442 protein-coding genes, 9 tRNA genes and 7 pseudogenes (2 of these 458 cut by a window edge) are annotated in these 461,373 nt (G+C 45.5%); 266 read left to right on the top strand and 192 right to left on the bottom strand.

Translation table 11 applies throughout. The annotated features are described in order from the left end of the window. The 8 genes from E4V70_RS05980 to E4V70_RS05945 form a co-directional block, all read left to right on the top strand. A protein-coding gene (locus tag E4V70_RS05980; protein ID WP_122862259.1) for a hypothetical protein crosses the window boundary here: on the top strand, positions 1 to 480 show its 3' portion. It extends 63 nt beyond the left edge of the window; 480 of the gene's 543 nt are visible here — the last part of the coding sequence; the start codon falls outside the window, past its left edge; its stop codon occupies positions 478 to 480. A gap of 351 nt (positions 481 to 831) precedes the next feature. Further along, on the top strand, positions 832 to 1,047 hold the full coding sequence (locus tag E4V70_RS05975; protein WP_197730463.1) for a hypothetical protein: 216 nt from the start codon (positions 832 to 834) through the stop codon (positions 1,045 to 1,047). A 1-nt stretch (position 1,048) separates the two neighbouring features. Then, positions 1,049 to 1,366 (top strand): Imm40 family immunity protein, encoded by a 318-nt coding sequence (gene imm40 / locus E4V70_RS05970; protein WP_122862258.1) that lies wholly within the window; start codon positions 1,049 to 1,051, stop codon positions 1,364 to 1,366. 53 nt (positions 1,367 to 1,419) lie between these two features. Next, positions 1,420 to 1,764, top strand: coding sequence for a hypothetical protein (locus E4V70_RS05965; RefSeq protein WP_122862257.1), 345 nt, complete (start codon positions 1,420 to 1,422; stop codon positions 1,762 to 1,764). A gap of 183 nt (positions 1,765 to 1,947) precedes the next feature. Further along, the gene (locus E4V70_RS05960) at positions 1,948 to 2,274 is read left to right on the top strand and encodes a hypothetical protein (protein ID WP_122862256.1); all 327 of its coding nucleotides are present in this window, start codon (positions 1,948 to 1,950) and stop codon (positions 2,272 to 2,274) included. A gap of 781 nt (positions 2,275 to 3,055) precedes the next feature. After that, entirely contained in the window at positions 3,056 to 3,268 is a 213-nt protein-coding gene (locus E4V70_RS05955; protein WP_134482485.1) for a hypothetical protein, read from the top strand. Next, positions 3,268 to 3,675: a type II toxin-antitoxin system VapC family toxin gene (locus E4V70_RS05950; protein ID WP_122862254.1), complete on the top strand. Its 408-nt coding sequence runs from the start codon at positions 3,268 to 3,270 to the stop codon at positions 3,673 to 3,675. The genes E4V70_RS05955 and E4V70_RS05950 overlap by 1 nt, the downstream gene beginning before the upstream one ends. A gap of 51 nt (positions 3,676 to 3,726) precedes the next feature. Next, complete coding sequence (locus E4V70_RS05945; RefSeq protein ID WP_197730462.1) at positions 3,727 to 3,888, top strand: hypothetical protein; 162 nt, start codon at positions 3,727 to 3,729, stop codon at positions 3,886 to 3,888. Positions 3,889 to 4,248: 360 nt separating this feature from the next. Here E4V70_RS05945 and E4V70_RS05940 read toward each other — a convergent pair whose 3' ends face one another. Together E4V70_RS05940 and E4V70_RS05935 are read right to left on the bottom strand one after the other, a co-directional pair. Beyond that, positions 4,249 to 6,021: a DUF4209 domain-containing protein gene (locus E4V70_RS05940; RefSeq protein WP_122862253.1), complete on the bottom strand. Its 1,773-nt coding sequence runs from the start codon at positions 6,019 to 6,021 to the stop codon at positions 4,249 to 4,251. A 26-nt stretch (positions 6,022 to 6,047) separates the two neighbouring features. Then, on the bottom strand, positions 6,048 to 6,536 hold the full coding sequence (locus tag E4V70_RS05935; RefSeq protein ID WP_122862252.1) for a YbaK/prolyl-tRNA synthetase associated domain-containing protein: 489 nt from the start codon (positions 6,534 to 6,536) through the stop codon (positions 6,048 to 6,050). 204 nt (positions 6,537 to 6,740) lie between these two features. On the opposite strand from E4V70_RS05935, the gene ung reads away from it, so the two are divergent. Beyond that, positions 6,741 to 7,427 (top strand): uracil-DNA glycosylase, encoded by a 687-nt coding sequence (gene ung / locus E4V70_RS05930; RefSeq protein ID WP_122862251.1) that lies wholly within the window; start codon positions 6,741 to 6,743, stop codon positions 7,425 to 7,427. Between the two features lie 172 nt (positions 7,428 to 7,599). Here ung and E4V70_RS05925 read toward each other — a convergent pair whose 3' ends face one another. Beyond that, a complete protein-coding gene (locus E4V70_RS05925) occupies positions 7,600 to 7,905 on the bottom strand; it encodes a hypothetical protein (RefSeq protein WP_122862250.1) in 306 nt (101 codons plus the stop codon). A gap of 79 nt (positions 7,906 to 7,984) precedes the next feature. Between E4V70_RS05925 and E4V70_RS05920 the strand changes: the two genes are divergently transcribed. Then, a complete protein-coding gene (locus E4V70_RS05920) occupies positions 7,985 to 8,503 on the top strand; it encodes a pyridoxamine 5'-phosphate oxidase family protein (protein ID WP_122862249.1) in 519 nt (172 codons plus the stop codon). Between the two features lie 124 nt (positions 8,504 to 8,627). On the opposite strand, the gene E4V70_RS05915 is transcribed toward E4V70_RS05920, so the two are convergent. Next, positions 8,628 to 8,897 carry a DUF5339 domain-containing protein gene (locus E4V70_RS05915; protein ID WP_002950381.1) on the bottom strand — a complete coding sequence of 90 codons (270 nt, stop codon included), beginning with the start codon at positions 8,895 to 8,897 and terminating at the stop codon, positions 8,628 to 8,630. Positions 8,898 to 9,042: 145 nt separating this feature from the next. On the opposite strand from E4V70_RS05915, the gene E4V70_RS05910 reads away from it, so the two are divergent. The 3 genes from E4V70_RS05910 to E4V70_RS05900 all read left to right on the top strand — a co-directional run bounded on the left by E4V70_RS05910 (position 9,043) and on the right by E4V70_RS05900 (position 14,356). Continuing rightward, a complete protein-coding gene (locus tag E4V70_RS05910) occupies positions 9,043 to 11,193 on the top strand; it encodes a TonB-dependent receptor domain-containing protein (protein ID WP_122862248.1) in 2,151 nt (716 codons plus the stop codon). A 214-nt stretch (positions 11,194 to 11,407) separates the two neighbouring features. Further along, a complete protein-coding gene (locus E4V70_RS05905) occupies positions 11,408 to 12,592 on the top strand; it encodes a replication-associated recombination protein A (protein ID WP_122862247.1) in 1,185 nt (394 codons plus the stop codon). Between the two features lie 360 nt (positions 12,593 to 12,952). Next, positions 12,953 to 14,356: an alanine/glycine:cation symporter family protein gene (locus E4V70_RS05900; protein WP_122862246.1), complete on the top strand. Its 1,404-nt coding sequence runs from the start codon at positions 12,953 to 12,955 to the stop codon at positions 14,354 to 14,356. Between the two features lie 132 nt (positions 14,357 to 14,488). On the opposite strand, the gene E4V70_RS05895 is transcribed toward E4V70_RS05900, so the two are convergent. Then, positions 14,489 to 15,733 (bottom strand): Zn-dependent hydrolase, encoded by a 1,245-nt coding sequence (locus tag E4V70_RS05895; RefSeq protein WP_122862245.1) that lies wholly within the window; start codon positions 15,731 to 15,733, stop codon positions 14,489 to 14,491. A gap of 403 nt (positions 15,734 to 16,136) precedes the next feature. Then, entirely contained in the window at positions 16,137 to 17,120 is a 984-nt protein-coding gene (purM, locus tag E4V70_RS05890) for a phosphoribosylformylglycinamidine cyclo-ligase (protein WP_122863122.1), read from the bottom strand. A gap of 73 nt (positions 17,121 to 17,193) precedes the next feature. On the opposite strand from purM, the gene coaE reads away from it, so the two are divergent. After that, positions 17,194 to 17,850 (top strand): dephospho-CoA kinase, encoded by a 657-nt coding sequence (gene coaE, locus E4V70_RS05885; RefSeq protein WP_122862244.1) that lies wholly within the window; start codon positions 17,194 to 17,196, stop codon positions 17,848 to 17,850. 125 nt (positions 17,851 to 17,975) lie between these two features. Here coaE and rplT read toward each other — a convergent pair whose 3' ends face one another. Together rplT and rpmI are read right to left on the bottom strand one after the other, a co-directional pair. Further along, complete coding sequence (gene rplT, locus E4V70_RS05880) at positions 17,976 to 18,329, bottom strand: 50S ribosomal protein L20 (RefSeq protein WP_002944116.1); 354 nt, start codon at positions 18,327 to 18,329, stop codon at positions 17,976 to 17,978. Between the two features lie 82 nt (positions 18,330 to 18,411). Beyond that, entirely contained in the window at positions 18,412 to 18,603 is a 192-nt protein-coding gene (gene rpmI, locus E4V70_RS05875; RefSeq protein ID WP_002944195.1) for a 50S ribosomal protein L35, read from the bottom strand. A 213-nt stretch (positions 18,604 to 18,816) separates the two neighbouring features. Here rpmI and E4V70_RS05870 point away from each other — a divergent pair, with 213 nt between their 5' ends. The 5 genes from E4V70_RS05870 (at position 18,817) to E4V70_RS05845 (ending at position 26,837) form a co-directional block, all read left to right on the top strand. Beyond that, positions 18,817 to 20,316 carry a C69 family dipeptidase gene (locus E4V70_RS05870; protein WP_122862243.1) on the top strand — a complete coding sequence of 500 codons (1,500 nt, stop codon included), beginning with the start codon at positions 18,817 to 18,819 and terminating at the stop codon, positions 20,314 to 20,316. Positions 20,317 to 20,870: 554 nt separating this feature from the next. Next, a complete protein-coding gene (gene metE / locus E4V70_RS05860) occupies positions 20,871 to 23,144 on the top strand; it encodes a 5-methyltetrahydropteroyltriglutamate--homocysteine S-methyltransferase (RefSeq protein WP_122862242.1) in 2,274 nt (757 codons plus the stop codon). Positions 23,145 to 23,371: 227 nt separating this feature from the next. Further along, a complete protein-coding gene (locus E4V70_RS05855) occupies positions 23,372 to 24,253 on the top strand; it encodes a methylenetetrahydrofolate reductase (protein WP_122862241.1) in 882 nt (293 codons plus the stop codon). A gap of 512 nt (positions 24,254 to 24,765) precedes the next feature. Continuing rightward, complete coding sequence (locus E4V70_RS05850; RefSeq protein WP_232037831.1) at positions 24,766 to 25,662, top strand: DUF3137 domain-containing protein; 897 nt, start codon at positions 24,766 to 24,768, stop codon at positions 25,660 to 25,662. A gap of 38 nt (positions 25,663 to 25,700) precedes the next feature. Further along, entirely contained in the window at positions 25,701 to 26,837 is a 1,137-nt protein-coding gene (locus tag E4V70_RS05845; RefSeq protein ID WP_134482484.1) for an immunity 26/phosphotriesterase HocA family protein, read from the top strand. Positions 26,838 to 26,950: 113 nt separating this feature from the next. On the opposite strand, the gene E4V70_RS05840 is transcribed toward E4V70_RS05845, so the two are convergent. The 5 genes from E4V70_RS05840 to E4V70_RS05820 form a co-directional block, all read right to left on the bottom strand. Then, complete coding sequence (locus tag E4V70_RS05840; RefSeq protein ID WP_122862238.1) at positions 26,951 to 27,655, bottom strand: metallophosphoesterase family protein; 705 nt, start codon at positions 27,653 to 27,655, stop codon at positions 26,951 to 26,953. A gap of 208 nt (positions 27,656 to 27,863) precedes the next feature. Beyond that, positions 27,864 to 28,253 (bottom strand): hypothetical protein, encoded by a 390-nt coding sequence (locus E4V70_RS05835; RefSeq protein WP_122862237.1) that lies wholly within the window; start codon positions 28,251 to 28,253, stop codon positions 27,864 to 27,866. Positions 28,254 to 28,370: 117 nt separating this feature from the next. Continuing rightward, positions 28,371 to 28,886, bottom strand: a complete 516-nt coding sequence (gene infC / locus E4V70_RS05830; RefSeq protein WP_122862236.1) for a translation initiation factor IF-3 — start codon at positions 28,884 to 28,886, stop codon at positions 28,371 to 28,373. Positions 28,887 to 29,058: 172 nt separating this feature from the next. After that, positions 29,059 to 30,879 carry a threonine--tRNA ligase gene (thrS, locus tag E4V70_RS05825; RefSeq protein ID WP_122862235.1) on the bottom strand — a complete coding sequence of 607 codons (1,821 nt, stop codon included), beginning with the start codon at positions 30,877 to 30,879 and terminating at the stop codon, positions 29,059 to 29,061. A gap of 457 nt (positions 30,880 to 31,336) precedes the next feature. Further along, positions 31,337 to 31,412: transfer RNA gene (locus tag E4V70_RS05820), tRNA-Val, on the bottom strand. Between the two features lie 334 nt (positions 31,413 to 31,746). On the opposite strand from E4V70_RS05820, the gene E4V70_RS05815 reads away from it, so the two are divergent. The 4 genes from E4V70_RS05815 to E4V70_RS05800 all read left to right on the top strand — a co-directional run bounded on the left by E4V70_RS05815 (position 31,747) and on the right by E4V70_RS05800 (position 35,511). Then, a complete protein-coding gene (locus E4V70_RS05815; protein WP_122862234.1) occupies positions 31,747 to 33,297 on the top strand; it encodes a flavocytochrome c in 1,551 nt (516 codons plus the stop codon). A gap of 454 nt (positions 33,298 to 33,751) precedes the next feature. After that, a complete protein-coding gene (locus tag E4V70_RS05810; protein WP_122863104.1) occupies positions 33,752 to 34,192 on the top strand; it encodes a cytochrome c3 family protein in 441 nt (146 codons plus the stop codon). Then, positions 34,189 to 34,851, top strand: a complete 663-nt coding sequence (locus E4V70_RS05805) for a cytochrome c3 family protein (RefSeq protein WP_122863663.1) — start codon at positions 34,189 to 34,191, stop codon at positions 34,849 to 34,851. The genes E4V70_RS05810 and E4V70_RS05805 overlap by 4 nt, the downstream gene beginning before the upstream one ends. A 6-nt stretch (positions 34,852 to 34,857) precedes the next feature. Beyond that, positions 34,858 to 35,511: a response regulator transcription factor gene (locus tag E4V70_RS05800; RefSeq protein ID WP_122861760.1), complete on the top strand. Its 654-nt coding sequence runs from the start codon at positions 34,858 to 34,860 to the stop codon at positions 35,509 to 35,511. Here E4V70_RS05800 and E4V70_RS05795 read toward each other — a convergent pair whose 3' ends face one another. The 3 genes from E4V70_RS05795 to E4V70_RS05785 are packed head-to-tail and all read right to left on the bottom strand — an operon-like array spanning position 35,512 to position 38,445. After that, positions 35,512 to 36,273: an ABC transporter ATP-binding protein gene (locus E4V70_RS05795; protein ID WP_122861761.1), complete on the bottom strand. Its 762-nt coding sequence runs from the start codon at positions 36,271 to 36,273 to the stop codon at positions 35,512 to 35,514. After that, a complete protein-coding gene (locus tag E4V70_RS05790) occupies positions 36,270 to 37,301 on the bottom strand; it encodes a FecCD family ABC transporter permease (RefSeq protein WP_122861762.1) in 1,032 nt (343 codons plus the stop codon). Before E4V70_RS05790 ends, E4V70_RS05795 begins: the two co-directional genes overlap by 4 nt. Next, the gene (locus E4V70_RS05785; RefSeq protein ID WP_232037830.1) at positions 37,291 to 38,445 is read right to left on the bottom strand and encodes an ABC transporter substrate-binding protein; all 1,155 of its coding nucleotides are present in this window, start codon (positions 38,443 to 38,445) and stop codon (positions 37,291 to 37,293) included. The genes E4V70_RS05790 and E4V70_RS05785 overlap by 11 nt, the downstream gene beginning before the upstream one ends. 149 nt (positions 38,446 to 38,594) lie before the next feature. Between E4V70_RS05785 and proB the strand changes: the two genes are divergently transcribed. Continuing rightward, the gene (proB, locus tag E4V70_RS05780) at positions 38,595 to 39,722 is read left to right on the top strand and encodes a glutamate 5-kinase (protein WP_122861763.1); all 1,128 of its coding nucleotides are present in this window, start codon (positions 38,595 to 38,597) and stop codon (positions 39,720 to 39,722) included. 220 nt (positions 39,723 to 39,942) lie between these two features. Beyond that, positions 39,943 to 40,551 (top strand): hypothetical protein, encoded by a 609-nt coding sequence (locus tag E4V70_RS05775; protein WP_122861764.1) that lies wholly within the window; start codon positions 39,943 to 39,945, stop codon positions 40,549 to 40,551. Between the two features lie 20 nt (positions 40,552 to 40,571). On the opposite strand, the gene nhaA is transcribed toward E4V70_RS05775, so the two are convergent. Further along, positions 40,572 to 41,750 carry a Na+/H+ antiporter NhaA gene (nhaA, locus tag E4V70_RS05770; RefSeq protein ID WP_122861765.1) on the bottom strand — a complete coding sequence of 393 codons (1,179 nt, stop codon included), beginning with the start codon at positions 41,748 to 41,750 and terminating at the stop codon, positions 40,572 to 40,574. A 187-nt stretch (positions 41,751 to 41,937) separates the two neighbouring features. On the opposite strand from nhaA, the gene E4V70_RS05765 reads away from it, so the two are divergent. From E4V70_RS05765 to E4V70_RS05730, 8 genes are all read left to right on the top strand, one after another. Further along, positions 41,938 to 43,197, top strand: coding sequence for a glutamate-5-semialdehyde dehydrogenase (locus E4V70_RS05765; RefSeq protein ID WP_122861766.1), 1,260 nt, complete (start codon positions 41,938 to 41,940; stop codon positions 43,195 to 43,197). A 236-nt stretch (positions 43,198 to 43,433) separates the two neighbouring features. Continuing rightward, complete coding sequence (locus E4V70_RS05760; RefSeq protein ID WP_122861767.1) at positions 43,434 to 44,063, top strand: hypothetical protein; 630 nt, start codon at positions 43,434 to 43,436, stop codon at positions 44,061 to 44,063. Next, entirely contained in the window at positions 44,060 to 44,848 is a 789-nt protein-coding gene (gene proC, locus E4V70_RS05755; RefSeq protein ID WP_122861768.1) for a pyrroline-5-carboxylate reductase, read from the top strand. Before E4V70_RS05760 ends, proC begins: the two co-directional genes overlap by 4 nt. 472 nt (positions 44,849 to 45,320) lie before the next feature. Further along, positions 45,321 to 46,079, top strand: a complete 759-nt coding sequence (locus E4V70_RS05750) for an amino acid ABC transporter substrate-binding protein (protein ID WP_122861769.1) — start codon at positions 45,321 to 45,323, stop codon at positions 46,077 to 46,079. A 38-nt stretch (positions 46,080 to 46,117) separates the two neighbouring features. Beyond that, positions 46,118 to 46,873: an amino acid ABC transporter substrate-binding protein gene (locus tag E4V70_RS05745; protein ID WP_172603250.1), complete on the top strand. Its 756-nt coding sequence runs from the start codon at positions 46,118 to 46,120 to the stop codon at positions 46,871 to 46,873. A 6-nt stretch (positions 46,874 to 46,879) separates the two neighbouring features. Next, positions 46,880 to 47,548, top strand: coding sequence for an amino acid ABC transporter permease (locus E4V70_RS05740; protein WP_172603249.1), 669 nt, complete (start codon positions 46,880 to 46,882; stop codon positions 47,546 to 47,548). Continuing rightward, positions 47,548 to 48,282: an amino acid ABC transporter ATP-binding protein gene (locus E4V70_RS05735; RefSeq protein WP_122861772.1), complete on the top strand. Its 735-nt coding sequence runs from the start codon at positions 47,548 to 47,550 to the stop codon at positions 48,280 to 48,282. Before E4V70_RS05740 ends, E4V70_RS05735 begins: the two co-directional genes overlap by 1 nt. Positions 48,283 to 48,297: 15 nt before the next feature. Continuing rightward, a complete protein-coding gene (locus tag E4V70_RS05730) occupies positions 48,298 to 49,434 on the top strand; it encodes a trans-sulfuration enzyme family protein (protein ID WP_122861773.1) in 1,137 nt (378 codons plus the stop codon). A gap of 154 nt (positions 49,435 to 49,588) precedes the next feature. On the opposite strand, the gene E4V70_RS05725 is transcribed toward E4V70_RS05730, so the two are convergent. The 4 genes and pseudogenes from E4V70_RS05725 to E4V70_RS05710 all read right to left on the bottom strand — a co-directional run bounded on the left by E4V70_RS05725 (position 49,589) and on the right by E4V70_RS05710 (position 52,167). Next, positions 49,589 to 50,587: a TerC/Alx family metal homeostasis membrane protein gene (locus E4V70_RS05725; protein WP_269472436.1), complete on the bottom strand. Its 999-nt coding sequence runs from the start codon at positions 50,585 to 50,587 to the stop codon at positions 49,589 to 49,591. 25 nt (positions 50,588 to 50,612) lie between these two features. Continuing rightward, complete coding sequence (locus E4V70_RS05720; protein ID WP_122861775.1) at positions 50,613 to 50,981, bottom strand: stress protein, tellurium resistance protein TerZ; 369 nt, start codon at positions 50,979 to 50,981, stop codon at positions 50,613 to 50,615. Further along, positions 50,978 to 51,580 carry a TerD family protein gene (locus E4V70_RS05715; protein WP_122861776.1) on the bottom strand — a complete coding sequence of 201 codons (603 nt, stop codon included), beginning with the start codon at positions 51,578 to 51,580 and terminating at the stop codon, positions 50,978 to 50,980. Before E4V70_RS05715 ends, E4V70_RS05720 begins: the two co-directional genes overlap by 4 nt. Before the next feature lie 9 nt (positions 51,581 to 51,589). After that, a pseudogene (locus E4V70_RS05710) lies at positions 51,590 to 52,167 on the bottom strand (TerD family protein). A 97-nt stretch (positions 52,168 to 52,264) separates the two neighbouring features. On the opposite strand from E4V70_RS05710, the gene E4V70_RS05705 reads away from it, so the two are divergent. Continuing rightward, positions 52,265 to 52,519 carry a helix-turn-helix domain-containing protein gene (locus tag E4V70_RS05705; RefSeq protein WP_122861777.1) on the top strand — a complete coding sequence of 85 codons (255 nt, stop codon included), beginning with the start codon at positions 52,265 to 52,267 and terminating at the stop codon, positions 52,517 to 52,519. 177 nt (positions 52,520 to 52,696) lie between these two features. Here E4V70_RS05705 and E4V70_RS05700 read toward each other — a convergent pair whose 3' ends face one another. The 4 genes from E4V70_RS05700 to glmM all read right to left on the bottom strand — a co-directional run bounded on the left by E4V70_RS05700 (position 52,697) and on the right by glmM (position 55,689). Further along, the gene (locus E4V70_RS05700) at positions 52,697 to 53,131 is read right to left on the bottom strand and encodes a CopD family protein (RefSeq protein WP_122861778.1); all 435 of its coding nucleotides are present in this window, start codon (positions 53,129 to 53,131) and stop codon (positions 52,697 to 52,699) included. Positions 53,132 to 53,470: 339 nt separating this feature from the next. Next, complete coding sequence (locus E4V70_RS05695) at positions 53,471 to 53,833, bottom strand: NINE protein (protein ID WP_122861779.1); 363 nt, start codon at positions 53,831 to 53,833, stop codon at positions 53,471 to 53,473. After that, positions 53,823 to 54,353, bottom strand: a complete 531-nt coding sequence (locus tag E4V70_RS05690; RefSeq protein WP_122861780.1) for a signal peptidase II — start codon at positions 54,351 to 54,353, stop codon at positions 53,823 to 53,825. Before E4V70_RS05690 ends, E4V70_RS05695 begins: the two co-directional genes overlap by 11 nt. After that, complete coding sequence (glmM, locus tag E4V70_RS05685) at positions 54,346 to 55,689, bottom strand: phosphoglucosamine mutase (RefSeq protein ID WP_122861781.1); 1,344 nt, start codon at positions 55,687 to 55,689, stop codon at positions 54,346 to 54,348. Before glmM ends, E4V70_RS05690 begins: the two co-directional genes overlap by 8 nt. Positions 55,690 to 56,006: 317 nt before the next feature. On the opposite strand from glmM, the gene rpsT reads away from it, so the two are divergent. Beyond that, positions 56,007 to 56,273: a 30S ribosomal protein S20 gene (gene rpsT, locus E4V70_RS05680; protein ID WP_002949506.1), complete on the top strand. Its 267-nt coding sequence runs from the start codon at positions 56,007 to 56,009 to the stop codon at positions 56,271 to 56,273. A gap of 12 nt (positions 56,274 to 56,285) precedes the next feature. Beyond that, positions 56,286 to 57,353, top strand: a complete 1,068-nt coding sequence (gene prfA, locus E4V70_RS05675; protein ID WP_122861782.1) for a peptide chain release factor 1 — start codon at positions 56,286 to 56,288, stop codon at positions 57,351 to 57,353. Positions 57,354 to 57,942: 589 nt separating this feature from the next. Here the strand turns inward: prfA and E4V70_RS05670 are convergent. From E4V70_RS05670 to E4V70_RS05660, 3 genes are read right to left on the bottom strand one after another with little or no spacing between them, the layout of a single operon-like run. Beyond that, positions 57,943 to 58,344 carry a tetratricopeptide repeat protein gene (locus E4V70_RS05670; protein WP_122861783.1) on the bottom strand — a complete coding sequence of 134 codons (402 nt, stop codon included), beginning with the start codon at positions 58,342 to 58,344 and terminating at the stop codon, positions 57,943 to 57,945. After that, on the bottom strand, positions 58,341 to 58,595 hold the full coding sequence (locus E4V70_RS05665; protein WP_122861784.1) for a MarR family transcriptional regulator: 255 nt from the start codon (positions 58,593 to 58,595) through the stop codon (positions 58,341 to 58,343). Before E4V70_RS05665 ends, E4V70_RS05670 begins: the two co-directional genes overlap by 4 nt. A 10-nt stretch (positions 58,596 to 58,605) precedes the next feature. Further along, entirely contained in the window at positions 58,606 to 59,223 is a 618-nt protein-coding gene (locus E4V70_RS05660) for a hypothetical protein (RefSeq protein ID WP_122861785.1), read from the bottom strand. A 94-nt stretch (positions 59,224 to 59,317) separates the two neighbouring features. On the opposite strand from E4V70_RS05660, the gene E4V70_RS05655 reads away from it, so the two are divergent. Next, entirely contained in the window at positions 59,318 to 60,088 is a 771-nt protein-coding gene (locus tag E4V70_RS05655; RefSeq protein ID WP_122861786.1) for an exodeoxyribonuclease III, read from the top strand. 163 nt (positions 60,089 to 60,251) lie between these two features. Here E4V70_RS05655 and E4V70_RS05650 read toward each other — a convergent pair whose 3' ends face one another. Next, the gene (locus E4V70_RS05650) at positions 60,252 to 60,818 is read right to left on the bottom strand and encodes a manganese efflux pump MntP (RefSeq protein WP_122861787.1); all 567 of its coding nucleotides are present in this window, start codon (positions 60,816 to 60,818) and stop codon (positions 60,252 to 60,254) included. A 206-nt stretch (positions 60,819 to 61,024) separates the two neighbouring features. On the opposite strand from E4V70_RS05650, the gene E4V70_RS05645 reads away from it, so the two are divergent. From E4V70_RS05645 to E4V70_RS05630, 4 genes are all read left to right on the top strand, one after another. After that, positions 61,025 to 61,786: a DUF4197 domain-containing protein gene (locus E4V70_RS05645; RefSeq protein ID WP_122861788.1), complete on the top strand. Its 762-nt coding sequence runs from the start codon at positions 61,025 to 61,027 to the stop codon at positions 61,784 to 61,786. A gap of 17 nt (positions 61,787 to 61,803) precedes the next feature. Beyond that, the gene (locus tag E4V70_RS05640) at positions 61,804 to 62,691 is read left to right on the top strand and encodes a DMT family transporter (protein WP_122861789.1); all 888 of its coding nucleotides are present in this window, start codon (positions 61,804 to 61,806) and stop codon (positions 62,689 to 62,691) included. Between the two features lie 256 nt (positions 62,692 to 62,947). After that, positions 62,948 to 63,841: a DMT family transporter gene (locus E4V70_RS05635; protein ID WP_122861790.1), complete on the top strand. Its 894-nt coding sequence runs from the start codon at positions 62,948 to 62,950 to the stop codon at positions 63,839 to 63,841. 39 nt (positions 63,842 to 63,880) lie between these two features. Continuing rightward, entirely contained in the window at positions 63,881 to 64,519 is a 639-nt protein-coding gene (locus E4V70_RS05630) for a DUF6630 family protein (RefSeq protein ID WP_122861791.1), read from the top strand. 95 nt (positions 64,520 to 64,614) lie between these two features. Here the strand turns inward: E4V70_RS05630 and E4V70_RS05625 are convergent, their stop codons facing one another. From E4V70_RS05625 to E4V70_RS05610, 4 genes are all read right to left on the bottom strand, one after another. Further along, positions 64,615 to 65,469 carry a metal ABC transporter permease gene (locus tag E4V70_RS05625; protein ID WP_331869370.1) on the bottom strand — a complete coding sequence of 285 codons (855 nt, stop codon included), beginning with the start codon at positions 65,467 to 65,469 and terminating at the stop codon, positions 64,615 to 64,617. Positions 65,470 to 65,944: 475 nt separating this feature from the next. Then, positions 65,945 to 66,700: a metal ABC transporter ATP-binding protein gene (locus E4V70_RS05620; protein ID WP_122861793.1), complete on the bottom strand. Its 756-nt coding sequence runs from the start codon at positions 66,698 to 66,700 to the stop codon at positions 65,945 to 65,947. Then, entirely contained in the window at positions 66,697 to 68,262 is a 1,566-nt protein-coding gene (locus E4V70_RS05615) for a HoxN/HupN/NixA family nickel/cobalt transporter (protein WP_122861794.1), read from the bottom strand. The genes E4V70_RS05620 and E4V70_RS05615 overlap by 4 nt, the downstream gene beginning before the upstream one ends. Next, a complete protein-coding gene (locus E4V70_RS05610; protein ID WP_122861795.1) occupies positions 68,263 to 69,201 on the bottom strand; it encodes a metal ABC transporter solute-binding protein, Zn/Mn family in 939 nt (312 codons plus the stop codon). A gap of 112 nt (positions 69,202 to 69,313) precedes the next feature. On the opposite strand from E4V70_RS05610, the gene E4V70_RS05605 reads away from it, so the two are divergent. Continuing rightward, a complete protein-coding gene (locus E4V70_RS05605; RefSeq protein ID WP_122861796.1) occupies positions 69,314 to 69,688 on the top strand; it encodes a Fur family transcriptional regulator in 375 nt (124 codons plus the stop codon). A 176-nt stretch (positions 69,689 to 69,864) separates the two neighbouring features. On the opposite strand, the gene E4V70_RS05600 is transcribed toward E4V70_RS05605, so the two are convergent. Further along, a complete protein-coding gene (locus tag E4V70_RS05600) occupies positions 69,865 to 70,260 on the bottom strand; it encodes an acyl-CoA thioesterase (RefSeq protein ID WP_122861797.1) in 396 nt (131 codons plus the stop codon). 51 nt (positions 70,261 to 70,311) lie between these two features. On the opposite strand from E4V70_RS05600, the gene E4V70_RS05595 reads away from it, so the two are divergent. Genes E4V70_RS05595 through E4V70_RS05585 form a run of 3 tightly spaced genes read left to right on the top strand, consistent with a single transcriptional unit; the run spans position 70,312 to position 74,391 of the window. Then, positions 70,312 to 71,031, top strand: a complete 720-nt coding sequence (locus E4V70_RS05595) for a class I SAM-dependent methyltransferase (RefSeq protein ID WP_122861798.1) — start codon at positions 70,312 to 70,314, stop codon at positions 71,029 to 71,031. A gap of 43 nt (positions 71,032 to 71,074) precedes the next feature. Continuing rightward, positions 71,075 to 71,959, top strand: coding sequence for a cytochrome-c peroxidase (locus E4V70_RS05590; RefSeq protein WP_122861799.1), 885 nt, complete (start codon positions 71,075 to 71,077; stop codon positions 71,957 to 71,959). Then, positions 71,956 to 74,391 carry an EAL domain-containing protein gene (locus tag E4V70_RS05585; protein ID WP_122861800.1) on the top strand — a complete coding sequence of 812 codons (2,436 nt, stop codon included), beginning with the start codon at positions 71,956 to 71,958 and terminating at the stop codon, positions 74,389 to 74,391. The genes E4V70_RS05590 and E4V70_RS05585 overlap by 4 nt, the downstream gene beginning before the upstream one ends. A 65-nt stretch (positions 74,392 to 74,456) precedes the next feature. Here the strand turns inward: E4V70_RS05585 and E4V70_RS10740 are convergent, their stop codons facing one another. The 3 genes from E4V70_RS10740 to E4V70_RS05575 form a co-directional block, all read right to left on the bottom strand. Then, on the bottom strand, positions 74,457 to 74,594 hold the full coding sequence (locus tag E4V70_RS10740) for a hypothetical protein (RefSeq protein WP_163026433.1): 138 nt from the start codon (positions 74,592 to 74,594) through the stop codon (positions 74,457 to 74,459). 96 nt (positions 74,595 to 74,690) lie between these two features. Continuing rightward, positions 74,691 to 75,236 carry a DUF1523 family protein gene (locus tag E4V70_RS05580; protein WP_122861801.1) on the bottom strand — a complete coding sequence of 182 codons (546 nt, stop codon included), beginning with the start codon at positions 75,234 to 75,236 and terminating at the stop codon, positions 74,691 to 74,693. A 77-nt stretch (positions 75,237 to 75,313) separates the two neighbouring features. Next, positions 75,314 to 77,560 (bottom strand): nitric-oxide reductase large subunit, encoded by a 2,247-nt coding sequence (locus tag E4V70_RS05575; protein ID WP_122861802.1) that lies wholly within the window; start codon positions 77,558 to 77,560, stop codon positions 75,314 to 75,316. Positions 77,561 to 77,711: 151 nt separating this feature from the next. On the opposite strand from E4V70_RS05575, the gene E4V70_RS05570 reads away from it, so the two are divergent. Both E4V70_RS05570 and E4V70_RS05565 read left to right on the top strand, forming a co-directional pair. After that, positions 77,712 to 78,242: a chemotaxis protein gene (locus E4V70_RS05570; protein ID WP_122861803.1), complete on the top strand. Its 531-nt coding sequence runs from the start codon at positions 77,712 to 77,714 to the stop codon at positions 78,240 to 78,242. Between the two features lie 210 nt (positions 78,243 to 78,452). Beyond that, complete coding sequence (locus tag E4V70_RS05565) at positions 78,453 to 78,791, top strand: hypothetical protein (RefSeq protein WP_122863107.1); 339 nt, start codon at positions 78,453 to 78,455, stop codon at positions 78,789 to 78,791. A gap of 146 nt (positions 78,792 to 78,937) precedes the next feature. On the opposite strand, the gene E4V70_RS05560 is transcribed toward E4V70_RS05565, so the two are convergent. From E4V70_RS05560 to folE, 5 genes are all read right to left on the bottom strand, one after another. Then, entirely contained in the window at positions 78,938 to 79,357 is a 420-nt protein-coding gene (locus E4V70_RS05560) for a TOBE domain-containing protein (protein WP_122861804.1), read from the bottom strand. Positions 79,358 to 79,673: 316 nt separating this feature from the next. Continuing rightward, complete coding sequence (locus E4V70_RS05555; RefSeq protein WP_122863342.1) at positions 79,674 to 80,666, bottom strand: iron-sulfur cluster assembly scaffold protein; 993 nt, start codon at positions 80,664 to 80,666, stop codon at positions 79,674 to 79,676. A 341-nt stretch (positions 80,667 to 81,007) separates the two neighbouring features. Continuing rightward, entirely contained in the window at positions 81,008 to 82,186 is a 1,179-nt protein-coding gene (locus tag E4V70_RS05550; protein WP_122863343.1) for a NifS family cysteine desulfurase, read from the bottom strand. Positions 82,187 to 82,508: 322 nt separating this feature from the next. Beyond that, positions 82,509 to 83,813 carry a flagellar protein export ATPase FliI gene (fliI, locus tag E4V70_RS05545; protein WP_122863344.1) on the bottom strand — a complete coding sequence of 435 codons (1,305 nt, stop codon included), beginning with the start codon at positions 83,811 to 83,813 and terminating at the stop codon, positions 82,509 to 82,511. Then, positions 83,813 to 84,415: a GTP cyclohydrolase I FolE gene (gene folE / locus E4V70_RS05540; RefSeq protein WP_122863345.1), complete on the bottom strand. Its 603-nt coding sequence runs from the start codon at positions 84,413 to 84,415 to the stop codon at positions 83,813 to 83,815. Before folE ends, fliI begins: the two co-directional genes overlap by 1 nt. Before the next feature lie 139 nt (positions 84,416 to 84,554). On the opposite strand from folE, the gene tig reads away from it, so the two are divergent. Genes tig through purN form a run of 8 tightly spaced genes read left to right on the top strand, consistent with a single transcriptional unit; the run spans position 84,555 to position 91,722 of the window. Then, complete coding sequence (gene tig, locus E4V70_RS05535) at positions 84,555 to 85,871, top strand: trigger factor (RefSeq protein ID WP_122863346.1); 1,317 nt, start codon at positions 84,555 to 84,557, stop codon at positions 85,869 to 85,871. Then, positions 85,871 to 86,461 (top strand): ATP-dependent Clp endopeptidase proteolytic subunit ClpP, encoded by a 591-nt coding sequence (clpP, locus tag E4V70_RS05530; RefSeq protein ID WP_002949394.1) that lies wholly within the window; start codon positions 85,871 to 85,873, stop codon positions 86,459 to 86,461. Before tig ends, clpP begins: the two co-directional genes overlap by 1 nt. A gap of 10 nt (positions 86,462 to 86,471) precedes the next feature. After that, positions 86,472 to 87,509, top strand: coding sequence for a GGDEF domain-containing protein (locus E4V70_RS05525; RefSeq protein WP_122863347.1), 1,038 nt, complete (start codon positions 86,472 to 86,474; stop codon positions 87,507 to 87,509). After that, entirely contained in the window at positions 87,506 to 87,715 is a 210-nt protein-coding gene (locus tag E4V70_RS10960; protein WP_122863348.1) for a hypothetical protein, read from the top strand. The genes E4V70_RS05525 and E4V70_RS10960 overlap by 4 nt, the downstream gene beginning before the upstream one ends. Continuing rightward, positions 87,712 to 88,224 (top strand): peptide deformylase, encoded by a 513-nt coding sequence (gene def / locus E4V70_RS05515; RefSeq protein WP_122863349.1) that lies wholly within the window; start codon positions 87,712 to 87,714, stop codon positions 88,222 to 88,224. The genes E4V70_RS10960 and def overlap by 4 nt, the downstream gene beginning before the upstream one ends. After that, complete coding sequence (locus E4V70_RS05510) at positions 88,221 to 89,741, top strand: YifB family Mg chelatase-like AAA ATPase (RefSeq protein WP_122863350.1); 1,521 nt, start codon at positions 88,221 to 88,223, stop codon at positions 89,739 to 89,741. The genes def and E4V70_RS05510 overlap by 4 nt, the downstream gene beginning before the upstream one ends. Further along, positions 89,738 to 91,159 carry an NAD(P)H-hydrate dehydratase gene (locus E4V70_RS05505; RefSeq protein ID WP_122863351.1) on the top strand — a complete coding sequence of 474 codons (1,422 nt, stop codon included), beginning with the start codon at positions 89,738 to 89,740 and terminating at the stop codon, positions 91,157 to 91,159. Before E4V70_RS05510 ends, E4V70_RS05505 begins: the two co-directional genes overlap by 4 nt. Further along, positions 91,141 to 91,722 (top strand): phosphoribosylglycinamide formyltransferase, encoded by a 582-nt coding sequence (gene purN / locus E4V70_RS05500; protein ID WP_122863352.1) that lies wholly within the window; start codon positions 91,141 to 91,143, stop codon positions 91,720 to 91,722. The genes E4V70_RS05505 and purN overlap by 19 nt, the downstream gene beginning before the upstream one ends. A gap of 706 nt (positions 91,723 to 92,428) precedes the next feature. Here purN and E4V70_RS05495 read toward each other — a convergent pair. The 5 genes from E4V70_RS05495 to ccoG all read right to left on the bottom strand — a co-directional run bounded on the left by E4V70_RS05495 (position 92,429) and on the right by ccoG (position 100,287). Beyond that, positions 92,429 to 93,805: an efflux transporter outer membrane subunit gene (locus E4V70_RS05495; RefSeq protein ID WP_122863353.1), complete on the bottom strand. Its 1,377-nt coding sequence runs from the start codon at positions 93,803 to 93,805 to the stop codon at positions 92,429 to 92,431. Then, positions 93,798 to 96,935 (bottom strand): efflux RND transporter permease subunit, encoded by a 3,138-nt coding sequence (locus tag E4V70_RS05490; RefSeq protein WP_122863354.1) that lies wholly within the window; start codon positions 96,933 to 96,935, stop codon positions 93,798 to 93,800. Before E4V70_RS05490 ends, E4V70_RS05495 begins: the two co-directional genes overlap by 8 nt. Then, positions 96,935 to 98,119, bottom strand: coding sequence for an efflux RND transporter periplasmic adaptor subunit (locus E4V70_RS05485; protein WP_122863355.1), 1,185 nt, complete (start codon positions 98,117 to 98,119; stop codon positions 96,935 to 96,937). Before E4V70_RS05485 ends, E4V70_RS05490 begins: the two co-directional genes overlap by 1 nt. Before the next feature lie 120 nt (positions 98,120 to 98,239). After that, on the bottom strand, positions 98,240 to 98,872 hold the full coding sequence (locus E4V70_RS05480) for a TetR/AcrR family transcriptional regulator (protein ID WP_122863356.1): 633 nt from the start codon (positions 98,870 to 98,872) through the stop codon (positions 98,240 to 98,242). A 62-nt stretch (positions 98,873 to 98,934) separates the two neighbouring features. Further along, positions 98,935 to 100,287, bottom strand: coding sequence for a cytochrome c oxidase accessory protein CcoG (ccoG, locus tag E4V70_RS05475; protein ID WP_122863357.1), 1,353 nt, complete (start codon positions 100,285 to 100,287; stop codon positions 98,935 to 98,937). Between the two features lie 133 nt (positions 100,288 to 100,420). Here ccoG and E4V70_RS05470 point away from each other — a divergent pair, with 133 nt between their 5' ends. The 11 genes from E4V70_RS05470 (at position 100,421) to E4V70_RS05420 (ending at position 113,176) form a co-directional block, all read left to right on the top strand. Further along, the gene (locus E4V70_RS05470; protein ID WP_122863358.1) at positions 100,421 to 101,905 is read left to right on the top strand and encodes a flavocytochrome c; all 1,485 of its coding nucleotides are present in this window, start codon (positions 100,421 to 100,423) and stop codon (positions 101,903 to 101,905) included. An 88-nt stretch (positions 101,906 to 101,993) separates the two neighbouring features. Beyond that, the gene (gene rpsU / locus E4V70_RS05465) at positions 101,994 to 102,206 is read left to right on the top strand and encodes a 30S ribosomal protein S21 (RefSeq protein WP_002951513.1); all 213 of its coding nucleotides are present in this window, start codon (positions 101,994 to 101,996) and stop codon (positions 102,204 to 102,206) included. Positions 102,207 to 102,314: 108 nt separating this feature from the next. Then, entirely contained in the window at positions 102,315 to 102,980 is a 666-nt protein-coding gene (locus E4V70_RS05460; protein WP_122863359.1) for a MerR family transcriptional regulator, read from the top strand. Further along, entirely contained in the window at positions 102,977 to 103,606 is a 630-nt protein-coding gene (locus E4V70_RS05455) for a UPF0323 family lipoprotein (protein ID WP_122863360.1), read from the top strand. Before E4V70_RS05460 ends, E4V70_RS05455 begins: the two co-directional genes overlap by 4 nt. Before the next feature lies 1 nt (position 103,607). Then, on the top strand, positions 103,608 to 104,786 hold the full coding sequence (locus E4V70_RS05450; protein WP_122863361.1) for a glutathionylspermidine synthase family protein: 1,179 nt from the start codon (positions 103,608 to 103,610) through the stop codon (positions 104,784 to 104,786). A 9-nt stretch (positions 104,787 to 104,795) separates the two neighbouring features. Continuing rightward, positions 104,796 to 105,725, top strand: a complete 930-nt coding sequence (locus E4V70_RS05445; protein WP_122863362.1) for a D-2-hydroxyacid dehydrogenase — start codon at positions 104,796 to 104,798, stop codon at positions 105,723 to 105,725. Positions 105,726 to 105,727: 2 nt separating this feature from the next. After that, positions 105,728 to 106,225 carry a YajQ family cyclic di-GMP-binding protein gene (locus E4V70_RS05440; protein WP_122863363.1) on the top strand — a complete coding sequence of 166 codons (498 nt, stop codon included), beginning with the start codon at positions 105,728 to 105,730 and terminating at the stop codon, positions 106,223 to 106,225. A gap of 145 nt (positions 106,226 to 106,370) precedes the next feature. After that, positions 106,371 to 107,162, top strand: a complete 792-nt coding sequence (locus E4V70_RS05435; RefSeq protein WP_122863364.1) for a DUF2314 domain-containing protein — start codon at positions 106,371 to 106,373, stop codon at positions 107,160 to 107,162. A gap of 377 nt (positions 107,163 to 107,539) precedes the next feature. Next, positions 107,540 to 108,904 (top strand): coproporphyrinogen III oxidase family protein, encoded by a 1,365-nt coding sequence (locus E4V70_RS05430; RefSeq protein ID WP_122863365.1) that lies wholly within the window; start codon positions 107,540 to 107,542, stop codon positions 108,902 to 108,904. Between the two features lie 167 nt (positions 108,905 to 109,071). Then, a complete protein-coding gene (locus E4V70_RS05425) occupies positions 109,072 to 111,336 on the top strand; it encodes a dynamin family protein (protein ID WP_122863366.1) in 2,265 nt (754 codons plus the stop codon). Continuing rightward, positions 111,329 to 113,176, top strand: coding sequence for a dynamin family protein (locus E4V70_RS05420; RefSeq protein WP_122863367.1), 1,848 nt, complete (start codon positions 111,329 to 111,331; stop codon positions 113,174 to 113,176). The genes E4V70_RS05425 and E4V70_RS05420 overlap by 8 nt, the downstream gene beginning before the upstream one ends. Before the next feature lie 10 nt (positions 113,177 to 113,186). Here the strand turns inward: E4V70_RS05420 and E4V70_RS05415 are convergent, their stop codons facing one another. The 6 genes from E4V70_RS05415 to E4V70_RS05390 form a co-directional block, all read right to left on the bottom strand. Next, positions 113,187 to 113,447, bottom strand: coding sequence for a hypothetical protein (locus tag E4V70_RS05415; RefSeq protein WP_232037829.1), 261 nt, complete (start codon positions 113,445 to 113,447; stop codon positions 113,187 to 113,189). Positions 113,448 to 113,559: 112 nt separating this feature from the next. Further along, a complete protein-coding gene (locus tag E4V70_RS05410; protein WP_122863368.1) occupies positions 113,560 to 115,287 on the bottom strand; it encodes an ATP-binding protein in 1,728 nt (575 codons plus the stop codon). After that, positions 115,287 to 116,831: a fatty acid--CoA ligase gene (locus tag E4V70_RS05405; protein ID WP_122863369.1), complete on the bottom strand. Its 1,545-nt coding sequence runs from the start codon at positions 116,829 to 116,831 to the stop codon at positions 115,287 to 115,289. Before E4V70_RS05405 ends, E4V70_RS05410 begins: the two co-directional genes overlap by 1 nt. Positions 116,832 to 116,840: 9 nt before the next feature. Next, positions 116,841 to 118,088, bottom strand: a complete 1,248-nt coding sequence (locus E4V70_RS05400) for an OmpP1/FadL family transporter (RefSeq protein ID WP_122863370.1) — start codon at positions 118,086 to 118,088, stop codon at positions 116,841 to 116,843. After that, positions 118,089 to 118,928: a deoxyribonuclease IV gene (gene nfo / locus E4V70_RS05395; RefSeq protein ID WP_122863371.1), complete on the bottom strand. Its 840-nt coding sequence runs from the start codon at positions 118,926 to 118,928 to the stop codon at positions 118,089 to 118,091. Continuing rightward, positions 118,925 to 119,404 (bottom strand): hypothetical protein, encoded by a 480-nt coding sequence (locus E4V70_RS05390; RefSeq protein ID WP_122863372.1) that lies wholly within the window; start codon positions 119,402 to 119,404, stop codon positions 118,925 to 118,927. Before E4V70_RS05390 ends, nfo begins: the two co-directional genes overlap by 4 nt. 69 nt (positions 119,405 to 119,473) lie before the next feature. On the opposite strand from E4V70_RS05390, the gene E4V70_RS05385 reads away from it, so the two are divergent. The 10 genes from E4V70_RS05385 to E4V70_RS05340 all read left to right on the top strand — a co-directional run bounded on the left by E4V70_RS05385 (position 119,474) and on the right by E4V70_RS05340 (position 124,880). Next, positions 119,474 to 119,548: transfer RNA gene (locus E4V70_RS05385), tRNA-Glu, on the top strand. Between the two features lie 329 nt (positions 119,549 to 119,877). Then, positions 119,878 to 120,615 (top strand): TerC family protein, encoded by a 738-nt coding sequence (locus E4V70_RS05380; RefSeq protein WP_009495442.1) that lies wholly within the window; start codon positions 119,878 to 119,880, stop codon positions 120,613 to 120,615. 124 nt (positions 120,616 to 120,739) lie between these two features. Next, the gene (locus E4V70_RS05375; RefSeq protein WP_122863374.1) at positions 120,740 to 121,408 is read left to right on the top strand and encodes a DNA alkylation repair protein; all 669 of its coding nucleotides are present in this window, start codon (positions 120,740 to 120,742) and stop codon (positions 121,406 to 121,408) included. After that, positions 121,405 to 122,730, top strand: coding sequence for an MATE family efflux transporter (locus E4V70_RS05370; RefSeq protein ID WP_122863375.1), 1,326 nt, complete (start codon positions 121,405 to 121,407; stop codon positions 122,728 to 122,730). The genes E4V70_RS05375 and E4V70_RS05370 overlap by 4 nt, the downstream gene beginning before the upstream one ends. Before the next feature lie 108 nt (positions 122,731 to 122,838). Next, positions 122,839 to 122,916, top strand: a tRNA-Pro gene (locus tag E4V70_RS05365). 11 nt (positions 122,917 to 122,927) lie between these two features. Continuing rightward, a tRNA-His gene (locus E4V70_RS05360) sits at positions 122,928 to 123,004 on the top strand. Positions 123,005 to 123,009: 5 nt separating this feature from the next. Then, positions 123,010 to 123,086, top strand: a tRNA-Arg gene (locus E4V70_RS05355). Positions 123,087 to 123,098: 12 nt separating this feature from the next. Further along, positions 123,099 to 123,175, top strand: a tRNA-Arg gene (locus E4V70_RS05350). A 15-nt stretch (positions 123,176 to 123,190) separates the two neighbouring features. Further along, positions 123,191 to 123,275, top strand: a tRNA-Leu gene (locus E4V70_RS05345). 1,011 nt (positions 123,276 to 124,286) lie between these two features. Next, the gene (locus E4V70_RS05340; protein WP_122863376.1) at positions 124,287 to 124,880 is read left to right on the top strand and encodes an effector protein; all 594 of its coding nucleotides are present in this window, start codon (positions 124,287 to 124,289) and stop codon (positions 124,878 to 124,880) included. A 75-nt stretch (positions 124,881 to 124,955) separates the two neighbouring features. On the opposite strand, the gene E4V70_RS05335 is transcribed toward E4V70_RS05340, so the two are convergent. Then, positions 124,956 to 126,107: a hypothetical protein gene (locus tag E4V70_RS05335; protein WP_122863377.1), complete on the bottom strand. Its 1,152-nt coding sequence runs from the start codon at positions 126,105 to 126,107 to the stop codon at positions 124,956 to 124,958. Positions 126,108 to 126,423: 316 nt separating this feature from the next. On the opposite strand from E4V70_RS05335, the gene E4V70_RS10730 reads away from it, so the two are divergent. From E4V70_RS10730 to nrfD, 7 genes are read left to right on the top strand one after another with little or no spacing between them, the layout of a single operon-like run. Further along, positions 126,424 to 126,591, top strand: a complete 168-nt coding sequence (locus tag E4V70_RS10730; RefSeq protein ID WP_163026477.1) for a hypothetical protein — start codon at positions 126,424 to 126,426, stop codon at positions 126,589 to 126,591. 9 nt (positions 126,592 to 126,600) lie between these two features. Beyond that, positions 126,601 to 127,323, top strand: coding sequence for a disulfide bond formation protein B (locus E4V70_RS05330; protein ID WP_122863378.1), 723 nt, complete (start codon positions 126,601 to 126,603; stop codon positions 127,321 to 127,323). A 12-nt stretch (positions 127,324 to 127,335) separates the two neighbouring features. Further along, positions 127,336 to 128,232 (top strand): hypothetical protein, encoded by an 897-nt coding sequence (locus E4V70_RS05325; RefSeq protein ID WP_122863379.1) that lies wholly within the window; start codon positions 127,336 to 127,338, stop codon positions 128,230 to 128,232. A gap of 22 nt (positions 128,233 to 128,254) precedes the next feature. Continuing rightward, entirely contained in the window at positions 128,255 to 130,546 is a 2,292-nt protein-coding gene (locus E4V70_RS05320; protein ID WP_122863380.1) for a molybdopterin-containing oxidoreductase family protein, read from the top strand. Position 130,547: 1 nt separating this feature from the next. Beyond that, positions 130,548 to 131,099 carry a 4Fe-4S dicluster domain-containing protein gene (locus E4V70_RS05315; protein ID WP_122863381.1) on the top strand — a complete coding sequence of 184 codons (552 nt, stop codon included), beginning with the start codon at positions 130,548 to 130,550 and terminating at the stop codon, positions 131,097 to 131,099. 10 nt (positions 131,100 to 131,109) lie between these two features. Continuing rightward, complete coding sequence (locus E4V70_RS05310) at positions 131,110 to 131,757, top strand: TorD/DmsD family molecular chaperone (protein WP_122863382.1); 648 nt, start codon at positions 131,110 to 131,112, stop codon at positions 131,755 to 131,757. 2 nt (positions 131,758 to 131,759) lie between these two features. Continuing rightward, positions 131,760 to 132,647 (top strand): NrfD/PsrC family molybdoenzyme membrane anchor subunit, encoded by an 888-nt coding sequence (gene nrfD, locus E4V70_RS05305; protein WP_122863383.1) that lies wholly within the window; start codon positions 131,760 to 131,762, stop codon positions 132,645 to 132,647. Between the two features lie 154 nt (positions 132,648 to 132,801). Here nrfD and E4V70_RS05300 read toward each other — a convergent pair whose 3' ends face one another. The 6 genes from E4V70_RS05300 to E4V70_RS05280 all read right to left on the bottom strand — a co-directional run bounded on the left by E4V70_RS05300 (position 132,802) and on the right by E4V70_RS05280 (position 139,052). Beyond that, positions 132,802 to 134,556: an ATP-dependent nuclease gene (locus E4V70_RS05300; protein WP_122863384.1), complete on the bottom strand. Its 1,755-nt coding sequence runs from the start codon at positions 134,554 to 134,556 to the stop codon at positions 132,802 to 132,804. Between the two features lie 472 nt (positions 134,557 to 135,028). Further along, positions 135,029 to 135,916 (bottom strand): hypothetical protein, encoded by an 888-nt coding sequence (locus tag E4V70_RS05295; RefSeq protein WP_122863385.1) that lies wholly within the window; start codon positions 135,914 to 135,916, stop codon positions 135,029 to 135,031. An 8-nt stretch (positions 135,917 to 135,924) separates the two neighbouring features. Then, a complete protein-coding gene (locus tag E4V70_RS05290) occupies positions 135,925 to 136,662 on the bottom strand; it encodes a disulfide bond formation protein B (protein WP_122863386.1) in 738 nt (245 codons plus the stop codon). A 9-nt stretch (positions 136,663 to 136,671) separates the two neighbouring features. Further along, on the bottom strand, positions 136,672 to 136,839 hold the full coding sequence (locus tag E4V70_RS10725; RefSeq protein WP_163026478.1) for a hypothetical protein: 168 nt from the start codon (positions 136,837 to 136,839) through the stop codon (positions 136,672 to 136,674). Positions 136,840 to 137,165: 326 nt separating this feature from the next. Next, a complete protein-coding gene (locus tag E4V70_RS05285) occupies positions 137,166 to 138,791 on the bottom strand; it encodes a hypothetical protein (RefSeq protein ID WP_134482483.1) in 1,626 nt (541 codons plus the stop codon). Between the two features lie 30 nt (positions 138,792 to 138,821). Next, positions 138,822 to 139,052, bottom strand: coding sequence for a helix-turn-helix transcriptional regulator (locus E4V70_RS05280; RefSeq protein ID WP_122863388.1), 231 nt, complete (start codon positions 139,050 to 139,052; stop codon positions 138,822 to 138,824). 420 nt (positions 139,053 to 139,472) lie between these two features. Here E4V70_RS05280 and E4V70_RS05275 point away from each other — a divergent pair, with 420 nt between their 5' ends. Then, a complete protein-coding gene (locus E4V70_RS05275) occupies positions 139,473 to 139,796 on the top strand; it encodes a type II toxin-antitoxin system RelE/ParE family toxin (protein WP_197730461.1) in 324 nt (107 codons plus the stop codon). Further along, entirely contained in the window at positions 139,789 to 140,070 is a 282-nt protein-coding gene (locus tag E4V70_RS05270) for a helix-turn-helix domain-containing protein (RefSeq protein WP_103641294.1), read from the top strand. The genes E4V70_RS05275 and E4V70_RS05270 overlap by 8 nt, the downstream gene beginning before the upstream one ends. Positions 140,071 to 140,153: 83 nt before the next feature. On the opposite strand, the gene E4V70_RS05265 is transcribed toward E4V70_RS05270, so the two are convergent. Next, positions 140,154 to 141,272 (bottom strand): tyrosine-type recombinase/integrase, encoded by a 1,119-nt coding sequence (locus E4V70_RS05265; RefSeq protein WP_122863389.1) that lies wholly within the window; start codon positions 141,270 to 141,272, stop codon positions 140,154 to 140,156. Between the two features lie 456 nt (positions 141,273 to 141,728). Between E4V70_RS05265 and E4V70_RS05260 the strand changes: the two genes are divergently transcribed. Both E4V70_RS05260 and E4V70_RS10720 read left to right on the top strand, forming a co-directional pair. Beyond that, positions 141,729 to 142,568, top strand: coding sequence for a DUF364 domain-containing protein (locus E4V70_RS05260; RefSeq protein WP_122863390.1), 840 nt, complete (start codon positions 141,729 to 141,731; stop codon positions 142,566 to 142,568). Positions 142,569 to 142,610: 42 nt separating this feature from the next. Then, positions 142,611 to 142,763: a hypothetical protein gene (locus E4V70_RS10720; RefSeq protein WP_163026479.1), complete on the top strand. Its 153-nt coding sequence runs from the start codon at positions 142,611 to 142,613 to the stop codon at positions 142,761 to 142,763. Between the two features lie 45 nt (positions 142,764 to 142,808). On the opposite strand, the gene E4V70_RS05255 is transcribed toward E4V70_RS10720, so the two are convergent. The 3 genes from E4V70_RS05255 to E4V70_RS05245 all read right to left on the bottom strand — a co-directional run bounded on the left by E4V70_RS05255 (position 142,809) and on the right by E4V70_RS05245 (position 145,649). Continuing rightward, positions 142,809 to 144,269, bottom strand: coding sequence for an aldehyde dehydrogenase family protein (locus E4V70_RS05255; protein ID WP_122863391.1), 1,461 nt, complete (start codon positions 144,267 to 144,269; stop codon positions 142,809 to 142,811). A 682-nt stretch (positions 144,270 to 144,951) separates the two neighbouring features. Continuing rightward, positions 144,952 to 145,449, bottom strand: coding sequence for a thioredoxin-dependent thiol peroxidase (gene bcp / locus E4V70_RS05250; RefSeq protein WP_122863392.1), 498 nt, complete (start codon positions 145,447 to 145,449; stop codon positions 144,952 to 144,954). Then, entirely contained in the window at positions 145,446 to 145,649 is a 204-nt protein-coding gene (locus tag E4V70_RS05245) for a tautomerase family protein (protein WP_002949321.1), read from the bottom strand. The genes bcp and E4V70_RS05245 overlap by 4 nt, the downstream gene beginning before the upstream one ends. Positions 145,650 to 145,850: 201 nt before the next feature. Between E4V70_RS05245 and E4V70_RS05240 the strand changes: the two genes are divergently transcribed. The 3 genes from E4V70_RS05240 to E4V70_RS05230 all read left to right on the top strand — a co-directional run bounded on the left by E4V70_RS05240 (position 145,851) and on the right by E4V70_RS05230 (position 149,051). Beyond that, positions 145,851 to 147,623 (top strand): aryl-sulfate sulfotransferase, encoded by a 1,773-nt coding sequence (locus E4V70_RS05240; RefSeq protein ID WP_122863394.1) that lies wholly within the window; start codon positions 145,851 to 145,853, stop codon positions 147,621 to 147,623. Between the two features lie 253 nt (positions 147,624 to 147,876). Continuing rightward, on the top strand, positions 147,877 to 148,530 hold the full coding sequence (locus E4V70_RS05235) for a thiol:disulfide interchange protein DsbA/DsbL (protein WP_122863395.1): 654 nt from the start codon (positions 147,877 to 147,879) through the stop codon (positions 148,528 to 148,530). Beyond that, the gene (locus E4V70_RS05230) at positions 148,530 to 149,051 is read left to right on the top strand and encodes a disulfide oxidoreductase (RefSeq protein WP_122863396.1); all 522 of its coding nucleotides are present in this window, start codon (positions 148,530 to 148,532) and stop codon (positions 149,049 to 149,051) included. The genes E4V70_RS05235 and E4V70_RS05230 overlap by 1 nt, the downstream gene beginning before the upstream one ends. Before the next feature lie 331 nt (positions 149,052 to 149,382). Here E4V70_RS05230 and E4V70_RS05225 read toward each other — a convergent pair whose 3' ends face one another. From E4V70_RS05225 to E4V70_RS05205, 5 genes are all read right to left on the bottom strand, one after another. Continuing rightward, on the bottom strand, positions 149,383 to 150,846 hold the full coding sequence (locus tag E4V70_RS05225; protein ID WP_122863398.1) for an ATP-binding protein: 1,464 nt from the start codon (positions 150,844 to 150,846) through the stop codon (positions 149,383 to 149,385). 70 nt (positions 150,847 to 150,916) lie between these two features. Further along, a complete protein-coding gene (locus tag E4V70_RS05220) occupies positions 150,917 to 151,594 on the bottom strand; it encodes a response regulator transcription factor (protein ID WP_122863400.1) in 678 nt (225 codons plus the stop codon). Between the two features lies 1 nt (position 151,595). Further along, positions 151,596 to 153,245 (bottom strand): sensor histidine kinase, encoded by a 1,650-nt coding sequence (locus E4V70_RS05215; protein WP_122863401.1) that lies wholly within the window; start codon positions 153,243 to 153,245, stop codon positions 151,596 to 151,598. 39 nt (positions 153,246 to 153,284) lie between these two features. Continuing rightward, on the bottom strand, positions 153,285 to 153,908 hold the full coding sequence (gene dsbI, locus E4V70_RS05210) for a protein-disulfide oxidoreductase DsbI (RefSeq protein ID WP_122863403.1): 624 nt from the start codon (positions 153,906 to 153,908) through the stop codon (positions 153,285 to 153,287). A gap of 9 nt (positions 153,909 to 153,917) precedes the next feature. Beyond that, positions 153,918 to 154,574: a thiol:disulfide interchange protein DsbA/DsbL gene (locus E4V70_RS05205; protein ID WP_122863404.1), complete on the bottom strand. Its 657-nt coding sequence runs from the start codon at positions 154,572 to 154,574 to the stop codon at positions 153,918 to 153,920. 242 nt (positions 154,575 to 154,816) lie between these two features. On the opposite strand from E4V70_RS05205, the gene E4V70_RS05200 reads away from it, so the two are divergent. The 7 genes from E4V70_RS05200 (at position 154,817) to E4V70_RS05170 (ending at position 162,831) form a co-directional block, all read left to right on the top strand. After that, positions 154,817 to 156,664, top strand: coding sequence for an aryl-sulfate sulfotransferase (locus E4V70_RS05200; RefSeq protein WP_122863405.1), 1,848 nt, complete (start codon positions 154,817 to 154,819; stop codon positions 156,662 to 156,664). A gap of 393 nt (positions 156,665 to 157,057) precedes the next feature. Next, positions 157,058 to 157,897, top strand: a complete 840-nt coding sequence (locus E4V70_RS05195) for a DUF3737 family protein (RefSeq protein WP_122863406.1) — start codon at positions 157,058 to 157,060, stop codon at positions 157,895 to 157,897. Between the two features lie 179 nt (positions 157,898 to 158,076). Continuing rightward, positions 158,077 to 158,991 (top strand): branched-chain-amino-acid transaminase, encoded by a 915-nt coding sequence (ilvE, locus tag E4V70_RS05190; protein ID WP_122863407.1) that lies wholly within the window; start codon positions 158,077 to 158,079, stop codon positions 158,989 to 158,991. Between the two features lie 8 nt (positions 158,992 to 158,999). Continuing rightward, positions 159,000 to 160,103, top strand: coding sequence for an SPFH domain-containing protein (locus E4V70_RS05185; protein ID WP_122863408.1), 1,104 nt, complete (start codon positions 159,000 to 159,002; stop codon positions 160,101 to 160,103). A 709-nt stretch (positions 160,104 to 160,812) separates the two neighbouring features. Next, positions 160,813 to 161,691, top strand: a complete 879-nt coding sequence (gene hisIE / locus E4V70_RS05180) for a bifunctional phosphoribosyl-AMP cyclohydrolase/phosphoribosyl-ATP diphosphatase HisIE (protein WP_122863409.1) — start codon at positions 160,813 to 160,815, stop codon at positions 161,689 to 161,691. Positions 161,692 to 161,770: 79 nt separating this feature from the next. Next, on the top strand, positions 161,771 to 162,298 hold the full coding sequence (locus tag E4V70_RS05175) for a DUF2393 family protein (RefSeq protein WP_122863410.1): 528 nt from the start codon (positions 161,771 to 161,773) through the stop codon (positions 162,296 to 162,298). Next, the gene (locus tag E4V70_RS05170) at positions 162,298 to 162,831 is read left to right on the top strand and encodes a DUF2393 family protein (RefSeq protein ID WP_122863411.1); all 534 of its coding nucleotides are present in this window, start codon (positions 162,298 to 162,300) and stop codon (positions 162,829 to 162,831) included. Before E4V70_RS05175 ends, E4V70_RS05170 begins: the two co-directional genes overlap by 1 nt. 818 nt (positions 162,832 to 163,649) lie before the next feature. Here E4V70_RS05170 and E4V70_RS05165 read toward each other — a convergent pair. Both E4V70_RS05165 and E4V70_RS05160 read right to left on the bottom strand, forming a co-directional pair. Then, positions 163,650 to 164,921, bottom strand: coding sequence for an ArsS family sensor histidine kinase (locus E4V70_RS05165; RefSeq protein ID WP_122863413.1), 1,272 nt, complete (start codon positions 164,919 to 164,921; stop codon positions 163,650 to 163,652). Further along, positions 164,914 to 165,648, bottom strand: a complete 735-nt coding sequence (locus tag E4V70_RS05160) for a response regulator transcription factor (RefSeq protein WP_122863414.1) — start codon at positions 165,646 to 165,648, stop codon at positions 164,914 to 164,916. Before E4V70_RS05160 ends, E4V70_RS05165 begins: the two co-directional genes overlap by 8 nt. Positions 165,649 to 165,870: 222 nt before the next feature. On the opposite strand from E4V70_RS05160, the gene E4V70_RS05155 reads away from it, so the two are divergent. Genes E4V70_RS05155 through E4V70_RS05145 form a run of 3 tightly spaced genes read left to right on the top strand, consistent with a single transcriptional unit; the run spans position 165,871 to position 169,608 of the window. Continuing rightward, positions 165,871 to 167,298, top strand: a complete 1,428-nt coding sequence (locus E4V70_RS05155; RefSeq protein WP_232037828.1) for a metalloid reductase RarA — start codon at positions 165,871 to 165,873, stop codon at positions 167,296 to 167,298. Between the two features lie 22 nt (positions 167,299 to 167,320). Further along, positions 167,321 to 169,084, top strand: coding sequence for an FAD-dependent oxidoreductase (locus E4V70_RS05150; protein ID WP_122863416.1), 1,764 nt, complete (start codon positions 167,321 to 167,323; stop codon positions 169,082 to 169,084). Continuing rightward, positions 169,081 to 169,608: a cytochrome c3 family protein gene (locus tag E4V70_RS05145; RefSeq protein ID WP_122863417.1), complete on the top strand. Its 528-nt coding sequence runs from the start codon at positions 169,081 to 169,083 to the stop codon at positions 169,606 to 169,608. The genes E4V70_RS05150 and E4V70_RS05145 overlap by 4 nt, the downstream gene beginning before the upstream one ends. Before the next feature lie 243 nt (positions 169,609 to 169,851). Here E4V70_RS05145 and E4V70_RS05140 read toward each other — a convergent pair whose 3' ends face one another. Continuing rightward, positions 169,852 to 170,658: an alpha/beta hydrolase gene (locus E4V70_RS05140; RefSeq protein ID WP_232037827.1), complete on the bottom strand. Its 807-nt coding sequence runs from the start codon at positions 170,656 to 170,658 to the stop codon at positions 169,852 to 169,854. A 32-nt stretch (positions 170,659 to 170,690) separates the two neighbouring features. Next, a complete protein-coding gene (locus tag E4V70_RS05135) occupies positions 170,691 to 172,781 on the bottom strand; it encodes a TonB-dependent receptor domain-containing protein (RefSeq protein WP_122863419.1) in 2,091 nt (696 codons plus the stop codon). Positions 172,782 to 173,133: 352 nt separating this feature from the next. Between E4V70_RS05135 and E4V70_RS10715 the strand changes: the two genes are divergently transcribed. Then, positions 173,134 to 173,295 (top strand): hypothetical protein, encoded by a 162-nt coding sequence (locus E4V70_RS10715; RefSeq protein WP_163026480.1) that lies wholly within the window; start codon positions 173,134 to 173,136, stop codon positions 173,293 to 173,295. A 44-nt stretch (positions 173,296 to 173,339) separates the two neighbouring features. Here E4V70_RS10715 and E4V70_RS05130 read toward each other — a convergent pair whose 3' ends face one another. Both E4V70_RS05130 and E4V70_RS05125 read right to left on the bottom strand, forming a co-directional pair. Continuing rightward, positions 173,340 to 173,696, bottom strand: coding sequence for a type II toxin-antitoxin system HicB family antitoxin (locus tag E4V70_RS05130; RefSeq protein ID WP_122863420.1), 357 nt, complete (start codon positions 173,694 to 173,696; stop codon positions 173,340 to 173,342). Then, positions 173,696 to 173,920, bottom strand: coding sequence for a type II toxin-antitoxin system HicA family toxin (locus E4V70_RS05125; protein WP_122863421.1), 225 nt, complete (start codon positions 173,918 to 173,920; stop codon positions 173,696 to 173,698). The genes E4V70_RS05130 and E4V70_RS05125 overlap by 1 nt, the downstream gene beginning before the upstream one ends. 144 nt (positions 173,921 to 174,064) lie before the next feature. Here E4V70_RS05125 and E4V70_RS05120 point away from each other — a divergent pair, with 144 nt between their 5' ends. The 4 genes from E4V70_RS05120 to E4V70_RS05105 all read left to right on the top strand — a co-directional run bounded on the left by E4V70_RS05120 (position 174,065) and on the right by E4V70_RS05105 (position 177,709). Further along, a complete protein-coding gene (locus E4V70_RS05120; RefSeq protein WP_197730460.1) occupies positions 174,065 to 176,029 on the top strand; it encodes a response regulator in 1,965 nt (654 codons plus the stop codon). 298 nt (positions 176,030 to 176,327) lie between these two features. Next, on the top strand, positions 176,328 to 176,567 hold the full coding sequence (locus tag E4V70_RS05115) for a hypothetical protein (RefSeq protein ID WP_122863422.1): 240 nt from the start codon (positions 176,328 to 176,330) through the stop codon (positions 176,565 to 176,567). 1 nt (position 176,568) lies between these two features. Beyond that, the gene (locus E4V70_RS05110) at positions 176,569 to 176,853 is read left to right on the top strand and encodes a type II toxin-antitoxin system RelE/ParE family toxin (RefSeq protein WP_122863423.1); all 285 of its coding nucleotides are present in this window, start codon (positions 176,569 to 176,571) and stop codon (positions 176,851 to 176,853) included. 154 nt (positions 176,854 to 177,007) lie between these two features. Next, a complete protein-coding gene (locus E4V70_RS05105) occupies positions 177,008 to 177,709 on the top strand; it encodes an IS1595 family transposase (RefSeq protein ID WP_122863664.1) in 702 nt (233 codons plus the stop codon). A 198-nt stretch (positions 177,710 to 177,907) separates the two neighbouring features. On the opposite strand, the gene E4V70_RS05100 is transcribed toward E4V70_RS05105, so the two are convergent. Beyond that, a complete protein-coding gene (locus tag E4V70_RS05100) occupies positions 177,908 to 179,227 on the bottom strand; it encodes an ankyrin repeat domain-containing protein (protein WP_122863424.1) in 1,320 nt (439 codons plus the stop codon). A gap of 189 nt (positions 179,228 to 179,416) precedes the next feature. Between E4V70_RS05100 and E4V70_RS05095 the strand changes: the two genes are divergently transcribed. The 9 genes from E4V70_RS05095 to E4V70_RS05060 all read left to right on the top strand — a co-directional run bounded on the left by E4V70_RS05095 (position 179,417) and on the right by E4V70_RS05060 (position 190,650). Beyond that, positions 179,417 to 180,847: a TolC family protein gene (locus E4V70_RS05095; RefSeq protein ID WP_122863425.1), complete on the top strand. Its 1,431-nt coding sequence runs from the start codon at positions 179,417 to 179,419 to the stop codon at positions 180,845 to 180,847. A gap of 39 nt (positions 180,848 to 180,886) precedes the next feature. Continuing rightward, positions 180,887 to 182,950: a peptidase domain-containing ABC transporter gene (locus E4V70_RS05090; protein ID WP_331869744.1), complete on the top strand. Its 2,064-nt coding sequence runs from the start codon at positions 180,887 to 180,889 to the stop codon at positions 182,948 to 182,950. 39 nt (positions 182,951 to 182,989) lie between these two features. After that, positions 182,990 to 183,259 carry an HlyD family secretion protein gene (locus E4V70_RS10955; RefSeq protein WP_232037826.1) on the top strand — a complete coding sequence of 90 codons (270 nt, stop codon included), beginning with the start codon at positions 182,990 to 182,992 and terminating at the stop codon, positions 183,257 to 183,259. Positions 183,260 to 183,318: 59 nt separating this feature from the next. Then, on the top strand, positions 183,319 to 184,278 hold the full coding sequence (locus E4V70_RS05085) for an HlyD family efflux transporter periplasmic adaptor subunit (protein WP_232037825.1): 960 nt from the start codon (positions 183,319 to 183,321) through the stop codon (positions 184,276 to 184,278). A gap of 719 nt (positions 184,279 to 184,997) precedes the next feature. Beyond that, complete coding sequence (locus tag E4V70_RS05080; protein ID WP_232037824.1) at positions 184,998 to 186,926, top strand: site-specific integrase; 1,929 nt, start codon at positions 184,998 to 185,000, stop codon at positions 186,924 to 186,926. Continuing rightward, positions 186,898 to 187,377 carry a hypothetical protein gene (locus E4V70_RS05075; RefSeq protein ID WP_134482482.1) on the top strand — a complete coding sequence of 160 codons (480 nt, stop codon included), beginning with the start codon at positions 186,898 to 186,900 and terminating at the stop codon, positions 187,375 to 187,377. Before E4V70_RS05080 ends, E4V70_RS05075 begins: the two co-directional genes overlap by 29 nt. Next, on the top strand, positions 187,374 to 188,456 hold the full coding sequence (locus E4V70_RS05070) for a nucleotidyl transferase AbiEii/AbiGii toxin family protein (RefSeq protein WP_122863426.1): 1,083 nt from the start codon (positions 187,374 to 187,376) through the stop codon (positions 188,454 to 188,456). The genes E4V70_RS05075 and E4V70_RS05070 overlap by 4 nt, the downstream gene beginning before the upstream one ends. Positions 188,457 to 188,628: 172 nt before the next feature. Then, positions 188,629 to 188,991, top strand: a complete 363-nt coding sequence (locus E4V70_RS05065) for a plasmid mobilization protein (protein ID WP_232037823.1) — start codon at positions 188,629 to 188,631, stop codon at positions 188,989 to 188,991. Positions 188,992 to 189,048: 57 nt separating this feature from the next. Beyond that, positions 189,049 to 190,650 (top strand): relaxase family protein, encoded by a 1,602-nt coding sequence (locus tag E4V70_RS05060; RefSeq protein ID WP_122863427.1) that lies wholly within the window; start codon positions 189,049 to 189,051, stop codon positions 190,648 to 190,650. A gap of 615 nt (positions 190,651 to 191,265) precedes the next feature. On the opposite strand, the pseudogene E4V70_RS05050 reads toward E4V70_RS05060, so the two are convergent. From E4V70_RS05050 to E4V70_RS10945, 3 genes and pseudogenes are all read right to left on the bottom strand, one after another. Then, positions 191,266 to 192,207, bottom strand: a pseudogene (locus E4V70_RS05050) (IS256 family transposase). A 97-nt stretch (positions 192,208 to 192,304) separates the two neighbouring features. Then, the gene (locus tag E4V70_RS10950; protein ID WP_232037822.1) at positions 192,305 to 192,565 is read right to left on the bottom strand and encodes a hypothetical protein; all 261 of its coding nucleotides are present in this window, start codon (positions 192,563 to 192,565) and stop codon (positions 192,305 to 192,307) included. Further along, on the bottom strand, positions 192,550 to 192,909 hold the full coding sequence (locus tag E4V70_RS10945; protein ID WP_232037821.1) for an AAA family ATPase: 360 nt from the start codon (positions 192,907 to 192,909) through the stop codon (positions 192,550 to 192,552). Before E4V70_RS10945 ends, E4V70_RS10950 begins: the two co-directional genes overlap by 16 nt. A 501-nt stretch (positions 192,910 to 193,410) precedes the next feature. Here E4V70_RS10945 and E4V70_RS05040 point away from each other — a divergent pair. The 6 genes from E4V70_RS05040 to E4V70_RS05015 all read left to right on the top strand — a co-directional run bounded on the left by E4V70_RS05040 (position 193,411) and on the right by E4V70_RS05015 (position 198,883). Then, on the top strand, positions 193,411 to 194,175 hold the full coding sequence (locus E4V70_RS05040) for a DUF1722 domain-containing protein (RefSeq protein WP_122863430.1): 765 nt from the start codon (positions 193,411 to 193,413) through the stop codon (positions 194,173 to 194,175). Between the two features lie 156 nt (positions 194,176 to 194,331). Next, positions 194,332 to 195,582, top strand: coding sequence for a lactate racemase domain-containing protein (locus E4V70_RS05035; RefSeq protein WP_122863431.1), 1,251 nt, complete (start codon positions 194,332 to 194,334; stop codon positions 195,580 to 195,582). Between the two features lie 2 nt (positions 195,583 to 195,584). Next, positions 195,585 to 196,988, top strand: a complete 1,404-nt coding sequence (gene larC, locus E4V70_RS05030; RefSeq protein ID WP_122863432.1) for a nickel pincer cofactor biosynthesis protein LarC — start codon at positions 195,585 to 195,587, stop codon at positions 196,986 to 196,988. Continuing rightward, positions 196,960 to 197,736, top strand: coding sequence for an ATP-dependent sacrificial sulfur transferase LarE (gene larE, locus E4V70_RS05025; protein WP_122863433.1), 777 nt, complete (start codon positions 196,960 to 196,962; stop codon positions 197,734 to 197,736). The genes larC (E4V70_RS05030) and larE (E4V70_RS05025) overlap by 29 nt, the downstream gene beginning before the upstream one ends. Next, complete coding sequence (larB, locus tag E4V70_RS05020; protein ID WP_122863434.1) at positions 197,726 to 198,472, top strand: nickel pincer cofactor biosynthesis protein LarB; 747 nt, start codon at positions 197,726 to 197,728, stop codon at positions 198,470 to 198,472. Before larE (E4V70_RS05025) ends, larB (E4V70_RS05020) begins: the two co-directional genes overlap by 11 nt. A gap of 96 nt (positions 198,473 to 198,568) precedes the next feature. After that, a complete protein-coding gene (locus E4V70_RS05015) occupies positions 198,569 to 198,883 on the top strand; it encodes a hypothetical protein (protein ID WP_122863435.1) in 315 nt (104 codons plus the stop codon). A gap of 2 nt (positions 198,884 to 198,885) precedes the next feature. Here the strand turns inward: E4V70_RS05015 and E4V70_RS05010 are convergent, their stop codons facing one another. From E4V70_RS05010 to E4V70_RS04995, 4 genes are read right to left on the bottom strand one after another with little or no spacing between them, the layout of a single operon-like run. Further along, the gene (locus tag E4V70_RS05010) at positions 198,886 to 199,359 is read right to left on the bottom strand and encodes a GNAT family N-acetyltransferase (protein ID WP_122863436.1); all 474 of its coding nucleotides are present in this window, start codon (positions 199,357 to 199,359) and stop codon (positions 198,886 to 198,888) included. Then, entirely contained in the window at positions 199,346 to 200,260 is a 915-nt protein-coding gene (locus tag E4V70_RS05005) for a hypothetical protein (protein WP_232037819.1), read from the bottom strand. Before E4V70_RS05005 ends, E4V70_RS05010 begins: the two co-directional genes overlap by 14 nt. A 10-nt stretch (positions 200,261 to 200,270) precedes the next feature. Continuing rightward, positions 200,271 to 200,639 (bottom strand): ASCH domain-containing protein, encoded by a 369-nt coding sequence (locus E4V70_RS05000; protein WP_103580452.1) that lies wholly within the window; start codon positions 200,637 to 200,639, stop codon positions 200,271 to 200,273. Then, entirely contained in the window at positions 200,617 to 201,675 is a 1,059-nt protein-coding gene (locus E4V70_RS04995) for a GNAT family N-acetyltransferase (RefSeq protein WP_122863437.1), read from the bottom strand. Before E4V70_RS04995 ends, E4V70_RS05000 begins: the two co-directional genes overlap by 23 nt. A 243-nt stretch (positions 201,676 to 201,918) precedes the next feature. On the opposite strand from E4V70_RS04995, the gene E4V70_RS04990 reads away from it, so the two are divergent. From E4V70_RS04990 to E4V70_RS04930, 12 genes are all read left to right on the top strand, one after another. Continuing rightward, on the top strand, positions 201,919 to 202,338 hold the full coding sequence (locus E4V70_RS04990) for a ribosomal maturation YjgA family protein (RefSeq protein ID WP_232037818.1): 420 nt from the start codon (positions 201,919 to 201,921) through the stop codon (positions 202,336 to 202,338). 13 nt (positions 202,339 to 202,351) lie between these two features. Continuing rightward, positions 202,352 to 203,251, top strand: coding sequence for a L(+)-tartrate dehydratase subunit alpha (gene ttdA / locus E4V70_RS04985; protein ID WP_122863438.1), 900 nt, complete (start codon positions 202,352 to 202,354; stop codon positions 203,249 to 203,251). A 97-nt stretch (positions 203,252 to 203,348) separates the two neighbouring features. Then, positions 203,349 to 203,651, top strand: a complete 303-nt coding sequence (locus tag E4V70_RS10710; protein ID WP_163026473.1) for a hypothetical protein — start codon at positions 203,349 to 203,351, stop codon at positions 203,649 to 203,651. A gap of 49 nt (positions 203,652 to 203,700) precedes the next feature. Next, positions 203,701 to 204,003 (top strand): transposase, encoded by a 303-nt coding sequence (locus E4V70_RS10835; protein WP_051282770.1) that lies wholly within the window; start codon positions 203,701 to 203,703, stop codon positions 204,001 to 204,003. 52 nt (positions 204,004 to 204,055) lie between these two features. After that, entirely contained in the window at positions 204,056 to 205,078 is a 1,023-nt protein-coding gene (locus E4V70_RS04970; RefSeq protein ID WP_122863257.1) for a FecCD family ABC transporter permease, read from the top strand. Continuing rightward, on the top strand, positions 205,075 to 205,860 hold the full coding sequence (locus tag E4V70_RS04965; protein ID WP_009295486.1) for an ABC transporter ATP-binding protein: 786 nt from the start codon (positions 205,075 to 205,077) through the stop codon (positions 205,858 to 205,860). Before E4V70_RS04970 ends, E4V70_RS04965 begins: the two co-directional genes overlap by 4 nt. Positions 205,861 to 205,883: 23 nt before the next feature. Next, on the top strand, positions 205,884 to 206,831 hold the full coding sequence (locus E4V70_RS04960; protein WP_021086681.1) for an aldo/keto reductase: 948 nt from the start codon (positions 205,884 to 205,886) through the stop codon (positions 206,829 to 206,831). A 17-nt stretch (positions 206,832 to 206,848) separates the two neighbouring features. Then, entirely contained in the window at positions 206,849 to 207,958 is a 1,110-nt protein-coding gene (locus E4V70_RS04955; protein WP_103578053.1) for an ABC transporter substrate-binding protein, read from the top strand. Positions 207,959 to 208,077: 119 nt separating this feature from the next. After that, complete coding sequence (locus E4V70_RS04950; protein WP_122863256.1) at positions 208,078 to 208,590, top strand: hypothetical protein; 513 nt, start codon at positions 208,078 to 208,080, stop codon at positions 208,588 to 208,590. Positions 208,591 to 209,084: 494 nt separating this feature from the next. After that, positions 209,085 to 209,561 carry a hypothetical protein gene (locus tag E4V70_RS04940; RefSeq protein WP_172603248.1) on the top strand — a complete coding sequence of 159 codons (477 nt, stop codon included), beginning with the start codon at positions 209,085 to 209,087 and terminating at the stop codon, positions 209,559 to 209,561. A 489-nt stretch (positions 209,562 to 210,050) separates the two neighbouring features. Beyond that, a complete protein-coding gene (locus E4V70_RS04935) occupies positions 210,051 to 210,878 on the top strand; it encodes a cell surface protein (protein ID WP_122863254.1) in 828 nt (275 codons plus the stop codon). A gap of 9 nt (positions 210,879 to 210,887) precedes the next feature. After that, positions 210,888 to 211,979 (top strand): hypothetical protein, encoded by a 1,092-nt coding sequence (locus E4V70_RS04930; RefSeq protein WP_122863667.1) that lies wholly within the window; start codon positions 210,888 to 210,890, stop codon positions 211,977 to 211,979. Positions 211,980 to 212,210: 231 nt separating this feature from the next. On the opposite strand, the gene E4V70_RS04925 is transcribed toward E4V70_RS04930, so the two are convergent. From E4V70_RS04925 to dapB, 4 genes are all read right to left on the bottom strand, one after another. Continuing rightward, a complete protein-coding gene (locus E4V70_RS04925; protein WP_122863252.1) occupies positions 212,211 to 212,957 on the bottom strand; it encodes a CAAX protease in 747 nt (248 codons plus the stop codon). A 422-nt stretch (positions 212,958 to 213,379) separates the two neighbouring features. Further along, positions 213,380 to 213,456 (bottom strand) — tRNA-Met (locus E4V70_RS04920). A 271-nt stretch (positions 213,457 to 213,727) separates the two neighbouring features. Then, positions 213,728 to 215,065 carry an amidophosphoribosyltransferase gene (purF, locus tag E4V70_RS04915; protein ID WP_122863251.1) on the bottom strand — a complete coding sequence of 446 codons (1,338 nt, stop codon included), beginning with the start codon at positions 215,063 to 215,065 and terminating at the stop codon, positions 213,728 to 213,730. A gap of 306 nt (positions 215,066 to 215,371) precedes the next feature. After that, a complete protein-coding gene (gene dapB, locus E4V70_RS04910) occupies positions 215,372 to 216,139 on the bottom strand; it encodes a 4-hydroxy-tetrahydrodipicolinate reductase (protein ID WP_122863250.1) in 768 nt (255 codons plus the stop codon). A gap of 142 nt (positions 216,140 to 216,281) precedes the next feature. Between dapB and E4V70_RS04905 the strand changes: the two genes are divergently transcribed. Beyond that, positions 216,282 to 219,125, top strand: coding sequence for a M16 family metallopeptidase (locus tag E4V70_RS04905; RefSeq protein WP_122863249.1), 2,844 nt, complete (start codon positions 216,282 to 216,284; stop codon positions 219,123 to 219,125). A 175-nt stretch (positions 219,126 to 219,300) separates the two neighbouring features. Here E4V70_RS04905 and E4V70_RS04900 read toward each other — a convergent pair whose 3' ends face one another. From E4V70_RS04900 to mqnP, 21 genes are all read right to left on the bottom strand, one after another. Next, positions 219,301 to 220,602 carry an ankyrin repeat domain-containing protein gene (locus E4V70_RS04900; RefSeq protein ID WP_122863248.1) on the bottom strand — a complete coding sequence of 434 codons (1,302 nt, stop codon included), beginning with the start codon at positions 220,600 to 220,602 and terminating at the stop codon, positions 219,301 to 219,303. Positions 220,603 to 220,812: 210 nt separating this feature from the next. Next, the gene (locus E4V70_RS04895) at positions 220,813 to 221,751 is read right to left on the bottom strand and encodes an NAD(P)/FAD-dependent oxidoreductase (protein ID WP_122863247.1); all 939 of its coding nucleotides are present in this window, start codon (positions 221,749 to 221,751) and stop codon (positions 220,813 to 220,815) included. 11 nt (positions 221,752 to 221,762) lie between these two features. Then, positions 221,763 to 222,212: a hypothetical protein gene (locus E4V70_RS04890; protein ID WP_122863246.1), complete on the bottom strand. Its 450-nt coding sequence runs from the start codon at positions 222,210 to 222,212 to the stop codon at positions 221,763 to 221,765. After that, positions 222,212 to 222,526 carry a thioredoxin gene (trxA, locus tag E4V70_RS04885; protein WP_009495082.1) on the bottom strand — a complete coding sequence of 105 codons (315 nt, stop codon included), beginning with the start codon at positions 222,524 to 222,526 and terminating at the stop codon, positions 222,212 to 222,214. The genes E4V70_RS04890 and trxA overlap by 1 nt, the downstream gene beginning before the upstream one ends. A 70-nt stretch (positions 222,527 to 222,596) precedes the next feature. Further along, entirely contained in the window at positions 222,597 to 222,935 is a 339-nt protein-coding gene (locus E4V70_RS04880) for a YraN family protein (protein WP_122863245.1), read from the bottom strand. Positions 222,936 to 222,938: 3 nt separating this feature from the next. Further along, the gene (locus tag E4V70_RS04875) at positions 222,939 to 224,201 is read right to left on the bottom strand and encodes a homoserine dehydrogenase (protein WP_122863244.1); all 1,263 of its coding nucleotides are present in this window, start codon (positions 224,199 to 224,201) and stop codon (positions 222,939 to 222,941) included. Continuing rightward, on the bottom strand, positions 224,198 to 225,406 hold the full coding sequence (locus E4V70_RS04870; protein ID WP_122863243.1) for an LL-diaminopimelate aminotransferase: 1,209 nt from the start codon (positions 225,404 to 225,406) through the stop codon (positions 224,198 to 224,200). Before E4V70_RS04870 ends, E4V70_RS04875 begins: the two co-directional genes overlap by 4 nt. 10 nt (positions 225,407 to 225,416) lie before the next feature. Then, positions 225,417 to 226,214: a hypothetical protein gene (locus E4V70_RS04865; protein ID WP_122863242.1), complete on the bottom strand. Its 798-nt coding sequence runs from the start codon at positions 226,212 to 226,214 to the stop codon at positions 225,417 to 225,419. Further along, on the bottom strand, positions 226,208 to 227,221 hold the full coding sequence (locus tag E4V70_RS04860; RefSeq protein WP_122863241.1) for a RodZ family helix-turn-helix domain-containing protein: 1,014 nt from the start codon (positions 227,219 to 227,221) through the stop codon (positions 226,208 to 226,210). Before E4V70_RS04860 ends, E4V70_RS04865 begins: the two co-directional genes overlap by 7 nt. Continuing rightward, positions 227,214 to 227,894, bottom strand: coding sequence for a 23S rRNA (guanosine(2251)-2'-O)-methyltransferase RlmB (rlmB, locus tag E4V70_RS04855; RefSeq protein ID WP_122863240.1), 681 nt, complete (start codon positions 227,892 to 227,894; stop codon positions 227,214 to 227,216). Before rlmB ends, E4V70_RS04860 begins: the two co-directional genes overlap by 8 nt. 81 nt (positions 227,895 to 227,975) lie before the next feature. Next, positions 227,976 to 228,788 carry a 16S rRNA (cytidine(1402)-2'-O)-methyltransferase gene (gene rsmI, locus E4V70_RS04850; protein WP_122863239.1) on the bottom strand — a complete coding sequence of 271 codons (813 nt, stop codon included), beginning with the start codon at positions 228,786 to 228,788 and terminating at the stop codon, positions 227,976 to 227,978. 4 nt (positions 228,789 to 228,792) lie between these two features. After that, entirely contained in the window at positions 228,793 to 228,993 is a 201-nt protein-coding gene (gene rpmE / locus E4V70_RS04845) for a 50S ribosomal protein L31 (protein ID WP_002947184.1), read from the bottom strand. Positions 228,994 to 229,076: 83 nt separating this feature from the next. Further along, complete coding sequence (locus tag E4V70_RS04840) at positions 229,077 to 229,733, bottom strand: 16S rRNA (uracil(1498)-N(3))-methyltransferase (RefSeq protein ID WP_122863238.1); 657 nt, start codon at positions 229,731 to 229,733, stop codon at positions 229,077 to 229,079. Further along, entirely contained in the window at positions 229,730 to 230,143 is a 414-nt protein-coding gene (locus tag E4V70_RS04835) for a hypothetical protein (RefSeq protein WP_122863237.1), read from the bottom strand. The genes E4V70_RS04840 and E4V70_RS04835 overlap by 4 nt, the downstream gene beginning before the upstream one ends. Further along, positions 230,140 to 230,322 carry a hypothetical protein gene (locus E4V70_RS04830; RefSeq protein ID WP_002947188.1) on the bottom strand — a complete coding sequence of 61 codons (183 nt, stop codon included), beginning with the start codon at positions 230,320 to 230,322 and terminating at the stop codon, positions 230,140 to 230,142. The genes E4V70_RS04835 and E4V70_RS04830 overlap by 4 nt, the downstream gene beginning before the upstream one ends. Positions 230,323 to 230,327: 5 nt before the next feature. Then, positions 230,328 to 230,909, bottom strand: coding sequence for a 6-pyruvoyl trahydropterin synthase family protein (locus tag E4V70_RS04825; RefSeq protein ID WP_122863236.1), 582 nt, complete (start codon positions 230,907 to 230,909; stop codon positions 230,328 to 230,330). A 71-nt stretch (positions 230,910 to 230,980) separates the two neighbouring features. Further along, complete coding sequence (locus E4V70_RS04820; protein WP_122863235.1) at positions 230,981 to 231,745, bottom strand: 7-carboxy-7-deazaguanine synthase QueE; 765 nt, start codon at positions 231,743 to 231,745, stop codon at positions 230,981 to 230,983. A 205-nt stretch (positions 231,746 to 231,950) separates the two neighbouring features. Then, entirely contained in the window at positions 231,951 to 232,919 is a 969-nt protein-coding gene (gene moaA / locus E4V70_RS04815; RefSeq protein WP_122863460.1) for a GTP 3',8-cyclase MoaA, read from the bottom strand. A gap of 141 nt (positions 232,920 to 233,060) precedes the next feature. Next, positions 233,061 to 233,573 carry a DUF6115 domain-containing protein gene (locus tag E4V70_RS04810; RefSeq protein WP_122863234.1) on the bottom strand — a complete coding sequence of 171 codons (513 nt, stop codon included), beginning with the start codon at positions 233,571 to 233,573 and terminating at the stop codon, positions 233,061 to 233,063. Continuing rightward, positions 233,566 to 234,084 carry a hypothetical protein gene (locus tag E4V70_RS04805; RefSeq protein WP_122863233.1) on the bottom strand — a complete coding sequence of 173 codons (519 nt, stop codon included), beginning with the start codon at positions 234,082 to 234,084 and terminating at the stop codon, positions 233,566 to 233,568. The genes E4V70_RS04810 and E4V70_RS04805 overlap by 8 nt, the downstream gene beginning before the upstream one ends. Next, positions 234,081 to 234,947: a menaquinone biosynthesis prenyltransferase MqnP gene (gene mqnP, locus E4V70_RS04800; RefSeq protein WP_122863232.1), complete on the bottom strand. Its 867-nt coding sequence runs from the start codon at positions 234,945 to 234,947 to the stop codon at positions 234,081 to 234,083. Before mqnP ends, E4V70_RS04805 begins: the two co-directional genes overlap by 4 nt. Positions 234,948 to 235,037: 90 nt before the next feature. Between mqnP and miaA the strand changes: the two genes are divergently transcribed. The 11 genes from miaA to E4V70_RS04740 all read left to right on the top strand — a co-directional run bounded on the left by miaA (position 235,038) and on the right by E4V70_RS04740 (position 246,785). Next, the gene (miaA, locus tag E4V70_RS04795; protein ID WP_122863231.1) at positions 235,038 to 235,928 is read left to right on the top strand and encodes a tRNA (adenosine(37)-N6)-dimethylallyltransferase MiaA; all 891 of its coding nucleotides are present in this window, start codon (positions 235,038 to 235,040) and stop codon (positions 235,926 to 235,928) included. A gap of 451 nt (positions 235,929 to 236,379) precedes the next feature. Further along, positions 236,380 to 237,477, top strand: coding sequence for an epoxyqueuosine reductase QueH (locus E4V70_RS04785; RefSeq protein ID WP_122863229.1), 1,098 nt, complete (start codon positions 236,380 to 236,382; stop codon positions 237,475 to 237,477). A gap of 488 nt (positions 237,478 to 237,965) precedes the next feature. Beyond that, positions 237,966 to 238,412 (top strand): 3-hydroxyacyl-ACP dehydratase FabZ, encoded by a 447-nt coding sequence (gene fabZ / locus E4V70_RS04780; protein ID WP_122863228.1) that lies wholly within the window; start codon positions 237,966 to 237,968, stop codon positions 238,410 to 238,412. 10 nt (positions 238,413 to 238,422) lie between these two features. Further along, positions 238,423 to 239,211, top strand: coding sequence for an acyl-ACP--UDP-N-acetylglucosamine O-acyltransferase (lpxA, locus tag E4V70_RS04775; protein WP_122863227.1), 789 nt, complete (start codon positions 238,423 to 238,425; stop codon positions 239,209 to 239,211). Next, on the top strand, positions 239,211 to 240,443 hold the full coding sequence (gene clpX, locus E4V70_RS04770) for an ATP-dependent Clp protease ATP-binding subunit ClpX (RefSeq protein ID WP_122863226.1): 1,233 nt from the start codon (positions 239,211 to 239,213) through the stop codon (positions 240,441 to 240,443). The genes lpxA and clpX overlap by 1 nt, the downstream gene beginning before the upstream one ends. Positions 240,444 to 240,451: 8 nt before the next feature. Continuing rightward, positions 240,452 to 241,489 carry a rod shape-determining protein gene (locus E4V70_RS04765; RefSeq protein WP_122863225.1) on the top strand — a complete coding sequence of 346 codons (1,038 nt, stop codon included), beginning with the start codon at positions 240,452 to 240,454 and terminating at the stop codon, positions 241,487 to 241,489. Continuing rightward, complete coding sequence (gene mreC, locus E4V70_RS04760; RefSeq protein ID WP_122863224.1) at positions 241,479 to 242,234, top strand: rod shape-determining protein MreC; 756 nt, start codon at positions 241,479 to 241,481, stop codon at positions 242,232 to 242,234. Before E4V70_RS04765 ends, mreC begins: the two co-directional genes overlap by 11 nt. Further along, the gene (gene carB / locus E4V70_RS04755; protein WP_122863223.1) at positions 242,234 to 245,527 is read left to right on the top strand and encodes a carbamoyl-phosphate synthase large subunit; all 3,294 of its coding nucleotides are present in this window, start codon (positions 242,234 to 242,236) and stop codon (positions 245,525 to 245,527) included. Before mreC ends, carB begins: the two co-directional genes overlap by 1 nt. A 154-nt stretch (positions 245,528 to 245,681) precedes the next feature. Then, positions 245,682 to 246,392: a hypothetical protein gene (locus E4V70_RS04750; RefSeq protein ID WP_122863222.1), complete on the top strand. Its 711-nt coding sequence runs from the start codon at positions 245,682 to 245,684 to the stop codon at positions 246,390 to 246,392. Then, positions 246,392 to 246,583 (top strand): DpnD/PcfM family protein, encoded by a 192-nt coding sequence (locus tag E4V70_RS04745; protein ID WP_163026471.1) that lies wholly within the window; start codon positions 246,392 to 246,394, stop codon positions 246,581 to 246,583. Before E4V70_RS04750 ends, E4V70_RS04745 begins: the two co-directional genes overlap by 1 nt. Continuing rightward, positions 246,561 to 246,785, top strand: coding sequence for a DpnII family type II restriction endonuclease (locus E4V70_RS04740; RefSeq protein WP_331869285.1), 225 nt, complete (start codon positions 246,561 to 246,563; stop codon positions 246,783 to 246,785). Before E4V70_RS04745 ends, E4V70_RS04740 begins: the two co-directional genes overlap by 23 nt. On the opposite strand, the gene E4V70_RS04735 is transcribed toward E4V70_RS04740, so the two are convergent. Further along, positions 246,741 to 247,037 carry a type II restriction endonuclease gene (locus E4V70_RS04735; protein WP_232037817.1) on the bottom strand — a complete coding sequence of 99 codons (297 nt, stop codon included), beginning with the start codon at positions 247,035 to 247,037 and terminating at the stop codon, positions 246,741 to 246,743. The two genes, E4V70_RS04740 and E4V70_RS04735, sit on opposite strands and share 45 nt — an antisense overlap. Positions 247,038 to 247,055: 18 nt before the next feature. Between E4V70_RS04735 and E4V70_RS04730 the strand changes: the two genes are divergently transcribed. Genes E4V70_RS04730 through E4V70_RS04715 form a run of 4 tightly spaced genes read left to right on the top strand, consistent with a single transcriptional unit; the run spans position 247,056 to position 249,575 of the window. After that, entirely contained in the window at positions 247,056 to 247,412 is a 357-nt protein-coding gene (locus E4V70_RS04730) for a DpnII family type II restriction endonuclease (protein WP_122863219.1), read from the top strand. After that, positions 247,405 to 248,202, top strand: a complete 798-nt coding sequence (locus E4V70_RS04725; protein WP_122863218.1) for a DNA-methyltransferase — start codon at positions 247,405 to 247,407, stop codon at positions 248,200 to 248,202. The genes E4V70_RS04730 and E4V70_RS04725 overlap by 8 nt, the downstream gene beginning before the upstream one ends. A 31-nt stretch (positions 248,203 to 248,233) precedes the next feature. Further along, positions 248,234 to 249,139 (top strand): DMT family transporter, encoded by a 906-nt coding sequence (locus E4V70_RS04720; protein ID WP_122863217.1) that lies wholly within the window; start codon positions 248,234 to 248,236, stop codon positions 249,137 to 249,139. 13 nt (positions 249,140 to 249,152) lie between these two features. Further along, complete coding sequence (locus E4V70_RS04715) at positions 249,153 to 249,575, top strand: Sua5/YciO/YrdC/YwlC family protein (protein ID WP_122863216.1); 423 nt, start codon at positions 249,153 to 249,155, stop codon at positions 249,573 to 249,575. Between the two features lie 16 nt (positions 249,576 to 249,591). Here the strand turns inward: E4V70_RS04715 and E4V70_RS04710 are convergent, their stop codons facing one another. Continuing rightward, the gene (locus E4V70_RS04710) at positions 249,592 to 250,254 is read right to left on the bottom strand and encodes a tRNA threonylcarbamoyladenosine dehydratase (RefSeq protein WP_172603247.1); all 663 of its coding nucleotides are present in this window, start codon (positions 250,252 to 250,254) and stop codon (positions 249,592 to 249,594) included. Then, on the bottom strand, positions 250,251 to 251,033 hold the full coding sequence (surE, locus tag E4V70_RS04705; protein WP_122863215.1) for a 5'/3'-nucleotidase SurE: 783 nt from the start codon (positions 251,031 to 251,033) through the stop codon (positions 250,251 to 250,253). The genes E4V70_RS04710 and surE overlap by 4 nt, the downstream gene beginning before the upstream one ends. Positions 251,034 to 251,425: 392 nt before the next feature. On the opposite strand from surE, the gene nrfH reads away from it, so the two are divergent. From nrfH to E4V70_RS04580, 24 genes are all read left to right on the top strand, one after another. After that, positions 251,426 to 251,938 (top strand): cytochrome c nitrite reductase small subunit, encoded by a 513-nt coding sequence (nrfH, locus tag E4V70_RS04700; RefSeq protein ID WP_002950715.1) that lies wholly within the window; start codon positions 251,426 to 251,428, stop codon positions 251,936 to 251,938. 22 nt (positions 251,939 to 251,960) lie between these two features. Then, positions 251,961 to 253,673, top strand: a complete 1,713-nt coding sequence (locus E4V70_RS04695) for an ammonia-forming cytochrome c nitrite reductase subunit c552 (protein WP_122863214.1) — start codon at positions 251,961 to 251,963, stop codon at positions 253,671 to 253,673. Positions 253,674 to 253,826: 153 nt separating this feature from the next. Then, positions 253,827 to 254,273 (top strand): lysozyme inhibitor LprI family protein, encoded by a 447-nt coding sequence (locus E4V70_RS04690; RefSeq protein WP_122863213.1) that lies wholly within the window; start codon positions 253,827 to 253,829, stop codon positions 254,271 to 254,273. Further along, the gene (lpxB, locus tag E4V70_RS04685) at positions 254,270 to 255,301 is read left to right on the top strand and encodes a lipid-A-disaccharide synthase (RefSeq protein WP_122863212.1); all 1,032 of its coding nucleotides are present in this window, start codon (positions 254,270 to 254,272) and stop codon (positions 255,299 to 255,301) included. The genes E4V70_RS04690 and lpxB overlap by 4 nt, the downstream gene beginning before the upstream one ends. Positions 255,302 to 255,304: 3 nt before the next feature. Further along, on the top strand, positions 255,305 to 255,787 hold the full coding sequence (gene greA / locus E4V70_RS04680; RefSeq protein WP_122863211.1) for a transcription elongation factor GreA: 483 nt from the start codon (positions 255,305 to 255,307) through the stop codon (positions 255,785 to 255,787). Positions 255,788 to 255,792: 5 nt separating this feature from the next. Further along, positions 255,793 to 255,951: a hypothetical protein gene (locus E4V70_RS10705; protein WP_163026470.1), complete on the top strand. Its 159-nt coding sequence runs from the start codon at positions 255,793 to 255,795 to the stop codon at positions 255,949 to 255,951. After that, entirely contained in the window at positions 255,944 to 256,684 is a 741-nt protein-coding gene (locus E4V70_RS04675; protein WP_122863210.1) for a UDP-2,3-diacylglucosamine diphosphatase, read from the top strand. Before E4V70_RS10705 ends, E4V70_RS04675 begins: the two co-directional genes overlap by 8 nt. A 1-nt stretch (position 256,685) precedes the next feature. Further along, positions 256,686 to 257,627, top strand: a complete 942-nt coding sequence (locus E4V70_RS04670) for a chemotaxis protein (RefSeq protein ID WP_122863209.1) — start codon at positions 256,686 to 256,688, stop codon at positions 257,625 to 257,627. Positions 257,628 to 257,638: 11 nt separating this feature from the next. Further along, positions 257,639 to 259,993 (top strand): hybrid sensor histidine kinase/response regulator, encoded by a 2,355-nt coding sequence (locus E4V70_RS04665; protein ID WP_122863208.1) that lies wholly within the window; start codon positions 257,639 to 257,641, stop codon positions 259,991 to 259,993. Positions 259,994 to 259,996: 3 nt separating this feature from the next. Then, positions 259,997 to 260,494 (top strand): chemotaxis protein CheW, encoded by a 498-nt coding sequence (locus E4V70_RS04660; protein ID WP_122863207.1) that lies wholly within the window; start codon positions 259,997 to 259,999, stop codon positions 260,492 to 260,494. 8 nt (positions 260,495 to 260,502) lie between these two features. Next, a complete protein-coding gene (serB, locus tag E4V70_RS04655; RefSeq protein WP_122863206.1) occupies positions 260,503 to 261,126 on the top strand; it encodes a phosphoserine phosphatase SerB in 624 nt (207 codons plus the stop codon). A 13-nt stretch (positions 261,127 to 261,139) separates the two neighbouring features. After that, positions 261,140 to 262,135: a transaldolase gene (locus E4V70_RS04650; protein ID WP_122863205.1), complete on the top strand. Its 996-nt coding sequence runs from the start codon at positions 261,140 to 261,142 to the stop codon at positions 262,133 to 262,135. Positions 262,136 to 262,148: 13 nt separating this feature from the next. After that, positions 262,149 to 264,512 carry a type IV pilus twitching motility protein PilT gene (locus E4V70_RS10700; RefSeq protein ID WP_172603246.1) on the top strand — a complete coding sequence of 788 codons (2,364 nt, stop codon included), beginning with the start codon at positions 262,149 to 262,151 and terminating at the stop codon, positions 264,510 to 264,512. Positions 264,513 to 264,570: 58 nt separating this feature from the next. After that, positions 264,571 to 265,107, top strand: coding sequence for a 50S ribosomal protein L25/general stress protein Ctc (locus E4V70_RS04640; protein WP_002950740.1), 537 nt, complete (start codon positions 264,571 to 264,573; stop codon positions 265,105 to 265,107). Positions 265,108 to 265,115: 8 nt separating this feature from the next. Further along, entirely contained in the window at positions 265,116 to 265,676 is a 561-nt protein-coding gene (gene pth, locus E4V70_RS04635; protein ID WP_122863204.1) for an aminoacyl-tRNA hydrolase, read from the top strand. A gap of 406 nt (positions 265,677 to 266,082) precedes the next feature. After that, a complete protein-coding gene (locus E4V70_RS04625) occupies positions 266,083 to 267,144 on the top strand; it encodes an LptF/LptG family permease (protein WP_122863203.1) in 1,062 nt (353 codons plus the stop codon). 55 nt (positions 267,145 to 267,199) lie between these two features. Beyond that, positions 267,200 to 268,441, top strand: coding sequence for a diaminopimelate decarboxylase (lysA, locus tag E4V70_RS04620; RefSeq protein ID WP_122863202.1), 1,242 nt, complete (start codon positions 267,200 to 267,202; stop codon positions 268,439 to 268,441). A gap of 9 nt (positions 268,442 to 268,450) precedes the next feature. After that, positions 268,451 to 269,527, top strand: a complete 1,077-nt coding sequence (gene pheA, locus E4V70_RS04615; RefSeq protein WP_122863201.1) for a prephenate dehydratase — start codon at positions 268,451 to 268,453, stop codon at positions 269,525 to 269,527. Position 269,528: 1 nt separating this feature from the next. Continuing rightward, the gene (hisC, locus tag E4V70_RS04610; protein ID WP_122863200.1) at positions 269,529 to 270,629 is read left to right on the top strand and encodes a histidinol-phosphate transaminase; all 1,101 of its coding nucleotides are present in this window, start codon (positions 269,529 to 269,531) and stop codon (positions 270,627 to 270,629) included. After that, on the top strand, positions 270,630 to 272,324 hold the full coding sequence (gene fliF / locus E4V70_RS04605) for a flagellar basal-body MS-ring/collar protein FliF (protein ID WP_122863199.1): 1,695 nt from the start codon (positions 270,630 to 270,632) through the stop codon (positions 272,322 to 272,324). Then, positions 272,324 to 273,355 carry a flagellar motor switch protein FliG gene (gene fliG, locus E4V70_RS04600; RefSeq protein WP_122863198.1) on the top strand — a complete coding sequence of 344 codons (1,032 nt, stop codon included), beginning with the start codon at positions 272,324 to 272,326 and terminating at the stop codon, positions 273,353 to 273,355. The genes fliF and fliG overlap by 1 nt, the downstream gene beginning before the upstream one ends. Next, complete coding sequence (gene fliH / locus E4V70_RS04595) at positions 273,352 to 274,167, top strand: flagellar assembly protein FliH (protein WP_122863197.1); 816 nt, start codon at positions 273,352 to 273,354, stop codon at positions 274,165 to 274,167. The genes fliG and fliH overlap by 4 nt, the downstream gene beginning before the upstream one ends. Further along, positions 274,167 to 276,014 (top strand): 1-deoxy-D-xylulose-5-phosphate synthase, encoded by a 1,848-nt coding sequence (gene dxs, locus E4V70_RS04590; RefSeq protein ID WP_172603263.1) that lies wholly within the window; start codon positions 274,167 to 274,169, stop codon positions 276,012 to 276,014. Before fliH ends, dxs begins: the two co-directional genes overlap by 1 nt. A gap of 862 nt (positions 276,015 to 276,876) precedes the next feature. Then, positions 276,877 to 277,287 carry a Fur family transcriptional regulator gene (locus E4V70_RS04580; protein WP_122863195.1) on the top strand — a complete coding sequence of 137 codons (411 nt, stop codon included), beginning with the start codon at positions 276,877 to 276,879 and terminating at the stop codon, positions 277,285 to 277,287. Between the two features lie 232 nt (positions 277,288 to 277,519). Here the strand turns inward: E4V70_RS04580 and E4V70_RS04575 are convergent, their stop codons facing one another. The 9 genes from E4V70_RS04575 to E4V70_RS04535 form a co-directional block, all read right to left on the bottom strand. After that, positions 277,520 to 278,203 carry an SMI1/KNR4 family protein gene (locus tag E4V70_RS04575; RefSeq protein ID WP_122863194.1) on the bottom strand — a complete coding sequence of 228 codons (684 nt, stop codon included), beginning with the start codon at positions 278,201 to 278,203 and terminating at the stop codon, positions 277,520 to 277,522. 212 nt (positions 278,204 to 278,415) lie between these two features. Next, the gene (locus tag E4V70_RS04570; protein WP_122863193.1) at positions 278,416 to 279,102 is read right to left on the bottom strand and encodes a tyrosine-protein phosphatase; all 687 of its coding nucleotides are present in this window, start codon (positions 279,100 to 279,102) and stop codon (positions 278,416 to 278,418) included. A 389-nt stretch (positions 279,103 to 279,491) separates the two neighbouring features. Continuing rightward, positions 279,492 to 279,950 carry a DIP1984 family protein gene (locus tag E4V70_RS04565; RefSeq protein ID WP_122863192.1) on the bottom strand — a complete coding sequence of 153 codons (459 nt, stop codon included), beginning with the start codon at positions 279,948 to 279,950 and terminating at the stop codon, positions 279,492 to 279,494. An 18-nt stretch (positions 279,951 to 279,968) separates the two neighbouring features. Further along, the gene (locus tag E4V70_RS04560) at positions 279,969 to 280,649 is read right to left on the bottom strand and encodes a DUF799 domain-containing protein (protein ID WP_122863191.1); all 681 of its coding nucleotides are present in this window, start codon (positions 280,647 to 280,649) and stop codon (positions 279,969 to 279,971) included. Beyond that, on the bottom strand, positions 280,639 to 281,193 hold the full coding sequence (locus E4V70_RS04555; protein WP_122863190.1) for a DUF4810 domain-containing protein: 555 nt from the start codon (positions 281,191 to 281,193) through the stop codon (positions 280,639 to 280,641). The genes E4V70_RS04560 and E4V70_RS04555 overlap by 11 nt, the downstream gene beginning before the upstream one ends. Positions 281,194 to 281,202: 9 nt before the next feature. Next, positions 281,203 to 281,871: a CsgG/HfaB family protein gene (locus tag E4V70_RS04550; protein ID WP_122863189.1), complete on the bottom strand. Its 669-nt coding sequence runs from the start codon at positions 281,869 to 281,871 to the stop codon at positions 281,203 to 281,205. A 106-nt stretch (positions 281,872 to 281,977) separates the two neighbouring features. Beyond that, on the bottom strand, positions 281,978 to 283,141 hold the full coding sequence (gene xseA, locus E4V70_RS04545; RefSeq protein WP_122863188.1) for an exodeoxyribonuclease VII large subunit: 1,164 nt from the start codon (positions 283,139 to 283,141) through the stop codon (positions 281,978 to 281,980). After that, positions 283,135 to 283,851 (bottom strand): bifunctional demethylmenaquinone methyltransferase/2-methoxy-6-polyprenyl-1,4-benzoquinol methylase UbiE, encoded by a 717-nt coding sequence (ubiE, locus tag E4V70_RS04540; protein ID WP_122863187.1) that lies wholly within the window; start codon positions 283,849 to 283,851, stop codon positions 283,135 to 283,137. The genes xseA and ubiE overlap by 7 nt, the downstream gene beginning before the upstream one ends. A gap of 9 nt (positions 283,852 to 283,860) precedes the next feature. Then, the gene (locus tag E4V70_RS04535; protein WP_122863186.1) at positions 283,861 to 285,279 is read right to left on the bottom strand and encodes a CYTH and CHAD domain-containing protein; all 1,419 of its coding nucleotides are present in this window, start codon (positions 285,277 to 285,279) and stop codon (positions 283,861 to 283,863) included. 143 nt (positions 285,280 to 285,422) lie between these two features. Here E4V70_RS04535 and serC point away from each other — a divergent pair, with 143 nt between their 5' ends. Next, the gene (serC, locus tag E4V70_RS04530) at positions 285,423 to 286,499 is read left to right on the top strand and encodes a 3-phosphoserine/phosphohydroxythreonine transaminase (protein ID WP_122863185.1); all 1,077 of its coding nucleotides are present in this window, start codon (positions 285,423 to 285,425) and stop codon (positions 286,497 to 286,499) included. Between the two features lie 265 nt (positions 286,500 to 286,764). Here the strand turns inward: serC and E4V70_RS04525 are convergent, their stop codons facing one another. From E4V70_RS04525 to E4V70_RS04495, 7 genes are all read right to left on the bottom strand, one after another. Further along, positions 286,765 to 287,928: a DUF2920 family protein gene (locus tag E4V70_RS04525; protein WP_232037816.1), complete on the bottom strand. Its 1,164-nt coding sequence runs from the start codon at positions 287,926 to 287,928 to the stop codon at positions 286,765 to 286,767. Between the two features lie 195 nt (positions 287,929 to 288,123). Then, a complete protein-coding gene (locus tag E4V70_RS04520; protein WP_122863183.1) occupies positions 288,124 to 289,083 on the bottom strand; it encodes a beta-ketoacyl-ACP synthase III in 960 nt (319 codons plus the stop codon). A gap of 19 nt (positions 289,084 to 289,102) precedes the next feature. Beyond that, complete coding sequence (gene plsX, locus E4V70_RS04515) at positions 289,103 to 290,092, bottom strand: phosphate acyltransferase PlsX (RefSeq protein ID WP_122863457.1); 990 nt, start codon at positions 290,090 to 290,092, stop codon at positions 289,103 to 289,105. A 5-nt stretch (positions 290,093 to 290,097) separates the two neighbouring features. Next, positions 290,098 to 290,244: a 50S ribosomal protein L32 gene (gene rpmF / locus E4V70_RS04510; RefSeq protein ID WP_122863182.1), complete on the bottom strand. Its 147-nt coding sequence runs from the start codon at positions 290,242 to 290,244 to the stop codon at positions 290,098 to 290,100. A gap of 11 nt (positions 290,245 to 290,255) precedes the next feature. Next, positions 290,256 to 290,612 carry a YceD family protein gene (locus tag E4V70_RS04505; RefSeq protein WP_122863181.1) on the bottom strand — a complete coding sequence of 119 codons (357 nt, stop codon included), beginning with the start codon at positions 290,610 to 290,612 and terminating at the stop codon, positions 290,256 to 290,258. Between the two features lie 14 nt (positions 290,613 to 290,626). After that, positions 290,627 to 291,040 carry a nucleoside-diphosphate kinase gene (gene ndk / locus E4V70_RS04500; RefSeq protein WP_122863180.1) on the bottom strand — a complete coding sequence of 138 codons (414 nt, stop codon included), beginning with the start codon at positions 291,038 to 291,040 and terminating at the stop codon, positions 290,627 to 290,629. Positions 291,041 to 291,135: 95 nt separating this feature from the next. Continuing rightward, positions 291,136 to 291,420: a 4Fe-4S binding protein gene (locus tag E4V70_RS04495; RefSeq protein WP_122863179.1), complete on the bottom strand. Its 285-nt coding sequence runs from the start codon at positions 291,418 to 291,420 to the stop codon at positions 291,136 to 291,138. 164 nt (positions 291,421 to 291,584) lie between these two features. Here E4V70_RS04495 and E4V70_RS04490 point away from each other — a divergent pair, with 164 nt between their 5' ends. The 9 genes from E4V70_RS04490 to E4V70_RS04450 all read left to right on the top strand — a co-directional run bounded on the left by E4V70_RS04490 (position 291,585) and on the right by E4V70_RS04450 (position 300,729). Continuing rightward, on the top strand, positions 291,585 to 292,184 hold the full coding sequence (locus E4V70_RS04490; protein ID WP_122863178.1) for a peroxiredoxin: 600 nt from the start codon (positions 291,585 to 291,587) through the stop codon (positions 292,182 to 292,184). Between the two features lie 157 nt (positions 292,185 to 292,341). Next, entirely contained in the window at positions 292,342 to 293,064 is a 723-nt protein-coding gene (locus tag E4V70_RS04485; protein ID WP_122863177.1) for a PilZ domain-containing protein, read from the top strand. 141 nt (positions 293,065 to 293,205) lie between these two features. Continuing rightward, on the top strand, positions 293,206 to 295,515 hold the full coding sequence (locus tag E4V70_RS04480) for an ATP-binding protein (RefSeq protein ID WP_122863176.1): 2,310 nt from the start codon (positions 293,206 to 293,208) through the stop codon (positions 295,513 to 295,515). Further along, complete coding sequence (locus E4V70_RS04475; RefSeq protein WP_134482480.1) at positions 295,506 to 295,712, top strand: hypothetical protein; 207 nt, start codon at positions 295,506 to 295,508, stop codon at positions 295,710 to 295,712. The genes E4V70_RS04480 and E4V70_RS04475 overlap by 10 nt, the downstream gene beginning before the upstream one ends. A gap of 629 nt (positions 295,713 to 296,341) precedes the next feature. After that, entirely contained in the window at positions 296,342 to 296,956 is a 615-nt protein-coding gene (gene plsY / locus E4V70_RS04470) for a glycerol-3-phosphate 1-O-acyltransferase PlsY (protein WP_122863175.1), read from the top strand. Continuing rightward, positions 296,953 to 297,267 carry a dihydroneopterin aldolase gene (locus tag E4V70_RS04465; protein WP_122863174.1) on the top strand — a complete coding sequence of 105 codons (315 nt, stop codon included), beginning with the start codon at positions 296,953 to 296,955 and terminating at the stop codon, positions 297,265 to 297,267. The genes plsY and E4V70_RS04465 overlap by 4 nt, the downstream gene beginning before the upstream one ends. A gap of 73 nt (positions 297,268 to 297,340) precedes the next feature. After that, entirely contained in the window at positions 297,341 to 298,012 is a 672-nt protein-coding gene (gene hsrA, locus E4V70_RS04460) for a homeostatic response regulator transcription factor HsrA (protein ID WP_002947350.1), read from the top strand. 38 nt (positions 298,013 to 298,050) lie between these two features. After that, positions 298,051 to 299,280: a sensor histidine kinase gene (locus tag E4V70_RS04455; protein ID WP_122863173.1), complete on the top strand. Its 1,230-nt coding sequence runs from the start codon at positions 298,051 to 298,053 to the stop codon at positions 299,278 to 299,280. Continuing rightward, a complete protein-coding gene (locus tag E4V70_RS04450) occupies positions 299,281 to 300,729 on the top strand; it encodes a Ppx/GppA phosphatase family protein (protein ID WP_122863172.1) in 1,449 nt (482 codons plus the stop codon). Positions 300,730 to 300,810: 81 nt separating this feature from the next. Here the strand turns inward: E4V70_RS04450 and E4V70_RS04445 are convergent, their stop codons facing one another. From E4V70_RS04445 to E4V70_RS04405, 9 genes are all read right to left on the bottom strand, one after another. Further along, positions 300,811 to 301,749: an excinuclease ABC subunit A gene (locus E4V70_RS04445; protein ID WP_122863171.1), complete on the bottom strand. Its 939-nt coding sequence runs from the start codon at positions 301,747 to 301,749 to the stop codon at positions 300,811 to 300,813. Beyond that, complete coding sequence (gene fliN, locus E4V70_RS04440) at positions 301,746 to 302,042, bottom strand: flagellar motor switch protein FliN (RefSeq protein ID WP_034957998.1); 297 nt, start codon at positions 302,040 to 302,042, stop codon at positions 301,746 to 301,748. The genes E4V70_RS04445 and fliN overlap by 4 nt, the downstream gene beginning before the upstream one ends. A 56-nt stretch (positions 302,043 to 302,098) precedes the next feature. Beyond that, positions 302,099 to 302,512 carry a chemotaxis protein CheX gene (locus E4V70_RS04435; protein WP_122863456.1) on the bottom strand — a complete coding sequence of 138 codons (414 nt, stop codon included), beginning with the start codon at positions 302,510 to 302,512 and terminating at the stop codon, positions 302,099 to 302,101. Between the two features lie 65 nt (positions 302,513 to 302,577). Further along, a complete protein-coding gene (trpA, locus tag E4V70_RS04430; protein WP_122863170.1) occupies positions 302,578 to 303,327 on the bottom strand; it encodes a tryptophan synthase subunit alpha in 750 nt (249 codons plus the stop codon). Then, positions 303,320 to 304,501 (bottom strand): tryptophan synthase subunit beta, encoded by a 1,182-nt coding sequence (trpB, locus tag E4V70_RS04425; protein WP_122863169.1) that lies wholly within the window; start codon positions 304,499 to 304,501, stop codon positions 303,320 to 303,322. Before trpB ends, trpA begins: the two co-directional genes overlap by 8 nt. 175 nt (positions 304,502 to 304,676) lie before the next feature. Next, on the bottom strand, positions 304,677 to 305,276 hold the full coding sequence (locus tag E4V70_RS04420) for a phosphoribosylanthranilate isomerase (RefSeq protein WP_122863168.1): 600 nt from the start codon (positions 305,274 to 305,276) through the stop codon (positions 304,677 to 304,679). Further along, positions 305,273 to 306,886, bottom strand: coding sequence for an anthranilate phosphoribosyltransferase (gene trpD, locus E4V70_RS04415; RefSeq protein WP_122863167.1), 1,614 nt, complete (start codon positions 306,884 to 306,886; stop codon positions 305,273 to 305,275). The genes E4V70_RS04420 and trpD overlap by 4 nt, the downstream gene beginning before the upstream one ends. Positions 306,887 to 307,273: 387 nt before the next feature. Then, positions 307,274 to 308,650: an anthranilate synthase component I family protein gene (locus E4V70_RS04410; RefSeq protein WP_122863455.1), complete on the bottom strand. Its 1,377-nt coding sequence runs from the start codon at positions 308,648 to 308,650 to the stop codon at positions 307,274 to 307,276. Positions 308,651 to 308,698: 48 nt separating this feature from the next. Next, entirely contained in the window at positions 308,699 to 309,127 is a 429-nt protein-coding gene (locus E4V70_RS04405; protein WP_122863454.1) for a DUF302 domain-containing protein, read from the bottom strand. A 77-nt stretch (positions 309,128 to 309,204) separates the two neighbouring features. Here E4V70_RS04405 and E4V70_RS04400 point away from each other — a divergent pair, with 77 nt between their 5' ends. Further along, positions 309,205 to 309,957 carry a sulfite exporter TauE/SafE family protein gene (locus tag E4V70_RS04400; RefSeq protein WP_122863453.1) on the top strand — a complete coding sequence of 251 codons (753 nt, stop codon included), beginning with the start codon at positions 309,205 to 309,207 and terminating at the stop codon, positions 309,955 to 309,957. Positions 309,958 to 310,082: 125 nt separating this feature from the next. Here E4V70_RS04400 and E4V70_RS04395 read toward each other — a convergent pair whose 3' ends face one another. Together E4V70_RS04395 and E4V70_RS04390 are read right to left on the bottom strand one after the other, a co-directional pair. Then, the gene (locus E4V70_RS04395; protein WP_122863452.1) at positions 310,083 to 311,663 is read right to left on the bottom strand and encodes a class I SAM-dependent methyltransferase; all 1,581 of its coding nucleotides are present in this window, start codon (positions 311,661 to 311,663) and stop codon (positions 310,083 to 310,085) included. Positions 311,664 to 311,755: 92 nt separating this feature from the next. Beyond that, the gene (locus tag E4V70_RS04390) at positions 311,756 to 313,414 is read right to left on the bottom strand and encodes an SLC13 family permease (RefSeq protein WP_122863451.1); all 1,659 of its coding nucleotides are present in this window, start codon (positions 313,412 to 313,414) and stop codon (positions 311,756 to 311,758) included. 175 nt (positions 313,415 to 313,589) lie between these two features. Here E4V70_RS04390 and uvrA point away from each other — a divergent pair, with 175 nt between their 5' ends. The 3 genes from uvrA (at position 313,590) to E4V70_RS04375 (ending at position 317,387) form a co-directional block, all read left to right on the top strand. Further along, the gene (uvrA, locus tag E4V70_RS04385) at positions 313,590 to 316,445 is read left to right on the top strand and encodes an excinuclease ABC subunit UvrA (RefSeq protein ID WP_122863450.1); all 2,856 of its coding nucleotides are present in this window, start codon (positions 313,590 to 313,592) and stop codon (positions 316,443 to 316,445) included. An 85-nt stretch (positions 316,446 to 316,530) separates the two neighbouring features. Then, entirely contained in the window at positions 316,531 to 316,872 is a 342-nt protein-coding gene (locus E4V70_RS04380) for a hypothetical protein (RefSeq protein WP_122863449.1), read from the top strand. A gap of 74 nt (positions 316,873 to 316,946) precedes the next feature. Beyond that, complete coding sequence (locus E4V70_RS04375; RefSeq protein ID WP_122863448.1) at positions 316,947 to 317,387, top strand: pyrimidine dimer DNA glycosylase/endonuclease V; 441 nt, start codon at positions 316,947 to 316,949, stop codon at positions 317,385 to 317,387. 249 nt (positions 317,388 to 317,636) lie between these two features. On the opposite strand, the gene E4V70_RS11100 is transcribed toward E4V70_RS04375, so the two are convergent. Both E4V70_RS11100 and E4V70_RS04370 read right to left on the bottom strand, forming a co-directional pair. Then, a complete protein-coding gene (locus E4V70_RS11100) occupies positions 317,637 to 317,765 on the bottom strand; it encodes a hypothetical protein (RefSeq protein WP_269472419.1) in 129 nt (42 codons plus the stop codon). A gap of 57 nt (positions 317,766 to 317,822) precedes the next feature. Then, the gene (locus E4V70_RS04370; protein WP_122863447.1) at positions 317,823 to 319,451 is read right to left on the bottom strand and encodes a formate--tetrahydrofolate ligase; all 1,629 of its coding nucleotides are present in this window, start codon (positions 319,449 to 319,451) and stop codon (positions 317,823 to 317,825) included. A 121-nt stretch (positions 319,452 to 319,572) separates the two neighbouring features. On the opposite strand from E4V70_RS04370, the gene E4V70_RS04365 reads away from it, so the two are divergent. Then, positions 319,573 to 320,031, top strand: a complete 459-nt coding sequence (locus E4V70_RS04365; RefSeq protein WP_232037815.1) for a DJ-1/PfpI family protein — start codon at positions 319,573 to 319,575, stop codon at positions 320,029 to 320,031. Positions 320,032 to 320,043: 12 nt separating this feature from the next. Continuing rightward, complete coding sequence (locus E4V70_RS11095; protein WP_269472418.1) at positions 320,044 to 320,169, top strand: hypothetical protein; 126 nt, start codon at positions 320,044 to 320,046, stop codon at positions 320,167 to 320,169. A gap of 272 nt (positions 320,170 to 320,441) precedes the next feature. Here E4V70_RS11095 and E4V70_RS04360 read toward each other — a convergent pair whose 3' ends face one another. The 4 genes from E4V70_RS04360 to E4V70_RS04345 form a co-directional block, all read right to left on the bottom strand. Then, positions 320,442 to 320,699: a hypothetical protein gene (locus tag E4V70_RS04360; RefSeq protein ID WP_122863446.1), complete on the bottom strand. Its 258-nt coding sequence runs from the start codon at positions 320,697 to 320,699 to the stop codon at positions 320,442 to 320,444. A gap of 374 nt (positions 320,700 to 321,073) precedes the next feature. Continuing rightward, positions 321,074 to 321,409, bottom strand: coding sequence for a hypothetical protein (locus E4V70_RS04355; RefSeq protein WP_122863445.1), 336 nt, complete (start codon positions 321,407 to 321,409; stop codon positions 321,074 to 321,076). Positions 321,410 to 321,438: 29 nt separating this feature from the next. Then, a complete protein-coding gene (locus E4V70_RS04350; RefSeq protein WP_122863444.1) occupies positions 321,439 to 323,355 on the bottom strand; it encodes a hypothetical protein in 1,917 nt (638 codons plus the stop codon). 20 nt (positions 323,356 to 323,375) lie between these two features. Further along, on the bottom strand, positions 323,376 to 323,945 hold the full coding sequence (locus E4V70_RS04345; protein ID WP_122863443.1) for a YcxB family protein: 570 nt from the start codon (positions 323,943 to 323,945) through the stop codon (positions 323,376 to 323,378). 231 nt (positions 323,946 to 324,176) lie between these two features. Between E4V70_RS04345 and E4V70_RS04340 the strand changes: the two genes are divergently transcribed. The 3 genes from E4V70_RS04340 (at position 324,177) to E4V70_RS04330 (ending at position 330,846) form a co-directional block, all read left to right on the top strand. Beyond that, positions 324,177 to 326,630 (top strand): molybdopterin-dependent oxidoreductase, encoded by a 2,454-nt coding sequence (locus tag E4V70_RS04340; protein ID WP_122863442.1) that lies wholly within the window; start codon positions 324,177 to 324,179, stop codon positions 326,628 to 326,630. A gap of 432 nt (positions 326,631 to 327,062) precedes the next feature. Continuing rightward, positions 327,063 to 329,717, top strand: a complete 2,655-nt coding sequence (gene polA, locus E4V70_RS04335; RefSeq protein ID WP_122863441.1) for a DNA polymerase I — start codon at positions 327,063 to 327,065, stop codon at positions 329,715 to 329,717. A gap of 100 nt (positions 329,718 to 329,817) precedes the next feature. Beyond that, a complete protein-coding gene (locus tag E4V70_RS04330; RefSeq protein WP_122863440.1) occupies positions 329,818 to 330,846 on the top strand; it encodes a TerB family tellurite resistance protein in 1,029 nt (342 codons plus the stop codon). Between the two features lie 56 nt (positions 330,847 to 330,902). On the opposite strand, the gene ttdB is transcribed toward E4V70_RS04330, so the two are convergent. The 7 genes from ttdB to E4V70_RS04295 are packed head-to-tail and all read right to left on the bottom strand — an operon-like array spanning position 330,903 to position 336,893. Further along, a complete protein-coding gene (ttdB, locus tag E4V70_RS04325; protein WP_122863439.1) occupies positions 330,903 to 331,523 on the bottom strand; it encodes a L(+)-tartrate dehydratase subunit beta in 621 nt (206 codons plus the stop codon). Then, the gene (gene ttdA / locus E4V70_RS04320) at positions 331,520 to 332,419 is read right to left on the bottom strand and encodes a L(+)-tartrate dehydratase subunit alpha (RefSeq protein ID WP_122863258.1); all 900 of its coding nucleotides are present in this window, start codon (positions 332,417 to 332,419) and stop codon (positions 331,520 to 331,522) included. The genes ttdB and ttdA (E4V70_RS04320) overlap by 4 nt, the downstream gene beginning before the upstream one ends. Further along, positions 332,398 to 332,859: a ribosomal maturation YjgA family protein gene (locus E4V70_RS04315; protein ID WP_122863259.1), complete on the bottom strand. Its 462-nt coding sequence runs from the start codon at positions 332,857 to 332,859 to the stop codon at positions 332,398 to 332,400. The genes ttdA (E4V70_RS04320) and E4V70_RS04315 overlap by 22 nt, the downstream gene beginning before the upstream one ends. Before the next feature lie 52 nt (positions 332,860 to 332,911). Continuing rightward, entirely contained in the window at positions 332,912 to 333,658 is a 747-nt protein-coding gene (larB, locus tag E4V70_RS04310; RefSeq protein ID WP_122863696.1) for a nickel pincer cofactor biosynthesis protein LarB, read from the bottom strand. After that, positions 333,645 to 334,427, bottom strand: coding sequence for an ATP-dependent sacrificial sulfur transferase LarE (gene larE, locus E4V70_RS04305; protein ID WP_122863260.1), 783 nt, complete (start codon positions 334,425 to 334,427; stop codon positions 333,645 to 333,647). The genes larB (E4V70_RS04310) and larE (E4V70_RS04305) overlap by 14 nt, the downstream gene beginning before the upstream one ends. Beyond that, complete coding sequence (gene larC / locus E4V70_RS04300) at positions 334,399 to 335,640, bottom strand: nickel pincer cofactor biosynthesis protein LarC (RefSeq protein ID WP_122863261.1); 1,242 nt, start codon at positions 335,638 to 335,640, stop codon at positions 334,399 to 334,401. Before larC (E4V70_RS04300) ends, larE (E4V70_RS04305) begins: the two co-directional genes overlap by 29 nt. Positions 335,641 to 335,642: 2 nt before the next feature. Continuing rightward, positions 335,643 to 336,893 (bottom strand): lactate racemase domain-containing protein, encoded by a 1,251-nt coding sequence (locus E4V70_RS04295; protein WP_122863262.1) that lies wholly within the window; start codon positions 336,891 to 336,893, stop codon positions 335,643 to 335,645. A gap of 213 nt (positions 336,894 to 337,106) precedes the next feature. Here E4V70_RS04295 and E4V70_RS04290 point away from each other — a divergent pair, with 213 nt between their 5' ends. Beyond that, positions 337,107 to 338,786: an anaerobic C4-dicarboxylate transporter gene (locus E4V70_RS04290; protein ID WP_122863263.1), complete on the top strand. Its 1,680-nt coding sequence runs from the start codon at positions 337,107 to 337,109 to the stop codon at positions 338,784 to 338,786. A 490-nt stretch (positions 338,787 to 339,276) separates the two neighbouring features. On the opposite strand, the gene flhB is transcribed toward E4V70_RS04290, so the two are convergent. After that, entirely contained in the window at positions 339,277 to 340,353 is a 1,077-nt protein-coding gene (gene flhB / locus E4V70_RS04280; protein ID WP_122863265.1) for a flagellar biosynthesis protein FlhB, read from the bottom strand. Between the two features lie 117 nt (positions 340,354 to 340,470). Here flhB and E4V70_RS04275 point away from each other — a divergent pair, with 117 nt between their 5' ends. The 27 genes from E4V70_RS04275 (at position 340,471) to E4V70_RS04145 (ending at position 361,448) form a co-directional block, all read left to right on the top strand. Continuing rightward, entirely contained in the window at positions 340,471 to 341,082 is a 612-nt protein-coding gene (locus tag E4V70_RS04275) for a HEAT repeat domain-containing protein (protein ID WP_122863266.1), read from the top strand. Further along, positions 341,027 to 342,025, top strand: coding sequence for a hypothetical protein (locus E4V70_RS04270; protein WP_122863267.1), 999 nt, complete (start codon positions 341,027 to 341,029; stop codon positions 342,023 to 342,025). The genes E4V70_RS04275 and E4V70_RS04270 overlap by 56 nt, the downstream gene beginning before the upstream one ends. A 100-nt stretch (positions 342,026 to 342,125) precedes the next feature. After that, positions 342,126 to 342,440, top strand: coding sequence for a 50S ribosomal protein L21 (gene rplU, locus E4V70_RS04265; protein ID WP_122863268.1), 315 nt, complete (start codon positions 342,126 to 342,128; stop codon positions 342,438 to 342,440). An 11-nt stretch (positions 342,441 to 342,451) separates the two neighbouring features. Beyond that, the gene (gene rpmA / locus E4V70_RS04260) at positions 342,452 to 342,709 is read left to right on the top strand and encodes a 50S ribosomal protein L27 (protein ID WP_002943616.1); all 258 of its coding nucleotides are present in this window, start codon (positions 342,452 to 342,454) and stop codon (positions 342,707 to 342,709) included. A gap of 263 nt (positions 342,710 to 342,972) precedes the next feature. After that, positions 342,973 to 344,028, top strand: coding sequence for a GTPase ObgE (obgE, locus tag E4V70_RS04255; protein ID WP_122863269.1), 1,056 nt, complete (start codon positions 342,973 to 342,975; stop codon positions 344,026 to 344,028). Positions 344,029 to 344,153: 125 nt separating this feature from the next. Next, positions 344,154 to 344,495 carry an EF-hand domain-containing protein gene (locus tag E4V70_RS04250; RefSeq protein WP_122863270.1) on the top strand — a complete coding sequence of 114 codons (342 nt, stop codon included), beginning with the start codon at positions 344,154 to 344,156 and terminating at the stop codon, positions 344,493 to 344,495. Positions 344,496 to 344,610: 115 nt separating this feature from the next. Continuing rightward, positions 344,611 to 345,531 (top strand): methionyl-tRNA formyltransferase, encoded by a 921-nt coding sequence (fmt, locus tag E4V70_RS04245; RefSeq protein ID WP_122863271.1) that lies wholly within the window; start codon positions 344,611 to 344,613, stop codon positions 345,529 to 345,531. A 91-nt stretch (positions 345,532 to 345,622) separates the two neighbouring features. Continuing rightward, positions 345,623 to 346,258: a biotin--[acetyl-CoA-carboxylase] ligase gene (locus tag E4V70_RS04240; RefSeq protein WP_122863272.1), complete on the top strand. Its 636-nt coding sequence runs from the start codon at positions 345,623 to 345,625 to the stop codon at positions 346,256 to 346,258. A gap of 159 nt (positions 346,259 to 346,417) precedes the next feature. Beyond that, a complete protein-coding gene (locus E4V70_RS04235; protein ID WP_122863273.1) occupies positions 346,418 to 347,200 on the top strand; it encodes a ParA family protein in 783 nt (260 codons plus the stop codon). A 3-nt stretch (positions 347,201 to 347,203) separates the two neighbouring features. Next, on the top strand, positions 347,204 to 348,055 hold the full coding sequence (locus tag E4V70_RS04230; protein ID WP_122863274.1) for a ParB/RepB/Spo0J family partition protein: 852 nt from the start codon (positions 347,204 to 347,206) through the stop codon (positions 348,053 to 348,055). A gap of 98 nt (positions 348,056 to 348,153) precedes the next feature. Further along, the gene (locus tag E4V70_RS04225; protein ID WP_122863275.1) at positions 348,154 to 348,576 is read left to right on the top strand and encodes a F0F1 ATP synthase subunit B family protein; all 423 of its coding nucleotides are present in this window, start codon (positions 348,154 to 348,156) and stop codon (positions 348,574 to 348,576) included. A gap of 1 nt (position 348,577) precedes the next feature. Beyond that, the gene (locus E4V70_RS04220) at positions 348,578 to 349,075 is read left to right on the top strand and encodes a F0F1 ATP synthase subunit B (RefSeq protein WP_122863276.1); all 498 of its coding nucleotides are present in this window, start codon (positions 348,578 to 348,580) and stop codon (positions 349,073 to 349,075) included. Further along, the gene (locus E4V70_RS04215) at positions 349,075 to 349,605 is read left to right on the top strand and encodes a F0F1 ATP synthase subunit delta (protein WP_122863277.1); all 531 of its coding nucleotides are present in this window, start codon (positions 349,075 to 349,077) and stop codon (positions 349,603 to 349,605) included. The genes E4V70_RS04220 and E4V70_RS04215 overlap by 1 nt, the downstream gene beginning before the upstream one ends. Positions 349,606 to 349,617: 12 nt before the next feature. Further along, entirely contained in the window at positions 349,618 to 351,135 is a 1,518-nt protein-coding gene (atpA, locus tag E4V70_RS04210; RefSeq protein ID WP_002952438.1) for a F0F1 ATP synthase subunit alpha, read from the top strand. Positions 351,136 to 351,144: 9 nt separating this feature from the next. Further along, the gene (atpG, locus tag E4V70_RS04205) at positions 351,145 to 352,029 is read left to right on the top strand and encodes an ATP synthase F1 subunit gamma (RefSeq protein ID WP_009494955.1); all 885 of its coding nucleotides are present in this window, start codon (positions 351,145 to 351,147) and stop codon (positions 352,027 to 352,029) included. 13 nt (positions 352,030 to 352,042) lie between these two features. Beyond that, the gene (gene atpD / locus E4V70_RS04200) at positions 352,043 to 353,440 is read left to right on the top strand and encodes a F0F1 ATP synthase subunit beta (protein WP_134482479.1); all 1,398 of its coding nucleotides are present in this window, start codon (positions 352,043 to 352,045) and stop codon (positions 353,438 to 353,440) included. A gap of 17 nt (positions 353,441 to 353,457) precedes the next feature. Further along, positions 353,458 to 353,847: an ATP synthase F1 subunit epsilon gene (gene atpC, locus E4V70_RS04195; RefSeq protein ID WP_002952434.1), complete on the top strand. Its 390-nt coding sequence runs from the start codon at positions 353,458 to 353,460 to the stop codon at positions 353,845 to 353,847. Positions 353,848 to 353,963: 116 nt separating this feature from the next. Further along, positions 353,964 to 354,428, top strand: coding sequence for a MotA/TolQ/ExbB proton channel family protein (locus tag E4V70_RS04190; RefSeq protein ID WP_338120590.1), 465 nt, complete (start codon positions 353,964 to 353,966; stop codon positions 354,426 to 354,428). Further along, on the top strand, positions 354,425 to 354,817 hold the full coding sequence (locus E4V70_RS04185) for a biopolymer transporter ExbD (protein WP_002952432.1): 393 nt from the start codon (positions 354,425 to 354,427) through the stop codon (positions 354,815 to 354,817). Before E4V70_RS04190 ends, E4V70_RS04185 begins: the two co-directional genes overlap by 4 nt. Continuing rightward, on the top strand, positions 354,810 to 355,640 hold the full coding sequence (locus tag E4V70_RS04180; protein ID WP_122863279.1) for a TonB C-terminal domain-containing protein: 831 nt from the start codon (positions 354,810 to 354,812) through the stop codon (positions 355,638 to 355,640). Before E4V70_RS04185 ends, E4V70_RS04180 begins: the two co-directional genes overlap by 8 nt. Positions 355,641 to 355,650: 10 nt before the next feature. Then, the gene (tolB, locus tag E4V70_RS04175; RefSeq protein WP_122863280.1) at positions 355,651 to 356,925 is read left to right on the top strand and encodes a Tol-Pal system protein TolB; all 1,275 of its coding nucleotides are present in this window, start codon (positions 355,651 to 355,653) and stop codon (positions 356,923 to 356,925) included. A 53-nt stretch (positions 356,926 to 356,978) separates the two neighbouring features. Continuing rightward, positions 356,979 to 357,497 carry an OmpA family protein gene (locus E4V70_RS04170; protein ID WP_039895131.1) on the top strand — a complete coding sequence of 173 codons (519 nt, stop codon included), beginning with the start codon at positions 356,979 to 356,981 and terminating at the stop codon, positions 357,495 to 357,497. Positions 357,498 to 357,505: 8 nt separating this feature from the next. Next, a complete protein-coding gene (locus E4V70_RS04165; protein ID WP_122863281.1) occupies positions 357,506 to 358,402 on the top strand; it encodes a tetratricopeptide repeat protein in 897 nt (298 codons plus the stop codon). A gap of 59 nt (positions 358,403 to 358,461) precedes the next feature. Continuing rightward, positions 358,462 to 359,073: an FKBP-type peptidyl-prolyl cis-trans isomerase gene (locus E4V70_RS04160; protein ID WP_122863282.1), complete on the top strand. Its 612-nt coding sequence runs from the start codon at positions 358,462 to 358,464 to the stop codon at positions 359,071 to 359,073. A gap of 10 nt (positions 359,074 to 359,083) precedes the next feature. Further along, positions 359,084 to 360,004: an ACP S-malonyltransferase gene (gene fabD, locus E4V70_RS04155; RefSeq protein WP_122863283.1), complete on the top strand. Its 921-nt coding sequence runs from the start codon at positions 359,084 to 359,086 to the stop codon at positions 360,002 to 360,004. Next, positions 360,001 to 360,684 carry a 5'-methylthioadenosine/adenosylhomocysteine nucleosidase gene (locus E4V70_RS04150; protein ID WP_122863284.1) on the top strand — a complete coding sequence of 228 codons (684 nt, stop codon included), beginning with the start codon at positions 360,001 to 360,003 and terminating at the stop codon, positions 360,682 to 360,684. Before fabD ends, E4V70_RS04150 begins: the two co-directional genes overlap by 4 nt. Beyond that, on the top strand, positions 360,681 to 361,448 hold the full coding sequence (locus E4V70_RS04145) for a tRNA 2-thiocytidine biosynthesis TtcA family protein (RefSeq protein ID WP_122863285.1): 768 nt from the start codon (positions 360,681 to 360,683) through the stop codon (positions 361,446 to 361,448). Before E4V70_RS04150 ends, E4V70_RS04145 begins: the two co-directional genes overlap by 4 nt. Positions 361,449 to 361,549: 101 nt before the next feature. Here the strand turns inward: E4V70_RS04145 and E4V70_RS04140 are convergent, their stop codons facing one another. From E4V70_RS04140 to E4V70_RS04065, 16 genes are all read right to left on the bottom strand, one after another. Beyond that, positions 361,550 to 362,734, bottom strand: coding sequence for an ankyrin repeat domain-containing protein (locus E4V70_RS04140; RefSeq protein WP_122863286.1), 1,185 nt, complete (start codon positions 362,732 to 362,734; stop codon positions 361,550 to 361,552). Positions 362,735 to 362,924: 190 nt separating this feature from the next. Continuing rightward, positions 362,925 to 363,539, bottom strand: coding sequence for a recombination protein RecO (recO, locus tag E4V70_RS04135; RefSeq protein WP_122863287.1), 615 nt, complete (start codon positions 363,537 to 363,539; stop codon positions 362,925 to 362,927). A 2-nt stretch (positions 363,540 to 363,541) separates the two neighbouring features. Further along, positions 363,542 to 364,459 carry a tRNA dihydrouridine synthase gene (locus tag E4V70_RS04130; protein WP_163026483.1) on the bottom strand — a complete coding sequence of 306 codons (918 nt, stop codon included), beginning with the start codon at positions 364,457 to 364,459 and terminating at the stop codon, positions 363,542 to 363,544. Then, positions 364,456 to 365,493, bottom strand: a complete 1,038-nt coding sequence (locus E4V70_RS04125) for a fatty-acid--CoA ligase (protein ID WP_122863289.1) — start codon at positions 365,491 to 365,493, stop codon at positions 364,456 to 364,458. Before E4V70_RS04125 ends, E4V70_RS04130 begins: the two co-directional genes overlap by 4 nt. Positions 365,494 to 365,502: 9 nt before the next feature. Next, positions 365,503 to 365,856: an RNA polymerase-binding protein DksA gene (gene dksA / locus E4V70_RS04120; protein WP_122863290.1), complete on the bottom strand. Its 354-nt coding sequence runs from the start codon at positions 365,854 to 365,856 to the stop codon at positions 365,503 to 365,505. 9 nt (positions 365,857 to 365,865) lie between these two features. Continuing rightward, a complete protein-coding gene (locus E4V70_RS04115; protein WP_002947511.1) occupies positions 365,866 to 366,321 on the bottom strand; it encodes a 23S rRNA (pseudouridine(1915)-N(3))-methyltransferase RlmH in 456 nt (151 codons plus the stop codon). Positions 366,322 to 366,323: 2 nt separating this feature from the next. Then, on the bottom strand, positions 366,324 to 367,217 hold the full coding sequence (accD, locus tag E4V70_RS04110; protein WP_122863291.1) for an acetyl-CoA carboxylase, carboxyltransferase subunit beta: 894 nt from the start codon (positions 367,215 to 367,217) through the stop codon (positions 366,324 to 366,326). Positions 367,218 to 367,515: 298 nt separating this feature from the next. Next, positions 367,516 to 367,944, bottom strand: coding sequence for a ribosome maturation factor RimP (gene rimP, locus E4V70_RS04105; protein ID WP_122863292.1), 429 nt, complete (start codon positions 367,942 to 367,944; stop codon positions 367,516 to 367,518). Continuing rightward, complete coding sequence (rbfA, locus tag E4V70_RS04100) at positions 367,931 to 368,302, bottom strand: 30S ribosome-binding factor RbfA (RefSeq protein WP_002943703.1); 372 nt, start codon at positions 368,300 to 368,302, stop codon at positions 367,931 to 367,933. Before rbfA ends, rimP begins: the two co-directional genes overlap by 14 nt. After that, positions 368,299 to 370,995 carry a translation initiation factor IF-2 gene (gene infB / locus E4V70_RS04095; RefSeq protein ID WP_122863293.1) on the bottom strand — a complete coding sequence of 899 codons (2,697 nt, stop codon included), beginning with the start codon at positions 370,993 to 370,995 and terminating at the stop codon, positions 368,299 to 368,301. The genes rbfA and infB overlap by 4 nt, the downstream gene beginning before the upstream one ends. Beyond that, complete coding sequence (locus E4V70_RS04090) at positions 370,961 to 371,245, bottom strand: YlxR family protein (RefSeq protein ID WP_002947517.1); 285 nt, start codon at positions 371,243 to 371,245, stop codon at positions 370,961 to 370,963. The genes infB and E4V70_RS04090 overlap by 35 nt, the downstream gene beginning before the upstream one ends. 25 nt (positions 371,246 to 371,270) lie before the next feature. Beyond that, positions 371,271 to 372,155, bottom strand: coding sequence for a homoserine kinase (gene thrB / locus E4V70_RS04085; RefSeq protein ID WP_122863294.1), 885 nt, complete (start codon positions 372,153 to 372,155; stop codon positions 371,271 to 371,273). Between the two features lie 9 nt (positions 372,156 to 372,164). Continuing rightward, positions 372,165 to 372,491, bottom strand: a complete 327-nt coding sequence (locus E4V70_RS04080; RefSeq protein ID WP_122863295.1) for a glycoprotease — start codon at positions 372,489 to 372,491, stop codon at positions 372,165 to 372,167. 125 nt (positions 372,492 to 372,616) lie between these two features. Continuing rightward, positions 372,617 to 373,501 (bottom strand): UDP-3-O-acyl-N-acetylglucosamine deacetylase, encoded by an 885-nt coding sequence (gene lpxC, locus E4V70_RS04075; protein ID WP_122863296.1) that lies wholly within the window; start codon positions 373,499 to 373,501, stop codon positions 372,617 to 372,619. Between the two features lie 63 nt (positions 373,502 to 373,564). Beyond that, positions 373,565 to 374,932 (bottom strand): peptidoglycan metallopeptidase Pgp6, encoded by a 1,368-nt coding sequence (gene pgp6, locus E4V70_RS04070; RefSeq protein WP_122863297.1) that lies wholly within the window; start codon positions 374,930 to 374,932, stop codon positions 373,565 to 373,567. A gap of 73 nt (positions 374,933 to 375,005) precedes the next feature. Next, complete coding sequence (locus E4V70_RS04065; RefSeq protein ID WP_122863298.1) at positions 375,006 to 375,836, bottom strand: prephenate dehydrogenase; 831 nt, start codon at positions 375,834 to 375,836, stop codon at positions 375,006 to 375,008. A gap of 80 nt (positions 375,837 to 375,916) precedes the next feature. On the opposite strand from E4V70_RS04065, the gene bamA reads away from it, so the two are divergent. Next, positions 375,917 to 378,181, top strand: coding sequence for an outer membrane protein assembly factor BamA (bamA, locus tag E4V70_RS04060; protein WP_122863299.1), 2,265 nt, complete (start codon positions 375,917 to 375,919; stop codon positions 378,179 to 378,181). A gap of 138 nt (positions 378,182 to 378,319) precedes the next feature. Here bamA and E4V70_RS04055 read toward each other — a convergent pair whose 3' ends face one another. Then, positions 378,320 to 378,688, bottom strand: a complete 369-nt coding sequence (locus E4V70_RS04055; RefSeq protein ID WP_122863300.1) for a DUF488 domain-containing protein — start codon at positions 378,686 to 378,688, stop codon at positions 378,320 to 378,322. Between the two features lie 153 nt (positions 378,689 to 378,841). Between E4V70_RS04055 and E4V70_RS11225 the strand changes: the two are divergent. From E4V70_RS11225 to E4V70_RS04040, 4 genes and pseudogenes are all read left to right on the top strand, one after another. Further along, a pseudogene (locus E4V70_RS11225) lies at positions 378,842 to 379,579 on the top strand (cache domain-containing protein); the annotation flags it as partial. A gap of 834 nt (positions 379,580 to 380,413) precedes the next feature. Beyond that, a pseudogene (locus tag E4V70_RS11220) lies at positions 380,414 to 380,815 on the top strand (methyl-accepting chemotaxis protein); the annotation flags it as partial. A 157-nt stretch (positions 380,816 to 380,972) separates the two neighbouring features. After that, positions 380,973 to 385,370 carry a retention module-containing protein gene (locus E4V70_RS04045; RefSeq protein WP_122863302.1) on the top strand — a complete coding sequence of 1,466 codons (4,398 nt, stop codon included), beginning with the start codon at positions 380,973 to 380,975 and terminating at the stop codon, positions 385,368 to 385,370. Positions 385,371 to 385,619: 249 nt separating this feature from the next. Next, positions 385,620 to 389,066: a DUF748 domain-containing protein gene (locus E4V70_RS04040; protein ID WP_122863303.1), complete on the top strand. Its 3,447-nt coding sequence runs from the start codon at positions 385,620 to 385,622 to the stop codon at positions 389,064 to 389,066. A gap of 107 nt (positions 389,067 to 389,173) precedes the next feature. Here the strand turns inward: E4V70_RS04040 and E4V70_RS11090 are convergent, their stop codons facing one another. Beyond that, positions 389,174 to 389,302, bottom strand: coding sequence for a hypothetical protein (locus E4V70_RS11090; protein ID WP_269472417.1), 129 nt, complete (start codon positions 389,300 to 389,302; stop codon positions 389,174 to 389,176). 465 nt (positions 389,303 to 389,767) lie between these two features. On the opposite strand from E4V70_RS11090, the gene E4V70_RS04035 reads away from it, so the two are divergent. After that, complete coding sequence (locus E4V70_RS04035) at positions 389,768 to 390,697, top strand: ribose-phosphate pyrophosphokinase (RefSeq protein ID WP_122863304.1); 930 nt, start codon at positions 389,768 to 389,770, stop codon at positions 390,695 to 390,697. 485 nt (positions 390,698 to 391,182) lie between these two features. Here E4V70_RS04035 and E4V70_RS04030 read toward each other — a convergent pair whose 3' ends face one another. The 13 genes from E4V70_RS04030 to E4V70_RS03970 all read right to left on the bottom strand — a co-directional run bounded on the left by E4V70_RS04030 (position 391,183) and on the right by E4V70_RS03970 (position 404,978). Then, positions 391,183 to 391,686, bottom strand: a complete 504-nt coding sequence (locus tag E4V70_RS04030; protein ID WP_122863305.1) for a YqhA family protein — start codon at positions 391,684 to 391,686, stop codon at positions 391,183 to 391,185. Between the two features lie 432 nt (positions 391,687 to 392,118). Then, positions 392,119 to 393,144 (bottom strand): aspartate-semialdehyde dehydrogenase, encoded by a 1,026-nt coding sequence (locus E4V70_RS04025; protein ID WP_122863306.1) that lies wholly within the window; start codon positions 393,142 to 393,144, stop codon positions 392,119 to 392,121. A gap of 502 nt (positions 393,145 to 393,646) precedes the next feature. Further along, a complete protein-coding gene (locus E4V70_RS04020) occupies positions 393,647 to 394,816 on the bottom strand; it encodes a sigma-54-dependent transcriptional regulator (protein WP_122863308.1) in 1,170 nt (389 codons plus the stop codon). A 3-nt stretch (positions 394,817 to 394,819) separates the two neighbouring features. After that, the gene (locus tag E4V70_RS04015; protein WP_122863309.1) at positions 394,820 to 395,218 is read right to left on the bottom strand and encodes a hypothetical protein; all 399 of its coding nucleotides are present in this window, start codon (positions 395,216 to 395,218) and stop codon (positions 394,820 to 394,822) included. Continuing rightward, positions 395,194 to 395,700, bottom strand: a complete 507-nt coding sequence (locus tag E4V70_RS04010; RefSeq protein WP_122863310.1) for an LPP20 family lipoprotein — start codon at positions 395,698 to 395,700, stop codon at positions 395,194 to 395,196. Before E4V70_RS04010 ends, E4V70_RS04015 begins: the two co-directional genes overlap by 25 nt. A gap of 73 nt (positions 395,701 to 395,773) precedes the next feature. Next, positions 395,774 to 398,392 carry a DNA gyrase subunit A gene (gene gyrA / locus E4V70_RS04005; protein ID WP_122863311.1) on the bottom strand — a complete coding sequence of 873 codons (2,619 nt, stop codon included), beginning with the start codon at positions 398,390 to 398,392 and terminating at the stop codon, positions 395,774 to 395,776. A gap of 164 nt (positions 398,393 to 398,556) precedes the next feature. Next, positions 398,557 to 399,129: a ComF family protein gene (locus E4V70_RS04000; RefSeq protein ID WP_122863312.1), complete on the bottom strand. Its 573-nt coding sequence runs from the start codon at positions 399,127 to 399,129 to the stop codon at positions 398,557 to 398,559. After that, complete coding sequence (locus E4V70_RS03995) at positions 399,129 to 399,689, bottom strand: YajG family lipoprotein (protein ID WP_122863313.1); 561 nt, start codon at positions 399,687 to 399,689, stop codon at positions 399,129 to 399,131. The genes E4V70_RS04000 and E4V70_RS03995 overlap by 1 nt, the downstream gene beginning before the upstream one ends. A 9-nt stretch (positions 399,690 to 399,698) precedes the next feature. Continuing rightward, entirely contained in the window at positions 399,699 to 400,388 is a 690-nt protein-coding gene (locus E4V70_RS03990) for a hypothetical protein (RefSeq protein WP_163026474.1), read from the bottom strand. A 284-nt stretch (positions 400,389 to 400,672) separates the two neighbouring features. Then, positions 400,673 to 402,463, bottom strand: coding sequence for a translation elongation factor 4 (gene lepA, locus E4V70_RS03985; RefSeq protein ID WP_122863315.1), 1,791 nt, complete (start codon positions 402,461 to 402,463; stop codon positions 400,673 to 400,675). Positions 402,464 to 402,622: 159 nt separating this feature from the next. Continuing rightward, the gene (locus E4V70_RS03980) at positions 402,623 to 403,006 is read right to left on the bottom strand and encodes a transporter (protein WP_122863316.1); all 384 of its coding nucleotides are present in this window, start codon (positions 403,004 to 403,006) and stop codon (positions 402,623 to 402,625) included. An 87-nt stretch (positions 403,007 to 403,093) separates the two neighbouring features. After that, positions 403,094 to 404,050: a cation diffusion facilitator family transporter gene (locus E4V70_RS03975; RefSeq protein WP_122863317.1), complete on the bottom strand. Its 957-nt coding sequence runs from the start codon at positions 404,048 to 404,050 to the stop codon at positions 403,094 to 403,096. Positions 404,051 to 404,102: 52 nt separating this feature from the next. Then, positions 404,103 to 404,978 (bottom strand): ABC transporter six-transmembrane domain-containing protein, encoded by an 876-nt coding sequence (locus E4V70_RS03970; RefSeq protein ID WP_122863318.1) that lies wholly within the window; start codon positions 404,976 to 404,978, stop codon positions 404,103 to 404,105. Positions 404,979 to 405,143: 165 nt separating this feature from the next. On the opposite strand from E4V70_RS03970, the gene E4V70_RS03965 reads away from it, so the two are divergent. From E4V70_RS03965 to E4V70_RS03915, 13 genes and pseudogenes are all read left to right on the top strand, one after another. Next, positions 405,144 to 405,518, top strand: coding sequence for a cupin domain-containing protein (locus E4V70_RS03965; RefSeq protein WP_122863319.1), 375 nt, complete (start codon positions 405,144 to 405,146; stop codon positions 405,516 to 405,518). 42 nt (positions 405,519 to 405,560) lie between these two features. Further along, the gene (locus E4V70_RS03960; RefSeq protein WP_122863320.1) at positions 405,561 to 406,196 is read left to right on the top strand and encodes an NAD(P)-dependent oxidoreductase; all 636 of its coding nucleotides are present in this window, start codon (positions 405,561 to 405,563) and stop codon (positions 406,194 to 406,196) included. An 81-nt stretch (positions 406,197 to 406,277) separates the two neighbouring features. Beyond that, complete coding sequence (locus tag E4V70_RS03955; RefSeq protein WP_039895152.1) at positions 406,278 to 406,700, top strand: Rrf2 family transcriptional regulator; 423 nt, start codon at positions 406,278 to 406,280, stop codon at positions 406,698 to 406,700. 119 nt (positions 406,701 to 406,819) lie between these two features. Continuing rightward, positions 406,820 to 408,118, top strand: coding sequence for a dicarboxylate/amino acid:cation symporter (locus tag E4V70_RS03950; protein ID WP_122863321.1), 1,299 nt, complete (start codon positions 406,820 to 406,822; stop codon positions 408,116 to 408,118). 48 nt (positions 408,119 to 408,166) lie between these two features. Beyond that, positions 408,167 to 409,189: a uroporphyrinogen decarboxylase gene (gene hemE, locus E4V70_RS03945; protein ID WP_122863322.1), complete on the top strand. Its 1,023-nt coding sequence runs from the start codon at positions 408,167 to 408,169 to the stop codon at positions 409,187 to 409,189. Positions 409,190 to 409,237: 48 nt separating this feature from the next. Continuing rightward, positions 409,238 to 409,990 (top strand): annotated as a pseudogene (locus E4V70_RS11215) (nitrate- and nitrite sensing domain-containing protein); the annotation flags it as partial. Beyond that, a complete protein-coding gene (locus E4V70_RS11210; RefSeq protein WP_414973867.1) occupies positions 409,967 to 411,160 on the top strand; it encodes a methyl-accepting chemotaxis protein in 1,194 nt (397 codons plus the stop codon). The pseudogene E4V70_RS11215 and the gene E4V70_RS11210, both read left to right, overlap by 24 nt. 32 nt (positions 411,161 to 411,192) lie before the next feature. Beyond that, positions 411,193 to 411,750 (top strand): annotated as a pseudogene (locus tag E4V70_RS11205) (cache domain-containing protein); the annotation flags it as partial. Positions 411,751 to 412,128: 378 nt separating this feature from the next. After that, entirely contained in the window at positions 412,129 to 413,181 is a 1,053-nt protein-coding gene (locus E4V70_RS11200) for a methyl-accepting chemotaxis protein (RefSeq protein ID WP_390887728.1), read from the top strand. 117 nt (positions 413,182 to 413,298) lie between these two features. Then, entirely contained in the window at positions 413,299 to 414,204 is a 906-nt protein-coding gene (locus E4V70_RS03930) for a radical SAM protein (RefSeq protein ID WP_122863325.1), read from the top strand. 117 nt (positions 414,205 to 414,321) lie between these two features. Continuing rightward, positions 414,322 to 414,396 (top strand) — tRNA-Asn (locus tag E4V70_RS03925). Between the two features lie 331 nt (positions 414,397 to 414,727). Further along, entirely contained in the window at positions 414,728 to 414,994 is a 267-nt protein-coding gene (locus E4V70_RS03920) for a helix-turn-helix transcriptional regulator (RefSeq protein ID WP_122863326.1), read from the top strand. A gap of 34 nt (positions 414,995 to 415,028) precedes the next feature. Beyond that, positions 415,029 to 415,853: a hypothetical protein gene (locus E4V70_RS03915; RefSeq protein ID WP_232037814.1), complete on the top strand. Its 825-nt coding sequence runs from the start codon at positions 415,029 to 415,031 to the stop codon at positions 415,851 to 415,853. A gap of 327 nt (positions 415,854 to 416,180) precedes the next feature. On the opposite strand, the gene E4V70_RS03910 is transcribed toward E4V70_RS03915, so the two are convergent. Continuing rightward, positions 416,181 to 416,672 carry a helix-turn-helix domain-containing protein gene (locus E4V70_RS03910; RefSeq protein WP_232037813.1) on the bottom strand — a complete coding sequence of 164 codons (492 nt, stop codon included), beginning with the start codon at positions 416,670 to 416,672 and terminating at the stop codon, positions 416,181 to 416,183. Between the two features lie 319 nt (positions 416,673 to 416,991). Between E4V70_RS03910 and E4V70_RS03905 the strand changes: the two are divergent. Beyond that, positions 416,992 to 419,375: pseudogene (locus E4V70_RS03905) on the top strand (molybdopterin-dependent oxidoreductase). Further along, positions 419,376 to 419,909 carry a hypothetical protein gene (locus tag E4V70_RS03900; protein ID WP_122863328.1) on the top strand — a complete coding sequence of 178 codons (534 nt, stop codon included), beginning with the start codon at positions 419,376 to 419,378 and terminating at the stop codon, positions 419,907 to 419,909. A 420-nt stretch (positions 419,910 to 420,329) separates the two neighbouring features. On the opposite strand, the gene E4V70_RS11160 is transcribed toward E4V70_RS03900, so the two are convergent. The 3 genes from E4V70_RS11160 to E4V70_RS10925 form a co-directional block, all read right to left on the bottom strand. Further along, positions 420,330 to 420,443: a helix-turn-helix domain-containing protein gene (locus tag E4V70_RS11160; RefSeq protein WP_331869202.1), complete on the bottom strand. Its 114-nt coding sequence runs from the start codon at positions 420,441 to 420,443 to the stop codon at positions 420,330 to 420,332. 161 nt (positions 420,444 to 420,604) lie between these two features. Next, positions 420,605 to 420,721 carry a hypothetical protein gene (locus E4V70_RS10930; RefSeq protein ID WP_232037880.1) on the bottom strand — a complete coding sequence of 39 codons (117 nt, stop codon included), beginning with the start codon at positions 420,719 to 420,721 and terminating at the stop codon, positions 420,605 to 420,607. A gap of 26 nt (positions 420,722 to 420,747) precedes the next feature. Further along, positions 420,748 to 420,918: a type II toxin-antitoxin system RelE/ParE family toxin gene (locus E4V70_RS10925; RefSeq protein WP_163026475.1), complete on the bottom strand. Its 171-nt coding sequence runs from the start codon at positions 420,916 to 420,918 to the stop codon at positions 420,748 to 420,750. Between the two features lie 723 nt (positions 420,919 to 421,641). Here E4V70_RS10925 and E4V70_RS03880 point away from each other — a divergent pair. The 6 genes from E4V70_RS03880 to E4V70_RS03855 are packed head-to-tail and all read left to right on the top strand — an operon-like array spanning position 421,642 to position 429,914. Continuing rightward, positions 421,642 to 422,226, top strand: a complete 585-nt coding sequence (locus E4V70_RS03880) for a restriction endonuclease subunit S (RefSeq protein WP_122863329.1) — start codon at positions 421,642 to 421,644, stop codon at positions 422,224 to 422,226. 1 nt (position 422,227) lies between these two features. Continuing rightward, positions 422,228 to 423,718 carry a type I restriction-modification system subunit M gene (locus E4V70_RS03875; RefSeq protein WP_122863330.1) on the top strand — a complete coding sequence of 497 codons (1,491 nt, stop codon included), beginning with the start codon at positions 422,228 to 422,230 and terminating at the stop codon, positions 423,716 to 423,718. Continuing rightward, a complete protein-coding gene (locus E4V70_RS03870; protein WP_107788217.1) occupies positions 423,715 to 424,902 on the top strand; it encodes a restriction endonuclease subunit S in 1,188 nt (395 codons plus the stop codon). The genes E4V70_RS03875 and E4V70_RS03870 overlap by 4 nt, the downstream gene beginning before the upstream one ends. Before the next feature lie 2 nt (positions 424,903 to 424,904). After that, entirely contained in the window at positions 424,905 to 426,146 is a 1,242-nt protein-coding gene (locus tag E4V70_RS03865; protein ID WP_197730459.1) for an HAD family hydrolase, read from the top strand. A gap of 17 nt (positions 426,147 to 426,163) precedes the next feature. Further along, positions 426,164 to 429,241 (top strand): type I restriction endonuclease subunit R, encoded by a 3,078-nt coding sequence (locus tag E4V70_RS03860; RefSeq protein WP_122863332.1) that lies wholly within the window; start codon positions 426,164 to 426,166, stop codon positions 429,239 to 429,241. Then, the gene (locus E4V70_RS03855) at positions 429,231 to 429,914 is read left to right on the top strand and encodes a M48 family metallopeptidase (protein WP_122863333.1); all 684 of its coding nucleotides are present in this window, start codon (positions 429,231 to 429,233) and stop codon (positions 429,912 to 429,914) included. The genes E4V70_RS03860 and E4V70_RS03855 overlap by 11 nt, the downstream gene beginning before the upstream one ends. A gap of 41 nt (positions 429,915 to 429,955) precedes the next feature. On the opposite strand, the gene E4V70_RS03850 is transcribed toward E4V70_RS03855, so the two are convergent. Next, entirely contained in the window at positions 429,956 to 430,165 is a 210-nt protein-coding gene (locus E4V70_RS03850; protein ID WP_122863334.1) for a molybdopterin biosynthesis protein MoeB, read from the bottom strand. Continuing rightward, positions 430,165 to 430,893 (bottom strand): thiamine biosynthesis protein ThiG, encoded by a 729-nt coding sequence (locus tag E4V70_RS03845; protein WP_122863335.1) that lies wholly within the window; start codon positions 430,891 to 430,893, stop codon positions 430,165 to 430,167. Before E4V70_RS03845 ends, E4V70_RS03850 begins: the two co-directional genes overlap by 1 nt. A gap of 138 nt (positions 430,894 to 431,031) precedes the next feature. Between E4V70_RS03845 and E4V70_RS03840 the strand changes: the two genes are divergently transcribed. From E4V70_RS03840 to E4V70_RS03820, 5 genes are all read left to right on the top strand, one after another. Continuing rightward, entirely contained in the window at positions 431,032 to 433,068 is a 2,037-nt protein-coding gene (locus E4V70_RS03840) for a TonB-dependent receptor plug domain-containing protein (RefSeq protein WP_122863336.1), read from the top strand. 136 nt (positions 433,069 to 433,204) lie between these two features. After that, positions 433,205 to 434,257 carry an ABC transporter substrate-binding protein gene (locus E4V70_RS03835; protein ID WP_122863337.1) on the top strand — a complete coding sequence of 351 codons (1,053 nt, stop codon included), beginning with the start codon at positions 433,205 to 433,207 and terminating at the stop codon, positions 434,255 to 434,257. A 10-nt stretch (positions 434,258 to 434,267) separates the two neighbouring features. After that, positions 434,268 to 435,269, top strand: coding sequence for a FecCD family ABC transporter permease (locus tag E4V70_RS03830; protein WP_122863338.1), 1,002 nt, complete (start codon positions 434,268 to 434,270; stop codon positions 435,267 to 435,269). Then, positions 435,269 to 436,015, top strand: coding sequence for an ABC transporter ATP-binding protein (locus E4V70_RS03825; protein ID WP_122863339.1), 747 nt, complete (start codon positions 435,269 to 435,271; stop codon positions 436,013 to 436,015). The genes E4V70_RS03830 and E4V70_RS03825 overlap by 1 nt, the downstream gene beginning before the upstream one ends. Next, positions 436,012 to 436,815 carry a class I SAM-dependent methyltransferase gene (locus E4V70_RS03820; protein WP_122863340.1) on the top strand — a complete coding sequence of 268 codons (804 nt, stop codon included), beginning with the start codon at positions 436,012 to 436,014 and terminating at the stop codon, positions 436,813 to 436,815. Before E4V70_RS03825 ends, E4V70_RS03820 begins: the two co-directional genes overlap by 4 nt. 148 nt (positions 436,816 to 436,963) lie before the next feature. Here the strand turns inward: E4V70_RS03820 and E4V70_RS03815 are convergent, their stop codons facing one another. Then, positions 436,964 to 437,383: a TOBE domain-containing protein gene (locus E4V70_RS03815; protein ID WP_122863341.1), complete on the bottom strand. Its 420-nt coding sequence runs from the start codon at positions 437,381 to 437,383 to the stop codon at positions 436,964 to 436,966. A 498-nt stretch (positions 437,384 to 437,881) separates the two neighbouring features. Between E4V70_RS03815 and fdhD the strand changes: the two genes are divergently transcribed. From fdhD to E4V70_RS03795, 4 genes are all read left to right on the top strand, one after another. Beyond that, on the top strand, positions 437,882 to 438,664 hold the full coding sequence (fdhD, locus tag E4V70_RS03810) for a formate dehydrogenase accessory sulfurtransferase FdhD (RefSeq protein WP_122861805.1): 783 nt from the start codon (positions 437,882 to 437,884) through the stop codon (positions 438,662 to 438,664). Continuing rightward, positions 438,657 to 439,397, top strand: a complete 741-nt coding sequence (locus tag E4V70_RS03805) for a winged helix-turn-helix domain-containing protein (RefSeq protein WP_122861806.1) — start codon at positions 438,657 to 438,659, stop codon at positions 439,395 to 439,397. The genes fdhD and E4V70_RS03805 overlap by 8 nt, the downstream gene beginning before the upstream one ends. Positions 439,398 to 439,424: 27 nt before the next feature. Then, the gene (locus E4V70_RS03800) at positions 439,425 to 439,613 is read left to right on the top strand and encodes a hypothetical protein (RefSeq protein WP_002951016.1); all 189 of its coding nucleotides are present in this window, start codon (positions 439,425 to 439,427) and stop codon (positions 439,611 to 439,613) included. 555 nt (positions 439,614 to 440,168) lie between these two features. After that, entirely contained in the window at positions 440,169 to 441,494 is a 1,326-nt protein-coding gene (locus E4V70_RS03795) for an aminotransferase class V-fold PLP-dependent enzyme (protein ID WP_122861807.1), read from the top strand. Between the two features lie 228 nt (positions 441,495 to 441,722). On the opposite strand, the gene tupA is transcribed toward E4V70_RS03795, so the two are convergent. Beyond that, on the bottom strand, positions 441,723 to 442,541 hold the full coding sequence (gene tupA / locus E4V70_RS03790; RefSeq protein WP_122861808.1) for a tungstate ABC transporter substrate-binding protein TupA: 819 nt from the start codon (positions 442,539 to 442,541) through the stop codon (positions 441,723 to 441,725). A 73-nt stretch (positions 442,542 to 442,614) separates the two neighbouring features. On the opposite strand from tupA, the gene tupB reads away from it, so the two are divergent. The 6 genes from tupB (at position 442,615) to fdh3B (ending at position 449,043) form a co-directional block, all read left to right on the top strand. Further along, entirely contained in the window at positions 442,615 to 443,307 is a 693-nt protein-coding gene (tupB, locus tag E4V70_RS03785; RefSeq protein WP_122861809.1) for a tungstate ABC transporter permease TupB, read from the top strand. 93 nt (positions 443,308 to 443,400) lie between these two features. Further along, positions 443,401 to 444,354: a tungstate ABC transporter ATP-binding protein TupC gene (tupC, locus tag E4V70_RS03780; protein WP_122861810.1), complete on the top strand. Its 954-nt coding sequence runs from the start codon at positions 443,401 to 443,403 to the stop codon at positions 444,352 to 444,354. 300 nt (positions 444,355 to 444,654) lie between these two features. Further along, positions 444,655 to 445,380, top strand: a complete 726-nt coding sequence (locus tag E4V70_RS03775; RefSeq protein ID WP_122861811.1) for a TorD/DmsD family molecular chaperone — start codon at positions 444,655 to 444,657, stop codon at positions 445,378 to 445,380. Further along, entirely contained in the window at positions 445,367 to 445,543 is a 177-nt protein-coding gene (locus E4V70_RS03770) for a twin-arginine translocation signal domain-containing protein (protein WP_122861812.1), read from the top strand. Before E4V70_RS03775 ends, E4V70_RS03770 begins: the two co-directional genes overlap by 14 nt. 46 nt (positions 445,544 to 445,589) lie before the next feature. Then, a complete protein-coding gene (locus E4V70_RS03765) occupies positions 445,590 to 448,400 on the top strand; it encodes a formate dehydrogenase subunit alpha (protein WP_134482494.1) in 2,811 nt (936 codons plus the stop codon). Between the two features lies 1 nt (position 448,401). After that, positions 448,402 to 449,043, top strand: coding sequence for a formate dehydrogenase FDH3 subunit beta (fdh3B, locus tag E4V70_RS03760; RefSeq protein WP_122861815.1), 642 nt, complete (start codon positions 448,402 to 448,404; stop codon positions 449,041 to 449,043). A 197-nt stretch (positions 449,044 to 449,240) separates the two neighbouring features. Here the strand turns inward: fdh3B and E4V70_RS11195 are convergent, their stop codons facing one another. Continuing rightward, positions 449,241 to 451,484 carry a molybdopterin oxidoreductase family protein gene (locus E4V70_RS11195; RefSeq protein WP_241091296.1) on the bottom strand — a complete coding sequence of 748 codons (2,244 nt, stop codon included), beginning with the start codon at positions 451,482 to 451,484 and terminating at the stop codon, positions 449,241 to 449,243. A gap of 241 nt (positions 451,485 to 451,725) precedes the next feature. Here E4V70_RS11195 and E4V70_RS03745 point away from each other — a divergent pair, with 241 nt between their 5' ends. From E4V70_RS03745 to E4V70_RS03725, 5 genes are all read left to right on the top strand, one after another. Then, positions 451,726 to 458,730 carry a hypothetical protein gene (locus E4V70_RS03745; protein WP_134482478.1) on the top strand — a complete coding sequence of 2,335 codons (7,005 nt, stop codon included), beginning with the start codon at positions 451,726 to 451,728 and terminating at the stop codon, positions 458,728 to 458,730. Between the two features lie 188 nt (positions 458,731 to 458,918). Next, positions 458,919 to 459,512, top strand: a complete 594-nt coding sequence (locus E4V70_RS03740; protein ID WP_122861819.1) for a LemA family protein — start codon at positions 458,919 to 458,921, stop codon at positions 459,510 to 459,512. 19 nt (positions 459,513 to 459,531) lie between these two features. Continuing rightward, on the top strand, positions 459,532 to 460,476 hold the full coding sequence (locus E4V70_RS03735; RefSeq protein WP_122861820.1) for a TPM domain-containing protein: 945 nt from the start codon (positions 459,532 to 459,534) through the stop codon (positions 460,474 to 460,476). 217 nt (positions 460,477 to 460,693) lie between these two features. Beyond that, on the top strand, positions 460,694 to 460,957 hold the full coding sequence (locus tag E4V70_RS03730; protein ID WP_122861821.1) for a hypothetical protein: 264 nt from the start codon (positions 460,694 to 460,696) through the stop codon (positions 460,955 to 460,957). A 30-nt stretch (positions 460,958 to 460,987) separates the two neighbouring features. Further along, a protein-coding gene (locus tag E4V70_RS03725; RefSeq protein ID WP_122861822.1) for a hypothetical protein crosses the window boundary here: on the top strand, positions 460,988 to 461,373 show its beginning. It continues 409 nt past the right edge of the window; 386 of the gene's 795 nt are visible here — the first part of the coding sequence; its start codon is at positions 460,988 to 460,990; its stop codon lies beyond the right edge, outside the window.

The following is a 461,373-nucleotide window of genomic DNA, read 5'->3' as shown; positions in this document are numbered from 1 at the left end:
ATAAACTCTAACTTATTATTTAAAGAATCAGGTCTAGGCAAGATAGCCTTACACTCGGCCGTAGGAGCTCTCTCGGCAAAACTATCTCATGAAAACGTTGCAGCTGGTGCATTAAGTGGAGCTGTAAATGAAGCACTATCTTCTATCTTATATAAAGATACATCAAATATGAGCACTAAAGAGATAGAAGCTTATAACAACAAACGCCTATTAGCATCCCAGCTAATAGGCATAATAGCTGGAGGTATAGCTAATGGAGATAAAGGAGCAAACGCAGGATATAAAATAACCACAAGTGCAGATACTTATAATAGGCAGCTTCATCAAAGAGGGATAGACTTTATATACTCTATGGCAGATGATTATGCTGCTAAAAACAATATCTCTAAAGAGCAGGCTGTTAAAATCTTATATGCCGCTGCTAGTGCGCTAGTAGATAAAGGTTCATATAATGATTTTGCTTCAAAAGAGAAATTTTGAAGTAAGAGATGAAAATGATGAAATAAGTATAATAAACTACAACGATAAATTTTATAAATTTAATCGAGGAGACATAAATAACGCCAAAGCATATCTGCTAGTAAATTCTAAATAAAAATCTTTTAGAGATATATATAAAGAGGAATTTACTAAGCAAGATTACTTTACTGCCACAAAAGAGCAGTATAATAACAGCGGTTATACGCCTGATAAGAGTGTGGGGCTAGAGGATGGAAGCTTATCATCCTTGCCAGCGCCTATTTTTTCAAAAAGCGCATTTGGCCTTTTTAAAAATACTGCGCTAAAAAACCCATTAGAAAATATAAGTTACACAAAAAAGTTTTGACCCAAATGTCAAACAAAAGTGATTACTTTCATTCGTTTCCAAATGCAGTAGATTCTTTTGCTAAATATGGCAAAAAAACGGAAATTATTGGTAAGGATGGGATTAAGAGAGTAAAGATTGAAATTCAAGGTGGCTACAAAAATCACGATGGAGTGTTTGAGTATATAATAGAGCCTGATAATACAGTTAATCATAGATTTTTTAAAATAAAGGAAAAATAGTATGAATTTAGTAAATGACGTAGTAAGAATAGAGGAATTCTTTTTTCGCAATATATGTGAAATTGCTTACGACTACGAAAATGCTATAAAGAAGATTGCGGTATTGAAAGCCAAGGGACAAGTTATCGTCGGTGGTGATGTTATAAAGTATGATGGGCAAGCAGCTGAATATACTTATGACAATTGGAGTTTTAATTCTCAGGAATATACATATGATCTACATGAGTATTCTGCTAAAAAGGCAATTGATTACATAGAAAAATATCATAATATAGATAAAGACTGCTTTTACACTATATATACATCTGGTATGTTGTAGGAAATAATATTGCTGAGTTTATAAATCATATACAGTCAAAACAAGATAAATAGATGTTTAATCGCATAGGTAGCTTTTTTATAGGGGTTATGTGCTTGCTTGATTGCATCTCTATGCTAATACATAAAAACGTGAAAGTTGGGGAGAAATTCTTTAAATTTGACGATGCTGGCAATTTGTATCTGTTTCCAGCACTTGGTTTTTTGTTGTTAGGTATTTATTGCTTTTGGATGGCATTTAGAAAAGAGCCAGAGGTAGTGCAAAGGCTAGAGGGCATGTGGTGCCCTGACTGCATGAAATTCTATCATATAGGTGAAACTACCTGCGAAGAGTGCAGACAAGAGCTACCAAAATGCTACAACACACACTTTGAAAACAAGACCAAAGCCAAAGAGTAAGCCGCTGTTTAGGTCAATCCTAGAAATAAAAAGCGAAAAACTAAAAGATAATTAGATGCGATAGGCGCATCGTAGTATTATATTGATATGGAGACATTTGTCGGATATGCAAATTTATAAAGATATTAGAAAAGTAAGCTAAGATGCTAGAAAAGAAGTTTTAAACAAAGCGAAAGAGAACAGATGAAATTTATAAAATTTATATTATTTGCAGTCACTATAATCGGATTTGGTGGCTGCTATATAGGCGAGCCAAGTTATGAAGTGTTTAAAAACAACAGAAATATTTTTCTAATCCCCACTAATCATATTATGGTATTGAATTTTCATGAACGTAGAGAAATATATGATGAAAACAGATACATCTATAAATTTAAGGGGGATGATCCAAGATGTATTTATGGCTATCTAACCAACAAAGACGACAAGCCAGAGAGAGTTTTAGACTGGGTTATATTGTCCGGTAAGGAATTTTGCAAAGAAAGACGAGCTTGGGCTTTGTCTTTTTAGGAAATCGAATGAAAAATGACTATCACGGTTAATAATCTTATAGCGGATGTTGTTGTATAGCCTTAACTCATAAACCGAAAAACATATAACTCTAGTAATTATTTAACAAATAGCAGAGATAGAAGCCTATAACAACAAACGCCTACTAGCATCTGGGCTAATAGGCATAATAGCTGGTATAGCTAATGGGGATAAAGGAGCAAACACAGGATATAAAATAACTACAAGTGCAGATACTTATAATAGACAGCTTCATCAACACTGCAAACGCCGGCGGCGCAATAAGTAACAACGTATAAGTTTAAACTGCGGGGGAGGATGACGTGAATCATAACACTATTTTTGGATAACAAAAAATACAAGCCTATCGTAATCGACGGCAAGAATTTAGAAAATTGTAGTATCATGGGGCACGTCGTAGTGCATATCATAAAAGGCGTGATTTAAAGGGGCTTTGAAGTTTTTGAAGCAAATTGAAGTTTGGATTTCAAAATGCTAAAAAATGCCTAAATTTTGCAAATTGTGCATTTTGGGTTCCCATTTTTTACCTTACGCCCATACCTATACAAAAAAGCTCTTAACGCTATTTGCTCCATATTTTTACCCATTCTCGCTTTTTTACCTTTTGCATAAGATTTATCAAAATGCATTGTAATGTCGACACTATAAACAAGTAAAATCTAAGAATATTTTTATCTTGTTCAGTATATACTTAGAAAAATATATACGAGAAGTTGTAATAATGCAGGCTAGATTAAAAGTATTCAAAAGTGGTAATTCTTTGGCACTAAGGCTTCCAAAAAGCCTAAATTTAGACAACGTCAAAGAGTTTATACTAAAGAGTTTTGATAATAACGAAGTGGTTTTAACCCCGGTTAAAGATGATGAATGGAGCGGACTGTTTAGGACTTTGAATGAGTTGAAAGATGCTGGGGTTAAATTTGAAAGAGCCGAGCAAAGCTTGCTGCAAGAGCGAAATTTCGGATTTAAATAATGTTTTTGCTTGATACTAATATTTGTAGTTACTTGATTTCTAGCACCGAGCCTTACAGTCAAAATATACTAAGCCATTTAACTAGATATGGCAAAAAGGATATTTTTATTTCCAGTATAGCGGTAGCCGAAATGTTTTGCGGTATAGAAAATTCCACTCAAAAAGAGCTAAATTTAAGACTCATGGGCGATTTTATCTCAAATTTCGGCGTTTTGGATTTTACGAGTAAATGCGTAGCAAGCTATGGTAAAATAAGGCTTGAGATGAAAAATAAAAACAGAAGAATAGGCGATATGGATATGCTGATTGTCGCCGTAGCGCTTAGTAATGATCTTGTTTTGGTTACGAATAACGAAAAAGATTTTAAAGATATAAGCGATCTTAGGATGGAAAATTGGACCGTTTGATATAATATACGGTAAATGTAAAGCCTTTTGTTGGTTATATCGGAGGTTAACTTGAAACCAGAATGTACAACCAAAACAAAGATGACTAAGCTCATGAAAACCAGTCGTGTCGCTCTTGATAGACTACTAAACCCGGACAACGACTCGCTAACGCTAAGCACGCTTGAAAGTACGGCAGCGTCAGGCAAAAGACTAAGTATCTCGATAGTCTGACGGTTGCCGATAAATATAAATGAAAAATCGTCTAAAATTTTAGACGAAATTTTAGATAAAATATCGCAGAGAGAAAGGAATTAATGGTGCTAGACTTGTTGCGTAGACGTGTTACATCTTTTTATCCGGAAAGAGTCAAAATTTATACTCTTAAAAATACTATAGAAATCCCATTTTTAGGTACTTGTAGTAATGAAAAATGTTTTTACACTCTAGGTGCCCCTATCTCCCGGCCACTATTTAATCACTGTATTTACTCCTAATATATTAGTATCCTCAACTTTTAGTTGTATTTTTGTAAATTTGAATATCTTTTTTTGATTTTATTGTGTGTATTATTTGCAGTTAAAGTAATAAATTCTAGTAAATATCCTTAAATAAAACACAATTATTAACCACTAGCTTAAGGCAAAGCCACCAAATATAAATATCGACACTGTTTGGGGATTCGCTGACCAGCCCGTGACATATTTTATTTCTGTAGTTTAGCCCCATCGGCTCCGTTAGTAGAAATTTTAGTTCTTCCGTCAAATCTCTCCCGAGCAATTCATATATTTTTGGTTCTTGTAAAAGCGAGTTTATGCTTTTTTCCGATTCTACGCCGTATTCATCGATAGTAGTCGTAGGGATTTTTTCTTTTTGTAGTAAAATTCTCGCCAAATGTTCTATCTGAGGTATCAACAAATGGCTTGAAATCAAAAAGTTTCTATCAAAGCCATAATATAAACCTTGCGCCCAGATATCTGTCCTGCTATCCGGAACCAGGCTAGAATTTCTGCAAATATCATATATTAAACGCATAGACACTCTATGTTCCTCTAAAATTTGCCAAAATGTGGGCAGTATTCTGCCGTCTACCGCCAATTCGATATGTATATGGTATTGCTGGTACATTTCATGTTTTAATCGGTCATCTTTTGTAGTTACTTGTTGTAGTTTTCTTCCGTCGGCATCTACGTAAATTTGAGTAATAAGATTTGAAAAAAGATACTTTTTTAAAAGCTTCTCGGATGACTTTTTGATATCTTCATATAGTGGATTTGCTGTGATATTAGCTAGGCATAATACCGCTTCAGATAGTTGCTTGCCTTTTACTGCTAGCTTTGCATTATTTTGATAATGCGAAATATCGATCTTATCGGTAGCAATCAAGCTCATTTCGCTTCCAATAACATGGTTATTTTGCCCCATTAACTTGCGTATTTCGTCTATTTTTTGATCAATTTCGAGCACATTTCTATCTTTTGCAGGAATGCTTCTGAGTTCTTTTAGTGCTTGCTCTAGGTCTATTTTTGACGATATAGAGTCGCTTACTTTTGCCTTTTTTATTAAGATATTGGCCATTTTAAGTGCAGTTTCGGCTATTTTACGGCTATTTTTGAGCTTCTTATACCATTTTTGCGACTCTTGACAATAGTCTATAGCCGCCATAAATTCTTCCTCTTTGGCAAAAGCATCGGCGAGTTTTTCTAATTTTTCAGCTATGCTTGGTTGCCGTTTTTTGTCCAACTTAGCAATATCCAATAAATACGACATCCTTAAGCAGTAGTATCGATCGGTCGACTCCGCCTTATTAAAACATTCTAAAATTTTATTTAGTATTTCGGCGTATTGATTTTTTGTGATTTCGGATAGTCGCGATAGCCTGATAGCCCTTTCAAATGCATCTATCTTAAATTGATTTAGCGACTTTGGCTCTAGAGATATTTTTGAGTATTCATTCACGGCGATCTCTAAAAATTTGATATTTTTAGGGCTTTTTAAAATCCATAAAATATCTGCTATCCTTGATTTTAGCCTGCAATCGGTTATTTCATCCAAAATACTCTCGAAAAATTCCAAATCTTGCTCGGTAAAATCCTCTAATATCGCCGATCTGCAATCGCCCGCGATGCACCCGGCTTCGTACGGCTCATTTGTGCTTTTAGGTTTTAAGGTCATAGAGCAAGCGTTCCTTAATAAATAAAATACCTTACTTACTTTTAAATCCCCGTTTGTAAAATTTTCCTCGCACAAGTCTGCGAATTTAAAACTGTAATCATGAAAATATTTTGTACCTTTTAATATTTCGTCCAAATTTATACCCAAAAAATCATCTTTGGTTATCGTTGTTTGCTGTATTTCTTTGATCAAATTTCATACTTTTTAGACTAAATTTCTCAATTCGTCGTTGCAAATTTGACCAATCTCGGCCGCGCGATACGCTCGTAGTCTTTCGTGTTTAAAATGATAGAGCGATCTAGCAAGCCTGCGTTAAAAGCAAGCTCAGCATAGCGCGCAAGCAAGCTCGGATCAGCGATCAGCTCTAGCTCCTCGTGAAAGCTAAACGCCGGAACGCTACCAAAGACGCAGTCGGTGAGTCGCATAGCCTCGTCAGGGCTTGCTAGGCTAGCTCTCGTGCCGCCAAGCTCCTGTGCGATGAGCTGCAAATCGGCCTTGTAATCCGCCGGCAGCACGGCCAAAACATATCGTTTGGCGCCGCCGCCTTTTACGACGCAAACGAGCGCCTTAGCCCCTTGCCCTAGCTCCGTTCCGCGCGCTACGGCGACCTCGGCCGAGGTTTTGGCGCTAGCGTGAGATACCGCGCGAAAGTCCGCATTTTGCGTGCTTAGCAGCTCTTTTAGTTTCTCGAAAATTTGCTCGGACATAGTTGTTCCTTTATTTAAAATTTAGTCTAAATTATACAGCAAATTTTAAAACCGCCCTGCTCTTTTTTGAAAATTTAACAAGATAAACGCGTCTAAATTTGAGCCCGTCTTAAACCGCCTAAATTTAAATATTTTTGGCTATTATTTTGCAAATTTGCCTTAAAATGAACGCAAAGAAAAATAGCAAATTTACAAAGGAAAATCATGCAAATCGATAAAATCCAAATCGAAGCAGGCTGGAAAGAGGCGCTAAAAGAGGAATTTTTGAGCGAAAATTTCGCCCGCGTGAAGGAAAATTTCCTGCGAGCAAAGGCTGCTGGCGAGGTCTATCCGCCAAATGCGCTGATATTTAACGCCTTTAATCTCACGCCGTTTAACGCCGTCAAAGTCGTGATCCTGGGCCAAGACCCATATCACGGCGCGGGGCAGGCGATGGGGCTAAGCTTCTCCGTACTGCGTGGCGTCAAAATCCCGCCGAGCCTCGCCAATATCTACAAAGAAATCCGCGACGATCTGGGCATCGCGGAGCCAAACTCGGGCGATCTGAGTTACTGGGCGAAGCAGGGCGTGTTACTGCTAAACGCGACGCTAAGCGTTAGCGCGGGGCAGGCTAACTCGCACTCGGGTTTTGGCTGGCAGGAGTTTACGGACGCTGCGATCAGAAAGCTTAGCGAACGCTCCCAGAACGTCGTTTTCATGCTCTGGGGCAATCCCGCTAAGGCCAAAATCCCTCTCATCGACGCTAACAAACACCTTATACTAACGGCGGCTCATCCAAGCCCGTTAGCGCGCGGCGCGTTTTTTGGTTGTAGGCACTTTTCAAAGGCGAATTTATATCTCGCCGAACACGGTAAAGCGCCGATAGATTGGGATTTAAATAACGCGGTTTAGGGTGGTTTGAATTTGGCTACGATAAAGCGCATTTTTGCGATTTGAGCTAAATAGGCCACGTCAAATTTGCAATAAAAAGCTCGTCAAACTAGCTCTGGCGTGTTTAAAATTTGTTTGTAGAGCCTTTTGGCTTTACTCGGTAAAATCGGCTCAAATTTTCTATAAAACAGGCCTACTTTTGCGCTTTCTCCGCCCTCATCTCGTCTAGCATAGATTTTATCTTGGCCGATTCTCGCTCGCAAAATTTCTCGTCGCCGCTTTGTATGATTAGCGCCGCTTGGCCATCCTGCGCTTTTTGTAGCTCGCTAAATTTAAGCTCAAAGAGCCTAAAGGCCTGCGGATCGTCTTTTAGCTGCTTGGATTTTATTTCGTAAAGCTCGTTTAGATAAATTTTGCTTTGCTTCACGTACTCCTCGCACGCGTTTTGAGCGCCTAAAGCCAGCGCGCTGAGTGCGTAAAATGTCAATATTTTTTTCATTGCCGTCCTTTAAATTTGCAAAATTATACACTTTTTTAGGGTTTAAATTTTATAATTTTCAAAAATTTAAAGGCGGAAAATGAGACGAAAAGATAGAGAACTAACCGTGCAAGAAGGGCTTGCGATCATCGATGCGTGCGAATACGGCACGGTCTCTTGCGTTGATGAGGCGGGCGAGATTTTTAGCGTGCCGATCTCGGTCGTGCGCGAGGGCGAGAGCGTATTTTTGCACGGCGCGCCCGCAGGCTCTAAGGCAAAGCTACTAAAAGACGGCAAAAACGTGACGCTGGTTTGCGTGAGCTACGCGCGGGTACCGGTTCTAACGGACGAGCAGCTAGATGCGATCAAGGACGACGGCAAGGCGCTTGGCGCAAAAGTCTTTACGACCGAATACAAATCCGCCGTCGCCGTAACTAAGGCCTGCGTCGTGACGGACGATGCGGCGAGGCTACATGCGTTACGGCTGCTTAGCGAAAAATACACGCCAAAGTATATGCGAACCTTTGACGTCGCGGCGGCTCACGGGCTAAAGGCGATGAATATCTACGAGCTAAAGATCGCGAGCATAACGGCAAAGGCGAAGATTATTCGGGATTAAATTTACGTTTTATACTTCCTTGCGGCAGTAAATTTGACGTTAAATTTTGATAAATCTACATAAAATTTGATAGTGATTAAGAATTAAAAAAGACGAAAAATCCCTCCAAGCGGAGGGATAAAAATTATTTAGGTAGCGTAGCTATAACTTGTTTCATTTGGTCAAGAGCAGGTTTGCAAGCGGCCTCTTGAGAGTCTTTTGGAAGTTGAGCAAACTGAGCTTTTTGGCTCTCGTAAGTAGATTTCATAGCTGCCATTTGCGGGTTGTCTTTTGTTTTTTCAACAAACTCGTCAACTAGCTTAAAGTACTCTTCGCAAGAAGGTGAAAGCTCTGCTGCTACGGCAGATACGCTCATAACGCCCAGTGCGGCAACTACTAACAATGACTTCTTCATGTGTTCTCCTTAAATGAAATAGAATTGAATTATATCACTTTTTTCGTAAGTTAAATTTAAAATTTTATAAAAAATGTAAGTTAATTTAAATAAAAAATAGGTAAAATTATACCCATTATCAATCTCTTAATATAAAGGATAAGCTATGGGTAAATTTAGCATCATTGCGGCTGCGGTTTTGTTAAGCGCAGCCTCGGCTCTCGCACATACGGGAGGAACGGACGGCAAATTTAAGCGCGCCGATAGCAATGCTACGGGATCGGTGAAGCTAGATATGGTATCCGTCACGGCAAACAGGAGCGAAACCGACGTCGCAAAATATACGGGTCAGGTCAGCATTCTGGGCCAAAACGAGCTAGTCAAATCGCCGTCCGTCATCGACGCTCTTGACTCGGTGCCCGGCGTCATGCTAGGAAACGACTACGGCAGGCAGGTCGGCCAGTACTATAATATCCGCGGATTCGGCTACCAAAGCGAAGCGCGCGTCATCATAGAACAAGACGGCATCAAGCGCTCGCCTTCGCTCTTTTCTAATCAAATTTCAACTTTCCGCGTGGATAACGACTTGCTAAAACGCGTCGAGGTCGTAAAGGGCGCTAGCTCCGTTCTGCACGGCAGCGGCGCGGTCGGCGGTATAGTTAGTATGAAAACTAAAGACGTGAGCGACTTTATAAACCCCGGCAGCGACTACGGCGTCACGATCGGCCACCGCCAGGAAAGCAATCATATGAACTCAAATCGAGCCGCCGTCGCAGCTAAGCCGACGGAAAATTTCGGCATTTTGCTATACGGCAAGCATGCGGATTTCGGCAAGATAAAGATGGCTAGAGACGGCAAGCGATCTGGCATAAAATACGCGGAAAACGACGAACGCGTAAATACCGTCTTTGCTAAAACAGAGTGGGCTATAACCGACGAGCATGCCTTGGAGGCTAGCGTATTTAACTATCACGAAAATTTTATTAGCGGTTGGCAGTCCCTTTACTGGAGCGAGGCGGGTGCCATACCCACTGTAGGACGACTAAAACAGCGAGACTATAGCGTGATATACAAGTATACTCCGCTTAATAATAGATGGATAAATTTCTCCGCTCAGTACTACAACGCCAAAGCTCTAAATCATAGGGTTAGAACGGGCTTTAGCAGGGGCAATCCCGTCAATGTCGACTACAAAAATAAAGACGACAGATGGGGCGTCAGGCTCAAAAACGAAAGCCTCTTTGACACCGGCGTGCTAGAGCACAGGCTAGTCACCGGTATCGACTACGAGCATAGAAAAGAGGACGCGATATTTTGGTACAACGGTGAGCTTAGCGACTTCGGTTCGTTTCCGAATTTTTATAAAGACCTCGGTATATACGCACAAGACGTATTTAGCGTAGGTAGATTCGAATTTACCCTGGGTGGTAGATTCGATAAATTTAAACGCGGAGTCAAAAACGGCGATCGCAACTCATACTCTGAGTCTAGATTTTCTCCAAAACTTGGCCTTGCATACGAGGTCTTTGATGGTGTAAATTTACTCGCAGGCTATGCAGAAACCTTTAGAGGACCTACTCCAAACGAGACGTCATCGGCCGGCCCGCTAAATCCGCACTACTGGTACATACCAAATCCCGACCTAAAACCTGAAATCGCAAAAGAGTACGAAGTAGGCTTTTCTATCGACAAGCAGGGGCTTTTAGGCGATGACGAGCTGTACTTTAAGGCTACTTACTACGACGGCAATATCAAAGATATGATAAATTTAAAAGCAAGACCGGATAAAGGCAATCCGCCGTTTGATGCCGAAGCGCCAGGTAGACGCTACGGTATGTACGAAAACGTCGATAACGCAAAACGCCGCGGTATCGAGATCGAGTCCAAATACGCGATAAACAACCTTACATTCTCGCTTGGATACGACCATACGAAAATCTACGACAAGGCGACCAAAAAGATACTCACTGTTTACGCCGACAAGCTAACTTTGGGCGCGATGTATAGATACGAGCCGTGGGGACTGAGCCTCGGCGGCGATATGACGCACTGGTTTAGGCCTAACAACGACGAGAAATACTACGTCGTGCGTGGCCAAAAATACGAAAACGTAGACGAAACCTTTACTATCGTAAATTTTAAAGGCCGATGGGAGCCGAAAAATTTCGACAGCTATCTGCTAAACAAAGGGCTAAAAATCAGCTTTGGCGTAAACAATATCTTTAACAAAGAGTACATTTTCGCTAACGGCTTAAAAGATACTTCAAGGGTGGGCAAAGGTAGAAACTTCTACGTAGATTTTGAAAAGACGTTTTAGCTTAACGCGGCGAGTGAGCCAAATTTGGCTTAAATTTGGTTCGCTTTTGCTGTTAAATTTACCGTTTTTTGACGGCTCGTTTTGGTTTAAATTTTGCATTTGCTGGGAGTAGGGCGCTAGCGTCAAATTTGCCTTTTATTACCCGCCCGCTCCCGCAAATCCGCTTCTTAATTTAAATTTGACTATAATGTCTTAAAATTTAAAAGGAGCAAATTTGCAAAATTTCGCCTTAAAATTTCGTCCGACGAGTTTGGACGAGATCTGCGGACAGTGCGAGCTGGTGGGCGTTTTTAAAAAATTTATCGAAAACAAAAAAATCCCGCACAGTATATTTTACGGACCCGCAGGCTGCGGCAAGACGAGCTTTGCTCGCGTCGTCGCGCGGTCGATGGAGTATGATTTTTACGAATTTGACGGCGGAAATCTCAAGATCGAGGAGTTTCGCAAAATCCTAAAAAACCACGAAAATGCGCTCTCTAAGCCGCTATTTTTCATCGACGAGATCCACCGCCTCAGCAAAACGCAGCAAGAAGCCCTGTTAATCCCAATGGAAAACTACCGCGCCGCCATCATCGGAGCCAGCACGGAAAATCCATATTTCACGCTAAGCTCGGGTATCCGTAGCCGCTCGATGCTCTTTGAGTTTAAACCGCTTGCGAGCGAGGATTTTGAAAAGCTGCTTGAGCGCGTGAGGGGCGAGGTTAAATTTGACATCTCAGACGATGCCAAGGCCTATCTCGTAAAAAGTAGCGGCGGAGACGCACGCGGGCTGCTAAATTTGCTAGAGTTTGCCGTGAGTCTGGATGAAAAAATAACGTTAGAAAATTTAAAAACGCTAAGAGCTAACGCGGTTAGCGAAGGCGTTAGCGAGGACGATGTACACTACGGACTGGCAAGTGCCTTTATAAAAAGCCTGCGCGGTAGCGACGAAAACGCCGTCATGTACTATCTGGCACGGCTTATAGACGCGGGCGAGAGCGCTGATTTTATCGCGCGCAGGATGGCGATATTTGCTAGCGAGGACATCGGTAACGCCAATCCTAACGCGCTAAATTTAGCCGCTAACGCGCTAGCTGCCGTTAGTAAGATCGGCTTTCCCGAAGCGCGGATAATCCTCGCTCAGTGCGCGATGTATCTGGCTCACTCGCCAAAGTCAAACTCCAGCTACAAGGCCATAAACGCCGCGCTGTCCTATGTTAAAAACGAGTCGCCGCTAGCTATCCCGCCATATCTCATCAACACCTCGCCCGAGGCCAAGGACTATCTGTATCCGCATAGTTTCGGCGGCTGGGTAGAGCAAAAGTATCTCGAAAAACCGCTTAAATTTTACGAGAGTAACGGTGTCGGCTTTGAAAAAACGCTGGACGAGTGGCTGGTTAAAATAAAATCTAAGGGTTAAATTTGGAAGGCTTACGTTAAATTTAAGCCGACTCAAATTTGTCCTACCGGCTTATCAAATTTTACAAGAAGCATTGCGGTCAAATTTACCGCATTTTTAACTTTTGGGTTTTACAGACTTGTTAAATTTCTCGGTAAAATCTCGTAAAATCGCCGTTAAATTTGCAAATCAGCGAGAAGGCCCAGCTAAAACAAAAACCTCCGCCCAAATCAAGAATATCCTTTAAAACCGCCCGCCTTATCAAATTTAACTCAAAATTTACCTATATTTTTAAAATAGGCTAAAAAATTTTTATTATTTATTTTAGTTTTATATTTTTTTAAATATACTTGAAAAATTTTAAAAAATAAAGGCAAATCCATGCTCACCGACCTCGTAAGCTCTATAAATTCATTCCTTTGGGGGCCGTATTTCCTTATCGCGCTACTTTGCGGTACGGGGCTTTACTTTACGATTAGGCTTCGTTTCGTGCAGATTTTTAAGTTTAAAATGGGGCTTAATAGGCTTTTCGGTAACTTCTCATTGCACGGCGAAGCGGCGGGAAAATCGGGTATGAGTTCGTTTCAGGCGGTCGCTACGGCCGTCGCCGCGCAGGTGGGCACGGGCAACCTCGTGGGTGCTACAACCGCGCTCATCATGGGCGGGCCGGGCGCGATATTTTGGATGTGGTGCGCGGCGTTTTTGGGCATGGCGACGAATTTTGCAGAGATCTGCCTCGCGCAAATTTACCGCACCAAAGACGACAGCGGCCATATGATCGGTGGGCCGGCGTTTTATATCAGTCGCGGGCTAAAGAGCCGCTATGCCAAGGTCTTGGCGGCGTTTTTTGCGCTGGCGATCATTTTGGCTCTCGGATTTATGGGAAACATGGTGCAGGCCAACTCGATCTCGGACGGCTTTAAGGGCGCGTTTGGCATACCGCAGTGGGCGAGCGGACTGTTTTTGGCGGCGATTTGCGCTATGATCTTTATCGGCGGCGTCAAAGCCATCGCCAGAGTCGCCGAAAAGATTGTACCTATCATGGCGATCCTCTACGTCGCGGTCGGACTTGTGATTATTTGCTTTAATCTTGATAAAATTTCCGGCGTCATAGCGCTTATATTCGAGGCCGCGTTTAATCCGTCCGCGGCTTGGGGTGGCGCGACCGGAGCCACGATCGCTACGGCGATGAGATACGGTATCGCGCGCGGTCTATTTTCAAACGAAGCGGGCATGGGTTCAACCCCTCACGCGCACGCCGCAGCTAACGTCAAACACCCGGTAGATCAGGCGGTGCTCGGTATCATGAGCGTGTTTGTCGATACATTTATCGTGCTAAATATCACCGTTTTCGTCGTGCTTAGCGCCGACGTGATACATTTTGAAAACGGCAAAGCCGTGCTAGCGGGCATCTCGCTCGTGCAAGAGGCCTTTTCGACGCATGTTTTGGGGCACGCTGGCGGCTACGGATTCGTGGCGATCTGCTTGTTTTTCTTTGCGTTTACGACGATTTTGGGTTGGTATTACTTCGCCGAGATCAACGTGCGTTACCTTTTTGGGGCCAAATTCGTGCGAATTTTGCAGATATTTGTCGTCGGATTCGTCTTTGCGGGTAGCTTACTTAAGATAAATTTCGTCTGGGAGCTGGCCGATATGTTTAACGGTCTCATGGTGCTTCCAAACCTGATCGCCATCATCGCGCTTAGTCCCGTCGTGGTTAAGCTCCTGAAGGATCACGACGAAGGCAAAGAATACGATCCAAACGAGTATATAAGGAAGGCTTGAGCGCCGTTTAAATTTTACGGCAACAGACGCGTGCCGTAAAATTCGTTTTTTATCGTCGTTTGATGCTACGTCAAATTTATGACTCAAATTTGCGCTACCGATAACTTTTGTAACGTCAAATTTGGGCTAAACTTAAACCCTTTCCGCCGCTTCTAAAACCACGCTTTTTAGTAAATTTACGCCGTTAGTGATATCGCTCCAGCTAGAAAATTCCGCTGGATTGTGGCTGATGCCGTCTTTAGACGGGATGAAGATCATCGCCGTCGGACAGAGCGCGCTCATATGCATAGCGTCGTGCCCCGCGCCGCTTGGCATGATTTCAAAGCTAAGCCCGAGCGCCGCGGCTTTTTGAGCTATGAGTTTGATTAGTCGGCCGTCTAGCGCGCACGGCTCGTCAAATGCTAGCTGCTTGATCTCGCATTTGACGCCGCGCTGGGTTTCGATACGCGAGATTTCGCTTAGGATCTGCTCGTAGGCCGCTTCACGCGTGCGCAGATCGATACCGCGCAGGTCGATTAGCAGCGTAGTTTCGCCCGGTACGACATTCATGACGCCCGGTTTTACCGTGCAGTTGCCCGCGGTCGCTACCACGCCGTTTGCCGCGTTTTCGCGCGCGACGTTCTCGACGGCTAACACTATCTGCGCCGCTGTGCAAAGCGCGTCGCGGCGATACTTCATCGCAGTCGTGCCGGAGTGCTGAGCCTGGCCCTGCACGCGTATGCTAAATCTGTGCGGCGCGGCGATGGCGCTCACGACGCCAATTTGGATATTTTCGTTATATAGTAGCGGCCCTTGCTCGATGTGTAACTCAAAAAAACTCTCGTAGCCCGGCGTTAAATTTTTAGCCTTTTCGATGCTTGCTAGATCGATGCCAAACTCCGCAAAGATCTCGCTGGTAGCGCGCCCCTGAAAGTCGCGCACGTCTTTTAGCTTTTCATAACCCAGCTTGCCGCACATGACCTTGCTGCCAAGCGTCGCGATGTTAAATCGGCTCGACTCCTCGCACTCAAAGACGACTAGTTCGAGCGGTCTGCGCGTCTGCACGCCCTCGTCATTTAGTGATCTAATCAGCTCCAGTCCGCCCAGGACGCCCAGAATCCCGTCAAATTCGCCGCCGTTTATCACGGTGTCCAGATGCGAACCAAACGCCACTGCCGGCAGTCGGGGCTCGGCGCCTTCGCGCCTGGCGAAGATATTTCCGATCGCGTCTATGTGTACTTTTAGGTCCGCTTCCTTACAGCGCGCGATAAATAGCTCTCTGGCGGCCTTATCCTCGCGCGTATAGGCTAGGCGGCTCATCCCGGTGCCAAAGCTCGCGTCGTTTATGGTGTTTATCTCGCTAAAAAGCGCCTTAAGTCTATCTAAATTTATACTCATCGCCCGTCCTTTGTATTTAAATTTGTCAAATTCTAGCCAAGAAGCATTAAATTTACACTTTAATATTTTTATTTAATATAATATTTAATTTTTAGGATTTAGGTTTTTGTTAAATTTGAATAACATAATTTCGCGCCTGTTTGCTTTGTGGTCTAACGTTTGGCTTGCGCATACTAACAAACGCTAACGTTATTTTTATCTAAATTTGGCTCTTTATTCAGGATTTAATAGATATTTTACAAACAAAAATTTGACTAACAAAATAGTCCAGTCGAATTTGATAGGTAGAGTAAGTAAATCTAACGATATTTTTTGTAGCCTGCACTGCAAATGGAGCAAATTTACAACATTAAAAAACTTTGGCTCGCAATGTATTTTACGAGCCAAAGTTAAATTTAACCGTTTAAACTAGCTGCGCGCCCCTGCCTTTTACGATCTCGCCGATAACGTAGCCGTCGGTGTTAGCGAGCACGAAGTCCGCATTTTCTTTCGGCGCTACGACAATCATACCAACGCCCATGTTAAACGTCCTCATCATCTCGGTCGGCTCCACTTTTTGCGCAATGATTTTAAAGATCTCAGGCGTGCTGATCGCGGCATGCTCGATCTTCGCACCTAGCCCCTCAGGGAATACGCGCGGCAAATTTTCCACGATGCCGCCGCCCGTGATGTGCGCGAGCGCGTGGATCTTGTCTTTTAAATTTAAAAAATCGGCTACGTAAATCCTGGTCGGCTCCAAAAGCACATCGATGAGCGCGCGACCGTCCACTTTATCGTCAAATTTTAGCCCCAGCTCGGCAACTACTTTGCGCGCGAGCGAGAAGCCGTTTGAGTGCAGGCCACTACTAGGAAGCGCGATGAGCAGGTCGCCCTCGCGGACGAATTTTGAGCGATCGATCTCATCCTCTTCGGCGATGCCCACGGCAAAGCCCGCAAGGTCGAAGTCGCCCTTTTCATACATGGAGGGCATCTCCGCCGTTTCGCCGCCGATCAGCGCGCAGCGGGCGAGTTTGCAGCCCTCGGCGATACTTTTTACTACCTCTTTGGCATCAGTGATCTCGAGCTTTGCCGTCGCGTAATAGTCGAGGAAAAATAGCGGCTCGGCGAAGTTGCAGATGAGGTCGTTCACGCACATCGCGACGAGATCCTGCCCTACGCCGTCAAATTTGCGCGCGTCGATCGCGAGTCGCAGCTTTGTGCCCACGCCGTCGGTGGCGCCTAGGATCGCAGGTTTTTTGTAGCCTGCGGGCAGCCTCACCGCGCCGCTAAACGAGCCGATACCGCCCAAAACGTGCGGAGTTTGCGTAGCTTTGACGAATGGTTTTATCGCGTTTACGAAGTCATTTCCCGCGTCTATATCGACGCCAGCGTCTTTGTAGCTTATCATTTTTTCCCTTTGTTGAAATTTGGTTAATTTTAGCCAAAAATTGCTAAAATCGGAGTAAAAAATCGGAGACAAAATGCCGCAATTTAAACACGCCGTCGTCATTACAGGCAGCATCGGTAGCGGCAAGAGTGCGGTTTGCGAGCTGCTTCGTGATCGCGGATTTGAGATCATTGATGCCGATAAGATTTCGCACTGCATCTTGGATCGCTGCGCCGTGCAGGTAGCTGAAATTTTCGGTGCGCAATACGTCGTGCAAAAGGACGCACAGGTCAAATTTGACGCCAGCAGAGATGAGGAAAATTTGGCCGACTTCCGCGCTTTTGTGGACCGCAAAAAACTAGGCGAGCTAGTGTTTAAAGACCCCGCGGAGCTTGCAAAGCTAGAAGCGCTACTGCATCCAAAGATAACGGCTGAAATTTTATCGCAGGTGCAGGCTTTGGAGGCGAAAGAAAAGCTTTTTTTCGTCGATATTCCGCTGTTTTTTGAGGGCAAGAGGTATGAGTTTTTTGATAAAGTAGCTGTCGTTTATGCGCCTAAAGATACGCTGATCGAGCGCGTAATGAAGCGAAACAGGCTGGATCGCGTCGCCGCAAAGCACCGCGTGGAGCTTCAAACGGATATCGAACAAAAGCGTGCCATGGCGGACTTTGTGATAGACAATAGCGGAGATTTGGAAAATTTAAAGCGCGAAACCCAAGCTTTTTTGGAAAAAATTTCAGCAGATAGCTGAGACAAATTTATACTATTTGATTAGATTATTTGAAAATTATCGACATTTGTTTATTGGTGTATTCGGGTTTAAATAATAGAAAGTGTATTTGGCGAGAAAAAGGAGCGGGAAACCGCCCCTGGGTATTATAAAGCAGCCTTTGCTTTTGAAGCTAGCTCGCTGAAAGCTTTTGCGTCATTCATAGCTAGATCGGCTAAGATTTTTCTATCAAGCTCGATATTTGCTTTTTTAAGTCCCGCGATAAAGCGCGAATAGCTAATGTCGTTTAGGCGGCACGCAGCGTTGATGCGCACTATCCACAAGCGGCGGAAGTCGCGTTTCTTGCGGCGTCTGTCGCGGTAAGCATAGACCAAACTTCTTTCTAATTGCTCTTTAGCTTTTCTAAAGTGTTTGTGTCTAGCACTGAAAAAACCTCTAGCTAGTTTTAAAACTTTTTTATGGCGTCTTCTTCTAACTACGCCTGTTTTTACTCTTGCCATATTTATCCTTTACAAATCGGCGCTCACTGAGTGAGTCTTGCCCCAAATTCGGGGGAGTTTGGAATGACTTTTCGTCAAAAACTTAAATTCCGAGCATCGCTTTGACGCTTGCGACGTTTGTGCTGTCTACGTATTGAGGCGAGCGTAAATCTCTCTTGCGGTTGCGAGATTTTTTAGTCAAAATGTGGCTTCTAAAAGCAGAGCCTCTTTTGATCTTGTTTTTGCCCACTTTAAAACGTTTAGCAGCACCGCGAACTGTCTTCATCTTAGGCATACTAATCCTTTTAAAATTTCTTTTACGCCTTACGCGTAAGAGTGGGATTATACCCAAAATTCCTTTAAGAAATTTAAATTTGATACGTCGCGCGACAAAAACACAAAACAAATTTACAATACAATCTTGAAAGTAACTTAAATTTTATATTTAATTAATATTTTTAGCCCTATAATTTCATTTAGATTTATTATCTCAAATCAAGGAGTAACGATGAAGATGAAGTTTCTCGCCTCTGCGGCGGTAATAAGCGCGATGTTTTGCGCAAACGCGCTAGCTTGCACGACTATTTTGGTTGGAGAGGGAGCCTCAGACGACGGCTCGATGTTGATAGCTAGGAGTGCCGATAGCAAGGCAATAAAGGCGCAGGTGTTTTTGATACATCCCAAAAAAACCAATCAAAAAGGCATCCACAGCTCAAAGGCGCATGACGGGGCAAATGATTTTACATATCCGCTACCAAAAGATGGCATGAGATACACGACGATAGCAAACTCTCACACTAAGCTTCACGGCGCGGTCGGCTACAATGACGCAGGCGTTGGTATCAGCGGCACCGAGACCATATACGCCAAAGACGAACTGCTAAAAATCGATCCGTATAACGAAGCTACCGGCATTACGGAGGACGATATACCGGACGTCTTGCTGCCTCGTATGAAAAGTGCGGCGCAGGGCGTGAAGCTGCTCGGCGAGATCGTAGAAACTACGGGTGCAGGAGAGGGTTTTGGCGTAGTGTTTGTGGATAAAAACGAGCTTTGGTACTTTGAAACGGGTACGGGTCATCACTGGATGGCGGTTAAACTACCAAAAGACGAGTATTTCGTCTCCGCAAATCAGGGCAGACTGCAAAATTACAAAGAAAACGACCCAAATTTCATGGGATCGAAAAATTTGATCAAATTTGCCCAAGATAACGGCGCCTACGATCCGGCAAAAGACGGCGAATTTCAGTTTACGAAAGCCTACACCAGAGACGACGAGAGAGACGTGACCTACAACTATCCGCGCGTTTGCTGGGTGCAGCAGATGTTTAATCCCGAGCTAAAAGACAAGCAGACCCTTGGCGGCGGCAACTATCCGGTATTTTTAAAACCGGCTAAAAAGCTAAGCGTGCAGGATCTAAAAACCGCGCTCAGATCCCACTACGACGGCACGCCGTACGATAACTACTCTAGCAAAGACGAAAATCAAAAAAACATCTACCGCGCCGTGAGCGTCTTTAGAACCTACGAGTCGCACGTGATGCAGGTGCGCCCGTGGCTACCGCAAGAGATCGGCAGGGTGACCTACGTGGCGCTTGGTATGTCTGATCTTAGCGTTTATTTGCCGTATTACTATGGCCTCGACAAATTTATCGACGGCTACGACAAAGGCTCGTATAAGGCCGACGACGAGTCGATTTATTGGACGTATAGAAAGCTGCAAACTCTCGTGATGATGGACTACGATAAGTATTCGCCGGTAGTAAAAAAGGCTTATAAGGAGTTTGAGGACGCGCTCGCGGTCAAACAGGCTAAATTTGAAGACGAATACGTCAAGCTCTATAAAAAAGACAAAGCCAAAGCAAACAAGCTGCTAAACGAATTTTCGATAAATATGATGAAAGAAGCCAAGGCTTTAACGCAAAATTTAACTAACGAAATCTTCACGATGCTAACCGACGACACCGACGCCAAGCTAAAATCGCTAAACAAAGGCAAAAAAGACTAGGCAAGTTAAGAGGCGGACTGCGGTCTGCCTCAAATTTAGCCCGAATTTGATAAAAACTTCTTGATTTATTTTTTAAAAATCTTTATAATACGGCTCAAATTTGACCCCAAAGGATGAGCGTAATGCCTTGCCCCATGCCTGAGACTCTTTAATCTTAGCAAAAAAACCACAGACGACTTTAAAAAAACAGCCAAATTTTTAAATAATTTCACGTTTTTAAACACTAATACAAATTTACTTCTATCGCCGCGAGGAGCGCATTGTAATTGCATTTTTAAAAACAAAACGAAGCAGCGTCTGAAATTTGGGCGAAATTTATTTAGTAGAGTTTTTTATAAATTTTATTTTAGTTTGAGAAAAAGCGGTTGCCACCCGCCGTTTCTAAGCCCGCTCTTTTGAGCGACTTTGAATGAGCTTAAATTTTCGCCCTGCGGCAGGCTGTATGCCTAGCCTTGGGACGAAAATTTTCGGCGCAACATTCAAATTCATCTCAAAATAGCAAGCTTATAGCACATAAAATTTAAAAATAAGAAATCAAATTTAAAGGAATCAAAATGATAAAAAGTTATGTTACAGGTTTCCCGCGAATCGGAGAAAAAAGAGAGCTAAAGCGCGCGCTTGAGGGCCTTTGGGCCGGCAAAGAGGGCTTTAGCGAGGAAAATTTACTAAGCGTCGCTAAAACGCTAAAAAACAGACACTGGCAGTATCAAAAAGACGCCGAAATTTCGGCCATCAGCGTAAATGATTTTTCATTTTACGATCTTATGCTTGATAGCATCATAACATTTGGCGCCGTACCGCCTAGATTTGCAAATTTGAGCGGACGAGAGCAATATTTTGCCTGCGCGCGCGGCAACAAAACCGGTGTAGCGATGGAGATGACGAAGTGGTTTAACACAAACTACCACTACATCGTGCCTGAGCTTAGCGCCGAGACGACCTTTAAGCTAGACGCGTCAAAAATCCTTGCAGAATACGAAGAAGCAAAGGCTGCGGGCGTAAAAGGCAAGGTAAATTTGATCGGCCCTATTACATTTTTGGCGCTTTCAAAGACCACCGACGGCAGCTGCCCGTTTAAAAACCTAAACGCTCTAGTCGCCGAGTACAAAAAGCTTCTTGAGCTACTTTCGACGCTTGACGATGAGATTTTGGTGCAGTTTGACGAGCCGATTTTCGCGACCGATAAAAACGAAGAAATCCTACTTAGCGTCATCGCCAAAGTATATAACGAGCTAGCCGCAGCCGCAAGCAACGTCAAAATCGTGTTTATGACCTATTTCGAGCACGCGCTAAAAGCGGTAGCCGAGGTGGCGAAAACTAAAATTTACGGCATCGGACTTGATTTCGTTCACGGAAAAAGAAATTTTGAAGCGCTTGAAGCCATAAAAAATAGCCACTTAACGCTATTTGCAGGCGTGATCGACGGACGAAATATCTGGAAAAGCAACATCGACGAAAAGGTAAATTTAGTCCGCGAGATCAGCGAAAAAATCTGCGGCAAAGAGTTCTACGTCGGACCTAGCTGCTCGCTACTTCACGTGCCTTATACCTTAAAATACGAAGAAAAACTAAACTCCGAGGTTAAAAGCTGGCTAAGCTTCGCCGTAGAAAAACTAGACGAGATCAAAATCATAACCAAACTAGCTAACGGCGTAGCGCTAAATGCGGCGGAGAGTAAAATTTACGAAGATAACAAAGCTGCGGTTAAAACGCGCGCGACGTCAAATTTGATCCACTCTTCAAGCGTGCAAAACCGCGTGAAAAATCTAGTCAAATTTGAGCGTGAAGATAATTTTGAAGATCGCATCAAAATCCAGCGCGAGAGCCTAAACTACGGCATTCTGCCGACTACGACGATAGGCAGCTTCCCTCAAACCGTCGAGCTAAGAGTACTTCGCCAAAACTTCAAAAAAGGCGAGATCGACGCGGCTGCATATGAAGCCGGCATCAAAAAATACATCGACGACTGCGTCAAATTTCAAGAAGATATCGGCCTAGACGTGCTAGTTCACGGCGAGCCTGAGCGCAACGACATGGTCGAGTATTTTGGCGAGCAGATCGAGGGCTACGCGTTTAGCGAGAACGGCTGGGTGCAAAGCTACGGTAGCCGCTGCGTGAAACCGCCTCTACTTTTCGGCGACGTGAGCCGCCCAAAAGCGATGACCGTCGAGTGGATGAAATACGCCCAAAGCCGCACTAGCCGCATAATGAAGGGCATGCTAACGGGTCCGGTGACTATGCTAAACTGGAGCTTCGTGCGCGACGACCTGCCTCGCAGCGAAGTGGCTAAGCAGCTTGCACTTTGCATATTTGACGAGATCGCAGACCTGCAAAATGCCGGCATCCGAATCATCCAAGTGGACGAAGCGGCGTTTAAAGAGGGCTATCCGCTACGCACCGAAAACATCCCTGCGTACGAGAAATTCGCGGTTGATTGCTTTAAGCTCTCGGTTAGTTCAGCCGAGCCAAAAACTCAGATCCACACGCATATGTGTTACTCCGAGTTTAACGACATCATTAAGACGATCGAGGCGATGGACGCCGATGTCATCAGTATCGAGACCGCTCGCAGCGGCAACGAACTGCTAAAGATCTTTAAATCCGTCGGCTACAAACAAGAGGTGGGCCCCGGCGTGTACGACATCCACAGCCCACGGGTTCCTAGCACCGACGAGATCGTGCGTCAGATCCGCGCGCTACTCGAGGTTCTGCCGAAAGAACAGCTCTGGATCAACCCGGACTGCGGCCTAAAAACGCGCAAATGGGAAGAGGTCGAGCCGAGCCTAAAAAATATGGTCGAAGCCGTCAAGATCGTAAGAAATTCATAAATTTAACCGCTTGCGACTCGGCTAAATTTGCCGCTTTTGCCGTTTAAATTTACGGCCTAAGCGGCTTTTGTCCGCTAAATTTTGGGCGATGATTTTTAAAACTCGCTCAAATTTGACGCGGAGTAAATGTCGGTCGCTGGAGAATAATTTATCCTGCGCACGCGCCGCCACGGCATAAATTTAACCGCAAACGGCGCGATTTTCTACATTTTAAATTTGGAAATTTCATGCTAAAAGAAAAAATTTTAAACAAAGAAAAGGGGCTCGTGCTCTACGGACTAACGCCGCCCAAGGCCGAATTTGAGGAGGCTAAACTGCGCGACATCTCGGATCGCTGGACGGGTAGGATAGAGAGCATAAACGCCGACGGACTCGTGCTTTACGAGGTGCAAGACGAGAGCGAGCGAAACGAAAGCGAACGGACTTTTGAGTTTAGCGGGACGTTAAGCCCCGAAATTTACTACCGAGACTACCTGGGCGTCGCGACTCCGAGCGTTTTTTACCGCGTGGCTAGCGGCTACGACGAGGACGGGTTTCGCGCGGCTCTATCCGAACAAAGCTCAAATTTAAACGTGCTCGTCGGAGCGACGTCTAGCTCGCAAAAAGTACGGTTAAATTTGGCTCGCGCGTACGAGATCGCGGGCGAATTTGAAAATTTGGCCGCGGGCGGCGTATGTATCGCCGAGCGCCACGCTAAAAAAGGCGATGAACCGCAAAGAATGCGCGAAAAGATCGCGGCGGGAGCGAAGTTTTTCATCTCGCAGGCGATTTTTGACGCGCAGATGACGCGTAAATTTTTAGAAGACTGCGCGGCCGCAAAGATAACCGAGCCGATATTTCTCACGTTTTCTACGGCCGGCAATCCAAAAACGCTAGAGTTTATCAAGTGGCTGGGCGTTAGCGTGCCTAGCTCGGTCGAAGAGCGGTTAAACGCAAGCGAGGACTATCTAGCGCAAAGTTGCGAGATCATCAAAGAAATTTGGCGCGAGCTAAAGAAATTCGGCGACAAAAACGGGCTAAATTTGAGCGCAAACATCGAAAGCGTGATGGCAAAGCGTGCCGAGATCGAGGCGAGCCTGGAGCTAGCTCGTGAGTTTAGGTCGCTTTAAGGCGAGTGCGGCGGTAAATTTGAGCGACAAGCATGCGGAATTTAGGCGTAAAGCTTGCGCCGCAAAGCAAATTTTGCCTTCGCACAGGTTTGTTTAAATTTAGATGTTTTTGCCAAATCTTAAATTTCCGTAAGGCGCTAAATTTAAAAGAGCGAAATTTAAACAAAAAGGCACGGCAATCGCGAGAAAAAGGAGTGCGGATCGTTTAAATTTGCGGACAAGCGGAACGAAACAAAGTAGCGGACGGCTTAAATTTAGGCAAAAGATGCGAGAAAAAGCGGCGTAAATTTAAGCGCAAGTGCGGAGTTGAAATTTAATCGCACGGTCTGGATTTAATTACCGCACCGGAATTTAACCGCACTTGATGGCTTTAGTTTGCGAGCCAATAAGCCGTAAAAATAAGCGGGCAAACGCGTAAAGGAGTTAAAACGGAGACTTTATTTACCTTTATTTTCGTCGGCGCATTTGTAGCGCTTTTTGCACTTCCGGCGGCTTCTAATCTTTTTGCGGCTTTGGGCGAAAAACCCGCTCCAAACTCGCCCGCGAGCGAGCTTTCGCCCGAGCTAAAAGAGCTAGAAAACGAGCGCGTAATTTTGGTCGCGGCTACCAAAAAAGCAAATTTGATCGGCCTTGGCGCGGGCATTTGCGCGGGCGCTGCGATAACGTATCTTTTAGACGCAATTTTCGGCGCTGCGATAGGCGCGCTCGTTTATACTTTTACGGCGATGCTTATCACTGCATCAAAAAGGCGCGAATTTAGGGCGAATTTTAAGCGCCAAATCATAGAAAAGATCGTAAAAAAACACGGATTAAACTACGATAAGGACCGCGGGTTGGGGCTTGACGAGTTTTTTACGATTTACGATTGTACGGTGCACCAGTGGCGCGCCGAGGATCTCATAAGCGGCGAGATAGAGGGCGTTCGCGTCAAATTTAGCGACTTTTACGCCGCCAAAATGGTAAAAAAGAAAAATAACACCGAGACGGTCGTGCTATTTCGGGGCGTGCTTTTTAAGGCGGATTTTAATAAAAAATCAAACTGCGTAACGCAAATCGCGCATGCAGCTTCGCGAAATTTAGCGATCTACGGGCAGCGGGCGAGTATGGACGATGCGAGGTTTGAAGAGATTTTTGACGTCTATACGACCGATCAGATCGGCGCTAGATACGTCCTTACGCCCGTGATTATGGAGAGATTTCGCGAGCTTTGCGAGAGATTTGGCTGCCCCGTAAACGCCGTTTTTAAGGACGGTCAAATCTTTATCGCCGTCGAGACTCGGCGCGACGACTTTGAGCCAAGGCTCGCTAAATCGCTAACGGACGAAGCGACGCTAACTGCCTATGAAAGCGAGATAGAGAGCTTTACGCAGATAGTAAAAGAGCTAAATTTAAACCGTAAAATTTGGTAGCGTGGCAAGCGGCGCGCAAACGAAAACGAAAGGGAAAAATGTTTGAACTAAATAACGAACAAAGGGCGTATTTCGGGCTTGACGCCGTGCAACAGAGCTGGGAGCGGGTAGAGTTTGCCGGGGATAGATTTAGACCCGCTAGCGTGCTGTATTTTGAGGGCGACGTCATCAAAAAGCACGTGGTTTCCACGGATGAGCGTTATGCGGAATGCAGCTACGACGAGGCGACTAAGGGGCGTGAGATACTGCTACCTAAAACCGCAAAAGGTAAGGAGACGAAACTAACGCCCGCAAATTTTGAAAAGCGCACGCCTCTTGGAGTCTATCTGTACGCTAATAAATACAGTCTGCGAATTGCTAGCTTTGCCTCGCAGACCACGTTTTACGACAGCGTGTGGGAGAGCGGACACGGACGCAAGATGGATTTTAGAAGCGAGATAGAGCGCTTTATCGCGCAGTCGGATTCGGATCACGCGCGCAAGATCGAGGAGTTTAAGAAAGCAGGCCGTAAAAATATCAAATTTAAAAGCGGGGATTTTTTCCGCTTTAAGCTTGACCGCAACCGCTACGGCTTTGGCAGGGTGATTTTAGACGGGCATAAACTGCGAAAAAGCGGCCTTTTGCCGGAAGGCCACGCGATGCTAGGCTTTATGGGAAAACCCGTTTTCGTCGAGCTTTTTGCGTATGCGTCGCAGGGCGAAGCAAGCGTGGGCGAGCTGATGTCGCGCCCTAGGCTGCCTATGGACGTGATGTTTGACAACGCGTTTTTTTACGGCGAATTTGAAATTTTCGCTCATGAAAAGGTCGATGCCTCGCAGCTTGATTTTCCGATGAGTTTTCACGTTAGCCCCGCGCGGACGTATTTGCAGTGGGGATTTATAGAGATCTGCTCAGACGAGCAAAGCGTGATGAAGGCCGCCTCGCGCGAGCTAAAAGAGCTGATAGAAGAAAATAATTTGAAATTTAACTGCATCGGTTTTAGCCCGCGATACGCGCAGTTTGAGATCGCCGAAATTTTACGCGGCGAGGAGCTTGGCTACCAAACAAACGACCTAAGAGACCCAGAAACCTGCTGGGCGAGGCAGGAGCTGATGCGCATTTTTGGACTCGATCCGGCCAAAAGCTACTTTGAGAATGCGCAAAGGCTAGGCGTTAAGACTGTTTTGGAGTTATAAAGCTTGTGCGGCGAAGCTAAATCGGACTAAATTTAGCCGCCGAATTTAGAAATTTTAGCGCTATACGAGCTAAAATCGCACTCGTTTACAAAGCCTCGGCGCGAGAATTTACGCTAAAATTTTAAAATTTCGTCGTAGCACAGATGAAATTCGCAGCCGCGAGCGGAGACTTTTCTATCTGTATGAAAGTGTCCGAAGTACCATTTCTCGGGCTTTGCAAGCTCAAAAATCCGCTCTAACATATCCGTAGTCGGATCGTAAATCGCTCCGCCGCCTAAAAACAGATCGCTAAGCGCGGACATCAAAAAAGTAGGCGCCGTGTGGCTTAGCACCGCGTCTATCTTGCCGCCCGCGCTCTTAAAGCGAGCTAGATTGCTAAGCGCGAAATTTAGCTCGCTCTGGCTTGGGATTTCGGCGTCCCAGTAGCTTACGTTTAGCTTGCGCCACGCCCTGTCGATACTAAACGCCCCGCCGAAAGCTAGAAAATTTCGCCCGTCTATCTCGTAAATTTCGCCGCGCCTAAGCCAAAATAAATTCTCCCCTCCGACGCCTACCTTGCCGCCGAATTTTTCCTCGGTCGGTAGGCCGTAGAGCAGGTCGAAATTTTCGTGGTTGCCGTCGATAAAAAGCAGCGTATACGGCAGTCTGCCCAGTCGCTCTCTAACGAGCCGCTCGTTTGGCGTATCGCTAAAAAATAGACCAAAATCTCCAAGCACGATCACGTAGTCCTCGCGCGTAAAATTTCGGCTCAAAAAGGCCTTGTTCGTGATTTTGTGAAGCTCAGCGCTCCCGTGAGTATCGCCGCAAAGGTATATCATTTTTTCTCTTTTTGATTTAAATTTTAGCGCGATTTTAGCTAAACTTGGACGAATTTTAGTTTTGCGGTAGATGAGGTTAAAAAAATCGCCGTCTTATTTGCCGCAAATACTGCGCAATCGTTTGCTTCTTCGGCGCTATTTTGTTTTTGTATGTCGACTTGCAAATTTTTATATTTGAGGGCTTTAAATTTACCGACCTTTTGGGCTTTTATTCGGTTAAATTTTGCTCGGCGGCTTGAAGGATTTTTTCTAGCTTTTTATTATTTTTGCCGTCTTTTTCGAGATATAGTCGCTGTTGCTCTTTGAGGGCTTGAAAAATTTGCGCTCGCTCTTCGCCGCTCGTTATTTCAAGTAGCGCTTGCGCCCAGTTAGCAGGGAAACCAAAGCCGTATTCGCCTATACCGGCAAGAGTTTTTCTCATTTGGTTGGTATAGATTTTGAGATTGTGGGCTGGATATGTCGGGACGATTTTTAGCGTTTCTCGCTCCGCTACTTCATAAGAAATAAACCCTTTTGATAGCTCTATTATTATTTTTAAAATTTCTTTGATCTGATCGTTTGTGTAGCGATTTGACTTGCTTGAATTTTCTTTTTGCATGATTATAAAATGCCTTAAAATTTAAAAACCAGGATCTAAAAGTAGATACTTATCGTCAAATTTTGCCGAATTTTAAGGTTAAAATTTGAGCGATTTCTCGCCCAAATTTATCAAATTTTACCTCTTCGGCGTTACCAACATATTGACGTATCGGCCTTCTAGCAGCGGCTCTTTATCGCGGTCGGAGACGTCTTTTACCATCTCCCAGACTTTTTGTAGCATCACGACGCCGGCTTCAGGATTGCTCATCTCGCGGCCTTTTAGAAATACGCGAAATTTGACGTGTTTGCCGTCTTCTAGAAACTCAAGAGCGTGCTTGACTTTATAGTTGATGTCGTTTTGAGCGATTTTGACGGAGAGCTTGATCTCTTTTACTTCGATCGTTTTTTGCTTTTTCTTGGCCTCTTTTTGCTTTTTTTCCTGCTGATAGCGGAATTTGCCGTAGTCCATTATCTTGCAAACGGGAGGTTTAGCATCAGGCGCGATTAGCACCAGATCAAGCCCCATTTTCTCGGCGATTTTCAAGGCCTCTACTCTTGGGATGACGCCGTATGCGGTGCCGTCGTCTCCCACGCATCTCACTTCGCTCGCTCTGATATCTTCGTTGAGCAACACTTCGTTTTCTTTAGCCAATTAGTTTTTTCCTTTAAGTTGAAATTTGTTGATTATATCCAAAAATATTGTGTTTTTATTGTATTTTTCGTAGAAATTTATTGCGCCGTGACAATTTTTGCGGATTTTGGTAAAAGCCAGGCTTAGCATAAAGCCGCGCCTAGCTCAAATTTAGCGGATTTTCGCTCCGGTCTCAAAAACTTACCTCGGCGAGTTTTGATTTTAGCAGCTCGATAAATTCATCCAGCTTCATATCTTTTTGCTCCCTAGTCGTACGGTCGCGCAGGGCGATGGCGCTATTTGCCACTTCGTTGTCGCCCAGTACCGCGATCATCGGTACACGCTGTTTTTCTGCGGTGCGGATGCGTTTGTTTAGACTCTCGTTTTTGCTCGCGATTTCGCTATCTACGCCGATTTTGCGAAGCTCTTTGGCGACGGTTTTAGCGTAGTCTAGGTGTGCGTCGCTGATCGGCACGATGACTACTTGCGTCGGAGCGACGAAAAACGGTAGCTCGCCGCCCGTGTGCTCGATCAAAATGCCGATAAATCGCTCGAAGCTTCCCAGTAGCGCGCGGTGTAGCATGACGGGTTGCTGGCGTTCGTTATTTGCGTCGATGTAGCCCAGATCAAAGCGCTCAGGTAGGTTAAAGTCGACCTGGATCGTGCCGCATTGCCACTTGCGTTTTAGCGCGTCAGTGATTTTTATGTCGATTTTTGGACCGTAGAATGCGCCGCCACCCTCGTCGATTCCGTATTTAAAGCCGTTTTCGTCAAGCGCTTCTTTTAGCGCTTTGGTCGCCGTTTCCCAAATTTCGTCCCCGCCGATCGCTTTTGCAGGCTTGGTCGAAATCTCCATCTCGTAGTGGAAGCCGAAATTTTCCATTATTTTGCCGGCAAATTTTAAAATTTCTAGGATATTTTCTTTTATCTGGCTCGGCATACAAAAGATGTGCGAGTCGTCCTGGGCAAATTCGCGCACCCTGAAAAGTCCGTGTAAAACGCCGCTTTTTTCGTGGCGATGCACGACGCCGTATTCGAAAAATTTAAGCGGCAAATCTCGGTACGAGCGGATGTCGCTTTGATATACCTTGATGTGGCCGACGCAGTTCATCGGCTTTATGCCGTATTCCGCCTCGTCGATCGTCGTAAAGTACATATTTTCTTTATAGTTTGCGTAGTGACCGCTCTTTTTCCACACGTCGGCTTTTAGCAGCTCAGGACCTCTAACCGGCTCGTAGCCGCGGTCGCGGTGGGCTTTGTATAAAATTTGCTCTAACTTCGAGCGCAAACGTCCGCCGTTTGGTAGCCAGATCGGTAGGCCGCCGCCGACCTCTTCGTCGAAGGTAAACAGCTTCATCTCGACGCCAAGCTTTCTGTGGTCGCGTTTTTTGGCCTCTTCGATGATGCGGATGTGCTCTTTTAGACTCTCTTTGTCGGCAAATGCCGTGCCGTAGATACGGTTTATCATCTCGCGCGTTTCGTCGCCGCCAAGATACGCTCCGGCTACGCGGGTTAGTTTAAAAAATCTTAAAAATTTGGTATTTGGCAAGTGCGGTCCGCGGCACAAATCCTCGAAATTTCCTTGCTTGTAGCTACTGACTTCGCCCTCGGTGATGCGTTTTAGTACCTCTTGTTTTAGCTCGTCGTCTTTAAATTTATCGCTCATAAAGGCTTTCGTGGAGCTTGCTTTGACGATATCAAGCTTCGCTTCGGCTAGCTCTTTCATCTTGGCTTCTATCGCCTCTAGATCCTCGTCGCTAAGCTTGCTGTTGGCATCATCAACCTTAAAATCATAATAAAATCCGTCCTCGACGTTTGGTCCGACAAAAAATTTAGCCTGCGGATAAAGCTCTTTGATTGCTTGCGCCATGAGGTGCGCACAGGAGTGCCTGATGACGTTTAGCGCGTCGGGGGAGTTGTCAAAATAAATCGGTTCTGCGGCGTTTTCTCGCCCGTTGATACTCTGAGTATCGACTATGTTTCCATCCAGTTTGTATGCGATGATATCGCTCATTTTGCGTCCTTTTTATCGAAACATCTTTCTTACGCTGAAAGAATTGGGTTTGATTTTAGCTAAAATGTTTTTAAGCTTTACTTAATGTTTTATTTGATTTGGGTTTAAACGGCGGTCAAATTTGAGTTTTGAATATAGTAGAATATATTGATTAAAATTTAAATATTGTTAAATCGGTAATATTCTCAATATACTTTATTATACTTTAAGAAAACTAACGCTAATATTTCATCGAATGAATCATGCATCTATCTCGTCTTTGCATTGTTTTGATTCATTTTTCTCCCAAATTGCGCAAAGGAGTGGTTGCCTTTGCGCTTTAATCATTAAATTTTACTTCAAAATAAAACATAATATACTTTTGCTTTAGTAGGCAAATTTGACGAAAATTTAGCGTTCGGGTTTACGGTACGAAAGATAAAGCAAATTTGAAAATTTGAATCAAAAAGAAGCGAAATGGTGGCCCCGAATGGACTCGAACCATCGACCACTACCATGTCAAGGTAGTGCTCTACCAACTGAGCTACGGGACCGAAAAATGGAAATTTACCCAAAATAATATTGAAATTAGCTTAAATTTTGCGATTTTTCGTAAAAAGCAAAATTTGAGCGCGATCGCATTTTTCAAATTTGATCACGCTCTGTAATCTGAAAATAAAATTACATAAAAGATTACACCTTAATAGAAAAATCTTGATAAATCTTAAAAATAAAATCTCATAAAACCGTCTATCCGCAGTCAAATTTACATCAAATCCCCTAAATTTAGGGATAACTTTGACAGAGTAAATTTTTAATAAAACTCACAGCAAACTCACGATAATATAATTATAATGCCATCATGATATTTCATCCAAAGGAGAATGTATGCAAGAGCAAATGTCAAGACGCGATTTGTTAAAGCTAGGTATGGCGGGTGCGGGCGCGCTCGCGCTGGGTGCGGTAAATGCGCAAGCAAGCGCGTTAAACGTAAAAGACGTCAAATTTGACGAAGAGTGGGACGTGATCATCATCGGCTCAGGCTTTGCGGGACTTGCGGCGGGCTTAAAAGCGGCGCAAAAAGGCAGCAAGGTACTAATCCTGGAAAAAATGGGTCGCATCGGCGGTAACTCCGTAATCAACGGCGGCGGCATGGCGGTCGCAAACAACCCGGTGCAAGCAAAAACTAACATCAAAGACAGCAAAGAGCTGTTTATCGCCGACTGTCTAAAAGCCGGTCTTGGTATCAATCACACCGAGCTTTTGGAGACATTAGTCGATCGCGGTATGGACGCGTATAACTTCCTTCTTGAAAACGGCGTTCAGTTTAAAGAGCACTGCGCGCACTTCGGCGGTCATACCGTAGCTCGCTCGCTGCTAACTACAAACGATAGCGGCTCAGGCTACATCCAGCCGATGCTTGAAAAATTTGAAGCGCTAAAAGACAAAGGCTGCGAGCTTCGCCGCCGCGCCAAATTTGACGACTTCGTGCTAGACGACGACGGCCGCGTCGTGGGCGTGACGATCAGAGAAGAGTATAGATTCGACGATAAGCTTTACAGCGACGACCTAGAAAATACGAGCGGCACGAAAAAAACGCTAAAGGCAAACAAGGGCGTAGTTTTGGCTGCGGGCGGATTTTGCCGCGATAAGGCGTTTAGAAAGCTTCAAGACCCGAGGATTCCGGATGACGTCGATAGCACGAACCACCCGGGAGCGACTGCTGGCGCGCTACTAAAAGCATTTGAGATCGGTGCGTATCCGGTGCAAGTAGACTGGATCCAGTTTGGTCCGTGGGCGAGCCCGGATGAAAAGGGCTTTGGCACCGCTCCGATTTTGACGCAGCAAGGCACGTTTAAATACGGCATCGCGGTCGATATACGCACCGGCAAGCGCTTTATGAACGAGCTAGCCGACCGCAAAACCCGCGCGGACGCCGAGTTTAAAATTTTACGCGAAAAACCGGGCGCATATCCGATAACCTTCGCCGACACCAAAATGGCGTTTAAAGACCTAAGCGAAGAGATCATCCAAAAAGGCATGGGTAGCGGCAAGCTAGTCGGCGAGTGCGCTACGCTAGACGATATCGCTAAAAAATACGGCGTGCCTGCGGACGCACTTAAAGAAAGCGTCAAAAAATACAACGAAGGCGTCAAGGCTAAAAAAGATGAATTCGGCAAACAAGAAAGCGCGCTAAGCGAGATCAACGAAGCTGGACCGTTCTACGTCATCCGCCTATCGCCGAAGCCTCACCACACCATGGGCGGACTAAAAATAAATACCAAAGCCGAGGTCATCTCAAGTAAGACGAATAAACCGATCCCGGGCCTCTACGCTGCAGGCGAGATCACAGGCGGTACGCACGGCGCGAGCAGGCTAGGCACGGTTGCGATAACCGATTGTATAGTTTTCGGAATGATAGCCGGAGAGAATATCTAAATTTGGTAAAACGAAGTTCTCGCGAGTTTATACTTCGTTGGTTCTAAATTTTATCGCTAGATGAACGAAATGTTCTATCTGCGCTCTAAAATTTAGATCCGCCTCGCCTAAAGCTCGCGATAATTCGTTTTAATTTCGTATCGCAGGTCAAATTTGGCTTGCGATATTTGATTAAATTTGACGGCAAATTTATAAAATTCACTTCCCAAACTGCGACGCTTTGCCTGCAAGGCAAAGCAGTGTCGCCACCTTAAAAGCGTCGTAGGGGGAGGGGGATTAAAGGGGGTGGGGAGCGACTTCGCAATTTAAGCCCCCACCCCCTTTACAACAAAGTAAAAAATAACCGTTTGAGGTTATTTTTTACTTAAAGAGTTAAATTTAAAAACCAAATTTGCCCCTCAAATTTAAAGGTAAAAGAGTATATCTCTTTAACTCCTCACAGAAAGGAATTCGCATGAAACATAAAGCGTTTCTCGCCTTGTGCGCATCTATGCTGCTATGCTCTTTTGCATTTAGCGCAGGAACCCCAAGCGCAAAGATAACGTCTTTAGTCGATCTTAACGTCACCGATGAACTGCGAGCCAAACACCCGCTAAAGCCTCATCACGAAAAGCTAAGCTTCACCTGTCTTGATTGTCACGAAGGACAAGGAAACGACGCTAGTAAATTTAAATCTATCGGCGATAAAGGCTGTTTATCCTGTCACGGCGACAAGAAAAAGATAGCTAAAAGACTAGAATACATGGATCTGCTAAAAGCAAATCCCCACAACTCGGTTCACGACGGCCCTACGCTATACTGCGACGAGTGCCACAACGAGCATAAAAAATCAACCAATATGTGCACGGAGTGCCACGAACACGAAGTTCCGCAATGGATGGGGGTAACGCCATGAAAATTTCAAAGAAAGTACTAGCGCTTATTATATTAGTAAGCGGCATTATAGGGTTTTTAGTCGTACTTCCCGTGCATTACGCCCTAGAAGAAACTAGCGGAGAGAAGTTTTGCGTAGTATGCCACGAGATGGATCCTATGGTTATAGCTTATAGTAGCGACGTACATAGCGGCAAAGGCAAAAGCGGAGTAAGGGCTAAATGCGTAGACTGCCACATACCTCACGACAACCTAGCCAAATACGTCCTAGTTAAAGCTAAAAACGGACTAATGGAGGGATATATTCATTTCTTTAAAGATCCGGAGGCTATAGACTGGCATAAAAACAGAGAGAAAAGAGAGCACTTCGTATTTGACAACGGTTGCGTTAGCTGCCATACGAATTTGGTAGACAATAAACTAACAAGCCCGCAAGCTCAAAAGATGCACGCTCACTATCAAAGCTTGCTAAATACGGATAAGCAACTAACCTGCGCTAGCTGTCACGCCGAGGTAGGCCACAGCGGGCTAAACAATATGCTAAACTACTGGAAGCCTGAATACAAAATCTACGAAAAGAAAGCCGCAATCAAAAAAGAAGAGATAAAGAAGGCTTATTTCGGGGAGGATTATGTGGGGCCTAAAGTGGAAAATAAAGAAGGCAATGCCACCAAAAAGTAGGCTAAAATGAAGAAAATTTTGCTCGTTAGCGACGACGTGGAGATGCAACTAAACCTCAACGCCGCGCTTTACCGCTTTAACATCCGCATAGTTCGTTTTGAAAATTTAAGCGAGCTAAAGGAGGATTATTACAACGGCAACCGCTACATCTTTTACGTCATCGACGTAAAGACGAAGGATCTAGCAAATTTTGAGTCGGTCAAATTTCTGCGAGATAACGGGAGTCTAACTCCCGTTATGATCCTCGTAGATAAGGCCATCCCCGCGCTTTATAAGAAAATTTACTACGCCAAATACGACGACTTTATGGTTAAGCCGTTTTTGCCGGAGGAGTTTTTGTTTCGCGTGTTTAGAAACTGCCGAATTTTGCTCGGAAGCAAATTTGAGCTAAAAAACGGCGCTATCTACGACAAAAACAGCCTCACGCTGCACATAAACGGCACGAACATAATGCTCGGCAAAAAAGAGGGATTGTTTTTAGAAATTTTGGCCAAAAACGCCCCGCACGTAGTAACGATCCAGGAGCTTGAGTGGAGTATCTATAAGGACGAAGAGGTCTCGTCCGATCGCCTGCGCTCGCTCGTGCGCCAACTACGCGCAAAGCTACCCTTTGAGCTAATCAAAACCGTGCGCAGTATCGGGTATAGTTTGGAGGAGTAGCTAAAGCTTAGGTAGGATCACCTCTTTTTGCGCGAGCCTTTCAAAGGTGCAGACGTCGCCGTAAATTTCAGTCAGCAGCTCGTCGTTTAAGACCTGTGCGACGCTGCCTTTTGAGACGATCCGCCCGCCATTAAATACTATCACTTCGTCGCAAAACCAAAGGATGTGGTTTGGCTCGTGCGTGCAGATGACGATCGTCTTGCCGCCCGCAGCGATCTTTTTTAAAATTTTCCAAAGCGTGATCTGGTTTTTAAAATCAAGCGCGGACGTGGGCTCGTCAAGCAGTATCAGCGGCGTATCCTGCGCGAGCGCCCTAGCGATAAAAACTAGCTGCCGCTGCCCGCCGCTAAGCTCGTTCATCTTTTTATCCGCTAGATGCGAGATGCCGATAAACTCCATCGCCTCGCTCACCGCCCTTTTGTCCTCTTTGCTAAAGCCAAACAGGCTCTTTACGTGCGTGGAGCGCCCCATTAGGACGATATCCCTTACGAAAAATGGAAAATGCAGCTCGGTATGCTGCGCGACGTAGGCGATGTTTTTAGCCATCCACGCGGGGCTTTTGTGCTTCGTGTTTTGCGAATCAACGTAAATTTCGCCGCCTTTGATACTTAGAAATTTCATACAGCAGTTAAAAAACGTGCTCTTGCCGCTGCCGTTAGTGCCCAAAAGCCCGCATATGCTGCCTCTTTTGATCTCAATGCTTACGTCTTCGAGGCCAAATCCGCCGTAGCTAAAGGATAAATTTTTCGTTTGCAGTATCATTTTAGCAGCTCCTTTGCCTTGCTTCTTAAAAGCGCGATGAGAAAGGGCGCGCCCACCAAAGAGGTTATGATGCCCACGGGAATCTCAGCCATCGCTACCGTGCGCGCGAGCGTATCGCATATGAGCAGATACAGCGCGCCTATGAGCCCCGATAGCGGCAGCACCCATCTGTTATCCGGGCCGCTAATTAGGCGCGCGACGTGAGGCATGATGAGTCCGATCCAGGCGATGATACCCACGTTTGCCACGCATACGGCGGTCATCAATGTAGCGATCGTTATAAATATAAGCTTGTATTTTTCGGGGTTTATGCCGAGGCTTCTTGCCTGATCGTCGCCCAGGCTTAGTAAATTTAACTTCCACGCAAGCGTGCAAAGCGCCAAAAAGCAAACTCCCGTGACCAAGGCGATCTCGCCTAGGCTTTGCCATTTGGAGTAGTACAGCCCGCCCATCATCCAAAATGTAATCTCTCTTAGCTGCGCGTCCTCGCTGACGTATTTTACGATCGATACGCACGCCGAAAATATCGAGCTTACGATGACGCCCGACAGGATAAGACCCACCACGGGCACTATGCCGCCGTTTTTTGCGAGCGTGTAGGACAAAAACACCGCAAAAAACGAAAAAGCAAACGCGCTTAAAGCGATATTAAAAAATATACCCGAAAATAGTATCGCTAGCGCCGCACCCAATGCCGCGCCCGAGCTAGCTCCCAGTATAAAGGGCTCCACGAGCGGGTTTTTAAAGCAGGCCTGATATATCGCGCCCGCGTTTGAAAGCGCGAAGCCCACTATCACGGCGGTTAAAATTCTAGGCATTCTGATTTCAAAGATGACGGTTTGATCCATCTTAGAGATGCCTGCGGCGGGGATGTCAAAAATTTTCAAATTTAAAACGTCTAAAATTTTAGCGATCGAAATTTTATAATCCCCGAGCATGAGCGCCGCGATCATACAGAGCAAAAGCGCGCCCAAAAGAACGAATAAAAATAGTAAATTTGACTTAAAAGCGCCGGGCTTAAAAGTCATACTCTACCGTCCAGTCTAAAATTTGCTCGCTTCTAAGAGCTTTTGCCTGCTCCTCGCTCACGCCGTAAACGTCTTTGTAAAAATCAAGGACGAATTTATGAACCTTGATGTCAGAAAAGAGCTGCGGATAGGCCGCTTTTGCGATTATGAGGATATCTATCGGATACTCCACGCGGCGCGCGCAGTTCATCGGCGACCACGGCATGGCGTAAACGCGCTTGTTTTTGATCGCTTTTAGCTCCTCTAGCTTTTCAAAATCTGCCGAGCTTAAAAGCTCGCTTGCCGGATGGTAGCCGTTTGAGGTCGGCAGCACGATGACGTCGGGATCTATCGCGTAAAGCTGCTCGGTGCTTAAAATCACGTTTGAGCCGTCGCCTCTAAAGGCGTTTTTAGCACCCGCGATATTTTCGATGATGAAGGATTCTGGGGTATTTACGCCGTAAGCGCTCGCTACGCCGCCGTTTTTGCGGATGTTTGGATTAAGCCCCATGTAGAGCATGCTGACCTTTTGATCCTCTTTTAAATTTGCCGTGCGCTCCTGCACGAGTTTTTGGGTTTTGTCGAGGTATTCAAAGAGCTTTAGGGCCTTGTCCTTTTGCCCAAATATCTCTCCGAGCACCCGCATCTCCTCTTGCATGGTTGCGATTTCGGCGCCTCTTGGAGCGTAGATCACGGCAAGCGGGATGCCCAGAGCCTCGATAGTCGCGATCGTTTTTTCCACGGCGTCTTTATTTGAGCCGCGCAGCGTGCAGTCTCCGATACGAAGGATCACTAGCTGCGGATTTTCGTTTGCTAAGGCCTCAAAATTTACGACGTTTCCTTGCGGAGAATTTACGCACGGTAGATCATTAAGCCACGGATGAAGGTATTTCATGACATTCCATCCGCGAAGCGTGTAAGCTTCGCCCGCCTTGGTGGTGAAGTCGTATTTGTAGTCTCGCTTCATGGACCATGAGCCGATTAGCTTTACCTTGTCGATCACGCCAAGATGCGTCATGACGCTCTCTACAAACCCGTCGTCGATCGTAGCGACCCTCTCAAGCGGAGAGGCGATTTTGACCTCCGCGCCGCGCATATCTTTGATACTAAACTCGCCGCCAAACGCTAGACCAAGTGTAAGCAAAAAGCCGAGTACAAATTTCATAAAAGCTCCTTTTTGCGAAGGTAAATTTAACTTCGTCATTATAGCCTAGTATGATGAAATTTAAATTAATATTACTGTAGGGCTACAAAAACATAAAATTTAAAATAAGCCGTTTTGGGTATAATTTTCAAAAATTTCGGAGCGGTAAAATGGACAGAAAAGAGCTTCTAGGCGGCATAAAACGCATCGTCGTAAAAATCGGCACCTCGACGCTGGCAAACGCGGACGGCTCGCTAAACGAGGATAAAATCAAACAAATCGTGGCAAATTTAAGCGAACTAAACGAAAATGCTGAAGTAGTCTTTGTTACCTCGGGCGCCGTGGGCGCTGGCATGGGGCAGATGAAGCTCGCGCACAAGCCAAAATCCATCGTCGAAAAGCAAGCTCTGGCCGCCATCGGGCAGGTTTCGCTCATCCATCTTTATCAAATTTTATTTTGGGCGCACGGCAAAACGATCGCGCAGCTACTGCTAACCAAGGACGACTTTAGCGACCGCCGCCGCTACCTAAATATGCGCAGCGTCCTGCGCTCCTTACTTGCTAAAAAAATCATACCCGTCATCAACGAAAACGACCCCGTCGTGGGCGAGGGCATAAGGGGCGTAAAAGTGGGCGACAACGACACGCTAAGCGCGCTCGTGGCGGGACTAATCGAGGCTGATTTGCTCATGATTTTGACCGATATCGACGGGCTATACGATAAAAATCCAAGCGTTTTTTCGGATGCTAAATTTATAAATTTAGTCGAAAATTTAGACGACGGCATCAGGGCGGCCGCCGGCGCGGAGGGCAGTAAATTTGGCACCGGCGGCATGCGCACCAAAATAACCGCAGCCGAGATGTCGACCAAAAACGGCACACACCTCATCATCGCAAACGGCGCGGATCCGCGAAATATCGTGCGAGCGGCGCAGGGCTGCGAGGTCGGGACGCTCTTTTTAGCGGGCAAAAATAGGATAAATTCGCGTAAATACTGGCTCGCCTACTCCGCCGCGGACAAAGGCTCGGTCGCTATCGACGAGGGAGCGGCAAAGGCGCTAAAAGAGGGCAAAAGCCTGCTAGCAGTCGGCATCCGCGAGGTCGTGGGCGAGTTTGAGCGCGGCGAAACGCTCGCTATCAAAGACGCAAGCGGCAGGGCGCTAGCCCGCGGTATCACGAACTACTCCTCGGCCGAGCTAGCCCTCATAAAAGGTCGCAAGAGCGAGGAGATCGAGGCAGCTCTTGGCTACAAATACGAGGACGAGGCGCTGCATATCGACAACATCGCGCTGATTTAGGTTAAATTTGACGGTTTGCCTGCGGCTAAATTTAGTCGTAGCCGCGTCAAATTTACGCTAAATTTAGAGCAAATTTTGCTGTATGGCGGGCGAAATTTAAGCGGACGCGGCGGCTAAATTTGATCAAATTTGACTGCCCGAACTAGCCGCGCGGTCGCCGTTAAATTTGACGGTTGATTTTTGAGCGCGCTTTAAAATACGGATAAATTTAAGGAAAACAATGAACGAAAAAGAAGCGTCGAAAGCAAAATTCGGGCGCGACTCTGCGGCGCGTAAAGGCTTGTTTGAGAGAGCGATTTTGGCAGGCTGGGCGCCGTTTTCGCTCGGGGTTTTGTTTTTTGCGGCGCTTGGGATCTGGGCGTTAAATTTGAGCACGGACGAGATTTTAGAGCTTAAATTTTGGCTGCCTTTTATCCGAGGCGTGCGGGTTTTTGCGCCGTTTTTAGATGATTTTGCAAACAACGGCGCGAGCCTAAATGTGCTTGCCTTTTACGCCTGCGCCGCGCCGTTTTGGATCTGCTTTTTCGCCGCCGTCTTTTGTCTAAACTACGGCCGCGCGGACGTCGGAGGGGCAAATTTGATCGTCGTGGCCGCAAAATTCGTCGTGCTAGGCGGTTTTTGCTTTCTCGCGCTTAGCGGGCTGCTCTTTGCGCCCGAGGGGATGGGCGGCAGATGGGGCGTTTACGTGCGATTTGACAACTACTCCCTCGCAAACGACAGCGCGCTTTACAACCTAGCCGCCGGGCTGGGTATCGGCTTCGTGTTTGCGAGCTTTGCGCACGTAGCGTGCGATTTGATTTATAGATTACGCAGCGGCCGGCCTGAATGATTTAGCCGGCTTACTCGTGATTATCTTTCTAGCGTGCTTTGGTTTTTGGCGCTAAATTTAAGCAATATAAACCCAGCGGCGCCCGAAACTACCGAACCTAGCAAGATAGCAAGCTTGTCGGTGTAGGCAAAGGCGTCCGTGTCGTTGTAGGCTAAGCCGTTAACGAAAAGGCTCATCGTAAATCCTACGCCGCAAAGTACCGCGATGCCGTAAAGCTGTATAAAATTTGAACCTTCCGGCAGCTTGGCTAGCTTAAATTTGATCGCTAAAAAGCTAAAAGAAAATACCCCGACTTGCTTGCCGACGAAAAGCCCCAGCGCCGTGCCTAGCGCGACCGGAGACAAAATCTCGTCCAGTCCGACGCCTCGCAACGAGATGCCTGCGTTTACGAAGGCAAATATCGGCAGCACGCCAAACGCCACCCAGCCGTATAGGTCGTGCTCGATGCTTTTTAGCATTGATTTGCCCGGTGCGTCTTTAAAGCTAAGCGGTATGAAAAAGGCCGCCACGACGCCCGCAAGCGTGGCGTGAACGCCTGATTTTAGCACTGCTACCCACATCACAGCGCCTACGATCAGATATGCCGCCTTGCTCTTTACGCCGAGTCTGTTTAGCGCAAAAAGCGCGGCTAGGCAAACGCTCGCGACCGCAAGCATTTGGACGCTAAGCTCGCTCGTGTAAAATAGCGCGATAATCACGATCGCGCAAAGGTCGTCGACGATCGCCAGCGTCATGAGGAAAATTTTTAAACTAGTCGGTACGCGAGGCCCGAGTAGGCTTAAAATCCCCAGAGCAAACGCGATATCCGTCGCCGTCGGTATCGCCCAGCCGCCAAGCGCGAAGGAGTCGTGTTTCGTAAAAAGATAAAAGATAACCGCGGGTACTATCAGGCCGCCCGCCGCGCCGATGGCAGGTAGCGCGATTTGCGACGGATTTTTTAGCTCGCCCTCCAAAACCTCGCGCTTTAGCTCGAGTCCGATGAGAAAGAAAAATACCGCCATCAACCCGTCGTTCACCCACAAAATCAGGGGCTTGCTTAGTCCGTACTCGCCGAAGCTCACGGTAAATTTGGTCTTTAAAAATTCGTTGTAAAAATCGCTCAAAAACGTGTTTTGACACAGCAGCGCCGCGATCGTAGCGATCATCAGCAAAATCCCGCCGCTAGCTTCGTGTTTTAAAAACTCTTTTATTCCGCCCATTTTGCTTCCTTTTTATAAATTTTGGCGATTATAGCGTATTTTTATGGTCGCATGAAATTCGGGCGAATTTGGCTATAATCAAGTCAAATTTAAAGGCGAATTTATTAGACGCGTCGCTAAAATTTGCCTTGCCGCACTTGCGGGAGCGGGACGCTTGCGCACGGTTTTTATAGATTAAGGAGCGAAAATGAATGAAATTTTAGATATATGTAAGCGTGCAAAGGCCGCTTGCGGCGAACTTTTGAGACTTGATAGCAGGGCTAAATTTGAAATTTTAAACGCCGTAGCGGACGAGCTGCTGGCGCAAAAAGAGGCTATAAAAGCGGCAAACGCCAAAGACCTTGTAAACGGCGAGAAATCGGGCCTTAGCTCGGCGCTGCTGGACCGCTTAAGACTAACCGACGCCCGCATCGAGGCTATGGCGCAGGGCGTGCGCGAGGTGGCGGGCTTTGCTGAGGTCGTAGGCGAAAATTTAGGCGGCTGGAGCCATCCAAACGGCATGCAAATCAGCCGCGTGCGCGTGCCGCTGGGGGTGCTCGGTATCATCTACGAGAGCCGCCCAAACGTCAGCATCGATGCGGCGGCTTTGGCGCTAAAGAGCGGCAATGCGGCGATCCTGCGAGGCAGCGCCAGCGCTCTAAATTCGAATATCTTTTTAGTAAATTTATTTAACGAAGCGGGAGCGAAATTTGGCTTACCGACGGGCGCGGTGCAGCTAGTAGAAAGCCCTGAGCGCGAAGTTGTGGCGCAAATGGCGAAAATGAGCGAATATATTGACGTTTTGATACCGCGCGGCGGCAAAAATTTAAAAGATTTTATCGCGCAAAACGCGACCGTGCCGATCATCATGACGGGCGCGGGAGTGTGCCACATCTTCGTCGACGAGAGCGCAAATTTAAAGCAGGCCGCGAAGATAATCAAAAACGCCAAAACCCAGCGCCCAAGCGTCTGTAATGCCGTAGAGTGCGTGCTTTTGCACGAGCGCATAGCGGGCAAAATTTTACCAGAGCTCGTGAAGCAACTACCCGAAGTCGAGTTTCGGGTGAGCGAGCAGCTGCTAGGCGCGTGCGAGTCGGAGTTGCGCGGTTCGGCAAACGTTAAGCTTGCAGGCGAGGGTGACTTTGGCGCCGAGTTTTTGGATCTCGTGCTAGCCGTGCGGGATGTGCGGGACGTAAGAGAGGCGATCAGCTTTATAAATGCGCATTCCAGCGGGCATTCGGACGCGATTTTAAGCGAAAACTACGCAAACGTCGAGCGGTTTTTAAACGAAGTCGGCAGCGCGGTCGTCTACGCCAACGCCTCGACGCGTTTTAGCGACGGTAGCGAGTTTGGATTCGGCGGCGAGATCGGCATCAGCACGCAAAAACTGCACGCCAGAGGGCCGATGGGAGTGAGGGAGCTTACGACCTATAAATACGTCGTCCGCGGAGATTATCAAACGCGTTAGCGGCTTGTCTCGCGAGTGCTTTATGCTCAAAGTTTGAGTCAAATTTAAAAACCAAAATTTGCATTTTTGCGGTGCGGGTCTCGGTCGTAAAATTTAAAAAACATTGCGGCAAAACATCGAGATTTGCGACGTGGGCGGCGATTTTTCGGTGATAAAATTTGACCCGTCGCAGGTCGCCGCTCGGGCGTAGAAAGACGAAATTTATGCTAAAATCGGCATAAATTTAAAGGAAACCGATGAAAAAACTAAAATTTATCTTTGCTTTTGCTGCGGCGTTTATTTTTAGCGGTTGTTACGAGACGACGCTGCTTGCACGCGTGCCGATCTCGGTGCTAGTTTCGGACAAAGGCGCGGACGTGAAATCCACTCTCGTGCTAACGGACGTAACACCGCAGACGCACGACGAAAAAGTAGTAACGGATACCGTGCGTGTTTTTGTTCCCGACGCAAAATTTAAGGATTTCCCGACCGGACAGAGCGCTTACGAGATGAGCGTGAGCGTTGGTAAGGACGAAAAAGGCGGCAAAAACTCGGGCAAGCGCGCCGTACGCATCTATCTGGACGAATTTGGCGGCGTTTACGGCAGGCTTAGCAAAAACGTACTCGAGCAGTACGCGGGCGCGGCGAAACAGGGTGAAGCGCCGACGCTAAAAGCAGCGATAAAATTTGAAAACGACACGAAGGATACGTACGAGATGATCTCGGGCAACGACTTTAAGACTAGCGATGAGGCCGAGACGGGCGGCGTTTATATCTTGACGCCGGGGCAGGTCACGGGTGCCATCTGGGCGGAAAATATCGCGATACGCGAGGCGCTTGCCGGCAAGGCGGTCAAAATCGGAGCTCTAAGAAAGGCGGCAAAATGAAAAATCCTAAAATCGGCTTTATCGGCGGCGGAAATATGGGCGGCGCGATGATCGAAAATTTGGCGCAAAGGCTGGGCGGCGAGCGGTTGTTCGTCTATGCGAGGAGCAAAACGGCGGCTCTGCGCGAAAAGTGCGGCGTAAACGTCTGCGAGAGCGAGGCTGCGGTCGCGTCGACGGCCGATATCACGGTGCTAGCAACCAAGCCCGCGTCGTATGAGGGTATATTAAATTTGATAAAAGACGCAGCGCGGGGCAAGGTTGTAGTCACGCTAGCGCCGAGCTTTAGCCTGGAGCAAAGCTCGCAAATTTTAGGCATGCAGGCTAAGGTTGCGCGCGCGATGCCAAACACTCCCGCGGCAATCGCAGAGGGCGTAAGCGCGCTGTGTTTTAACGAAAATTTAAGCGCGGACGAGCGGGCGGCGGTGCGAGAGATTTTTGAAAATTTCGGCGCCGTTTATGAGCTGGAGGAGGCTAAATTTCCTGCATTTACGGGCATAGCGAGTAGCCTGCCGGCCTATGTTTTTATGTTTATCGAGGCGGCTGCGGATGCGGGAGTACTCGAAGGGCTGCCTAGAGCGCTGGCGTACGAAGCCGTCGCGGCTAGTGTCGCAGGCTCGGCGCGACTCATGCTAAAAAGCGGCAAACATCCCGCAGTCCTAAAAGACGAAATCTGCTCGCCCGGCGGCACGACGATAGAAGCGGTCAAAGCGCTGGAAAACGGCGGATTTCGCGCGGCGGTGATAGATGCGGTGGGCGCGTGCGTCAAAAAGGCGCGCGCTAAGTAAATTTACCGCTTTAGCTGACGCTTAAAAACGATTTTTAGAGTTTAAAAGCGTGCGAATTTTGCTTATAGACGCAATCTGTTCTAGATTATGAGTTAAATTTAAAAATTCTAATCAAAATTTTAATTTCCGTAAAATTTAAGATTTAACTTATAGCTCGGTCTTGTCGATATTTGAGCCGATTTTGTATCCAAAATTTATATCATTTAAAAAATAAAATCCAAAATTTTGATATAAATTTATTTTATCTTAAACTTTTTTTGCATAAAATCACCGCCAAATTTTACTCGAAAGGTACGCTATGAAAAACGATATGTGCGACATGTGTTGCTGCGAAATGAAAAGCTAGGGTGCTAGGCACGAATATCTTTTTAAGTGCTTAGCAAGTCGCTAAACATTTAAAAAGATATTTCAACTCCGCACTCGCGGGCCTTTTTAGATGAATAGCCAACGATAAATTTAAAAAGGACAAAAAATGAAAAAACTACTAAAATCTTCTCTACTTACTTTGGCGAGCTTCACTCTTTTAACCGGTGCAAATGCAAAAACTCTCGAAAACGGCGTTTTGAAAATCGCGACAGAAGGCACGTATTCGCCCTACTCCTACCACGATAAAAACGACGCGCTAACCGGCTACGACGTAGAAGTGGCACGCGAAGTGGCAAAGAAGTTAAATTTAAAAGCGGAATTCGTCGAGGCTCCGTGGGATGCGATGCTTGCGGCATTTGATGCGGGCAAGGCCGATATCGTGTTCAATCAAGTAAGTATCACGGACGAGCGTAAGAAAAAATACGATTACACTGTTCCCTACACCGTCGCCTACGCCGCGCTAGTTACGTATAAAGACAATAACGAAATCAAAAGCTTCGAGGATCTAAAAGGCAAGAAAAGCGCGCATTCGGCAACTAGCAACTGGGCCGGTATCGCGCAAAAATACGGCGCGCAGATCGTCACCGTAGACGGCTTTAGCAAGGGCGTGGAGCTCATCATCAGCCGCCGTGCGGATGCTACGATAAACGACAGCGTGACATTCTATGACTACATAAACCAGCGTCCAAACGCCCCGTTAAAAATAGCCGCTAGCGGTAGCGAGCCGATCTACTCCGCAGCCATCGTGAAAAAGGGCAACGAAGAGCTCGTAAACGACGTAAACAAGGCTCTTAACGAGCTAAAAAGCGAAGGCAAGCTAAAAGAAATTTCGGTCAAATACTTCGGCAAAGATATCTCGGAGTAAATTTTACTCACATAAAAGCAGCTAAATTTAAAGGATAAATGATGGTTTCAAAACTACTAAAAATTTTGGCTCTGGGCGCGTTTTTGACGCTAAATTTAAACGCCAAAACCATAAAAGAGGGCGTTTTAACGATCGCTACGGAAGGTACTTATGCGCCGTTTTCATACTACGACGATAAAAACGAGCTAAAGGGCTACGACGTAGATATCGCCCGTGAAGTCGCTAAGAAGCTAAATTTAAAGATCGAGTTCTTAACCGCTCCTTGGGATGCGATGCTCGCGGCATTTGATGCAGGTAAGGCCGATGCGGTATTTAATCAAGTAAGCGTTACCGATGAGCGCAAGAAAAAATACGACTACGCACAGCCCTATACCGTCGTACACGGCGCTATCATCACGCATAAAGATAACGACGATATCAAAAGCTTTGATGATCTAAAAGGTAAGAAAAACGCGGACTCCGCTACCAGCAACTGGGCGAAGGTAGCCGCTAGCTACGGGGCGCAAAACGTCACGGTCGATAGCTTTAGCAAGAGCATGGAGCTTCTCGTTAGCAAGCGCGTAGATACCGTCGTGCGCGATAATATCGTATTTTATGACTTCATCAAGCAGCGCCCGGGTGCTCCGGTTAAGATAGCCGCCGAGGGAAGCGATACCGACTATACCGCACCTATCGTGCAAAAGGGCAATACTGAGCTTGCGGAGCAGATTAGCAAGGCGATAGAGGAGCTAAAAAACGAAGGCAAGCTGGCTGAAATTTCGATCAGGTATTTCGGCAAAGATGTCTCGCGGTAGATGGCGATGAGCGAATTTGACCGTATAAGCGAGCTTTTGTTAAGCTCGCTACAACCTATGGCGCTAGCGATGATAAAAGTGACGCTGCCTCTTACGGCGATCTCCTTTTCGCTAGGGCTTCTCATCGCGATACTAACGGCGATCGCGCGCATAGCAAATATCAAAATTTTAAAGCAACTTAGCGAGTTTTATATCTGGATATTTCGCGGCACGCCGCTTTTGGTGCAGCTTTTTATCATATATTTCGGTCTGCCGATCGTGGGCGTTACGCTCAATGTCTGGAGCGCTGCGATCATCACCTTTAGCCTAAATATCGGCGCCTACGCTTCCGAGGCCGTCAGAGCGGCCGTACTTTCGGTGCCTAAAGGCCAATGGGAAGCCGCCACGGCGCTTGGTATGAGCTATGCGCAAATTTTACGCCGTATCATCGCTCCGCAAGCCGCGCGCATCTCGCTACCCCCGCTTTCAAATATCTTTATCAGCACGCTAAAAGACACCTCGCTTGCGGCTTCTATTACGATGGTCGATATGTTTATGGTCGCTCAGCGCATCGCCGCTCGCACCTTCGATCCGCTCACGCTTTACGTGCTCGCCGCGCTTTTTTACTTGATAGTCTGCACGTTTTTGACGTTTTTGCAAGCTAGGCTCGAGAAAAGATTTTCAAGGTACGTGTGATGATAAAATTTAAAAATTTGACTAAGAAATTCGGCGATAATGTCGTTTTAAACGGCTTAAATTTAGAATTTAAAGACGGGCAGACTACGGTTATTTTAGGAAGCTCGGGCTCGGGCAAATCAACCCTGCTGCGTTGCATAAATTTACTCGAGATCCCGGACGGCGGCGAGCTTGAGCTTGGAAGCGATAAGATAAGCTTCGCCGGTAAAATTTCGCAAAAAGATATGCTGCCGTTTCGCGAGCACACGGGGATGGTCTTTCAGAGCTTTAATCTATTTCCGCATCTAACGGCTCTACAAAACGTAACGGAAGGCCCCGTGCAGGTGCTTAAAACCCCGAAAGAGCAGGCAGAAATTGAGGCCCTGGCTCTACTTGAAAAGGTCGGGCTAAAGGGCAAGGAGCACGAGTATCCAAGCAGGCTCTCGGGCGGCCAGTCGCAGCGAGTGGCGATAGCGCGGGCGCTTGCGATGAAGCCGTATTTTTTGCTTTTGGACGAGCCTACGAGCGCGCTTGATCCGGAGCTTGAGGCTGAGGTTTTAAAAGTCATCGGCAGCCTTAGCAAGGAGCGCGACTCGCTCATCATCGTCACGCACAATATGAACTTCGCCCGCAAAGTCGCGGATCGAATTTTATTTTTAGAGCGCGGCAATATCGAATTTGACGGTACGGCGGAGGAATTTTTCAGCAGCGATTCGCCGCGCATAGTCAAATTTATCTCGGCGATGGATTTTTAAATTTAAAGGAAAAAAATGAAAATAGATACGCTAATTGTAAAAGGCATCGAAGCCAAAAACAACCCTCACGGCGCGGTCGTTCCGCCTATCTATCTAGCCACGACGTTTGCGCAAGACGGCCTGGACGACTTTCAAAAGTATGCTTATTCTCGTAGCGCAAATCCGACGCGAAATGCATTTGAGGAGCTTTTCGCCAAATTTGAAGACAGCAAATACGCCTTTGCTTTGGCTTCGGGCATGGCGGCGACCTCGGCGGTTTTTAATCTGCTAAAAAGCGGCGACAAGGTGCTTTTAAATAGCAATGTTTACGGCGGCACTTACCGCTACGCAAACGGTATTTTTGCAAATTTCGGGATCAAATTCGAACTCGTCGACGATCTAAATAAAATCTCTCGTTTGGATGAGGACGTTAAGATGATATTTATCGAGACGCCGTCAAATCCGCTGCTGCGAGTAACGGATATCGCGCGACTAGCCGAGCTGGCTCGCAAAAACGGCGCGCTTGTCGTCGTCGATAATACTTTTTTGACGCCGTACTATCAAAAAGCGCTAAAATTCGGTGCCGATATCGTCGTTTATAGCGCGACGAAATACATCGGCGGGCATGCAGACGTAATCGCCGGAGTCGTAACGACCGATAACGATGCGCTAGCAGAGCGTATAGCTTTTATGAAAAATACTCTAGGTGCGACGCTAAGCCCTGCCGATGCGTATAATCTAATAAGGGGTCTTAAAACTCTTAGCGTGAGATTTGATAGGCAAAGCGAAAATACTCTAAAAATCATAGAATTTCTAGAAAATAACTCAGCCGTCAAAACCGTACACTATGCAGGCTCGTATTCGCCGGAGGAGAAAAGTATTCAAAACACCCAAGCTAGCGGTATCGGCGCACTCATATCCCTAGAGCTAAACGAAAAATACGACTATAAAGTTTTTGTCAAAAGCTTGGAGCTTTTCGATCTAGCCGTGAGCCTTGGCGGCGTTGAGAGCCTGATCTGCCACCCGGCCTCGATGACGCACGAGTCCTATTCGCCGCAATTGCAAGCCCAAATCGGCATTACGCAAGGCTTGCTACGCCTTGCCGTCGGCATCGAAAATTCGGATGATTTGATCGCGGATATAGCTCAGGCGATAAATAAGGCTAAAATTTAACTTTGCTTGCTATCTTGGCGCCTTTTATCGCTCGGGCTAAATTTATCAAATTTAGCCTTGGCTAGGCGGGCAAAATGGGCGCGCCTAGTTTGCTAAAGCGGCAGCTAGCGCCAAGGCGGGCAAATTTATAAATTGTCACCAAATCAGTCCGTAGCTATTTTGCTTTAAACAAACTAGCAAAAATCCCGACGCCTAAAACGCCCAAGGTAACCCACAAACTAGCCTGCGCCGAAATCTCGAATCCGTGATGAAAGATATGCGCGGAAGCGTTTAGGGCGAGCTTTGCCGCGATAAAAAACAAAAGCGCTATAACGGCTTTTTCTAAATACGCCAAGTAGTCTTTTAGCGCTTCTAGTACGAAGTAAAGCGTTCTAAGCCCCAAGATCGCAAAAATCATCGCCGAATAAACGATAAGTGGATCTTTACTAACGGCGATGACGGCCGGAACGCTATCAAAAGCAAACATAACACCGCTAAGCTCTATAACGCAAAGGCACAAAAATAGTGGCGTAGCTATCCATTTGGCGTTTAGTTTGGAAATTTGATTTTGTAGTTTTGCCTTTTCGTCTGCTGAAATTTGAGCCGAAATTTCTTGGTTTCTCACAAAAAAACTGTGTCCTAAAAGGCGCGGGAATACCGGAAAAAATCTATAAACCGCCCTGTAAGCTAGATGGTTTGAGTAATCCTCTATCTCTTCGCCATCATCGCCCTTTTTCATCATCATTACCGCGCTATAAGCTACCATGATAGCAAAAACAAACTCCATCCACGGAGAAATCCCAAGTAGACTCGTTCCGATGGCTACAAAGACTAGCCTAAATATAATCGCGCCTATAATGCCGAAATACAGCACTCTGTGACGATAAATTTCAGGAATTTTAAACCACGAAAAAATTGCCGCCATAACGAATAAATTATCGATTGAAAGCGACTTTTCTAAAATATAACCTGAAAAAAATAGGCTCGCCGCCTCGCTACTAACGGCAAGATACAGATATCCGCCAAATGCCGCAGCTACGATAATCCAAAATATAGACCAGAGCGCAGCTTGTTTTAACGATATCTTCTCGTCCTTCTTATGCGCAAAAAAATCTATCGCAAACGCCGCCGCAGCGAGCAAGACAAAAATGACCGCGGTTTTAAAATCTAAAATTTCTATTATTCCTCATTTGTTTTTGTTATTGGTTGCAGTTTTGTTCGGGAAGCCCTCTTTGGCGGTTTAGCTCTTGCGCCGCTTTGCACGCCGAGTATGATTGCTTGCCGGCGCAATTTGCGTTAAACCAGTCTATTAGCTGCGAATGCATACGGACGTTTTGATTGTATAAATTTACCTCTTCGCTTGAATACCGATTTACGAAAGTAGAATTTAACGCTCTTTCTATTGCAAGCGCTTTGTTGTAAATTTTAACGCACTCTTTCATTAGTTTATCGCTGATTACTGGCGCATTACCGTAAGTTTGCGCCGAGGGCGAGATCTCGTAACCGCCCTCTATCTCAAATGCGCCTAAAATCGCAATCGTAGCCGCTAAGAAAAATAAAATTTTCATAAGTACTTCACTACGGAATTTAATATCAGCTCATCAAGCTTTCTATCGCTCGTAGGTTCGCCGATAGCCGAAAATTTCCACTCGCCGTTTCGCTTATATAGCTTGCCTAAAATCATCGCAACCTTATATGCAAATGCGCTATCTCGTACGATATTATACGACGCAAAGACTTTATTTACGCGCGTGGGCGTACCTTCGTAAAGTCTAATGCTAGCAAATGGAATTTTATCAAAGTCGATTTGATTATAAGAATTTAGCACGAAAAATATTTGCTCTACGTTTGAGTTTAAACGGCTAAGATCGACGCTGATTATTTCGTTATCCAGTCCGTCGTCGCCCCCTACGTCTCCGACCAAGTCATCGCCGCTGTGAAATACGCCCGGGGCTGATTTTTTACCGAAATAGACCACATCGCAAAACTGTTTGTTTGAGTCAAACATCGCAGCGCTTAGATCCAAATCCACCGGCTTTATCTTATCTCTAAAAAAGCCTTTTTCGGTTATGGCGCCCAAGTTTGCTCCTACGCAAAAGCTGTGCAGATGTCCGCCGTCGTCTTTGGCGAGCGATATTTTTTGTCCTTTGATCAAATTTATCGCCATGGTTTGCCCCTATACGTCTAGTCCAAACTGCCTACAAAATCCAGCCAGTCCATCCTTAAAACCGCTTCCGTTAGCCGCGAAACGCCACTCGTTGTCTTTAAAGTAAATTTTACCGAAAGATACTGCGGTTTCGGTAGAAAAATCCTCCTCTAAATCGTATCTGGCTATCTCTTTGCCGCTTCTTTCATCGACGATTCGCATAAACGAATTTCTTACCATACCGAAATTTTGCCTTCTAGCGACTGCTTCATGGATCGTGACGACTATGTCGATCTCTTTGACGCTTGGCGAAATTTTAGCTAGGTTTATTTTTATGATTCATCGTCGCCTTCGCCTTCGCCTGTGTGGTTATCGCCCGTGTGGACTACCGAGCCGTCTGCGCTAATTAGATTGTTGTAAAAGACGAAATTCTTCTCGTTTTCTACTTTGCCTGAAGCTCCTACCAAAAACGCGCTTGCATCCAGGTCAAACTCCGCGCCGGTGTCGCTGGAGTTTGTATCCCATCCAAGACCTACTAAAATTTTAGTTAGCCCTGGAGCTTCTTTGCTTAAACTAACTCTACCGCCCTTTGATAAATTTACCGCCACTTTGGCCTCCTTTAAAATTATTTATCCTATAGGATATAGATTTGGAGATTTTATCTAAATAAAGTTTAAGTTTAACTTTTACCTATAGGATAAAATAATGGGCGAAAATTTAGCTTTTTTTAGTGCCGATGAGATACTAAATTTCTATCGGCAAATTTCTGCAAACGTCCGAAAGCTACGTGAAAATAAAGGCATTAGTCAGCTCGATATGGCTTTAAGCATGGATATAAAGTCGGTCGCATTTTACTCAAACTGCGAGAATTGCCGCTATGATAAGCATTTTAACCTTGAGCATATTTATAAAATTTCAAAAATTTTAGATGTAGAGGTTGGGGAGATTTTCAAATTTTAGCGATTTAATTTGAGTTAATGTCGCCTAGAGGTTTAATTGAGCCTAGTGATGAAAAATCGGTTTAACTTTGCACGCCGAATTCGTAAGATACGGATCAAAAACGCAAGGCTAAATTTAACTTCGCAACACCGAGGCAAAGTAGGTTCGCTCAGCCTCGGGGCGCGTATTTAGCGCGGTTTAAAACGGCTTATACACCATCATCCATATGATGATAACCATCGCGATGGTCGGCACTTCGTTGTAAGCGCGAAAGAACATACCGCTCTTGTTACAGCGTTTCTCGCGTAGCTGCACCATATAGCGGCCAAGATCTAGATGAAACGCCGCGAGGATGACGACGACGGTGAGCTTGACGTGCACGTAGCCGCTGTGCAAAAGCTCGGGCATCGCGACGATGATCAAAACGCCCGTCAAAAACGTGCCGATCAGCGCGACCCAGCCGATGTAGTGGTACATCTTGTATTCCTGCACCTCGACGACTCGTACGAAGTCTGGCTTGTCCATATTCTCCGCGTGATAGACGTAGAGGCGCGGCTGATAGAACAAAAACGCCATCCACGAGATGAAACACAAGTAGTGGAAATACTTGATGAGGTTGTAATACTCTGCCATTTTTTCTCCTTTTAGTTTTTATTTTAGCGGCTTGTCTCGCGAGCGCTTTTTGTGGATTTTGTTAAAATTTGACTTGATAGGCTACATGCCTTATCTTCGTCAAATTTTAACTTCTTCTGCTTGCGGCTGCGAGCTTACGAAGCAGAAAACCCCAAAAATCATCTCAAAACACTTCGCCTTATCGTTTTACGCTTAAATTTGAAGTCAAATTTACAAATTTTACTCGCCTAGACCCGCATCTTGAAAATCTAAATTCGGTCGGCAAATTTAAATTTTATCGCTCAAAAGGACGCTTTTGCGTAAAGAGTTAAATTTGACTGTATCAAATTTAACCGACCTTCACCCTAGCAAAATTTCCTTCCTCGCTTCAAATTCCTCTTTGCTTATCGCGCCGCTCTCGTACAGCTCGTAGAGGCGTCTAAGCCGCTCCTCGAGGTCTTGCGCGCGCAGTTTGTCTTTTAGCGCTTCTTTTTTCTGATTTTTCTCGACGGCCGCGCCGGTTAAGCGCAGATCAAATAGCCACCATGCGCCCCAAAGCGCCCAAAATACGTAACCCACGATCGCCCAAGCAAGGCCATATCCGATGAAAAACAGCGCCATCATCACAAAGCCGCTCACGAATTTGCCCAGATAAAATCTATGCCCGCCAAACCAGCCCGTAAGTAGCCAAAGCGCGTAGGCTATATAAACGTTATCGCCCATTTTTAGCCCCTTTTCGCCCAGTGGCGAAGCTCTGCCAGAGTATGAGTACGACTCCGACGTCGATCATAACGTCTGCGAGGTTAAAGATCGCAAACTCAAACCACTTGTGCCAGTAGACGTAGTCCACGACGCCGCCGTGAACGAAACGGTCGAGCAAATTTGAACTGCCAGCACCCAGAATTATACCAGCGCCTAGCGCGTGTTCCTCTAAAATTTCCTTTTTTTCGCTATCTTGAGTCAAATTTGGCTCCGCCTTCTCCGCGGCCCGCGCGTCAAATTTACGCTTAAGCCGCCAAAGCAGATAGCCGCAAACGCCCGCAATCAGCGCTAGCTGGATAAATTTGAGCCACTGCCCAAGAAACGCAAACATCGAAAACGCCACGCCGCGGTTATATGCAAGCACTAGCGAAAAGTACTCGCCCTGCCACGAAAAACCGCTCAAAAATATCTGCTTGACCGCCTGATCGAGCGCGAAAACGACGAAAAACGCCGCGAAAAAAACGCCTAAAATTTTAGCCATTTAGCGCTTTTACGAAAAATTTCTCGACCTCGTCCATTCGGGTTTTTAGCGCGTCGGCGCACTTGCCTTCAATCAAAAGCCTGATGAGGTTTTCGGTGCCCGAGTAGCGAAATAGCGAGCGGATGCCCTCCTTTGCGAGGCTTGCTTCAAGCTCTTTTAGTCCGGCGATGCTTTCAAGCGGCTTTTTCTCGGTTATCTTTAAATTTAGCAAAATTTGCGGATACGGTTTTATCTCGCTTAAAATTTCGCTCGCTTTTTTGCCTTTTTTTAGCACTAGCGCCGCAAACTGCAGCGCCGCCACGAGTCCGTCGCCCGTTTTTGCGTAGTCGCTAAAGATGATGTGACCGCTCTGCTCGCCGCCGAAATTCGTGCCGTTTTCTTTCATCTTTTCAAGCACGTATTTGTCGCCGACGTTCGCGCGTAGAAGCTTGATTTTGTGGGATTTTAGGTAGTCTTCGAGCGCCGAGTTGCTCATCACCGTAGCCACGACCGCGCCGCCTTTTAGGGCTTTGTTTTCTTGTAAAAATGCCGCCATGACGCCCAGCAAACTATCGCCGTTTGCCACCTCGCCGCACTCATCGACGACCACGAGTCTGTCGGCGTCGCCGTCAAGCGCAAAGCCTAAATCCGCCCGCAACCGCACAACTTCAGAGGCTAAATTTTGCGGATAGAGCGCGCCGCAGTTTAGGTTTATGTTGCTGCCGTTTGGCTCGTCGTTTATGACGATAGTTTCAGCTCCTAGCTCGCTAAAGATAGTCGGAGCGACCCTGTACGCAGCGCCGTTTGCGACGTCTAAAACCACGCGCAGCCCGTGCAGGCTTAGGTTTTTAGGAAATGAGTTTTTGATCTGCACGATATAGCGGCCGATGACGTCGTCGATGCGCTTTGCGGCGCCGATTTCTAGCATCTGCTTTTGCGATCTCTCTATGAGCGCGTCGTCAAAATAAATCTTTTCTATCTGCGCTTCGGCCTCTTCGCCCAGTTTATTGCCTTCGCTGTCGAAAAATTTAATGCCGTTATCGTAGTACGGGTTGTGCGACGCGCTGATCATGATGCCCGCGTCGCAGCGCATATCCTCGGTGAGAAACGCGATCGCGGGAGTTGGCATCGGGCCGATCTGACGGACGTTGTAGCCCACGGCCGTGAGCCCTGCGACGATGGCGGTCTCGATCATGTAGCCGCTTCTGCGCGTGTCTTTGCCTAGCAAAATGGTGTTCGTATGCGACGCAAACTGCCTAAAATATATCCCCGCGGCCATAGCAAGGCGCATGGACGTTGCGGCGGAGAGTTTTTCGCCCGCTTTGCCGCGGACGCCGTCGGTACCGAATAGCTTCATCATCTTTCCTTTTATTAGCGGTTTTGCGGCGTTGTCTCGCAAGCGCCTTTAAATGATTTTCGATTTTTCTCGCTACGGCGGACTACATGTCCGGCCTTGCTCAAAAAATTCTCAAAAACATTTAAATTCATCTCGCGATACTGCCGCCTTGTTTTAAGTATAAATTTTGCCGATTTATTAAATTTCCGACTTATTCTATCAAAAAATATTAAAATTTAAGCCGTAAATTTCCTCGCTTTAAATTTTACTTAAATTAAGCGGATTTTAAAACTGATTTTTATATAATCACGGACTAAAATTATGACAAAAGGGACATTATGGCAAACCATAAATCTTCTGAAAAAAGAGCCAGACAGACTATTAAAAGGACTGAAAGAAACAGATTTTACCGCACTAGGCTTAAAAATATCACTAAAGCCGTGCGCGTAGCCGTTGAGGCAGGCGATAAAGAAGCCGCGCTAAACGCGTTTAAAGTGGCAAACAAAGACTTTCACAGCTTCGTTAGCAAGGGCTTTTTGAAAAAACAAACAGCTTCTCGCCGCGTAGGACGCCTCGCAAAACTCGTAAACAAACTATCTGCTTAATCTAAATTTTTAATGTTAGCCGACAAACTGCAGCCTTTTTTGGATCGCTACGACGAGCTCTCTCGTCTGCTTAGCGATCCATCTATCACAAACGATATCGCAAATATGACCAAGCTCTCAAAAGAGCAATCAAATTTAGAAGATATCGCCTCGGCTGCAAAGTCGTATCTACAAACTCTCGCGGATATCGAGGAGAACAAGGCTCTGCTCGATGACGCCGAGCTTGGCGAGCTAGCCAAAGACGAACTCAAAAATCTCGAATCCCAAAAAGAAAATCTCGAAGAAGAGATTAAAATTTTACTCCTTCCAAAAGATCCGAATGACGATAAAAACGTATTTTTAGAGATCCGCGCGGGCACCGGCGGAGACGAAGCGGCGCTTTTTGCGGGCGATTTGTTTAACGCCTACGCCAGATATGCCGAGCTTCGAGGGTATAAATTCGAGATCGTGAGCCAAAGCGAGGGCAATACGGGCGGTTTTAAAGAGATTATTTTGCTGATAAAGGGCAAGGGGGCGTACTCGAGGCTCAAATTTGAGGGCGGCACCCACCGCGTCCAGCGCGTGCCCGAGACCGAAAGCCAAGGCCGCGTACACACCTCGGCAGTCACTGTCGCTATCATGCCCGAGGTCGAAGATAGCGAGATCGAGATAAATCCAAACGACCTTCGCATCGACGTTATGCGTAGCTCTGGCCACGGCGGACAGTCGGTAAATACGACCGACTCGGCGGTGCGAATCACTCATATCCCGACGGGCATCGTCGTCACGAACCAAGACGGCAAAAGCCAGCACAAAAACAAAGAAGCCGCGATGAAGGTGCTAAAAGCGCGCCTTTACGAGATACAAGAAGAAGAGCGCCTAGCCAAAGAAACTAGCGAGCGCAAAAGCCAAGTCGGCACCGGCGACCGCTCGGGACGTATCCGCACCTACAACTTCCCGCAAAACCGCATCAGCGACCACCGCATAAATTTGACGCTTTACCGCCTCGACGCGATAATGGCGGCAGGGCTTTTCGACGAGATCATCGAGCCGCTGATTGCACATTATCAAGCCGAAGCGATCTCAGACGCGGATCTATAAATTTTAAAATTCGCTCAAATTTCGGCATTTTTAACACGATATTTTCGATAAATTTGGATGTAAATTTTGCTGCATATGGGGTCGTCATGCGAGTTAAATTTGAGAACGACTTATCTTTGCGCTTTAGGTAAAATCTCTAAAAAATAGTTGCAAATTCGGATCTGCTTTTTAAAATTTAGCGTTAAAAATATCAAATAAAAACTAAGTTGAAGTATGTAAACCGATAAATTTTTAGTCACTGTTGATACGTAAATTTTTCAAATTTATCCGACTAAAATTTATTAAATTTCCAGTCCGTCACGCCGTCAATACGTAAAACAAAAACCATCCGTCAAAATAAATCCAAATTCGGCGCTCGAAATCGAGTTTTGTAAAAATAGCAAAACCCGTAAATTTCTCAAATTTATAACCAGAAACAAGGCGTCTAATTTATTGCAAGCAGCTTTGTAAAATTTGAGTGAAGTTTTGTAGCAAATTATTCAAATTCAGTGCCCAGAAATAATCTAAAATCCTGCGCGAATCTAAAATTAACATCGCGCCAGCGTATCCGTCATGCGCAAAATCCGTCTTTATACGACTAAAAACAGCCTCACTTCGCCAGTTCAAGTATGTTGCACGCGCGTTTGGAGCCAAGCTCGCAGGCCTTTTTGAGTCGCTCGCCCGATAGTTCGAAGCTCTGCTCTGCGACGTCGCCCCTTAGGTAAAACACCGACTCTTCGTAGCAGCTCTCCACGCTCCCTGCGGCGCAGGCGTCTTTGTAGATCGCAAAGGCTTTTGCGCCGTCCTTGTAGCCCGTTAGCCCTTTAGCGTAAAACTCTGCGGCAAAGTAACACGCCAGCGCGTCGCCGCCCGAGCAGCTTTTTTCTAGCGCGGCGAGCGTTTTTTCGCAGCTTGCGGCGTCGCCTTTGTTTATGCAGGCATTTAGCCCGACCTCGTCTATAGCGGCGTTTACGAGCACGACTGCGGCGATTAGTATCCAAATTTTCCTCATTTTTTCTCTAGTTCCTTTAAGTTTTTAAATCTATAAATCCCGTTTTTCACTCGTTCGAAAATTTTGCGATTTTCAAGCAGTTTTATTGTCTGCGTGACGGTGGGCTTGCTGGCGTCCGTCTGCTCGCAGATATCTGAAATTTTAACGGTTATGAAGCCGTTTTCGTCCGCATTTTGGGCTAAAAACAAGATGATCTCCATCTTTTTCTCGCCCAAAATTTGGCCGAAAATCTCCCTCTCTAGCTCCGTCATCGCGCTAAATTTACTTGTATTCTAGCAGTTTAAAGTATTTTTTCGCGACGGGATCGAGCGAGAAAATAGCGTAATCCCCATCGTCTCCAAGATCGGCGCCATTTGGATACTTGCCGTCCGCGACATAAAACGCCCCCTCCAGCCGCACTTCGCCGCCGGCGCATTTAGCCGTTTCGTCCCAGAGGTATTCCCATTTGTATTTTTCGCCCTCTTGCGAGCTAAGCGCTTGCAAAAGCAAAAACTTTTCGCGGCCGTCCTTTGCCTTGTAGACCATCGTTAGGTCGCCCGATTTTACGCCTGCGTTCGTACCGCCGTCAAAGTCGTTAGAGTCGTAGTTTTGGCCGCTGTATTCGATGCGGGCGCCGCCTGCTAGTTTATAGGTTTCCGATATATAGTTCCCGTATTGCCCGTCTTCGCGATTCGGCGCTTCTTTTGCGAGCGCTTCTAAACTGTTTTTATTGGCGCAGTAGCTCAAATTTAGCTTCACGATCTCGTCCTTGTTTGCCTTTAAAAACGCCCCCAGCTCCGTAATCGACTTTGCGTCCGAGAGAAAAATGTTTGCGCTTTTTATCTCTTTGGCGCCCAAAAACGCGGCAAGCGCAAGCGATAAAACGATGACTTTTTTCATTTTTTATTCCTTAAAATGATCCTAATTTTACTAAATTTTAGCTTATTTTACGGCTCTTGCGATACAATACGCCAAATTTAACAAAGGATAAAATTTGAAGTTAATCAGCTGGAACGTAAACGGGCTGCGCGCCGTCGCCGCTAAAGACGGCTTTGCTTGGCTAGAGCAGCATAGACCCGATTTTTTAGGCCTTCAGGAGATCAAGGTGCGCGAGAGCGACGTGCCCGCCGAGATTTACAAGCTCGGATTTAACGAAATTAGCGTAAATTCAGCAGCCAGAGCGGGGTATTCCGGCGTGATGAGTCTGGCTAAATTTAGCTGTGCTACGCAAAAAGCGGCGTTTTTTGACGACGACGAGGGGCGGGTTTTGGAGCATAGATTCGGCAACGTCGTACTTTTTAACATCTACTTTCCAAACGGCCAAAAAGACGACGCGCGCCTAGCCTACAAGATGGATTTTTACGCTAAATTTCTAGCTTACATCGAGGAGCTCGTAAAGCAGGGCAGAGACGTGATATTTTGCGGCGACGTAAACACCGCTCACCGCGAGATCGACCTAAAAAACCCAAAAGCAAACGCCAAAACCTCGGGCTTTTTGCCCATCGAGCGAGCGTGGCTGGACGAGGTCGTCTCGCGCGGTTTTATCGACACCTTTCGGCACGTTCGCGGCGACGAGGCGGACGCGTATTCGTGGTGGAGCTACCGCTTTAACGCCCGCGCCAAAAACGTCGGCTGGAGGATCGATTATTTTTTCATTTCATCAAGCCTCAAAGACCGCCTAAAAGACGCGTTTATCTTAAGCGATATCGCGGGCTCCGATCACTGCCCCGTTGGCATCGAGATCGATTTGGAGGGGCTTATTTAAATTTATTTTTTAGCGGCACAAGTCAAATTTGAGCTAAATTTACGCTTTTTACTGCGAGCAAAACTGGGGTTAAATTTGGCTTTGGTGCAAGGCTTGATTTATAAATTTGAGCGTAAGGCGTGCGTAACACGTAAAATTTAAGCCTCAAATTCTGCGCATTGCATTAAATTTGACTCAAAAACCCGTGATCAAAAAGGTGCGTGATTAGGATTTTAAAACCAAGCGCGATGAGGATCGCGCCGCCTAAGATTAACGCCTTTTGCTCCAAAAACTCTCCGGCAAATTTACCGACGTAAAACGCAGCGACGCTAAGCGCGAAGCAAACTATCCCGATCACGGCGGCGCTAAACCAGATATCAGTAGCCGTAAAGCTCAGCGTCACGCCGACGGCTAGCGCGTCGATACTGGTGGCAAATCCGCCCGAAAGTAGCATCTTCGTATCAAGGCTCACGGCCTGCGCGGGTTCGTTTCTACAGGCTTCGCGGATCATTTTTACGCCCAAAAAACCCAAAATCGCAAATGCGATGAAATGATCGATCTGCGCGATAAATCTCGCAAACGCCGCGCCCAAAAAGTAGCCCGCAAGAGGCATCGCAGCCTGAAAAAATCCAAAAACAAACGCGATAAATAAAATCTTTGATAGCGCGAGATTGCGGTATTTTGCGCCGTTTGCGATGCTAAGCGCCGCCGCGTCCATGGCAAGCGCGATAGAGAGAAGTAAAAGCTCCATTTTATCCTTTCAAAAAGGCTAATTTTAGCTTAAAATTTACTTCTTGCGGATAATCTTGCTCAAATTTACGGCTAAATTTGGCGCCCTAAATCGCCCTCCGCGCCGTAAAGATGCAGGTAAATTCGCCCTAAAAAGGACAAAATTTACCCGTTTAAAAGCCGAGTTTTAATATCATAACCGCCGAATTTTACTTTAAGGAAAAAACGATGAAAAAAAGTTTGATCTTATGCGCGGTTTTACTCGCCGCTTCGGCGCAAGCTGGCTGGCAGGATGCGCTAAATAAAGAAACGCTAAATCAAGGCGCGCAGATACTTGGCGCGGCAAACTCGGGCGACTACAAAAGCGCGGTTAGTGCAGCTCTAAACGCGGCCGTTAAGGAGCTATCAAACGGGGGATTTCTAAACAACGCCGCGGCTAAAATCCCGCTGCCAAAGAGCCTGGAAACGGCTGCAAATTTGGCTAAAAAAGTAGGCGGCGAAAAGTGGGCGAACGAGCTAGTAACCTCGATAAATAACGCCGCGAGTGCAGCCGTGCCGGGAGCTGCGGACGTATTTTCGGGCGTGATAAAAAACATGAGCGACGCGGACGTGAAAAAGGTGCTACAAGGCGGCAAGGATAGCTTTACGAAGTTTTTACAACAAAACTCGAGCCAGAAGCTGCAAGCCGTGTTTAAGCCGATCATTACCAAAATGATGAGCGATAATACCTTCGCAACCGCCTATAACGGGCTAAATTCGTTCGTCGCGGGTAGCGCGCTGGCAAAATCCGACACCGCAAAACAGCTAAAAGGCCTCGCTACTAGCATGGGTGCGGGCGAATATATCCCTCAAGAAAACGAGGATCTAAGCGACTACATCACGCGTAAGACGCTAGACGGGCTCTTTAACGTGATGAGTGAGAAAGAAAGCTCGCTACGAGGCGGTGCGGTCGAGCAGGGCACGAAGATCCTGCAGGGAATTTTTAAGTAAAATCGCAAGGGAAAACGGTGAAAAATAGTTTGGAATTTCGCGCCGACGTAGGCATGATATTTGTTGCGATAGTCTTTGGTCTAGGCTATCTGCCTACCTCGCTCGCGCTTGCGACTAACGGAGTTTTCGGCGTTTTGTTTTGGAGATTTTTGCTAGCGGCGATCATAGCCGGAGCGATATTTTATAAAAAGCTAAAATACATAAGCGCGTCCGATATAAAACCCGGCGTGATTTTGGGTCTGTTTTTGTTCGCGGGATTTGTTAGTCAGACTTTCGCGTTTAAGTACGCCGACACCTCGTCCGTAGCCTTTATCATCGGGCTAAACGTGGCTTTGGTGCCTTTTATCGCGGCGGGACTTTTTAGGCATAAAATTTACTCTTACGCCTACGTGGGCGTGGCGTTTGCGGTGGCGGGACTTTATATGATAGGCGATACGAAGGTGGGCTTTGGGCTGGGCGAAATTTTGGCTCTGGTTTGCGCCTGCGCTTATTCGTTTCATATCGTGCTAACGAACCGCCTAGTGCAAAAATGCGACCTCGTAAATATGGTCTATTTTGAAATTTTAACCCTGATCGCGCTTTGTTTTGTAGCTATTTTGGTTTTTGAGGACGCTAAAATCGCGCCCGTCGTGGACAAGGCGTTTATCATAGCGATGCTGGTCGTGGGCGTGCTGGGCACGGCGTTTGCGTTTTTCGCGCAGGCGCTTATGCAAAAATTTACCACGCCGGTTAAAACGGCGATATTTTTCACGCTAGAGCCAGTAACCGCAGGAGCGATGGGGTATTTCATCGGCGCCGAGGACATCAGCGCGTATAGGCTTTGCGGCGCGGCGCTTATCTTGGTCGGAGTTTTGATTAGCGAGATAGGCAGCTACTTGCGTGCTAAAAAGGAAAATTTGGCTTAAAATTTGGCGGGTTTTGCTTGCCGTTTCGCTCAAGGCAAAACCTCGCCGTAAAATCAAATTTATAAAACTGCCTCTAAATTTACTCTCGCGGCGATTTTGATGGAAATCTTTTAAAATCGCCTCTTAAATTTAGCTTTAAATTTATCGCCGTTTCGCTCGATAGCAAGGCGGCGGCGACTTTTAATTTGGCGCGATAAAGCCCGAATTTAGTCAAATTGCGTTAAATTTGCCCCTTAAATTTAGCTAAAGAAATCAGATGAGAAAATCAACCGAATTTAAGGCCGACTTCGCGCTGTTCGTGATCGCGGTGGTCTGGGGCGTGACGTTTTTGCCGATGGCGCAGACGCTAAAGACAAACGGCGTTTTTACGCTTTTGTTTTGGCGATTTTTGATCGCGGCTGCGTTGATGGCGCTCATAAGCCTCAAATTTACGCGTAAGATCGATCCAAATTCGCTAAGATTCGGCGCATTTTTAGGCGCGCTTTTGTTCGCGGCATTTACGCTTCAGACCTTTGCCCTAAAATACGCCCCAAGCTCTACCGTCGCCTTTATCACGGGACTAAACGCGGTTTTTACGCCCTTTATCGCGCTTGCGTTTTTCGGGCAAAAGGTCGTCGTTTACGCCTTTATCGGCGCGTTTTTGTCGGCGGCGGGGCTTTATTTGCTAACGGGCAGCGAGCTGGGTTTTGGCGTCGGCGAGGGGCTTAGCGTCGTTTGCGCGCTAGGCTTTGCGCTGCATATCATTTTCACGGGCGTTTTGGTGCGAAGGTGCGAGCTGTACTGGATGGTGAGCGCGCAGTTTGCGGCCGTCGCGGTGCTTTGTTTTGTTGCGGCCCAGATTTTTGAGCCTCGCGGCGTCGTGCCCGTTTTAGACGAGGCGTTTTTCGTCGCGGTCGCTGTGACGTCGGTGTTTGCGACGGTTTTGGCGTTTTTCGTACAAACCGCGGCGCAGCGCTACACGACGCCCGTTAAAACCTCGCTTATATTTACCTTTGAGCCCGTGAGCGCGGGGATAGTGGGGTATTTCGTCGGCGGCGAGATACTAAGCGGCGTGCAGATAGCAGGAGCCGGACTCATACTCTTTGGCATCGTCGTTAGCGAAGTCGGCAGCTACTATAAAAACAAAAGATCGCGGGAAGCCGGCTCGTAAGGGCGGCTAAATTTGACGAATCTAATCAAAGGAGCGAAAATGACGAAAGATCAGTGCTGCGTCCTAAAGCATTTGACGGCGGGCGAGACGGGCGGTTTTGACAAGACAGGCGATATGGACGATAACGAGTTCTTGAACGCGCTTATCGGAAAAGGGCTTATTTGGATACTTGACTGGGCCGGCGAGGACGAGACGGGCGATGTGGGCAAATTTATCAGCTCTAGGCTTGATGCGCTGCAAAGCGGCGTGTCACTAGAGTGCGATAAAATTTACGCAAGGCTCGAAAAAGAAGCGAAAAAAGAGGGTTTCGAGCGCGGCGATGCGAGCCTATTTTTGATGAACGAGCTTCAAAAGGCGCTGAAGAAGAGCGATTTTAGGCTCTTTACTTTGGATCTTCATAGCGACGCTTATTATCTGATCGTCGCGCATAAGGACGCCGAGAAAGATTTTAAAAAGCTAGGCAAGCGCGAGGAGCTATTTTGGGATATCGCGCCGTGGGGCAAGCGCCGCAAAAGGCAGATCCTTTACGTCATAAACTGCGAGTGCGGCGAGATGTCCGCGTGGCAGCTGGACGTGGACGAGCCCTCTCTTAGAGATGAGGTTTGCGAGGTGTGCGGGCGGGTGCTTTTTGACGCAGACGGCAACGCGATGCAGCCTTTGGAGAAGGAATTTATCTGATTCGGCTTTTCGGGGTCAATTTGCCTGTGTCATATGTCAACGACTATAAATTGTTCTCGCAAATTTGACCTAAAATTTAACCAAAAACGCCGAATTTACCGCATTTTTACTGCGGTAAATACAAAAAAACAAACCGAAGCGATGAGGATGATGCTCGCGCCGCTGGTTAAATTCGCCTCAAAGCTCAGCCACAGCCCGCTCACGCAAAACGCGGCCGAGATGAGCGCGGCGTTTAGCATCATCGTACCCAGGCGGCTTGATATCGCGCCCGCGATGTAGGGCGGGATCGTGAGTAGCGCGATAACCAGTATGAGCCCGACCGCGCGTATCGTCATCACGACGCTTAGCGCCATCATGCACGTTAGCGCGTAGTACAGCAGCGTCGTCTTCACCCCGCGCAGCCTCGCAAACTCCGCGTCAAAGCTAAGCGCCTCAAACTGCCGGTAAAATAGCGCGACGGACACGAGTATGACGCAGTTTGCGACTGCCATGAAAACAAGATCGCCCTGCGGCACGGCCAAAATCGAGCCGAAAAGATAGCTTATGAGATCGACGTTGTAGCCTGGCGCCAGGTCGGTGAGGATGATACCAAACGCCATGCCAAACGCCCACAGCGCGCCGATAACGGAGTCCATCTTGCTTTTGTCTTTGAGCGTGATCGTAGCGATGAGCAGCGCCAAAAACAGCGAAAACAGACTCGCGCCCAGCAGCGGTTCGAGCGAAAAATAAAACGCGATGCCAAGCCCTCCGTATGCGCCATGAGCGATGCCGCCCGCGATGAAAACCATACGGTTTATGACCGTGAGCGTGCCGATCACGCCGCAAGCGATGCTAACGAGGATGCCCGCTAGCAGGGCGTTTTGCATGAAATTTAAGCTAAGAGCTTCTAGCATTTGTTTCCTTTTTTTACTTTTTTCGGCGTTTTTGGCGTTGCTCGCCGAGACCCGCACCTTTAAGGTGCTAAATTTGGTTTGGTTAAATTAGCGTTGTGCACTAAATTTAATCTTTCTTGTTAAGGGGGGCTTGAATTACGCTCTGCTTTGTAGTTGCGAAGCGTAGCTGAAGCAAAAGAGCTCCCCTTTGTATCCGCCTTTCTCTTTTTCTTGGGTGGCGGAAGGGGTTTCTACTTACGAAGCGTCGCCCCTTCCGCCCCCAAACCCCCACCTACCCCACTGCACGTGAGAGGTTGCTGCGCTATGCGCAGTTTTATCTGGCGCTGTTGTGCCAAATGTTTTTTAGTTTAACATTTTTGAGGCGCGGGTTTTGGCGGCTCAAGTTTGAACGCAGAAAGTTAAGGCGCAGTATTTTGAGATGGATTTGAATGTTGTGAAGCAAAAAATGAGCAAGGCTAACCAAACAGGTTGCCGCAGCGATATTTTTGCAAACTCATTCAAAGACGCTCAAAAGACAAGCCGCCGTCCAAATTTAATGTTTTCCGCAGCCGCATTCTTTCAACGCCACCTCCACATCGCAAAAATGCCTATGATCTCTCGCCAAATGCTCGATAAAATCCTGCTTTGAGCCGTGCGAGATCTCGTGCATGAAAAGATCGTGATTGACGTAGGCGACCTTGGTGGCGAAATTTAGCGTCAAATTTACGTCGTGGCTGATGAGCACGACGCCCGTTCCTTCAGCGTTGATCTGTTTTAGCAGCTTATAAACGTCCGCTTGGCCTTTCGTATCGATACTGGCGGTGGGTTCGTCTAGCATCAAAATTTTAGCCTTCGCGCAAAGCGCGCGTGCGATATAGACGCGTTGGCGTTGTCCGCCGCTTAGCTCGCCGATCTTTCGCCTCGTAAATTCGCCCATCCCGACGCGCTCCAGCGCCGCCTCGGCCTCTATCTTGTCGTCCTTGCCGTAGAATCCAAACAGCTTTTTATCTATCCGCCCCATCAAAACGACCTCGAGCACGTGCATCGGGAAGCTTTGATTTATCGGGATGTTTTGCGGGACATAGCCCACGGCCTTGCTCACGCTAGCAGGCTCCTGACCGAACACCTCGATCGTCCCGCCGCTTGGCTTGTTTAGCCCTAACATCAGCTTTAAAAGCGTGCTTTTACCGCCGCCGTTTGGGCCTATGATGGCTAGAAAATCCTTGCAGTCGTATTCTAAATTTATGCCCTCAAACACGAGGTTTTCATCGTAACCGAAGCTCAAATTTCGCACCAAAATGTCGCTCATAAAACGCTCACCTTACCCGAAATATAAAACATAAAAACGCCAAGCCCGAGCATCACAAAAAGCGCGGCAAACTCGCAGCAAGTCCGCAGTGCGCGAAATCTCACCGCACCCTTTAGCTTAAAGCCGCAAACAGCCGCCAGAAATATCACCGCGCCCATGCCAAGCCCCATAAACAGGCCGCTAGCAAGCCCGGCCGCGTAGCTGTTTAGGCTAAATGCCAGCACGAAAACCAGCAGCGTACCAGGACACGGTACGAGCGATCCTGCTAGCACCACGAGCCACTCGCTAGCTGTTTTTGGCGCCTCGTTAGAGGCCCTACAGGCCGCGCAGCCGCACTCGCTCTCGTGAGCGGCGGAACTAAATTTAACGGAATTTGCGTTCAAATTTGAAGCAAAAGCTAAATTTGAGCCAAAAACTTTACTCGCCCGGTTTGCACCCTTTTCGCCCGAGACAGGCGCGGCGGCAAAGTTAAATTTTGTCTTTAGAGCCGTTTTTTTAATCTTAGCGTAGATCATATAAAGGCTCACGCAAACGATCGTTACAGCCGAGATTTTCGTCATCACGCCCGCCATGTCGCTAACCTTGTTCGTCAAAAACGCATTTAAAAAAACATAGCTAAAAAGCACGAGCAAAAACGCTCCCGCCACGTGCGCGAACCCGACCTTCATCGCAAAAACCAGCGCGCGCGAATAGCTGCCGCCGTTTGCGACGAAGTAGCTAGCCGTTAGCATCTTAGCATGCCCGGGACCTGCTGCGTGCAAAAAGCCGTAAAAGAAGCTAACAGCGGCCAGCAAGGCGAAATTTAGCGCGTTTAGTTCGGCGCTATTTATCTTGATGAGCTCTTTTAGGCGCTCCAAAAACTGTAGGCTCATGCTAGAAACCGAGTCAAATTTGGCTTTATCCTCAGCGTCGATTTGCTCTAAATTTTGCTTATTTTGCGACTTAACGAGCGAGCTTAGCTTGGGCTTTGCGGGTTCTATTTTAGGCGCTTTTGAGGTCATTTCAAAAAACGCCGCATGCAAATTTACGTTTGGCACGAGATAAATTTTATCGGTGAGAGTGTAGGGGTCTGGCGAGTTTATTTTAAAGTTAAAAAATCCCTCGTGGTCAAAAACCTCGACCGTGACGACGCGGCCGTCTTTGACCGCTAAATTTAGCTCTAAAATATACTCGAAATTTAGCCTGCCGCCCTCCAGATAGACCCGCTGCGAGAGCGTTTTGGTATGCAAATTTACGGTCTCGCCCGCGCCGTCGTAGTAGCCTACGCTAGTTAGATAGCCGCGCGGCACGATGTAGTCGAGTAGGGATTTTTGCACCTTCCACGCTTCGTTTTTGCTAAGTGCTTTGTCGGCGTTTTCGTCGTAGCTTTGTAGGGTGAGGGCGGTGAAATTTTCAGAAAACGTCCAGGTCACGGTGGCCGTTTTGATCGTTTCGCCTTGCAGGTTAAATTTAATGTCGGCATGCGCGGTCGGAGTGTAAAGCGCGCAGAGCGCACAGGCATGCGCAAAGCTAAAAAAGGACGCAAGAAGCGCTAAAACGGCGAGTATGCGTCCAAATTTCATTTATAGGCTCTTTGCGAAAATTTGCGCCGTTTTGCGTAGCTCGGCGTCCCAATCAAGCGGCAGTTGATCGATCTCTACGACGCTAGCGCCGCTTTCTTTGGCGACGGTTTGCGCGGCTTTTTTAGAAAACTGCGGAGCGACGAAAATGACCTTCACGCCGTGCTCTTTGGCTTCCTCGATGAGCTCTTTTAGTTGGGCGGGTTTTGGCTCCTTGCCCTCTACTTCGATCGCGATTTGCTCTAGATCGTAGCGCTTAGCAAAGTAGCCCCAAGATGGGTGATATACGATAAATTCGCGGTTTTTGACGTTTGCTAGAGTGCTTTTGATAAAGCCGTCAAGCTCGTCAAGCTTGGCTTCAAATTTGGCCAAATTCGCCTCAAAAAGCGCCTTGTTCTCGGGATATTCTTCGATTAGCGCGGCGGCGATATTTTTAGCTTGGATTTTTACCAAAACGGGATCTAGCCAGATATGCGGGTCAAATTCGCCGTGGTGATGCTCGTGATCGTGGTGATCGTGACCGGCGTGTTCGTGCTTATGCTCGTGGCTGGCATCGTGGTCTGCGTGCTCGTGTTTGGCGTCATGGTGATGATCGTGTTCGCCGTGTTCGTGATGGCCTTCAAATTTGATCTTTTCCACGCCCGCGTCGGTTTTTACGATTTTGAGATTTGGATATGATTTTTGAAATTTCGGTAGCCAAGCCTCCTCAAACTCTATCCCGATAGCAAAATAAAGATCGCTTTTTTCAAGCGCGGTCATTTGTTTTGGTTTTGGTTCGTACGTGTGCGGATCGGCTCCTTTGCCCGCCATCACGTTTACCTCGACCGCGTCGCCCGCGATTTGCTTGACGAAATACTGCTGCGGTAAAATACTGACGCTAACTTGCCCTTTGGCGTAGAGCGCGACTAAGCCCAAACATAAAAACGCGAAAATTTTTCTCATTTTTATCCTTTCCGTGTTAAAATTTGGGCGAAATTATATCAAAAGCAACTTAGTTGCAAATTAATTTTTCTCAAGGTATAATACCCTAAAATTCTTAACGCGGAGGAAAAATATGGGCGAAAATTTGGAAGAAAAAGCCGGTTTTGAGGAGCTTTTAACGAAAAATGATATCAAAATCACTCCGCTTAGACTGGAGATTTTACACATCTTACGCGCCGCCGCCGCACCGCTTAGCTATGATGAAATTTTAGCCCAAATAGAAGCAAACAAAACCACATTTTACCGCTGTATGGACCTTTTTGAGGCTAAGGGAATCGTGCTAAAAAGCGAAAATAACCGCAAAAATTTCTACGAACTTGAAAGCGGAGCAAAGGCGTATTTCGTCTGCGACGTCTGCCACAAGATGACTAATATTGACATGCCGCGCCTAAAACAAAATCATGTAAAAAGCGTCGTGGTTAAGGGCGTTTGCGACGACTGCTTTTAAAATTTGCGCTTAAATTTGACGATAAATTCCGAACCCAAATTTGCTTACCGACATTAAATTTAAAAAACGGCTTAGCGAACAAATTTCGTCGCAAATTTATAAAAACGCGGTCTGCTAAATTTAAAGCGGTTGCCGCGTCAAATTTAAAACTCAAATTTGGCGCGGGCGATTTACAATTAATCCTCGTAAAGCTTTGCGATCTCCGGCGGTATCGCGATCGGACGACCGCGCGCGAGGTCGAAAAACACATAAGTCGTCACCGCGCTAGCGACCGGTACGCCGTCTTTGCTAAACTCGTAAAAACGCTTTGAGCAGCTTCTTTTTTCGGGCTGCGTCCAGGTTTTCACGCGCACCTTATCGCCCAAAAATAGCTGCCCCAGATAGTCTATCTCGTGCCTGCGCACCATCCATGTGCGGTTTTGCGCGAGATTTGTCTCGATGAGGTCACCCACGGCGTTTGAGTGTGCATTGGCTGCTTCTTGCATCCAGATGACGTAGTGAGCGTTGTTTGCGTGATGATTCACGTCTATGGCGTCCTCGCCCACGGTAAATTCGTAGTAAAAAATTTTCATTTTCGCTCCTAAAAACGCTAAAATTGTAGCAAAAATTTAAAGGCAAACAAAATGAAAGAGATGTGGGACAAAAAGGCGGCGAGCTATACGAGATTTACGGGCGAGCCTAGCGTTTTTCAGAGAGGGCTTTACGCTAAGATCGCCGAGTTTGGCGTCAAATTTGACGGTAAAAGCGTCGTAGATATCGGCTGCGGCACGGGCGTGCATACGCTGCATTTAGCGCAAATTTGCCGCGAGATAACCGGCACGGATATCTCAGGCGAGATGCTAAAAGTTATGCTAGAAGACGCTGCGAAATTTAATATTTCAAATTTAACCGCCGTTCAAAGCGATTTTAAAAACTTTAATCCAAACCGCGTTTACGACGTGGCTTTTAGCACGATGAGTCCCGCGATCGCAGACGAGGAGGATTTTAGTAAATTTATAAATTTGGGCGAAAAAAGGGTCTATCTTTGGTGGAACAAACCGCGAAATTCAAGCGTTTTGGAGCTTTTTTACGAAGGATCCGAGAGGCGATGCTTTAAAGAAAAGGCAAATTTTTTCGAAGAGTACTTGCGCCGCGAAAATATCGCTTTTAACTCCTGCGTGCTCGAGGAGTCTCGCGAGCAAAAACGCACGCTTGAAGAGATGACGCAAAACGCGCTTTGGCATTTAGAGATAGCAAATTTCGCACACGAGGAAAACGCGGTCAAATCGCGGCTAGAAAGCATCGCGCAGAGCGGCTTCGTGACGGAAAAAATCGTCTCTTCAATGAAGCTTTTAGTTTTTTAAGATATAATCGCGATATTTATTTAAAATTTAAAAAGGATTTTAGTTGCCGCGAGCGTTTTTGCAGATATTTTCGTGCGTTTTATGCTTTTTTTGCGTTCAAGCTTTCGCCGCTTCGCACGTTTTATCTCCGGTCGTCCAGCCGAAATTTGACGAACAAAAAGCCAGACTAGGCAAGGAGCTGTTTTTCGACGCATCGATAAGTCCGAGCGGCACGCTATCTTGCGAGAGATGTCACAACCTTTACTGGGACTTAAGCGGTACAAGCAAAAAAAACGTAAAAATCTCCGCCGACGAGCAGATCAGCCCGCCTACCGCGCTAAATTCGGCGCTAAATTTTATATTTTTTAAAAACGGCGAGGTTAAGGATCTAGCGGGGCAGGTCAGACAGAGTCTAACGAGTAAAAATGAGCTTGCCAGCGAGCCGAAATTTTTAATCCAGAAGATAAATCAAAACTCCGTTTACAAGAAAAAATTTGAAGAGCTTTACAAAAACGGGGTGAGTTTTGACAACATCGTCGACACGCTGGTAAATTTTGAAAAAGCCCTCGTCACACCAAACGCCAAATTCGACAAATTTATCAGCGGCGACGAGAGCGTTTTTGACGATGAGGAGAAGCGTGGATTTGAGCTATTTAAAAAAATCGGTTGCATAAACTGTCATAGCGGCGCAAATATGGGCGCAAACCTCTACTACGAGCTAAGATTTCACGCAGACGGCAACAAAACCGGCCGCTACAAAGTGCCTAGCCTGCGCAACATCGAAAAAACAGCGCCGTACTTTTATAGCGGCGAGGTCATGGACCTAAAAGACACGATTAAAGCCGTCGGTAAAATGCTTTTAAACTACGATCTAAGCGACGAGCAGACGGATGCGCTTTATAAATTTTTGCTGACTTTAAGCGGCGAAAAACCGGAAATTTTAAAATGAGACACAAGATAATCTTTCATAAAATTTTATTTTTTACTATCGTTTGTATCGTATTTTTCGGTACCGTGATGACCTATAAGGCTACCAAAGACCTAGTAACCGCCTATGAGTGGAAAGGCACGATAGAAAGCGTAATGGATGCTAACGACGAGGCGAATTTCCTACTCGAAAAAAGTTTTTTGGAGGCCGACTACGACGCGATCATGCGCTATACGGCGGAGTTTAAAAAGGGTCTAAAAAAGCTTGATTCGAGCAATCTAATCTCCTTTGAAAAACTCGCGTTAAACAAAAAAATATTTACCGAGCTGGAAGAGGCGGTTGAAAAAAGAGTCGAGCTAACGGATAAATTTAACTCCGTAACCGCAATGGCAAAGCTCGTTTATAGCGAGATGATTTTAAAATTTGAGGCTTTGGACGGATTTTATTTTAAAGAGTTGATGCCGCAAATTTTGATATTTAGATACGACTTAGATGCCGATCTAAAAGCGCCTAGAAAGCTTTTAAACGAGTATTTAAAAGATTCAAAGTTAACTAAAAACGACGCCGGATTTTTAGCGGGTACGCAAAGGCTGCTTGGCTACTACGAGCAGGCGCAGGAGCTTTATCACGAGATAATGTCGCTCGGAATTTACAAAAAACTATCTGGTCTAAAAGAAAGCAACGAGCGCTATATACAAAAAGTCACGTCAAATTTGCGCGGTACGATGGTGCTGGTGTTCATACTATTTGCGCTTGCGTCGCTGTTCGTCTATATCTCTTACGTTAGGGCAAAGAAGCACATCAGGCTTCTAACTCGCTTCGAGCAAGCCGTCGATAATAGCTTTAACGCAATAACCTTTACCGACCTGGACAGAAAAGTAAAATACGTAAATAAGATTTTTGAGCGAAATTTCGGATACAAATTTGAAGAGCTCAAAGGCAAAAATATAAATATCATCAAATCCCACTATCATCCGCATGAATTCTATCAAGATATGCTAAAAACTATAGAATCCAATCAAATTTGGCGAGCCGATGAGCTAGTGAGCAAAACAAAAAGCGGCGCGCTCATCCATGAGCAGGTTATTTTCTCTCCGCTTTTTAACGAAAGCGGCGACAAAGACGGCTATATGTCGATCAAATACGACAAAACCAAAGAGCTCGCGATGACCAAAGAGCTCGAAAATAAAAACAAAGAGCTGCAAAACGAGGCGTTAAAAGACAAGCTAACGGGGATGGGTAGTTATTTCGCTCTAACGCAAAGAACGGAGCTGGGCGCCGGCGGTATGTTAATCTATATAAACATCAACAACTTCATGGATTTTCGGTTTTTTTACAAGACCAAGACCGTGGATGCCATCATCGCATCATTTGCCGAGACGCTTCAGCTTTGTATCGATACCTATAAGATGGACGCGGACATTTACAGAGTGCAGTTTGACGAGTTTTGCATATGGTACGGCGGCGACGATACAGAGTGGGCCGTGCGTAAATTTATGGATTATTTTAAGGCAAATAGCCTCTATATCACGGTCGAGGGCGCTAGAGAATTTATCCCGAATATCAAAATAACCATCGGCGTTAGCTTGCCTCAAGACACTCCGCAAACAAACCGTTTAACCCAAGCCATGCTAGCTCACCACGAAGCTAAGCAAAAAGGCGAAATAGTACAGTTTTACACCGAAAATAGCCACATAGAGCAGCAGTACTATCACAACCAAATCATGTCGCGCACCATCGAAAACGCCATATATAACGATACCGTGATCGTCGAGTGCCAGCCTATTTACGACGTATCGGGCGAAGAGGCCGGGGTCAAATACTACGAAGTCCTCGTGCGTATCATCGATGAAAGCGGCAAAATCCTATATCCGGGCGAGTTTTTGGATATAGCAAAGAAAATTTCGCTTTACAACGAGATAACTAAAAAAGTCGTCGAGCACGTATTTAGGCTCGTAGAGAAATTTACGAACACGAGCTTTTCGATGAATCTTTCCAGTAGCGACATCGCAAACGAGAGCATAAGAGAGCTCATCGAGAAAAAGCTACGCGTCTGCTCAAAGCCCGAGCACATGTATTTTGAGATACTAGAGAGCGAAGGCGTTGATGATTATAAGATCGTAAATGATTTTATCAACAGGATCCGCGCCTACGACTGCAAAATTTCGATCGATGATTTCGGTAGCGGCTATTCGAACTATTACCGTATCTTGGAGCTTGATATCGACACGATCAAGATCGACGGCTCGATCATCAAAAAGCTCCCGTACGACAAAAACGCTAGGTATCTACTGCAAACCATCATCGACTTTGCCGGAAGACAGGGCTACAACGTCGTGGCGGAGTTTGTGAGCTCAGAAGAAATTCTCGCAGAAATAAAAAAATTCGGCATAAAATACGCACAGGGATTTTTGCTAGGCAAGCCGACTTCGCCGAGCAATATTGAGGAGTAAAAACGCACGGGCTTTGCGCCGTTAAATTTAGCTCGTCCTAGTCAAATTTGTCCGTTCAAATTTGACTAATCCTGCATCCAGACCGCCAAAAATCCGAGCAAAACTATAGCCAAAAACAATCCCGCTTGAAAATAAAAATTCTTTTTCAAATTTTCGTTTATCAAAGCACAAAGCTCGGAGATAAAGATGTATAGCTCGCTCACGCATATCCTTTGGCTTCAAATTTTACGTCAAATTTGCCGCCCTCGCCGAGTCAAATTTGAGCGAGGCGACGAAAAGCCGCTCAAATTTAGCTTGGATTATAAATTTGAGCTTGGCTCGCCTTTAAATTTCCTTCTAACAAAAACGGCGCAAACCGCAAACGAAATCGCCGTCAAAGCGTAAAATATATAGCTAAAAATAGGATTTGCGCGCGTTTCGCCATCTTTTAGCTTTTTTACCGAAACAGCGTTTCTAAACATATCAAACATCGCGATGCGCCAGCCGTAGTATTTGATCTGCGCCCTGCCTTCGCCCACTAGACTCTGTGCGGCAGCTTGGACGTCGGCGGAGTTAAATTTAAAATAAAGCGGCAAGCCCCAGCCCGTATCCTCGTTGCGATACGGCATCACCTTCGTGCCGTTTAACTCCCGCGTGTAGATAAAATACACGTCGCGCGTCGGGCCGTCGGCGGGATTTTGCGCGTCGATAAAGCCGTCTTTGTCCATGCGCTTGACCTCGCCGCCCGTGATGATCACCTCGTCGTAGTGCGGAAAAGCGTAGTTTATCGCCGCAAACGCTAAGGCGTGCAGGGCAAACAGAAAGGTAATGATGGAAATTTGAAAGTATTTTTTGAATTTTTGCATTTTCGTCCTTTTGGGGCGAATTGTACAAGATAGAAGTTTAGAAGAAGCTAAGCCCCTAAAGCAGGGGCTTAGATGGGTTAGGCTTTAGCCTTGCAGCCGCAGCTTCCCGCGATAAATTTAAGAATCTGGATAAAGAAGCAAACGCCGCCGATGATGAAGATCGTATCGCCGATCATCCTTAGCCAGCGTAAATTTTGCAAGTGATCCATCTGTAAAAACTCCGCGCTTCTAGCGTACCACATGCCTACGTCTATCGCGGCGACGGCCTGATAAAGACCGATCGGAAGCAACGACGCTAAAATCATCAGCATTAGACCCGCATTTAGCGACCAAAAGCCTACTTTCATCAGCTTGTCGTTAAATTCTTGCCCTTTGAAAAGGTAAAGCGCCACGAGCCAAACAAAACCTAGCGCTAAAAATCCGTAAACGCCGAAAAGCGCCGCGTGTCCGTGCACCGAAGTAGTATTTAGACCCTGGATGTAGAACAAAAATAGCGGCGGGTTGATAAGGAAGCCAAACACGCCGGCTCCTAGCATATTCCAAAACGCCACCGCGATAAAGCAGTAAAGCGGCCATTTGAGATTTTTCGCCCAGCTTTGCGCGAACTGAAGCGAATACTGATGAAAGGCCTCCGCTCCAAGAAGCACCAAAGGCACGACCTCAAGCGCGGAAAAGCTAGCACCCACCGCCATGATCGGAGTGGTCGTTCCCGCAAAATAAAGGTGGTGGAAGGTGCCAGGGATGCCGCCGATCAAAAACAAGCTAGCGCTCGCTAGAGTCGAATAGGTCGCAAATTTTTTACCCACTAGACCCAAAGATGCAAACACGAACGCAAGCGAAGCGGTCGCAAATACCTCGAAAAAGCCCTCGACCCAAAGGTGAACGACCCACCAGCGCCAGTATTCCATCACCGGTAGCGGGCTTCTTTGTCCGTAAAATAGCCCAGCGCCGTAGAAAAGTCCCACCGCGATAGCAGAAGCCGTAAATATAGCTAGCAGGTTTTTATCGCCGTCAGCCTTAAATCCGCCGACAAATCCGCGAAGCACGAGCGCCATCCAGATAACAAGACCGACAAACAAAATAAGCTGCCAAACCCTGCCAAGCTCGATATACTCGTATCCTTGGTGTCCCAGCCAAAAGCTTAGGCTAGTATCCATCTTGCCCGCTATCGCCATGTATTCGCCCACAAAGCTACCCACGACTAGGAAAAGTAGCGCGTAAAATAGCAGATCCACGCCTAGTTTTTGAAATTTAGGATCCTTGCCGCCGTTGATGATAGGCGCTAGGAAAAGCCCCGCCGCCAAAAAGCCCGTCGCGATCCAAAAAATGCTCGCCTGTATGTGCCATGTGCGCGCCAAAGAGTAAGGGATGTGCTCGGATAAATTTATACCGTAAAACTCCTGCCCCTCGACCGTGTAGTGCGCCACAAAGCCGCCTATCATGATCTGGAAAACAAAAAGCGCGAGCGCTACGAAAAGGTATTTGCCAAGCGCCTTTTGAGACGGAGTCAAATTTAGCCTTGAGAGCGGATCGGCGTCGATAGGAGCGAGCCTTTCGTGATCTTTTTCTCCGTAGAAATTTGAAAACCAAACTAAAAGACCAACGCCCGCAACCAAAATCGTAACGCTAATAATCGTCCAAAATACGTTTTCTTGCGTCGGCACGTTGTCGATTAGCGGCTCGTGCGGCCAGTTGTTTGTGTATGTAGCCTCGCTATTTGGGCGATTTGTCGCCGTAGCCCAGGTCGCCCAGAAGAAGAAATCATTTAGCTGCTCGCGGTTTTCCTCTTTGGCTAACGTGTTGTTTTTCATCGCGTAGTTTTCGCGTAGCTTTTGGTATTTCGGATCGTTACCGAAAAGCCCGCTATACTCGTCACGCACTACCTTTGCCGCGGCGATCCTCTCGTCGCTGATCGTTATAACGCCATTTTTTAGCGTATTCGTGCGGTATTCGCTCTTTGTTAGGGCCTTGATGTTGGCTTGCTGTTCGGCGCTTAGAGCGTCAAATTTAGCTCCGTAAAGCTGAGCGGCCTTGATATCCATAAACGCGACCAGCTCTTTATGTAGCCAATCAGCCGTCCAGTCGGGCGCCTGATACGCTCCGTGTCCCCACACCGAGCCCACCTGCATACCGCCGATGCTTTGCCAGGCTTCCTGGCCTTTGTAAATTTGCTCTTGCTCGATTATGATTTTGCCGTTTTTATCGGCAAAACTCACCACGGGCGGCGCTTCGCGGTAAACCTCTACGCCGTAATAGCCCAGTATCCCGAAAGCGATGGTAACGACAGCCACCAGCGCCCACCAATACTTCTTGTATTCACGCATACTTTGTCTCCTTTTGAAAAATTCGGACAAAGTTTATCCAAAATAAATTTGCGCAAAAATGATGTATATCAATAAAAGGACTAAATTTGTCCTTAAAATATGCCTTATATTAAAAAATGTATAATTTCAAAAATATATTTTAGGAGATTTTATGCTCAAATTTGAGATCGTTTATAAATTTTGCCTGGTTTGCATGCTGATTTTAGGACTTTGTTTGCTCGCGTTTTCGGGGGCAAATTTCGCGCTCGGAGAGTACGGCGAATTTTGGATGAGCGCGCATAAATTTGCGGGCTTTTTGGTTGCGCTTGCAGCCGTTTTGCACGTGATAAATCGCAAGAAAAAGCTCATCAAGCTCGCAAACGAATTTATAGACGTCGTCACTCGCCGCAAAAACCCGAGCATGTGCAACATGGACCGCATCATCGCCTCGCTAGAGCCCTATACGATCGCTGAGATCTCGCAAAAACTAGGCTTTGACGAGACCGAGTTTTGCCGCACCTTGCGCGAAAACGGCGTCAAATTTAACGGTGCCGATCAAACTTTGCGCCAAATCGCTTTTTTAAACGACGAAAAGATATTTTTTGTCCTTGTTCTCATAGTTGAGACGAAATTCGGCAAGAGATTTTGCGGCGAACTCAAATTTAAAGGCGCTAAATTTAACGGTGTCAAAAATGCGGCTTAAGCTCGGCCGCAAGCGACGGGGGACTAAATTTGCATTTTTGAAAGGGCTCAAATTTTAAAAATAACTGAAATTTTAATCATAACTTTTAACGTTTTGCTTTTTGGCGGGATTGCTTGGACGATATTTTGGCGCAATCCTAGCAAACTTAGCCGACGCCAACTCGCCGCCGTAAACGAAATCGGCGAAGGGGGTGCGATAAAAAGGCTTTCCGTGCGGCCGTTTTTGCTTTGGTTGGAGAGGTTTTTCATCTCATACGAGAGCCTTTGGTTTGATCAAAACTACGTCTACGTTTTTAGAGGACAGGAGCTTGCGGCGAGGTATAAATTTGAGCAAATTTTAGCGCTTGAGGGCACGAAAACGCGGATCAATAGCACTAGAATTTGGCGGATTTGTTTTGCGGACGAGTTTGAGCAAGACGGCTCGACCGAATATAAATTCGCGCCCGCCGTTTCGATTTTTACGTCGAATTTTAAAGAGTTTTTGCAAATTTTACGAGAGAAAAATCAGGACGCGACCAAAACGAAACCGAGATTTTGGGAGACGGTTTAGTGCTAAATTTGTACACGATAAAACCACCTAAAATTGGCCTTTAAGATTTGGTTTTTTTAGTTAAGCGATATAAATTGCGGGATTAAATTTAAGTGAAGGCAAATTGCTTTAGCGAGCGGCCATAAACCGCTCGCTATTTAAAAGAATTAAGCACCTATAATAATATGGCTAGCTTTGATGATAGCAGTTACTTCATCGCCCGCTTTTAGAGCTAGGTTTTTAGCAGATTCGTTAGTGATGATAGCGCTTAGCTTATCGCCGCCTGCTATCTCGATATCTACTTCAGCGTTTACCGCACCCTCTACTACTTTTACTACTTTACCTTTTAGTTGGTTAGTAGCGCTTAGCTTTAGACCGTTCTCGCCTTTAGCTACTATGATAGAAGAAGCTTTAAATAGATAAACTACCTTTTTACCTGCTACTAGATCTAGAGCCTTTTGGCTATCTACTGTTACGGTTGCTTTTACGGTCTCTCCGCCTTGCAATTTTGCTACGATTAGAGAGTTTACCGCTCCCTCTCTTACCTCCGTGATTTGAGCTTGTAGTTGATTTCTTGCGCTAAACATTGCGTTTTCCTTTGTGATTAAATTTGATTTTGTATTAAAATCTGGACGAATATTAACAACTTAAACTTTTATAAAACTTAAAAAACAAATATGCAAAAATCTAACTTTATCACTAAAAACGCATACATTAACGATTATCGGAATTTTAGGTATTTTGATAAATGAAGTAGAAAAATTTAATTTCGCAATTTTGAATTTGGGGTAGGTGGATTTTGGGGTAAATTTGAGTGAAAATAGAGTAGGGCGGCTAAATTAACCGCCCTAATTTAATCAAATTTGAGCCCTAAGCCGCATCAAATTTGCCGTGTAAAGCAGATCAGATAGGTAGGACGCGGATATTTGGACTGAGGTTTTCTTGCAATACGTTTTCGATCGCGTATAGCGTGCCCGTCGCGCCGCTTGCGCAGCCGCTGCAAGCGCCAATATATCTGATATAGACGTCAAATTTACCCTCGGCGTCTTTTTGCAGATCGAGGATCTCCATGTTACCGCCGTCCATCATCAGCATCGGGCGGATATCTCTGTCGATGACGCTCTCGATGGCCTTTAGCTGGCCAACGACGGTCATGCTCTCAAAGCTCACGTTGTCAAATTTGCCAGAAACCTGCGCGTCGATAACGGCTTGCTTTTTCTCCTGCTCCATCTCGGCTCTGGTGTCTGCGAGGATATCCACGAGATAATACTCGCGCTTTTCGTGTCCGCCCGGGCGCACGCAGGATTTGCAAAAGGCGCCTGCTTTGGTGTATTGCGTGATCTCCTCGACCGTGTGTAGGTCGTTTAGGCGGATGACCTCCTTGATCGTGCCTAGGCTCACGCGCGCGCACTCGCACACGATGATCTCGTCCTCGAAATGCTCCGGATCCACGCCCTTGTACTGCGCTGCGGCGGCCTTGATGACGTCGTAGGCCATAACCGAGCAGTGCATCTTTTGCGGCGGAACGGCTGGGACGTCTGGCGTATCGCGCATGGCTTTTTCCACGTCGATGTTGGTGATTTTGACCGCTTCATCCACGGTCTTGCCGACGCAAAGCTCGGCCATTGTATCTGAGCTAGCCACCGCCGTGCCGCAGCCAAAGCTTTTAAATTTAGCATCCATAATGCGGTCGGTTTTCTCGTCCACGAGCCAATACAGCCTCACTGCGTCGCCGCAGCTCTCCGCGCCAAAGTCCGCCACGATGAGCTTACCGCCTCTTGCTTTAGCCTCGTCCTCGGTGATCTCGCCCATAAATTTGGGATTGTTCATGCGGTCTTGGACGTTTTGGGAGTATTCGTCCCAAATCGAACCGCCTATTAGATTATTTTTTGCCATTTTATTCCTTTTTTGCGCTTCGTCTTTTGAGCTCTTTTTGCGGAGCTTGCTAAAATTTAGCTCGGCGGACCATCTGTCCAGCCCACGCTAAATTTTACCTGCGCAACCCCAAAAATCATCTCAAAATACTTCAGCTTACACTTTTTATTTAACTCAAATTTGGGCTTTCAAAGCTCAAATTTCAATCAAATTTAATCTCAAATTTGGCCGCAGAGAGACAAGGCAAAGTATCGCGAGACGGATTTAAGGGTTGCGAAGAAATTTTCGACCGAAGATAGAACATATAGTTCATCGAGGGAGAAAATTTCTAGCTCCGTTAAAGACGCTTGCGAGAAGAGCCGTTACTTGCCGTTAGGGTTGTAGGCGTACGTGCTTGATATACTTCTCAGCCTCACCACCGCCTTTTTGATATGCTCTATCGCGTAGTCGATCTCTTCTTCGGTATTAAACCTCGACAGCGACAGCCTTAGCGCCGTATGCGCCAGATCGCTGCTAGCTCCGATGGCTTCCATTATCGGGTTGCTCTCTAGCGTCTCAGACGCGCACGCCGAACCCGTAGACGCCGCGATACCGGCCTGATTTAGATCCCACAGCATAGCCTCGCCCTCGACGCCTTTTATGGCGGCTAGGATGGTGTTTGGCAGCCTGTGGGCGCGCTCTCCCACGACCGAGACGTCGGGTAGCTCTAGCAGCGCGTCCTCGAGCTTGTCGCGCAGGCGTCTAACGTGCAGATTTTCAAACTCGATTAGCTTGTTGCTGTTTTCCAGCGCTTGCGCCATGCCGACGATGCCCGCGACATCGAGCGTCCCGCTGCGTCTGCCGCCCATATGTTCGCCGCCGTGAAGCAGGCTCGTTAGCTTTTGCGAGTCTTTGATATATAGGCCGCCCACGCCTTTTGGTCCATGAAATTTATGCGCCGAAAAGCTCATAAAATCCACGCCCATATCGCGCACGTTTATCTTGATCTTGCCGACGGTTTGCGTCGCGTCGGTGTGAAATAGCGCGCCGTGCTCGTGAGCGATCTCCGCGCACTCTTTGATCGGGAAAATGGTGCCCGTTTCGTTATTTGCCCACATGATGCTAACGAGCGCGGTCTTGTCGTCGATGAGCTTTCTTAGGTCGTTTGGATCGAGCAGGCCGTTTTCGTTTACGGGTACGTAGCTCACGCGTACGCCGTACTTTTTGAGAAACTCAAAAGTTGCCGAGATAGCCGGATGCTCGACTGCGCTAATGATGACGTGATCTTTCTCTTTATTTAATATATGATCGAAAAATACGCCCTTAGCCACCCAGTTGTTGCTCTCGGTGGCGCAGCCCGTGACCACGATGTCGTCGTTGTCGCTCGCGTTTATGCCGGCATAGAGCTGATCCATCGCGCGGCGAAGCGCAGGGTGTGTCTCTGAGCCGAATCTATGAAGCGAGTTTGGATTGCCGTATTTCTCGCAAAAAAACGGCTTCATAAGCTCGAAAGCTTCGGGATCGACCATCGTCGTGGCATTGTTGTCTAGATATACTCTCACGCTTGACCTTTATCAATTAGGATATATTTTATCCCTTTTATTTTCGCGACGATAATATAACAAATTTTATAAATTTTTGATTAAAATTTTAGCTTAGTTTTTTCAAATTTAACTGTTTTTTGATAGAGTTTATATATTGAAATTCCTTATCAAATAAGCAAAGTATCGCCGTTTCGGTCAAATTTGATATAAAAAGATAAAATATATCCTAAACTTAGTTTGATTTCTTAAGGTTTTAGAAAATTTAAAAATTAAAATTTTCGCATTTTGGATGAAATTAGGCGAAATAAATCCGAATTTGACGCGGCAAAAATAAATTCGACTAATTTATCCCGCCCAGCAGCTCTTGCGTCTGCTCGAAGCTAAAGCCCTCTTCGGCGTCTTGTTTTAGGAAGTTATCTATAAATTCTTTTTTCGAGATAGCAAGGTCTAGCTCTTTGTCGCTGCCTTTTTGATACGCGCCGATGCGTAGCAGGACCTCGTTTTCTTTTAGAAGCGAGTAGAGGCGCTTTAGCTTGGCGGCGTTTGCCCTGTGCTCTTTGGTCGCGATGTCGCTCATTACGCGCGAGGCGGAGTTTAGGATGTTTATAGGCGGGTAGATACCAAAGTCCGTCATCTCGCGGCTAAGCACGATGTGGCCGTCTAGGATCGAGCGGCTCTGGTCGGCTATCGGATCGCTCATATCGTCGCCGTCGACTAGCACCGTGAAAAAGGCCGTTATGCTGCCTTTGCCCTCTTCTTTGCCTGCGCGCTCCATCAGTTGAGGCAGTAGGGTAAGTACGGATGGCGGGTAGCCCTTGGACGTCGGCGGCTCGCCAAGAGCAAGACCTATCTCTCGCTGCGCCATTGCAAACCTTGTCACGCTATCCATAATGAAAAGCACGTCTTTACCTTGGTTTTTAAAGTATTCGGCCACGCTCATCGCGCAAAAGGCGCCGTATTTTCGCATCAACGGGCTATCGTCGCTGGTGGCTACGATGACGACGGTTCCGCTTAGATCGCCACGTAAATTTTTCTCTATAAACTCCGGCACTTCGCGGCCGCGCTCGCCGATAAGCGCGACAACCTTGATCGGAGCTTGCGAGTTTTTCACGATCATGCCCATGAGCGTACTTTTGCCCACGCCAGAACCCGCAAAAATGCCTAGTTTCTGGCCTTTGCCGCAGGTTAGCAGCCCGTCGATGCTTTTAACCCCGACGCTAAAAATTTCATCTATTAGTCCGCGCTTCATCGCATCGATCGGAGCTTGCATGATCGGAGCGTACTCGGTCGTAGCGATCGCGCCTTTGCCGTCTTTTGGATTCATAAAAGGATCCACTACGCGCCCCAAAAGGGCGTCGCCGACGGGGATTTTCATGCCCTGGTCGCTTTGATAGACGAAGTCGCCGATCTTGTAGCCTTCTACAAAGCCAAAGGGCGAGATGAGCGCGGTATTTTGCCGCACTTCAGTCACCATCGCCAGCCCGCTTTTGCTCTTGTCTTTAGCGCAAATTTGTACGATGTCGCCGATGCTAGGGCGAAGGCCCGAAATCTCTATCGTCGTAGCAGAAATTCGCTCGATCACGCCAAAGACGCTAGAGAGAGATAAATTTGCGCTCAGTTTTGATTTTAAGCTATCTAAGCTCACTAAAATCTCACTTCTTTGTGCGAATTTATAAGGGAGAAAAACTCGCGTCTAGTCTCGCTGCTATTTAAAAAACAGCCTCGTAGCGCCGATGTCGTCGTGGTCGAGTTGATCTTGCCCACGCCTCGCATCTCCACGCACATGTGGCGCGCCTCGATGACGACGCCCACGCCTTTTGGCTTGATGACCTCTTGTACGGCCTGCGCGATCTGCTCTGTAAGCTGCTCTTGGATCTGCAGGCGGCGGGCGAAGATATTTACCATACGCGGGATTTTGCTAAGGCCCACGACCTTGTGATTTGGGATGTAGGCCACGTGCACGCGCCCGAAAAACGGCAGCAAATGATGCTCGCAAAGGCTGTAAAATTCGATATCTCGCACGAGCACCATTTCGTTATTTGAGCTATCAAACAGCGCGTCGTTTAGCACGACTTTTGGGTCTTGCCAGTAGCCGCTCGTTAAAAACTCGTAAGCTTTAAAAACGCGCTCGGGAGTTTTAGCTAGCCCCTCTCTGCGCGGGTCTTCGCCGACTAGATTTAGCATCTGCTCGACGCAACTTTCAAACTTTTCTTTTTTTAAATTCTCATTTTTTAAATTTTCTTGCATTTGCGTTCCTGATTCATTTCACTATTTAAATTTGATAAATGATTTTACTTAAATTCGCCTTTTGCGCGCTTAAATTTATACTATGAATAAGGAAAATTTTGCTACACTCTAGGAAATTTTTATTTTTTAAAGGAATTTAATGCAAATCAAAACCAAGGCGATCGACGCCGTAAATGCTTCGCTAAGTGCGAAAATACCGAGCGCGGACGTAAAAGCCAAACTCGAAAACGCTGCGAAAAAAGCTGCGAAAAATATGAAAATAGACGGATTTAGAGCGGGCAAAGTGCCGGTAAACGTGGTGCTAAAACGCTACGAAAAAGAGCTAACCGCCGATGCCGAGCAAGACGCGCTAAAAGACGCGATAGACGCAGGTCTAAAAGAGCTAAATAGAAAATTTGAAGAGGTTATCGGCGAGCCGATCGTGACGAAATTTGACAGAGGCGAGAACGAGATCGACGCGGAGATCGAAATCTCGTTTAAACCCGTCATAAACATCGACGGCTACGAGGAACTAATAGAGAACGTCAGCGCGCCGCGCGTAACGAAAAAAGAGATCGACGAGAGAAAAAACGAAATTTTAAAAATGATGGCTCCGCTAGAAAAAGTGGAAAAAGCCGCGCTTGAAAAGGGCGATTTCGCTAAATTCGACTTCGAGGGCTTCGTAGACGGCGTTGCGTTTGAGGGCGGTAAAGCCGAAAACTACCTGCTAGAAATCGGCTCGGGTCAGTTTATACCTGGCTTTGAGGACGGTATGATCGGGCTAAAAGTCGGAGAGGAGCGCGACGTGAAGGTTAAATTTCCGGCCGAGTACGGCGCTGCTCACCTTGCGGGCAAAGACGCGACATTTAAAGTAAAGCTACACGAAATCCAAGGTAAAAAAGTGCCTGAAGAGATCGACGAAGAGACGCTAAAACGCATCATGCCGGGCGAGGAAAAGGTAAGCGTCGAGCTATTTGAAGAGAGACTAAAAGAACAGATCAAAGCCGAGAAGCACGCTAAAAACGTAAACGAGGAGCTAAAGCCTAAATTTGCCGACGCGATCGTGGCTAAATTTAACTTCGACGTGCCGAAAAATATCGTAGAACAAGAGATGGATATGCAGTTCCGCGGCGCTTGGAGCAGCTTTACGCCTGAGCAGATGGCTAAATTTAGAGAGGACAAAGACGCTCTAACCAAACAGCGCGAGACATACCGCGACGACGCGGTAAAAAGCGTGAAACTAACGTTTATAATAGACGAGCTAGCGCGCCGCAGAGATATCAAAGTAAGTGACCAAGAGCTGATCCAAGCGGTGTATTTTGAGGCGTATCGCTCGGGCGTAGATCCGAAACAGCACCTTGAAAACTATAAAAACCAAGGAATTTTGCCTGCGATCAAAATGTCGATGATCGAGGAGAAGCTATTTAACGAGATGTTTGCGCTAAAGAGCGATAAGAAAGAGAAAAAGGCGGAGTAATGAGCTACTACATCCCCTACGTCATCGAGCGCACGAGCAAGGGCGAGAGAAGCTACGACATCTACTCGCGCCTGCTAAAAGACCGCATAATAATGCTTAGCGGCGAGATCGAGGACGGCATGGCGTCTGCGATCGTGGCTCAGATGCTGTTTTTGGAGGCCGAAGACCCGGACAAAGACATATATCTATATATAAACAGTCCTGGCGGCGTGATAACGAGCGGATTTAGCATTTACGATACGATGAACTACATCAAGCCCGACGTCTGCACGATTTGTATAGGTCAGGCGGCGTCTATGGGCGCGTTTTTGCTTAGTTGCGGCGCGCAGGGCAAGCGTTATGCGTTGCCAAATTCGCGCATCATGATTCACCAGCCTTTAGGCGGTGCGCGCGGACAGGCGACAGATATAGAGATCCAGGCGAAGGAAATCTTGCGTATGAAAGAGATTTTAAACGCGATCCTAGCTAAAAATACGGGTCAAAAACTAGCTAAAATCCAAAAAGACACCGACAGAGACTTTTTCATGAGCTCTGCCGAAGCCAAAGAGTACGGGCTTATAGATAAAGTTTTGGAGAAAAGCTTTAAGTAAAGAGTAGAATTTGATAAAGTTAGACAACAAAAAAAGCGATACCGTAGTAGTAAAAAAAGAGGATGAAAAGGCCGTAGAGGGCGAATTAAACATCTACGGCTTTTCCGAGGCGATTATTAAAGAACTAAGCGAGGAACACATCCCCTCGATACCGAAAAACTACACCGTTTTTTTTGAAAAGATGCTCGAAAAGCAACCCGATGATTTTAAGAAAAAAGTCGGCGAGATCATAAAGATCGAAGAAGAGATCAGCAGACTCGAAGACGATAGAAAAATAAACATCGAGCGCGAAGTAAAAAACAGCTTCATGCAGATAAAAAGCATGTTGCAAGCCGTAGGACTCATTTATAAGAATTTGACTATCCTAAGAACCATAATAAAAAAACGCTCGAGCATCTTAGAGCCAAATATCAGCTTGCTAAGCTTGCAAAATATGTTTAACGAATTTAACGAAGACCTAAATAAGCTAAATTCGCTGATGGGTAAGCATATCGAAGTGATAAAAACTAGCTACGAAGAGGTCAGTAGAGTCTTTAAGGTCGTAGAGGAGCAGTCTATCTACGATCCTAAATTTGACATCTACAATAGGAAATTTTTCCTAAAAACGCTCGAAACCGAAGTCGGATATATCAAAAAATACGGCTACGAATCCTCTATCCTGCTCATAAAGACAAAAGATGAAAGTCTAAAAGATATCGGCTCAAAAAGTAGATTGGCGCTGCTAAAAAATATTTCTAGAATGCTGCTACGCACATCAAAACGAAGCGATATCTTGGCGCATTACGGCGACGGGTGCTTTGCTATGCTAATGCGGCACACCGATATGGTCGGCGCGCAAAAGGCCTGCGAGCGTATCACCGAGATGTTTTACGAGACCTCGTTTATACTAAAGGGCGAGAAATTCGAGTTTGATATGGAGGTTGTTGCCTGCAACCTAAGAACCGATAAAACGGTCGCCGAGCTACTATCTGCGGCGCTCGATACTCTCGTAAAAACGGGCAGAGACAGTAAGCGTTACGAGATTTTAGACGAGAAAGCAGCTAAATGATACTAGAAATTCTCACCTATCCGAACAAAAAACTCTTCGTCAAATCGCTTGAAGTTAAAGTTTTTGACGACGAGTTGCATAAATTTTTAGACGACAGAACCGATAAAACGGTCGCCGAGCTACTATCTGCGGCGCTCGATACTCTCGTAAAAACGGGCAGAGACAGTAAGCGTTACGAGATTTTAGACGAGAAAGCAGCTAAATGATACTAGAAATTCTCACCTATCCGAACAAAAAACTCTTCGTCAAATCGCTTGAAGTTAAAGTTTTTGACGACGAGTTGCATAAATTTTTAGACGACATGTATGAGACCATGATCGCTAAAAACGGTATCGGACTAGCCGCCATCCAGACGGGCGAGGCTAAGCGAATTTTGATCATAAATTTAGTTGACGAAGAGAGTAAAGAGCAGCGCAAAGAGGATCTGCTAGAAATCATAAATCCCAAAATTTTACGCAAAGAGGGCGAGATAATCTATCAAGAAGGCTGTCTTAGCGTGCCGGGATACTACGAGGACGTAAAAAGAGCCGAGTTTATAACGCTAGAGTACCAAGACCGCTTCGGACAGCGCCAAGAGCTCGAGGCAGATGGGCTTTTGTCAGTCGCCATCCAGCACGAGATGGATCATCTCGACGGGCACCTTTTTATCGAGCGTATCGGCTACAACAAACGCAAAAAATTCGACAAAGAGTATAAAAAGCAAAAAAACGCATGAAAGCCCTAAAATGCGCCACCTATAACGACGAATTGCGGCTTGTGGACGTCGAGTCCAGTTTTAACCGCGGTTTGCCCGCACTTAATATCGTAGGGCTTGCGGGAGCTTCGATCAAAGAGAGTGCCGAGCGCGTAAAATCAGCGCTTCTGTCGTTAAATTTTTCTTTTCCAGCGCAAAAAATCATCATAAATTTATCCCCGTCCGATATGCCAAAATCAGGCAGTCACTTCGACCTACCCATCGCGCTTTTAATCGCCTTGCAAAAAGAGCGCGACTTCGAGCCTATTTTCGTATTTGGCGAGCTGGGGCTTGACGGCGGCGTCAAAAGCACGGCGAGCCTTTTTTCTATCCTACTTTTTTTGAGCGCGAAAGCGCAGGGTTCTCGCGTACTGATTCCGCAAGAGATAGCGCAAAAAGCGGGCGCGATACCGAATTTAGAAATTTACGCCGTTTCAAATTTAGCCGAGGCGATCAAATTTTTCCTAGAGCCAGAGTTTGCCGCCTCGCGCAGAGTAGGCAGCGTTCATCCGCTTTTTTCGAATTTGATCAAAATCGACGAAAAAAGCTTCGTAAAAAATCAAAATTTCGAGCTAAATTTTAGCGACGTCAAAGGCCAAAGTAGGGCAAAAAGGGCCTGCTTGGTGGCTGCTTGCGGTATGCACAACGTTATCTTTGAGGGCAGCCCCGGATGCGGAAAGAGTATGAGCGCCAAGCGCCTGCGCTACATTTTGCCGCCGCAAAGCTTGGATGAGATTTTGCTTAGTTGCGCTTATAGCTCGCTAAATCAGCAGGAGAGTGAATTTTCCGCTCTTCGCGCCTTTCGTTCGCCTCACCACACGAGCACGCGTAGTTCGATTTTTGGCGGAGGATCGAGCTCGGCTAGGATCGGCGAGGTCGGGCTAGCTAACGGCGGGATTTTATTTTTCGACGAGCTTCCGCACTTTGCGCCCCAAATTTTAGAAAGCCTGCGCGAGCCGCTCGAGGACTACAAAATCAATATCTCGCGCGTAAATTCAAAAATCACGTATGAGACCAAATTTATGTTCGTAGCCGCGATGAACCCTTGCCCTTGCGGCAATTTACTTTCTAAAAATCTAGAGTGTAAATGCTCGGAGCTTGAGATCAAACGCTATAAATCGCGCATCTCCGCGCCCGTGCTAGACCGCATCGACCTTCACGTACAGATGGACGAGGTGAGCGCCGATGATAAAAGCGACGTCACGAGCGAATCGATGCAAGATACCGTGCTACGCGTGTTTGAGACGCAAATCGCGCGCGCGCAAAGCGAGCTAAACGGCAAGCTTAGCGATGAAGAGATCGCTAAATTTTGCGTTTGCGACGACGAGGCGAGTGGGGCGCTAGATCACGCGACGCAGAGGTTTTCGCTCAGTCGTCGCGCCATAAACAAAACCTTAAAAGTCGCCCGCACGGTCGCCGACATCGAAGGCTCGCGTATCATCAAAAAGCCGCACATTTTAGAGGCTTTGAGCTACCGAGTGAAGCAGGAGGGCGCATGAAAAAGCTATTTTGGGATACGGCGGAGCTTGACGCTAGGGCTGTGAGCAAGTTTGGGCTTAGCACCGAAGTGCTGATGCAAAATGCCGCTAACGCGTTAGCTAACGCCGTGCGAAGTAAGTTTAAAAAATCATCGACCAAACGCCGTAAAATTTTAGGCGTAGTCGGCAGCGGAAATAACGGCGCAGACGTGCTCGCCGCGCTTAGACTTTTGGGCGGCAAATTTGATTGTTTCGCGTTTTTAGCGAGCGACAAACAAAACGAAACCTCAAAAATCGAGCTAACCAGAGCGCTAAAATGCGGAGTAAATTTGATCCCAAATTTGACGCAAATCGGCGAATTTGATTGCATCATCGACGGGATTTTCGGAACCGGACTTAGCCGCGAGCTAGACGAACGGACGATAAATTTGCTAAATTTGCTAAACGAAAAACCCGCCTATAAGCTTGCCTGCGACATCCCGAGCGGTCTTGATAAAAACGGCGTACCGCAAGGCGCGGTCTTTAAGGCTGATACGACCGTGACGATGGGCGCGCTAAAGTCGGCGCTTTATAGCGACTTTGCAAAGGATTTCGTGGGGCGCGTAAAGGTCGCAAATTTGGGTCTTTCGCGCGAGCTTTACGAGAAGGGGACGAGCTTTTATAAACTCGGTAAGAGCGATTTAAATTTGCCCTTTCGCGCTAAGCAAAACGCTAATAAGGGCGACTTTGGGCACGTGTTTGTCGTTAGCGGCGAAAAGTGCGGAGCGGCGCGTATAGCGGGACTTGCCGCGCTAACTATCGGTGCCGGGCTCGTTAGCGTCGTGGGCAAAAATTTAAACATTGAGCCCGTTTTAATGCAAAGCGAGCGCATAACGCCCAAAATGCGAGTCGGAGCCGTCGGCATGGGGCTTGGCGAGCTTGATGAGGCGCAAAAAGATGAGCTTTTTAGCGAGCTAAAAACAAAAGATGCGCTCGTTATCGACGCCGATCTTTGCTACGAGCCGCGCACGCTTGAGCTTTTAAATAGCAAAAACGTAGTGGTAACGCCGCATCCAAAGGAGTTTGCGAGCCTGCTAGAGCTTGCGAATCTAGGTAAATTTGACGCTAGCGCAGTGCAAAGAAGTCGCTTCAAACTCGCTCAAGTTTTTAGCCGAAATTTTAAATGCGTGCTTGTGCTAAAGGGCGCAAATACGCTAATCGCGCAAGGCGGCGAGGTCTACGTCATGACGCACGGTAGCGCCGCGCTCGCAAAAGGCGGTAGCGGGGACGCGCTAAGCGGTATCGTCGCGGGACTACTCGCGCAGGGTTACGACCCGCTAAATGCCGCGGTCAGCGGGACGCTGGCTCACGCTCTAGCCGCTCGCCAAATCAAAATCAACGACTACGCGCTCACGGCCGCGGACGTCATCAAAGGACTCAAATGTTTACGAAAAAAATAGCGGTTTTATTTAGCGGCGGCGGCTCGAATTTGGAGGCGATTTTGCAGAGGCTGCACGGCAAAGTTTTTGACGAAACCAAGATCGAGGTCGCGCTAACGCTAACAAACAAAGCCGATGCAGGCGGCATAGTAAAGGCGGCAAAATACGGCCTGCAAAGCGTCGTTACCGAGCACGTTAATTTTGCCTCGCGTGAGGAATTCGACGCCGAAGTCGTAGCGCAGATAAAGCGCGCCAACGTCGATTTAACGGTTCTTGCGGGCTTTATGCGCATCCTTACGCCCGTTTTTACGAGGCAGATTCGCACGATAAATTTGCATCCGTCGCTGCTGCCGCTTTTTAAAGGCGCGCATGCCATAAAAGAGAGCTTTGATAGCGATATGAAGGTAGGCGGCGTGAGCGTGCACTGGGTCAGCGAGGAGCTAGACGGCGGTGCGATCATCGCTCAGCGCGCGTTTGAAAAGAGCGTGGGAATGAGCTTTGAGGATTTTGAAGCTAAAATCCACGAGATAGAGCATGAAATTTTGCCTGAAACTATCGTGCAAATTTTAACCGGCAAAGAGTAAAATTTCGCGTCTAAATTTGAGTTAAATTTATGATTTTTGCGAAGCAGAACATAAATTTAGCTAAATTTCGACTTGCAAATTTAAAATTTCGCACCCGTTTTTTACGCTACGTCAAATTTAAGGGCGTAAATTTACGAAATCGTCGCAAATCGCAAACTTCGATCGGCGGTTAAAATATCAAAAACGTTAAATTTGGCCTATTTTGCTTTAATACGGTGCTTTCGCGCCGCTCGCTAAAACTAAAATGAAATTTGGCGGAGGGTGTTTGTGCTAAATTTAAGCTCAAAATACGTCTGTAAATTTGATCGTAAATCACGTGTCTACTCGCAAATTTTGCTAAAAACCGTAAATTTGAAGCGGTAAATTCGCAAAAAGTGCACTCCGGATAGGACGATGTAAATTTGACCGACTTTGCGCATCGCTCAAAGCTAAAACAATTTTACGCCTTTGAATGCAAATTTATCTCAAAAGTCGCAACTAAAATTTACCCAAAGTATCAGGCGCCTAAAAATAGGTTTATGGGAGTCCGCGCGAACAGCAAAAGCAAGCGCTAAATTTTGAAATTTGAAGACATAAAGCAAGATAAATCGCGGTAATAAAACTAGTGAAATATTTAAAATCTACAGACGACGTCTCGTCAAATTTAAAGCCAAAAAGCAAAAGGAAATTTAAAAAAAGAGGCGGAAAACTCCGCCAAAAAGTAAAATTATTCGGCTTTAAATCCCCCGCCAAAAGCCTTATAGACATCCACGACCGAGTCGATGAGGCTCAAATTTGCCGCGATGTCCTGGAGTCTAACCGAGAGTAGGTTTCGCTGCGCATCGAGTAGCTCCAGATGCCCGGTGTAGCCCTCCTCGAACTGATCCTTGGCCAGCTTATAAATTTTTTCTTGCGAGAGCAGAAGTTCTTTGACTTGATTTAGCGTTAGTTTGGCGTTTTTGCGGTTGTTTAGCGCGTCTCTAACCTCGCCTAGAGCCTTTTTGATCGCAGCTTCATAGGCTACGGCCGCGATTTGCTCGTTGGTTTCGGCGATGCGGACGTTGTTTTTGGTTCTGCCATAGTCGAAAATTTTCTGCACCAAAGTGCCGCCTATGCTCCACGTGTTGGCGTTACTGATAAAGATATTTTCAAAATCCACGCTAGAAAATCCGAAAAGCCCCGTTAGCGAGATGGACGGTAGATAGTCGGCCTTTGCGACGCCGATTAGTGCGTTAGTCGCGTTTAGATCGGCGTAGGCTTTAGCTACGTCGCTCCTTCGCAGTAGTATGTCCGCGCTCACGCCCGCACTCACTTCGGGCTCTTTGGGTAGCATTTTAGCGCTCTGTACGGCTCCGTTTAGGATCTCGTCGTTTGATTTTCCCGTTAGCACCGCTACGGATGTTAGAGCCTGAGATAGCGAGGTTTGCACCTCTAGTAGGCTTACTTTTGCGCTCTGCACGGCGGCTTTGCTTTGTAGATAGGTCGTCTCGTTTATGCCGCCTAGATCAAGCTGCGTTTTGCGAAGCGCCAACGTCTCCTCGTAGGTTTTTAGCGTATCTTTTAACACGGCTTCGCGCATATTTAGAGCCACGAGCGCGAAGTAGCTTTTAGCCACGCTAGAGCTTATGCTAAGGCGCGCGGTGGCGTAGTCGAGCTTGGTCGCGTTTAGGCTAGCTTTAGCCGACTCGACGCTGTTTCTCACTCTGCCCCATAGGTCTATCTCGTAGCTTAGGCCTAAATTTACCTGCGATGTTCGGTAGCGCGTCTGAGGCTGCTTGGTGTAGGTTTCGCCGCTACTTTTTGCTTTTGTGTAGCCGACGTTTAAATTTACGCTAGGAAAAAGATCGGCTTCCGAGATGCCTAGGCTTGCGGCCGCTTTTTGTAAATTTAAATAAGCAGTGCGAAGGTCGGTGTTTTTCTCTAGCGCGCTAGCTACGAGGGAGTTTAGGTTTTCGTCGCCAAACTCCTTCCACCACTCGTCCCTGATGTCGCTAGTTTCAAATTTATACGTAGATTCAAATTTCGTATCAACCTCGGGGATATCGGGTCGAAACGAGCAGCCCGCTAAAAATAGCGCCGCGGCTAAAGTTAAAATTTTATACATTTTTGACCTCCTGTGCTCCGCTTGGTTTTTTGTCCCAGACTTTGTTGTTTAGCTTTTCTAGCAGATAGTAAAACATCGGTATGAAAAATATCGCTATCGTAGTGGCCGCTATCATACCGCCGATCACGCCGGTGCCCAGCGAGTGGCGAGACGCCGCGCCCGCGCCCGTGCTGATAACCATCGGGAAAACGCCCAAAGTAAATGCGAGCGAGGTCATGACGATCGGGCGGAAGCGAAGCCTTGCCGCATTAACGGCCGCGTCAAATACGCTCTTGCCGGCCAGTCTTTCTTGCATCGCAAATTCTACGATAAGGATCGCGTTTTTAGCCGATAGACCGATGAGAAGCAGTAGTCCGATCTGGAAATAAATGTCGTTTGTTAGCCCTCTAGCCCAAACGGTGACTAGCGAGCCGAAAACCGCGAACGGAACGGCCGTGATAACAGCTAGCGGGATGAGCCAGCGCTCATACTGCGCCGCTAGGATCAAAAATACGAAAATCATACCGAATATAAACGCCGTCGCGCCCGTGCCTTGCGAGCTAACCTCCTGATACGCCGTGCCCGCCCAGCTGATCGAGTACTCTTCCATATTTAGCGTCTGTTCGACCACTTCTTGTATCGCTTTTATCGCGTCTCCCGATGTGTAGCCCGGTTTTGGGTCGCCTTGGATCTTAGCCGCCGGGAAAAGGTTAAATCTATCTACGATATCGGGGCCTAAAATTCTAGTTAGAGTTGCGACCGAGTTTAGCGGTATCATCTCGCCGCCTTTTGAGCGGACGTAAATTTTACGCAAGTCTTCCGGGTTGTTTCTAAATCGGTCCTCGCCTCTAGCGTAGACGCGGTAGGATTTACCGAAAAGACTAAAATCGTTGATGTAGTAGGAGCCGAAAGTCGAGCCTATCGCGCTAAAAATTTCGCTCTCGCTCACGCCGAACATCTGGGCTTTTTGTCTATCGACGTCGATTTTAAACTGACGGTAATTAGTCTCTAGCGTCGAGCGCACGCTGGTTAGATCCGGGCGCGCGTTTGCCGCGGCGACTACTTTTTTCACGTCGGCTTCGATCTGGGCGTAGCTTTTGCCGCTTTTATTTTGTAGATACATCTCAAAGCCGCCCGTCATCGAAAGACCCATGATAGGCGGGACGTTTACGACAAAGCTCATCGACTCCTTTGAGCCCCAAAGCATGCCGTTAAAAGGCCCAGTTAGAGCGCCTGCTTGGCTACCCGGCGTTTTTCTCTCGCTCCAGTCTTTTAGCTTGATAAAGCTGATGGCCGAGTTTTCCCTAAGCGCGCCCGCCAGCATATCGTATCCCGCAAAACTCATCATAAACTCGACATTTGGGTTGCTAAGGATAGCTTGGTTGATATTTTGAACTTCTTCTTTGGTCTTTAGCATATTTGATGACGGCGGCAGCGAAGTGATAACCATCAGCGCGCCTTTATCCTCGGACGGTACGAGGCCGCTAGGGACTTTTTTAAACAGCTCGTAAGTCGCAAAACCCATAACGCCTATCAAAATAAGGCTAATGATAACGTGACGCAGCACTGTTGCCACGCCTGCGCTAAAAATTTTGGTACTCCAGTCGAAAAAGTCGTTAAATTTTTGTACAAACCAAAACGGCTTGCTCTCTTGTTTTTTTAGCATAACGCCGCAAAGCGCAGGAGTAAGCGTAAGCGCTACAAAGCCTGAGATACAAACCGAAGTAACTAGAGTAAGCGCGAACTGGCGCTGGATCACGCCGACAAAGCCCTCCATAAAAGAAACGGGGATAAAAACAGCCGAGAGAACGAGTACAATCGAGATGACGGGCGTTTGCACCTCCTCCATCGCTTTATATGTCGCTTCTTTGACGGTGATGTCCTTTTCCTCGTGTAAAATTCTCTCCACGTTTTCGATAACGATGATAGCGTCGTCCACGACGATACCGATAGCAAGGATGAGCGCGAAAAGCGTGATCAAATTTATACTAAATCCCATCGCGTATAGTCCGCCAAAGGTGCCGATGATGGACACGGGAACGGCAAGCATCGGGATGATAGTCGCGCGGAAGCTCTTTAAGAACATATACATAACGATGATAACTAGGACCATCGCCTCGATAAAGGTCTTGACGACTTCTTGGATAGAAACTTCGATAAATTCGGTCGGGTTATACGCGATCGTGTGTTTAAAGCCCGCCGGGAAATTTTTACTTAGCTCGTCAAGCTTTGCGTTTACCGCTTGCGCGGTGGCTAGGGCGTTAGCGTCGTTTTGCATAAAGATTAAAAGCGGGATGGCGTCTTGGCCGTTTAGCATCGAGTCTGATGCGTAGCTAGCCGCTCCTAGCTCCACGGTTGCTACGTCTTTTAGCTTTAGCACCGCTCCGTCCGCGCTTTTGATTACTATATCGCCAAACTGCGCGGCGTTTTTGAGACGGCCGTCCGAACGAACGGAATAGACATAAGGATTATCGCCGTCTGAGGGCTGCTCGCCTATTTTACCGGCGGCGTATTGGCTATTTTGGATTTTTATTTGAGATATTACGTCGCTAGGAGTTAGCTTGTAGTAGGCTAGTTTATCCGGTTTTAGCCAAATTCTCATCGAGTACTCTTTGCTACCGATTAGCGCCGTGTCGCCCACGCCGTTAACCCTTTTAACTTCGTCTGCTATGTTTAAATTTACGTAGTTATACAGCTCGACTAAGTCCATGTTTGAGCTCGTAAAGCCGACTACTTCTAGGATCGAGCCGCTGCGTTCGCGCACGGTCACGCCCATATTTTGCACCTCTTGAGGTAGCCTTGAGAGCGCGGCTTGGACGCGGTTATTTACGTCGATCGTGGCTTGCTTGGATGAGGTGCCGATTTTAAAATAAACGTTGATATTTAGCGAGCCGCTCGAGCTTGAGGTGCTTTGCATATAGAGCATGTTTTCTACGCCGTTTATCTGATCTTCGATCGCGCTGGCTACGGAGTCGGAGATGGTCTGAGCGTCGGCGCCGGTGTATGTGGCGCTAACGGAAATTTGAGGCGGGGTTAGCTTGGGATACTCCTCGATAGGAAGCCCCTTTATCGCCATTGCGCCCGCGATAACTATGATTATAGATACGACGGTGGCGAATATCGGGCGGTCAATGAAAAATTTAGAAAACATTATTTAGCCTTTTCTTGCTCGTTTTTAGGCTCTAAATTTGCGCCTTTACCAAAGCTTTCGGTTGGGTCCTTATCTATCTCTACGGGCGCACCCACGCCGATTTTTAGGAAGTTGTTTAAGATAATCTTATCGCCTTCGTTTAGTCCCTCGCTAACGACTGCGGCGTCTTTGGTTTGGTAGGTGATTTTTACGTCCTTGGAGGCTACTTTACCGTCCTCTACGACTAGCACGTAGGTCTTGACGTCGGTTTGTTGGAGCGCTACTTGAGGGATTTTAAAGCCGTCTTTTTGGTAAAATCCACCCATCGTCACGTGGCCGAACATGCCAGGTAGCAGCTTGCCCTCGTCGTTGTTAAATTCAGCCTTGGCTAAAACTGTGCCCATATTCGTATTTACGACGTTATCGATAAAATTTACTTTGCCGTTAAATTCTCCCGGACCTACTTTTAGTACGGCGTCCGAGTTTGCCTGTACCCAGAGGCTGCTTTCTTGCATTTTGACGCGGTTTAGATTATCTACGTCGGAGATGTGGAAGTGCGCCTCGATCGGATTGATTTTGGTTAGGCGTACCAGCTGGGTCGTGTTTGCTACGACTAGCGAGCCCACGTCTACTAGGTTATCGCCCAAAACGCCGTCAAAAGGCGCGGCGATACTCGTGTAGCCTAGGTCTATTTTGGCGTTTTTGGCGCTTGCTCGAGCGCTTAGTAAATTTGCGTTTGCGATTTCAAGCGCCGAAACGGCCGCATCGTACTCTTTTTGCGAAACGGCGTTTTTCTTATATAAATTTGAAATTCTGTTAAATTCGGTTTGAGCGTTTTTTAAATTTGCGTTTGCTACGCCGATAGCGGCTTCAAGCGCGTCGTAGCTGGCTTGGTATTTTTCCGGATCTATCAAAAACAGCTTGTCGCCGGCTTTTACGTTGTCGCCGGGTTTAAAAAACTGCTTGGTTATCGTGCCGCTTACTTTGGGATAGACGATGACGTCTTGTTGGCTCGTTAGGGTCGCGGTGTAGTCAAAGCTGATCGGCACGTCTGATTTTTTAGCTACGAATACATCGACCTTTGACGGCGGCATTTGTCGTTGTTGTCCGGCTGCAGCCGCACCTTTTTTGTCATTACCGTCAAAGCATGCCGTAAAAAACAGCGACGCTAATAATAAAACCGAGAGAGTTTTAAAATTTCTCATAAATTTGCCTTTAGTTTTTTGGGATATTATACACAAAATTTGGGATGTAATATTTGTTATAAATAAAGTCGGCTATTTTACTCTTATTTATACGAAAAGTCAAATTTTTGAGAGTCGAATTTAGCGTTTTTTTACGCCGTGCAAAAACATATCTATACGCGTTTTTACGTGCTCTTCGCGCTCTTCTACGCTTAGCGTTATGTCCTCGTTTAGCAAAATAGCATTATAATGATAAGGCTCTCTAACGACTGCGGCAAACGCCTTGGCTGCGACGTAAGGAGATATACATGGATTTAGCTGGACTCTTATGTCTTCGCGCTCGAAAAAATCGATTAAAATTTTATCGATTTTGCTTAAAATTTGATCCAAAAACTCTTTACCTAAAAGGCCATCGTTTTTCGCGCCTTCGCTCATCATTACTCTTGAGATTAGCGTGGTTTTCTTTTCACAGATGATGTCGAAAAATATCATCGCGAATTTGGTTAAAAAATCATCCAGCTTATGCGATAAATTTAGATCGATTTTTTCGTCTATCTGCGTTCTAAAGTCGTCAAATCCGCGCTCTACGATAGCGCGAAAGAGCCCTTCTTTGTTTTCAAAAAATTTGTAGATGCTCGCCAGCGACCCGCCGCTTTTTTTGATGATATCCGTTAAACTCGTGTTTTCATAGCCGTTTTCGAGGAAAATTTCAAGCCCGGCCTGAATGAATTTCTCTTTTCTCTCAGCGCTTCGTTTCGTCGGTTTCGTATCCATTTTTATAGCCCCCAAATTTTAAAAAATCTTAAAGTATGATTATACTATAAAAAAATAATTTTTTACTCACTTGGATGGGCAAAGATCGTCCGTCTCTTAACATTTATTTTTTCTTTGTTGTCCGCTGCGTAGGCGGAGATTTCTATCTTCGTCGTTTGCTCGCCAGTCTTAGCAAATGCCGATTTAGGCGCGCTTAGGACGACTACGACTCTCTTTTTTTCGCCTGCTTTTAACGAAATTTGCCCTCTTGGGCGCTCGATTTTTATCGGCGCTTTAGCTCCGTCCGCGCTAACGTCAAAATAAAACTCATGCGCCTGCGCCTCGGTGTTTTCAAACAAAAACACGTAAGCGTTTTCGATCTGGCCGCTTTTATTTATCTTATATAGCTCGCTTGTGCGGTTTATGTTTAGCAGCATGCTCTCTTTTTTGGCGCTCATTAGCGTTAGCGCGGTCGCAGCGATAGCGATGGCGGCGCAGTAGCCGACGGTTTTAAAGCGCAAATACCGCACTTTTTGCTTGGTTTTTAGGGAATTTGAGCTCGTCCAGTTAATTAGACTAGGCAAATTTAGCCCCGACATCGTTTTCGTGCACGCATCGACGCACTCTAGGCAGTTTATGCACTCTAGCTGCATGCCTTTTCTGATGTCGATGTGTGTCGGGCAAATTTTCACGCAGGCTTCGCAGCCGGTGCATTCGTTTTGTGGATCGGGCGGCTTTTTCCAGAGTTTGGTTTGGCCGTCATAAATTTTACCGCCGCGAGCCTCGTCGTAGATCACCTGCACGCTGTCAGAATCTATCATCACGGACTGCACTCTAGCGTATGGGCAGACGTAAACGCAAAAATTTTCGCCTAAAAACGCGACGTCAAATATCAAAAACGCCGCGATAACAAGCCAAGCTCCGAGTAAAATTTTATGCTCTGCGGGATCTGAAATTTGAGCGAAAAAGTCCTGCGGCGGGACGAAAAACCAGAGAAAATTTGCCGCCGCGACAAAGGCTAAAATGCTCCAGATCGCCACTGCGAGCGCATTTTTGATGCCGCCCTCGGCGATTGTTTGTTTATTTGAGACGCTTTTGCGAATTTTTAAAATTTTAGTTTGGATGAGGTCGCGGTAGATCGCGCGAAATATCGTCTGCGGGCAGCTCCAGCCGCACCAGACGCGGCCGCCCAAATTCGTCATAAAAAATATAAAAATAAAAAAAATGATGAGCACGAAAGGCATTAAAAATAGCTCTTGGACGTTAAATTTGGCAAAAAGCAGATGCAGCTCACTGCGCTCAAAGCTTAGCAGGAAAAACTGATTTCCGCCGATGGTTATAAAAGGCAAAATGAGCGCGGTACAGGTGATCAGGATGTAGGCTATATAGCGTTTGCTAGCAAATTTGAAATAATTTTTATACTCTTCTTTTGTCATAATTCGTCCTGATTACAAAGTAGTGATAATTTTGGATAAATTATAGAGTTAATGCTATTAAACGCGTATTAAAATTGCTATTACGCCAATTTTATGATGTATAATTTCATAAATTCTTTAAAAAGGAGATGTTATGCAAAAAATTTCTAGAAGAAATTTCATCAAAACCGGCTTCGCGGTAGCTGCGGTAGGCGCGTTAAATTTGCAGGCGGCACAGGAGGATGAGATAAAATGGGACGCGGAATACGACGTCTTGGTTGTAGGTAGCGGCCTTAGCGCAAACGTCGCGGGCATCGTAGCAGCCGAGGGTGGGCTTAGTGTAGCGCTACTAGAAAAGATGTCGCGAATGGGCGGCAACTCTGTAGTTTCTCAGCTTGATTTTGCCTGCGTGGGCACCGAGCAACAAGAAAAAGCCGGCATCAAAGACTCCATCGAGCTTTTCGTAAAAGATCTAAACAAAGCAGGCAAGGGCTTTAACTACATTGAGCAGTCGTACAGGATCGCTGAGAATTCAAAAAGAGCGTATGAATTCGTCAAAGCAAGAGGCGTGCAATACGCCGAAAAGCTAAAGCATCTGGGCGGACATAGCGTGGCAAGAAGTCTAGAGACCGTAGGCGGAGGCGGAGCGTGCGTGCAGGCGCTAAATTCTCACTTTGAAAGCAAGGGCGGCAAGACGCTAAAGCGCGTAAAAGTCGATGAAATCGTACTGGATAAAAACGGCGCGGCGATAGGGTTAAGAGTGAGAGAGGAATATAAATTTGATAAAAACCTAGCCGACGACGATGCGCAAAACGTTTCTGGGGACGTTAAATTTTATAAAGCTAAAAAGGCCGTAATTTTTGCAAGCGGCGGATTTTCGGCGGATAAAACCTTTAAAGCGGCGCAAAATCCAAGGCTCGCTCTAGCTTCCACTCCGTCAAATCCAGGTGCGACGGCAGGTGCGTTAAAAACCATGGTAAGGGCGGGCGCGATGCCTGTACAGCTTAGCCTGGGACGCTATTCGTTTGGTATTCCGACGGAGGATTTGATATTTGCTATTGCGGTCGACGGCAAAAACTCAAAGAGGTTTATGAACGAAGACGGCGATAGGCAGACTTTGTCCGATAATATTTTAGAAAATATGCAAAAAAATGAAAGTGATCTGTTCCCGACTATAATCTTTGACGAGACGGGATTTACCTCCAGTCACGACCCAAAAAGGCTGCAAAAGTTTATAGAAACCGGCAAGATGAAAAAATTTGAGAGCTTAGACGAGCTGGCGGCGGAATTTAAGCTAAATGCGCAAATTTTAAAAGAGGAAATAAAGCGGTATAACGAAAGCGTCGCTGCCAAAACCGATGCCGATTTTAAAAAAGATTTAACTAAAGTCGCTCCGATAGAAAAGGCTCCGTTTTACGCGATACTCGGGGCTCCTGGCATCAGCTATACTCCGGGCGGCGTGAGGGTAAATTTGAACTTTGAAGTTCTTAATATAAATGATAGCAAGCCTATTAAAAATTTATACGCTGTAGGCGAGGCGACGGGCGGCGTGCACGGATTTACGAGGCTTACAAGCTGCTCGACGCCCGATTGTATCAGCTCGGCGATGATAGCGGCGGAGCATATACTAAAAGGCTAAATTTAAAGCCTAGGCGTCGAGCAAAGCTTAAATTTATCAAATTTAAACTATAATCGCCGTCTATTTTAATTGAAAGGTGGTGAGGACGTTGCCTGGTATTAAGGTACATCCTAACGAGTCTTTTGACGAAGCTTACAGAAAGTTCAAAAAGCAAACCGACAGGAATCTTGTCGTGACTGAAGTTCGCGCAAGACGCTTTTTCGAGCCTATGACCGAGATCCGCAAAAAACAAAAAATCGCGGCTCGCAAGAAAATGCTTAAACGTCTATATATGCTTAGACGCTACGAGTCAAAGCTCTAACCAAAAGGGTCGCTTCGGCGACCTTTTCTTTTTTAAACTCCCGTTTAACTCGCATCAAAGCCAAAATTTGCCATAATCTACGCTAAATTTAACGATCAAAGGAAAAATATGTCCAAAGTGCCCGTGAGCGAGGCCGCGGAAATCTTAGGCGTAACCAAAGAAGCCGTTTACAACCGCATTCGTCGCGGCACGCTAAAAACCTTTGAAAAAGACGGCGTAAAATACGTGGTTTTGGACGGCTACGAGCCTCAAACCGCACCCAAATCGGCGCCCAAAACTTCAAAATCCGCCAAAAGCTCGGAGCCAAAAAAAGCCGCTAAAGCCGGCGAATTTGACGTGAACGAATTTCTACTCTCGCAAATTAGCGAACTAAAAGAACAAAATCAAAATTTGCAAGCCGATAAAGAGAGGCTTTTTCGCGAAAAAGAGCAAATTTTGCTAAATAATAAATCCGAAATCGCTCAAATTTACCGCGAAAGAGACGAGAAGCTAAGGGGATTTTTAAGCATGCTCGAGCGACCGCTGCTAGCGCGTCAAAACGGCGAATATGTAGCTCCTATCGACGTCGAATTCATCGAGAACGAGTCTAAAAACGAGGGTAAATGGACGAGCTTGGCCGAGTTTTTAAAATCGCAAAATTTAAGCGGCAAGAGCCTTAAGAAAACGCAAAATAAAATCATAAAAAACATCGGAAAATCAAAATTTATCAAATTTAAAAAGGGCGTGATAATGGTAAAAAGCAAGAAAATTTCAAAGGAGCTAGATAAAAAATGAGAGTTTTTAAAGGCATAAAAAAAGTAGCAAGCTACGCTGCTGTGGGCGGATTTGGCGCGGTCGTGATAGCAGGGCTGGCCGGCTGCGGTAGCAACGATAACGGCGGCGAAAGTAGCGCGCTAAACGAAGCGGCGCAAAAAACGGGAGCTTTCGTCATCATCGAAGAAACCGCGCCGGGCAAATATAAAGTCCTAGAGGAGTATCCAAGCAGCGAAACGCGCGTCGTGCTAAAGGATATCAACGGCACCGAGCGCGTTCTGAGCAAAGAGGAGATGGATAAACTAATCGCAGAGGAAAACGCCAAAATCGATGCCGGAACGTCAAATTTGACGAATCCGAACGCTCAAAACGCGCAACTTTCAAGCGGCGGCATGAGTATGGGCGAGGCGCTACTAGCCTCGGCCGCGGGCGCGATCATCGGCAGCTGGATCGGCAACAAACTCTTTAACAACCCGGGCTATCAGGCGCAGCGCCAAAGCGCGTATAAAAACCCGAGTGCGTATTCAAGGAGCGTAGATAGCTTTAACAAAGCCAAAGCCACGAGCTCGGCAAGTAAACCAAGCGGCGGAAAGAGCGGATTTTTCGGCGGATCAAGTTCAAGTTCAAGCTCAAGTTTCGGAGGATAAAATGATAAATTTAAAAAAAATCGAACCGCTAAATAGCGAATTTTTAGGCGAGATCGGCTTTACGTGGCACACCGATCCGGACGGTAGCGACTACGTAGCAGACGAGCTAGTCGAGGTTGGCGAGGCGCAGGCAGAGGCGTACTACAACGCCGCAAACGAGCTATACGATATGTTCGTCGCAGCCGCCCAGCACGTCATCGACAACAACCTCTACCACGAGGTCGGCATCCCGTTTAACCTCGTAGATCTCGTGCGCAAAAGCTGGGAAAACGACGTGCACTGGCACCTTTACGGTAGATTTGACCTTGCAGGCGGTCTAGACGGCAAGCCGATAAAACTCATCGAATTTAACGCCGACACACCGACGGCCGTGTTTGAGACGGCGATCATCCAGTGGGCGGCGCTTAAGTTTAACTGCATGGACGAGAGCGCGCAGTTTAACGACCTTTATGACGCCCTAAAGCAAAATTTTAGGCGCCTCGTGACGCTAGATGAGGAGACCGAGAGCTTTAACGAGCACTACGAGGGTTGGAAAATTTTATTTAGCTCGGTTGCGGGCAGTAGCGAGGACGAGCAGACCGTGAAGCTATTGCAATACATCGCCGAGGAGGCGGGCTTTCACACGGCGTTTGCTTACGTCGATGAGGTCGTATTTAACGACGAGGAGGGCGTGTTTTTCGACGGCGAAAACTACGAGTACTGGTTTAAGCTCGTGCCGTGGGAGGACATCGCCGTAGAGGAAGGCGAGCTAGCTATAATCCTAAAAAACATCGTCCAAAATCAAAAAGCCATCATCCTAAATCCCGCATACACGCTGCTTTTCCAAAGCAAAGGCATCTTAAAAATTCTATGGGATTTATACCCGAATCACCCGCTTTTACTGCAGGCTAGCGACAAGCCGATCGCGGGCAAAAAGTACGTGAAAAAGCCGGTTTTCGGACGAGAGGGCGCAAACGTGAGCGTGATCGAGGCTGACGGTAGCGTGAGCTTGCAAAACGGCGGCGACTACGGTCAAAACCGCGCGATCTATCAGGAATTTTACGAATTTAACAAAGACGCTGCCAACAACAGCTACCAAGCCGGCGTGTTTTTTGCCTACGAGGCGTGCGCGCTAGGATACCGCAGAGGCGGCGAAATTTTAGACAACTACTCCAAATTCGTGGGGCACTTTATCAAATAAGGACGCAAAATGAAAATAGTCTGCCTCGATGCCGCGACGCTTGGAAGCGATGTAAAATTGGACGTTTTTGGGCAGTTTGGCGAGTTTGTTAGCTTTGAGACGACCGCCGAGGCTGAGCGCATAGAGCGGCTAAATGGCGCGGACGTCGCCGTCACGAACAAAGTCGTGATCGACAAAGAGACGATGGACGCGTCAAATTTAAAGCTAATCTGCATTAGCGCGACGGGTATGAACAACGTAGATCTCGCCTACGCCGCAGCAAAAGGCATCGCGGTAAAAAACGTCGCTGGGTATTCCACCGCTAGCGTCGTGCAGCATACGTTTGCTTGTCTTTTCGCGCTAACCAATCGCATTAAATTTTACGATAATTACGCGCAAAGCGGCGAGTGGGCGAAGAGCGAAATTTTTACGAATCTAGACCGCAGTATCGGCGAGATAGCGGGCAAAAGCTTCGGCGTCATCGGGCTTGGCGATATCGGCAGGGGCGTGGCGCGCATAGCGGCGGCATTTGGCGCGAGAGTGAGCTACTACTCAACTAGCGGCGCAAACGCAAACGCCGAGTTTAAAAGGCAAAATTTGGGCGAGCTTTTAAGCGGCTGCGACATCGTGAGCATCCATGCTCCGCTAAATGAAAAAACGCGAAATTTGATCGGTGAGCGGGAGCTAAATTTGATGAAAGAGGGCGCCATACTGATGAACTTCGGACGCGGCGGTATCGTAGATGAGAGCGCCGTAGCCAGTGCGATAGATGGGCGAAACCTGCGCTTTGCCTCGGATGTGCTAGAGACCGAGCCTATGCGCGCGGATCATCCGTTGCTAAATATCAAAAACAAGGAAAATTTGATACTCACTCCGCACGTGGCGTGGGCGAGCTTTGAGGCTAGAGAGCGGCTCGTAGCGATGATCGCGGAAAATATAAAAGAATTTTTGAAAGGATAAAAATGGCAACTGAGCATAGTTTTGATATAAGCGCGGCGGTCGATATGATGGAGGTCAAAAACGCGCTAGAGACGGCAAAAAAGGAGATCGCAGCGAGATATGATTTTAAGGGGCTTGTGGCCGAGGTGGAGCTAAACGAAAAGGAAAAAATCATCACGCTTCTTAGCTCTAGCGACAACAAAATCGACGCGCTAAAAGACATCGTGATCTCAAAGCTCATCAAGCGAAACATCCCGCCCGTAGCCGTGACTGAAAGCAAACGCGAGAGTGCTAGCGGCGGAAATATCAAAGCGACGCTAAAGCTAAACGACACCCTAGACAGCGAAAACGCAAAAAAAATCACCAAAGCGATCAAGGACGCAAAGCTAAAAGTAACTGCGGCGATCCGCGGCGAAGAGGTACGAGTAAGCGGTAAAAGTATCGACGATCTGCAAGAGTGCATTAGACTCGTGAAGGGGTTAAATTTGGAGTTGCCGATTAGTTTTAAAAACTTAAAATAGCGGTCACTTTCGCGAGCGCCTTTAAATGAGCTAGAAAAATCGTTGCTTGACTTTTGTATTCAAAATTTGACGGTTCGTCAAATTTAACCGCAAATTTAACGTATCGAAATTTTAACTCTCAATCTAAAATAAATAAGGATAAAAAATGGGCTTTTTTAAGAAAATTTTCGGCAAACAAGTCGATCTGGGCGAGCAAATGCCGATTTATTTCGCAAGTAACGAAGAGGACTACATGCAGCGCGCATTCGAGCAGGCGCGCGAGAGCTTTAGGTATTTTTGGCGCGAGCTTTACTGGGAGCGCCACAGGGTCGTGCGAGGGCTTGATTTTGCGATGGTTAAAATTTGCTTTTTAGACATCGTGGACGGCGAAGAAGTCGGCGAGCATATGTGGATTAACGACGTGGATTTTGACGGCGAGACCATCTCGGGCACGCTCGTAAACGAGCCTGACGCCGTGCAAAACGTAAAAAACGGCGACCGCGTGAACGCAAAGATGGACGAGATGAGCGACTGGATGTTTGCAGTGGGCGGACGCGCGTACGGCGGCTTTAGCGTGCAGGCGATGCGCTCGCGCATGCAAAAGGGCGAGCTAAAAGAGCACGATAAAGCGTGGGGGCTTGATTTTGGCGATTTTAACGATATTTTGGTGGTTTACGAGCAAAAAGAGCACCCGGAAAATTTAGCCGAGCATCCGATGAGCGAAAATATGCGCGAGCGGTTTGAGCAATACGTAAAAGAGAACCAAAGTATCATCACGGATGCCGATGAGCTCGGATTTACGCAGCTACACCGCGAGGCGCTCGCGGGCAATCTAGCGCTTGTAAACGTACTGCTGGCAAACGGCGCGGACAAAAACTTACGCACGAAAAGCGGCAAAACCGCGGCTGATTTTGCCAAGCATTTGGGCTGGAAAGATATCGTTAAAGCTCTTGCTTAATCTACCTTTAGCCCAAATTTGATGCTTAGCTAGATTTAGTCTAAATTTAAGAATTCTTAAAAATTCATCTTTACGGCGTTATTTTGTGCGGTTGTTTTGGCTGCGCAGCGCCGAGAACTTTAGAGCGATAGCGACGTTTAAGGCCTTACTTCCGCCGCTAGGTCACTCAAGCTGCGTTGGATAAGTCGTATTTTTGTAGCGGCCTCGGGATAAAATTTAACGCAGCCTATATAAAAAGATATATAAGCTCAACCGTAAATTTCTCCGGTAAAATTTACGTAAAATTTATTTAAATAGGTTAGACTAGGGCCTTAAAATTTTATTTTAAGTAAAACCTAAGTAAAATACGCGATAAAAATTAAGAAAAGGAATTAATTGTGGGATTTAAGAATATTATAGAAAAATTTGCGGTAAATTACGCTCATAATTCTATTCAAAAATCACTATACAACGAATTTAACATAGATATTTTGACCACAACTTACACAAAAACTCCAAAAAAAGACAAAAAGTACATGCTCTACGCGCACGTGCCGTTTTGTCACACATTTTGCCCGTATTGCTCGTTTCACAAGTACCACTACGAGCAGGAGCTTGCGAAAATTTACTTTGAAAATTTACGTGAGGAGATGAGGCAGATAAAAGAGGCCGGCTTTGACTTTACATCGCTTTATGTGGGCGGCGGCACGACGCTTATAAACGAGCCAGAGCTTGAAAAAACGCTAAAACTCGCAAAAGAGCTCTTTAGTGTCGAAGATATCTCGGCCGAAAGCGATCCAAACCACATCTCGCCGGAGAGCCTAAGCCGTTTTGACGGGCTTATAGATCGCTTAAGCGTAGGCGTGCAAAGTTTTGATAATGAGACGCTAAAAAGAGTCGGCAGGTATGAGAAATTCGGCTCTGCAGAAGAGACGAAAAGAAAGCTCGAGAAGGCTCTGGGCAAAATCCCGGTCATAAGCCTTGATCTCATCTTTAACCTACCAAATCAAACAAAAGAGCAGCTCATAAACGACATAAACGTCGCAAAATCAATCTCTCCGCAGCAAATCACCTTCTATCCGCTCATGAAATCGGAGCTAACGAGAGAGAACATCGCTCGCTCGCTCGGCGTCTCAAACGTCGATAACGAGCGCGAATTTTACGAAATCATCGTGAGCGAATTTGCCAAAGGCGGATATAAGCAAAGTAACGCTTGGGCGTTTTCAAACGAAAAAAGCGCCGATCTTCGCGACGAATACGTGGGCTCAAATTTAGAGTACGTGGGTGTGGGCAGCGGTGCATTTAGCTTCCTTGACGGCGAGCTTGTGATAAACGCATTTAACCTACTTGATTACGGCAGAAAGATCAAGGGCAGGCAAAGCCCGGTCATCGCAAAATGCGCATTTAGCAAAAAAGAGAGACTGAAATACACGTTTTTAACAAGGCTTTTTGACGGCGCCGTGGATATCAAAGCCTACAACGAGCAAAACGACGCAAACATCAACAAAGACCTATTTGTCGAGCTTAGCTTGCTAAAGCTAGTGAACGCTATCTACGAAGAAAACGGCGTTATCAAGCCGACGTTTTTCGGCAAATACATCTGCGTCGTACTCATGCGCGACTTTTATGCCGGTATGGATAAGGTGCGTGCAATATTTAAAAACGACGCGAAGATCAAACGTAGCAAAGTGCTTCGCATCATGAGCGAAGACACCGAGCAGAAATTTGAACAAAACATCATTCAGCCTCGCGCCGCTATGTAAATTTAAATAAATTTGACGCGATTTTGCCGTCAAATTTATCTCTCCTGCGAACTGCTTTAAATTTATCGCGAAAATAACCCGCCGCCCAAGCTTGTTTAAATTTAATTTATGCTAAATTTCGCCCCGAAAGCGACCTTGCGGACGCAAATTTTATCAAAGGCGAAGCGGTGGATACGGATAAATTTTTAAGCGAAATTTGGGGCGCTCTTAAGCTATTTTTAGACCCTAAAACGCAAATTCTCGCAGACGAGCGAAGCCTCGCCGTTTTACTCGCGGCGGATGCGGAGAATTTCGATAGATTTATGGCGCTAAAGGAGTTTAGGGATATCCTTCACGCGCTTGGGCTAAAAGCCGACATATACAGCCTCCAGTGCGCTCAGCTAGGCACGATAAACGCTCTAAAATCCGCAAAAATCTCAAAATCAAAGCTTCTGGCCGCCCTAGAAATCCTGCAAACCGAAAACATAATCTCCGCTGAGCATTTTAAGAGGCTCTCGGATTTTTTACGCTCTCTTGGCGCGGATTTGCCGACACAAAACGAGCAAGAGGGTTCAAATTTTAAAAAATCGGACGTCTTTCACCAAAAAATAGACGCGCTAAACGATATCTGCGAGCGAATTTTGTCGCTAAACCCGGGCGAGAACGTCGCAAAAGCGGCGACAAAAGCGCGCCAAAAAGCGCGCGAGCTAGAGTTTAACGTCGCGGTTACGGGCGTCATAAACGCGGGCAAATCAACCCTGCTAAACGCGCTGCTGGGCAAAAAAATCCTAGGCGCTTCAAACGTGCCCGAGACTGTAAATTTGACCGTGCTAAAGTATGCGCCCGAGCCTTTTGCAAGGGTAAATTTTTGGAGCGAGGCTGAGCTAAAAGAGCTTGGAATAGCCCAAGATAAAGATGACGATATCGGCGAAATTTACGGCGGCGCGGGTGTCAAATTTGAGAGCGAAACGGCGCAAAATTTAAACGTCAAATTTGACGCGGACGGCGATACTTCGCAAGCTAAATTTGAGAGCCCTAACGCGAGCGAGATTTGCTCCGAACCGCCTGCTAGCAAGACCGTCAAAACGGACGAGATCAAGCGCTACACCTCGGCGGACTCCAAATACGCCAAATTCGTAAAAAGCGTCGAGCTTTACGAAAATTTGGAGCTTTTAAAGGATAACGTGCGCATCATCGACACGCCCGGCATCGACGACGCGGTGGCTGCGCGCGAGGAGCTGGTACGGCGATTTATGCGGGAGTGCGACCTGATGGTGCACCTGATGAACGTCTCGCAAAGCGCCACGCAAAAGGATCTGGACTTCATTGTTTCAAGCCTGCAAAACTCTCATGCCGTGAGGCTCGCCGTGCTGCTCACGCACGCGGACGTGCTAAAGCAGGGCGAGCTAAACGAAGTCGCCGCCTACGCCAAAAAGAGCGTCGAGGAGCGCACGCGCAGCCTTGGCGTCGGGGCTGAGTTTTTCGCCGTGAGCGCTAAAAGCTACTTTGAGGGCGGGCAAAACAGCGGCGTCGAGGAGTTTAAGGAGTATCTTTACGAGACGCTTTTTGGGCAAAATAGCCAAAAATCTCGCCTTGGCATCGAGGCATATAAAAAGGAGCTCGGCCACGTCTGCGCGCAGTTTGCGGCGGATACGCAAAGCGAGATTTTAAAACTAACGGGTTCAAATTTGAGCTTGTCGCAAAAGCTTTCTGAACTAAACGAGCAAAAAACCGCGCTGGCTAGCCGTCTAGAGGAAGTGAGGGTCGCGGTAAAAGAGGAGCTGGAGCGCCTAGATACGGCCAAAACCGCAGCTAGCTACGAGCTTGGGCTAAAATCCCTTGCGCAAACGCTAAAGCAGCGCGTCGCGGATGACGTAAACTACGCGGCCTCTAAAAAACAAAAGATCGATCCGCAGCGCCTCTCGCGCATCGCGCAAACTACGATCAAAGACGGCGTCATCGTCCTAATGCGTCAAAACCGCAACGAAATCGTACGGCAAATCGCCGCGTGCGCGCAAAATATCGCGCTAAAATTCGGCGAATTTGAGAGCAAAACGGCGGCCGCCGAGGTCTTTAGCATAAATGACTATCTAAACTCAAAAGGGATAAGCTTAGAGTGCGCCCAGGTCGCGGACGCTGTGGCTAGCGCGGCAAACTCGGGCGCGCAAGGCATACCCGAAGCCGCCAAAGTAGCCGCGGAGGAGTTTTTGGGTGCCCAGCGGATCAAAAATTTCGTTTTCGAGCTTAGCGAATTTGAAAAAAGCGAGTTTAAAAAGCGTATCGAAGCCGCGCTAAAAGAGCAAGAAAAGGCGCTCGCAATCAGCGAAGAGGCACTAAAAAACGAGCTTGCCCAGCTAGCGAAAACTAGCGGGCGGGACTCGCGCGAGCTAGAGCGACTAAACTCGCAAAGCGAGGCGATAAATGCTATAAATTTGGAGCTGCAAAGTGTTTGAGGAGTTTATAAACGCGTATAAAACGCGGTATTTTAAGATATTTTCGGACGATTTTCACGGGCGATTTAAGCGGCTGCAAAACGAGCTAACCGAGCCCAAATTTCACCCTAGCGCCGAACTAAAACAGGAGCTAAATAAACTCGATCTGTTTTTATCCAGCCCGCTTACGGTCGCTATAGTCGGGCAGTTTTCTAGCGGCAAATCGACGTTTTTAAACGCGCTTTTGGGTAGCGAGATTTTACCCGCGGGTCTAACTCCCGTGACCTCAAAGCCGACCTTTATCAGATACGGCGCCGCGCCCGGACTTAGCGTGCTTTACGAAAACGGCAGAGAACTGTATCTGGGCGTCGAGGAGATCGGTCGCTTCGTCGATCAGCGCGTGTTTGGCGATGAGGTGAGCAGACTTTGCGTTTATGCGCCCTCTGAAATTTTAAAGCTAGTAAATTTCGTCGATACGCCGGGGCTAAACTCGCTTTCAAAGGCCGATACCGCCGTCACGCACGAGGTGCTAAAAGACGTCGCGGGCGTCATCTGGCTAAGCCTCGCCGACAATGCCGCGCGCGCTAGCGAAGCCGCGCAGATCGAGGAGTTTTTGGCTGGCGGGGGCAAAACGGCGATCTGCTTGCTAAATCAAAAAGATAAGCTAAGCCAGGACGAGCTTGAGCGGCTCAAAACTCACGCGCAGGCCACATACGGGCGGTTTTTTGAGCGCATTATCGCAGTTTCTGCCAAGCAGGCCGTAAAAGCGCAAGCTGCGGGCGATGCGGCGCTTTTAGCAGAGTCGAATTTTGGCGCGGCGATAAGCGCTATCCGCGAGCTTTTTGGCGGCGAAGAGATAAAAGAAAAATTCGTGCGCGAAAAGTGCGCTAGGCTAGTTGCCGTAAACGCTGCTCAGCACGAGCGAATCGCTAAAATTTACGAAAAAGCGGGCGATATAATCTCCAAATTTGATGCCGAGCTAGAGTCAAATTTAAAAGCAGTGCAAGAAAATTTTAAACCGAAAATCGAGCTAGCCTTTAACGAGCTAAAGCACGTCGCAAAGCTCGTTGCAGACGAAATCCTAGCTAGCCTAAAAAGCGAGAAAAAGTATAAATACGCGCCGCGAAAAACGCTACTAAAGGGCGAGTATTTTGAAGCTAGCACGTATGAGGCGGTGGATTTTGACAGCGACGAGGCGTTTTCAAAACTCATCTACAACGACGTGAAATTCGCCAAATTTTTTAGAACGTACAAGCGGGGCTTAAGCGCGCTGCAAGAGGAGATCGGCACGGCGCTGGATGAAATTTACGCTCGGCTGGAGCGCGAATTTATGATTTATAAATCCGAATTTGAAAACGCGCAAAAAGAGGACGAAACGCACTCCGATATCCTGTTTGCCGACGTTAGGACGTATGCGGGGCAGGTGTATAGGACGTTTTTGCGAGACTATGAGACGGCGAAATTTAAAGGACTGCAAAAGACGGCGCTGTTTTTTGAAAAGCTAAACCTCAAAGTCGCCGCAAACTACGAAAATGCCGTCAAAATCGCCGTGTATTTTCTAAAAGAAAAGATCGCGGGCTCGATGCGTGCGCACGAGCAAAACGGCTTTGCGCTCTTTATCCCGAGCTTTGACGAGGTGCAAGACCGTGTTTTGCTGTCGCTAAATTTATACGAATTTGAAAATGAGATGCTGGGAAACGCGTCATTTTTAAATAAAATTTTATCGGCGTTAAAGAGCGAATTTGCGCAGATAAAGGATGAAAAACTAGCTAAGATCGCGGCCCTATCAGCAGGGCACGAGAGGCTAAGGGATGAAATTTTAAAAGCGGGCGAAGGGTTTGGCGGTAAAATCCTGCTTTGAGCGCGGCGATCTAGGCGATATTTGACAGCCAAGTTAAAATTTGCTCCCAAACGGGCTTTTTGTCCTCGTCCTTGAAGCCTAAAAGTAGCTTGATGAATTTAAAAACGAAAACAACGAGCAGGAAAATATACGTGACGAAAATGCCGACTAAAATTTCGTCGAAATACTCTTTTAATATAAAGTAGATGAGCGCGCATAGCGGAGCGCAAAGGGCTGCGATAAATTTAAATCGCTTGCCAAATTTGCGCCAATTTAACGCTTCAATTTGCAAGAGCGCGCGATAAAGCTTTGCAAGCGGCTTAAATGTGGTAAAAGCGTCTTAGCCAAACAGCGAGCTAAATTTAGCCGATTTAACCCCGCCGCACTCTCAAATTTAGCCGAATTTATCCGTCAAACCCGACTTTCTTATCCTCGCCGAAATTTGAGCTCATCTCGCGTTTGATCTCGCTTTCAAAGTCGCCCATCGTAAATATCCCGTCCTCGCGCACGGCGACTTTTAGAGCGGTGTTTTTGAGCGCGAGCATGATTTGCGCGCCGCTTAGCTCAAATTTAGCCAGCTCTTTGACGTCGAAATTTTCCTCAAAGCTCGCATTTTCCGGTAGCACTTTGCGCCAGATCGCAAGGCGAGCGGCGAGGTCGGGCTTTTTAAACTCGATCTTATAATCAAACCTGCGAGAAAACGCGATATCCAGGCTTTGCAAGAAGTTCGTCGTGGCGATGAGTACGCCCTCGAAGCGCTCGATTTGCTCCAAAAATATATTTTGCATTTGATTGTGCATCTTGTCCGCGCCGCTACCGCCCTCGACGCGCGTGCTTAGAAACTGATCGGCTTCGTTTAGCAGCAGCACGGGCTCGCTCTTGCTTTTGGCGCAGATTTCTTTGTACGTATCGAAAATTTTACGTACGTTTTGTTCGCTCTCGCCGACGTATTTGCTCAAAATTTTAGAGCAGTCAAAGCTAAGAACCTGCTTTTTTAGGCTCTTTGCGAGGCTTAGCGCGCTCATGGTTTTGCCCGTACCCGGCGGCCCGTAAAAGATGATTTTGGCGTCTACGTTCTTGCGCGACTTGATACCCCAGCTAGATAGGCGCGCCAGCACGCGGCGATCTACTTGTTTTAGGATCGCGTCCAGTAGCTCTTTTACCTTGACGTCCAGCACGACGTCGTTTATGTCGGTCGAGGGCTCAATGAGCTCAAAGATTTCCTGCTCTTTTACGAGAGTTTCTAGCGCTAGTTTTTTGCTTTTGCTCTCGGTTTTTGGGTGCATTACGCTTTGTAAAATTTCGTCGGTTATGTAAAACGTCCTGCTAAAGCCGCCGTAGGTATTTAGCGACTCGTCGTAGTCGATGAGGCCGTTTTCGATTAGTTTTGAGCCCTCATCCAGTAGGGCACGATTTTTTATGCGTTCGAATTCGTCCGCGCTTAAAATCCCCACAAGCGCGTTTAAATCGCGGTTTGCGTCCGTTTCGCCGACGTACTCTTCCTTTAAAAGCGCGAGGAAAATAAGCTGCTCTTTGTCGTTTAGCGCGTTATCTTTGAAAATTTGCTCGACGGAAATCGAAACTTTGCTTAAATTTAGCCGTTTTTCGATGATGGCTTCTAGCTCTTTTACGTCTTTTTCGAGGCGGCTTTTGGCGTCGCTTGATACGTTTTTGCTAAAAAACGAGAGCTTGCCGTAAAGCTCCACGCGCAAGAACTGATCTTTTAGGTAGTCGAGGTGATCGGCGTATGGCGCGACTGCGGGCAGCGTGAGCCCAAACTCGCCCTCTTCTAAAATTTTGAGAAAAAGCGGCGATAGCGAGATCTCGCTGTGAAGCAGCCCGAGCAAATTTGAGCCTGCGCTGTCTGCACTCTGGTTTTTAAAGATAGAAAAGCCCTGCACGATCCAGCCGCTTTCCAGTAGATTTTTTACATCCGCAAGTCCTGCTAGAAATTTATACTCTTCGCTGCCAAAAACAGCGCAAAGCACGTCGTAAACGCTACTTTGCGGAGTGCCTTCGACGTAGCCTTTGCTTAGATGGCGTAAAATTTTCGCCTCGTTTTCGCTGCATTTTATGAGCGAGGAAATTTTAGAATTTTGCTCTCCGCCGATAAACTCTATCAAAAACCGCACTAAATTTCACCCCTTATCTGATCTTTTAAAACGCGCTTTAGCACCTTGCCCGTCGCGTTTTTAGGCAGCTCATCTTTAAAATAAATCGTCTTTGGAATTTTAAAATTCGCCAAGTGTTTTTTGAGGTGCGCGCGGATATCTTTTTCGTCCAGACTCATGTTTTCTTTAAACTGGATAAACGCCGTGACCTCCTCGTCCGCATGCTCGTCTCTGACGCCGATAACCGCGGCTGCCTCGACCTCGGGCAGTTTAAACAGCACCTCCTCGATCTCGCGCGGGTAGATGTTGATGCCCTTTGAGATGATGAGGTCTTTTTTGCGGTCGACGATAAAGATATAGCCCTCTTCGTCGATCTTGACGAGGTCGCCCGTGCGTAGCCAGCCGTTTACGATCGTTTCGTCGGTGGCGTCGGGCATATTTAGGTAGCCTTGCATCACGCAGTCGCCTTTTACGATTAGCTCGCCCACCTCGCCTGCGGGTAGCTCCATCATCTCGTCGTTTATGCATTTTACTTCGTAGCCCGGTAGCGGCAAGCCGACGCTTGAGATTTTTTGTTTTTGCAGCGTGTTTGCCGAGACGATAGGCGAGCATTCGCTAAGGCCGTAGCCCTCTATCAGTACCGCGCGCGGAAATTTAACGCGAAAATCCGCGATAGTCTGCTCTGCCAAAGGCGCTCCGCCGCTGATGAAAATCCTAATGCAGTTAAACCAGCGAAAATACCACGGGATTTTGGCTTTGCCGATAGCCGTATAGATCGCGGGCACGCCTAAAAACACGGTCGCGCGCTTGAGTAGGACTTGTTTTAGGACGTTTGAAAACGGGAAAATGGACTTTACTAAAATAAGCGAACACGCCGAAAATATCGGCAGCAGCACCATCGCCGTGAGAGTAAAGCTGTGAAACATCGGCAAAAACACGGCAAATCTATCCTTCGTGCGTACGTGAAAGACCTCTTGCGCGCCCTGGACGTTTGAGATGAGGTTGCGGTAGCTGATCATCGCGCCCTTTGGCTTACCCGTGGTGCCTGAGGTGTAGATGATGTGGGCTAGATCGTCAAGCTTCGGTCGGTCGGTCAAATTTAGCTCTATACGGCAGTTTAGCGCGTGGGCGTAGGCAATATTGTTTCCGTCAAATTCGGCTCTATCGCCGATCCAGACGATCTTTTTGATCGCCGTTTTGCTCTCTAGTCCGCGTATCTCTTTGGCTAGCTCGGCCGAGGCAAAGAGAAATTTCGCCCCGCAGTCGTTTATGATGTATTCAAATTCTTCGTATTTTAAAAAGGTATTTATCGGCACGGCCACGGCGCCTAGCAGCGTGACGGCAAAGTAGCTAGCTATAAACTCCGGCGAGTTATTTACGATCATCGCGACGCGGTCGCCCTTTTTCACTCCCATGCCTTGTAAAAACGCGGCCAGCGTAAATGCGTCCGCGCGTAGCTGCTTGTAGCTCATCTTGCCCGTTTCGGTGTAGATCGCGATACCGCCGCCGTTTTTGTCTACCGCGGCGTTTAGCATATCCTCGAAATTTTCGTAAGGGTAGTTCATGGCCGCACCTTAAAATTTATATTTCACGTTCAAATTTATCGCCTGAGCGTTGCCGCGCTCAAATTTGCCGTTTGGATAAAGCCCCGACGCATTTGAGTAGTAGTTTACGTCGCGCGCCTTTCTGTCTTGGTAGAAGTAGCTAGCTCCCAGCTCCAAAGCGTCCGTAAATTTGTAGTTAAAGCCAGCTGCGTAGATGACGGCTTTGGTATCTGGCAGGTCAAAGCCCGTGGTATCGGCTCTAGAGGCGGCCTCGTCAAACGTAACCGCGCCCATCAGGCGGAGTTTATCCGTCGCGTCGTGCGCTACGCCGATGCGGTAGGCGCTGCTGTCCTTCCAGTCGCGCTTTTTAGACGCGTCAAATGCCGCAAAAAACGGGTTGCGGTAGTGAGCGGCCGAGGCGCCCGGGTAGTTGAAGTCAAGCTCTTTCCACGCCGACCAATAGGTTCTCTCAAAGTCAAATAGTAGCGTGGTATTTGCGATTTTGTACGATAGGGCTAAATTTAAGCTCGCAGGTAGCGGTACGGATAGCTTTGCGCTGCCGCTATACGAGCCGCTTGGAAATGCCCCCCTCGGGTGCGCCGGCGCGCTGATGTCGGTGTCGCCTTTTAGATTCATATTTACTTTCGAGCGGTAGGTGGCCGCTAGGCTCAAATTTGAAGTCGGTTTATAGGTGATCGCCGCGTTATAGCCGAAATTTACGCGGTCGCCTTTGATATCCTGCGAGGCGGGTAGGGCGCCTGAGACCTCCTGCACGGCCTCTCCTCTAGCGTAAACGGCGCGCAGGCCAAAGCCCAACGCGATGTTATCGGTTAGCGCGTAGGCGACGCTAGGATTTACCTCGATCACTTTTAGGTCGAATTTTTTAGAGGTGGCTTTAGGCAGACCTTCTTCCCATCTCATCGACATTCCCGCAGGCACGACGACTGATAGACCAAAGCGCCAGTCGTCAAACTGCGGCGTCACGAAGTGAAACGTAGGCACGAGCGCGTTTGCTCTTTTGGAGGTGAGTTTGTCGCCGTTATAGTGTCTATACTTCGTCTTTGACATACGCAGGTAGGTTAGCGAGCTCTCTAGGTAGTGTCCGCCGTCTAAAAATATCATATTTGCCGGGTTGTTATAGGCTGCGTCGGGTCCGAAGCTCGTCGCGACGTTTGAGTTTAAAAGCGCGATGCTGTCGCCGCTTTGCTCGGGGATTTTAAAGCCCGCCGCATTTAGACAGCAGCAAGCTGCTAGGCAAACGCCGATATATTTTCTCATTTATTCTCCTTTAAAGTTTCTTAAAATTTTTATCTCGTCCGCCCAGATACTCTCGTCGATCGTCTCTAAAACTAGCGGGATATCGTCCGTGCGGGGGTCGTTTATGATATTTTCAAACGTTTTTAAGCCCAAAAAGCCCTTGCCCAGGCTCTCGTGGCGGTCCTTTTTGCTGGCCAGGTCAAATTTCGTATCGTTTAGATGCATGCCGCACAGCATATCGCGTCCGACTATCTCGTCAAATTCGCTCATCACGCGCCCGTAGTCTTCTCTGATGTCGTATCCAGCGGCAAACGTATGGCAGGTGTCTAGGCAAACGCCGATCCTGCTTTTATCGATGCAGTTTTTGATGATAAAGGCAAGGTGTTCGAATTTAAAGCCCAAATTTGAGCCCTGACCCGCGGTGTTTTCGATGACTAGCTTTACGTTTTGGCTATTTTCGAGTAGGAAATTTACTGAATTTGCGATATTTTGGAGGCAAATTTCGGGCGAAATTTCGTTTAGATACGAGCCTGGATGAAAATTTATCATCACTAGGCCTAGCGCTTCTACGCGGTAAATTTCGTCCAAAAAGGCGTTAATGGACTTTTGACGCTGCTTGGCGCTCGGATGGCCTAAATTTATAAGGTAGCCGTTGTGCGGCAAAACGTGCCTGGGCTCGATGCCGGCGGCTTTTAAATTTTGTTTAAATTTGGAGATATTTTCTGGGGTTAGCGGCTTGGCTTCCCATTGACGCTGATTTTTGACGAACATCGCAAAGGCGTTCGCACCGATATTTGCCGCATTTAGCGGAGCGTTTTCTACGCCGCCCGCGATGCTGACGTGCGCGCCGATAAATTTCATTGAAGCTCTTTTATGATGATTTTTATGCGGTTTTTAGCGTCGAAAAAGCTGATATTTTTCCCGCAAACTTCGTATTTTATTGAATATTTACTTATATCTTGTATAAAACCGCACGAATTTGTCATTACATTTATGCCGTCATATAGCGGCTTGCGCTCCAAAATTTCCGCGAAAAAGTCGTCGTATCTCTCCTCTAAAAAGAACTTTTTGTTAAATTCTTTTTTCTCAAAACACGCGCCGTTCATACAAATTTTGTCGTTTATTTTGAGGTTTACCGTATTTACGCCGGAGCTGTAAATTTGCAAATTTAGCTGATTTGCGTTTTTATGCAGAAAGCCGACGTCGTTTATTTTTAGCGGCGGAGTGAGGATGGTGACGGTAAATTTGTCTGATGATTTTTGGCTTTGTAGAGCGGCGCAACCGCCAAGCGCGAGGCACGCAAGCGCACTCAAAGCAAATTCGGTAAATTTTTTCATAATTTTTTATCCTTGGTTTAAGCTATTTTTTATTATCTTTAATGTAAAATCCCATTTCCGCTAATTTGTGGCCCCTTCGTCTAGCGGTTAGGACATCGCCCTTTCACGGCGGTAACACGAGTTCGAGTCTCGTAGGGGTCACCACTTCATTTTAAATTTCACAAAAGATTTTAATTTTATCCGCTTATCGCTTAAACGCCCTTTATCTAAGATAATTTTTCTTAAATTTGCTTTTCCTAAAAATTTATCCGCAGAGCTGTTTGCGCCGTATCTTGCAAAGTCAAATTTCATTGCGTCAAATTTTAATCTCCGCCAAATAAACAAAAACCAGCCAAATTTAATCGCCTCAAAACGCAAATATTCGTGCGTTAAAATCGTCAAATTTGATCCTCAAATGCCCGCGCCCGCTCGCTCAATCAAATTTAAACCCGTTTTGGCTATAATCGCGCCCTAATTTATAAAAAAGGAAAAAAATGTTCGATTGGATTTTTTCGCCCGAGGCGTGGCTGTCGCTCGTGACGCTAACAGGGCTTGAGATCGTGCTCGGTATCGACAACATCATATTTATCGCGATCCTAGTCGGCAAGCTCCCGCCCGAGCAGCGCGACAAAGGCCGCATTTTGGGGCTTTCGCTTGCGATGCTAACGAGGATTGCGCTTTTGCTTTCGCTATTTTGGATTATGAAGCTTACCAAGCCGCTATTTAGCGTGTTTGATTTTACGATCACGGGCCGCGATTTGGTGCTGATTTTAGGCGGACTTTTCCTCATCGGTAAGTCCACGCTAGAGATCCACTCAAGCGTCAGCGGCGAGCACGAGGAGCACTCGGCGAGCAAGGGTCATGCGAGTTTTTGGGTCGTTATCGCCGAGATCGCCGTGCTTGACATCGTCTTTTCGCTCGATAGCGTCATCACCGCAGTGGGTATGGCAAATCACATCGAGATCATGATCCTAGCCGTGATGCTTGCGGTGGGCGTGATGATGTTCGCGTCTAAGAGTATCTCAAATTTTGTCGACAACAACCCGACGATCAAAATTCTCGCGCTTGCGTTCTTGATCCTGATCGGCTTTACGCTAGTTGGCGAGGGGCTTGGTATGCACGTGCCTAAAGGCTACGTTTACTTTGCGATGGCGTTTTCTCTAGGCGTGGAGCTCATCAACATCTACGCTCGCAAAAAGTCGGCAAAGCGCGCGCAAGAGGCTCAAAAGTAAAATTTGAGCTTTTAAATTTGCTTTTAGGCGCGCAGGGCGACAAATTTGACGCTTCGGCTTTTTGAGGCGTCAAATTTAAACGGGGCGAATTTGAGCGGTAAATTTAAAAAGCAAAGGAGCTAGCGTGGACGTAAAAGGCGAGTTTTTAGAGATTTTAGAGGGGCTTAGGAGCGAAAAGCTGGCGGCATTTTCGCAAAAGCTCATCAAAAGCCCCGAAATTTTAGGCGTAAAAACTCCCGAGCTAAGACGCCTAGCAAAGCGAAATTTCGCTCGGCTAAATTTAAAGCAGATCGCCGAATACGAGCCCTTTTTTCATGAGGAGTTTATGTTAAAGGGCTTTTTGATAATGCTCGTTAAAGATGACGAAGCTAAATTTAAGCTAGCTAGCGAGTTTATCAAAACGATGCCAAACTGGGCCGTGACGGACGGCTTTGAGCCTAAATTTACCGAGGCGCGCTACGTAGATGCGCTGCTAAAGCAGGCTCTAGGCTCAAATTTAGAATACGAAAAGCGCTTTTTCTACGTTTATTTTATGCGCAATTTTAACGCGCTTTCGCTCGAGCGGTTTTTTGAAATTTGCGCCGAGGAAAAGGACGAGCGATACTATGTGCAAATGGCGGCTGCTTGGTGTTTAGCCGAGGTTTTTATCAAATTTGACGGCGCGGGGCGAGAGCTACTGGAGAGCGGGCGACTGAGCAAATTTACGCACAATAAAACGATCTCAAAGATCCGCGACAGCTACCGCGTGCCAAAAGAGGTAAAAGACGCGCTTTTGGAGCTCAAAATCAAGTGAATCTCACAAAAGAGCCTATAAACAAGCTCGTGCTGCGCCTAGCCGCGCCCGCGGGCGTCGCGATGAGTTTTAACACGCTTTATAACGTGACGGGCGTGTTTTTTGCCGCGCGCATCTCGACGCAGGCGCTGGCGGGCTTTTCGATGAGTTTTTTGCTCTATATCAGCGTCGTGGGCGTGGGGCTTGGCTTTGGCTCGGCGCTAACTGCGCTTGTAGGCAACGCGCTTGGCGGGGGCAAGGACCGGCTAGCTAAAATTTACGCCGCAAAAGGCGTGTTTTTCGTCTTTCTTTGCGCGCTTTTTATGGGGCTTTCGGGCTTTATTTTTACTCCGCATCTGCTTAAAATTTTAGGCGCGAACGAGGAGTTTTTGCGCGAGGCCATGGCGTATAACCGCGTGATATTCCTTGCTTCGCCGTTTTTCTTGCTCATAAAATCGCTAAACGGCGTGCTGGTGGCCGCGGGTGACACGAAGAGCCTGCGAAACTGGCTTTTTGCGGGACTTTTTATAAATTTGGGCTTTTGCTTTTTTTATGTGGATTTTTGCGGGCTGGGTATCGGCGGCATAGCGCTGGCGACGGCTTCGGTGCAGCTTCTTGGTTCGCTATTTTTAGGCGTCAAGGTCGCAAAAACGGGTATGATAAATTTTTTAAATTTACGCTCATTTGCGCCAGAACTCGCCATCTACCGCAAAATTTTAGCCCAAGCCTTGCCTGCGTGTCTAAACTACCTCTCGATGTCGCTTGGCGGGCTCGTGCTTATGCATTTTATCAGCCGCTACGGCACGCACGCGGTCGCAGGCTATGGTCTCGCGCTACGTATCGAGCAGATCGTCATGCTGCCCACGACTGGCATCGCATCGGCGGTGCTTGGTATCGTGTCGCAAAACTTCGGCGCTCGCGAATACGCCAGAGTGCGCGGCTGCTACGCTTATTCGGTCAAATTTTTAGCGGTTTATTGTATTTTTGCAGCGGCTTTTTGTCTCGGGCTCGGCGGGATTTTGGTCGGTTTTTTTGACGAGACGCCCGAGGTCGTAAACGCGGCAAAAAGCTATTTTGCCGTAAATTCGCTAGCGTTTATAGGCTACGCGCTCATAAATCTCTCCGGCTCGACGCTTCAAGGCGTAAAAAGGCCCGCGGTGGTTTTTGTTTTAAATTTTACCCGTCAGATAGTTTTGCAAATCGCGCTTTACTCGATTGTTGCGGATATTTTTGGCGGCGAGTTGCAAGATATTTTTAAGGCGATGTTTTTTAACGTTTGGCTGATCGGGCTAACTTTTTTCTTTTATACAAAATTTGTTCTTGCCCGAGTTTGCGCGGCTTGAAGCAAAAATTTTCGCAAATTTTCAAATTTAAGCTTATTTTTCTTGACATAGCGTATTTTTTTGGCTACAATGCGCCTTTTCAATAAGTAGGCTAAACTCGCAATGCCTCGGGGTGTAGCGCAGGCTGGTTAGCGCATCTGGTTTGGGACCAGAGGGCCGAAGGTTCGAATCCTTTCACCCCGACCATTTGTTAGATGGTGAGTGTAGCTCAGTCGGTTAGAGCATCAGATTGTGGTCCTGAGGGTCGTGGGTTCGATTCCCATCACTCACCCCACTTGGGCGCTCGTAGCTCAATTGGATAGAGCGACAGACTTCGGATCTGTAGGTTATGGGTTCGACTCCTATCGGGCGCGCCACTTTGTTTTTATGCGCTCATAGCTCAGCTGGATAGAGCAACGGCCTTCTAAGCCGTAGGCCTCAGGTTCGAATCCTGATGGGCGTACCACTTTATTATTGTTGTGCGGATGTGGTGAAATTGGCAGACACGCCAGACTTAGGATCTGGTGCCCCACGGCGTGAAGGTTCAAGTCCTTTCATCCGCACCATCCAAAACCCCCTAAAATACGACATCTCAAGGCTTAAGATTTCAGAAGGTAACCCGACGGGTAGCCCAAACTTCTGTTTTTTGTTTTTTTCTACATTATTTTTTTAATTTTGCCTTTTAAAAAATCAATACATTGTCCTAGTTCTTAAAATATTTACTTTTTTTGCAAAAGTATAAAAAGACAAAATATGTTTTCTAAAAATAGAGTATGTATTCTGAAAAAATTATCCTGGTCTTTAAAATATTATTTTTGCATAAAATATTGTTTAATAAAGTAAGTTTTGGCACTAGCGGTGCCAAAACTTACTTAGCACCATCGCCAAACGATAGTGCAGTAAGGTCTTAGCCAGACGGGCAAATAGCCTAGCGGCTATTATAAAAATCAGCTTAATTTTGATAAAATTAAACGGCTGATTTTTATTTAATCGGTGCCTCGATATCCTAAAGCAAAAACCACTAATTAGCTTTTTGTTTAGGTTATCGGGCTAATCCGCAAATTTCATTTTCAGTGAATTGTTTATGTTATTTAAAACCTTTGAATTTCAATGTATCGACAACAAATTTTGTAAAAATAATAGTTTCAAGCATACAAAATTTTATAGATGAACAGTAAGTATAAATAAAAGAATCTGCTGTCGGTGTTTGGTGCCAGATAGCCAAACAAGAAGTTGCCTTGAAATTTTAGAATGGAGTTTGTCTGCTTGCGGTCTGTTTCGTGGAATATAGCGTTTTTAATTCCACATTGATAACAATAAATCTGTCAATCATATTTTAGGCCTCACATTATATTTGCTTTTAAACAAATCCAAGATACGGAGAGTCACCAAGGTTTTTATCCGTTTTTGGGATACTGGATTATTTTTATGCAAAGCAGATGCTATATTCTCAACTAAATAAATAGAAAGATATAAAATTCCCGATTAAATTATTTTAGATTAATAAGAATAAGCTCCGTAAGATGATACAATACCGTCTCAATAGAATTTGAAACGGTATTATACGGGAGAAAGATATGAAATTTAAAGATTTTAAAAATGCCAACTGCGCTAAATACGACTTTTTTACCGCCGAGGAGCTAAGTTATAAGGAATTTATTAGGCTTAGTTTTGACGAATTTATCCGAAAAAATCCAAACTCAAACTGGGCGCTTAGCATCGACGACAAGAGTTTTGATTCATTTCCAAATTTCACCCAAAAACATCAAATTTGCCTATCCGATTTGGATTTTAAAGATAACGTTTTTCAGTTTAGAATTTGCTCCGAAAACAGCGTCCAAGGCCTAGGGCATCGTATTTTCGTAAATTTGGACGGTATGCACAAAGACTTCGTCGCAAGCGAGATAAAACATACGGACGAAGTGATGATGGCTCTAAAAACGGGCGTTTTAAAGGACTTCGCCTGCGTCTCGAAATGCGGCTGGTGGATAACCGATATCTGGCGCGACATGTATAAAATTTGCGATGAAAGCGATAGCGAGAATTTTATCACGGATATGCTTGCGAGCGAGTTTAGCGCGCAGATGCGGCTCATAAACGAAAGACTGCTGCTTGCGCAAAAAAGCGGCGAGCTTGACGCGCTGATTGCCGAGCTTAGGACGCAGGAATAAGGTTGGTCAAATTTGCCTCGCCGTTCGCGCAAGCGACGCGGCTAAATTTGAGCTAAATTTACGCCTAGTTTAAATTTAGCCTAGATTGCCGTTCGTCGCGCACGAGCTTATCGGATACGGCGTGAGTCCATAGTCTGCGGATTCGACATTCCAAAAGTCCAAATTTGCGCTGCGCGAGACGATATACTCAAAGCCCTTTTGATTCAGCTCGATCAAAATTTCAAATTCATTGCCGTTTTTGCAGACGATACTTTCGAAAAAGTGCGAAAAGCAGGCGATTTTCGCGTTTTCTTTCTGCATCGATTGATTTAGCATGAGCTCCATATTGCTTAGAATTTTAAATACCGCCTGGCTCGTCTCAAACCTGCCGAAGCGCGCGTAATACTTCGCTAAATTTTGCTCATTTAGCGTAACGGCTTTGGTGCAGTTTTGCGTTATATGCTCGTATATCACGCCGAAAAGCTCAATCGACGCGTTTTGATTATCTATCGCCTTGTTTTCGTGGTTTTCGATGACGACAAAGCCGTCTTTTATGCAAAATTTCTCGTTTTTATAGTAAAAGCTTACTCTCGCGATCTCTTGTTCGAAGCGCTTTTTATAAGTAAAGGGCAGATACGTCGTAACGCCCATTTTATCGATGATTGCAGAGCTTTTTACGCCGCCGTCCAGCTCGTGCTGCATAAAGTAACGGATGAAGCTACCCTGCTCGATATCAAAGCTATTTAAATACTCGATCTTATCCAGATACGCGCAGCGGTAGAGCCGCACAAACTCGGAATTTAGTGAGATATTTATCTCATCGGGGATATCGCCGTATTTTTCACTTTGCGGTGCGTCGATATGTTCTATTATATTCATCTGTTTTTCGACTTTGTCTTTTACGAAAATAGTTATTTTTACTTGCTGCATCTCATAAAAGCGCTTTATAGTCTCGGTCGCGCTTTTGGTGATGTCAGTTTTAAATTTTTTCGCGAGCTCCGATTTTTTAAGTGTCAGCGAAAAATCGCCGTTTTTTAGCTTGTTCTGCGAATACAGAAGATAAAGCAGCTCCTCATAAATCATCAAATGCGAGTAGGTCAAAAATGTATTATCTACAACTATGACATAGTAACAGCGCGTTATGGAGTATCTTTTATTGCTTTCTAAAAATTCTTCATAAATTTTTTGCTTGACAGAGTTTTTGCATATTTTAAAGACGTCATAAGATTCTAGAAATATATTTTCCATCTTTACCCCTTTATTTTTTGCTTGTTTAAATTTTACCCTAACTTTGTTTAAGCTAATTTAAAATTTATATTTAAGAATTCAGAAGTATTAGGAATAAATCAAATAGGATAAATAATATCTAATTTCTTGTTAATAACTTATATAAAATAAAAAAACATCTAAATATATATTTTTATATGGATAATATAGAAAAAAAAATAAAAAAATGAGCAAAAAAATATATATTTTAATTTTGATTTAATAAATAAAATTATAGAATTTATTTCAGATATAGCATGCTTAATATATCAAATTTATTAAGAAAGGACGGTTTGAAATGGAATTTCTTATTTTGACGCTATTTTTGATCAGCGGACTTATACTATATTTTAAGCCGCAGAGGAAAAATTTAGCTACGGGCTGCGCCGCGGCAGGCTGTGCGATACTAGTCGCACTGGAGTTTTACGTAAATTTATGGGTCGTCGTGCCGATAGGTAACTTTTAGGAGCGCAAGATGAAAGATATGCAAAATTTGGCGCAAAACCAAATCCCCGCCGCCGAGCGAGGATTTTTCAACCTTATGTCGCTAGCCATCATCGCTCTTGTAGCGCTTCCGGTGGGTATAGCCTGCTTGGTGCTTGGCTTTGGCATGGGAGATAGCCCCTGCGTGATGTGCTGGGCCGAGAGGATCACGATGATAGCCATTAGCCTCATCGCGCTTTTTATCGTTAGATACGGCCTAAGGCCGGGCTACGTCGCGGCGCTTTTACTGATGGCTTGCTGGGGGATTTTCAACGGCTTTATCCATTATAGCCTCGACGGGACATTCGGCGGCTACCTCGACATAAAGCAGGGTTTCGGACTTGAAATTTTAGGCGCGCACACGCAGCTTTGGGTCGTCGTCGTGGATTTTTGCGTAATCGCGTTTTTGGCGGTTATATTTTTATGTAGCAAAAATTTGGGCGAGATAATGAAAAAGAGCACGAGCGGCGAATACGGCGAGTTTTTGCGCTACTTGCCTCTGGGCAAGATTGCAAATTTAATCTTCATCGTCATCATCGCCGCAAACTGCGCGCAGTCTTTCATCGTCTCAGGTCCACCGCCATATCTGGGCTCTAGCACGCCGGCCAGACTAAGTCTTGACCCCGCCAAATGGTTTTGGGAAAAAGATCACTGGCAAAGCGCGCTTGATTTTAGATTCGATTGGAATCCGGAGCTTCCGGATCTGCCAAATTAAAGGAGCAAAAAGATGAAAAAGCTGATGATTTTTACGGCGCTAGCGGCTCTGGCGTTTGGGTTTGAGTTTAATCTCGATAGCAAAGCGGGCGCGCTTCTTGGCGTGAAGGAGCTGGGCGCTCCGAGTGCGGCCGTGAGTTTAAATTTGCAAAACGACGCGCCGATTACGGGAGCGGACTACGACGCAGATAAAAAGCAGTTTGCGCTGGTTTCGAAAAATAACGAATTTTACGTCGCTGACGAAAATTTAAAGCCGCTTAGATACGGCAAGCACGATCGCCACTTTATAATGGAGATGGAAGCGACCGTGGGCGCGGCGTGGTACAAAAATGAGCTCGGCATGATAAGTTTTAATAAAACCTTCGTCTTTTATGAGCATGCGGACGGACTTAGTGCAGAGGAGCAAAACAGCCAGTGGAGGCACTTGACCGAGGGCTGGGATAAATGGAAGCTAAACGATCTCGGCAACAAAGGGCGCTTCTCCACGCTTAGAGCAAAGCAGCAGTATATCCTCGGCTGGGATTACGACGCGGCTGCGAATAAATTTATCGTTGCGTCCGTGCCTAACGACGTGAGGGATTATTGGAGCGTGGCGGTGTTTGACGGCGACGATAAGATGATTTTGGAGGAATTTATTCCGCAAATCGGCTCAAATTTAAAGCTAAAAGAGAGCAGGAGCCTTGGCGAATACTACGTCACGGGCATCGACGCTCAGCCTGACGCAGTTTATCTTTTGAGTAAAAATTTCTCGACCATTTTAAAGTTAAATTTACAAACGCATGCAATTGAGGATGCGTATAGTTTTAGCGGAGCAGCAAATGCGAGAGCGCTTGCGGTGAAGGACGGCAAATTTTATGTTTTTTCGCGCGAAGGCAAAGAAAATAAAGTTTTCATATACGATATGAAATAAAGCCCACATTTAAGGAGAAGAGATGCAAAGACGTTCTTTCTTAAAAGGCGCGGGAGCGACTCTGGCTACGGCGGGAGCCTCTCCAAGCCTATTTGGTATGGAGCAGTTTGAGGTGGATTTTAAACCGAAATCCTATAAAAACGAACAGGGCGTAGAGTATCACTACCTCACCTGTCCTAGAAACTGCCGCGACGCCTGTTCGATGATCGCAGAGATCAAAGACGGTAAGATGGTTAGCATCAAAGGCGATCCGAAGCACCCTCTAACGCAAGGCACGGTCTGCGTCAAAGGACATACCTACGCGATGCACCTATACAACGCCGATCGTATAATGTATCCGATGAAGCGCGTCGGTAAAAAGTGCGAGGGTAAATGGGAGCGCATCAGCTGGGATCAAGCGCTAAAAGAGATAGCCGCCAAGCTTACCGAGATCAAGGCAAAATACGGCGGCGAGGCACTGACGGAATTTGTCTATTCGGGCAACGAAGGGCATATCTCAAAGACTATTTCGTCTGGAAATTTCTTTGAAAAATACGGCGCTACGAGGCTTGTGCGCAATCCATGCGACTGGCCGCGCTATGCGGGCACGCCGAGCGTCATCGGCACGGACTTTTCAAAAGACGCGCTGGAAGTCGATGAGAGCGATATGTATATCAGCTGGGGCTCAAACGAAGCCTATACGGCGGTGCACTGGATCAGATTTGCCCACCGCGTCAAAAAACGAGGCGGCAAGATCATCGTCATAAATACGATCAGAATTCCGCTCGCAAACCAAGCCGATATGTTTATCCAACTAAAGCCTTCAAGCGATCCTGCGTTTTGTCTAGCGGTGTGTAAGGTGCTGATAGAGGAGGATCTCTACGATCACGAATTTGTAGAAAAATATACGATGGGCTTTGACGAGCTGGTTAAAGAGTGTAGCCTCTACACCTATGGCGAGCTAAGCGATATGTGCGGCGCAAGCGTCGATCAGATCAAGGTTTTTGCGCGAGAATACGCTCATGCTAAAGCGCCCGCCATTATGCACGGCGACGGCGGGCAAAGGCACTTTAACGGCGCAAGGCTCGTGCGAGCGGTTACTTTCTTGCCGGTACTTACGGGTTGCCTTACAAAACTTGGCGGCGGATTATTCTGGGCTTACGTGCACGTAAAGGGCTGCTTTAACTTCGATAACTGCATGCCAGATCTTTCGCCGAAAGACGCGGAAGGCAAAAAGATAGAGCGCCAGCAAATAAGCTATATAGAATTTGGCAAAGGCATTCAAAAGGAAAATCCGACCTATCTAGGTAAGCCGATAAATACGGTAATTCGAGCCTGTATCAACTATAACTCAAATTTGATGGTAACGGCGCCCAATACGAATTTAATCAAAAAACGCGTGATGGACGACGATTTTTTCTTGGTAGTCATCGATCCTTACGATACCGACACCTGCGATTACGCTGACTACGTATTGCCGGGCGTTACCTTTATGGAGAGCGAAGATATTCAAAACGATCAAATTTCGGGCTACGTCTGCTACAACGCCCAAAGCGTCAAGCCGCTGGGCGAAGCCAAGACGAATTTGGAATTTTTTAACGCTCTAGCCAAGGCGATGGGATATAAAGAGGAGTGCTTTGATTGGGATAGCGAGACGGTTTGCAGGAGGTTTTTGGATACGGAATTTGCCAAAAAGCAAAATATCACCTACGAAAAGCTAAAGAGCGTAGGCTGGATTAAGCCGTTTAGGACTCCTGAGACGATGAAAGATCAGTTTCCTTACTACCCTTATGCGCCGAAGGACAAGCTTGTATTCGGTACTAAAAGCGGCAAGTGCGAGCTCTACTCTGAGACATTCAAAGAGGCAGGTTATCATCCAGTGATCGATCTTGATGACGATTGGGATTATTACCGAGCACATAAGAGTTTCGGCGACGGTTATCTCAAAAAATATCCGCTTTATTTTATGACGCCTGGCACGCAGCTTCAGGATAACTCAAACTGGGGCAATATGCCTTACATCCTAAAACGCGTCATAGTAAAGGGCAACGCTGAGCTATTTATGACGCGCGAGGATATGCTGGCGCGCGGCATCAAAGAGGGCGATACGGTTGAAGCCACGAACGAAAAGGGCACGGCGATATTTACGGCGGTTGAAACCAATCAGATGCAGCCGGGCATCGTCTATGCATGGAACAATATCTGGGTTAAGGTTACCAAGTCTCGCACGGGAGCAAATATCCTTTGCTCGGACGGAGTGAGTGATTTAGGCAACGGATCGACCTATACTGCAAGCTTTTGTGAAGTAAAAAAAGCTGCAAAACAGGAGGCATAAAATGAAACGAAAACAAGGATTTTTATTTGATTATAACTTTTGTATAGGTTGTAAGGCGTGTGAAATTTCATGTCAGGTCTATCATAACCAAGACCCTGACATCAACTGGCGCCATGTTGATATGATGCTCATCCATGAAGATGAGATTGAAAAAGAAATTTTCATCTCGCATTCGTGCCACCATTGCGAAGAGCCTGCATGTATGGACGTTTGTCCCGTGGGAGCTTACATTAAGCTCGAAAATGGCGTAGTTCAGCCGCTACACGATAAATGCATCGGCTGCGGATATTGCCTAGTTGCCTGTCCTTATGGCTCTATAACTAAAGGTAAAGACGGCAAAGCGCAAAAGTGCAATCTCTGCGCCGAGAAGCTCGAGCGTGGCGAGGAGCCTGCGTGCGTGGCGGGCTGTCCTTGTGACGTGCTAAAGCTAGTTGATAGCGACGTGAGCGATAGCGCGGGGATGGAGAAGGAGATGCCGGGCTTTAAGCGATTTTTTACGAAGCCAAACATCCGCTTCTATCCTCGCATGAAGCGTAACGAGTTTATCCACTAAGGATAAAAAGATGCGTAATTTAAAGCAGAGCCTTTGCATTGAGGACTTTTTGAGGCAGGTATTTTTGGTGCCGCTTACCGGTGAAAATTTGAACGAGCTTTTAAATTTGACGCAGGATTTCGCGCCTAAGCTTAAAGAGCATAAATTTATCCTCGAATTTGCCAAATGCAAAAGCGAGCCAAGCTTAATCGATGAAATTCGCTACGAATTCAATAGGCTCTTCGTAGGTCCTAAGCGCCCCAAAGCCGAGCCTTACGAGTCGGTGTATTTCGACTATCAAACGATGTTTGGGGCAAAGACGATGCAGGTGCGAAGCTTTTATGAAGGCTCAGGGCTAAAACTCGAGGATGCGCAGCTTGATAAATTCCCCGACGATTTCATCGGGTACGAGCTGCAATATCTTTATTTTCTAAGTTTTAGCGCGTTAAAGGCGGAGGATGAGGCTAAATTTAACGAATTTTTTCGTAAAAAGGCGGAATTTATCGCCGCTCATCCGTCGCAGTGGTTTTGCAAATTTGCCGCTCGTTGCGATGAGCATGCAAATTTAGATGTTTGGAAGAGCTTCGGGGGCTTTTTAAATCTCTACTTAAATAGCGAGATGGACGCGCTTAAAAGCGCGCTGAAAGATCCCGAAATTTTTGAAAATTTAAAGGAATGACGATGGTACAGACGACTTGGGGATGGCTCATAGTCATCTATCTATTTTTGGGCGGTTTAGGCGCCGGGGCGTTTTTATGCTCGGCTTTGGCTTACAAGGGCTTTTTGGGTTCATTAAACGAGAGATTTTATAAATTCGGCTTTCTGCTAGCACCCGTAGCGGTGATAATAGGAACCGCGCTTTTGCTATTTGACTTGGCGCCGAGCGCTGCGATAAGTCCTCTTAAAATTTTGCAGCTCTATACGCGTCCGGTTTCGATGATGAGCATAGGTACGTATCTGCTTACGTTTTTCATCGTAGTCAGCGTTTTGGTGCTTTTGCAGATCAAAAAGAGCGGTAAAATTTGCGACATGATGCTCACGCTCGGAGCCATTCTGGCGCTTGGAGTGATGGGATATACGGGGCTACTGCTTTACGTCGTAAAGGCGATCCCGCTTTGGGCTAGCGTGTGGCTACCGATTTTATTTACGATCTCTGCGATTTCTACGGGGCTTAGCGCAAACGCCGCCGCGACGCTAAATGCGGGCTACGGTCTTAGCCACTGCGCGCATAAATTTCACGTTGCGCTCGTCGTGCTTGAGATCGTCGCCGTGCTGGCGCTGTTTGCGAGCGTGCGAGGCGAAGCTGCGGGCATGGCTAGCATAACCAAGATAGTCTCAGGCTCGCTAGCGCCGATGTTTTGGATAGGTTTTGTTATTTTGGGGCTTACTATGCCGCTGCTCGGCGGAAGCAAATTTATGCTTCGCGGCTGCTCTGTCGGCGCGGACGGCAGCGTCTGCGCTCGCGGCAATGAAGAGATAAAAAGCTGCGTCTATAACGAATACGGCGTACTCATAGGCGGCTTTTGCCTAAGAGCCTTTATCGTGCTTGGCGCGGTTTATATATTTTAGTTTCTCCCTTTTCCTAATACTTGGGTCGGATGAAAGTCCGACCTTTTTAAATTTAGCTTTAAAATGCAATTTTAGATGGATTGCTAAAAGCAACGTAGCATTAAGCGACTCTTGATTTTAAATAGGCCACCTGAAAATTATTGATAAGCTATTTTTATTTATAAATTACTCTAATTTTTTCAGCGAAACTTTCTGATATATGGAACTCACTAGATTTAATATGTTTTAACGCTTGAAATGGCTTACCTGATTTGCCGCAATTATATCCAAGCTCCTGCTCAATATCGTTTACAAGCTCTACAGATAAGCCTAGTTCATTATTTATTTCATCTAAAATTGCTTTGGTTGCAGAATCTGCCGCACCTATTGCTTGCTCTGATTTATTTTCTTGATGATCTTTGTCATATACCGAAACGTATGGAATCTTAAATTTGTTCATTAACTTAATGTATAAAGGAATATTTTGTTTTGAACCACAATCGATAACAGTATAACTATGCTTAAACACTCCCAACTTATCTGCCAATGCAGGAAGAATCACTTTATCAGTTTGTCCTTCAACTAAAATAACTTTTTCAGCAAAAAATAATTCACCTCTATCTGGATTAATCCAATAAGACAAATTCCATTCATTCTTTTGGTTTCCATCAAATAGATCCTCCTCGCATTGAGTTACTTTACTACCATATTGCTCATTTTCTTTCTTAATAATGTAAATAGATTTATATTTATCAATACTAATAAGATTACTCGAATGCGTACATAAGATGACTTGATTTCCACTAGTAGATAATTCAACAAAACTGTCAAATAAAGATCTTTGTGCTTGTGGATGTAGATATAATTCAGGCTCTTCAAAAATAAAATAGCGAGATTTTGAAACTTTTCGATTTGTTGTTTCAGAATCCTGATTAGATTGCAACTGGCGTTTTGCGATTAACTGAATTAACGCAATTGTTACTGCACGTTGTAAACCATGCCCTTTACGAGCAATATCCGTGCGTGTGCCATCATTAATCCATACTGAAGCATTCGATTTTAGAACAGAATCGATATCTGGAATATTCAATTCAATATCAAAATAAGCATTCCAAGATAATAATTCCTTTGATAATTCATTCTCTAAATCAGATAATTGCTTTGGTCTCTCTGTATTCTCAACTCCATTAATGTATTTACTGAATTTAGAGAATAAATTAGCTAATTGTTGTTTTGTTCCTTGCCAATCTTCATTATGCTGAGACATAGTTTCCACGACTTCTCCCAGTAATTTACCGAAAACGCTGGTATCTTTTGATGCGAAGTCATCCGCAGCATTTTTTATTGCAGGCAAGAAATAAACTTCCCCAAAAATCCCTTTTGCAACAGATTTAAGCCCCATAAAATTTGTTTTTTCCAGTTCGTAGCTAAAAGTTAGATTTTTAATATTTGATTGAATATACTTTTGTTGTGCTTCTATTATCTGTTGTTTACTTAATCTTCCAGCAGGTGGTAAATATTGGTAAAAGGGTAAGCTATTAGCAGTTTCACGACTCGTATAATTTCCTGCATTTTCTTCTTTTAAATAATCTTCCAAACAAGTTTGTATCCATCCTTTGTATTCAAAACTTCCTCCTAAATAAGCTACTTTTCTGACTTTAATTGTTTCTTGCTGGGTTACATATTTCTCAAAAGTTTTCTTGTCTTGATCATCAAGCTCAGAAAACTCAATATCCACAAAAAGATCTTCTGCTCCTTGGGAAAAATCTAAGTCTTGATGTTTAATTTCGCCAAAAAAGAATAGAATAGCTGATAATAAATTAGATTTACCATGATTATTTTGTCCAATAATAATCATCAAATCTTGTGCCGTAACTTTAAGCTCTTTAATAGAGCGCCAATTTTTTATTTCAAGTGTTTTAATTTTCATATTTACTCCTCAATTTCAAATTATACAAACACTATCTCCCTCATTATGTCCCACCAACATATCCTATTTTTCTGAATAACTGGAGGAATGGCAAATTTCCGTCAACTAGCAAACTTTGCTGCGCCCGCTAAATTTAGGCCCCAGAACAATAGCATCTCTTGGGAAAGTTTATTTTGACATCGTCTTTTGGGATTTTTATAGTCTTTTTAACACCTGCTTTTTTGTCCGCGTTTAGCGCTCGGGCAATCTCGCCTGTTTTCATCAGCTCCAAGTTTAGTGGCAGTTTTAGAATTTGTTCTTTCGTTTTGCCTCTTTTGGGTTAAATTTACTGTGACATTATAGCGAATGGGGTCTTAAGAGTTTAGTAAAAAGAAAAACATCAAAAATTGCTTTATAGTTTTTGGTGAGTATGTGAATATAAATTTGACAGAGAGTAAAAATAAGATTTAAGCCGCCAAAGACGGCTTAAATTTCACCTCTCAAAAACGAAAATTTTATTCACTCCGTTTTCTCTCGTCGCGACGTAAAATTTGCCGTCCTTGATAGCTAGCGCATGCGCGTCGTTTGCGCCTTCAAAGCTATAAACCTCTGCGATCTTTCTGCTGTGCGGATCTAGTTTTAGGATGCTTGAGTATTGCTTTGAAAGCAGATAAACAAACTCGCCCTGCGCGTCCATGCCCGTGACGTAGTAGTCGCTTACGTCTCTGCCTTCTTTTACGCCGAGGGTCTCGTCAAAGCTAGGCACGAACTCGCTCGAGAGCAGATTATCGGCGTCACTAAAGCTCGCCACGCTCCAGCTTTGCTTGATGTCATCGGGCACGCTCGCGATGAAAAACTCGCCGTAAAAGTCCGAGTGATCCCAGCTTAGGATATACTGCTGTTTGGCACGCACGGTGGAATAGCGGTCTTTGAAATCAAGCGTGAAATTTTGGTACCCATCGTGCAGATAGCGCCACGCTTTGTTCGCTTCCTCTTTGCTTTGATTGGGCGCCGGTTTAAAAAACTCGTAGGTTTTGTTGTAGCTCATCGCGCCGATCGAGTCTTTAAAAAAGCTCGCAGCGACGGTGTCTTCCATCTGGATGATCCAATCGGGCGTGCTTCGCAGATAGCTTTTTACGGTTTTTAGCTCGTCATCCATCTCGTAAAGCTCAAATTTGAGCGTACCGACCAAAAAGCTTTTGCTCGCTTCGTCGTAGTCAAGCCCGGCGACGGGATTATCGTTTTTCAAATTTAGCGTTATCTCGCCGCTTTTACGAAGCGGAGTCAAATTTGTCACGGCGCCGTCCGCGGGATTTAGATTAAATTCGCCGCCGAATGCCAGCGCGGCGCACAATAGGGTTAAATTTAGAAATTTTTTCATCTTCGGCCTCACTTCGGTAAATTCGGTAGTTTTGGATTCCAGCTTTCGCGGAAATCTATTTCGGTCTCCTCCCAGTGGTCAAGCTCCCAAAACCACTTGCTAGGATCGATGCTCATGCGAGAGGGCGTCGCAGAGGCCAGATACGGAGGCGGGCCTGCGGTGACGAAGGCTTGCACGCAGTTAAAAGCCATGATGATCGCAAAGGCCGCCACAGCGACTTTGCCTAGCGCAAATTTGGGCAAAACCGCGCCGTAAGCGCCATCTTCGCTTTTTTGCATTATTTTGCCTACGTTTTTGCCCAGTAGCAAAATCACGCCCAAAAATATAATGACGCAAAAATGTACTACCACGACCCAAAACTGCGTGTGTGCGCCTAAAATTTCAAGCCCGAAGCCCTGCTTTATGTCGAGGTAGCCGCCGCCCGTGCCGTCTAGACTGTAATGTAAAAAGCCGTCGTAAAGCCCGAGGCACGCTAGAAAGAGGATCGCGGCGAGGTATTTGACCTTAAAGCCGTATCTAACAATAACTAGCGCCATAAACGATATGGCGACCATGCAAAATCTCTCGTGCCAGCACATGATGCAGGGGCTGTCTCCCATACCAAAGCCCAAAATAAGGCACGCTATGCCTACGGGCAGGGCGATGAGGGCGAGTGCTGCGAAGGCGAAAAGATTAAAAAATAGCCTCTCGTCGTCGCCCCAGCTAGGCAAATTTTCGGAGCCGTTTGCGAAATTTTGATTTTCCATCGCTCGCTCCTAAAAATTTCCCATCGGCACGACGGCAAATTTATTCACCCATGCCATCATAATGACGAGTATCGCGATACCCGCAATACCAAAGCCCATAACCGCGCGCTTTTTCTCAGGCTTAAACCATAGAAAAAGGCTTGCGACGAAAAACATCGAAACCATAAGAAATTCCATGTTTTCTCCTTCGTTTTGAAATTTAATTATCATTAAGAAATATACTACTTTATTTATCAATATAATATTAAAATATACTTTTTTATAGCTATAAAAGTATTTTTTATTATATTAATATGCCAATAAAATAAATATTTTGTAATAAAATATTTATATTTAAGTTTATATTAAATATTTAATAATTTCTTGACGGGCTGTTTTTAAAGATATTTGCACACTGCACTGCATTATTTGATTTTTAAAAATTTGAATCCGATTACGCCCAACAATACCAGCATTTAGTAGCAATATTATTTGAGATATTTTTGCACAGACTTAGCGGTTTTTTACTCCATCCCAATCCCCATATCCCTTCTTTCAAAAACCTCTCCTTTTATCTCTGAAGCATTGTCGTCGATAAACTCCTTGATGACGGGAATTTTATTCACTACGCTCTTAAAGAAATTTATCACTTTTCTTTTAAATTCATTAAGAGCTGTATTTTCTTGCTTTAAAGTATCATTTTCTTTGGTTAAGCGCTCATTGTTTTCTTCTAATGTAGCTTTATCATGCCAGGCTTTGCTTAGCTCCATGGTTAGTTTATTTTTTTCTCCTTCAAGCTCATCTATTAGGATGTCTTGTTTTTCTTGCTCTTTAATTTGTTTTTGCAGCTCGGTTTTTTCTTGCTTCATCATCTCTATTTGGTCGTTTAAGTATAAATTTGTTCCCTTTACATCTTTTAGTTTTTCTAGATCCTCTTTATCTTTCTTGGCCTGAATTATAATTTCTTCATTATTTGATATCGTATTTTCAAGATCAACCATCAAAGCATCTTTTTGCTCCGACAATTGTTTTAATGCTTTAATTTCGTTTTGCTGAGATACGATAGCGTCTTTGTCGGCAAACATTGCATTTTGCTCTTTGAGTTCTAAATTTTCTTTAAGCAAGAACTCTTTACTAGTTTCTAGCTCTTTATTTTTGGATAGTATTTCGCCTTTATCCATTAAGTGCCTAGTTAATTCGTTGATTTGATCCAGCAAGAAAGATTCTTGAACAATTGTCGTATTTTCTTTGGTTTTTTCAAATACCATATCCGTTATCTTACTTATTAATTTAGCGGCATTTTCTGTTTCTAGCCTGTAATACTCAGAGCCGAACATAAAAGGTTTTTGTTTAGTGAAAAGTCCTTGTAGATTTTCTACTACGAGCTTTCTTATGGATCCTTTGAACTCTTGCAAGTCGTTAAATTCTTGCTCAATTTTGTGCATTAATTTTAATTTTCTATGGACTGCATTGCTACCCCTAAGGCCTCTGACGGCGATATGACTAAAGGTGTCAGCGCTCATATCTTGCAACTCTTTGCCGTATTCAGACATCTCTTTTTTCTTTCTCCTAATGCAAGCATGATTAATGCAGTCGTAATTTGTAAAAAAAATATGCCAATGTTTTGTTTTTTCATCGTTGTGCTCGGCGGCAGCGATACATTCCACGCCGTATTTTTTGCAATATTCATTAATAAAAGTCATAACGTTATGTGTAATTTCTAGACCGCTAATGAAGTCTGATTCCTCTTTATTTAGCCCTTCTTTTTTCTCTTTTGGTCTTTGTGTTCCAAAAACTATCAAAACTTCGGTAAATGGGGTCATTTTTTTCTGCCATGCGCGTTTTTTAGATTTTCCGTTCTTGTCGGTTATGTATTGATTTTCATAGTCTCCCTTGAATTTTAATAGTTGTTTATTTATCATTCCTTTTATTTCCTGATGTGTCAAATTTCCTGAATATGATAGCTCTTGAAGGACACCGAAATTATTTTGTATAAAATACTTATTGTCTTTTGCGCTACCTCTTAAGTATTTTAGTTTTTTGGTCTGCTTTGCTTCCCTTAAAATATGCGCCATCCTGCCGACGGCCTTTTGGGAATTTAAATTGTCAGATAAAGCACTAACGACTATTTCATAACCGTTTATTTTCATGCGAAAACCCTGCAAATTACATAAACGCGATTAAATGAGCTCGGTATCTAAAACGCATGAGCTTTGATCTGTGCCTACTTCGTGTTTTGCAATCCATTTTTCTATCTTTTCTCGATCATAAAGAACTTTTCTGCCGCCGAGCTTTATGTATGGCAATATGCCTTTTGATCTCCAAATGGATTGAGCGTCAATGCCAATGCTAAAAAGGGCTTCAAATTCTACTGGCGTTATAAACTTTTTTTCACAAGGATTTATTTGCATTTTTTACCTTTTTAATTTTTTATCCGATTTTAGCCGGCATTTCTGCCGGAGTCAATATAAAAACGTATTTAGAAAATGGTGCCCTATACATCGGTATTTGCTAGGCATTTTTGACAAAATATTTTATTTCTATTTTTTTGATTAAGCTGTTTTTAATTAAAATTACTATATGAAATAAATAAAGACGCGGCGTAGTATTGGTAGCGGAATAAAATTTTTTTTGAAATTTTGGAAAAATTTAATTTTCCTAAACAAAAAATAAACCAATTTGGTTTAAATAAGGCAGGTTAAAAAATAGTAAAGTTTTAGATTTTTAAAACTGATTGCAATACTGCAATATAACAACTTAAAAAAGCGCATAAAAACTTTTCCAAAGAAACTTAATATCTTTTATGATATAATCAGCCCAAAGGATAAAGTTTGTGGGAAATTACATTTTTAGATGACCGAGTAGCTGAAGAATTTAAAGCCCTACCTCCTAAAATTTCCGCTAACATGACCCATATATTTAAGCTCTTACGTCTTTACGGCAATCAAGTCGGTGAGCCGCAAACTAAAAGCCTAGGCGACGGGCTTTTTGAGATAAGGGCTAAGGGCGCGGAGGGTATAGGCAGAGGAATATTTTGCTATATGACCGGTAGGCGCATTTATATATTGCACGTGTTTGTAAAGAAAGGTGACAGGATACCTCAAAAAGAGCTAGATATCGCCAAAAATAGATTAAAGGAGTTAAAAAATGCCTGAAGTAAAATTTGACGACGTATTTAATGAGATGATGAAAAATGATGAATTTAGAGCTGAATACGAAGCCTTGATGCCTGAATACGAACTAAAAAGCGAGTTGATAAAAGCTAGAATAAAAAGCGGACTGACGCAGTCGCAGCTAGCGGAGAGGATGGGTATGAAACAGTCCAATCTAGCTAGACTAGAAAGCGCAAGCGGAGATTTTAAATTTCAGACAATAATCAAATACGCAAAAGCATTGGGACTAAAGCAGCTAAATATCGCACTGAACTAACAAAAAAGGCGAGGTCAAAATTTGCCTCGCGCAAACACAATTTATAAACTAAGAAGCGGGCGATACTGGCTTTAACTTGAAGGCTATTTCTGCCCTAATCTTTTAGTAGCTACTAAATTTTCTATCACTTGCGAACTTTTTTGAGTCGCCTTATAGGTATCGACGCCAAGATAGTGTTGCAGAGTTGCCAGTTCTTCGTGCAATAAGGTGCCCGACATCGTATGGATATCCGCGCTAGCTTCCGCAAGAGTACCGACCACTATATCTCTCGCCATATGCAGGTGAAAATTTTCAACACCCGAAAGTTCTCTGATTTTTTTAACTTGTCTGTCTAGATTAACTATCGTCTCGCCGCTTACGGGGCTGGCAAACACTAGCTCGGCTACCCTCGGTATCTCTTGTAGCTTGGATGCTATAAAATTTGGGATGGCTACGATATAGTCGTTAGAGTTTTTTGTCCTCTCTAAAAGCATAGTGTTGTTGCTGAAATTTATGTTTTTCCATTTTAGGTTTAAAATTTCGGACTTTCGCCTGCCCGTAAAAATCAGGGCAAAAAGCGTCCAATAAAAAACGTCGTCGGCGTAAAGTTCATCAATGGCTGAAAATAAATTTCTGAGCTTATTCGAGCAATTGATGACTTTTGATTTTTTCTCGATCTTGTCCAACTTTAAACCAAACGTTGGCTCGAAAGCTAGAGCCCTATGAATAAGCGCGTACTTAAACATAGGGCGTAAAATTTCTTTTATCGTTTTGTTGTATGTTTTTGGCGATAGTCCCTTGTTTCGCATGGAGTTGTAAAAAATTTGAATATGGTCAAGCGTTACCTTTTCTATTGCCAGCGAGCCTAGAGAGCTATTTTTGATGTGATTGTTAAACATCGCCGCTAGCCCGGTCGTAGCTTTGGTTTTTGCTCTGGTTTCCATATATAAATCCCAAAGCTGTTTAACTTTGATGTTTGGCTGGATTCTAGAAACATTAGATGCCGCCATATCTTTGCCTTTTGCCCACTCCGCAAAAACTGCCATAGCTTCTTGTAAATATTCCCGCCCGGTCCATTTTTCTCTTACGGCTATTTCTACTACCTTAGTGGCTCGCCTTCCGTCGCTACTTCTTTTTCTGAATAAAAACTTATTCGTATGATTTTTACTCACGTAGATATTTGGAACTTTCGTCTTTTTATATTCGCTTAGACTGATTGACATTTGAGTCCTTTTTAAAATCCTTTGCGCCGCTTTGGGTAACCCACTGGGTAACCCATTTGGCGATAGGATTATAATTCTAAAAAAGTTATAATCAGCTTAAAATATCGTATTTTAGGACTATATAAACTTATATAATCCTTAATAAATCTGCGGCGTATTTTTTCAAGTCCTTTCATCCGCACCATCCAAATACTATTTTTAAAATCCAAACTTCTTTCTAAAAAAAGACAATTATTTTTATAACCTCTTTATAGCTGTATATGGCAAGATATTTTTTAAACGTTCAAGGTTTTGCTCAGAGTTCAAATTGTATTTAGTTTTTTAGCATTAAAATTTGACTAAATTTACGCCGCAGCGTGCCGTATATTTCAGATATGATATGGATTAATAAAATTTCAAATAGTTTGCTGTAAAATTTCCGTAAATTTGCCACCTATATCAGCAAAGGAGCCTATCATGGGTCAAATTTTAAGCGATACCCTAAGTCAAATTTATGAAAATTTAGGCGACGAAATAGAAAACTTAAGCGTGCAGCGCGTAGTGGTCGGGCTATTTTTCACTGGCGTAAAGCTAAGTAACGGAGTTTGCGGCGTGAGCTACACTCCGTTAAAGTCCTTTCCGCAGGCCGTTTGTTGCCCGTCACAAGCTATGGTAATGCCAAATTCCGGCAATATTTGCGGCAAAAATGTAAAAACTCTTTTAAAAGATCTATCTAGCGAGAGTCCTATTAAAAAAACCATCGCCGTAGCCGCCCTAAACACACTTTCGCAGACGTGCTACGAACGCTCGGCTAGTCCGTATGCGACTAAATTTAGGGCCGATCCTTTTGAAGAGCTAGCTATCAAGCGCGGCTCGTTTAGCGTGATCGTGGGCGCGCTGGTGCCTTACATCAAATTTATGATGAAAAACGGCCTTGATTTTCGTATCTTGGAGCTTGATAAGAGCGCGCTAAAAGACGATGAGCTTAAGTATTTTATTCCGCAAGAAGAGGCTGCAGATGCGATCAGGGCGGCCGATAATCTCATCATAACCGGCGTCACGCTGCTAAACGACACACTGGAGGATATCCTGAGCCTAAAAAAGAGCGGTGCCGACGCCATCGTCGTCGGTCCGACCGTCTCGATGTCGCCCAAGGCGCTTTTTGATAGAGGCGTGAGCTGCGCTGGCGGTATTTATACTACGCGCGCGGATGAGCTTTTAGACGTGATCGCGCAGGCCGGCTCGGGGTATCATTTTTTCGGCAAATTTGCGGAGAAATTCGTGATGAAACGCGAGAGTCAGCACTCTAAAATTTAGAAATTTAGCGACACGAATACACAAGGCTAAATTTGGCCAAATTTGACGATTATTTTTGGCCTAGAGGGCGATTTTATTTCGGTGCAAAATAGGCGACTTGGCATTAAATTTGTGCTTTGCACGGATAAAATCGGTTCTAAATTTATGCAAATTTACGAGAGTTTCGTCAAATTCAAAAAGTCAAAAAATATGTAAAAGGCCGAGCAAAGCGCCCGACCTAAAGTTGCATTAAGCGAAATTCTAATAAAACGAACTAACCTTGCCCGTCAAATTTACCATGATATTTTTCATCTGAGTGTAGTGCTCAAGGATGATTTTGTGCGTTTCGCGGCCGATGCCCGAGCTCTTGTAGCCGCCGAACGGGCTGCCCGCCGGGATCTGGTTGTAGCAGTTTATCCACACTCGGCCCGTCTCCATCGCGCGAGCGGTGCGGATAGCGCGAGTGATGTCCTGCGTGAAGACGCCGCCGCCCAGGCCGTATTCGCTGTCGTTTACCATCTTGATGAGCTCGTCCTCGTTTTTAAATTTGATCACGACGCCTACCGGGCCGAAAATCTCCTCTCTGGCTACGCGCATATCGTTGCTCACGTCCACTAGCAGCGTCGGCTCGACGAAGCTATCGCCCGCAGCCGCGAGTTTGCCTCCGACGGCGATTTTAGCGCCTTCTTTGACGCCGATATTGATGTACTCGACGATTTTGGCGGCTTGTTTGGCGTTAATTTGAGAGCCCATTTGCGTCTTTGGATCGAGCGGATCGCCGACTTTTAGATTTTTAAATTTCTCCACAGCCGCGGCGATAAATTTGTCGTAAATTTTCTCCTCGACAAATATCCTACTGCCCGCGCAGCAAACTTGCCCTTGGTTAAACAAAATACCCATCTGAACGCCGTCTAGAGCCAGATCAAAGTCCGCGTCGGCGTAGATGATGTTGGCTGATTTGCCGCCTAGCTCGAGCGTTGCCGGGATGATTTTTTCGGCCGCCGAGATAGCGATCTCGCGTCCGATCTCGGTTGAGCCGGTAAATGCGATCTTGTCGATGCCGCTATGCTTTTGTAAAAACGCTCCGGCGCCGCTGCCTTTGCCCGTGATTACGTTTACGACGCCTTTTGGCAGCACGTCTTTGATGAGGCGCATTAGCTCGAGCACGCTCAGGCTCGTTTCAGACGACGGCTTTAGCACGCTCGTGTCGCCGGCTGCGATGACGGGAGCTAGCTTCCACGCCGCCATCAAAAACGGGAAATTCCACGGCACGATCTGCGCTACGACGCCGATAGGCTCGCGTAAGATTAGCGAGAGGTGCTTTTCTTCGAGCACGTTTGCGCTACCTTCTTCGCCCTGGATCACGCCGGCAAAGTACCTAAAATGCTCCGCCGCGTACGGCACGTCCACGTTTAGCGTCTCGCGGATAGGCTTGCCGTTGTCCATCGTCTCGACTGCGGCTAAAAAGTCTTTGTTTGCGTCGATTATATCGGCGATTTTGAGCAAAATTCTGCTTCGCTCGCTCACCGTGCTATGGCGAAACGTCTTAAACGCTTCGCGCGCGGCCTTGACCGCGGCGTCCACATCCTCTTTACTCGCGTCCGCGATCGCGGCTAGCTTTTTGCCGGTGGCGGGATCAAAGGTATCTAGCGTCTTGCCGCTGCTTGCGGGGACGAATTTTCCGTTTATAAAAAGGCCGTATTTTTCTTGTAACTTAACCATTTTTTCTCCTTGAAAGATTATTTAATAACTGAAATATTACTCCTCCATTATAAATATTTTGATAATTAGAAAATAATCGTTATCAAAAATTTGAGCGGAAATTTGACGGGATTTTAGGTTAAATTTGCGGGGAATATTTTAAATTTGACGCACCGAGACCCGCGCCTTTAAGGCGCTAAATTTGGTTTGATTAAATTTAGCGCTGTGCATTAAATTTAATCTTTCTTGTTAAAGGGGGTTGTGCTTAAATTACGCTTTGCTTTGCAGTTGTGAAGCGTAGCTGAAGCAAAAGAGCTCCCTTTTTCTTTTTTTGGGAGAGGAAGGGGGATTCTACTTACGAAGCGTCGCCCCTTCCTCTCCCAAGCCCTCTCTAACCCCACTGCACGTGAGAAGTTGCTGCACTACGTGCAGGTTTATATGGTGTTACTGCGCCACACATTTTAAATTTACGGCAGAGTTAAATTTAACGCCGTCAAGTTGCGGGTTTCGGCGACTCAAATTTGGACGTAAAAAAGCTAAGGCAAAGTATCGTGAGATGATTTTAAATGTTTTGAAGTAAATTTCGTCCCAAGACTAGACATGTAGTCTGTCGCAGGGCGAAATTTACGTTCTGCTTACAGTTGCGAGTGCAGCGAAGCAAAAATCATTTAAAAGCGCTCGCGAGACAAGCCGCCAAGCAAATTTATTTAACTAGATCGGCCAAAACCTTTGCCGCATGCTCCTTTGCCTTCACGCTCTTATACACCTTCGCGACTTTGCCGTCCTTGCCGATCACAAAGGTCGAGCGCGCGATACCCAGATACTCTTTGCCGTAGTTTTTTTTCACCTGCCAGACGCCGTAGAGTTTGGCGACTTCGTGCGCGGGGTCGCTTAGCAGGATGTGTTTTAGGCTCTGTTTTTGCGCAAAGCCCGCGTGTGACTTGACGCTATCGGGGCTTACTCCCACGATCACGGTGTCTTTAGCGATAAAATCGTCGTAAAGCGCGCTAAATTCGCATGCTTCGGTCGTGCAGCCCGGAGTGTTGTCCTTTGGGTAAAAATACAGCACGACGTTTTTACCGACGAAGTCTTTTAGGCTGACGCTTACGCCGTCGGCGTTTTCTAGGCTAAACTCGGGCGCCGTATCGCCCGCTACTAGCGTGATTTTTCGTTCCAAATCCTCTTTAGAAAATTCGCTCATTTTTGCTCCTTTCTAATCTCCTCAAGCGTCTTGCCGCCCGAGCCTATCGAGCTTGCGTCGTATGTCTCGATATAGATTTGCACTCGCTCGCGATTTTTGCCCAGCACGCGCACCATGGTGTCGGTCATCTCCTCGACCAGCTTTTGCTTTTGCTCTTTTGTCGGCTCCGGGCCTGCCATTTTTACGTTTATGAAAGGCATTTTTTCTCCTTAAATTTGATAAATTCGGGCTAATTATATCAAAATTTGACCCGTTATCCGGCTCGCTCTCGTTTTAAAATTTAAGCCTTTTTATTAAAATATAGCTTTAAATTTGATATTTAAGTAAAATTTAAAGCTAGTATGATTATTATGTGATTTGGTAGTAGTAAAATTAGCTAAATTTACCCAAAAGGAGCGAATATGCGTAAGAGTTTTTTCGGTTCTATCGTTTTGGCTGCGGCCTTAGCGGGCGGCGCGTTTATAGCGGTGCCGCAGACGGCGAGCGCTGCGGTGCTAGCGCATCAGGTGAAGGTGCAGGGCGAGCTTGGTTCGGTGTTTATTAACCCCTACGACGTGGCGCCTCTGACCGCTATCATCGATCGCGCCGGCAAGGATATCAAGGATATCCACGTGCGGGTTCTGGGCAAACCTGGCGGCGGTATCGACATCGCCTATAACGTCTCCGAGCATGCGCTGCTGACGCATGACGGCGTGCCGATCTGGGGACTTTATCCCGACTATCTAAACGAGGTCGAAGTAAGCTACGTTTTTAACGGCGAAAAGAAGGTCGAAAAGTATAAAATTTACGCCCAGCCGATCGTGACGTATAGCCGCGATTATAGATTTAGCCAAATGCAAAAGATGAAGGTCAAAAAGGTCGATCCTGCGTTTAAAAACAGGCTCTATCTCATCAACAACACGATCACGAGCGTTTATAAGCCGCTTGACTGGAAAAACGGCGGTGCCGCTAGCTGGAACGACTTCACCGAAAATTTCGTCGTCGATACGCAGGGCGAGGTCAGATGGTATCTGGACTATCAGAAATTTTACGACCGCAGCGAGCGCAGAGTGATGGACGGCGGCATGATGATGGGCTTTCATCAGCTGCCAAACGGCGATCTGAGCTGGGGTATGGCGCAGCGATATATGCGCTACGATATGATGGGCAAGGAGGTGTATAATCGCGAGCTGCCGCGCGGCTACATCGATCTTAGCCACGAAGTAATGCCGCTAAAAAATGATCACTTACTGCTTCGCGTCGGTAAGTACAACTACCACCACGCAGATGGCAGGCTCTCGCACACGATCAGAGATCATATCATCGAAGTGGACGGCAGCGGCAAGGTCGTGGACGAGTGGGATCTGAATGAAATTTTCGGCAAAAACGTCTACCGCAGCAACCTCATCAAGGCTCTTGACGCTCGCGCCGTGTGCCTAAATATCGACATGGACGCCAAAGAGATCAAAATCAGCGACGATCTGCCATTCGGCGACGTGACCTCGACCGGCACGGGACGCAACTGGGCGCACGTAAACTCGATCTCGCACGATCCTAGCGACGACGGCATCATCCTCTCGCTTCGCCACCAAGGCATCGTTAAGATCGGCCGCGACAAAAAGGTAAAATGGATCCTAGCAAGTCCTGAGGGCTGGAGTGCGGACTTTAAAGAAAAAGTGCTAGTGCCCGTGGATAAAAACGGCAACAAAATCAAATGCGAAAACTCAAAATGCGAGGGCGATTTCGACTGGTCGTGGACGCAGCACACCGCGTGGCTCACTCCGCGCTATGATAACAAGGGCTCTGTAAAGCACATCAGCGTATTTGACAACGGCGACGGCCGAGGCATGGAGCAGCCTGCGCTAAAAGAGGAAAAATACTCTCGCGCAGTCGAGTACAAGATCGACGAGAAAAAGGGCACCGTCGAGCAGACGTGGGAGTTTGGCAAGGAGCGCGGATTTGACTTCTATAGCGCGGTTACTAGCATCGTGGAGTGGCAAAAGGATAAAAGCACGTACTTCATCTCAAGCTCGAACGTCTATCTGTTAAAGCCCGATAAGACGATCAAAATGGTGCTCGTGGAGATCGATCCGAAGAGCAACGACGTCAAATTTGAGATGGACGTGGAGTCGGCGTCTAGAGACGACGTAGCCTACCGCGCGATGGTGATCGATCCGAATATCTTTAACTATTAAATTTAGCCTTTTCCGGTTTAGTTTTTCTAGCCGCCGTCAAAATCGGGCGCGCGGCTGGATTTGGGATTTTGCGGCGAGTAAAATTTGAGAGAAAATTCGGCTCGCCGCTTTGTTTAAATTTAATCCGCTTGCCGAAATCTTATCCGCAACGCCGTCAAATTTAACCCGTCAAATTTGCCGAGTTTAGCCTGCTTAATCTCAAATTTACCCTTTATTTTATACAATCTTTAAAAATTACCGTAAAGGAAACTCGATGAAAACGATCTCCAAGATTATACGAGCTCTAGCCGCCGTTTGCTTGCTGGGCATCGGTGCAAACGCGCTGGAGGAAGGCACGGACTATCAGACGCTAGAAAAGCCTCTAAGCGTGCCTAAAGATAGCGTAGTAAAGGTCTTTAGCTACGAGTGCGTCCACTGCTACAAATTTGACCGAACCGTCACGCCGAAGCTATTTAGCGAGCTAGACGGAGTCAAATTTATCCCGTACCACCTAAAAACAAAGGGCAAACTGGGCGAAACGGCGAGCAAAATTTTTGCCGCGATGATCGTTTTAGACGAGGCTAGCGATGTTAGTTTGCTTAGCGATAAGTCCAAATTTAAAAAGGCTAAATTTGCGATCTACAAGGCCACTCACGATAAGGATGACGATTTTAACGGCGGCAAAGATAAGGCTAGGTTTATCAAAGAGGCTCTTAGCGCGGCGGGCGTGAGCGACGCGGACTACGACAAGGCGCTAGCCAGCGAGCGCGCTCAAGAGATCCTAAAAACATGGGACGATAGCTACGACGTGGCTAAGATCCAGGGCGTGCCTGCATACGTGGTCGGCGGTAAGTACCTGATCAACGTGAAGGCGATCGGCTCGGTAGACGCGATGGCGGCGGCAGTCAAGGAGCTGCTAGCAAAATAATGGACTACAATATCGAAAACAAGGGCTTTGTCTGCTTTGTGTACAACTTGCAGCGAAGGCGGGCGTTTTGGGCGGCGTTGCTCGCGGTTTTGGCGGTCAAATTTATACTGTGCGAGCTGTTTTTAGGCGGCGCGGTAGCCGACGCGCTCGTAGTAAAGCTACGCTTTGCGACGCTGTTTGCGGCGTTTGGCGTGTGCGTGGCGATGTGCGCGCCTAAGGTATTTGGCGTCAAGCTCGCGGGATTTTTCTTGATTTTTTTGGGCGTGATATTCGGACTTGATTACTCTACGAGCGATTTTAGCGGCGTTAGCGAGATTAGTTTTCCTTTTGCGCTGCCGCTAAATGAAATTTACCCGAGCCTTTTTGCGCCTGATTTTAGCGCGGTGAACGAGGCGGGATTTATCAAAATTTACGCATGGGCGAATTTTGCGTTTTTTGCGGTGTTTGGGGCGTTTTGTTTGGTGATGATTTTGAGCTGGTTTGTGTACAACGCGCGTAGCAGCGAAATTAATAAAATTTAGGTTTTGGATTCCCCGGCTCGGCTGGATTTTAAAAGTAGTTTTCGGCTAGGATACTCGGGTCACGGACGACCAGTCCGCTCCCGTCGTATCCGCCAAAAACTATTTAAACTACACACAATCCGTCTGGAATATTTGTTTACGGATTTGATGAATTTAGAGCTATTTACATAATGATAACAAATAAAAGTGGCAGACTTAGCAAGTGATTAAAAGTAAATCTTGGCCAAAAAGTTCACGCAAAGTTTTTAGATGTTGTTGGACATAACGATAAATGGAAAATTAAGCGATTGTTGGAACAGTAAGCAATATTAGAGTAAAAGGCAATAGCTCTTTACTCATCCTTGTATTGGACTAAGGTGTCCATAATAGAAAGTATATTGTCTGGCTGTAGTGCCCACCTGTAGGCTGGATGTATTTCCCAGTCAAATCCAAAATCAGAAAAACTATTCGCTAAAAAATTATTTTCTTCAAAGTATTTTCGTTCTATTTTGCCGTCATCATTTCTTTTACGTGCAGTTAAGAAATTAATTTTATACATAAAGGCGCAAAGTTCTTTTGCCTCTGCTCTGTTACCGTTCGAAAAATGAAAATTATTCATACTCATTATGTTTCTAACTTTTGATAATAATTTATCTGTACAAAATTGATAAGCCTCCTTGGTAGTTTTTTCGTTTTTTGTGGGTTTCATATTGATTAGTAATTTATCTATATCTTTTAGTTCGGATTTAAATTCATTTATTGTATCCCTCAGTCTCCCTTGGGAATAAGTCTCAAATATTTTGTCAAATTCTTTTGTGCCTATTTTGTTGCTACTGTTTCTTCTGGCCTCCTTTGCCGCCAATGAACAAAGTTTAATTAAATCGCGTGGCCTTTTTCGTATTAATGACATAAGTAATCTGTAAGTAGGAATATCTTTCCATCCGCCGCGCCCACCAAAACGCTCCTCAAATACATATTTTAAAACAGTATTGGCAATTTCTTCTTGTTTGGCTTTTAATAATACTTGCTCTGAAACATTGCCTTCAAAATAAGTTACTATTCTTTTTGCTAGGAGTGCCAAAATTTCAAAGTTATTCCAAGTCATCCACACTACGCTTCCTTCAACTTTATCCGTGGACTCATCATTTGTTCTATATAAATAGTACGCATCTGTTCTAAGGCTAATTTTAAAATTTATCGTAGGATTATCTCTTGAAATATCCCTTATGGCATTTAGCATAGCAGATATTCTATTTATATCGCTTTTTTTGCCTTCCCAGCCACGATCCAAATCGTCAATAAATACCACTACTTTTTGCTTTTTAGTAAAGTATTCTAACGCCTTATTCATTCCATCTCTTATCTTAAATCCACTACTTTCAAGATGACTTATGATAGCATTTACTATGTTGCTGGTTAGATTTTTTATAGGATTTACATTGTCACCAAATTTATCTAAAACCTTATTTGCTATTATTGTCGCTAATTCCTTTTTCCATATTCTAATTAGCTTTAGCATATCTGTTTCTTGCTCGCCAAGCTCTAGTATGTCATCAGGTGTTAGCATTATTGTCAATACTCCAGCATCATCAAATTCTCTTTTCATCACCTGAAAAACAGCTGACTTGCCTATGCCTTTATGTCCAACAACTATGCGTAGTGGTAAATCGGCATATATTTGTTCATAAATAGTACCTTTAAAATAGTATTCCATTAGTCTATCTGGTTTCTCGTCTTCAGCAGCTTCGTGACCAAATAGCGCTGCTATTTCTTCGTCTGAAAAGGTTAATGCCTTATATTTCATCCCGTAGCTCATTATTAAACTCCTGCTTAAATAATTCTGAGATTATTTTAGTGCTGTGTGCCTTAAATATCTATTAATATATTTAGTCGCTTAGCAGTATATATCCACTTTCACTGATATTTTTAAATTTAACCCCCAGCTCCCGCTTTAGCCTCAGCACGACGTTTTGTATCGCGCCCTTACTCGTTTGCTCGCCCTCGTAGACGAACTCCTCGATCATCTCGTAGCTCACGAGCTTGTTTAGATTATACGCAAAGAGCCAAAAGAGCTTGTTTTGCAAAAATGATAGATAGATCTCCTTGCCGTTTTTGTAGATCTTTTCTTTGGCGAGATTTATGCTCGTTTGCGGGCCCAAGCGCACGAGCTTTTCGCCCTTTTCGTAGGTTAGAGCCACGAGCAGGCGGCAGAGCGCCGCGATATCGACCGGCTTTTTTAAAAAAGACGCCGCGCCGTGCTCGATGCTTTTGATGAGGTTGTCGTCGGTGTCGTAGGAGGTGAAGACGATAAATTTTTGCGCCGGTTTGATACGCAGTATCTCTTTTATCATCTCAAAGCCGTTCATCGCGGGCATGTGGATGTCGGTGATGACGACGGCGGGGGCTAGCTTTTTAAATCGCTCCAGCCCCTCCAGCCCGTCTGCCGCGCCCCAGACGCTTAGGCAGTAGGGTTTTAGCCCGCCTATTAGCAGCTCCCTTGCGATCTCGTCGTCTTCTACGATGAGGACGGTTAGGTCTTTAAGCAGCTTTAAGTGCTCTTGCATCTCACTCCTTTAAATTTATCTCAAAGCCGAGCTCAAACGTCGTCGGATCGCCCGCGCTTAGCAACTTGATGTCGCCTGCGAGCTTTTCGTTTGCCAGCTTTTTGCCAAAATACAGCCCGATGCCGCTTCCTTGCTTTTTGGTGGTTTTTGGCTGGGTTAAAATTTTATCCCGAGCCGCCTTGCTCACGCCGCTACCGTAGTCTGTGACGGCTATCTTGCACGTACCGTTTTCAAATTTGACGTCGATAAAAACTTGCCGCTTGGCGATCTGCTCTTTGTATCGCTCCACGACCGCGTCCTTGGCGTTGTGAATGAGGATGAGCAAAATTTGCTGCACGATGCCCATGCGCTGCGTGGCCTCTTCGTCTTTAAACTCGCGCAGGCTTACTGCGACGTTTGCTTTGCTAAGCTCGGTGTGCATGAGCTTTAGCAGGTCTTTTATGCAGCGCTGTACGCTAAATTTTTGCGGAGCGTCGCTACTTTTATAAAAATTTCTAAAAATTTCGATCGTATCGCTTAAAAGCACGGTCGCAGCCTGCCCTTTTTGCAGCATATGCTCTAGCGTCGCGGCGTCTAGTTTGCCGTCTTTTTGCAGCATAAGCAGGCTTGATATCATCAAATTTAGCGAATTTACGGGCTGTATAAACTGATGATTTATGCCGCTGATTAGCTCGCCCGCCTCGCTCATGCGCGCTTTGTGCTTGAGCAGGGCTTCGTAGTCGTCTTGCAGGTTTTTGATTTTTGAGTACATAAAGTTATGTAAGAAATTTGCCACGAGCGCCAGCGCCGCGAACGCAAAAAGCAGAATGAGGGCGTTTTTTAGCACGGAGTTAAGCAGCGCGGCGAGCTCTTTTTCGTTATCGGTGCCTGCACCGATGAACCAGTTTAGCGTCGGGATCTCGGCGACGGAGATGAAATTTGATCCGATATTTAGGCTCGTGATATCCTCGCCCCGCAGGAAAAGCTCTTTAAATTTATCCTCGATCTGCTTTTTTAGTGCCGCGTCCTTCATCGGCGTTAAAATTTCGCCGCCGTGCGTTACGATAAAGGCGTAGGAATCTGGCGCTAGCTTAAATTTTTCCATATTTTTTAGTATGTTTTGCAGCTTCACCACGCCGCAAAACACCCCCGCAAACGAGCCGCCGTCCATGACGGGTACGCATAAATTTAACGTCGGCTCGCCTAAAATTTTATGGCGCTGCATAAAATTTACCGTGGGCGCGAGCGTGCTTTTGGTCTCTTCAAACCAAACAAGCCCCGTACGCAGGCTCTTTGGCATAGCTTCGTCGTCGCCCAGCTCCTTGCCGTCTACGAAGATCTCCCCGTCCTCGCGTAAAAACTGCAAGGCGTCGAATTCCGCGGAGTTTTCTTTAAAAAGCCGTATGAAGCCGCCGAGTTTTTCGCTATCTTGTGAGATGCCCGCGTTTTCTATAAATTTAGCCGCACGCACCAGCGAGCGCAGCCGTTCATCCAGCCAAAACGAGAAATTCCCGACCATATTTTCGCTCGCGGCGATCTTGTTTTTATCCGCGAGCGTCGTGATCTGCGCCTTGGCGTCCTCGTAGTTTTTTACGCCCAAAAGCACCACGAAAAGGCTTGCGAAAATGATGATGAAGTAGATTTTAAAATTATGCTCGCGTAAGGCTTTCATGCGGCGAGTATAGCAAAATCGGTCTAAATTTAGACCGATTTAAGCTTTCTTGATAGTTAAAATTTTGCAAACGAACATCGCGGCAAGCACGACGAAGCAGACGCCAAAGCCGATGAGAGTGCAGTCGGCCATCGACATAAATTTGCTTGATGGGATCAGGTACCAGCCGTCCTCGTAAAGATCCACTAGATATTTTTGAAAGCCGTCTAGCGTGACGCCCTCGGGCACCAGCGGACTGTCGTAACCGCAGTCGCCCGTAGGCAAGAACCAATCGGGCGCCCACCGCTCAAGCGGCAAACCGAACGGATAGTGCGGCTCGGTCGAGCAGCCCTGCACGCCAAACGGATCGTCTCCATGCACGGCGTCGTGGATCCTAGCGAGCTTTACGCTATACATTATGCCCTGGATCGCGCCCCAAAAGGCTAGCAGATATCCGAGTGCGGCCAGGAGCAAATTTTTGGGATTTACGATCGCGACTAGCCCTCCTAGCGCCATGCACAAAAAGGCAAAGCGGATATAGACGCACTGCTCGCAAGGCGGCATATAGACGTAGTTTTGAAACAGCGAGTGCGCGAGGATCACGAGTCCCACGCTCACCGCTACAAGGATCGCCCACGGCAGACGGCTATCTGCGAATTTTGCTATTTTTTCCGCAAATTTCATGCCCGCGCCCTATTTTTTGAGCAGCTCTTCAATTAGCTGCGTCATACCGTCTAGGGAGGTGATGGACTTCGTCATGATGAGGTATTTGCCGTTTACGACGAACGCCGGCACGCCCTGGATCTTGGCTACGTCGTAGCTCTCGTCCCATTTTTTAAGTAGTTCGGCGACTTTTGGATCCTCCAGCTTTTTTTGATAGTCCGCTTCGCTGATACCGGCCGCATCAAGCCCCGTCTTTAAAAACGCAGCCCCGTCCTTGCCGTCGCTCCAGCGCTGTCTTTGATCGTGGTAGGCTTTGTAGTAGGCAAATTTCGCCTTTTTAAACAGCGAATTCTCATCCAGCAGGCTAACGCCCTTTTCCTCGTCCATCACGGCTAAAACGGCTAAAATTTTACTTCCGAGCTCGCCGTACTCGCCCTTGGTTTTTAGATGAAACGGTACGTATTTTAGCCCCGCGACCTTTTCTACGACCTTCGGCGTGACGGTTTTGTCGTATTTGTAGCAAAACGGGCATGCGTAGCTAAAGACCTTAACTAGCGTGTTTTGCTCCACTGATAGCGGTTTTTCGAGCTTTACGTAGTCCTCGCCCTCGGTAAACGCGGCCGCGCTAAGGGCGCCGAACATCGCTACGGCTAGAAAACCTTTTGTAAATTTAGAAAGTAGATTCATGGAGTGCTCCTTAAAATGATTTCGTTTGCGTTAATTGTATATTCCCTCGCCGCCGCAAAACTCACGCTAAGATAAATTTTAGATTAAATTCGTAAAATTTAGGCTAAATTTTAGTGGAAAATATAAAAATTTGAATTATTCTTTAGATTTAAGCTATTTATAATATTAGCGTGATTTTCACGTTAGAAAGATTCACTAAAATTACGGCAATGAAACGATTTATCATTATATAAGGAGAAAAGATGAAAAGAACTCTATCATCAGTCGCCCTAGCTGCGGCATTACTCGGCGGTCTAAGCACGGCGGCACTTGCCATCGGCGGACCGAGTGGCTCGCACATCGACTACGGTATCCCGGGCAAGATCGGCGAAGTGGTCGTAAACCCGTACGACACCGCGCCTCTAACGGCGGTCATCAAAAACGGTGGCTACACGCTAGCAAACGCGAAAGTCACTATCGTGCCAAAACCGGGCGGTCAGGTTATCAGCTATAAAGTCGCCGACAAACACCTTCGCACGCATGGCGGAATACCTGTGTTCGGACTATATCCTGACTATCAAAACGCCGTCGAGGTCGAGTACGATAAAATTTATAAAGGTCAAACCGAGCACATAAAAGAAACCTATAAAATTTACGCTCCCGCGATATATTTGGAGAGCTCTGGCATGCCGTCTCAAAAGGGCGCGCTGTTTGATAAAATCGAAGTAGTGAAGGCTCCGAGCGCGAAATTCGCTAATCGCCTCTACTATGTAAATAACTTCGTAAACAAAACCGGCAAAGGCACCAAAGTCGTGTGGAACAACCCCGCAGGTGGCGCGATCGAGTGGAACTATAGCCCGAACAACTTCATCCTAGACACCAAAGGCGAGGTGCGCTGGTATCTCGAGCCGAGTAAAATTTACGACCTCAAGCAGCCCTTTAGCGCGGGCGTCATGATGGGCTTTAAGCAAAACGACGACGGCGCGATGACGTGGGGCTACGGCCAGCGCTACGCTAAATATGACATAATGGGCCGCGAAATTTTTAACCGCGAGCTGCCTGCGGGATACAACGACTTCTCGCACTCTATGGACGTAGCGCAAAACGGGCATTATTTCCTCCGCGCGGCAAACGCCAACTATAAGCGCGCCGACGGCAAAAACGTCCGCACTGTGCGCGACGTCATTGTTGAGGTCGATCGCGACGGCAACGTGGTGGATGATTTTAGGCTGTATGAAATTTTAGATCCGTACCGCGACATCGTGCTAAAAACACTCGATCAGGGCGCTGTGTGCCTAAATATCGATGCTAGCAAAGCAGGCCACACCGCGAGCACTGACGAACTGGCTGCGATGGATACGAACGAAAAATGGGGCGACATCGTGGGTTCGGGTCCCGGACGCAACTGGGCGCACGTAAATAGCGTGGATTATGATCCAAGCGATGATAGTATCATCATCTCCAGCCGCCACCAAGACGCCGTCATCAAGATCGGCCGCGACAAAAAAGTCAAGTGGATAATGGGCGCGCATAAAGGATGGAAGGACGAATTTAAAGACTTTCTGCTTCAGCCGGTTGATAAAAACGGCAAAAAGATCGTCTGCGATGACGAATACTCAAAATGCCCAGGATATGAGAGCGAGACGGGCGGATTTGACTGGCAATGGACGCAGCACACGGCGTTTCGCATCGACAGCAAGTCCAAAAAGGGCGTAGTGTATCTAACCGTCTTTGACAACGGCGACACCCGCGGCATGGAGCAGCCTGCGATGGCTGGCATGAAATACTCCCGCGCGGTCGTCTACAAAATCGACGAAAAAGCTAAAACCGTCGAGCAAGTCTGGGAGTACGGCAAACAGCGCGGCAGCGAGTGGTACAGCTCGGTTACTTCGCTAGCACAGTATCAAGACGACCTAGATAGCGTGATGGTTTACTCCGCGGTCGCGGGTATGCAGTTTGACATCGCCAAGGGCCGTCCGGTCGGCGTGCCTAGCCCTCACATCAACGAGTTTGAATGGGGCGCAAAAGAGCCGTCAATCGAAATCAAAATGACCAACGCGATGGGCTATCAGGCGTTTCCGTTTAGCCTAGAAAAGGCGTTTGAGAAGTAAAATTTAGCGGCTCCCGGCCGATGTGCTTCGGGGCCGCTTTTTGGTAAGTTTGGATTTTGCGCTTGCGACCCGGTTAAATTTGCCCGCTCAAATTGATGGGTCGCAGGCTTTAAATTTAGATCGAATTTGATCTCGCAAAAGGTAAAATTTAGGCTCGCGTTTCCATCCTTTGCGCTAGTCTAAATCTTACCTTTCCCTGCCAAGCGTTTGGGAAAATAGGACTCCGAAAGACAATAGCAACGCCTGAACGCTTGGATTTTAGTAAAACGCCGCCTAGATTTTTCTACTGCTTAAATTTACCCGTTTGCTTCACAAATTTCGCTTTGAATTTTCAAATTTACATCCTTGTTGCCGTAAAATCGATATAATCAACAAAAACGACGGAGGCGAAAAATGCAAAAATTTGTCGAGCAAAAATTTATCGGCGAGCGTGCTATGTTTGGCGCAAATGACGCTGAGTTTGAGCGGTGCGGGTTTGCAGCGGGAGAGTCGCCGCTAAAGCACGGGCAAAATTTGCGCCTAAAAAACTGCACTTTCGAGTGGAAATATCCGCTGTGGTACACTAAAAACGTCGCCGTAGAGGACGGGTTTTTGATGCAGATGGCGCGCGCTGGCATCTGGTACGCGCAGGACGTTAGCTTTAAAGATACGCTAATCCAAGCGCCAAAATCCTTTCGAAGGTGCCAAAACATAAGGCTAGAAAACGTAAATTTGACCCAAGCCGAGGAGACGCTGTGGAGCTGCGAGGACGTGGAGATAAAAAACGTCTGCGCGCGTGGGGATTATTTTGCGATGAACTGCGAAAACGTGCGCGTTTACGGGCTAAATTTGGACGGAAACTACGGCTTTGACGGCTGCAAGAACCTGCTCGTCGAGGATAGCAAACTGCTTAGCAAAGACGCCTTTTGGAACTGCGAGAACGTGACCGTGCGAAATAGCTTCATCAGCGGCGAATACCTCGCATGGAACAGCAAAAACGTAACCTTTGAAAACTGCGTGATAGAGAGCTTGCAAGGGCTTTGCTACGTGCAAAATCTCGTGCTGCGCGGCTGCCAAACGCTAGATACCACGCTAGCCTTTGAGTATTCAAGCGTGGACGTAGAAATTTTAGGCGGCATAGCTAGCGTGAAAAATCCGCTCTCAGGCGTGATAAGAGCAAGGGAGATAGGCGAAATAATAATGGACGAGGAGTGCGTAGATCCTGCCGCGACTAGGATTATTTTAGAAAAATAGCAGTTTTTGCCATATGTTTCGCCCCGTCGTTTTATATTCAAATTTGACCCTAAACGACTCAAAAAGTCTCACAAAAAGTGCGTAAATTTGACCGCAAACAGAGCTAAATTTGGCGATGGGTATTAAATTTTAAAGATATTTTTGCTACACTCAGCAAATTTTATAAAAAAGGATGCCAAATGAACCCTTCCGAATTTATCTGGATGGATGGAAAATTAGTCAAATGGGAGGACGCTAAAGTCCACGTTTTAACTCACTCGCTTCACTATGCAAACGCCGTATTTGAGGGTACAAGAGCCTATATGACGGATAAGGGCTTAGCGGTATTTCGCCTTAGCGACCACACCGCGCGCCTGCTAAAATCAGCCAAAATGACGATCCTAAACGTCAAATACACGCAAAAAGAGCTTGAAGACGCGCAGGTCGAGCTACTTCGCGCAAATAATTTTAAATCAAACGTCTATCTACGCCCGATCGTTTACCTAGGCTACGGCGTGATGGGTCTAGCTCACACTAAAGCTCCCGTAAATACTGCAATCGCGGCATGGGAGTGGGGTGCATATCTAGGCGAAGAGGGGCTAAAAAAGGGCATCCGCGTGAAAATTTCAAGCTTTGCTAAACTAAACGTCGGCGGTCAAATGAGCCGCGCGAAATCAAGCTCGAACTACCTCTGCTCGCAAATGGCAAACTACGAGGCCAAAGAGGCGGGCTACGACGAGGCGTTGTTGCTTGATAGCGAGGGCTACATCTCAGAGGGGCCGGGCGAGTGCTTTTTCATCGTGGAAAACGGCGCGCTAATCACTCCTCCAAACGACAGCAGCCTAGTTAGCATCACGCAAGACACCGTTATCAAAATCGCTCGCGATCTATATATCGAAGTGCGCAGAGAGCGCATCACTCGCGACCGCGCTTACACTGCGGACGAGGCGTTTTTCACGGGTACGGCGGCAGAGGTCACTCCGATAAGCGATATCGACAACCGCGTTATCGGCGCGGGCGAGCGCGGAGCGGTAACTAAACGCCTACAAGACGCGTATTTTGACGTAGTTTACGGACGCAATCCAAAATACGCCTCGATGCTAACTTACATTTAAGGAACGAAATGCCAGCGGATTTAAATGATTATTTTAATAAAAAACGCGGCTCCGGCGGCGGAGACGATAACGGCGGCGAGAGCAAGGGGCCGAAAGTAAATTTTAAAACGCCTGATTTTAAGGGGTTTGGCAAAATTTCGGCCTTTGCCTACGTCATCATCGCGCTAGTGGCCGTGATCGCGCTCACGCAGCCTTTCGTCACGATAAACTCGGGCGAAGTGGGTATCAAGTCAAATTTGGGTAAATACGACCCGTCTCCGATGCAGCCGGGACTACACTTCTTTATCCCGTTTTTGCAAAAAGTCATCGTGGTCGATACGCGCGTACGCCTCATCAACTACACGTCGGGCGAAGATATGGGCGAAGCGGCGCAAAAGTACGGCGCGCAGGCTCAAGCCGGTATCATCCGCAAAAACTCGATCTCCGTTTTGGACGCGAGAAACTTGCCTGTTAGCATCGACATCACCGTGCAGTACCGCTTAAATCCAGAAAATGCGCCTCAAACGATCGCGTCTTGGGGTCTTAGCTGGGAGAACAAGATCGTTGATCCAGTCGTGCGCGACGTCGTGCGCAGTATCGCGGGTAAATACACCGCCGAGGAGCTTCCGACGAAGCGAAACGACCTAGCTACGGCTATCGACGAGGGTATCCGCAAGGATATCGACGCGCAGCCAAATAAACCCGTCGAGCTGCTAACTGTGCAACTTCGCGAGATCATCCTGCCTGAAAAGGTAAAAGAGCAGATCGAGCGCGTACAAATCGCTAAACAAGAGGCCGAGCGAACCAAATATGAAGTAGAGCGCGCAAATCAAGAGGCGCTCAAAAAAGCAGCCCTCGCTGAAGGTACGGCAAAGGCCGCCATCATCGAGGCTCAGGGTCGTGCGGACGCAGCTAAAATCGAAGCCGACGCACAGGCCTACGCAAACAAAGAGGTCGCAAAAAGCCTCGATCAAAATTTGCTAAATTTAAAACAGATCGAGACGCAGGGTAAATTTAACGAGGCGCTACGCGAAAACAACGACGCGAAGATATTTTTAACGCCTGGCGGAGCGGTGCCGAATATCTGGGTAGATACGAAGGATAAGGCGAAGCAAAGCGCGATAACGCAATAACTTTTGCTTGAAGGGGCTTGCCTCGCGAGCGTCTTTAACGGTGCTAGTAAAAATTTAGCTCGGCGGACTGTCTTGTCCAGCTACGCTAAATTTTTACGTCGCTTCTGCTTGCAGTTGCGACCGCAAGGGAAGCAAAGCCCTTTCTCGCTTTAGCGTTACGAGCATAGCGAAGTAAAAATCCATCTCGCGATACTTTGCCTTGACTCTTTACGCTCAAATTTGAAGTCAAATTTGTAAATTTCGGCTTCAAATTTTACCCACCGAGACCCGCATTTTGAAAACGCCAAATTTGCCCCTTGTAAAATTTAAAACCGTGCGGCGCATTAGCACCGGATAAACCTGCGCATAGCGCAGCAACATCTCACGTGCAGTGGGGTAGGTGGAGGTTTCTGCTTCGCAAGCTAGCAGCTGCAAGCAGACCGTAGGTAGACCCCCCCCCTTTTTTTTCTTTTCCTCTCCCAAAGGAAAGAAAAAGAAAACTGTAGAGTAAAATCGTAATACAATTTAAACCCTTCCACTTAACAAAGAAGTAAAATAGTTTTTAATGATGCGACAAATTTGAAAAACAAATTTAGCACCATAAAGTTGCGGGTCTCGGCGAGTAAAATTAAAAAATTCGCTAAATTTAAGACGATTGGCGGTAAAATCCCTCGTATAGCTAAAATTTGCCTGCGCGCCAAGCCAAATCCGCGGCCGAAAAGGAAATAAAATGAAAATAGATTGGGAAAAAGTGGGTGGCCTATTGCCCGCCGTCGTGCAAGAAAGCTCGAGCGGAGAGGTTTTGATGCTTGCTTATATGAACGAAGAGGCGCTAAATTTGAGCCTAAAAACGGGCTTTGCGCACTATTTTTCGCGCACGAAAAACCGTATCTGGAAAAAGGGCGAGGAGAGCGGAAATACGCAGGCCATAGACGAGATTTTCCTTGACTGCGACAACGACACGATCTTGCTCAAAGTCGTTCAAAACGGCGGCATAGCGTGCCACACCGGCGCAAAATCGTGCTTCTTTAGAAAGATTTCGGGGGACGGCGGCGAGTCAAATTTAACCGGTGCCGACGGGCAAAATTTGACGCAAGAGCAAAATCCAAACCAAGCCAAAAAGCCGATCTACGGCATAATCGACGAGGTTTATCACGCGATATTGGACCGCAAGCTAAACGCCGATCCGCAGACTTCATACGTTGCTAGCCTGTTTAAAAAGGGCGAAAACGCAATCCTAAAAAAGGTCGGTGAGGAGGCCACGGAGCTAGTGATGGCGTGCAAGGATGCCTCGGCGCGCAAAAACGAAACTGCACAGTTTAACTCTGCCGCAAACGGCGGTCAAATTTCGTCAAATTTAACCCAAAACGAAAATTTTGCTAAAATTTCAAACGAAAACGCCGCAAATCAAAACAGCCAAACCGAGACGTCTCAAAACCAAAAGCCAAAAACGCCGACCGAGGAGATCGTCTACGAGGCGGCGGATCTATGCTTTCACTCGCTAGTGGCGCTGGCGCTGCACGGCATTCACCCTGACCGCGTCAAAGCCGAGCTCGCGCGCCGTTTCGGACTAAGCGGTATCGAGGAAAAAAACTCGCGAAAAGGCTAGGGCGGTCAAATTTGGCACACTTTATGCAGGCGGACTACAAATTTGGCTCGCCGCAAGGCAAACGAAGCAAAGAGGCAAGATGATAAACGAACTAAAACAAGGCCTGAATTTCTATCTGACGCACCTTAGCTGGGTGGATTTTGCCGCCTATATCTGGATGTTTTTGACCTTTTTGGCGCTCGTTTCGCTTTGCGTTTACGTTGCGTCAAAGTCCTTTTTTGCGGGCTTTGCGCTGATGATCGTTACTATCGCGGGGCTTGGATGCGGGGCGTATTTTATGCCTAAGCTTTTAGACGAAAATCTGCGAACCCGCTCGCTCGAGCTAGTCTCAACCAAGCAACTTGAGTACTCAAACACGCTGCTTGTGGATCTGCGCCTAACAAATCTCTCGAAAAAGCCGTTTAACTACTGCAAAATCGGCCTTAGCTTTTATAAAAACTCGGGCAATACGCTGCGCCGATACGCAAACGAGCTAAAGCCGTTTTTGAGAGAAAATATCGTGCTAAAAGATATGCTGGACGTAAATGCGACGCGCGAGATCACGCATGCGGTAAATAACTTTCGCGCGCAGGACTACAACGTCACGACAAGCTCGGAGTGTTTTTGATGGAAGGGTATTTTAACGTATTTCACTTCATCGCGCTTGCGGTTTTGGCGCTACTATCAATGCTTTTTGCGCTGATATCGCGCGGCGAAAAAAATCCGAAATTTTTTAAAATTTACGTTGCGACAAATGTCGTAGCAACGCTGATGCTTGGATATTTTTTCATGACGATCGTGGATAAATACACCAAAAAGGCCGTGCTCATGGAGTTTTCCGGCCACCGCGTACTCAGAAACGAAACTATCGTGTTTAAGGGTTCGCTGCGAAATACGGGCGAGTTTAGCATCGCAAACTGCGATCTGACCGTGAAACTCATCAACAACCCCGTGAGCAAGGAGACGATCGCCGGCTCTATATTTAAGCCTAGCGGATTGTCGCTATTTTCGCGCGGCGACGAGCGCTCAAACGTCGCGGAGATCACCGCTAGCGTCGCTAAAAATATCGCGCCTAAACAGATACGAAATTTTAGCGTTTCGATGCCTTACCCGTCGTACTTCGCAAATACCCAAACGATAACGAAGCTGGAGTGCAGGTAGGCGCGGGTAAATTTGCCCGAATGCTCTATTTTTTATCAAAAAATATAAAATTTTTATGCCCGCCTTGTCGATATTTTTACCAAGTTTTCTAAGAAAATAAGCTTTTAGCTCACTCCTTTGCGAGTCGGTTTTTGGCAGTATATTTATGAAATTTTTAGCAGACTCGCCGTAAACTACGATATTTTCAAAATGCCTATACTTTCCTCTTTTACCGAGAATTTGAAATAAAATTATCGCCGCAAGAAATAAGAATGCATAAAAAGATAAACCCCAGTGCCAGAGCAAACCTCGCCGTCCCTTCCACCAAGCAGCCTAAAATCAAATAAACAAAGACCAGTGCCGCACAAATCAGCGGAGTGCGCTGGAAATACTCGTATCTGCTGTTGGCGGTTCGTTTTATGTCTGAGATTTTGCTGATTTTTTGCTGCATTTGAGTTTACGAGATACTCGATTTTGCCGTTCTTAAAGCAAACGAGCCTATAATACTCAAATACAATAGGCGAAATCAAAAGTGGGGTGCAAAAAAGAGCCTTTATGATTTTCTCTTCGCTAGTCGGGAAATAAATTAACATCAAAATTATCAACGGCACAGATACCATGGAAGCTATGAAAGCAAATTCGGAATTATGATCTTTTATGATTGTCTGCTCTTTGTTGTAATCTCTCGCAAATTTTGTATTAAAATTTGGATAGTTTGAACTATTGGTATTTTTTATTTGCCCCTTTGAAATTCTAATTTATCATTGTCTGTTTTTGGAATTTTACTATTTTTTGTTGATTATGCAAATTTACAAATACTTTCCTAATTTATTTAGGAGTTAGACGAAACATATCATAAAAATATTTTCACCGTCTTCGTGTTTGTATTTTAGGGTATGGCCGTGTTTTTTAAAAATTTGATTTGCTATATAAAGCCCGAGGCCAAGTCCTGAATTTGACGTCTCTACTTTTCTGTTAAAAGCTCTTTCAAAATTAAGTCTTTCCGGATCAAGCTCGTCTCCCATGCTGCTTATGCAGACGGCATTTTTATCTATATTTACAAGGACTTTGCCGCTAGAGTATTTTAACGCATTATCGATCAAATTTTTAACTCCGGTCGCATAAAGTTCAAAATCAACCTCAACCGCGCTTATTTCTCCATCTGCTCGCACTTCTATGCGGCTCGTGTCTTTTAGCAAAAGCATATCTACCGAGTGATCGACGATGTCTATGACTCGGTGTTTATTTTTCTTAAGCTCCCATTCATTGGATACGAGTTTTTCTACTTTGACGACTTCGCCCAGTATCATTTCTAGTCGTATAAAAATTTGTTTTAACCTACTTTTAAATTTATCGTCTTGTAAGATTTCGGCTATCATGTCCGCCATGATCCGCCCCCTCATTATCGGGTTGCGAAATTCGTGCAAGATGTTGCGTAAAAATAGCGCTCTAGCCTGCTTTATCGCATCTATTTTTTGCATCGTCGTGTTAAATTCGCCGGCGATTTGTCCTATTTCATCATTTGCTTCTACTTTTAGCAGTCTAAATTTATCTTCTTCTCCCGCTCTTCTTATCATATTTTTTAAATTTCTGAGTCTCAGCAATTTTTTTAAGACGACTATGAAAAATGCGGCCATTACGATATTTACTATAAGCCAAAGTATCCAAATGCTATGCGAATAAATTTCTTCTAAATTTTCTAAAGGCACATCGTTTTTCGCGATGTCATCTTCGTTTGATATATTAAGCCCTGCCGCATCCATAATGCGCGAAAACATTTTAGGATCTATAGAAGAAAATCTAGGCACAAAATAAAACTTTTTGTTATACCTTATCATATCGGTATACGAGTCGCTAAAAATTTTCTCGCCGCCTTGCCTGATCTTAATAGGATCAAGGTCGCTATTTTTAAGGCCGATTTGCGCTAGCTGCTTAGCTGCGTTGCCTTCTACTTGTCCTCGTATACGCATGCCTAGCATAAAGCGCTCATAAGTAAGGTATTCTGCGTCTCTTACCTGCCTTTTTGATTCGATGAAAAATGCTAAATTTACGACAACTAATGCGGCAAAAAAGAAAAAAGATATTAGCTTGATTATGGATATATTACGCATTGATAAATTTATACCCTATACCGCGCACAGGGTGAATGAATCGCGGATTTTTAGGATCGTCTCCTATTTTCTGGCGTAGGCGTCCTATGGCCACATCTATGCTTTTTAGTCCGCTTTGAAATTTCGCCTGACCCAAATTTATCAAAATATCCTCTCTTGGTATAACCATCCCCTCTTTTTCATAAAGGTAGATAAAGATGTCAAATTCCGCTTTCGTTAGCGCTATCTCCTCTTTGTTTTTTATGACGATACGCCTTTGTTTATCGACGCAAAAGGTTTTGGAGTCGTTGCTAGTTTGTATCCCTCGGCGAAGTATCGCTCTTAGCCTAAATGCAAGCTCTATAGGCTCGTACGGCTTTGCCATATAGTCATCCGCCCCAAGCTCAAATCCCTTTATCTTATCTAGCGTTTCGCTGCGAGCCGATGATATGATAATAGGTAACGATGGATAGCTGCGCCTTACGTGCTTGCACACTTCAAGGCCGTCCATATCCGGCAAGCCAAGATCAAGCACCAAAGCGTCGAAAGTATTTTTTGCGTCTAGAATTTTAAGTCCTTCAAGCGGATTTGTGACTATGGTTACGCCAATCTCGCTTTTTGCCAGTGCAAATTTTAAAAGCTCGGCCAGTTCAATATCGTCTTCTATAAGCAAAATTTCTATCATAGTAGCGATTATATCAAATTTAAAATTTAAAACTAAAAAATATTTTTTAGTTAATGTTACCAAAATCTTACCGTTTTTGATAGACCTACATGTTATGATTTCGCCAACAAGACCAAAAGAAGATGTCGCAAAAACGACAAAATATAAATTTACGTGGAGCGGCTTCGATCTTAGGCGGTAGTAACGATAATGCGACAAAGCAGATTCAAAAAGGCGGCATTATTAAACAAGACCGGCTTACGGTTTTCTTGTAAAAGGTGCTTAAAAAGAAAATTAAAGGAGGTTATGGTGAAAACATGTTTTTTGACGATAAATAAGAGTAAATTTGCTCTTAGCTTGGCTACGCTTATAGCTATTGCAACCTGTACAAGCGCAAGTGAAAGTTTGGCGGAGGCTTTGCAGGCAAGCACGATGGGCGCGACAGTATTTTCGTACTACGATATGGACTCGACCGAGTACTTCCCGCCGGCTAGCAGAACAAATAGAATTCGCGAGCATATCGGCGGCCTCGGCGCCGAGCTTAGATTTTTAACCGGCTCTTACTACGGCTTTAGGCTCGGTCTTACGGCTCAGGGTTTGGTAAATTTCGGTCCGTCAAAGGCCGCAAAAGATTATTTTGCATACGACTGGAATAGCGAAGGCATAGCTCTTTCAGAAGTCTATCTAGGATATGAGCATGACTACATCGACCTTAAAATCGGCCGTCAGTACTACAACTCAAAATACACAGGCCTCGTGCCGCCGCTTGTGGCTACAAACACGGACGTGGGCTACAAAGAGGCATTTGAGGGCGTGAGCGCTAGGATAAAGCTTGATAGCATAAATACCGTTATCGGCCTAGCCGACTTTTGGAAATTTGCCGGCAGATCAAGCGCCGTAACGGGCGGCGATCACGGCGCGCCGAAATTTAAAGATAGAGTTGTCATCGGCGGCTTTGGACCTTACGCTTATAAATTTGACAACATCTTTAACTCGTTTGTAACATATAGCGGCCTTCCCGGCGTCTCGCTCACGGCTGGTTACGCAAATGTATCTGGTCTTGAATACGACGATGCGACTAATTCAAAGGGCGATATAAATTTCTACTTTGCGGCTGCTGGCTACAAAACGCCTACGCTTTTTGAAAACGCGGTAGTCGGCATAGACTTTATGTATAAAGGCTCAAGAACAAACGGCAGTTTAAAAGAGAATTTCGACTTTAACGGCAACTACTACACAGGGATGATAGGACTTTATAACGCTTACGGCTTTGATCTTAGATACGCATACTCAACCGTTAGCAAAAATCAAATGGCGCTTCAAGGCATAGGCAACGACGTTGGGTCATTTACGGCTACTCCGATCTACGGTCCGTTTTTGTTTATGAATTTTGCAGGTATGAATTTACATAAATTTAGCGCAGGATACGACTTTAGCAACGTAGGCGTCGACGGTCTTAGAGTGGACGCTGACTACTGGTACGGCAAACAACGCAACGGCAGCAACGTCAGGTCAGGCGGCTTACACGGTCAAGCGCCGGGAACTAGGATAGACGTAGAGGGTTGGGACGCGCAAGTTTCTTACAAAGTCCCTGCGGTAAAAGGTCTAAAGCTATCGGCCATCTATGAAACTATGGATAGAAAGCTAAAGTATACTAACGGTAGCTCTGACGGCAAAACGACAGACGAAGAACTTTGGCTAAGAGCGTCTTATGATTTTGACATATTAAAATAAAATTTGAAGCAAGGAGTATAAAATGGCAGAAAACAATGAACTATCACGCCGCTCGTTTTTAAAACGTAGCGGAGCGCTCACGCTTGGCTCGGTTGCGGCTGGATCTGCGCTACTAACAGGCTGTGATAACCCGAACAATCACCTTATCCATCCAAAAAAGGAAGTCGCAAAAGCGCCTGAAGTGCCAAAATGGCTGGGCGTTGAGCCAGAAATTTCAGATAAAGATATAAAAGAGACGCTTGAAACCGATGTTCTTATCATCGGTGCTGGCGTTTCAGGACTTCACGCTGCACGCGCCGCTAGCGAAAAAGGCGCCAAAGTCATTGTCATAGAAAAAGCCGGTCGCTTTCAGGTTAGAAGCGGTCAGTACGGCACTTTAGGCAATAAATTTCAAAGAGAGCTTGGCATCAAGTATGATAAGCAAGCAGCCATAAATGAACACTTAAAGCAGATGGGATATCGCGCCGATCAGCGCGTATGGAACTACTGGGCGGATCACAGCGGCGAGGACTTTGACTGGATGCTAGAGCTTGCGCCTGCTGTGCATTTTATGAGAGAGACCGATACGCAGCTTGATAGAAGCAAGATAAATTTGATGCTTATGCACTATCCGCTCCCAGCTGGATACGACCCAAGCAAAGAAAACAGCCCAAGCTATCCAACCGTTATGACCTTTTTGCCTAGTCAAGAGCCGATGATGGAGCTAGTTTATGAAAAGTCTATAAAACAAGGCGCAAAGTATATCTTCAAAACTCGTGCGCAAAAGCTGCTTCGCGATAAAGCAACCGGCAAGATGCAAGGAGCGATCGCTCAAGATATGGCTGATGGCTCATACATCAAGATAAATGCGAAGTCGGTGATATTAGCCACTGGGGACTATATGAACGATCATGAAATGGTAAAGACATTTGTGCCATGGGTGGCAAATTTCTTCTGTCCATTTCCAAATAGGGACTATAAAAACCACCCTACAAATACCGGAGATGGCCATAAACTTGGCTCATGGATAGGCGCAAAGCTAGAAGATGGACCTCATGCACCAGTCGCTCACACCCTTGGCGGACCGCTTGGTGTTGATGCATTTTTACTAACAAATGCAAATGGAGAGCGCTTTACAAACGAAGATCTAAGTGGCCAGCAGGTCACCCAACCGCTCTCTCGCCAACCAGGAGGCTTTGGCTGGCAGGTATTTGACTCTAAATTTCCAGAGCAAGTAGGCCTAATGGGTGTATCACACGGCAGCGTCAATCACTGCGTAGCACCAGAAGACAATCCAAAGCTTCCACCTGACTGCCAGTGGGCGATAGGCAAAACATCATATATATCAGTAAAAGATCTTGAAGCAATGCCTGATGTCTTTAAAGCAAACAGCATAGAAGAGCTCGCTGGTATGCTATATCCTGATAACCAAAAGGCGCAAACGCAGTTTTTAGCGACTATAAAACGCTACAACGAGCTATGCGATAAAGGTTACGATGATGACTTTGGCAAGACTGCTAAAAGGATGTTTCCAGTCCGCCACGCACCGTTTTACGCTGGCAAGATGGGCGTAGGTGCTAGCCTAGTTGTTATGGGCGGCTTTACCGTTGAGCCAAGCACCGCAAACGTACTAGATACTGACTACAACAAAATTTCTGGACTTTATGCCTGCGGTAATGTTATGGGCGGACGCTTCTTGGGTGATTATCCAGTAGTTTTAGCTGGCACTAGCCACGGAACATGTCTATGCTACGGACGTTTAGCTGGTTATCAAGCTGCGGCAAACGCAAAAGGAGTACAAGCATGAGCAAGAGAAAAAAATATACGATAATAGGGCTAATAGTAGCTGCCATCGTTGGCTTTATAGCTTTTCATCAGATAGAAGCAGCTAGCCACAAGGCTGAATTTTGCATCATATGTCACAACATGCAACCAGAGTACGACTCTTATACAAAAGGAAATTTGCTAGCTAAAAAGCATAAAGATGCGAATGTAACATGTCACGACTGCCACACTCCAACTATAGGCGAGCAGCTAAACGAGGTCAGAATGTATGCAACTGGCGACTTTGAGACACCAACAAAACAAAGGGGCTTTACTAACGAGCAATGCACCAGCTGTCACAAGATAGCTGATATCAGGAAAAAGACCGCACACTACGGCCCATCTAACCCACATGAAGGCACTCACAATAAAGACAACGAAATGCTTCAGTGTCAGTCATGCCACGCCGTGCATCATCCACAGAAGCTAAATACTTGTATGTCTTGCCACCCGATAGACTGGAAGGTAGATAGTAGCTGGAAGATGTATCCGCCTAGCGAAAAATAATCTTTAATCCGCCTCGCTCGGGGCGGATTTATCTCCTCTGTAAATATAAATGGTTTAAGATAAGCTAAACTGTATAGATCTAAGCTACTATATAGCCAGGTTGTATGCTTTTGGTATTTTTATATTGTACCGTGATTTTAAGATTGTATATTAGGTTAAGGTAAATTTGGGTTTATGGGAAAATTTGCTTTTAGATATTAAAAAAAGAATAGCCTCTAAAATCTTTTAACCAATGTCTTTAAATTATTTGCTTACATGCTTTACGATATCTTTTAGTACTAGCGGTATTACGTCGCCGTGTCCTTGCCCTTCATAGATTTTAAATTCGTATTTGACGCCCGACTTTTTTAGAATTTCAGCTAAATCGGCCGCTTTTAGTATATTTTCTTTGTCCGTTTTGCCCGCTCTTTTTTCTAATTCTCCTACGCTAAGTCTTATAAAACTCGCCTTTAATCTAATTTTTAGCTTGCCGTCGTTATCTAAGGCGTCCTTTATAATTTTTGAATCTCCCCACCAAAGAGACGGAGAAGCTACAAAAAACTCGTCAAATATACCGTCGTTTTGTAAAAGCGAATAAACTAAAAATAGTCCGCCAAAAGAGTGGCCGTAAAATATTTTTTCGCTATTTTTTATATCGTATTCCTTATCTACAAACGGTATTAGTCTCTCTTTTATAAATTTATAAAATTTGTCCGCACTGCCGCCTTGCTCGTATTCGCCACCTTGGGCTAGCGGCGTTAAGTCCTTTGTTCGCCTTGCGGTATCGTAAGCTAGCGGGGTATCGTATCCGACGCCTATGATAAGCGGTACATTGTCGTTTGAAGTAAAATTTTTAAATAAATTAAGCAACACGGAAAATTGCGCATTCGCATCGAGCATAAAAATCGCTTTTGGATAAACATTGCGGTTTTTCGGGACGGCTTGAAAAATTTTATATATTTCTCCGCTCGCGCTTTCTACTATGGAGTATTTAACATCAAAAAGCCGATAAACGCTTTCATCTATCGGCTCTACGTACTGAGTAGGCTTTGCGCTGGCTACACCAATCATAATCAAAGCTCCCAAAAATAATTTAACAATCCTTACCACTTCGCGCTTACCTTAAACCAAAATCTCCTGCCCTCTTCAGGATACCAGTAGTAGTTGCCGTCATCGGCTATCCCCTCGTCGTAGCGGATATTATCAAAGATATTATAAGCGGTCAAATTTAAGCTTAAATTTTTATTTACTTCCCAGCTAGCACCCAAATCGACTGTAAAAAGCTTTTTGTCGTTTTCGCTTACTTTATTGCCGGGACCGAATTTGACGCTGGTTAGTTCGCTCTCGTAGTTTGCCCCGGCAAAGGTGCTCACGCTTGCGATAGGCTTATACGTAAGCGTCAAATTTGCCGCGTGCTCGGGCGTTGCAGTCAGAGATTTGCCGTCTAGTCGGCTAAGATTGGTCTGGCTAAATTTGACCGGACCGTTTGGGGTATTGATCGTCGGATCGCCGGTTTTGATTTTGGAGTTGTTGTATGTGTAGTTGCCGCGCAAATTTAGATTTTTTAGTATGTCGTAGTCTGCGCTAAGCTCGATACCCCAGACGTCGGCACCGTCGATGTTAAAGTAAGTTCCCCAGCCCGGGCAGTTTACGTGCGGAGCCGTAGCGCATGAGCCAAATGCCGGAATACGGTTTATGCTGCTGCCGTCGGTATCTAGGATTTTATCTTTAAACTCGTTTCTAAATAGAGTAACCGAACCTCTAAAATCGTCGCCGCTATCGTAGTAAGCACCGATTTCATAAGTTAGGCTCTTTTCGGGTTTTAGGTCTGCATTACCGAAGTCTACTATCCTCCAGCCGCCTTGTATGGTGCCGACTTCCGGCGAGATTTGATTGACGTCCGGCGTCTTGTATCCTGTCGCTACGCCGCCTTTTAGCGTCCAGTTGTCGCTTAGATTGTAAACTAGATACGCACGCGGCGAGAGATGATCGTCGAAAAATTCGTTATGAGTGAAGCGACCGCCCAGCGTCAAATAAAGCTTGTCGTCTAAAATCTCCCACTCGTCCTCTAAAAATGCCGCATGCTCTTTCATGGAGTAGGCTTTCGGATTTCGCAGCACGCTTCTGCTTGAATTTGATACGATAAATGTGGTTTTAACCGTCTGCTTGCTGAAATCATAGCCGAATGTTAGCGTATGCGAATCTAGGAAGGTGCTAAATTTGGAGTTAAAGTTGTGGTTTTTGACGTCAGCCGGCGTTAAGCTATCAAAGAGGCTCGTTCGCTTCGTCTGATCGTAAATGTAGCTCACGTCGGCATTTAAATTCTCAAAATTTCCTAGATATCCTACTCCGTAGCTATCTTTTTTGTAGTCGTAGCTATTTAGTAGCCTGTTTGTCCTTACGGTTGCCGTCTTGCCGACGGTCCTTGAGTATTCGTGGCGTTCTTGGGAGGCTAGGAGATAAAATTTATTGTATTCGTCGGGCGTGATCCATAGTTTGGCGCTAAAGTTTTTCTTGTCGCTTTCTTGATAGCCGCCCGGATAGCTATCCTCGTCGCGTAGCTTTTTGTAGCCCCAGAGCTGAAGACCGAGGTATTTGTTAAGAAGCGGAAAGTTAAGATAAAAGTCCGCTTGGCGCTGCGAGCCGATTCCGCTGTGAGCCTGCGCGATACCCGATATACTCACGGAGCCGCTAAATTTATCGAAATTTTTCTTCGTGATGATATTTATGACCCCGCCCACCGCATCGCTACCGTAAAGCGAGCTCATCGGTCCTCTGATGATCTCGATGCGTTCTATCGCCTCAACCGGCGGGATAAAATTTGAGTTCATATCGCCGGCGCCGCCTTTTGGATTGGCCGCGCTTGAATTTACTCTCTTGCCGTCTATGAGAACTAGCGTTTGCGAACCTTCCATGCCGCGGATCGAGATACCGCTGGCGGGTCCGTCCTCGCCGCCTATAACGCTAACACCTGGAGCTTTTGAAGCGATAGAGTGAAGCGAGGTGAAGCTATCTTTTGCCAGGTCATCATTTTTTACGATTGATATGCTGGCGGGTGCGTTTTTAATACTTTGCGAAAAACCGCTAGCCGTGACTACGACCTCTTCTAAATTTATATTATCTGCGGCTTGTAAATTTATTGCGCATACTAGCGAAACGATAGGCGCAAAAGCTTTATTTTTTGAAACAATCATATAAAATCCTTTAGAATACTTAATACTGATTTAAGTTATCAATCTTTTTTCGCGAATAATAACTAATGTGGAATAAATTTAATATTAATTATCGTATACAGATATAATTTGTCGCCAAAAGCCAGGTAGCCAATTTAATAAGATGGGTTTGAGGCAATTTTTAAAGCTTATAAAAGGATGTTAAATTTGAAATTTTATCCATCCTGTAGGATTTTTAAAGAATTTTAAACCAAAAGCTAGCGATAGCGGGGAAACCGAGCTTACCGATCAAATAAAAACCTACTCAATACTCAATATAGAACAAGGGAAAAAGGATATAGACTTCATAAAAAGAGTAAATAGCGGAAACGATATGGCTAGAGACAGAATTATGCAAGAAGAAATGACAATAGCCGAACTCTTGAGATATAGGCCGGGCAAGACAAACCAAATTTTAAGCGATAAAGACAGAGAGGAATATGTTAAAACCATAAAAGAGAGAGTAAACGCTCTAACATCTATGACCTCCCTTTAAGATAACTACAAAGGTCGTCTATACGGCGGCCTTCTCCGTGCTCTTTATTGCACTGCTAGCGCCTTTTTAGCTAGCTCGCTAAGCCATGCCGAACGGTTGTTCGTAACCGCATCGATTGCATTTAAAACGCCTTTTGGCATAGTTAAATTTATGCGGACTTTGACGTTTTCGTCGATAGGCTCATAGATGCTTTCGCCGTTTTTAAGAGCCCCTTCGACATAGCAAGCAAAGGCTTCTTTTAGATCCGCTATCGCTTCGGCTTCGGTAGCTCCCCAGCCGGCCATTAGATTATTTTTAGTTAGTCCTATATCTGTATACTGGGCAAAATAATCGCCGTCGTCCAGTCTTTTGATCGTGATCGTATACGGTAAGTTTAAATAGTAGTTCAAGTCTTTTTTCATCATGACTCCCTTATCTTTGCTAAGATCTGTAAAACATAGATCTCTTTAATCGGCTTATGGTACGGTATGACTACCGTGTTGCCGCCTTTTTTAAATTTATGGTGCGAGCCTTTAACGTGATCTAATTCATATCCGTGATTTAACAGTAAGCGCTTAACATCGTCAAAATTTGCGTTTTTCGGATTGTTTTCAAGTTTTTTGATTAATTTATCAAGACTCGACACGCCGCCCCTTTTTATGTTTTATACTTACTATTATACATACTATTTTTTATAGGATGCTTAATAGCCATATAGTAAACTTGTTATTAATCCTAAATATTTTTAAATTTTATCCGATATACAAGCAAAGCTTTTAAAAGGATTTAAATGATAAACAGTTCAAACAATGTCTCGTTTTTAAAGCTACCAGATATAGATATCGCCAGAGTAAATAAAGCCCAATCTTTAAAAGAGACCGTCAAGGTTGGCGACGAAAGTATGACTTCGGCGGAATACCTAAATAGGCAAGCGCAAATAGAATATAGGGCAAAAGACTTTTTAAGGGCTCAGTCAAGTGGCATCATCTCAAAGCTACGCGTAAATAACGTTATGGATATTAGCGATAGCAACGCTTTAAACAAGGGCGAATTTAATATTAACAATTTGCTTGGTAGAAACAGCGGCTTAGATTATCATTACAGCTCGTCTCCTACTTTGACGGGAGACTTTGCCAGATACGATTTTACGTATCTTGGCTCAAGGTACTCGGTCAATCAAGAACAAAGAATAGATAGCGTAGTAAATGATCATAATGCGTTAAAAGAGATTAAACAAAAATACGAAGTTGATACCTCAAATGCCTATCTCAACGGCTCTCTTAGGGGCGAGAGATACTTTCAAGGTATAAATGCGGATCCTCACTCGATCAATATGTCTTTCATAGATCAAAGCGGATATCTTGAGAATACCAAATCATCAAATTTAAACTCTTACGCATCTTCAAGCACCCTGCATACTAAATACGGCGACGTAGAGGTATTTTTGGATCTATACGGCGATAACGATAAGTTAGGTATTGGAAAACTCACTAGCAATGCTTTGCTTTTTAACTTCGACAGTAACGGCGACGGAATTTTAAATAGCTCCGATAAGCTATTCTCAAAGCTCAAGGTTAGAGGACACGATAAGGACGGCAACGAAAAGATAGCAAATTTAAGCGACGTAGTATCGGATATCGATTTGACTAAATTTATAAATTCGGATGTCGTTAACTGGAATCAAAAAAGAAGAGATATCATCAACTCCGAATCTCTTGCCAATAACGATATGAGAAATTTCGTAGATACTACAAACATAGATCATAGGATATCTTACTACTCTTCAAACCCATACACCGTATTTGCACCGGAGAGTAGATACAAAAAGATAGAAAGCGACGGCATCAAAAATTTCTTTGATGCATACGCCGATAAAGACGGCTGGGTAGACCTGAGAAATAATAACGTATTTAATAAAAATAGCCCATTTAATAACTTTGCCTATGAAAAGGTTGGATTTGACGGAAAGCTAAAGCTTAGCGAATTTAATCCTATAATAAATCCAGACGCCCCGAGAGACAAAAATTTCTCCTATAACGGATATCAAAGAGATAGTTTTATGAAATTTTATAGAGATTATGAAAAAGAATCCACCGCCCACGCAAAAGACGTAGAGTGGCTATCAAAAAATCTAAAAGAGTATAACGTAGAAAATGCGGACGAATACATAAATAAGCTAAAGGACAGCAAGTCCGCCTATATGGTAGCTATGAAAAATGAATTTGAGGCTGCTACCGGATTAAAATTTAGCGAGGAGAATTTAGAAAAAGTTAGGCGCGCTTTTGAAACCGATATTGATAGGGCGGCGTCATCATTACGCGACAGTGATAGCGTAATAGCTATGAAGCTAAACGACAACGGATCTATAACCTTAAAATTTGATAGCGGTAGAGAAATAGAAGTAACGCAGCTGTATTCTGATACGGGTAAGCTTTTAGGAGATAAAACCAGAAGGGCAAGCCTAAATTTAGAAACTAAAACCATGAGCGACATCGAGCTTGGCTCTATAAGCTTTAATAATATAGGCATACTAGATACCGACGGCAAATATAAGACGCTCCAGGAAATAGGAGCTAGCGCTATAAAATCCTTTTCTACTAAGCATGGAAAACAGTTTTTGATATACCTAGGAGATAATAAAACCTTAACGGCGAAGGATCTATACAACATTTCGTTTTTAAATAACGAGCTTGGCAAGGGCGCTAATTTGGGCGAGAAGGATAGATTCTGCAAGAAGATAGATGTAAGGGTTTAGGAATAGGGCCAGATAGCCAACCTATTTGTTTATACGTTTGGCTATCCAATTTCTAAGTACTTGATTTTTGCTGGCGCCTTTTTCTTTGCCCTCTTTGGTTAAAAACTCCATCCCATTATGCGGTAGATAGGTCGCCGCCCGATAAGTAGGCGGATTTTCCGAGAAAGCATATGAAAGATATTAAGCTGAGTCTAAACACACAAAAGGTATAAGTATAAATTTAGAGATCGATCATTAGAAAAAACGTCAGCCGTTAAAAAGGGTGCGATATAATGACGATAAACACAAGGAGCAAGAAATGATAACTTCAATAAATATCCAAACCGCAAACCATAGTATTATAGAAGCTATTAGGGCTATTATTGCGCTAGATCCTGAAACAACCATTACTTACGACAATGAAGATTATCTAAGCCAAGCCGATCAGCAGGATTTAAAGAAACTAGTAGAGGCCGATAAGCACGGCGAGCTAAAATACCAAGCCTTTGACGAATTTAAAACCGAGATGAGATCCTACCTAAAAACCAAAGGCGCTTAAAGTGGAAATTATCTTAAGCGAACAATTCAAGGAAGAAATTAAAAGTATTTTAGATTTTTACGCGGATAGAAGCAAGAGCGAGAAGGCGGCAAACGATTTTCTTGAGGGCTTATTTGAAAAAATCGAAAGCTTATCTACTTTTGCTTACCGATTTAGAAAAAATCAATACTTTCACAAAGACAATATAAGGGATCTAATTTTCAAAGGATACGTTATTCCTTTTATAATCGAAGACGACACCATAAAGATCCTATCAATCTACAAGCATAATCTACCAAAATTTTAAGGTCTAAAATTTAGACCGAGCCCGCGTAGTATAATCTTTTTCTCAAAGACCCTTGCGCAAATGTCGCGAATTGTAGGGAATAAATTTTGCTTATCCTTCTTTAAATTTATTTTCGCTCAAGATAAGTTAAAAACTTTCAAAGGAGTTTTTAACTATGATCCTGTCGATGAAAAATAAGTATATCTATCGTTCCCGAATTTCAGAAAAGAAATTTAGAGAAATTCTAAAGTACTTCACGGAGGATATAGAAGCATCAAAGATATCAAATTTAACTAAAATTTCAGAAGCAACCCTATGTAAAATCTTTAGAGAAATAAGAATTTTTATGTCTAAAGAGTGTGAGAAGATATCTAAGTTTTCAGGCGAAATAGAAATAGATGAAAGTTACTTCGGATCCAAACGAGTAAGAGGTAAAAGAGGTAGAGGTGCAGCAAACAAAACACCGGTATTTGGAATGCTTAAAAGAGACGGTAAGGTCTATACCCAGATAGTTAAAAACTGCTCTGCAAATGAACTAATACCGATATTATCGGAGTTTAGCGAATTAGACGAGAGTGTAATTTACTCTGATTGTTGGAAAGCTTACGATGGCTTGGTTGATTATGGAGCTAAAGCACACTATAGAGTAAAGCATTCAAAGAATAAATTTGCAAATGGTAAAAACCATATAAACGGCATTGAGAATTTCTGGGGATACGCTAAACATAGACTAGCTAAATTTAAAGGGATAAAGAAAGAGAATTTTCTGTTGCACCTAAAGGAGTGCGAATTTAGATATAATACTAAAACTACACAGAAAAACTTATATCAGAAACTGTTGAAACTAATAAGAGAAAATCCGCTTAAGTTTAATTGAGCCTTTATTATATCTTCATATATAGGCTTTACTTTATCCAGCACACCTTTTGCTACGGTGTCAGGATCGCCTTTAAAAAGACCTATGGAAATATCTATAGTAGGCTTTATCCTATCAAGTAGAAATTTTTTCTTATCGAACTGACATATTTTTCTTTTTTCTTTATATTAATTTATTATTGCATATTTTACATTATTTTTAGTTATTAAGGACAATATTTTTTATCTCATCAGAGCTAAGCTTTCTATAAGGCTTTATGTTAAGCTTTGTCTGATTGCCCTTAAAAAATACCTTTTGTTCATAACCTCTGCAATAATTATCTCTTCTATACTCTTTACTATTTCTATCATTACATGCTTTATATGAGTATAGCAAACTATCCAACTTCTTAGTTTTATTTCTTTCATTAACCCAAGAGATAAATTCTTTTGTATCTTTAAAAGTGCCGTTTTTATCAGAACAATGTTTTTGATCTGCATTATCTGTAAAACTTGTGTATTTTATAAAGTAAGTGCCGTTTTTATCAATACCATATGAGCCCAGTATGCCTAGAGTATATTGATAATAGCATTCATCATAAGCCTTTTTCAACTCTTCTTTGCTAGGCTGCCCTAGCAAATCATATTCAAGTAGTAAATCAAGCATGGGTTCGTAGTTTGGCACATTATCAACCATACGATAACAAGCTTCATCATCTTCTCTATTTCTATCCGTGCAATCTGGTCTATATCCAGACTCTAAAACTAAACGAGTTATCTCTGTAAAATTATTTTCTACAATATAACGAAATGGTAATTCGTCATACATATACGTATATCTACTGGTCTTTCCTGTTTTTTCATCAGTATAGCCATAATAAAACTTTTTAGCCCCACTAAAAGAATATATAATCGTTATATTATCATCATCTATAATGAGTTTTTCTATATCGCTATAAAGTGGTGTAGAACGATAAATTTGCACCTTTCCAAGCTCTTTAAATTTAACACCATTTTCAAATAAAAGCTTTGCCGTTTTAGTTGCATTGTTTTCTATAGCGTAAGCTAGAGGAGAGAGTTTATATTTATCCGTTTGATGAGGGTTTGCACCTAGCTTGATGAGTTCTTTTGCGGTAGTTTCATCATTATGAAAGCTTGCATACATAAGAGGAGTCGTATTTGCCCAAAGTTTTACATCTGCACTTAGATTATTATCTTTTAGAAATTTTAAAACACCATTTGTATCTTTTGCTTCAAGATGATCTCTTAAAATTTTCAAAGTAGCGTTTGGCTCTTGGTATCTTATTTTTTGCTCGTCATATATATCCCAATGTTTAAACGAAAGCTCATCTACTTCTTCTTGTGTCACAAACCTAGCCAAATCAGAATTTGGATCTATCTTTGTATCAGGCGTGACGGTAAAACCAGTCGGCATAGAGCTTGATCCAAATTTATCAAATTTAACTCCTAAAAAAGAAAGGTAAAAGAGGATAGCGGCAAAGGCGGCGAGTATAAAGATAGATTGCAAAAAGTTTTTCAATCCAAATTCCTTTTAGCTAAAAATAAAAGTCTTCGTATTTTATCTTTAATATCATTAAGGTATATTTAATTTCTTTATATAGTTGTTTTTAAAATATTATCAAAACTAAGATTACTTTTAATAGAGTATTAAGCATTGTTACGCTTAAATTTTCGGGTTTTTATTAACTAATTTTACAAAGAAGGTACGGTGAAGGTTTTATCGCTTTTTATTTGTTTTTCATTATCTATCTATGCTAAAACCTTTACTTTTTCCTCCCTTGCTAAATCCCTAGAATCCACCAACCCCTCCATCCTATCTTCCAAGCTTCAAACCCTGCTAGCAAACGAAGAGATAAACGCGGCTAAATCAAGCCTATATCCCAGGCTAAGCCTAAGCGCAAATAGCGAATACTCTAAGAAGTATGCAAACGCTAGAAACAACTACATAAACGATGAAAGCCTGGTAAGCTCTACGGGACACGCTAGCTCGGTATCTTTAAAGCTAAATTACGAGTTATATAAATTTGGAGCAAATGCCTTAAACATAGATGCGGCCGCTTATAAAAAACAAAGCCTAAGCTATAAAGAGTGCGTGACGCTAAATGAGGCTAAACTAAGACTGCTTGAGCTATATTATAATCTGCTAGATAGCAAAGACAAACTAAACTCCTATAGCAAACTAAAACAAATCAATAAAGAGATCTACGAAACATCCAAACGCCTCTATGAAAACGGCGATCATACAAAAACGGCAATGACAAATAGCGCCATAAGACTAGTAGAGATAGAAGATAATATAGCAAGTCTAAATAAGCAGATAAAAAATCTCATTAGCGAGATATCAAATTTAAGCGGAGAGGATATCTATATAGAAGATGAGATAATGCCTTTTAGCAGCGAGGATATAGGAGATAAATTTAATCAAACCTCCGTTTCTTTAAAACGGGCTAATCAAACTAATCAAACTAATCAAACTAATCAAACCAAATCTTTAAATCAAGCTCCCGGCATTTCGCCTCAAACTTTAAATTTAGATAGTTTAATCTCCTCCCCTCTACCTGCATTTGAACAAACTTCCGAGGCCAAAGAGTTAAACGCTCTAATCCTTTCTAAACAAAGCGCTCTTGAATCAAAAAAGAGGGAGTATTATCCGGCATTTTATCTATATGCTAAGTACGACTTTTACGGGGACGACAGAGACAACTTTCGCCGCTCTTGGGACGATACTCAGCGAAACGGGTACAGGATAGGCCTTAGTATGGTTTATAATCTCTTTGACGGCTTTAACAGGGAAGCTAGCATAGAAAGCGCATCTCTTGAGTTACTTTTAGCCAAAGAGCAGTTTAACGAAGCAAAAAGGCGGTACGAAAAAGAGGCTAGAAATATAAATGACGATTTGCATTCAAATTTAGAAAAGCTAAAAACTACTTCGGAGCTAACCTCTTACTCTAAAGAGCTTTTGAGCATGCAAGAAAGACTAAATTTAAACTCGCAGTCGGATAAACTAAGCGTGCTTGAAAGTAAGGTTAAATTTAACGAAAATCTCATCAAAAACGAAGAGGCGTTACTACAAGCAAATATGCTTACGGTAAAACGCTTTTTAATAAACGAAAAGAGCGTAGATTGCAAAGCGCTTTAAGAAGCTTAGAGATAGTAGGGGGCTCTAAATAACGTTAGGATAGACAGCAGAGCCATAATAAGAGATTACGCCCTAAATAGCACTCCAAGCTTTGAAGAGCTTATAAGAATAGCAAAAGACAAGGGCTTTAAGGCTAAGATTAAACCTTTAACCGTTAAAAATTTAACCTCCTATCCGCTACCTTGCATAGCTAGGGATAAAAACGGAGTTTATTTTAATATCTTAAAAGTCGACGCCTCTAAAAACGAAGTCTTAATCTTTAAAGACAAAAACGAACCTTACGCTATCAAATTTGAAGAGCTGCTTAATATCCTAAATCCAAATCCAAAGATGATAGTCTTAAAGCATAAGCTCTTAAACGATAGGATAAAATTCGGCTTTGGTTGGTTTTACGCTAGGATGTTAAGCTATAAAAAGATAGTAGGCGAAATTTTAATAGCATCTTTCGTTATCCAGCTATTCGGTCTAGTTACTCCTCTTTTTACCCAGGTGGTGCTTGATAAGGTTTTAGTTCATCACTCGCTTAGCACCCTAAACGTCATAGCATTAGCATTTGTGGCGGTAATTATATTTGAAATGCTTTTGGGCCTAAGTAGAAACTATATATTTGCCCACACTACTTCAAAGATAGACGCCAGGCTTGGAGCTATGCTATTTGACCATCTAATAAAACTACCCATGATCTACTTTGAAAACAGAAAAGTAGGAAACATAGTAGCTAGAGTTAGAGAACTAGATAGTATAAGGGAGTTTATAGCCAATAAATCCGTTACCGTTCTGCTTGATATGCTTTTTAGCGTAGTGTTTGTAATAATGATGCTACTTTATAGCGTTAAGCTTACTTCGGTGGCATTAGCTTTCGTTACTATTATAGCTACTCTTTATTTCTTTGCTACTCCAAGGCTTAGAGCAAGGCTAGAAGATAAATTTCAAATGGGAGCCAGATCAAACTCCTATCTGGTCGAATCAATCACCGGTATATCAACCGTTAAATCTCTAGCGATCGAGGGCAGTATGCAGCGCCTTTGGGAGGATTTTTTAGCCAAATACGTAAAATCAAGCTTTGAGCTTTCAAATTTATCAAATATCTTATCCGGCATCGCAAATGCTCTTTCAAAGCTAATGACGCTATCTATACTCTATCTAGGAGTTGGCCTAGTTATAGAAAACAAGCTAAGCGTAGGTCAGCTAATAGCCTTTCAGATGTTTGCGGGACAATTTAGCGCTCCTATAATGAGGCTGGTAGGTCTTTGGAACGAATTTCAGCAAGCTCTTCTTAGCGTAGATAGACTAGGAGACATACTAAATACTCCAAAAGAGCAAGAAAACGATAATGCTATAACCCTAAATGAGATAAAAGGCGGAGTGAAATTTGATAACGTTAGCTTTAAATACTCTCCAAACTCTCCTATCGTGCTTCAAAACTTTAGCTTAGAAGTAAAACCAAACACAAGTATAGGCATAGTAGGTAGAAGCGGTAGCGGAAAGAGCACTCTAACCAGACTTCTTCAAAGACTATACTACGCAAACGAGGGAGCTATCTATATAGACGGAGTCGATATCAGGCATATGAATCCATCCTGGCTTAGGCAAAACATAGGAGTGGTGCTGCAAGATAGCTATCTTTTTAGCGGCTCCGTTAAAGAAAACATAGCTTATGCTTATCCAAGCGCCTCTATGGATCTAATCTTGCAAGCTTCAAGGGTATCGGGAGCCGATGAGTTTATAAGCGCGTTACCTGAGGGCTACGATACCTTAGTGGGAGAGCAAGGTTCGTCTCTTTCGGGTGGTCAAAAACAACGTATTGCGATTGCAAGAGCCATACTAACCAATCCTAGAATTTTAATATTTGACGAAGCTACCTCCGCGCTTGATTACGAAAGCGAAAAGATAATATCAAATAACCTTGCAGCCATCAAGAAAAACAGAACCGTATTTATCGTAGCTCATAGACTAAGTACCGTAAAAGATTGTAACGAGATAATAGTGCTGGATAAAGGAAGGCTAATAGAAAAAGGAGATCACGAAAGCTTGATGAAGCAAAGGGGGTATTATTACTTTTTAAATAGCCAGCAAGAAACCGGCAATACGAATCAAGCTTAAATTTAAAAAATGGTATAGTGCGATAAACAAAGGACAATATTGAACGACCTCCACGAATTTAAACCCCTACTTATAGAAATAGAAGACAAGCCCCTTAATCCTCTTGGCAGAATCATCCTTTATCTAGTACTGGCTATTATGATATTTGCTACCGCTTGGCTGATACTAGCTAAAGTAGACGTAGTGGTAAGCGCAAACGGTAAGGTCATACCAAGCGGAGAGATAAAGATACTAAAACCTCTTGAAAGCGGAGTGGTCTCAAAGATATTCGTTAAAGAATCGGATAGAGTTAAAAAAGAGACATCCTAATACAAATAGACCCAACTGTAACCGACGCCTCGCTATAGAGCAAACAAGACGATCTAGCGGTGATTAACTCGGACATTGCCTTACTGTATGCTCTCATTAACGAATCAAATTTAAGTAAAGACGAGATAAATAAGCTAAATTCATCTCAGTTAAATTTATACAACAGCCAAAGGCAAATTTTAGCTAGCACCTATGAAGGCAACAAAGCCAAACTAAATTCAGCCAAGCTTGACATCAAAGCTAACGAAAGCGAAGTAAATAGACTCAGCCTTCTTCTAAGCAAAGAAGAGGAAGCTAAAGCAAGACTACAAAAAGTACTTGATATAATAGCCAAAAAAGAGTACGAAGAAGTAAGTAAAAATATCATAAATTTAAAAGAGCAAAAAGATATCGCCTTATATAGACTAAAAGAATCAAATAAAAAACTCGAAGAGATCATAGAAGAAAATGAAAAAGCGATAAAAACCATAAAATCAAGCTGGATAGAAACGTCACTAAGCAAAGAAAAAGAAAAAAGAGAATTAAGCGCTCAGATAAACGCAATCCTTTTTTCAAACAAGACCCAGCAAATCAAATCTCCGGTAGACGGGTTTGTTGGAAAGCTGCTTATCCATACCGAAGGTGGAGTAGTAAGTCCAAACGATAATCTAATATCGATCGTTCCCTCGGATGCTCCTTTAATAATAAAAGCAAATGTTCTAAATAAGGACATAGGTTTTCTAAAACTAGGTCAAGAAGTAGCCATTAAGATAGATACCTTTAGCTTTCAAAAGTATGGACTCTTGCACGGAAATATAATAGAAATCTCAAAAGATGCCATAGAAGATGAAAAGCTAGGGCTAATATACGAAATCAAGATAAAACCAAACAGCCTGGATATAAAAGTAGAGGGAGAAACCAAGCAACTAGAAATAGGTATGAGCGTAATAGCTGAAGTAAAGACCGGTAAAAGAAGGGTCATAGAGCTATTCATATATCCGATAATCAAGTATATGGATGAAGGGCTTAGCGTGAGGTAATGGGCAAATAAGAAGCCTTGAATCTACACGCAAAATACTAAACCTATTTATGTCATTAAGGCCGTAGAGTAATCTGGCTCTCAATTTGCAGGCTTTACTTCTCTTGGTATTTATGCGATTATAAGATTTTATTACGCAGTCTCTCTTTAGAAAATTTAAGTAGACAGTTTATGTTTAGTATTTAGCAATGTCTGAAAAAATATCAATGTATGAAAGTAAATGCATGAAAGTATTTGTGTTGTTTATTTTTGATTTATAAAGCTGCCCTCAATACCTCAATACCTCAATACCTCAATACCTCAATACCTCAATACCTCAATACCTCAATACCTCAATACCTCAATACCTCAATACCTCAATACCTCAATACCTCAATACCTCCACCATACTAAATGTATCACTAAAAATGCAACAAAGAAAAACAAAAGCAATTTTATATGAATGTTTTTGTAAAATAGCAGGTTTTAAAAAACTGTACCACTTTTTATCAAAAGTGTACCATAGTTTAAGAAAAAATTCAAAGAAAGGGAAACTGCAAAAGAGGCGGTTTAAATACCGATAAATAGGGCATTTATGGTGTCACGGGGGAGACTTGAACTCCCGACCTCCGGCTTATGAGGAATTATTTTAAATCCTTGCAAAGCACTGATACTACGCTATTTTAAGTCTTTTGGACTTTAAGGCATCGGCAAGGTGTTCCACTTTTGTTACACCGCCTTATGACGCATATTAAAAATCGCAACGGAACATACTACTATAGAAGCGTTCTGCCTCTTAGCACGAGGAAAATCTTCGGCGTTCAAAGAGAAATTTGCTTTACGCTAAGCACAAACTCCATACTAAAAGCTAAAAAATCTGCTAGAATTTATGATAGATACATTTATCTAATAACCAAGGCGGTGGACATGAAGTTGGACGGCAAGATAATCGACTCTCTAGTGGATAGCTTCATGCAGGCAAAGGTCGATAAAAGTATAAAAGAGCACTCTTTATACGATAAAAAGATAGACGTTGACTTTGCCGATGCTCTAAATAGGCATTTTAAAGAAGCCTTGCAAGATAATCAAATGCCCAAACTTCTAGAGTCTAGCGTGGAAATTTTAGAAAAAGATATCGGCCCGATCGGTGATGAGGATAGGGCTACGGTAACTCACGCTTTGCTTGAGAAAAATATCCTTTCGCTAAACTACCTCATAGCAAAACTTGAGAAAAACGCAAACCTTACGGCCAAAAGATTAAAATTTTTAAGCGAGCAAGATAGTAGCCGTAAATTTGAAAGTAAAGAAATACGAAGCTTTCAGGACGATATCGGCGTTCTTGACGAAATCGGCGGATTGCCGCTTAATAGGCAAGGGGTTAAAGATCTTATAGATACTTTCGCTCACGCTATGGCCGTAGCTGCCCAAAAAGAACACGGACTAAATACGCAGCTAGGGCTAGTAAAAACTAAAGCCGATGAAAGAGAGACAAAAGATATTATGCTCGGTAAAAAGCAAAATATCGTTCAATCTATACGCGCAGGCAAAGAAACTTTTGGCGCGGGAACTCTAGGTAATAATATAGTAGAACGATACGAGATAGTCCCGCTTGCTAGCCAAATACCAACCGGGTCGCAAAACAATATAATATTGCGCGTTGCATTCGATACCTTCATACAAAACACGAGTAAAAACGAAAAATGGTCTAAAAGCACGTTAGAGCTAGTAAATAGCGTTAAAAATTTGCTCTTTAAATTCTTCGGCGAGGAAAGGAGCGTATCTCTTATATCAAGAGATGATTTATTAAAATTTCGCGATATTTTATTCCAAATGCCAACTAAGCTAAATCAAAAAAACAAGTATAAGGGTAAAAATTTAGAGCAGATACTGCATCTGGGTAAAAACGATAGCAAGCTGTCGGAAGTAACCGTGCAAAAATATATGATAAGGGTGGCTCAATTTTTTAATTACAGTTACGATAGCGGCTACATAGGTAAAAGTATTACGAATAATATTAACGTAAAAATAGAAATAGACCCCACGGATCGCAAGGTATTGCCTTACAGTAAAGAGGAAGCGCAAACTATCTTTAAGATAGTTCAAGATTTTAAAAATGCCAATAGATCTCCAAGCAAGCGAATAAACGCTAATGATCTTTATTATATTACGATGATAGCAGCATATAGCGGGATGAGGATAAACGAAATAACTCAGCTAAGATACAAAGACATAGTAAAGCGTAACGGAATACTTTGCTTTAATATAAACAGAGAAGAGGGTAAAACCACTAAAAATACTAATTCTATAAGGGTGGTGCCTGTTCATTCCAAGCTGCTTGAGCTTGGCTTAATAGAATTTATTGATACTAGAAAAAACGGCGAGACGATATTTAGCGTAAATAATAAAATCTTTTCTGAAATTTTTAGAAACCAAATTCAGCGCAAACGTATTTGTAAGGATAAAGAAAAAACTTTTTATTCGTTTAGACACTATTTTATAGATTACTTAGTGCAGCGAGAGGTTGAGACAAACGTTATAGCCCAAATAGTAGGTCATGAAAAGCAGTACAAAATTTTACTTAACACTTACGCCAAACCGATCAACCCAGATATATTAAAAGCTAAGATTGAAATGGTTGAGTATGGGGTTAAAAATGACCCACATACCTAGAAAGATAAAATTTCTCAGAAACTATAGAGTATATAGTATAGATATATTTAAGAACGAAGAAAAAGATTTGGCTAGAAAGTATCTAAATAAATCCGCCAAAGAGGGCGAAATAATCAAGATAAGCAAGGAGAAATTTTATAAAAGGGCATTAAAGGATCGAAATAGGCCGGCTCCTAAAATAACAAACCATCCCAAAGATAAAGAGGCTTTAAGAAAAAACGAACTTTGCACGTATAAGTATCCGCTGTTTAAATACCGTTTTTGGAGCAACCCGGGCGGTTCTATACCCTTAACCAACTATATAGCTGCGCTAATGGATAATGATTCGCCTATGAATTTGGTCTACCTGCGTAAACTTTTCGGCGATGCTAAGGTGTTTGAAGTATATCTTAACGAGTTTTATCAAAAAGGCGAAAGACTGCCTTTGGTAGAGGATTTTTTAGAAATATGAGCGAAAATTTATATCCTAGAGTAGTCGCACTACTTGAATATATCGCTGGCGGCAATGAGCTAAACGGCTTTGTTCTGGTCGGCGGTATGGCTATAACGCTTTATGAGCTTCATAGGCAGCCTCAAGACCTATATTTTTTTGTAAATGAAGAAGAGCTAAGTACTCAGTCGTTATCAAAAATAGAAGCTTTAATCTCAAAGTTAAAAAATGCATACGAGATTAAATTCGTCAAAGGAGACAAAGCGCGGGTATTTTATAAATTTGACGGTGTGAGCGTTAAATTTATAGCTTATCCGATTGAGATTTTAAGCGATGCTAGGAAATACAAAAATATAAACGTAGCCTCAATCAAAAAACTAGCCTACATCAAACTAGACGCTATACTAAGGCATCGCCGCAAGGCAAGGGATTTTTACGATTTAAAATACCTTATGTTAAAATTTAACCTAAAACTAGAAGATATTTTAGACGTCTGCCGCTATCACTTAAAACTTATGGGTATCGCGGAAAACGCTATGGCGCACTTACTTTTAAAACATAGGCTTATAGATAAAGAAGGCATAATAGAAGCTAAATTTGATACCGATATAAAGGCTATTCGCGAGTTTTTAAAAAACGAAGTAAAAAGGCTAAGCGAAGAAAGAGCGGAAATATTTAACTTTTCTACCAACGAAATAAAGGCCAATATAAATAAAAAATACGGACTAAGCAGAAACTCTTTGCTTATGGAGCTTTATTTGATAAAAATGGAGCAAAAACTATACAAAATCGACCTTTTAGAGGCCAAGGCCGACTTGGGTTACGAAAATTTTAACAAATGCGACATATTTTACTATGCTTTGAGCGATACTAAATTTATAGATTATCTGCTGCTTTACACCTCAAGTACGCCAAAAGACCTTAAAAACAAGGCTCGACACTTTAACGGAGCGCTAGAGCTCATAAAAAGGCACGAGCTAATAAATGATTGTCTAAATAAAAGCGAGGATGAGATTAAAGAATTTATAAAAAGAAAAAGTATTCAAAATAGCAGATTTATAAGACTGGTAAAAAAGAAAAGGGAAATTTTAAATGGCTGAGTATACGGGCAGAGCGGCATTTTGCCCGACCCAGACTTTGTAAAATTTAAACCAGCTCGTCTTATTTTAAAACCTAAAAACTAGGTTAATTTTACCCGACCCGTTTCCTAACTTACTAAAACCCTTGTTTTACAGTTTTCAATTTTATAAAATTGCGGATAAAGAAAAATGTGTGCATACTGATTCCAAAAATAAAATTTTATATAAGATAAAGATGGAAAACAAAAAACGCGAAATCACTAAGAACATAATCAAAAAACTAAGACTAACCGATGCCGAATGGTCGGCTATCGAAAAGAAGCTAAAAGAAACAGGGATGACCTTTTCAAAATTTGCCCTAAGTTCAATGCTGTCCAGGCGAATTAGACTTCCTATCGAAAGGGAGCTTTTGACCGAGCTATCCAAGCAAGGAAACAACCTAAACCAAGTGGCCGCCAAGCTAAACAGCGGCGAGAGTTTAGATAGAGTGGGTCTTAGAATTATTGCCGAGAATAACTCTATATTGCGTCGAATTTATAAAAGATTGGGGAAATAGTGAACTATATCAATCAAGACCCCTACCTCACAGACATAAAGAAAGCTATTAATAGCGATGCTAGTTAAATTTCTTCCTACATATACTGGCGGCGGTCTTGGGAGCATAAACTATCTACTAAACGAAAGAAAAGCGGCCGGAACGGCTAAGGTTGTAAAAGGCGACGAGAATTTAACTAGAGCTATTATTAAAGGAATCGACTTTAAACAAAAAACATGCTTTGGAGTTTTGTCTTTTATGGAGAAGCACGATTTTTTGGATGAAGAGCAAAAGCTAAAAATCATAAAAGATTTCGAGTACGCACTGCTCGGGGATTATATGCTAGAGCGGGTAAATGTACTCTGGGTCGAGCATTCGGACAAGAACGGTCGGCTTGAGTTAAATTTCTTGATCCCGAAGATTGATCTTATAACGGGCAATTCATTTAATCCATACTTGGCAAAATTCGACCAAAACAGGATTGATTTGATCAAAAGAATAATTAACGACGAATATAACCTTTCTAGCCCTGACGATCCCGCAAGAGAGCAAACGATATCGGCTAGCAAAAAAAACATCGGGAATTATCAAAATTTAGAAGAGCTCGATAAAAAACTACACGACCTAGTCAAAGAGGGATATATCAAAAATAGAGATCATATGATTGAGCTTCTTAACCAAAGCGGCATAGAAGTAACTAGATCGACAAAGAAAAGCATAACCGTAATGTTGCCTAATCAAAAAACAAAAAATCGTTTAAAAGGAGGAATATACGATGCAAATTTCACAGGCGCTCAAGGACTTGAAGAACTCGGCCAAAGCTCAAGCAGAAGAATTCGAGAGTTCCATAATAGAGATACACAAGCAGAGTGCGAAAGAAATAGGCGAAAGCTTGAAGAACTCATTAAAAAACGAGATAAATTCAATAGCCGAAAATTTAGAGCCTCGCCTCCAAGAGATAATATCGATCCAAAGCAAGAGCAAAAGATGGATATCGGTACTCACGGCTACGATAGCGCTAATAATCGGAATAGCGGCGGGCTGGACGGCTCAAGGAGCGAGGCAAAATTTGGAAACGGCTTGGTCGGTGCCCAAAGACTGGAGACACGAACAGCCCAGCGAGGACGGGACTCAGACGCACTACTACATAGCAATCCCTCGGAGCAAGGAGATCTTCGAGCAAAACAACAAATACTACATACTTATGAGAACGGAATAGAAGATGACAACATTAGAAGAAGCATTGCTAGAAGAAAACGAGAGCTTGACACAGATGATCAAGAACGAGAGGAGCGAACACGAATCGCAGAAGAAGGCCTTGATCGAAAAATACGAGAAAAAGATAGCGAATTTACAACAAGACAAGACGAATTTGATAGATCGCATGCAGTATTTGATGAACGATTGCGAGAACAAAATATACGAATCGTCGCAAGTGCAAAGAGAAAAATACGAGAAATATTTGGAGTTTTTAAAAAAGAAATTAATAAGTTTGCAAGAAGAATTGCAAAATTTGAGGGTAAAATACGATGCTTTGCAGATGGACTACGAGGAGTTGAAAAAAGATATAGAAAATTTATAGAGGAATGTGAATATGCAAGAATGATAGACATGCGTCACTCTATCAAAAATACCAATAAAGAAAATACTATAAAATCAGATACGCCTGGATTAGTCTAGGCGTATCCCGCCAAACCGGCCGCCGCATAAATATACTTTTTGGTTTCTAGGCTCTTGGGGGTTTTATGCTTAATTAAATACGATCCGCCAGACTAATTTTATTATCTTGTTATGCGCACTTATAAATAAAAAATTAATCGACTGCCCCCCCGAGTTCTTGCGGAGATACGCCAGTAAGCTTAAATATTTATTAAAATAGCCTACTTAACTCGGCTATTTTAATAAATATGGTCTAGACTAAAGCGTGGGTCAAGGGAGCAGCAAGCTCTCCTTGCGAGCCTCTCGCGGGGCCAAAACGGTAACGTTGCGTGGCCACGTAGAGTATGCTCGCCCTATTAGTAGAAACAAAAAAGAGCCAATGCGAAAGTTAAGAGAAATTTTAGCAAAACATGGATATAAAGCAACCATTTAAATATGGTATATTTGATATGGTTTATAATAAAAGTATAATTTTAAAAAATTTGTAAAAAAATGCCCGAAGAGCTCGGACGCTATAAGTTTTATGCGTTAAGTTTTGAAAACACCTTTACTCTTGGAGCATTGCCTATAAATTTCTCGATATTTACAAGATTAGCATATCCTTCGCAGCCATCATAACTGCAAGAAGAGACCTTCTTAAAAAGGACCTGAATCCTGTAGATTGGTTAAGGCTTGTTCTTTTGTATCAGCTTCGTAAATAGCTTTTAGCTCACTAGATATTCTCTTTTTATCCTTATAACTTACATATTTAAGGCTATTTCTTATTTGATGGATTACGCATTTTTCTACTTCGCGCTACGCACTCGTAGCTGCAAGCAGAAGAATTTGGGTGTTGGGAAAAGATGAGTTTATGGCTTTACTTATACCGCTTAGATTATCAGTAGATATTATTAATATATCATCTACTCCACGATTTTTAATCTCATTGAATATATCTAGCCAATATACTGATTGTTCGCAATCCTTGCTAATCCACATACCTAAAATTTCTTTGCTGCCATCTAGCTTAACTCCTAGCATTATATATGTGGCTATGTTCTTAACGTTGCCATCTATTCTAACTTTAAGTATAGTAGCGTCTATTATTACAAAGGGATATATTCTATCTAGTGGTCTATTCTGCCACTCTTTGGCTTTATCCAATATCTTTTCAGTCATATTTGATATAGTTTGTTCTGATAGCTCAAAGCCATATAGTTGTTCTAAATGGCTCTTAATATCTCTAACACTCATACCCTTAGCATAAAGCGAGATAACTAAATCATCTGTGCCATTTAAGACTACTTCACGCTTTTTAACTAGCTTAGGGTTAAATGTGCCATCTCTATCTCTTGGTATATCAACTAATATCTCACCGTAGTTTGTTTTTAATGTCTTGGTATTATAGCCATTGCGGTAGTTTGTATTATCTGATGTGTGGTGTTTATCATAGCCTAAATGCTCTGTTATTTCAGCATTACTAGCTTCTTCTATGACATCTTTTAAGATGAGTTTAAACTCATCAACTATGCTTTGAGGAGTTATATTCTCTCCATTAGCTAATCTCTTGGCCAACTCTTGTCTGTCAAGTAATGACATAGTAAATCCTTTTAGTTTTTTAAATTGTAACTTACTTTGGATAAATAGGTTTTAAAAAGGATTTACACGGATGGATTTACACTCTCTATTTCTGATGTTACCTATCTCTTTGGCGTCTGATTCTATATGTTCTTATATATGAGCTAAACCAGAGATATTTTGATTTTTCAGAGCTTATCTTTGTGATCTCTGGGTAGCCGCCATTTATGATCTTCTCAGATAAGCCGTCGTTGTCGTATTTTCTAAATGCTAAATGGCTTATATCGCTACTTAAAATATCTATCAAATTTTCATCACTATGACTTAACTCTTTTTGAGAAAGCGGGTAAAGCTCTACTATGCCTATCCTGCCAGCCAAAGAGTCCGAGATATTTTAAAGCCTTTCAAATTTGCAGAGCCAGTTAGTATGAACTGACCGTTTGTTCTGTTTTTATCTACAAATTCTTTTATTGTTAAAAGCAGTATGGGAACTCTTTGTATCTCATCTATTACTATGGGCTTATCGCAATGCTCTATAAAGCCTTTGGGATCGTTTCTCGCTGCTTCATAGATATTTATATCGTCAAGTGTTATGTAGTTTGGTATATCTAAATTTAAAGCAAGGGTTGATTTGCCAACTTGTCTAGCTCTGCTTATCAAAAGCACAGGAAAGCTTTTCATATACTCTTTTATTTCATCGCTTATGGCTCGTTTGATGTACATAGTATTTTATCCTTAAAAATTTAGGAGTACAATACTACAATATATATAAATTTACAAGGATGGTTTGGTTAAGATAATTGTATATTTAAATTTAATTCGAATTAAAACTGGTAAGATTAAGTCAGTCACTGTGATTTTCCATCATACTGAGTATTTTATTGGTAGAGTTTTAAGCAATATCACCTCAGATTTTCATATTGACAAATGGCAGTCAAATTTTCCCTCAAAAGGAGCAGCACAATAACCATTTTTGGAATATTGCACAGGCTCTTTTGTACTGCGACCTAACTTCCCAATAAATTTTACCTCATAACTTTATCCAGTAGTGATTTATAACTATCCACTACGTCATAGACCACGCTATCATTGCTTATAGCCTTAAAATGCTCCTTTGTGCAGTGGATTTTAGATTCTTCGATTTGGCGAAGCTACATAGAGTTCATAGACCCTTTAGTCTCCGCAACAAAATAAATGTGCTTGATATCACCCTCATAAAATGCAATCGCCCTAAAAAGACAAACCTCTCCAGATACATCAGTCATATATATAGACGAATTTAAAGGAAATATAGAAAAAGAGAAATATCAGCTAGCGATGTATGATAAAAACCGTAAACTAGTAGATATATTAAGAAATAGACATTCACAAACAATAAAAAATATAATAAACGAATTTGAAATACAACCACAAGTAGTTGTAATGGATATGTTTAAGCCATTTAGAAGCGTAATAAATAGTAATATAGTTCAGGCCCAAATAGTAGCAGATAAATATCATGTAATAAGACAAGGGATATGGGCATTAAGAGATTTAAGAGTAGAATTATTTAACAAAGACAATGAAAAGTATAAGAAGTTAAAAAAATATTGGAAAATACTAAGTAAAAGCCCAATAAGTCAGTTTAGTCAAAGACAAAAAGAAATATTAAAAGAAATATTAAAAGTAGATAAGACATTGAAAAAGATGTATAGAATAATAAAAGAATTTTACAAGATGTTTGAGAGCAAGGCAGTAAAGACAATGAAAAGGAGAATAGAGCAATTAATTGAAAAATTGAGAGTATTTAATATAAAGCAAAGTATAAAACTAGCAGATGCAATAACAAGTTGGAAAAAAGAGATAATAAATATAGTAGAATATAAAATAAACAATGGGTTTGTAGAAGGAAATAACAACAAAATAAAAGTAATAAAAAGAGTATCTTATGGACTAAGAAACTATGAAAGATTTAGAAAATTGATATATTTACGTCTTTGCAATAGATAGAGGTGTTTTTACACCCCCACTATTGACAAAGAACCATAATAAATTTTATCCGCTCTATAAATTTAAAAATTGAATACCCTTTTTAAATACATTTAAAAGAAAAATTTATATATAATCCTAATATAAAAAATTAATAATTATACTTAAGGAGCAAACGTGCAAATTCCTATTCGCTACGGCAAAGATGATATCATCGACCTAAGCGTTCCGGAAAAAAATTTACTGGGAGTTTTTAACCCCAACCCCGTGGCTAAATTTGACGAAACGGCGCTCATCGCAAAGGCTCTGGCAAATCCGATAAATCAAAAAAGCTTTGACGAGTTTATCGCGGGCGACGAAAAGATCGTCATCATCGTAAACGACGGCACGCGCCCTACGCCGACGGCAAAAATTTTAAAGCAAATTTACCCGAAAATCCGCGAGAAAAATAAAATTTTCATCATCGCCACGGGCTGCCACAGAGAAGGCACGCTCGATGAGTACGAAATGATCTTTGGCAAAGAAATTTATGCTGAAATCAGAGCCAAAAACGAAGTTCACGACCACGACTCCAAGCACGACGAGATGGTCTTTTTAGGCGAGAGCAAAAACGGCACGCAGATGTATCTAAACAAAATCGTGGCCGAAGCTAAAAAAGTGATCGTCATAGGCTCGGTCGAGCCGCACTATTTCGCGGGTTACACGGGCGGCAGAAAGGCATTTTTGCCGGGCACGGCGTCTTATGAGAGCATCACGCAAAATCATAAACTAGCCCTTAGCACCGACGCACAAGCTCTGCGACTAGAGGGCAACCCCGTGCACGAGGATATGATCGATGCGATGAAAGTTCTTGCACATATCGACGTTTTTTCGATCCAGACGGTGCTTGACAGCGAGCACGGCGTGTATTACGCAAGCGCGGGCGACTTAAACGATAGCTTTTACGACTGCGTGAAAAAGGCAGACGAGGTCTTTTGCGTAAATATCCCGCGCAAGGCCGACATCGTGATCTCGGTCGCGCCCTATCCGATGGACGTCGATCTCTATCAGGCGCAAAAAGCCCTAGATAACGGCAAACTAGCACTTGCGCAGGACGGAATTTTAATAATGGTCGCAAAGTGCCGCACGGGCATCGGACCAAAGCCGTTTTTTGACCTGATGGCCTCCGCCGACACGCCTAAAAAGGTACTCGAAAAGATCAGCGCGGGCTTTAAACTCGGCTATCACAAGGCCGCTAAGATGGCCGAAATATCGCTCTGGGCGCAGACCTGGGCGGTGAGTGATCTAAGCGACGATGAGATGCGCGCCGTGCATCTAAAACCATACCACGACATCCAAAAGGCCGTGGACGACGCGCTCGCGCAAAAGGGCGCGGACGCCAAAATCATCATCCTGCCGTTTGGCTCGATGACGGTGCCTAAGGCCTAGGCTTGGCTAAAATTTTATATTACGACGCGAGCTGCGGTATCAGCGGCGATATGAACTTAGCCGCTCTTGTCGGGCTTGGAGTGGATTTTGGCTATCTTTGCGCCCAGCTTGCTAAGCTAAATTTAGCTAGCGAATTTTACCTACGCAAGCGCAAAGTTCTAAAATGCGGTATCTCCGCAACCAAGATAGACGTCGTTTGCACGGCAAATCGGGGTCAAATTCCGCTTGGCCTCTTGGGCGCTAAATTTAGCCCGCGTCAAAATTTAAACGGCAAAATTAGAGCGGATAAGCCCGCCCAAAATCGCCTGCATCCGCGAAATTTCGCGCAAATTTTAGAGCTTATCGAGAGCTCTAGCCTAAGCGCTTTCGTAAAAAAAACGGCAAGCGAAATTTTTAGCGTTATCGCGCGAGCCGAGGCTAAAATCCACGGCACTAGCGTAGAGCAAGTCCATTTCCACGAAGTGGGCGCCGTAGACAGCATCGCGGACGTAGTGGGCGCGGCTATCTGCTTGGAGGCTTTGGGCGCGCCGCAAATTTTTGCTTCGCCTATCGAGCTTGGCGGCGGTTTTGCGCACTGCGCTCACGGCAGGCTAGCCGTACCCGCGCCTGCTGTTTGCGAAATTTTAAAAGGCGCGCAAGTAAGCTTAGGGCGGGCGAATTTCGAGACGACTACGCCAACGGGAGCGGCGATTTTAAAGGCCTGCGCGCTAAATTTAAGAGAGCAAGATCGTCGCGAACCGCCGAGAAATTTTAAAATTTTAAGCACGGGCTACGGAGCGGGCGATAAAGAGGCCGCGGATTTTGCCAACGCGCTTCGCGTGATACTTTGCGAAACGAGCGAGGATTTAGGCTTGAGAGATGAGCCGAATTTGAGCGCACAAACCGGCTACGGCGAGCTTTGCGAGCAGATTTTAATCTCCACCAATATCGACGACATGGACGCCGAGAGCTTTGCCTTTGCGTGCGATATTTTGCGAGATAGCGGCTCGCTGGACGTATTTAGCAGGTCTATTTTTATGAAAAAGGGGCGCACGGGCTTTGAGCTAAACGCGCTGTGCCGAAAGAGCGACGCCGCGCGGATAAAGGGGCTGATTTTCGCGCATACGACGGCGATCGGAGTTAGAGAGTGCGCCGTGAGGAAAACGGAGCTTGCGCGCGAGTTTTGCGAGGTAGAGACTAAATACGGCAAAATAAGGCTTAAAATTTCGCGTGGCCGAGTTTGCGGTTTTAACGCCGAACAAAATTTAACGGACGAAAATTTAGCCCGAAATTACCCCGAAATTTTAAAAATCAAGCCAGAATTCGAGGACTGCAAAAAAGCCGCGCAGAGATTTCAAACGACGATCCACGAGGTCAGAAACGAGACTTTAAAAAAATATGACGAAACTAGAAATTCTAAAAAATGATATAAAAAAGCTGGAAAATTTAGCCGTAGCGTTTAGCGGCGGCGTGGATAGCTCGCTACTGCTGCGCGTTGCCGCCGATACGCTAGGCCGGCGCGCGGTAGCTATCACGCTAAAATCGCCCTATATGTCGGGGCGCGAGATAAAAGAGGCGGTGGAATTTACCCGTACTTACGGCATCAGGCACGAAATTTTAGAGCTAGACGCGCCCGAAGCGGTAAAAAATAATCCGCAAGATCGCTGCTACGCCTGCAAAAAGGCGGTTTTTACGCGGCTAATCGAGCTGGCAAAACATCTAGGCTTTACAAACGTCGCCGACGGCACGAACCTAGACGATCTTGGCGAATACCGCCCCGGGCTTAAAGCAAAAGACGAGCTTGGCGTACTTTCGCCGCTTAAAGGCCTCAAAAAATCAGAGATTAGAGAGCTTAGCCGCGAGCTTGGACTGCCGACCGCAGATAAGCCCAGCTACGCGTGCCTTCTGACGCGTTTACCGCACGACAGGGAGTTTTCCGCGGAGGAAATTTCGCTCGTGGAACGAGCCGAAAATCTGCTAATCTCGCACGGATTTTTAAACGTTCGCGCGCGCTTTGACGGCAAAGCCTTTAAGCTGCAAATGGGAGCGAGCGAGACGAGGCGCTTTTGCGCGGGAGATTTTAGCGCTGTCGTGCGCGAGATCGCCGCGCTTGGCGAGTATGATATTTTGCTTGATTTAAAGGGGCTTCGCGGGGAGATTTTAAATGACGAATGATGAGGCTTTAAATTTTGTCCGCGCCGTAAAATCGGGCGAAAAAAGCGAGCGCGAGGCGATAGAGTTTTTACGGGATTTTCCTTTTAGCGACACAGGCTGCGCTAAAATCGACGTTCAGCGCGCCATGCGAAACGGCGCGGGCGAGGTGATCTACGGCGAGGGCAAGACTGATGATGAAATTTTACGTATCGCAGAAGCGATCGGCGCGAGGAGGCAAAATATCCTGATAACGCGCACGAACGAGCGAGTTTTTAAGCGGGTGCGCGAGATACTGCCGCAAGCGGAGTTTAACGCTCGCGGCCGCGTGATCAGCATCAAATTTAAAGAGCCCGCGCTCACACAAAGCTACATCGCGATAGTCTCCGCAGGCACCGCCGACGGCGCTGTAGTGGAGGAGGCGTACGAAACGGCGCGATTTCTAGGCAACGACGCACGCAAATTTAGCGACGCGGGCGTGGCCGGACTGCACAGGCTGATCGCAAATTTAGAGCAGATACGCGGCGCAAAGGTCGTGATCGCGGTGGCGGGCATGGAGGGTGCGCTAGCTAGCGTGCTGGCGGGTCTTGTGAGCGTGCCGGTGATCGCGGTGCCCACCAGCGTGGGATACGGCGCGAGTTTCGGCGGGCTAGCGGCGCTACTAGCGATGCTAAACAGCTGCGCAAACGGCGTTAGCGTCGTAAATATCGATAACGGCTTTGGCGCTGCGTATAATGCAAGTCTGATAAATCATTTGTAAAATTACGCCCGCACTCAGACAAATAAACGGAATAAATTTGAGTGCGAGAGCCTATCGATCACAGAAGCAAACCGCAACAGCTACCAAGCCGTAATAGTGCAGTGGCACGATAGTAAAGACGGTAAAGATAAACAAGCTAAGATCGGCGGCGGAGAGCAAACCTATAAGCTAAATATCCCCGAGCCAAAATCAGACAATGAAGCCTTTAAAAAGGGCGAAGCCAAGCTAAACGAACTACGACGCGGCGGAATAAACGGCTCGCTTACCGCCACTGGTAGAGAACTAAGGGCCGGCATAAAACTAAAAATAACCGGCGTAACCAGACTTGAAAATGTAAAATTTAGTATTAAAAGCGTATCGCACAATCTAAACACTATAAGCTATATGATTTATCTGGAGTTTGAGGGGTAGGATTATATTTGATTATAAAAATACTCTTTTTTGCCTTTTCGGTAATACCCATCTATAATGTCTGTAAGTTCAAATTCAAAGTAATCAAATACTTTTTTAAATTCTATTAATTTTTCTTCGGACACTGTCAGGAAAGGCTTTTCTGTTTCTAATTCTATAAAGCTTTGCTTAAAAAGTTTTATGCCGTAGCCTTTATTTTTATAAGGGGGCATAACAGATAAGTGGCATAATTTTTTTTCGTTATATTTTAGTATAGCAAGACCCCTGAGATTATTATCATCACAGGAAGTTATAATTTTTTTTGTCCCGTCTTTTAATGACGGCAGTACATTTGTAAAATACCAAATATCAAAACTTGGATAGTATTTTTTTGCATCTTTGATATAGTTATATAATGTATATTTATTCTGTATCTCTGCCTTTATCAGCTGGGTATGATGCAGTGTTAGGTCGATTGTATTGTCAAAAGGTAACATTAAAAAACCGTTTTAATAAGCAGCAAATAGCATTGTAAATAGCATTAGATATTATGGCCACAAATATTACGAATGATAAGAATTTATATTTTTCGAATTTTGAGCTTTTATGATGAAGGCTTTTTAAGAAAAGCTGATAATTGTCTATCGTACCGTCGCCTAATATTTTATCTTTAAATTGATAGACCGTCATTTTTTGATTTGCATCACTTCCTATATATTGATTCCATAGATTATCTTCTAAAACCCTAAAGCTTTTTATAGGTCTGCTTTTTTCAATCAATTCAGTTGTAGAGTCAAGTATAACGAAAGTATTAATTTCTTTAAATTTTATCCTTTTGTCTGATTGTTTAGTAAATTGCCTATCTAAATTTATTGAAATTCCAATTGTTTTTATCATTTTTATAAACGGATTGACTTTTGTATCTGAAAGAACAGTATCTGTTATCTTATCTCTAATATTCTTAATCCTAAATCTAAAATAGCTGTTTTTCTGTTTTTCTTCTACACTCATTGTTATACTAGAATCGCTATTTATAGTGGTCTTACAAAGTTTTATATCTCCAAGCTTATATTCTCTTAGTCTAAAATTTAATTTATTTTTATCCAAATGAGTCTCTTCGTTAAAAATCATATTTAATGTCTTACCATCACGAAGCTTATCTTTTATGTCTATAAATTCATCCTTAAGTATGTCAAATGGAAACATGATCTCTATATTAAAATTTCTATCAAGATTATTATACTCTTTTCTAGAAATCAATATACCTATTTCTATATACGAATACTCTCTATCGTTTGGCAAAAATATATTTAAATGTAGTACTGCTTCTATTTTATCGGCGATATCTGAATCTAAATTTATAAATATAGCTTGTGTGCAATATGGGTTTATTTTCATCTTTACATTCCTAAATATACATAAACGATTGTGGTGCCACAAAATTTGGGTATTGCAAATAAGGACAAATTGCCTCTTTATATTTATTTGCGGATTTAATCTTAATGGCAAAACCGGTACTCTTGCCATTAAAGTATTTTAGATATCTTTCTTTATCTATGCCAGCGTCCATACTCGTTTTATCCCATAGCTCTTCTGGGCTTGCCTCCAAAATATTATCAACTATAAATTCTCCTATAATTTTTCCAACTGGCTTTGTGGCATATACTTTAATCTTATTAACGTTTTTTTTAAATTTTACCTTTCTAAACTCAAATTTTTTCGTACCATCAAAAATAGCCTCAGCGAATTCCGGCTTAATGGATAATAATGCTGTCATTTACTAAACCTTCTTTTAAAATTGCAAAAAAAGCCTCATCTGTAAGCTTCACAAAACCCCAGTAGGCTTCTTCGTAACCTATAATTTCTCTAATCTTCTTTAAAATAACACGTCTTTTAAATGATATATTGTATGCCATTTTTATTATTTTTGTGTAACTTTTTTTGATAAATATATTCTCTAATTCATCATCAGTAAATATATTATGAGGCTTGCAGTACTTGATGAAATCATACAAGTCACTAAAACTGGATAAATCTTTATATTCTTCTACAACACACAAGGAGGTTACGACGGATGAGTAGTTCGCGCTTTGGGCATTTTTATCTTTTGTTCTATAAATGAGCAAGCAGTCGCCTCTCTTGAGTTGCTCGACACCTTTCATTTCCGTTATATACACCTTATGAATACTATTTGATTCAGACATGTCTTTTAGTATGTCATAGCTTTCTGTGTTTAGCATAGAGTCCGAGAACATACCAGTATGATATTTTGGGTATATACTTAAAAGATATTTGTCGCTTGTCGCATTAATAGCCGGATAGTCCAGCAGTATATCATTTTTTAGTGCCTGCACTTGAGTCGGTATATTTTTTATTAATACTAGCTCATTGATTTTTTTGCCGTGCTGGACAAACCCATATCTTTTTAATAATTTTATTAAAGGTGCTTGTTTTTCAAAAGACGTTACATAGATATTATAAATATTGTTTGCTACGGCAAAATCAAAAATCTTCTTTATAATACGCTCTCCAAGCTTTGTCCCATGCGCATCTATTTTAAGAGTTCCTATCTTTAGCCATGTCACATTTGTGTCAAGTGCCGGACTTATATCCGTATTATCTATTGGGCTTTCTATTTTTAGATACAAAAAAGCCACTATCTTGGTATCATCAAAGAGTATATATGCTTTTTCGCCAGCGTCCGCTTTTTTCGCTATCCATGTATCAAAACCTTTATAGTCTTGCCTTAAAGAGTCGAAAAAGGAATCAGATGTGTTAATTTCACGTATATATTTCTCTTGGATATTTGACATTTTAACACCTCTTGAAATTTTCCAAGCAATTGTATCAAAGATTATCTAATTTTATTCTTTTAAAGCCATCGTCGCAATATCGGCAAGGATCTTTAAAGGTATTTTTTGAATTTAAAACGATAATAAAAAGATTAAAAAAATTTACGTTTCAAATCAAAGTGAAAAATGTGATGTTTTAGCCCACTTTGATTTGAAACGTGGTTTTTACAGCTAAATTTGAAGGCTAAATTTAAAAGGAAAGCGTTGCAAGAGATAAATTTAAGCTTACAAAAGGAAGCTCTAGTAAAAAGGCAAAGCGTGCGAACGAGGCTAGCGTTTTTGGTCATGGCAGTCCTGATTTTAGCGGCTGAAATTTACATAGCGATCTGCGTAAAGGGCGGTTTCGTGCGCCACTACCTGGGCGATGTTTTGGCCGTTATCTTGCTTTACGCTTTGGCTCGGGCTATTTTTAGCAAGCCGCCGTCAAATTTGCCGCTTAAAATTTTCGCGTTCGCGGCAGCCTTGGAGCTCGCGCAGTATTTTGGCGCGGTGCAAATTTTAGGCATAGAAAATAAAATTTTAAAAGTAATGATCGGCGGAACGTTTGATTTCGCCGATCTGCTCTGCTACGCTGCAGGCTGCGTCCTGGCGGGCGCTTATGAAAAATTTGAAAGTAAAATTTGACAAAGGAGAAGCGATGGATAAAGAAAGAGCCGTGCAAAAGATGACCGAGGTCATGGCGAAATTCGTCGGCTACACGGGCAAAGTGCTGCCTGACGACGTGACGGCGAAGCTAAGCGAGCTCGCCGAGCGCGAGACGCAGCCGCTGGCAAAGGAGATCTACAAAACGATGTTTGAAAACCAGCGCCTAGCCAAGGAGCTAGACCGTCCGTCCTGCCAGGATACGGGCGTGATCCAGTTTTTCGTCCGCTGCGGCGCGAATTTCCCGCTCATCGGCGAGCTTGAGGAGCTGCTGCAAGAGGCCGTACTGCGAGCGACGCGCGAGGCTCCGCTGCGCCACAACAGCGTCGAGACCTTTGACGAGTACAACACTGGCAAAAACGTCGGCAAAGGCACGCCTAGCGTATTTTGGGAGATCGTGCCGCAAAGCAGCGAGTGCGAGATACACACCTATATGGCGGGCGGCGGCTGTAGCCTGCCCGGCAAGGCAACCGTACTGATGCCGGGCATGGGTTACGAGGGAGTCGTAAAATTCGTCATGGACATCATGACAAGCTACGGCATAAATGCCTGTCCTCCGCTGCTAGTGGGCGTAGGCATCGGCACCTCGATCGACGTGGCGTCGCTGCTATCTAAAAAAGCGCTGATGAGGCCGCTAGGCTCGCGCAATCCAAACGACCGCGCCGCGCTAACCGAAAAGCTGCTAGAAGATGGTATCAATAAAATCGGCCTCGGCCCGCAAGGCATGAGCGGCGCAAGCTCGGTCATGGGCGTGCATATCGAAAACTGCGCCCGCCACCCAAGCGTCATCGCCGTCGCCGTAAACGTAGGCTGCTGGTCGCACCGCAAAGGCCACATCGTCTGGGACGAAAAGATAAATTTTGCCGTAAAATCGCACAAGGAGTTCGCGCTATGAGTAAGAAAATTTTAACTACGCCGATCGCGCCCGAGGATCTAGCGGATATCAAAATCGGCGACGTGATCTACCTCACGGGGCACATCAGTTTGTAGATTTGGCTAGCACACAAAGAGAGCTAGCAGATGAATTAGGAGCTAAGTTTTTAGAATTTTGTAGTTCATACCTAAATGAAAAATGTGTTATTGCCAAAAGTGAATTTACTTACCAAGAATCTTTTTTGCCAGCAAGCCTAACTATCGAAGCCTACACTAAAAAACCGACTGCTAACACAACAATGGTAGATGCGTACATTGGTAATGTGCATTTTAGGTTAAATTATGATTATGTATATGAAGAGTATGATGATGACCATTTTAAAGATGAATATGTGTATCAATATCTTGACTTTCAAATATAACAAGTGCTATAATATAATCAAGTTATATTTAAAAAAAGGAGGGCAAATCATGGCAAACGGAGATTATGAAGTAACTCATAATAGGATTCTTAATAGTGTAAAGAAAAAATATCATTCATACAAAGGTAAAGTAGGCAAGATTGCTGATAATATAATAGACAGAAATTTTAAAGCTGATAAGCCGTTGCAAAAATGGAGTACTGATGTATCTCAATTTAACTTTTCATGGGGTAAATGCAACATTTCACCAATACTTGATATGTATACAAATGAAATAATCTCTTATGACTTATCCTTAAGTCCTAATTTAGAGCAAATATCTAAAAAAATTTTGTTAACTTCTTTATATTGAGGATAGGAGACTATATAAAAGATTTTTACTATTAATTAGAAAGAGTGGATAAATGGGGAAAGGTTTCTTTAAGAATAAAAAATTATGCATATTGGTTCTCTCTGTATTGCTATTGCTTTTAATACTAACTTTTATTTGTTTAGGAAGATATCCGGTTAGCCCCTATGAAGCATTTATGATTATATACAAAACAATAACCGGAGATGTTAGCGGCTTAGGCGTACATGAAACTAGTGTAGTAATTGACATAAGACTACCTAGAATACTTATGGCAGTTTTAGTAGGTGCAGGGCTATCACTGGCAGGAGCAGCATATCAAACTGTTTTTTCAAACCCTTTAGTTAGCCCGGACTTACTAGGGGTGTCTTCAGGAGCAGGTTTTGGGGCGGCTTTATCTATATTATTATCCCTAGACATGATAGTGACTCAGCATGTTTCTTTGCTTCTGGGGCTTTTAGCAGTTTATATAGTTTTAAACCTATCCAGAGTAAAAAAACGAACAGATTTGTATGTGTTAGTTTTATCCGGAGTAATTGTAAAGTCACTATTTGATGCTTCAATATCATTTATTAAATATATAGCAGATCCGGAAGATAAGCTTCCAACTATCACTATGTGGTTGCTGGGAAGTTTAGCAAGTGTATCCTATAGAGACCTTGTTATTTGTTCAATAATAATAATACCTTGTATTTTCGGCTTCTTTCTATTAAGGTGGAAATTGAATCTTTTATCTCTAGATTCTGATGAGGCTAGGTCTTTAGGAATTAATGTAAAAAAATTACGTATTGTGGTTATCTTACTCTCAACATTGATAACTGCAACTACAGTTTCTGTATGTGGAATTATAGGATGGATAGGTTTAATAATTCCCCATTTGGCGAGAATGGTTATCGGAAATGATAATAGGTACCTTATTCCAACTTGTTGTGTTATGGGAGCAATTTATTTATTACTGATAGATACCCTTTCAAGAGCAGCTACAAGCAATGAAATTCCCATTTCAATATTAACAGCATTTATAGGTGCGCCATTATTCATAACTATACTTAGAAAGAATTCGGGAGAAAGAAGATGATACTCCAAGTTAAAAAAGGTACTTTTTCATATGACAAGAGAAAAATTTTAAAAGATATTTCATTTGATTTAAAAGAAGAAGAAGTAATGTCCATTCTTGGACCCAATGGGGTGGGTAAAACTACTTTCTTAAGGTGTCTTATGGGATTTTTAAAATGGGACACGGGAAAAGCCTTATTGTTCGGCAAAGATATAAATGAATATGCAGAAAAAGAATTATGGGAAAACTTAAGTTATGTTCCTCAAGTTAAGAAAAGTGTGTTTAGTTATGGGGTTTTAGAAATGGTTGTGATGGGTTTAGACAAGGAAAACAGTTTTTTCCATATCCCTACGAAGGAAGATTATGATAAAGCTTATGAAACTTTAAAAGAATTAGGAGTTGAAAAGCTATCAAATAGATACTGTGATGAGCTATCCGGAGGAGAGCTTCAAATGGTTATGATTGCGAGAGCTCTTGTTTCTAATCCAAAACTTCTTATTTTAGATGAACCGGAGTCAAACCTGGATATGAAGAATCAAATTAGAATCATAGAGGCAATTAAACATATAAATGTAAATAAAAAATCTGCTTGCATAATAAACACTCATTTTCCTAGTCATGCATTGCAGATATCTGACAAAACTTTGTTTATCGGTAGTGACTACAAAACAACCTTTGATGAAAGTTCGAAAGCCATTACTGAAGATAACTTACAAAAGTATTTTCAGATCAAAGCTAAAATTTTAATTTTTCAAGCAGAAGAAGTTGAATACAAAACAGTTGCACCTTATAAAGCCATATAGAACTGTTAGAAGGAGGTTAATGAATGGAATATAGAAAATTAGGATCTACAGGCATACAAATTTCAAGAATATCTATGGGAAGTCATCACTTAAAGAATCCCCAAGATATAGATAAACATGCAGAAAATTTCTTCTATGCATATAAACAAGGAATAAATTTCTTTGAAACCGGCGATACTTATGGAAACAATTGTTCAGAACTTATATTAGGTGCAGCCATAAAAGAAATGAAGAAGCATAAAAAACCATTTTATATTATGTCAAAGACACATGCCGGAGATTCTAAAACATTTCGAAAAAATCTTGAAAATTCTTTGAAGAATTTAGGAATAAGTTGTATTGACTCCTTTACTTGTCTTTGGGGTGTAAAATCTTTTGAAGAATGGAGAGGAGCTAAAAACTATGGAGCTATAAGAGAGATGGAAAAAGCAAGAGAAGAAGGACTTATTAAGCATATTACTTTTTCTTCACACTTACAAAATAAAGAACTAATTGAGATGATTGGGGAGTATAAATTTGATTATAGTTTACAGGGCTTTAATATAATTAATTCCAAATACAGATTAAAAGGAATAATGAAGACTCATGAAAAAGATATAGGGACAATAGCTATGAATCCGCTGGCAACAGGAGACTTGTTGCTTTATGAAGATATATTTAACGCTATTCGTATAAAAGAAGACCAAACTTTGGTTCAAGCGGCATATGCATATATTCTGTCCTTTCCTTTTATAGATTCTGTACTGGGAACCTTTAATTCAAAAGATGAAATTAATGAAGCTATTAAAACCCTATATCAAGAACCTTACTCTGCTAAAGAAAGGAGTGAACAAGAAGGAAAATTAAAAGAAAGAATTAATCAAGTTGATTTAGAAAGAAAGATAGAAGTTGGCAAAGCTCTTAGACAAAGACCTCATATATTAAGAGAAGAAGTTGCAGATTTGTTTGGAGTTTATCCACTAAGTGTATAATTTTCAAAGGAGGAAAAATGAAAAGAAGGATTAGTTTATTATTATTTTTAGTACTAGCATTAATTTTAAATGCTTGTGACGGCAGCTCTCAAAGTAATAAAAATGAAATCAGTGAAAACAAGGAAAAAGAAGCTAGTCAAGTGCGAGAAGTTAAAGAGGTAAAAGAAAGCGAATACTCGGTTACTGATGTTAGAGGAAAAACGATTAAATTTGAAAAAACACCGGAAAGAATTGCAACGGTGGACAAGCCTCTTCCGTCTATAATATATGCAATTGATGGAAAGACAGATAAAATTGTAGGATGCAACCCATCTTCTATTAAAGCTTTTGAAGAAAGTGTTTTAAAAAACATGTATCCACAACTAGCTAATGCGAATACTAAATGGTGTTCAAAAGACTCAGTTGTTAACGTGGAAGAGTTATTGAAGCTAAAACCGGATGTAGTGTTTATTTATTCGAATATTGAGAAAGAAATTGAAAAAATGGAAGCTGCAGGACTTAAGGTAGTAGCTTTAAAGAGGGCAGAATTTGACAGTATAAAAGAAAATATAAAAATGATATCTGAAGTACTTCAAAAGAAAGAACGTGGCGACTTATTAGTTGAATATATGGACAAAGGAATTAATGAAGTAACATCAAAGTTAGCTGAAATAAAAGATGAAGATAAACCAAAAGTTATAGAGTTTTATAGTGACATGAAAATAGCTGTAAAAACATACGACCATTGGATGAAACCAAGTGGAGCCTATAATCCGGCCCACGAGCTTAAGGGTAAATTGGCTGAAGTGGACATGGAGCAGATGATTGTATGGAACCCTGATATCATTTATTTAGGAAATCATTCAGACTTAATGCCGGAAGACTTTATTGAAAATAAGCAGGAAGGTAGAGACTGGTCAACAATTAAAGCTGTAGCTAACAAACAAGTATACAAAATTCCTATAGGTGTTTATAGGTGGGATCCTCCTGGGGTTGAAACTCCGCTTACAGTTAAATGGGCTGCAAAAATACAGTATCCACAATTGTTTTCAGATATGGACATGGAAGTAGAGTTAAAGAATTTCTTTGAATATGTATATGATTACAAATTATCAGATGATGAAGTTGCTACAATATTGAGGAAGTAGTTTTAACAAGAAAGGAAGAAACATGGATAAATAAAAGTATTAGAAATATGATTACAAATTATCAGATGATGAAGTTGCTACAATATTGAGGAAGTAGTTTTAACAAGAAAGGAAGAAACATGGATAAAATAAAAGTATTAGAAAAAGGACATGAATTAGAATATAGCTTTGATAATTTACTAAACTATCATGGTGTAGGTTATCCCGGGGGAGTAGCTCATGCATTTCAAGTCATGAGTAGAGCCTTTCCACTTTTAGATGATGGGAAATTATTAGAAAGAAGAGAGATATATCTTATTACAGCATTTCCGGGACCGGGAGGGCTAGATGCTTTTGAAATGGTAACAAGATGCGTAACAGGTGGTAGAATTTCCGTTGATATTAATTTAAAAGAAGCTGAAGAAGTCTTAGAAAGTCCCCATGGAAGATATTATTTTAAATTCAAGTATAGAGATAAAACAGTTGTTATAACCATAAAGCCAGGTTTTGTACTAAAAGAATTTATTGAATTATCAAGAAAAGAAGATAGAAGTGAAGAAGAAGAGACTACTTTGATTCAGATGAAAAAAGATATGGCAGCAAGACTATTGGCCGCTAAGCCCGAAGAAGTATATAACGCAAAAGTTCTATAAAAGAAAAAGAGAAGGGTTTTGATATGTACCCTCTTTACTGGACAAACCAGTAAGGAGGGTATTTTTTGAAAATAAAGATGCGTTTGAGTTATTAGTGTTTGGTTCTTATGGAACAAAATACAGTAATTTTTTAGGCTGTATAATAAATATGGGGTTTTAGGGACTATCCCTAACGAGGTATTTTTGTCTGACTTGTCGGACAAAAAGTATCCTCGCCCAGATGAAATAAAAGATGGCTTTTTTATAGCAGATACCATATATACAGATCCAAGCTGGTTTAGGTTATGTTTTTCGTTGTTTATCGATCCGTTTAAGATAAATCAAATAACATATAGCAAAATATTAAAAAGTCGAGAGTATCAAACAATCTGTGTAAATCACCCCTAACCCTATAACCATTCATCTAAATTTTACTCATACTTTTCTAAGGTATCACTAAAATAGATACTAAGCTGTGGATATATCTTATCCCAGCCTCTTATTTTACCTATTGTATGAGTGATCGTTATTTGGCTGATTTTGTAACTAGTATAAATTGTGATAAAAGATTATTTATAGCTAAAATGACAGAGCCAGCCATTGTAGATCAAAGGCTTATTAGATTTTCTAATACGAATCATTTAGATATAGACGTTATTCATGCTCTATTAAATAGTATCGTGAGTTTATTTTTTCTCGAAGCAAATGGATTTGGTAGAGGTCTAGGTGCACTAGATCTAAGCTCAAGTAGAATTCACGATTGCTTTAAAATTTTAAATCCATTAAGTTTAACAACAGAGCAACAAACCATCATAAAAGAAAAGTTTGAGCCTCTTACTAATGAACAGATTATAGACTTACATAGTGAGCTAGAAAAAGACATTAGGATAGAATTCGATAAGGCTATTCTAAATATCTATGGAATCGAACACCTGTATGAAAATATCAAAAATTCACTATTGTTCTTGTACGATATGCGCACAAAAGTTTAATTTTATTAGCTCAATTGAAGTGTATATTGCATCATTTGCATTAAATAAACCTAACATATTTTGTAATAAACTAAAATTTGTCTGAATCTGGTCAAGATTTTTAGGTGTGTTTGCTACATAATATCGGCTTTTTATAAAAATTAACGTATAGCGCACATTTTAAAGTTACTAAAAATAATAAAGATTGTGCTGCTTGAAAAAAGTAGAAATATTAACAAAAGTCATTAAATTTCAAAATCCACAAAAGCTCTATCGGCGAGATGGTCAGGTTTAACAATAAGACTTATTTGTTTACACCCTCGCCGGATCAAAAATCATTTGAAAGTATCGATATAATGGATACCGTAAAGCAATACTACAAACTATTTAAGGCAGTCGTCCCTAAAGGCGAAACGAATATCTAGCCTGATATTTTATTACTACAATTGGCTTATTGGTTTATGCTAAAGAAAAGTCGTTTTTGTCCGATATAGTCTTAAAGGATTGAAAATGTTAAGCGGCTCAAATTTAAATATTTCTACGGCAAATTTCAAGTCAAATTTAACTCCTGCAGATAAAACCGCTAAGACGAATTTGGCGAACGAGCAAACGGAAATTGCAAAAGAACAAGACAAGGCAAAAGAAAAAAGCCAAATCGACGCCCTTATGCATATACCTATTAAAAATGCGGTAGAAAGCATCATAGATATAGACGAGAGCGAAAAAGGCTGGATAACAAAAACCATAGATAAAATAGACGGCATACTCTCTAAGAAATATACTGCGGACGAGAGGCGAGCGCTGTCTATGAAATATCCACCCGAGACCATGGACGAGGCAAAAGATTTGGTGTTACAGCTTTATGCGAATACTCTCAAAAGGTATTCAAAGGATGGCGAGCCGACTATCCAAGGTAAGCTTTTAGGACTAGGCACCAAAGAGGAACGAGAGGAATTAATCGCTTTTAAAGACTCTTTGCCTGAAGACGGTGCGATGAGCAGCGTCGGAGCTGCTTTGCTGCAAAGAGCCGACATCAGTATAGAAGAATTTAAAAAACTCTATGCGGAAGATATCGAGAAAACTACGAAAGCCCACAAAGAAGCCGTAGCAAAAATCAATCAAGAGATGAGAGAATACAACGAAAATTTAGCTAAGCAAAGAGCCGAAGCCAAATTTAAACCCATACAAGCCACAAGTAAAAGCAAAACATACGCAGATAAAGACGTCAGACGAGAATTCTTTGAAAATTTCTTAAAAGCCGAGCAAGAAAAAGGGACGGATATAACTGAAATTTTAAATCAACTAGCAAGGCTAGGTAAATTTGACGTAAAAGCATAAAGGATTAATATGATAAGCGGCGTAAACGGATTTAACGCAAACGTAAACTATGATTTTAGTAGCGCTCGCGAGCGAAATTTAAAAGCACGCGAGGAAAAAGAGGCAATAAATTTAACCTCAAATTTGGCGCCGTCTCGATCAAATTTGACCGAACCGATCGATTATTATGCTCTCGATCCTGACGAACTGGACGAAAACGAGCTTGCCGTTTGGGCGCAAAACGTGGAGTTTTCAAAACTAAACGACAAGCAACAAAATAGGCTTCTTGCTATAAAAATGGGCTTTAAAAAACCGATATATAAACCTTATGATCCCGTGGTTGCGCGTAAGGCGTATTCGCTAAGCGGCTATACGGAAGATGATAAAATCAGCATTTGGGGCAAGATAAACGGGCTTGATCCAAGTATGAGCAAGGACGAGGTCGCAGAGCTAAAGAAATTTATAGATAGCACGAAGGTCTTGCAAAACAATTCAAACATGGAAAACGATGTTTTTAGCGTAGATGGATTTATGGGTGCGTTTAATGTGGATCTAGGAAGCTTTGGCGTTGGTCATACGAAAGGTACCGGACTTAAAATGGCGGTCGATATGGCAAACCTACTAGACTCCGATATGGATTTGGAAAAATTTAAAGATAAATGGCTTGAGGTTGCCGCCGAAAAGATACTAGGAGAGAATGCAAAGGTCAAAATATCGCTCAAAGATGGCAAGTTAAATTTTGACCAGATATCAGGGAAACGGCCTGCGGTCTTTTGGGGACAAGAGATGGTAGAGCAGGTAAGCTACGTAGACGAAGCAACTAAAAAAGAGTTTTTAAATTTCTTAAAAGATGCGTTTAAAAAAGGCGAGAGTATCGCAGACGTGCTACAAAATATAGCCCTAAAAGAAAGTGCAGTAAGCGATCAAGCTCCCAAAGAAACGGCCGAAGAGAATAAATTTAAACCCATCCAAGCCACGAGCAAAAGCAAGACTTACGAGAACAAAGACATCAGACGAGAATTCTTTGAAAATTTCCTGAAAGCCGAACGCGAAAAGGGGACGGATATAATGGAAATACTGCGCAAAGTGGGCAAGATTGGCAAGACGGATATTATCGCATAATGCCCAAAATCCATACGTGAGTAAGGGTTTAAAAAGCATTTTAAATAAATATTTCGCCGAGGTTGGCGGATCGAGTGCTTACAGGGCAAGTCTCTGCCTATACGAACAAAAAGCGTACAACTTGGGTGAAGTTACGCAAGCTGGTATTGGATTTTGCGGATCTGCAAAAATGGCAAATTTAGCTTTTTGTAGGCTTGCATGATTATTATGGTCTTTATGGGCTGTATAATTCTAATCGTATTTGTATTGTAACTTGATATCGCCTCTAAAATCGCAGCCGCCGATAGCATCTTGTAAATTGTAGCCCATTCGTAAAAGCAATATTTCCAAATCTTTTGCGAATTTTATCTTTGTAGGATTATTGTGGTATATTTCATTTCTAGCTTTTCTTATTTGCCCTATTTTGGTTATTAGGTGTTGGCGTCCGTAGGCTGAAAGTATTTGGGACTTGTATTCTTTCGTGCTTGCAAAGATGTGCTCTATCGTATGCCAATATTCATCGCTTAGCTCTTCTAGGTCTATCATATAAAATTTATCGAATATGCCAAATGTCCCTAGATTTTGTAGATCTTCATTTTTGCAACGCCTTTTTACTATATTTAATATCCTTTCAAGCTCTGGCTCATCTGCTTTAAAGAACCAATCATCGGCGTCTTGGTTGTATAAATTTGAAAAATTGACGGCTAGAGTGCTACGAAGTCCGCTCTCAAAACAGTGCAGTAAGAAAAACTTGGCCTGATGGGTTCTACGTCTTTTATTGTAGATTGAAATTATTAAATCAAATAGATTAAGGTTGTTTAGGTCTGTTTTTGGCAATACGGCGTTAGCTTCTTTGCAGGCTCCAAGTAAATATTTAAAATGCAATACCGATATCGCTCTTTTTATTCTGGCCTCAAATTCGTGATCCATAAAGTCATCGTAGCCTTGTTTAAATATATCGTATATTTTTTCATACTGGCTTTGGACTATGTCAAACATCTGCTTCCTAAGTGCTTTTTTATATTGATTGTATTATAATCCGCAGTAGCTTAGGGGGTTCTGACGATAGTTCAGGCTAAAACTACCCTAAAGCTTTTATCCTGCAGACTTCTAAAAAAAGTTAATCTAAACCTACAAAATATAAACTGCAAGCCCTTGCATCCATCGTAAAAGTATCATTATATTTAAAAATAGCCACATAATTTGTCGGTACCAAATAAAACTATTAGATTGCTTGGCTGTGGCAAAATATTTTTATTTTTTGACGTTTTTCATTGTTTGTGAAGCAAGAGTGAGATATAATTTTGAACTTTTTTGAGATAGTGTTCCACTTTTTTATACAAGTGTTCCACTCTTAAAGGAAATATTAAAGAAAGGGAAAGATCGGAAGAAACTTTTCCGATGCCTAAAATACGACGTTTTGGTGTCACGGGGGAGACTTGAACTCCCGACCTCCGGCTTATGAGACCAGCGCTCTAACCAGCTGAGCTACCGTGACGTTAAAGTTCGCAATTATATTCAACGTTTGCTTATATATTGATAAAATATTTTCATTTTTACGCAGTATGGCGCTCGAAATCAAATTTTAAAATTTGATTCGCCGAATTTCGGGCATAAATTTCATCAAATTTAAATCTATAAAAATCCAAATTTGAAGCAAAAACGTCAAAAACAAAAATTCGTGTTTTCAAGATGCGGGTTTTGCCACTCAAATTTGACGAGTTCAAATTTGTCCAAATAGGTCAAATTTGAAGCAGCAAAGGCCAAATTTACTTGATAAAATAATCCCCGTCAAAGCTAACCAGCGAGTACTTGCGCTCGCTACCGATGCTGCTAACCAGCTCGTCCACGCCCAAAAACTCGAGGCTGTCCGCGCCGATATATTCGCACACCTCTTCGGGCGTTTTGTTTGCACTGATTAGCTCCTCGAAGCTCGGGGTATCGATGCCGTAGCGTTCAGGGTATTTTAGCTCGGGGCAAGCGACCTTAAAGTGTATTTCTCTCGCGCCCGCGTGACGAAGTAGCTCGACGATCTTTTTGGAGGTCGTGCCGCGCACGATGCTGTCATCCACGACGACCACGCTTTTGCCCTTGAGTAAGCTCCCCATCGGGTTTAGTTTGAGTTTGACCTTGAGGTTGCGCATCTCTTGCGTCGGTTCGATAAATGTGCGACCGACGTAGTGATTACGCACGATAGCTAGCTCAAACGGTATCCCGCTAGCGTTTGCGTAGCCTAGCGCCGCCGGCGTGCCACTATCTGGTACCGGCACGACGAAGTCCGCGTCGATCTTGCTTTTTTTAGCTAGCGTTTCGCCCATTTTCTTGCGCACTTCGTAGACGCTTTTGCCCTCGATGACGCTATCGGGGCGCGCGAAATAAATATACTCAAACGCGCAAACTCTAGGCTCCGCTTCAAAAAGGCGCACGCTCTCAAACTCGCTTTTGCCTTGCTCAAAAACCAGCATCTCGCCGGGCTCCACGTCGCGGATAAAGGTCGCGCCCACCAAATCAAACGCGCACGTCTCGCTAGCCACTATGTAGCCGCCGTCTTTTAGGCGCCCTAGCGAGAGCGGCCTCACGCCCCATCGGTCGCGGATGGCGAAAATTTTATGGCGCGACTGGATGAGTAGGCAGTAGGCGCCCTTGATCTGTTTTAGCGCTGCGACGATGCGGTCTTGTAGGTGTTCGCTGTGACTTCTAGCGATGAGATGGACGATGTTTTCGGTGTCCATGTTGGTCTGAAATATCGCGCCCTCGGCGATCAGCGCGTTGCGGACTTCGTCTTTGTTTACGAGGTTGCCGTTGTGTACGACCGAGATCGAGCCCAGCGCGTAGTTTGCCGCGATTGGTTGGGCGTCGGCGGCGGAGCTTTTGCCTGCGGTGGCGTAGCGGTTGTGGCCGATCGCCATGTCGCCTTTTAGCGCTTCAAAGCTCTTTTTATTAAAGACCTCCGTCACGAGCCCGCGACCCTTGACGGTCTCGATGTGTCCCTCGTCGCATGCGCTGATACCGCTTGCTTCCTGGCCTCGGTGTTGCATCGCAAATAGCGCGTAGTATGCCGTTCGCGCAGCGTCTTTAGAATTTATTACTCCAACTATCGCACACATTTTTTTCCTTTTTTAGGGGCGTCTCGCGAGCGCTTTTTGCGGAGCTTGAAATTTTCGCCCTGCGACAGACTACATGTCTAGTCTTGGACGAAAATTTCTACGCAACCTCAAAAATCATCTCGCGACACTTTGCCTCTCATGCTAAAATTTAATTATCAAAATTTGAACGTAAAACGATAAGGCGAAGGATTTTTCGCTTAATTAAGGCAAAATTTAATTTTTAAGCGTAGGCTAACCGCGCGGGTTGCCGAGCTTGAAAATTAAATTTCAACGCAAAGTAAGTAGAAAAAGCCAAGCCGCTTATTATCACAGCCCAAGGCAATCATCTATCCCGTACAACCCGCTTTGCTGCCCGGCAACCCAGATAGCCGCCTTTATCGCGCCTTTGGCAAAGGTCGCGCGGCTAGTTGCGGTGTGATTTAGCTCGATAAACTCGCCGTCGTTGTAAAATCCGACCGTATGCCTGCCCACGACGTCGCCGCCTCGCACCGCTAGGATCGCGATCTCGTCCTTGCTGCGAGCTCCGACTAGCCCGTCTCTACCGGTCACCAAAACGTCTTTTAGATTTAGCCCTCTAGCCTCCGCTACGCGCTCGCCTAAAGTTAGAGCAGTGCCGCTTGGAGCGTCTTTTTTGTGTCTGTGGTGCTGCTCGACGATCTCGGCGTCAAATTCGCGTAAAGCCTTTGAAGCAAGCGCCGCCAATCGGTTTAAAACTGCGACGCCAAGGCTCATATTGGTGGCGTAAAGTATCGGCATCGCCGCGCTTGCTAGCTTTAGCAGGTTCGCGCCGTCCTCGCCAAGACCCGTCGTGCCGATGACTAGCGGTTTTGGGTCGGTGCGAGCGTAGTTTAGCAGATTTATCGCGCCCTCTTTGATCGTAAAGTCGATAACGACGTCGCAGTTTGCGAAAAGCTCGTCAAATTTGTCCGTGAGGATGGCGCCCTGGGGCAATGCAAAGTCAAGCGGCTCTATCGTATAAGCTGCGCTAAGCTTTGCGCCAGGCTCGTTTTTTAGGCACTCTATGATCATGCGTCCCATTTTGCCGCTTGCGCCGTGGATTCCTATTTTTACCAAAATTTATCCTTTAAAATTTGGGCTAAATTTAGCATAAATTTTATAAAAAATAAATTTAGCACGGCCGCCGTATTGGCTACGTGCGGGCAAAAATATTAAAAATCGCGCTATATAATCGGCTTTTTAAATTTAAAGGACGACGATGAGAAAAATTTTATTTTTATTTCTAGCTGTTTTTGCGGCGAGCGTTTTAGCTAAACAAGCGCCGGTCGCGCAGACCGCTAAAACGCAGCAGACGGACGCAAATTTGAGCTCGTCAAATTTGACGGCAAAAGATAAAACCGCGCAAAAGCTAAATTTGACCCAAGATCCCGCTATATCGAGCGGCGAGCTAGCAAACGGGCTAAAATACTACGTCAAGGAAAACAAGCAGCCTGCAAATTCGGCCTATTTTTATCTAGTCGTAAACATCGGTTCGACCGACGAGCGCGAAAACGAGCTGGGACTGGCGCACTTTACCGAGCACATGGCTTTTAACGGCAGCCGCGAGTTTAGCAAAAATGAGCTAGTTAAAAAACTAGAGAGTCTCGGAGTGGCATTTGGCGCGGATCTAAACGCGCAGACTAGCTACGATCAGACGGGCTATCTGCTAGAAATCCACGTAAACGAGCAAAATTTAAAGGACGTTTTTCGTGTCTTTCGTGATTGGATCGACGGTGTGAGCTTTGACGCGGCCGAGCTGGATAAAGAGCGGGGCATCATCATAGAGGAGGAGCGCGCTAGAAACACGCCTGCGTATAGATTTTACATCAAAAACCGCGTGCCAGAGCTCTACGGCGATAGCATCTACGCCAAAAGGTCGCCCATCGGCGATATGAATATCGTAAAAAACGTCGACGTAGCGACCATAAAGGGCTTTTACGAGCGGACGTATCAGCCTAGATTTATGAAATTTATCGCAGTCGGCGACTTTGATAAAAAGCGCATCGAGGAGATGATAAAGCAAAGCTTTAGCTCCGCTAAAAACACGAACGACTACGCAAGCCCCGATAAAACTATCCCTATAAAAAGCGGCTTTAGCGTAAACAACTACGACTCGGCAGAGATCGGGCTAAACTCTATAAATTTGATCTTCGCGCAAAAGTATAAATTTGACGGCGAGATCCAAAGGCTCAGGCAAAATTTGCTCGCCAACTACATCTCAGACCTCGTCGCGATGATATACGAGCAGCGAAATTTAGCCCTTCGCGGGCGATTTTACTCGCCGATAATCGAAGACCAAAACGTGCTTTACGCTTTTGAGATAAATGCCGTCGAGGATGATTTTAGCGGCGCGCTTAGCGATCTGGCGGGCGTTTTAAAGGGCGTGCAGAAATTTGGCTTTAGCCGGGCGGACTTTGAAAGCGCGAAAAAAGATTTTATAAACTCGGCCAAAAACGCCTATCTGCAAGCGGGCAACAAGCGCTCAAGCGCGGTCGCGGCAAATATCGAGGAGACGACTAGGATCGGCGGCGTGCTGCTAGGCGACAAGGACTTGCGCGACGTTACTTTGGCGCTGCTTGAGGATATTAGCCTTGAGGAGGTAAACGCCGAATTTAGGCGGATACTAGGCATCGACGTAAAAAATTTAAACGTAATTAGCGCCAAAGGAGCGAAGCTAAACGAGGCTAAATTTGATCAAATTTGGGCGGAGGCAAAGCCATACGACACGCTAGCCGCAAATCAATCAAAGAGCGAGCTTTTCGACTACGGCGCGCTAAAGCCTAAAAATTTCGTATCAAAAAAGCACAACGAGAAGCTTGATTTTTATATTTACGAGCTACCAAACGGCGCGCGCGTGGCATTTAAGGAGGTAAAAACCAAAAAAGACGTCGTCTGGCTAAGCGCGGTTAGTCGCGGCGGCACGTCGAATTTGCCAAAACCAAAGCAGGGCGCGCTAGCCGTAGAGGTCTCAAACGAGAGCGGGGCGGGGGAGTTTAGCAACTACGATCTGGCCAAAATCCTAAGCGGCAAGCAGCTAAGCTATAGCAAATTTATCGATCAGCTTTCGCAAGGATACAGCGCAAGCTCGGCTAGCGCGGACTTCGAGTGGCTTTTGCGCGCGCTGTTTTTGGAGTTTAGCGAGCCTAGATTTGACGAAAATGCGCTAAAAAAGACAAAAATAAACGAGCTTGAAAAGCTGGAAAAAACCAAAAATCTGCCCGAGCGCAAATTTCGCGACGAATTTGCGAGATTTTTCTACGAAAACAACCCGCGAACAAACCCGCTCGAGGCCGCGGATATAAACGAGCTGCAGATGAACGACGTAAAAAAGATAGTGAAAGAGAAATTTACCAACGCGGCTTCGTATGATTTTATCGTGGTCGGCGATCTAAATTTGACCGCGGTCGAGCCGCTTTTGCAAAAATATCTAGCAAATTTACCCGCACGCGCACAGCGTGAAAACTTCGTAGATGACGGCGTAAGGACGATTTCTGGCGAGCGGGAGTTTAAGCGAAGCTACCAAACCACGCAGCGAAGCGACGCCGCGATGATAATGAAAAGCGAAAACGTGAAGTATTCGCACTCGGAGTTACTGCGCGTAAACGCCCTATCTGCGATGCTTTCGATGATGTTACGCGAGGACGTGCGCGAGGACCGCGGGCAGGTCTACGGCCTGGGCGTGCATATGAATCTCGCAAAATATCCGTACGAAAGCTTCACCGCGCATTTTGGTTTTACGGCTGCGCCTGATAACGTAAACGCCGTGCTGGGCGAGATAAAATCAAACGTCGCCGAGCTAAAAGGCGGCGCGGACGTTAAGCGCTATCTGCAAAATTTCAAAAAATCGGCACTCGTAAAAATGCGCCAATCCTACGTTCAGGGCGATTTTTGGACGCGCGCGCTCATGCGCGAGCTGGTTTTCGGCGATGAGATTTTAAGCCTTGATGAGTACGAAAACGCGGTAAATGCGCTCACCGAGCAGGACGTGAAAGATGCGGCGAAGCTCTATCTGGACGAGAAAAACGTCGTGATAAGCGTAAATAATCCAGCCTTGGCGAAGTAAATTTAAGCCTCGGCGGTAAATTTGATTTGCCGCTTGGGCGACGAGCGAAATTTGGCTTTAGACTCGGCTGGGAGCTGTTAAATTTGAAGCTAAATTTTTCCCTCGTCAAACGAAATTTGAGTTAAACTCGCTCAAATTTAACTCAAATTTTCGCTGACATTTTATCTCCTTTTATCTATTTGCTTTGTAAATTTGAGTTTGAGTCTGATTTACTTAGGTTGCTATCTATGTAAATCACCTGAGCCATGCCCTTTTTGGCTCTACCTATGGCGCTATTTATCCCGTCTCGTTTTTCTATTTCGTTTGCCCATTTGATAAAAGCCCTAATGTCTTTAAACGTAGCATTTTCGTCGGGGCAAAACTGTGAATGAAAATTTATTTGATTGTCAAATCTTTTTATTCGTTTCGGGTCTATCGGCTTTGGTTTGTATTGTAAAAGACCGTCTTGATATATGTGCCAGTAAGGAGCATATTTGTATTTATTATTGGTTCTTTGTATCTTTTCCTCGGCCTCTTCGTCTCTGCCTTGATTCATCTTATAGATATAGTTTTCTTTTTCTTTCGTATAGTATTTTACGTTATCGTAGCACTCCTCATACGCCTTCTTTAGCTCTTCTTTCGTAGGTTGCCCTACGACATCGTATTTTAAAAGAAGCTCTAGCATAGGTTCGTAGTTTGGGTGACTATCTAGCGAGATATATAAAGAGCGCATAAAATCAGAATCGTCCCTTAGTCCGTGAAAAAACGTATTTGGATGATCGTCTAGTTTCGGTCTATACCCGCTAGCAAGGATTATATCGGCCATTTCGACATAGTTATGCCATACTATATACCTCATGGGGTTATTTGCGTCTTTGGATTCTTTATTGACTTGATAATTATCTCGAAATACTATCTTTACATCGTCTCCGTCTATGATAAGCTTTTCTATGTTGTTATAAAACGGAGGATCTATGTAGTACTGTACCGCCTTTACTTCATCAAATTTAACCCCGCTATCAAGTAGTAGCTTGGCAGTCTTTGTAGAGTTGTTTTCTATGGCGTAGGCCAGGGGCGAGAGTTTGTAGTTATCTTGCGCTCGAGCGTTTGCGCCCATATCCATGAGTCTTTTTGCTGTGACTTCGTCGTCGTAAAAGCTAGCGTACATCAAAGGAGTAACGCCGTCTATGACGGGAGAGTCTACGCTAATGTTATTATCTTGCATAAATTTTAAAATTTGATCCGTTTGCTTTGATTTTAAAAGCTTGCGGAAATTTTCGGCAAATGCGTCGTCTTTTATCTGCTTATCTATATCCCAGTATCTAAAAGCAAAGTCGTCTATCTCCTCTTGCGTTACGTATTTGCTTAGCTCCGAACCCGGGATTATCTTAGTATCGGCGGTAACTACGAAACGAGTGGGGCCGGATAGCTTTTCGTAAATAAAATTTACGAAAACGATAAGGCAAAGAGCGGCGAGGCTAAGTGCGAGTTTGTTCAAATTTATCCCTTAAGTCAAATTTGCGAAATCTTAGCCAAAAGGCGGTTAAATTTGAGTGAAATTTGGATGGGAATTTGGAAAATGCGGTGAAATTTAAATCAAGACAAATTTGACTAAATTTGAAAGGACAAAGCAAAACTCGGTAAATTTGAGAAAATTTGAAGTAAAAAGAGAAATTTAGCCGAAAAGCTCGGCTAAATTTGATAAATCTTAGTGCAGGCTCTCGATGTAGCTAAGCGCGCTAAGGGCCGCTACGGCGCCGTCTCCTGCGGCTACGATAACTTGTTTTGGCGCGTCTTTTCTGATGTCGCCCGCGGCAAATAGTCCAGGTACGCTAGTTTGCATCTTCAGATCGACGCTAACTTGGCCGCCGTCCTCGGTTTTGCATACGAATTCGCCGTTTTCTTGGCGAAGGACGTCGTTGTTTACGTTAAGTCCGACGAATACGAAAACGCCCGGCACTTTTAGATCGCGCTCGCCCTCTTTCGTATTTATGATTAGGCCTGCTAGGCCTGCTTTGTCGCCGTAAGCTTGCTTGATCGTGGCGCTTGTGATGAACTCGATTTTGGCGTTAGCGCGAGCCTTTTCTAGCGTGACGGGCGCTGCGCGAAACTCGTCTCTGCGGTGGATGATGTAGACGCGCGAGCAGATGTTGGCTAGATATAGAGCCTCCTCGATCGCCGTGTCGCCGCCGCCTAGAACCGCAACCTCTTTGTTTTTATAGAAAAATCCGTCGCAAGTCGCGCAGGTGCTCACGCCTCTGCCGAAAAACTCGTCCTCGCCCGCAAAGCCCGCGCGGCGCGGAGTGGAGCCGGTAGCCACGATGACTGCTTTGGCGAGCTCTTCTTTGCCGCCTTCAAGCTTGACCGTGAAGCTGCCGTCAGAGTTTTTTACCACACGCTCGACGCCCGCCAACTCGTGCTTTAGGCCAAAATGCGTGCACTGCGCGACCCACGTGCTCATAAAGTCTATGCCGCTCTCGCCGGGCGCTTTTTGACCTGGATAGTTTTCTATCTCTGAGCTGCCCGTGATTTGGCCGCCCGGCATTCCTTTTTCAAACATTACGACGTTTTTTAGTCCGCCGCGAGTGGCGTAAAGTCCCGCGCTAAGTCCGGCAGGACCGCCTCCGATGATTGCTAAATCTAACATATTTCTTCCTTTTAAATTTTATTTATTTTTGAATCTTGTTTATAAACGCCGCCCTTTTGCGCCTTTAGCTCCACGCTAGCGGGCAAAGCCGTGATATTTAGGACGTGCATCAGCTTTAAAATCGTATTTATATCCGAAGCGACGAAATTTATATTTCCCTCGCTTGGCGCGCGTTTTTGGAGCAAGTCCACGGCGACGATTTTTAAATCCTTAGTCGAAGTTTTTAAAATTTCTCTCCAGTTTGATTGGTTGGAGCTAAAAACCACAAGTAAAAATTTATCGTCTTGCGGTGCGAAAATTTGAGCCTGCTCGTAAAAAACCAGCTCGTTAAAATTTACGAATTTATACTGCGAAAATCTGTAATTGTTGTAAGCAAATACGCCTGCTACCAGCGCTGCACCGATAAAAGACGCAAAAACGGAGGTGAGAGGAAGCAGGCTTCCTCCTCGTCTAAAAACCATTAAAGAAGCGAATTTATCTTATCGGCAATGGCTTGTTTTGATTGTGCGCCGACCATTTGCTCTACGACTTCGCCGTTTTTGAAAAATAGAAGCGTAGGGATCGAGCGGATGCCGAATTCTACGGCTAGGTCTTGCACCTCGTCGGTGTTTACTTTACAAATTTTAGCTTTGCCCTCAAACTCCTCGGCTAGCTCGTCGATGACCGGAGCAAGCATACGGCAAGGTCCGCACCAAGGCGCCCAAAAATCTACTAGCGCGACGCCCTCTTTAGCGACGTCGAAATTCGCAGTCGTTAGTTCTACGTATTTTCCCATTTTATTCTCCTTTTTAAAGATAGTTGTAATTATACACGAAAGTATTTAAATTTTAGCTAAATAAGAATTTTTACAAACTAATATTTTCTATCCACTTTATCTCGTCCTTTTTTATCGCGATCAAATCGACCTGAAAATCGGCATTTGCGCCGTTTTGTAGCAGATAAAAGTCGATAGTTTTTAAAATTTTATTAAATTTAGCGGGCGTAAGGCGGTACTCCACCTCGTAGTCGCCCTGTGTAGCTTTGATTTCAACGAAGCGCAAAACGCCGTCTTTTTTGGCGATGACATCGATCTCGCCGAATTTGGAGCTAAAATTTCTAGCGAGTATCTCGCAGCCGTTTTTTAGCAAAAACTCGCAAGCCAGATCTTCTGAACTCTTGCCGAAAAGATACGCCCTAAGCCCCAAATTTTACTCTTCTATCCTCATCATAAAAGGCTTTTCTTTTACAAACTCTTGCTCTTGCAAAATTTCCATAGTGCGCCTTACGTCCTTTTCCACGCTCGTATGCGTCGTGAAAAATAGCGTCGCATACGGACTCTCGTCCTTTGGTTTTTGTAGCAGGCTATCGATAGAGAGGTTGTTTTCGCTCATTAAATTCGTGATTTTAGCCAGTACGCCGACCTTGTCCTCGACCCTAAGCCTAAAATAATACTTCGTGCAAATTTCGCTCGGGTCTAAAAGCTCAAGCGCGTTTAGCTCAAAGGGCGCCTTGTAGCCTAGCATCGGAGATTTGCCGTCCCTGGCGATGTCGATCAGATCGCTGATGACCGAGCTTGCCGTCGCCGGACCGCCAGCGCCCGGACCGTAAAACATCGTCTCGCCGACCGCGTCGCCCACTACGCTCACGGCATTTGTCACGCCGTCTGTTTTAGCTATCATTTTATCTTTGGGTACTAGCGCCGGATGCACGCGCAGCTCAACCTTGTCGCCGGTTTTTTTGGCGATGGCGAGCAGTTTGATGACGTACTCGAAATCGTTGGCAAAAAAGATGTCCTCGGGCGTTATGCCTTCGATGCCTTCTATCAGGATGTCTTCGGGGTTGCCGTGTACGCCGTATGCGATGCTGGCTAGGATCAGTAGCTTATGCGCCGCGTCAAAGCCTCCGACGTCAAAGGTCGGATCGGCCTCGGCATAGCCTAGCTCCTGGGCTTTTTTTAGCGCGTCCGCGAAATTTGAGCCCTTGCTCATCATCGAGGTTAAGATGTAGTTGCTCGTGCCGTTTAAAATCCCGTTGATACTTAGGATGTGGTTTGCGCTAAGGCCCTCGCGAAGGGCTCTGATGATAGGTATGCCGCCCGCGACGCTAGCCTCGAAGCCAAAGGGCGTGTTTTGCGCCAAATTTTGCAGGGCGTAGCGGTGATAGGCTAGTAGCGCTTTGTTTGCCGTTACGACGGCTTTTTTACGCTCTAAAATTTTGCTAACGACCCTAAAAGGCTCCTCGACGCCGCCCATAAGCTCGACGAAAACGTCGATATCGTCGCGCTCTAGGACGCTATCTATATCGTCCGTGAGAGGGATGGCGACGTCTCTTTTTTTGCTTAAATTTCTAACGACGCCGATAACCGGAACTATCTCCTCGCCGCATCTTGCCGCGATTAGTTTTTTATTTTGGAGTAAAATTTTAGCTACGGCTTCTCCGACCGTGCCGACGCCTAAAATGGCTATATTCATGCAAATTCTTTCAGATATTTTTTGATGTTTCGCGCTGCTTGGCGGATACGATTTTCGTTCTCGATGAGAGCAAGGCGCACGTAGTCGTTGCCGCCCTCGCCAAAGCCGATACCCGGGCTCACCGCGACGCTAGCTTTAGTAAGCAGCTGTTTAGAAAACTCGAGGCTGCCGATGTTTCCGACTTGCGGCGGGATTTTTGCCCAGATAAACATACTCGAGCTTGGCTTATGCATCTCCCAGCCGGCACTTGCAAAGGCCTCTAGCATCACGTCGCGACGTTTTTCGTAAATTTGACGGATGTCCTCGACGCAGCTTTGATCGCCGTCTAGCGCGACGGTTGCTGAGACTTGGATCGGGGTAAACATGCCGTAGTCGACCCATGATTTTATCTTTTTAAGCGCGGCGCAAAGTCGCTTGTTTCCGCATAAAAATCCTACGCGCCAGCCGGCCATATTGTAGCTTTTTGATAGGGTGTAACACTCGACGGCGACGTCTTTTGCGCCTTCTACTTCAAAGATGCTCGGCGTCTTGTAGCCGTCAAAAGTAAGGTCTGCGTAGGCGATGTCGGAGATCACGTAAAAACGCTCTTGTTTACTCATAGCCACTAGCCGCTCGTAGAAGCTCTTTTGCACGGTTACGGTCGTAGGATTGTGCGGGAAATTTACGACGACGTATTTAGGTTTCGGCGAGCTTGAGCGGATAGTGTGAAGTAGGTCTTCGAAAAATTTATTTTCGTCAAGCTCAAATTTGTCGTTGTACTTTAGCGGCATCTTTGCTACGCTACCGCCCGCGAACAAAAACGCCTGCGTGTGGATCGGATATGCAGGATCGGGCACTACGGCGACGTCGCCCGGGTTTATCACGGCTTGAGCTAGGTGCACAAAGCCCTCTTTGCTGCCCATAACGGCGACGGCCTCAGTGTCTGGGTCCAAATTTACGCCGTATTTGCGCTTGTACCAGTTACAGATGGCTAGGCGTAGTTTGTAGATGCCTGCGCTCGCCGAGTAGCCGTGAGTTTTGTCTTTTTGCGCGCTTTCGCAGAGCTTATCGACGATGTGCTGAGGCGTGCGACCCTCCGGGTTTCCCATCGAAAAGTCGATGATATCTTCGCCCGCTCGGCGTGCGGCCATTTTTATGGCGTTCACCTCGGCAAATACGTAGTTTGGAAGTCGTTCTATCGTATTAAATCTAATCTCGTCAAACATGAATTTCTCCTTATTCTAGGTAGATTTTGAGTCCCCGTTTGATATTTTCTAGGCTGACCGCATCGTCGATCATTATGTATTTCGCATTTTGAGGAAGCGAGACTTTTAGGCTATTTACGGGTTTGCTAGTTTGCTTTTCGTCAAGCAAATTTAAATTTTTATCCAAAATTCTCACGACGGCGGACCAACGATCCTCTGCGCTAGCGCTTATGACCGCGCTTTTTGCGCCGCTAGCGTCGATGAGATAGGGCTCGAGCGGCTTTGAGAGCTGAACTTCTTGCGAAAATTGCACGGGAGTTTGGTTTATAGAGGAATTTGACGCGTCGATAACGTACTCGTAGGATAGCTCGCCGGGCCTGTTGATGTCGGTTATCTCGGTGCCGCTTTCTTTAAGCGCGGCGTAGAGCGAGCCTGGATCCGGGATAAATTTAGTGTCGATCGTCACGCCCCAAAGCGCGCCGCCGGCGTTAGAAAATTCGCTCGTTAGGATGTTGTTGTAGCCTAGTCCGTTTAGAGCGTCTTTGGCGATCTTCATGATAAGTAGCGGGTTGTTTTGGCGCGAGATAAATTTGATATTTACTTTGACGTTTTGTTTGTAGGATAGACGCAGGAGCAAATTTGACTTTAAAACGTTTGAAATTTTAGCGATATCGGGCTTGCCGCTTGCGTTTAGATACGCCGAGCCGTCGCCAAAGAGCTGAGTCGCTTTTGCGCTATTTTGACCAAGCAAGCCACCTGCTATATCCACCACGCTGCCCGCAAAGCAAAGGGCCGCGCTAACAGCTAAAAGTACGAGCTTTTTTACCACGATTTGCCTTTGTTTAGAGCCACGAATTCGTCGTATGTGAGCAGTGAAACCTTGTCTTTTTCTATTAAAAATCTTTTTGGCCTATCGTCGCCAAATTTGATCGTTTGCCCGTCTATTTCGAGGTTTATGTCGCCGTGTCCGGTTACAGCGAGCTGTTTTTTGCCTATTTCGATCGTAAAGCTATTTGCGGTATCTAAAGAGCGCTTTTTGTTTTCGTCCAAATTTATAACGCCCAGCCACGTTTTTTTGCGCGGTACGATTTTTATCTCTTTGGTGCTTGCCGTTAGATGCCAAATTTTATCGTCGCTTGCTTGCTTTATCTCTTTGGAGGCATCGCTTAAGGTATTTTGCTCTTGATTTTGCGTGATATTTTCTTCTTTATTTGCTTGCGTGGTTTCGTTTTTATCGCTATTTACGCTCAAATTTACTTCAGGCACGACAACGGCTACGGATGCATTTTCTTCGGTTGGTAAAATCGGCTCGAGATTTTTTATGGCGTATAGATTTTCGTCGTTTGTAGCGTTTTTACTCTCTTGTTTTGCTTCGTTTAGGCTTTTGGCCGCTTGTTGGACGGCGACGGCTCCGGTATAGGTGACGCTTTTGTTCTTGTCTTCAAAAATATTTAAAACATTGCTAAAGTAATCACCTTCGTTAAGCACATAAATTACGCCGGCAACGGCTATAATGAGCGCTAATATAAGAAGTTTCACGCCTGTATTAGAGTGCCCGCCGTCCGCGGTGTATGCGGAGATCTTAGGCGATACGGTTATGCTTTTGTGCTCATTGTTTTGATTGTGCTCGGACATAAACGCCTCATATTCGCTCATCCACTGCGCAAAATCGATATCCAGTTCGCGCTCTAAAATTTTAATGAAGCCTTTAACGTTTAAACGTACCAATTTTTCAAAATTTTTATCAGCGATGTAGCCTAGGTGTTCGGCCTCTATATGAGTTCTTCTCGCGACTTCGTTTAGTCCCAGCTCTTTTATCAAACTTATATCATTCATTTATAATCCTATCGCAAAGTATGGCAAACGCAGCCGAGACGTTTAGGCTGTCCCAGTCGTTTTTCATTTTTATTCCTACTATTTCGTCGCTTTTGGCAAGGACTTTTTTGTGCAAACCTTCGCCTTCGCTGCCCATCACGAGCGCGACTTTTTGGTTAAATTTGACCTCGTGAGCGTTTTTGCCGCCGCTTGCCGTGGCGTAAATTTTAAATCCGACTTGTTTTAGCTCGTTTAGCAAGCCAAGCCCGTCCTCTATGAGAGCGATATTTGCCTCATAGGCTGCTCCGCTACTAGCCCGCAACACGCCTTCCATCGCCAAATTTTTAGCAACGACTACGATGCCTCCGCAGCCGAGTGCATGCGCCGTTCGAACGATAGCGCCGATGTTTCCGACGTCGCTAAGTCCGTATAAAATCGCTATAAAATTTTGTTTTTTTATCTCGTCGATACTCTTAAACTCAAACTCTTCGACCTCGGCTAAAAAACCTTGGTGATTGCCGCCGTGCGCGAGAGCTTGAGCTTTTTGATTATCCACGCGTTTTATCGGCGCGCCGACGCCTACGATCTGCAAAAATAGCGCCTTGTCGCACTCCTTAGCGAGATAGACCGTTTTGACGGTTTTTTTATAGTTTCTTATGATGTGCAAAAATAGCTGTTTTCCGTATATTATCATCGTCTGATAATAGCTAAAAATCGGTAAAATTTAGCTAAATTTCGGATAAATTCGTCGCTTGTTTAAGCGCGCATTTGGGTTTTAGCGAGTGAGTTCGGAGTAAATTTCTTTGGCGTTTCTGCCGGTGATTTTGGCTAGGAGTTTGGCCTTGGCTTTGGGCGAAATTTCAAGCTCTAAAATATCGTTTTGAGTGATTTTTTCTGAGGTAAAATTTGGATTTTTTTGTACGACGACGCACCACTCGCCGCTTAAATTCGTATTTTGCAGTTTTTTTGCCAACTCGCTTGCCGTGGCTCTAAATTTGGTTTCAAATTTCTTCGTAGCTTCTTTTATGGCAAAAATTTCTCTATCCGGCTCAAGCTTGGCAAAGTCTAAAACAAGCGAAAGTATGCGTTTGGGGCTTTCGTAGATTACCGCGGGAAACGGCGAATTTAGCGCATTTTGTATAGCTGCGGCTCGCTCTTTGCCGTTATTTGGCAAAAATCCTAGAAAACAAAATTCTTTTTCGCAAAGACCGCTTGCGACGACGGCTAAGAGTGCGGCGTTTGATCCGCTTAGCACTTCGTATGCGATGTCGTTTTTTATAGCGAAATTTACGAGCGCGGCTCCAGGATCGCTGATGCCCGGCATGCCCGCATCGCTTAAAAATGCGACGTTTTTATCAAAAATTTCAAGCTCGATTTTGGATAAAATTTCATCTTCGTTATGCGTATGTAGAGGGATAAATTTTTGGATATTTATATTTGCGTCAAAACGCGTATTTAGCAGATTTATGAGGGATTTTGCGACTCTGGTATCTTCGCAAAAGAGTACCTCGCATTCGCGCAAAACGCTCAAAGCGCGAAGCGAGATATCGCTTAAATTTCCTATCGGCGTAGGAACGAAATATAGCAAAGGATTATTTTAAGTTATATTTTTTCTTAAATTTATCGACGCGGCCTGCGCTATCTACGATCTTTTCGCTGCCCGTGAAAAACGGATGGCACTCTGAGCAGATGTCCACTCTGATCTCGTTTTTGTTTGACTTCGTAGTGAAGGTGTTGCCGCAAGCGCAAGTTACTTTGCACTCAACAAATTCCGGATGAATTTCTTTTTTCATTTTTTGTCCTTTTATCGTCTGATTTTTTAATTTTCATTTAAAGTAAGGCGAGATTATACAAAAAACTTCGTAAAAAATCAAATTTAAATCAAAATTTTAGCCGCTATGCCTAAAATCGCCGTTTGCGAGCGCAAAATATTTTTTGCTCTCAGTCCGTATTTTTTCGCGACCGCCTCTCGCTCGCTTCCGCTAAATCCACCCTCGGGCCCGACCGCTAAAATTTCCTTGCCCGCATAGCCGTCTAGATTTTCGCCTTCAAAGTCGATAAGAGCGACGTTTGGGTAAAATTTAACCATTTCGTCCAGGCTTTTATAAATTTCAAATTTCATCAAATCGTTTCGTCCGCACTGCTCGCACGAGCTTATCAAAATGCGCTCTAGGCGCGAAAAATCGAGCTTAAAGTTTTTTTGCGAAAACTCGCCGTAAAAAAAGACGATTTTAGCTACACTCATTTCATTTAGGCCGGGCAGCGTTTTTTCGATCGTTTTTGGATCGACGACGGCCCAAGCTAGCGCTAGATCGCTATTTCGCGCTTCCACGTCGTGCGAAAATATCAAATTTAGCTCCGCGCCTCTTTTGTCTAAATTTACGATTTCATAGATGTGGTTTTGTCCGTCGGTCAAATTTCGCACGTCGATGCGCTCGCCTACCTTAGCGCGCCGTGCCTTTAGGTGCAAAAACGCCTCGCCCTCAAGCCTAATTTGCTCGTTTTTGGCCTCTTTTGAATATAAAAATTTCATCTCACCCCGCTTGCAACTAGTATCAAAACAAAATCGGCCGCGATTTTTAGGCGCATTTTGGCTCTAAAAGCGGCGAAATTTTTAGTTTTCATCGCAGTTTTTAGCCGCTTAAACTCCATCGCCCCAAGTCCGATAAGTAGCGCCCAAACCGCGATCATAACGAGAGCTTTGAGGCTCGGATAAAAGTAAAAAACGCTCATCAAAAGTAGCCCCGTAAGCATCATCGCAGCTAAAAACGCGTAGTAGGTAGGCAAAAACAGTCTGATGCGTTTAGCGTAGGCTGGCGAGTTTATACCGAAATTTATCAGGCAAAAGTGCGCCGCGACTAAGGCCAAAAGCGTAAAGGCAAGCCCGATGTGGATGGAGCGCGCTAGCTCGTAGAGTTCTGATAGATGCTCGTTAAATTTCATTTTTCAGGCACCGGCTCTGGCGGCATATTTTCGTCGATACTTACGTTTGCGTCGCTTTGCGCGATAGGTACGTCGCTAGGCACCGTGCCGCCAAGATCCAGCGACGCGGGCTCCTTTTTCTCCTCGCAACCGCCAAAAAACAGCGCCGCCAGCGTCAAAATCGCAAAAATTTTCCTCATTTGCGCTAGACCTCCTTTGGATTTACTATTTTTTTGCCTAGCTTGATTTTCTCAAACAACTCCTCGTCCTCCCACTCGGCTCTAACGCCCTCGGAAAAGACGATCTCGTTCAAATTTACCTCGCCCATTTTGGCGTTATACGCATCCTCTCTGAAGCACTGCGCATAGCCCGTGTCGGTCTCGTGGACGATGACGCTGTGAAGCTCCACTTCACGCTCGCCGTTTTGCATCTGCGTGGTTTTTAAAAGCCTATCGATCATCACGAAAAATATCCTGCAAAACTGCTCTGCGGAGGGATTTAGCGGGATCTCGATCCAGCGCGCAGAGTGCTTTTTGAGATCGTTTTTATACTCGGCTCCATCGCCGCTAAATATCGTCGTGCAGTGATCAAAGCTATCGATGATGCAGCCGATTTCGCGCTTCATCAGGCCAAAATCATACACCATCCCCGCGTTATCGAGGAAATTTGACTCCAGTAAAATTTCAGCCCTATAAGAGTGCCCGTGGATACTAGTTTTGCAGCGTTTTGAGCTACAAAATCTAACGATATGGGCGTTTTCAAATTTAAACATTTTTCTTATTATCATCTTGGCTCCGTTTATTAAATTTTACCGTTTTGTGGCGCAAAGATACGGGTAACGCCGCCTAAATTTACGCTTTAAACCCCTTCTTTTGCGCCCCAAAGCCTGATATGCAGGCGATCGGAGTAGCTAAAACCGTGCTTGATCGCAAACTGCGCGACGGCTACGGCGTTTTGCTCAAGGCTTATTTTATCATAACCTTGCGGCATACAAAAGACTTCGGCGTCGCAAATCTCTAAAATGCGCGAAATTTGCGCTATGGCCGAGCCGTCCTCTACGCTTTTTTTGTCAAGGACGAATTTATAAAAACTGCCAGCGGCGTTTTGTTTTATCGCTTTTAGAGCGCTATCGTTGATACGTCTAGCCTCGCTCTCGCCGCTATTTTCAAGCTTGACGCTGACAGCAAAGCGACATCTTTTATAAATCTCAAATTTGGCAAAATCCACCTCGATAGTGCCGTTCGTCTCAAAATGCGGCTCGTATCCCTCGCTAGTCGCAAAATCCAAAAAATCTAACAAAATTTGGTTTTTATGATGTAGTAGCGGCTCGCCGCCGGTGATGACGATGATAGGTTTTTGGCGTAAATTTGCGCTTAAATTTTGCGTTATTTTTATGAGTTCGTCCGCGCGCGAGATTTTTTGATACGAAAAATGTCCCGTAAAAACCGCGCGTATCGTGTCGCAGCCAACTAGCGTTTCGCCGGTTTTGGGCGAGACGGCGCGCACTCCAAAGCCTGCGCAGTTTAGGTTGCAGCCCGCAAACCGCAAGAAAATCGCCAAACGGCCGCTACTTGCGCCTTCGCCTTGGATGCTTAGAAAACTCTCGACTAGGTTTAAACTCAAATTTCGCCTTTTAAATTTTGGTCGATTATAGCAAAATTTGAAGGGTAGTTTTATGGAGTTAGGCGGATTTTACGTCAAATTTGAGCGGGTTTTGATAAAAAACGGCGGTAAATTAGCGGGTAAAAATGTAAAAATAAAGCGCAATTAAATTTGATAAAAAGCAGGCTAAATTTACGTTAAAATCGGTGTAAATTTAGCTCTGATTTCAGCCGCCCGTTTGGTAAAAGGCGCGGCTTGAGGTCTCGTTTTGAGAACCGATCGCCCATTTGTTTTCTTTGGGTTTATTTTGTAAAACCTGGCGTAAAATTTCGCTAGCGCCCGCGATATCGCCCTTTCTTACGGCGTCTTTTATGCTCATCGCATCCTCGAAGTATAGGCACGGGATGAGATGCCCCTCGGCCGTGAGGCGTATGCGATTACAGCTCTCGCAAAAGTCGTGTTTGTGCGGGTCGATGACGCCGAAGGTATAGCCGTCCTCTAGTCTGTAGATGCTGGCCGGGCTCGTCGGGATCTTTTCGGCTGCTTCGAAGCGATATTTTTTTGCGATGACCTCTAAAATTTCAGCCGATTTCATGCCTTTTAGCTCGTCCGTCGCGTGGATATTTTCCATGTATTCGATAAAGCGAATCTGACAACCCATAGAGCGCGCAAACTCTAGTAAAGAGACGATCTCGTCGTCGTTTACGCCTCTTAGCGCGACGGTGTTTAGCTTGACTTTTAGTCCGGCTTCAAGCGCAGCGTCAAGGCCCGCTAAAACCTCGTGCAGGACGCTTTTTTGCGCAAGAAATTTAGCCTTTTCGGTTTTTAAGCTATCAAGCGACATATTTATGCGCTTTAAGCCCGCGTTTTTGAGGGCTTTTGCGTAGTGTTTGAGCATAAAGCCGTTTGTCGTGATAGCTAGATCGACGTCCGGGCTATGCTCGCTTATCATCGCGATAAATTTGTCCAAGTCCTTACGCAGTAGCGGTTCGCCGCCCGTGATACGGATCTTTTTTACGCCTTCGTCTAGGCAGACTTTGACAAATAAAAACAGCTCCTCAAAGCTTAGTAAATTTTCCTTCGGCTCCCAGCTAAACGGAGTTTTAGGCATGCAGTATTTGCATCTAAAGTTGCATCTTTGCGTGACCGAAATACGCAGATAATCAACCGTCCGTCCGTGCCCGTCTATTAACATTTTTCCGCCCTTAAATTTTATCAAAACCATTTAATTTTGATTTGGTTAAAAGGCATTATAGGAAGTTAAGCTTTAAATTTTTTTAAAATTCGCGTATGAAAATAATGTTATTTTTTTATATTTCGCGCCTAGGTTATAACGCTATATCAGCTCTCGCAGTTTTAGCGTCAGCTCAACCTTGCCGACGCCCACGCACAGCTCTTTTGCGATGCTTTCGACGCTTTTGCCTTCGCTATACATCTGCACTATGCGCTTTTCGTCGTCCTCGCCGTTTGGAGCGGAGATTTTGCTGATGCTTTTTGTGCGCTCCTCAAGCGTAAAAAGCCTATCTTGCTGCTGGCTTTGGAAGCTATCTATCGAGCTTTCGATGCCTTGGAGGGTGTTTATTATCGGGGTAATTTTTTGATTTATTTTTTCGTTTAGACGCTGTTCGAGGTTACTTTCTAGCTGCACTACGTCAAATTTGGCCGGCTCGCTTCGGTCTAAACTCGCGACCTGTTTTTTTACCGCGTGTAGCTCTTGCATCAGGCTTTCGATCGCTTTTTCGTATCTTGAAAATTTTCTCGATGCTTCTAAGTCTTTTATAAAAACCAGCACGAAAAGCACCGTCAAAATCAGCCCAAAAATGACAAATATTATCAAGTCGTTATTCATCGTTCATCTCCTTTAGTTCTCTTATCATAGCGCGCTCCCTAGCCGTCACGTAGCCGTTGTAGTCGCTCTCGTCGCTCTCGTTTATGCGCGTGATTTTGGCGGTTTTCTCATCTAGCGCTTCAAAAAATATCGCCACGTCTCGCTTCGGAAAAATGGGCATGAAAATGCGTCCGTAGTAGCCGGCGCCGTTTTTAAATTTAGCCTCTTTTATCCTAAAATTTTCAAAATTTATCCCCTCTAGCACGCTAGATTGCGCAAGCTCGAGTTTTACGAATTTCTCGTTTTTTATGTAGGCGTTTAGCTCGTCAAATTTACGGTGAAGCTCGACAAGCAGCGTCAGTATCACCTGATCGCTTTCCTTCGTGTCGCCTTTTGCTTTGGCGCGCTTTATCCACGCTCCCAGCGGATCGTCCTCGTTGCCGCTTAGCTTGTCGAATTCGCGCAAAAACTCGCTCTCGCGCCCGCTCGCTTCCTCAAAAACTATGTCTAAATTTGCCGGAACCAGTCTCATAAGCTAGCCCAAACGAAAACGAAAAAAAGTATGCCCAGATAGCCGTTTAGCGTGAAAAATGCGCGGTCGATCTTGCTAAAATCTCGCCTAACGATGCGGTGCTCGGCCACTAGGATACCCCCGCAGAGCAAAATGCCCGCATATGTCGCGGCGCCGAGCCCTCCCGTCCACGCAAAAAGCAGCCAAAAGATCACGGCCGTGGCGTGAAAGATCGCCGAGATAAACATCGTAGCCTTTTCGCCGTAAACGCTAGGTATGCTAAAAAGCCCGTGCTCGCGGTCAAAATTGACGTCTTGAAGTGAATAAAGCAGGTCAAATCCCGCCACCCAAAACATCACGCCAAGGCAGAGTAGCACGCTAAAAAGCGGTATCTCGCCCGTAACCGCGACGGCTCCGGCAATGGGCGCAAGACCTAGCGAGAGGCCAAGGACTAGGTGCGCTAGCTCGCTAAAACGCTTAAAAAGCGAATATCCGCCAAGCACCGCTAGGATCGGAAAGCTCAGCCAAAACGCAAGCTCGTTTACGAGATATGCGACGAGCACGAAGATGACGGCGTTTGCCGCGATAAAAATTTGTAAATTCGTCCTACCAATACGCCCGTCCACGCTAGGGCGATTTGCCGTGCGCGGGTTTAGTTTGTCGATGTCCTCGTCCTTGTAGCGGTTAAAGGCCATCGCGAAATTCCGCGCCGAAACCGCGCAAAGAACGCCCAAAATAAGCAACTTCCAGCCGAACCAAGCCGTGCCGTTTATCTGCGCGCTCGCCGTTATCATCGCGGTAAATATAAAAGGCAGCGCGAAAATAGAGTGCTTAAAGACGATCAGTTCGTTAATATCTTTTAAAATATTTATAAATTTTTGCATAATCTTCCTGAAATTTTTGCTTTATTTTATCTTATAAAAGCGTAAATTGTGATAAAATTTGAGCAGATTCACGAATTTTAAGGCATTTTTATGAAAGAACTCGCCATCATCGGCACCACCGCTAGCGGAAAAACGGCGCTCGCGCTAAAGCTTGCGAGCGAATTTAACGGAGTGATTCTGAGTCTTGATTCGCTTTGCGTTTATAAATTTATCGATATCGCAAGCGCTAAGCCGACCGCAGACGAGCTAGCCTTGGTGCCGCACTTTGGGGTAAATTTGCTCATGCCCGATGAGCATTTTGACGTCGGGATGTTTTTTGAGGTTTATAAAACGGCTCGCGAATTTGCGCAAAAAAACTCTAAAAATTTATTTATAACCGGCGGCAGCGGATTTTATCTAAAGGCCTTGCTGTCGGGTCTCACGCCCAAATTTGAGCGCGTAGAAAGCAGCCTATCAAACGCTAAAATTTACGAGCTCGTTTTAAGACTCGATCCAGAGTTTGCCGCCAAATTTAGCGCAAACGATACCTACCGCCTGCAAAAGTGGTTTGATATCTACTCGTTTTTGCGCTCTAGCGGGCGAAATGATGCCGTGAGCGCGTATCTGCGCGAAAATACCCTAGCTCCCGTCGCGTCAAATTTGGCGATTTTCGAGCTTAGCTGGGATAGGGACGAGCTAAGGGAGCGTATCAAAGAGCGCACTAGGGCGATGTTTGAGCAGGGTTTGCTGGATGAGGCGCGGGAGCTGTTTGCGCGGTATCCGCAGCGACCAAAGCCGCTAAACTCGGTCGGCCTAAAGGAGTGCGGCGAGTTTTTGCGAGGCGAGATCAAAACCCAGACCGAGCTAGAGGAGCTCATATGCACGCACACGGCGCAGCTGGCTAAGCGTCAGCGGACGTTTAATAGATCGCAGTTTGAGGGTAAATTTAGCGGTTCGGTCAAAGAGTGTGAAGAGAAAATCATAGAATTTTTAAATGGTTAAATTTGCAAATTTAGCGGCTTGCCTCTTGCGCGCTTTTAAATGATTTCGTAAATTTCGCCCTGCGACAGACTACATGTCTAGTCTTGGGACGAAATTTACTTCAAAACATTTAAAATCATCGCAAGATACTTTGCCTTATCGTTTTACGGTCAAATTTGCAAATTTAACTCGAAATTTTACGCACCGAGACCTGCATCTTGACAGTGCTAAATTTGGTTTTCAAACTTTGATACATTGCTTGAAACTATCGCGCCGCACATTTTTAAATTTAAGCTGCTAGCTTTAATGAAATTTGCAGTTAAATTTAGTAAAATCGGTAAAAAATATTCAAGACAAAATAGGCGTAGTTTAAATAAATTTTTCTTGCCCGCAAAGGAGCGGACCGGTCGTCCGTGACTGCGGCGGGTATAGAAAAATTTATTCTAAAATCCGTCGTTTATGGGGAATTATAATGTTAGTTCACATCTGCTGCTCGGTCGACAGCCACTATTTTCTGCAACGCCTACGCGCCGACCGTCCGCACGAGCGTCTCATCGGCTATTTCTACGATCCAAACATCCATCCGTATAGCGAGTTTTTGATGAGGTTTCGCGACGTAAAAAGAAGCTGCGAAAAGCTAGGCATCGAGCTCATCTGCGGTGAGTACGAATACGAGGCGTGGCTTGCGGGCGCAAAGGGGCTTGAAAACGAGCCTGAAAAGGGCAAGCGCTGTGCGTATTGCTTTGATTTTCGCGTGGGAAATTCGGCCCAAAAAGCGTGCGAGCTAGGCGAAAAATCTATCACCACGACGCTGCTGATGAGCCCGAAAAAAGACTTCTCGCAGCTAGAATCCGCGCTAAATAGGGCTGCGGGCAAATACGGCCTTGAAACCTTTGCCGTGGACTACCGCGCGGGCGGCGGCACGAACGCGCAGTTTGAGCTCGCTAAAAAAGATAAACTCTATCATCAAAACTACTGCGGCTGTATTTTTGGGCTTAGCAAGCAGCGCGAGGCGCAAAAACTGCCGCTTAGCGAGCTTATGAGCGAGGTTAGCGGGCGGGTGATGCCGGGCGGCATCGAGGAGCGTTTGGAGCTTTATGAAAAGGTGCGAGAGTGCGAGGCTGCGGGCACGCCGTTTCATCTATCGCGCAAGTATTTTCTAAATTACCGCTTGCTGCGCGCCTACGTCAAATTTGATAAAGCCGCCCTGCCGTCGTATTTTTTGCTCTACTCGCATTTTAAGCGCGAGAACGTCAAATTTAGTGTGAGCGAGACGGCGCAAATTTGCGACGAGCTGCGAGACGGCGTGACGCTATTAAATTTGGCTAAATTTAACGAGCTCTCGGGCGAAAAATTCGCTAGCGTAAATGAGCTTTGTCGCCGGCCTATCGCCGTATCTCGCGAGCTGGAAATCCGCCGCGAGCTGTGCGGAGAATTTAGCCAAAATCCTATAATCGTGCTGGATGAAATTCGCGCGGGCAGATACGAAATCTACGCTAAAGACGAGCTTTATAACGATAGCCGCGAGGTTTTGACGATGGAAATTTGCGCCGCCTGGACCGGGATTTGACTCTCGCCGCAAGGACGGCAAATTTGGAAGCAAATTTGAAATATGAGCGGGCAAATTTGAGCAAATTGGGCGGGTAAATTCCGGCAAATTTTGGTTAAATTTCGATGCAAAATTTAACCCGCTCGACAAAAAAATCAAGTCTGAATTTGAGCCCGAAACGGTCAAATTTAGCAAGCAAAAGTAAGCCGAATTTAGCTGGCCGAGCGAAAAAATAAAACGAAATCGGCCGAATTTGACGCAAGTTAGCCGAGTAAATTCGAGCAAATACTAAAACAACAAATTTAAGCAATCAAATTTGACGAACGCGGATGAGCTAAATTTGAGTTAATTTAAGGTTAATTTAGCTCGCGCCGCAAATTTGCCCATTAAATTTGGTGCCAAAAAGCACGAAAATTTAGCCGCTAAATTTTGCCCCGGCCAAATCAATAATCTTTTTCTTAGCAAAATTTGGCTAAAATCGGCTTTAAATTTTACTCACAAGGTTTAAAGTGATCGACATCGTTGAAATCCAAAAAATACTCCCGCATAGGTATCCATTTTTGCTCATCGACCGAGTGACCGAGCTAGAGCCCGCTAAACACATCGTCGCGTATAAAAACGTCACTATCGGTGAGCCCGTGTTTCAGGGACACTTCCCGGGTCACCCGATATATCCGGGCGTGATGATCATCGAGGGCATGGCGCAGGCCGGCGGCGTACTCGCGTTTAAGAGCATGAGCGACGAGCATCAAGCGGGCATCGAAAATAAAGTCGTTTATTTTATGAGCATCGACGGAGCGAAATTTCGCCATCCGATACGCCCGGGCGACAGGCTCGAGTACCGCCTTGAAGTGCTAAAACACAAAGGCAATATCTGGGTGCTAAAAGGCGAAGCCTACGTGGACGGCACGCTAGCGTGCGAGGCCGAGCTAAAAGCTATGATCGTAGATAAATAAGCGAGCCAAAATGAGAAATATCCATCCGCAAGCCGTCGTCGAAGACGGCGCGAAGATCGGCGAGGACGTAACGATCGAGGCCTATGCCTACGTCAGCAAAGACGCCGTGCTAGGCGACGGCGTACTCGTAAAGCAGGGCGCCAGGATCGTGGGCGACACGCATATCGGCGAGGGCGGTAAAATTTACAGCTACGCTATCGTGGGCGATATCCCGCAGGACGTGAGCTACCGCGCCGAGGAAAACACGGGCGTTCGCATCGGTAAAAACGCGACGATCCGCGAGTTTTGCACGATAAACTCGGGCACGCACAAAGGCGACGGGATCACGCGTATCGGCGACAACGCGTTTATCATGGCCTACTGCCACGTCGCGCACGACTGTATCATAGGAAATAACGTCATCCTGGCAAACAACGCGACTCTAGCGGGTCACGTGGAGCTTGGCGACTACAGCGTCGTGGGCGGCATGACACCGATACATCAGTTCGTGAGAGTCGGCGAGAGCTGCATGATCGCGGGCGCTAGCGCGCTATCTCAGGACGTCGTGCCGTTTTGCCTAGCCGAAGGCAACCGAGCCTACATCAGAAGCTTAAATTTAGTCGGTATCAGACGAAGATTCGATAAAGACACGGTCGAAGAGATAAACAGGGCGTATAAATTTTTATTTAGAAAAAGCGGGGATCTAAAGGCTGCGGCTAGCGAGCTTTTAGGGAGCGTAGCGAACGAACAGGTGCGAAAAATGTGCGAATTTATCCTAAGCACCAAGCGCGGTATCCCATTAGCAAAAGGAAGAGAATAATGGCGAGAAAATGTAATTTTTGCGGCGAGGTAGAGTCTGCCGAGAGGAGACTGCTGGCCGATATAGACGGGACTTCGTTTATATGCGAGCACTGCATCACCGCCGCTTACAAGGTGCTTTACGGCGAGGAGAGTCGCGAGCAAGAAAAAGAAGAGCGAACTAGAGACTATCAAAATTTGACGCCAAAAGAGCTAAAGGCGGTGCTAGATAACTACGTCATCGGTCAAGATAAAGCCAAAAAGGTCTTTAGCGTCGGCGTTTATAACCACTACAAAAGAATTTTTAGAAAAGGTGAGATCGAGGACGATACGGAGATATCAAAATCAAATATCTTGCTTGTGGGGCCTACAGGTAGCGGTAAGACGCTAATGGCGCAGACGCTGGCTAAATTTCTAGACGTGCCTATCGCCATCTGCGACGCTACGAGCCTAACGGAGGCCGGCTACGTCGGCGAAGACGTGGAAAATATCCTGACTCGTCTTTTGCAGGCCGCGGACGGCGACGTAAAGCGCGCCGAGCAAGGCATAGTTTTCGTCGATGAGATAGATAAGATCGCCAGGATGAGCGAAAATCGCTCGATCACGCGCGACGTGAGCGGCGAGGGCGTGCAGCAGGCGCTTTTAAAAATCATTGAGGGTAGCCTCGTAAATATCCCCCCAAAAGGCGGCAGAAAGCACCCTAATCAGGAATTTATCCAGATAGATACCTCAAATATCCTCTTCGTCTGCGGGGGCGCGTTTGACGGTCTAGCCGACATCATCGAGCGCAGGATCGGTAAAAACGTGCTGGGCTTCGGTCAAGATAAACGCTCAAAAGATGATAAGGAAAATTTGCTAGACGCGCTTGAGAGCGACGATTTGGTACATTTTGGACTAATCCCGGAGCTCATCGGCAGGCTTCACGTAGTCGCCACGTTAAATAAAATCACGCAGGACGACATGGTGCGAATTTTAACCGAGCCTAAAAATGCGATACTAAAGCAGTACCAAAAGCTTTTCGCGATAGATAGGGCAAATTTGAAATTTGACGACGAAGCTCTAAAAGAGGTCGCGAGGTTGGCTATCGAGCGAAAAACGGGAGCCAGGGGACTGCGAAGCATAATGGAAGAGGTGATGACCGATATAATGTATGAACTACCCGAGCTTGCGGGCTACGACGTAGTGATCACGAAAGAGGTCGTAAACGGCAAAGAAAAGCCGATTTTCGTAAAAAACAATAAAATAAGCGCATAAGGATACAAATGATTTTAGACCAGATAATAGGATTTTTTTCGAGCGATATGGGAATCGACCTGGGCACGGCAAATACGCTGGTTTTAGTAAAAGATAAGGGTATCATCATAAACGAGCCCAGCGTCGTCGCGGTACAACGCGAAAAATACGGCAAGCAAAAAATATTAGCCGTCGGCCACGAAGCAAAAGAGATGGTCGGTAAAACTCCCGGCGATATCGAAGCAATCCGCCCGATGAGAGACGGCGTTATCGCGGATTTTGACATGACGGAAAAGATGATCCGCTATTTCATCGAAAAAACTCACCGCAGAAAGAGCTTCCTGCGCCCTCGTATCATCATCTCCGTGCCTTACGGTCTAACTCAAGTCGAGCGAAAAGCCGTACGCGAGAGCGCTCTAAGCGCCGGGGCTAGAGAGGTATTTTTGATCGAGGAGCCTATGGCTGCTGCTATCGGGGCAAATTTACCGGTACGCGAACCGCAGGGGAACCTAGTCGTCGATATCGGCGGTGGTACGACCGAGATCGGCGTAGTATCTCTAGGCGGTCTAGTTATCAGCAAGTCTATCCGCACCGCGGGCGATAAAATCGACATGAGCATCGTAAACTACATAAAAGAAAAATACAACCTCCTAATCGGCGAGCGAGCGGGCGAGGATATCAAAATTTCCGTCGGTTCGGCGATTCAGCTACCCGAGGAGCTTAGCATTGTAGTAAAAGGTCGCGACCAGATCAGCGGCCTACTAAGCCGCGTGGAGCTAACGAGCGAGGACGTACGCGAGGCTATGCGAGAACCGCTAAAAGAGATCGCAGATGCCCTAAAAACCGTGCTTGAGATGATGCCGCCCGATCTTGCGGGAGATATCGTAGAAAACGGTATCGTACTAACCGGAGGCGGCGCGCTGATCCGCGGCCTTGATAAATATCTAAGCGATATCGTTAAGCTTCCCGTTTTTGTCGCGGACGATCCGTTGCTAGCCGTGGCTAGAGGTACCGGCAAGGCTCTTGAGGAGATTAAATTTTTACAACAACTCGTAAATGAAGAGTAAAATTTTATTCGTCGCTCTCATCGGCGCGCTGGTATTTTTTTCGCTTGATAGGGGCGCGCTCATCTCGGGATACGTCGTAAATTTAAACAACCGCATAGTCGCCGCCTACGACGACGCGGTCAAATTTGTAAAAGACGGCGTAAACGAGCACTTTAGGCAGCGCGAGGAGATAAAGCAGCTTCGCGCTCAAAACGCCGAACTGGAAAAATCGGCGGCTTTGCTTTCAAGCTTCGCAAAGGAGCTAAACGAAATTTTAGTCGATAAAAACTCGACCGCCTACGAGCCTAGAGTCCAGCTCGTGCGCGCGCTTAGCTACGTAAATATCAGCGACTACGACAAGGTCTGGCTGGATAAATTTAGCGGCTACGACGAGTCTAAAATTTACGGACTCATTTACCAAGGCAAGAGCGCGGGTATCGTCGTGAGTAAGGACGGCAACCCTATGGCCTTGCTACAAAACGATCCAAAAAGTATATTCGCCGTATCAATCGGCGAGGAAAAAATCCCGGGCATAGCGCACGGGAGCAAAGACGGAATAACGGTGAAATTTATCCCCCAGTGGCTCAGCCCAAAGGAGGGCGACGAGGTCGTCACGAGCGGGCTTGACGGGATATTTTTCAGCGGGATTTCAGTGGGCAAGGTCACGGGCGTGATCCAAGAGAGCCTATATAAAAGCGCGGCCGTAAAGCCTTACGTAAGAATAACCATCCCCTCATATCTATACGTCGTAACAAAGGAAAAATAATGCCAAAAAGAACCGACATCAACACCGTTTTACTCATCGGCAGCGGCCCTATCGTCATCGGGCAGGCGTGCGAATTCGACTACAGCGGCACGCAAGCTGCAAAGACGCTAAAGCAGCTAGGCTACCGCGTCGTACTCATTAACTCAAACCCAGCTACCATCATGACCGATCCCGATTTTGCCGACGCTACCTACGTCGAGCCGATAACTAAAGAGAGTATCAAGCGTATCATAGATAAAGAAAAAGTCGATGCCATACTGCCTACGATGGGCGGCCAGGTCGCGCTAAACGTCGCTATGCAACTATACGAAGCGGACATGCTTGGCGGCGTCAAATTTCTAGGCGCGAACCCGCAAGCGATCAAAAAGGGCGAGGATAGGCAGGAGTTTAAAAAGGCGATGCAAAAGATCGGCATGGACTTGCCGCAAAGCCAATACGCCTACGACATGGACGAGGCGCTAGCCGCAGCCGCAAACATCGGCTTCCCGCTCATCATCCGCGCTAGCTATACTCTTGGCGGTGCTGGCAGCGGCGTGGCGTATAATATCGACGAATTTAAAGAACTAGCCCAAACCGGCCTAGACGCCAGCCCGATACATGAAATTTTGGTCGAAGAGAGCTTGCTAGGCTGGAAAGAGTACGAGATGGAGGTCATCCGCGACCGCAACGACAACTGTATCATCGTCTGCTCGATCGAAAATTTTGATCCCATGGGCGTGCATACGGGCGACTCTATCACGGTTGCGCCGGCTCTTACGCTAACTGACAAAGAGTATCAGGCGATGCGCGACGCGAGTTTTAAAATTTTACGCGAGATCGGCGTGGATACGGGCGGCAGCAACGTGCAGTTTGCTATAAATCCAAAAACCGGCCGCATGATCGTGATCGAGATGAACCCGCGCGTGAGCCGCAGCTCCGCACTCGCCTCAAAGGCCACGGGCTACCCGATCGCCAAGGTTGCTACACTACTAGCCGTGGGCTTTAGCCTGGATGAAATCAAAAACGACATCACCGGCACGCCTGCTAGCTTTGAGCCCGTCATCGACTATATCGTGACCAAGATCCCGCGCTTTACGTTTGAGAAATTCCCGGGCGCAAACCCGTATCTAGGCACCGCGATGAAGAGCGTGGGCGAGGTGATGGCGATCGGCAGGACGTTTAAGGAGAGCATCCAAAAGGCGCTTTGCTCGATGGAAAAGGACTATTACGGATTTAACTTCGTAAATTTGGAGAAAAACGCGCTTATTTACGGCCTTAGAAACGCGAACGAAAGCCGCATTTTATACGTCGCGCAGGCGTTTCGCGGCGGGCTTAGCGTGGCCGAAGTGCACGAGATGAGCAAGATCGACCCGTGGTTTTTGGATCAAATTTGGCAGATAGTTAAATTTGAAGAGCGTATCGACATGGACATCCTAAACGACGAGCCGCTGCTTCGCGAAGCTAAAACGATGGGCTTTTCGGACAAGATGATCGCGCACCTGATAAATTTAAAAGACAACCTCGACCTAGGTCAAAACGACATATATTTCGCGCGCGAGAAAATGGGCATAAACCTCGAATACAACGAAGTTGATACCTGCGCGGGCGAGTTTAAGGCGCTCACGCCGTATCTTTACTCGACGACGAATATCACCAAGCTGCCGCATCTTGCGTCAAATTTTGCGGAGTCAAATTTGAGCTCAAATTCGGCGCAAAAAGAGAAAAAAGTGATGATCATCGGCGGCGGGCCAAACCGCATAGGCCAAGGCATCGAGTTTGACTACTGCTGCGTGCACGCTAGCTACGCGCTGCGCGACATGGGCGTCAAAACCATAATGTATAACTGCAACCCAGAAACCGTCAGTACCGACTACGACACGAGCGATATTTTGTATTTTGAGCCGATCGATTTCGAGCACGTTAGAGCCGTGATCGAGCACGAAAATCCGGACGGCGTGATCGTGCATTTTGGCGGCCAGACTCCGCTAAAATTCGCCAAACGCCTAAGCATAGCGGGCGCAAAAATCATCGGCACCAGCGCGCGCACGATCGACGTCGCCGAGGACCGCAAAAAATTTAGCGAATTTATCTCTAAAATAGGCGTCAAACAGCCGCGAAACGACACTGCGACAAGCGAAAAAGAGGCTCTAGAAAAGGCTGCCGCTATCGGCTATCCGGTACTCGTGCGCCCTAGCTACGTGCTAGGCGGGCGCGCGATGAGACGCGTGCACAGCGACGAGGAGCTACGCCTATACATGAGCGAGGCGGTCAAGGTCAGCAATCACTCGCCAGTGCTAATCGATAAATTTTTACAAGACGCCGTAGAGCTCGACGTGGACGCGATCAGCGACGGCAAGGACGTCTATATCGGCGCCGTGATGCAGCATATCGAGGAGGCGGGCATCCATAGCGGCGACAGCGCGTGCATACTGCCTCCGCTAAATTTGACCGCGCAGATGATCGAAAAGGTAGAAAACCAAACCCGCGACATAGCGCTAAATTTAGGCGTCGTGGGGCTTATGAATATCCAGTTTGCCATCTATGAGAACGAACTTTTCATAATCGAGGTAAACCCGCGCGCTAGCCGCACGGTGCCGTTTGTTAGCAAGGCGACGGGCGTACCGATGGCAAAGGTCGCTACGCGCGTGATGTGGCAAGGAAATTTGCGCGAGGCGCTTAAATTTTACGATAACTACGGCGCGGTTTACGAGGAGCGCGGCATACTCAAGCCTCGCGTGAAAAATCACGTCTGCGTCAAAGAAGCCGTATTTCCGTTTAGCAAGCTCCCGGGCGCCGATCTAATCCTGGGTCCTGAGATGAAAAGTACGGGCGAGGTCATGGGTATATCCGAGAGCTTTGCCAAAAGCTTTGCCAAAAGCCAGATCGCCGCGAGTAACTCGCTTCCTACTAGCGGCCTAGTCTTTTTGACTCTTGCCGACGCGGACAAAAAATACGCCGCAAATTTGGCGCGCGAGCTCATAAATCTCGGCTTTAAAATCATCGCCACGGGCGGAACGTATAAAATTTTAAATGACGCGGGCGTAGAGAGCGAGTTCGTCTACAAGATCAGCGAAGGCCGCCCAAACGTCGAGGATAGGCTCAAAAACGGCGACATCGCGCTCGTCATCAACACCAGCGACAGCAAATCAAACAGCGAGGATGGCAAGAAAATCAGACAAAACATCATGCGATTTAAGATCCCGTATTTCACGACGATGTCGGCGGCTCTAGCGGCGGCTAAATCGCTAAAAAGCGTGCAGGACGGCAGTGCGCTCGAAGTCAAAAGCCTACAGGAATATTTAGGCGGCGAGTGAGGCTGAATTTGTGCGGTTAAATTTGTCTAAATTTGGGGCTTAGAGCTCGAAATAAAAGACAAATTTGATTTTGAGTATCTTGCAGGGAAGTTTATTTTATGTGGGGTTAAATTTGTGTGCGCTCGCAACGATATAAAAACGGACGAATTTTAAGATGAAACAAAAAGATTTTGTGATAGCGGCGATGATAGAGCTTGGCGGCGCGGCGACTCTATCGCAACTTTATTCTGCGACCGACGTTAGTTCGTGGTCGACGAAAACGCCATTTGCTTCTATACGGCGTATCCTGCAAGAAAATGCAGAGTTTTTTAAGATTCGCCCGGGTCTTTGGGGCTTAAAGTCGCTTGAGACACAAATTTTAAAAGAGTTTGAAAGTGGCGCGAATCCGCGAGATAGCTTCACTCACTCCTATTTTCAAGGCCTTATCGTAGAGATCGGCAACCTGCGCAAATTTCAAACCTACGTGCCGCCACAGGATAAAAATAAAAGCTTCGTCGCAAGCAAAAAGCTGGACGACCTCACTTCGCTAAAGGCGATTTACGAATTTGCCTACCCGAGCATACTAAATAAGGCGCGCAGCGTCGATGCGATCTGGTTTAACGAGCGAAATCTACCTTACGCGTTTTTCGAGGTCGAGCACTCGACGGACTTTAAAAATTCTCTCAATAAATTTTACGAACTTCAGGACTTTAACGCCAAAATGTTTATCGTTGCGGATGAGGGCAGGTTGAGGCAGTTTCAAAGCGTGATAAGCGCGTCGATATACAAAGATATTGCCGGTAGCGTGAAATTTGCGAGCTACGAAAGTATCGCCAAACAATACGACTTAGAAAGCGAGAGCGCAAAAATAAAAATGGGGATTTGATGAAAGATTTTAAAATAGAGATCGCCGAAACTTTGGCTAAAAAGGTTGTAATTAAAGCGAAAAATAAAGAAGAAGCGTGTAAGATCGCGAAGACGGCTTACGAAAATTGCGAGATTGTTTTGAGTGCAGAGAACTTCGTCTGCGTGGACTTTAAAGCGACGATCGCGGATGAGCCGAAAACTGAAATTTAGGAAATTTATGGAACCAAATTTAACGAAATTCGATGACTTTTTACGCTCACTTAGAAAAACAAATGCAAGCCTTGACTACTTTACCGACTTTGAAAAATGCGGCAAAAATCTAAAAGCCGTTTCTATCAAACTCCACACGCTTGATTTTTTACTCGGTTCAAAGGATTTGAAAACAGATATTTTCACTTTCAAGATACTCTGAAATCGTTCGCGCGAAATTTGCGCCTCCGCGATTTTTTCGCGCGTTCGTATCGAGCCCGACTTCCACGCCGAATACGTAATCGTGCAAATTTTTAACCTTTCCATCCGTAAAAATTTTATCTAGTCCGCTTTCTTGGCAAAACTCATAAATTTTTTCGGGACTTTTAAAATACGTTCCGAGTTTCGTTAGCTCACCGCTAGTCGCTATCACGTCCGTGTTTTTATCGCGAACGGCAATAAGTAAATTTAGCACATCAAAGCACTCTTTGTTTTGCCCGAAAAGAGTGAAAATATCTGCTTTCAGACCGAGGTTAGCAGTAGAAAATTTGCTCTAAATTTAGGAAGCGATCAAAAGATTTTCGATTTTGTAATTAGGGCGGGCGGCATAACGTATCTGATCGAAGCGAATTTTTACGGCACGGGCGGCTCGAAGCTAAACGAAGTCGCAAGGTCTTATATCGAAATAGCGCAAAAGATCGCGCTTTGTGGCGGATTTAAATTTATCTGGATAACCGACGGACAGGGGTGGCTGGCGGCTAAAAACAAACTGGAAGAAGCCTACAAAAGCGTTAAAATTTATAATCTCGCCACGCTTTATTACTTTATAAAAGTGCTTAAAAATGTTTAAGTTAGCCGATGATTTTAAGCTTTTTAAAGGCGATTGCTTCAATATTTTGCCTAAATTTAAAGGCGAGTTTGACCTCATTTTTGCCGATCCGCCCTATTTTCTCTCAAACGACGGACTCAGTATTCAAAACGGGCAAATCGTAAGCGTAAACAAGGGCGAGTGGGACAAAAGCTACGGTATCGACGAGATAGATAAATTTAATCTCGAATGGCTTGCGCTCGCCAAAGATGCACTCACGAATAACGGCAGCATAATGATAAGCGGGACGTATCATAATATATTTTCAATCGGTCGGGCGCTGCAAAAGCTGGACTATAAAATTCTAAACGTCATCACGTGGGCGAAGACCAATCCGCCGCCGAATTTTAGCTGCCGCTATCTCACGCACGGCTCGGAGCAGATTATCTGGGCAAGAAAAAGTGAGAAATTTAAGCATATTTTCAACTATGAGCTGATGAAAAAGCTAAACAACGACAAGCAGATGCGCGATGTGTGGAACTTGCCCGCGATCGCGCCGTGGGAGAAGGCGTGCGGCAAGCATCCGACGCAAAAACCGCTACCGCTTTTGGTGCGGTTAATTTTAATGGCGAGCACTCAAAATAGCGTCGTTTGTGATCCTTTTGCAGGCTCTGCGACGACGGGTATCGCGGCAAATTTACTCGGGAGAAAATTCGTCGGCATAGAAAAAGAGCGGGAATTTATAGAAATTTCTATAAACCGCAAAAGCGAACTCGACGCGAATTTTGACCTTTTTAGGCGTAGGATTTTAGATATAAATAAGTTAGATTGATTAGGCCGAAATTTTTAGCTATAATCGCGCAATGAAAAATCTAGTAAAAAGCGAATTTTTTGGCGTATTTATCACGCTTCTTGGCGGCGTATTATGGGGATTTAGCAGTGTTTGCGGGCAGTATCTGTTCACGCAAAAAGGCGTCAGCGCCGACTGGCTCGTGCCCTACCGCCTAGGCCTCGCCGGGCTTGCGATGGTGGCGTATTACATCGCTCGCTCGCCGCGCCTAGCCTTTGCGCCGCTAAAAGATCGCGTGCTTTTGCCGCAGCTGCTCATCTACGCGTTTTTTGGGCTTATGATGACGCAGTATTCGTACTTTTGCGGTGTCGAGCTCTCAAACGCCGCCGTCGCGACCGTGATCCAGTACTCCGCGCCCGCGCTCATCCTCGCCGTCGTTTGCTTTTTAGAACGACGCGTGCCTAAAAAGGTTGAGCTCATCGCGCTCATTTTCGCGGTGCTGGGCGTCGTGCTGCTCGCCACCCACGGCGATCTTGGCTCGCTCGTTATCAGCGCGGAAGCGCTGGTTTGGTGCCTCATTAGCGCGCTTGGCGTCGTGATTTATAGTCTCATCCCCACGAAGCTAAATCAAAAATACCCCGTCGCGCTAAATTTAGGCTGGGGCATGGTCATCGGCGGCAGCGCGCTCGCGCTTTACACGCGGGTTTGGCAGCTAGGCGGCGTGAGCGACGCGCAGGGCTTTGCGGCGCTTGCGGCGGTGGTGATTTTAGGCACGATATGCGCGTTTAGCTTTTACATGACGGGGCTAAAGATAATAGGCGCGAGCAGGGCGAGCATGATCGCGTGCATCGAGCCGGTTAGCGCAGCGGCGTTTGCCTATTTTTGGCTGGGGACGGAGTTCGTGTTTCTTGATTTCGCGGGCTTTACGCTCATTATCTCGTGCATATTTTTGCTGGCTAAAGATAGAAAAAAGGCGTAAATTTGGAGGAGAGATGATCTATTTGGCGCAGACCGATACGACGGCTGGATTTTTGAGCAAGGATTTTCGCGAGATAAACGCGCTAAAACGCCGAGCCGCAGACAAACCCTGTCTCATAACGACGGCAAAGCTTAGCGAGCTAAAAAATCTCGCTCGCGTGCCCGCTAAATTTAAAAATTTAGTGCGCCGCGCGAGGAAAACGACCTTTTTATATCCGAACGCTAGAGCCGTGCGCATCGTGAAAGAGTGCGCCCATGAGGAGTTTTTACGTAAATTTGACTGGCTCTACTCCAGTAGCGCAAATTTAAACGGGCAAAACTTCGACGAAGCCTGGGCAAAAGCGGCGGCGGATCAGGTCGTGGATCAAAATTTCAGCCAAAACGCAAGCTCGAAAATATATAAAATTTCAAAAACGAGCCTAAAACGGCTGAGGTAGTTTGTCTAGGCCGCATCTAGCCGTTAATGATTTTATTTACCGCCAAGGCCGCTAAATTTAGCCCAAAACACGCCGTTACGCCCATGAAGCTGCCCAGTTTCACGCATCTTGGCAGCTCGGTAGAAAACACGACGTCAAATTTACCTTTAAAGCCCGCTTTTTTAAGCTCGGTGCGTATTTTTTTAGCAAACGGATCGTTGTAGGTCTGCCAGACGGAGGCGACCTTGATCTGCGTCGGGTCTATGCGCTTTGCGCCGCCCATCGAGCTGATGAGCTTTTCGTGCGTTTTTATCGCGAGCGCGATCTTGGCGGGCACGTCGTCGATAGCGTCGATCACGAGATCAAATGGCGAGAAATCAAAATTTGCGATAAATTCCGGCGTCATAAGTTCTTGTAGCGCCGTCACGCACTCATATCTTTTGGCAAATTCGCCGACCTTAACGGCGCCGACGGCTTCGCTGTAGATTTGACGGTTTTGATTGGTTATATCAAAAATATCCTTGTCGATGACGGTGATTTTACCCACGCCCGCGCGAGCCAGCGCGTCCGTGCAGATGCCGCCCACGCCGCCCACGCCGCAGATCAGTACGTTTGCGTTTTGAAGCTTTTTAAAATCATCGCCAAACAGCCAGCGAGACCTCGTAAATCGGTCGTTTTGATCCAAAATTTCCTCGCTCAAATTTGATCCTTTAGCGCGGTTTTTAGGCTCTGCAAGCTCGCGTGCGCGGTCATATCGAGCATGATCGGAGTGAGCGAGGCGAAACTCTCGCTAAGCACGCTGATATCGGACTCGCCGTTTTGCTCGTAGTCTAAATTCGACGGCTGTCCGAGCCAGTAGTACTCGACGCCGCGCGGGTTGCGGTGAAGCATAGCGTGCGTGGCGTAGCTGCGTCTGCCTGCGGGCACGATGCGGTAGCCTCTAAATTCGCGGGCGGAGACGGCGGGGATATTTACGTTTAAAAACTGGCGCGGCGGTAGGGAAATTTCGCCGTTTAGTACGCGCGGAACGATAAATTTGACGGCTTGCTGCGCGAGCGAAAAACCGAGTTTTTCGATACTATCGTTTTTATAAAACTGCGAAAACGCGATGCTTGGCACGCCCTGCAAAACGCCCTCCATAGCCGCTCCGCACGTACCCGAGTAGGTGATGTCCTCGCCCACATTGGCGCCGTGGTTTATGCCGCTGATTACGAGGTCGGGTAGTTTTTTGTAAAGCGCATGAAGCGCGAGATAGACGCAGTCTGCGGGCGTGGCGTCGTCGAGTTTGTAAAAATCGTCGTCAAGCTTGATAAAGCGAAGAGGTCTAGTGAGCGTAAGAGAGTGCGCGCAGGCTGATTTTTCGGTACTCGGCGCTACGATCGTAACGCGCGTACCGGGTAGCTCCCTCAGTGCGCTAGCTAAAGCATGAAGGCCGCTAGCCTCGAATCCGTCGTCGTTTGTAATTAAAATTTCTTTCAAATTTATTCCTTTTTATCACGATTAACGCAAATTTGACGAGCCCATAGCTTTCAAATTTTTAAAGAAATGATTTTAGCACAGCTTTTATTATTTAAATTTAAAGTTTTGGCCTATGTTGGATATTGTTTACTTTGTATTTTAGTTTTTAAATTTTATTCAAATTTAAGATAGTAAATATATTATATTATATAATACCGAAATAGATTGAAATCAATCATAATAAATTGATAACAACTACTGTTATATTTACACAATATAAAAATAAGCTTTAGATTTAATTTTAATTATATTAGGAAAATAAATGAGAATTTAAGCGAACTAATAATAAAATACCGACCGATAAATAAAGTTAAGTTTTATTTAAATTTACAAAGGAGGTTAGAAAGCCGATTATGGAAAACGCAAAGAAAAAAGCGTCTAAATGGGTCATAGCTTTGCTGGCGGTTATCGGACTTACGGGCGGATTCGGGATTTTTACGTTCTTTTTCGCTAATGGTCCTCAGCATCTTACTCGCGATCCCGAAGCCTGTATAAACTGCCACGTCATGAACCAAGTCTATGAAGGCTGGTCTAAGGGCGGACATCAACACGTTACGACGTGTATAGATTGTCACATGCCTAAAGAATTCGTAAGCAAATGGCTGGCGAAAGCTAAATACGGCTTCTTGCACGGTTATGCGTTTACTTTCTTGGATAATCCCGTATCGTTTACCGCAAGCGATGAGCAAAAGGAGATCATACAAAACAATTGTATAGAGTGCCATAAGGATTATGCTAGAAATTCAGTCGATCCAAGAGCTATAGGCGATAGCTTGCCTGGCAAACACGGGCAGTATGCTAATGCCAACGAGCCGTTAAAATGCGTATCTTGTCACAGACAAGCCGGACACGCACATAACTTTTAAAACAATCCTAGGAGGAAAATAAATGAAAAATAACAAACTGTTATACGCGGTTACTTTTTTAGTGGCCGTTGCACTCGGTGCGGGCGTACTTGCTCTTTATAACGACATAGCTCATAAAAAAGAGGAGTCAAAAACTTACCCGCTAATGCTAAATAAGGTAAGCGAGCTCGAGCCGGATTTTGAAAAATGGGGCGCAAATTTCCCAAATCAGCTTGACGCTTACAAAAAAATGGAGCATAAAAGCGATGAAAATCCAAAAGGAAGCGAATTTGTAGAAACCGCTTTCGGCGGAGATTTCCCTTATAGCAAGATCATCCGCTGGCCTGCGGCTACAGTGTTTTGGAACGGCTATGCGTTCGGCGTGGATTACAGCAAACCGCGAACCCACTACTATTCGCAGATAGATCAGATCGAAACCAAAAGAAACGATAAAGAGTATCTAAACGCTCACGGGCTTCCTGCATTTAAGGGTCAGCCAGGATATTGCGTCAATTGCCACACCGGATATTTAACCGCGCTTCAAGTTGATGGCGATTATAACCTAACTGCCGATCCTACGCCTGCTGCAACTAAGCCTATGCCGTTTTTCGACGTAATGCCTAAAGAGGAAGGCGAAAAGAGAAAAGCCGCGTGGACGAAGATGAACTCTATCCCGTATTTTGACGTCATGAAAAAAATCGCGGCTAAACACGGCGAGAGTATCCACGGATCGCATCTAGGCAGCACCTGTGCAGACTGCCACTCGCCAGATGATATGAGCCTAAGAGTAACAAGACCCGCATTCGTAAACGCAATGGTCGCTAGAGGCTACCAAGCCGACGCAAAAAGCGGTATAAAGGCCACCAGACAAGAGATGAGAAGCTACGTTTGTATGCAGTGCCACGTAGAATACTATCCTGCAGGCAAAGAATCCGTTTTAACCTTCCCTTGGAATTTCTGGAAGAAAGACGAGCCGTTTAAGATCGAGAATTTCGACCAATACTATGACGATCAGTTAGCCAAAGAGGACGGGTTTAAATTTGACTACATCCACAAAGATACCGGCGCTAAAATCATCAAGATGCAGCACTCAGAAGCTGAGCTAAGCTCAACCGGTATCCACGGAAGAAGCGGCGTAACGTGCGCAGACTGCCACATGCCGTATAAACGCGCCGGAGCTCAAAAGATCACCGAGCATGAAATTTTAACTCCGCTTGCCGATATAAACGCGGCTTGCAAAACTTGCCACCCGCAAAGCGAACAAGTGCTAAAAGATAGAATTTCATTCGTACAAAATCGCCACGCTTACGAGCTAAGAAACTGCGAAAATGCGCTACTTTCTTTGATCCAAGACATAAAAACGGCCAGAGCCGAGCTAGCTAAGCACGAGAAATTTGCTTCGATCGCCGATGAAAAAGAGAGAAAAGAAGCTATCAGCAAGGCTCTTGAAAAAACTCTTTACTTGCACCGCAAAACCCATATCCGCTGGGACTTCGCATTTAGCGAGAACAGCTACGGCTTCCACGGAGACGAAGAGGCGGCTAGAATTCTAGGACAATGCAAAGAGTTCGCTCGCCAAGGACAAATCGAGCTAGTAAATGAGCTTGCTCCTTACGGCATCAGCATCAAGCTAACGCAAGAGGCTACTCCTGTTGCAGCACCTGCTCCTATCGGACACAAATGGCCTATCGGCGCTGTTCCGACAGAGAAGATGAAGCAAACAGACGAGAACGTCAAGAATCTAAATTTTAAATAAAACCCCTAAACCCAAGGCCTGCGGGCTTTGGGTTTTTAAATTTACGCATTTTTCTTTCAAATTTCAAAATCCTAAATTTACTTATAAATTTAAATTTTATTGTTTATTTAGCCGTTTTAGGCGATAATCTCCATCAAATTTAAAGGAGAAAGTATGCTTAAAAAATTTATTTTTGCTGCTCTTGCGGCGAGTTTGGTTTTCGGTGCGCAAGATCTTGCGATCAAAGCAAAACCTTCATCGAATTTTGAGCAAAGCGTAGAAGAGGAATACGATGAATCGCAAGCACGCGTAGATGAGTGCATGCAAAAAGATAGCTCGACTGCGGGCATGATTCAGTGCATAGACGCCGAATTTGCGATCCAAGATAAACTCCTAAACCAAAACTACAAAAAAGCCATGAGCGTACTAAACGACGAAAATAAAAAGAAACTAAAAGACATCCAGCGTAAATGGGTGGCCTATAAAGAGGCCAAGTGTCCGTTTGTGCCGCCTATGGGTACGCTTTATGCCGTAACGGCCGCCGATTGTTACCTCCAGATGACTAAGGAGCGCGCTAGAGAGCTTGCAAACTTAGCCGAGGACTTTGAGGGCAATCAGTGAAGCTACTCGTCTCTTGTTTAGAGGCTTCTGCAAATTTGCACTTCGAGCAGGTTTTAGAATATCTGCCAAAGTGCGAACTAAGGGGCATTTTTGACGAAAAGTTCGGCGAACCTTTTATGCGAAGCTCGGAGTTTTCCGCGATGGGCTTCGTGGAGGTTTTGCCGCTTTATTTTAAGGCAAAACGCGCGATAAAAGAGATGACTCGCCTTGCCGCAGAGTGCGACGCCGTGCTGCTTATCGATAGTCCCGCCTTTAACCTTCCGCTAGCTAAAGCGATCAAAGAAGCAGGTATCAAAACGCCCGTGACCTACTACATCTTGCCGCAAGTGTGGGCGTGGAAGGCCGGACGCGTGGCGAAGGTCGAGGCCTACTGCGATCATTTGGCTTCGATTTTGCCGTTTGACGGGATGTACTACAACCGCTCGCGCTACGTCGGACACCCGCTGCTTGACGAGCTTCGAGTACGAAAAAACGAGCTTTTGCAAAGCGGCAAGATCGCTTTTATGCCTGGATCCCGCCGTGCTGAGATTTCGCGATTGATGCCGATTTTTCGCGAGGTAGCGAGCCGTATAAAGGGCAAAGAAAAACTGCTCGTCGTGCCGCCGTTTTTAGCAAACGAAATGCAAATTTACGGCGACGTTAGTGACTTTAGCGTGGTTACGGATGCGCCGCGCGCGCTTTTGCAAAGCGAATTTGCATTTATCTGCTCAGGCACTGCGACGCTGCAGGCCGCGCTCGTGGGCACGCCGTTTGTGCTAGCCTATAAAGCCAAAGCCATCGACATAATGATCGCGCGTATGTTTGTGAAGCTGCGCCACATCGGACTTGCAAATATCATGTTTGATTTTATGGGCGAAGCGGCGCTGCACGAGGAGCTATTGCAAGAGGAAGTAACGCCCGGCAATCTAATAAAAGCCTACGAGAGCTGCGATAAAGAGAAATTTATCAAAGGCTGCGAGAAGCTGCGAAAATACCTAAAACACGGCTCTGCGGCTAGCGTAGCGCAAATCATAACAAGTAAAGGATAAAAAATGACCGAACCGATGACGCTTTTCGGATATGAAAAAATCACGAACGAACTAAAAAATCTAAAGACCGTCGAGCGCCCTAATATCGTCGAGGAGATCGACATCGCGCGCAGTCACGGCGACCTAAAAGAAAACGCCGAATACCACGCTGCGCGCGAAAAACAAGCGTTTATTGAGAGCCGTATAGCCGAGCTTAGCGACATAGTAAGCCGCGCTAAGGTAATCGACCCCGCAGAATACGAGCACGATAAAGTAAAATTCGGCTCCACGGTCGTCATCATGGACGTAGAAACCGAGCTAGAAAGGACCTACACGCTAGTTGGCACGCCGGAGAGCAACCTAGAGCGCGGGCTCATCTCGATAAACTCGCCCCTAGCCAAGCAGCTAATCGGCAAAAGCGAAGGCGACGAGGTCGCGCTAAATTTGCCAAACGGCAGAAGCGACGTCGAGATCGTATCCGTTAGCTACAAACCGATCAAATTTTAGAACCGATGAGCACGTTTAAAACCGTTAAATTTATGCGCTGGCTCGCTAAATTTGAGTCTTTAAATTTAACTACGGCGTTTGCCGAGTTTTTCAAATTCGGCTCGCTAAATTTAAAACTTCTAGCCGCAAATTCGGCGCTACAAAAAGTAAAATTTGATGCCTGAGCAAATCGTCATAAAAAGCGGCGCGATCTTTATCGCCGACTCGCACGAAAACGAAAATCGCGAAAATTTTTGGCATTTTTTATGCGCGTTAAAAAGCGGCGAGATAAAGACGCCGCAGCTGTTTTTGATGGGCGATATGTTTGATTTTCTGGCAGGCGAGTGCGAGTTTTTCGTCAAATTTTACGAACGATACGTCCGCGCGATCGACGAGCTGGGCGAGGAAATGGAAATTTATTATTTCGAGGGAAATCACGATTTTAACCTATCAAGGCTGTTTAAAAACGTCAAAGCCTATCCTATCGGCGCCCAGCCGGTTAAATTTGCCACTGAGTGCGGACAAAGCGTGCTTATTGCGCATGGAGATATATTTTTGCCTTTTGTTGCAAAATACGCTTTGAGATTTTTGCGCGTCAAATTCTTTTTAAAAACGATGAATTTTTTCGATAAATTTTTAAATTTTAGACTCTCGAAACGAATTTTAAATAAGCTTAAACGAAAAATTTTAGATTATAAAATACTGAATTTTAAGAATTTAGTCGAGGCGAAAATGCGCCGATATAACGCATTTTACGAGGCTGACATCATCATCGAGGGGCACTATCACCAAGGCGAACAGTACACGATAGGTAAACAAAAATATATAAATGTTCCATCTTTTGCATGCGAGCAAAGCTATTTTGTAGTAGAATACGGCCAAAATATTAAGTTTGCTCGAAAGAGCGTAAAGGTTTAGAATGCTTAACAACGGCACATTAAAAACCGGTTCAAACGAGATGGAGCTTGTTGATTTTCGTATCTTTAAGCAGGCGGGAGACAAGGTATATGAGGGCATATACGGCGTCAACGTCTCCAAGGTGCGCGAGATCATCAAGATGCCGAATTTGACCGAGCTTCCCGGAGTACCCGAGTATATCGAGGGGATTTTTGACCTGCGCGGCGTAGTTATACCCGTGATAAATTTGGCCAAATGGATGCAGATAAACGAGCCTAAAGACTTGGCGATCAAGCCTCGCGTCATCATCGCCGAATTTAGCGAGATTTTGATAGGTTTTATCGTCCATGAGGCAAAACGTATCAGGCGTATAAGCTGGGCGGATATCGAGGCGGCGACTTTCGCCTCAAATGCCGGAACGCTGGATAAAGGAAAGATCACGGGCGTAACCCGCATCGAAAACGACGAGGTCTTGCTCATACTCGATCTTGAAAGCGTCGTCGAAGAGCTTGGCATATATAGCCCGAAAATCGAAGTAGAAATCGATCAAAACAAGCTTTTAAGCGGCCTAGCGCTTGTGCTAGACGATAGCTCGACGGCTAGAAAGCTTGTAAAAGATACTCTAGAAAAAATGGGTCTAAAAGTGGTCGAAGCAAAAGATGGCATAGAAGGGCTTGATAGGATGCAAGATCTTTACGAGATGTACGGCGATAAGCTTGATAGCCATCTAAAGGTGATTTTAAGCGATATAGAGATGCCGCAGATGGACGGATATCGCTTTGCATCGACGATAAAAGACGATCCAAGATATACGGGAATTCCTATTATATTTAACTCTTCTTTGAGTAAAGACTACACCGAAGCTCAAAGCAAAGAGGCCGGAGCCGCCGCGTATCTAACCAAATTTGACGCGACGCTATTTTACAACGAGGTGCTTCGCGTGATCGAAGCGAACAAGAAATAAGGGGGGGAATCATGGATGATATGAAAGAAATAATGGAAGACTTCCTAGTTGAAGCCTTCGAACTGGTAGAACAAATAGACCATGACCTCATAGAACTTGAGTCAAACCCCGAAGATTTAGAGCTTTTAAATAGAATTTTCCGCGTCGCGCATACGGTTAAAGGATCGTCTAGCTTTTTAAATTTCGACATCCTTACTAGGCTCACGCACCACATGGAGGACGTGCTAAACAAGGCCCGCCGCGGCGAGCTAAAGATAACTCCCGATATCATGGACGTGGTGCTAGAGTCAGTGGACATGATGAAAGGGCTACTGCACGGCATCAGAGATAGCGGCAACGATACGGACGTAGGCATAGAGATAGAAGATATATGTAAAAGACTAACCTCGATATCCGAAGGCGAAGCCCCGAGTGCGGCTGCTAGCGAGCCTACTCCCGCAGCGCCTGAGCCTGTAGTAGAGACGCCGATAGAGCCTGAACCCGTTAGCGATGAGAATTTGTCAAATTTAAGCGACGACGAGGTCGAAGCCGAGATAGAAAGACTACTAAAAGTAAGAAAGGCTGAGGATCAAGCAAGACGTGCTCAAAAGGCAGCCGGAGGTGAAGCGCTAAAGCCTACCGCACCGGCTGCGCCGCAAGCTCCAACCCCGTCAAATTCGGCTCCCGCTCCAAAAGCAGCTCCCGCAAAGCCTGCCGATAAAAAAGAGGACAAAAAAGTCCCCGCTCCATCAAGCGGAGCTAACGCGGACGAGCAGACTATACGCGTCGAGGTTAAGCGCCTAGATCACCTGATGAACTTGATCGGCGAGCTGGTGCTTGGCAAAAACAGATTGCTTAAAATTTACGACGACGTCGAGGAGAGATACGAGGGCGAAAAATTCCTCGAGGAGCTAAATCAAGTAGTATCTAGCCTAAGCCTGGTAACTACCGACATCCAGCTAGCCGTTATGAAAACGAGGATGCTACCTATCGCGAAGGTGTTTAATAAATTCCCTCGCATGATCCGCGATCTAAGCCGCGAACTAAATAAGCAAATCGACCTTGAGATCACGGGCGAGGAGACGGAGCTTGATAAATCTATCGTCGAGCAAATCGGCGATCCGCTCGTACACATGATAAGAAACTCGTGCGACCACGGTATCGAAGACGGCGCGACCAGATTAGCCGCCGGCAAACCGGAAAAAGGCACCATCCAGCTAAAAGCCTATAACGAAGGCAACCATATCGTAGTCGAGATCACCGACGACGGTAAGGGCCTAGACGCCGATATGCTAAAATCCAGATCTATAGAAAAAGGCATAATCACTGAGCGCGAAGCTGACGCGATGAGCGATAAAGAGGCGTTCGGACTTATATTTAAACCTGGATTTTCGACTGCGGCGAAGGTAACCAACGTAAGCGGCCGCGGCGTAGGAATGGACGTCGTAAAAACCAATATCGAAAAGCTAAACGGTATAATCGATATCGAAAGCGAAGTGGGCAAGGGCACGACGATGAAGCTAAAGATCCCGCTCACGCTAGCTATCATACAGTCGCTTTTAGTCGGAGCTCAGGAGGAGTTTTTTGCTATTCCTCTAGCAAGTGTTCTAGAGACCGTGCGCGTACCGATCGACGATATCTATACGATCGACGGTAAAAACGTACTTAGACTACGCGACGAAGTGCTATCGCTAGTTAAACTCTCAGATATCTTCGGCGTCAAGCAAGTCTTTGACGGCGGAGATCAGACCTATGTGGTCGTTATCGGCGTAGCGGAGGCGAAGCTTGGCATCATCGTAGATAGCCTCGTAGGACAAGAAGAGATCGTCATAAAATCAATGGGCGATTATCTCCAAAATATCCCTGGAATCGCAGGCGCCACGATAAGAGGCGACGGCCGTGTAACGCTAATCATCGACGTAGGTATGATGATGGAGATGGCAAAAGATATAAAAGTAGACATAAAAGCCAGTATGGAAGCCTCAAAGAGCGTCAAAGAAAAGCCGAGCGATTATAAGGTGCTAATCGTAGACGACTCTAAGATGGACAGAACGATCATGCAAAAATCGCTAGCCCCTCTTGGCGTAACGGTTATCGAGGCTACCAACGGCGTCGAGGCTCTAGCTATCGTAAAATCGGGCGAACACGCGCTTGATGCGATGCTAATAGATATCGAGATGCCGCGAATGGACGGCTATACGCTGGCAGCTGAGATCAGAAAGTATTCAAAATATAGAAATTTGCCGCTCATAGCGGTAACTTCAAGGACGTCAAAGACCGATAGGCTAAGGGGCGTAGAGGTAGGAATGACCGAGTACATCACCAAGCCGTATTCGTCGGATTACCTTGAAAACGTAGTTAGAAAAAATATCAAACTAATAGGATAGAACATGAACGACAAATTAAATCAGGTTCTAAAAAAACAAAAAAGTCAGGTGATGGATCCGAGCGAAAAAGAGCGCGAGGAGATCGTCCAGCTAGTCGGTTTTATCGTGGGCGACGAGGAGTACGCGATACCTATTTTAAATATCCAAGAGATCATTAAGCCGATCGAATACACTCGTGTCCCTAGCGTGCCGGACTATGTTTTAGGCGTGTTTAACCTGCGCGGTAGCGTCATCCCGCTAATCGACCTGAGAAAGAAATTTTCTCTAAATGCCGCAAAACCGAGCCCAAGCACGAGGTATATCGTGATGAAAGAGGGCGATAACGTTGCGGGATTTGTGATCGACAGGCTAACGGAAGCCATCAGGATACAGCAAAACAGGATCGATCCGCCGCCTGAAACGCTTTTAAAAGACAAAGGCATGATTTACGGTATCGGCAAAAGAGACAACAATATCCTTACGATTTTAAAAGTCGAAACATTGCTAAAACGCGATTTCTAGGGTCAAATTTGATAAAGCTTTGCGTATTTGATTTTGATTCGACCCTGATGGACGGCGAGACGATAGATTTTCTAGCAGCGGCGAAGGGTGTGGGCGATGAGGTCAGCGAAATAACTGCAAAAGCGATGGCGGGCGAGCTTGATTTTTTCGAGAGCTTGACGCGCCGCGTATCGCTTTTAAAGGGGCTTGAGCTCACTAAAGTGGATGAAATTTGCTCAAATTTGCCGCTCATGCCAGGAGCCGCCGAGCTGATCGCGCATCTAAAAAGCAAAGGCATCAAGGTTGTTGTTTTTAGCGGAGGATTTCACTCGGGCACCGATAGAGCGCAAGAGAAGCTCAAATTTGACGCTAGCTTTGCAAACATCCTGCACCACAAAGACGGCGTCTTAACCGGACTCGTGGGCGGCGAGATGATGTTTGGCTTTTCAAAGGGCGCAATGCTTGTAAATTTGCAAAAAATGCTCGGTATCTCAAAAGAGCAGACGATGAGCGTGGGCGACGGCGCCAACGACCTATCCATGTTTGAGCATTCAAATTTGAAAATCGCGTTTTGCGCGAAGCAAATTTTAAGGCAAGCGGCAACTTGTTGCGTGGATAAAAAAGATTTGCGCGAGATCATAAATTTGATATAAAAAGGCGAGAAAAATGTTTAATAACGATATAAATTTTTCACTGTGGTGTGACTTTATCGAGCGTGACTTTTTGCAAGACGAGTTTGAAAATTTACTTCAAATAGGCGCTATTAACGGCGTGACCTCAAATCCGTCCATCTTTAAAGCCGCATTTTTGTCGGACTCCTACAAAGACGTCATCGGCCAAATGGGCAAAAAATATCCAAAGGCGCTTTACGAGGCGCTCGCGGTGCAAGATATCAAGATAGCCGCGACCAAGCTTTTGAGGCATTACGCAAACGGCGACGACGGGTTTGTTAGCATCGAGGTCGATCCTAGCTTTTGCGATAACGCCGCGGCTACGGTGGACGAGGGCGCTAGGCTACACGCGGAGATCGGCATGCCAAACGTCATGATTAAAATCCCCGCGACAAAAGCGGGCTTTGAAGCGATGAGCGCTCTAACCGCGCGCGGTATCGCGGTAAATGCGACGCTAATTTTCTCGCCGGAGCAAGCCGTAGCGTGTTTGGACGCTTTTGAAGAGGGCGTGAAGGCTTATGAGAAGAAATTTCCGCTAACGCCGCTGCCAAAAAGCGTGATTAGCATTTTTGTTAGCAGGTTTGATCGCTTGCTGGATGAAAAAATGCGCGAGAATTCGCTACCGACGGGTCAAATCGGCATCATGAACGCGACTAAAATTTACAAAATCATAGAAAATAAAAGCTTGCCGACGACAAGAGCGCTATTTGCTAGTACGGGCGTAAAGGGCGATGAGCTGGCAAAGGATTATTACGTAAAAGAGCTGATGTATCAAAATGCGGTAAATACGGCTCCGCTTGATACTATTAAAGCCTTTATCACGGGCAAAAACGAACTTAAAACCGCCGTTAGCGACGACAGTATAGAGAAATTTTTCGGCGTAGTAAAAAGAGCCGACATAGATATGGAGAAGGTTTATAAAGACTTGCTAAACGACGGTTTAAAGCAGTTCGTAACGGCATTTGAAGATATAATGAAAGCACTAAAATAACTAGGAAGCAGCCATGAAGCCTTTAAGATTTACCTCCGTGAACGAAGAGGACGTTAAGGACTACGAGCCTGTTGGTTCTAGCATTAAATTTGATAGCCAGGACGATGCCTTAGAGCGCATTATCAAGCTAAAAGCAAAGGTTTTAAGAAGCGATATAGAACATCATAGAAACAAAAATAAAGAAAACTCGCACGAGGACGAGCAAGAGGTAGTGCCGCTAAAAGCGGACGACGCCGTGCGCGAAGAGGTTGCGCTGCAACCGAAGCCTAAATTTGAAGAGATCGGCGGGTTTGATGATTTGCCAAAGCTAAAGCCAATTGACGACGAGCTTGCAAAAGAAGAGGAGCAAGAAGAGCCGGTTAAGATCGATAAATTTGACGCATTTAGCGCGCCTGCCGAGCTAGAATCAAAAAGGCAAGAGCTAAACGAAAATTTGCAAGCTATCAATGAGGCTCTAAATGAAATAGACGCGCTAGACGAGATACCTGAGCAAATAGATGAAATCGACGAAGAAGCTATTTTTGTAGCATGGAAAGAGCCGCAAATAGAAAAAGATACGCAAGAAATAGGCGAATTTGACAAAGAGAGCGAAAAATCAGCTGAGCCTGTAGAGGAAACGGTAGCAAAGGAACAGACCCCTAACGAAAAAGATCAGCTCTTGGACTTTTTAAGGGATGAATTTAGCTCGGTAGAGCTCGAAGAAGACGAGCCTGATAACGGCGATAAATTTGACGTAAGCCAAAGCGATCAGGATAAATTTGATACCGAGGACGACGAGGACTTTCAGAGTAAATTCGACTCTATCAAAAACGAATTTGATATCGCTAAAAACGAGATAAATTCTGGTCAAACTCAGTCAAATTTAAGCGCTGATTTTTGGGACGTGCCGCAAAGTAAAGAGCTAGAGGATAAAGATTTTCTAAAGATCGACGAGCATGCTGATTTAAGCGAGCCCGAGGAACAAATTTTAGAGCCGAATTTAAGGCAAACGCAAGAAGAAACAAGCAAAGGAGTAGAGCAGGTGCAAACTATAAACGATACGCAAGAAAACCGAATAAATACGGTAAAAGAGCCGGAAGCAAGACCCGTTAGGCGTAGAGATAGGGCCGCGCTTTTAGCCGAGCTTGGACTAACGATGGAAGAAGAAGCCTTTGGGATGTCTATTAGGCCGCCGATGCCGCAAGATGACGACGAAAGCGAAAAAAGAGCCGCTATGAAGGCGGTTTTGGATGGATATCTGATGAAGCTTATCGAGCTTGGCGGCAGCGACTTGCACGTGAAGTCGGACAGGGTGGTTCGCGGTAGATTTAACGGCGAGATGGTAGTTATGGGCGATACGGTTTTGGATTATGACCGCTCGATACTCATTGCCAAGGAAATTTTAGGAGCGAATTATTATAGCCTAATGAAAAGAAAGAGCGTTGATTTTACCTATAGATTAAACGACGACTACCGTTTCCGCTCTAACGTCTTTTTGCAGATGGACGGCATATCTTTCGTATTTAGAACGATCCCGACGAAAATTCCTACCATGTCTGAGCTTTTATTGCCGCCGGTTATTGAAAAGCTTTGCGATAAAGTAAACAGAGGCATCATCCTAGTAACCGGGCCGACCGGTAGCGGTAAAACGACGACGTTAGCTAGTATGATAAACTACCTAAATCACACGAAAAACTATCACATCGTCACTATCGAAGATCCGATTGAGTTTATATATAGCGACGATAAAAGCGTAATAAATCAGCGCGGCATCGGCCAAGACGTCGATAGTTTTGCCGACGCGCTAAGAGCCTCTTTGCGCGAAGACCCGGATGTTATATTTGTAGGCGAGATGAGGGACCTAGAGACTGTTAGAACCGCGATAAACGCTGCGGAAACCGGCCACTTAGTGCTTGCTACGCTTCACACGCTTGATGCTAAAGAAACTATCGGCCGCGTCATAAATATGTTCCCTAAAGAGGAGCAAAACCGAGTCAGGATGACTTTTGCTTCGGTTGCGGAGGCTATCATATCTCAGCGTCTAGTCGTAACTACGGGAAATAAACGCCGCGTAGCTTGCGAAATAATGATAAAAAATATAAGAATAAGAGATATGATCCTAGAGGATAGGGATAGCGAAATTTACGATGCGATAGAGCAGAGTAGAAACACCTATCAAATGCAGACTTTTGAGCAGCATTTGCTTGATATGTATACTTCGGGAATCATTACGAAAGAAGAGGCTCTAAAAAGCGCCGGTAGAAGAGAAAACCTCGATATCAAAATCAAATCCGCCGACCTTGCCAAAAAACGAGCGATGGTCGCTTCTATCGAGGAAGACGCTGCGCTTTTAAGAGAATTTCAAAGCGACGTTATCGCGCTTAAAGATATCAAGTAAGGCTAAATTTATATAAATTTGGGTATTATCGGCTTCTATTTTTCAAGAAAGGAAAACGATGTTAGAAGGTATCGTTAGAGAGAGTATCGGTAAAAAGGCGTCAAAAGCCTTAAGAAGAGATGGTTATCTAATCGCCAACATTTACGGCAAGGGATTAGAGAATGTGCAAGCCGCTTTTAAAATCAATGATTTTATAAAAGAGGTTCGCAAAAAAGAGAGCCTTGCGTTTGACGTAAAAGTAGGCGGAAAAACCTTAAAAGTCGTAGTAGTCGAATATCAAAAAGACCCTGTGACAAACGCGCTAAAACACGTTGATTTAAAGGTTGCGCTTCCAGGCGTCGTCTCAAAATATATGATCCCGGTTAAACCTTACGGAACTCCGGTCGGTCTAAAAAATAAAGGCGTTTTGATCATCTCAAAAAGGCGCTTAGCCGTAAAATGCACGGCTGAAAATTTGCCAAATTCATTCGACATAGACGTTAGCGGTCTTGATATAGACGACACCGTCCTAGTGCGCGATATAACCGTTCCTGCGGGCGTCACTATGATCGATGCTGACCGCGTAGCGGTTCTAGGCGTAATAAAAGCTAAATAAGGCTAGCCTTGATACTCATAGTCGGACTGGGGAATCCCGGTCCCGAGTACTCCAAAACAAGACACAACGTCGGCTTTATGCTGATAGATAGACTAAAAAACTCAAATTTTACAGATGTAAGCTCGGCCAAATTTCAAGGCGAGCTGTTTAAATTTCAAAAGTTACTTTTTCTAAAACCGACAACCTTTATGAACCTAAGCGGACGAAGCGTAAAAGCCGTCACCGATTTTTACAAACCAGAGCGCATTATTGTTATTCACGACGATCTTGATCTAAATTTCGGCGTCGTTAAATTTAAAAAGGGCGGCGGAAACGGCGGACACAACGGTCTAAAGTCAATCGACGCATTAATGGGTGCAGACTACGAACGCGTACGTATCGGTATCGGTAGAAGCGCGCACAAATGCGAAAGCGCGGTAACCGGCCATGTGCTTGGCGAATTTAACGCAGATGAAAAAGAGGGATTGGAAAAAATTTTGGACTACTGTGAAAACGCGCTAAATGAGCTAATAAAAACCGACATCGACGCCGTTTCGCAAAAATTTTCAACCAAAAAAGGCATTTTGTGAGCGGGTTAAATTTAGCATTCACGACTTTTGCGGTTTCTCAAATTTTGCGGCTTTTAAAAGCGCTCAAAAATCGGTTAAATTTAGAGCCCAAATTTAAAGCATTGCTCCTAATTTTCTTTACCGTAAATTTTATAAATTTACTTCAAAACTTTACCTGCAAATTTATAAAATTTACGAAAAAAGCGCTCAGACAAAAACTTAAATTCGGATTTTTTAAGAGCGTAAAACAAGTCTATTTCCAGTCTAGCCAAAAAGTGGCAAATTTGAGCGTCATCATGGCGCCAAAGGATACATATTTGCAGCATAGCTCAAATAATAAATTTGCTCGGCAAGTTTGCGGTATTTTTGGTAGCGCAGCTTTCGTCCGCCTTCCACCTTGCGCAAAATTTGATTTAAGAGAGCCCAGATGAATCTTTACGCGCGTTACGTCGGCTGGCTTTATTTTAAATATTTCGTGATTATATTCGTTGCGCTCACACTTTTTTACGTCGGTATCGACATCCTAACCAACCTAAAAGATATGCCCGCAAGCGCGAACCTGAAGCTGCTTTACTTCGGCCTTACCTCGCTTACGGCGGTAAACTACGTCTTGCCGCTTGCGCTCATTTTTGCGTTGATAACTAGCAAATTTAGCATGATTCGTAGCAACGAGCTCGTGAGTTTTTACGCGCTGGGTATCGATAAAAATCGCCTGATAAAGCCGCCTTTCTACATCGCGCTTGCCATCACGTTTATCTACGTCGGACTAAATTTCACGCCTTTTGCCTACGCCTACGAGTACGGGCGAAACATCGTCAAGCTCTCGAATTTATCGCGCACGAGCTCTGATATTTTCTTAAAATTCGAAGGTAAATTTGTCTATATGGACAGCCTAAATCCAGTTAGCGGCGAGGCTAAAGACGTGCGGATATTTGACATAAACGGCAGCAACTTGCGCAGCGCTACCTTTGGCGAAAGCGGGAGGTTTATAGACGATGCGTGGCTTTTAAAGAACGCTAAAATCGTAAATTTGCCGCAAAATATCAAGCTCGGCGAAAAGGGACTCGATATCAAAACGCCAAGCGAGCTAAAAACGCTTGAAAATTTTAAACCAAAAACGATAGAAAGCGCGTCGGCGGAGAGCTCGGCGATCACGATCCCGGATGCGGTGGATTACATTTTGGCGTTTAAGGATGAGGGTATCGGGCTAAATTCGACCAAAACCACGCTTTATAACCTCGCTTTCGCGCCGTTTTTTGCGCCTTTTATGGTGCTTATCATTTACTATTTTTTGCCGGTTACGGGACGATTTTTTAACCTCGCCTTAAAAAGCTTTATCTTCACGATCGCCTCGCTTTGCGTCTGGGGCGTGCTTTTTGTGATGATGAGGTTTGCTAGAAACGGCGTCGTCTCGCCCGAGATCGGCGTGCTTTTGCCGATAATTTTACTCGGCGCCTACGCTTTTTATCTGCGTTTTGGGAGTCGTTAAGAGAGATTTAGGCAAAATTTCTGTAAAATCTAACTATTTTTAAACAAGGTCGGTTATGGATTTTACGAATTTAGCGCAAAAATACGGCACCCCTCTTTACGTTTACGATTTTGACTACATGGCGCACCGCTACGAAGCGCTAAAAAACTCGTTTCACGCCAGAAAATCTCTCGTATGCTACGCCGTTAAGGCAAACTCAAATTTAAGCGTTTTGAAATTTTTAGCCGGGCTTGGGGCCGGATTTGACTGCGTGAGCGTAGGTGAAGTTAAGCGCGCTCTACTAGCGGGAGCTAAAAGCTACCAGATCATCCTAAGCGGCGTGGGCAAGCGCGACGACGAGCTTAAATTTGCGCTAGAAAACGAAATCCTTATGATAAATTTAGAAAGCGAAGCCGAGATGAACCGCATGGAAGCGATCGCAAAGCAGCTCGGAAAGTCCGCTCGCATCAGCATCCGCGTAAATCCAGACATCGACGCTAAAACGCATCCCTACATCTCTACCGGACTAAACGAAAATAAATTCGGCGTAGATCTGCAAACGGCTAAAAAAATGTATCTGCACGCTAAAAACTCGCCGCATCTCGAGCCCGTAGGCATCCATAGCCACATCGGCTCGCAGATAACCGACATCAAGCCCGTTATCGAAGCGGCAAAGATCGTGGCAAATTTGACTCGCGAACTGAAGGCGGCGCAAATCGACATCAAATTTTTTGACGTCGGCGGCGGTATAGGCATCGTTTACGGCGACGAGAGCGAGCCTGATCTCTACGAATACGCGCAGGGCATTTTGGCAAATTTAAGCGGCATGGACGTTACGGTAGTTTGCGAGCCGGGGCGCTTCATCGTCGGCAACGCGGGATATTTTATAACTAGCGTGCTTTACGAGAAATTTAATAAAGAAAAGCGTTTTGTCGTCGTGGACGGCGCGATGAACGACCTCATACGCCCAAGCCTCTATCAGGCTTGGCATAAAATTTTTGCTCTTAGCGGCGGCAAGACTCTTTGCGAGTGTAAAACCGAGCAGCTTCGGGAGCTCAAATTTACCCCTTGCGACGTGGTCGGGCCGATCTGCGAGAGCGGCGATTTTCTCGCAAAAGACCGAAATTTACCGCCGTTAAATCCAGGCGATCTCGTCGTTATCAAATCAGCCGGCGCATACGGTTTTGCGATGGGCAGCAACTACAACACTCGTGGGCGCGCCGCGGAGGTCGCGGTAAAGGGCGGCGAGGACTTTTTGATTAGGCGCCGCGAGAGCTTTGAGGATATCGTAGCACTGGAGCGAGAATTTTTAGGCTAAGGAGCGAAAATGCAAAACATAAACGACCTTAGAAACGAGATAGATAAGATCGACGACGAGGTGCTAAGGCGCCTAAACGAGCGCATGAATTTCGTGCGAAAGATCGGCGAACTAAAGCAAACCAGCGGCAGCGCGATCTACCGCCCCGAGCGTGAAAGAGCGATCCTAAACCGCCTCGAGGGGCAGGACTCTGCATTTTTAAATAAAGCTGCTATTGAGGCGATTTATCTTGAAATTTTTGCCGTCAGTAGGAACCTCGAAATGCCAGAAAAGGTCGCCTATCTAGGGCCTGAGGGCACCTACACGCACCAAGCCGCCGAGAGCCGTTTTGGCGCTATGAGTGCGTATCTGCCGCTAGCTAGCATCGAGGCGGTTTTTACGAAACTAAAGCACAAAGAGGCCAAATATGGCGTCGTACCGATAGAAAATAACACCGAAGGCGCGGTAGGCGCGACTCTGGACTGTCTAGGGCGGTTTGATAGCGTCAAGGTGGTAGCTGAAATTTACATGGATATCCACCATATTTTTGCGAGCAAGTGCGAAAATTTAAAGGACATCAAGCGCATCTACTCGCACCCGCAAGGCTACAATCAGTGCCGCAAATTTTTAGACGATCACATGCTCTCGGCAGTCGAGTTTATCCCGGCAAAATCAACAGCGCAGGCCGCACAGCTAGCCGGCAGCGAGCCAAACTCCGCAGCCATCTGTTCTAAGATCGCCGCCAAGCTTTACGGCGTGCCGATCTTGTTTGAGACGATCGAGGATAACGCCGCAAACCGCACGAGATTTTTTATATTAAGCGATTTTAAAAACGAGCGTGCGCAAAGAAATAAAACCTCAATCTTAGCAAAGACCGAGCACCGTCCGGGCGGACTCGTGGAGCTGCTACTGGCCTTTAGAGACGAGGGTATAAACATAACCAAGCTAGAGAGCCGCCCGATAAAACAACGCGAATTTAAGGCGAATTTTTATATAGATTTCGAGGGGCACATCGACGACGACAACGTCCAAAAAGCGATACAAAAAGCGATAAGCTACGGCCACGAAATCGCGTGGCTAGGAAGCTACGTCGCGTGGGAGGAGTGAGATGAAATTTAACGAAAATTTGGCAAATTTAGTAAGCTACGAAGCGGGCAAACCTATCGAGCTTGTCGTGCGTGAATACGGCATCGAAGCTAAAGACGTCATCAAGCTAGCTAGCAACGAAAACCCCTACGGCACGAGCCCTGCGGTAGTAAAAGCGATCGGCGAGATAGTAAACAAAATGCACCTCTACCCCGACGACAGCTACTTTGAGCTAAAGGCTGCTCTAGCGAGTAAATTCGGCGTCAGCGAAAAATCTATCGTAATAGGCTCGGGAAGCGATCAGATAATAGAATTTGCTGTGCACACAAAGGCAAACGCGAACAAGGGAATTTTAACCGCGGGCATAACCTTTGCTATGTATGAAATTTACGCTAAAGCAGCGGGTGCGAAGGTCTTTAAAACAAAGAGCAAAGAGCATGATCTAGGCGAGTTTTTGCAAATTTACAAGGCAAACAAAGACGAGATCGGCGTGATATTTTTGTGCGTACCGAACAATCCTCTCGGAGGCTGCCTAGACGCTGAAGAAATTTATAAATTTTTAGAGCAGATCGATCCCGACACACTCGTGGTTATCGACGGTGCATATCAGGAGTTTGCTAAATTTAAAGACGCGAAAAAAGAGATAAAGCCGCGTGAACTCATAGCTAAATTTCCAAACGCGATATATCTGGGCACGTTTTCTAAGGCTTACGGCCTTGGCGGTATGCGCGTAGGATATGGCATCGGCGAGCAAAGCGTGATGAGCGAGCTAGGAAAACTAAGGGCGCCGTTTAACATAACGACGCTTAGCCTAAAAGCAGCCATAGAAGCTCTAAAAGACGAAGAATTCGTAAAAATGACGCTTGAGACGAACTTTGAGGAGATGAAAAAATACGAAAATTTTGCCGATAAGCATGGTATAAAGCGTCTGCCTAGCTTTACGAATTTTATCGTTTTTGAATTTGAGCGTCAAAACGCGAGCGAGCTTGCTCAAAATCTGTTAAAAAAAGGTATAATTTTACGTGATCTAAAAGGCTACGGATTAAACGCGGTTCGCATAACGATTGGGTTGCTGAATCAAAACGACGTAGTTTTAAAACAAATCGAGGAAAATTTAAAATAAATGGATTTTAAAACCGCAGTTCAGCAAATCGGCCAAGTCTATCACAACCTCTCGCTAAGGCAGCGCCTAGTCGCCGCGGGCTCGATCGTGCTCGTGGTCGGGTTTTTGGTGTTTTTGAGCATTTATAAAAGCTCAAACGAAAGCTACGACGGCTATAGCGTCCTTTTTGAAAACACCTCCGCTGCGGACTCTGCGCTGATAATCCAACAGCTTGAAAAAGATAAGGTAAAGTATAAAATTGTAAACGAGGGCACGATTTTGGTGCCAAACTCGGACGTTTATCGCGAGAGGATCTCGATCGCGTCGCTTGGTATTTTAAAAGACGGCAAGGTCGGATTTGAGATTTTCGACAAGCAAGAATTCGGCGCGACGGATGCCGAGCAAAAGGTTAAATTTCAGCGCGCACTCGAGGGCGAGCTGGCCCGCACGATCGAAAGCCTAGCGCCGATAAATAAAGCCATCGTGCGCATCGCGATCCCTAAAGAAACTCTCTTTACAGAGCGAGCCACTCCGCCAAGCGCCTCTATCGTGTTAAATTTAAAAGACGGACAGAGCTTAAATTTAAAACAAATTACCGGCATTAAAAATTTAGTCGCGGCCGCTGTGGCAAATTTAAAACCGGAGCAAGTAAAAATCGTGAGCCAGGACGGAGTGCCGCTGGGCGAGGAGGACGGCGAATACGATAGCGATCAGATCACGCAACAGATCCGCTATAAACGCGACGCCGAGCACAATCTCGAAGAAAAGATCATAAACGTGCTATCGCCTATCGTGGGCGGCTCGGATAAGGTCGTAGCCAAAGTCACCATAGATTTTGACTTTGCGAGAAAAGATAGCCAAAGCGAGACCTTTGATCCAAACTCCGTAGCTAGAAGCGAGCAAAACGTCGAAGAAAAGCGTCAAGGCAGTAAAGAAGCCGAAGTGCAAGGCGTGCCTGGAGCCGTGAGTAATATCGGTCCGGTCGAAGGCCTGCAAGACGGTAAAATGAAAGAGCTTTACTCAAAAAGCTCATCCACGACAAACTATGAAATCTCAAAAAAAGTCGAGCGCGTCAAGGATCAGTTTGCTAAGATAAACCGCCTAAGCGCCGCTGTCGTGGTGGACGGAAAGTACGAAAATAAAAAAGACGAAAACGGAAATCCGACCAAAGATGTAGCCTACGTACCGCTCGATAAAGAGCAGCTAGCGCGCATCGACGCTCTCATCCGTCAGTCTATCGGCTTTGATCAAAACAGAGGCGACGAGGTTACGGTTAGCAACTTTGAGTTCCAGCGTCAAGACGGACAGACGCCTGCGGGCAAGGTTCAGTCCTTTTTTGATCTTTACGTAGTGCCGTTTTTGCCGATCCTAAAATATATTTTCGCCGCGATTTTGCTTTATATATTTTACAAAAAAGTCATCGTGCCGTTTATGGCTAAGATGCTTGAGGAGATCAAAGAGGAAGAACCCGAGATACCCGATAACGACATTCAGCTTGACGATAGCGAAGATACGCTGGAGAAATTTCAAGCCGCTAAGAAAAAGGTCGAGGAGCAGCTGGGTATCGGCGATAACTTTAACGAGGACGACTTACGCTACGACGTATTGCTAGAGAAGATGAAACTAATCGTGCAAGAGCGAAGCGAGGAGATCGCTGTCTTGCTGCAAGACCTAGTCAAAAACGACTCGGATTTTAGCAACCGTAAGGACTTTTAATGGCAACAAAGCTAAACGAACAGCAAAAGATGGTATATGACGATCTTTCTATGCCCGAAAAGATTGCTATTTTGCTTATTCAGCTGGGCGAGGACGTCACGACGCTGCTTTTTTCTCATATGGAAGTTGACGTCATAACCGAAATTTCGCGCTATATCGCTACCGCAAAAAGTATGGATAAAAACGTAGCGGCTGCCGTTTTGGAAGAATTTTACGCTCTCATGCAGTCAAATCAATACATGAGAAGCGGCGGTCTAGAGTACGCAAAAGAAATTTTATACCGCACCTTCGGTCCGGAAACCGCGCAAAAGATCCTCGATAAGCTTGCAAAAAGCATGGAAAACTCAAAGAGCTTCGGCTATCTTACTAAGGTCAAGCCTCAGCAGCTTGCGGACTTTATTATGACCGAGCACCCGCAGACTATCGCGCTTATTTTGGCGCATATGGATTCAACCAGCGCAGCCGAGACGCTTTCGTTTTTTAACGACGAGCTTAGAAGCGAAGTCGTCGTTAGGATGGCAAATTTGGGCGATATCAGCCCGTCCATTATTAAGCGCGTTTCAACGGTGCTTGAGGGCAAGCTAGAGAGCCTCACGTCCTACAAGGTCGAAGTCGGCGGACCAAGAGCCGTGGCAGAGGTGTTAAACCGTCTCGGTCAAAAGGCGTCCAAAGCCACGATCGAATACATCGAAGATATCGACGACAAACTTGCTACGACGATCAAAGAGCTTATGTTTACATTTGAGGATATCAACACTCCCAATCAAGCCGCTATCCGCGAGATACTTAAAAACGTCGATAAAAAAGACCTCATGGTCGCGCTAAAAGGCAGCGGAGACGCGCTCAAGGAGAAATTCCTCTCAAGTATGTCTCAGCGTGCTAGCGAAGCGTTTAAAGAGGAGATGCAGTTTTTGGGTGCAGTGCGCGTAAAAGACGTCGAAGAGGCGCAGCGCCGCATCGTAGAACAGGTCCAAGCCTTAGCCGAGGGCGGGGCATTCCAAATAGGCGAAGCCGATGAGATGATAGAATGAAAAGCAGCGTAATAACAAACGAGCGTTCAAAAGAGCACTTTGTAGAAAACTATCGATTTAAAATTTTAGGCCAGGAAAAAAGAAGCGAGGATGCGCACGTAGCTCACGACAGCGAAACCCGCCGCGCGTCCGAACATCAACATGACCGTGCCTTAAACGGCGAGCAAGAGGGCTTAAATTTAAGCGAAGAAAAAGAGCAAAGCGTACATTTTAAACCCGAGCCAAGCTTTATCGAGGAACTGCTAAAGCGCACCGACGAGATGAGCGGCAGCATGATAAAACTGCAAATGCAAATCGAAAATCAAGAAAATGAATTCGCCAAACGCCTAGAGAGCGAGATCCAGCGCGCTAAAGAGGATGGCATAAAACAGGGTAGAGACGAGGCGGCGGCTAAATTCGACGAGGAGCTAAAGGCGCTTGAGAGCAGGTATCTGGGATCTATAAATAAGCTAGAGGAGCAGGCGGCTAAATTTGAAAGCCTCATCGCATCTAGCGAAGCGCAGCTGCCGGCCACCGCAGTCGAGGTCGCAAAAGAGGTCGTAAAAAAAGAAATTTCGCTAAATTCGGCAAACATCGCCGCAGCCATCTGCAAAGAGCTTTTTAGCGAAATAAGAGACGCCAAAGAGATACAGATAAAAGTAAATCCGAAAGATTACGAGTTTATCAAAGAAAATTTCTCCGGACAAAACGTCAAAATCTCTGCCGACGAAGCCATCAGCGCGGGCGGAGCGATCGTGCTCAGCGACGCGGGCAACCTCGAGGGCACGATCGAAGCCAGATTAGAAAAAATCAAAAAGATAATAGGACAATGATAGACGTAAAATCTATGAACGTGCAGGAGCTCGAAGCGCTTTGCGGGAAGCTCCGAGATAAAATTTTACAAACCGTTAGCGCAAATGGCGGGCATCTGAGCTCAAACATCGGCGCGGTCGAGCTTATCGTCGCGATGCACTATGTTTTCGACGCAGCAAAAGATCCGTTTATATTTGACGTCAGCCACCAAAGCTACGCGCACAAGCTAATCACCGGACGCTGGGATAAATTCGACACGCTTAGAAAAATCGGCGGTATTAGCGGCTACACGAAGCCCTCTGAGAGCAAATACGACTACTTTATCGCCGGACACAGCTCCACCTCTATCTCGCTAGCAGTGGGCGCGTCAAAGGCGATCAAGCTAAAGGGCGAAGACCGCATCCCCGTGGCCTTTATCGGCGACGGCTCGATGAGCGCTGGTATCGCGTATGAGGCGCTAAACGAGCTGGGCGATATCAAAAACCCTTGCGTAGTCGTCCTAAACGACAACGAAATGAGCATTAGCAAGCCCATCGGCGCCTTTAGCAACTACCTCTCGCAGATGATGGCCGGGCCGCTGTATCAGAAGTTTAAAAGCCGCGTAGAGAAATTTTTAAGCTATATGCCCGACGGCGCCGCGTATATGGCGCGCAGGATGGAGGAGGGCATCAGGATCTTTACGCCCGGGATGTTTTTCGAGGAGCTAGGACTCGAGTATATCGGCCCCGTAAACGGCCACGACGTGGGGGCGCTTATTGAGGCTTTTAGCGTCGCAAAAGGGATGAAAAAGCCAGTCGTCGTGCACGCGCAGACGCTAAAGGGCAAAGGCTACGAAAAGGCCGAGGGGCATCTAGCTAGCTGGCACGGCGTGAGTCCGTTTGATTTGCAAAGCGGCGAAGCCATCAAAAAATCAGCCGCCAAATCGGCCACCGCGCTTTTTGCGGAAAATTTGACCGAGCTAGCTAGCGAGCATAAAAATATCGTCGGAGTGACCGCCGCGATGCCTACTGGCACGGGCATAGACGCTTTGATGGAGAGATTTCCGGATAGGTTTTGGGACGTCGCGATCGCCGAGCAGCACGCCGTCGCCTCTATGGCCGCGATGGCCAAGGAGGGCTTTAAGCCGTTTATCGCGATTTATTCGACCTTTTTGCAGCGGGCGTTTGACCAGGTCGTGCACGACTGCGCGATCATGAATCTAAACGTCGTCTTTGCGATGGACCGCGCTGGCATCGTCGGCGAGGACGGCGAGACGCACCAAGGCGCGTTTGACGTTAGTTATCTAAATTTGATCCCGAATTTGACGATTTTCGCGCCTCGCTGTGCCGATAGTTTTAGGTTCGCGATGCGCTACGCTTACGCTCACGAGGGGCCTTGCGCTCTTCGCTATCCGCGCGGAGCTTTTGCGCTGGCGAAGGGCGAATTTGAGGCGAGAGAGCTAAAGCTCGGCAAGGGCGAAATCTTGGTCGAGGGCGGCGACGAAGCGGCCTTTATCGCTTACGGCAACGCTGCGGGCAAGGCAAACGCCGCGCGCAAAATTTTACTAGAAAAAACGAACGGCAAATTTGACCCAAGCCTTGTTGATCTAGTGTTTGTTAAGCCGCTTGACGGCGAACTTTTGCAAGAGCTCGCGCGCAAGCATAAAATTTGGTACGTCTTTTCCGATACCGCAAAAAAAGGCGGCGTAGGCGAGATTTTGGCCGCGTTTTTGCAGGAGCGGCGCATTTTTGACGTACGCATCGTTAGCTTTGAGTTTGACGACGCGTTTATCCCGCACGGCGCTACGGCCGATGTCGAAAAGGCTCTTGGTATCGATGCGGCAAGTATTTGCGATAAAATTTTAACCGAAACCGCGGGTCAAATTTGAGCTGAAGCGCTCTCGCGCTTCGGTTTTATGCATTTTGGCGAGCGCATTTGGGCGGAAAATGCGAAAAATTTGAGCGAAGCAAATTTTTTTATACTCGGTCTTGACGCTCTTGCTTTGATTTACCGCCCCTAAACGGCACGGGTAAATTTGCGCGCATCAGCCGGTTTTATTGATTTTTATCTTCGTTTATCTTTTTTGCGGGCTGGCTTGCGAGCGAATTTTGGGTCAAATTTGAGCCGCGATAGGTTTTTGCGCTAAGGTTTGTTTTGCTCGCTGCACCCTAGGATAAAATCGCTAAAAAACATTACAGACTTTCGTTTTTACCGTTTATAAAACGCTTAAATTTGGCGCCGGTGCTTGATTAGGCGCGGATTTTACAAAAAGGTAAAATTTAAGTAGATTTTGCTTGTAAATTTAGCCGTGGGGCAAGGCATAGAAATTTAAAATCGCAATTAACGAAAACTAAAAAATGCGAAAAAACGTAGCCGTATCTAAAACGCTGCGGTATCGCCGCAACCGACAAAAATAAATTTTACGGCGGCGATGATAAGCGGCGATCGGTTGCAACGATCGATAGCAAAATTTACGCCGTGTTAAAAGTCGGCTTTTTATTTAAATACGGCGAGCAAAGCGTCAAATTTAAATCGCCTTCAAGTTTATGCCCCAAAACACTAAATTCGGTAGGGTAAATTTAAAACCAAACGTCTAAAATTTACTTTGAGTATAGCGCTTAAACTCGCAAAAAGCATAAATTTGACTACAAATGACACAAATTTTAGTAAATAATAATTTATATTACCAACTATAAAGAAGTTTTAAATAAAATTTTTGTATATTTAGCTAAAAAATATCAGGAAAAACGATGAACTATATGGAACTTCTCAAAAATCACGGCCTCAAAGCCACCCCGCAGCGCCTCAGCGTGCTCAAAATCCTCGATCGCCACACCCACCCGACGATTGATGAGCTTTACGAGGAGATCTGCGCCGAAAACCCGTCCGTATCGCTCGCGACGGTGTATAAAAACCTAAATATGCTCAAAGACGAGGGGCTCGTCGTCGAGGTCAATATGCCGAACCAAAAGGCGCGCTACGACATCTTTAGCTATCCGCATATCCACGTCGTATGCGAGAGCTGCGGACACGTCGAGGACTATAACTTCTGCGAGGCACTGAGCGAGTACAAGGAAAGTTTGGAGAGAAAGCTCGGAAATTTCATAGAAAAGATAAATGTGCTAGTGACTGTAAAGGACTGCAAAAACTGCCGCCATTAGGCTCTTAGCTCGCTTTTTTGATCGACGAGCTAATTTTTCTCTCGTTCTTTGGGTTTTTGTCTTTTACTTACCGCTTGAGCTTAAAATTTTGTGCTATATTTGCTAAAATTTGCAAATCTAGAAAAGGCTTCCTTTTGATTGTAAGCAATAAAGTTTTTAACCGTTTTTACTAAAGTAGCAAGCTGCTATTTGCAAATGCCGCATCGTAATATTAAAGCTTTTGCATCAAAACTCACTCCGCGACGCGATTTACCCAGATTAAAAACTCGTCGCTCGGGTTCTCGTCGTCCATATGCGCGGGCGTGACGAGCTCAAGCGCGGTTTGCGGGATCGTCGTTTTAAACGTGTCCTTAAACCACTGCTGAAATTTTACGTTTGGATGCACGATAAAATCGTCCTCCTCGCTGTTTGGCGGCGCGCTAAAATCCTCGTCCCAGCAGATTTCATCGTATCCGATCGCGAGCAGTCGCAAAAAATCAAGCCCGCTATGAGCCAAAACGCAGGTCATGGTCGAACCCGAGCCGGAGCCCATATGCACGATCTTCGTCTCGCCTGCATCATCCAGCCACAGCGCGCACATCGAGCCCTCCGAGCCGCTGCCTGCAAATACGCAAAGCCGCTGCTTGATCTCCGCGGCAAGCTCACGATCCTCGCCGTAAAACCAATACCTTAGCTTCTCGTCGCGATTTTTCGGCTCATCCGTGAAAAAGACGATGTCCGTGCCGCCCTCGCGCTCATCATCGCTCCAGCTCTGCTGCAGCCGATCCTGCGGATAGAGATAGCCGCGTCTGCGCCCGCCCGCGTCGTCATAAAAGCCGTTTGCTTCGATCCACGCATAAAGCGCCTCAAGCTCGCTCGGCACGCGCATGCCCTGCGGTAGCGCTTCGCGCAGCTGCGCTAGTAATAAATTTTCCACCGATCGCTCCTTTTGCTAAATTTGCCGCTCAAATTTTACTTTATTTCGGCTAAATTTTAAGTTTTATTGCTTTAAGGCCTATTAAAAATTTTCTACTTTAAATTTATCTCACTTCGGATATATCGGTGATACCGTCATCAAATTTGGTCTATAGTGTAGCTAAAAGTTGAATACAAATTTCATGCCGTCTGACCTAACGAGCGAAATTTCGTCTAAATTCCAAGCTCGGCTCTTACGAGTGCCTCGTTTTGCGGCGTCAAAAAGCCCGCGATATCCTGCCACATGGAGTGAAAGCCGTATCCGCCGTATATCATCTCGCTGCGCGCGGCGTCCAGGCTCCAGCCCTGATAGATCACGCGGTACATCGCCACCACAAGCCCCGTGCGATCGGCTCCGTGATAGCAGTGCACGAGCACGGCGCCCTCCTTTTGGCGCTCGCGAATGGTGCGCAAGACGTCCGCGATCTGTGCGGGCTTTATCTCCCAGCTTTGAAGCGGCTTGCTTGCGAGCCAAAATTGATCCCCAAACGCCCTTTTGTCGCCGCCTCTGCTAAAATGGCGCAGATTTACGATACTTTTGATGCCAAGCTCATGCAGCTTTGCGGCGTAGCTTCCGTCAAGTTGAGCGCTGCGAAACAGCAGCTCGTCCACGCGGTAGAAATTTTTAGCTTCGTCGATGAGGGTTGCTTTTTGCGATGAGTTTGAGTTTATGCCGCGCGCTGCGGTATCTGCGTTTTTAAAATGCGCGTTTTGAAATTTGGCGTCTTTTACGTCCGCGAGATTTTGCTCCGCGCCGCTCGTTTTTCTAAAATTTATGGAATTTGCTTCTGTCGCAAGCTCCGCATTTATGTCGGTCGCAAAGCAAAATGCGGCCGCTAATGCAAGGGTTTTAAATTTCAAATTTCATCCTTTAAATTTGGCTAAATTTTATGATTTTTGTAAAATTTTATACTCGGCAGGTTAAAATGCAAAATGGCAAGCGCGCCTTAATTTAACGCAAAATTTGAGCGTCAAGCCCGCCTAAATCGCCGCGGGATTTCGCCGCAATCCCGCAAACCGCGCCGTTAAAATCAAAATTTCGTTTTAAATTTCCCCGTTCCCGCCCTCGGTATCGCTAGATCAGCATTAGGTAGTTACATTGCGCAGTCACATTGCCCCTGTAAATTTACTGAAAATAAATCGTAAAAAGGGGTGCGCCGTTTCCGCGAGCGCTAGAGTTCCGTTGTAGGGAAGATTTTTATGCTCGCCTCTTGCGATACTTACCCGAAATTTTTCTAAATTTTACGCTTTTAGCTTTCGATCAGATCGGTCTGCCAGTTCGCGCCTTGCAGCGTCGTATCAAGCTGTCTGATCTGCTTAGCCAGCTCGTTCACCTGCTTTTGCAGCGCCGCGACGTCGACTGTGCTTAAAATTTTAATCTCGCTGCGCGAATATGCATCGATCTTTTGCGCGGCAGCTTGCGCGAAAGCCCGCAATGCGCCCGCTTTTAACGTTAGTACGTCGCGCTTGGCGATTAGCTCGGTTAGGCTCTTGCCGTCCGCTTTTGCGGTGCAGTTGGTTAAATTTATTCGAACTATCAGCCGCTCAAGCTCGCTTGTGAGCGCGTCTAGCTCGGCTAGCAGCGCCTTTGGCTCCTCGCTAGGATTCTCGCCCTCTTGCACCTTTGCGTTATCCGCGAGCCTTGATTTTAGCTGCTCGATGCGTTTTTGTATGTCGGCGCGCAGTATCAGCGCCTCGGCTAGTTTCATTTTCGCCCTTTTTAAAATTTATCTGCCGCCGCCAAGCTGTCTATCCCGGCCGTAATGCGGCGAATACGGGCCGTAGAGCAAGCAGTCTCGGCAGTTGGTGCTAAACAAAATCGCGTCCGCGCGCGCCGAAAGATCAAAGCTAGCGTCCGAGATTGAGTCTGCGATCTGTTTAACTAGCGCGGAGACTAGCATGCCGATGAGATCGCCCCCGCCTCCGCCCGAGTCGTTTGCCGCCGCGGCGCTTTTTTGCCAGAGTACGGCGCCCGTGTTTAGATCAACTAGAGTCGCCGCTACGCTCACGCGCGTAACGCTGCTAATCAGCATATACGAAGTACCGTAGTCCGCGACGTTGAGGTAGAGCGCTGCGTCGGCACCAAATATCTGCTTTAGCTTGTACGTAGAGATCTGCGCGATCTCTCCTGCATCGTAGATGCCGTTGTTTTTAAAGGTCTCGTTTACGAGCGCGGGCGAAAATACGTAATACCCCGCCTCGCTAAGCGGATAGAGCGCGTTTGCCAGCACCGCTGCGGAGGCCTTTATCTCGGCTGAGTCGCTGGCGGGCATCATGACGACGATCGAGCGAGGCTTGGTCTGTAAAAACGCCGAATAGTCGTAAACCTCGGGCTGCGAGCCTGCGCACGCTCCCAAAAACAGCGCCGCAAACGCGCAAAGAAGCGCCGATTTTATTTTATTTTTCATTTTGGCTTCCTTTTGCGGTTTTGCTCGTTTTGGCTGGTTTTGCTTGCTTGGTTTTTAAATTTTGCTTGCTCGTTTGCTCGCCTAAATTTGAGCTTTTGTCATTTGAATTTGACTCGCTTGCGCCTGATTTTTCTTTCGTCTGCTCGCTTAAATTTGCCTCGGTTTTGCCCGCTGCGCCCCGAGTTTTGCTATTTTGATTTAGCAAAAACATCGCGTAGTCGCGCGACTCGGGATAGAGCTCGGCTTCTTTTTCAACGTAGGCTTTAAATTTAGCCCCGTTTCCTTGCGAAAGATAGAGCAAACCTAGATGCGCGTGGAGTCCGGGCGGAGCTTTGGCGGCTCTTTGATAGGCTTTTTGCAGGCTCTGCTCGAGTGCGGCGATCTGAGCGCCCGCGTCGCCTTCTTCGGTTAGGTACTCGTAGACCGAGCTCGTGTAGGCGCCGTCCCAGTAGTATAGCTGTCTAGGCGAGTCGTCCGCGCAGCCAGAGAGCAGCAGGGCGGCGGCGGAGACGAGCGCGAAATTGGCTAGAGTTTTAAAGCGCAAAATTTATCCTTATTTCGCGTTAAAAGCGCCGCTTTCAAGCCCGCGCGTTAGGTTATTTACGGCCTCGATGATGGCTAGGCTTAGCACTTTGCCGTTTAGCGTCGAATCATACCCAGCGCTACCGCCAAAGCCCAGTACTTCGCGGTTTGAGAGCTCGTATTCGCCAGCGCCCTGAGCGGAGTAGACCACCTCGGAGTTTTTCACGTCCACGACGTTAAGATTTACCTTCGCGTAGGCGGTTTGGGTTTTGCCTTTGCCTAGGATACCGAAAAGCTGATGATCGCCCGTAGTCTTGCGGCCAAACTCCGTCACGTCGCCCGTGATGACGTATCTTGCGCCTTTGATTTTTTGTGCCTCTTTGTTTAGCGCGCTTTCTTCTTTGATGGCGCGCATGTTGCTGCGGTCAAGCACCGAGAAGCGCCCGCTTTGCTGTAAATTTGAGATGAGGATGGTCTGGGCTTGGTTGCCTAGTCTGTCCTCGCCGTCTGAAAATACGCCGTTTTGGTATGATGACTGGTTGCTAAAGCGGCCGATAGAAACGGCGATCTTTTGTCCTTGATAGGCGGCGCTTGGAGTTTGGACTTTCGGCGTCTCGACTACGCGAGAACTCTCCGTCGTGCAGCCGGTTATTAGCATCGCGGCGCACGCGGCCAGTAAAAATTTTACGTTCGTTTTCATATCGCTCCTTTAAATTTTGATTTGCGTTATTATCTTACTATTTTTAGCTTAAAAATTTTTAACCCGCCCAAAAACTTAAGCCGCTGCGTCCGCGGATCAAATTTGGCTATAAAATTTCCGCCTCTTTGCTTGCGTTTACCGAGCTTAGCGCGATGCGGTCGCCGGGTTTTAGCTCGCTTAGATTTACGGTTTTGCCGTCTTTTTGCACTCGGACGAAATTTGAAATCTGCGCGAAAAACGACTCTTGCTGCGCGTATGCGGCATGGGCTAGTTTTAGCGCGTTTTCGCATTTTAGCAGCTTAGTTTGCGCGGCGGCGTCTAAAACCTGCCTTAAATTTAGCAAAATTTGCTCTTTTCGAGCGATTTTTTGCGTGAGGCTAGCCTGAGAAAATCTCGCTCTCATCATCGCTAGAGCGTTAAATTTACGCTCCCAAACGCGCATAAAGGCCGAGTCCGCCGCCTCGCTTAGCCTATCTATGCTTTGCATTAGCTCGCCCGTATCTGGCAGTAGCGCAGCCATCGCGGCGCTTGGGGTCGGAGCGCGAAAATCAGCCGCAAAGTCGCTGATGACGTAATCAATCTCGTGCCCGACGGCCGATATCACGGGCGTGCGCGCCGCGTAGATCTTGCGGGCTAAATTTTCGTCGTTAAAGCACCACAGATCCTCTCTGCTGCCGCCTCCGCGCGCCAGCACGATCGCATCCGCGCCGCTTGCGTCCGCTCTTTTTAGGGCGCGTATGAGCGAGGCGGGTGCGGTTTCGCCTTGCGTTAGCGAGTCAAAAACTAAAATTTCAGGTAGCGCCCAGCGCTGCGAAGCGATACGCAGCATATCTTGCAACGCGGCGGAGGTTTTTGACGTGATGAGCGCGATCTTGCGGGGAAATTTAGGCAGCGGTTTTTTGCGCGAGATATCAAAAAGCCCTTCGCTCTCAAGCCGCGCTTTTAGCTGTTTAAATGCAAGTTCGAGCTCGCCTTCGCCGCTTGGGCGTATGAGAGTTGCGATAAACTGATAGCTGCCGCTTGGCGAGTAGAGCGAAATTTTGCCGTAGAGAGCGACTTTCATACCGTCTGTGACGTCAAATTTGAGCTTGGCGGCGTTAAATTTATAAATGACCGCCGAGATCGCGGCCTTTTCGTCTTTTAGCGTGAAGTACCAGTGGCCCGAGCCGTGTTTAACGAGCCGTGAGATCTCGCCCTCTACCTCGACGTAGGAAAACGTCGTCTCAAGTAGCGTTTTGGCCTGCTCGTTTAGCTCGCTGACGCTTAGCACTCACGCGCCTTTTGCGCGATGAAAAGAGTAGAAATATCCATCGAAAAGCTCTTGCAAAGCCGCATCTCAAAGCCAGCGCTAGCAAGTTCGTCTGCAAAGCTTTTGGCGTCTAAAAAGCTCTCGATCGAGCTTGGCAGATACTCGTAGGCTTCTTGATTTTTGGAGATAAAGCCGCCTATTTTAGGCAAAATTTTACCTAGATAAAAGTCGCGAGCACCTGTTAAAATCCCGCTTTTTTTGCGTTTGGTAAACTCTAGCACTACGACGTATCCGCTCATTTTTAGCACTCTGTTAAACTCTCTTAGCGCGGCCTCGCGCTCGACCACGTTTCTGATGCCGTAGCTGATGCTTAGCACGTCCATTGAGCCGCTATCAAGCGTAGTTTGCGTCGCTAGCGCCTCTATAAATTTAAACTCGGGAAATTTTTGTTTAGCGACTGCGAGCATGCCGCTTGAGGGATCGACGCCGATAAGATTTTCGATTTTTGCGTTAAATTCGCCCGCAGTCTTTTGCCAAAAGCCCATCATATCGCCCGTGCCGCATGCGACGTCTACGATATTTACGCTTGAGTCCTTGAAATTTGACAGAACCGTTTTGCACGCGATCTTGCGCCAGTTCATGTCCGCGCCCATGCTTAGCACGCGGTTTGCCAGGTCGTAGGTGGGCGCGATGTCGTTAAACATCTGAACTATTTTTTCTTGTTTTTCCATTTTTTCTCTTTAGATGTAGTAGATTTTTAAGCCGTGCGAAAGCTTTGTGAGGCTTTTTAAAATTTTAGGCTTTGAGTCCAAAATTTCGCTTCGCAGCCCGTAGATTTTTTTGTAAATTTTAGCTTGGAGTTTGTCCATGCGCTTTTGCTCGGCGCCGCTTTTTACGTGTGCGAGCAGGCCTAGCCAGACGTCGGCGTCTTGCAACGAGCCGAAAACTTCTTGTAAAATTTTGCTCTTTTTAAAGCACTTTTTAGCCGTAGGGAAGCCAAAGCCGCCGCCGAAAATTTCGCTTAAGTATCTTAGCCTTTTTATCTCGATGCGACACTTGTGAAACTGCGCGTTTTCGGTGGTTTGGCTCAAATTTAAGAGAGATCTTTTAAGGCGTAAAATTTGAGCTCGCATGGATTTTGCGACGAGTTTTTTTATCGGCGCGTCTCCTAACTCGCCTTTAAAAAAGTCGCTTCCCTCGCGTAAAAATACCTCCCAGTCGCGCAAAATTTCGTTCGCTTCGTCGCTTTGTAGCTCGGCTTGGACGCTTTTGGCTAGGGTTTTGCTTAAATTTTCTAGCTCGCTAGCTAGCGCTTCAAAGCCTTTTTGCTTTTGCAAAAACTCGCAAAATACGTCTATATCGCGCTTTTGGTTAGTTAGCTCGGCTAGTTTTTTAAAATTTAGCAGAAAATAACAAGCCGTTTTTCGGTCGAAAACGGGAGTGAAAATTTTGAGCAAAGAGCGGGTTTTACGCAAATTTATGCGGATCTGATGCAGCGCCTCGGCGTCGCTAGAGCTTGCGTACTCGTTTAGGTGCTTGCCAAGTAGCGTAAATATCTGAAAAAACACCGTCCGCATCGCATCCATCGCACCGATGTAGCTTGGCAAATTTAGCTCCAGCTCGGGACTATTTTGTAAAATCCCAATGCTCTTTTGCGCGTCGAAACCGCCCTGCGGCAAGCCAAAAAGCGCTAAATTTTTATTTTTATAGCGTTCGTCTTCCGTGACCTCGCCGGTTACGTGCGCGGCGATAAACTCGGGCAGGCTAAACTCCGCCGCCTCGCGCTCGCTAGCAAACTCGGCCTCAAAAGTAACAAGTCCTTCTAAAGCGCCGTGAAAAATATCGACGTTGCAAGCAATGCCGTCAAGCTTAAATAGAAATCTTGTCTTTTTTATAGGAGCGGCGACTGCGTTTTTTAGGGCTTTTTTAAAGCTTTTGGCGTCCGTTTCGCTCTCGTTTTCCTCGCGCGCTAGGCCGATGCCCGATTTTTGAGTGATCGTAAAAACGCCCGAAGCCTCGCGAAATCTAATCTCCTCAAGCGGAGTGATTTTGACGTAAATTTGCGTCACGTCTTTTTGCTCGGTGCCGATGTCGCGGGCCTTTAGCTCGTTTATGACGGCGGCGTCACGCAGGATAAATTTACGCTCGATCTCTATCAAATTTCGCTCCTTAATATGAAAAATTGTATCAAAAGGTAGCTTAAAGTGTAAAATTTGCGAGCTTTTGCCGCCAACCTTGCGACGCGAAATGATTTTTTAACGCAAATAACGCTAAAATCAGATCAAATTTGAAAGGAGTTTGGATGAATAGAAAGCTAAATTTTAGCGCAGGACCTTCGGCTCTGCCTCTTAGCGTGCTTGAGCAAGCGCAAAACGAGCTCACGGACTATCAGGGCAAGGGCTTTTCGATAATGGAAATCAGCCACCGAAGCAAGATTTTTGAAGAGGTGCACTACGGCGCGATGGCCAAGGCGCGCGAGCTATACGGCATCGGCGAGGAATTTGACGTGCTATTTTTGCAAGGCGGCGCGCACTTGCAGTTTGCGATGATACCGCTAAATTTAGCCGCCAAAGGCGTCGCGCAGTATGCCGACACGGGCGTCTGGACGAGCAAAGCGATCAAAGAGGCCGCAAACGTCGGCGCAAGATACGAAGTGGTCGCTAGCAGTAAAGAGACATCCTACGACCGTATCCCAGAGGTTAAATTTGATGACGCCGCCGCATACGGCTACGTCTGCACGAACAACACCATCTACGGCACGCAGTACCGCGCGCTGCCTCGCTCCAAAGCCCCGCTGGTCGTCGATGCGTCGAGCGATTTTTTCTCGAGGCCGGTTGATTTCACGGACGTGGGGCTGCTCTACGGCGGCGCGCAGAAAAATGCCGGCCCAAGCGGCGTAACCGTCGTCATCATCCGCAAGGACCTGCTAGAGCGAGCCTGCATGGAGCGTACTCCGACGATGCTTCGCTACGATACGCACGCTAGCGCCGCGTCGCTATACAACACGCCGCCGACGTTTGGCATATATCTGCTAAATTTGACGCTGGGCTGGGTACAAGAGCAGGGCGGTCTAGCCGCGATAAACCGGATCAATGAGCAAAAGGCGGCGCTACTTTACGGCACGATCGACGGTTCTGGAGGCTTTTACAAAGGTCACGCGCAAAAAGATAGCCGCTCTCTGATGAACGTTAGCTTTACCATCGCAAACCGCGAGCTAGAGGCGGCCTTTATCTCCGAGTCCGAAAGTGCGGGCATGCTGGGCCTAAAAGGACATCGTCACGTAGGCGGTATCAGAGCTTCGATATACAACGCCGTGAGTATCGAAAACGTGCGGACTTTGGCTGAGTTTATGAAAGAATTTGCTAGGAAAAACGGGTAAAACCGGGCAAATTTAAAAGGATGCGCCGCGCGAGTTTGGCTTTGCTTCGGGTAAATTTAAGCCCGAGGCTAAATTCGGCGGTGCGTTAAATTTTGCTTTTTACGCAAATTTAAGCGGCTTTGGCTTGGAAGCGGCCGTTTAAATTTGCTTTGGTTTTACGGCGAGCCGATTTTAAATTTGCCTAGTTAAATTTGGCTCTTGCCGCTTTTCTTAACTCGTATAAATGCAAAATTTGCTCGAAATTTAAAACGCTCGGCGAGTGAAATTATCTTTTTATCTCCAAATTTATCCTACCGTTTATCTCTGAAAATTTATATTCCAGCTCGTCCGAGCGATAGGCTATGCTTTTGTTTTTGCAAATTTGCTTCTCGCGGGATGCTATCTTTTTTAGCATCGGCGGTAGCTCCTTAGCGATCAAAAGCTTGATAGACATATCCAGGCCGTGCGTTAGCTTTTTGAGAAATCTACCGTCAAGCTCGCTCTCGTCTTTTATCATATGCAAGGTCGCGTCAAAGCCGAGCTTTCGCAGTTCCTCATAGAGTTGCGCTTTTTCTTCGGGCGACGCGCAGTGGTCGTTTGCGGCGCAGTGATAGCCGGCGTAGATAGGCTTTGGATACTCGCTTTGGACTTTTAGGTGCGCGGCGTCTAGGATGTTTCGTATATCCTCGCGCGCCTGCGAGAAATAGCAAGGCGACGAGCTATTTAGCAGCGTCCACATGGTTTTGGTAAAGACGTAAATGCTGATATTGCGAAAATATATATCGGTGGAGTATTTGCGAAATTTGAGATAATCTATCTCCTTGCCTAGGCCTATGAGCTCCCAGTTTAGCTTCGCGTAGCTGCTGCTGTCTATGAGGCCGTCCATCAGCCACGGCGCAAATTTTGCTGCCAAAGCGTTTATGTAGGCGCCGTGCGAACTGCCGACTAGGACTACGGGCAGCTCGTTCATATCGGTCGCGGATTTAAACGGCGGATTTGCCTTGATAAAAAGCGCGGCATTTATCACGTCTTGGGCTTGCATAACGCTGAAATTTTGATATTCGTTTTTAGTGGGTTGCAACGTGACGGATATTTGTAATTTAAAATTGCCGGGCAACCCACCGCTCGCTTTTATCTCGCTTATCTGCGTATCTAGCGTCGAAAGCGCGCCGTAGCCGATATCGCCTGAGATTTCTATGCCTATTTTAGAGCATTTATTTTTAAGGATTATTTTGTCTAAATCGTTTAAAAAATACGTCGCTCCCGTTTGCGGCCTGTTGCCGATGCAGTGGTAGTTCGGACTCGCCACGGCTACGTTAAATTCGCTAGCTACGAACTGCGCTAAATGCTCTCTATAGTTTTCATTCGCATCGCCGCCAAGACCTGGTACTATGAAAACTAGGGCTCTGGCGGGCTTTTCCTCGTCGTAGCAGAGCTTAAATTCGAGCAAAGAATCGCGCCTTATACCAAGTTCTACATCGTCATAGGATGGGATTTTGTATTGTTATGATCTAGCATTTGGACACAATTTGCCTATTATATACGCGTTTGATAAATTTTAGTGGTCGAGAGATATTGTTGGGTTGGTTGTTAGCGCCAGGTTATCAAATTTATTAAAATTTGATAAATAGGGTATTTGCTGAAATTATTTTTTGTAACTTTCGCCGCCGAATTTCAGTAGCGCCGAACCCCACGTAAAGCCGCCGCCAAACGCATCTAGTAAAAGCAAATCGCCCTTTTTAAGCCTGCCTGCTTCGTATGTGTCGTTCATCGCCATTGGTATGGAGGCCGAGCTTGTGTTGCCGTATTTTCCGACGGTTACGACGCACTGCTCGTTTGTAAAATTTAAGCGTTGCTTGACTGCCTCGATGATGCGCAAATTTGCTTGATGAGGCATAAAAAGATCTATTTTATCGCTTGGAATTTGATTTTTTTCTAGGATATCTACCACGTCTTTGGTTAGCGTCTGGACTGCGATTTTGAAGACTTCATTACCCGACATTTTAATAAATTTTTCTTCGCCGCCGGGAGTTATGAGTAGGTTTGCGTAGTTGCCGTCGGCTGCGGTATGAACGTCGATGATCTCGTTTTCTTCGCCTGCGCTTACGACTGCTGCGCCCGCTCCGTCGCCAAATAGTATGCAAGTAGTTCTATCGGTCCAATCGACGATTTTACTTAGCTTTTCGGCTCCGATTATCAATACGTTTTTTTTGCTTCCGCTCTCAATTAATGATTTTGCAAGCTCAAGCAGGTAGATAAAACCCGTACACGCCGCGCTTATGTCAAATGCCGTAATGGCATTTATGCCTAAATTTTTAGCGATCTTGCACGCCGTCGAAGGCATGCAAAAGTGATCGGGTGAGATAGTCGCGCAGATAACCGCATCGATATCTTTTGCCGTCAAATTTGCCCTTTCAAGCGCTATTTTTGCCGCTTTCGTGCCAAGCTCGCTTGTGTCCTCATCCTGCGCTATGCGTCGTTGGCTGATGCCTGTGCGCTTAACTATCCACTCGTCGCTAGTTTCCACGGTTTTTTCAAGGTCGAAATTCGTTAAAATTTTAGGCGGAGCGTATGCGGCTATGGATATTAGCGAGGCTTTTGGCATTAAAATTGTCTTTGTAATTTCATTTTGCGAAGTGCGAAAGCTCGTCTTCGATAACTTTATTTATATCGGAGTTTGCGAATTTTAGAGCTTGAAATATCGCATTTTTAATAGCTTTTGGAGTACTTTTACCGTGGCTGATTATAACGCAACCGTTTACGCCAAGTAGCGGTGCGCCGCCGTATTCGTCGTAATCGACTTGCTGTTTTAGCGTTTTAAAAACTTTTTTCATTAGAAGCGAACCTGCTATAGCGACCGGGGATTTTTTAACGTGTTTTTTGATTATTTTGGTTATCGCGTCAGCTACGCCTTCGCTTGTTTTTAGTAGGATATTTCCGACAAATCCGTCGCAAATTACCACATCGACGCTTCCGTCAAAGACTTGATTTCCTTCGGCGTTGCCAACAAAGCTGTCTAGTTTTGAAATCATTTCAAAAGCTTCTTTCGTAGCCTCGTTGCCTTTACTGCTCTCTTCGCCGTTTGAAAGAAGCCCTAATTTAGGGGATTTTATTTTTAGAATTTCTTTCGCGTAGGCTTCGCCCATTACCGCAAACTGAAACAAATGTTCCGGCCTACAGTCTACGTTCGCGCCGACGTCCAAAACTAGAGTTTTACCGCCGGTAACATTTGGCATCAACGTCGCAATAGCCGGGCGAGAGACGTTTTTGAGTCGTCCGACTCGAAGCGTGGCAAGGCTCATCGTGGCTCCGCTGTGTCCGGCAGAAACTACGGCCTTGGTTTGTTTATTTTTAAGTAGCTCGATAGCCTTAAAAATACTGCTTTCTTTTCGCTTTAACGCATCGGTGGCGCCGTCGCTCATAGAAACGACCTCGTCGGCTTGAATAAATCTTACGTATTGTTTTAAATTTTGTGGGACGAGACTTTCCAAAATTTTCGTATCGCCTACCAAGATAGCTTCAAATTTTACTTCTTTTAAAGCTTCGATCACGCCGCCGATAATAGGCTGCGGACCGAAGTCGCCGCCCATTGCGTCAATGCAAATGCTGGTCATCTGTATCAATACTCTCCGGTAGTTTTATTTACGCGGTGAGGCATTTTCCATGAGCCATCTTTATCTTTTACGGGAATAGGAAGCGTTACTTTGTAGTGTGTTCTTCTCTTTGCCGCGCGAGTATGACTTACTCTTCGTTTAGGTACTGCCATTTTATTCTCCTTTATAGATTTTTACATTTTTCACAATAAAAATAATCGCTCTTAAAAGCTTCTATTTCGCTTGTTAATACTTCTTCTAAATTTATAAAACCGTCGAAAAACTCTACTACATCGTCGAGATTTTCTTCTTTGTCTTTATAAATTCCGTCGCTTAATATCAAATTTACATCTTCATCAAGCTTCAAATTTATATCTTCTCCGCATCGGTCGCAGTTGTGAGCTATCTCGCCTACGATCTTGCCTTTGCAACTGACTAAATTCTGGTTTATTCTTTTGAGTTCGCCGTTAAAATTCAGCCCGTCCGAGTTTAACTCGAACGGCATTTGGTTATTTGCGATTTTGGCGAAAGATATTTTCAAAATTTAACCTAAAATTAGCAAATTTCTCTTGTTGCAAAGAAAAACGCAATCTCATTTTTAGCGTTTTCTAGGCTGTCGCTGCCGTGAACGGCGTTTGCGTCTATACTCTCGGCAAAGTCGGCTCTAATTGTACCGGGCTTTGCTTCTTTTGGATTAGTTGCGCCCATTAGATCGCGGTTTTTAGCTACCGCATCGTCGCCCTCAAGAACCATAACTACGACCGGTCCGCTGACCATAAAATCAACCAAATCGTTGAAGAAAGGTCTGTCTTTGTGAACTGCGTAGAAAGCTTTTGCGTCGCATTTGCTTAGTTTGACTTTTTTCATAGCGGCGATTCTTAGTCCGTTGCTTTCGAATCTATCCACGATTTTTCCGATAACGCCCTTTTTTACGGCATCAGGCTTAATAATAGAAAGCGTTTGCTGCATAAAATTTCCTTTTTGTGGTTTTTATAAGGCGGTGATTATATCAAAAAAAAATTAAATTTCAAAATAAGCCCCGCAAAAGGGCTTAGATCCGTAGCTTACGAGATGACGGCAGTTTCGCCTGTTCTCATATCGGCGGTTATCTCGGTGCGAGAAGGCTGTCCTGCAAAAGGAGCGTCCCAAACGATGCAACCGTCAGTCGGACAGACTGAGGCGCATGCAGGCTCGTCGTTAAATCCTACGCACTCGACGCATTTATCGGCATAGACATAGTATGCGTCCTTGCCGGTCGGGTTATCTGCGTCGTCTACGATAGCGCTCGTCGGGCACTCGTCGATGCATGAGCCGCAGCTGATGCAAATGTCTGTTATTTTTACTGCCATTTTTTATCCTTTTTGGTCAAATTTTTCGCAAGAATATCAAAAACTAAGTAAATTTGATATTAAATTTTTGCGTTAAATTTTAAAACGAAAACGTAAATTTTTAGCTCTTTTTAATTTTTAGATGATATAATTTCGCTACAAATAAAAATTATTAAGGAGAAAAAATGTTAGTAACAAAAAAAGCACCTGATTTTACAGCTGCAGCGGTTTTAGGAAGCAATCAGATCGTAAATGATTTCAACCTATATAAAAATATCGGCGAGAAGGGCGCGGTAGTATTTTTCTACCCTATGGACTTTACTTTCGTTTGCCCTAGCGAGATTATCGCGTTTGATAAAAGATACGACGAATTTAAAGCTCGCGGTATCGAAGTTATCGGCGTTTCAACGGACAACCAATTCTCTCACTTCGCATGGAAAGAAACTCCGGTAAACAAAGGCGGCATCGGCCAAGTTCGCTACCCGTTAGTAGCCGATATGACGAAGTCTATCGCTCGCGGTTTTGACGTACTTTTAGAGGATGCGGGCGTCGCTCTTCGCGGTAGCTTCTTACTTGATAAAGACGGCACCGTTCGCCACGCGGTTATCAACGACCTTCCGCTTGGAAGAAACATCGACGAGATGATAAGAATGGTCGATACGATGCTATTTACGAACGAGCACGGAGAGGTTTGCCCTGCAGGTTGGAACAAAGGCGATAAAGGTATGAAAGCCGATACAGCAGGCGTCGCAGACTACCTATCTCACAACGCAGACAAACTATAATCATCCAAATTTAAGGGCGAGCTCTCGCCCTTTTCTCCCTCTTTTTACTCACTTCACAAAATTTTTAACGAAATACGCAAAAAATTTAAACTAAAAACAAAATAAATTTACTATAATAGAGGCAATTTCTAAAATCTCGCAGAAGGGAAACCTCTAAATGATCAACACTGATAACAGCGGTTCTATGATCTTAGAAGGCGCTATTAGCGTATTTTCAAGGGCTCTAAAAGACAATCATCAAATTCATTTTTTAAATTTATACAACGGCGTAAAGGTTGAGTGTCAAGGTAGCGTGATAGCCGTCGAGGATGAGACCGTGGTTTGCAAGGTAACGCTAGAGCAAATTTTAGCCATGAAAGAGGAAAAAAACGCCTACATCGTGCGCGACGAGTATTTTGCCGAAAATTTAAGAGCCGATATCGCGGGATTTGATTTGTCAAATTTGACCGTGACGCTTAGAGATTTTATCTACATGCACAACCTGCATGCAAATTTGCGAAAATATCAACGCGTCTATCCAAACCGCTATACCAAGGTCTCTCTTGCTCAAAACGGCAGCGCAGTGCAGGGGAATTTATACGATATCTCCGAGGGTGGACTCGGCGTCGTTAGCGCCGATGACGGAGAGTTTAGGGACGGCGAGCAGGTAAATGCTAAATTTGAACTCGGACTTTCCGACTGCGAAAACGGATCTTGCGAAAAAGTGGATGTCGATATCGATCTAAAGCTAGTTACGGCGCTAAAATACAAAGGCGCTATGAGATACTGCTGCCAAGTGATGAACAAGCAAAACGCGCATCAAAATATCGTAAAATTTACCGACAAGCGTGTAAAAGAAACCCTCGAAGAGCTCAAAGAGCAGCTAAAAACTTACCAATAAATTTAACGCAAAATTAAAAGGCGAGCCTCGCGCTTGCCTTATTTTAATTCTACCCGCCTCGCTTTCAAATTTATCCTCCCGGCTTCACCCGAAATTTAATCAAAAATCAGTAAAATAGCCCAAAATTTACAAGGAAATTTTATGAAAACCATCCAAGAAAATTTAAAGCTATTTTACGTCGGCCTCAAAAACAAAGAGCCGTTTTTTTACAAAAACAAGGACCTCACGACGCACGCAGCCATCATCGGAATGACCGGTAGCGGTAAAACGGGCCTTGGTATCAGCATCCTAGAAGAAGCCTGCATCGATAATATCCCGACCTTTATAATCGACCCAAAAGGCGATATGACCAACCTCGCCTTAGCGTTCCCGCAGATGAGCGCGCAGGATTTTGCGCCCTACGTCGATGAAAACGAAGCGCAAAACAAGGGCATGAGCGCGGATGAGTTTGCCGCTAGCGAAGCGCAGACGTGGAAAAACGGTATCGAGGGCTCGTTTCAGAGCTTGGAGCGCGTAGGGCTTTTTAAAGATAGCGCCGAGCTAAAAATTTACACGCCAAAGAGCAGTAGCGGCGTCGGCGTGGCGCTGCTGGGCGATTTTGCGCGCCCGAATTTAGATGCAGGCAGCGAGGAGTTTAGCGAGTACGTAGGCTCTCTGGCTAGCTCCGTGCTCTCGCTCGTTGGCATAGAAAACGACGTAAACTCAAAAGAACACCTGCTCATCTCAAACATTTTTATCGATAAATTTGGCCAGGGCGCGGACGTGAGCCTAGAGGAGCTCATCGGCTTTATCGCGACGCCTCCGTTTGCTAAGATCGGCGTATTTGACGTGGAGAAATTTTATCCAAGCTCCGATCGCATGAAACTAGCGGTTAAGATCAACACGTTGCTAGCAAGCCCTGACTTTCGCGCGTGGCTGAGCGGCGAGCGGCTAGACATCTCAAAGATGCTTTTTAACGCAAACGGCAAGGCAAAGTGCAATATCTTTACCATCTCGCACCTAAAAGACAGCGAGAGGATGTTTTTCGTGACGCTGCTGCTAAACGAGATCATCGCGTGGATGCGCAAGACCGAGGGTACGAGCTCGCTTCGCGCCGTGCTTTATATGGACGAGATTTTCGGATTTTTCCCGCCAAACGGCAATCCGCCGTCTAAAACCCCGATGCTTACGCTACTAAAGCAAGCCCGCGCACACGGCCTTGGCGTGATACTTAGCACTCAAAACCCGGTCGACCTTGACTACAAAGGTCTTAGCAACATCGGCACGTGGTTCATCGGGCGCTTGCAAACCGCGCAGGACAAAGCGCGCGTGATCGACGGTATGACGGGACTCGCGGGCTCTGCGATGGATAAGGGCGAGATAGAAAATCTCATCTCAAATTTGCAAAAGCGCAACTTCCTACTAAAAAACATCCACGAGGACGGGCTGTCCGTCATCTCGACGCGCTGGGCTCTGAGCTACCTAAAAGGACCGCTTAGCCGAGAGCAGATTTCAAATTTGATGAAAGAGCAAAAGAGCGGGTCAAATTTGGGCGGATCAAGCTCGGCAAAAAGCTTAAATTTCGCCGCCAAGCCGGTGCTGTCGCCGGACATCGCTCAGCTTTACGCCGCAAGCTCGAATTTACACGAGGGCGGCGAGCTGGAGGGGTATCTTTACGGCGAAGCCAAAGTGCGATTTTACGACGCTAAAAAGGGGCTTGACGAGGTGCGCGAGGTAAATTTCACGCTAAGGCTGGATGAAGCTCAAAAAAGCGCCGACTGGAGCGAAGCTAGCGAAAATATGCATTTTGTTGCGGTTACAGAGCCGAATTTCAAGCTCTCGTACGCGCCGCTGCCAGGCTTTGTCGCCGGAGCTAAAAATTTCAAAGATCTAACTAAAAATTTCAAAGAATTTATCTATAGAAACTACAAACTTAGGCTCTTTAGCGCGCTAAATTTAAGCTCGGCGCCGGGCGAGAGCAAGGAGGAGTTTTACGTGCGTTTGGCCGATAAATGCAACGAAATTTTAGAGGCGCAAACGGCCAAGCTCACGGCGGAATTCGACAAACAAAAAGCGCGCCTAGAGGAGAAACTAAACCGCTCGGTGGCAAAGCTGGAAAAAGAGCAGCGGGACTTTAAAAGCAAGGGGATCGAGACTGCGATCTCGGTGGGAGCTAGCATTTTGGGCGCGATATTTGGCAAGGGGCTGCTAAGTAGCGGCAACATCGGTAAGGTCGCGATCTCCGCGCGCTCGGCAAACAGCGTGCTAAAAGAGCGCAGCGACGTCAAACTAAGCGAGCAAGAAGTCGCCCAGCTAAACGCGCAGATCGAGGAGCTGATGGCGAAATTTGAAGAAGACGCGAGCGCGCTAAAAGCCAAAAACGACGCGCAAAACATAGAAGTGACGGAGGTGGAGGTGGGGCCGAAGAGTAGTGATATTTATGACGAAAAGCTATATCTTCTTTGGAAATAAATTTAACGGCTTGTCTTTTTGCCCTATACTTCGTTACTTTTAAATTTGGCTCGGTCATTACCGACGAGGTAACTCCCGTCGCCAAATTTAAAAGCGCCTCGTCTAGAACAAAAATACTTCGCCTTATCGTTTTACGCTCAAATTTGAAGTCAAATTTGCAAAATTTACCCACCGAGACCCGCACCCTAAAAACGTAAATTTAAAATTTGTAGCGCGATAGCGCCGGATAAAACTGCGCATAGCGCAGCAACATCTCACGTGCAGTGGGGTTGGTGGGGGTTTGGGGGCGGAAGGGGCGACGCTTCGTAAGCAGAAACCCCTTCCGCCACCCAAGAAAAAACAAAAGTTTAATATGAAAGGAAGCTCTTTTGTATCGCTGCGAGCCACAGGCGAAGTAAAACCCTTTCCTCTCCCAAGAAAAAGAGAAAGGTGGATACAAAAGGAGTTTTTTGTTTAGCTTCGCTGTTCGCTATCGTCGCTTTGCTCTGCCAAAGCAGTTTGCAAGCAAGAAGAGACCGCTACGCTCGCAACTGCTTCCCCAAAAGCTGCGAACGCAAAGCGTGAAGCAGAGCAGAGCGTAATTCAAGCCCCCACCCCCCCCTTTTTTTTACAACAAAGCAAAAAACAACCTCAAACGGTTGTTTTTTGCGCAAAGAAGCTTGGCTCGAAACACCAAATTTTGACTAAATCAAATTTAGCATCTTAAAGTTGCGGGTTTACTCAAGTGAAATTTACAAATTTACCGCCCTTTAAAACGACCGATTTATCAAAAAATCAGCCGAATTTAATTAATATTGCGAGATCGAAACAAAAATCAGGATAAAAAATGAACGAAAATTTGATAGCTTACGCCGCGGCGTATCTGCTAGGCGGTATCCCCTCGGGCGTGATTTTGGCTTATATCTTCGGCGGAGTGAACATCAGAAGCGAAGGTAGCGGCAGCATCGGCGCGACCAACGTCTTGCGCGTGCTAAAGCAAAAAGATCCCAAACTCGCTAAAAAGATCGCGATTTTGACCGTAGTTTGCGACGTTTTAAAGGGCGTATTGCCGATACTAATCGCGAAATTTTTAGGCCTAGCTCCAGCGACGCTTTGGGCGATGGCGGTACTTTCGGTGCTCGGACACTGCTATTCGCCGTTTTTAAAATTTGAAGGCGGTAAGGGCATAGCCACAGGCGCGGGCGTTTTGGCGGTCTTTTTACCGCTTGAGATCGCTATCGCGCTTGGGGTTTGGTTTGTCGTCGGCAAACTGCTTAAAATCTCATCGCTTGCCTCGCTAGCCGCGCTTGCGGCGTTTATCGTAGCGACTTTTGCGTTGCAGCCGCAGATTCCCGACATCGACTCCTATGCACCGATATTTTTGATCGCGTTTTTGGTCGTTTATAAGCACCTGCCAAACATCAAACGCCTGATAACCGGGCAAGAAAAGCGCGTCATTTGACGACGATTATCAGAGATTACGAATTTAGCACGATCATCGGGCTGCTTGATTTCGAGCGCGTGACTCCGCAGAAGGTAAGAGTGAGCGCGGAATTTGAAAGCGGCGAGTTTATAGACTACGTGGAAATGATAAATTTGATCGAGGAAATTTACGCGCTGGAGAAATTTGGCACCGTGGAGAGCTCGCTTGAAATTTGCGCGAAAAAGTTGAAGGAAAAATTTAGCTCGCTTAGCTTTTTAAAAATGGAAATTTTAAAAATCGAGATCGTCAAAAATGCGACGGTTGGCGCAAGAGCTGAGTTTAAATATTAAATTTTTTTTAAAGTATCTTGAAATCTTGCTTAATTTATGCTACAATCCCATCAAATTTCACTGAAGGGAAAAAATGAGAATTTTAATAGTTGAAGATGAGGTAACTCTAAACAAAACCATCGCCGAGGGCTTGCAAGAGTTCGGCTATCAGACCGACAGCTCGGAGAATTTCAAGGATGCCGAATACTACATCGGTATTAGAAATTACGACTTGGTTTTGACTGACTGGATGCTTCCGGACGGCGACGGCGTGGATCTGATCAACATCATCAAACACAAATCTCCGCGCACCGCAGTAGTCGTGCTATCTGCTAAAGACGATAAAGATAGCGAAGTTAAGGCATTTAGAGCTGGTGCGGACGACTATATCAAAAAGCCGTTTGATTTCGACGTTTTGGTAGCTAGAATAGAAGCAAGACTGCGCTTCGGCGGTACGAACGTTATCAAAATAGACGACCTTATCATCGATCCGGACGAGGAGAAAATCACCTATCTAGGTCAAGATATCGAGCTAAAAGGCAAACCGTTTGAGGTGCTAACTCACCTTGCGCGCCACAGCGATCAAATCGTCAGCAAAGAGCAACTACTAGACGCGATCTGGGAGGAGCCTGAGCTCGTAACTCCAAACGTAATCGAAGTAGCAATCAATCAAATCCGCCAAAAAATGGATAAACCGTTAAACATCTCGACTATCGAGACGGTCAGAAGACGCGGGTATAGGTTTTGCTTTCCCAAAAAAGCCTAAGATTTAGGTTTATAGTGCAATTAGCATCGGCTTCTACGATGCTAATTCTCATCATCTCCGTTCTTTTATATCAGTATATCAAGGTTACGATATACGAGGGTATCTCGCAATCGCTCGCATACGAAGCTAAAATTTTATCCACGAGCGCAAATTTATCTAAAGTACAAAAACCGTTTGAATACTTCACGCTAAACGATAGTCCCACGAGGGCAAAGCTCGTCGAGGGCAAGACCGTATCGCCTTATTTTGTCACGGAAAAGCTCGGGCAAAAGACCTATTTGACGTTATTTTACCCGTATATGGACGATATCAGCGTAGCGCTAACTAAAGAAACCACCCATCAAAGCAAGCTTATAGATCAAATTTTAATCGACATCATCATGGTAAACGCCACGTCGATACTTTTAGTCATTTTTTACGTGCTATTTTTATCGCGGATGCTGCTTGTGCCGATTAAAATTTTAAGCAGAAAAATGACAAATTTAAACGAGAGATTTTTGCAGGCGGTGAGCCTTGACGAGTTACCGCCCGAGTTTAAACCGCTAGGCAAAAGTCTAAACCGCCTAATCGAGCGAATTCAGACCTTTGTGCTTTATCAAAAAGAACTTTTCGTTGGCGTCGCTCACGAGCTAAAAACGCCGCTTGCTGTAATGAAAACCAAAAACGAAGTCACGCTAATAAAGCCGCGCGAGAGCGAAAAATATATCGAAGTGCTAAAAAACAATAACGAAGCCATCAATCAGATGAACAAAATGATAAGCTCGATCCTAGAGATCGGGCGGCAGGAGGGCGCGCAGTTTGAGGAGGCCGTGCGCATCGATATCATCGAGTTTTTAAATCAATCTGCGAATAATTTTAAAATTTTAGCTCGCGGCGAAGGCAAGGATATTGCGACCGATTTTGCGCCGAGTAGTCTTGAGATGACGCTGCAAACGACGCTTTTAACGCACGTTATCCAAAATTTCGTCCAAAATGCGATCAAATTTTCTCCTCGCGGCGCCGTGATCACGCTACGCTCGCGCCTTAGCGAAAACGAATTTATTATCGAGGTCGTAGATGAGGGCTGCGGCATCGACGAGAGCAAGGACCTTTTTGCGCCGTTTAAGCGTTTCGGCGATAAGGGCGGAGCGGGACTCGGGCTATTTCTAGCCAAGGGCGCGGCTCAGGCTCTTGGCGGCTCGGTGTCTATCAAAAACCGCACCGACGGGCACAGCGGCGCGATCTCGACCCTTACTTTAGCGATAAATAAAAATAATAAAGGCAAATAAATGGCAAAACGAACCGCCGTCATAGATCTAGGCTCAAATTCGATGCGAATGGCGATTTTTGAGAAGACTTCGCGCTACGCATTTCACATCATCGGCGAATTTAAGATGAAGGTGCGCCTGGGCGAGGGCGCGTACGAGCACGGCGGCGAGATCGCCCAAAGGTCGATGCAAAAGGCCTGCGAGGCGCTTAGCGAGTTTAAAAATATTGCACAAAACTACAAATGCTCGAAAATTTTTGCCATGGGCACCTCGGCTCTGCGCGACGCTCCGAATGCCGGCCTGCTCATAAGCATGGCGCGCAAGGAGCTCGGGATAAATTTAAAAGTCGTTAGCGGCAAGGACGAGGCGACGTTTGGCGGCGTGGCGGCGTTAAATTTACTCGAGCCGCTAGAGGAGTTCGTGACGCTTGATATCGGCGGGGGCTCTGCGGAGCTAGCGCTTGTTAGCGGTGGCAAGATAGTAGACGCCGTGTCGTTAAATTTAGGTACGGTGCGGCTAAAGGAGCTATTTTTCGATAAGAAAAATTTAAACGCCGCAGCGCCTTTTATCAAAGAGGCGTTTAAAAGTTTACCTAAAAATTTTAAAAGCAAAAACCTAGTCGCTATCGGCGGTAGCCTGCGCGCGATATCTTCGGCTATCATGTCGGCGCAAGACTATCCGCTAAAAACTGTGCACAACTTTGCCTACAAATTTCAAAACCACAAAAACTTCATCGAAAATTTAGCTCGGGCGAGCGTGTTAGAACTTGGAAAATTCGGTATCAAAAAGGACCGATTCGACACGATTAGAGAGGGCGCACTTATATTTTTAGGCGCGGTGGACGCTGTCGGCGCGCAAAACATCTATACTAGCGGCGCGGGCTTTAGAGAGGGCGTATTTTTGAGCGATATCTTGCGCCCGACGCGCAAATTTTCGCCAAATTTTAATCCGAGCGTGAGGAGCTTGCAGGATAGATTTTTGCTAGACGATAACAAAACTATCGTAAAATACGCAAAAGACCTCTTTGCCGCGCTAGAGCCGCTGCACGGGCTTGATGGGCGCTACGAGAGCGAGCTAGCCGTGGCTGCGAGGCTACACAGCGTGGCACAGTGCTTGGGATTTTACGGCGAGCATGCTAGCTCGGCGTTTTTTGTGTTAAATGCCCTAAACTACGGCTTTTCGCATGCGCAAAAATGCCTTATCGCTGCGATCATCGCGCAAAACGGCAAAAAAAGTTCGAGCGAATTTGAGCGATTTAAAAACCTGCTACCTAGCGAAGAGGTCGTGCGCTGGCTGAGTTTTATCCTTGCGCTTGCTAAAAATCTCGATGCAAACTGCGCGCATAAGAAGCTGGAGTTTGAGTTTATTAACCATACTTTGCAAATTTACGGCGCTAAGGAGCTGTTTATGGCGAAGGAAAATATCAAAAAGATGACCAAGCCGGATACTTTTGCGATCTGTTTTGCGTGAAATTTGGTGGAGAGATTTGATGAAATTTGCGGTAAATTTCATCAAATTTTATAAAATTAGTTTTTACTAGGCGCCAGACGATTAGTCTATACTCGCCTTATCCTTGTATGCGTCCAGCGTTTGGCGATTTTCGATGTAGGCGTTTAGTTTTTTTTGATTTTCTTCAAAAAAACTCTGAAAATCTTGCTCGCTCGTCATCTTTTCTTCGCCGAATTTGTCCAAAAGCACGTTTGACGTGCCTGTTAGCACGAGATAGCGTCTATCAAGGTGCTGAAAAAGCACGACTTTATTCGTATCATCAAGCGGTTTTTCATAGATTATCTCCACGCCATCGTCGCTTTTTACCTTTTCAAACCAACCGTTTTCGCGCTTTGTTTTTATCGTTTTTTGCTTATTTTTTAGCTTTGCCTTGACGAACAAAAGCACGACTAAAAGTAGCGCCAAAACGCCCAAAACCGAGTAATATCTATAATCGATCATGTCGCTCATGCCCTGCGTCATAAAATTTACGTCGCCGTTTTGCGCACCTAAATTTAGGCCTGCGCCTTGAGCGGGAGAGGTTAAATTTGATGCATTTTGATCGCTGGATAAATTCGTTGTTTCGGTTATATTTTCTCTGGTTTCTTGCGGTGATAGCGCGGTCGCAGCGGCTGAGTTTGCCGCATTTTCAGGAGTCACGCGTATACGCAGGCCAAAGCCGTCGGTGGTTTTTGACGCGCTAACGGCTACTTGCGCGTCGCTTTTTATCACGAGGGCTAAATTTTGACCCCTGGGTTCAAACAAAAGTTCTTGCAGTATGCTTGAGTTTACGCTTTTTTCGATATTTTGATCGTTTTGCAGGTCTTTAAAAAGCAGGGTTATCGCGCCGTCTTTGCGCTCTTGCAGGATCGCTCCGCTATAAGGCGCGTCAAAACTAAGCATAATATCGACGCGGTCGCTACGCTCGTAAATGTTGTAAGTAGATAAATTTGACCCCCAAAGCGCGGCGAAAAACAGTAAAAGCGCGGCGAAAATCCTCATAACTGCTCTCGTTTAAAGTACTGGATGACGGATTTTGAGTCTAGGATTTCATTTATCCTGATGGCGAGGTTTTTTTCGTAAACCATCACTTCGCCCTTGCCGAAAATTCGGTTGTTTATAAAAAGCTCCACGCTCTCGCCGGCAGGCTTTTCTAGGTCGATTACAGAGCCAACTTCGAGCTTTAAAAGCTGCTTTACGCTAATAGTCGTGGTGCCGAGCTCCGAGATAAAATCCACTCCGATATCCATCAGCTCGTCGTAGCTTTTAAAAAGCCCGCCGCGCTCTTGCAACATCTCCTGAATCCCTTGCGGCGCCGTTTCTACGGCGGTTAGTTCTTGTAGTTCTTCGCTCATGCTTTTTTGTACCCTACTTGAAATGTTCTATTTTTGATTTTATAGACGCGTTTATCGTCTAGTTTGACGTGAAAGCTCGTTCTGCCTAGATACTCCGGAGTGCCTAGTTTATAGGCGTTTGCTTCGCGTTCATTTAGTAGATTTTTGGCGTAACCGATTGCGAGATTTGCTACTTCTTTACAGATGTCGCTTAGCTCGTCTTCGGCTAGCTTATCGACGCCAAGAAGCACGCTGGCAAAGCGATTTAGCGTATCTTTTTTAAAATAAAGATAAAAGTGAAACTCCTCTTTGCCCTTAAAAATCGGCAAGCTTGAGCCGTAAAATTCGCCCTCCGCGCTTTTTGCGCTCTCTACCTTGTAGCCCAGAGTATCCTCGCACAGATGCTTGATCCCAAGCTCCGCAACGTCCATCATCGCGTCGTCCTTTAAACGAAATTTTTTGATTATACTTAAATTTAACGCAAACGCGGCTAAATTTAAAAAAGTTTATTGATTTGCTTTATCAGCTCTTCGCCCTCAAATTTGGCCGTGAGCTTTACTATCTCGGTGCCGATTATCGCGCCGTCGGCATAGGTTTTTACCTCATCGGCGTCGTTTTTATTTTTCACGCCAAAGCCCACTGCGACAGGCAAATCGCTTCTTTTTTTTAGACCCTCTACGAGCGCTTTTAGCCTCTCCTCGCTGGCTCGCTGCGACCCGCTCACGCCGATAGCGCCGAGCGCATAGATAAAGCCCGAGCCGAATTTTAAAATTTTATCCGCTCTGTTTTGCGACGTGACGCTGATTAGCGGGATGAGATCAAGGTCAAATTTAGCGCACAGCTCCGCTACCTCCTCGCTCTCCTCAAACGGTAGATCAGGGATGATGAAGCCCGCGATACCGACCTCTTTTGAGCGGGCGATAAATCTCTCTACGCCGTAAGCAAACACGATGTTAAAATACACGAGAAAAACGATCGGTTTATTTATCTTGCCTTTGCACTCTTCAAGCATGGCAAATATCGCGCCTGTGTTTACACCCTTTGCGGCGGTTTCAAAGCTAGCCTGTGCGATGAGCTTACCGTCTGCGAGCGGATCGGAGTAGGGGATGCCAAGCTCTAGTAGATCCAGGCAGCTGCCGTCTAAATTTAATAAAAATTCCTTCGTCGCTTTGGCGCTAGGATATCCGGCCACGATGTAGCCTATGTTTGCTTTTTTGCCCGCGAACGCGTCTTTTACCTTAGCCATAAATTTTTCCTTTCTCGTAGCTCATCACGGTGTTTATGTCTTTGTCGCCGCGTCCCGAGACGTTTACGACGATGACGCTTTTTTTCGTCAAATTCGGACATAGTTTTTCTAGATACGCTAACGCGTGCGAGCTCTCGATCGCAGGGATGATGCCCTCTAGGCGGCTGGTTAGATATAGCGCGTTTATGCACTCGTCGTCGGTGACGCCGTAGTAGGCGGCTCGTTTGCTCTCGTGTAGGTGCGCGTGCTCGGGGCCTACGCCCGGATAATCGAGTCCCGCCGAGATACTATGTACCGGCTCGATCATGCCGTATTCGTCTTGCAAAACGATCGTTTTCATACCGTGGATGATGCCTGTGCGCCCCTTGGTTAGCGTTGCGGCGTGATACGGAGTGTGAGCGCCTAAGCCTGCGGCCTCGACTCCGATCAAATTTACGTCTGCGTCATCTAAAAACGCGCTAAAGATACCGATCGCGTTGCTGCCGCCGCCGACGCAGGCGATGACGTAGTCCGGATGCACGCCGTATTCTTTTAGCTGGGCCTTTGTCTCGCGACCGATGATACTCTGAAAGTCACGCACGATCCTAGGATACGGATGCGGGCCGACCGCTGAGCCGATGACGTAAAAGGCGCTTTCTATCTCGTTTACCCATGCTTGGATAGCTGCAGTGGTGGCTTCTTTTAGAGTTTTTAGACCCTCCTCTACGCTCACGACTCTGGCGCCTAAAAGCTGCATGCGAAATGCGTTTAGCTGCTGGCGCTCTACGTCGGTCGCGCCCATATATACGTCGCACTCAAGACCGAGCAATGCTGCTGCTGTCGCAGTCGCTACGCCGTGCTGACCCGCGCCCGTCTCGGCTAAGACTTTCTTTTTGCCCATTTTTTTGGCTAGAAGCGCCTGGGCTAGGGCGTTGTTTATCTTATGCGCGCCGGTGTGGTTTAGATCCTCGCGTTTGAGGTAAATTTCATGCCCGTAGTGCGAGCTAAGGCGTTTTGCGTGATATAGCGGGCTTGGGCGCCCGACGTAGTTTTTTAGTAAGTCGTCTAGCTCGGCCTCAAATTCAGCTGTTTTTACTATGCGCTCATATGCGGCCTCGAGCTCGTCTAGCGCGAACATCACGGTTTCTGGCACGAACTGTCCGCCGAATTTGCCGAAATATGCTTTAGTGTTCATCGGTATCCTTTAAATTTTCGTTCTATTTTAGCATTTTAAGTTTTTATTAGGCTTATTTTGTGTGCGATATAGCAGCGTTAGCCGGCAAGCGGGCAAAATGAGTAAATTTAAAACATGCGATATTATATTTAGGCAAGGCGGCAAAGGCATAAATTTGCCTTCGCCGCAAGCAAATTTATGCCTTTAAGAGCTCCAAAATTTTCTTTATTTTGATGGCCGATTTTATACCGTTTTCATCCTCGACTTTTGAGTTTAGATCGAGCACTCGCGGGTTAAATTTGATCGCCTCGCGCGCGTTATGTTCGCCGATACCGCCCGCCATGCCGAAGTCAAATTTGATCTCCCGCAAAATCTCCCAATCAAAGCTGATGCCGTTGCCGCCAGCATTTTGCCCCTTGCAGTCAAAAAGCGGCATATCGCAAAGCGCGGTATCGACGGCGGGCAGCACGTCTAGCACGCTATAAACGCGCCAAATCTCTAGCCCCATCGCCTTTAAATTTGCGTACAAATTTGGGCTAACCTTGCCGTGGATCTGTGCCGCGTCAAGTGGGACAAATTCGCAGATTTCCATTATCTCGCAGTCGCTTTGCCCCGCAAAAACTCCGACGCATTTTTTACCCGCCGCATACGCGATGTCCGCTATCTCGCGCGCCGTCTGTGCGCTTACTTGACGTTTGCTTTTAGCAAATATCGCGCCCAAAAAATCAACGTCCAAACTCGCCACGTCGCGCGCCTCCGCAGGCGTTTTGATACCGCAAATTTTAACCAGCGTCACGCTTCGCCTCGCACGTAGTCTTCAAAATAGCGATAAACTTTACCGCTTTTTATCGCGTCCAGGATGACCTCTTTTGCCTGCGCGGGGCTATCCGCGACGCCTGCCGCATAGAGCGCAAACATCGCGTTTAGCACGACGACGTCAAATTTCGGTCCGTCCAGCTCGCCTTTTAAAATTTGCTTTAAAATTTCGGCATTTTGCTCAGGCGTGCCGCCCTCGATCTCGCTGTGAAACGCCCGTCTGAAGCCAAACTGCTCGGGCGTGATGCTGTACTCGCTGACCTGACCGTCTCGTAGCTCCACGACGCGCGTCTCGTCACATAGGCTGATCTCGTCTAGTCCGTCCTCGCCGCGAACTACTAGCGCTCGCTCGCGTCCTAGTAGCTGTAGCGTCTCGGCATACAGGCGCAAAACGGGCTTATGATAGACGCCAACAAGCTGATTTTTGAGCGCCAAATTTGGATTTAGTAGCGGGCCTAGCACGTTAAAAACCGTGCGGATACCCAGGCGCTGACGTACTTCGCGCACCTCGCCCACTAGCGGGTGGAAAAACGGCGCGTGGAAAAAGGCTAAATTTTTGTCGTTTAGCAGCTCGCGTTGTCGCAGGAGCGAATTTGAGCTCTTAACGCCCAAAATTTCCAGCACGTCCGAGCTGCCTGATTTGCTAGAAACGGCTTTGTTTCCGTGCTTTGCGACTTTGACGCCAAGGCTTGCGAGGATAAACGCGACGGTCGTCGAGATATTTATCGTTTTAAAGCCGTCGCCGCCCGTGCCGCAAAGATCGATCATCGGCGAGGGATCGCGGTAGGTCTGCGAGTATTTTAGGATGTTTTTGGCGAGGCTTGCTAGGCTTTGCGGATAGAGGCTTTTTTCGCTGATTAGCACCAAAAGCGCTGCTAGCTGCGTGATTTCGTACTCTTTGCTCGCGATGATTTCGCAAATTTGCTCAAAGTCGCGGTCGTCCAAGCGCTCGTTTTCTTGTAGTTTGATTAGAAACGGCTTGAGCGGTCGGACTTTGGGCTCTTTGGCAACTTCGGCCGCAGGCACTGCTTCGTAGTTGATGAAATTTTCGATGATTTTTTTGCCGTACTGCGTGAAGTAGCTCTCGGGGTGAAACTGGATGCCGAAAATCGGCCTGTCTTTCACGCTAAGCGCCATCACTACGCCGTCATCGCTCACGGCTGTGGTCTCTAAATTTGACGGTAGCTCGTCTACGTAAAGCGAGTGGTAGCGCATAACCTCGAATTCATCGGGTAGCCCCGTAAATATCGGCTCTTTGCGACTAACTTTTATGAGCGAGGTTTTGCCGTGATAAGGCTTTTCTAGGCACTTGATCTTTGCACCGTGTACGAGCCCGATCGCTTGATGTCCGAGGCAGATGCCAAGGATCGGCGCGGCGATGTCGCTTCGCAAAATCTCTAAACAAATGCCGCTATCTTGCGGGTGTTTTGGGCCCGGGCTTAGCACGATTTTGCTAGGATTTAGCCTGCGAATTTCATCTAGCGTGATCTTGTCGTTGCGCACGCAGAGCACTTCTTCGGAAGTTAGTTCGCGTAGATACTGCTCCACGTTGAACACGAAGCTATCGTAGTTGTCGATCAATAAAATCAAATTTTCTCCTTTTTTGCGGCTTGTCTTTTTGCCCTATACTTCGTTGGATTTAAATTTTACTCGGTCACTACCGACAAGGTAGCTTCCGTCGTAAAATTTAAATCCGCCTCGCCTAGAACAAAAATACTTTGCCTTATCGTTTTGCGCTCAAATTTGAAGTCAAATTTGGCTAAATTTACAAATTTTACCCACCGAGACCCACACATTGAAAATGTAAATTTAAACTTGCGACGCTTTGCGCAAGCAAAGCAGTGTCGCCACCTTAAAGCGTCGTAGGGGGAGGGGGATTAAAGGGGGTGGGGAGCGACTTCGCAATTTAAGCCCCACCCCCTTTACAATAAAGTAAAAAACAACCTTAAACGGTTGTTTTTTACTCAAAGCCCAAATTTATATTTCTAAAATTTCCTTTGCGTTTTTTGCAAACACGTTTAGCACCGAGGCGCGTTTTTTGCAAATTTCTTTATATTCGTATTCAGGAATGCTATCGATCACGATGCCGGCTCCGGCCTGCACGAAAATTTCGGCAAAATTTCCTCCGAGATCTCCGCTTTTTAAATTTGACTCGTTTGCGCCGTCAAGGTGCGGGTCGTGCCCGCTAGCGTCAAATTTGCCGCCAAATTTGCGCGCAAATATCGCGCTTCTAATCAAAATCGCCATTTGCGCGTCGCCGTTAAAGTGGAAAAATCCGATGCCGCCGCCGTATGCGTTGCGCCTATACGACTCAAGCTCGGCGATGATCTCCATGGCGCGGATCTTGGGCGTACCACTGAGCGTGCCTGCGGGAAAGATGCTGCCGACCGCGTCAAATGCGTCCAGATCGTCCGCCTTCGCGCCGTAGACGTCGCTTACGATATGCATCACGCTCTCGTAGCGCACGATGCGCATGGCGTTTTTGACCGCGACGCTTTTTGGCTTGCTGACGCGGCCGATGTCGTTGCGAGCAAGGTCGATGAGCATTTTGTGCTCGGCTAGTTCCTTTTCATCGCTTAGTAGTTCGCGCTCGAGCGCAGCGTCCTGGGTTGCGTCCCTGCCGCGTCCGCGCGTGCCGGCTATGGGCGCGACGTAGATTTTGCCCTCTTTGATCTCGCAGACCAGCTCTGGGCTAGAGCCCACGACGTCGCCGTACGGGGTCGGAAAGTGAAACATATATGGGCTCGGATTTGCCTCGCTTAAGGCTCGGTAAAAATCCAAGTTATCCATATCCGAGGCTAGTTTTAGCTGCTCGCTTAGCACTACTTGAAAGACGTCGCCGCTTTTTAGGTACTCTTTGGCGCGTTCGGCGATCTTTAGAAAATGCTCTTTTTCGCCATCTAAATCGGTTAAAATTTTATATTTGTTCTGTCTTGTTGCGCGTTGTTCCTTGGCGGCTGCTTCGTCGTCTGCGCTAAATTTAACTAAAAAATCGTAATACCGCTCGCTATCGCCGTAAAAGCTGTAAATTTTGCTATTTTTATCAAAGTGCAGATAGGCTCGGGCGTTGGCGTAGAAAAAGTCCGGGAAATCGTACTGCGAGGCGTTAAATTCGGGGATTTTTTCAAAATATTTTATCCCGCCGTAGCCTAGCACCCCAAACAGTCCAGCAAAAGGCGCACCCGATTTTTGAGCTTTAAAATAGCTCTTAAGCCCCGCAAAATCGGTTTGCTCGCTGCTGATATACTCGCAGTCGATACCGACTATGGTCTGCGTCGTGTCCTCGGCGAGGTAGGAGTTAGCAAATCTCTCGCGGATCTTTTCGTAATAAAAAATTGGGCTCAAAAGTAGCATAAAATGTCCTTTAATGAGCGTAGATTATATAAAAATTAAGCTTAATTTTCATTTGACGGCGGCGTCAAAAAGCTCGTACTCTAGCCTTTGCGCCGCGTCTAGGGCTGGGCAGTCCGAGGCGCCGTATCTGGCCGCGACGCTTTTTATATCCTCAAAGCTCACGACTGTTTTGCCCTCTCTTTTTTGAAATAAAAACTTAAACGGAAGCTCCAGCGCTAGGCTAGGTTCGCATTCTATTAACGGTGCAAGTACGCCCGGCGCGCCGAAAATCACAGTGACCGACGGCGTCAAATTTACTCCCGTTTGCGCGGCGAAAACGTGATGTGACACTACGGCAAATTCGCTAACGTCTTTCATGTCAAGCAGTCTTTGAAATCTCTTAACCGCGGCTTCTAGCTCTAACTCGCTTTGACCTTCTGTGACGCTGGCAAAGGCCAAATTTAACCCCGCAAAAATCATCAAAATCAATCTTTTCAATAATTTTCCTTTTTTAAATTTTAAAATTAATTTTACCCAAAAACGGCTAAAATCGGATTTTACTTTAAGGCGAGATTATGGAAATTTTATCGGTTGCGTCGGTCGGATACGTGTGTTTGGGGCTATTTGTCGGCTTTTTGTCTGGATTTTTGGGCATCGGAGGCGGTGCGGCGGCCGTGCCGATACTCGTGTTTTTGGGCTTTGACGTCAAATACGCAATCGGCGTAAGCGTCCTGCAGATGGTATTTAGCTCGGTTTACGGCTCGCTTTTAAATCTCAAAAACAAGACCGTCGATTTAAAGCCTGCTTTGGTTTTGGGTATCGGCGGCTTTTGCGGGGCGAGCGCGAGCGGCTTTATCGTGGCGAGCGTTCCGTCGAAATTTTTGCTTCTCACGCTTATCTGTATTCAAATTTTTAACGTTATTAAGCTATTTTTTAAAAATCCGGAACCAAAAGGCGCGCACAATCCCTCTCTCGTACCGCTTTTTTTCGTAGGACTTTTTGTCGGCGCGGTAGCGATCAGCGTGGGTATAGGAGGCTCGGTCATCATCATGCCAGTTTTGATAAATTTTCTTAATTACGACATCAAAAAGGCCGTCAGTACTGGACTATTTTTCGTGATATTTTCGTCGATTTCGGGCTTTATCAGCCTTGCTTCGCAGGGGCTCGTGCAGTACGAGGTCGGCGTTTTGGTTGGTATCGGCTCGCTTATAAGCGTGAGGTTTGGCGTGGCTTTGGCGCAAAAGATCGACCGCACCGTCCAAAAAAGATGCCTGCTTGCGCTTATCTCTACAACTCTAATTATAATGGTAAATAAGCTTCTTGCTTAAATTTAGTATTTGCGGTAAATTTTGGTTTTGCTAAATTTTACCGCTTTAATAGCTGAAACTACTCATCCAATTTACGGGAAGTTCGGGAGCGAGGTAAATTTATCGCACCAGCTCCCGAGAATAAATCAGAAATTTTCTAAAAATCCGCCGTCGCTTAGCTTGACTCCTAGATCTTTTACGTAGTCTTCGGCCGCTTTTTGGTATTCGTTTTTGCTAGCGGTTTTTATCGTGCCGTTTTTGCTAGTAAACTCAAGATTTCTCTCTTTGGCAAATTTCACCGTCTGTTTTACGATACTTTCAAGAGAATTTTCTCCGTTAAACTTAAGTGCGATAAAAGCATCAAACTGTGAAAAATTTGCCGGTACGTTTAGCTCGTCGGCGATCTTTATCACGGGCTCGTCTGCGGCGGAGAAATACTCAAAATATCCGCGTACTCGCTCTTTTAGCCGGCTTTTGCCTGCTTCGTAAACGACTTTCGGACGTTCGTAGGTCGTTAGCTTTGCGCAGTCTGCGGCCAAAATCTCCATAAAGCCGAAGTAAGCCGATTTTACCGCATTTTCGTCATCTTTTAAAAGCGCTGCGACATCGGCAAAATTTACGCTTGCCGGATAAACGTCGGTAAAGACTTGATAAAGCCAGTTGTATTCGGGTCTCATTAGGACGTTGCTAATATTTTTGTAGCTATCTTTTTCTTTGTTAAAGCCCGCTGAGATATGTAGCTTACAAAGCTCGTCTGCACCGATATTTACATTAAAATCGTCTGAAATGAGCTCCTTGTGTACTATCATACTGCGTCTAAAAACTTTGTTCGTTAAAAAGTCGAGCGTCTGTTCTTTTTCGATGCGCGAGCTAAAATTAGCATCTATATACGCGTCAAATTCTTCTAGCCCTAAATTTGACTGAAAAACGTCTTCGAGTCCAACTTCTGCTAGATAGGATAGGTCATTTTTTTCTAAATTTTCAGCAAAATCTTTAAAATAAATCGGATAGTTAAAAACTTCTAAATATTCGTGCGCTATATATGAATCGTTTGTTGCTAGTATATGATCGATATGAAATTTTAGACTATCGTAATTTACGAAAATTTGACTTACGTTACCGTCTTTTTGGCAAAATTTAGCGTACTCTCCAAGCACCTTTAAAAGTTCCCTTGCTTTGGCTACTTTTGCTGCTTCTCCTTTTATATCCTTAGTGCCGAAAATCAAAAAATCTCTGATCGTATCCTTGATCTTCCAGCCCGGATAGACGTTGTAGCTCACGTACGCCACGCCGTTTGGGCTCAAAAATCGCTTGATCGTTTTTAGGATCGCGTCCTTTACGACGTCCGGTACCCAGCTATAAACGCCGTGGCAGATGATGTAGTCAAATTTGCCGTAATCTTTCACGTCCGCATCCGTAAAATCGCAGATATCTTTTGCCTTAAATTCGATATTATCCACTCGCATTTGTACGGCTAGCTCTTTGGCTTTATTTATCTGCACTTCGCTTAGATCTATGCCTAGCACCTTTGCCTGCGGGTTTGCGATGGCAAAAGGAAACAAATTTCCGCCGTAGCTGCAACCGATTTCTAGCACTTTAGCCGTTTTAGACGGCGGCGGAGTTAGCGATAAAAACGAAGCCAAAGCCTCAAGGCGTGCAGGCGAAGTCTCCGCGAAAGCGGCTGAAATATATGGAAGCTCGTCGTAGGATTTTTGGATGTCGTTCATTTTAGAGCCTTAGGTTAAAATATTTTTACGATGATACAGCAACGCCTATTAAATAAGGGTAAATTTAAGCGGTCGAAGCCGCCTAAATTTACTTAAAATTTAAGTCCGAAAACAGCCGAAGCGATAAATACGACGGTCGCCGTGATGAGAAAAATTCCGATGATATTTAGCCAGATTCCGGCCTTTATCATCGAGCTGATTTTTACGTAGCCAGAGCCGTATGCGATGGCGTTTGGCGGCGTGGCGACGGGTAGCATAAAGGCAAACGTAGCCGCCATGGCGACCGGGATCGTAAATAGCATAACGTTTGCGCCGGTATAGCCAAGCCCCGCGCTAACGCCTGCGATGACGGGTAAAAAGGCTGCCGCGGTAGCGGTGTTTGACGTTATCTCAGTGAGGAAAATGACGAGCGTTACGACGGCCATGATGATCGCGGCGATAGGTAGCGCGCCGAGAGCAGAGACCTGATGTCCGATCCAAAGCGACAGCCCGCTGCTGCTAAACTGCGCCGAGAGCGACAGTCCTCCGCCAAAGAGTATGAGGATATCCCACGGCAGCTTTTTGGCGCTATCCCAGTCGATGAGGCGTTCGCCGCTTTTGTTTGCGGGCACGATAAATAGCAAAATCGCCGTACTCATCGCGATTATGGCGTCTAGGCTAGCGATTTTTATATCAAAGGATTTTAGTACAAAGCCTAGCGATATCCAGCACGTGGCGGCGGCTACAAAGATGACGCCTACCAACTTTTCCGGTACGGTTATGGGGCCGAGCTTATCTAGCTCGTCTTGGATTACTTTTTTGCCGTTTGGGATCTCGCCGATTTCGGGCTTAAAGAGTACGTAGGTGAGCAAAAACCAGCACGCCGCAAGCATAACGACGCTAAGCGGTACGCCCACTAGCATCCAATCAAAAAAGCCGATCTCGATGCTAAATTCGTTTTTCATATATGCCACTAGCAGAGCGTTTGGCGGAGTGCCGATGATGGTGCCAACAGAGCCTATCGAGGCGGCGTAGGCGATGCCTAGCATCAGCGAGATGCCGAAATTTGAGCTAAAGGAGCTCGTTTTTTCTTTTATCTCCTTTGCGATGTCGCGGCCTTTGTGAAATATCGTATTCATCACGCCGCCTTGCACGCCTTTTCGCGAAATTTCGTCTAAATTCGCCACGTCTTCGATTGCCGTAAACGTCCATTTTTGAGTCGTTAGGCGTCCTACCAGATGCAGTACGCTAAGGCCCACAGGCAGCATCATTATAGCGGTTGCGGTGTTGCTCACCCACATGGATAAAAATCCCGTCGCCACCATAAACCCCGCCACCAGCCGCCTAGGACTCGTGCCGACTAAAAGTACGATGGCAAGGGCGATTCTAGTGTGTAGATTCCACCTTTGCATAGCAAGGGCTAGCACGAATCCGCCCATAAAAAGATATATCGTGTCCGAAGCATACGGCGCTGCGACCACCTTAAACGCGTCGACGCCTAGCACCGGAAACGCCACCATCGGCACCAGGGCGGTCGCGGGTAGGGCGATGGCCTCGGTCATCCACCACACCGCCATCAGTGCGGCTACGGCGGCAACGACGGGCATGGCTTCTACGTGCAGTTTTTTGCCCTTTGCCGCTGCTAGAGCGATATCTCCGGCGTTTGCGGGGAAAATTTTATAAACCGCAATCGCTAGCAAAATGCCTAGCACCAGCCCGATGAGCTCGACTCGGTTTGTTCTTCTGTCGATAGGAATATGCGGGTTTGCCATGATAACTCCTATGCTTGGGATAATTTATAATACACCCAAAAAGCTTATAGCTTAAAAAATTCTTTTGCTTTAAAATTGATTTTTTACTAAAGTGTTGATAAAAGTAACAGCGATTTTAGTTAAAGCGATTTTGGGTATAATTACGGGTTAAAAATTTAAAATCACGGAAGCAAAAATGAACGCAAACGACACCATAAAAATCACGGGCGCGCGCGAGCACAACCTAAAAAATTTAAATCTTGAAATTCCGAAAAACAAGCTCGTAGTTTTCACCGGACTTAGCGGTAGCGGCAAGAGTACGCTAGCCTTTGACACGCTTTATGCCGAGGGACAGCGCAGGTATATGGAGAGCCTTAGTAGCTACGCCAGGCAGTTTTTAGACCGCGTGGGTAAGCCAGACGTCGATAAGATCGAGGGTCTAACGCCCGCTATCGCGATAGATCAAAAAACCACGTCCAAAAATCCGCGCTCGACCGTGGGCACGATAACGGAAATTTACGACTACCTACGCCTTCTATACGCTCGCATCGGCATCCAGCACTGCCACAAGTGCGGCAAACCGATCTCTAAAATGTCGGCTAGCGATATCATAAACGAGATCCAAAAGCTCCCCGAGGGCGCCAAAGTCGTCATCTACGCTCCGCTCGTACGCGAGAAAAAGGGCACGTGGGCGGATTTGATCGAAAATTTACGCGGCAAAGGCTACGTGCGTGCCCAGATAGACGGCGTGCAGGTGCGCTTAGACGAGGAGATCGAGCTAGCTAAAACCAAAAAACACACGATAAAGCTCATCGTAGACCGCATCGTGATAGACGCGGATAACGCGCAACGCCTGGCCCAGGACGTAGAAAAAGCGCTAAATGAAAGCTACGGCGAGGTCGAGATCGAGATCGCAAACGCCGAAGAACTCGGGCTAAAAGAGAGCTTCATCCACTACAGCGAGCACTCGGCGTGCTTTGATTGTAAAATTTCGTTTACGCCGCTTGAGCCGCTTAGCTTTAGCTTCAACTCCCCAAAAGGCGCGTGCGAGAGGTGCGACGGACTGGGTATCAGATATAGCCTGGATCTAACCAAAGTGATCGACGAGGAAAAAAGCATCGAAGGCGGCGCGATAAAGCTGCTCTACGGCTACAACATGAGCTATTATTATAAATTTTTACTGGCTTTTTGCGAGCAAAACGGCATCGACGTAAAGCGCCCCTACTGCGAGCTTAGCGAGGACGAGAAGCGCCTCGTACTCTACGGCAACGTAAAAGAGGTCGAGTTTTTCTGGAAGAAAAACAAGCTGTTGCGCAAATTTGAAGGCGCGCTAAAAATCACGCACGGGCTTCTAAAAGACTACAAGGACTTTGATGAATACATGAGCGAGAAGGTCTGCGACGACTGCGGCGGACACAGGCTAAAGCCTCAAAGCCTAGCCGTCAAGGTCGCAGGCCGCGGTATCGGCGAAATTTTAGACATGAGTATCGGAAACTGCACCGCGTTTTTTTCGGACGAGTCAAATTTTAGCTACCTTAGCGAATACGATAAAACGATAGCAAAGCCGATATTTAAGGAGATAAACGAGAGGCTGTTTTTCCTCTACGACGTGGGGCTGGGGTATCTCTCGCTCGGACGCGACGCGCGTACGATTAGCGGCGGCGAAGCGCAGCGTATCAGGATCGCTAGCCAGATCGGATCGGGTCTTAGCGGCGTGATGTACGTGCTAGACGAGCCTAGCATCGGTCTGCACGAGCGCGATACGCTAAAGCTCATCAAAACCCTGCGAAATTTGCAAGCCAAAGGCAACTCCGTGATCGTAGTCGAGCATGATAAAAAGACGATCGAGGAGGCCGACTACATCGTGGATATCGGGCCTGGAGCGGGGAAATTCGGCGGGCAGATAGTTTTTGCCGGCGACGTGAAAAGCCTGCTTGACTCAAGTACGCAAACCGCGCTTTACATAAACGGCGAAAAGGAAATCGACTACCGAAAAGACCGAAAAATCGACACTTGGCTTGAAATCTCAAACGTAAATATCAACAACATATCAAATTTAAGCGCGCGCTTTCCGCTGCGAAATTTAGTCGGTATCACGGGGGTTTCTGGTTCGGGTAAAAGCTCGCTCGTTCTGCAAACCCTGCTGCCTGAAGCCCAGGAGCAGCTAAACCGCGCCAAAAAGGTAAAAAAGGTCGCGGGAGTAAATTTGAGCGGACTAGAAAATCTAGACAAAGTGATCTACCTCGATCAAAGCCCTATCGGCCGCACTCCGCGCTCAAATCCGGCCACCTACACGGGCGTGATGGACGAGATCAGAGGGCTTTTTGCCCAGACTAAGGAAGCCAAACTGCGAGGTTACAAGATCGGCAGGTTTAGCTTTAACGTCAAGGGCGGACGCTGCGAAAAGTGCCAAGGCGAGGGCGAGATAACGATCGAGATGCACTTTTTGCCCGACGTAAACGTCGTTTGCGACTCATGCGGCGGCACTCGTTACAACGCGCAGACGCTAGAAATCCTCTACAAAGGCAAAAGTATCGCCGACGTGCTAAATATGAGCATCGACGAGGCGGTGGAGTTTTTTAAATCCGTGCCCAAAATCGCTAGCAAACTAACGACGCTGCAAGACGTCGGCCTAGGCTACATCACGCTGGGACAAAACGCCGTGACGCTAAGCGGCGGCGAGGCGCAGCGTGTAAAACTGGCAAAGGAGCTCAGTCGCTCGGATACTGGAAATACGCTCTATATCCTTGATGAGCCGACTACGGGGCTGCATTTTGCCGACGTCGATAGGCTCGTGCGCGTGTTGCACCATCTCGTAGATCTTGGCAACTCGGTCTTTGTCATCGAGCACAACATGGACGTCATCAAAAACTGCGACTACATCGTCGATATGGGGCCAGAAGGCGGCGCTAAGGGTGGTAAAATCATCGCGCAGGGCAGCGTAAAAGAGGTCGCTAAAAATCACGCAAAAACAGGCAGCTACACGGGTAAATTTTTAGCCGAGGAGCTGGAAAATATGAAAAACGCGGCAAAAAAGGCGAAGAAAAAATAAACGGCGAAGCAGATCGGTAAAATTTATAAAGCTATGTCGGTGTAAATTTGCGCGAGACTTCCGCGTTAAATTTGAGGGAGCAAAAATGGACGCAAAACTCTATCTAAACAAAGCCGTTATGCAGCTATCAAAGGGACTTGAGGAGGGCGGCGTACAGAGCCTAAAGGATGCGCTCAAAAGCGACGGCGACGAGGCGAGCAAAGTGCAAGCTAGCGTGATTTTGGGCGAATATTTCGTGATGAAAGGCGAATTTGCGCAGGCTAGGCGATATCTCGAAGCCGTAGTTGAAAACTCTAGCGAATTGGAAGAAGAATACGACGACTTACTAAACGATGAGATCTACAAAGCCGATCTGCTCCTAGATATGATCGATCGCTTCGGGTTTTTAGCAAAGCGAGGCGACGTAGCAGGCAAATTTGCGATATAAATTTGACGGTTTGCGGGTTTAACCGCGCCAAATTTGGCCCGTAAAAACTGCGGTAAATTTAACGAAAGGCAAAAATGAGGCTTTGGACGATAAGCTTTAAATATCTAGATGCAAAGGGGCTAGTCGCACTTTGGCGCGAGGCGCTGCTAGCTAAAAACGTGCTAGCTGGGCTTACTAAAGGCTACAAAAATCACCCGCAGCTTGACCGCTTTTACGCTCACGAAAACGCGCAGTCAGCGATAAATGCGTATCTGGCGGAGGTTTATGCGCAGGCCTGCACTCGCGGGTATAAATTTGACGCGGCAAAAGTGGGCGAATTTGACGAGCGAAATTCAGCCAAAATAGCCGTCTCTCGCGGACAGATAGAGTATGAATTCGCCTTTTTACAAGAGAAGCTAAAATCGCGCGACGTCAAGACTTACGAGCGAAATTTAAGCGTTAAAAATATAGAAATCGCGAGCATTTTTAAAGAGGTCGAGGGCGGAATCGAGCCGTGGGAAAAGGTAAAAATTTAGCGTCGTTTCGCGCGTAAATTTTGGCTTGCTTGCGCAAATTTGATTAAAACGCCAAAATACATTATGCCGATTTTGCCAAAATTTACGGCAAATTTCGAGCTTTAAATTTGGGTATTTAAAACGCCGTAAAATAGCGCAAATTTGGCACTAGGCTGGCAAGCGGCTTTGAGCGAGTAAATTTGATTTTGCGTTTCGGCGATGTATGGACGGTAAGATAAAAATCTCGCATGAATAGCGTTGTTATAAAATTTACGAGCTAGCGCGGGCGTTTGTTAAATTTAGCGTTTTAAATTTAGCGGCAGATTTAAAGGACGAAATAGCCAAATTTAAAAAGGCGAACCCGGCGTTATTTCCGCCAAATTCGCCTTTGTTTTTCAAAAAAACTTCGCCTACCGATCAAATTTTGCGCTCAAATTTGACGGATCATAGCTTGTTTTACTCCACTCTCATATGCTCGGCGGCAGGCACTTTAGGCAGTCCCGGCATCAGCATAGTCGATCCGCTAACCGCCACGATAAAGCCCGCTCCGCCCCTGATCTCAAGCGCGCTAACCTCGAAGCTAAAGCCCTTCGGCCGTCCTAGTAGCTTAGCATCCGAGCTAAAGCTATACTGCGTCTTTGCGACGCAAACGGGCATACTCTCAAAGCCTAGGCGCGAAATCTCGGCCAGATCCTCCTGCGCGCGCGGGCTAAAGACGACGTCTTTGGCGCCGTAAATTTTAGTCGCGATCTTTTCGATCTTGGTTTTGACGGGGTCGGCGGGGTCGTAGGTAAAGTTTATCTCGCGAGCCGGTTTTTCGCAGATTTGCGCGACTTTTTTGGCTAGATCCTCCGTGCCCGCACTTCCCTTTAAAAAGCCCTCGCACACGCTAAACTCAGCCCCAGACTCCTCGCAAAGAGCGCGTACGTGGGCGATCTCGTCGTCCGCGTCCGAGGCGAATTTATTTAGCGCGACGATGACGTTTTGGTTAAAGTTTTTGAGATTTTCTATATGGGCTTTTAGGTTTTCGCCGCCTAGCTTTAGCGCGTCTAAATTTGGCTGCGAGATACCGTCTTTGTCGCAACCGCCGTTATATTTTAGCGAGCGGACGGTGCTTACTAGCACGACGCATTTTGGCGCGAGACCTGCGGTGCGGCACTTGATATCGAGGAATTTTTGCGCTCCCAGCTCAGCGCCAAAACCCGCCTCGGTTACGACGTAGTCCGCTAAATTTAGCGCCGTTTTGGTCGCGATCACGCTGTTGCAGCCGTGCGCGATGTTTGCAAACGGTCCGCCGTGGATGAGCACGGGCGTACCCTCAAGCGTCTGCACGAGGTTTGGTTTTATCGCCTCTTTTAGCAGTACGCAGACGGCGTCGGCGCAGTTTAGGGATTTTGCGCGCACGAGACCGCCCTCTTTATCGTAGGCGACGACGATATTTTCGACGCGCTCTTTTAGATTTTTTAGGTCGGTTGCTAGGCATAGGATCGCCATTATTTCGCTAGCGGCGGTGATTACGAAGCCGTCCTTGCGGGTAAATTTATTGCTCTTTTCAAGGCCGATCTCGATCTCTCTTAGCGAGCGGTCGTTCATATCCATGCAGCGCTTGAAAACGACGCGCGCAGGGTCGATATTTAGGGCGTTGCCGTGGTGGATGTGATTATCTAGCATCGCCGCGATGAGGTTATTTGCCGAGGTGATAGCGTGAAAGTCGCCGTTAAAGTGCAGGTTGATATCCTCGCTAGGCGTCACTTGCGAGTAGCCGCCGCCCGTCGCTCCGCCCTTTATACCGAAAACCGGCCCCAGGCTCGGCTCTCTAAGCGCGGCGCACACGCGTTTGCCGATACGCGCTAAGCCGTCTGATAGCCCGACGGTCACGGTCGTTTTGCCCTCGCCGTACGGCGTCGGATTGGTCGCGGTAACTAGGATGAGATTTGCGCCGGACGCGCTGCCTAGTCGCGGCTCGATCTTGGCTTTTAGCTTACCGAAGGTGTCTAGCGCCTCCTCGCCTAGCCCCAGTTTTGCGCCGATTTTTACGATATTTTGCGGCTTTGCGCTCGCTTCTATTTCTCTGTCGCTTAGCATCGTTTTTCCTTAAAAATTTGATTTAAAATGATTTTGTAATTTTACCTCGTAAATGCGAAAAATCTCATTAAATTTTAGCCGCTCGTAATCAAATTTGGGCTAAATTTGACAAAGGATCGCTATGAAGGCGCTAAACGTTTTGCTTTTTGACGGATTTACTATGATGGACGCGCTGGGGCCTGCCGAGGCGCTATCTCGGGCTCGAGAGGGCGAGCAAAAATGCTACGAGATAGAGTATTTTTCGGTTGAGGGCGGGCTCGTGGGTAGTAGCGCGAGCGCTAAAATTTGGACGCGAAAGCTAGATGAGATGGTTAAATTTGACGTCTTGCTCGTGCCGGGCGGTTTTGCGGCGAGACAGCTTGCGCATGAGGGCGAGTTTATCGCTATTTTGGGCGAGCTAGCGCGCAGACACGAGTACGTGATCACGGCGTGTACGGGCTCGGTTTTGCTAGCTAAAACAGGACTTTTGGACGGTATTGAGGCTACTAGCAATAAGCTATCTTGGCAGTGGGCGATCTCGGAGGCTTTGGACGTGCGCTGGATACGCGCGGCCGGGCGGTGCGCTAGCGGGAAATTTTAGGCTAGCTCGGGCGTGAGTGCGGGTATCGACGCGGCTCTGGGTTTTATCGCCGATATGCACGGACGAGACGAGGCGCAGCGTATCGCTCGAGCGATGGAGTATGTCTGCAATAGCGACAAAAACGCGGATCTGTTTTAAATTTTAGTTCGCGACGGTTGCTAAAATTGAGCGCTAAATTTAAGCCGAGTCAAATTTCGAGGCACCGTGCCTAAAAAAATGCGTAAAAAACGAATTTACAAAATTAGCCGTTCAAAAGCACGGGTATAAAAAGTGCAAATTTAGTCTGATAGTCGGAAGATTTCTGATTTATGGCTAAAAACAAGTAAATAATCCAAAACAATGCAAATTTTACTGCCAAAAATCGCAAATTTTATAAATTCAGCGGTTTTTTGGGGCAGATTTATCGTCGTTTAGAGCGTTTTAAGCTTTTCGCGCACCAAGGCAACGTAAATCATCGCTAGCGTCGTCGCAAACCAAATAACATACGGCAGGCAAAAAACAAAAGGCTTTTCGTAGTAGTCGTATTGCACGCCGACGTTGCGGCTGATGTAGAGGTAAAAGCCGCCTACGATGATGATGTAAAACGCGATAGCGACGGCGTCGCAGATGCGAACTAGCTTGTTGGTCGGATGTTTTTGTTTAGATACGGTCTCGTGATTATGGCTCATCTTTTCTCCTTTATTTTTGGGAAATGTTATCATAATTAGCGTAAAATTCTGATGATTTATATCAAAAATTTGCTTTTAAAATTCAAATCAAAAGTCCACTATAAAATTTAAGACGAAATTTAACCAAAATTCGCGTAAAATCCATCCAAAAAGCAAGTAAAAATGATAAATAAACGGGCGCAGCGTATCGCTCGGGCGATGGAATACGTCTAAAGTAGCGACAAAAACGCGGATCTATTTTAAATTTTAGTTTGCGGCGGTTGCTAAAATTGAGCGCTAAATTTAAGCCGAGTCAAATTTACCGCAATCGCGCGCCAAAAAAGGGGCGAATGCGATTTGAGCGTATTTCACGCACTCGCCAAATTTACCTCGTGCTACCACAGTTTTAGGCAGACTTGCCCTATGATGACGGCGATAGGGGCTCCGTTTATGTCGTAGGTGTTGCTCGAGTTTGAACCAAAATCAGGCTTGACGACGTTGCCTTGTATCACCCAAGTGTTGCTTGAGTTTGCGCCGTATTTGGGTTTTATTTTTTTGCCGTCAAACTCAAATGTGTTAGAGGAGTTGGCTCCTGTTTTGGGCTTTAGCACGCCGCCGTCAAATTCAAAGGTATTGTGCGTGGTTGCGCCGTATTTTGGCTTGAGCTCGTTGCCCTCGTATACCCAAGCGCCGTTGCCCGCAGACCTTCCGTCCCAGTTGATTTTTGGCATTTTATCCTCCTAAAATGAGATATAAGTAATTATTTTCCGCAGCTTGCTTCTTTTGCCTTTATCGCTTCGTAAATTTCATCCGCGCTCGTTAAATTTGCGTCCAAAAACTCCTGCGCCTTTTTGAGCGTGCGCGCGCCCATGATGCCGTCGGCTTTGACGCCGATAGCCTTTTGCACGTATAAAATTTTATCTTTTTGCGTCACCTGAGGCGCGGTTTTGGCGGCGGCGGTGGAGTTTGTTTCGCGCGCCGTCTCGTTTGAGCCGTCAAATTTAGCCGTCATCTCGCGAAATTTGGCCTCCAGGCTGCGCGATGCCTCAAAGCGCTCGTCAAGCTGCATAAGAGTCGGAGCGTAACCGAAGCTCGATATCGCGCCGTAGATCGCGCCGAGGGCTCCAAAGCCCGCTAAAATTTTAAAAAACAGCGAAAAAGCCTCTTTGTTTCGCATGCTTTGGCGGTACTCTTTGGGTACGCTGCTTCGGCGAAATAGCGTAACCAGCGCGCTAAGAGGCGCTAAGACGCACCAAGCTGTGCCCGCGCAAATAGCCAAAAATATAAGCGTATAAATAGGCGCCATGATGTAGCGATCGGCTAAATTTTCGCCCAAAAATCCCGCCGTAAAAACCAGCGCAAGTACCCAAAATAGTGAGCCCAGCCCAAACCAAACCGCGGGCGAGTAAACGGGGGAGATTTTGTTTAGGCACTTTTTCATCGTTTCGCCTAGTTTGCTCGCCGCGCCTCTTGAGACGTAGCCGTCGCAGGCCTCTATCACGGCGTTTGCGGCCTCGTTTTGCGCGCCGTCTGTTTTAGCGATACGCTTTAGCGCGGAGTCTAGAGCGGGCTGCGAGCAGTAGCGCGTGAAAAATTTAAACGCCTCGCGCCTAGTTATCTTACCGTCGGCGTCAATCTTTTCTAGTATCATTATCTCGTCCGCAAAAAGATCGTCGAAAAACGGCGGTCTGATAAAGGCGTAGGGTGGGTTGCTAAAGCCCACCGCCTCGTACTCCTTGCCCAGCAGTATAAAATTTAGCCTCGTTATCGCGCTAGAACCTACGTAAGAAAACAGGTGCGAATCCTCCCCGCCGCTCTCTTCGTCTTGATAAAAAGGTATCGTCTGTGAGATAAATTTACAGCTGCGAGCGCATAAAAAATCCAAAAGCTCGTCGGCGTAGGCGCGCGATTTTATGCGTAAATTTACGCTGGGTTTCGCGTAGGCGCCGATGTTTGCTACCGTAGTAAAGTATCCGTGTCCGCTACACTGGGCGCACTGCACGTAGCCGGACCCGCCGCAGCCGCCGCACCTTACCGTGCCAGATCCCGAGCAGCCGTAGCAGGTACTTGAACCGCTACCGCCGCACGATGAACAGCTCTCGTAGCGATACGTCACGTAGGTGCTGCCGTTCGAGTTATACTGGGTGTGAGGGCGATTTACGCCGCCGCTGCCGCCGCACGTAGAGCAGCTTTGTCGTCCGCGTCCGCCGCAGCTGGAGCAGGTTTTTTTGCCTCGTCCGCCGCACTCGCCGCATCTCGTCTGCCCGTCGCCGCCGCAGTTGCCGCAGCGCTCGCTCATGCTAAATGGCTTAAAATCGTAATACCTAACCGTGCCGCCTGATTTAGCGACGGCTTCTTTTGCGTCTTGGCGTAGCTCGGCGAGTAAAATCTCGTGCAGATCGGCGCTATCTCTAGCCTGCAGCAAGCACTCTCTGGCGTGATTTTCGTAGCCGCGCGCGTCGTCGCCGAAGTGTATCTGCTCCTTTTGGCCGCCTGCTATCTTGCTCTCTTCGCGCTTGCCGTAAAACTCCCACGTCACGGTCGCCGTCGCTTCAAAATCAAAAATTTCGTGCGAAATTTCTACCAAATCCTCAGGCTTAGCTTGGTTGCCGCTTACTAGATTTCGCAGCCCTTTTAAAAACGGCTCGTGTAAATTTAACTCGTCAAATTCGCTCATTTTAAATCCTAAATTTTATTTTAAGCGTCTAGTCCCGCGCGCTTTTTTATCTCGCTTAAAAACTCCGCCCCGCCGTCTGCGAAAGCCTCGCGCGGCACGGTACAAAACATGGAGTTTGCGATGATAACGACGAGGAAATTACCGACGTAGCGGGCATCGCTGATGGCGTTATAAAAATATCTACCCTCGCCGAATTTGCTTTTTTGCACGAAAAACTCATCCTCTAAGATCACGCTTTTTTGCCCGAATTCGCCGTAGTTTGCTTTATTTATCAGCGCGCGAGTAAGCAGCCAAGGCCGCAGTCCAGTAGCGTAGAGCAGAGTAAAAAACGCGGCCATCCACGATAGGTAGGCTAGATTTTTCACGCCGCTAAAACCGTAATCTCTAAGCAAGTCGCTAAGCTCCCTGAAGTAAAATTTGACGCACAAAAGCGTGATAAAAAACATGCCAAGAGCCGACGCCGTAAAGTCGCATATACGTATGTTTCGCATAAATTTATCGCCCTTATAGACTATCTTGCCTACCTCGCGCGTCATGGCTTTATACTCGGCGCTAGGCTTTATCTCAAAGTCGGCTTTTAAATTTGACATTTGCTTCCTTTAAATTTTCAAATTTTGATGAGATATTATCAAATTTGGCCTAAATTTACGCTATTTTTAAAAAAGCCTTTAAAACGAGAATTAAGCCTAAATTTCGTAAAATTATCGCTAAGGCGCGAGGTCGCGTAATACGTTTAAAGGTAAACGATGCAAAGTTCGACATAATAAATCCCGCTAAATTTAAACCAAATCAACCACCAAATTTAAATTTAAGGCAGAATCATGAAAAGACGAGATTTTCTAAAACTAGGCGCGCTGGCGGCGGCATCAGCGCAGGCAAAGCAGTTTGACGCGGCGGCGCAGGCGATATTTGACGAACAGATGGGGCTTTGCGCGAATAAATTCGGCGCGTTTTACGTAAAAACCATCGGTGGCAGGGTTGTCGGCACCGAGCCCTTTGAGGGCGACGCGATGCCAACGGTGCTAAACAACGCCCTAAGCGATCACATCCAAAACGAAACGCGCGTAAAATACCCATACGTGCGCAAAAGCTTCCTAGCCGATCCCTCAAATCCAAAACCGGAGCTTCGCGGCAAAGAGCCCTTCGTGCGCGTTAGCTGGGACGAGGCGATAAAGCTAAGCGCCAAAATTTTAAAAGAAAACTTCGACAAATACGGCTCTGAGGCCATTTACGGGCAGCTTTATCAGTGGGGCAGCCTAGGCAAGGTCGGCCACTCACAGCGCACCGCAAAGCGCATGCTAAACGCGCTAGGAGGCTACGTGAGCGAGCTTGGCGGCTATTCATACGGCGCGGCGACGGCGTTTTTGCCCCACGTGACCGGTTCAATCGATCCGACGCATAATCCTACGCGCTGGGAAGGCGTGGTAAAGGAGGCTAAAACGATCGTGTTTTGGGGTACGAACCCAGTCGTCTCAAACAAGATCGCCATCGGCGTACCGATGCATAACTCCTACGCCTACTACGAGATTATGAAAGAAAAATTTAAAAAAGGCGAGATGAAAATTTACAGCGTCGACGTTTACCGCAACGAAACGGCGGAGTATTTCGGCGCGCACTATCTTGCCGTGCGCCCATGCACCGATACGGCAATGCTGATCGGGCTTTGCGATTATCTTTACGAAAACGGGCTTTACGACAAAGAATTTATTGAGCGCTACACGGTTGGGTTTGATAAATTTAAAGAGTATTTCACGGGCGCGAAAGACGGCGTGAAAAAGGATCTTGCGTGGGCGAGTAAAATTTGCGGCGTGAGCGAAAAGGAGCTAAAAAGCCTAGCCGATACGCTAGCTAAAAAAGACACGCTTATAGTTACCGGCTACGCGATACAGCGACAGCACCACGGCGAGATGGCGTACTGGGCGCTCATCACGCTGGCTGCGATGCTAGGCGACATCGGCAAGACTGGGCGCGGCTACGTGATGAACGATCAGATGCATAAAAACGCCGACATTAGCTTCATCGCGCCAAAGCTTCAGGCTTTTAATCCCGCGGTAAACGAAAAATATGTCGCCCCGCAAGGCAAGCTGGCTAAGGCCAAATACCACGAGATACCAAACAGCAGACTCATAGACGCGATCATGGAGCCGGGCAAAGAAATCGAGCGCAACGGCAAAAAATACGTCATGCCGCACATCCGCGTGATGTTTAACGCCAACGGCTCGACCTTCACCCGCCATCCCGACACCAACCGCGCGGTCGCAGCGATGAAAAAGATCGAAGCGATCATCACTACCGAGCCCTTTTGGACGAGTACGGCGAGGCTCAGCGACATCGTGCTGCCGGCAGCGCTAGAGTGCGAGCGCACGGACATAGAGTTTGCAAACTCGACTAGCGAGTACCTCTTTGCGATTAAGCCGCTAGTAAAGCCCGCGGGCGAGAGTAAGAGCGACTTTGAGATCGCGCGGCTCATCTGCGCGCAGTGGAGCGAGGAGTACGAGCAGGCCTTTAGCGAGGGTAAAACGGAGCTTGAGTGGGTGCGCGAGATCTACGAAAACGCCGCCAAGCAAGCCGAGGGCATGGGCATAGCGATGCCTAAATTTGAGGAGTTTTGGCAAAAAGGCTACGTCAAATTTGATAAGATCGATGAGAAAAAGCGGTACTTCACAAACTACGCGGACTTCCGCGCCGATCCCGAGAAAAACGCGCTAAAAACCCCGTCGGGCAAGATCGAGCTCTACTCCGAGGCGGTCGAAAAGCTAGGTTACGCCGACTGCCCGCCGCACGCGACGTGGATGGAGCCGTTTGAGTGGCTGGGCGGCGACGTGAGCAAGTATCCTATCGCCATCAGCGGCGCGCACTCTAAATTTAGACTCCATTCGCAGCTAAACAGCTCGCTCATCCGCAACTACGCCGAGATCGCAGGCCGCGAACCCGCGCTAATTAGCCCCGCCACGGCAAAGGCGCGCGGCATCAAAACGGGCGACGTAGTAAGGATATACAACGACCGAGGCGAGATCCTCTGCGGCGCGCTGGTAAGCGATACCGCGCAAGATAACGTCGTGATCGTGAGCGAGGGCGCATGGTACGATCCAGCCGTCTGGGGCGAGAAAAGCCTATGCAAACACGGCAACATAAACGTGCTAACGAGGGACGTACCGAGCTCGCAGCTATCGCAAAGCAACACCGCGCACACGAGCATGGCGCAGATAGAGAAATTTAAAGGCGAACTGCCGAGCGTAACGGCGTTTGATAGGCCCGCGACGATAGAGGCTTAGGCTTTTAGGATTTAAATTTGAGCGGTGAGCTAGCCGCTCAAATTTGACTACTTTTTAAATTTACTCGATTAAATTTAGCGTCAAATTTAACTCAAATTTGATCGCGTCCGCGCTTGACCCGCGCCGCTAAATTTAAATTTACTTTCAAATCAGCCATTTTTTTGCCTAAAATTTGTAAAATTAGCCCAAAAAAAGGATAAAAAATGAGCCAAAAAACGCTGAGGCTTAGGCTTTTAGGATTTAAATTTGAGCGGTGAGCTAGCCGCTCAAATTTGACTACTTTTTAAATTTACTCGATTAAATTTAGCGTCAAATTTAACTCAAATTTGATCGCGTCCGCGCTTGACCCGCGCCGCTAAATTTAAATTTACTTTCAAATCAGCCATTTTTTTGCCTAAAATTTGTAAAATTAGCCCAAAAAAAGGATAAAAAATGAGCCAAAAAACGCTAACGATCATCGACACTTTCGGATTTTTTTTCAGACTTTACTACGCGATGAGCGGGCTAAAAAACCGCGAGGGCAAGCCAAGCGGTATGGTGAGCGGCTTTGCTAGCTTTATCATGAATTTACGCCAGGAGTTTGCCAGCGACTATATCATCTTCGCGCTAGATAGCAAGGGTAAAACGCTGCGCCACGAGATCCTAGGCGACTACAAAGCCAACCGCTCCGAGCCTCCCGCAGCGCTAAAAGAGCAGCTGCCTGTGTGCATAGAAATGATAGAAAAAATGGGCCTAGCCGCCGTGAGCCGCGAAGGCTACGAGGCCGACGACATCATCGCTAGCGTCGTAAAGGAGTGCAAACAGCGGGATATATTCGTACGCATAGTGACGCACGATAAAGACCTCTATCAGCTCATCGAGGACGGCAAAGTGAGCATCTACAGCCCCCAAAGCAAGATCGACCACGATAGCGCTAGCTGCATAGAAAAATACGGCGTTCCGCCAAGCTGCATACGTGATTTTCTCGCGATCGCGGGCGATAGCTCGGATAATATCCCGGGCGTCAAAGGCATCGGTGCGGTCGGCGCAAAAAAGCTGCTAAACGAATTCGGCAATCTAGAAAGCATCTACGAAAACCTGCCCCTAGTGCGAAACGAACGCATCCGCGGGATGCTTGCCGAGGGGCGAGAGAGCGCGTTTTTGAGCAAGCGTCTAACCTCGCTCTTTGACGACGTGCCTGACGTGCTCGATCTAAAAAGGGCGGAATTTCCCGAGCAAAATCCGCTCGTAAAGGTCGCCGATACTCTTCGCGAATATGATCTAAACCGCCTTTTAAAAGCGTTGCAAAATAGCCAAAACGCGGGCGAAAACGCGGAATTTAAGCTCGGCTTTAACGCGCGGCTTTTAACGGACGAGGGCGAGATCGAGCGACTGCTGGCAAATATAGACGCGGACACGCTCGTGGCCTTTGACACCGAGACTACGGACGTCGATACGCAAAACGCCCGCCTCGTGGGCTTTAGCTTTTGCTTTAACGACGAGGAGGCTTACTACGTGCCGGTGGCGCACGAATATCTGGGCGCGCCGAAGCAGACGAGCGAGAAATTCGCCGCTTGGGCGATCTCGCAAATTTACAAAGGCTGCGTGATCGGGCAAAATTTAAAGTACGATTTTAAAGTCGTAAAGCGAAATTTAGGGTTTGAGCCGCCCGTAAATTTTAAAGACACGATGATACTGGCGTGGCTCATGGATCCGGGCTCAAGCGTGGGTATGGACGCGCTAGCCAAGCGGCTCTACGACTACGACACGATCAAATTTGAAGACGTGGTAAAGCGCGGCGAGACCTTCGCGTCCGTGGCGCTGGAAAACGCCGCAAAATACGCGAGCGAGGATGCGTGGATAACGCTGAAATTTTACAAAAGCTTTTTAAATTTGCTTGACCCTGAGCTGCTCGCGCTCGCCGACACGCACGAGTTTGCGTTCATCCTCACGCTTTTTGATATGGAGCGCGAGGGCATCGCGATAAACCGTGATAAAATGCAAAATTTGATCCTAAAAAACGACGCCAAGATTAAGGCCTTGACAGCTGAAATTTACGAGCTAACGGGCGAAAATTTTAATATAAACTCCGTTAAGCAGCTAGGCTCGGTGCTGTTTGAGCACCTAAAACTACCCGTAAAGAAAAAGACTAAAACCGGCTACGGCACCGACGAGGCCGTGCTAGCAGAGCTTATAGACGAGCATCCCGTCATCTCTAAGCTGCTTGAATACCGCGAGCTATATAAGCTACAAAGCACCTACTGCGAACCGCTGCTAAATTTAGCCAAAAAAGACGCTAACAGCAGGATATACACGAACTTTATCCAGACGGGAACGAGCACGGGCAGGCTCTCGTCTAAAAACCCGAACCTGCAAAATATCCCCGCTCGCGGCAGCCTAGCTAAGGACGTGCGAGGCTGCTTTGAGGCTAAAAGCGGATTTAGCTTCGTAGGGCTTGATTACAGCCAGATCGAGTTGCGGCTGCTTGCGCATTTTAGCAAGGACGCCGCGCTGCTTCAGGCGTTTGCGAACGACGAGGATATCCACGCGCGCACGGCGATTAGTATATTTGGCAGCGCCGAGGGGCAAAACCGCGCGGTGGCCAAGAGTATAAATTTCGGCCTCATCTACGGCATGGGCTCGAGCAAGCTGGCAAATCAAGTAAGTATCACGCGCGCCGAAGCAAAGGAGTATATAGAGCGCTATTTTAAAGCTTTCCCTACGATAAAGGGCTTTTTAGAAGGGATAAAAACCGCGGCCAAAAACGAGGGTTTCGTGCGCACGCTACTTGGCAGAAAGCGGTTGTTTGACTTTACTACCGCAACGCCGATGCAAACTGCGATGTACGAGCGCGAGGCGGTAAATACGATATTTCAGGGCTCAGCCGCCGACATCATAAAAATGGCGATGGTAAAAATCCGTCCGCTTTTAAGCCCGCGCGCTAGGATGCTTTTGCAGATACACGACGAGCTGATTTTCGAGGTGCAAGACGGTTATGCGCAGGAATTCGGAGCGGCGGCGCAAAAGATAATGCAAGAAATTTACAAACTAAACGTACCGCTAAAAACGAGCCTAAACGTGGCGAAGGATTGGGGGGAGTTGAAGTAAAATTTTATGCTTCACATGTTAAATTTCGGTTCAAACATTGACTTTACAAAAAAAAAAAACGATACAATCGACTCGCAAAATTTAACGTAAAGGAAACGACATGGCAAGTGCAGTCGAGGGTAAAATTTCGGAAGGAATCAATAATGCACTGGAAAGCGTTGTTAGTAGCAGGGAAGAACATTATAGTAAAAATCCACTTCCAAGCGTTGGCGACGTAAAAGGTTTAATATCTAGTTATGGCTATAAGAATGCGGCTATTTCGGGCGGAGCTGGGCTAATACCAGGTCCTTGGGGTATGGCGGCGGCGGTACCTGAAATTATAGCGATCGTCAGGAATCAAATGGCTATGGTGGCCGACATAGCCAAGGCTCACGGCAAGACGGCTAGCAACGAGCTTATTTTGGATATACTATTTGGAGCAAGTGGCAACGTAGCGACGGGATTAGTGGTGGTACACGGACAAAAAATTTTAGTAAAACGAGCCGGAGCTAGGGTTATACAAAAAATAGTAGCGATGCTGGGCGGCAAAATAACACAGCAATTGGCCAAGTCTATGGTTGCAAAGTGGCTTCCGGTTGCTGGTGCTGCTGCTATGGCTACTTGGTCTAAAATAAGCACTGACAAAATCGGCAAAAAAGCTGATTTTATATTTTCAAAACAGATAGAATACGAAACCGCAACCGATGAGTTAGCTCAAATTGACGACGGTGTGACACAAATGCAGCTAGCTGCCGAGGATTTAAAATCGGCATATCAAGATTTAGCTCAGAGTGCAAATATTGTAAAAACTAAAATTCAAATTTTAATAAATTTAATGAAAATAGACGGCAAAATCGAAGACAGCGAAATGGCACATTTGCAAGATTTTATAGAAAGTGCTCCGTTATCAAATCAAGATCAAATGCAACTAATCGAACAGCTTGGTTCAAAAGAGAAGGTTATAGTTGATTATTCCGTTTTTAAAGAAAATTTCGATGAGTCTTTGGCATTAGTGATAGACATGATCGCGCTTGCAAATGTGGACGGAAATTTTCACGTAACAGAAAGGATGTTTATCAAAAATGTCGCAAAAACGATAGGATTTGATGAGAACGATTTAAACGAGCTTTTAGAAAACGGCATAAAATAATCCCAAACTCGGACGCGAGACAAGCTTGCTCATATCGCGTCCGTAACGATTACGTTTTACTTTATAAACCCCACCTGCGGTAAAATTTCAGCCAGCGCCGCGTCCTTTTTCTCGTTAAATTTGACCTTGTTTTGCTCGAAAAGATTATTTCCGTGCGCGTCTATGGAGACGATGAGCGGGCCAAACTCCTTCACGCGGCACTTCCACAGCGTCTCAGGCATCCCAAGCTCCGTCCAGTCAGCACTCTCGATCTGCTCGACCTGCGTCGCGGCGACCACCGCGCAGCCCGCGGGAAATACGCAGTGTATCGCGCCAAACTCCTTGCAGCCGCTCATCGTGCCCTCGCCCATGCCGCCTTTGCCCACTATCAGGCGCACGCCCGTTTTAGCGATAAATTCGCGCTCAAATTTCTCCATCCGCATGCTAGTCGTCGGCCCCACAGAGACCATCTCAAAGCCCTCTTTGCCGCCGCCGTCCATTTTTCTGATGATCGGCCCCGCGTGCAGGATCGCACCGCCTCTGATGTCTAGCGGTAGGTCGCGGCACTCCTCTACGACGCGTCTGTGCGGCACGTCGCGGCAGGTGACGATGTGCCCGGTTAGGTAGATCACGTCGCCGATCTTGATATCCGCTAGATCCTCGGGCGCGATCGGCGTGGTTAAAATTTTCTTACTCATAGCGCGAACTCCTTGTGCGATTTTACGGCAAAATTTATCTTTTCGTCCCAGACGATGTGGCCTTTGCGGTGCGACCAGCAGCCTACGTTTACGGCGACGGCGATGACGCTTGGGTGGCGGGCGCAGTTTTCGATATGCACGCCCATGACCGAGCTTGCGCCGCTCATGCCTTGCGGGCCGAGGCCGATTTTATTGATACCATCTTCTAGCAGCTTTTCGGTTAGCGCGGCGCGGTCGTTTGGATTGCGCGAGCCTAGCGGCCTCATCAGCGCTTTTTTAGATAGCAGCGACGCCACGTCGATCGAGGTGCCGATGCCTACGCCCACTAGCAGCGGAGGACAGGCATTTATGCCGTAGCTTGTCATGATGTCCATGACGAATTTTACGACTCCCTCGTAACCCATGCCCGGCATCAGTACGGTTGCCTTGCCGGGCAGGCTACAGCCGCCGCCCGCCATATAGGTGTGTATCTCGCACTCGCTACTACCCGGCACGATCTCCCAAAATACGCTCGGCGTGCCCTTACCGACGTTTTTGCCAGTGTTGTACTCGTCAAATGTCTCGACGCTGTTGTGACGCAGCGGAGCCTCGCGCGTCGCTCGCAGTACGGCCTCTCGCAGCAGCTCCTCAATCTCGCCGATGAGCGGGAAGTTCGCTCCGCAGCGCACGAAAAACTGGATCACGCCCGTATCCTGACAGGACGGACGATCTAGTTCCTTAGCCAGGCGCTGGTTTTCAAACATTGTTTTGTAGATTTCTCTCGCTAGCGGCTGCGTCTCGCGCTCGCTAAGCTCCCGCAGCTTTGCCGTCACATCATCAGGCAGCACCTTGCCCGTGTAGCCGACGAATTTCGCCATGACCTCGGTCATCTTTTTCACGGCTTTTTGTTTATCCATCGCTTCTCCTTTTTTTCAAATTTTTCATAAACGCCCGCCAGGACGCAGCCTGCGGCGTAGCAGAGCAGGTCGGTAAAATCAAACGTCCCGCCGATCATTACTTTTAAAATTTTATTTTCTATGCCTAAAATTTGCACCGCGCCAAAATACTGCGCGAGCTCCAAGGCTGCGGCAAACGCGAAAATTTTAAGCGGTAAATTTAAAGGCGGCTCGCTAAAAGCAGCCCGCGCCAAAGCGTAAAGCAAGATGACGGCCAAAACGTCGCCCGCGTAGTGCCGCACGAAGCCGCCCTTTACGCAGATCACGATGTAAATTTCAGCCGCCAAGATCACGCCAGCCGCGGCTAAAAACGCTAGCCTCGTCCTCGCGCTTTGTCTTGTTTGCGCCTTTTTTGCGCCCTTCGGCCTAGCCTTTTGCTCGTTTAAATTTTCCTCTCGCAACGCTTTCCTTTTAAATTTAGCCGTTAAATTTGACCCGCGCGGCGGCGTAAATTTAGAGATGATTTATCAGGCTCGCGTTATACGCGGCGCCAAAGCCGTTGTCGATATTTACGACGCTCACGCCATTTGCGCAGCTGTTTAGCATCGCTAGCAGCGCCGCCAGACCGCCGAAGCTCGCTCCGTATCCCACGCTGGTGGGCACCGCGATCACCGGCACGCTAACAAGGCCTGCTAGCACGCTAGCTAGCGCGCCCTCCATGCCCGCCACCGCGATCACGACCTTTGCGCCGCGTATCTCGTCTAAATTTGCGATCAGCCTATGCAGCCCAGCCACGCCCGCGTCGCTAAATTTGCGCACGTCGTTGCCTAGAAATCGCGCCGTTTCGTACACCTCCTCCACTACCGCGCCGTCGGCGGTGCCTGCAGAGACTATCGCGATGTAGCTTTGCGTGAGCGCGGGCTCTTTAAATTTGACGCTGGTGACGCGGCCGCGAGCGTTAAACTCCGCCTGCGGCAGCACCTCGCACACCCGCTTAAAAACCCGCTCGTTCGTGCGCGTGATCAGGATATTTTGCCGCCTCGCGCCGATCGCCTCCGCGATACGTAAAATTTCATCGTCCGTCTTGCCCTCGCCGTAGATCACCTCGCCCGCGCCGTTTCGCAGGGCGCGCTGGGTGTCGATCTTGGCGCAGCCCACGTCCTCGTAGGGGTAGTTTTTCAGGTATTTTAGCGCCTCTTGCTCGCTCACGCGGCCGCTTTTTACCCCCGCGAAAAGCTCTAAAATTTCATCCTCTCTCATGCAAAACATCCTCTCTAAGCCCCTTTAGATCAAGCGTCACCTCCGCTGCACCCAGCACCACGAGCTGCCTAACGACGCTCTTAAATTTAGCGTCGTTTAGAAAGTCTTGCATGCTAGAAAAGGGCATTTGCAGCTTTATATTTTTGCGATCGCACCGCGCACGGACGTTTGCATAGCCGCTTGCGATGAGTAGATTTTCCGCCGCTTCGATCAAATTTAGCTCGTGCGGGTCAATCTCGCGCCCGTGCGGCAGGCGCGTTAGCAAGCACGCGTAGCCCGGTTTTTCGGCGGTGGGCAAATTTAACTCGCGCGATAGCTCGCGGATTTCTGATTTGGTTAAATTTATTAGCGGCGAGAGTACGCCTAGCTCCTCTTTTGCTTTGAGTCCCGGGCGGTGTTCGCCCAGATCGTCTCGGTTCGTGCCGTCTGCGACGCGGCTAAAGCCAAGCTCACGGGCGCGCTCAATCAGGCGCGAAAACACCGCCTTTTTACACAGATAGCAGCGGTTTTCGGGATTGTCTTTGATCTCCTCTGCAACGCCGAGCTCTAAAATTTCGTGCCTGATGCCGTAGATGCGGGCAAATTCCACAGCTTCGGCGATCTCGCGCGAGGACATATAGGGCGATCTGATCGTTATGCCGATCGCGCGCTTTCCCAGCGCGTCGTGCGCCGCACGCAGTAGCAGCGAGCTGTCCGCGCCGCCGCTAAATGCGACCGCGAGTTCGCCCAGTCCGCGCAGATCAGCCTTTAGTTTTTCTAGTTTCGTCATAGATTTTCAGCGCCTCTTTTCGCACCCGCTCGATCGTCGTACCGTGCGCGAGCGCCGCGGCCTTGCACTCGTCAAATTCTGGCTTTGCTTTTTGCGCTTGACTGTTACCCGAAATTTTAATTCCTATTTCGCCGAATTTCGTCTGCACTCGCACAAACTCGCGCTTTAGCTCGGTTTTAGCAACCTCTATCTCGCGAACGCCGATCGCCGTCGTGTGCGTAAATATAAGATCCTTTAAATTTTGCGCGTCTTGCTTGCGGCACAGCGCGTTTAGCTCAAAGCCCGCGCGCCCCTTTTTCATAAAAATAGAGCGGCTAAAGACGTCTAGCGCGCCGTTTTCGCGTAAAATTTCGCAGGCAAAGGCAAAGCTCTCGGCGTCCATATCGTCGATGTTCGTGGAGATCAGAATTTGCTTGCAAACCTCGCCGTAGCCAGCCTGCGCGCTTAAATTTGACTCGCCGCTTTCGCTGCTTAAATGCGCCTCGCAGATCATCGCGCGAAGCACATTTGCAAAGTCCGTTGCGTCCTTGCCTCCCGCGCCGTAGCCGATCTTTTCTATTTTAAAGCTCGCGTTATCCGCAAACTCGTCCGCACAAGCCTTTAAAATCGCCGCTCCCGTTGGCGTGGTCATCTCAAAATTTGCGCGTCCGAGGCTTACGGGCACGCCTTTTAAAATTTCGCAAACGGCTGGCGCAGGCACGCCAAGCTCGCCGTGGTCGCAGATCGCTACGCCGCCGCCAAGCTCGATTTTGGAGCTTACGACGCGCGAGACGCCGAGCTTTCCAAAAAGATATTCGATGCAGATCGCTGCGCCCGCGACGTCGGCGATGCTATCGATCGCGCCAACTTCGTGAAAATGCACCCGCTCTACCTCTGTGCCGTGAACTTTGGCCTCGGCCTGCGCAATCGTGCGAAATATCGCGCCCGCTCTTTGTTTGCAGTTCTGGCTTAAATTTGAACTCTCTAAAATTTGCCTGACGTCCGCGTAGCTTCTGGCGTGAGGCTGTGATTTTAGCGGCACGACGTCGATTTTTGTCGCGGCGATACCGTTTTTTAGCACGTTTTTGCGCTCCAGCTTAAATTCGCCGGCTAAATTTAACTTCTCAAGCTCGGCGCAAAGATAACTAAAATCCACGCCGAGCTCCACCAGCGCGCCTAAATTCATATCGCCGCTGATGCCGCAGCTCGCATCGTAATATAAAATTTTAGCCAAGCTTAGGCCTTAGGCACCGTCATCGAGCCAAACGGCAGGATGATGATTTTAGCGTCCGCGCCCTTTTGCGCTAGCGCGTCGTCCACGGCCTTTTGGATATCGTGATACGGTTTTAGGTGTACGGCTCGCATCTCATCGTCGCTCAGATCGCTTACCGCCCAAGTCTGTGCCCAGAGCGAGATTTCGGCCATTTTAGCGGCTTTGTGATAGCCGAGTTTAAAGCCAGCGCTGATCTTTTCGAGCACCTTTTTAGGCGTATCCGCGGATGCCATCAGATCAAAAAACGGCTTTGGCCCGATGCCTGTGCGGCACTTTGCGACCATTATTAAAATTCCGTCCTGCGCGAGCGCTAGTTTGCCGTTGTCTAGGGCTTTTTGCGCCTGATAGAGATCGACGTCCATCGGATAGGGCGCGACCGAAATCACAATATCGGCCTTGAGCGGGATGTTTACGCAAAAGACCTCGTCGGCCTTTTTCACGCAGTCGTAAAAGCTGTCATTGAGGTCGCCCGCGCTCGCGTAATACACGCCGTGCTCGCTATCAAGCACCGTCTGGATCGAAAAAACGTCGATATGCGCTAGCACTTTCATCGCGTCGATCATATCTTCGTGCACTGGGTTGCCCTCTAGTCGCAGAGCTTGCGCATCGGCGCTTAGGGCGAGCTTGTGATTTTGCGTGATGCTCTCATACGACGCCGTACCCGGCAAAAAGGCCTTTCTGCCGCCCGTGTAGCCCGCAAAATAGTGCGGCTCGACCGAGCCTATGACGATCACCTTTTTGGCTTCTGCTACGATTTTGTTTAGATACATCTGCGTGCCGTTTTTGGACTCGCCTAAAAAGACCATCTCGTCGTGCTTGGAGTCATGATCGTGAACTTCGTTTTTGGCTCTAATCTCCGCGTAAATTTCTTTGCCGAAGATCATCTCGTATTCTTCCTGCGTGCCCTCTCTATGGCATCCAGTGGCGATGATGAAAATCTTATTTTTCTCGCGGATTTTCGGATAAATTTGCTTTAAAATTTTTGCCGTCGGCGTCGGGCGGGTGCCGTCGTTTACGATGACGACGATCTTTTCATCGCCTGTGATAAACTCGTCAAAGCTTTTTTGATTTATTGGGTTTGCCAGAGCCTTTGCGATGAGTGCCGTTTCGTCAAATTTAGCCACGGGGTTTGGATCGAAAACGCCGAGCAAATTTTTCTCGTTTATCTCTAGATTTAGATGATCGTCTTTGCCGTATGCGATAGGGATTTGCATATTTACTCCTTAAGCAGATTTATTAATTTTTTGCCTTAGGATTATATATCAAATTTTCTTTTAAACGCATTTGGATCGGTCAAATTTGACTAGCGGCGCGTCAAATTTGGTTAAATATATGATTAACGCTTACAAATGTATTTTTAATTTTTTTATTAGTATTTAATTTTAATATTTATATAATCGCGCCGTAATTTCCTAAAAGGAGAAAAAATGGAATTCCTAACCAGTTTGAGTGAAAGCACTCAGTTCACTCTCCAACTAATCGTAGTGCTCGGATGTTTATTCTACGGCGCTAAAAAAGGCGGTATGGCGCTAGGCGTACTAGGCGGCATCGGTCTTGTTATCTTGGTATTTGCATTCGGTATGAAGCCGGGCAAACCAGCAGTAGACGTCATCCTAACGATCCTAGCCGTCGTCGTAGCAAGCTCCACGCTACAAGCCGCGGGCGGTCTTGACGTTATGCTTCAGATAGCGGAAAAAGCGCTAAGAAAAAACCCTAAATTCGTCTGTATCCTAGCCCCTCTTTGCGGCTGGACGCTAACCGTTCTATGCGGCACCGGACACACGGTTTATACGCTATTGCCGATCATTTACGACGTATCTATCAAAAGCGGAATCCGTCCGGAAAGACCGCTGGCTGCTACCACGATCTCGTCTCAGCTAGCTATCATCGCTAGCCCGGTTTCGGTTGCGGGCGTATCTATGGTCGCCGTTTTGCTAGGCACGGGCACCGTTCATATCGACGGATTTACCAGCTACGTGGACTTGCTAAAAGTCACTATCCCGTCTACGTTTATCGGTATGCTTATCATCGGTACTTACTCGATCTTTAGAGGTAAAGACTTAGATAAAGACCCTGAGTTTCAAGAGAAGATCAAAGACCCTGAGCAAAGAAGATATATCTACGGCTCAGACGAATCTCACTCTCTAATCGGCGTAAAACTCCCTGCTAAACAGTGGAACGTTATGTGGATATTTCTAGCTACCATCGCTATCGTGGCGGTTCTAGGCTACTATAAACAACTCCGCCCTAGCTGGACTAGCGACGTCCCGGGTAAATCTATCGAAATCGTAGTGGATAAAAAAGTAGTTAAAAACATCACCGTAAAAGACGGTCAAGTAGTCTCTACCGTAGATAGTAGCAAAGTCGTCTCAAACGTAAAAGACAGTAAGGTAAAAGACGCTACTAAATTTACTAACGTAGAAGTCCTAGATAAAGACAAAAAAGTAACTCAAAGCTTCGTGCTTCAAGACGGCAACGTAGTCATCACTAAAGAGGGTAAAACCGAAACCGTCGCAAACGCTAGCATCGTAGTAAAAGACACTATGAAAAAGACCGCCCCTCTAGGCATGGTCGATACGATCCAAATTTTCATGCTATTAGCTGCGTCCATCATGATGATCTACTCAGGCATCAAGGCTGCTAAGATCGCTCAAAACGAGATCTTCCACAGCGGTATGGTCGCGCTAGTAGCGATCTACGGTATCAGCTGGATGGCAGATACGATGTTCCACTCTCATATCGAGATGCTAAAAGGCTCGCTAGGAGAGGTGATGAAGGCCTACCCGTGGATGTATATCGTCGTAGGTATGCTGATTTCTAAGTTCCTAAACTCTCAAGCAGCCGCCGCCGCGACGTTCGTACCGCTTGCCGTTCAGATCGGCGTGGATCCAGGCATCATCGTCGCGTTTGCTACGGCTTGCTACGGATACTTTATCCTTCCTACATATCCGAGCGACCTTGCGGCGATCCAGTTTGACCGCTCAGGTACGACCAAGATCGGCAAATACGTCATCAACCACAGCTTCATCATCCCTGGCCTTATCGGCGTGTTTAGTTCGTGCGCAGTGGGTTGGGTGTTGGCTAATCTTTACGGATTTATTAAATAATCTTACCTTGCGAGACTTGCTTCGGCTCGTCTCGCGAGCGCTTTTCCGAGATTTTGCAAAATTTTCGCTCCGCAGGCTATATGCCTAGCGCACGCTCAATTTTGCTTCAAAACTCGAAAAATCATCTCGCGATACTTCGCCTAAATTTCTTACAGTCAAATTTTACCCACCAAGACCCGCATCTTGAAAACGTCAAATTTGATTCAAATTTGCGACGCTTTGCGTCAGCAAAGCAGTGTCGCCACCTTAAAGCGTCGTAGGGGGAGGGGGATTAAAGGGGGTGGGGAGCGACTTTGTAATTCAAGCCCCTTCCCCCTTAACAAGAAAGATTAAATTTGGCACACAGCGTTAAATTTGACAAAACCAAATTTGGCATTTTAAAGATTCGGGTCTTGGCGAGTAAAATTCTAAAATTTATCCAAATTTGAGCGGCGCAAATTTGACTCCAAATTTGGCTTCAAATTTACAGTTAAAAAGTCAAATTTAAATTTCACTTCAGCCTATCGCCGAATTTTTGTTTGTCGCTCATATAGACGAAGCTTAGCACCTCGGCGACGGCGCGAAAGAGCTCCGCAGGTATCATATCGTTTACCTCGCACATTTTGTATAGCTCTCGCGCTAACGGCGGATTTTCGACGATTTTGACGTTGTTTTGCACTCCGATTTGCTTGATGCGAAGCGCGAGAAAATCCACGCCCTTAGCGAGGATCACGGGCGCTTTTTCCTTTGTTTTATCGTAGCGAAGCGCGACGGCGTAGTGGGTCGGGTTGGTGATGATGACGTCTGCTTGCGGGATATTTTGCATCATCCTGTTGCGCGCGGCTCGCATTTGCAGCTGGCGGATGCGGCCTTTTACCTGCGGGTCGCCCTCCATCTGTTTGTACTCGTCCTTGATCTCCTGCTTGCTCATTCTTAGGTCGCGAAAATACTGAAAACGCACGATCAGCACGTCAAGAAGCCCGATGATAAACATCACTATGAGCATCACTGCGGCCAAAATCAGCATCTTTTCTTTTAGCCACGCTAGCTGCGCCGCCATCGAGAAAAACAGCGTATGCGGCAGCTCTTTGATGAAGCTTAAAAACATCAAAAATCCGACCGTAAAAACCGCCGTGACCTTGAGCACCATTTTGATGCCGTCTATCAGCTTTTTGAGCGAAAAGAGATTTTTGAGCCCTTTTAGCGGGTTGATTTTGTTTAAATTCGGCTCCAAAGGCTTGGTCGTAAATATAAATCCAAACTGCATGAGATTAGCGACGACGCCCGCGATCGCGATACAAACGGCGATAGGCAGGATGATGAGCAGCGTGCGAAATATCGTCGTGATCGCGACGCTAAAAAGTAGCTTGCGCGTAAACTCCTGCCCGATGAGGCTTTGATAGTAGTTATATAGCATGAAAAACTGATCGCCGATGAAGCCAAGAAGCGCCACTACGACAAAGATCGCGACCGCGAGCGTGACGAAGCCTGCTAAATCCTGGCTTTTGGGGACGTTGCCGTCCTTGCGCGCGTCTTCGATCTTTTTGGAGGTGGGTTCTTCGGTTTTTTCTTGATCTTCGCCTGCCATTTTCGTCCTAAATTTATCTTGCCGAGCGTTTTGGCTCAAATTTGCTTAAATTTGGGCGATTATACCTAAAAGGAGGTTAAATTTTACGCTACAATTGCCTAAATTTAAAGGAGAAAAATGCAAAAGCTTGACTGTCACGTAAGCGAGTGGTTTGGGCGGATGAGGGTGCGTAACGAGGCTGCCGCGGGTCACTTTAAAGACTGCAAGATCCCCTACGACGAGTCAAATTTGATAGAAGTTTTGCAAAGCTCGCAGGATAAATTTGATCTCCTTTGGGCTACTATCGCCTTGCGCGAGCTTGGCACGACGCGCGCGATATCCGCGCTAAAAGGCGCCGTCAAATTTAAAAGCCTAGACGTGCAAGGTAACGCGGCTCTAACGATCGCGTTTTTAGCGGACGGCGGCGAGAACGGCTTTTTGGCGAGTTTGCTCGCTAGCAAAGACTACCGCGCGAAATTTTACGCGATGACGGGGATTTTATATAAAGAGGACGCGGCGCACTCGGCCTTGCATTTTGTTTTGGAGTATTCGGCCAAGGCGACCAAAGGCGGCAAGGCGCTTGCCAAAACGCCGTGCGAAGGGATAGACTGGCTCTATCTGGCCAGATACGGCTCGCATTTGCCCCGGGCGCAAGAAATTTTTGATAAAATAAATAAAAATAGGAAGTATGTAGATGAAAACATTTTTACAAGACTCGCAGGAGAATTCCCTCAAATTTTCACAATCTAAAAAACCGCAAAAAAGCGAAATTGAGCTGCTTTTGGGCGAGTGCGGCGAGGTTTTAGCTAAACTAAAAAAGAAAAAGTTAAGCGAGCGCGAGTTTTTGTGCGAGCTGATAAAACTGATGGCTTTTTCGATACCGCAAATTCCTTATGAAATTTGGCTCGAAAAATGTATAGAAAGCGGCTACGTAGAGGCTTTAAACGATCTCGTTTTCCAGTACGCTAGAAACGAGCTGCTGCCCGGCTGCGCGGGCGGATACGATCAGTGCGAGAGACTGATACATTCGTTTCTTGCGCTAGCGTGCGGAGATATGGCCGGCGCCAAAAACGTAATGACGCACTCTATGCCGCCTAGCACGAACGGATATAGATTTTTATGCGTGATGAGCGATCTGGTTTCGGCGCTGCTATGGGACGATAAAAAATCGCTTGAGGCGGCACTCAAAAAAGCGCGTAGATTTGCGGACTCCAAAAAGCCGATAAACGAAAGAGAAGCGGTAAAATTTATCCTTGCCTTGCACGAAAAAGACGCGGCCGCGATGAGCGAGAGTTTGAGTAATTTTTGCGTAAAAGTCGCCAGAACCGCCGCGCCGCAATTTGAAAAGAGGATTAGCTTTTTTGCGCACGGACTTTATGCTTTGGCGCACTATCTCTTGCCTTTTGAGATTTTTGAGCGCATTTGCCTGCCGAAAGCTAAAAATTTCAATGAAAATTACGCAAAAAGGCTTTTTAGCGGCGAATCGGTGCAGCCAAAATTGTATTTTAGCTTTCCGCCTGAATTTGAAGTTTTTAATCAAATTTTAAACGCTTTGCCGGCTAAAACCATTCTTCATCAGCCTTTTGACGGGCCTTCGCCGAGCGATCAAATACGCTTCCTAGATCACGATACGATGGTTGAAAATTTAGCGGATGAAATTTTAAAAGCTAGGACATTAAACCAAAATTTATAAATTTTTGGGTATCATCCGTCTCTTACAACCAACAAAGCTCCCCAAGTCTTTTGAAATCCAAAAGCGCTTTTTGGTCTTACCAAATTTAGAAAGGTAGAGTATGTCAAAATACGCTATATTTAAGCATGGCGGCAAGCAGTATCGCGTCAGCGAAGGCGAATATCTTAAGCTTGACCATTTCAGTGCTGAAGCAAAGTCATCAGTCGAGATTACGGACGTTTTGTGCGTAAACGACGGTGAAGTAAAGGTAGGCGCGCCGTTCGTAAAGGGTGCGAAAGTCGTTCTTGAAGTCGTAAATGAGGGCAAGGATAAAAAAGTCATTATTTACAAAAAACGCAGACGCAAAGACTCAAAACTAAAACGCGGTTTTAGAAGACAGTTTACACGCGTAAAAGTCGTAAGTATCGCAGCTTAAGGAGATAAGAAATGGCACACAAAAAAGGTCAAGGCTCAACCCAGAATAACCGAGATAGTATCGGACGACGCTTAGGCGTTAAAAAATTCGGCGGCGAATTCGTTCGCGCGGGCAACATCATCATCCGCCAGCGCGGTACCGCTACTCACGCGGGCAGCAACGTCGGTCTAGGCAAAGATCACACGATTTTCGCGCTAATCGACGGTTTCGTTAAATTCGAAAGACTAGATAAAAACAGAAAAAAAGTTTCAGTTTATCCTGCTGCGTAATCCTTGGGGCGAAAGCCCCTTTTTCTTTTAAAACCACCCAAATTTTTAAAATCCAAAAATCTTTTATATAACAAAAATAATCATCACGTCAGTTACCAAATTTTAAAATTTGACCATTTGTATTGTGTTAATAACGGCGCTTGGCAAATCGTTTGAACTTTGCGGCAAATCAAATTTTAATCAATAAACCGATATAATCCGAAAATTTCGCAAAATTACGAACCGAAAAATAATTAAATAAAATTTAAAAAATAAGGCAAGAAATGTTTATAGATAGCGTAAATTTAACCCTAAGCTCGGGTCACGGCGGGGCCGGCTCTGTGAGCTTTCGCCGCGAAAAACACGTGATTTTAGGCGGACCGGACGGCGGCGACGGCGGCGACGGCGGCGATGTGTATTTCGTCGCCGATAACAATACCCACACGCTGGCGGCGTATAAAGGCAAAAAGGCCATGCGCGCTCAAAACGGCGAAGCGGGCACGGGGCGCAGGATGCACGGCAAAAGAGGCGAACACCTCGAGCTCATCGTGCCTCCCGGCACCGCGGTGCTAGATGCCAAGACGGGCGAGCTGCTTTGCGACTTAACTAGCGAAGGGCAGCGAGAGCTGTTTTTAAAAGGCGGCAAAGGTGGGCTTGGCAACGTGCACTTTAAAAGTTCGATCAACCAAGCTCCCGAATACGCGCAAAAAGGCCTAGAGGGCGAAACACGCGAGGTGCGGCTGGAGCTTAAGCTCATCGCCGACGTTGGGCTCGTGGGTTTTCCAAACGTCGGTAAAAGCACGCTGATCTCGACCGTCTCAAACGCCAAACCTCAGATCGCAAACTACGAGTTTACCACGCTCACGCCAAAGCTCGGTCTCGTCGAGGTGGACGAATACAGCGGCTTTGTCATGGCCGATATCCCAGGCATCATCGAGGGTGCAAGCGAAGGGCGCGGGCTTGGCGTGCAGTTTTTAAAACACGTCGAGCGCACGAAAATTTTGCTTTTTATGCTCGATCTTGCGAACTATCGCGGCCCCGAGGAGCAGTTTGACGCGCTGCGGGCCGAGACGGCGAAATTTTCAGGCGAGCTTGCAAAACGAGACTACGCGATCGCCCTAACTCGCGCGGACGCGGCCGAAAATTTGCAGGAAAAATTTGACGCGTTTTTGTCGCATTTGGGGCTTGTAGGCACGGCTGGCGAGATGAAATTTAAACAAGATATTTATGAATTTGACGCGGCTAAGCCGTTTTTCGTGATGCCGATATCCTCGGCGACGGGACAAAATATAAACGAGCTAAAATTTAATCTGCTTGAGCTGCTTAAAAAGGAGCTGTAGGTTGCGCTAAAAGCCGCGCCGTAGATGGCTTTTGCGAACGTAGGCCTAGCGCGCCCGTATACGCGGTTAAATTTTATGTTTATCGCTCGCAAACGCCGTAAAAAGAAAAAATTTAAGAAGGCGAAATGAATAAAATTTTTATTCTAGTATTTTTATGCTTCGGCGCATACGGTTGCGATCCCGCCGATCCGGTGCCGAAGTTTATGGACTTTAACGACAAGGATCACGACGGCGCGCTGAGCTTGCAGGAGTGGATGGCGAGCGAGGTGCCGTCTGGGCTGAGAGTAGAGCTAAATCTGCGCTCAGACTCGGAATTTAAGAAGTTGGACGCTAATCGTGACGGCAAGATTAGCCTAGATGAGCTGGGAGCGAAACCGTCTGCAAAGATTTATTGGTCCGAAGATCCGTGCGCTTTTTGGCCTTGGCCGGACGGATCCGAGGATAAAAATCAATCCGCCGTCAAATAAGGCGCACGAGTGTGAACCCGTGTTTGTACTGCGGTATGCATAAAATTTATTGCGAGCACGATTAGCGCCTGCATAATCTCTCGCGCCGTGATTTGGCTAAATTTAAAGGAAAAGAATGAAGATAGTTTTTATGGGAACGCCCGAGTATGCGGCTAAAATTTTACGCGCGCTTGCGGGGGCGAAATTTGAGATCGCGGCTGTCTTTACGCAGCCTGATAAGCCCGTCGGCAGGAAGCAAATTTTAACTCCGAGCGAGGTTAAAGTTTATGCGCAGCAGCACCTGCCCGCCGTGCCGATCTTTCAGCCTGCGACACTCAAAGACGAGGCGGTTGTAGCGCAGATAAAAGACTTAAAGCCTGATTTTATCGTAGTTGCCGCATACGGTAAAATTTTGCCGCAAAGCGTCCTTGATATCTCGCCTTGCATAAACCTGCACGCTTCGATCCTGCCTAAATACCGCGGCGCAAGCCCGATCCAAAGCGCGATCTTGGCGGGCGAAAAGCAGACGGGCGTGACGGCGATGCTGATGGATGCGGGGCTTGACACGGGCGATATGCTTGATTTTACCTACACGCCTTGCGAGGACAAAACGGTGGCGCAGCTGTTTGACGAGCTCGGCTATCTAGCGGGCGAGCTGATAGTGCGCGTGCTGCGAAATTTTGCAAATTTGACGCCGCTTAAGCAAGAGGGCGCACAGGCTACGCACTGCAAAAAAATAGCAAAATCAGACGGGCTTTTTAGTTTTGAGGAAAGCGCACGGCAAATTTATAATAAATTTCGTGCTCTAACGCCCTGGCCAGGGATTTATCTAGCTAGCGGGTTAAAAATTTTAGAACTAGAGCTTTTGCGTGAATCCCGCGGGCTTAAATTTGAACGCGCGGGCGAAATTCTGCAGGTTGGTAAGCCCAGTTTTTGCGTTTCTTGCAATGATGGCGCGGTTAAGATCATAAAGGTGCAAGAGCCCGGCAAAAAAACCGTGGACGCTAGCGCGTATTTAAACGGTAAGCGCCTTGGCGTCGGCGATATAGTGTCGTAAATTTGAGCAGAGCGAAGCTTGCCTTGTAAATTTAACGGTACGAATGCGCTCGCAATGTAAAATAAAACAGCAAATTTAAAAGGAACAAAATTTGAGAATAGAGTTCGCAGATAGCGTCCCTTCTACGCAAAAAGTTTTGGTCGAAGGGCTGCGAAACGGCCAAATACAGCCGCCTTTTGCGCTAGTGGCAAAAGAGCAGACGCAGGGTATCGGCAGCAGAAACAACACGTGGAGCGGGCTGGAGGGCAATCTATTTTTTTCATTTTGCATGAGTGAGACGGCGCTGCCCGGCGATCTAAAAGGCGAGTCGGCGTCGATTTACTTTTCGGTGATAATGCGCGAAGTTCTCGCGGCTCGCGGCTCGAAAATCTGGCTAAAATGGCCGAACGATTTTTACGTCGGCGATAAAAAAATCGGCGGAACCTTGACGACGAGGGTCGGCGAAATTTACGTTTGCGGCATGGGTATAAATCTAAAAAAGGCGCCCGAAAACGCCGGAATTTTAGATATAGACGTGAGCCCTAGCGCCGCAGTCGGAGAGTTTTGTAAGAGGCTGCAAACGGCTCCGTCTTGGGCGGAAGTTTTTAAAAAATTTGAGAGCGAATTTGAAAAATCAAAAGAATTTATCACGCACTTTGAGGGCGAAGAGGTAGCGCTCAAAAACGCCAAACTCCTACCCGACGGCTCTTTGGATATAGGCGGACGAAGAGTTTTTTCGCTCAGATAAATTTGCTTAAATTTAACGTAAAATTTAATATTTTCGCGAAATATCGGCCGGGACGAGCCGCGAAATTCTTTCAGAAATTTTAAAGCCGAAACTAAACTTGGACAAAGTAAGTTTTCTGTAGAATTAATCAGTTAAAAAACAAAAATTTGGAAAATTCTCATGTGTGAAATTATAACCATTGCAAACCAGAAAGGCGGCGTCGGGAAGACGACCACGGCGGTAAATTTGGCCGCATCGCTAGCGGTGGCCGAAAAAAAAGTCCTACTCATCGACATCGATCCGCAGGCAAACGCGACGACAGGAATGGGCTTTAGTAGAAACGACTACGAGTATAACATCTATCACGTACTCACGGGTCGTAAAAAGCTCTCGCAAATCGTGCTAAAAACCGAGATCCCGACGCTTTTTCTAGCGCCATCAAACATCGGTCTGGTCGGAATCGAGCAAGAGTTAAGCGAGCAGAGCAAAGACTGTCAAAAGATACTAAAAAGCAAGATCGAAGAGGTCGAGGGGCAGTATGATTTTATCATCATTGATAGTCCTCCGGCGCTAGGCAGTATCACCGTAAACGCCCTAAGCGCTAGCGATAGCGTGATAATCCCGATCCAGTGTGAATTTTACGCATTAGAGGGGCTTGCGCAAATTTTAAACACGGTCAAAATAATCAAAAAAACCATAAATCCAAAGCTAAATATAAAGGGCTTTTTGCCGACCATGTACAGCTCGCAAAACAACCTCGCTAAGGAAACCGTGGCAAATTTAAAGCAACATTTTGAAAATAAGCTGTTTAAAACAAAGGATGGCGACGGAGACTTCGTAATAGTGCCGCGAAACGTAAAACTCGCCGAAAGTCCGAGCTTTGGAAAGCCTGTGATACTGTATGACATAAAATCGCCTGGCTCGCAAGCGTACCAAAATTTAGCGTATTCGATCTTAGGGTAGAAGATGGCGAAAAGAAGTTTAGGGCGCGGACTGGGCGCTATACTAGAGGACGTCGAGCTTGCGTACAAAGCTGAGCTAAACGAGGGCAACAGCGATATAGTAAAGGATATCGATCTAGACCTGATCGTCGAAAACCCGTATCAGCCGCGTAAAAATTTCGACGAAACTGCGCTAAGGGAGCTTAGCGAAAGTATCAAAAGGCACGGGCTCATCCAGCCGATCATCGTCATAGAAAAAGACGGCGGATATATGCTGATCGCGGGCGAGAGGAGATTTCGCGCGACTAAGCTGCTTGGCGAAAGCAAGATAAAGGCTATAGTCGCCGACATCGAGAGTCAAAGCCTGCGCGAGCTAGCCCTCATAGAAAATATCCAAAGAGAGGACCTAAATCCGATCGAGCTTGCAAATTCTTATAAAGAGCTCATAGACGAATATAAAATCACTCAGGATGGGCTCGCAAACATTATCCACAAAAGCAGGGTTCAGATAACAAATACGATGCGACTTTTGAGTCTTAGCGCCGTGACGCAAGAATATATAAAAGAAGGCAAACTAACGCAAGGGCACGCTAAAGTCATCGTAGGTCTTGAGCCAAATGACGAAAAAACGGCGGTCGATACCATCATCGGGCAGCGCCTTAGCGTGCGCGAGACGGAAAATTTGGTAAAAAATTTAAAAAATAAATTGCCGCCCAAAGCAGTGCTTAAGTTAGATGAAAGATATCTTGAAAGACTAACGAATTTAAAAGAGATTTTTTCTAAATTTGACGTACCGGTTAAGATAAAAGGCAAAAAAATCACTATCGAATTTGATGAAATAGCTGATATCGATAGGCTAATAAACAAGATAAAATAAAAATATTTCTTTAAATTTAGCTTGTTTTATCCTTTTTTTTTGTAAAATAAGCACGGTTTTATTATGCTTAAGAAAATATTAAACTTTAAGGAGATTTGATGTTGGAAATTAATTTGCCGCTAGTCGTCCTAACGGCAGTTATTTTTCTAGGGCTTATCGCCGTTTTAAATTCCATCCTTTACAAGCCTCTACTTAAATTTATAGACGCTAGAAACGATGCGATAAAAAACGACGAAGAGAGCGCTAGTAAAAATACGAGCGATCTTGGCGTGTACGAAGCGCAGATAGAACAGCTCATAGCTGCTGCAAGAAACGAAGCCGGCAAGATAAAGCAGGAGGCTATCAATGCCGCAAAAGACGCGGCCGCTAAGATAGTCAGCGAAAAGCGCGGAGTTTTGGAGGCCGATTATGACGCATTTATCCAAAATTTAAACGCTCAAAAGAGCGATTTTAGAGCTGATTTACAGCAAAAATTGCCTGAACTTCAAGCTGCTTTAAAAGCAAAACTCGCAAGGATTTAATATGAAAAGCAAAATTTTACTTTTATTATGTCCTTTTGTTTTGATGGCGGACGGCGGATACGACATCGTACCTAGAACGATAAACTTTATCGTTTTTGCTGCAATTTTGTATTATTTCATAGCAAACCCTATCAAGAACGCATATAAGGGAAGAATCGCCGGTATTGCGGCAAGACTTGATAATATCGAGCAAAAACTAAAAGACTCAAAAGCCAAAAAAGACGACGCTCTAAGACGCGTAGAAGAGGCTAAAGCAAATGCCGCTAGCCTAGTAGAGACCGCTAGAAAAGAGGCCGTTTTGATCTCTGAGCGCATCAAAGAAGAGACTAGACAAGAGGTCGCAAATCTGGAAAAAAACTTCCAAGATCAAAAAGAATTTGAAAAAAGACGCATGGTTAAGTCCGTCGTAGGCGAAATTTTAAATGAAATCTTCGCAAGCGACAGCGTTAAAATGGATCAAAGCGAGCTTATCAATATCATGCTTAAAAGGGTCGGCTGATGAAAGAACTTATCGCAAAAAAATACGTAAAAGCTCTAGTTAGCGACCTTAGCAAGGATGAGTTTAATAACTTTACCGCTAAGTTACAAGAGATCACAAACGCATTCGCAAATGAAAAATTTCAAAACATCATCGTTTCGCCGAATTTAAAAAATAGCCAAAAAGCCGATTTCGTCCTATCTTTAGTCGGTGAGGCGGATCAAAAATTTGTAAATTTTATAAAACTGCTCGGCGAAAACAAAAGACTTGATATTTTGCCTAACATCGTTTCGGAGCTTTTAGCGCAAAAATCAAAAATGGACAATGTTTTTTACGGTAAAATTTACGGCGGCTCGCAGATCAGCCAGGCTCAAATTTCAGAGCTTGAAAACAGCTTTTCTAAGAGATTTAACGCAAAAATCATTTTAGAGTCGGTAAAAAGCGATTACAATGGTATTAAGATAGAGCTAGACGATTTGGGCGTGGAGGCTAGCTTTTCGGTAGATAGGCTAAAAGCCCAAATGAGCGAATACATATTAAAAGCAATATAAAGGAGAAAAAGCGTGAGTGCAAAAATAAAAGCAGATGAAATCAGCGCCATCATCAAGGAAAGGATTGAAAATTTCAGCCTTAACGTCGATGTAAACGAGACGGGCAAGGTTATATCCGTAGCCGACGGCGTTGCTAACGTTTACGGCCTAAAAAACGTTATGGCCGGCGAGATGGTCGAGTTTGAGAACGGCGAAAAAGGCATGGCTCTAAACCTAGAGGAAAGCAGTGTCGGTATCGTTATCTTGGGTAAAACGGACGGTATCAAAGAGGGTTCGAGTGTAAAACGCCTAGCTAAACTTTTACGCGTCCCTGTCGGCGATGCTTTGATAGGCCGCGTCGTAAATTCGCTTGGCGAGCCGATAGACGCTAAGGGCCCGATCGAAGCTAGCGAGACTAGATTCGTCGAGGAAAAAGCAAAAGGCATCATGGCTAGAAAGAGCGTTCACGAGCCGCTTCAAACGGGCATCAAGGCTATTGACGCGCTAGTGCCGATCGGCCGCGGGCAACGCGAGCTCATTATCGGCGACCGCCAAACTGGTAAAACTACAGTTGCTATAGATACCATCATCAACCAAAAAGGTCAAGATGTTATTTGTATTTACGTAGCGATTGGACAAAAACAATCAACGGTCGCGCAAGTCGTTAAAAAGCTCGAAGAGTACGGCGCTATGGAGTACACTATCGTGGTAAATGCAGGCGCTTCCGATGCTGCTGCACTTCAGTATCTAGCTCCTTATGCCGGCGTAACTATGGGCGAATATTTTAGAGATAACTCTCGCCACGCTCTAATCATCTATGACGATCTTTCAAAACACGCTGTCGCATACCGCGAAATGAGCTTGATTCTTCGCAGACCGCCGGGCCGCGAAGCTTATCCGGGCGACGTTTTCTACCTACACTCTCGCTTGCTAGAGCGCGCATCTAAGCTAAACGATAAGCTAGGGGCAGGTTCTCTCACGGCTCTTCCTATTATCGAGACGCAAGCTGGCGACGTTTCGGCGTATATTCCGACAAACGTTATTTCTATCACCGACGGTCAAATTTTCCTTGAGTCCGATCTATTTAACTCAGGTATTCGTCCTGCGATCAACGTCGGTCTTTCGGTTTCTCGCGTCGGCGGCGCAGCTCAGATAAAAGCGACCAAGCAAGTTTCGGGAACCTTAAGACTTGACCTTGCGCAATACCGCGAACTTCAAGCGTTTGCACAATTTGCGAGCGACCTTGACGAGAGCTCGAGAAAACAGCTTGAGCGCGGTCAAAGGATGGTCGAGGTGCTAAAACAGCCTCCTTATAGCCCGCTTGCCGTTGAAAAGCAAGTCGTTATCATCTTTGCCGGTACAAAAGGCTATCTAGACGATATTCCGACCGTAGCCGTTACAAAATTTGAAGCTGAGCTTTATCCTTATATAGAGGCGAAATATCCTGAAATTTTTGAACAAATTCGAACCAAAAAAGCACTTGACAAAGAGATCGAGGAGCTTTTGCATAAGGCGCTAAAAGACTTTAAAGCGACGTTTGCCGCTAACTAAGGCTAGAATATGTCAAATTTAAAAGATATAAAACGAAAGATCAAGAGCGTCCAAAATACCCAAAAGACGACGCGTGCGATGAAGCTGGTATCTACGGCTAAACTTCGCAAGGCTGAAGAAGCAGCTCGTCACTCTAGGGTTTATGCGCTCAAGATCAACGAAGTTTTATCTGAAATCGCCTATAAGATCAATCAATATCGCTCCGTAAACGCCGAGAGTAAATTTTTCGACGTTAAGGAGAATATCGAGAAGGTCGATATTATATTCGTCACCGCAGACAAGGGGCTTTGCGGCGGTTTTAATATTCAGACCATCAAAACCGTTAGAAATATGATTAACGAATTTAAGGCGAAAAAAGTAAAGATAAGACTTCGCGCGGTAGGCAAAAAAGGTATAGAATTTTTTAGCTTCCAGGGTATAAATTTGCTTGAAAAATATGTCGGCGTGAGCTCGTCTCCAACCTATGAGAAAGCTCAAAATATCATAAAAGACGCGATAGACGACTTTATAAGCGGTGCGACTGATAAAGTTATTTTGGTACATAACGGCTATAATAATATGATCTCTCAGCAAATTCGCATAAACGACATCGTGCCGGTCGAGCCGCCGAAACTCGTCGAAGTTGAGACGAATTCTTTGATGGAATTTGAGCCGAGTGACGACGGTAAAATTTTAAACGAACTACTTACGAAGTATTTCGAGTATAGTATGTATTATGCTTTAGTAGATAGCCTCGCGGCCGAGCATAGCGCCAGGATGCAGGCGATGGATAACGCGACCAACAACGCCAAAGAGCGCGTCGCGCAGCTAAAACTATCGTATAACAAGGCTCGCCAAGAGTCTATCACCACTGAGCTTATCGAGATCATCAGTGGCGTCGAATCAATGAAATAATTAAGGAGTATGGATGAAAGGTATCATTTCTCAGGTAATGGGTCCGGTAGTCGACGTCGATTTCACGGATTATTTACCCAAGATCAACGAAGCCGTCGAAGTAAATTTCGAGGTTGAGGGCAAGCAAAATAGACTTGTACTAGAGGTTGCCGCGCACCTTGGCGATAACCGCGTAAGAACTATCGCTATGGACATGAGTGAAGGCTTAACTAGGGGCCTTGAGGCTACGGCTTTAGGTGCGCCTATTAGCGTTCCGGTCGGCGAAAAAGTTTTGGGAAGAATTTTTAACGTCGTCGGCGATCTGATTGATGAGGGCGAGGGCGTAGAATTTGACAAAAAATGGTCTATTCACCGCGATCCTCCGCCATTTGAAGAGCAAAGCACGAAGAGCGAAATTTTTGAAACAGGCATCAAAGTAGTTGACCTTTTAGCTCCTTACGCAAAGGGCGGTAAAGTCGGACTATTCGGCGGTGCCGGCGTCGGTAAGACGGTTATTATCATGGAGCTGATCCACAACGTTGCGTTTAAACACAGCGGTTACTCCGTATTTGCTGGCGTCGGCGAGCGAACGCGTGAAGGAAACGACCTTTATCACGAGATGAAAGAAAGTAATGTTTTGGATAAAGTCGCCTTGTGCTACGGTCAGATGAATGAGCCGCCGGGGGCAAGAAACCGTATCGCTCTAACAGGTCTTACAATGGCTGAGTACTTCCGCGACGAGATGGGACTTGACGTTTTGATGTTTATCGATAATATCTTCCGTTTCTCTCAGTCTGGTGCAGAGATGTCGGCGCTTCTTGGACGTATTCCGTCAGCCGTTGGTTATCAGCCGACTTTGGCGAGCGAAATGGGTAAATTTCAAGAGAGAATTACGTCAACTAAAAAGGGTTCGATCACATCGGTTCAGGCTGTTTATGTTCCTGCGGACGACCTTACCGACCCAGCTCCTGCGACCGTTTTTGCGCACCTTGATGCGACTACCGTTCTAAACAGGGCTATCGCAGAAAAGGGAATTTATCCTGCGGTTGACCCGCTTGATTCGACATCAAGAATGCTGGATCCTCAAATTTTGGGCGGTGAGCACTATAAAGTAGCTCGCGGCGTGCAGGCGGTTTTACAAAAATATAAAGACCTTCAAGACATCATCGCGAGCCTCGGTATGGACGAACTTAGCGAAGAAGATAAGGTTACTGTCGACCGCGCTAGAAAGATAGAGAGATTCTTATCTCAGCCGTTCTTCGTTGCCGAGGTATTTACGGGAAGTCCTGGTAAATACGTAAGTCTTGAGGAGAATATCGCCGGCTTTAAGGGAATTTTGGAAGGCAAATATGATGATTTGCCGGAAAACGCATTTTATATGGTAGGAAACATCGACGAGGCGATAGCAAAAGCTGAAAAACTTAAAGCCTAAATTTAAAGGAAAAAGTAATGAATAAATTACATTTAGAAATCGTTACGCCTGAGGGTTTAGTGTTTTCAAACGATATCAAAAGCGTAGTTTTGCCGGGTAGCGAGGGGGAGTTTGGGGTTTTACCCGGACATGCCTCGCTTATATCGCTTTTAAAAGCCGGCGTTATAGACATCGAGAGCGAAGATAAAAGCCATGATGCCGTCGCGATAAACTGGGGATATGCCGAGATAAACGAGGGCAAGGCGACCATCCTTGCCGACGGCGCCGTTCACGTGTCGGGAAATTCCGAGAGCGAGATAGCAAATTCATTGCAAAAGGCTAAGGATTTGATCGCTAGCATGAGCAGCGAGAATAACGCTATGGCCGCTGCCGTAGCAAAACTAGATAGTATGGCTCGGACAAGATAGTGGCTGGGCTTGATATCTTTTTGAACTACTTATCAAGAAGTAGTTTTATTACTATATTCGTACTTAGTTGGCTCTCTTTTTATTTCATAATAAGCCTTACCATACTTTTATCCCGTATGGCGGGGCTTGGCTCATGGCAAAAAAAAGAGCAAAATGCGCTTGAGTCGCTACTAATGGGCGGCTCTAAGTATACTCTAAACGACTCGGTTTTAAAAAGATTTGTAAGTGGCTCCGTATCTAAAGAAAAGCTTTCGGTCGCCGTTAGTATTTCGGAGAGAAATGCGACTAGCGGTATCACTTGGCTTAGTATTATCGCTTCCACCTCGCCTTTCATCGGACTTTTCGGTACGGTTGTATCCATCTTGGAGACATTTTCTCAGCTCGGTCAAGGCGGAGGAAATGCTTCGCTAGGCGTTATCGCTCCAGCTATCAGCGAGGCTCTAGTGGCTACCGGAGCGGGCATATTCGTAGCGATTCCTGCTTATACGTTTAGCTTGCTTATCAAACGAAAAGCTTATGAGCTCATGGGCGTCATCAGGCGCGAAGTCGATATCCTCGTAACGCTTAAAGAAGATCAATGATAAATCTCGACGAAACTCCGGAGCTAAACATAACTCCGCTCGTGGATATCATGCTTGTTTTGCTGGCGATTCTTATGGTTACGACGCCTACTATCGTTTACGAGGAGCAAATTTTGCTACCGGACGGCTCAAAAACTAAAACATCCTCGGCTCAAAGAAAAGATCTGACTGTTATCGTTGATGCTACAAAAAAGGTTAGGATCGACCAAAACACTATGGATCTACGTGAACTTCCCGACAACATCGTGCTTATCGGAGCAAAATACGATAAAAATTCGCCCGTTTATATTAAGGCTGACAAAAGCCTCATATATGACGATGTGATGTTTGTTTTAAAGAGCGTAAAAAACGCAGGCTTTACAAAGGTAGCGCTTCAGACTAATGGATAAATTTGATCTCAAATTTAACACTTCCGGCTATTTCCTACTATCGGCTTTTCTTTATCTTTGTATCATAAGCGGTATTTTTATTAAGCTTACCTATTTTAAGGAAGAGCCGAAAAAGTATACCGATACTAAAGATGCTTTTATGGATATCATGATAGTTGAGCGCGAGCCCGACATCACCGTAAAAGCACCCGAGCCTAAAAAAGAGGTCGTAAAAGAAGAAAAGCCCCAGCCTGTAAAAAAAGAGGAAGAGGTTAAAAAAGAAGAACCTAAACCGGACACCACAAACAAGCCGCCTGAACCCGATCCCGTACCGCCAGAGCCTGAAGAAAAAAGGGTTGAAGAGCCAAATTTAAAGGATCTATTCGGCAGTATCGATACCTCTAAGCTAAAAGAGGACAAGGTTGCGAAAAAAAAAGAACAACCAAAAGAGCAGAGTCGCAAAAAGCCGGAAAAATTCCAGATAACAAGCCAGCAAAAAAAGGCTAGCGACGTGATAAATGCGCTTACCTTAGATCAGGTTGCTAAAACTCCAAAGTCGCAAATGACTGGCGAATACAATGAATATTTCGGCACGATCAGCAGAATTTTGCAGAGTAAATGGAGTGCTTATAAAGCCGATTCTAGCGATGAGGCGGAGGTTGAGATTATTATCGACATTGACGGATCGTTTAGTTACGATATAAAAAAGTTATCGTATAATAGCGAATTTAACGACAAAGTTAGGGATTTCTTACAAAGTATGACTTTCGAGAAATTTCCGCCGCCTACCCAGATAGGCAGAGCTGTTAGGCTCGGAACCAAACTAGAAGATAAACTAGAATAACGGAGGAAAAATGAAGAAAATTTTACTTTTTCTTGCTTTTGCCAGTTGGCTTTTTGCCGTTGATGCAACCATTTCGGTCATCAACAAAGGCTTAGCCCTACCAAAAATCGTGCTCCAAGATGCCACAACGGCCGTCGGCGATCAGGCTTTTAAGAGCAAATTTCATAAAATCATGTTAGGCGACCTGAAGGTCAGTTCTGATTTTGAGGTCGTGGACGAATATATCGCCAGTAGCTATGAAGGCGACTCGAATACGAACGTGATGAGTGAAAAAGGTGCGCAGCTTATATTTAGATACGCGCTTGAGGGCTCTGCAAACTCGCCTCTAACCCTCAGGGTTAAGCTAATTAATGCAAAAACGGCAACCACTCAGTATGAGAAAATTTACAATATGAACGACGGGGCAAAGTATCCGTTTATCGCACACAAAGCGATAGTTGAGCTCATTAACGAGCTAAAAATGCCGCCTGTAAACTGGATGGAGAAATTTATCATCTTTGCCAAAGGAACGGGCTCTAAGCAAAGCGAGATCGTTATAGCCGACTACACTTTGACCTACCAAAAAGTACTTGTTCGCGGCGGTTTGAATATATTTCCTAAATGGGTAGGAGCTGATCAGAGCGCGTTTTACTACTCTGATTACAGCGGTAAAAACTTAGTTCTTTATAGATACGATGTTGCGAGCGGCCAAAAAACTAAAATTTTAGATAGCAAGGGAGGTATGCTTATAGCCTCTGACGTTAGTCAAAGCGGAGATAAAATTTTGTTAACTATGGCCCCACAAGATCAGCCTGATATCTATATATATGATCTAAATTCAAAAAGGCTTTCTCAGGTAACCAACTATAGCGGTATAGATGTTAACGGCAACTTTGTCGACGGCGATAGACGTGTAGTTTTTGTTTCCGATAGACTCGGCTATCCTAACGTATTCGCGCAAAACGTCGATGGAAGCGGTTTTGAGCAGTTGGTCTATCACGGCAAAAATAACAACTCCGTTAGTACCTATCAAAACTATATAGTTTATTCTAGTAGAGAAGACGGCAAGAGTAGCTTTGGAACGAGAGATTTTAACATTTACATGATCTCTACGCAGACTGATTACATCAGACAGCTTACCGCAAGCGGTAAAAATTTATACCCTAGATTTTCTAGCGACGGGCAAAGCGTAGTGTTTATAAAAGAGCTTGGAGGACAGAGTTCACTTGGTATAATTCGCGTAAATGAGAACAAAAGTTTCCAATTTCCGTTAAAAATCGGCAAAATTCAGTCGATTGATTGGTAATATTTAGTAAATTTTATGATATAATCACGTTAAATTTCTATAAAAGGATGAAAATGAAAAAAGTAGTTTTAACTTCTGCTGCTATTGCGGCTTTATTGTTGAGCGGTTGTAGCTCTAAAAACCCTGAAGTTGACATGAGCGCTGACGCTAATCAAAATATGGGTGGTATGAACTCAAGCGATAACATGATGAGTGATAGCGAGAGATTGCAACAATTAATCTCAAGCATCGAAGGTCAGGTTCAAACTGTATACTTCGACTTCGACAAATTTAACATCAAAGGCGACATGCAGTCTGCTATCAACACAAACGCAGGCCTATTTAATCAATCAGAGGCTCAAGCTCTTTCTGTAAAAGTAGAGGGTAACTGCGACGAGTGGGGTACAGATGAGTACAACTATGCACTTGGTCTAAAAAGAGCAAAAGCTGCTAAAGATGCTCTTGTAAAACAAGGCGTTGCTGCTGACAGAATCACAGTTGTAAGCTATGGCGAAAGCAATCCTGTTTGCACAGACAAAACAAAAGCTTGCGACGCTCAAAACAGACGTGCTGAATTCAAAGTTCTTCCATAATTAGATTTATGACGAATTTAAAAACTTTCGTGGCTCTTTTTATAGGAGCCACCCTCTCTTATTCCGCCTCTAATGAAATTTCGGTATTTGACGCTGGAAATTTGGATAGCTCTAGCCCATACGGTTTGACCGATAATGAAAAAACTTTTCTAAAAAACAAGCAAAGTGTAGAAAATTTAAGTAGAAATATGGGCGACGTTGAGTCAAATTTAAATGCCATGCAAGAGCGCCTAGAGGGCTTGCAAAGTGTACTAGACGGACTAAACTCAAGAATGTCTAGGATAGAAAAAAGACTAAACGATATCGAAGGAAATGACGGAAATTCTACCGCAAAAAGCGATTTTGATGATCTTAAAAAATACGTAGAAGAAAGCCGAAAAATACAAGAGGCAAACAATGCTAAAATCACCAAAGCCCTTAAAGATATGGGCGCTTTGATAGATAAGAGCAACGCCGCGCCTGCTACCACAAAAAAAAACGATGAAGACAAATCGGTAGCTAGCAGTCCAGCAGCTGCTGAGCCGCAAGCTCCGAAGACTGATTTTACCAAACAAAAAAATCAAGATGTGGCAAGCGAAGCTAAAAAGCTATTTGACGCAGGCAAGCTTGACGATGCAAAGGCTAGATACGAGTATCTTTTAAGCAAAGATCATAAGCCTGCGATGGCAAATTTTTATCTCGGCGAGATAGCGTATCAGCAAAAAGCTTACAACAACGCCATAAAATACTACCAGCAGAGCATTCAGCTGTACGACAAGGCCGACTATACGCCAAAGCTTCTTTATCACACCGCCATCAGCTTTGATAAGATAAAAGATACGGCGAGTGCGAATAAATTTTACAAAGCACTAAAACTAGGCTATCCCGACAGCAAAGAAGCCAAAGCCGCACCTACTCGAAACTAAAACTATATTTAATAAATTTAACGATATAATCACGTTATTTTCATAAATAGGAGAAAAACGTGAAAGAACAAGTTATAGCTATGTTTTATGAGCTAAAAGACGCAAAAACGGGCGAAATTTTAGAGTCCAATATGCAAGTAGGGCAGGAAATTTCTTTTTTAACGGGCCGCGGACATATCATCGAGAAACTAGAAGAAGAGGTCGCCAAACTAGAAAAGGGCGAAACAAAGGTTATAGTTATCCCGGCTGCTCAGGCTTGCGGCGAGTACGACTCTAGCGCCGTTCAGATGCTACCTAAGGAGCAGTTTGCAGGCATCGAGCTAAAAGAGGGCATGGAGCTTTTCGGTCAAGGCGAGCATGGCGAGAGCGTACGCGTGATAGTAAAATCTATCGGCGAGGACGACGTGACGGTTGATTTTAACCACCCTTACGCAGGCAAAGATTTAGAGTTTAAAGTTCAAATTTTCGACAAACGCGACGCTACGCCGGACGAGATAGCTACGGGCATGGTAGCCGGCGCTCACACATGCGGATGCGGCGGACACGATCACGACCATCATCACGGCGAGGGCGGTTGCTGCGGAGGCCACGGCCATCATGAGCACAAAGAAGGCGGTTGCTGCGGCGGACACGGTCATCATCACGATGACGGCGGATGCGGTTGCCACTAAGAGGACCTAGATGAGAGCGGCGTTTATATTCCCGGGACAAGGCTCGCAAAGCATCGGTATGGGTAAGGAAATTTACGAAAATTTCCGCCCGGCCGCCGAGCTTTTACAAAATGTAAGCGATAGCCTAAAAATCGACTTTTCAAATCTACTATTCAACGAAAACGACCTTATAAACAGGAGCGAATTTACCCAGCCGGCCATCGTTTTAAATTCACTTATGTGCTATCTAGCTCTAAAACAAAGCGTAAATTTAGAGCCTAGCTTTGCGCTTGGCCACTCTTTGGGCGAGTTTAGCGCGCTTGCGGTTAGCGGCGCGTTTGATTTTACGGGTGCGCTTAGGATCGTAAATTTGCGCGGTAAATTTATGCAAGAAGACTGCGCAGGCAAAGACGTAACGATGAGCGTTATTTTGGGTCTTAGCGACGAGACGGTTGAGCAAATTTGCAAAAACGCGCAAGCGGACGGTCATCAAATTTACGCCGCGAACTACAACTGCGACGGTCAGATAGTGATCGCGGGGCTAAAAGGCGACATCGCCAAATTTGAGTCAGCGTTTAAAGAAGCGGGCGCCAAGCGCGTATTGCCTCTAAACATGTCCGTCATTAGCCACTGCCCGCTTTTAAAGAGCGCTAGCGAGAAGCTAACGGCGCAGCTTGAGCCGGCACTAGCAGCTAAATTTGCCCCAGTCGTTTCAAACGCGTCTGCGAAGCCTTACGGCACGAAAGACGAAGCGCTAAATTTGCTAAAAGCCCAGCTCGTTAGCCCCGTTTTATACAAACAAAGCATCAAAAGCATCGAAAACGAGGTCGATATTTTCGTGGAGTTCGGCGGTAGCGTGCTAAAAGGCATCAACAAAAAAATCACCGAGAAGCCGACCTTTAGCGTAACTGATCTTAGCAGTCTTGAAGAGCTTTTAAAGGAGCTTAAATGATAGCGATCTTAGGCGCGATGCGCGAGGAGGTCGCTCCTCTGCTTGAGCGCATCAAGGACTACAAAGAAGTTAAGCACGCAAATAACGTATTTTACCTCGCAAATTTCGGCGGCAAAGAGCTTGTGATCGCCTACTCTAAGATCGGCAAGGTAAATGCCGCTCTTACCGCAAGCGCGATGATCGAGAAATTCGGTGCCGGCAAGCTACTTTTTACCGGCGTTGCAGGCGCGTTAAATCCAAATTTGAAAATCGGCGATATGCTTTATGCGACTAGTCTAGTGCAGCATGACGTCGATATCACGGCGTTTGGACACCCGCACGGCTACGTGCCCGAGACCAGTATCTTTATCAAAAGCGACGACGCACTAAACGCGTTAGCCTCTAGCGTCGCTGCCGAAAAAGGCATCGAGCTAAAAGGCGGCATCATAGCCACGGGCGATCAGTTTATCTGCGATAATGCGAAAAAAGAGTGGCTAAAAGCAACCTTCAAAGCCGATGCGGCCGAGATGGAGGGCGCTAGCGTGGCGCTAGTTTGCGAGAGCCTGGGCGTACCGTTTTTCGTGCTTCGCGCCATCAGCGACGAGGCGGGCGGCAGTGCGGAGTTTGACTTCGATAAATTTTTACAAGACTCAGCAAACGTCAGCGCGCAGTTCATGCTCGCGATGATCGAGCGGCTATGATAGAGCTTAGCAAGCGGCTGCTGCGCCAAGTCGGGCAGACCAACGCCAGATACCGCATGGTGCGCGGCGGGGATAAAATTTTGCTCGGTCTTAGCGGCGGCAAGGACAGCCTCGCGCTCGCGCACGTGTTAAAACACATGCAAAACGTTACGCCCGAAAAATTTGAGTTTAAGGCCGTGACGCTAAGCTACGGCATGGGCGAGGACTACGCATACCTCACGCACCACTGCGCCGAGCACGGCATCGAGCACGACGTGATCGATAGCTCGATCTTTGAGATATCTAAGGACAAGATCCGCAAAAATTCCAGCTTTTGTAGCTTTTTCTCGCGTATGAGACGCGGCTATCTCTACACCTACGCGCTCGAACACGGCTTTAACAAGCTCGCCATCGCCCACCACCTCGACGACGCGGTCGAGAGCTTTTTTATGAATTTTACTTATAACGGCGCGCTACGAACGCTTGCCCCCAAATACGTCGCGGCAAACGGGATCGAGGTTATCAGGCCGTTTATATTCGTGCGCGAGCGGCAGCTACGCGAAAACGCCGTGCGAAACGGGCTTACGGTTATCGGCGACGAGGCGTGTCCGGCGATGCGATTTGATATCAAGATGCCTCACGCTAGAGCCGAAACTAAGGAGCTTTTGGCAAATTTAGAAAAGCAAAATCCAAAGCTTTTCGTCTCGCTAAAGGCCGCATTTGAAAACATCCACAGCGATACGTTTTTCGCCGCTGGGGCGCAAAATTTGACCGACGAGGAGTGAGCACTCGTCAAATTTAGCTTAAATTTGACCGCTCTTTCGGTCAAATTTGACTTTTGCCGGTCGGCTATCTCCTTGCTCCTACTGCACCATATAGCGATCTGCTATCGTCGCTCTGCGGCATTTTTGCTCCTTCGTTTTTGTATTAGTTTATTAGATATTAATTTTTCTTTGTCTTGACTACTTATGTTGGCGTCGATATAGATTACTTTGGATGGATTATTTTTTAAGCCATCCCAAAAGTTTATCATATTTTTAAGTTTATTTTTTTCGTTTGCCCAGTACATAAATGTGCGAGTGTCGCCAAATGTCCCATCTTTATCTGGACAATACCGCTCTCCATTTTCTATAGACATACGTATCAATAAAGGTATGGTCTGATTTTTGTCTATTTCTTTTTTCCACGTATCAACGTGCCATCTATAACTTTTATAACACTTTTCATACGCCTCTTTTAGCTCCTCTTTAGTAGGTTGCCCCGAAACGTTGTTGTCTAGTAGCAAATTTAGCATAGGTTCGTAGTTTGGAATATGCGCCAAAATACCAAAACAGTCAAATTCCTCGTTTCTTTGTGCTTTAAATGTACACTCAGGTTTATATCCCAACTCAAAAAACATTTTTGAAATTTCTAGTAGATTATTAGCTATGACGTATGCGAAGGGATCTGATGCGCCCTTTGAGTCCGTATCGGGGAAATCAAAATTTATATGTATATCGTCTTTATCTATTACGATACTATCTATAAAATCATATAGCGCATAGTCTAAATATGATTGTATCCTTCCCGCCTCCTCAAGCCTTACTCCGCTATCAAGCAAGAGCTTAACGGTCTTTGTAGAGTTGTTTTCTATGGCGTAGGCTAGGGGCGAGAGCTTGTAGTTATCTTTCGCATGAGCGTTTGCGCCCACATCTATAAGCCTTTTTGCCGTGACTTCGTCATCGTAAAAGCTAGCGTACATCAGCGGTGTCGTGTTTGCCTTCATCTTTACGTCGGCGCTAAGTCCGTTTCTTGTCATAAAATTTAAAATCTTATCCGTATTTTTTAGCCTCAGCAAATTTCTTAAAGCGTTAAGGGTGGCGTTGTTCTCCTCGTATTTGTCTATATCCCAGTATCTAAAAGCAAAGTCGTCTATCTCCTCTTGCGTTACGTATTTAGCTAGCTCGGAGTTTGGGTCTATCTTGGTGTCCGGCGTGACGGTAAAATGCGTAGGGCGAGATAGCTTTTCGTAAATAAAATTTACGAAAATGACGAGGAAAAGAGCGGCAAAGCCGAGTGCGAATCTTTTCAAATTTATCCCTTAAATCAAATTTGCGAAATCTTAGCCAAAACCCGGTAAAGAGGCGGTAAATTTGATGAAATTTGAGCCGATAAATTTGGATATCGGGAGTAGGGCGCGGCGAGATCGGTCTGAATAAAATTTAAGAGGGTTAAATTTGAAAGCAAATTTGGGCGAGTCAAATTTGAAACGGTAAATTTGATCAAAGCCCCTGAAGCAAAACCGAGTAGAGCGCGTCTATCTCGTCATCATCAAGCAGCAGCGTAGAGTGCTCGCTAAAGAGCATTTTTATCTTTTCTATCGCAAAGCCCTTTTGCGCGGCGCAGTGCTCGTGAGCGGGCAGGAAGCTCCTGGCTATCGCAACGCTATCATCAATGGGCTCGTCGCAGATAAAGCAAAAAAGCTCGTCGTGCAGCCTGCCCTCGGCCTCTAAAATGCGCACGTAGCTCTCGATGAGTAGGCGTTTGGGAGCGCCTCTGTCAAAGCGCGAGGTGCAAAGCTCGAGCTCGCGAAAATACACCTCGTCTATCTGCTCGACGTCTCGCAGGTGCGCGTAGAGTAGGCGCATAAACTGCTGCCATACGAGTAGCCGCTCGCGCGATAGCAGCCAGCGGTAGCCTAGGTGCAGGACGCTGCGCAGGTGCGGGAGAAAGTTTTCGCCGCCTTCGAGCTCAAAGTCGATCTTGTAGCCTTGCAGGACGTTTGAGTGGCGCGCGCCGTAGAAGCGGTAGGATTTGACTAGCAGCGAGGGCGTGAGGATGTAGACAAGTAGGTCCTCGTCGCGCACTTTTTGCGTGTGCAGGATGTAGCCTTGCATGGTTAGAAAAAGGCTTGGATTTTTTGGCGCAGGGTTTCCGGCTCGGCGATATGGTTTATCTCGTCGCGAAAGGCGCTGGCGCCGTCTATGCCTTTGGAGTAGCGGTGTAGGTGCTTGCGAAATATCGCCGCTCCGTGCTCGCCGTAGTGCTCGATCATCGCGTCAAAATGCGCCAATATGATCGCCTTTTTCGTCACCGCATCGATGCCGCCGCCCGTCTTTATCTCGTGGAAAACCCACGGCTTGCCGATGCAGGCGCGTCCTATCATTAGCGCGTCGGCGTTGGTTAAATTTAGCGCCTGGGCCGCATTTTCGGGCGAGATGTCGCCGTTTGCGATGACGGGGATGGTTACTGCCTCTTTAGCTCGGCCGATCGCGGCGTAGTCTACCGCAGCCGTATAGCCGCCCGCTCTCGTGCGTCCGTGAAAAGCGATGTAGTCTGCTCCTGCGTCCTGCGCGGCGAGGGCTAAAATTTCGGGTATTTTCTCGTCAAAGCCCAGGCGTAGTTTGACGCTAGTCATTTGCTTATTTGAGGTTTTTTTGATAGTTTCTACGATGCGTTTTAGGTTCGAGATATCTTTTAGTAGCGCTGAACCCGCAGACTGTTTGACGACCTTTGGCACTGGGCAACCGCAGTTTAGATCGATGCCGTCGATGCCCTCGATACCGTTTAAAATCTCCACCGCTTTTTTGACGATGTCTGCGTCGCTGCCAGCGATCTGCACGATATAGGGCGTTTCAAGCGGAGATTTTTTGAGCATCTCAAGAGTTTTGCTACCCTCGTAAACCAGGGCGTTTGCGCTAATCATTTCGCTTACGGTCACGTCGCAGCCAAACTGCTTGACCACGCTTCTAAGCGGCAGATCCGAAAAGCCCGCAAGCGGAGCTAGAAAAAGCGGCTTTTTTGAAAAATCTATCAGCAATGCTCGTGCTTGAAAAATAGATCGGTCGGGACGTTTTTGCCGTTTTGTCTGAGATATAGCAGGGTGCGGAAATTTTGGTATTCGCAGGCTTCAAGGCCCGACAAAACTTCTTGCGCGCGCTCAAGCATCTCAAACTCGAACAGCAGATAGACATATGCTTCCTGCGCCTCTTGGCGTTCGTTTTTGAGGCGCTCGAATATGCCGATAATAGCGTCCGGAGTGATTTTGCTTTTTAGCGTCGCGGCGCTGATACCAAAGCTATCTTTTGAAATTTTATCCGAATTTAACAGCTCCAAAATCTCGTCGTTGCTCAAATTTATCTCGTCTTTGGCAAAGCGGGCGATAAGGATCATGATCTCTTTTTCGTCCAGATCGGGAGCAAATTTTTTGATATCGGCGAGCGAGCCTAAATTTATTAGCTTTTGCCTTGCTTCGCGGACTATTTCGCCCTGATCGCCCATAGGTTTTTTAAGCGTTTCTAGATAGTATCCGTCCAAATTTGCTATTTTGTTTAGCTCGTTTTTGATAAAGAGCGGATTGTCCTTAGGCAGCTTAAATTTCTTTAGGTCGGCGACTTCGCCGTTTTTGACCGTGCGCATTATGTCTAAGGCGTTTTGTAGCTCTTCGCCCTCGATATTTGCGTCTTTGTACCTATCCCACGGCGAGAGGATTCTAGCTATCTGGGACGGGATTTTATAAAAGTTCGTTTTAAAGTCTTTGTTCGTATCAAGGCCGAGTAAAATTTCTTTACCGAGCTCTCTGTAAAATTTCTCATCATGCGAAATTTTGCGTTTAAAGGCGTAAAATTTAAACCCGTGATAGGCCATGTGAAGCACGCAAAATAGCGTCAAAATCGCAGGCGGCAGTATCATCCAGACGGCGACGGGTAAATTTAACACATACTCTACATCGCTACCGAAAACGGCAAATTTAAGATGAAGCTCGTAAGAGCCGCCCTCGAAAAGATAAACGATCGCGCCGACTACGACCAGGTAAAGCACGGCGTAGACTATAAAACGTTTGATTTGCATGGCGTACCCCTATTTTGCGGTTTTTTCCACTATCTCACGGCAGGTGATGCAGTATTTTGCGTGCGGTTTGACGCGTAGACGCGCCAGCCCGATCTCCTCCTCGCACATCTCGCAGATGCCGTAGGTTTTATCGGCGATCTTTCGCAGCGAGACGTCGATCTCGGCTAGTTCTTGTCTTTGTTGAGCGCTGATTGATTGCTCGATGAGCTGATCGGCGTTTACGGAAGCGATATCAAACTCGTCGCTGACGCCGCTTTGGCGTAGTCCTGCCATCTCGTTTGACGAGTCTAAAATGTTTTTAGTTATCTGTGCTTTTCGCTCCAGTAAAAGTGCCTTAAACTGCTCCAAGTCGCTTTTGCGCATTTTGTTCCTTTATTTGTGATATGGGTGGTTAGCGTTTATGCAAAGAGCTCTGAAAATCTGCTCGTGAAGCATAAGCTTTGCTATCTTGTGCGCCATCGTCATGCGGCTTAGGCTGACGACTGCGTCCGTTTTTTGTTTAAAATTTTGACTAAGCCCGTAAGCTCCGCCGATAAAAAACGAAATTTGAGCCTTGTCCGAGATGAGTTTGGCAAACTCCTCGCTGTTAAATTCCCGACCCGCTTCGTCAAGCGCGACGCAAAAGCCGTTTAAATTCGGCTCATAAACCTCGTCGTAAGCTTTTAGCGCCTCGTCTCGCCCCTTGCTTTGGGCTTTGGCGATCTTGTCGTTAAAGATAACGACGTCTGAAATTTTGGCGAATTTCGACGACATCTTCGCGTACTCTTTGATCTCGTTTTCAAAATTTTCACGTTTTGACTTTTGGATGCAAAACACGGAAATTTCCAAATTTATTCCTCGTCGTCCAAATTTTGAGCGCTAGGCTGCTTGGCGGCGTAGGCCGGGTTGTTTGAGAGCAGCCTTATCATATCGCTTAAAAACTGCTTATGCTCTTTGCGCTCGACTATGGCGTCTATTAGGCCGTGCTCTAGCAAAAACTCCGATCTTTGAAAGCCCTCAGGCAGATCGGCTCCGATGGTTTGCTTGATAACGCGCTGTCCGGCAAATCCGATGAGAGCGCCGGGCTCTGCGATGATGACGTCGCCCAGCCAGGCAAAAGACGCGCTCACGCCGCCCATAGTAGGATCGGTTAAGACCGATATATAGGGCACCTTAGCCTCGTCAAGCAGCTTTAGCGCGGCAGAGGTCTTTGACATCTGCATCAGCGAAAACGTACTCTCCTGCATCCTCGCTCCGCCCGAAGCCGAAACGATAATGAGGGGCTGCTTTTTATCGAGCGATCTTTTTACGGCGCGCACGATCTTTTCGCCCTCGACCGAGCCTAAAGACCCGCCCATAAAGCTAAAATCAAAAACCGCTAGCTGCACGTTCATACCGTCGATCTTGGCTTCGCCGCAGATCACGGCCGAGCTTCTGCCGGTTTTTTCCTCGTTTTCGCTTATACGTTTTTTATAGGATTTTTTATCGACGAATTTGATCGGATCGACGGGCTTTAGCTTGGTGTCAAGCTCGACGAAACTGCCCTCGTCGCAGATCATCGCTATCCTCTTATCGGCGGCTAATCTCATGTGAAAACCGCACTTTGGACAGACGTTAAAATTTGCCTCGACCTCTTTGTAATACATCAGCGAGTGACAGCTGTCGCATTTGACCCAGTGCGCCGGAGCCTCGCTAGGAGCGGATTGTTGCTTTCTCGTTTTGGAAAAAATATCTAAAAAGCTCATGATTCCTACTTTTTAAAAAATTTAGGGATTATAGCCAAAATTAGCTTATGTTTTGCTAGTCGGGTATTAAATTTACGCTGTGCGCTTTCAGGAGTAGGCGGGTAGAATCGCGTAAATTTGCACTGTCATTTTTATGTTTTTCGTAGAAATTTTAAATTTACGCGGAGGCGGTTTTAAAATTTGAAAGGTTAAATTTGAGAGATTTGACTGCGAGGCGTTTAAGCTTTGCGATATAAATTTAAAGCGCTCAAATTTGTAAAATTTGACTCAAATAAATTTTAGCCTTTAAATTTGCGGCTTACCACTCGATATAGGTTTTTGCCTTTTTTATATTTGCGATTTTTATTTTTAAAATTTGACCTTCGCTCTCAAAGGAGATTTCTTCATCGTCGGCGGATAAAATTTTGCCTTTTAGTTTTTTGTTTTCGCCGTCTACTTCGGCTGAAATTTTAGCCAGTTCACCAACGCTTGATATAAAATGGCTCGGTTTTTCTAGCTTTCGTTCAAGTCCGGGTGAGCTAACCTCTAGCACGTAGTCTCCGCTAAGCGGCGGCTCGACGTCAAATATAGGCGAAAGCAAACGCGAAACCTTTTCGCAGTCGTCTAAATTTACGCCGCCTGGTTTTGCGATGTAGATCCTATAGATCGCTCTGCCGTTTTCGTTTGCAACCTCGACGTCATAGAGCTGCACGCCGCACTGCGAGATCAAATTTTCAAGATTTTGCATTTTTATTTAGATCCTCTGAGATTTTTTCAAACAAATCGTCCATGTGGTTTTGGTACTCTAGTCTGTCGTCAAATTTAAAGTGAAAATTTGGCGCCCTATACCAGCCCTCAGCCGCCATGCAGTGGTTTTGTAGGTGCTTTGATACGCGCTTTAGGCGGTCTAGTATATAGGCCTGCTCGCGCTCGTCAAACATCATTTTATCAAGATAAACAAATGCGTCGTATCTGCCCTTTTTGCACTCGACGTCGGTTACGCAAAGTCCGCGTAAAAGCTCATCCTCAAGCGTAGATAGAGCCTCGGGTAGAAGCTCTTTTAGTACGCTTTGCGTGCGCAGGCGTTTTATCTCCGAGGGGTTCATAGGCTAGCTTGCTCCTCTACTTCTTTAAAGCTCTCGATGTAGTCGCCTTCTCTGATGTCGTTGTAACCGTCTATGCCCACGCCGCACTCAAAGCCGCGCGCGACCTCTCTTACGTCGTCTTTGAAGCGTTTTAGCGAGCTTACCGTACCCTCGTGTACGACCACGCCGTTTCTGATCAGGCGGATTTTCGCGCCGCGGTTTATCGTGCCTTCGGTTACCATGCAGCCTGCGATCGCGCCTACCTTAGGGACGTTGATGACTTGGCGTACTTGTGCTTGGCCGAGCTGCTCCTCGTGGATGACAGGCGACATTAGACCGCTTAGGATCGCCTTGACGTCGTCGATCAGGTTATAGATGACGTTATAGGTTTTGATTTCGACGCCGCTTTCTTTGGCTTTTTCTTTCACTTCGCCCGTTGGTCTTATATTAAAGCCTAAAATCACGGAGTTTTCGCTCGCTCTGGCTAGTTCTACGTCGCTTTGGGTAATGCCGCCCACGCCTGAGTGGATGATATTTACTTTTATCTCGTCGTTGCGAAGCTTTTCCAAGCTTGCCTTTATAGCTTCCAGTGAGCCGCCCACGTCGGCTTTTACGATGACAGGGAGCGATTTTAGCTCGCCCTCGGCGATCTTTTCGCTAAGCTCCTCTAGGCTTACTTTGGTAGTCTTGCTGAGCTCTTTTTGGCGTAAGTATTCGGCTTTTTTCTGTGCGTACTCGCGAGCTTCTTTGTCGGTTTTGACGCTTATTAGCGTTTCACCGGCTTCAGGAATTTCGCTAAGGCCCATTATCACGCCGCATTCGCCCGGTTTTATCTCTTTTAAAATTTTGCCCTGGTCATCGGTTATCGTTCTTATCTTGCCGTATGCGACGCCTGCGACCACGATATCGCCGACTCTTAGAGTACCGTTTTCTACGATAACCGTAGCTACCGGACCGCGCCCTTTTTGCTGAGAGCTTTCTATTATGGCGGCTTTGGCGTTTGCCTTCGCATTTGCTTTTAGTTCTAAAATTTCAGCCTGCAAGAGTACGATCTCTAGTAGATCGTCTATGCCCGTGCCCATCTTTGCAGAGATAGGTACAAACTCGTACGTGCCGCCCCAGTCGGTAGATAGAATATCTAGCTCGGCTAGCTCGCTTTTTACTTTGTCAGGGTTTGCGGCCTCTTTATCCATCTTGTTTATCGCGATGATGATCGGTACGCCGGCGGCTTTTGCGTGGTTCACTGCCTCTTTTGTCTGCGGTTTTACGCCGTCGTCGGCTGCGACCACGATGATAACGATGTCGGTGATTTTGGCTCCTCTAGCGCGCATAGCCGTGAAAGCCTCGTGGCCAGGAGTGTCGATAAAGGTAATGTTTTTGCCGTTTTTATTTACCATATAGGCGCCTACGTGCTGCGTGATGCCGCCTGCTTCGCCTGCTGCTACGCGCGAGCTTCTGATGTAGTCTAGTAGCGAGGTTTTACCGTGGTCGACGTGACCCATGATGGTGATAACGGGAGCGCGGACGGTCAAATTTGCATCGTCTAGTTGCTCCTCTTCTTCGTCGTAGGCCTTAACGTAGTCAAACGCTTCTTGCGTATCGACGATATTTACCTCGATACCGAATTCATCGGCTAAAATTTCTATCGCGTCTTCGTCCAGGAAGTCGTTTTTAGTCGTCATCATGCCTAGCATAAAGAGCTTGCCGATGATTTCGCTAGGTTGCTTGTTGATTTTGTCGGCAAATTCGTATAGGCGGATCTCTTTTGGTATCTCGACGTAGGTTACCGCCTCGCCGTTATGGTCGGCACGTTGCGATTTTTTATGTTTTTTGCGAGGCCTACGCGCAGTACCTTGCTCTAGAAATGAACTTACCGATGTATTTAGTACCGGTTTGTAGTTGGTATTTGCAGGTTGTCTTGTTTTTTGAGGCTCCGGAGTTTGCGTTCGTACGGAAAAATCAGGCAATATAACCACATCCTCATCGTCTATTACGATGTCGGCCATGTCGCGGTCGCCGAGTAGATCCATCTTTGTAGCGCCGTCTTTTTTGGTTGCGATGACCGGTTTTTTCTCTTTTTTCTTTTTGCGCTCGATCTTTTCGTCGCTAAATTTAAACATATTTTCCAAATTTAACGCCGGTGCAGACTCTTTTCTCTCGCTTGCTTTAGGTGCGGGCTGCTCGTCTTTTTTCTTTTTTACGATGACTAGACCGCGTCTTTTTTGCAGACTAACGTCGGCTAGGCTCTCTTTTGGCTGGACCGGCTCGGCGGCTGTATGCTCGGCCTTTGGCTCCTCTTTTGGCGCTGCTTGCGTTTTTGGCTCTGGCGCTTTTTCTGCCGGTTTTTGAGTAACTGTTTTTTGTTCTTTTTCGGATTTTTCGTCGTTTTTTGTTTCTATTTTTTCTTTCGGCAAAGGCTTTTCTTCTTTTGCGGCGCTTGTTTTTTTAGCTTCTTTAGGTTTGTTTTCTTTTTCCTCTTTGCCCTCTTTGGTTTCCGCCTTTTTAACGGTCGGTTTTTTCTTTTCCGGTTTTTTCTTGAGAGCTTCGGGGATCTCGCCGGTTTGGATGTAGGTGTATAGCGCCGCCGCTTCTTCAGGACTAACGCCGCTTGAGTGCGTTTTGACCTTTAGCCCAAGTTCAATAGCCTTTTCTAAAACCTCTTTGCTATTGTAACCGAGCTCATTTGCTATCTCTGAAATTCGAACAGTCCCCATTTAAGAGTATCTCCTTTAAATTTTGCCCGTTTTGTAGCGTCGCGATAAAGCTGCCTGCGACTCTTCCGAGCGATTTTCTTAAAATTTTCTCGTCTTTTTTTAGACATTCTTCGCAAAGATAAAAGCTGCGTCCGTTTCCGTTTCCGAAAAATAGCGAAGAATTTATCAGTCTGTATCTACGCAAAATTTGCTGTTCAAAGCGTTTTTTGCAGACCACGCACGTCCTGATAGGGATAAATTTTTGAGCCATTATTATAACTTCTTTTAGCTTTTTTTTAGCTTTGTAGGATTTTTATCCCGTCGTTGTCGAAATTAAAAATTTCAACTCTAAAGCTCTTAAATTTATCTTGCAGTTTTTGTTTTAAATTTGCTGCATCGCCCGCGTAAACGATATTTAAAAAGCTCGATCCACTACCTGAAAGCGTGCTTAAAAGAGCGCCGTTTTCGTAGGCTATCTTGCGCACTTCAAAGAGCTCGGGTAGGCTTTGCATGCGGATTTGCTCGTGCATGACGTCTTTTGCCGCCGTCCTTAAAAGCTCGTAATTTTCACTAAAAAAGCAAGCCGTGAGAAATGCGGCGTGAGAGAGGTTGCTAACGCACTCACTCATCGTAAAATTTTTGGGTAGTTTGGCGCGAGATTCGTTCGTGCTCATCGGCTTATCCGGGATCACGACGACGGCTTTGATATCGGCGCTTAAAGGTTTTTTTAGGGATTTTACCTTGCCGTTTTCAATGACGGAGCTAACAAAGCCGCCAAGCGTAGCCGGAGCGATATTGTCGGGGTGGTTTTCGTAAACTAGCGCCTGGTTTAAAATCGCGCTTTTATCCGCCTTAAACCCAGCCGCCGCATAAGCTGCCGCGATAGCTGAAGTGATGACCGCAGAGGAGCTACCAAGGCCGCGGGAAAACGGGATTTGATTGGTAAAAATCATGCGAAAAGTATCTTTTTTGCCAGTTAGTTTGACGTAAATTTCATTGAAAATAGATAAAAAAATGTTGTTTTTCTTAAGAAGCGCGTTGTCTTTGCCTTCGCCCAAAATGCTCACGGAGGCAAAATTTGCCCTCGTTATCTCGACTGTGTTGTGTAGCTCTAAGGCAAGTCCTAGGGCGTCAAAACCTGGACCGATGTTTGCGCTCGTGGCGGGAACTAAAATTTGCAAAAAAATCTCCTAAACGGCTTGTATAACGTAATTTGGTAGAGTATCTAAATTTAGTTTTAAAACGGCTAAATTTTGCGGTAAGCCAAATTCGCCCGCTTGCGCTTTTTGTAGCTTGACGCCCTCGGGCGTATCTACGAAACTTAAGTTTTTATTCGCCCGTATCGCCGCGCCGCCGTTTAGCTCAAAGCCGCTAACCGCGTAAAATTCGCACTCTTTTACGATGCTAATCGTCTTTAAAACGACGTAGGCGACTTTCACGCCCATAAAGCTTCCCGGGCCATTTGCGTAGATGATTTTTCGTAGATTAAATTTGCCGCCGTTTAAAATCTCGTCCATTATTTTTACGAGAGAGACGTCGGATTTTTCTTCGCTAGAAATTTGCTCTATAAGCTCGCCGTTTTCGTCATAAATGCCGACGATTAGCGGCGAGCTAAGAGCGATAACTAAAATTTGGATATTTTTTATGCAAATACCTTTTGGTACTCGCGCGCGAAATCGCCTTTTAGCGTGACGATTTCGTAGTTTTTATCGTCGCTTAGGATAGCCAGCGTTAGCTCGTGGTTTAGCTCGTGGCTGCCCGCAAAGCTCGTATAATCAGCCATCAAAGGCGCGCCCATCAGGCTTAGATCGCCGATCGCGTCTAAAATTTTATGACGAACGAATTCGTTTTCAAAGCGTAGACCTTCAGGATTTAAAATTTTATTGTCGTCGATAACTACGGCGTTATCTAGGCTACCGCCGAGGGCTAAATTTTGCGCCCTTAGCATCTGTACGTCTTTTAAAAATCCAAACGTCCTAGCGCGCGCGATCTCCTCGATATAGGCTTGTTTGCTAAACTCGAACACGTAATTTTGCTCACCGATTATCGGATGGGCAAATTTGATCGTAAAGTCGAATTTCGGGTTATTCGACGGCGTTACTCTGGCAAATTTTCCGTTTTTATTTACTTCTACCGGGCGTTTGATTACGATTACTTTTTTGTCCGCGTCAAGCTCCGCCGTGCCGGCTTCATCGAGCATCATGCAGTAGCTTATCGCCGAGCCGTCCATAACGGGAACTTCGTTGGCGTCTAGGACGATACGAACGTTGTCGATGCCGTAGCCGTTTACCGCGCTTAGCAGATGCTCGATCGTCGAGACGTAGCCCTCTTTGCCGCCGATAACGGTAGCCATTTGAGTGTTTATCACGTTTTTCGGCTCTGCCTTAAAGCTCACTCCGAGGTCTTTTCTGTAAAATATTATTCCCGAATTTGCCCCGAGCGGTTCAAGCGTGATTTTTATCGGCTCGCCCTTGTGAAGCCCGATACCTACGCCTTCTACGGTTGATTTTATGGTTGTTTGTTTCAAATTTTCGCCCTTATTTTTCTTATTCTTGCCATTATACAACAAATTTACAACAAAATGGCAAATTTATTCGACCATTTTTTTAGCTGCGCTTAAAACGCCGGTTACGTTATCCTTCATCCAGCCGTTATCCATCCACTCTTCGGGGCGCACTTCTATGCCTTGAACTAGCATGCCAAAGTGCAAGTGATCGCCCATCGCTAGACCCGTAACGCCCGTGTTTGCGATGACGTCGCCAGCCTTGACCGAGTCGCCTGCTTTGACGTTTAGCGAGCTGCAGTGCCCATAGAGAGAAAATAGCCCGAATCCATGGTTTATCAGGATGTTGCGCCCATAGATGCCGTTATCCGCGGCAAATTCGACCGTGCCGTCATTGCTAGCCACGATGTCGGCTTTTTGGGTCGAGGCTAGGTCGATACCCATGTGCCAGCTTTCGCTGACGTCTTTATCCTCAAATGTATAATATCTGTGGTCGCCAAAGCTCGCCACGGCTTTACCGTTTTTTAGCGGATAAAATTTATTTACGCTAAAGTTTTCAGCCGCGTCTATCTCAACTTTTGCAGCGATTTGCGAGATTATTTTTTCGTTTGCCTCGCGGAGATTTTCATTGACGAATTTCATCTTTTCCAGATTGCTCATTGCGTCATAATTTTTTGCGTATTGCTGCGCTAGTTCCGGGATTTTTTCGTTTAAAAATCTACTTTGACCGTCTAGTTTTATCTTTGAGGTGCGGTATTTTTTGTCTTGGTAGAAAAATCTTATCTTGCTTTTGGTTATATTTCCCGCTGCGTCAAGCGCCACGACGTCGGCGCTAAACGAGCCTTGCTGTGCCGGCCAAGCCACTAGCGAGGCGTAGTAGCCGCCTTTTACGAATTTGCTCGGGATAAATTTCTTACCGTAATTGGTCTCGATATAGACCTCTTTTAGCATCTCGTCGGTAGCCTTAAATACGACCGTCGCGCTACCGCCTTTTGTGATGGCGTACGAGTGGTTTAGGATGTTTACGTCGGGTTTTTTGTTATCGACGGTGATTTTGACCTCTTTTTTTTGCGTGTTGCCGAGGAAAAATCCCCATTTGCTAGTATCCGTGGCCTCGATCACGATGTTGTAGATATCTTTTTGCGCTCCGAATCCCGTTTTCGGAAAGGTCAAATTTAAATCGACGATCTCAGACGGCGCTTCAAATTTTTGAGTCAATAAATTTACGCTGCCTTTTTCGTCTACGAGCGAGATTTTAACCGATTTCACGCCGCCTTCGTCGGTTATTTTGATCGGCAGAGGCGAGGTCAGGTTCCAGTAAATTTGATCTGAGATAGCGATGTTCGGCGCTTCGCGCTCAAATGTTTTTGAAGTAAATAAAAAAGCTATCGCCGCAACTAAAAGTAAAATAATAACGCCGAAAAATATCAAATTCGGATTGCCGCGTCTTCTCATAAAAATCTCCTAAATCTTAAAGAGACCGATTTTACTAAAAAGCGATAAATTTAAGGTAAATTTGCGCCTGAATTTATAAAATTTCGCGTATTTTTCTAGCTTCGCCCATCCATTCTCGCAGCTCGTCCCACTGCTCGTTTTTGATTAAATTTTCGCATTCGTCAAGTTCTTTTTTGAAAAGGTCTATCGAATTTATCAAATTTTGCTTGTTTTGTTTAAAGATATCCGTCCACATCACTGGCGAGCTTTTTGCGATCCTGATCATGCCGTTAAATCCCGTGCCGCTTAGTGCGATGATATTTTTTTTGTTTTCCTTTTTTAGTACGCTGCTAGCTAGCGAAAAGCTGATAGCGTGGGGTAGGTGAGAGATGACGCTGGCGTGATGATCGTGCTCCGCCGCGCTCATAAAAATGATTTTCATGCCTAGGTGCGAAAAGAGCTCGACCGAGCGCTTGACGTGCATCTCGCCGCTTTCTTTAAAGTCGCAGATAGCTACGACGGCGTCTTTAAAAAGCCCAGAAAACGCGGCAGTCGGGCCGGAGTACTCGGTGCCCGCCATCGGGTGAGCGGGGATGAAATTTTGCCTGATGCTCTCTGGCACGGCCTCGATTATTTTTTGCTTGGTGCTACCAAGATCGACGATGGTCGTGTTTTCGCCGATACCTTCAAATTCTTTGACGATTTTGATGATGCCTTCTACGGGGATGGCTAGAAATATCATATCGCACTTTTGCTTCATCTGCTCAAGTGTCAAAATTTCATGCACGAGACCGAGCTTGATCGCCTGTTTTTCGTGCTCTTTGCTTAGATCCATGCCGCTAACGCAGCTGATTAGTTTTTCGTTTTTTAGGCTAAGACCTAGCGAGCCGCCGATGAGTCCTAGGCCTACGATACCGATTTTCATAAATTCGCCTTTTAAATTTATATTGTTTAAAAATAAAATGTGCTATTATACAGCCTTATCATCACTTTTAGGTTAAATCAATGAAAAAAAGCGTTTTTCTACTACTTTTGGGCGCAGTTTTGGCAAATGCCCAGCAGATAACTTCCATAAATTTTAAAGGTCTCATCCATCTGTCTCCCGAAACCGCAAAGGAGATAATGGGGCTAAAAGTCGGCGACGAGCTAAGCGGCGATAGCACGGATAGGGCGATCGCAAAGCTGTTTAGGCAGGGCTACTTCGACGATATCTATATCGAAAACGAGGGCGGCGACGTAACCGTAACGGTAAAAGAGAAGCCTAGCATCGCTCGTATCGATATCAAAGGCGTAGTAACTAACGACAAAACCGCTATCGACGGACTAATCAACATCAAACAAGGCAATATGTACGACGAGCTAGCCATCGAGCGCGCAAAAGAGCGCATAAGGCAGTATTACGAGTCAAAAGGCTACTTTGACACGATCGTAGACGTAACAAAAGAGCCGGTAGCGGGCAATGAAAGCAGCCTTTTTGTCACGATGAACATAAACCGCGGCGAAAATATCATAATAGAAAACGTAAATTTAGTCGGCGCAAAGCTTTTTGATTATGACGACGTGGAGCCTGTGGTGGCTAATAAAGAGCGCGAATTTATGGGCTGGATGTGGGGCAGAAACGACGGTAAGGTTAAGCTTTTCGAGCTACCGAACGATCCTGCGAGAATCCAAGACAAATACTATCAAAAAGGCTACCTAGACGCGACGGTCTCAAATCCGTATCTAAACGCCTATATGGATAACTACACCGCAGATCTCACCTACTACGTGACCGAGGGTGAGCAGTATAGAGTATCTAGCGTAGACATCGAAGCGCCTGAGTTTTTAGAGCTTGATAAAGAGAAAATTTTAAAAGACTTTAGGCTAGAGGGCGGCGACGTGATGAACTCCGCTCGCCTAAGACAAGACATGAAAAAGCTCGACGATATGGTAGCGGATAAGGGCTATGCATTTGTAAGGATAAATCCAAAAACCGAGAAAAACGTCGAGGATAAGACCGTAAGTATCGTCTACGAGGTCGTGCCGGACGAAAAAGTATATATAAGAAACGTTCAAATTTCAGGTAACGATAGAACCGTAGATAGAGTCGTTAGACGCGAGCTATACCTCACGGAGGGAAATTTATATAGCAGAACAGACCTGCAAGATAGCAAGGACGCGCTAAAGCGAACGAGCTACTTTGACGAGGTCGAGATCGAAGAGCAGCGCGTCGGAGCCAATCAAGTCGACCTACTCGTAAAAGTAAAAGAGGCCTCCACCGGCTCTATTAGCGGCGGTATCGGCTACGGCAGCTCGGACGGCTTACTACTTAATGCGAGTTTATCGGATACGAACGTGTTCGGTAGCGGCATGAAAGGCGTCATAAGCGTCGATAGAAGCGACAACGAGCTCTCCGGTCAGATAGGTCTAACTAACCCGCGCCTTTTCGACTCCGAGTACAGCCTAGGCGGCACGCTATACGCTAACGACTACGACTGGAACAACTACGACGAGAAATCATACGGTCTAAATTTAGTACTAGGTAGAAAGCTAACTAGAAATTTAAGCGCGTCTTTAGGCTATGTTATCGAGCAAAGCCGTATCAGCGGACTTAGCGACGTGCTAAAAAGCGTCGGCTATAAAGACGGCAAAAGCATCAAAAGCTCGCTTATCCCGTCTATCACGTATAACAGCACGGATGATTATTATCTACCTCGTACCGGTATCATCGCAAGCACTAGCCTAGAGTTTGCGGGCGTGGGCGGTGACGAGAAATTTTTAAAGAGCAGAACGAATTTCAACTGGTATCAAGGCATCAGAGAGTGGGTGGACTACGACCTTATTTTCAGATTTAAATCAAGCTTCGGTAAAATTTGGGATCGCGGATACATACCGATCAACGAAAAGCTATACCTGGGCGGCATCAGAAATTTACGCGGATTTGAGAGCAGGACGGTTTCGCCAAAGGTTAAAGCCCTAAACGGTCAGTGGTATGAGACGGGCGGCACTATCTCGTTTAACAGCTCGGCCGAGCTTAGCTTCCCGATCATAGAGCGCGTAAAAATGCGCGGCGTGATGTTTGTTGACTACGGCGTCATAGAGGGCAAGCACGTACAAAGAAGGGCCGGATACGAGTATATCGACGGACGTATCAGCAGATATAGCGCCGGCGTAGGTATCGAGTGGGTGACGCCGATGGGGCCGCTTCAGCTTATCTTTGCTAAACCGCTTAACAAGCAGGATAGCGACGATACTAGCACGTTTGAATTTACTATCGGACAACGCTTCTAATTATATTAATGCGGCGTTTTGATCTGCAAGACGCCGCTCCATCTTTTTTAAATTTATCGCCGTAAAATTGCCGATTTTGACTTAAATTTGAAAGTCGCGTTGCCAAAGTAAAATTTAAAATCCCGCAAAAAGTAAAACTTAATCCTTCGCCCCCAGAGCTTCCAAAATCACCGTAACGTGACTTAAATTTATATCCTTCGTCGCCGTTAGTAGCGCAATTTTGCCGTGAGTTTTCTCTAGCGATCTTAGCTTTTTTAGTCCCGTCGCCGCTTCCTCGTTTGCAAGTTCGCTTTTAAATTTGAGCCTAAATTCGCTAAATCTCCCATCTCTATCTTCGTGAAACCACGCTCTAAGCTCGTTTGAAGGCGTGACCGATTTTAACCACAAAAACGAGCTAAATATCTCCCTTTTTATGCCGCGAGGATATAGTCTATCGACGAATACGCCGTAAAAATCGCTGCTTTCGTTATCTTTGATAAAATCGTAAATTCTAAAAGCCTTAAACATAAAATACCTTTTTGCAAATTTGACCTAAATTTTACTCCAAAAAACAAATTTATCGGTAGCGCAAGAGATAAAATTTAAAGATTAAGCACCGTTTTACTATTGTAAGCTATAATTAACGTTTATTTTGAATTTAAATTTGTAAAGGAAGCGTTTATGTTTAGGTCAATCACGAACAAGATAGCCGTGATGCTCATCGTCTCGCTCATCGTCTCTTTTGCCGCTATTTCCGCCGTTAGCTACTATACGGCGCAAAACAAAGTTGTCCAGCTCGTCAGTCAAAATCAGGCTCAAATTTTACAAGACGTCGATGCCGTTACGGAATCATTTTTTAAAGACTATATCGACACGGTAAAAAAACTAGGCGTAAAAATCCAAAAAGCGCAATATAGCGAAGAGGAGCTACTAAAAGCACTAGTTCTAGAAAAAGATCAGTCAAATTCTATCGTGGATTATATTTACTACGGCAGAGAGAGCGACGGTCACTACTTCCAGTCAGATAATACAAAATCTACTCCCGAAGCCGACAAATACGATCCTCGCGGTCGCGACTGGTATATGCAGGCAAAATCCGCAAATGCTACTATCTATACCGAGCCTTACGTAGATGTGATAAATAAAATTTTAGTTATGACCTTTGCCGTGCCGGTAAACGAGGGCGGTAAATTTGCGGGCGTAGCGGCGATAGATCTAAAAATCGACGCTCTAAGTAAAAAGATCCTCGATATGGGCAAGACCGAATACGGTTACGTTTACGTGATGAATAAAGACGGTCTAATACTAATGCATAGCGATCCCTCAAATGTAGGAAAAACCGTCCCTGCGAGTAAATATTTAGCGGAAGAATACGCTGCAAAAAGGTTTGACGAAAACGGCCTGATCCCATACGTCAACTACAAAGGCGAAAGCGTAACAGCCAAGCTTATACCTATCAACGAACAAGGCTGGCTAGCGGTCGCAGCCATCGGCGCGGATACCTTTTCTAGCAACACTTTGCCGCTCTTAAAAGCTCAGCTTGTGCTAGCTACGGTGTTTATCATCGCGCTTTCGCTATTTGTTTACGTACTGCTTAAAAAATCTCTAAGCCCGATAAAAACTATCCAAGAAAAGCTTGACGATACGTTTAAATTTGTTACTTATGAAGCATCTAAAGCCCCTGAAAAGCTAGTCGTAAGTACGAAGGATGAATTTGGCGTTATGAGCCGAGCTATTAATGAAAATATCGATAAGGTCATAGGCGGCATCAAAAAAGACAGCTCCCTAATCGAGGAGATGAACGGCATCGCAAACCTCATGATAAAGGGCCATATGGGCGCGACTATCAAAGCAGATCCAAACAACCCTGCACTAGTCGAGCTAAAAGAGCTGTTAAACCGATTCTTTGCTTCTATCTCGTCAAATTTAAAAGATATCGCGCGCGTGCTAAGTTCCTACAATAAAAACGACTATACAGCTAAAGTCGAGGTGCAGGAGGAGCTAGAAAGCGACCTAAAAGATATGATCGTAGGGATAGAGAGTGCCGGCGCCGCCGTGAGTCATATGTTAAAAGAAAATCTAAAAGAGGCGCAGATGCTAGAAGAGCGAGCTAAAATTTTGGCCGATTCTATGCGAAATTTGACGGAGGGCGCAAGCAAACAAGCCCACTCTATCCAAGAAAGCGCCGCCGCGGTCGAGCAGATGAGTAGTTCTATGAACGCCATCAGTCAAAAAGCACAGGACGTGACGCGCCAAAGCGAAGAGATCAAAAACATCATCGTAATCATCCGCGACATCGCCGATCAGACGAATTTGCTGGCTCTAAACGCAGCTATCGAAGCGGCACGCGCAGGCGAGCATGGACGAGGCTTTGCCGTCGTGGCCGATGAGGTTAGAAAGCTGGCTGAACGCACTCAAAAATCGCTCGGCGAAATCGAAGCCAACGCAAACGTACTAGCCCAAAGCATCAACGATATGAGCGAAAATATAAAAGAGCAAACCGGCGCGATAAATATGATAAACGAGTCGGTATCCGCGATAGATAACATCACGCACGAAAATATCTCTATCGTAAATACGACAAATGACATAACGCGCCAGATCGACGATATGGCTAAAAATATTGTCGCGGAAGTGAGAAAGAAGAAATTTTAAAATTTAGGCTAAATTTGAGGGGCGCAGAGTTAAATTTGCGCCTCTAAATTTGGCTACAACGCCTCTAAAATTTAACTCATTGTACTTTGGTACAATATACAAAAATCCCAAATAACTATATAATCCGCACAAATTTAAAACACAAAAAGGAATTTTTATGCCAACTCAAGCAGGAATAGTAAAAAGTATAGAGGGCAAAGTCGTAGCTATCGGTAGCAACGGCGTAAAAAGAGAGCTAAACGTAGGAGATCTAGTTTATCTCGGCGAGAGCGTCGTCGGGCAGGACGCGGCGTCTAAGATCGTAATATCGGCAAACAACGGCAAAGATATCGTAATGCTAGGTAAAGATACGCTGGTGCTCGATCAAAGTGTAGCGCTAAACGAGGGCTTTGGAAACGAGGCGATGATGGCTAACGTTGAGGCGTTACAACAAGCATTGCTTAACGGAACCGAACTGCAAGATCTAGAAGCGACCGCAGCAGGCGGCGGTGCTGGCGCTGCCGACGGAGACGGCGTTAGTCTAAGCCAAGTCTCTTTTACTCAGGGCGGTCATATATCAAACGTGAGCGCTACTTACGGCGATTTAGGCGGAGCCGGCCAAAGCTCGCAAAGCAGTAACGCTTATCAGGGCTCAGCTGCAAGGGGCGCTTCCGAGAGCGCTAGTTCTCAGCAGTCGCAACCGGAACCTCAACTAAATCCGAAAAAGATCGAAATCCCGTCATCGGCGTATGACGCGGAGATCAGCCAAACAGGCGCTAAAGCAGCTGTTAGAACTACAAATTTAGATAAATCAAATGAATACTTCGAGGCTCTAGACAGTGCCGTGAGCGGTCAAGTAGCGGCTCCGTATGCAGATTTTAATACGGCTAATACGAGCTCTTTATTTAGTTCGGCGATCCCGGGCGGATATACCGTGACTAAAGAGAACAAAACCGTAAATTCGCAGACATTTGAAAAGGCTTATCTAAACTACAACACCGAGGAATTTGACATTCAAGACGGTTGGTATATAAGCAAGGATAAGAGCGTAATCATAGGCTCTGATCAAGCTAAAAAGTTAGTGGTAGCAAGCGAAACGACCGATACTTCGGGGTACGATCCCGCAACTACTACTATCGTGAAAGTTAACAACGCAGTAAAACCTAAAATTTTCGGTTCCGATAAGGCCGACGATATCACCGTAGACGGCGCTAAAGTCGATATGGTTTCGACCGGAACCGGAGACGATACGATTACCGTTAAAAACGGAGCCGAAATTTTAAATAACGTAAACAGCGGCAGCGGCGATGATAAGATCAACATAGAAGGCGAACATACGACGATACAAGGCAGTGTTTTTGCAGGCGGCGGTGACGATACGATAAACGTTAGCGATAAAGCCGTAATCAAAAAAGCTATCTTTGACGGCGACGGCGATGATACCATCAACGTAAAAAGCGGCGCTACCGTAGGAGATAGAGACTCTAGCGCAGCCAAGGATCAGTATGACGCCGGCGTACAACTAGGCACCGGAAATAACAAGGTAGTAGTCGATGGAGCAGACACTAGCGTAAGCAGAATAACGGGCTATAAATTAGGAGAAGCTAACGGCGGCGGAACGCTTGAGACTAAAAACGACGTAACCGTTCAAAATAAAGCTACCGTTGCTTTTGATATAGACATAGACAGTAGGGATGATCAAAAAGTTACCGTAGATGACGCTACCGTAAAAGGAACTATCTTTACAAATTCCGGCGACGATAAGGTATTTGTCAAAAATGGCTCTAAAGTGGGCGGAATATTGACCGAGGGCGGCGGCGACGAGATAGAAATAACCGACTCCGAAATAGGCGGAGCGGATAGCTTTTACGGCGTATACGTCAATAGGGCAACCGGACAATCGTCTGATCTTTCGCATAATCACCAAGGCGTGCACGCCGATAGCTATCTAGGCGGGACTCAAAACGACTACAACAAGCACGGCAACGATAAGATCACTATCAAAAATTCAACCGTAGACGGTCAAATTTGGGGCGGTAGAGGCGACGACGAGATCAATATAATAAACAGCGAAGTGAAGAAAAACGTATTCGGCGACGCAGATCATAGACAAAACGTTACAGACGGTAGCGTAGACGGCAAGGACACTATAAATATCACGGAGAGCACTATCGGCGGAGTTATTTACGGCGAGGGCGGAAAAGACGATATAACCGTAAATAAATCTACGGTAGAGGGCAAAAGCGCTACAAATAGCCAAGGAAATCCGATCAGAGTAGCCATAGTAGGCGCAGAGGGAGATGATAAGATCTCGGTGCAAAACGAATCTAACGTAAAAGGCAATATTTCCGGAGATCAAGGCAGCAATAATATCACCGTAGAGGGCGGCTCTAAAGTAGCCGGATGGGTTTATGGAGCCAATGCGGGCATGTATAGCGAAACCGGAAATAACACCATAACCGTTACCGGAGAAAATACCGAAGTGTCTCGCGTCGGCGACGTAAGCTCGGGCGACTCTACGATAACGATCAGCGATAAAGCCAAAGTAAAATCGGTGCATGGCGATAAAGGCGTAGATACTATTACCGTAGATAACGCTACCGTGGCAGAAAGAATCGAAGGCGGACACGGCGATGATAAAATTTACGTTAAAAACGGCGCTAGAGTAGAAGGCTACGTTAGCGGAGATCTAGATAACGATACTATCGAGGTTTCGGGAGAAAATACTTACGTAAAAGAAGTAAAAGGCGATAAAGGCAACGATACTATAACCGTCGAAAACAAAGCCAAGGTCGTTACTATAGAAGGCAACGACGGCACGGATATTATAAACGTTAAAAATAACGCTACCGTAGGTAACGTGTTTGGCAACGACGGCATAGATACCATAAACGTCGAAAACGCTACGGTAAGAGGAAACATCCGCGGCGGCGCAGGCGACGACGTGATAACTGCCAAAGGAAGTTCTTCGATAAACAATATATTAGGGGAAGCCGGAAAAGATACCATAGCCCTAGAAGGCGGCGCCAAAGTAATAGGGCAGATAAGAGGCGACACTAAAACTATGAATGATATATACGAAAAGCAGGTAAATCCGGCTTTGGATATAGTAGACAGCGGCGCCGATGCCGATACTATAACTTTAAGCGGTGCGGGAACCAGTGCGAAACATATATTCGGCGGAGACGGCGCTGATATCATCACTGTAAAAAATGGCGCAAACGTAGAAGGAGAGGTGAGGGGCGATTCGGGAGACGACAAAATAACCGTAACCGGCGATCAAACCTACGTTAGCTCAATAAACGGTAGAGGCGGCGATGATACTATTTTAGTTAGCGACAAGGCTAAGGTCGACGGCATAGTAGGAAGATGGGGTAAAGATAATATAACCGTAACTGGAGCCGGCACGGTCGTAACCGGTAGCGTAGACGGCAATGAAGACAATGATACTATCAAAATTTCAGACGGTGCGGTCGTAAATGAGTACGTAAGAGGCGGAGACGGTGCAGACAAAATCGATGTAACAAGCGGATCAAAAGTTAAAAAAACCGTAGACGGCGGCGCAGGCGAAGACGAGATAACCGTAACCGGCGCCGGAACGGTAGTAGGCGAAGCGCTAACTACTTCGCAGCTTAGAGTAAACGGAAGCATCACTGGCGGCGAAGACGATGACAAGATAGTGCTAAGCGACGGAGCGCATGCGGTAAATGCGGGCATAGCCGGCTGGGGCGGCGACGATAAGATAACCGTAACCGGAAGCGGCACGAGAGCGCACTCCGTGAGCGGTCACGCCGGTGATGATATTATACGCGTAGACAACAAAGCCTATATCGAGCATGCAGTTAGCGCAAACACCGGAAACGGCACCGTAACGGTCTCGGGCGATGGTACTAGCGTGGGCGGAATACAAAGCAACGGCAATGCGCCTATCACCGTCGAAGACGGCGCCGAGGTAAGGGGCGCTCTATACGCCTACGGACTTAGCGGCGAGCAGACTATCGTCGTTCAAAGCGGAGCGAAGGTAAACGTCATAAATACGGCCGTCGACTTTAGAGACGATAACAATACCGGCGGAAATACCGAGGATACCGTCATAGTAAAAGACGCAGGCACCGTAGTAAACTCCGTAAGAACGGGCAATCACGATGATACGCTCATCGTTCAAGACGGCGCAACCGTAGGGAGCGTCGGTTTGGGTACCGGCAACGACACTAAGATGACCACAACCAATAATAATGGCAACATAGTCATAAACAGCCTAGACGGAAACGGCAATATCGATCTATCAAAGATCGCAAAAGTAGCGGAAAATATAAACTCAGTCGACGTAAGCGCCGTAAATAACGCCGTGCTAAACGTCGATCCAAAAGACGTGCTAGACCTTGGTGCATCAGGCAATACACTAGAGATCAAGGGCGGCAGCGACGATACCGTAAAATCAAAATCGAGCGGTCAATGGAGTGCGGATGGATCTGACGCTACGCATAAATCGTTTACGGGCAGCGCAAACGACGGTAACGGCGTGGCTCAAACCGTAACGATCAAGGTAGAAAACGACGTCACTACCGATCTGTAAATTTGACCGCTAAGCTCGGTGTTTTAAAAAATGCCGAGCTTGAGCGATTTACAAATTTAGTCCCGTAAATTTGGCCTTAAAAGCTAAATTTACTGGAGGCTATCAAATTTGCGGGCTAAATTTGACACCCGCTTCAAATCTCAAAATATCTCCAAATTTTACATTCAAATTTTAATTTCAAATCCGCCAAAATAACCGCCCTTTAATCAAAATCCTAGTAAAATCCGCCAAAAAAATCGAGGCAAATTTATGCAAAAAAGTAAAAAAATCGCTCTTATTATCCTAGGCTCGCTCGCGGGCTTGCTGCTTATCTACACGCTTGCGGGCTTTTTAGGCGTTCCTTACGCGCTAAAAAATACCCTGCCCGCAAAGCTAAAGGATATGAACGCGAGCCTTAGCGTGTCGGAGGCTAAATTTAACCCCTTTACCTTCGAGCTAAACGTTACGCGCCCCGAGCTAAACACGACAGCGCCACTTTTTAGCGCCGAGCAAATCGACGTCAAGCTTAAGCCTTTTTCGCTCTTTAAAAAGCTAGCAGAAGTCGATATCTTGCGCCTTGAAAGCCCAAGCGTAAATATCACTAGAGATAAAAACGGCACGTTAAATTTAGCTACGTTTTTAGGCGAGTCAAACGCTACTAGCACCGAAAATAACGAAACTAGCGGCATAAATTTCGCTCTAAATAGCACAAAGATAATCGGCGGCTCGTTTGCTTACTCGGACGATAGTTTAAAACAGCCGTTTAGCGCCAAATTTGAGGGCATAAACTACGAAATCTCGGGTATAAATACCGAGCAAAATAGCGCGGGCAAGCACGTCTTTGACGCAAACTCCACGCTAGCGCAAAAGCTAGACTGGCAAGGCGGCATCGACCTTGCGCCGCTTCGAGTTTACGGCGAGCTTAGCCTAAAGGACTTTAACGTCCGCCCCGTCGCTCTTAGCTTCATCGATACGCAAGATCTGTGCATAAACAGCGCGCTTATAAACGCGAAAACCGGCTACGAACTAAGCGCGGACGGCGACGTTATCAAGGCTGCTTTAAAAAATGCAGCTTTAAATTTAAAGTCGTTTGAGGCGCAGCTAGACGGGCAAAATTTGAGCCTAGAGGAGCTTGATCTACCGAGCATCGAGATAAGCGGCCTTGCCGGCGAAAAAAGAAGCTTCGTGGCCGATATCGGCGAGATAAAATTTAAAAACACGAGCTTTAAAGGCGAGGCACAGGCAAATTTAAACATGCTAAATTTAAGCGGCGTCGCGCTTAAGGCCGATATAAACGAAAAGGGCGATATAAACGCCTCCACAGCGCTCAAAACCCTGGGCGTTAGCGGTATAAATTTGACCGAAAAAAGCGTCGGCGAGATAAAGCTAAAAGACGCAAACGCAAGCGAGCTGGGCGCAAAAATAAACGGGCAAAATATCGCAGCTAGCCTAAAAAATTTGACGCTTAACGCAGCCTCCGCCCCTGTCGGTAAAAACGGCGCTGCAAGCCTAGAAAAGCTCATCATAAACGCGCCTAAATTTACGCTGGAAAATAACGCTAGCACAGCTTCTATCGGTGAAATAAAAGCTCAAAAAATCGCACTAAAAACTAAAAATAAAGAGATCGCCGCCGTCGCTGAAATCGGCGTGAAGGATACGGATCTGGATCTAGCTAAAACGGCGCTGCAAATAGGAAGCGTAAGTATAAATAAGCCTAAATTTGCAACCGAGCTAAAAGAAAACTGCGAGCTTAGCGCTATTAGCGAGCTTGGACTAAACGGCGAAAAAACAGCCGCTAAAAAATCAAGCACCAAAAGCAAAAACGAAAGCGCGAAAAAACCTGCCAAATCTCAAAAAACGGCAGAAAAAACCGCCTCAAAAAAGAGCCAAAAAACCGAGCAAAAAAGCGCTCAAGATACAAAGAGCGGATTTAAATTTAGCGTCAAAAACGTCGCCGTTACGGGTGCCGATATCGGCGTAACGCATATTTTCGAAGGTCAAAAGATAGCGCACAAATTTGACGGACTAAATGTAAATTTACAAAATATCAGCGAAAATTTAGCCTCGCCCGTGAGTGCCAAAATCGACATGAAAAGCTCGCAAAAGCTAAATTTTGCTTTTAGCGGCAAAATCACGCCTGAGCCCCTAAATATCGAGGCTGACGTAAAACTAAACGACGCAAATTTGCCTCGATACTTCGCCTACGCTAAAAACTATCTGGACGCGAGCCTAAAAAGCGGCGAGCTAAATGCCGAGCTAAATGTAAAATACGCCGCGGACGCCTCCGTAAGCGGTAAGGCAAACATCGCAAATATCGAGCTTACAGACGGCTCCGGCGATAAGGTTTTTGCCTTTAAAAACCTCAAACTCTCTAAAATTTCGTTTGCGAAAAATTTCTTAAATCTAGAGCGCGTGACTCTTAGCGCGCCGTTTTTAAAGGCGCATTTAAACAAGGAGCGCGAGTTAAATTTAAGCCGACTTGTAAAAAATAAAGACGGCGCCAAGGCCGAAAAAACCGCAAATGCCGAGCCTAAAAAAACTAGCGCCATCGATAAAAAAGAGGTAAAAACCGAGCATAAAACAAACGACGCTAAAGCCGCTAAGCAAGACCAAAAAGAGGGCGATTTCGGATTTGCCGTGAAGCAAATTTTAGTCGAGGGCGGCGAGGTAGATTTTTCGGATGCATCGCTATTTATGCCTTTTGCTACGAGGATAGCTAAGCTTGAGGGCGTGCTATTTGAAGTGGATCAAAAACGCCCTACGATGGGTACTTTTGAAGGCGTGGTCGGCAAGAGCGGCTTTAGCAAGATCGGGCTAAAGCTACTGCCGTTTGATCTCAAAAAAAGCACCGAGATAAAACTAGGTTTTAAAGACATAGATTTAAAAGACGTGACGCCGTATAGCGGGCAGTTTTTGGGCTATAAGATAGAAAAAGGCAAGCTAAATTTGACCCTAAACTACGAGGTTGCGGACTCTAAGCTAAAAGGTAGCAACATAGTAAATCTAGACACTCTAACTCTAGGCGAAAAGGTCGAGTCTAAAGACGCGGTAGATCTGCCTTTATCGCTTGCTATCTCGATACTAAGCGATCAAAACAATCAGATAAATATCGACCTGCCGGTAGAGGGCGATCTAAACGACCCTGATTTTAAATACGGCGGCATCGTCTGGGCGGCGGTAAAAAAGCTATTTGCCGATATTACGCTAGCTCCGTTTAGATTTTTGGGAAATGCGCTGGGGCTAGGCAGCGAGGATCTAAGCACGATCGACTTTATGGCTGCTAGTAACGAGCTCATAGTCTCCGAGCAGGCTAAGATAGGCGACTTTATCAAGCTAACGAGCGCAAAGCCTAAGATGAAGCTAAGCATAACGCCCGTGTACGCGGACGTCGATGAAGAGGCGTTTAAAAACGAAAAACTAAACGCTAAGATCGCTCAAACTATGGCACAAACAGGCAAAGACTATGCGAGCGCCTTAGCCATACTAGCTCCGGGCGTCAAAGACGGCGACGAAAAAGCGCAACGAGAGGCGGCGCTAAAGAGTATCGAAGTAGAAAAAGAAAGGCTAATAAAGCTAGCTAACTCGCGCGCGCAGGTAGTAAAAGACGCGCTAATTAAAGCGAGCCTAGATCAAAACAGGATCGAGATCAAAAAGCCGGAAAAAACGGACGCTAAGCAAGGAGAATACGCAAGCGTGATGATGGGAGCGACGCAGTAAGTTTGCGCCAGGGTTTTGTATTACCGCGCTTAGTTTGCGACTTGCGGCAGAGCTTTTGCTTGGTTTTGCTTTAGCGCGCTTGCGGACGTTTTTGCCGGACTGCGGGCTTAAAGCATGAAGCGTAGCGGAAAGAGATTTACCGAAGCTTTATCGCGCGCATCCTTGCTCGGCTCATTTGCGCTTTGTTTGTTGGCGGTGCGAGCTTTAGCTTTGCCGACTTGGCTTGCTGCGGGCAAGACTTAGCTTTGCGCGAAATTTGACGTACGCAGCCGTAAAACCGCCTAATTTTATATTTTTAAAAGCCGTGAATGCGGCAAAAAATGCTTCGTTGCCGCTTTTTGCTCGAAATTAAAACTAAAATTTTAAATTTACTTGCCCTGCTAGTATCCAAAAAATGCCGAACGAAGCCCGCTTTACGGCCTAAACGCGTTTGTCGTCCGCACTTTTACGTACGGTTTTTAAATTTAGCCGCCTGCGCAAAACTGCAGCCTAAAATCTAAAATTTACGACCGCAAGACCGAGAAGCCGCCAAATTTACCCAAGCCTACTAAAAGCGCTAAAGAAGGCTGCTTACTTCCTGCGCAAAATCTCGCGCTTTGAGCTTTAGGGCTACGTAAAAATCTCAAATTTAACCGCAAAATCTACGAATTTAAGTTTTAGTTCGGTAAAATTGAACAAAAATTTCACAAAGGCAAATCGTTATGAGAGGTTACAAAATCTTTTCGGGCACCGCAAACGTAGAGTTTTCAAAGAAAATTTCGCATTATTTATCGCTTCCGCTTAGCGAAGCTACGATCAAACGCTTTAGCGACGGCGAGATCAGCGTGCAGATCGGCGAGAGCGTGCGCGGCAAGGATATTTTTATCATCCAGCCTACCTGCGCGCCTGCAAACGTAAATTTGATGGAGCTTTTGATCCTAACCGACGCGCTTAAGCGCAGCTCGGCTAGCTCGATAACGGCTGTGGTGCCGTATTTCGGCTATGCGCGCCAAGACCGCAAAGCCGCTCCTCGCGTGCCTATCACGGCAAAGCTCGTGGCAAATATGATGCAAACGGCGGGTATCGATCGCGTCGTCACGATCGATCTTCATGCGGGCCAAATTCAGGGTTTTTTTGATATCCCCGTCGATAACCTCTACGGTTCGATCATCTTTAACGACCATATCAAAAATAAAAATCTCAAAAATCCAATCATCGCTAGCCCCGATATCGGCGGCGTCGCGCGCGCTAGAAGCGTCGCAAAAGCCCTAAATCTCGATATCGTCATCGTCGATAAACGCCGCGAAAAAGCTAACGAAAGCGAAGTAATGAACGTAATCGGCGACGTGGCGGGCAAGGATGTGATCCTGGTCGATGATATGATCGATACGGGCGGCACGATAGTAAAGGCGGCAAAAGTCTTTAAAGAGCGCGGCGCAACCTCGGTGATGGCGTGCTGCACGCATGCGGTACTCTCGGGTAAGGCCTACGAAAACCTCGCAGATAGCGTGCTAGACGAGCTAGTGGTGACCGACACGATACCGCTACGCGAGGAAAACGAAAAGATAAAAGTACTCAGCGTAGCTCCGATTTTTGGCGAAGTGATCAGGCGCGTGTATCATAACGAAAGCGTAAATTCGCTATTTGACTGATTTTAGGCGGCGCTTTGGTCTAAAAATTACCCCTTGGCGGCGTATGCGGTAAGCGTGCGCCGTTTTTAAATTTATATCTATCTTTAAGCGTCAAATTTAACTCTCTATTTACGACTCTCAATTTATACCAAAATCATTCACGCCGTAAAGATACGGGTCATACCGATCAAATTTAACTGCGTCAAATTTACTCAAAAAGGACTGAAATTAAACGTAACTTTTCACGTTTTTTTCACGGAGTGAAAAGTGAAATAATTTATATTATTTTGGTTAATTTTGTAATCTTAAATTTAATCCCAAAAGCCCATAAAATCGGCATTTGTCACTAAAAAATAACTTAAATTTACATAGCTTTAAATTTGGTAAAATTTCGAAATCAAACTTAACGATAAAAGCAAAATTTAAAAGTTATTCACATATAGCGAAGCGGTAAAATTTGAATCGAAATTTAAAAAGCGAGCCCGAATCCAGGCTCGCAAATGGCATCAGTGCTCGCCCTTGTGTAGGAAATAAAGCCCCAAGCAAAGCGCCAAAATCGAGGCCGCAAGGTAGGTCATCTCAAGCGGCGTAGTGAAATTTGCGTGCAAAACGCGCTGGAAAAAGTTAACGATAAGCACCATGATGATGACTTTGCCAAGTTTATCCTTAAGCTCGTCGAGCGAGTGCACCTCGAGGACTTTGCTCTGTTTGGACTGCTTGAGCTCCTCGATTTCGGAGATAAACAGCTCGTAAATGCCGAAGCTAAAGATGTAAAGCACGAGCGCCATGAGGTAGAGGTCGATCGCGCCCACGATCTCGCCGACGACTTCTGAGTGGAAGTTCTCTGGGTGAAAATCGCCGAAAAAGTAGTGATAAACGGCGACGAAAACCTTGCCTACGTCGTAGCTGGCGATGATGAAAAGCACGATCGCGCCGAGCAAGCCAAAGACTACGGGAAGGAGAGTGAAGTTGTTGCTAAAGAGTAGGATTTTTTCAAAAGTTTTACGCATTAATTTCCTTTTTTTAAAAATAAAACGCGTATTTTATAGTATTTTCCTTAAAGCTAGGGCGTTGAGCGGGCGCGAGCCTAGCTGGAATTTAAGTTAGTGCGTGAGGCTTGGGTCGTTGTTGAGTGAGTTAAATTTGAGTTTTTTGGTGTTTTATAAAACAGTTTTTGCGAGCGTTACTCGGTTTGACAAAATGAGCTGAATTTGAGTTCGTTAAATTTGACTTTACAAATTTAACTCTAAAGTTTGCGCCGTAAAGATGCGGGTAAATTTAAGCGTCAAATTTAAAAAGCTAGTAGAAAATTCGTATCGGTAAAAACTCGATTTTATATTTTAAAACAATCAAATTTTGGCCGAATCTACGCCAAAGCGAGGTAAGGTGCGCCCGCCAAATCAAATCGTAAATTCGGCAAATTTAAATAAAACGCGGGCCGATTATTCCTGCATTTCTATCCATTTTTGCGCGATTCTTACGGCATTGGTCGCCGCTCCCACGCGGATCTGGTCGGCGCTGCACCACAGATGAAGGATGTTTTTGCGGTAGTTATCCGCTCTAATACGTCCGACGTAGGTTTCGTTGGTGTCGCTTGAGATGCTTGGCATCGGGTATTTTTTCGCGGCCGGCTCATCCACGACCACGATGCTAGGCGCCTTGCGCAGGACTTCGCGAGCGGCTGCGGCGTCTACGTCTCTGTCAAAATGAATCGTGATAGCCTCTGAGTGGCTGCGAAGCACCGGCACGCGCACGCAGGTCGCGCTAACCTCCATATTTTTGTGGAGGATTTTTTGGGTCTCGTTGACCATTTTCATCTCCTCTTTGGTGTAGTCGTTGTCCAAAAATACGTCGATGTGCGGGATGACGTTAAACGCTAGCTGGTGCGCGAAGACTTTCGGCTTGCACTCATCAAGCTTAAACTCGAAAAACTTTTGCAGCTGTACGACTAACTCCTCCATACCCTCTTTGCCGGCACCCGAAGCCGCCTGATAGGTCGCTACGTCCACGCGGTTGATGCCGTACGCGTCGTCTAGCGGTTTTAAAATTTGCACCATTTGGATGGTTGAGCAGTTTGGATTGGCGATGATGCCGCGGTTTTTCCACTGCATGATATCCTGTGGGTTGCACTCGGGCACGACCAATGGCACGTCCGCATCCATCCTAAAGTGGCTGGTGTTATCGATCACGACGGCGCCGCTGGCGGCTGCAAATTTGGCGTATTTTTCCGATACCGATCCTCCCGCGCTAAAAAACGCTATATCGATCTCGTGCTCGTCAAAAACGGTCTCGGTGAGCTCCACGACTTTGTAGTTTCTGCCCTTAAACTCTATCTCGCTACCCGCGCTTTTCGCGCTTGCTAGTGGTAGTAGCTCGCCCACCGGGAAATCAACCTCCTCCATAACGCGGAAAAGCTCCTCTCCTACTGCGCCCGTCGCACCTACGACGGCAACGTTAAATTTTCTCATTTTAGACTCCTTTGTTTTTACTTCTCGGGCGACAGAGTCGTCCTGCGACCAACCCCATCGGTTGGATCCCGTACTCCTCGTAGCGTAGTCTCGTCGCAAGCGGATGCGATGCGAAAAGACTTGTCCGACTTTGCGGACCAAGTTTAGGTTTTACATCTCGGTCGGCAAAGCCCCTGCGACAAGCCTCTTTGGCTTGATCTGGCGCCAAAGACTCGCCTTGCTTTGCGGACTAAATTTGTTTGCTTCTTGGGCGGCAAGCCGTCTTGCGGTTAGTCTCGTCGGCTGCGTAGCGCGCTTAGGACAAAACTCGTTTCGCTAAATTTGGGTTTTGGCATAAAAAGCTAATCGCGACCGCTCTTATCCATTAAACTTAACTCAAATTTTACTTCTCGTCGGCTCAAATTTGCCAAACCGCACGTCGCATTTTCAGCGTCGTCGTCTCGGCCGGCTAAATTTAAGCTAAAATTTCGCTTATTTTACTCGCGTAAAGCTTAAATTTAAGCTACTTTCTGCTGCGAGCTTGCAAAAAAAGATCGCCGGGTTGTATTTCCTCGCTTTCGCTCAGTATCGCCGCTCGCTGCACGACGGAGATGAGCTCGCGGATATTGCCGGGAAAATCGTAGTTTTCAAGCTCTTTTACCGCCGCCTCGGAAAAGCTTTTTGCGCCGAGATTAAACTCCTCGCAGCTTTGTTTCAAAAAACGCTCTGCTATAGGCAAGATCTCCTCTTTGCGCTCTCTTAGCGGCGGGATGGCGACGGGCACGGTGTTTAGGCGGTAAAACAGATCCTCTCTAAATTTACCCTCGCTGATCATCGCGGGCAGGTTTGCATTCGTCGCGGATACGATGCGAACGTCGATTTTGACGCTCTTTGTGGCGCCAAGGCGCGTGATCTCGCGCTCCTGGATCGCGCGTAGGAGCTTTGGCTGCAAATTTAGCGGCATCTCGCCGATCTCGTCTAAAAATAACGTACCGCCGCTTGCTAGCTCGAACTGTCCCTTTTTCATCGCCGAGGCATCGGTAAATGCGCCCTTTTCAAAGCCGAAAAGCTCGCTTTCTATCAAATTTTCGGGGATCGCGGCCATGTTTATCGCGATAAATGGACCGTCCTTGCGCGGCGAGTTTTTGTGGATAAATTTAGCGAATAGCTCCTTGCCCACGCCGCTTTCGCCCATTAGCATCGCCGAGGCGTCCGTTTTTGCGACACGCGAGGCTAAATTTAGCGCGTTAGCAAGCGCGGGCGAGCTGGCTACGAAATCGGTCGAATCAGCCTGTAAATTTGACCCGTTTTGTGCGGCTTTTAGGCTTGCTGCGGGTAGCTTTCGGCGTAAAATTTCGACCCTCTTTATCGCCTCATATAGCGTTTGCGCGTCAAAAGGTTTCGTGAGGAAGTCCTTGACGCCCAGGCGCACGCTCTCTATGGCTTTGTTTAGCGTCGCGTTGCCCGTCATTATGATGACGTCAAATTTACCCTCAAGGCACTTGATGAACTCCAGTCCGTCCATTTGGGGCATGTTGATGTCGGTGATTATGAGATCGACGTCGTCACCCATTTTTTTAAGGGCCTCGACCGCGCTTTTATAGCTTTTGATTTTTAGATCGTCGTATTCGCCAAGCGCGATCTCTAGGGACTTGCGCATATTTATGTCGTCTTCTACTATTACGATGTTCATCTTTTACTCTTTGTTTTTAAATACGCTTATGATAGCCGAAGAGGGCTTAAATTTTACCGTAAATCGCACGGGAAATAGCGTAAGATCGGTTGCGGAGTTCATATTTTTGTTGTGTTGGACGAAGCGATCTTCGACCTTAAATTTATAAGGCAAAAAGCACTCGAAAAGCTCGTTTTTATGTAAATTTAAAAACTCTAGCGAGCTTTGTGCGGGCTGCTTATAGGCGTTTATTTCGCATAGATACTCATACTCTAGCTCGCTTAGAACCATTGCCTTTGAAAGCGCGATATCGTCGTAAACTACGGTGTGATTTTTAGTGGAGATTTTGGCCCAGAGGATAAACTCCTCCGAGCCGTAGAGAAGCGCCGTAGCGGCAATCAGTAAGCAAAAATTTCTTGCCACTTGCTTTGGTCTATTTTCATTTCCATTCTGACGCGGTAGAGCCCGTCTTTAAAGTCGTGCTCGATGATGGAAGCGTTTTTGATGAGGCCTGCGACCTGAGCCGTGATAGTGGAGTCTCTAAGCATCGCGTCCCTAACCGTATCTTTGGAGTTTATCTTGACTCCGTATAGCTTCTCGGCTAGCTGTCTGTGCGCATCCGCGATGGCTGCGCGCTTAGCTAGGGCTAGCGACTGCGCGTGAGAGACTGTATTAGTCGGAGCGATACCCTCGCCCACGGCGCCGAATACCGCATCGACTTGCTCGATATCGTATATCATCTTTTCTTGCTTCATCACGCTTCTGATATCTTCTTTATCGACCTTTTGTATGACGATGTCTTGCTTCGCCGACGTGGTCTCGTCGGAGGCAAAAGGGCTGTTAAAAGAGCAGCCGCTCGTTAAAAAGGCTACTGCGCCCAAAACCGCGAATGTAATTTTTTTCATTCTTGAACCTTTAAATTTAGTTGTTTTTTTGTTTGCAAATTTACTAGCAAATTGTATTCCAAAAACACTAAATTCATTCTAAATTTTCTAGCGTATCTTCGCCGCTCTCGTCCTCGCCTTCGTCGGCTTTAGGGCACTTTGCGATACTTACTACGTCGTCGCCGTCCACATTTACGACGATGACGCCACTAGTGTTTCGGCCGGCTTTGCGGATGCTTTGCATATCGAGGCGTATCATCTTGCCGCTTGAGGTTAGAGCCATCAGATCTTGTTCGTCATCGACCATTACGACGCCGATCAGATCGCCGGTGCGGTTAGTTAGCTTCATGCAGATTACGCCCTTGCCGCCGCGATTTGTTAGGCGGTATTCTTCTGCGGTAGTGCGTTTACCGATACCTTTTTGAGATATGCTTAGTACTTCTTGCTCGTTGCTTTCGATGACGGCTGCGCCTACGACCTCGTCGCCGGCTTCTTTAAATTTAATACCCGTCACGCCGCGAGCCGTTCTGCCCATCTGGCGGACTTTGCTGAGTTTAAATTTGAGACACATTCCCTTTTTGGTTACGATAAATAGCATCTTTTCGCTATCGTCGCTTCCTTCGGTCGCGTTCTCGTCGTTTTCCTCGCTATTTTCTTCGTCGATCTGGGCTTCTATCGCTTCTATCTCGTTTATCTCGGTCTCTATGCCAAGCTCGTCAATTAGATTTATCGGCTCTTCCTCGCCTTCTACGATGAGAGCCGTTACTAGCTCGTCGTTCTCGTCTAGGCTGATAGCGCGTACGCCGATAGAGCGGATGTTTTTAAATTCGCTTAAATTCGTGCGTTTTACGATACCGTTTTTAGTGAAAAACGCGAGCGATTTGCTTTCGGCAAAATCGGTCGTCGGGATGATCGCCTTGATCTTTTCGTCAGGTTGTAGTTGGATGAGATTTACTACCGCTTTGCCTTTTGCCGTGCGGCTTCCTTCAGGTATCTTATAGACTTTGAGCCAGTAGAGTTGTCCGCGGTCTGTTACGAACATCAGCGTATCGTGAGTGTTGCTCGTAAAGAAGCTCTCGATGAAGTCGTCGTCGTACGTAGTTACCGCGACCTTGCCCTTGCCGCCGCGTTTTTGCTTCTCGTACTGCTTGCTCGGCACGCGCTTGATGTAGCCTCGGTGCGTGATGGTTACGACCATGTTTTCGTTAGGGATGAGGTCCTCGATGTCGATGTCGTCGTAATCATCCACGATCTCGGTGATGCGCGGCACTTTAAATTTATTTTTTATCTCAAGCAGCTCGTCTTTGATTAGTTTTTCTAGCAAGGTTTCGCTCTTTAAAATTTCATCAAGGCGCGCGATTTCGGCCATCAGCTCGGCTAACTCGGCCTCTAGTTTTTCGCGCTCAAGACCTGTTAGCTTGCTTAGCCTCATGTCTAGGATGGCGTTTGCTTGTAGCTCGCTAAGGCCGAATTTTGCTACCAAGCCCTCGCGAGCGCTCGGCGTGTCGGCACTATTTTTGATGAGCTCGATCACTTCGTCGATATTATCCAGCGCGATTTTTAAGCCTTCTAAGATACGCGCTCTAGCTCTGGCTTTTTCTAGGTCAAATATCGTGCGGCGGATGATGACGGTTTTTCTGTGATTTAAAAATAGCTTCAAAAGCTCGATTAGGTTAAATACCTTCGGCTCTTTGTTGTTTATCGCGAGCATTATGACGCCAAAGGTGCTCTCCATCGTCGTGGATTTAAAGAGATTGTTTAGCACGATATCGCTCATCGCGTCGCGTTTTAGCTCGATGACGACGCGGATGCCGTCTTTGTCGGATTCGTCGCGCACTTCGCTAATGCCTTCGATCTGTTTTTCTTTGACTAGCTCGGCGATCTGCTCGATGAGGCGGGCTTTATTTGTCTGATACGGCAGTTCGTCGACGACGATGACGTCTTTGTTCGGCTTTTTTTCGATATGAGTTTTGGCGCGTAGTTTCACGCGTCCGCGTCCCGTGCGGTAGGCCTCGATGATGCCTTTTTTACCAAATATTATCCCGCCCGTTGGGAAATCAGGCCCTTTTATATACTGCATCACCTCTTCTAGCGTCGCGTTTTTATTTTCAAGCACGAGCAAAAGCCCGTCTATTAGCTCGTCAAGGCTGTGCGGCGGGATATTTGTCGCCATACCGACGGCAATACCGCTAGAGCCGTTTAATAGCAAATTTGGCACGCGGCTAGGTAGGACGTCGGGCTCAGTCTCTCTGTCGTCGTAGTTTGGGATAAAATCAACCGTGTCTTTTTCGATATCGCGTAAAATTTCTTCGGTGAGATTAGTCATCCTAGCTTCGGTATAACGCATCGCCGCCGCGCCGTCGCCGTCGATGGAGCCGAAGTTTCCTTGACCGTCGACCGCCGGATAGCGCATAGAAAATTTCTGCGCCATACGCACGAGCGCGTCGTAAACGGCCGTGTCGCCGTGCGGGTGGTACTTACCGATGACGTCGCCCACGATACGCGCGGACTTCATGTACGGGCTGCGACTGCCGACTCCGAGGTTGTTCATCGCGTAGAGGATGCGTCTATGAACGGGCTTTAGACCGTCTCTAGCGTCAGGCAGGGCGCGACCGACGATGACGCTCATCGAGTAGTCGAGGTAGCTCGTTTTTATCGACTCTTCGATGTCGACGGTTTGGATGTCTTGATTGTTTTCAAATATATTTTCCATATTTTTCCTTAAAATTTACTTGCCGATTTTAGCTTAAATTTGATAAAAACTTGCTAAATAGATACGCTTTTTCATGGCTTGATCGGGTTAAATTTGGCCGAAATTTGGGGTTTTATTTTGCTATTTTTAGAATGCTAAATTTTACTAAAATTTACTGCTATCTTTTAGTACCTCGCATCCGCAAGCGTCAGCGCAAAAAGCACATCGCAACCGACTTTTTGCAGCGTCCGTCTGGCTTCGTCTATCGTCGTGCCCGTCGTCACGATATCATCTATCAAGATAACGGGAAATTTAGGCGTTTTTAAGAGCTTAAAATTTCTCGGATTTTTTAGGCGAAAGGCTAGGTCTTTACCGTGATAGCTGACGTTTGAGCCTGCGTGCAAGCAGGCGTAAAGCGGACGGATTTCCGCGCTTTTTAACGCGCGAGCTAGGATCGCCGTATGCGAGTAGCCGCTAGTTGCTCTATCGTCGATCGGCACGGCGTTTACCGGCGAGCCGAAGCTAAATTTGCTAGCAAAAATTTTAAAACTCAAATTTGCGAGCACTCCGTAAACGAAAGAGCCGTGAAATAGGTGCTTTGAATGGAGTAAGTTTTTAATCTCGGAGTAATCAAAAAAGCTGTAAATTTTAAAATCGCCGTCCAAAACGCGCGTCCTTGCGGGCGAGGAGAGCAGGTGATCTTTGCAAATTTGACAGATCACGCCGAGGCTCAGATGCCCGCAGTTAGCGCATCTCATCAGCTTTTTAGGATCTGGATCGCCGCGCGTTTTACGATATCTTGGAGTAGCTCGTCAAAAAAGCTCTTAAACGCGCCGCTCGTGTGAATCGGGGCAAATTTGGTCTGCTCTTGCGAGACGTTTTTGGTGATTGTCTGATCGCCTCTGTGCACCGTTATCGTGAGCTTTGCCGAGCCTTTTAGGTTGTCGGTAGAGTAGCCGCTTAGATTTGCTTTAAGCTCGACGATCCTCACGTCCACGACGATATCGCCAAAGTCGCTCAAATTTGCGCCCAGGCGCTTTAGCTCGGTGCTAAGGCCGTCTTGTAGCCAGCTCTCGATGCTGTTTTGTAGCGTGACGTACTCTTTTACGTTGCCGTTACTGCCCGTGATCGTGGCGACGATGCTTTTGTTGGCGCGAGCGTCCTCGATGCTATTTATACGGATATTTTTTTGGTAACCCATCTGGTTCGAGGTTGATTGATACGGGGTTAAATTTAACACCGAGCTGCGCTGCGAGCATCCGCTCATGACTGCGGCAAAAAGCGCGACGGCAAGGGCGAAAAAAGCTAAATTTTTCATATTTTTCCTTTATAGTTTCGAGATTTCTTCGGCGGCTTTGTTGGCGGCCTGTTTAACCAAAAGGTAGACGTAGAGGTTAAAGTCCTGCGTATCCTCGGCCTCGAGCTTGCGCACGTCTTGTCTAGTGGAGATATTTAGCACGCGTGTTTTATTTATGTTTTTGACGCCTAGTTTGCCTTTCATCGCCGCGCTTAGATACTGCGACGGCTCGCTATACGACGCCGCGTAGTCGGTAAATGCAAAATCCACGCGGTAGGTGTAAGGCGAGGTCTGGCTATCCACGACCATGATGCCGCGGTTTAGCAGCTCGTCTTGCAAGAAAAGATGAAAAAGCCTTTCTAAACGCTCTTTTGGATAGAGCATTTTCGCGCCGTTTTTAGAGATAAATTTTATGCCGCTATCAGCTGCTCTTTCGTCGGCTATTTTGTGGATATAGACTTTTTTGATAGCCGCGCCCCCGTCGATCCTGCTTTGAGCGATGCAGCACTTTATCGCGACGTCGCTGGTGTAGTCCGTGCCGTTTATCTTGATATCCTGACCGCCGCTAGTACATGAGGAGCAGTCTGCTTTGATACGCATCACTTCTTTGTAGCCTTTGGCGTTGCCGTCGCTAGCTTGGGCGACCTCCGGCGAGCTCTCGAACAGCCCGAAACATCCCGTAAAAAGGAACGCCGCAAATAAAAGTATAAAATTTTTCATAAAAATCCTTTCGTAAATTTTACATCTCGCAAGCAAAATTCTATCCAAATTTGAGATGAATTTCCAAATTTGCGTAAAATTTGGGGGAAATTGGAAATTTGTATAAATTTTATTAAGTTTGATTTTTGAGATTTTAAAAGCGGATATAGCGTCAAATTTGACATTTACGCGGTGCGGGTGTCGGAGAGTCAAATTTGCAAATTTGGGCTCAAATTTGACCGCGAAATAATAAAAAGCGGCCGCGAGCGTAGCGAAAAACTCCGCAAAACGCTCGCAAGACGCCGCTAGTCTATTTTTAAAACGCTTAAAAACGCCTCTTGCGGCAAATTTACCTTGCCGATAGCTTTCATGCGCTTTTTACCCTCTTTTTGCTTTTCGAGTAGCTTACGCTTGCGCGTGATGTCGCCGCCGTAGCACTTGGCGGTTACGTTCTTGCCCATAGATTTTACAGTTTCGCGCGCGATCACTTTGTTGCCGATGCTGGCTTGAATAGCCACCTCAAAGAGTTGGCGCGGCACGATCTCTTTCATTGCTTTTACGAAATCGCGCCCTTTGGACTGGGCTTTACTTTCGGGCACGATGATGGAGAGCGCGTCCACGGTCTCACCCGCGACCTTGATATCAAGTTTGACTAGATCGCCCGCGCGGTAGTCGCTAGGCTCGTAGTCGAAGCTTGCGTAGCCTTTGGTGCTTGATTTTAGCTTGTCGTAAAAGTCCATCACGATCTCATTCATCGGGATGTCGTACTCGAGCAGCACGCGCTCGGGCGTGATGTAGTCCATCTTAGTCTGCACGGCGCGGCGGTTGTTTAGTAGCGTGATGATGTTGCCCAAAAACTCGCTTGGCGTGATGATTGTGGATTTGACGTAGGGTTCTTTGATATGCTCGATTTTATTGACCGGCGGGAGCTGGCTTGGGTTTTGGATGCGTAAAATTTGACCGTCGGTTTGCACTACCTCATAGGTCACGGTCGGAGCCGTAGCGATGAGGTCTAGGTCAAATTCGCGCTCCAAACGCTCCTTGATAACCTCCATATGCAGCAGTCCCAAAAAGCCGACGCGAAAGCCAAACCCAAGCGCGACCGAGGTTTCCGGCTCATAGCTGATAGAGCTGTCGTTTAGCTTGAGTTTATCCAGAGCGTCGTGCAGATCTTCAAATTTATCCGTTTCGATCGGATAAAGTCCCGCAAATACGAACGGCTTAGCCCGCTCAAAGCCGCCGACCGGCTCTTTTACAGGGTTACGAGCTAGCGTGATCGTATCGCCCACCTGCACGTCGCTGACGTTTTTTAGCCCTAGCACCACGATGCCGACCTCGCCCGCGCCCAAATTTGCCGTTTTTATCGGGGCGATGGGGTTTGGATACATGAGATCTAGCACGATATGCTTTTTGCCCGTGCCCATGACTAGGATTTCGTCGTTTTTCTTTAGCTCGCCGTCATAGACGCGCACAAGCGCCAAAGCGCCCAAATAGTTGTCAAACCAGCTGTCGTAGATGAGCGTTTTTAGCGGTTTTTCCGCCTCGCCGCCAGGGGCCGGAATGCGCGTGATGATGGCTTCTAGCAGCTCTTTGATGCCGATACCCGTTTTTGCGCTGACCTCGATCGCTCCGCTGCAGTCAAGCCCTATAACGTGCTCGATCTCGTTTTTTACGCGCTCAGGATCAGCTGCTGGGAGGTCGATTTTGTTGATAACGGGGATGATTTCTAGGTTATTTTCTAGCGCGATGTAGACGTTTGCGATGGTTTGAGCCTCTACGCCCTGAGAAGCGTCCACCACTAGCAGCGCGCCCTCGCAGCTAGCTAAGGAGCGGCTTACTTCGTAGCTAAAATCCACGTGGCCAGGAGTGTCGATCAAATTTAGGACGTAATTTTCGCCTCCGAGCGCGTAGTTTAGGCGCACGGACTGAGCCTTGATCGTGATGCCGCGCTCTTTTTCGATGTCCATCGTGTCCATGATTTGGCTGCTCATCTCGCGGTCGCTGACGGCTCCGCACTCCTGGATCAGGCGGTCTGCGAGAGTGGATTTGCCGTGGTCGATATGAGCGATGATGCTAAAATTTCTGATGTTTTTCATAACGCCCCTAGTTAAATTTTGGGCGATTGTATAAAAATTTTCGTTAAAGTAGAGTAAATTTATGTTTTATTAAGCATATGGGTTTAAATTTGACAGGTGCGGAGCGGCTTTACGGCGGGGGATTTGAAGTAAATTTGATGCGGGCTCGACCCGTAAAATTTAGCGTAAATTTTGGAGTTTTTCGCGTACGGTGCAGATAACGACGCAAAGCGAATACAAAAAATAAATATACGCCGCCAGCGGAGCAAAAGCTAAAAATCCCGAGGCGTAAACTAGAGCGCTTAGGCCGTATGTCGCGTTTGCGAGTGCAGGTATATGATACGTCCAAAACTCAGGCTTTTCAAAAGGAGTGTCGATAGCGTTGAAATACAAAGCCAAATTTAGCGCTAGCAGTAGCAAAAATATATAATCTTTTTTCATAAAAGAAAAAGCGGCGCAAACCAAGGCTACCGCGAAATTTAACGCGATGAGAGAAACCATATAGCTACCGCCCGCAAAGGCGCAAAGAAGGCCTAAAATCACGATTAATACATCTTTTTTCATATCTAAACTACCACCTTTTTTAGCTCTTTCAGATTTTGCATAGCGCATAAATTTTGATTTATTTGCTCGCTAAATTTTCGCCCAAATTTAATGACTATGCCCCGAATGCCCGCTTGCGTCGTTTGAGCGCACCTCACAGATGAGCTCGTCCGCGCATTCGTTCTCGCTGCTTTCAAGCTGCAGCGTCGTGTGCGTGATGCCCAGATGCTCCAGTTCGTGCGATATTTCGCGCAAGATCCGCTCCGCCTCGCGCACGCTCAGCTCGCCGCTAACTACGATGTGAGCCGTGAGCGCGTTTGCGCCGCTTGTTATGCTCCAGACGTGCAGGTCGTGCACCGAAAGCACGCCGTCCACGCCCCTGATCTGCGCGACGAGCCCGTCCAGGTACACGCCTTTTGGCGAGCCCTCCATCAGGATGTTTAGGCTGTCTTTTAGCACGCCCCAGCCGCTTTTTACGATGAGCGCGGCTACGAGCAGGCTAGCCGCCGCGTCCGCCCAGCCCCAGCCAAAGCACATCATCGCTAACGCGGCCGCGATCGCGCCCACCGAGCCTGCAGCGTCGCCAAGCACGTGCAGGTAGGCGCCGCGCATATTGACGTTTTCTCTCACGTCGCTGCCGCGCAGCATGTATAGCGCCACGACGATGTTTACGGCAAGACCCAGCGTACTGATGGCGAGCATGCCAGCGGTGGCGACTTCGGGCGGATTTTGCAGGCGTCGCGCCGCCTCGATGACGATAAAAACGGCGATGACGATGAGCGTGACGGCGTTTATCGTCGCGGCTAAAATTTCGATCCGTCTGTAGCCGAAGGTCTTTTGCAGATTGCCTTTACGTTCGCCGAATTTAAACGCAAACAGCGAAAGCCCGAGCGCCGCTGCGTCTGATAGCATGTGTCCGGCGTCCGAGAGCAGGGCGAGCGAGTTCGTCGCGAAGCCGCCCGCGACCTCGACCAGCATAAAAGCGGATATTATAAGGAAGGAATTTCTCAAAACGGTTTTATTTGATGTGTGCGAATGTGTGCAATGGGCGTGATTTTCGTGCATTTTGACCTCGTTTTTCGGCAAATTTTAGATACATTATACCCCAAAAAAGCGCTTAAATTTTAGCCAAATCCCCCTCTAGCTCGACGTTTACGCGCTTGCCTATGTCTTTTAACTTGCTAAACTCTTCCACTAGCCTCGGCGCGTCGTCAAGACTGATCGCAAACGTCCATAGATAGGTAAGCACCGAGTAGATGTGACCCGCATTTGCATGATTGCTCGAGAGTAAAAATATCGCCAAGCTAAAAATCGCCGCCGCACTCGCGCCGATGATAAAAAAACTCATTGCCTCTCTGTTTGAAATGCGGATACGAAGCTTTGAAAGTACGTCGTAGTGGCGCTTTAGCGTGCGCTCATCGCCTGCGCTTATGCGTCCTGCCTCGCGCTCTAGCTGGTTGTTTAGCTTTAGATACAAGCGGTCGTTTTTGGCGATGTATTTGGGTAGCAAAACTCCAAAAACCGCGAGCAGGGCAAAAACTGCCAAACCCACGTAGAACTCGATAAATAAAAGCATGATCGCCGAGCCGAAAATCGATACGACCGAGGTAAAAAATACGGGAAAATACTGCTCGAAAAAATCCACGAATTCGCGAGATAAATTTGCCCTTGCGATTATGACGCTTTCGTCTTTTGAGGCTCTTTTTTCGTTCATTATCACGCTTACGGCAAATCCTGCATATATCCTAGTAAATACCTGCGTATCCACGCGCCGCCTAATCGAGCCTAGCCCCCAGCCCACGAACACCATGCACGAGTAGCTAAGTGCCAAAAGCGTATCGCCCGCTACGATGGCGTTTATGGCGATGCCTGCGAGCACGGGATAGACGAGAAATAGCCCGTTTTCCGCCAAAACCAGGCTAAACGTCAAGAACAGTTTTTTAAAATTTTTCTTTGCAATGAGCGTTAGCGTCTTAAATGCGCTATTTTGCATAAAATTCCTTTGGTTAAAATCGTGCGGATTCTAGCTGATTTTAAATTTTGCGTCAAATTTTGGAATTTTTGCTGTAACTCTTGACATTACAACAAAATTTTATTATACTTCGCTCATCCGTTGTAAGTTATAGCATTACAACAAAAAATTTCTAAGGAGAAAAAGATGTCAAACTACAAGATCGTTTCAACGAAAAACGAACCGAGAGTCGAGCTGAAAGATGCTCTAGGCTTAAGCGGCTGCGAGCTTTCTATCAATGAGCTTCCGGCAAATGTGAGCGTGCCTTTCGTGCATTCGCACAAGCAAAACGAGGAGCTTTACTTGGTGCTAAAAGGCGGCGGCACGCTTTTCATCGACGGCGAGGAAACGGCGGTGGGCGAGGGCGACGCGGTCCGCATCGATCCGGACGGCAAAAGGTGCTTTAAGGCAGGCGCGCAGGGGATGAAGTTTATCTGTATCCAGACCAAACGCGGCAGCCTGGAGCAGTACACTAACGGCGACGGCGTGATAAACGAGGACGTAAAGCCGAGCTGGCTGTAAATTTACGCGGCGATCAAGCAAATCAAATTTAAAGGAGAAATAATGAAAATAGCAATCATCGGAGCAAATGGAAAATCAGGTTCAAATTTGGTGCAAGAAGCCCTAAAACAAGGCTACGACGTCACGGCGATCGTGCGAAACAAAGAGTACAAAAACGACGATGTCAAAGTAGTTCACAAAGATATTTTTGAGCTAACAAAGGCCGATCTAGCGGGCTTTGACGCCGTTATCAGCGCATTTGCGGCATGGACGCCCGAAGCGTTCCCGCTTCATAAAAAGGTAGCAAAACACCTCGCAGACGCGCTTAGCGGTACTAAAACGAGACTACTCGTCATCGGCGGTGCGGGTACGCTATACATGGACGATAAGCAGACGATGGTTATGGATACGCCAAGCTTCCCTGCTGGGTACATGGGCGTCGCAAAGGCTACGGCGGAGTCGTTTTTTGAGCTAAAAACCAAATCTGACGTGCTTTGGACCTACGTTTCGCCTGCCGGAGACTACGACGCAGATGGCGCTCGCACCGGCAAATACGTGCTCGGTAACGATCACGTCATACTAAACTCGCAAAACGAGAGCTATATCAGCTACGCCGATCTTGCGATCGCGATCATTGACGAGCTAAAAAATAGAAATTTCGTGCAAAAGCGCTTTACCGCCGTCGGCGAGAGAGCGTGAGTTTAAAATTTTGCGTAATTTAGCTAAAATAAGGCCGCGCAAAAAGGACGCGCGGCTTTTAAATTTAGATCAAGGCTGATTATGCAAATAGGACAAAAATTTTCCATCGCTATCCATATCCTGCTTAGCTGCGAGTTTTTTAAAGATGAAAAAAACACGAGCGAATTTTTAGCCGGCACGATCGGTACGAACCCCGTCATCGTGCGAAATATCATTAGGCTTTTAAAATCGGCAAATTTGATAAACGTAAGCGCGGGCACGGGCGGGGCGAGCCTAGCTAAAAAGCCTGAGCAGATCACACTTTTTGATATATTTTCGGCGGTAAACGAGGGCGAAAACGATATCTTTAAAATCCACAAAAACTCGCCGCCGCCTTGTCCGCTAGGAGGCAGGATCGAGGCGCTTTTGACGCCTAAATTTGGCTCCGCGCAGCAGGCGATGTTTGATAGCTTAGCGGGCGTAAATTTGCAAAATTTGCTAGACGAACTGGCGGCTAAAAACTAAAATTTGCGCCCTTTTAAATTTTCTCGCTTTAAATTTAATCCGTAATTTAAAAAACAGAAGTGTTTGTAGTTTAAGAAAAATTTACTTATAATTCACGGATTAAATTTAAAGGAGATTTCGTGCAATCAAACGCTAAACGCGGAATAATTCAAAAATATTTCGAGGCGAATTTGCTTCTAAAAATTTTAGCCGGACTTATTTTGGGCGCCGTTTGCGGCATCATTTTTCAAGACGCAAAGGACGCGATAGTTATCCTAAAGCCTTTTGGCGACGTGTTCATAAGACTTCTTAAGATGATCATCGTGCCTATCGTTATGGCTTCGCTCATCGTGGGCTGTAGCTCCATCTCGCCTTCCGATCTTGGCAGAGTGGGGGCAAAGGTGCTGATTTTTTACATATTGACGTCGTTTTTAGCCATCATAGTCGGGCTTGCGGTCGGTCTTATCTTAGAGCCTGGAGCCGGACTGCACATAACCGGCAGCGGCGACATAGGCGGCAAAGCCGCAAATGCGCCCAGCATGTCGTCGATACTCGTAAATTTATTTCCAACCAACCCTTTTGAAGCTATTGCAAAGGGCGAAATTTTACAAATCATAACTTTTAGCCTATTTTTCGGCGTCGCGCTTTCGTTTTTAAAGGATAGTAAAGACGAGAGGCTTAGCAGGCTGGGAAATTTGATCTACGACGTATTTGACGGGATCAACCACATCATGTTTTACGTCATAAGATGGATCATGGAGTACGCGCCGTTTGGTGTTTTCGCTCTTATATTTATCGTATTTTCTCAGCAAGGCGTAAAGGCTTTCGGACCGCTTTTGGGCGTCACGGTTAGCGCGTATATCGGCTTTGCGGCTCAAATTTTCGTCGTTTATTTCTTGATTTGCTTGATCGTTAAAATCAATCCGTTTAAATTTATCAAAAAAGTTCGCCCGCCTATGCTAACGGCTTTCGTAACCAGAAGCTCGGGCGGAACGCTGCCTATCTCGATGAAAACGGCCGAAGAAGACATGGGTATCCCAAAGCAAATTTACGGATTTGCGCTTCCGGTTGGAGCGACCGTAAACATGAACGGCACGATCATATATCTTGGTATCTGCGCGATGTTTATCGCTAACGCCGTGGGCGTGGAGCTTGACTCTGGGGCTAAAATGACCATAATACTAACGGCCGTCCTGGCTGCCGTGGGAACTGCCGGAGTGCCCGGAGCGGGCGCGATAATGCTTTTGATGGTACTTGAATCAGTCGGCCTAAAAGTCGAGGCCGGAAGCGCTGTAGCCGCTGCGTATGCGCTTATTTTGGGCATTGACGCGATCCTTGATATGGGGCGCACGTCGATGAACGTCACGGGAGATATGCTGGGCGCGCTAGTTGTGGCCAAAAATGAAAAAAAATTAGACGAAAGTAAGTGGGTGGATTAGAATTTAATAAATATTTAGATAAAATCGCTAAAAATTTAAAGGAAATATATGATTTTCATCGACGCTTGTTTAAAAAAACCCACGCCCTATACGCCCGTTTGGATGATGCGGCAGGCGGGTCGGTATCTGCCCGAGTACATGCGAGTTCGCTCTGCGGCGGGAGATTTTTTATCGCTTTGTAAAGACTATAAAAAAGCCAGCGAGGTTACGATCCAGCCGGTTGAAATTTTAGGCGTCGATGCGGCGATACTTTTTAGCGATATCCTCGTCGTGCCGCTTGAGATGGGCATGGATCTTAAATTCGTCCAAGGCGAGGGGCCCGTGTTTAGTGATCCTATCAAGACCAAAGAGGATCTAGATAGGCTAGACGTCCAAAAATCAATCAAAAATTTAGACTACGTATACGATACGATCAAGCTAACGCGCGAAAATTTGGCGCAGGATAAGGCACTAATCGGCTTTTGCGGGGCGCCGTGGACGATAGCTACGTATATGATCGAGGGTGGCGGGACGAAAACCTACGCGGTTAGCAAGAAGCTTTTATATTCAAATCCAGAGTTTATGCATCAAATTTTAGCCAAGGTTACGGCAGCGCTCATAGGCTACATGAAAGAGCAGATAAGAGCCGGCGTAAATGCGGTTCAAATTTTTGACAGCTGGGCGGCTGCGCTGGAGGATGAGGCGTATTTTGAGTTTGGTTGGAAGTATATCATGGATATAGTTGATGCGCTTAAGGCCGAATTTCCTCAAATTCCGGTTATCGTTTTTCCAAAAGGCATAAGCGGATATCTGGATAAAATTTCGGGAAATTTTGAGGTTTTTGGCGTGGATTGGAGTACGCCGATCGAGCTTGCTAAAGAAAAACTAAGCCCGAAATACGTCCTTCAAGGAAACATGGAGCCTACGCGCCTTTATAGCAAGGAGGCGATCGACGCGGGTGTGGAACGAATTTTGCAGACGATGAAAAACGCGCCGCATATCTTTAATCTCGGACACGGTATTTTGCCGGATGTTCCCGTAGAAAATGCGAAATATTTTATAAAACGAGTGCAAGAAAAAAGCGTAAGATAGCACAAAAGGAGAGAGGAAGTGAACAACGTCGGTATCAAATTTAAGATCATGACGATAGCTATCGTCGGCCTCATCGGGCTTGGTATAATGAGTGCATACTTACTAAACGGTATCGCAAAAACTAGGGCAAAGGCCGAATATAGCGAGAAAATCGTAGACACTATCATAAATCAAACTAGTTTTATTCATGAGATGCAAAAAGAGCGAGGATTTAGCTCGGGAGTACTTTCGGGCGGGGATAACGCTAAACTACTAGCTCAGAGAAAAAACGTAGACGAGACGCTTGAAAAGCTAGCCGAAAAAAGCGAGATAGCATCCGAGTTAGCTAAGATCCGCGCAGGAGTCGATCAAAGAAGCGGGGATAATCTCATCGGACGTATAACGAATATCCTAAGAAAAGAAGTTATAACTATCAATGGTTATAGCGACAAACTGGAGCCTAGCCTCGTTGATGATTTAAAACGCATTATTATCGTCGGGGAGATAAAGGAGTCTTTCGGTATCTTGCGAGCGGCTTTAAACGGCGTTTTTACAAAAAAAAGCATAAGTAAAGAGGAATACAACAAAGTAGTCGCCCTAAATAGCGTAATCAATAAATTTATGCAGGATTTTGACGACTATAACCCGAAAGAATATAGCGCGGAATTTGATTATATAGCAAGAAAAAAAACGGACTTTAACGACGCGATAAATATCATTAAAGACGTAGTAGCGACCGAAAACGTATCTTACGAAGCGCCAAAATGGTTTTCAAAGATAAGCATCTCTATAGATGCTATGAGAGAACTTGAACTTAAACTACTAGACAACATGAAAGAGGATGCCGCGATCGTTAAAGATGATGCAAATACTCAGATGGTCGTTAGCCTCGTAGTTATCGCGATTTGTATTATACTTATGCTATTGGTATCCGCATTTATAGGTAGAAATTTGATCTCGGGTATCGACCAGACTAAAAACGGACTCGTGCAGTTTTTCGACTTTTTAAACAATAAAGCAGACAAAGCCAAGCTGCTAAATCGCGGCGGTAGCGACGAGATAGGCCAGATGAGCACGCTAATAAACGAAAATATCAAGCAAATCGAGGCAAATTTTGCCGAGCAAAATAGCTTTATCAAGGAAGCTAACGCATTTGTCGGACAGATAGGCAAGGGCAACTATGTAGCGCAGCTAAACGCCGACACTTCAAATCCGGCTCTTAGCCAGCTAAAGCAAACTTTTAAAGACCTACAAATCGCCCTAAAACAAGCCATAGCCGCAAACGGCGACGAGGTTTTAAATTTGCTTGAAAGCTTTAAAAAGCAAGACTTCACAAAAAGACTCGAAGATGACGGTAAGATGGCCGTGGGCATAAATGCTCTAGGTGAAGAGATAGCCGGCATGTTAAGGACAAATTTGGAGCAAGCTCGCATTCTAGAGGAAAAGGCGGAGTTTTTAGCTCAGTCTATGAAACAAGTAACCGACGGCGCGAGCTCTCAGGCAAGCTCGCTACAAGAAAGTGCTGCTGCAGTCGAGCAGATGAGCAGCTCGATGAGCGCCATCAATCAAAAGACGCAAGACGTAATACGCCAATCCGAAGAGATCAAAAACATCATCGTGATCATCCGAGATATCGCAGATCAGACGAATTTGCTAGCGCTTAACGCCGCTATCGAAGCAGCCCGAGCAGGTGAACATGGACGCGGCTTTGCCGTCGTAGCCGATGAGGTTCGCAAGCTTGCCGAACGCACTCAAAAATCGCTCGGCGAAATCGAAGCCAACACAAATGTACTAGCTCAAAGCATAAATGAAATGAGCGAAAGTATCAGGGAGCAAAGCGAGGCTATAAATTTGATCAATCAAGGCGTATCTCATGTCGATGAGCTAACCAAGCAAAACGTCAGGGTGGCAAACGAAACCAACGTAGTTACCGCCGAAGTGGATCAGATGGCTAAAGCTATCGCGCAAGACGTGAGAAAAAAGAAATTTTAAAACAAAAATAAAAATTACCAAAGGAGGGTTAGATGAAAAAGGTTGCAAATAAGATAGCTTTTATCATTTTTGCATTGCTGGCCGTACTATTTACTATATTTGCGGCCATGAACTACAATAGTACTAAAAATACTATTTTGGACGTTTCGAAAAATTCAAAGGAGGCCATCGCGCGTTCTTTGGAGGTTTACGTCGACGAGTATCTTAGCAGTAAGGTTTATGCAGTAGAGGGGCTAATGCGATATATAGAGGAAAATCCTCATCTCATGGCAGATAGAGAGCAGCTCAAAGATCGATTGATGACTATGGCTACTACTCTAGATATACCTGAGTTTTACATAGGCTTTGCAGATAACGGAGAGCTTTATGATGCGGTCGCGCAAGCTGGAAGAGGGCCTAAATTTTTAAAATTGACGCCTGAAAAGGATAAATTCGACTCTAGAGAAAAGGGTTGGTTTAAACAAAGCGTTTCTAGCGGTAAGCTCTACTTTACACCTCCGTATATAGCACAATCTAGTGGAAAAACCACTATGACAATAGCTAAATCGTTCACGATAGACGGTAAAGCTGCAGGCGTAGTGGCTGCGGATTTGTATCTAGACGGCGTTGCAAGTAGCTTGGCAAAATCAAAAGAGTCTAAAACTAGCGTTCCATTGATCATAGATCTAGATACTCAACTCATTGTCTATCATCCGGATAGCAAATATATTTTATCTTCCGATCCGGAGATCAAAAAATCTGTCGACTTTGTCATAAATAGCTACAATAAAGACGGCGGTAAAGCGTTTTTTAATAAGATTGGCGACGATGAAAGAATTTTTGCATGCCAAAAATACGATAAAGCAAATTGGCTCGTGTGCTCTAATAACTCTGTAGAAGATTACGATCCTATACTAGATAGCGTTTTATTAAATCAGTCCGTATCTTCGCTCGTATTTATCACAATTATCGTCGTTATCTTGGTGTTTATGGTCGGATATTTCTTGAAGCCTCTTGGTATCATATCAAGCGCGCTAGATGCGTTTTTCAAATATCTCAACTACGAAACCAAAGAGCCGCTTAAAGCAAATGTGGCCACGAAGGATGAATTTGGGGTTATGGCGGCGCTTATAAACGAAAATATAAGCAAAGTAGAGGCGTCAAATACTGCTGAAAATAACTTTATCAAAGAAGCAAACGCTTTTGTGGATAAGATAAAAGCGGGCGACTTTACGGCGACTCTTGATGCGCATACCTCTAACCCTGCGCTAAATCAGCTAAAATCTACTTTTGCTCAGCTTCAAGCGGCCCTAAAAGACGCGATCGCTGAAAATAGCAATGAGGTTATAAGATTGCTAGAGAGCTTTAAAGCGCAAGACTTCACAAAAAGGCTTGACGATAGCGGCAAGATGGCTACGGGCATCAACTCGCTAGGCGAAGAGATCACAAATATGCTCAATATAAATTTAGAGCAAGCTAAGTTGCTGGAAGAAAAAGCAGGCATTTTGGCCGAGTCGATGAAAGAGCTCACAAACGGCGCTAACGTACAAGCAAGCTCGTTACAAGAAAGCGCCGCTGCGGTAGAGCAGATGAGTAGCTCTATGAACGCCATCAGTCAAAAGACTGGTGACGTCATGAGACAAAGTGAAGAGATCAAAAACATCATCGTGATCATCCGAGATATCGCCGATCAGACAAACTTACTAGCGCTTAACGCAGCTATCGAGGCTGCTCGTGCAGGCGAGCACGGACGCGGCTTTGCCGTTGTAGCCGATGAGGTTCGCAAGCTTGCCGAACGCACCCAAAAATCGCTCGGTGAAATCGAAGCCAACGCAAACGTACTGGCTCAAAGTATCAACGAGATGAGCGAGAGCATCAAGGAGCAAAGCGAAGGCATAAATATGATCAATCGCTCTGTGGCTCAGATAGACGAGCTCACTCACAACAACGTAGGCGTCGTAAGTAGAACTAACGAAGTAACCGCTCAGGTCGACAACATGGCTAAAGCTATCGTCGAAGACGTGAGGAAGAAGAAATTTTAACTCTTGTGACGGCTCTGTTTTTTTGCAGGGCCGTCAAATTTACCCCAAATTTATCCGCTTTAATAAATTTTACCCCGGCTTTTAGTATAATCGCACATCTTAAATTTAGGAAAATCAATGCAAATCGTCTTTGGTCCCGTTAGCTCGCGCAGGTTCGGTATTTCGCTGGGCGTCGATCTATCGCCCGCGCGAAAGTGCTGTAACTTTGACTGCGTTTACTGTGAGCTCACGGCGGCAAAACCCGTCGCGGCGATAGAAAATCCGCCTAGCGTAGAGCAAGTGATCGCCGAGGTGAAGGCCGCGCTTGCCGCACATCCGCACATTGACGTCATCACGCTCACGGCAAACGGCGAACCGACGCTTTACCCGGATCTGGCTGGGCTCGTAAGAGAGCTAAATTTGATAAAAGGTCCCGCCAAAACTCTCATCCTCTCAAACGGCTCAGGCGTGCTTGATCCTAAAATTTGCGAGGCGTTAAAGGGGCTTGATATTGTCAAATTTAGCCTTGATAGCGTGGCGCAAAAGACCTTTACTAGGATAGATCGCTTGGGCGAAAAAATTGGCGTCGGCGAGCTAGTGGCTGCGATGGCTAAATTTAGGCGAGAATTTAAAGGCGAGCTAGTGCTTGAAATCCTGGTCGTAAAAGGGCTAAACGACACAAAGGCCGAATTTGAAGCGCTAAATGCGGCGCTAAATCAAATTTTGCCAGCCCGCGCGGACATAAGCACCATTGACCGCCCGCCCGCATACCCGGTCAAAGGCGTGAGCCGAGAGCTCCTATACGAGCTTGCACAGCAAATTTCCGGCGTACCGTGCGTGATAGCGTCGGCAAAATACGGCGATAAAAAAATCGAACTTAGCAAAGAGGAACTACTAGAGCTCGTAAAACGCCGCCCGCAAAGCGAAAACGACGTAACAAATAGCTTTTCTGAGGGCTCGAAGCTAAATTTGCAGGAGCTTTTATCGGACGGAATGATAAAAATAGTAGATGCGGCGGGGACTAAATTTTACCGACTTGCGTGATTTTTACGAAGGAAATTTACCTTTTTGACGGCTAAATTTTTGCCATCAGTAAATTTAAGCTAAATTTAATTGACAAACGATACGTTTTTGCCTATAATACGACTTCTTTTAAAACGTTCCGGATTAGCTCAGCGGTAGAGTAGTCGGCTGTTAACCGATTGGTCGCTGGTTCGAATCCAGCATCCGGAGCCACTTACTTATAAAAATCCCTTTTAAACCCCGATTTTACCGATATTTCGAGAGCTTTAAGTTTTCTTAGTTTTATAAAATTTATTCCCTATTTGTTCCCGAAATTTTTTAATATTCCAATTTCCTACCAAGCTTTCTAAGTTAATCTAAGATACCTTATTTTTGTTTTTAAAAACATGAAAATAATTTTTTACTCTCAATCACTCTAAAATACCCTAAGGAACCATAGAGTATTAAAAATTTTTCAAAAACTATCCAAAAACTGCTTAAAATGATAAAAGTAAATGAAACATATAATTAGTTATATAAGAATAAGCAGAAGGAGAAAAATAATATGCTTAACGAACTATATAACGATGTAGAGTACAAAACGCTTCTTGAGCACATATCTAGCCAATATAAAGGAAAGGTGGTTTTAGACAGAAAGCAAACCGCAGCGGTTCTTGGTATTGGTATATCGACTCTTGATCTTCGTATATCGCAGGGCAGGGATATTCCACGTTATATCAAAATGGGAGATGCAAAGAATTCTCGCATAGCGTTTGCGATAACGGACATTGCGACTTATATTTTTCAAAAAAGGGTTAAAACATGCTCTTAATTTCTATAGTAGATAATAAAGAAAAGGACTAAAAATGAGTAATGCCCTTCAAATAGGCGGACACAGCCTAGTTCTTTGTGTAAGAAGCGAATTCTTGACGCTCAAAAAGGCTATTATAAGGTATGAGCACAATGTTAGAGAGGTTAAGCACGCCTCTAAGATCGGATATCTTAGAGGTAACAGCCGAAATAATAGATACATAGTGCTTAACGAGTATAACGATAACGGCCACAAGCGAGAGATCGCAGCAGGAGACAAAGAATTTAGTGATAAGAAATATATAAAAGCGCTTTTGAGAAAGTATCACGAAAAGATGAAGGCCGATTACGAAACCCAAACAAAAATTTACAAAAACGGTAAAGTAGTGAAAAATCATTGGCGAGATAATATGGTCGGATTTTCAGAGGTAGTTATTAGCTTTGGTACAGAGCGTCCAAAAGACCCCAAAGAAGGACTAAACCAAACCGAAGTTAATTTTGTTAATGCTCAAGTTTCGCTTGACAGAGTTAGAAGATTCGTAAACGATTATTGCGCTAAATACGGCGTTAAATGCCTGCTAATCGCTGAGCATAACGACGAAAAGACCAAGCATTATCAGCTTATTTTTACGAATTACTTATTTCAAGAGCATAAAAATACCAGGTTTAACGATAAAGACGAAACGATAGAAAATTTACAGGATAAGTTAACTATATTAGAAAACTTTAAAGCGAAGGTTATTAGTTTTATCTTAAAAATAAGCAATTTAATACCGAATTTAGGTAAGCTGCTGAATGATGAGTCTGCGGAGATAAAAAATGAGATAAAAGGCAAGATATATAGTAGGGATGGGATGGAGAGTAGCTGGTCTATGAGGTGATCAAGGAAGTTTTTACAATGAAATCATAACGAAAGTTAACAGCAGTTATCTATCCAAGATAATTAGTGTAAATAAAGCTTAATAGCTTTAAATGCGATTTGCTATATAAGCTAAAATAAAGGGCTGACGAAGGCTTCTACGATAAGTCATAAGCCTAAGCGTCTCAATGCTCTTGGTTATACCTCCGCAATCCCGGTCATATGCCCCTATTCTTCTATTGAAATTTAATTAAAAATGCACTCGTGCCTCAAAGGCCATAGAAACAAAAGCGGTTTTCAGATTAGAAAGAGATTGATAGTGTGACTTTGAAGAGAATCACGGTAAAAATCAATAGGAATAGAGAATATAACCTTTTGAATGTATGTTTTTTATATCAAGATTTAAATTTCTTTTTAACATGCCTACTAAATTTTGCATAGCTATTTTTGAACTCATTTTATCGTGATAAACGACCTCTTCTATCATTGAAAAGGTGGTTATGTTATTTACGTTTTGGGCTAGGAGCAATATCAGCTTATGTTGTAAATTTGTTAGAAAAATTTGTTCGTTATTTTTATAAATTTGCTCTTTTTCGAGATTTATCTTAATTTCTTTGTTTAGCATTAAAAAGATTGCCTCTTTGCTAGGAGATAGCATAGCGATACTATCGAGTAAAACGCTTGTTTTAATAGGCTTAAATAATATAGCAGAACTTCCGCCGTGAAAATTTTTTAAAATTTTAGAATAGACTTTTTTGTTTTTTGCTAAAAATATAAATTTTTGATTCGGCGAGATGGATGAAATATTAAAGAAATCAATTTCTTCTTTATTCTCAAACAAAGGGTCCAGGTCGATAATTACGACATCTAAATTTGTATTGCAATTAAGATAAAAATCCAAAAAGTAATCAAAATTTATAAAATATAAATTTAAGAATTTATCCTTGTTTAGCCTTATTTTTTCGATTAAATTTTCGTCGCTACAAACAACTAACGCACAGAGCTTTTGAAGCTTTTTTATTCTTGATGTAATTTAAAATCCTTATAGGTTTAATTTGATTTATTATCCAATAAATAAGCTAAATTTAATTTCAAAAATGAAATTAAAATGAATTTATTTAATATAATTGCGGCGAAATTTTGAAATTTAAGGAGACAAAATGTCAATTTCAAGACGAGATTTTTTAAAGACATCCGCTGCAGCCACGGCGGTAATCTGCTCAAATCCCCTTATGGCCAAGGAGAGCAAGATTAAAAGTATACCGCACGCTTAAAATTTAGGTGCGTTTTACGCCGACGTTGACGAAAACGGAAAGATAGTGAAAATTAGACCGCAAGTATCTGATAAAGACTCCAAATATCCCGGAAACGAGGCGTGGATAGATAGAGTTTATTCTGATACCAGAATAAAATATCCTTGCGTTAGAAAAAGCTACCTAGAAGGTAAAAAGCTCCCGAGCTTCGCGGCAAAGAGGAATTTGTGCGAGTAAGCTGGGACGAGGCGATGAAGCTAATAGTTAAAAAGCTTCAAAGCGTAAAGACGGACGAAATTTATAATGCAAGCTATGGCGGCTGGGGGCACCCCGGTCTTCTTCACAACTGCAACTCGGTAGCGGGTAGATTTTTTAATACCGTTTTTGGCGGAGCGGTAGGAACTGACGGCGAGTATAGTAACGGTGCTGCAGGCAGAGTAAATACAACTATCGTTGGAGATTTGGAAGTTTATTCTCCTCAAACTGCACATGAAGTAATGCTTGAAAATACGAAAATTTACGTAATGTGGGGCGCTGATTTATTTAAATGCAATCAAATCGACTATAAAATAGCAAATCGCGGAAATAATCCTTATTTTGAAAAATACGCAAGATCTGGAATAAAATTTATCACGATTGATCCGCAATACACGGAAATTGCTAAGAAATTTAACGCCGAGTGGATTAAAATTCGCCCAAATACCGACGTGGCGCTTATGCTTGGAATGTGCCATTACCTATATACAAGCAACCAATATGATAAAGAATTTATCGAGAAATACACTTTTGGATTTGATAAATTCCTGCCTTATCTGCTCGGTAAGAGCGAAGACATGGTAGAAAAAACTCCTGCCTGGGCAGCAAAGATAACGGGTGTTGAGGAGAGCGTTATAAAAGCGCTTGTCGATACTTTTGTAAAAAATCGTACATTTTTAGCAGGCAACTGGGCTATGCAAAGAGCCCATCACGGAGAGCAGGCCGACTGGATGCTTATGGTGCTTGCTTCGATGATGGGACAAGTTGGTCTCCCCGGCGGCGGATTTGGATTTTCTATGCATTATAGCGGCGGCGGACAAGCGTTTTCGGGCGTTAGTTTGCCGGTAGGCCTGCCGCAAGGTAAAAACAAAGTAGACGCGAAAATTCCAGCCTCAAGAGTTAGCGAAGCCTTGCTAAATCCGGGTAAAAAGATTAAATTTAAAGGCTCTGAGATAACCTATCCAGATATCAAAGTCATGTATATAACGGGCGCAACCGTTTTGGGACACCATCCAAATACGAATGAACTTATAAAAGCTATCCGCAAGCTCGATACCGTGGTAGTTCATGAGCCTTGGTGGACGCCGATGGCAAAGATGGCCGATATAGTCCTTCCTTCTACGACCCCGCTCGAAAGAGACGATATAAGCTATGGCGGCTCTTATTCGCAGGATTATGTTTATGCGATGAGAAAGGTTGTAGAGCCGCTTTTTGAAGCTAGAAACGATTATGACGTTTTTGCTCAGATGGCAAAAATGGTGGGCGAAAAAGAGCATCGTAAATTTACAAGCGGCAAGAGCAAAGAGGAGATCATAAGAAGCTTTTATGAAAGAAGCGATTGCGTTAATTACGTAGGTTTTGATGAATTTTGGGAAAAAGGATACGTGTACTTTGAACTGGGCGAAGAGGCAAAGAAATTTGTTCGTCACTCCGCATTTAGAGCTGATCCGGTAGCAAATAAACTAGCTACGGAAACGGGTAAAATTCAAATTTTCTCGCAAAAATTCGCTGATTATAAACTTGATGATTTTAAGGGACATCCAGTGTGGTTTGAGCCTGCAGAATGGCTTGGAAATGGCGAACTTACAAAGCAATATCCGCTTCATCTGCTAAGTCCGCACCCAAAATATCGCATCCACTCTCAGCTCGATAACTCTTTTGTAAGAAAGGTATATAAAGTAGGAAATAGAGAGCCTGTGCTTATAAATGATGAAGATGCTAAGAAATTTGGCATAAAAGACGGCGATACGGTTGAAGTCTATAATGACAGGGGTAGAATTTTAGCAGGCGCCGTCGTAAGCAAAGACATTATGAGGGGCGTCGTGTCGATAAGCGAAGGCGCTTGGTATGATCCTGAAAATTTAACAGATGAAAATCCAAGATGTAACGCAGGGCACGTAAATTTATTAACCAGCTCAAGACCTACTTCGACTATGGCCCAAGCCACTTCTATAAATACCTGCTTGGTAGCTGTCAAAAAAGTTGATGCCAAGGCTTATGCCGGCATCAAAACACCGATAATAAAAGGAGCATAAATGAGAAAAATTCTATTTTTAGCGGCGGTATTGGCAAATTTTGTTTTTGCAAAAGATATGTTTATCTTTGATATCAAGGCCGATTTGCTTGATCCTAAAACCAAAGAGGTCGTAGGCGAAATTTACGAAGGTACGCCCGTAAAATTTATAAAGCAAGAGGGTGATTTATCGCTTATCGAAGTTAGCGGAGAGGTTACTGATAACAAAAATATCTTAGCCTATAAAAAAGATCCGTTGATAACCTTTTTGATGCTTAAAAATCAGGAGGCAAAGCCAAAGGCGCAGTACCTTATAGACAGCAAAAAGTTAAATGAAAATAGCTACGCCTCATGGGAAGAGGCGGAGCTTGTTTATTATGACACTTGCAGCTCATGTCACGCAGCTCATAAACCAAAAGAGCATTTGATGAACGAATGGGATGCATATCTAACCGCTATGCAAACATTTGCCAAAATAAACGATGAAGAAAAATCTAGAATCCTACGCTTTATGCAAGCCTTCGCAAAAGACGGAATCGCAAAAGAAGAAGATTAAAATTTTAGGCCAAATTTGGATAAAAATCTAAATTTGGCCTCTTATGAATTTGCTAAGTAAGTATTAACATATCGTCCTATGTGGTGGTTGTTTATTCTTGATGTTTTGATAATAGCATAAATAAATATTAAAGTAGAGATTGTTTTTTGAGCAAGAAATAAGAATCAAAAGGAAGAGTGCTTTTGTATGCGGTTAAAATTATTTGATAAAACAAGCATCGCTACAATATAGCCGTATTTGTTTTTGTTGTCGTATTAAAAATCTCGATTTTATGGTGTCTTAAATATATCCATGTTATAAGAGCCCTATTTTTCTAAATCCTAGCTATCGTATTCACAAGAACCCCGTCTTGAGAACCGACGAAGCTTAATATTTTTTCTTCTGCATTGGTTTGAGCATTTATTAGATGATTAATCTCACTCAAACTATCGCCACTCTTTTGTCGCAAGCTTTTATGTAGTTAAAGAATGTTTTGTATTTGATATTATACGCTCCGCTTTCTATTTTGGCTACGGCTGATTGGGTTATGCCCATCCTTTTGACTACCTAGCTTTAAGTTAGTCCAGCCCAGTTTCTAGCGTCTATTAAGGCTTCTATGGCTTTATATTCGTCCTCTAACGCATCGTATTGCGCTTTAAATTCCGGATTTTTTAGCTCTTCTTTTAAAATTTCTCTAAAATTAACGGTTCCCGTCTTTAAACTCCTTTAGTCTTTGTTCTACCAAATTTAGTATGCTTTTTGGCGTTTTTTGGCGTTTTTTTAACAAAAGTTAGCAGGATTATTATCCTTTTGCCGATTTCATAACAATATATGCCTCTAGCTATTCCTTCATTTGGCTTTATACGTATCTCAAAAGTCCGCCTTTTAGGCTTTTGATATACGGTTCTCCTAAGGTATTACCTCTAGCTTCTACAAGTTCAAACATTTTATAGCCTCTTTGTCTAAGTCCTACGGGTAATCCTAAGAACTCATCTCTTATGGCTTCGTTTGCAAATTTTACGCTGCACATTGTAATCCTTCTCTATAACTAAGCCGTATACCATATATGATATAAATTGCGGTTTGTTTTATGTATTGGCTCTTAAAGAAATAATAAGCGTACGGATAACTACTCTATTGGTTGCATTGCATAAAGCTAACTCCACGAATAGCTCTAACGCAAAGTCTTCTTTGTCAGCTACTTCTTTGCGTAAAAGTTCTATCTCTATAAGCTCTAAAAATCTTTCTCGTTTGTTGTTTGGCTTTTTAGTTCTATTTTGTACGGGTTAATATGATTAATCTGCGTCGCAGCTAGATCTCCCAATTTATCCTTATGGTAAATTTCATAATCTCGCCTTTGCTATTTTATATTGATGGCGTTATCGGGCTCTTTTTCTAGCTTAAATCCGAAAAAGCGTCTGCTATCTCGTCAAATTTAAGCGAGTTTTTTGTTGTACTTGGCTATTATTTTCTTGGTTATGCTATCTAGCAATTATCCGTTTCTTTGTTTGGCGTCGAATTCTTTCTTTGCCGTTAGCTAGATTATTAAAGAAAATTCCGAGATATTTATCGACCCCCGAAAGCCGATTTATTCAAAATCTAAATTTTAAAATAATTCCAGCATTTTTTTGCCTCACTATATTGTTTTTATTGTATTACTTTCAAATAATATAAAAAACTATTGACATTTTCTATCTTACTTGATATACTTTGCCTAGTATTATCTATAAGTAATACATCAAAAGGTTTTATGATGATAAAATTAAACGACATTGCTGAAATAAAAAGCGGCTTAGTGTTAAGTAGGAAAAAGGCTGAAGCACATACCCCGTCTGAGCACCCGTATAAAATCGTATCGCTAAAGTCGTTTGCCGAAAATACGGTCTTTGACGATTCGTTTGCAGATGAGTTTATATCAAACGAGCAAATAAGCGAGGAGTATAAGGTAAGCCTTTGTGATATTTTGCTGCGACTTAGAGAGCCGAATTTCGCCGTTTATATAGACAAGGAGTATGACGATCTTATCTACACATCTTTGATGGTTCGCATAAGGGTTAAAAGTGACATATTTGATCCGCGTTTTGTGGCGCATTATCTAAATAGCAGCGCCGTTAAAAAAGCCCTTGCGCCAGATGTTTCGGGCACCGCCATAGCGATGATAGGCGTTGCTAGTATAAATAATCTAAAAATTCCGCTTGTAAATTTGCAAACTCAAAACAAGATAGTAAAATACCTAAATTTAGCTCGCCAAGAGAGCGAAATTTTACAAAATTTGATAGCTGTAAAGCAAAAATACCACAAAAGCATATTTGAAAATTTAATAAAAGAGGAGAACTAAGATGCAAAAGACCACACAAGAAACCATAAATAACGTCGTTTGGAAGGCTTGCGACACGTTTCGCGGCACGATGGACGGAAGCGACTATAAAGACTATGTTTTAACTATGCTTTTCGTCAAGTACCTATCTGATTTTTACAAAGAAAAGCTTGAGTTGCTTAGAGCCGAGTACGGCGAGAAGCGCGATAGGATCGAAGCAAAGCTAAAGAAAGAGAAATTTAAGCTTGATGAGAGTTGTACGTTTGAGTATCTTTTAGCGCACAAAGAGGCGGTAAATTTAGGCGAGATAATGAACAAAACTCTAGAAAAGATCGAAGAAGACAACAAAGATAAGCTTGAAGGCATCTTTAGAAGTATAGACTTTAATAACAAAAACAAGCTTGGCGACACGAAAGAGAGAAACGCTATCTTGCAAAATTTGCTCGAGGATTTTAGCGATACTAGGCTAGATCTTCGCCCTTCTATGCTTGAAGGCAACGACATAATAGGCGACGCATACGAGTATCTCATAGCCCATTTTGCAAGCGACGCAGGTAAAAAAGGCGGAGAGTTTTATACGCCGAGCGAGGTTTCGACGCTTCTTGCAAAGCTAGTTGAGCCAAAAGATGGCGATATGATCTATGATCCTACTTGCGGTTCTGGTTCGCTTCTTATCAAGGCTTCAAAAGAGGTCGGTAGCAAAAATTTCCGCCTTTACGGACAAGAGAAAAACGGCCAAACTCATGCGCTTTGCAAGATGAATATGTTCTTGCACGAGATAAACGACGCCGTCATCGAGTGGGGCGATACGATCAGAAACCCGCTTCATCTACAAGATAACCTTATAAAGACCTTTGATATAGTCGTGGCAAATCCCCCTTTTAGCCTCGATAAATGGGGGGCTGATTTTGCTGGGAACGATCCTTTTATGAGATTTGGCAGTTATGCTTTGCCGCCAAAGAGCAAGGGCGACTACGCATTTGTCGTGCACATGATAAAAAGTCTAAACAATAACGGTAAAATGGGTGTCGTGCTTCCGCATGGAGTGCTATTTCGCGGGGCAAATGAGGGCAAGATCCGCCAAAAGCTGATCGAAGAAAATTTGCTTGACGCCGTCATCGGACTACCGGCAAATTTATTTTACGGCACGAGTATCCCTGCTTGCATACTCATTTTTAAGAAAAACCGCGCAAACGAAGATGTGCTATTTATCGACGCTAGCAAAGAATTTGAAAAAGGTAAAAACCAAAACACGCTAACCGAGCAAAATATCAAAAAGATAGTCACTGCCTACAAAAACAGAAGCGAGATAGAAAAATACTCCCACCTAGCAAGCCTTAGCGAGATAAAAGAGAACGACTATAACCTAAACATCCCTCGCTACGTCGATACTTTTGAAGAAGAAGAGCTTGTGGATATCGAGGCTACAAAGGCTGAGATTTCACGCCTTGAAGCCGAGCTAAAAAGCGTTCAAAGCAAGATGAGCGAGTATCTTGCGGAGCTTGGGCTATGAGCGAATTTAAAAATTTACCAAGCGGATGGAGTAAATGCGAGCTAGGCGAAATTTGTAAAATATCGTCGTCTAAATTTGATCCGACCAAAAGCAACGAGGTCAAAAAATGCATTGAGCTTGAACATTTATCTCAAAAAACAGGTCAAATTTTAGGTTTTATAAGCTCTGGTGAACAAAAAAGTATAAAAAACGAATTTAAAAAAGGACAAATTTTATACGGAAAACTTCGCCCGTATCTGCAAAAATTTTGTCAAGCTAAATTTGATGGCGTTTGCTCATCTGAAATTTGGGTTTTACAAGGTAAAAAGGTTACGAACGATTTTTTATTTTATCTAGTGCAGTCGGATAAATTTAACCAAATCGCTAATAAAACGTCTGGTACGAAAATGCCGCGCGCAGACTGGGAATATATGTCAGAGATGCCGTTTTTTATACCGCCTGAACTAGAGCAAAAAAAGATAGCGAAAATTTTATCTACTTGGGATGAGGCTATAAATTTAACTATAAATTTGATAGAAAGCAAAAAGCAGTTTAAAAAAGCCATTATGCAAAATTTACTCACAGCTAAAATCCGCTTTCCCGAGTTCAAAGACGAGTGGCAAGAGACAAAGCTTGGTAAAATTCTAAAAGAGCGTAAAGCATATCAAAACAAAGGTTTTGATATGGAGCATGTATCTTTAACAAAAGACGGAGTTGTTCCAAAGAGTGAAAGATATGATAGGGATTTTTTAGTAAAAGATGATAATAAGCAGTATAAAATAACAAGATTAAACGATATTTGCTACAATCCAGCAAATTTAAAATTTGGTGTAATTTGCAAAAATATTTATGGCGATGGCATCTTTTCACCCATATATGTAACATTTGAATGTTGCAATGAGCTTGATAACGATTTTGCTGGATTTTATCTAACTCAAAATGATTTTATACAAAAAGTTAGAAAATTTGAAGAGGGGACCGTGTATGAAAGAATGGCAGTTAGTCCAGAGGATTTTTTAAGGTTTAAAATAAAGCTTCCAAATTTAAACGAACAACAAAAAATCGCAGAAGTTTTAATGGCTTGTGATGATGAGATAAATTTACTAAATTTAAAGCTAGAAAATTTAAAAAAGCAAAAACAAGGCTTGATGCAAAAACTACTAATAGGAGAAACAAGAACATGTTATGTGAAAAAAGCAATGTAATAATGGCAATCGCATATGATTTTGACGGAACACTGGCAAGAGGCAATATACAAGAAAATTCTTTTATACCAACAACACTGGGTATAAAAAAAGAAGATTTCTGGAATAAAGTAAAAGAATTATCTGAAGAAAACAATATGGATGAGATATTGTCGTATATGTATTTGATTGTGAAAAAAGCAGATGACGCTGGTGCAAAAATTACAAGAGAGGAGCTTGGTAAGCATGGTAAAACTGTTAAATATTTTAACGGGGTGGAAGAGTTTTTTGAAAGGATTAATGAGTATGCTGCACAAAAGGGGATATTGATTGAGCACTATATAGTATCATCAGGTACCAAAGAAATGATCGATGGAACGACTATAGCGGATAAATTTAAAAATATTTATGCATCTTCTTTTATGTATAATGAGTACGGCAAACCTACTTGGCCAGCCTTGGCAATTAACTATACGACAAAAACTCAATATTTATACAGGATAAGCAAAGGAATTCTTAATGCCTGGGACAATAAACTAATTAATAAATATATACCAGAGCATGAAAGGCGTATTTTATTTGAGAATATGATATATATAGGTGACGGAGAAACTGATGTTCCGGCTATGAAGTTGCTAAAAACTAATGGTGGAACTTCAATCGCTGTTTATGATGAAAATAAAGAGACTGCCAAAACGCTTTTGGAACAAAATAGAGTTAATTATGTTGCGAAAGCTGATTACTCTAATGGATCAGAGATAGATACTATTATAAAATCTACGATAGATAGAATTAGCTTAAATTTAAAAAATGGAAAATTGCAAATATATGACAAGCAAAATACTGCACAAACAAAAATGAAAAAGTCTAATAATCAAGTAAAGAATAAACAATATTATTTAGATGTACTCAAAACAACGGGTTTCAAATTAGATTATAGTAATAAAGCAAATAAAATATATTTAAAGAAATATTCATGGGATGACCACGGATATCAAACCTCGTTTTACATATGGAATAATGGAAATTATATTGGAACAGCTAAGATAGCGAAACTAAATCAAAATAAAAATGAGCATACTGCAGATTTACTGGAGAAGAATTTTGATAAGTTACATGATGATTTTTTCTCTGTTATACGCTTTAAAAAAGATGAGATAGATGAAGATACCAAAGAGGCATTGAGGTTTTTATTGAATGATATTAGTAATACTAATAAATACGATAATAATGAAATTGTAAAAAAATCTTTAAAGAGAAGTTAGTCAAAAAAGGATGACAAATGACCCCAGATACTTCAGAAAGTAAGATCCAGCAAAACAGCATAAATTTGCTTCAAAGCTTGGGCTATAAATTTATAAGCAGAGAGGAAAATTTAAAGCTTCGCGGCGGTAAAACTAGCGAGGTTTTGTTTAGGGAAATTTTAATCCAAAAGCTTGGTGAGATAAACGGCTACGAGTATAAGGGCAAGAGATATGAATTTAGCCAAAGTAACGTTTTAAAGGCGGTCGATGAGCTGGCTGGGGTATCTTTAAACGAAGGGCTAATGGTCGCCAATGAAAAGATCACAAATTTACTCTTGTTTGGCACCAGTTTGGAGGAAATTTTGGAAGACGGGACGAGAAGGAGCTTTTCTTTTAAATTTATAGACTTTGAAAATTTGCAAAACAATGACTTTTACGTAACGGAAGAATTTGAAGTAAGCAGGGCAAATCAAAGCGATAGCGCAAAAAACAGAAGGCCTGATCTCGTGCTTTTTATAAACGGCATACCGATAGTCGCGATCGAGCTTAAAAAATCAAGCGTGAGCTTTGAAAACGGCATAAAGCAGCTAGAAAAAGAGCAGGGCAAAGATGAAATAGCGTACCTTTTTAAATACATCCAGCTAACTATCGCTGCAAACGGTGGCGGAGCAAGATACGGCACAACTGGAACGCCGTTTAAATTTTATAGCGTGTGGAAAGAGCAAGACGGAGCAAATGAGAGCCTAAAAAGCGCGATAAAAGATAGAGAGATAAGCGCGCTTGATATGACGCTCTTTGCGCTACTATCTAAAGATAGACTACTAAGGCTAATTAAGCACTATATATTATTTGATAAAAAGGCGAAAAAGGTTTGCAGATATCAGCAGTTTTTCGCTATCGAAGAGACGCTAAAAAGGGTGGCGATGAAAAAAGAGGGCGCAAGAGCGGGCGGACTCATATGGCACACGCAAGGAAGCGGCAAGTCGCTAACGATGGTAATGCTAACGAAGCTTTTAAAGCAAATTTATCCAAACTCAAAGATCATCGTCGTAACCGATAGGATAGACCTAGATGAGCAGATACATGGTACTTTTAAAAACACGGATATAAAAGCAGGGCGAGCAAGTAGCGGAAGCGATCTGATAGAAAAGCTACAAAGCGGGGTTAGCGTGATAACAACGCTCGTGCATAAATTTGAAAAAGTGCAGAGCCAAAAGGTGGTAATAAGAGATAGCGATATATTTGTGCTAGTAGATGAGAGTCACCGCACGCAAGGCGGAGACTTGCATAAGGCGATGAAAAAGGCGTTGCCTCTTGCTTGTTATATAGGCTTTACAGGCACGCCGCTTTTAAAGTGCGAGAAAAACAGCTTTGCTAAATTTGGCGGAGAAATTCATAGATATACGATAGATGATGCGGTAAAAGACGGAGCCGTTTTACCGCTACTTTACGAGGGGCGATACGTGGGTCAAGAGGTGCTTGATGCTGAGGGGCTAACTAGGAAATTTGATCTCATATCAAAAGAGCTAAGCGATGAGGCTAAAAGGGACCTGCAACAAAAGTGGGCGAGATTCGAGCGTGTGGCTTCAAGCGAACAAAGGCTAGAGCTAATAGCGGTTGATATAAATGAACATTTTAAAAAGAGTTTAAAGATGACAAATGGCGGATTTAAAGCGATGCTAGCAACGCAAAGAAAATATGACGCCATAAAATATCATCAAATTTTTGAAGAATTTTCAGAATTGCGGAGTGCCTACGTGATCTCAAGCAACGAGCACGAGGAGCTTGAGGGCGGGCATAAAGAGTATGTCGCAAAGGCGTGGCAAGAGACGATAAAAGACTACGGCAGCGAGGAGGCGTATCTAAAGTACGTAAAAGACGAATTTGTTAACGGCGATGAGATAGATCTGCTTATTGTCGTGGATAAGCTTTTAACGGGATTTGACGCGCCAAGAGCAAGCACGCTTTATATAGATAAGCAGCTAAAAGAGCATAATCTGCTTCAAGCAATAGCTAGAGTAAATAGGCTTTATGACGGAAAAGATTATGGCTATATTATTGATTATAGAGGGCTTTTGGGCGAGCTTGATGAGGCGCTTACTAGCTACGCGTCGCTAAGCGGCTTTGACCCGGAGGATCTAACTGGAGCCGTGATAGACGTAAGAAGCGAGATTGTAAAGGCTAAGACTTACTATACTCATTTAGACGGGCTTTTTAGCGATGTCAAATTTAAAGATGATCTGGAGAGCTACGTGGCGGTTTTAGAGGATGTGCAAAAAAGAGACGACTTTAAAGAGTGGCTATCACGGTTTGCTAGGGCGTTTAAACTAGCGCTTTCAAGTGAGAAAATTTATGACATATTAAGCGAAGAGGAGATTAAAGTTTATAAGCAAAAGGTTAAATTTTATAACGAGCTAAGAAAGGCGGTGCAACTAAGGTATCACGAGGCTTGCGACTTTGGAAAATACGAAGTGCAGATGCAAAAGCTGCTTGATACTTATGTGAGCGCAAAAGAGGTCAATGAGTTTACGAAGCTCGTAAATATCTTTGAGACGGAATTTGACGATGAGGTGCAAAGGGTAGAGGGCAAAAATGCAAAGGCTGATACGATCATCAGCGCCGTAAGCGCGGTGGTAAAAGAAAAAATGGAGTCAAATCCAGCATTTTATAAATCAATAGCGCAGCAGATACAAGACATCATCGACGAGTATAAAGCAAAAAGGCTAAGTGAGGAAGAAAAACTTGCCAAAGCAAAACAGCTAAAAGATCTGATAACAGGGGCTTTAAAACCGAGCGAAGATAGATATCCAAAAGAATTTAACGGCAAGAAAATTTTATTTGCTATTTATGATAATTTGCTTGATATTTTAGGCGATATGGAGCTTGCGGATATAGAGACGGTCGCTAAAAATTTGAGTATGAAATTTTATGAAATTTACGAGCAGGCCTCAAAGAAACCAGAATGGCACAAAAATATGGACATGGAAAACGAGATAACAAGCGCGATGGAGGATGCCCTTTGGGATGTCGAGGACGAATACGGCGTATCTATCGATGATAAAGAGAAGATTTATCAAACTATCCGTGGTATAGGGATAAGCTTTTATGCAAAGTGACGTAAAAATCATCAAAAAAGATGTAAAAAATATCACTTTAAAAGTTAGGCCAAACGGCGAAGCGATACTAACTGCGCCAAATTCGGCAAACGATGAGCATATAAAATTTATCATGCAAAAAAGAGCCCAGTGGATAGCTAAAAAGCGTGCGTTTTTTGCTTCGTTTAAGACGCCGCAAAAAGAGTATGTAAGCGGCGAGGATTTTAGCTATCTTGGGCGAAGCTACCGGCTAAAAGTGGTGCAGTCTAAGGAGGAGCGCGTAAAGCTACAAAGAGTTTATCTGGAGCTATTTGTAAAAGATAAAAGCGACCTAAAGCGAAAAGAAAATTTAGTTTATGAGTGGTATTATGAAAAGGCAACGTTATATTTTTTTAACATTTTGCAAGAGTTTAACAAGATAGTAAAGCAAGATATCAAAAGCGTAAAAATAAGGCAGATGAAAACAAGATGGGGAAGCTGCAATCCATATAAATCATATATAAATTTAAACATAGAGCTTATAAAAAAGCCAAAGGCGTGTATCGAGTACGTCGTATTTCATGAGCTTGTTCATCTTTTGTATCCCGACCACTCAAAGAAATTTTATGACTATCTGACGCTTTATATGCCCGACTGGCAAAAACGCAAGGAAAATTTAGAGAGAGCTGTGTCTCAAAATATTTTTGCGACCTGAGTTTTCTAAAAAAGCGTAAGAAATATGATTTTGCCGAGCGGTTAAGTTTTCGGAAAAATCGCGCAAGTAAAACTCTCCGCGCTCCAGCGTCTAAAAGCGCAGTCGTAGCAGCTAATCTCGCCGCCGCAGGTCATCTCTTCTTCATCGTTGTCGGGTTTAAATTTTACGCAGCTCTCGGCGGTTTCGCGCGCTTTTTCGTAGTTAAATTTGCCGAATCTAAACTCGCCTTTTTCGTTAAAGCTTGAGCGCATCAAAAACCCCGAAGCTCTTTTAGGCTTAAGTTTCTAAAGCCGCCGCTAGCTTCTTTTTTGACGAGCAAGGTCGCCTTAAAATCCAAAAACACCGGCTTTAGCGCGCCGATTAAATTTATGCGTTCATCAGGCGAGAGAGGTTTAAAATTTTCATCCGCGACCGCCTCGATAAAATTTAATCCCAAAAGCTCGGCTACGCTCAAATTTGACTCTTTTAGTTCAAATTTGCCTCTGATCTTGCCGTCGTTTCCGCTAAGCCTCAGCCCTATGCCAGCTAACGCGCCGATGACGCCACGAGCGCCGCTTTTTAGCTCTTTTAAAAATACGTTTTGTGTGCTTGCTGTCTCAAATGCCTGCTCTGTGCTTAAAAATATCTCCTTTGCTCTCTTGCCGAAATTTATAAGCTTAGCCGCATTTACGATATCTTTTTCAAAGGCCGCCGCGATACCGGGCTCTGCACTCGGCGCGCTTTTGCGTTCTAATAGCCGGGTCGCGAAATCCAGCACTTGCGACTTTTGCTCCTTTGTAAGCCAGGCTTCAAAGCACATGCAGCTGTTGTGCGAGGTGTAGTTTATGCGAGGATCGAGCAAAAGCTGATGGCGCGTGACGAATGAAACTGGCGCGAACGAGCCCGCAAAGGCAGCGATCTCTTCGGCAAGCAAGCCCGTAGAAATTTCGCCGCCTAGCTCATCCGTGTCGTCGATGCAAAGTAGAAATTTAAATTTCATTTTAAAAACCTCGATTTTTAAGCCAAATTTAACTATGTGTGAAATAAAATTAATTTTTTATATTTTAATAATATTAATCTCTTTAAAAACGTATTTTACAAAATATATAATAAAAATTTCATTTTCAAGGAGTTGCTAATGAAAAGGATTGGCCTGATCGCCTGCTGTGCTGCGATGGCCCTGCACGGCGAAGTGTTTACACTGGGACAAGTCGAAGTCGTAGAAAGTGTAGGCGGCGTGCAAAAAAGCGACACGAACGTGGTTGTTTTGGACGAGCAAAAATTGCAACGAGACGAGATAAAGCGTCTCTCGGAGGTCGCTTACAGCACGCCGGGCGTATACGTAGATAAAAAGGGTCCGCGCGCCGAGCAAAATTTCTACGTTCGCGGCTTTGACGCGCGCAGAGTGCCGCTTTATATCGACGGTATTCCTGTTTATATCCCGTATGACGGTAACGCAGACTTTGGACGATTTACGACATTTGATCTAAGCCAAATCAACATCTCAAAAGGCTCTAGCTCCGTGCTCTACGGTCCAAACACGATGGGCGGCGCGATAAATTTAATCACCAAAAAACCGACTAAAGAACTCGAAGGAAGCGTCGGCTACGGCTTTGAAACCGGCAGAAACTCCAAGACCTACGGCAATAACGTCGATTTTAATATCGGCACCAAACAGGAGCTATTTTACGTGCAAGCGGGCGGTAGCTATATGGAGGATGCAGGACAGCAGATGTCTCGTAAATTTAAAGGAGACGTAAACGGCAACGAGGATGGCGGCAGACGCGACGACTCGGTACAAAGGGATAAAAAAATAAGCTTTAAAGTAGGCTTCACGCCAAATGAAACAGACGAATACGCCATCACTTATGTAAATCAAAAAGGCGAAAAAGAGCAGCCTATGTATGCCGGTAGATACACGACTTTCACTCAAAGAGACCGTTTGTGGGAGTGGCCGCGATGGGATAGAGAGAGTGTTTATTTTCACTCGCATACGCAGTTTGCAAGTAGTCTTTATATAAACACTAAAGCTTTTGCGGATGAGTTTAAGAACGAGATGTACGACATAAGCAATTTAGAAGATAGCAAGTACAAAGATAAATCGCACGGCTTTGGCTTGGAGCTTGGCGGCGATATAGGCGATAGAGATACGATTAAATTTGCTACGAGCTACAAAAAAGATAAGCACTCCGGATACAAGATACACTATACGGGAAGATTCGGCACCGAACCGACCGTAAACTTTGTGGATAAGACTTATAGCTTTGCGCTTGAAAATACATATAAATTTAGCGAGTATACTAAATTTATCGTAGGCGCTAGCTATGATATCAGAGATGCCGTAAGGGCCGAAGACTATATCCAGTTTCGAGGCGGCGGAGGCGGCAGAAACAATCCAGCCAACTACAAGCTGACTTCGTTTGACGTAGGCAAAAAACACGCTTTTAATTATCAAGCTGCGATCAAACACAGCTTTGACGGCAATGATGAGCTGAGCGTAAGCTATGCCAAGAAAACGTATTTTCCTAGCATGAAAGATAGATATAGCGAGAGGTTTGGGCGAAATTTTGCAAATCCATACCTAAAACCAGAAGTAGCAAATCACTATGAGATCGGATACCAAAGAAATTTCGGCGAGTTTTTAAGGCTTGAGACGGCACTGTTTTACTCAAGAGTGAAAGACGCTATAGGAACTGCGAGCGTCACCAAATTCGCACAAACCAGAGAGATGAACGTAAACGTCGACAAGGCTTATTATAAAGGCTTCGAGCTTGGTGCAGCCTATTTTGCAACGCAAAATTTAGAGCTAGGCGGCAACTATACTTATATGAGCACAAAGTACAAAGAAAACGGCAAAAATGCTTTAGTATATGATCTGCCAAGGCATAAAGGATTTTTGTATGCAGATTATAAATTTATGCCAAAACTTAGCCTATATCTCTCTCAAGAGTTAAGCTCAAGTCGTTGGTCTAGAGTATCTACCGGCAGAACTACGCATATAGATCATAAAACGGCCGGCTTTGGCGCGACCAACGTCAAATTTATCTACAAACCGACCGAAAGCCTAAGCGTCGAGGCCGGTATATCAAATTTGTTTGATAAAAACTACGAGTATAGAGAAGGTTATCCGGAAGAGGGAAGGGTGTTTTTCACAAATTTGAGATATAAATTCTAACTTTATCGGTTAGAATTTGCAGGGCGGATCGCTCTAAAAAGGGCGAATCCGCTTAAAATTCGACTCTATTTGTATAATCAAATCTATTTTAAAATTTCTTTAGCTATACTTTACAAAATCACTCTAAAGGCGAAAAATGTTTAAAAAAATTATCTTGTTTTTCTTTGCGTTTTTGGGCTTTTGCTTTGCGATGACGTCTGAGCAGATCAAAGACTACATCGCCCAAAACAGCGAAAACATAGAGCAGTTGCAAGGCACTCAGTCTAAAATTTACGCGAGCTCGCCGCCGCTTTTATATATGCTTTACGCGCTTGATCCAGCTAAAATCAGCGGATCAAATTTCGAGTGGAACGACTACGAGCGGCCCTACGTCAAAAAAGAGGTGCAAGAGCAGCCTGTCGTGGGCGGCTTTTTCGGCCAGGGCAAGATCCCAAACGCCGAGATGCTGCTGCGTCTAAACCCAGATCTCATCCTCGTAAACGCAAGCTCGCGCAACACCAAAAAGATGAGCGAGGTTTTCGGCTCAATCAAAAAGCCGATACTCTATCTAAGCGCGACGAAGCTCGAGGATTATCTGGACGGGTTTGAAATTTTGGGCGAAGTGACTGGCAAACAGGAGCGTGCGGCGCAACTCATAGGCTACGCGAAAGAGTCGCTAAATTTGACCGCGCAGATTGAGGAGTACATTAAGAAAAACAACCTGCAAAAGGTAAAAATCTACTACGCGCAGGGCGGCGACGGGCTAGCCACCGAGTGTGAGGGCTCCTGGCACGCTACGCTCATCGAGCGAGCCGGCGCGCAGAACGTGCATAAGTGTAGCGAAGATCCAAACGCCAAATCCTTCGGGCGCGTTAAAATCAGCTTCGAACAGCTCGTTAAATACGACCCCGACGTCATCCTCGTCTACGAGAAAGAGCTGTTTGATAAAATTTACGGCGATCCGAAGTGGCGATTGCTCGGCGCGGTGAAAAACAAAAAAGCCTACTACATCCCGCGTGAGCCCTTTTCGTGGTTCGATCGTCCGCCTTCGTTTATGAGGTTTTTGGGGCTAAAATGGCTGATAAATTTAACCTACCCCGATGCGTTTAAATTTGACATGGTTGCCGAAACGCGCGAGTTTTACAAGCTATTTTTGGACCTTGAGCTCACGGGCGAGCAAATTTATAAAATTTTGGGATGCACCGAGTGAGTAAAGAAAGATGAGCAAAAAGGCGTTTGCGTTTTTAGCCCTGCTGCTGGCGCTTTGCGTCGCGGGCTCGCTGCTGCTCGGTAAATACGGCTTTGGCGTAGAGGACTACGCACGCTACGCCCTGACGCTACTGCGGGGCGAAAGCTTAAAAGATTTCGAGGTCATGCACACGCTCTTGCTCGAGATCCGCCTGCCGCGAATACTTGCGTGCGTGCTCATCGGCGCGAGTCTGGCAATCAGCGGCGCGGCGTATCAGGCGATGTTCGTAAACCCGCTCGTAAGCCCCTCAATACTAGGCGTTCTAAGCGGCGCGGGATTTGGCGCGGCGGTAGGGATGTTTTTCAAATTTAACGAGTATTTGATCCAGCTTAGCACATTCGGCTTTGGTTTTCTTGCCGTAGCCGTGGCGCTTGGCGTCTCGGCGCTGTATTCGCGCAGCGGTAGCGTCATCGTGCTGGTGCTGGGCGGCGTCATCAGCGGCTCGCTCTTTACTTCGCTGCTCTCGGTGCTAAAATACGCCGCAGACCCCAACGACGCGCTTCCGGCGATCACCTATTTTTTGATGGGGAGCCTCGGCTTTGCGTCTAAAAGTTTTATCCAAATTTCAATCCTGCCGATGTGCGCGGGCATTTTGCTGCTGGCGCTTAGCGGCAAATACCTAAACGCGCTAAGCCTTGGCGAGGAGGAGGCAAAGAGCCTGGGCGTAAACGTGGCGCGAGTTAAAATTTTCATCATCCTCGTCGCAACCTTCGTTAGCGCGCTTAGCGTGACGATCGCGGGCATCATCGGCTGGATCGGGCTTATCGTGCCGCACATCGCGCGCTTTATCTTCGGCGCAGACAACCGCGCTGTGCTCGCTAACTCGGCGATGATCGGCGCGATATTTTTGCTCTTTTGCGACAGCTTCTCGCGGCTCGTTTTTACCTTTGAGATCCCCATCGGCATCGTGACCTCGCTATTTGGCATACCGATGTTTATCATCGTGCTGCGCCGCGCCAAGAGGAGCTTTTGATGCGAAAAAATTTGATAGAAGTGCGAAATTTGCGCTTTGCTTACCGTGACAAGCCCGTGCTAAAGGGCATCAGCTTCGACGTCGCGACGGGCGATACGCTAAGCATTCTAGGCGCCAACGGCAGCGGCAAAAGCACCCTGCTACGCATAATGCTCGGATTTTTAAAATTTGAGGGCGAGGTGCTAATCGCAGGCAAAAGCGTGCGCGACTACAGCAAAAAGGGGCTCGCCTCCCTCGTCGCCTACGTGCCGCAAACGCACGCGCCCTCATATGACTACAGCGTCTTTGATGTCGCTCTGATGGGCGCGCTGTGCAGGACGCCGCTGTTTTCTAGCTTTAGCGCGGCGGATAAAAAGCTAGCCGAGCAGGCGCTGGAAAAGATGGGCATCGTGCATCTAAAAAACGCGCCCTACACGAGGGTTAGCGGCGGCGAGCGGCAGCTAGCATACATCGCGCGCACGCTGGTTCAGGGCGCGAAAGTGATCTTTATGGACGAGCCTACAAACGGGCTGGATTTTGGCAATCAAATCAAACTGCTCGAGATGATAAAAGCTCTAGGCGACGAGGGTTATACCTTCGTGCAGACGACGCACTACCCGCGGCATGCGAAGTTCGTTTCAAATTTGACGCTGTTTATAAAGGATGGCGAAATTTTAGCCTTCGGGCGCAGCGAGCAGCTCATAAATGCCGAAAATATAGATAAAATATACGGCATAAACTACGAAAGATACGAGGATAGATTATGATTTTACCTTCAAACTACGACGAGATCGACTTTGACGCGCTTTATAAGGCACAAAAGGCAAGAAGCTCATTCGGCAAAAAATTTGCCGAGGACTGGGACAAAAAGGCGCCCAGCTTCAACGAGGGCGTGATGAAAAGCGCCTACGCGCAAGAATTTATAGATAAGGTCGATTTTACAGGCGTTTCTACGCTGCTTGACTTTGCGTGCGGAGCGGGTGCGCTAAGCGTGCTGGCGGCGGAAAGGGCGGATCAAATTTACGGCTACGACTTTTCGCCTAAGATGCTAGAGTTTGCCAGGCAAAACGCTCAAATTTACGGCACTAAAAACGTTAAATTTGCGCAAAAAGCCTTTGAGGACGACTGGTCGGACGTGCCTGAGTGCGACGTGGTTTTGGCCTCGCGCTGCCTTGAGGTGGACGATCTAAAAGCTGCGCTTAATAAGCTTCTTTCAAAGACCAAAAAATCGCTTTACATCACGTTTAAGGTCGGCGGTAGCTTCGTGGACGATGAGATTTTGGATGCGATAGGGCGCAAGGTGGAGCAAAAGCCCGACTTCGTCTATCTTCTAAACATCTTGTTTCAAATGGGCTATTTGCCAAGCCTTAGCTATATAAAGGCCAAGTGCCATGCGGGCCCGGAAGCAAGCGCACAGGAGCTCATACAAAAGACGCGCTGGGGGCTTGGCGGCGAGCTAAGCGAAGCGGAGGAGGCGCGGCTAGCGGAGTATTTTAACAGCGGCGAATACAAACCAAGGCAAGGATTTATGCACTGGGCGTTCGTGCAGGTAGATAAAAACGGTTAAATTTGGTTTTTAATTAAGCAAGACAAATTTGGATCAAATTTAAACCAGCAAAGCCTCTCCGCCTTGCTAGCGTGAAGTTAGTAAATTTGATTTGAGTTATTGGGTTTAATTTAGCGAGCATTACTTAAAACGCTCGCTATTTAAAGAATTAAGCACCGATGATGATATGGCTAGCTTTAATGATAGCCGTTACTTCATCGCCTGCTTTTAGAGATAGGTTTTTAGCAGATTCGTTAGTGATGATGGCGCTTAGTTTATCTCCGCCTGCTATCTCGATATCTACTTCGGCGTTTACCGCGCCCTCTACTACTTTTACTACTTTACCTTTTAGTTGGTTAGTAGCGCTTAGCTTTAGACCGTTCTCGCCTTTAGCTACTATGATAGAAGAAGCTTTAAATAGATAAACTACCTTTTTACCTGCTACTAGATCTAGAGCCTTTTGGCTATCTACTGTTACGGTTGCTTTTACGGTCTCTCCGCCTTGCAATTTTGCTACGATTAGAGAGTTTACCGCTCCCTCTCTTACCTCCGTGATTTGAGCTTGTAGTTGATTTCTTGCGCTAAACATTGCGTTTTCCTTTGTGATTAAATTTGATTTTGTATTAAAATCTGGACGAATATTAACAACTTAAACTTTTATAAAACTTAAAAAACAAATATGCAAAAATCTAACTTTATCACTAAAAACGCATACATTAACGATTATCGGAATTTTAGGTATTTTGATAAATGAAGTAGAAAAATTTAATTTCGTAAATTGGAATTTGGGACAGATATTTTTTGGGTTAAATTTGAAAAGGAGTAGGGCGGGAAATGTGAAATTTGATTAAATTTGGCTTTTTGTCCTATAAATTTGACGAGGTAAGCCTGCGTAAAATTATAGCGACAGCCCAAAAAACTATCTTTAAGATATATGCTAAATTCGCATATATAAATCATCATCAGATACCGATAAAAACGCACTAAAAAGCGTTTAAGTTTTTGCTTGACTTAAGCAAGATTTCACTACAATCAAATCTTAAATTTAGATTTTCAAGCTATCATTTTGCAAAAATTAAGGAAAATCATGCAACCTATTTTTACGACCCAAATCACCAAATTTAAAGGCGCGCAAAAAAGCGCCGTTGATGATATTTTGGTGCGCGAGATCAAGCTTGAGATCTACATAAACGGCAAGCGTTTCGGCGCGCTCATGGCGACACCGACCGATCAGGAGGCTCTAGCTGCGGGTTATCTCATCAGCGAAAATTTGATCGCAAGCCCTGAGGATATCGAGAGTATAGAGCTTTCAGGCGACGCTTTAAGCGTGCGGGTAAAGGCTAAAATAAACGAAAAACGCCTCGAGCAGTTTGACGAGGAAAAAGTGATAATCAGCGGCTGCGGGCGTAGCTCGACGGCAAACATCGACCCTGAGGCTATGGCGACGCGCTCTATAAAAGCCGACGTAAAATTTCACAAAGACGAAATTTTGCGCCAGATGGGGCAGTTTTACACGCAGTGCGAGCTTTACGAGATGACGGGCTGCGTGCACACGGCCAAGCTTTTCGTGAGCGGCGAGCAGTTTTACATCGGCGAGGATATCGCTCAGCACAACACCATAGATAAAGCCGTCGGCAAAGCGGTACTAGCAGGCTCGCAGCTGCAAAATTCGTTTTTGATGGTGAGCGGCAGGCTCAGCTCCGAGATGGTCGCAAAAGCGGTCATGCACGGCATTCCCGTGCTCGTCTCGCGCACGGCTCCGACTAGCCTTGGCGTCGTGATAGCGCGTAAATTTAACCTCACGCTGTGCGGCTTCGCGCGCGGCGAAAACATAAACGTATATAGCGGCGCGGAGAGAATCTATGAGTGAGCAAATCCAGGGGCTGATCGAAAAACTATTAAATCCAAAAGGTAGGCTAGACTGCGGAGCGGCGTTTAAGATCGCCTCAAAGCTAGGCGTAGAGATCGGTGAGGTTAGCGACGAGGCCGAAAAGATGGGCGTAAAGATAGACAACTGCGAGCTGGGGCAGTTTGGCGGGCTAGAAAACGGGCGCGGCAAATACACCGTGATGACGCAGCTAAAACAGATGACCGACGAAAAGGACAGGATACTGTGCAAAGACGCTAGAGACGCGGCTGCGGGCGTGGGACTAAAGACGATCCGCTCGACGCTAAAAGACTATAAAATCGACGTAAAATACTGCCAGTTGGGGTGTTTTAAGGAGAAGAAAGGAAAGAAGATGAGAGTAAAAACCAAAACTTGGATAGAAAACGACGAGGGCGAGCTGATATTCGGCAAGGGCAAAACCGAAGTCCTAGATGTCATCGCCGAGGTCGGCTCGATCTCAAAGGCCGCCGAAATCCTAGGCATGAACTATAAAAAATGCTGGAATCATCTGCAAATTTTGCAAAAAAATCTAAAAGAGGAGCTCTTCACCACCAAACAAGGCGGCGGCGAGAACGCCGGCACGACGCTAAACGAGCGTGCACACGAGCTCATAAACGCCTATAGGCAGCTACAAAACGATATCGAGGACTTTGCGGATAAGCGCTTTAAGGAGCTGTTTTTGAAAAAAGACGAGACAAACGATAAAAAGAAATAAAACCACATCAAATTTAAGGGAGAAAAAATGTACGTAAAACTAAACGATAGGGTCTATCTAAACAAAGATAAGATCACTAGAATAAAGGTAGATAGCGTCCAAGACGGTATCAGGATTCGCTTCTACGAGGGGCAAAATCAGGTCGCTAAAAGCGGACGCTTCGAAACTGAGGCAAAAGCTATCGAGTGGCTAGAGAAAAATTTTATAAATAAATAAAATTTCCACCTCTCGCAAAGGGTAGCGAGCCTCTGCGGCTAGCGTCTCTTTGCCTGAAAAACTCGCAACGAACGCTAAATTTGCCGCTTGGCAGTTAAAATTCTAATTTTTAAATTTAGCGCTTAAATTTCCTCCGCAACGAAGTCGCCGCAAGCAAATATCCGCTCAGAAAATCAAAAATCGCTTTTAAAATTTCAGTTTTTGTTTTGTAAATTTTAAGCTCGCAAACGACGCGAGTAAATTTGACCGATAAATCAAAAAGCGTCCTCATCGTTGCTCAAATTTAGCTGCGTCTCAAGGATAAATTTATCTATTTTCCGCGCCAAATTTAGGGCAAAATTTAGCTGCAAATTTTAAAATCAGCCTACAAATTTGCCGCCAAATTTTACGCACGAATATCTTTTAAATTTGAGTAAATCGCCGCGCGGCAAGTTTTATACAGCTAAGTGCAAATTTAAAATAATAGCCCGCAAAATTAGCTTCAAATTTCCCAGAAAAAGCCCTAAATTTGCGAAAATTTAATATAATTACCGCATCAAATTTAAAGAGTAAAAAATGGCAAATTTAGACGAAATACGAAAAAATATCATCTTAAAACCGAGCGTGCATTATTTTGACTACACTGCTTCGGGGCTTGCTTATGAGCCCGTAGAGCGCGAGATAGCGCAGGCCCTCAAAACCTACGCCAACACCCACTCCGACAGTAGCTCCAGCGCCATCATCACGCAGCGGCACTACGAGGGCGCGAGAGAGAGCCTAAAAAAGCTGCTAGGGCTTGACGAGCGGTTTTATCTCATCGCCTGCGGACAGGGCGCGACGGCCGCGATCAAAAAATTTCAAGAGATACTGGGCATCTACCTGCCGCCTGCGACCAGAGGCGCGATCGGCGAGGCAAATTTACGCGCCGCACAGCTTCCGCTCGTGCTCGTTTCGCCATACGAACACCACTCAAACGAGCTTAGTTTCCGCGAGGGGCTTTGCGACTACCTGCGAGTGCCGCTTAGCGAGTCCGGCGAGATCGATCTGCTAGCACTCGAGCGCATTTTGAAGATTAACGCGGGACGCCGCATCATCGGCTCGTTTAGCGCCGCCTCAAACGTCACGGGCGTCGTCAGCGATTATAAAAAAATCAGCGAGCTAATCAGAGCCGCGGGCGGCATCGTGGCCTTTGACTGCGCGGCGCTGAGCTCGCACGCAAATTTAGACTGCGATCATTTCGACGCGATTTTCCTCTCGCCGCATAAGCTACTCGGCGGAGTCGCAAGCTGTGGGCTTTTGGCGATCAAAAAGGAGCTGCTTAACAGCGACGTGCCGACGTTTGCCGCGGGCGGGACGGTCGCCTACGCTAGCCGCGAAGGGCATGTGTTTTTGAAAAATCCCGAACAGCTAGAGGAAGGCGGTACGCCGCCCATCATCGGGCTAATGCGAGCAAATTTAGCCTACGCGCTGCGAAACGAGGTGGGATTTGAGAGGATAAAAAGCGCAGAGGACGAGCTAGCGCGGCTTTTTGAGAGCGAGCTTGATAGTATAGACAAGGTCATAAACTACGCTCCAAAGGGCGCTCCGCGGCTGCCGATAATTTCCTTTAACGTGCGTGGCGTCTCGGCGTATGATTTCGCCGCGAGCCTTAGCAACGACTTCGGTATCCAGACGCGCGCGGGCGTGATGTGCGCTGGCCCGTACGCTCACGATCTGCTGGGTATCAAGGAGGGGCGCATGCCAGAAGCCAAGCCCGGCTTCGTGCGCGTGAGCCTGCACTACACGCACACCGAGCAAGACGTGCTATATCTAGTTGGCGCGATAAAATCTTGCATCAAAAAGCACCGCGAGCTTTGGGGCGAGGAAAAGGCGATGTATGAGATGTTCGGCGGGAAAATTTAAATTTAAGCGGGTTAAATTCGGCTCGCGAAAAGGTCAAATTTGAGCAAATCAAAAATACGCGGTCAAATTTGAAATTTAACGCCGTAAAGATACGGGTTTTGGCGGTCAAATTTGATTAAATTTAAAAACTGAAAAGAGTAAATTTAAGTAAAGGAAAAGGGCGCAAATCGCGCCCGAATCACGCAAATTTAAGCCACAAATTCGACCCAAATTTGCGCGTAAAAAAAGTTAGTTCTTGCGAGTATTCGCATCAGGCGTGAAAAGCGGCTTATCTAGCAGCTTAAAGTCGCCGATAAATTTCTGACCCTCTTCGCTAGTCGCCCACTCGATAAATTTATTCGCGTTTTCGATGTCGGCCTTAGCGCAGTGCTTCGGATTTACCGCGATTAGCGAGTAGAAGTTCTTTAGGTCGTTGTCGCCCTCGTTGATGATGACCATCTCAGGCGCGCCTTTTTTGGTGTCCTCGTACTTGATGTAGGTGCCGCGGTCGGTGAACGTCACGCCCTTTTGCTCGGCTGCCGCGTTGATAGTAGCTAGCATGCCTTGGCCGGTTTGCATGTACCAGCCGTCTTTTTCAGGCACTTCGCCGATGATTTTTTTCCAGATACCTTTTTCTTTGTTGTCGGTACCTGATTTATCGCCGCGAGAGAAAAATTTGATATTCTCTTTTTTGATTAGCTCAAAGCTCTCTTTTATGTCCTTGCCTTTAAATTTATCTGCGATCGATTTATCGGCGATGACGACGAAGTCATTGTACATTACGGCTTTTCTCTCAACGCCAAAGCCCTTTTCTACAAATTCTTTCTCAACTTTTGGCGAATGCACGAAAAGTATGTCCGCATCGCAGTTTTCGCCGAGTTTCAAGGCCGCTCCGGTGCCTACCGCCGTCCATTTGATATCGACACCGGTTTTTGCCTTATACGCAGGATAGATCGCGTCTAGCAGCCCCGTATTATCGGTGCTGGTTGTGGTTGCCATAATGAGTTCGCTATCGCCCGCAAACGCCAAAACGCTCGCGACTAGCGAGCCTAATATTACTTTTTTCATTTTTCTCCTTTTTTAAAAAGTATGCTATTATAGCACATTAAATTAACCTTAGAAATATGCGGAGAAAGAATATTTGGATTTTTTATTAAACGGATTTTTGGAGGCCTTTAGGCTGCTTTTTAGCGGCGACGAGGAGACGTATTCGGCGATCAGGGCGACGCTTTACACTTCGAGCGTTTCGATATTTTTTGCGATTTTAGTCGGTTTTCCGCTTGGATTTACGCTGGGATTTTACGATTTTCGCGGACGGCGAGTATTACGACTGCTTAGCGATACGGCGCTTGCGATGCCCACCGTTGCGATCGGGCTTATTTTATACGCGTTTATCACGCGAAACGGCCCGTTTGGCGAGTTTGGACTGCTTTTTACGCTAAAGGCCGTTATGCTCGGCCAGTTCGTGCTGGCTCTACCTATCATCATCTCGCTAAGCGCTAGCGTCGTGGAAAATATGGACAAAAAGCACTACCTAACCATCCTAAATTTACGCCTGAGTCCGCCTAGGCTCGTTGGCTGCGTGCTTTACGAGCTAAGATACGCTCTGATGGTGGTCGTAGCGACGGCGTATGGGCGCATCGTGGCCGAGGTCGGCGTGGCGATGATGATCGGCGGAAATATCAAATACTTCACCCGCACGATCACGACTGCGGTGTCGCTGGAGACGAATAAGGGCGAGTTTGCGATGGGTATAGCGCTGGCTTTGGTGCTTATCTTTATCGCGTTTGCCGTAAATTTGACGATACACGCGCTAAAAAGGCTGGATAAATGAAATTTGATAAATTTAGAAATTTTACGCTCGCAAAATGCGGTCTAGGCGCGTCAAATTTGAGTCTTTGTGCAAATTTAACGAGAAAGGCGCACAGTGATAAACATTAGAAATTTACGCCTAAACTATGGCGCGAGCGAAATTTTAAACATCCCGCGCCTTGATATCGACGTTAGCAAAATCACCGCGCTAACGGGCAGCAACGGCAGCGGCAAAAGCACGCTAATGCGAGTGATTTCGTTTTTACAAAAGCCCACTAGCGGCGAGGTGCGGCTGTGGGGAAGCAGCGCGCCTAGCTTAAATTTACTGCGCGACGTTAGCGTTTTGCTACCAGAACCCGCGCTTTTAAAACGCTCCGTGAGGGAAAATTTTAAAGCCGTTTTAAAAAGCCGCGGAGTACTGGGAGAATTTGACGAGCGAGCGAGCGAGGCGTTAAATTTGGTCGGGCTAGACGAGAGCTTTTTAAACAAGCGCCACTTTGAGCTAAGCTCGGGGCAGACGCAGCGCGTTAGCTTTGCGTTAAATTTAGCGCTTAGATCACGGCTATATCTGCTTGACGAGCCGACAAATAGCGTGGACGTGGGCACCTCAAAGCTTTTCGGCAAAGCGGTGCTTTATATGCGGCAAAGATACGGCTGCGGCTTTGTGATAGCTAGCCACGACGACAAATGGCTAAGCGCGGTCGCCGAAGAAAACGTCTTTTTACACAAAGGTCGCGTGTGCGAATTTGAGTACAAAAATATTTTCGACGCGCAGGGCGGGGTTTTAAAATTTGACGAAAATGCGAGCGTAAATTTGCCGCAAAATTTAAGTAACTCCGTAAAGATCGCCGTAAATCCAAGCAAAATAATGCTAAGCAAAACGCTGATGGAAGGCTACCTTGACGGTATCTTGCACTCGGTTTCGCTCTATCTTGGCAAAGATCTTTTGGTAAAAATCAAAATCGGCGACTTTTTGATAAAAACTCTGGTGCCTAATTCGCAAAATTTTAACGTCGGCGAGAGGATTTATTTTAAATTTGACGAAGGAGCGTTTTGGGGGCTTGAATGAGCCTCAAATTTTGCAAATTTCGCTCCCGGTTTTAAATTTAGGCTCGTTTAACGCCCGTTAAAATAGCCGAGTTAAAAGTAAATATCAAAATGAAGCGTAAATGCAAGATATATGCGCAAATTTCATATTTCTTTTATCCCCTAAAATTCGCTACAAGTAATATGCAATTAAGGCATATTTAAGCGTATATTAATTTTTTTAATTTATTTTTTTTTAAGTATAAGAAATAAGCCAAAAAGTAGTATAGTTTCACAATCGAGAAAAATCTCAAAAAATAGACAAAAATGATAAAGGAAGGCGATGACTAGCAAGGGCGAATTTGCGGCGGGACGCGGGCTTTACTACTCGCTATTTTCGCATTTTTTCGTTTTTAGCCAAGACGCCGATAGATTTAGCGGCGTAAACGCGATGCTGGGCCTTGCCTCGGCGCACGCCCTAAACGAAGAATCGGCTGCCGCGATAATGCGCATACAGGCAAAATTCGACGAGAAAAACCCTAAAAATTTAGCTGATGAGTTTGATGACATTTTCCACGCTCCGCCAAGTCCGCTTAGAAACTCGCTGTCGTACTACGACGAGGGTTACGAGGTCGGGCATGCCTGCGCTAAAGTGCGTAAAATTTTAGCCCGCACCAACCTTAGGCGCGACGAGGCTAAATTTAAAGAAAACGAAGACAACGTGGGTTTCGTGTTTGCGCTGATGAGCGAATTTATCGCGCGAGAGAGCGAGCAGGAGCTATACGGCGAGCTTGAGGAGCAGCTTTTTAAAGAGATCATAAACCCAAATATCGACGAGTTTATAGAGAATCTTTTTAACCACGAAAGCAGCGAAATTTATAAAGACGTCGCAGTACTTCTGCAAGGATTTATAGAGTTTGAGCGCGTAGTTTTAAGTGCGCCGCGTCCTATAAATCAAGGCGAAAACAAAAAGACTTTGGACGGAGTTTCAAGATCCGAAGCTATAAGAAGACAAAAAAACAGAGTGAGAAAGCTAAAAGCTATGGAGGAAGAAAATGCAAAAAAATAGGCGAGAATTTCTAAAAAAAGCGGGCATCGCCGGCGCGGTAGCGGCTACGGCCGGAGTAGCGACGGCAGCGGCGTCAAACCTAAAATACGGTAAAAGCAAAAAGACCGAAGTGCTCTACAAAAGAAGCAAAAACTGGGATCTATACTACGAACAAGCGAAATAATAAAATTTAAGAAAGGATAAATATGTCTGAGGCAAATTTACGTCTTATGCCCCACTCAAACGCAGTCGGGCGAAGATCGTTTTTAAAAATGGCCACGCTAGCGGGCGTAGCGGGCGGTATGAGCGGACTGCGTGCCAGCGGCGTAACCAGAAGCGCGACTCAAGAAGAGATGGCAAATCCGTTTCCAAACTCTAAAATGGTAAAAACCATTTGCTCGGTTTGCTCCGTGGGATGCGGAGTGCTAGCCGAGGTAGAAAACGGCGTTTGGGTACGCCAAGAGGTAGCCCAAGATCACCCGGTAAGCGCAGGAGGCCACTGCTGTAAGGGTAGCGATGTCATCGATATGGTGCGCTCTCACTGCCGCGTAAAATACCCGATGAAAAAAGTAGACGGCAAATGGAAACGCATCAGCTACAAAGACGCGCTTGACGAGATCGGCGCCAAACTAAAAGCATATCGCGAGAAAAACCCTGAACAAGTGATGTTTCTAGGCTCTGCAAAAGACAGCAACGAGCAAAGCTACTACATCAGCAAATTTTCTGCGATGTTTGGGACGAACAACCTAGATCACCAAGCTAGAATTTGACATAGCGCAACAGTCGCCGGTGTGGCGAATACGTGGGGTTATGGAGCTATGACTAATCACCTTGGAGATATCCAAAACGCGAAGTCTATCTTTATAATCGGCGCAAATCCGGCTGTAAACCACCCGGTAGGATTTAGGCATTTTCTAAAAGCGAAGGAAAATAACGGCGCGAAGCTAATCGTGGTCGATCCAAGATACACGAGAACTGCTGCAAAGGCTGATTACTTCGCTCAAGTTCGCCCAGGTACGGACATACCTTTTATGTATGGTATGATAAATTTGATATTTGAAAACGGCTGGGAAGATAAGAAATTTATAGATGACCGCACGTACGGTATCGACGAGATCCGCAAAGAGGCCGCAAAATGGACGCCCGAAGTGGTCGAAGACGTGACCGGAGTACCTGCTGCAACGCTAAAAGAGATAACGGAAGTTTTCGCTAAAAACCGCCCGGGATCGGTCGTTTGGGCGATGGGTCTAACTCAGCACACCATAGGTAGCTCAAACACTCGTATCGCTCCGATCTTGCAACTAGTACTAGGAAATATGGGCGTATCAGGCGGCGGCTGCAACATCCTGCGCGGTCACGACAACGTCCAAGGCGCTAGCGATATGGCAAACGCGCCAGATAGCTTGCCCGGATACTACGCTAAAAACGAAGCCACGTGGAAATACTTCGCTAAAATGTGGAAAGTGGACTACGAGTGGCTACAAGGATATTTCGTAAAACCAGAGTGGATGTTTAAGCCGGGATTTACCCTAGCTCGCTGGTGGGCAGGCGTACTTGACGGCAAAAACGGCAATGACCCGGTTGAAAACGCAGGCGATAGCCTAAAAGCCCTAATCGTCATAGGCAACGGTATCACCTCGACAGCTCAACAGGCAAAAGTGCAGGAGGGCCTTGACGGCCTTGAGCTTTTGGTGCTACTTGATCCTTTCGTAAACGACGCGGGCGTTATAACAAATAAAAAAGACGACGTCTATCTACTGCCTGCGGCGACGCAGTTTGAGGGTAGCGGCACGGTCGTGGCCACAAACCGCAGCGGCCAGTGGAGAAGCCAGGTCGTAGAGCCTTTGTTTGAGAGTATGCCCGATCACGAAATTTTATTTGAGCTTGCAAAGAGAATAGGCTTTTACGACGAGCTAACTCGCACGATCAGAGACTCCGAGGGCAAGATCGAGTGGCCGGAGGCTGCTACTCGCGAGATCTCTAACATAGTAAAAAGCATCGGTCTAACGGGCTGGACTCCGGAGCGTCTAAAACGCCATCAAGCTAACTGGGATAAATTTGACGAAAAAACGCTAATGGGCAAAGAGGGTACCGAGGTAGCTGGCGAATACTACGGCTTGCCGTGGCCTTGCTGGACGGAAAAGCACCCTGGCAGTCCAAATTTATACGATATAAATAGGCCGGTAATGCAAGGCGGTATGGGCTTTAGAAACCGCTTTGGCCTAGAGCATAACGGCGTAAATCAGCTAGCGGCCGACGGTAGCGCGCCTGTAGGCGGCGCTCAAAGCGGCGGATATCCGGAGATCAAAAAAGATAACATCGAAAAGATACTAGGCATCACGCTAACTGATGAAGAGCGCGAAAGAATGGGCGCTACGTGGGCGACGGACGCTAGCGGTATCATTGCAGAAAAATGTATGGAAAAAGGCATCGCTCCGTACGGCAACGCAAGAGCCAGAGCTGTAGTTTGGACCTTCGTCGATCAGATACCGCAGCACAGAGAGCCTATCCACTCGCAGCGCCAAGACCTTGCTCAGAAGTATCCGAGTTTTGAGGATAAGCCGAATCACTACCGCGTATTTACGAAATATAAGAGTTTGCAGCTAAGTAAGGATTTCTCGAAAGAATTCCCGATAAATCTAGTCACGGCTCGTCTCGTAAACTTTAGCGGCGCGGGCATGGAGACGCGTGCTAGTATGTATTTGTCGCGTATCACGCCTGAGATGTTTGCGGATATCCACCCTGAGCTTGCGGCTAAACACGGCATTAAAAACTGGGATTTCGTATGGATTCATTCGCCTGAAGGCACAAAAATCAAGGTACGCGCTAGAATCGTACCGTCAGTCAAGCCTGATATGATTTTCTTGCCGTTTCACTGGGCGGGACACATGCAGGGCGTCGATATGACGGGCAATTTCCCTGACGGCACGAAGCCTTATTCGGTAGGCGAGAGCGCAAATACCGTCACCAACTACGGCTACGATATAGTCACTCAAATCCCCGAAACCAAAAGCGGTCTATGCCGCATAGAAAAGGCGTAAAATGAGCGAATTTAATGATAACAATAGACTTAAATTTTACTGCGACGACGATAGATGTATCGACTGTAACGGCTGTGCGGTGGCTTGCGACGAGGCTCACGAGCTGCCTCTTGGCATCCGCCGCCGCCGCGTCATCACGCTAAACGAAGGCGTACCCGGTAAGGAAATATCAACCTCGATAGCCTGCATGCACTGCGAGGACGCTCCGTGCTCGCTGGTTTGCCCGGTTGATTGCTTTTATATCAGAGCTGACGGCGTCGTGCTACACGACAAAGAGATATGCATCGGCTGCGGCTACTGCTTATACGCGTGTCCGTTCGGCGCGCCTCAGTTCCCGCGCGAGGGGGTATTTGGTGCGAAAGGCTCGATGGATAAGTGCACGATGTGCGCAGGCGGTCCTGAGGCGACAAATAGCGAAGTAGAGCGCGAAGAATACGGTCAAAATAGAATTTCCGAAGGCAAAGTGCCGGTTTGTGCGGCGATGTGCTCGACAAAGGCGCTGCTGGTAGGCGAATCGGCGATGATAGAGAAGATCTACGGCGACAGAGTCAAGGCTCGCGGCTACGGCTTTAAAGACCTAAAACAAACTCCGACCTGGAAGCTTGCTTATTATGCGGGCGATAGGCTAAAATACAGCTTCTAAATTTATCCGCTCCGCACAAATTTGGCGGGGCGATTAATCTCATCAAATTTGACGCGGTTTGTCTGCGTCAAATTTGACTCACACTTCTTTGATTTCATTAAATTTTACACGGATAGTTCGTCAAATTTGAATGCAGGCAAATTTAAAATAAAAATGGATAAAATTAAGTAGAAAAAGGGCGGCCTCCCGCCCTAAATTTACGCTCTAACAGGAGACAAATACGGATTTGCCGAGTGCATCGACATCTCGTTTTGCTCTCTAAATTTGATAAATTCCTCCTCGCTTAGACGCCTGATATTTGCTATCGTCATCTTTAGCGGCGTGATGCCTGAGAGCGGATCCGGATCGCCGGCGTTGGCTAGCTCGTTACCGTCAGCCTCGCTGTAGTGGAAGGTCGTAAATATCGTACCTTCTTTTAGATCTGGATTTACGCGCAGTTTGGCCGCGATCTGGCCGCGTTTGTTTTGTACGAGCGCGTAGCAGCCCTCCTCTAGCTCCCTCTCGCGAGCGATATCGGGGCTTACCTCTATGAGCGCGCCCTCGACTCCCGCGCCGTATTCAAGGGCTGGACACTCTCTAGTCATCGTGCCGGTGTGGTAGTGATAGACCTTGCGTCCGGTCGTAAATAGGCACGGATATACCTCGTCGGGCACTTCACTAAGCGCGCCGCTACCGACTGGATAGCTGTCCGGGATATTCATCTTGGTTCTAAATTCGGCCTCGGCCTTTGCGCGCTCCTCTTTATCGTCTAGGTACAGAACCGGCGCGAAGCGGAATTTACCGCCAGGCAGCATGGACTTGTGATCTGCGTAAAGCACGGGCGTACCAGGGTGCTCCTCGTCGGGGCACGGCCAGCTGATGCCGCCTAGTTTGCCTAGTCTATAGTAGCTGATACCGCCGAAAAATTTAGGCATAAGCTCTCTTAGCTCGTTCCAAATTTGCTCAGGGCTCGCAAAGTCAAACCCCTCTAGCCCCATGCGGTTTGCGATATTGCAAACGACCTTCCAATCAGGCTCCACGCCGCTAACGGGTTCGCTAGCTTTGCGCGTGCGTTGGACGCGGCGAGAGGTGTTGATAAAGGTTCCGTCCTTTTCGCCCCAGCCCGCGGCAGGTAGCACCACGTCGGCCTTGTGTGCGCTCTCGGTAAAGAAAAGATCCTGCACGATAAAGCAGTCTAGGTGATGTACGGCGTGGACGAAGTGCTCGGTCCAAGGATCGCTCATTACGGGGTTTTCGCCATAGACGTAGAGGACTTTTAACTCGCCGCTATCCATTTTATCGGGTGCTTGCGTTAGCTTAAAGCCCGGAACCGGATTTAGCTCAAAGTGCCATACTTTGCGCGCTTGCTCCTGCGCATAAGGGCTGTTTACCGCGCCGGCCGGGATGACGTTAGGCAGCGCGCCCATGTCGCATGCGCCTTGGACGTTGTTTTGACCGCGCAGAGGATTTACGCCCGCGCCCTTTTTGCCTAAATTTCCCGTTAAAACGGCTAAATTTGATAGCGAAAAGACGTTTGACGTGCCGTCGCTAAACTGCGTGATGCCCATCGTGTAGCAAATCGCCGCCGCGCCTGCTTTAGCATACATCCTAGCTGCTTCTATGATGAGCTCCTTTTTTATGCCGATTTCGCGCTCGAAACGCTCAGGCGTAAAGTCCTTGACCGCTTCTTTTAGATATTCAAATCCCTCGGAGTACTTCTCAATAAATTCGCTATCTTGCAAATTTTCGGCGATGATTACGTGCATCATCGTATTTAGCGTTTTGATATTCGCTCCGATCGGGATTTGCAAGAAAATATCGGCTTTTTTAGCCATATCGGTGCGCTTTGGATCTACGACGATCATCTTTGCACCGCGCTGAAGGCCGCGCTGCATCTGCATAGCGATGATCGGGTGGCACTCGCTCGTGTTGGTACCGATGAGTAAAAATACGTCCGTGTCAGTCGCAAATTCGACCAAATCGTTCGTCATCGTTCCGTTTCCTAGCGTGCTGGCAAGACCTGCCACTGTAGGAGCGTGTCAAAGACGGGCGCAGTGATCGACGTTGTTGCTGCCCTGGGCGCGGAAAAATTTCTGGAAAACGTAGTTATCTTCGTTATTTGAGCGCGCAGAGCTAAAGCCCATGATTGAGCTTGGACCGTATTTTGCGACGGTGGATTTAAATTTATCCGCTAGGAAATCATAAACCTCCTCAAAACTCACTTCTTCAAGCTCTCCGTGCTTGTCGTAGACGCCGTTTAGCTTTCTCATCATCGGTCGGCTTAAGCGTTTAGGAGAGTTTACGAACTCCCATCCGAACATTCCTTTTAAGCAAAGCTCGCCGTCGTTTACGTGGTGGTCTTTGCTAGGTTTGGCATCTACGATTCTACCGTTTCGCACGATAAGATCGATGCCGCAGCCCGTACCGCAATATGGACAGGTGGTCTTTACGATCTCTTCCATTTTCGCTCCTTTCTGGTATTACTGAAATTTATGAGATTATTATACAACGGCAAATATAAATTTAGTTTTAAAATTAGTATAAAATTTTAAGAATTATTTAAGTAATATGCAAATTTAGCATATTACTTTTTAAATTTGTAAAGCATAATATGTGGCTCATATTGTACTTCGGTACAATAGATTTTTGCATAGAATATATGTATAATCCGCCCGTAAATCAAAATTTATACTAAGGAAAACAATGGCAAACAAAGTAGGTATCATAAAAGATATAAGCGGCGGCGCAGCTACGGCGGTAGATAGTAGCGGTAACAAAAGAACGCTAAACATAGGAGACGTGGTATACTTAGGAGAGGTTATAAAGACCGATAGCCCTACTGCAAAAGTAGTAATAGAGCTAAATAACGGTAAAGAAGTCGCTCTCGTGGGCGAGGATACTTTGTCGCTTGATCAAAGTGCGGTAATTAACGAGGGTTTCGGCGGTGAAGCCGTAGCCGACGTTTCTGCTATTCAACAAGCCCTACTTAACGGCATGCAGCTTCAAGATTTGGAAGAGACTGCTGCGGGCGGCGGCTCTGTCGCTTCTTCTGACGGCGTTAGCTTGAGCCAAGTTTCATTTTTACAAGGCGGACACATATCTAACGTTAATGCTATGTACGGAAATTTAGACAACGCGGTAAATAATATAAATCCGTATCAATTTACTTCCGGCGTTGGTGGCAGCAGACCAGACCTTACAACCACTTCAGCTCCGATCGTTACTATAACCGAAGATACTAATAACGACGGAATTTTAAATAGAAATGAAAACGGAATAGATCCTAACACTACGACGGCTAAGATCGAAATACCTGCAAATGCCGTAGCAGGAGATACTCTAAACGTTACCGTTACGAATCCCGACGGTACTCAAAGAACGCACAGCGTAACTATTACTCAAGATATGAAAACTAACGGCTATATCATGGATAATAGCACTGCCGATAAAACGGTTCCTGTCCAGGACGGAAGAGTCTCTACTGTATCTGCAACTATAACCAACCAAATAGGCAACGAAAGCCCAAGAGGTAGCGATAGCGTTAGATTTGATACTACAACCACTTCAGCTCCGATCGTTACTATAACCGAAGATACTAATAACGACGGAATTTTAAATAGAAATGAAAACGGAATAGATCCTAACACTACGACGGCTAAGATCGAAATACCTGCAAATGCCGTAGCAGGAGATACTCTAAACGTTACCGTTACGAATCCCGACGGTACTCAAAGAACGCACAGCGTAACTATTACTCAAGATATGAAAACTAACGGCTATATCATGGATAATAGCACTGCCGATAAAACGGTTCCTGTCCAGGACGGAAGAGTCTCTACTGTATCTGCAACTATAACCAACCAAATAGGCAACGAAAGCCCAAGAGGTAGCGATAGCGTTAGATTTGATACTACAACCACTTCAGCTCCGATCGTTACTATAACCGAAGATACTAATAACGACGGAATTTTAAATAGAAATGAAAACGGAATAGATCCTAACACTACGACGGCTAAGATCGAAATACCTGCAAATGCCGTAGCAGGAGATACTCTAAACGTTACCGTTACGAATCCCGACGGTACTCAAAGAACGCACAGCGTAACTATTACTCAAGATATGAAAACTAACGGCTATATCATGGATAATAGCACTGCCGATAAAACGGTTCCTGTCCAGGACGGAAGAGTCTCTACTGTATCTGCAACTATAACCAACCAAATAGGCAACGAAAGCCCAAGAGGTAGCGATAGCGTTAGATTTGATACTACAACCACTTCAGCTCCGATCGTTACTATAACCGAAGATACTAATAACGACGGAATTTTAAATAGAAATGAAAACGGAATAGATCCTAACACTACGACGGCTAAGATCGAAATACCTGCAAATGCCGTAGCAGGAGATACTCTAAACGTTACCGTTACGAATCCCGACGGTACTCAAAGAACGCACAGCGTAACTATTACTCAAGATATGAAAACTAACGGCTATATCATGGATAATAGCACTGCCGATAAAACGGTTCCTGTCCAGGACGGAAGAGTCTCTACTGTATCTGCAACTATAACCAACCAAATAGGCAACGAAAGCCCAAGAGGTAGCGATAGCGTTAGATTTGATACTACAACCACTTCAGCTCCGATCGTTACTATAACCGAAGATACTAATAACGACGGAATTTTAAATAGAAATGAAAACGGAATAGATCCTAACACTACGACGGCTAAGATCGAAATACCTGCAAATGCCGTAGCAGGAGATACTCTAAACGTTACCGTTACGAATCCCGACGGTACTCAAAGAACGCACAGCGTAACTATTACTCAAGATATGAAAACTAACGGCTATATCATGGATAATAGCACTGCCGATAAAACGGTTCCTGTCCAGGACGGAAGAGTCTCTACTGTATCTGCAACTATAACCAACCAAATAGGCAACGAAAGCCCAAGAGGTAGCGATAGCGTTAGATTTGATACTACAACCACTTCAGCTCCGATCGTTACTATAACCGAAGATACTAATAACGACGGAATTTTAAATAGAAATGAAAACGGAATAGATCCTAACACTACGACGGCTAAGATCGAAATACCTGCAAATGCCGTAGCAGGAGATACTCTAAACGTTACCGTTACGAATCCCGACGGTACTCAAAGAACGCACAGCGTAACTATTACTCAAGATATGAAAACTAACGGCTATATCATGGATAATAGCACTGCCGATAAAACGGTTCCTGTCCAGGACGGAAGAGTCTCTACTGTATCTGCAACTATAACCAACCAAATAGGCAACGAAAGCCCAAGAGGTAGCGATAGCGTTAGATTTGATACTACCACGCCCGCGGCCCCTACGGTTATATTTACGGAAGACTTGGATAACAGCGGGTTGCTTAGCTATTCTGAAAATAAACATGACGGCGATAAAAAAGTTACCGAAGCTAAGATTACCGTACCTTCGGACGCCACATTAGGAGATACTCTAAAAATTACCGTTACTAATCCAGACGGCACGAAAACAACACAAAGCGTAACTATTACTCAAGATATTAAAGATCACGGCTACTCGTTGCAAATCCAAACCAATAAGATGTCCAATAGTGGATCAACTACTGTATCTGCAACTATAACTAACTCGATAGGCAACGAAAGCCCAAGTTCTAGCGATACGTTAAGATTGGATGTAAATCCGGTAGTTTACTTGCCTGAGAATTACAACGGAGACCAAATCTTAACTCCTTCTGAAAATATAAGAGATGGGAATTTAAATTTCACGACAGTAAAAATTACTATCCCTGAGGATGCAAGAGCCGGCGATGATATGAAAATCACTATGACATATACTGACAAAAACGGTAACGTAACTACAGAGGAAAGAATAGAAGTAATCAAGCAAGAACATATTGACAATGGGCGAGCGATGGTAATAGACGGCATGGCTAAGGTAGCTCCTGGGGTAAAAACCGGAGTTATAGCTAGAGTCGTAGATCACGGTAACGGCGATCAGAAGAGCGAAGATTCAAACAATGCAGAAGTAACATTCTATGACGGCAATATAGGCGTAGAATTTAATGAAAAACCTAGCAAGGTACAGGCATCAGGAGCTAAGATACTATCTAGGGCAGACGGTATGACTGATCAAAACGTAAACGAAACTAACGCTACTATAACTATACCTTACAACGTTAAAGACGGCGATAAACTAGTCTTGAAGGTTGAGGAACCTGGCAAAGGCGTAGTTACAAAAACGTATACTATTAAATTAAATGCGCAAGGCGTTATAGAGTCTATAAAAAATGACGCTGATAGCAGCGATATTTTACCTAGAAAATCTAATAAGCCGATCTCCGATCTAAGAACAGACGACGAGCTCTATAAATTTGAGTACAAAGATCTCGACGTAAGATCAAATCAAGATACGAAAATAACGGCTACCGTGCAATACTCTGAACCGCAACCCGACAAAACTGCCGAGGCGAAAATCAGCATCGAGGCTATAAAAGAACCGGGCGTGATTTTTGAAGACGCTAAAGGCGGAAAGGTTACGGATAGAACGGTTGCTGGACACACGAGCAGTGAATACACGACAACCGTAACGATTAAAATTCCAAACAATGCGGTTAACGGCGATAAGCTAACAGTTACAATTAAAGAACCTCGGGCTGACGGATCATATATAGATACCGTTAAACACTACACTATCGAGAAAAATAACAACAAGAGCAATGCTGTAACGAGACTCAAAGATAATGATACCGGTAGCTACGTAGACATGAAAACAAAAAATAGTTTCGAGATAAAAAACGTTCGTATGCGCACAGATCACAAAACTACCGTAGAAGCCGAGATATCAGATGCTAGAGGTATAGAGAAGGCTAGTGCTACTAAAGATAATATAATCAACAATCTAGATGCTATGGAAGTTAAATTTGATAAAGACGTTAATCAAAATTTAACCATATCAAGAGCCGAAAGCGCTGAGGGCGGTAATACGCAGATCCATAAAACTACGGCAAGCATAAAGCTTCCTGACAACATAGTTGACGGCGATAAGTTAAATATTACCGTAAAAAATAAAGCCGAAACTTCAGGCGAGACGAGTCAAACTAAAACATATACTCTTCAGTCATATCAAGACGCCGACGGAAATAAGCGCTTTAAGGGTGTGGCTGCCGACGGTACCGAGGTTGAGGTTAAAAAAGACTATACGGTACAAGTAGGCGTAACTATGGATGAGGGATACAAAACCGTAGTAGAGGCCGATGTTTCAGATGGTAAAGGCGGTAAAGCAGCTGCTAAAAATAACAGCGAAATAACACCTCTTTATGACGATATGTATGTGGCATTTACCGAAGACGAAAACAACGACGGGTCTATTTCTGCCGGCGAAAATGCTCAAAGCGGCGTAACTACCGCTACCGTAAAACTGCCTAGCAACATAGTAAACGGCGACAAACTAGATATCGACGTTAAACATAACGGTGTAGTAACTGAAACTAGAACTTATACTATTAAAGAGTATCAAGATCCGGCAGGTAATAAGAAATTTAAAGTCGTGGCTGCTGACGGTACCGAGGTTGAGGTAAAACAAAACAATACTGTAGAAATCAAAAATATACGTATCAGCGATACCGAAAGTACTGGAGTAGATGCTAAAGTAACCGGAGCAGACGGAATCGGAAAAGCCGCGTCTGCAGCTAATAGCACGATCCTAGGAAGCGGCGCCGGACATAGACCTCTTTATTTGGGCTTTGAAGAAGACGTAAACAGAAACGGTAAGTTAACTAGAACGGAAGCAGACCTAGACGGCAATATCCACAAGACAAATGCTCTAGTTACGATCCCTAGCAATGCGGTAGCCGGCGATAAAGTACAAGTTAGCATAAAACAGCCAAAACCGGATGGAACTACCGAGAATATCTCAAAAGAATTCTCTATAGTAGGCGTAAATCCTGATGGAAGCTATAAGGTTAGAGGTAACGACGGGGTTGAATTTGATACCGGCAAAAACGGCATCATAAAAGTTCCCGTGTCTATGATAGCCGGCAAAGAAACCTTAGTCGGCGCTAAAGTGGTCGATAGCGCTGGAGCGCAAAAAGCGGCCGTTGCAGATAAGGATCTTGAGCTAACTCCTGAGTTAACCAATAAAAACGTATCTGTAAGCTTTGACGAAGACAATGCTAATAGAAACGGCGTAATAGATAGAAGCGAAGCATCAAGCGACAATAGCGTTCTTACTACTACGATTAGCGTAACTCTTCCTAACGGCGTAGTGGCTGGAGATAAACTAACCGTAAATATAAACGGAGCCGACAAGGTCTATACCTTTGAAAAATCAAACGGCAAGCTACAAGCTGTCGGTACGGACGGCTCAAGGCTAGACGTAGAGGACGATACGGTAAAAATTAAAAACGTACCTATGCAAAACAATACCGAAATCGTTGCAAAAGCAACACTCTCTGACGAATTCGGAATAGACAAAACTCCTACGGCCGAAGCTAAAAATAAACTAAATAGCGACTGGAACGGAGAGCTAACTGCTAGATTTGAAGAGGATGTCGATGACGACGGTAAGATTAGCAGGATAGAAGATACCGCAGACCGCGGATATGCTCAAACTACTATCGCGGTAGGACTTCCAAGCAATATAATAAACGGCGATAAGCTAAATATTAATATTAAAGAGGGCAGCGTAAGCATAAGTAATAAGTCATATACTATCCAAGAGTATAGAGATGCAAACGGAGTCAAGAAATTTAGAGCAGTAAGCAGCGATGGATCAGAAACTCTAGAAGTAGAGGGCGGCGCAGTGCGAATTCGCAACGTAAGTATGAAGCCGGATGATCAAACCAAGGTTTCTGTAGAGGCTACGCTAACCGATGCGTATAACAATAATAGGGTCGCAAGCAACGATGAGGCCGTCCTGGAAAAAATGCAAAATATAAGCACGATAGGATATAGCGAAGAAACCAACTATGACGGCAGACTAACGGTAGCGGAAAATAGCCAGGACGGAGATAAGGGTTCAACGGGTATAAGCGTTTACCTACCTGACGATACGGTAGCCGGAGATAAAGTCGTAGTGAGCTATACCGATCCTCACGATGCAAGCAAAACGATAACCAAAGAGTTGCCTGCTTTGACTCAGGAAGATATAGATCGCGGTCATGTTTCTACCGATATATTAATAAATACCGAAAAAGACAATAACAAGGTAAATATTACCGCTAAAACGGTGGATCAAAACGGCAACGAAAGCGCTACCGTCCTTTTCCCTACGATAAACGTGGAAAAAGACACTGCTAACGACACCGTCACATACAAAGCGACTCAAGAGAGGATGTACGGCGGACTAGGCGAAGATACGTTGGTATTTAACGACAGTATCGACTTGAGCCAAGTAAACAACTTGGATCATAAGGTTGAAAGCTTTGAAGCCGTACAGCTAGGCACCGACGGCGCAGGCGGAGCGGTAGAGCTAACCCTAAAAGCTAAGGACGTGCTAGATATCACCGATAATGCCGATACGGTACTAAAAATAAAAGGCGACGAGCACGATAAGGTTAAAGGTCAAGGACAGTGGAGGCTATCGGACGATCAAAGCAAGGCTGATGTCGGCTATAAAGTGTATGATAGCGTAGATAGCGTAGACGGCAAAACCGTACACATACAAATCGACGAAAAGATCCAAACGGACTTTTAAGTTTTAAACGCTATGCGGCAAGGGAAGCAAAATCTCTTGCTGCAAATTTATTATTCAAATTTATTCCTAGTTTTCTCAAATTTAGCTCAAAATTTAACTTCAAATTTATCCGACTTTCATTTTTAAATTATTAATTTTAAAAGCATTTAAGTGTATAATCAAGGTAGAAATTTCTCAAAGGAGCACCCATGAAAAATCTAGTCATTTTTCTAGTCGTCTTAGGCGTTATCGGCGGTATCGCCTTGAAGTACGTCAATGCCTTCCCAGTACTCGACGAAACGGTCAAGGAGAAGTGGGCTCAGGTGCAAAATCAATACAAACGCCGCGCCGATCTTATCCCAAATTTGGTAAAAACCGTCCAAGGCTACGCTAGCCACGAGGAGAGCGTGTTTAAAGAAGTAACCGAAGCTAGAAGCAAAGCCTCTCAAATGACGATCGACGTTAGCTCGGTAGATGATCCCGCTAAGCTAAAAGAGTTTGAAAACGCTCAAAAAACTCTAGGCGGCGCGCTATCTAGGCTAATGGCTATAACCGAAAACTACCCTCAGTTAAAAGCCGATCAAAATTTCCTCTCCCTGCAAAGCCAGCTTGAGGGTACGGAAAATCGCATCGCGGTCGCTAGAAAGGATTATATCGCAGCCGTCAAGGACTACAACGTCGCTCTGCGCAAAATTCCGGGCAAATTTATCGCCGAAATGATTTATCCCGAGCTAAAACCGCGCGTAACCTTTGAAGCTAGCGAAGCCGAACAAGCCGTACCGGACGTATCCTTCGCCAAATAACCCAACCAAGGCACAAAAAATGAAACGCATTTTATCTACTTTATTTTGCGTTTTTACGCTAGTTTTGGGGCATTTTGCGCCAAATTTGTCTGCGGCGGAGCAAAATGCCTCCGCTAAAGAGGCTACGAGCCAAATTTTAGATAAAAAGGCTCCCGCTTTCCCTGCCTTAACTGGTAGAGTAGTAGATCAGGCGGGGGTGTTAAGTCAGGGGGTCAAAGAGGAGCTTGAAATCGCTCTAGCTACTCACGAAAACAACACCACAAATCAAGTAGTAGTAGCTACTATAAAGTCTCTAGGCAACTCTCAAATAGAAGAGTACTCCCTAGAACTAGCTAGACATTGGGGCATAGGACAAAAAGGTAAAGATAACGGAGTAGTATTAGTAGTAGCTCCAAACGACAAACAAGTACGCATAGAGGTAGGATACGGCCTAGAAGGTACTCTAACGGACGCACTTAGCAGCAACATCATAAACTACTACATAATCCCTGAATTTAAAAAAGGCGATATCCAAAACGGTATAAAGATAGGCACGCAAAAGATCATAGCGCTACTTGACGGGGACGAGGGCGTGAGGGAGGAGATACAAAAGCAAGATGAGACGCCTGTGGAAGCCTACGGGATAGTAGTTGGCATGGTGATGGTATTTGCTTCGGCTATTTTTGGCGCGGCAGCCCTGCGAATCGGAGCCAGCGCGACGTTATCGGGTTTTATCTCGGGCGTAGTCGCAGGGACGTTTGGTATCGAGGATCTGCTTGTTAGAGGCGCGATAGTGCTCGTTCTTTTCGTGCTACTTTTTTACCTAATGCGAAATATGAAAACCGGCGGTAGAGGCTTGTACGGCGGTGGCGGCTCTGGCGGTTACGGCGGCGGATTTAGCGGCGGAGGCAGAAGCTCAGGAGGCGGAGGTTTTAGCGGAGGGGGCGGAAGCTTTGGCGGAGGCGGGGCTAGCGGCAGGTGGTAGCTGCTTTAAAATTTAGCGTCAAATTTGAGGTTTTCAGTTTATAAATTTGCAGTCAAATTTAGTGGTGTTTTTCTTCTTTTGGTTAAATTTAATGCCATGTATGACCAAAATTGAGTTGTATTTTAAAAAATGAACTAAATTTTTAAGTTAATAAAATTATAGTTGTCAAATATTGTAAGTAATAATTTTATGAGTTTTATTTCAAAAGGAGTTTAATGTGGATTTGTTTACACCGCAGGTAGAAAAAGAAAGATTTCATCCAAATTTTGCCAGGATACTTGAAAAAGATAATGAGATAAAAAATGGTCTATTGGCTGGCGAGAGCTGGGAACAAGAAAAATCAATATTGCAGTCTTGGTGCATAGGCTTCCCGGATAGAGATAATAAATTTATTAAAGAATTTCAAACTACTTTCAATTCTAGTTTTTGGGAAATATATCTGTATAAAATTTTTAGCGATTATGGTTTTAAATTTAATTAGAGTTATAGTAGACCGGATTTTTTATTAAATATGAATAATATCGATTTTATAGTTGAAGCTACTACTGCAAATAAAGCAGATGATGAAAAGCCCAATGAGTGGGATAAAGAAGAGCCATTGGCTAACCCTTTTAACCCAGAGGCATATGATTATTATTTAAAAAATATGAATGAAGCAAATAGGTACTCTATGATACGATTATCAAATGCCATATTAAGTAAATATAGAAAATACAAAAATGATTATTCAAAGCTAGACTATGTAAAAAATAGGCCTTTTATTATCGCTGTAGCTCCTTTTGAGCAACCATTTTTTTATCATCAGTATTGTCGAGCTATAATGGCATTGCTATACGATTATTACGTTGACGAAGAAGCGTATTATAACAACCACGAAGATTATATTTGTCCGCCAAC

The sequence above is a fragment of the Campylobacter showae genome (genome assembly GCF_900699785.1).
Lineage (GTDB): Bacteria > Campylobacterota > Campylobacteria > Campylobacterales > Campylobacteraceae > Campylobacter_A > Campylobacter_A showae_D.
Note: the sequence above shows the minus strand (reverse complement) of the source record. Positions and strands in the feature narration are given on the sequence as shown.

Bases quoted from the DNA above. Each gene is read 5' to 3' on its own strand.
- E4V70_RS05455 (WP_122863360.1), top strand. From the start codon at position 102,977: ATGAGAGTTTTTAAAGGCATAAAAAAAGTAGCAAGCTACGCTGCTGTG.
- trpA (WP_122863170.1), bottom strand. From the start codon at position 303,327: ATGGCTAAGGTAAAAGACGCGTTCGCGGGCAAAAAAGCAAACATAGGC.
- E4V70_RS04625 (WP_122863203.1), top strand. From the start codon at position 266,083: ATGAATCTTTACGCGCGTTACGTCGGCTGGCTTTATTTTAAATATTTC.
- E4V70_RS03870 (WP_107788217.1), top strand. From the start codon at position 423,715: ATGAGCGAATTTAAAAATTTACCAAGCGGATGGAGTAAATGCGAGCTA.
- E4V70_RS03745 (WP_134482478.1), top strand. From the start codon at position 451,726: ATGGCAAACAAAGTAGGTATCATAAAAGATATAAGCGGCGGCGCAGCT.
- E4V70_RS04330 (WP_122863440.1), top strand. From the start codon at position 329,818: ATGGCAAGTGCAGTCGAGGGTAAAATTTCGGAAGGAATCAATAATGCA.
- E4V70_RS05645 (WP_122861788.1), top strand. From the start codon at position 61,025: ATGAAAAAAAGTTTGATCTTATGCGCGGTTTTACTCGCCGCTTCGGCG.
- infB (WP_122863293.1), bottom strand. From the start codon at position 370,995: ATGGGGACTGTTCGAATTTCAGAGATAGCAAATGAGCTCGGTTACAAT.
- E4V70_RS04565 (WP_122863192.1), bottom strand. From the start codon at position 279,950: ATGAAACTAGCCGAGGCGCTGATACTGCGCGCCGACATACAAAAACGC.
- E4V70_RS04940 (WP_172603248.1), top strand. From the start codon at position 209,085: ATGAGTGATCGTTATTTGGCTGATTTTGTAACTAGTATAAATTGTGAT.
- carB (WP_122863223.1), top strand. From the start codon at position 242,234: ATGCCAAAAAGAACCGACATCAACACCGTTTTACTCATCGGCAGCGGC.
- E4V70_RS05695 (WP_122861779.1), bottom strand. From the start codon at position 53,833: ATGGGCGATAACGTTTATATAGCCTACGCGCTTTGGCTACTTACGGGC.
- E4V70_RS05155 (WP_232037828.1), top strand. From the start codon at position 165,871: ATGGTGAAAACATGTTTTTTGACGATAAATAAGAGTAAATTTGCTCTT.
- clpP (WP_002949394.1), top strand. From the start codon at position 85,871: ATGAGCTACTACATCCCCTACGTCATCGAGCGCACGAGCAAGGGCGAG.
- mreC (WP_122863224.1), top strand. From the start codon at position 241,479: ATGAAGAGTAAAATTTTATTCGTCGCTCTCATCGGCGCGCTGGTATTT.
- E4V70_RS04925 (WP_122863252.1), bottom strand. From the start codon at position 212,957: ATGTTTGACATAGTCCAAAGCCAGTATGAAAAAATATACGATATATTT.
- E4V70_RS04560 (WP_122863191.1), bottom strand. From the start codon at position 280,649: ATGAAAAATAAAATAAAATCGGCGCTTCTTTGCGCGTTTGCGGCGCTG.
- E4V70_RS05220 (WP_122863400.1), bottom strand. From the start codon at position 151,594: ATGCAAGAGCACTTAAAGCTGCTTAAAGACCTAACCGTCCTCATCGTA.
- E4V70_RS05010 (WP_122863436.1), bottom strand. From the start codon at position 199,359: ATGTTACCTTTTGACAATACAATCGACCTAACACTGCATCATACCCAG.
- E4V70_RS05510 (WP_122863350.1), top strand. From the start codon at position 88,221: ATGAAAGCCCTAAAATGCGCCACCTATAACGACGAATTGCGGCTTGTG.
- E4V70_RS04720 (WP_122863217.1), top strand. From the start codon at position 248,234: ATGAAAAATCTAGTAAAAAGCGAATTTTTTGGCGTATTTATCACGCTT.
- E4V70_RS04695 (WP_122863214.1), top strand. From the start codon at position 251,961: ATGAAAAATAACAAACTGTTATACGCGGTTACTTTTTTAGTGGCCGTT.
- E4V70_RS04345 (WP_122863443.1), bottom strand. From the start codon at position 323,945: ATGTCAAATTTAAAAGCCGACTTTGAGATAAAGCCTAGCGCCGAGTAT.
- polA (WP_122863441.1), top strand. From the start codon at position 327,063: ATGAGCCAAAAAACGCTAACGATCATCGACACTTTCGGATTTTTTTTC.
- E4V70_RS04125 (WP_122863289.1), bottom strand. From the start codon at position 365,493: ATGCAAATCAAACGTTTTATAGTCTACGCCGTGCTTTACCTGGTCGTA.
- E4V70_RS04080 (WP_122863295.1), bottom strand. From the start codon at position 372,491: ATGGACGAGATTTTAAACGGCGGCAAATTTAATCTACGAAAAATCATC.
- E4V70_RS05615 (WP_122861794.1), bottom strand. From the start codon at position 68,262: ATGAAATTTGGACGCATACTCGCCGTTTTAGCGCTTCTTGCGTCCTTT.
- E4V70_RS05405 (WP_122863369.1), bottom strand. From the start codon at position 116,831: ATGAACTACCCTTACGAAAATTTCGAGGATATGCTAAACGCCGCGGTA.
- E4V70_RS05185 (WP_122863408.1), top strand. From the start codon at position 159,000: ATGCCAGCGGATTTAAATGATTATTTTAATAAAAAACGCGGCTCCGGC.
- ilvE (WP_122863407.1), top strand. From the start codon at position 158,077: ATGAACCCTTCCGAATTTATCTGGATGGATGGAAAATTAGTCAAATGG.
- serC (WP_122863185.1), top strand. From the start codon at position 285,423: ATGAATAGAAAGCTAAATTTTAGCGCAGGACCTTCGGCTCTGCCTCTT.
- moaA (WP_122863460.1), bottom strand. From the start codon at position 232,919: ATGTTAATAGACGGGCACGGACGGACGGTTGATTATCTGCGTATTTCG.
- E4V70_RS05205 (WP_122863404.1), bottom strand. From the start codon at position 154,574: ATGAATCTACTTTCTAAATTTACAAAAGGTTTTCTAGCCGTAGCGATG.
- E4V70_RS05665 (WP_122861784.1), bottom strand. From the start codon at position 58,595: ATGACGGAGCTAGAGAGGGAGATTTTCGGCCAAATTTTGGGCGAGAAA.
- atpC (WP_002952434.1), top strand. From the start codon at position 353,458: ATGAATAAATTACATTTAGAAATCGTTACGCCTGAGGGTTTAGTGTTT.
- E4V70_RS05075 (WP_134482482.1), top strand. From the start codon at position 186,898: ATGGGGTTAAAAATGACCCACATACCTAGAAAGATAAAATTTCTCAGA.
- ttdB (WP_122863439.1), bottom strand. From the start codon at position 331,523: ATGAGTAAGAAAATTTTAACCACGCCGATCGCGCCCGAGGATCTAGCG.
- glmM (WP_122861781.1), bottom strand. From the start codon at position 55,689: ATGAAGCTATTCGGTACCGACGGCGTCCGCGGCAAAGCGGGCGAAAAA.
- E4V70_RS04830 (WP_002947188.1), bottom strand. From the start codon at position 230,322: ATGAGGAAAATTTTTGCGATTTTGACGCTGGCGGCGCTGTTTTTTGGC.
- E4V70_RS05295 (WP_122863385.1), bottom strand. From the start codon at position 135,916: ATGAAAAAATTTCTAAATTTAACCCTATTGTGCGCCGCGCTGGCATTC.
- E4V70_RS05215 (WP_122863401.1), bottom strand. From the start codon at position 153,245: ATGAAAGCCTTACGCGAGCATAATTTTAAAATCTACTTCATCATCATT.
- uvrA (WP_122863450.1), top strand. From the start codon at position 313,590: ATGAACGCAAACGACACCATAAAAATCACGGGCGCGCGCGAGCACAAC.
- E4V70_RS03825 (WP_122863339.1), top strand. From the start codon at position 435,269: ATGCGAAAAAATTTGATAGAAGTGCGAAATTTGCGCTTTGCTTACCGT.
- greA (WP_122863211.1), top strand. From the start codon at position 255,305: ATGACCGAACCGATGACGCTTTTCGGATATGAAAAAATCACGAACGAA.
- E4V70_RS10835 (WP_051282770.1), top strand. From the start codon at position 203,701: ATGGCAAACGGAGATTATGAAGTAACTCATAATAGGATTCTTAATAGT.
- E4V70_RS05315 (WP_122863381.1), top strand. From the start codon at position 130,548: ATGAAACGAAAACAAGGATTTTTATTTGATTATAACTTTTGTATAGGT.
- E4V70_RS05325 (WP_122863379.1), top strand. From the start codon at position 127,336: ATGAAAAAGCTGATGATTTTTACGGCGCTAGCGGCTCTGGCGTTTGGG.
- E4V70_RS05450 (WP_122863361.1), top strand. From the start codon at position 103,608: ATGATAAATTTAAAAAAAATCGAACCGCTAAATAGCGAATTTTTAGGC.
- E4V70_RS04445 (WP_122863171.1), bottom strand. From the start codon at position 301,749: ATGAGGATTTTCGCCGCGCTTTTACTGTTTTTCGCCGCGCTTTGGGGG.
- E4V70_RS11210 (WP_414973867.1), top strand. From the start codon at position 409,967: ATGAGAGAACTTGAACTTAAACTACTAGACAACATGAAAGAGGATGCC.
- E4V70_RS04495 (WP_122863179.1), bottom strand. From the start codon at position 291,420: ATGGCAGTAAAAATAACAGACATTTGCATCAGCTGCGGCTCATGCATC.
- atpG (WP_009494955.1), top strand. From the start codon at position 351,145: ATGTCAAATTTAAAAGATATAAAACGAAAGATCAAGAGCGTCCAAAAT.
- E4V70_RS05070 (WP_122863426.1), top strand. From the start codon at position 187,374: ATGAGCGAAAATTTATATCCTAGAGTAGTCGCACTACTTGAATATATC.
- E4V70_RS03820 (WP_122863340.1), top strand. From the start codon at position 436,012: ATGATTTTACCTTCAAACTACGACGAGATCGACTTTGACGCGCTTTAT.
- E4V70_RS03835 (WP_122863337.1), top strand. From the start codon at position 433,205: ATGTTTAAAAAAATTATCTTGTTTTTCTTTGCGTTTTTGGGCTTTTGC.
- lpxA (WP_122863227.1), top strand. From the start codon at position 238,423: ATGAGAAATATCCATCCGCAAGCCGTCGTCGAAGACGGCGCGAAGATC.
- accD (WP_122863291.1), bottom strand. From the start codon at position 367,217: ATGAGCTTTTTAGATATTTTTTCCAAAACGAGAAAGCAACAATCCGCT.
- E4V70_RS04765 (WP_122863225.1), top strand. From the start codon at position 240,452: ATGATTTTAGACCAGATAATAGGATTTTTTTCGAGCGATATGGGAATC.
- E4V70_RS05485 (WP_122863355.1), bottom strand. From the start codon at position 98,119: ATGAGAAATTTTAAAACTCTCTCGGTTTTATTATTAGCGTCGCTGTTT.
- obgE (WP_122863269.1), top strand. From the start codon at position 342,973: ATGTTTATAGATAGCGTAAATTTAACCCTAAGCTCGGGTCACGGCGGG.
- E4V70_RS05300 (WP_122863384.1), bottom strand. From the start codon at position 134,556: ATGAAAATTAAAACACTTGAAATAAAAAATTGGCGCTCTATTAAAGAG.
- E4V70_RS04870 (WP_122863243.1), bottom strand. From the start codon at position 225,406: ATGTTTGACGAGATTAGATTTAATACGATAGAACGACTTCCAAACTAC.
- rplT (WP_002944116.1), bottom strand. From the start codon at position 18,329: ATGGCAAGAGTAAAAACAGGCGTAGTTAGAAGAAGACGCCATAAAAAA.
- E4V70_RS04400 (WP_122863453.1), top strand. From the start codon at position 309,205: ATGGAAATTTTATCGGTTGCGTCGGTCGGATACGTGTGTTTGGGGCTA.
- rpmI (WP_002944195.1), bottom strand. From the start codon at position 18,603: ATGCCTAAGATGAAGACAGTTCGCGGTGCTGCTAAACGTTTTAAAGTG.
- E4V70_RS05470 (WP_122863358.1), top strand. From the start codon at position 100,421: ATGCAAAAAATTTCTAGAAGAAATTTCATCAAAACCGGCTTCGCGGTA.
- E4V70_RS04360 (WP_122863446.1), bottom strand. From the start codon at position 320,699: ATGAGCCATAATCACGAGACCGTATCTAAACAAAAACATCCGACCAAC.
- E4V70_RS05705 (WP_122861777.1), top strand. From the start codon at position 52,265: ATGGGCGAAAATTTAGCTTTTTTTAGTGCCGATGAGATACTAAATTTC.
- tolB (WP_122863280.1), top strand. From the start codon at position 355,651: ATGAAGAAAATTTTACTTTTTCTTGCTTTTGCCAGTTGGCTTTTTGCC.
- E4V70_RS05790 (WP_122861762.1), bottom strand. From the start codon at position 37,301: ATGACTTTTAAGCCCGGCGCTTTTAAGTCAAATTTACTATTTTTATTC.
- trpB (WP_122863169.1), bottom strand. From the start codon at position 304,501: ATGAACACTAAAGCATATTTCGGCAAATTCGGCGGACAGTTCGTGCCA.
- E4V70_RS05270 (WP_103641294.1), top strand. From the start codon at position 139,789: ATGCCTGAAGTAAAATTTGACGACGTATTTAATGAGATGATGAAAAAT.
- hisC (WP_122863200.1), top strand. From the start codon at position 269,529: ATGAAATTTAACGAAAATTTGGCAAATTTAGTAAGCTACGAAGCGGGC.
- E4V70_RS03960 (WP_122863320.1), top strand. From the start codon at position 405,561: ATGAAAATAGCAATCATCGGAGCAAATGGAAAATCAGGTTCAAATTTG.
- E4V70_RS04065 (WP_122863298.1), bottom strand. From the start codon at position 375,836: ATGAAAATCGGTATCGTAGGCCTAGGACTCATCGGCGGCTCGCTAGGT.
- E4V70_RS05960 (WP_122862256.1), top strand. From the start codon at position 1,948: ATGAAATTTATAAAATTTATATTATTTGCAGTCACTATAATCGGATTT.
- recO (WP_122863287.1), bottom strand. From the start codon at position 363,539: ATGCAAGGCTACATCCTGCACACGCAAAAAGTGCGCGACGAGGACCTA.
- E4V70_RS03965 (WP_122863319.1), top strand. From the start codon at position 405,144: ATGTCAAACTACAAGATCGTTTCAACGAAAAACGAACCGAGAGTCGAG.
- E4V70_RS04725 (WP_122863218.1), top strand. From the start codon at position 247,405: ATGTTTAAGTTAGCCGATGATTTTAAGCTTTTTAAAGGCGATTGCTTC.
- dsbI (WP_122863403.1), bottom strand. From the start codon at position 153,908: ATGAAATTTGCGGAAAAAATAGCAAAATTCGCAGATAGCCGTCTGCCG.
- E4V70_RS05310 (WP_122863382.1), top strand. From the start codon at position 131,110: ATGCGTAATTTAAAGCAGAGCCTTTGCATTGAGGACTTTTTGAGGCAG.
- E4V70_RS04950 (WP_122863256.1), top strand. From the start codon at position 208,078: ATGGATAAAATAAAAGTATTAGAAAAAGGACATGAATTAGAATATAGC.
- fliH (WP_122863197.1), top strand. From the start codon at position 273,352: ATGAAAAGCAGCGTAATAACAAACGAGCGTTCAAAAGAGCACTTTGTA.
- E4V70_RS05700 (WP_122861778.1), bottom strand. From the start codon at position 53,131: ATGGCAGAGTATTACAACCTCATCAAGTATTTCCACTACTTGTGTTTC.
- E4V70_RS03840 (WP_122863336.1), top strand. From the start codon at position 431,032: ATGAAAAGGATTGGCCTGATCGCCTGCTGTGCTGCGATGGCCCTGCAC.
- E4V70_RS04520 (WP_122863183.1), bottom strand. From the start codon at position 289,083: ATGCCAAAAGCCTCGCTAATATCCATAGCCGCATACGCTCCGCCTAAA.
- E4V70_RS04370 (WP_122863447.1), bottom strand. From the start codon at position 319,451: ATGCTAAGCGACAGAGAAATAGAAGCGAGCGCAAAGCCGCAAAATATC.
- E4V70_RS05575 (WP_122861802.1), bottom strand. From the start codon at position 77,560: ATGCGTGAATACAAGAAGTATTGGTGGGCGCTGGTGGCTGTCGTTACC.
- E4V70_RS04750 (WP_122863222.1), top strand. From the start codon at position 245,682: ATGAAACAAAAAGATTTTGTGATAGCGGCGATGATAGAGCTTGGCGGC.
- E4V70_RS04235 (WP_122863273.1), top strand. From the start codon at position 346,418: ATGTGTGAAATTATAACCATTGCAAACCAGAAAGGCGGCGTCGGGAAG.
- E4V70_RS05650 (WP_122861787.1), bottom strand. From the start codon at position 60,818: ATGGAGCTTTTACTTCTCTCTATCGCGCTTGCCATGGACGCGGCGGCG.
- E4V70_RS04180 (WP_122863279.1), top strand. From the start codon at position 354,810: ATGGATAAATTTGATCTCAAATTTAACACTTCCGGCTATTTCCTACTA.
- E4V70_RS04960 (WP_021086681.1), top strand. From the start codon at position 205,884: ATGGAATATAGAAAATTAGGATCTACAGGCATACAAATTTCAAGAATA.
- lysA (WP_122863202.1), top strand. From the start codon at position 267,200: ATGGATTTTACGAATTTAGCGCAAAAATACGGCACCCCTCTTTACGTT.
- E4V70_RS03865 (WP_197730459.1), top strand. From the start codon at position 424,905: ATGGCAATCGCATATGATTTTGACGGAACACTGGCAAGAGGCAATATA.
- fliN (WP_034957998.1), bottom strand. From the start codon at position 302,042: ATGTTGCAAGAGCGCGGCGGGCTTTTTAAAAGCTACGACGAGCTGATG.
- E4V70_RS05785 (WP_232037830.1), bottom strand. From the start codon at position 38,445: ATGAAATTTGTACTCGGCTTTTTGCTTACACTTGGTCTAGCGTTTGGC.
- E4V70_RS04025 (WP_122863306.1), bottom strand. From the start codon at position 393,144: ATGAGAAAATTTAACGTTGCCGTCGTAGGTGCGACGGGCGCAGTAGGA.
- E4V70_RS10700 (WP_172603246.1), top strand. From the start codon at position 262,149: ATGAAGCCTTTAAGATTTACCTCCGTGAACGAAGAGGACGTTAAGGAC.
- E4V70_RS04390 (WP_122863451.1), bottom strand. From the start codon at position 313,414: ATGGCAAACCCGCATATTCCTATCGACAGAAGAACAAACCGAGTCGAG.
- E4V70_RS04860 (WP_122863241.1), bottom strand. From the start codon at position 227,221: ATGAATGATATAAGTTTGATAAAAGAGCTGGGACTAAACGAAGTCGCG.
- lepA (WP_122863315.1), bottom strand. From the start codon at position 402,463: ATGAAAAACATCAGAAATTTTAGCATCATCGCTCATATCGACCACGGC.
- pheA (WP_122863201.1), top strand. From the start codon at position 268,451: ATGCAAAACATAAACGACCTTAGAAACGAGATAGATAAGATCGACGAC.
- E4V70_RS05605 (WP_122861796.1), top strand. From the start codon at position 69,314: ATGGGCGAAAATTTGGAAGAAAAAGCCGGTTTTGAGGAGCTTTTAACG.
- E4V70_RS05580 (WP_122861801.1), bottom strand. From the start codon at position 75,236: ATGCAAAAATTCAAAAAATACTTTCAAATTTCCATCATTACCTTTCTG.
- larB (WP_122863696.1), bottom strand. From the start codon at position 333,658: ATGAGAGAGGATGAAATTTTAGAGCTTTTCGCGGGGGTAAAAAGCGGC.
- thrS (WP_122862235.1), bottom strand. From the start codon at position 30,879: ATGAGCGATATCATCGCATACAAACTGGATGGAAACATAGTCGATACT.
- E4V70_RS05000 (WP_103580452.1), bottom strand. From the start codon at position 200,639: ATGACAGCATTATTATCCATTAAGCCGGAATTCGCTGAGGCTATTTTT.
- purM (WP_122863122.1), bottom strand. From the start codon at position 17,120: ATGATAAGCTACAAAGACGCTGGCGTCGATATAGACGCGGGAAATGAC.
- E4V70_RS05445 (WP_122863362.1), top strand. From the start codon at position 104,796: ATGAAAATAGTCTGCCTCGATGCCGCGACGCTTGGAAGCGATGTAAAA.
- E4V70_RS05460 (WP_122863359.1), top strand. From the start codon at position 102,315: ATGTCCAAAGTGCCCGTGAGCGAGGCCGCGGAAATCTTAGGCGTAACC.
- E4V70_RS10715 (WP_163026480.1), top strand. From the start codon at position 173,134: ATGGCTAGAGACAGAATTATGCAAGAAGAAATGACAATAGCCGAACTC.
- E4V70_RS04935 (WP_122863254.1), top strand. From the start codon at position 210,051: ATGTTAAGCGGCTCAAATTTAAATATTTCTACGGCAAATTTCAAGTCA.
- E4V70_RS05005 (WP_232037819.1), bottom strand. From the start codon at position 200,260: ATGAAAATAAACCCATATTGCACACAAGCTATATTTATAAATTTAGAT.
- E4V70_RS05570 (WP_122861803.1), top strand. From the start codon at position 77,712: ATGCTCAAATTTGAGATCGTTTATAAATTTTGCCTGGTTTGCATGCTG.
- E4V70_RS04435 (WP_122863456.1), bottom strand. From the start codon at position 302,512: ATGGACGTTGCGGAGCTTGGGATCAAGCATCTGTGCGAGGATACTCTG.
- E4V70_RS05775 (WP_122861764.1), top strand. From the start codon at position 39,943: ATGAACGAAAAAGAAGCGTCGAAAGCAAAATTCGGGCGCGACTCTGCG.
- E4V70_RS05620 (WP_122861793.1), bottom strand. From the start codon at position 66,700: ATGAGCGACATTTTGGTGCGAAATTTGAGCTTCGGTTACGATGAAAAC.
- E4V70_RS05245 (WP_002949321.1), bottom strand. From the start codon at position 145,649: ATGCCTTTCATAAACGTAAAAATGGCAGGCCCGGAGCCGACAAAAGAG.
- E4V70_RS04745 (WP_163026471.1), top strand. From the start codon at position 246,392: ATGAAAGATTTTAAAATAGAGATCGCCGAAACTTTGGCTAAAAAGGTT.
- proC (WP_122861768.1), top strand. From the start codon at position 44,060: ATGAAAAATCCTAAAATCGGCTTTATCGGCGGCGGAAATATGGGCGGC.
- E4V70_RS05230 (WP_122863396.1), top strand. From the start codon at position 148,530: ATGGACTACAATATCGAAAACAAGGGCTTTGTCTGCTTTGTGTACAAC.
- E4V70_RS05255 (WP_122863391.1), bottom strand. From the start codon at position 144,269: ATGGTTAAGTTACAAGAAAAATACGGCCTTTTTATAAACGGAAAATTC.
- E4V70_RS03900 (WP_122863328.1), top strand. From the start codon at position 419,376: ATGAGAAAAATTCTATTTTTAGCGGCGGTATTGGCAAATTTTGTTTTT.
- E4V70_RS05585 (WP_122861800.1), top strand. From the start codon at position 71,956: ATGAGACACAAGATAATCTTTCATAAAATTTTATTTTTTACTATCGTT.
- E4V70_RS05120 (WP_197730460.1), top strand. From the start codon at position 174,065: ATGATAAACAGTTCAAACAATGTCTCGTTTTTAAAGCTACCAGATATA.
- metE (WP_122862242.1), top strand. From the start codon at position 20,871: ATGATAAAAAGTTATGTTACAGGTTTCCCGCGAATCGGAGAAAAAAGA.
- E4V70_RS04690 (WP_122863213.1), top strand. From the start codon at position 253,827: ATGCTTAAAAAATTTATTTTTGCTGCTCTTGCGGCGAGTTTGGTTTTC.
- ubiE (WP_122863187.1), bottom strand. From the start codon at position 283,851: ATGGAAAAACAAGAAAAAATAGTTCAGATGTTTAACGACATCGCGCCC.
- E4V70_RS05760 (WP_122861767.1), top strand. From the start codon at position 43,434: ATGAAAAAACTAAAATTTATCTTTGCTTTTGCTGCGGCGTTTATTTTT.
- E4V70_RS04150 (WP_122863284.1), top strand. From the start codon at position 360,001: ATGATAGCGATCTTAGGCGCGATGCGCGAGGAGGTCGCTCCTCTGCTT.
- pgp6 (WP_122863297.1), bottom strand. From the start codon at position 374,932: ATGAGAAGACGCGGCAATCCGAATTTGATATTTTTCGGCGTTATTATT.
- E4V70_RS05740 (WP_172603249.1), top strand. From the start codon at position 46,880: ATGAGCGAATTTGACCGTATAAGCGAGCTTTTGTTAAGCTCGCTACAA.
- ccoG (WP_122863357.1), bottom strand. From the start codon at position 100,287: ATGACAAAAGAAGAGTATAAAAATTATTTCAAATTTGCTAGCAAACGC.
- E4V70_RS04410 (WP_122863455.1), bottom strand. From the start codon at position 308,650: ATGCTACTTTTGAGCCCAATTTTTTATTACGAAAAGATCCGCGAGAGA.
- E4V70_RS04170 (WP_039895131.1), top strand. From the start codon at position 356,979: ATGAAAAAAGTAGTTTTAACTTCTGCTGCTATTGCGGCTTTATTGTTG.
- ung (WP_122862251.1), top strand. From the start codon at position 6,741: ATGCAAATCGATAAAATCCAAATCGAAGCAGGCTGGAAAGAGGCGCTA.
- E4V70_RS05130 (WP_122863420.1), bottom strand. From the start codon at position 173,696: ATGAAAAAAGACTTGAACTACTATTTAAACTTACCGTATACGATCACG.
- E4V70_RS10925 (WP_163026475.1), bottom strand. From the start codon at position 420,918: ATGTGCAGCGTAAAATTTGCAAACGAAGCCATAAGAGATGAGTTCTTA.
- E4V70_RS05400 (WP_122863370.1), bottom strand. From the start codon at position 118,088: ATGAGAAAATATATCGGCGTTTGCCTAGCAGCTTGCTGCTGTCTAAAT.
- E4V70_RS05240 (WP_122863394.1), top strand. From the start codon at position 145,851: ATGCGTAAGAGTTTTTTCGGTTCTATCGTTTTGGCTGCGGCCTTAGCG.
- E4V70_RS03975 (WP_122863317.1), bottom strand. From the start codon at position 404,050: ATGCACGAAAATCACGCCCATTGCACACATTCGCACACATCAAATAAA.
- E4V70_RS05735 (WP_122861772.1), top strand. From the start codon at position 47,548: ATGATAAAATTTAAAAATTTGACTAAGAAATTCGGCGATAATGTCGTT.
- E4V70_RS04290 (WP_122863263.1), top strand. From the start codon at position 337,107: ATGGAATTCCTAACCAGTTTGAGTGAAAGCACTCAGTTCACTCTCCAA.
- E4V70_RS05505 (WP_122863351.1), top strand. From the start codon at position 89,738: ATGAAAAAGCTATTTTGGGATACGGCGGAGCTTGACGCTAGGGCTGTG.
- E4V70_RS04220 (WP_122863276.1), top strand. From the start codon at position 348,578: ATGAAAAGCAAAATTTTACTTTTATTATGTCCTTTTGTTTTGATGGCG.
- bcp (WP_122863392.1), bottom strand. From the start codon at position 145,449: ATGAGCGAATTTTCTAAAGAGGATTTGGAACGAAAAATCACGCTAGTA.
- purN (WP_122863352.1), top strand. From the start codon at position 91,141: ATGTTTACGAAAAAAATAGCGGTTTTATTTAGCGGCGGCGGCTCGAAT.
- E4V70_RS05280 (WP_122863388.1), bottom strand. From the start codon at position 139,052: ATGCAAATAAATCCTTGTGAAAAAAAGTTTATAACGCCAGTAGAATTT.
- E4V70_RS05175 (WP_122863410.1), top strand. From the start codon at position 161,771: ATGATAAACGAACTAAAACAAGGCCTGAATTTCTATCTGACGCACCTT.
- E4V70_RS04035 (WP_122863304.1), top strand. From the start codon at position 389,768: ATGAGAGGTTACAAAATCTTTTCGGGCACCGCAAACGTAGAGTTTTCA.
- fabD (WP_122863283.1), top strand. From the start codon at position 359,084: ATGAGAGCGGCGTTTATATTCCCGGGACAAGGCTCGCAAAGCATCGGT.
- E4V70_RS05335 (WP_122863377.1), bottom strand. From the start codon at position 126,107: ATGGAAAATATATTTCTAGAATCTTATGACGTCTTTAAAATATGCAAA.
- E4V70_RS05660 (WP_122861785.1), bottom strand. From the start codon at position 59,223: ATGAAAAAAGTCATCGTTTTATCGCTTGCGCTTGCCGCGTTTTTGGGC.
- E4V70_RS04020 (WP_122863308.1), bottom strand. From the start codon at position 394,816: ATGAACATCGTAATAGTAGAAGACGACATAAATATGCGCAAGTCCCTA.
- E4V70_RS05150 (WP_122863416.1), top strand. From the start codon at position 167,321: ATGGCAGAAAACAATGAACTATCACGCCGCTCGTTTTTAAAACGTAGC.
- E4V70_RS05265 (WP_122863389.1), bottom strand. From the start codon at position 141,272: ATGTCAATCAGTCTAAGCGAATATAAAAAGACGAAAGTTCCAAATATC.
- E4V70_RS05935 (WP_122862252.1), bottom strand. From the start codon at position 6,536: ATGTCCGAGCAAATTTTCGAGAAACTAAAAGAGCTGCTAAGCACGCAA.
- E4V70_RS04395 (WP_122863452.1), bottom strand. From the start codon at position 311,663: ATGAACGACATCCAAAAATCCTACGACGAGCTTCCATATATTTCAGCC.
- E4V70_RS05560 (WP_122861804.1), bottom strand. From the start codon at position 79,357: ATGTTTAGCGCAAGAAATCAACTACAAGCTCAAATCACGGAGGTAAGA.
- E4V70_RS05765 (WP_122861766.1), top strand. From the start codon at position 41,938: ATGAATGAAATTTTAGATATATGTAAGCGTGCAAAGGCCGCTTGCGGC.
- E4V70_RS04825 (WP_122863236.1), bottom strand. From the start codon at position 230,909: ATGATAATAAGAAAAATGTTTAAATTTGAAAACGCCCATATCGTTAGA.
- E4V70_RS04970 (WP_122863257.1), top strand. From the start codon at position 204,056: ATGGGGAAAGGTTTCTTTAAGAATAAAAAATTATGCATATTGGTTCTC.
- E4V70_RS05895 (WP_122862245.1), bottom strand. From the start codon at position 15,733: ATGAGTATAAATTTAGATAGACTTAAGGCGCTTTTTAGCGAGATAAAC.
- E4V70_RS05610 (WP_122861795.1), bottom strand. From the start codon at position 69,201: ATGAGAAAAATTTTCGCGTTTTTATGTTTGGGCTTAGTCGCGCTCTAC.
- E4V70_RS05260 (WP_122863390.1), top strand. From the start codon at position 141,729: ATGGGTCAAATTTTAAGCGATACCCTAAGTCAAATTTATGAAAATTTA.
- E4V70_RS04740 (WP_331869285.1), top strand. From the start codon at position 246,561: ATGAGCCGAAAACTGAAATTTAGGAAATTTATGGAACCAAATTTAACG.
- rpmA (WP_002943616.1), top strand. From the start codon at position 342,452: ATGGCACACAAAAAAGGTCAAGGCTCAACCCAGAATAACCGAGATAGT.
- larE (WP_122863433.1), top strand. From the start codon at position 196,960: ATGACGAAACTAGAAATTCTAAAAAATGATATAAAAAAGCTGGAAAAT.
- E4V70_RS10725 (WP_163026478.1), bottom strand. From the start codon at position 136,839: ATGGAATTTCTTATGGTTTCGATGTTTTTCGTCGCAAGCCTTTTTCTA.
- E4V70_RS05750 (WP_122861769.1), top strand. From the start codon at position 45,321: ATGAAAAAACTACTAAAATCTTCTCTACTTACTTTGGCGAGCTTCACT.
- E4V70_RS04660 (WP_122863207.1), top strand. From the start codon at position 259,997: ATGAACGACAAATTAAATCAGGTTCTAAAAAAACAAAAAAGTCAGGTG.
- E4V70_RS04995 (WP_122863437.1), bottom strand. From the start codon at position 201,675: ATGTCAAATATCCAAGAGAAATATATACGTGAAATTAACACATCTGAT.
- E4V70_RS03920 (WP_122863326.1), top strand. From the start codon at position 414,728: ATGCTTAACGAACTATATAACGATGTAGAGTACAAAACGCTTCTTGAG.
- E4V70_RS05290 (WP_122863386.1), bottom strand. From the start codon at position 136,662: ATGGAAAATCAAAATTTCGCAAACGGCTCCGAAAATTTGCCTAGCTGG.
- E4V70_RS05965 (WP_122862257.1), top strand. From the start codon at position 1,420: ATGTTTAATCGCATAGGTAGCTTTTTTATAGGGGTTATGTGCTTGCTT.
- E4V70_RS03855 (WP_122863333.1), top strand. From the start codon at position 429,231: ATGCAAAGTGACGTAAAAATCATCAAAAAAGATGTAAAAAATATCACT.
- E4V70_RS05320 (WP_122863380.1), top strand. From the start codon at position 128,255: ATGCAAAGACGTTCTTTCTTAAAAGGCGCGGGAGCGACTCTGGCTACG.
- E4V70_RS04055 (WP_122863300.1), bottom strand. From the start codon at position 378,688: ATGTTTAAGGCTTTTAGAATTTACGATTTTATCAAAGATAACGAAAGC.
- E4V70_RS05145 (WP_122863417.1), top strand. From the start codon at position 169,081: ATGAGCAAGAGAAAAAAATATACGATAATAGGGCTAATAGTAGCTGCC.
- trxA (WP_009495082.1), bottom strand. From the start codon at position 222,526: ATGGGAAAATACGTAGAACTAACGACTGCGAATTTCGACGTCGCTAAA.
- E4V70_RS04090 (WP_002947517.1), bottom strand. From the start codon at position 371,245: ATGGCTCAAAAATTTATCCCTATCAGGACGTGCGTGGTCTGCAAAAAA.
- proB (WP_122861763.1), top strand. From the start codon at position 38,595: ATGGACAGAAAAGAGCTTCTAGGCGGCATAAAACGCATCGTCGTAAAA.
- E4V70_RS04190 (WP_338120590.1), top strand. From the start codon at position 353,964: ATGGCGGGGCTTGGCTCATGGCAAAAAAAAGAGCAAAATGCGCTTGAG.
- rpmE (WP_002947184.1), bottom strand. From the start codon at position 228,993: ATGAAAAAAGAAATTCATCCGGAATTTGTTGAGTGCAAAGTAACTTGC.
- E4V70_RS05235 (WP_122863395.1), top strand. From the start codon at position 147,877: ATGAAAACGATCTCCAAGATTATACGAGCTCTAGCCGCCGTTTGCTTG.
- E4V70_RS05920 (WP_122862249.1), top strand. From the start codon at position 7,985: ATGAGACGAAAAGATAGAGAACTAACCGTGCAAGAAGGGCTTGCGATC.
- E4V70_RS04670 (WP_122863209.1), top strand. From the start codon at position 256,686: ATGCTTAACAACGGCACATTAAAAACCGGTTCAAACGAGATGGAGCTT.
- E4V70_RS05390 (WP_122863372.1), bottom strand. From the start codon at position 119,404: ATGAAAAAATTTACCGAATTTGCTTTGAGTGCGCTTGCGTGCCTCGCG.
- E4V70_RS05170 (WP_122863411.1), top strand. From the start codon at position 162,298: ATGGAAGGGTATTTTAACGTATTTCACTTCATCGCGCTTGCGGTTTTG.
- E4V70_RS05195 (WP_122863406.1), top strand. From the start codon at position 157,058: ATGCAAAAATTTGTCGAGCAAAAATTTATCGGCGAGCGTGCTATGTTT.
- E4V70_RS04805 (WP_122863233.1), bottom strand. From the start codon at position 234,084: ATGAGACTGGTTCCGGCAAATTTAGACATAGTTTTTGAGGAAGCGAGC.
- E4V70_RS05495 (WP_122863353.1), bottom strand. From the start codon at position 93,805: ATGTATAAAATTTTAACTTTAGCCGCGGCGCTATTTTTAGCGGGCTGC.
- fliF (WP_122863199.1), top strand. From the start codon at position 270,630: ATGGATTTTAAAACCGCAGTTCAGCAAATCGGCCAAGTCTATCACAAC.
- E4V70_RS05200 (WP_122863405.1), top strand. From the start codon at position 154,817: ATGAAAAGAACTCTATCATCAGTCGCCCTAGCTGCGGCATTACTCGGC.
- E4V70_RS04930 (WP_122863667.1), top strand. From the start codon at position 210,888: ATGATAAGCGGCGTAAACGGATTTAACGCAAACGTAAACTATGATTTT.
- E4V70_RS05730 (WP_122861773.1), top strand. From the start codon at position 48,298: ATGAAAATAGATACGCTAATTGTAAAAGGCATCGAAGCCAAAAACAAC.
- E4V70_RS05795 (WP_122861761.1), bottom strand. From the start codon at position 36,273: ATGATACTGCAAACGAAAAATTTATCCTTTAGCTACGGCGGATTTGGC.
- E4V70_RS04455 (WP_122863173.1), top strand. From the start codon at position 298,051: ATGCTAATTCTCATCATCTCCGTTCTTTTATATCAGTATATCAAGGTT.
- bamA (WP_122863299.1), top strand. From the start codon at position 375,917: ATGAAAAAAAGCGTTTTTCTACTACTTTTGGGCGCAGTTTTGGCAAAT.
- E4V70_RS05815 (WP_122862234.1), top strand. From the start codon at position 31,747: ATGCAAGAGCAAATGTCAAGACGCGATTTGTTAAAGCTAGGTATGGCG.
- fliG (WP_122863198.1), top strand. From the start codon at position 272,324: ATGGCAACAAAGCTAAACGAACAGCAAAAGATGGTATATGACGATCTT.
- E4V70_RS04580 (WP_122863195.1), top strand. From the start codon at position 276,877: ATGAACTATATGGAACTTCTCAAAAATCACGGCCTCAAAGCCACCCCG.
- E4V70_RS04675 (WP_122863210.1), top strand. From the start codon at position 255,944: ATGCCTGAGCAAATCGTCATAAAAAGCGGCGCGATCTTTATCGCCGAC.
- E4V70_RS04250 (WP_122863270.1), top strand. From the start codon at position 344,154: ATGAATAAAATTTTTATTCTAGTATTTTTATGCTTCGGCGCATACGGT.
- E4V70_RS04185 (WP_002952432.1), top strand. From the start codon at position 354,425: ATGATAAATCTCGACGAAACTCCGGAGCTAAACATAACTCCGCTCGTG.
- E4V70_RS03875 (WP_122863330.1), top strand. From the start codon at position 422,228: ATGCAAAAGACCACACAAGAAACCATAAATAACGTCGTTTGGAAGGCT.
- E4V70_RS05060 (WP_122863427.1), top strand. From the start codon at position 189,049: ATGCTAGTTAAATTTCTTCCTACATATACTGGCGGCGGTCTTGGGAGC.
- E4V70_RS03830 (WP_122863338.1), top strand. From the start codon at position 434,268: ATGAGCAAAAAGGCGTTTGCGTTTTTAGCCCTGCTGCTGGCGCTTTGC.
- E4V70_RS04485 (WP_122863177.1), top strand. From the start codon at position 292,342: ATGATCAACACTGATAACAGCGGTTCTATGATCTTAGAAGGCGCTATT.
- purF (WP_122863251.1), bottom strand. From the start codon at position 215,065: ATGTGTGCGATAGTTGGAGTAATAAATTCTAAAGACGCTGCGCGAACG.
- E4V70_RS05950 (WP_122862254.1), top strand. From the start codon at position 3,268: ATGTTTTTGCTTGATACTAATATTTGTAGTTACTTGATTTCTAGCACC.
- E4V70_RS03805 (WP_122861806.1), top strand. From the start codon at position 438,657: ATGAGTGAGCAAATCCAGGGGCTGATCGAAAAACTATTAAATCCAAAA.
- E4V70_RS04295 (WP_122863262.1), bottom strand. From the start codon at position 336,893: ATGCAAATCCCTATCGCATACGGCAAAGACGATCATCTAAATCTAGAG.
- E4V70_RS04480 (WP_122863176.1), top strand. From the start codon at position 293,206: ATGAAAACCATCCAAGAAAATTTAAAGCTATTTTACGTCGGCCTCAAA.
- hsrA (WP_002947350.1), top strand. From the start codon at position 297,341: ATGAGAATTTTAATAGTTGAAGATGAGGTAACTCTAAACAAAACCATC.
- E4V70_RS03795 (WP_122861807.1), top strand. From the start codon at position 440,169: ATGGCAAATTTAGACGAAATACGAAAAAATATCATCTTAAAACCGAGC.
- nfo (WP_122863371.1), bottom strand. From the start codon at position 118,928: ATGAAATTTATCGGCGCGCACGTCAGCATCGCGGGCGGCGTAGAAAAC.
- tupA (WP_122861808.1), bottom strand. From the start codon at position 442,541: ATGAAAAAAGTAATATTAGGCTCGCTAGTCGCGAGCGTTTTGGCGTTT.
- E4V70_RS05915 (WP_002950381.1), bottom strand. From the start codon at position 8,897: ATGAAGAAGTCATTGTTAGTAGTTGCCGCACTGGGCGTTATGAGCGTA.
- ttdA (WP_122863258.1), bottom strand. From the start codon at position 332,419: ATGGATAAACAAAAAGCCGTGAAAAAGATGACCGAGGTCATGGCGAAA.
- E4V70_RS05380 (WP_009495442.1), top strand. From the start codon at position 119,878: ATGTTCGATTGGATTTTTTCGCCCGAGGCGTGGCTGTCGCTCGTGACG.
- E4V70_RS04380 (WP_122863449.1), top strand. From the start codon at position 316,531: ATGGACGCAAAACTCTATCTAAACAAAGCCGTTATGCAGCTATCAAAG.
- E4V70_RS05600 (WP_122861797.1), bottom strand. From the start codon at position 70,260: ATGAAAATTTTTTACTACGAATTTACCGTGGGCGAGGACGCCATAGAC.
- E4V70_RS04270 (WP_122863267.1), top strand. From the start codon at position 341,027: ATGAAAACATTTTTACAAGACTCGCAGGAGAATTCCCTCAAATTTTCA.
- def (WP_122863349.1), top strand. From the start codon at position 87,712: ATGATACTAGAAATTCTCACCTATCCGAACAAAAAACTCTTCGTCAAA.
- E4V70_RS04665 (WP_122863208.1), top strand. From the start codon at position 257,639: ATGGATGATATGAAAGAAATAATGGAAGACTTCCTAGTTGAAGCCTTC.
- E4V70_RS05910 (WP_122862248.1), top strand. From the start codon at position 9,043: ATGGGTAAATTTAGCATCATTGCGGCTGCGGTTTTGTTAAGCGCAGCC.
- E4V70_RS05285 (WP_134482483.1), bottom strand. From the start codon at position 138,791: ATGAAAATAAACGGTTATGAAATAGTCGTTAGTGCTTTATCTGACAAT.
- E4V70_RS04875 (WP_122863244.1), bottom strand. From the start codon at position 224,201: ATGAATATAGCCATTTTAGGCGTCGGCACGGTCGGAGAAGCCGTAGCT.
- fmt (WP_122863271.1), top strand. From the start codon at position 344,611: ATGAAGATAGTTTTTATGGGAACGCCCGAGTATGCGGCTAAAATTTTA.
- fdhD (WP_122861805.1), top strand. From the start codon at position 437,882: ATGCAACCTATTTTTACGACCCAAATCACCAAATTTAAAGGCGCGCAA.
- E4V70_RS05340 (WP_122863376.1), top strand. From the start codon at position 124,287: ATGAAATTTAAAGATTTTAAAAATGCCAACTGCGCTAAATACGACTTT.
- E4V70_RS05635 (WP_122861790.1), top strand. From the start codon at position 62,948: ATGAGAAAATCAACCGAATTTAAGGCCGACTTCGCGCTGTTCGTGATC.
- E4V70_RS04030 (WP_122863305.1), bottom strand. From the start codon at position 391,686: ATGCGTAAAACTTTTGAAAAAATCCTACTCTTTAGCAACAACTTCACT.
- E4V70_RS05555 (WP_122863342.1), bottom strand. From the start codon at position 80,666: ATGGCAAAAAATAATCTAATAGGCGGTTCGATTTGGGACGAATACTCC.
- E4V70_RS05135 (WP_122863419.1), bottom strand. From the start codon at position 172,781: ATGATTGTTTCAAAAAATAAAGCTTTTGCGCCTATCGTTTCGCTAGTA.
- E4V70_RS04340 (WP_122863442.1), top strand. From the start codon at position 324,177: ATGAAAAGACGAGATTTTCTAAAACTAGGCGCGCTGGCGGCGGCATCA.
- nhaA (WP_122861765.1), bottom strand. From the start codon at position 41,750: ATGGGCGGAATAAAAGAGTTTTTAAAACACGAAGCTAGCGGCGGGATT.
- E4V70_RS05595 (WP_122861798.1), top strand. From the start codon at position 70,312: ATGAAAGAGATGTGGGACAAAAAGGCGGCGAGCTATACGAGATTTACG.
- E4V70_RS04840 (WP_122863238.1), bottom strand. From the start codon at position 229,733: ATGAAATTTTTATATTCAAAAGAGGCCAAAAACGAGCAAATTAGGCTT.
- E4V70_RS03930 (WP_122863325.1), top strand. From the start codon at position 413,299: ATGCAAATCGTCTTTGGTCCCGTTAGCTCGCGCAGGTTCGGTATTTCG.
- E4V70_RS03995 (WP_122863313.1), bottom strand. From the start codon at position 399,689: ATGAAAAATTTAGCTTTTTTCGCCCTTGCCGTCGCGCTTTTTGCCGCA.
- hemE (WP_122863322.1), top strand. From the start codon at position 408,167: ATGATTTTCATCGACGCTTGTTTAAAAAAACCCACGCCCTATACGCCC.
- ndk (WP_122863180.1), bottom strand. From the start codon at position 291,040: ATGCAGCAAACGCTTTCTATTATTAAGCCTGATGCCGTAAAAAAGGGC.
- E4V70_RS04010 (WP_122863310.1), bottom strand. From the start codon at position 395,700: ATGAAAAAAATTACATTCGCGGTTTTGGGCGCAGTAGCCTTTTTAACG.
- E4V70_RS05745 (WP_172603250.1), top strand. From the start codon at position 46,118: ATGATGGTTTCAAAACTACTAAAAATTTTGGCTCTGGGCGCGTTTTTG.
- E4V70_RS03970 (WP_122863318.1), bottom strand. From the start codon at position 404,978: ATGCAAAATAGCGCATTTAAGACGCTAACGCTCATTGCAAAGAAAAAT.
- fdh3B (WP_122861815.1), top strand. From the start codon at position 448,402: ATGAGCGAATTTAATGATAACAATAGACTTAAATTTTACTGCGACGAC.
- E4V70_RS03775 (WP_122861811.1), top strand. From the start codon at position 444,655: ATGACTAGCAAGGGCGAATTTGCGGCGGGACGCGGGCTTTACTACTCG.
- rlmB (WP_122863240.1), bottom strand. From the start codon at position 227,894: ATGATAATATACGGAAAACAGCTATTTTTGCACATCATAAGAAACTAT.
- E4V70_RS04165 (WP_122863281.1), top strand. From the start codon at position 357,506: ATGACGAATTTAAAAACTTTCGTGGCTCTTTTTATAGGAGCCACCCTC.
- E4V70_RS10945 (WP_232037821.1), bottom strand. From the start codon at position 192,909: ATGTACATCAAACGAGCCATAAGCGATGAAATAAAAGAGTATATGAAA.
- E4V70_RS05330 (WP_122863378.1), top strand. From the start codon at position 126,601: ATGAAAGATATGCAAAATTTGGCGCAAAACCAAATCCCCGCCGCCGAG.
- E4V70_RS05800 (WP_122861760.1), top strand. From the start codon at position 34,858: ATGAAGAAAATTTTGCTCGTTAGCGACGACGTGGAGATGCAACTAAAC.
- E4V70_RS05225 (WP_122863398.1), bottom strand. From the start codon at position 150,846: ATGAGCTACGGGATGAAATATAAGGCATTAACCTTTTCAGACGAAGAA.
- E4V70_RS04040 (WP_122863303.1), top strand. From the start codon at position 385,620: ATGCAAAAAAGTAAAAAAATCGCTCTTATTATCCTAGGCTCGCTCGCG.
- E4V70_RS05805 (WP_122863663.1), top strand. From the start codon at position 34,189: ATGAAAATTTCAAAGAAAGTACTAGCGCTTATTATATTAGTAAGCGGC.
- E4V70_RS05840 (WP_122862238.1), bottom strand. From the start codon at position 27,655: ATGATATACCTTTGCGGCGATACTCACGGGAGCGCTGAGCTTCACAAA.
- E4V70_RS04045 (WP_122863302.1), top strand. From the start codon at position 380,973: ATGCCAACTCAAGCAGGAATAGTAAAAAGTATAGAGGGCAAAGTCGTA.
- E4V70_RS05855 (WP_122862241.1), top strand. From the start codon at position 23,372: ATGCTAAAAGAAAAAATTTTAAACAAAGAAAAGGGGCTCGTGCTCTAC.
- E4V70_RS05165 (WP_122863413.1), bottom strand. From the start codon at position 164,921: ATGCGTAATATATCCATAATCAAGCTAATATCTTTTTTCTTTTTTGCC.
- E4V70_RS04715 (WP_122863216.1), top strand. From the start codon at position 249,153: ATGATCTATTTGGCGCAGACCGATACGACGGCTGGATTTTTGAGCAAG.
- E4V70_RS04905 (WP_122863249.1), top strand. From the start codon at position 216,282: ATGAGAAAAATTTTATTTTTATTTCTAGCTGTTTTTGCGGCGAGCGTT.
- E4V70_RS04650 (WP_122863205.1), top strand. From the start codon at position 261,140: ATGTTTAATAACGATATAAATTTTTCACTGTGGTGTGACTTTATCGAG.
- E4V70_RS04375 (WP_122863448.1), top strand. From the start codon at position 316,947: ATGAGGCTTTGGACGATAAGCTTTAAATATCTAGATGCAAAGGGGCTA.
- rpmF (WP_122863182.1), bottom strand. From the start codon at position 290,244: ATGGCAGTACCTAAACGAAGAGTAAGTCATACTCGCGCGGCAAAGAGA.
- E4V70_RS04275 (WP_122863266.1), top strand. From the start codon at position 340,471: ATGCAAAAGCTTGACTGTCACGTAAGCGAGTGGTTTGGGCGGATGAGG.
- E4V70_RS03955 (WP_039895152.1), top strand. From the start codon at position 406,278: ATGCAAATAGGACAAAAATTTTCCATCGCTATCCATATCCTGCTTAGC.
- flhB (WP_122863265.1), bottom strand. From the start codon at position 340,353: ATGGCAGGCGAAGATCAAGAAAAAACCGAAGAACCCACCTCCAAAAAG.
- E4V70_RS04145 (WP_122863285.1), top strand. From the start codon at position 360,681: ATGATAGAGCTTAGCAAGCGGCTGCTGCGCCAAGTCGGGCAGACCAAC.
- ttdA (WP_122863438.1), top strand. From the start codon at position 202,352: ATGGATAAAGAAAGAGCCGTGCAAAAGATGACCGAGGTCATGGCGAAA.
- dksA (WP_122863290.1), bottom strand. From the start codon at position 365,856: ATGCGCAAAAGCGACTTGGAGCAGTTTAAGGCACTTTTACTGGAGCGA.
- E4V70_RS05690 (WP_122861780.1), bottom strand. From the start codon at position 54,353: ATGGCTAAAATTTTAGGCGTTTTTTTCGCGGCGTTTTTCGTCGTTTTC.
- mqnP (WP_122863232.1), bottom strand. From the start codon at position 234,947: ATGCAAAAATTTATAAATATTTTAAAAGATATTAACGAACTGATCGTC.
- E4V70_RS03850 (WP_122863334.1), bottom strand. From the start codon at position 430,165: ATGCGCTCAAGCTTTAACGAAAAAGGCGAGTTTAGATTCGGCAAATTT.
- E4V70_RS03815 (WP_122863341.1), bottom strand. From the start codon at position 437,383: ATGTTTAGCGCAAGAAATCAACTACAAGCTCAAATCACGGAGGTAAGA.
- E4V70_RS05845 (WP_134482484.1), top strand. From the start codon at position 25,701: ATGTTTGAACTAAATAACGAACAAAGGGCGTATTTCGGGCTTGACGCC.
- E4V70_RS10730 (WP_163026477.1), top strand. From the start codon at position 126,424: ATGGAATTTCTTATTTTGACGCTATTTTTGATCAGCGGACTTATACTA.
- E4V70_RS04810 (WP_122863234.1), bottom strand. From the start codon at position 233,573: ATGAATAACGACTTGATAATATTTGTCATTTTTGGGCTGATTTTGACG.
- E4V70_RS03915 (WP_232037814.1), top strand. From the start codon at position 415,029: ATGAGTAATGCCCTTCAAATAGGCGGACACAGCCTAGTTCTTTGTGTA.
- E4V70_RS11160 (WP_331869202.1), bottom strand. From the start codon at position 420,443: ATGGGCATAACCCAATCAGCCGTAGCCAAAATAGAAAGCGGAGCGTAT.
- clpX (WP_122863226.1), top strand. From the start codon at position 239,211: ATGGCGAGAAAATGTAATTTTTGCGGCGAGGTAGAGTCTGCCGAGAGG.
- E4V70_RS05715 (WP_122861776.1), bottom strand. From the start codon at position 51,580: ATGGCGATAAATTTGATCAAAGGACAAAAAATATCGCTCGCCAAAGAC.
- E4V70_RS05115 (WP_122863422.1), top strand. From the start codon at position 176,328: ATGATAACTTCAATAAATATCCAAACCGCAAACCATAGTATTATAGAA.
- gyrA (WP_122863311.1), bottom strand. From the start codon at position 398,392: ATGGAAAATATATTTGAAAACAATCAAGACATCCAAACCGTCGACATC.
- nrfH (WP_002950715.1), top strand. From the start codon at position 251,426: ATGGAAAACGCAAAGAAAAAAGCGTCTAAATGGGTCATAGCTTTGCTG.
- hisIE (WP_122863409.1), top strand. From the start codon at position 160,813: ATGAAAATAGATTGGGAAAAAGTGGGTGGCCTATTGCCCGCCGTCGTG.
- E4V70_RS04365 (WP_232037815.1), top strand. From the start codon at position 319,573: ATGAAGGCGCTAAACGTTTTGCTTTTTGACGGATTTACTATGATGGAC.
- E4V70_RS05105 (WP_122863664.1), top strand. From the start codon at position 177,008: ATGATCCTGTCGATGAAAAATAAGTATATCTATCGTTCCCGAATTTCA.
- E4V70_RS05870 (WP_122862243.1), top strand. From the start codon at position 18,817: ATGAAGATGAAGTTTCTCGCCTCTGCGGCGGTAATAAGCGCGATGTTT.
- E4V70_RS03860 (WP_122863332.1), top strand. From the start codon at position 426,164: ATGACCCCAGATACTTCAGAAAGTAAGATCCAGCAAAACAGCATAAAT.
- E4V70_RS04640 (WP_002950740.1), top strand. From the start codon at position 264,571: ATGTTAGAAGGTATCGTTAGAGAGAGTATCGGTAAAAAGGCGTCAAAA.
- E4V70_RS03980 (WP_122863316.1), bottom strand. From the start codon at position 403,006: ATGAAAAAAGATGTATTAATCGTGATTTTAGGCCTTCTTTGCGCCTTT.
- prfA (WP_122861782.1), top strand. From the start codon at position 56,286: ATGTTAGCCGACAAACTGCAGCCTTTTTTGGATCGCTACGACGAGCTC.
- E4V70_RS05810 (WP_122863104.1), top strand. From the start codon at position 33,752: ATGAAACATAAAGCGTTTCTCGCCTTGTGCGCATCTATGCTGCTATGC.
- folE (WP_122863345.1), bottom strand. From the start codon at position 84,415: ATGCAAGAAAATTTAAAAAATGAGAATTTAAAAAAAGAAAAGTTTGAA.
- E4V70_RS05630 (WP_122861791.1), top strand. From the start codon at position 63,881: ATGACGAAAGATCAGTGCTGCGTCCTAAAGCATTTGACGGCGGGCGAG.
- E4V70_RS10705 (WP_163026470.1), top strand. From the start codon at position 255,793: ATGAGCACGTTTAAAACCGTTAAATTTATGCGCTGGCTCGCTAAATTT.
- E4V70_RS05435 (WP_122863364.1), top strand. From the start codon at position 106,371: ATGGGCTTTTTTAAGAAAATTTTCGGCAAACAAGTCGATCTGGGCGAG.
- E4V70_RS05670 (WP_122861783.1), bottom strand. From the start codon at position 58,344: ATGAGGAAAATTTGGATACTAATCGCCGCAGTCGTGCTCGTAAACGCC.
- E4V70_RS03735 (WP_122861820.1), top strand. From the start codon at position 459,532: ATGAAACGCATTTTATCTACTTTATTTTGCGTTTTTACGCTAGTTTTG.
- plsY (WP_122863175.1), top strand. From the start codon at position 296,342: ATGAACGAAAATTTGATAGCTTACGCCGCGGCGTATCTGCTAGGCGGT.
- rimP (WP_122863292.1), bottom strand. From the start codon at position 367,944: ATGCAAAATCTTGAAAATTTGATCTCGCAGTGCGGCGTGCAGCTCTAT.
- E4V70_RS05975 (WP_197730463.1), top strand. From the start codon at position 832: ATGTCAAACAAAAGTGATTACTTTCATTCGTTTCCAAATGCAGTAGAT.
- E4V70_RS05490 (WP_122863354.1), bottom strand. From the start codon at position 96,935: ATGTTTTCTAAATTTTTCATTGACCGCCCGATATTCGCCACCGTCGTA.
- E4V70_RS04490 (WP_122863178.1), top strand. From the start codon at position 291,585: ATGTTAGTAACAAAAAAAGCACCTGATTTTACAGCTGCAGCGGTTTTA.
- coaE (WP_122862244.1), top strand. From the start codon at position 17,194: ATGCCGCAATTTAAACACGCCGTCGTCATTACAGGCAGCATCGGTAGC.
- tig (WP_122863346.1), top strand. From the start codon at position 84,555: ATGCAAATCAAAACCAAGGCGATCGACGCCGTAAATGCTTCGCTAAGT.
- E4V70_RS10960 (WP_122863348.1), top strand. From the start codon at position 87,506: ATGATACTAGAAATTCTCACCTATCCGAACAAAAAACTCTTCGTCAAA.
- E4V70_RS03800 (WP_002951016.1), top strand. From the start codon at position 439,425: ATGTACGTAAAACTAAACGATAGGGTCTATCTAAACAAAGATAAGATC.
- E4V70_RS04355 (WP_122863445.1), bottom strand. From the start codon at position 321,409: ATGCCAAAAATCAACTGGGACGGAAGGTCTGCGGGCAACGGCGCTTGG.
- E4V70_RS04785 (WP_122863229.1), top strand. From the start codon at position 236,380: ATGTTAGTTCACATCTGCTGCTCGGTCGACAGCCACTATTTTCTGCAA.
- E4V70_RS05900 (WP_122862246.1), top strand. From the start codon at position 12,953: ATGCTCACCGACCTCGTAAGCTCTATAAATTCATTCCTTTGGGGGCCG.
- E4V70_RS04215 (WP_122863277.1), top strand. From the start codon at position 349,075: ATGAAAGAACTTATCGCAAAAAAATACGTAAAAGCTCTAGTTAGCGAC.
- E4V70_RS04230 (WP_122863274.1), top strand. From the start codon at position 347,204: ATGGCGAAAAGAAGTTTAGGGCGCGGACTGGGCGCTATACTAGAGGAC.
- larB (WP_122863434.1), top strand. From the start codon at position 197,726: ATGACGAATGATGAGGCTTTAAATTTTGTCCGCGCCGTAAAATCGGGC.
- E4V70_RS04450 (WP_122863172.1), top strand. From the start codon at position 299,281: ATGGCAAAACGAACCGCCGTCATAGATCTAGGCTCAAATTCGATGCGA.
- larE (WP_122863260.1), bottom strand. From the start codon at position 334,427: ATGACGAAACTAGAAAAACTAAAGGCTGATCTGCGCGGACTGGGCGAA.
- E4V70_RS04965 (WP_009295486.1), top strand. From the start codon at position 205,075: ATGATACTCCAAGTTAAAAAAGGTACTTTTTCATATGACAAGAGAAAA.
- E4V70_RS03845 (WP_122863335.1), bottom strand. From the start codon at position 430,893: ATGAAATTTAAATTTCTACTTTGCATCGACGACACGGATGAGCTAGGC.
- E4V70_RS04000 (WP_122863312.1), bottom strand. From the start codon at position 399,129: ATGAGATGCGCTAACTGCGGGCATCTGAGCCTCGGCGTGATCTGTCAA.
- E4V70_RS03740 (WP_122861819.1), top strand. From the start codon at position 458,919: ATGAAAAATCTAGTCATTTTTCTAGTCGTCTTAGGCGTTATCGGCGGT.
- E4V70_RS03880 (WP_122863329.1), top strand. From the start codon at position 421,642: ATGATAAAATTAAACGACATTGCTGAAATAAAAAGCGGCTTAGTGTTA.
- nrfD (WP_122863383.1), top strand. From the start codon at position 131,760: ATGGTACAGACGACTTGGGGATGGCTCATAGTCATCTATCTATTTTTG.
- E4V70_RS05140 (WP_232037827.1), bottom strand. From the start codon at position 170,658: ATGATTGGTGTAGCCAGCGCAAAGCCTACTCAGTACGTAGAGCCGATA.
- E4V70_RS04955 (WP_103578053.1), top strand. From the start codon at position 206,849: ATGAAAAGAAGGATTAGTTTATTATTATTTTTAGTACTAGCATTAATT.
- rplU (WP_122863268.1), top strand. From the start codon at position 342,126: ATGTCAAAATACGCTATATTTAAGCATGGCGGCAAGCAGTATCGCGTC.
- rpsT (WP_002949506.1), top strand. From the start codon at position 56,007: ATGGCAAACCATAAATCTTCTGAAAAAAGAGCCAGACAGACTATTAAA.
- imm40 (WP_122862258.1), top strand. From the start codon at position 1,049: ATGAATTTAGTAAATGACGTAGTAAGAATAGAGGAATTCTTTTTTCGC.
- E4V70_RS05080 (WP_232037824.1), top strand. From the start codon at position 184,998: ATGACGCATATTAAAAATCGCAACGGAACATACTACTATAGAAGCGTT.
- E4V70_RS04895 (WP_122863247.1), bottom strand. From the start codon at position 221,751: ATGTTAGATTTAGCAATCATCGGAGGCGGTCCTGCCGGACTTAGCGCG.
- E4V70_RS04890 (WP_122863246.1), bottom strand. From the start codon at position 222,212: ATGGTTTTTAGACGAGGAGGAAGCCTGCTTCCTCTCACCTCCGTTTTT.
- E4V70_RS05480 (WP_122863356.1), bottom strand. From the start codon at position 98,872: ATGGATACGAAACCGACGAAACGAAGCGCTGAGAGAAAAGAGAAATTC.
- E4V70_RS03990 (WP_163026474.1), bottom strand. From the start codon at position 400,388: ATGAAAAATTTTATACTTTTATTTGCGGCGTTCCTTTTTACGGGATGT.
- E4V70_RS05440 (WP_122863363.1), top strand. From the start codon at position 105,728: ATGGCAACTGAGCATAGTTTTGATATAAGCGCGGCGGTCGATATGATG.
- rbfA (WP_002943703.1), bottom strand. From the start codon at position 368,302: ATGAACCCCTCGGAGATAAAACGCCTGCGCACGCAAAGCGTACTAAAA.
- E4V70_RS05925 (WP_122862250.1), bottom strand. From the start codon at position 7,905: ATGAAAAAAATATTGACATTTTACGCACTCAGCGCGCTGGCTTTAGGC.
- E4V70_RS11200 (WP_390887728.1), top strand. From the start codon at position 412,129: ATGGTCGGATATTTCTTGAAGCCTCTTGGTATCATATCAAGCGCGCTA.
- E4V70_RS05835 (WP_122862237.1), bottom strand. From the start codon at position 28,253: ATGCAAAAAGAAAATTCAAGCAAGTCAAATCGCTACACAAACGATCAG.
- E4V70_RS04550 (WP_122863189.1), bottom strand. From the start codon at position 281,871: ATGAAAACGAACGTAAAATTTTTACTGGCCGCGTGCGCCGCGATGCTA.
- atpD (WP_134482479.1), top strand. From the start codon at position 352,043: ATGAAAGGTATCATTTCTCAGGTAATGGGTCCGGTAGTCGACGTCGAT.
- E4V70_RS04350 (WP_122863444.1), bottom strand. From the start codon at position 323,355: ATGAGCGAATTTGACGAGTTAAATTTACACGAGCCGTTTTTAAAAGGG.
- E4V70_RS05720 (WP_122861775.1), bottom strand. From the start codon at position 50,981: ATGAAAATTTTATTTTTCTTAGCGGCTACGATTGCGATTTTAGGCGCA.
- E4V70_RS04225 (WP_122863275.1), top strand. From the start codon at position 348,154: ATGTTGGAAATTAATTTGCCGCTAGTCGTCCTAACGGCAGTTATTTTT.
- miaA (WP_122863231.1), top strand. From the start codon at position 235,038: ATGAAAGAACTCGCCATCATCGGCACCACCGCTAGCGGAAAAACGGCG.
- plsX (WP_122863457.1), bottom strand. From the start codon at position 290,092: ATGACCAGCATTTGCATTGACGCAATGGGCGGCGACTTCGGTCCGCAG.
- E4V70_RS04835 (WP_122863237.1), bottom strand. From the start codon at position 230,143: ATGAAATTTAACGAGCATCTATCAGAACTCTACGAGCTAGCGCGCTCC.
- E4V70_RS03770 (WP_122861812.1), top strand. From the start codon at position 445,367: ATGCAAAAAAATAGGCGAGAATTTCTAAAAAAAGCGGGCATCGCCGGC.